This is a genomic window from Mucilaginibacter sp. 14171R-50 (genome assembly GCF_010093045.1).
Classification (GTDB): Bacteria; Bacteroidota; Bacteroidia; order Sphingobacteriales; family Sphingobacteriaceae; genus Mucilaginibacter.
In genome coordinates this window covers 1,208,055-1,669,427 of sequence record NZ_CP048115.1, presented here as the reverse complement: position 1 = coordinate 1,669,427, position 461,373 = coordinate 1,208,055, and the positions used below count along the sequence as shown (strand labels likewise).

The 461,373-nt window shown below is 45.4% G+C and carries 454 protein-coding genes, 3 tRNA genes and 1 pseudogene (2 of these 458 running past the window's edge); 199 read left to right on the top strand and 259 right to left on the bottom strand.

Annotation, left to right across the window (positions count from 1 at the left end):
• The 6 genes from GWR56_RS07795 to mutL form a co-directional block, all read right to left on the bottom strand.
• Positions 1-9, bottom strand: the 5' portion of a protein-coding gene (locus GWR56_RS07795) for a DUF4440 domain-containing protein (protein ID WP_162430563.1). It extends 855 nt beyond the left edge of the window; only the first 9 of its 864 coding nucleotides appear in the window; its start codon is at positions 7-9; the stop codon falls past the left edge of the window.
• A gap of 133 nt (positions 10-142) precedes the next feature.
• Complete coding sequence (gene cysS / locus GWR56_RS07790) at positions 143-1,633, bottom strand: cysteine--tRNA ligase (protein WP_162430562.1); 1,491 nt, start codon at positions 1,631-1,633, stop codon at positions 143-145.
• A gap of 46 nt (positions 1,634-1,679) precedes the next feature.
• Positions 1,680-2,792, bottom strand: coding sequence for an endonuclease/exonuclease/phosphatase family protein (locus GWR56_RS07785; RefSeq protein WP_162430561.1), 1,113 nt, complete (start codon positions 2,790-2,792; stop codon positions 1,680-1,682).
• Positions 2,782-3,663: a rhomboid family intramembrane serine protease gene (locus GWR56_RS07780; RefSeq protein WP_162430560.1), complete on the bottom strand. Its 882-nt coding sequence runs from the start codon at positions 3,661-3,663 to the stop codon at positions 2,782-2,784. Before GWR56_RS07780 ends, GWR56_RS07785 begins: the two co-directional genes overlap by 11 nt.
• 29 nt (positions 3,664-3,692) lie before the next feature.
• On the bottom strand, positions 3,693-4,409 hold the full coding sequence (locus tag GWR56_RS07775; protein ID WP_162430559.1) for a rhomboid family intramembrane serine protease: 717 nt from the start codon (positions 4,407-4,409) through the stop codon (positions 3,693-3,695).
• Between the two features lie 28 nt (positions 4,410-4,437).
• The gene (mutL, locus tag GWR56_RS07770; protein WP_162430558.1) at positions 4,438-6,294 is read right to left on the bottom strand and encodes a DNA mismatch repair endonuclease MutL; all 1,857 of its coding nucleotides are present in this window, start codon (positions 6,292-6,294) and stop codon (positions 4,438-4,440) included.
• A gap of 292 nt (positions 6,295-6,586) precedes the next feature.
• Between mutL and GWR56_RS07765 the strand changes: the two genes are divergently transcribed.
• Positions 6,587-8,221, top strand: coding sequence for an amidohydrolase (locus tag GWR56_RS07765; protein ID WP_162430557.1), 1,635 nt, complete (start codon positions 6,587-6,589; stop codon positions 8,219-8,221).
• Positions 8,208-10,025: a serine hydrolase gene (locus tag GWR56_RS07760; protein ID WP_162430556.1), complete on the top strand. Its 1,818-nt coding sequence runs from the start codon at positions 8,208-8,210 to the stop codon at positions 10,023-10,025. Before GWR56_RS07765 ends, GWR56_RS07760 begins: the two co-directional genes overlap by 14 nt.
• A gap of 506 nt (positions 10,026-10,531) precedes the next feature.
• Here GWR56_RS07760 and serS read toward each other — a convergent pair.
• On the bottom strand, positions 10,532-11,803 hold the full coding sequence (serS, locus tag GWR56_RS07755) for a serine--tRNA ligase (protein ID WP_162430555.1): 1,272 nt from the start codon (positions 11,801-11,803) through the stop codon (positions 10,532-10,534).
• 118 nt (positions 11,804-11,921) lie between these two features.
• Between serS and rsmI the strand changes: the two genes are divergently transcribed.
• Entirely contained in the window at positions 11,922-12,641 is a 720-nt protein-coding gene (gene rsmI / locus GWR56_RS07750; protein ID WP_162430554.1) for a 16S rRNA (cytidine(1402)-2'-O)-methyltransferase, read from the top strand.
• 223 nt (positions 12,642-12,864) lie between these two features.
• Positions 12,865-14,475, top strand: a complete 1,611-nt coding sequence (lnt, locus tag GWR56_RS07745; protein ID WP_162430553.1) for an apolipoprotein N-acyltransferase — start codon at positions 12,865-12,867, stop codon at positions 14,473-14,475.
• A gap of 128 nt (positions 14,476-14,603) precedes the next feature.
• Here lnt and GWR56_RS07740 read toward each other — a convergent pair whose 3' ends face one another.
• From GWR56_RS07740 to GWR56_RS07720, 5 genes are read right to left on the bottom strand one after another with little or no spacing between them, the layout of a single operon-like run.
• Complete coding sequence (locus GWR56_RS07740) at positions 14,604-15,467, bottom strand: N-acetylglucosamine kinase (protein ID WP_162430552.1); 864 nt, start codon at positions 15,465-15,467, stop codon at positions 14,604-14,606.
• Positions 15,464-15,847: a response regulator gene (locus GWR56_RS07735; RefSeq protein ID WP_162430551.1), complete on the bottom strand. Its 384-nt coding sequence runs from the start codon at positions 15,845-15,847 to the stop codon at positions 15,464-15,466. Before GWR56_RS07735 ends, GWR56_RS07740 begins: the two co-directional genes overlap by 4 nt.
• A gap of 37 nt (positions 15,848-15,884) precedes the next feature.
• Positions 15,885-17,147 carry a TolC family protein gene (locus GWR56_RS07730; protein ID WP_238395329.1) on the bottom strand — a complete coding sequence of 421 codons (1,263 nt, stop codon included), beginning with the start codon at positions 17,145-17,147 and terminating at the stop codon, positions 15,885-15,887.
• Between the two features lie 59 nt (positions 17,148-17,206).
• Positions 17,207-20,335: an efflux RND transporter permease subunit gene (locus GWR56_RS07725; protein ID WP_162430549.1), complete on the bottom strand. Its 3,129-nt coding sequence runs from the start codon at positions 20,333-20,335 to the stop codon at positions 17,207-17,209.
• Positions 20,336-20,341: 6 nt separating this feature from the next.
• Positions 20,342-21,415: an efflux RND transporter periplasmic adaptor subunit gene (locus GWR56_RS07720; protein ID WP_162430548.1), complete on the bottom strand. Its 1,074-nt coding sequence runs from the start codon at positions 21,413-21,415 to the stop codon at positions 20,342-20,344.
• 255 nt (positions 21,416-21,670) lie between these two features.
• Between GWR56_RS07720 and GWR56_RS07715 the strand changes: the two genes are divergently transcribed.
• From GWR56_RS07715 to GWR56_RS07705, 3 genes are all read left to right on the top strand, one after another.
• Positions 21,671-23,461: a M61 family metallopeptidase gene (locus tag GWR56_RS07715; RefSeq protein ID WP_162430547.1), complete on the top strand. Its 1,791-nt coding sequence runs from the start codon at positions 21,671-21,673 to the stop codon at positions 23,459-23,461.
• 150 nt (positions 23,462-23,611) lie between these two features.
• Entirely contained in the window at positions 23,612-23,767 is a 156-nt protein-coding gene (locus tag GWR56_RS07710; protein ID WP_162430546.1) for a lmo0937 family membrane protein, read from the top strand.
• Between the two features lie 44 nt (positions 23,768-23,811).
• Positions 23,812-24,492 (top strand): PAS domain S-box protein, encoded by a 681-nt coding sequence (locus GWR56_RS07705; protein ID WP_162430545.1) that lies wholly within the window; start codon positions 23,812-23,814, stop codon positions 24,490-24,492.
• A 55-nt stretch (positions 24,493-24,547) separates the two neighbouring features.
• On the opposite strand, the gene GWR56_RS07700 is transcribed toward GWR56_RS07705, so the two are convergent.
• The gene (locus GWR56_RS07700) at positions 24,548-26,494 is read right to left on the bottom strand and encodes a M56 family metallopeptidase (RefSeq protein ID WP_162430544.1); all 1,947 of its coding nucleotides are present in this window, start codon (positions 26,492-26,494) and stop codon (positions 24,548-24,550) included.
• A gap of 2 nt (positions 26,495-26,496) precedes the next feature.
• A complete protein-coding gene (locus GWR56_RS07695; protein ID WP_162430543.1) occupies positions 26,497-26,868 on the bottom strand; it encodes a BlaI/MecI/CopY family transcriptional regulator in 372 nt (123 codons plus the stop codon).
• 129 nt (positions 26,869-26,997) lie between these two features.
• Here GWR56_RS07695 and GWR56_RS07690 point away from each other — a divergent pair, with 129 nt between their 5' ends.
• Positions 26,998-28,401, top strand: coding sequence for an MBL fold metallo-hydrolase RNA specificity domain-containing protein (locus tag GWR56_RS07690; protein ID WP_162430542.1), 1,404 nt, complete (start codon positions 26,998-27,000; stop codon positions 28,399-28,401).
• A gap of 59 nt (positions 28,402-28,460) precedes the next feature.
• On the opposite strand, the gene GWR56_RS07685 is transcribed toward GWR56_RS07690, so the two are convergent.
• Positions 28,461-29,270 carry a hypothetical protein gene (locus GWR56_RS07685; RefSeq protein WP_162429148.1) on the bottom strand — a complete coding sequence of 270 codons (810 nt, stop codon included), beginning with the start codon at positions 29,268-29,270 and terminating at the stop codon, positions 28,461-28,463.
• A gap of 197 nt (positions 29,271-29,467) precedes the next feature.
• A complete protein-coding gene (locus GWR56_RS07680) occupies positions 29,468-30,430 on the bottom strand; it encodes an isopenicillin N synthase family oxygenase (protein ID WP_162430541.1) in 963 nt (320 codons plus the stop codon).
• Positions 30,431-30,605: 175 nt separating this feature from the next.
• Here GWR56_RS07680 and GWR56_RS07675 point away from each other — a divergent pair, with 175 nt between their 5' ends.
• Positions 30,606-32,243 (top strand): DUF6600 domain-containing protein, encoded by a 1,638-nt coding sequence (locus GWR56_RS07675; RefSeq protein ID WP_162430540.1) that lies wholly within the window; start codon positions 30,606-30,608, stop codon positions 32,241-32,243.
• 68 nt (positions 32,244-32,311) lie between these two features.
• Here GWR56_RS07675 and GWR56_RS07670 read toward each other — a convergent pair whose 3' ends face one another.
• Together GWR56_RS07670 and GWR56_RS07665 are read right to left on the bottom strand one after the other, a co-directional pair.
• Positions 32,312-33,157, bottom strand: a complete 846-nt coding sequence (locus GWR56_RS07670; RefSeq protein WP_162430539.1) for a ferritin-like domain-containing protein — start codon at positions 33,155-33,157, stop codon at positions 32,312-32,314.
• A gap of 12 nt (positions 33,158-33,169) precedes the next feature.
• Positions 33,170-33,862, bottom strand: coding sequence for a ferritin-like domain-containing protein (locus GWR56_RS07665; protein WP_162430538.1), 693 nt, complete (start codon positions 33,860-33,862; stop codon positions 33,170-33,172).
• 403 nt (positions 33,863-34,265) lie between these two features.
• Here GWR56_RS07665 and GWR56_RS07660 point away from each other — a divergent pair, with 403 nt between their 5' ends.
• The 4 genes and pseudogenes from GWR56_RS07660 (at position 34,266) to GWR56_RS20795 (ending at position 35,493) form a co-directional block, all read left to right on the top strand.
• The gene (locus GWR56_RS07660; protein ID WP_162430537.1) at positions 34,266-34,577 is read left to right on the top strand and encodes a hypothetical protein; all 312 of its coding nucleotides are present in this window, start codon (positions 34,266-34,268) and stop codon (positions 34,575-34,577) included.
• Between the two features lie 212 nt (positions 34,578-34,789).
• Positions 34,790-34,864: transfer RNA gene (locus tag GWR56_RS07655), tRNA-Val, on the top strand.
• 38 nt (positions 34,865-34,902) lie between these two features.
• On the top strand, positions 34,903-35,148 hold the full coding sequence (locus GWR56_RS07650; protein ID WP_162430536.1) for a GIY-YIG nuclease family protein: 246 nt from the start codon (positions 34,903-34,905) through the stop codon (positions 35,146-35,148).
• 100 nt (positions 35,149-35,248) lie between these two features.
• A pseudogene (locus GWR56_RS20795) lies at positions 35,249-35,493 on the top strand (GIY-YIG nuclease family protein).
• Positions 35,494-35,525: 32 nt separating this feature from the next.
• On the opposite strand, the gene GWR56_RS07640 reads toward GWR56_RS20795, so the two are convergent.
• The 4 genes from GWR56_RS07640 to GWR56_RS20695 all read right to left on the bottom strand — a co-directional run bounded on the left by GWR56_RS07640 (position 35,526) and on the right by GWR56_RS20695 (position 39,435).
• Positions 35,526-35,807 carry an ATP-dependent Clp protease adaptor ClpS gene (locus GWR56_RS07640; RefSeq protein ID WP_162430535.1) on the bottom strand — a complete coding sequence of 94 codons (282 nt, stop codon included), beginning with the start codon at positions 35,805-35,807 and terminating at the stop codon, positions 35,526-35,528.
• A 65-nt stretch (positions 35,808-35,872) separates the two neighbouring features.
• Positions 35,873-38,566, bottom strand: a complete 2,694-nt coding sequence (locus GWR56_RS07635) for a TonB-dependent receptor (RefSeq protein ID WP_162430534.1) — start codon at positions 38,564-38,566, stop codon at positions 35,873-35,875.
• A gap of 60 nt (positions 38,567-38,626) precedes the next feature.
• The gene (dcd, locus tag GWR56_RS07630) at positions 38,627-39,163 is read right to left on the bottom strand and encodes a dCTP deaminase (RefSeq protein WP_162430533.1); all 537 of its coding nucleotides are present in this window, start codon (positions 39,161-39,163) and stop codon (positions 38,627-38,629) included.
• Between the two features lie 146 nt (positions 39,164-39,309).
• Positions 39,310-39,435 (bottom strand): hypothetical protein, encoded by a 126-nt coding sequence (locus GWR56_RS20695; protein ID WP_255456707.1) that lies wholly within the window; start codon positions 39,433-39,435, stop codon positions 39,310-39,312.
• A 143-nt stretch (positions 39,436-39,578) separates the two neighbouring features.
• On the opposite strand from GWR56_RS20695, the gene GWR56_RS07625 reads away from it, so the two are divergent.
• From GWR56_RS07625 to GWR56_RS07605, 5 genes are all read left to right on the top strand, one after another.
• A complete protein-coding gene (locus GWR56_RS07625; RefSeq protein WP_162430532.1) occupies positions 39,579-40,217 on the top strand; it encodes a 4'-phosphopantetheinyl transferase superfamily protein in 639 nt (212 codons plus the stop codon).
• Positions 40,218-40,302: 85 nt separating this feature from the next.
• Entirely contained in the window at positions 40,303-41,031 is a 729-nt protein-coding gene (gene lipB / locus GWR56_RS07620) for a lipoyl(octanoyl) transferase LipB (RefSeq protein ID WP_162430531.1), read from the top strand.
• Between the two features lie 96 nt (positions 41,032-41,127).
• Positions 41,128-41,754: an SGNH/GDSL hydrolase family protein gene (locus GWR56_RS07615; protein WP_238395328.1), complete on the top strand. Its 627-nt coding sequence runs from the start codon at positions 41,128-41,130 to the stop codon at positions 41,752-41,754.
• Between the two features lie 28 nt (positions 41,755-41,782).
• Entirely contained in the window at positions 41,783-42,139 is a 357-nt protein-coding gene (locus GWR56_RS07610) for a DUF488 domain-containing protein (RefSeq protein WP_162430529.1), read from the top strand.
• Positions 42,140-42,233: 94 nt separating this feature from the next.
• Entirely contained in the window at positions 42,234-42,650 is a 417-nt protein-coding gene (locus tag GWR56_RS07605) for a hypothetical protein (RefSeq protein WP_162430528.1), read from the top strand.
• Positions 42,651-42,659: 9 nt separating this feature from the next.
• Here GWR56_RS07605 and GWR56_RS07600 read toward each other — a convergent pair whose 3' ends face one another.
• From GWR56_RS07600 to GWR56_RS07555, 10 genes are all read right to left on the bottom strand, one after another.
• Positions 42,660-44,090, bottom strand: a complete 1,431-nt coding sequence (locus tag GWR56_RS07600) for an L-serine ammonia-lyase (RefSeq protein ID WP_162430527.1) — start codon at positions 44,088-44,090, stop codon at positions 42,660-42,662.
• A 202-nt stretch (positions 44,091-44,292) separates the two neighbouring features.
• Positions 44,293-45,000, bottom strand: coding sequence for a peptidoglycan DD-metalloendopeptidase family protein (locus GWR56_RS07595; protein ID WP_162430526.1), 708 nt, complete (start codon positions 44,998-45,000; stop codon positions 44,293-44,295).
• Between the two features lie 4 nt (positions 45,001-45,004).
• Positions 45,005-45,382: a 30S ribosome-binding factor RbfA gene (rbfA, locus tag GWR56_RS07590; protein ID WP_162430525.1), complete on the bottom strand. Its 378-nt coding sequence runs from the start codon at positions 45,380-45,382 to the stop codon at positions 45,005-45,007.
• 229 nt (positions 45,383-45,611) lie between these two features.
• Entirely contained in the window at positions 45,612-46,838 is a 1,227-nt protein-coding gene (locus tag GWR56_RS07585; protein ID WP_162430524.1) for an FtsX-like permease family protein, read from the bottom strand.
• A gap of 11 nt (positions 46,839-46,849) precedes the next feature.
• Positions 46,850-47,485, bottom strand: coding sequence for an MBL fold metallo-hydrolase (locus tag GWR56_RS07580; RefSeq protein WP_162430523.1), 636 nt, complete (start codon positions 47,483-47,485; stop codon positions 46,850-46,852).
• Positions 47,486-47,555: 70 nt separating this feature from the next.
• Positions 47,556-48,131 carry a gliding motility lipoprotein GldD gene (gene gldD / locus GWR56_RS07575; protein WP_202925388.1) on the bottom strand — a complete coding sequence of 192 codons (576 nt, stop codon included), beginning with the start codon at positions 48,129-48,131 and terminating at the stop codon, positions 47,556-47,558.
• Positions 48,128-48,928 carry a shikimate dehydrogenase gene (locus GWR56_RS07570; RefSeq protein ID WP_162430521.1) on the bottom strand — a complete coding sequence of 267 codons (801 nt, stop codon included), beginning with the start codon at positions 48,926-48,928 and terminating at the stop codon, positions 48,128-48,130. Before GWR56_RS07570 ends, gldD begins: the two co-directional genes overlap by 4 nt.
• A gap of 78 nt (positions 48,929-49,006) precedes the next feature.
• Positions 49,007-49,210, bottom strand: a complete 204-nt coding sequence (locus GWR56_RS07565) for a hypothetical protein (protein ID WP_162430520.1) — start codon at positions 49,208-49,210, stop codon at positions 49,007-49,009.
• Positions 49,211-49,339: 129 nt separating this feature from the next.
• Complete coding sequence (locus GWR56_RS07560) at positions 49,340-52,174, bottom strand: ATP-binding protein (protein WP_162430519.1); 2,835 nt, start codon at positions 52,172-52,174, stop codon at positions 49,340-49,342.
• Between the two features lie 182 nt (positions 52,175-52,356).
• The gene (locus GWR56_RS07555) at positions 52,357-53,004 is read right to left on the bottom strand and encodes a methyltransferase domain-containing protein (RefSeq protein ID WP_202925387.1); all 648 of its coding nucleotides are present in this window, start codon (positions 53,002-53,004) and stop codon (positions 52,357-52,359) included.
• Positions 53,005-53,180: 176 nt separating this feature from the next.
• Between GWR56_RS07555 and GWR56_RS07550 the strand changes: the two genes are divergently transcribed.
• From GWR56_RS07550 to GWR56_RS07540, 3 genes are read left to right on the top strand one after another with little or no spacing between them, the layout of a single operon-like run.
• The gene (locus GWR56_RS07550; RefSeq protein ID WP_162430518.1) at positions 53,181-54,377 is read left to right on the top strand and encodes a glycosyltransferase; all 1,197 of its coding nucleotides are present in this window, start codon (positions 53,181-53,183) and stop codon (positions 54,375-54,377) included.
• A gap of 40 nt (positions 54,378-54,417) precedes the next feature.
• Positions 54,418-55,641 (top strand): HAMP domain-containing sensor histidine kinase, encoded by a 1,224-nt coding sequence (locus GWR56_RS07545; protein WP_162430517.1) that lies wholly within the window; start codon positions 54,418-54,420, stop codon positions 55,639-55,641.
• On the top strand, positions 55,619-56,131 hold the full coding sequence (locus tag GWR56_RS07540) for a DinB family protein (protein WP_162430516.1): 513 nt from the start codon (positions 55,619-55,621) through the stop codon (positions 56,129-56,131). The genes GWR56_RS07545 and GWR56_RS07540 overlap by 23 nt, the downstream gene beginning before the upstream one ends.
• Before the next feature lie 53 nt (positions 56,132-56,184).
• Here the strand turns inward: GWR56_RS07540 and GWR56_RS07535 are convergent, their stop codons facing one another.
• A complete protein-coding gene (locus tag GWR56_RS07535; RefSeq protein ID WP_162430515.1) occupies positions 56,185-56,901 on the bottom strand; it encodes a hypothetical protein in 717 nt (238 codons plus the stop codon).
• Positions 56,902-56,978: 77 nt separating this feature from the next.
• Positions 56,979-57,335 carry a DUF6249 domain-containing protein gene (locus GWR56_RS07530; protein ID WP_238395327.1) on the bottom strand — a complete coding sequence of 119 codons (357 nt, stop codon included), beginning with the start codon at positions 57,333-57,335 and terminating at the stop codon, positions 56,979-56,981.
• Between the two features lie 277 nt (positions 57,336-57,612).
• Between GWR56_RS07530 and GWR56_RS07525 the strand changes: the two genes are divergently transcribed.
• The 3 genes from GWR56_RS07525 (at position 57,613) to GWR56_RS07515 (ending at position 59,863) form a co-directional block, all read left to right on the top strand.
• Positions 57,613-58,191 carry an RNA polymerase sigma factor gene (locus GWR56_RS07525; RefSeq protein WP_162430514.1) on the top strand — a complete coding sequence of 193 codons (579 nt, stop codon included), beginning with the start codon at positions 57,613-57,615 and terminating at the stop codon, positions 58,189-58,191.
• Positions 58,188-58,697: a hypothetical protein gene (locus tag GWR56_RS07520; protein ID WP_162430513.1), complete on the top strand. Its 510-nt coding sequence runs from the start codon at positions 58,188-58,190 to the stop codon at positions 58,695-58,697. Before GWR56_RS07525 ends, GWR56_RS07520 begins: the two co-directional genes overlap by 4 nt.
• Positions 58,698-59,008: 311 nt before the next feature.
• Positions 59,009-59,863: a DUF2911 domain-containing protein gene (locus GWR56_RS07515; protein ID WP_162430512.1), complete on the top strand. Its 855-nt coding sequence runs from the start codon at positions 59,009-59,011 to the stop codon at positions 59,861-59,863.
• Positions 59,864-59,909: 46 nt separating this feature from the next.
• Here GWR56_RS07515 and GWR56_RS07510 read toward each other — a convergent pair whose 3' ends face one another.
• The 4 genes from GWR56_RS07510 to GWR56_RS07495 all read right to left on the bottom strand — a co-directional run bounded on the left by GWR56_RS07510 (position 59,910) and on the right by GWR56_RS07495 (position 65,535).
• Positions 59,910-60,851: a cation diffusion facilitator family transporter gene (locus GWR56_RS07510; protein WP_162430511.1), complete on the bottom strand. Its 942-nt coding sequence runs from the start codon at positions 60,849-60,851 to the stop codon at positions 59,910-59,912.
• A 66-nt stretch (positions 60,852-60,917) separates the two neighbouring features.
• Positions 60,918-62,615, bottom strand: a complete 1,698-nt coding sequence (locus GWR56_RS07505; RefSeq protein WP_162430510.1) for a sodium:solute symporter — start codon at positions 62,613-62,615, stop codon at positions 60,918-60,920.
• Between the two features lie 111 nt (positions 62,616-62,726).
• A complete protein-coding gene (locus GWR56_RS07500; RefSeq protein ID WP_162430509.1) occupies positions 62,727-62,924 on the bottom strand; it encodes a hypothetical protein in 198 nt (65 codons plus the stop codon).
• Between the two features lie 97 nt (positions 62,925-63,021).
• The gene (locus GWR56_RS07495; RefSeq protein ID WP_162430508.1) at positions 63,022-65,535 is read right to left on the bottom strand and encodes a PIG-L family deacetylase; all 2,514 of its coding nucleotides are present in this window, start codon (positions 65,533-65,535) and stop codon (positions 63,022-63,024) included.
• Positions 65,536-65,732: 197 nt separating this feature from the next.
• Here GWR56_RS07495 and GWR56_RS07490 point away from each other — a divergent pair, with 197 nt between their 5' ends.
• From GWR56_RS07490 to GWR56_RS07475, 4 genes are read left to right on the top strand one after another with little or no spacing between them, the layout of a single operon-like run.
• Positions 65,733-66,377: a TetR/AcrR family transcriptional regulator gene (locus GWR56_RS07490; protein ID WP_162430507.1), complete on the top strand. Its 645-nt coding sequence runs from the start codon at positions 65,733-65,735 to the stop codon at positions 66,375-66,377.
• A gap of 10 nt (positions 66,378-66,387) precedes the next feature.
• Complete coding sequence (locus tag GWR56_RS07485; RefSeq protein WP_238395326.1) at positions 66,388-67,728, top strand: TolC family protein; 1,341 nt, start codon at positions 66,388-66,390, stop codon at positions 67,726-67,728.
• A gap of 17 nt (positions 67,729-67,745) precedes the next feature.
• Complete coding sequence (locus tag GWR56_RS07480; protein WP_162430505.1) at positions 67,746-68,801, top strand: HlyD family secretion protein; 1,056 nt, start codon at positions 67,746-67,748, stop codon at positions 68,799-68,801.
• Positions 68,802-68,806: 5 nt separating this feature from the next.
• Positions 68,807-70,351 (top strand): DHA2 family efflux MFS transporter permease subunit, encoded by a 1,545-nt coding sequence (locus tag GWR56_RS07475; RefSeq protein ID WP_162430504.1) that lies wholly within the window; start codon positions 68,807-68,809, stop codon positions 70,349-70,351.
• Between the two features lie 215 nt (positions 70,352-70,566).
• On the opposite strand, the gene GWR56_RS07470 is transcribed toward GWR56_RS07475, so the two are convergent.
• The 3 genes from GWR56_RS07470 to GWR56_RS07460 all read right to left on the bottom strand — a co-directional run bounded on the left by GWR56_RS07470 (position 70,567) and on the right by GWR56_RS07460 (position 74,231).
• A complete protein-coding gene (locus tag GWR56_RS07470; RefSeq protein ID WP_162430503.1) occupies positions 70,567-71,151 on the bottom strand; it encodes a carboxymuconolactone decarboxylase family protein in 585 nt (194 codons plus the stop codon).
• 63 nt (positions 71,152-71,214) lie between these two features.
• Positions 71,215-71,760 carry a peroxiredoxin gene (locus tag GWR56_RS07465; RefSeq protein WP_162430502.1) on the bottom strand — a complete coding sequence of 182 codons (546 nt, stop codon included), beginning with the start codon at positions 71,758-71,760 and terminating at the stop codon, positions 71,215-71,217.
• Between the two features lie 149 nt (positions 71,761-71,909).
• On the bottom strand, positions 71,910-74,231 hold the full coding sequence (locus GWR56_RS07460; RefSeq protein WP_162430501.1) for a family 20 glycosylhydrolase: 2,322 nt from the start codon (positions 74,229-74,231) through the stop codon (positions 71,910-71,912).
• A 143-nt stretch (positions 74,232-74,374) separates the two neighbouring features.
• Here GWR56_RS07460 and GWR56_RS07455 point away from each other — a divergent pair, with 143 nt between their 5' ends.
• The gene (locus GWR56_RS07455; protein ID WP_162430500.1) at positions 74,375-75,241 is read left to right on the top strand and encodes a PfkB family carbohydrate kinase; all 867 of its coding nucleotides are present in this window, start codon (positions 74,375-74,377) and stop codon (positions 75,239-75,241) included.
• Between the two features lie 126 nt (positions 75,242-75,367).
• Here the strand turns inward: GWR56_RS07455 and GWR56_RS07450 are convergent, their stop codons facing one another.
• From GWR56_RS07450 to GWR56_RS07440, 3 genes are all read right to left on the bottom strand, one after another.
• Positions 75,368-75,778 carry an HIT family protein gene (locus GWR56_RS07450; protein ID WP_162430499.1) on the bottom strand — a complete coding sequence of 137 codons (411 nt, stop codon included), beginning with the start codon at positions 75,776-75,778 and terminating at the stop codon, positions 75,368-75,370.
• A gap of 89 nt (positions 75,779-75,867) precedes the next feature.
• On the bottom strand, positions 75,868-76,341 hold the full coding sequence (greA, locus tag GWR56_RS07445; protein ID WP_162430498.1) for a transcription elongation factor GreA: 474 nt from the start codon (positions 76,339-76,341) through the stop codon (positions 75,868-75,870).
• Positions 76,342-76,545: 204 nt separating this feature from the next.
• Positions 76,546-77,484 (bottom strand): 2-hydroxyacid dehydrogenase, encoded by a 939-nt coding sequence (locus tag GWR56_RS07440; RefSeq protein ID WP_162430497.1) that lies wholly within the window; start codon positions 77,482-77,484, stop codon positions 76,546-76,548.
• Between the two features lie 247 nt (positions 77,485-77,731).
• Between GWR56_RS07440 and GWR56_RS07435 the strand changes: the two genes are divergently transcribed.
• Positions 77,732-78,295: a hypothetical protein gene (locus GWR56_RS07435; RefSeq protein WP_162430496.1), complete on the top strand. Its 564-nt coding sequence runs from the start codon at positions 77,732-77,734 to the stop codon at positions 78,293-78,295.
• On the opposite strand, the gene GWR56_RS07430 is transcribed toward GWR56_RS07435, so the two are convergent.
• Together GWR56_RS07430 and rsmA are read right to left on the bottom strand one after the other, a co-directional pair.
• Complete coding sequence (locus tag GWR56_RS07430; RefSeq protein WP_162430495.1) at positions 78,292-79,023, bottom strand: hypothetical protein; 732 nt, start codon at positions 79,021-79,023, stop codon at positions 78,292-78,294. The two genes, GWR56_RS07435 and GWR56_RS07430, sit on opposite strands and share 4 nt — an antisense overlap.
• Complete coding sequence (rsmA, locus tag GWR56_RS07425; RefSeq protein ID WP_162430494.1) at positions 79,023-79,802, bottom strand: 16S rRNA (adenine(1518)-N(6)/adenine(1519)-N(6))-dimethyltransferase RsmA; 780 nt, start codon at positions 79,800-79,802, stop codon at positions 79,023-79,025. The genes GWR56_RS07430 and rsmA overlap by 1 nt, the downstream gene beginning before the upstream one ends.
• A 191-nt stretch (positions 79,803-79,993) precedes the next feature.
• Between rsmA and pdxA the strand changes: the two genes are divergently transcribed.
• The 17 genes from pdxA (at position 79,994) to GWR56_RS07340 (ending at position 97,998) form a co-directional block, all read left to right on the top strand.
• Positions 79,994-81,049 carry a 4-hydroxythreonine-4-phosphate dehydrogenase PdxA gene (gene pdxA, locus GWR56_RS07420; protein ID WP_162430493.1) on the top strand — a complete coding sequence of 352 codons (1,056 nt, stop codon included), beginning with the start codon at positions 79,994-79,996 and terminating at the stop codon, positions 81,047-81,049.
• An 80-nt stretch (positions 81,050-81,129) separates the two neighbouring features.
• Positions 81,130-82,311: a heparan-alpha-glucosaminide N-acetyltransferase domain-containing protein gene (locus GWR56_RS07415; RefSeq protein ID WP_162430492.1), complete on the top strand. Its 1,182-nt coding sequence runs from the start codon at positions 81,130-81,132 to the stop codon at positions 82,309-82,311.
• Between the two features lie 669 nt (positions 82,312-82,980).
• On the top strand, positions 82,981-83,514 hold the full coding sequence (locus GWR56_RS07410) for an ATP-binding protein (protein ID WP_162430491.1): 534 nt from the start codon (positions 82,981-82,983) through the stop codon (positions 83,512-83,514).
• Positions 83,498-84,997: a PIN domain-containing protein gene (locus GWR56_RS07405; protein ID WP_162430490.1), complete on the top strand. Its 1,500-nt coding sequence runs from the start codon at positions 83,498-83,500 to the stop codon at positions 84,995-84,997. Before GWR56_RS07410 ends, GWR56_RS07405 begins: the two co-directional genes overlap by 17 nt.
• On the top strand, positions 84,994-85,365 hold the full coding sequence (locus GWR56_RS07400; protein ID WP_162430489.1) for an ASCH domain-containing protein: 372 nt from the start codon (positions 84,994-84,996) through the stop codon (positions 85,363-85,365). Before GWR56_RS07405 ends, GWR56_RS07400 begins: the two co-directional genes overlap by 4 nt.
• A 738-nt stretch (positions 85,366-86,103) precedes the next feature.
• The gene (locus GWR56_RS07395) at positions 86,104-87,729 is read left to right on the top strand and encodes a M1 family metallopeptidase (RefSeq protein WP_162430488.1); all 1,626 of its coding nucleotides are present in this window, start codon (positions 86,104-86,106) and stop codon (positions 87,727-87,729) included.
• Between the two features lie 382 nt (positions 87,730-88,111).
• On the top strand, positions 88,112-88,633 hold the full coding sequence (locus GWR56_RS07390; protein WP_162430487.1) for a DUF177 domain-containing protein: 522 nt from the start codon (positions 88,112-88,114) through the stop codon (positions 88,631-88,633).
• 17 nt (positions 88,634-88,650) lie between these two features.
• A complete protein-coding gene (gene rpmF / locus GWR56_RS07385) occupies positions 88,651-88,842 on the top strand; it encodes a 50S ribosomal protein L32 (protein ID WP_082855913.1) in 192 nt (63 codons plus the stop codon).
• A gap of 14 nt (positions 88,843-88,856) precedes the next feature.
• Positions 88,857-89,795 (top strand): phosphate acyltransferase PlsX, encoded by a 939-nt coding sequence (gene plsX / locus GWR56_RS07380; protein WP_162430486.1) that lies wholly within the window; start codon positions 88,857-88,859, stop codon positions 89,793-89,795.
• A gap of 11 nt (positions 89,796-89,806) precedes the next feature.
• Positions 89,807-90,796, top strand: coding sequence for a beta-ketoacyl-ACP synthase III (locus tag GWR56_RS07375; protein ID WP_162430485.1), 990 nt, complete (start codon positions 89,807-89,809; stop codon positions 90,794-90,796).
• Positions 90,797-90,957: 161 nt separating this feature from the next.
• Positions 90,958-91,443 carry an acetyl-CoA carboxylase biotin carboxyl carrier protein gene (accB, locus tag GWR56_RS07370; RefSeq protein WP_162430484.1) on the top strand — a complete coding sequence of 162 codons (486 nt, stop codon included), beginning with the start codon at positions 90,958-90,960 and terminating at the stop codon, positions 91,441-91,443.
• Positions 91,444-91,532: 89 nt separating this feature from the next.
• Positions 91,533-92,867: an acetyl-CoA carboxylase biotin carboxylase subunit gene (accC, locus tag GWR56_RS07365; protein WP_162430483.1), complete on the top strand. Its 1,335-nt coding sequence runs from the start codon at positions 91,533-91,535 to the stop codon at positions 92,865-92,867.
• A gap of 73 nt (positions 92,868-92,940) precedes the next feature.
• Complete coding sequence (gene tatC, locus GWR56_RS07360; protein ID WP_162430482.1) at positions 92,941-93,798, top strand: twin-arginine translocase subunit TatC; 858 nt, start codon at positions 92,941-92,943, stop codon at positions 93,796-93,798.
• Positions 93,799-93,874: 76 nt separating this feature from the next.
• Entirely contained in the window at positions 93,875-94,312 is a 438-nt protein-coding gene (gene rpiB, locus GWR56_RS07355) for a ribose 5-phosphate isomerase B (RefSeq protein WP_162430481.1), read from the top strand.
• A 30-nt stretch (positions 94,313-94,342) separates the two neighbouring features.
• Positions 94,343-95,923 carry a M28 family peptidase gene (locus GWR56_RS07350; protein ID WP_162430480.1) on the top strand — a complete coding sequence of 527 codons (1,581 nt, stop codon included), beginning with the start codon at positions 94,343-94,345 and terminating at the stop codon, positions 95,921-95,923.
• 142 nt (positions 95,924-96,065) lie between these two features.
• A complete protein-coding gene (locus tag GWR56_RS07345; RefSeq protein WP_162430479.1) occupies positions 96,066-97,457 on the top strand; it encodes a LutB/LldF family L-lactate oxidation iron-sulfur protein in 1,392 nt (463 codons plus the stop codon).
• Entirely contained in the window at positions 97,450-97,998 is a 549-nt protein-coding gene (locus tag GWR56_RS07340) for a dihydrofolate reductase family protein (protein WP_162430478.1), read from the top strand. The genes GWR56_RS07345 and GWR56_RS07340 overlap by 8 nt, the downstream gene beginning before the upstream one ends.
• Before the next feature lie 41 nt (positions 97,999-98,039).
• Here GWR56_RS07340 and GWR56_RS07335 read toward each other — a convergent pair whose 3' ends face one another.
• On the bottom strand, positions 98,040-98,888 hold the full coding sequence (locus GWR56_RS07335) for a DUF4198 domain-containing protein (RefSeq protein WP_162430477.1): 849 nt from the start codon (positions 98,886-98,888) through the stop codon (positions 98,040-98,042).
• A 58-nt stretch (positions 98,889-98,946) separates the two neighbouring features.
• On the opposite strand from GWR56_RS07335, the gene GWR56_RS07330 reads away from it, so the two are divergent.
• Positions 98,947-100,923, top strand: coding sequence for a thiamine pyrophosphate-dependent enzyme (locus tag GWR56_RS07330; RefSeq protein ID WP_162430476.1), 1,977 nt, complete (start codon positions 98,947-98,949; stop codon positions 100,921-100,923).
• Positions 100,924-101,002: 79 nt separating this feature from the next.
• Here GWR56_RS07330 and GWR56_RS07325 read toward each other — a convergent pair whose 3' ends face one another.
• Positions 101,003-101,479 (bottom strand): Lrp/AsnC ligand binding domain-containing protein, encoded by a 477-nt coding sequence (locus tag GWR56_RS07325; RefSeq protein ID WP_067063623.1) that lies wholly within the window; start codon positions 101,477-101,479, stop codon positions 101,003-101,005.
• Positions 101,480-101,631: 152 nt separating this feature from the next.
• On the opposite strand from GWR56_RS07325, the gene GWR56_RS07320 reads away from it, so the two are divergent.
• A tRNA-Asp gene (locus tag GWR56_RS07320) sits at positions 101,632-101,743 on the top strand.
• Positions 101,744-102,176: 433 nt separating this feature from the next.
• On the opposite strand, the gene GWR56_RS07315 is transcribed toward GWR56_RS07320, so the two are convergent.
• Positions 102,177-102,764: a porin family protein gene (locus GWR56_RS07315; protein ID WP_162430475.1), complete on the bottom strand. Its 588-nt coding sequence runs from the start codon at positions 102,762-102,764 to the stop codon at positions 102,177-102,179.
• 126 nt (positions 102,765-102,890) lie between these two features.
• Between GWR56_RS07315 and GWR56_RS07310 the strand changes: the two genes are divergently transcribed.
• Together GWR56_RS07310 and GWR56_RS07305 are read left to right on the top strand one after the other, a co-directional pair.
• Positions 102,891-103,106: a hypothetical protein gene (locus tag GWR56_RS07310; protein ID WP_162430474.1), complete on the top strand. Its 216-nt coding sequence runs from the start codon at positions 102,891-102,893 to the stop codon at positions 103,104-103,106.
• A 63-nt stretch (positions 103,107-103,169) separates the two neighbouring features.
• Entirely contained in the window at positions 103,170-104,912 is a 1,743-nt protein-coding gene (locus GWR56_RS07305) for a S41 family peptidase (RefSeq protein ID WP_162430473.1), read from the top strand.
• Between the two features lie 74 nt (positions 104,913-104,986).
• Here GWR56_RS07305 and GWR56_RS07300 read toward each other — a convergent pair whose 3' ends face one another.
• The 12 genes from GWR56_RS07300 to GWR56_RS07245 all read right to left on the bottom strand — a co-directional run bounded on the left by GWR56_RS07300 (position 104,987) and on the right by GWR56_RS07245 (position 116,980).
• A complete protein-coding gene (locus GWR56_RS07300) occupies positions 104,987-106,534 on the bottom strand; it encodes an FAD-dependent oxidoreductase (protein ID WP_162430472.1) in 1,548 nt (515 codons plus the stop codon).
• 258 nt (positions 106,535-106,792) lie between these two features.
• The gene (locus GWR56_RS07295; RefSeq protein WP_162429147.1) at positions 106,793-106,978 is read right to left on the bottom strand and encodes a hypothetical protein; all 186 of its coding nucleotides are present in this window, start codon (positions 106,976-106,978) and stop codon (positions 106,793-106,795) included.
• A gap of 143 nt (positions 106,979-107,121) precedes the next feature.
• Positions 107,122-109,632, bottom strand: a complete 2,511-nt coding sequence (locus tag GWR56_RS07290) for a cation-translocating P-type ATPase (RefSeq protein ID WP_162430471.1) — start codon at positions 109,630-109,632, stop codon at positions 107,122-107,124.
• A gap of 211 nt (positions 109,633-109,843) precedes the next feature.
• On the bottom strand, positions 109,844-110,359 hold the full coding sequence (locus GWR56_RS07285) for a flavodoxin domain-containing protein (RefSeq protein ID WP_162430470.1): 516 nt from the start codon (positions 110,357-110,359) through the stop codon (positions 109,844-109,846).
• 207 nt (positions 110,360-110,566) lie between these two features.
• Positions 110,567-111,937, bottom strand: a complete 1,371-nt coding sequence (locus tag GWR56_RS07280) for a sensor histidine kinase KdpD (protein ID WP_162430469.1) — start codon at positions 111,935-111,937, stop codon at positions 110,567-110,569.
• 269 nt (positions 111,938-112,206) lie between these two features.
• Entirely contained in the window at positions 112,207-112,572 is a 366-nt protein-coding gene (locus GWR56_RS07275; protein ID WP_162430468.1) for a response regulator transcription factor, read from the bottom strand.
• On the bottom strand, positions 112,541-113,731 hold the full coding sequence (locus GWR56_RS07270) for a PAS domain-containing sensor histidine kinase (protein WP_162430467.1): 1,191 nt from the start codon (positions 113,729-113,731) through the stop codon (positions 112,541-112,543). The genes GWR56_RS07275 and GWR56_RS07270 overlap by 32 nt, the downstream gene beginning before the upstream one ends.
• A gap of 122 nt (positions 113,732-113,853) precedes the next feature.
• On the bottom strand, positions 113,854-114,003 hold the full coding sequence (locus GWR56_RS07265) for a hypothetical protein (RefSeq protein ID WP_162430466.1): 150 nt from the start codon (positions 114,001-114,003) through the stop codon (positions 113,854-113,856).
• A 251-nt stretch (positions 114,004-114,254) separates the two neighbouring features.
• Positions 114,255-114,851 (bottom strand): DUF4136 domain-containing protein, encoded by a 597-nt coding sequence (locus tag GWR56_RS07260; RefSeq protein WP_162430465.1) that lies wholly within the window; start codon positions 114,849-114,851, stop codon positions 114,255-114,257.
• A 19-nt stretch (positions 114,852-114,870) separates the two neighbouring features.
• Entirely contained in the window at positions 114,871-115,704 is an 834-nt protein-coding gene (locus tag GWR56_RS07255; RefSeq protein WP_162430464.1) for a universal stress protein, read from the bottom strand.
• Positions 115,705-115,779: 75 nt separating this feature from the next.
• A complete protein-coding gene (locus GWR56_RS07250) occupies positions 115,780-116,289 on the bottom strand; it encodes a hypothetical protein (protein ID WP_202925386.1) in 510 nt (169 codons plus the stop codon).
• Positions 116,290-116,311: 22 nt separating this feature from the next.
• Entirely contained in the window at positions 116,312-116,980 is a 669-nt protein-coding gene (locus GWR56_RS07245) for a BON domain-containing protein (RefSeq protein ID WP_162430463.1), read from the bottom strand.
• Positions 116,981-117,381: 401 nt separating this feature from the next.
• Here GWR56_RS07245 and cfa point away from each other — a divergent pair, with 401 nt between their 5' ends.
• A complete protein-coding gene (cfa, locus tag GWR56_RS07240) occupies positions 117,382-118,494 on the top strand; it encodes a cyclopropane fatty acyl phospholipid synthase (protein WP_162430462.1) in 1,113 nt (370 codons plus the stop codon).
• 17 nt (positions 118,495-118,511) lie between these two features.
• Here cfa and GWR56_RS07235 read toward each other — a convergent pair whose 3' ends face one another.
• Together GWR56_RS07235 and GWR56_RS07230 are read right to left on the bottom strand one after the other, a co-directional pair.
• Positions 118,512-119,144 (bottom strand): phosphoribosyltransferase, encoded by a 633-nt coding sequence (locus GWR56_RS07235; protein ID WP_162430461.1) that lies wholly within the window; start codon positions 119,142-119,144, stop codon positions 118,512-118,514.
• Between the two features lie 173 nt (positions 119,145-119,317).
• Entirely contained in the window at positions 119,318-119,758 is a 441-nt protein-coding gene (locus GWR56_RS07230) for an Hsp20/alpha crystallin family protein (protein WP_162430460.1), read from the bottom strand.
• Positions 119,759-119,911: 153 nt separating this feature from the next.
• On the opposite strand from GWR56_RS07230, the gene GWR56_RS07225 reads away from it, so the two are divergent.
• The 3 genes from GWR56_RS07225 to GWR56_RS07215 are packed head-to-tail and all read left to right on the top strand — an operon-like array spanning position 119,912 to position 121,151.
• Complete coding sequence (locus GWR56_RS07225; RefSeq protein ID WP_162430459.1) at positions 119,912-120,073, top strand: hypothetical protein; 162 nt, start codon at positions 119,912-119,914, stop codon at positions 120,071-120,073.
• The gene (locus GWR56_RS07220; RefSeq protein WP_162430458.1) at positions 120,070-120,909 is read left to right on the top strand and encodes a universal stress protein; all 840 of its coding nucleotides are present in this window, start codon (positions 120,070-120,072) and stop codon (positions 120,907-120,909) included. The genes GWR56_RS07225 and GWR56_RS07220 overlap by 4 nt, the downstream gene beginning before the upstream one ends.
• A gap of 20 nt (positions 120,910-120,929) precedes the next feature.
• Positions 120,930-121,151, top strand: coding sequence for an SHOCT domain-containing protein (locus GWR56_RS07215; protein ID WP_162430457.1), 222 nt, complete (start codon positions 120,930-120,932; stop codon positions 121,149-121,151).
• Between the two features lies 1 nt (position 121,152).
• Here the strand turns inward: GWR56_RS07215 and GWR56_RS07210 are convergent, their stop codons facing one another.
• From GWR56_RS07210 to GWR56_RS07200, 3 genes are read right to left on the bottom strand one after another with little or no spacing between them, the layout of a single operon-like run.
• Positions 121,153-121,722 (bottom strand): CDP-alcohol phosphatidyltransferase family protein, encoded by a 570-nt coding sequence (locus tag GWR56_RS07210; protein ID WP_238395355.1) that lies wholly within the window; start codon positions 121,720-121,722, stop codon positions 121,153-121,155.
• Positions 121,719-122,540, bottom strand: a complete 822-nt coding sequence (locus GWR56_RS07205; protein ID WP_162430456.1) for a phosphatidate cytidylyltransferase — start codon at positions 122,538-122,540, stop codon at positions 121,719-121,721. The genes GWR56_RS07210 and GWR56_RS07205 overlap by 4 nt, the downstream gene beginning before the upstream one ends.
• A complete protein-coding gene (locus GWR56_RS07200) occupies positions 122,533-123,390 on the bottom strand; it encodes a universal stress protein (RefSeq protein ID WP_162430455.1) in 858 nt (285 codons plus the stop codon). The genes GWR56_RS07205 and GWR56_RS07200 overlap by 8 nt, the downstream gene beginning before the upstream one ends.
• A 123-nt stretch (positions 123,391-123,513) precedes the next feature.
• On the opposite strand from GWR56_RS07200, the gene GWR56_RS07195 reads away from it, so the two are divergent.
• A complete protein-coding gene (locus GWR56_RS07195; RefSeq protein WP_162430454.1) occupies positions 123,514-124,524 on the top strand; it encodes a metal-dependent hydrolase in 1,011 nt (336 codons plus the stop codon).
• 132 nt (positions 124,525-124,656) lie between these two features.
• Here the strand turns inward: GWR56_RS07195 and GWR56_RS07190 are convergent, their stop codons facing one another.
• The 3 genes from GWR56_RS07190 to GWR56_RS07180 form a co-directional block, all read right to left on the bottom strand.
• Entirely contained in the window at positions 124,657-125,517 is an 861-nt protein-coding gene (locus GWR56_RS07190) for a universal stress protein (RefSeq protein WP_162430453.1), read from the bottom strand.
• Positions 125,518-125,610: 93 nt separating this feature from the next.
• Positions 125,611-126,603 (bottom strand): lysylphosphatidylglycerol synthase transmembrane domain-containing protein, encoded by a 993-nt coding sequence (locus tag GWR56_RS07185; RefSeq protein WP_202925385.1) that lies wholly within the window; start codon positions 126,601-126,603, stop codon positions 125,611-125,613.
• Between the two features lie 12 nt (positions 126,604-126,615).
• Positions 126,616-127,365, bottom strand: coding sequence for an SDR family NAD(P)-dependent oxidoreductase (locus tag GWR56_RS07180; protein ID WP_162430452.1), 750 nt, complete (start codon positions 127,363-127,365; stop codon positions 126,616-126,618).
• 169 nt (positions 127,366-127,534) lie between these two features.
• Here GWR56_RS07180 and GWR56_RS07175 point away from each other — a divergent pair, with 169 nt between their 5' ends.
• A complete protein-coding gene (locus GWR56_RS07175) occupies positions 127,535-129,235 on the top strand; it encodes an HAD family hydrolase (protein WP_162430451.1) in 1,701 nt (566 codons plus the stop codon).
• A gap of 1 nt (position 129,236) precedes the next feature.
• Here GWR56_RS07175 and GWR56_RS07170 read toward each other — a convergent pair whose 3' ends face one another.
• Positions 129,237-129,872 (bottom strand): nitroreductase family protein, encoded by a 636-nt coding sequence (locus GWR56_RS07170; protein ID WP_162430450.1) that lies wholly within the window; start codon positions 129,870-129,872, stop codon positions 129,237-129,239.
• A gap of 143 nt (positions 129,873-130,015) precedes the next feature.
• On the opposite strand from GWR56_RS07170, the gene ftsH reads away from it, so the two are divergent.
• The 10 genes from ftsH (at position 130,016) to GWR56_RS07120 (ending at position 141,878) form a co-directional block, all read left to right on the top strand.
• A complete protein-coding gene (gene ftsH, locus GWR56_RS07165; RefSeq protein ID WP_162430449.1) occupies positions 130,016-131,983 on the top strand; it encodes an ATP-dependent zinc metalloprotease FtsH in 1,968 nt (655 codons plus the stop codon).
• Positions 131,967-133,616 carry a murein L,D-transpeptidase gene (locus tag GWR56_RS07160; RefSeq protein ID WP_238395325.1) on the top strand — a complete coding sequence of 550 codons (1,650 nt, stop codon included), beginning with the start codon at positions 131,967-131,969 and terminating at the stop codon, positions 133,614-133,616. Before ftsH ends, GWR56_RS07160 begins: the two co-directional genes overlap by 17 nt.
• 108 nt (positions 133,617-133,724) lie before the next feature.
• Positions 133,725-134,792: a S1C family serine protease gene (locus GWR56_RS07155; RefSeq protein WP_162430448.1), complete on the top strand. Its 1,068-nt coding sequence runs from the start codon at positions 133,725-133,727 to the stop codon at positions 134,790-134,792.
• A gap of 304 nt (positions 134,793-135,096) precedes the next feature.
• Complete coding sequence (locus GWR56_RS07150) at positions 135,097-135,675, top strand: hypothetical protein (RefSeq protein WP_162430447.1); 579 nt, start codon at positions 135,097-135,099, stop codon at positions 135,673-135,675.
• Positions 135,676-135,719: 44 nt separating this feature from the next.
• Entirely contained in the window at positions 135,720-136,388 is a 669-nt protein-coding gene (locus GWR56_RS07145; RefSeq protein WP_162430446.1) for a BON domain-containing protein, read from the top strand.
• A 93-nt stretch (positions 136,389-136,481) separates the two neighbouring features.
• Complete coding sequence (locus tag GWR56_RS07140; RefSeq protein WP_162430445.1) at positions 136,482-137,825, top strand: DUF3943 domain-containing protein; 1,344 nt, start codon at positions 136,482-136,484, stop codon at positions 137,823-137,825.
• Between the two features lie 96 nt (positions 137,826-137,921).
• Positions 137,922-138,755 carry a universal stress protein gene (locus GWR56_RS07135; protein WP_162430444.1) on the top strand — a complete coding sequence of 278 codons (834 nt, stop codon included), beginning with the start codon at positions 137,922-137,924 and terminating at the stop codon, positions 138,753-138,755.
• 10 nt (positions 138,756-138,765) lie between these two features.
• A complete protein-coding gene (locus GWR56_RS07130; RefSeq protein WP_162430443.1) occupies positions 138,766-139,632 on the top strand; it encodes a universal stress protein in 867 nt (288 codons plus the stop codon).
• Positions 139,633-139,870: 238 nt separating this feature from the next.
• A complete protein-coding gene (locus GWR56_RS07125; RefSeq protein ID WP_162430442.1) occupies positions 139,871-140,920 on the top strand; it encodes a response regulator in 1,050 nt (349 codons plus the stop codon).
• Between the two features lie 94 nt (positions 140,921-141,014).
• A complete protein-coding gene (locus GWR56_RS07120) occupies positions 141,015-141,878 on the top strand; it encodes a universal stress protein (protein WP_162430441.1) in 864 nt (287 codons plus the stop codon).
• A gap of 32 nt (positions 141,879-141,910) precedes the next feature.
• On the opposite strand, the gene GWR56_RS07115 is transcribed toward GWR56_RS07120, so the two are convergent.
• The 12 genes from GWR56_RS07115 to GWR56_RS07060 all read right to left on the bottom strand — a co-directional run bounded on the left by GWR56_RS07115 (position 141,911) and on the right by GWR56_RS07060 (position 156,872).
• Entirely contained in the window at positions 141,911-142,918 is a 1,008-nt protein-coding gene (locus GWR56_RS07115) for a zinc-dependent alcohol dehydrogenase family protein (RefSeq protein WP_202925384.1), read from the bottom strand.
• Positions 142,919-142,929: 11 nt separating this feature from the next.
• Positions 142,930-143,808: a universal stress protein gene (locus GWR56_RS07110; protein WP_162430440.1), complete on the bottom strand. Its 879-nt coding sequence runs from the start codon at positions 143,806-143,808 to the stop codon at positions 142,930-142,932.
• 56 nt (positions 143,809-143,864) lie between these two features.
• Positions 143,865-146,444 carry a magnesium-translocating P-type ATPase gene (gene mgtA / locus GWR56_RS07105; protein ID WP_162430439.1) on the bottom strand — a complete coding sequence of 860 codons (2,580 nt, stop codon included), beginning with the start codon at positions 146,442-146,444 and terminating at the stop codon, positions 143,865-143,867.
• A gap of 10 nt (positions 146,445-146,454) precedes the next feature.
• Positions 146,455-147,276 carry a hypothetical protein gene (locus GWR56_RS07100; RefSeq protein ID WP_162430438.1) on the bottom strand — a complete coding sequence of 274 codons (822 nt, stop codon included), beginning with the start codon at positions 147,274-147,276 and terminating at the stop codon, positions 146,455-146,457.
• Between the two features lie 84 nt (positions 147,277-147,360).
• Positions 147,361-149,007, bottom strand: coding sequence for an alpha-glucan family phosphorylase (gene glgP / locus GWR56_RS07095; RefSeq protein ID WP_162430437.1), 1,647 nt, complete (start codon positions 149,005-149,007; stop codon positions 147,361-147,363).
• Complete coding sequence (locus GWR56_RS07090) at positions 148,994-149,176, bottom strand: hypothetical protein (RefSeq protein WP_162430436.1); 183 nt, start codon at positions 149,174-149,176, stop codon at positions 148,994-148,996. Before GWR56_RS07090 ends, glgP begins: the two co-directional genes overlap by 14 nt.
• On the bottom strand, positions 149,163-151,550 hold the full coding sequence (locus tag GWR56_RS07085) for a phosphoketolase (protein ID WP_162430435.1): 2,388 nt from the start codon (positions 151,548-151,550) through the stop codon (positions 149,163-149,165). The genes GWR56_RS07090 and GWR56_RS07085 overlap by 14 nt, the downstream gene beginning before the upstream one ends.
• A gap of 4 nt (positions 151,551-151,554) precedes the next feature.
• Complete coding sequence (locus tag GWR56_RS07080) at positions 151,555-152,667, bottom strand: acetate/propionate family kinase (RefSeq protein ID WP_238395324.1); 1,113 nt, start codon at positions 152,665-152,667, stop codon at positions 151,555-151,557.
• Positions 152,668-152,898: 231 nt separating this feature from the next.
• A complete protein-coding gene (locus GWR56_RS07075) occupies positions 152,899-153,759 on the bottom strand; it encodes a universal stress protein (RefSeq protein ID WP_162430433.1) in 861 nt (286 codons plus the stop codon).
• A 77-nt stretch (positions 153,760-153,836) separates the two neighbouring features.
• The gene (locus GWR56_RS07070) at positions 153,837-154,520 is read right to left on the bottom strand and encodes an ABC transporter ATP-binding protein (RefSeq protein ID WP_162430432.1); all 684 of its coding nucleotides are present in this window, start codon (positions 154,518-154,520) and stop codon (positions 153,837-153,839) included.
• Positions 154,517-155,770 carry an ABC transporter permease gene (locus tag GWR56_RS07065; RefSeq protein WP_162430431.1) on the bottom strand — a complete coding sequence of 418 codons (1,254 nt, stop codon included), beginning with the start codon at positions 155,768-155,770 and terminating at the stop codon, positions 154,517-154,519. The genes GWR56_RS07070 and GWR56_RS07065 overlap by 4 nt, the downstream gene beginning before the upstream one ends.
• Position 155,771: 1 nt before the next feature.
• On the bottom strand, positions 155,772-156,872 hold the full coding sequence (locus GWR56_RS07060; RefSeq protein WP_162430430.1) for an efflux RND transporter periplasmic adaptor subunit: 1,101 nt from the start codon (positions 156,870-156,872) through the stop codon (positions 155,772-155,774).
• Between the two features lie 132 nt (positions 156,873-157,004).
• On the opposite strand from GWR56_RS07060, the gene GWR56_RS07055 reads away from it, so the two are divergent.
• Both GWR56_RS07055 and GWR56_RS07050 read left to right on the top strand, forming a co-directional pair.
• Positions 157,005-157,724 carry a TIGR00730 family Rossman fold protein gene (locus GWR56_RS07055; RefSeq protein ID WP_162430429.1) on the top strand — a complete coding sequence of 240 codons (720 nt, stop codon included), beginning with the start codon at positions 157,005-157,007 and terminating at the stop codon, positions 157,722-157,724.
• 32 nt (positions 157,725-157,756) lie between these two features.
• Positions 157,757-158,824: a PAS domain-containing sensor histidine kinase gene (locus GWR56_RS07050; RefSeq protein ID WP_162430428.1), complete on the top strand. Its 1,068-nt coding sequence runs from the start codon at positions 157,757-157,759 to the stop codon at positions 158,822-158,824.
• Here GWR56_RS07050 and GWR56_RS07045 read toward each other — a convergent pair.
• The 3 genes from GWR56_RS07045 to GWR56_RS07035 all read right to left on the bottom strand — a co-directional run bounded on the left by GWR56_RS07045 (position 158,763) and on the right by GWR56_RS07035 (position 161,398).
• A complete protein-coding gene (locus GWR56_RS07045; RefSeq protein ID WP_162430427.1) occupies positions 158,763-160,184 on the bottom strand; it encodes an MBL fold metallo-hydrolase RNA specificity domain-containing protein in 1,422 nt (473 codons plus the stop codon). The genes GWR56_RS07050 and GWR56_RS07045 overlap by 62 nt on opposite strands.
• A 76-nt stretch (positions 160,185-160,260) precedes the next feature.
• Positions 160,261-160,764: a cupin domain-containing protein gene (locus GWR56_RS07040; RefSeq protein WP_162430426.1), complete on the bottom strand. Its 504-nt coding sequence runs from the start codon at positions 160,762-160,764 to the stop codon at positions 160,261-160,263.
• A gap of 52 nt (positions 160,765-160,816) precedes the next feature.
• Complete coding sequence (locus tag GWR56_RS07035) at positions 160,817-161,398, bottom strand: Crp/Fnr family transcriptional regulator (RefSeq protein ID WP_162430425.1); 582 nt, start codon at positions 161,396-161,398, stop codon at positions 160,817-160,819.
• Between the two features lie 160 nt (positions 161,399-161,558).
• On the opposite strand from GWR56_RS07035, the gene GWR56_RS07030 reads away from it, so the two are divergent.
• From GWR56_RS07030 to GWR56_RS07020, 3 genes are read left to right on the top strand one after another with little or no spacing between them, the layout of a single operon-like run.
• On the top strand, positions 161,559-162,317 hold the full coding sequence (locus GWR56_RS07030; RefSeq protein ID WP_162430424.1) for an SDR family oxidoreductase: 759 nt from the start codon (positions 161,559-161,561) through the stop codon (positions 162,315-162,317).
• A gap of 31 nt (positions 162,318-162,348) precedes the next feature.
• On the top strand, positions 162,349-164,748 hold the full coding sequence (gene ppsA / locus GWR56_RS07025; protein ID WP_162430423.1) for a phosphoenolpyruvate synthase: 2,400 nt from the start codon (positions 162,349-162,351) through the stop codon (positions 164,746-164,748).
• Complete coding sequence (locus tag GWR56_RS07020; RefSeq protein WP_162430422.1) at positions 164,730-165,305, top strand: HdeD family acid-resistance protein; 576 nt, start codon at positions 164,730-164,732, stop codon at positions 165,303-165,305. The genes ppsA and GWR56_RS07020 overlap by 19 nt, the downstream gene beginning before the upstream one ends.
• A gap of 166 nt (positions 165,306-165,471) precedes the next feature.
• Here the strand turns inward: GWR56_RS07020 and GWR56_RS07015 are convergent, their stop codons facing one another.
• The 5 genes from GWR56_RS07015 to GWR56_RS06995 form a co-directional block, all read right to left on the bottom strand.
• A complete protein-coding gene (locus GWR56_RS07015; RefSeq protein WP_162430421.1) occupies positions 165,472-166,461 on the bottom strand; it encodes an MlaD family protein in 990 nt (329 codons plus the stop codon).
• 4 nt (positions 166,462-166,465) lie between these two features.
• Positions 166,466-167,203 (bottom strand): ABC transporter ATP-binding protein, encoded by a 738-nt coding sequence (locus GWR56_RS07010; protein WP_162430420.1) that lies wholly within the window; start codon positions 167,201-167,203, stop codon positions 166,466-166,468.
• A 5-nt stretch (positions 167,204-167,208) separates the two neighbouring features.
• Positions 167,209-167,979 (bottom strand): ABC transporter permease, encoded by a 771-nt coding sequence (locus tag GWR56_RS07005; RefSeq protein ID WP_162430419.1) that lies wholly within the window; start codon positions 167,977-167,979, stop codon positions 167,209-167,211.
• A 79-nt stretch (positions 167,980-168,058) separates the two neighbouring features.
• Positions 168,059-169,342 (bottom strand): acetyl-CoA hydrolase/transferase family protein, encoded by a 1,284-nt coding sequence (locus GWR56_RS07000; RefSeq protein ID WP_162430418.1) that lies wholly within the window; start codon positions 169,340-169,342, stop codon positions 168,059-168,061.
• A gap of 2 nt (positions 169,343-169,344) precedes the next feature.
• Positions 169,345-169,725: a hypothetical protein gene (locus GWR56_RS06995; RefSeq protein WP_162430417.1), complete on the bottom strand. Its 381-nt coding sequence runs from the start codon at positions 169,723-169,725 to the stop codon at positions 169,345-169,347.
• Positions 169,726-169,841: 116 nt separating this feature from the next.
• On the opposite strand from GWR56_RS06995, the gene GWR56_RS06990 reads away from it, so the two are divergent.
• From GWR56_RS06990 to hemN, 5 genes are all read left to right on the top strand, one after another.
• Positions 169,842-171,140, top strand: coding sequence for a hypothetical protein (locus GWR56_RS06990; protein ID WP_162430416.1), 1,299 nt, complete (start codon positions 169,842-169,844; stop codon positions 171,138-171,140).
• Between the two features lie 129 nt (positions 171,141-171,269).
• Positions 171,270-172,457, top strand: coding sequence for a PAS domain-containing sensor histidine kinase (locus tag GWR56_RS06985; protein WP_162430415.1), 1,188 nt, complete (start codon positions 171,270-171,272; stop codon positions 172,455-172,457).
• Entirely contained in the window at positions 172,454-173,503 is a 1,050-nt protein-coding gene (locus tag GWR56_RS06980; protein ID WP_162430414.1) for a response regulator, read from the top strand. Before GWR56_RS06985 ends, GWR56_RS06980 begins: the two co-directional genes overlap by 4 nt.
• Positions 173,504-173,582: 79 nt before the next feature.
• A complete protein-coding gene (locus GWR56_RS06975) occupies positions 173,583-174,005 on the top strand; it encodes a lactate dehydrogenase (protein WP_162430413.1) in 423 nt (140 codons plus the stop codon).
• Positions 174,005-175,369 (top strand): oxygen-independent coproporphyrinogen III oxidase, encoded by a 1,365-nt coding sequence (gene hemN, locus GWR56_RS06970; protein ID WP_162433136.1) that lies wholly within the window; start codon positions 174,005-174,007, stop codon positions 175,367-175,369. Before GWR56_RS06975 ends, hemN begins: the two co-directional genes overlap by 1 nt.
• Before the next feature lie 133 nt (positions 175,370-175,502).
• Here the strand turns inward: hemN and adhP are convergent, their stop codons facing one another.
• The 9 genes from adhP to GWR56_RS06925 form a co-directional block, all read right to left on the bottom strand.
• Positions 175,503-176,537, bottom strand: a complete 1,035-nt coding sequence (gene adhP, locus GWR56_RS06965; protein WP_162430412.1) for an alcohol dehydrogenase AdhP — start codon at positions 176,535-176,537, stop codon at positions 175,503-175,505.
• 18 nt (positions 176,538-176,555) lie between these two features.
• Positions 176,556-176,900, bottom strand: a complete 345-nt coding sequence (locus GWR56_RS06960) for a hypothetical protein (protein WP_162430411.1) — start codon at positions 176,898-176,900, stop codon at positions 176,556-176,558.
• A 113-nt stretch (positions 176,901-177,013) separates the two neighbouring features.
• A complete protein-coding gene (locus tag GWR56_RS06955; RefSeq protein ID WP_238395323.1) occupies positions 177,014-177,754 on the bottom strand; it encodes a sulfite exporter TauE/SafE family protein in 741 nt (246 codons plus the stop codon).
• The gene (locus tag GWR56_RS06950) at positions 177,703-178,122 is read right to left on the bottom strand and encodes a FixH family protein (protein WP_162430410.1); all 420 of its coding nucleotides are present in this window, start codon (positions 178,120-178,122) and stop codon (positions 177,703-177,705) included. The genes GWR56_RS06955 and GWR56_RS06950 overlap by 52 nt, the downstream gene beginning before the upstream one ends.
• A gap of 4 nt (positions 178,123-178,126) precedes the next feature.
• Positions 178,127-179,503 carry a cytochrome c oxidase accessory protein CcoG gene (ccoG, locus tag GWR56_RS06945; RefSeq protein WP_238395322.1) on the bottom strand — a complete coding sequence of 459 codons (1,377 nt, stop codon included), beginning with the start codon at positions 179,501-179,503 and terminating at the stop codon, positions 178,127-178,129.
• Between the two features lie 2 nt (positions 179,504-179,505).
• Positions 179,506-180,408, bottom strand: a complete 903-nt coding sequence (locus tag GWR56_RS20765; RefSeq protein ID WP_162430409.1) for a cbb3-type cytochrome c oxidase N-terminal domain-containing protein — start codon at positions 180,406-180,408, stop codon at positions 179,506-179,508.
• Between the two features lie 195 nt (positions 180,409-180,603).
• Positions 180,604-182,733 carry a cytochrome-c oxidase, cbb3-type subunit I gene (ccoN, locus tag GWR56_RS06935; protein WP_162430408.1) on the bottom strand — a complete coding sequence of 710 codons (2,130 nt, stop codon included), beginning with the start codon at positions 182,731-182,733 and terminating at the stop codon, positions 180,604-180,606.
• Positions 182,734-182,820: 87 nt separating this feature from the next.
• Positions 182,821-182,982: a cbb3-type cytochrome oxidase assembly protein CcoS gene (gene ccoS / locus GWR56_RS06930; RefSeq protein ID WP_162430407.1), complete on the bottom strand. Its 162-nt coding sequence runs from the start codon at positions 182,980-182,982 to the stop codon at positions 182,821-182,823.
• Positions 182,979-185,366 carry a heavy metal translocating P-type ATPase metal-binding domain-containing protein gene (locus GWR56_RS06925; protein WP_162433133.1) on the bottom strand — a complete coding sequence of 796 codons (2,388 nt, stop codon included), beginning with the start codon at positions 185,364-185,366 and terminating at the stop codon, positions 182,979-182,981. Before GWR56_RS06925 ends, ccoS begins: the two co-directional genes overlap by 4 nt.
• Between GWR56_RS06925 and GWR56_RS06920 the strand changes: the two genes are divergently transcribed.
• From GWR56_RS06920 to GWR56_RS06910, 3 genes are read left to right on the top strand one after another with little or no spacing between them, the layout of a single operon-like run.
• Positions 185,325-185,579 (top strand): hypothetical protein, encoded by a 255-nt coding sequence (locus GWR56_RS06920; RefSeq protein WP_162429146.1) that lies wholly within the window; start codon positions 185,325-185,327, stop codon positions 185,577-185,579. The genes GWR56_RS06925 and GWR56_RS06920 overlap by 42 nt on opposite strands.
• Before the next feature lie 15 nt (positions 185,580-185,594).
• Entirely contained in the window at positions 185,595-186,539 is a 945-nt protein-coding gene (locus GWR56_RS06915; protein ID WP_162430406.1) for a DUF542 domain-containing protein, read from the top strand.
• A 35-nt stretch (positions 186,540-186,574) separates the two neighbouring features.
• Complete coding sequence (locus tag GWR56_RS06910) at positions 186,575-188,359, top strand: hypothetical protein (protein WP_162430405.1); 1,785 nt, start codon at positions 186,575-186,577, stop codon at positions 188,357-188,359.
• A gap of 53 nt (positions 188,360-188,412) precedes the next feature.
• Here GWR56_RS06910 and GWR56_RS06905 read toward each other — a convergent pair whose 3' ends face one another.
• The 3 genes from GWR56_RS06905 to GWR56_RS06895 are packed head-to-tail and all read right to left on the bottom strand — an operon-like array spanning position 188,413 to position 189,955.
• Positions 188,413-189,255, bottom strand: coding sequence for a universal stress protein (locus tag GWR56_RS06905; RefSeq protein ID WP_162430404.1), 843 nt, complete (start codon positions 189,253-189,255; stop codon positions 188,413-188,415).
• A 12-nt stretch (positions 189,256-189,267) separates the two neighbouring features.
• A complete protein-coding gene (locus GWR56_RS06900; protein WP_162430403.1) occupies positions 189,268-189,681 on the bottom strand; it encodes a hypothetical protein in 414 nt (137 codons plus the stop codon).
• Between the two features lie 16 nt (positions 189,682-189,697).
• Complete coding sequence (locus GWR56_RS06895) at positions 189,698-189,955, bottom strand: hypothetical protein (protein ID WP_162430402.1); 258 nt, start codon at positions 189,953-189,955, stop codon at positions 189,698-189,700.
• A 124-nt stretch (positions 189,956-190,079) separates the two neighbouring features.
• Here GWR56_RS06895 and GWR56_RS06890 point away from each other — a divergent pair, with 124 nt between their 5' ends.
• Positions 190,080-190,478 carry a hypothetical protein gene (locus GWR56_RS06890; protein ID WP_162430401.1) on the top strand — a complete coding sequence of 133 codons (399 nt, stop codon included), beginning with the start codon at positions 190,080-190,082 and terminating at the stop codon, positions 190,476-190,478.
• A gap of 2 nt (positions 190,479-190,480) precedes the next feature.
• Here the strand turns inward: GWR56_RS06890 and GWR56_RS06885 are convergent, their stop codons facing one another.
• Entirely contained in the window at positions 190,481-190,933 is a 453-nt protein-coding gene (locus GWR56_RS06885; RefSeq protein WP_162430400.1) for a pyridoxamine 5'-phosphate oxidase family protein, read from the bottom strand.
• A gap of 332 nt (positions 190,934-191,265) precedes the next feature.
• Between GWR56_RS06885 and GWR56_RS06880 the strand changes: the two genes are divergently transcribed.
• The gene (locus tag GWR56_RS06880) at positions 191,266-192,369 is read left to right on the top strand and encodes a hypothetical protein (RefSeq protein WP_162430399.1); all 1,104 of its coding nucleotides are present in this window, start codon (positions 191,266-191,268) and stop codon (positions 192,367-192,369) included.
• Positions 192,370-192,488: 119 nt separating this feature from the next.
• Here the strand turns inward: GWR56_RS06880 and GWR56_RS06875 are convergent, their stop codons facing one another.
• Together GWR56_RS06875 and GWR56_RS06870 are read right to left on the bottom strand one after the other, a co-directional pair.
• Positions 192,489-192,860 carry a PleD family two-component system response regulator gene (locus GWR56_RS06875; protein WP_162430398.1) on the bottom strand — a complete coding sequence of 124 codons (372 nt, stop codon included), beginning with the start codon at positions 192,858-192,860 and terminating at the stop codon, positions 192,489-192,491.
• The gene (locus tag GWR56_RS06870; RefSeq protein WP_162430397.1) at positions 192,857-194,392 is read right to left on the bottom strand and encodes an ATP-binding protein; all 1,536 of its coding nucleotides are present in this window, start codon (positions 194,390-194,392) and stop codon (positions 192,857-192,859) included. The genes GWR56_RS06875 and GWR56_RS06870 overlap by 4 nt, the downstream gene beginning before the upstream one ends.
• A gap of 532 nt (positions 194,393-194,924) precedes the next feature.
• Here GWR56_RS06870 and GWR56_RS06865 point away from each other — a divergent pair.
• Entirely contained in the window at positions 194,925-195,251 is a 327-nt protein-coding gene (locus tag GWR56_RS06865) for a hypothetical protein (protein ID WP_162430396.1), read from the top strand.
• Between the two features lie 84 nt (positions 195,252-195,335).
• On the opposite strand, the gene GWR56_RS06860 is transcribed toward GWR56_RS06865, so the two are convergent.
• Positions 195,336-196,523 (bottom strand): hypothetical protein, encoded by a 1,188-nt coding sequence (locus GWR56_RS06860; protein WP_162430395.1) that lies wholly within the window; start codon positions 196,521-196,523, stop codon positions 195,336-195,338.
• Positions 196,524-196,709: 186 nt separating this feature from the next.
• On the opposite strand from GWR56_RS06860, the gene GWR56_RS06855 reads away from it, so the two are divergent.
• The 7 genes from GWR56_RS06855 (at position 196,710) to GWR56_RS06825 (ending at position 202,564) form a co-directional block, all read left to right on the top strand.
• Entirely contained in the window at positions 196,710-197,315 is a 606-nt protein-coding gene (locus tag GWR56_RS06855; RefSeq protein WP_162430394.1) for a ParA family protein, read from the top strand.
• 65 nt (positions 197,316-197,380) lie between these two features.
• Positions 197,381-197,653: a hypothetical protein gene (locus GWR56_RS06850; RefSeq protein ID WP_162430393.1), complete on the top strand. Its 273-nt coding sequence runs from the start codon at positions 197,381-197,383 to the stop codon at positions 197,651-197,653.
• 180 nt (positions 197,654-197,833) lie between these two features.
• Entirely contained in the window at positions 197,834-198,244 is a 411-nt protein-coding gene (locus GWR56_RS06845; protein ID WP_238395354.1) for a MobC family plasmid mobilization relaxosome protein, read from the top strand.
• The gene (locus GWR56_RS06840; RefSeq protein WP_162430391.1) at positions 198,211-199,446 is read left to right on the top strand and encodes a relaxase/mobilization nuclease domain-containing protein; all 1,236 of its coding nucleotides are present in this window, start codon (positions 198,211-198,213) and stop codon (positions 199,444-199,446) included. Before GWR56_RS06845 ends, GWR56_RS06840 begins: the two co-directional genes overlap by 34 nt.
• An 11-nt stretch (positions 199,447-199,457) precedes the next feature.
• A complete protein-coding gene (gene mobC / locus GWR56_RS06835) occupies positions 199,458-201,398 on the top strand; it encodes a conjugal transfer protein MobC (protein ID WP_162430390.1) in 1,941 nt (646 codons plus the stop codon).
• Positions 201,399-201,736: 338 nt separating this feature from the next.
• On the top strand, positions 201,737-202,192 hold the full coding sequence (locus GWR56_RS06830) for a MauE/DoxX family redox-associated membrane protein (protein ID WP_162430389.1): 456 nt from the start codon (positions 201,737-201,739) through the stop codon (positions 202,190-202,192).
• A 12-nt stretch (positions 202,193-202,204) separates the two neighbouring features.
• Complete coding sequence (locus GWR56_RS06825; protein ID WP_162430388.1) at positions 202,205-202,564, top strand: hypothetical protein; 360 nt, start codon at positions 202,205-202,207, stop codon at positions 202,562-202,564.
• A 56-nt stretch (positions 202,565-202,620) separates the two neighbouring features.
• On the opposite strand, the gene GWR56_RS06820 is transcribed toward GWR56_RS06825, so the two are convergent.
• The 4 genes from GWR56_RS06820 to GWR56_RS06805 all read right to left on the bottom strand — a co-directional run bounded on the left by GWR56_RS06820 (position 202,621) and on the right by GWR56_RS06805 (position 210,422).
• Positions 202,621-204,144 (bottom strand): TlpA disulfide reductase family protein, encoded by a 1,524-nt coding sequence (locus GWR56_RS06820; protein ID WP_162430387.1) that lies wholly within the window; start codon positions 204,142-204,144, stop codon positions 202,621-202,623.
• A gap of 45 nt (positions 204,145-204,189) precedes the next feature.
• Entirely contained in the window at positions 204,190-205,578 is a 1,389-nt protein-coding gene (locus GWR56_RS06815) for a RagB/SusD family nutrient uptake outer membrane protein (RefSeq protein WP_162430386.1), read from the bottom strand.
• 44 nt (positions 205,579-205,622) lie between these two features.
• Positions 205,623-209,159: a SusC/RagA family TonB-linked outer membrane protein gene (locus GWR56_RS06810; protein WP_162430385.1), complete on the bottom strand. Its 3,537-nt coding sequence runs from the start codon at positions 209,157-209,159 to the stop codon at positions 205,623-205,625.
• 150 nt (positions 209,160-209,309) lie between these two features.
• Entirely contained in the window at positions 209,310-210,422 is a 1,113-nt protein-coding gene (locus GWR56_RS06805) for a FecR family protein (RefSeq protein ID WP_162430384.1), read from the bottom strand.
• A 430-nt stretch (positions 210,423-210,852) separates the two neighbouring features.
• On the opposite strand from GWR56_RS06805, the gene GWR56_RS20790 reads away from it, so the two are divergent.
• The 6 genes from GWR56_RS20790 to GWR56_RS06780 all read left to right on the top strand — a co-directional run bounded on the left by GWR56_RS20790 (position 210,853) and on the right by GWR56_RS06780 (position 219,675).
• The gene (locus GWR56_RS20790) at positions 210,853-211,134 is read left to right on the top strand and encodes a hypothetical protein (protein WP_370463815.1); all 282 of its coding nucleotides are present in this window, start codon (positions 210,853-210,855) and stop codon (positions 211,132-211,134) included.
• Positions 211,135-211,216: 82 nt separating this feature from the next.
• A complete protein-coding gene (locus tag GWR56_RS06800) occupies positions 211,217-215,608 on the top strand; it encodes a CusA/CzcA family heavy metal efflux RND transporter (protein WP_162430383.1) in 4,392 nt (1,463 codons plus the stop codon).
• Between the two features lie 2 nt (positions 215,609-215,610).
• On the top strand, positions 215,611-216,879 hold the full coding sequence (locus tag GWR56_RS06795; RefSeq protein ID WP_162430382.1) for an efflux RND transporter periplasmic adaptor subunit: 1,269 nt from the start codon (positions 215,611-215,613) through the stop codon (positions 216,877-216,879).
• 4 nt (positions 216,880-216,883) lie between these two features.
• Positions 216,884-217,051 carry a hypothetical protein gene (locus GWR56_RS06790; RefSeq protein WP_162430381.1) on the top strand — a complete coding sequence of 56 codons (168 nt, stop codon included), beginning with the start codon at positions 216,884-216,886 and terminating at the stop codon, positions 217,049-217,051.
• A gap of 134 nt (positions 217,052-217,185) precedes the next feature.
• Positions 217,186-219,168 (top strand): heavy metal translocating P-type ATPase, encoded by a 1,983-nt coding sequence (locus GWR56_RS06785; RefSeq protein WP_304608935.1) that lies wholly within the window; start codon positions 217,186-217,188, stop codon positions 219,166-219,168.
• Between the two features lie 24 nt (positions 219,169-219,192).
• Positions 219,193-219,675 (top strand): RNA polymerase sigma factor, encoded by a 483-nt coding sequence (locus tag GWR56_RS06780; RefSeq protein WP_162430380.1) that lies wholly within the window; start codon positions 219,193-219,195, stop codon positions 219,673-219,675.
• A 512-nt stretch (positions 219,676-220,187) separates the two neighbouring features.
• Here GWR56_RS06780 and GWR56_RS06775 read toward each other — a convergent pair.
• Entirely contained in the window at positions 220,188-220,502 is a 315-nt protein-coding gene (locus tag GWR56_RS06775; protein ID WP_162430379.1) for a hypothetical protein, read from the bottom strand.
• A gap of 167 nt (positions 220,503-220,669) precedes the next feature.
• On the opposite strand from GWR56_RS06775, the gene GWR56_RS06770 reads away from it, so the two are divergent.
• The 24 genes from GWR56_RS06770 to GWR56_RS06655 all read left to right on the top strand — a co-directional run bounded on the left by GWR56_RS06770 (position 220,670) and on the right by GWR56_RS06655 (position 244,959).
• Positions 220,670-222,904 carry a cation-translocating P-type ATPase gene (locus tag GWR56_RS06770; protein WP_162430378.1) on the top strand — a complete coding sequence of 745 codons (2,235 nt, stop codon included), beginning with the start codon at positions 220,670-220,672 and terminating at the stop codon, positions 222,902-222,904.
• Positions 222,905-222,928: 24 nt separating this feature from the next.
• Positions 222,929-223,141 (top strand): heavy-metal-associated domain-containing protein, encoded by a 213-nt coding sequence (locus GWR56_RS06765; RefSeq protein ID WP_162430377.1) that lies wholly within the window; start codon positions 222,929-222,931, stop codon positions 223,139-223,141.
• 111 nt (positions 223,142-223,252) lie between these two features.
• Complete coding sequence (locus tag GWR56_RS06760; protein WP_162430376.1) at positions 223,253-223,714, top strand: hypothetical protein; 462 nt, start codon at positions 223,253-223,255, stop codon at positions 223,712-223,714.
• Between the two features lie 69 nt (positions 223,715-223,783).
• Entirely contained in the window at positions 223,784-224,347 is a 564-nt protein-coding gene (locus tag GWR56_RS06755; RefSeq protein WP_162430375.1) for an AraC family transcriptional regulator, read from the top strand.
• 126 nt (positions 224,348-224,473) lie between these two features.
• The gene (locus GWR56_RS06750) at positions 224,474-225,835 is read left to right on the top strand and encodes a hypothetical protein (protein ID WP_202925383.1); all 1,362 of its coding nucleotides are present in this window, start codon (positions 224,474-224,476) and stop codon (positions 225,833-225,835) included.
• Between the two features lie 80 nt (positions 225,836-225,915).
• Positions 225,916-226,251 (top strand): four-helix bundle copper-binding protein, encoded by a 336-nt coding sequence (locus tag GWR56_RS06745; protein ID WP_162430373.1) that lies wholly within the window; start codon positions 225,916-225,918, stop codon positions 226,249-226,251.
• A gap of 66 nt (positions 226,252-226,317) precedes the next feature.
• Positions 226,318-226,770 (top strand): DUF305 domain-containing protein, encoded by a 453-nt coding sequence (locus GWR56_RS06740; RefSeq protein ID WP_162430372.1) that lies wholly within the window; start codon positions 226,318-226,320, stop codon positions 226,768-226,770.
• A gap of 97 nt (positions 226,771-226,867) precedes the next feature.
• The gene (locus GWR56_RS06735; protein WP_162430371.1) at positions 226,868-227,287 is read left to right on the top strand and encodes a hypothetical protein; all 420 of its coding nucleotides are present in this window, start codon (positions 226,868-226,870) and stop codon (positions 227,285-227,287) included.
• 235 nt (positions 227,288-227,522) lie between these two features.
• Positions 227,523-228,161: a hypothetical protein gene (locus tag GWR56_RS06730; protein WP_162430370.1), complete on the top strand. Its 639-nt coding sequence runs from the start codon at positions 227,523-227,525 to the stop codon at positions 228,159-228,161.
• A 90-nt stretch (positions 228,162-228,251) separates the two neighbouring features.
• Positions 228,252-229,502 carry a hypothetical protein gene (locus tag GWR56_RS06725; protein WP_162430369.1) on the top strand — a complete coding sequence of 417 codons (1,251 nt, stop codon included), beginning with the start codon at positions 228,252-228,254 and terminating at the stop codon, positions 229,500-229,502.
• A 76-nt stretch (positions 229,503-229,578) separates the two neighbouring features.
• A complete protein-coding gene (locus GWR56_RS06720; RefSeq protein ID WP_162430368.1) occupies positions 229,579-229,989 on the top strand; it encodes a hypothetical protein in 411 nt (136 codons plus the stop codon).
• Between the two features lie 77 nt (positions 229,990-230,066).
• Positions 230,067-230,567, top strand: coding sequence for a DUF3347 domain-containing protein (locus GWR56_RS06715; protein ID WP_238395321.1), 501 nt, complete (start codon positions 230,067-230,069; stop codon positions 230,565-230,567).
• 77 nt (positions 230,568-230,644) lie between these two features.
• Positions 230,645-231,232, top strand: coding sequence for a DUF3347 domain-containing protein (locus GWR56_RS06710; RefSeq protein ID WP_162430367.1), 588 nt, complete (start codon positions 230,645-230,647; stop codon positions 231,230-231,232).
• Between the two features lie 6 nt (positions 231,233-231,238).
• Complete coding sequence (locus GWR56_RS06705; RefSeq protein WP_162430366.1) at positions 231,239-231,694, top strand: heme-binding domain-containing protein; 456 nt, start codon at positions 231,239-231,241, stop codon at positions 231,692-231,694.
• Positions 231,695-231,704: 10 nt separating this feature from the next.
• Positions 231,705-234,443: a multicopper oxidase domain-containing protein gene (locus tag GWR56_RS06700; protein WP_162430365.1), complete on the top strand. Its 2,739-nt coding sequence runs from the start codon at positions 231,705-231,707 to the stop codon at positions 234,441-234,443.
• Positions 234,444-234,454: 11 nt separating this feature from the next.
• Entirely contained in the window at positions 234,455-236,527 is a 2,073-nt protein-coding gene (locus GWR56_RS06695) for a copper-translocating P-type ATPase (RefSeq protein WP_162430364.1), read from the top strand.
• Positions 236,528-236,662: 135 nt separating this feature from the next.
• Positions 236,663-236,998, top strand: a complete 336-nt coding sequence (locus GWR56_RS06690; protein ID WP_162430363.1) for a hypothetical protein — start codon at positions 236,663-236,665, stop codon at positions 236,996-236,998.
• Between the two features lie 339 nt (positions 236,999-237,337).
• Positions 237,338-237,706, top strand: a complete 369-nt coding sequence (locus tag GWR56_RS06685) for a hypothetical protein (protein ID WP_162430362.1) — start codon at positions 237,338-237,340, stop codon at positions 237,704-237,706.
• A 120-nt stretch (positions 237,707-237,826) separates the two neighbouring features.
• Positions 237,827-238,078, top strand: coding sequence for a heavy metal-binding domain-containing protein (locus GWR56_RS06680; protein WP_162430361.1), 252 nt, complete (start codon positions 237,827-237,829; stop codon positions 238,076-238,078).
• 47 nt (positions 238,079-238,125) lie between these two features.
• Complete coding sequence (locus GWR56_RS06675; RefSeq protein ID WP_162430360.1) at positions 238,126-239,400, top strand: efflux RND transporter permease subunit; 1,275 nt, start codon at positions 238,126-238,128, stop codon at positions 239,398-239,400.
• On the top strand, positions 239,397-241,289 hold the full coding sequence (locus GWR56_RS06670; protein WP_162430359.1) for an efflux RND transporter permease subunit: 1,893 nt from the start codon (positions 239,397-239,399) through the stop codon (positions 241,287-241,289). The genes GWR56_RS06675 and GWR56_RS06670 overlap by 4 nt, the downstream gene beginning before the upstream one ends.
• A 17-nt stretch (positions 241,290-241,306) precedes the next feature.
• Complete coding sequence (locus GWR56_RS06665) at positions 241,307-242,518, top strand: TolC family protein (RefSeq protein ID WP_162430358.1); 1,212 nt, start codon at positions 241,307-241,309, stop codon at positions 242,516-242,518.
• Entirely contained in the window at positions 242,505-243,749 is a 1,245-nt protein-coding gene (locus GWR56_RS06660; RefSeq protein WP_162430357.1) for an HlyD family efflux transporter periplasmic adaptor subunit, read from the top strand. Before GWR56_RS06665 ends, GWR56_RS06660 begins: the two co-directional genes overlap by 14 nt.
• Complete coding sequence (locus GWR56_RS06655) at positions 243,742-244,959, top strand: efflux RND transporter periplasmic adaptor subunit (protein ID WP_162430356.1); 1,218 nt, start codon at positions 243,742-243,744, stop codon at positions 244,957-244,959. Before GWR56_RS06660 ends, GWR56_RS06655 begins: the two co-directional genes overlap by 8 nt.
• A 92-nt stretch (positions 244,960-245,051) precedes the next feature.
• Here the strand turns inward: GWR56_RS06655 and GWR56_RS06650 are convergent, their stop codons facing one another.
• Positions 245,052-245,621, bottom strand: coding sequence for an RNA polymerase sigma-70 factor (locus GWR56_RS06650; RefSeq protein WP_162430355.1), 570 nt, complete (start codon positions 245,619-245,621; stop codon positions 245,052-245,054).
• A 281-nt stretch (positions 245,622-245,902) separates the two neighbouring features.
• On the opposite strand from GWR56_RS06650, the gene GWR56_RS06645 reads away from it, so the two are divergent.
• The 12 genes from GWR56_RS06645 (at position 245,903) to GWR56_RS06590 (ending at position 256,054) form a co-directional block, all read left to right on the top strand.
• Positions 245,903-246,214, top strand: coding sequence for a helix-turn-helix transcriptional regulator (locus GWR56_RS06645; RefSeq protein ID WP_162430354.1), 312 nt, complete (start codon positions 245,903-245,905; stop codon positions 246,212-246,214).
• Between the two features lie 149 nt (positions 246,215-246,363).
• Positions 246,364-246,783, top strand: coding sequence for a hypothetical protein (locus GWR56_RS06640; protein WP_162430353.1), 420 nt, complete (start codon positions 246,364-246,366; stop codon positions 246,781-246,783).
• 256 nt (positions 246,784-247,039) lie between these two features.
• The gene (locus tag GWR56_RS06635) at positions 247,040-247,645 is read left to right on the top strand and encodes a DUF6088 family protein (RefSeq protein WP_162430352.1); all 606 of its coding nucleotides are present in this window, start codon (positions 247,040-247,042) and stop codon (positions 247,643-247,645) included.
• 1 nt (position 247,646) lies between these two features.
• Entirely contained in the window at positions 247,647-248,444 is a 798-nt protein-coding gene (locus tag GWR56_RS06630) for an 8-oxoguanine DNA glycosylase (protein ID WP_162430351.1), read from the top strand.
• An 18-nt stretch (positions 248,445-248,462) separates the two neighbouring features.
• Positions 248,463-248,789, top strand: a complete 327-nt coding sequence (locus GWR56_RS06625) for a hypothetical protein (RefSeq protein ID WP_162430350.1) — start codon at positions 248,463-248,465, stop codon at positions 248,787-248,789.
• Positions 248,786-249,997, top strand: coding sequence for a PfkB family carbohydrate kinase (locus GWR56_RS06620; protein ID WP_162430349.1), 1,212 nt, complete (start codon positions 248,786-248,788; stop codon positions 249,995-249,997). The genes GWR56_RS06625 and GWR56_RS06620 overlap by 4 nt, the downstream gene beginning before the upstream one ends.
• Entirely contained in the window at positions 249,990-250,589 is a 600-nt protein-coding gene (locus GWR56_RS06615; RefSeq protein ID WP_162430348.1) for a 7-cyano-7-deazaguanine synthase, read from the top strand. Before GWR56_RS06620 ends, GWR56_RS06615 begins: the two co-directional genes overlap by 8 nt.
• A complete protein-coding gene (locus tag GWR56_RS06610) occupies positions 250,561-251,247 on the top strand; it encodes a SagB/ThcOx family dehydrogenase (RefSeq protein ID WP_162430347.1) in 687 nt (228 codons plus the stop codon). Before GWR56_RS06615 ends, GWR56_RS06610 begins: the two co-directional genes overlap by 29 nt.
• Positions 251,248-251,302: 55 nt before the next feature.
• Positions 251,303-252,298: a type IV toxin-antitoxin system AbiEi family antitoxin gene (locus GWR56_RS06605; RefSeq protein ID WP_162430346.1), complete on the top strand. Its 996-nt coding sequence runs from the start codon at positions 251,303-251,305 to the stop codon at positions 252,296-252,298.
• Entirely contained in the window at positions 252,273-253,139 is an 867-nt protein-coding gene (locus GWR56_RS06600) for a nucleotidyl transferase AbiEii/AbiGii toxin family protein (RefSeq protein ID WP_162430345.1), read from the top strand. Before GWR56_RS06605 ends, GWR56_RS06600 begins: the two co-directional genes overlap by 26 nt.
• Before the next feature lie 25 nt (positions 253,140-253,164).
• Entirely contained in the window at positions 253,165-254,601 is a 1,437-nt protein-coding gene (locus tag GWR56_RS06595; protein ID WP_162430344.1) for an SMEK domain-containing protein, read from the top strand.
• A gap of 4 nt (positions 254,602-254,605) precedes the next feature.
• Positions 254,606-256,054, top strand: coding sequence for a hypothetical protein (locus GWR56_RS06590; RefSeq protein ID WP_162430343.1), 1,449 nt, complete (start codon positions 254,606-254,608; stop codon positions 256,052-256,054).
• 66 nt (positions 256,055-256,120) lie between these two features.
• On the opposite strand, the gene GWR56_RS06585 is transcribed toward GWR56_RS06590, so the two are convergent.
• The 16 genes from GWR56_RS06585 to GWR56_RS06510 form a co-directional block, all read right to left on the bottom strand.
• Positions 256,121-257,278, bottom strand: coding sequence for a hypothetical protein (locus tag GWR56_RS06585; RefSeq protein ID WP_162430342.1), 1,158 nt, complete (start codon positions 257,276-257,278; stop codon positions 256,121-256,123).
• A 26-nt stretch (positions 257,279-257,304) separates the two neighbouring features.
• Entirely contained in the window at positions 257,305-258,324 is a 1,020-nt protein-coding gene (locus GWR56_RS06580; protein WP_162430341.1) for a hypothetical protein, read from the bottom strand.
• Positions 258,325-258,337: 13 nt separating this feature from the next.
• Complete coding sequence (locus GWR56_RS06575) at positions 258,338-259,441, bottom strand: conjugative transposon protein TraM (RefSeq protein ID WP_238395320.1); 1,104 nt, start codon at positions 259,439-259,441, stop codon at positions 258,338-258,340.
• Positions 259,442-259,445: 4 nt separating this feature from the next.
• Entirely contained in the window at positions 259,446-259,784 is a 339-nt protein-coding gene (locus tag GWR56_RS06570; protein WP_162430340.1) for a hypothetical protein, read from the bottom strand.
• Position 259,785: 1 nt separating this feature from the next.
• A complete protein-coding gene (gene traK, locus GWR56_RS06565; protein WP_162430339.1) occupies positions 259,786-260,406 on the bottom strand; it encodes a conjugative transposon protein TraK in 621 nt (206 codons plus the stop codon).
• A gap of 23 nt (positions 260,407-260,429) precedes the next feature.
• A complete protein-coding gene (gene traJ / locus GWR56_RS06560; RefSeq protein WP_162430338.1) occupies positions 260,430-261,623 on the bottom strand; it encodes a conjugative transposon protein TraJ in 1,194 nt (397 codons plus the stop codon).
• An 11-nt stretch (positions 261,624-261,634) separates the two neighbouring features.
• On the bottom strand, positions 261,635-262,276 hold the full coding sequence (locus tag GWR56_RS06555; protein ID WP_162430337.1) for a TerB family tellurite resistance protein: 642 nt from the start codon (positions 262,274-262,276) through the stop codon (positions 261,635-261,637).
• 15 nt (positions 262,277-262,291) lie between these two features.
• Entirely contained in the window at positions 262,292-262,951 is a 660-nt protein-coding gene (locus GWR56_RS06550; protein WP_162430336.1) for a hypothetical protein, read from the bottom strand.
• Positions 262,938-263,615, bottom strand: a complete 678-nt coding sequence (locus GWR56_RS06545) for a conjugal transfer protein TraI (protein ID WP_162430335.1) — start codon at positions 263,613-263,615, stop codon at positions 262,938-262,940. The genes GWR56_RS06550 and GWR56_RS06545 overlap by 14 nt, the downstream gene beginning before the upstream one ends.
• Before the next feature lie 36 nt (positions 263,616-263,651).
• Positions 263,652-264,017 carry a hypothetical protein gene (locus GWR56_RS06540; protein ID WP_162430334.1) on the bottom strand — a complete coding sequence of 122 codons (366 nt, stop codon included), beginning with the start codon at positions 264,015-264,017 and terminating at the stop codon, positions 263,652-263,654.
• Positions 264,018-264,032: 15 nt separating this feature from the next.
• Positions 264,033-266,483 (bottom strand): TraG family conjugative transposon ATPase, encoded by a 2,451-nt coding sequence (locus GWR56_RS06535; RefSeq protein WP_162430333.1) that lies wholly within the window; start codon positions 266,481-266,483, stop codon positions 264,033-264,035.
• Positions 266,470-266,799 (bottom strand): DUF4133 domain-containing protein, encoded by a 330-nt coding sequence (locus GWR56_RS06530; protein ID WP_162430332.1) that lies wholly within the window; start codon positions 266,797-266,799, stop codon positions 266,470-266,472. Before GWR56_RS06530 ends, GWR56_RS06535 begins: the two co-directional genes overlap by 14 nt.
• Before the next feature lie 10 nt (positions 266,800-266,809).
• On the bottom strand, positions 266,810-267,151 hold the full coding sequence (locus tag GWR56_RS06525) for a DUF4134 domain-containing protein (protein WP_238395319.1): 342 nt from the start codon (positions 267,149-267,151) through the stop codon (positions 266,810-266,812).
• Entirely contained in the window at positions 267,148-267,726 is a 579-nt protein-coding gene (locus tag GWR56_RS06520; RefSeq protein WP_162430331.1) for a hypothetical protein, read from the bottom strand. The genes GWR56_RS06525 and GWR56_RS06520 overlap by 4 nt, the downstream gene beginning before the upstream one ends.
• 152 nt (positions 267,727-267,878) lie before the next feature.
• Positions 267,879-268,712, bottom strand: a complete 834-nt coding sequence (locus GWR56_RS06515; RefSeq protein WP_162430330.1) for an RteC domain-containing protein — start codon at positions 268,710-268,712, stop codon at positions 267,879-267,881.
• Between the two features lie 96 nt (positions 268,713-268,808).
• Positions 268,809-269,951, bottom strand: a complete 1,143-nt coding sequence (locus GWR56_RS06510) for a hypothetical protein (protein ID WP_162430329.1) — start codon at positions 269,949-269,951, stop codon at positions 268,809-268,811.
• Between the two features lie 385 nt (positions 269,952-270,336).
• On the opposite strand from GWR56_RS06510, the gene GWR56_RS06505 reads away from it, so the two are divergent.
• Together GWR56_RS06505 and GWR56_RS06500 are read left to right on the top strand one after the other, a co-directional pair.
• A complete protein-coding gene (locus tag GWR56_RS06505) occupies positions 270,337-271,395 on the top strand; it encodes a sensor histidine kinase (protein WP_162430328.1) in 1,059 nt (352 codons plus the stop codon).
• Positions 271,392-272,126, top strand: a complete 735-nt coding sequence (locus GWR56_RS06500; RefSeq protein WP_162430327.1) for a LytTR family DNA-binding domain-containing protein — start codon at positions 271,392-271,394, stop codon at positions 272,124-272,126. The genes GWR56_RS06505 and GWR56_RS06500 overlap by 4 nt, the downstream gene beginning before the upstream one ends.
• Here the strand turns inward: GWR56_RS06500 and GWR56_RS06495 are convergent.
• Together GWR56_RS06495 and GWR56_RS06490 are read right to left on the bottom strand one after the other, a co-directional pair.
• Positions 272,104-275,100 (bottom strand): lantibiotic dehydratase, encoded by a 2,997-nt coding sequence (locus GWR56_RS06495; RefSeq protein WP_162430326.1) that lies wholly within the window; start codon positions 275,098-275,100, stop codon positions 272,104-272,106. The two genes, GWR56_RS06500 and GWR56_RS06495, sit on opposite strands and share 23 nt — an antisense overlap.
• 157 nt (positions 275,101-275,257) lie before the next feature.
• On the bottom strand, positions 275,258-275,578 hold the full coding sequence (locus tag GWR56_RS06490) for a hypothetical protein (protein ID WP_162430325.1): 321 nt from the start codon (positions 275,576-275,578) through the stop codon (positions 275,258-275,260).
• Between the two features lie 217 nt (positions 275,579-275,795).
• On the opposite strand from GWR56_RS06490, the gene GWR56_RS06485 reads away from it, so the two are divergent.
• From GWR56_RS06485 to GWR56_RS06435, 11 genes are all read left to right on the top strand, one after another.
• Positions 275,796-276,119, top strand: a complete 324-nt coding sequence (locus GWR56_RS06485; protein ID WP_162430324.1) for a single-stranded DNA-binding protein — start codon at positions 275,796-275,798, stop codon at positions 276,117-276,119.
• A gap of 48 nt (positions 276,120-276,167) precedes the next feature.
• On the top strand, positions 276,168-277,028 hold the full coding sequence (locus GWR56_RS06480; protein WP_162430323.1) for a hypothetical protein: 861 nt from the start codon (positions 276,168-276,170) through the stop codon (positions 277,026-277,028).
• A 25-nt stretch (positions 277,029-277,053) separates the two neighbouring features.
• Positions 277,054-277,428, top strand: coding sequence for a hypothetical protein (locus GWR56_RS06475; RefSeq protein ID WP_162430322.1), 375 nt, complete (start codon positions 277,054-277,056; stop codon positions 277,426-277,428).
• Position 277,429: 1 nt separating this feature from the next.
• Positions 277,430-277,681: a hypothetical protein gene (locus tag GWR56_RS06470; protein WP_162430321.1), complete on the top strand. Its 252-nt coding sequence runs from the start codon at positions 277,430-277,432 to the stop codon at positions 277,679-277,681.
• Positions 277,682-277,685: 4 nt separating this feature from the next.
• The gene (locus tag GWR56_RS06465) at positions 277,686-278,273 is read left to right on the top strand and encodes a prtrc system protein e (protein WP_162430320.1); all 588 of its coding nucleotides are present in this window, start codon (positions 277,686-277,688) and stop codon (positions 278,271-278,273) included.
• A 10-nt stretch (positions 278,274-278,283) separates the two neighbouring features.
• Entirely contained in the window at positions 278,284-278,499 is a 216-nt protein-coding gene (locus tag GWR56_RS06460; protein WP_162430319.1) for a PRTRC system protein C, read from the top strand.
• A 14-nt stretch (positions 278,500-278,513) separates the two neighbouring features.
• A complete protein-coding gene (locus GWR56_RS06455; protein ID WP_162430318.1) occupies positions 278,514-278,678 on the top strand; it encodes a hypothetical protein in 165 nt (54 codons plus the stop codon).
• Between the two features lie 170 nt (positions 278,679-278,848).
• On the top strand, positions 278,849-279,676 hold the full coding sequence (locus GWR56_RS06450; RefSeq protein ID WP_162430317.1) for a hypothetical protein: 828 nt from the start codon (positions 278,849-278,851) through the stop codon (positions 279,674-279,676).
• On the top strand, positions 279,651-280,400 hold the full coding sequence (locus tag GWR56_RS06445; RefSeq protein ID WP_162430316.1) for a PRTRC system protein B: 750 nt from the start codon (positions 279,651-279,653) through the stop codon (positions 280,398-280,400). The genes GWR56_RS06450 and GWR56_RS06445 overlap by 26 nt, the downstream gene beginning before the upstream one ends.
• Positions 280,397-281,209, top strand: a complete 813-nt coding sequence (locus GWR56_RS06440) for a PRTRC system ThiF family protein (RefSeq protein ID WP_162430315.1) — start codon at positions 280,397-280,399, stop codon at positions 281,207-281,209. Before GWR56_RS06445 ends, GWR56_RS06440 begins: the two co-directional genes overlap by 4 nt.
• 347 nt (positions 281,210-281,556) lie before the next feature.
• The gene (locus tag GWR56_RS06435; protein ID WP_162430314.1) at positions 281,557-283,710 is read left to right on the top strand and encodes a lipopolysaccharide assembly protein LapB; all 2,154 of its coding nucleotides are present in this window, start codon (positions 281,557-281,559) and stop codon (positions 283,708-283,710) included.
• A 19-nt stretch (positions 283,711-283,729) separates the two neighbouring features.
• Here the strand turns inward: GWR56_RS06435 and GWR56_RS06430 are convergent, their stop codons facing one another.
• From GWR56_RS06430 to GWR56_RS06390, 9 genes are all read right to left on the bottom strand, one after another.
• Positions 283,730-284,029 carry a helix-turn-helix domain-containing protein gene (locus GWR56_RS06430; RefSeq protein ID WP_162430313.1) on the bottom strand — a complete coding sequence of 100 codons (300 nt, stop codon included), beginning with the start codon at positions 284,027-284,029 and terminating at the stop codon, positions 283,730-283,732.
• Between the two features lie 140 nt (positions 284,030-284,169).
• On the bottom strand, positions 284,170-284,814 hold the full coding sequence (locus tag GWR56_RS06425) for a metallophosphoesterase (protein WP_162430312.1): 645 nt from the start codon (positions 284,812-284,814) through the stop codon (positions 284,170-284,172).
• A 1-nt stretch (position 284,815) separates the two neighbouring features.
• Positions 284,816-285,574 (bottom strand): metallophosphoesterase, encoded by a 759-nt coding sequence (locus GWR56_RS06420; RefSeq protein WP_162430311.1) that lies wholly within the window; start codon positions 285,572-285,574, stop codon positions 284,816-284,818.
• A gap of 2 nt (positions 285,575-285,576) precedes the next feature.
• Complete coding sequence (gene arsB, locus GWR56_RS06415; RefSeq protein WP_162430310.1) at positions 285,577-286,662, bottom strand: ACR3 family arsenite efflux transporter; 1,086 nt, start codon at positions 286,660-286,662, stop codon at positions 285,577-285,579.
• A gap of 35 nt (positions 286,663-286,697) precedes the next feature.
• Positions 286,698-287,294: a hypothetical protein gene (locus GWR56_RS06410; protein WP_162430309.1), complete on the bottom strand. Its 597-nt coding sequence runs from the start codon at positions 287,292-287,294 to the stop codon at positions 286,698-286,700.
• 50 nt (positions 287,295-287,344) lie between these two features.
• Positions 287,345-287,770, bottom strand: a complete 426-nt coding sequence (locus GWR56_RS06405; protein WP_162430308.1) for an arsenate reductase ArsC — start codon at positions 287,768-287,770, stop codon at positions 287,345-287,347.
• Positions 287,767-288,192, bottom strand: coding sequence for an arsenic resistance N-acetyltransferase ArsN2 (gene arsN2 / locus GWR56_RS06400; protein WP_162430307.1), 426 nt, complete (start codon positions 288,190-288,192; stop codon positions 287,767-287,769). Before arsN2 ends, GWR56_RS06405 begins: the two co-directional genes overlap by 4 nt.
• Before the next feature lie 19 nt (positions 288,193-288,211).
• The gene (locus tag GWR56_RS06395; RefSeq protein ID WP_162430306.1) at positions 288,212-288,781 is read right to left on the bottom strand and encodes a DUF6428 family protein; all 570 of its coding nucleotides are present in this window, start codon (positions 288,779-288,781) and stop codon (positions 288,212-288,214) included.
• 52 nt (positions 288,782-288,833) lie between these two features.
• Positions 288,834-289,166, bottom strand: a complete 333-nt coding sequence (locus GWR56_RS06390) for a helix-turn-helix transcriptional regulator (RefSeq protein WP_162430305.1) — start codon at positions 289,164-289,166, stop codon at positions 288,834-288,836.
• A gap of 100 nt (positions 289,167-289,266) precedes the next feature.
• Between GWR56_RS06390 and GWR56_RS06385 the strand changes: the two genes are divergently transcribed.
• From GWR56_RS06385 to GWR56_RS20760, 3 genes are read left to right on the top strand one after another with little or no spacing between them, the layout of a single operon-like run.
• Positions 289,267-289,638, top strand: coding sequence for an ArsR/SmtB family transcription factor (locus GWR56_RS06385; protein ID WP_370463814.1), 372 nt, complete (start codon positions 289,267-289,269; stop codon positions 289,636-289,638).
• Positions 289,635-290,240: a mercuric transport protein MerTP gene (gene merTP / locus GWR56_RS06380; protein ID WP_162430304.1), complete on the top strand. Its 606-nt coding sequence runs from the start codon at positions 289,635-289,637 to the stop codon at positions 290,238-290,240. The genes GWR56_RS06385 and merTP overlap by 4 nt, the downstream gene beginning before the upstream one ends.
• 2 nt (positions 290,241-290,242) lie before the next feature.
• Positions 290,243-290,458: a GDCCVxC domain-containing (seleno)protein gene (locus tag GWR56_RS20760; protein ID WP_162430303.1), complete on the top strand. Its 216-nt coding sequence runs from the start codon at positions 290,243-290,245 to the stop codon at positions 290,456-290,458.
• Here the strand turns inward: GWR56_RS20760 and GWR56_RS06370 are convergent.
• The 6 genes from GWR56_RS06370 to GWR56_RS06350 all read right to left on the bottom strand — a co-directional run bounded on the left by GWR56_RS06370 (position 290,455) and on the right by GWR56_RS06350 (position 294,539).
• A complete protein-coding gene (locus GWR56_RS06370; protein ID WP_162430302.1) occupies positions 290,455-290,868 on the bottom strand; it encodes a VOC family protein in 414 nt (137 codons plus the stop codon). The genes GWR56_RS20760 and GWR56_RS06370 overlap by 4 nt on opposite strands.
• Positions 290,865-291,395, bottom strand: coding sequence for an ankyrin repeat domain-containing protein (locus GWR56_RS06365; RefSeq protein ID WP_162430301.1), 531 nt, complete (start codon positions 291,393-291,395; stop codon positions 290,865-290,867). The genes GWR56_RS06370 and GWR56_RS06365 overlap by 4 nt, the downstream gene beginning before the upstream one ends.
• A complete protein-coding gene (locus GWR56_RS20690; protein ID WP_255456706.1) occupies positions 291,392-291,517 on the bottom strand; it encodes a hypothetical protein in 126 nt (41 codons plus the stop codon). Before GWR56_RS20690 ends, GWR56_RS06365 begins: the two co-directional genes overlap by 4 nt.
• Positions 291,518-291,682: 165 nt before the next feature.
• Positions 291,683-292,708, bottom strand: a complete 1,026-nt coding sequence (locus GWR56_RS06360; protein WP_162430300.1) for a YhcG family protein — start codon at positions 292,706-292,708, stop codon at positions 291,683-291,685.
• Entirely contained in the window at positions 292,705-293,967 is a 1,263-nt protein-coding gene (locus GWR56_RS06355; RefSeq protein ID WP_162430299.1) for a site-specific integrase, read from the bottom strand. Before GWR56_RS06355 ends, GWR56_RS06360 begins: the two co-directional genes overlap by 4 nt.
• Positions 293,968-294,465: 498 nt before the next feature.
• Positions 294,466-294,539: transfer RNA gene (locus tag GWR56_RS06350), tRNA-Asp, on the bottom strand.
• Positions 294,540-294,716: 177 nt separating this feature from the next.
• Here GWR56_RS06350 and GWR56_RS06345 point away from each other — a divergent pair.
• The 6 genes from GWR56_RS06345 (at position 294,717) to GWR56_RS06320 (ending at position 303,965) form a co-directional block, all read left to right on the top strand.
• Positions 294,717-296,243, top strand: a complete 1,527-nt coding sequence (locus GWR56_RS06345) for a xylulokinase (protein ID WP_162430298.1) — start codon at positions 294,717-294,719, stop codon at positions 296,241-296,243.
• A 15-nt stretch (positions 296,244-296,258) separates the two neighbouring features.
• Positions 296,259-297,587: a xylose isomerase gene (gene xylA, locus GWR56_RS06340; protein WP_162430297.1), complete on the top strand. Its 1,329-nt coding sequence runs from the start codon at positions 296,259-296,261 to the stop codon at positions 297,585-297,587.
• 43 nt (positions 297,588-297,630) lie between these two features.
• Positions 297,631-299,331, top strand: coding sequence for a sodium/solute symporter (locus tag GWR56_RS06335; protein WP_162430296.1), 1,701 nt, complete (start codon positions 297,631-297,633; stop codon positions 299,329-299,331).
• A gap of 140 nt (positions 299,332-299,471) precedes the next feature.
• Positions 299,472-300,125, top strand: coding sequence for a hypothetical protein (locus GWR56_RS06330; RefSeq protein ID WP_162430295.1), 654 nt, complete (start codon positions 299,472-299,474; stop codon positions 300,123-300,125).
• Between the two features lie 258 nt (positions 300,126-300,383).
• On the top strand, positions 300,384-302,777 hold the full coding sequence (locus GWR56_RS06325; protein ID WP_202925382.1) for a TonB-dependent receptor: 2,394 nt from the start codon (positions 300,384-300,386) through the stop codon (positions 302,775-302,777).
• Between the two features lie 3 nt (positions 302,778-302,780).
• A complete protein-coding gene (locus GWR56_RS06320; RefSeq protein ID WP_162430293.1) occupies positions 302,781-303,965 on the top strand; it encodes a PepSY domain-containing protein in 1,185 nt (394 codons plus the stop codon).
• A gap of 33 nt (positions 303,966-303,998) precedes the next feature.
• On the opposite strand, the gene GWR56_RS06315 is transcribed toward GWR56_RS06320, so the two are convergent.
• From GWR56_RS06315 to GWR56_RS06285, 7 genes are all read right to left on the bottom strand, one after another.
• The gene (locus GWR56_RS06315; RefSeq protein WP_162430292.1) at positions 303,999-305,012 is read right to left on the bottom strand and encodes a ferredoxin--NADP reductase; all 1,014 of its coding nucleotides are present in this window, start codon (positions 305,010-305,012) and stop codon (positions 303,999-304,001) included.
• A 4-nt stretch (positions 305,013-305,016) separates the two neighbouring features.
• Positions 305,017-306,012 (bottom strand): zinc-binding dehydrogenase, encoded by a 996-nt coding sequence (locus GWR56_RS06310; RefSeq protein ID WP_162430291.1) that lies wholly within the window; start codon positions 306,010-306,012, stop codon positions 305,017-305,019.
• A 130-nt stretch (positions 306,013-306,142) separates the two neighbouring features.
• Positions 306,143-306,754: a superoxide dismutase gene (locus tag GWR56_RS06305; protein WP_162430290.1), complete on the bottom strand. Its 612-nt coding sequence runs from the start codon at positions 306,752-306,754 to the stop codon at positions 306,143-306,145.
• 188 nt (positions 306,755-306,942) lie between these two features.
• On the bottom strand, positions 306,943-307,416 hold the full coding sequence (locus GWR56_RS06300; protein ID WP_162430289.1) for a nucleoside deaminase: 474 nt from the start codon (positions 307,414-307,416) through the stop codon (positions 306,943-306,945).
• Positions 307,416-307,790 (bottom strand): SdpI family protein, encoded by a 375-nt coding sequence (locus tag GWR56_RS06295; RefSeq protein ID WP_162430288.1) that lies wholly within the window; start codon positions 307,788-307,790, stop codon positions 307,416-307,418. The genes GWR56_RS06300 and GWR56_RS06295 overlap by 1 nt, the downstream gene beginning before the upstream one ends.
• Positions 307,787-308,122 carry a tRNA-binding protein gene (locus GWR56_RS06290; RefSeq protein WP_162430287.1) on the bottom strand — a complete coding sequence of 112 codons (336 nt, stop codon included), beginning with the start codon at positions 308,120-308,122 and terminating at the stop codon, positions 307,787-307,789. Before GWR56_RS06290 ends, GWR56_RS06295 begins: the two co-directional genes overlap by 4 nt.
• Before the next feature lie 44 nt (positions 308,123-308,166).
• Complete coding sequence (locus tag GWR56_RS06285; protein WP_162430286.1) at positions 308,167-308,694, bottom strand: YfiT family bacillithiol transferase; 528 nt, start codon at positions 308,692-308,694, stop codon at positions 308,167-308,169.
• Between the two features lie 85 nt (positions 308,695-308,779).
• Between GWR56_RS06285 and GWR56_RS06280 the strand changes: the two genes are divergently transcribed.
• A complete protein-coding gene (locus tag GWR56_RS06280; RefSeq protein ID WP_162430285.1) occupies positions 308,780-310,606 on the top strand; it encodes an FAD-dependent oxidoreductase in 1,827 nt (608 codons plus the stop codon).
• Between the two features lie 92 nt (positions 310,607-310,698).
• Here the strand turns inward: GWR56_RS06280 and GWR56_RS06275 are convergent, their stop codons facing one another.
• The 12 genes from GWR56_RS06275 to GWR56_RS06220 all read right to left on the bottom strand — a co-directional run bounded on the left by GWR56_RS06275 (position 310,699) and on the right by GWR56_RS06220 (position 321,324).
• Entirely contained in the window at positions 310,699-312,096 is a 1,398-nt protein-coding gene (locus tag GWR56_RS06275; RefSeq protein WP_162430284.1) for a hypothetical protein, read from the bottom strand.
• 9 nt (positions 312,097-312,105) lie between these two features.
• The gene (locus GWR56_RS06270) at positions 312,106-312,903 is read right to left on the bottom strand and encodes a hypothetical protein (protein ID WP_162430283.1); all 798 of its coding nucleotides are present in this window, start codon (positions 312,901-312,903) and stop codon (positions 312,106-312,108) included.
• A 21-nt stretch (positions 312,904-312,924) separates the two neighbouring features.
• Positions 312,925-313,425: a heavy-metal-associated domain-containing protein gene (locus tag GWR56_RS06265; protein ID WP_162430282.1), complete on the bottom strand. Its 501-nt coding sequence runs from the start codon at positions 313,423-313,425 to the stop codon at positions 312,925-312,927.
• Positions 313,426-313,483: 58 nt separating this feature from the next.
• Positions 313,484-313,876: a hypothetical protein gene (locus GWR56_RS06260; RefSeq protein ID WP_162430281.1), complete on the bottom strand. Its 393-nt coding sequence runs from the start codon at positions 313,874-313,876 to the stop codon at positions 313,484-313,486.
• A 94-nt stretch (positions 313,877-313,970) separates the two neighbouring features.
• Complete coding sequence (locus GWR56_RS06255; RefSeq protein ID WP_162430280.1) at positions 313,971-314,456, bottom strand: DUF3347 domain-containing protein; 486 nt, start codon at positions 314,454-314,456, stop codon at positions 313,971-313,973.
• A 40-nt stretch (positions 314,457-314,496) separates the two neighbouring features.
• On the bottom strand, positions 314,497-314,886 hold the full coding sequence (locus tag GWR56_RS06250) for a hypothetical protein (protein ID WP_162430279.1): 390 nt from the start codon (positions 314,884-314,886) through the stop codon (positions 314,497-314,499).
• 31 nt (positions 314,887-314,917) lie between these two features.
• Entirely contained in the window at positions 314,918-315,718 is an 801-nt protein-coding gene (locus GWR56_RS06245; protein WP_162430278.1) for a S1/P1 nuclease, read from the bottom strand.
• A gap of 2 nt (positions 315,719-315,720) precedes the next feature.
• Positions 315,721-316,224, bottom strand: coding sequence for a fumarate hydratase (locus tag GWR56_RS06240; RefSeq protein WP_162430277.1), 504 nt, complete (start codon positions 316,222-316,224; stop codon positions 315,721-315,723).
• Between the two features lie 184 nt (positions 316,225-316,408).
• Positions 316,409-317,806, bottom strand: a complete 1,398-nt coding sequence (fumC, locus tag GWR56_RS06235) for a class II fumarate hydratase (RefSeq protein WP_162430276.1) — start codon at positions 317,804-317,806, stop codon at positions 316,409-316,411.
• Positions 317,807-318,177: 371 nt separating this feature from the next.
• A complete protein-coding gene (locus GWR56_RS06230) occupies positions 318,178-319,104 on the bottom strand; it encodes a tetratricopeptide repeat protein (RefSeq protein WP_162430275.1) in 927 nt (308 codons plus the stop codon).
• Positions 319,104-320,123, bottom strand: coding sequence for a tetratricopeptide repeat protein (locus GWR56_RS06225; RefSeq protein ID WP_162430274.1), 1,020 nt, complete (start codon positions 320,121-320,123; stop codon positions 319,104-319,106). The genes GWR56_RS06230 and GWR56_RS06225 overlap by 1 nt, the downstream gene beginning before the upstream one ends.
• Positions 320,124-320,301: 178 nt before the next feature.
• Positions 320,302-321,324 carry a tetratricopeptide repeat protein gene (locus tag GWR56_RS06220; RefSeq protein WP_162430273.1) on the bottom strand — a complete coding sequence of 341 codons (1,023 nt, stop codon included), beginning with the start codon at positions 321,322-321,324 and terminating at the stop codon, positions 320,302-320,304.
• A gap of 112 nt (positions 321,325-321,436) precedes the next feature.
• Here GWR56_RS06220 and GWR56_RS06215 point away from each other — a divergent pair, with 112 nt between their 5' ends.
• The 3 genes from GWR56_RS06215 to GWR56_RS06205 all read left to right on the top strand — a co-directional run bounded on the left by GWR56_RS06215 (position 321,437) and on the right by GWR56_RS06205 (position 323,883).
• A complete protein-coding gene (locus tag GWR56_RS06215; RefSeq protein WP_162430272.1) occupies positions 321,437-322,645 on the top strand; it encodes a serine hydrolase in 1,209 nt (402 codons plus the stop codon).
• Positions 322,646-322,756: 111 nt separating this feature from the next.
• Positions 322,757-323,071 carry a YbaB/EbfC family nucleoid-associated protein gene (locus GWR56_RS06210; protein WP_162430271.1) on the top strand — a complete coding sequence of 105 codons (315 nt, stop codon included), beginning with the start codon at positions 322,757-322,759 and terminating at the stop codon, positions 323,069-323,071.
• A 134-nt stretch (positions 323,072-323,205) separates the two neighbouring features.
• The gene (locus tag GWR56_RS06205; RefSeq protein ID WP_162430270.1) at positions 323,206-323,883 is read left to right on the top strand and encodes a metal-dependent hydrolase; all 678 of its coding nucleotides are present in this window, start codon (positions 323,206-323,208) and stop codon (positions 323,881-323,883) included.
• A 188-nt stretch (positions 323,884-324,071) separates the two neighbouring features.
• Here the strand turns inward: GWR56_RS06205 and GWR56_RS06200 are convergent, their stop codons facing one another.
• From GWR56_RS06200 to GWR56_RS06170, 7 genes are all read right to left on the bottom strand, one after another.
• Positions 324,072-325,334 (bottom strand): glucose-1-phosphate adenylyltransferase, encoded by a 1,263-nt coding sequence (locus tag GWR56_RS06200; protein WP_162430269.1) that lies wholly within the window; start codon positions 325,332-325,334, stop codon positions 324,072-324,074.
• Positions 325,331-326,755, bottom strand: a complete 1,425-nt coding sequence (locus GWR56_RS06195) for a glycogen synthase (RefSeq protein WP_162430268.1) — start codon at positions 326,753-326,755, stop codon at positions 325,331-325,333. The genes GWR56_RS06200 and GWR56_RS06195 overlap by 4 nt, the downstream gene beginning before the upstream one ends.
• A gap of 207 nt (positions 326,756-326,962) precedes the next feature.
• The gene (locus GWR56_RS06190) at positions 326,963-328,060 is read right to left on the bottom strand and encodes a S41 family peptidase (protein WP_162430267.1); all 1,098 of its coding nucleotides are present in this window, start codon (positions 328,058-328,060) and stop codon (positions 326,963-326,965) included.
• 66 nt (positions 328,061-328,126) lie between these two features.
• On the bottom strand, positions 328,127-330,937 hold the full coding sequence (polA, locus tag GWR56_RS06185; protein ID WP_162430266.1) for a DNA polymerase I: 2,811 nt from the start codon (positions 330,935-330,937) through the stop codon (positions 328,127-328,129).
• A 149-nt stretch (positions 330,938-331,086) separates the two neighbouring features.
• A complete protein-coding gene (locus GWR56_RS06180; protein ID WP_162430265.1) occupies positions 331,087-331,659 on the bottom strand; it encodes a DNA-3-methyladenine glycosylase I in 573 nt (190 codons plus the stop codon).
• 3 nt (positions 331,660-331,662) lie between these two features.
• Positions 331,663-332,025: a four helix bundle protein gene (locus tag GWR56_RS06175; RefSeq protein WP_162430264.1), complete on the bottom strand. Its 363-nt coding sequence runs from the start codon at positions 332,023-332,025 to the stop codon at positions 331,663-331,665.
• A gap of 59 nt (positions 332,026-332,084) precedes the next feature.
• Positions 332,085-332,438: a carboxymuconolactone decarboxylase family protein gene (locus tag GWR56_RS06170; protein WP_117392098.1), complete on the bottom strand. Its 354-nt coding sequence runs from the start codon at positions 332,436-332,438 to the stop codon at positions 332,085-332,087.
• Positions 332,439-332,551: 113 nt separating this feature from the next.
• Between GWR56_RS06170 and GWR56_RS06165 the strand changes: the two genes are divergently transcribed.
• Genes GWR56_RS06165 through GWR56_RS06155 form a run of 3 tightly spaced genes read left to right on the top strand, consistent with a single transcriptional unit; the run spans position 332,552 to position 333,708 of the window.
• Positions 332,552-332,929 carry a glyoxalase/bleomycin resistance/extradiol dioxygenase family protein gene (locus GWR56_RS06165; protein ID WP_162430263.1) on the top strand — a complete coding sequence of 126 codons (378 nt, stop codon included), beginning with the start codon at positions 332,552-332,554 and terminating at the stop codon, positions 332,927-332,929.
• Between the two features lie 4 nt (positions 332,930-332,933).
• On the top strand, positions 332,934-333,299 hold the full coding sequence (locus tag GWR56_RS06160; RefSeq protein ID WP_162430262.1) for a VOC family protein: 366 nt from the start codon (positions 332,934-332,936) through the stop codon (positions 333,297-333,299).
• Positions 333,300-333,336: 37 nt separating this feature from the next.
• Entirely contained in the window at positions 333,337-333,708 is a 372-nt protein-coding gene (locus GWR56_RS06155) for a hypothetical protein (RefSeq protein WP_162430261.1), read from the top strand.
• Here the strand turns inward: GWR56_RS06155 and GWR56_RS06150 are convergent.
• The 11 genes from GWR56_RS06150 to GWR56_RS06100 form a co-directional block, all read right to left on the bottom strand.
• Positions 333,689-334,021, bottom strand: coding sequence for an MGMT family protein (locus GWR56_RS06150; protein ID WP_162430260.1), 333 nt, complete (start codon positions 334,019-334,021; stop codon positions 333,689-333,691). The two genes, GWR56_RS06155 and GWR56_RS06150, sit on opposite strands and share 20 nt — an antisense overlap.
• A gap of 5 nt (positions 334,022-334,026) precedes the next feature.
• A complete protein-coding gene (gene trmB, locus GWR56_RS06145; protein WP_162430259.1) occupies positions 334,027-334,674 on the bottom strand; it encodes a tRNA (guanosine(46)-N7)-methyltransferase TrmB in 648 nt (215 codons plus the stop codon).
• 242 nt (positions 334,675-334,916) lie between these two features.
• A complete protein-coding gene (locus tag GWR56_RS06140; RefSeq protein ID WP_202925381.1) occupies positions 334,917-335,372 on the bottom strand; it encodes a hypothetical protein in 456 nt (151 codons plus the stop codon).
• Positions 335,373-335,376: 4 nt separating this feature from the next.
• A complete protein-coding gene (locus GWR56_RS06135) occupies positions 335,377-335,718 on the bottom strand; it encodes a phage holin family protein (RefSeq protein ID WP_162430258.1) in 342 nt (113 codons plus the stop codon).
• Between the two features lie 42 nt (positions 335,719-335,760).
• On the bottom strand, positions 335,761-336,027 hold the full coding sequence (locus tag GWR56_RS06130; protein WP_162430257.1) for a YtxH domain-containing protein: 267 nt from the start codon (positions 336,025-336,027) through the stop codon (positions 335,761-335,763).
• Positions 336,028-336,122: 95 nt separating this feature from the next.
• Entirely contained in the window at positions 336,123-337,169 is a 1,047-nt protein-coding gene (locus GWR56_RS06125) for an AI-2E family transporter (protein WP_162430256.1), read from the bottom strand.
• Between the two features lie 82 nt (positions 337,170-337,251).
• Positions 337,252-337,458 (bottom strand): hypothetical protein, encoded by a 207-nt coding sequence (locus GWR56_RS06120; RefSeq protein ID WP_162430255.1) that lies wholly within the window; start codon positions 337,456-337,458, stop codon positions 337,252-337,254.
• A gap of 2 nt (positions 337,459-337,460) precedes the next feature.
• A complete protein-coding gene (locus tag GWR56_RS06115) occupies positions 337,461-338,870 on the bottom strand; it encodes a sigma-54 dependent transcriptional regulator (RefSeq protein WP_162430254.1) in 1,410 nt (469 codons plus the stop codon).
• A 175-nt stretch (positions 338,871-339,045) separates the two neighbouring features.
• Positions 339,046-339,630, bottom strand: coding sequence for an outer membrane beta-barrel protein (locus tag GWR56_RS06110; RefSeq protein WP_162430253.1), 585 nt, complete (start codon positions 339,628-339,630; stop codon positions 339,046-339,048).
• Positions 339,631-339,913: 283 nt separating this feature from the next.
• Entirely contained in the window at positions 339,914-340,696 is a 783-nt protein-coding gene (locus GWR56_RS06105; RefSeq protein WP_162430252.1) for an enoyl-CoA hydratase/isomerase family protein, read from the bottom strand.
• An 11-nt stretch (positions 340,697-340,707) separates the two neighbouring features.
• Positions 340,708-341,130 carry a cobalamin B12-binding domain-containing protein gene (locus GWR56_RS06100; protein ID WP_162430251.1) on the bottom strand — a complete coding sequence of 141 codons (423 nt, stop codon included), beginning with the start codon at positions 341,128-341,130 and terminating at the stop codon, positions 340,708-340,710.
• 659 nt (positions 341,131-341,789) lie between these two features.
• Between GWR56_RS06100 and GWR56_RS06095 the strand changes: the two genes are divergently transcribed.
• Positions 341,790-343,451 carry a glutamine--tRNA ligase/YqeY domain fusion protein gene (locus GWR56_RS06095; protein ID WP_202925380.1) on the top strand — a complete coding sequence of 554 codons (1,662 nt, stop codon included), beginning with the start codon at positions 341,790-341,792 and terminating at the stop codon, positions 343,449-343,451.
• Positions 343,452-343,570: 119 nt separating this feature from the next.
• Complete coding sequence (locus tag GWR56_RS06090) at positions 343,571-343,852, top strand: hypothetical protein (RefSeq protein WP_162430250.1); 282 nt, start codon at positions 343,571-343,573, stop codon at positions 343,850-343,852.
• Between the two features lie 3 nt (positions 343,853-343,855).
• On the opposite strand, the gene GWR56_RS06085 is transcribed toward GWR56_RS06090, so the two are convergent.
• The 3 genes from GWR56_RS06085 to GWR56_RS06075 all read right to left on the bottom strand — a co-directional run bounded on the left by GWR56_RS06085 (position 343,856) and on the right by GWR56_RS06075 (position 346,581).
• Positions 343,856-344,692, bottom strand: a complete 837-nt coding sequence (locus GWR56_RS06085) for an N-acetylmuramoyl-L-alanine amidase (RefSeq protein WP_162430249.1) — start codon at positions 344,690-344,692, stop codon at positions 343,856-343,858.
• 1,119 nt (positions 344,693-345,811) lie between these two features.
• On the bottom strand, positions 345,812-346,228 hold the full coding sequence (locus GWR56_RS06080) for a DUF4476 domain-containing protein (protein ID WP_162430248.1): 417 nt from the start codon (positions 346,226-346,228) through the stop codon (positions 345,812-345,814).
• Positions 346,229-346,287: 59 nt separating this feature from the next.
• Positions 346,288-346,581, bottom strand: a complete 294-nt coding sequence (locus tag GWR56_RS06075) for a hypothetical protein (protein WP_162430247.1) — start codon at positions 346,579-346,581, stop codon at positions 346,288-346,290.
• 113 nt (positions 346,582-346,694) lie between these two features.
• Between GWR56_RS06075 and GWR56_RS06070 the strand changes: the two genes are divergently transcribed.
• From GWR56_RS06070 to GWR56_RS06060, 3 genes are all read left to right on the top strand, one after another.
• On the top strand, positions 346,695-346,916 hold the full coding sequence (locus tag GWR56_RS06070) for a helix-turn-helix domain-containing protein (RefSeq protein ID WP_162430246.1): 222 nt from the start codon (positions 346,695-346,697) through the stop codon (positions 346,914-346,916).
• Positions 346,916-348,910: a DUF2075 domain-containing protein gene (locus tag GWR56_RS06065; RefSeq protein ID WP_162430245.1), complete on the top strand. Its 1,995-nt coding sequence runs from the start codon at positions 346,916-346,918 to the stop codon at positions 348,908-348,910. Before GWR56_RS06070 ends, GWR56_RS06065 begins: the two co-directional genes overlap by 1 nt.
• A 177-nt stretch (positions 348,911-349,087) precedes the next feature.
• Positions 349,088-349,681, top strand: coding sequence for a C40 family peptidase (locus tag GWR56_RS06060; RefSeq protein WP_162430244.1), 594 nt, complete (start codon positions 349,088-349,090; stop codon positions 349,679-349,681).
• A 71-nt stretch (positions 349,682-349,752) separates the two neighbouring features.
• Here GWR56_RS06060 and GWR56_RS06055 read toward each other — a convergent pair whose 3' ends face one another.
• The gene (locus GWR56_RS06055) at positions 349,753-350,118 is read right to left on the bottom strand and encodes a CoA-binding protein (RefSeq protein ID WP_129877370.1); all 366 of its coding nucleotides are present in this window, start codon (positions 350,116-350,118) and stop codon (positions 349,753-349,755) included.
• Positions 350,119-350,431: 313 nt separating this feature from the next.
• Between GWR56_RS06055 and GWR56_RS06050 the strand changes: the two genes are divergently transcribed.
• The 3 genes from GWR56_RS06050 (at position 350,432) to GWR56_RS06040 (ending at position 351,746) form a co-directional block, all read left to right on the top strand.
• The gene (locus GWR56_RS06050; protein WP_238395318.1) at positions 350,432-351,007 is read left to right on the top strand and encodes an RNA polymerase sigma factor; all 576 of its coding nucleotides are present in this window, start codon (positions 350,432-350,434) and stop codon (positions 351,005-351,007) included.
• 20 nt (positions 351,008-351,027) lie between these two features.
• Positions 351,028-351,429, top strand: coding sequence for a hypothetical protein (locus GWR56_RS06045; protein ID WP_183554912.1), 402 nt, complete (start codon positions 351,028-351,030; stop codon positions 351,427-351,429).
• Positions 351,430-351,530: 101 nt separating this feature from the next.
• Positions 351,531-351,746: a hypothetical protein gene (locus tag GWR56_RS06040; protein ID WP_162430243.1), complete on the top strand. Its 216-nt coding sequence runs from the start codon at positions 351,531-351,533 to the stop codon at positions 351,744-351,746.
• 76 nt (positions 351,747-351,822) lie between these two features.
• On the opposite strand, the gene GWR56_RS06035 is transcribed toward GWR56_RS06040, so the two are convergent.
• Together GWR56_RS06035 and GWR56_RS06030 are read right to left on the bottom strand one after the other, a co-directional pair.
• Positions 351,823-352,311: a DinB family protein gene (locus tag GWR56_RS06035; RefSeq protein ID WP_162430242.1), complete on the bottom strand. Its 489-nt coding sequence runs from the start codon at positions 352,309-352,311 to the stop codon at positions 351,823-351,825.
• A gap of 247 nt (positions 352,312-352,558) precedes the next feature.
• The gene (locus tag GWR56_RS06030) at positions 352,559-354,109 is read right to left on the bottom strand and encodes an NAD(P)/FAD-dependent oxidoreductase (protein ID WP_162430241.1); all 1,551 of its coding nucleotides are present in this window, start codon (positions 354,107-354,109) and stop codon (positions 352,559-352,561) included.
• 350 nt (positions 354,110-354,459) lie between these two features.
• On the opposite strand from GWR56_RS06030, the gene GWR56_RS06025 reads away from it, so the two are divergent.
• Entirely contained in the window at positions 354,460-355,029 is a 570-nt protein-coding gene (locus tag GWR56_RS06025) for an RNA polymerase sigma factor (RefSeq protein WP_162430240.1), read from the top strand.
• Positions 355,030-355,106: 77 nt separating this feature from the next.
• Here GWR56_RS06025 and GWR56_RS06020 read toward each other — a convergent pair whose 3' ends face one another.
• Positions 355,107-355,589 carry a hypothetical protein gene (locus tag GWR56_RS06020; RefSeq protein ID WP_162430239.1) on the bottom strand — a complete coding sequence of 161 codons (483 nt, stop codon included), beginning with the start codon at positions 355,587-355,589 and terminating at the stop codon, positions 355,107-355,109.
• A 196-nt stretch (positions 355,590-355,785) separates the two neighbouring features.
• On the opposite strand from GWR56_RS06020, the gene GWR56_RS06015 reads away from it, so the two are divergent.
• A complete protein-coding gene (locus GWR56_RS06015) occupies positions 355,786-356,184 on the top strand; it encodes a hypothetical protein (RefSeq protein WP_162430238.1) in 399 nt (132 codons plus the stop codon).
• Between the two features lie 59 nt (positions 356,185-356,243).
• Here GWR56_RS06015 and GWR56_RS06010 read toward each other — a convergent pair whose 3' ends face one another.
• Positions 356,244-358,532 carry a GH92 family glycosyl hydrolase gene (locus tag GWR56_RS06010; protein ID WP_162430237.1) on the bottom strand — a complete coding sequence of 763 codons (2,289 nt, stop codon included), beginning with the start codon at positions 358,530-358,532 and terminating at the stop codon, positions 356,244-356,246.
• A gap of 200 nt (positions 358,533-358,732) precedes the next feature.
• Here GWR56_RS06010 and GWR56_RS06005 point away from each other — a divergent pair, with 200 nt between their 5' ends.
• The 4 genes from GWR56_RS06005 (at position 358,733) to GWR56_RS05990 (ending at position 361,299) form a co-directional block, all read left to right on the top strand.
• Positions 358,733-359,311, top strand: a complete 579-nt coding sequence (locus GWR56_RS06005; RefSeq protein WP_162430236.1) for a LemA family protein — start codon at positions 358,733-358,735, stop codon at positions 359,309-359,311.
• A gap of 100 nt (positions 359,312-359,411) precedes the next feature.
• Positions 359,412-359,846 (top strand): TPM domain-containing protein, encoded by a 435-nt coding sequence (locus GWR56_RS06000; RefSeq protein ID WP_162430235.1) that lies wholly within the window; start codon positions 359,412-359,414, stop codon positions 359,844-359,846.
• A gap of 9 nt (positions 359,847-359,855) precedes the next feature.
• Positions 359,856-360,665: a YgcG family protein gene (locus GWR56_RS05995; RefSeq protein WP_162430234.1), complete on the top strand. Its 810-nt coding sequence runs from the start codon at positions 359,856-359,858 to the stop codon at positions 360,663-360,665.
• 85 nt (positions 360,666-360,750) lie between these two features.
• Complete coding sequence (locus GWR56_RS05990) at positions 360,751-361,299, top strand: NUDIX hydrolase (protein ID WP_162430233.1); 549 nt, start codon at positions 360,751-360,753, stop codon at positions 361,297-361,299.
• Positions 361,300-361,380: 81 nt separating this feature from the next.
• On the opposite strand, the gene GWR56_RS05985 is transcribed toward GWR56_RS05990, so the two are convergent.
• From GWR56_RS05985 to GWR56_RS05845, 29 genes are all read right to left on the bottom strand, one after another.
• On the bottom strand, positions 361,381-361,878 hold the full coding sequence (locus tag GWR56_RS05985) for an acetyl-CoA carboxylase biotin carboxyl carrier protein subunit (RefSeq protein ID WP_162430232.1): 498 nt from the start codon (positions 361,876-361,878) through the stop codon (positions 361,381-361,383).
• 49 nt (positions 361,879-361,927) lie between these two features.
• Positions 361,928-362,590, bottom strand: a complete 663-nt coding sequence (locus GWR56_RS05980; RefSeq protein ID WP_162430231.1) for a DUF4159 domain-containing protein — start codon at positions 362,588-362,590, stop codon at positions 361,928-361,930.
• Positions 362,591-363,298 carry a 16S rRNA (uracil(1498)-N(3))-methyltransferase gene (locus tag GWR56_RS05975; protein WP_162430230.1) on the bottom strand — a complete coding sequence of 236 codons (708 nt, stop codon included), beginning with the start codon at positions 363,296-363,298 and terminating at the stop codon, positions 362,591-362,593.
• Between the two features lie 90 nt (positions 363,299-363,388).
• Complete coding sequence (locus GWR56_RS05970) at positions 363,389-364,729, bottom strand: hemolysin family protein (protein WP_162430229.1); 1,341 nt, start codon at positions 364,727-364,729, stop codon at positions 363,389-363,391.
• A gap of 8 nt (positions 364,730-364,737) precedes the next feature.
• On the bottom strand, positions 364,738-365,283 hold the full coding sequence (locus GWR56_RS05965; protein ID WP_162430228.1) for an inorganic diphosphatase: 546 nt from the start codon (positions 365,281-365,283) through the stop codon (positions 364,738-364,740).
• A gap of 16 nt (positions 365,284-365,299) precedes the next feature.
• Positions 365,300-365,938, bottom strand: coding sequence for a DedA family protein (locus GWR56_RS05960; RefSeq protein ID WP_162430227.1), 639 nt, complete (start codon positions 365,936-365,938; stop codon positions 365,300-365,302).
• 97 nt (positions 365,939-366,035) lie between these two features.
• Positions 366,036-367,415: an NADH-quinone oxidoreductase subunit N gene (locus GWR56_RS05955; protein WP_162430226.1), complete on the bottom strand. Its 1,380-nt coding sequence runs from the start codon at positions 367,413-367,415 to the stop codon at positions 366,036-366,038.
• Positions 367,416-367,429: 14 nt separating this feature from the next.
• Positions 367,430-368,896 (bottom strand): NuoM family protein, encoded by a 1,467-nt coding sequence (locus GWR56_RS05950; RefSeq protein ID WP_162430225.1) that lies wholly within the window; start codon positions 368,894-368,896, stop codon positions 367,430-367,432.
• A gap of 8 nt (positions 368,897-368,904) precedes the next feature.
• Complete coding sequence (nuoL, locus tag GWR56_RS05945; RefSeq protein WP_162430224.1) at positions 368,905-370,824, bottom strand: NADH-quinone oxidoreductase subunit L; 1,920 nt, start codon at positions 370,822-370,824, stop codon at positions 368,905-368,907.
• Positions 370,825-370,920: 96 nt separating this feature from the next.
• Entirely contained in the window at positions 370,921-371,250 is a 330-nt protein-coding gene (gene nuoK, locus GWR56_RS05940; RefSeq protein ID WP_067056863.1) for an NADH-quinone oxidoreductase subunit NuoK, read from the bottom strand.
• Positions 371,250-371,759, bottom strand: a complete 510-nt coding sequence (locus GWR56_RS05935) for an NADH-quinone oxidoreductase subunit J (protein ID WP_202925379.1) — start codon at positions 371,757-371,759, stop codon at positions 371,250-371,252. Before GWR56_RS05935 ends, nuoK begins: the two co-directional genes overlap by 1 nt.
• Positions 371,760-371,823: 64 nt before the next feature.
• Entirely contained in the window at positions 371,824-372,321 is a 498-nt protein-coding gene (locus tag GWR56_RS05930; protein WP_162430223.1) for an NADH-quinone oxidoreductase subunit I, read from the bottom strand.
• An 18-nt stretch (positions 372,322-372,339) separates the two neighbouring features.
• Positions 372,340-373,371: an NADH-quinone oxidoreductase subunit NuoH gene (gene nuoH / locus GWR56_RS05925; RefSeq protein ID WP_162430222.1), complete on the bottom strand. Its 1,032-nt coding sequence runs from the start codon at positions 373,369-373,371 to the stop codon at positions 372,340-372,342.
• The gene (locus GWR56_RS05920) at positions 373,371-374,369 is read right to left on the bottom strand and encodes a 2Fe-2S iron-sulfur cluster-binding protein (protein ID WP_162430221.1); all 999 of its coding nucleotides are present in this window, start codon (positions 374,367-374,369) and stop codon (positions 373,371-373,373) included. Before GWR56_RS05920 ends, nuoH begins: the two co-directional genes overlap by 1 nt.
• A 129-nt stretch (positions 374,370-374,498) precedes the next feature.
• Complete coding sequence (nuoF, locus tag GWR56_RS05915) at positions 374,499-375,863, bottom strand: NADH-quinone oxidoreductase subunit NuoF (protein WP_162430220.1); 1,365 nt, start codon at positions 375,861-375,863, stop codon at positions 374,499-374,501.
• 125 nt (positions 375,864-375,988) lie between these two features.
• Positions 375,989-376,507 (bottom strand): NAD(P)H-dependent oxidoreductase subunit E, encoded by a 519-nt coding sequence (gene nuoE / locus GWR56_RS05910; protein WP_162430219.1) that lies wholly within the window; start codon positions 376,505-376,507, stop codon positions 375,989-375,991.
• Positions 376,500-377,711, bottom strand: a complete 1,212-nt coding sequence (locus GWR56_RS05905) for an NADH-quinone oxidoreductase subunit D (RefSeq protein WP_162430218.1) — start codon at positions 377,709-377,711, stop codon at positions 376,500-376,502. The genes nuoE and GWR56_RS05905 overlap by 8 nt, the downstream gene beginning before the upstream one ends.
• 5 nt (positions 377,712-377,716) lie before the next feature.
• Positions 377,717-378,220 (bottom strand): NADH-quinone oxidoreductase subunit C, encoded by a 504-nt coding sequence (locus GWR56_RS05900; protein ID WP_162430217.1) that lies wholly within the window; start codon positions 378,218-378,220, stop codon positions 377,717-377,719.
• A complete protein-coding gene (locus tag GWR56_RS05895; RefSeq protein ID WP_162430216.1) occupies positions 378,220-378,762 on the bottom strand; it encodes an NADH-quinone oxidoreductase subunit B in 543 nt (180 codons plus the stop codon). Before GWR56_RS05895 ends, GWR56_RS05900 begins: the two co-directional genes overlap by 1 nt.
• A 202-nt stretch (positions 378,763-378,964) precedes the next feature.
• Entirely contained in the window at positions 378,965-379,336 is a 372-nt protein-coding gene (locus tag GWR56_RS05890) for an NADH-quinone oxidoreductase subunit A (protein WP_162430215.1), read from the bottom strand.
• A gap of 69 nt (positions 379,337-379,405) precedes the next feature.
• A complete protein-coding gene (locus tag GWR56_RS05885; protein WP_162430214.1) occupies positions 379,406-381,124 on the bottom strand; it encodes a hypothetical protein in 1,719 nt (572 codons plus the stop codon).
• A gap of 30 nt (positions 381,125-381,154) precedes the next feature.
• Complete coding sequence (locus GWR56_RS05880) at positions 381,155-382,069, bottom strand: PstS family phosphate ABC transporter substrate-binding protein (RefSeq protein ID WP_162430213.1); 915 nt, start codon at positions 382,067-382,069, stop codon at positions 381,155-381,157.
• A gap of 226 nt (positions 382,070-382,295) precedes the next feature.
• A complete protein-coding gene (locus tag GWR56_RS05875; protein ID WP_162430212.1) occupies positions 382,296-383,120 on the bottom strand; it encodes an energy transducer TonB in 825 nt (274 codons plus the stop codon).
• Positions 383,121-383,155: 35 nt separating this feature from the next.
• Positions 383,156-383,689: a biopolymer transporter ExbD gene (locus tag GWR56_RS05870; RefSeq protein ID WP_162430211.1), complete on the bottom strand. Its 534-nt coding sequence runs from the start codon at positions 383,687-383,689 to the stop codon at positions 383,156-383,158.
• A 6-nt stretch (positions 383,690-383,695) separates the two neighbouring features.
• The gene (locus GWR56_RS05865; protein WP_162430210.1) at positions 383,696-384,313 is read right to left on the bottom strand and encodes a biopolymer transporter ExbD; all 618 of its coding nucleotides are present in this window, start codon (positions 384,311-384,313) and stop codon (positions 383,696-383,698) included.
• A 101-nt stretch (positions 384,314-384,414) separates the two neighbouring features.
• A complete protein-coding gene (locus tag GWR56_RS05860) occupies positions 384,415-385,251 on the bottom strand; it encodes a MotA/TolQ/ExbB proton channel family protein (RefSeq protein WP_162430209.1) in 837 nt (278 codons plus the stop codon).
• 298 nt (positions 385,252-385,549) lie between these two features.
• Positions 385,550-387,154, bottom strand: coding sequence for a phosphoenolpyruvate carboxykinase (ATP) (pckA, locus tag GWR56_RS05855; protein ID WP_162430208.1), 1,605 nt, complete (start codon positions 387,152-387,154; stop codon positions 385,550-385,552).
• A gap of 161 nt (positions 387,155-387,315) precedes the next feature.
• Positions 387,316-387,651 (bottom strand): translation initiation factor, encoded by a 336-nt coding sequence (locus GWR56_RS05850; protein ID WP_162430207.1) that lies wholly within the window; start codon positions 387,649-387,651, stop codon positions 387,316-387,318.
• 82 nt (positions 387,652-387,733) lie between these two features.
• A complete protein-coding gene (locus GWR56_RS05845; RefSeq protein ID WP_162430206.1) occupies positions 387,734-388,624 on the bottom strand; it encodes a diacylglycerol kinase family protein in 891 nt (296 codons plus the stop codon).
• A 207-nt stretch (positions 388,625-388,831) separates the two neighbouring features.
• Here GWR56_RS05845 and metK point away from each other — a divergent pair, with 207 nt between their 5' ends.
• Complete coding sequence (gene metK / locus GWR56_RS05840; RefSeq protein ID WP_162430205.1) at positions 388,832-390,082, top strand: methionine adenosyltransferase; 1,251 nt, start codon at positions 388,832-388,834, stop codon at positions 390,080-390,082.
• Between the two features lie 51 nt (positions 390,083-390,133).
• On the opposite strand, the gene GWR56_RS05835 is transcribed toward metK, so the two are convergent.
• A complete protein-coding gene (locus tag GWR56_RS05835) occupies positions 390,134-390,760 on the bottom strand; it encodes a CGNR zinc finger domain-containing protein (RefSeq protein WP_162430204.1) in 627 nt (208 codons plus the stop codon).
• 113 nt (positions 390,761-390,873) lie between these two features.
• Here GWR56_RS05835 and GWR56_RS05830 point away from each other — a divergent pair, with 113 nt between their 5' ends.
• The gene (locus tag GWR56_RS05830; protein WP_162430203.1) at positions 390,874-391,797 is read left to right on the top strand and encodes an EamA family transporter; all 924 of its coding nucleotides are present in this window, start codon (positions 390,874-390,876) and stop codon (positions 391,795-391,797) included.
• 27 nt (positions 391,798-391,824) lie between these two features.
• Here the strand turns inward: GWR56_RS05830 and GWR56_RS05825 are convergent, their stop codons facing one another.
• Both GWR56_RS05825 and GWR56_RS05820 read right to left on the bottom strand, forming a co-directional pair.
• Positions 391,825-392,481 carry a metal-dependent transcriptional regulator gene (locus tag GWR56_RS05825; protein WP_162430202.1) on the bottom strand — a complete coding sequence of 219 codons (657 nt, stop codon included), beginning with the start codon at positions 392,479-392,481 and terminating at the stop codon, positions 391,825-391,827.
• Positions 392,482-392,493: 12 nt separating this feature from the next.
• Positions 392,494-393,330: a transporter gene (locus GWR56_RS05820; RefSeq protein WP_162430201.1), complete on the bottom strand. Its 837-nt coding sequence runs from the start codon at positions 393,328-393,330 to the stop codon at positions 392,494-392,496.
• A gap of 177 nt (positions 393,331-393,507) precedes the next feature.
• Here GWR56_RS05820 and GWR56_RS05815 point away from each other — a divergent pair, with 177 nt between their 5' ends.
• Complete coding sequence (locus tag GWR56_RS05815) at positions 393,508-395,769, top strand: Tex family protein (protein WP_238395317.1); 2,262 nt, start codon at positions 393,508-393,510, stop codon at positions 395,767-395,769.
• 173 nt (positions 395,770-395,942) lie between these two features.
• Here GWR56_RS05815 and GWR56_RS05810 read toward each other — a convergent pair whose 3' ends face one another.
• From GWR56_RS05810 to GWR56_RS05780, 7 genes are all read right to left on the bottom strand, one after another.
• Positions 395,943-396,701, bottom strand: a complete 759-nt coding sequence (locus GWR56_RS05810; protein ID WP_162430200.1) for a TerC family protein — start codon at positions 396,699-396,701, stop codon at positions 395,943-395,945.
• A gap of 84 nt (positions 396,702-396,785) precedes the next feature.
• Complete coding sequence (locus GWR56_RS05805; RefSeq protein WP_162430199.1) at positions 396,786-398,126, bottom strand: hypothetical protein; 1,341 nt, start codon at positions 398,124-398,126, stop codon at positions 396,786-396,788.
• Positions 398,107-398,673 (bottom strand): hypothetical protein, encoded by a 567-nt coding sequence (locus tag GWR56_RS05800; RefSeq protein ID WP_162430198.1) that lies wholly within the window; start codon positions 398,671-398,673, stop codon positions 398,107-398,109. Before GWR56_RS05800 ends, GWR56_RS05805 begins: the two co-directional genes overlap by 20 nt.
• On the bottom strand, positions 398,670-399,230 hold the full coding sequence (locus GWR56_RS05795; protein WP_162430197.1) for an RNA polymerase sigma factor: 561 nt from the start codon (positions 399,228-399,230) through the stop codon (positions 398,670-398,672). Before GWR56_RS05795 ends, GWR56_RS05800 begins: the two co-directional genes overlap by 4 nt.
• Before the next feature lie 131 nt (positions 399,231-399,361).
• Positions 399,362-399,922 carry an AAA family ATPase gene (locus tag GWR56_RS05790; RefSeq protein ID WP_162430196.1) on the bottom strand — a complete coding sequence of 187 codons (561 nt, stop codon included), beginning with the start codon at positions 399,920-399,922 and terminating at the stop codon, positions 399,362-399,364.
• Positions 399,922-400,557 (bottom strand): nicotinamide riboside transporter PnuC, encoded by a 636-nt coding sequence (gene pnuC / locus GWR56_RS05785; RefSeq protein ID WP_162430195.1) that lies wholly within the window; start codon positions 400,555-400,557, stop codon positions 399,922-399,924. The genes GWR56_RS05790 and pnuC overlap by 1 nt, the downstream gene beginning before the upstream one ends.
• Before the next feature lie 108 nt (positions 400,558-400,665).
• Positions 400,666-402,720 (bottom strand): M13 family metallopeptidase, encoded by a 2,055-nt coding sequence (locus GWR56_RS05780; RefSeq protein WP_162430194.1) that lies wholly within the window; start codon positions 402,718-402,720, stop codon positions 400,666-400,668.
• A 610-nt stretch (positions 402,721-403,330) separates the two neighbouring features.
• On the opposite strand from GWR56_RS05780, the gene GWR56_RS05775 reads away from it, so the two are divergent.
• Positions 403,331-404,470: an acyl-CoA dehydrogenase gene (locus GWR56_RS05775; protein ID WP_162430193.1), complete on the top strand. Its 1,140-nt coding sequence runs from the start codon at positions 403,331-403,333 to the stop codon at positions 404,468-404,470.
• A gap of 57 nt (positions 404,471-404,527) precedes the next feature.
• Positions 404,528-405,760 carry a TlpA disulfide reductase family protein gene (locus GWR56_RS05770; protein WP_162430192.1) on the top strand — a complete coding sequence of 411 codons (1,233 nt, stop codon included), beginning with the start codon at positions 404,528-404,530 and terminating at the stop codon, positions 405,758-405,760.
• 246 nt (positions 405,761-406,006) lie between these two features.
• Here the strand turns inward: GWR56_RS05770 and GWR56_RS05765 are convergent, their stop codons facing one another.
• Entirely contained in the window at positions 406,007-406,876 is an 870-nt protein-coding gene (locus GWR56_RS05765) for a menaquinone biosynthesis family protein (protein ID WP_162430191.1), read from the bottom strand.
• 41 nt (positions 406,877-406,917) lie between these two features.
• Positions 406,918-407,625, bottom strand: a complete 708-nt coding sequence (mqnB, locus tag GWR56_RS05760) for a futalosine hydrolase (protein ID WP_162430190.1) — start codon at positions 407,623-407,625, stop codon at positions 406,918-406,920.
• A 77-nt stretch (positions 407,626-407,702) separates the two neighbouring features.
• Here mqnB and GWR56_RS05755 point away from each other — a divergent pair, with 77 nt between their 5' ends.
• The 4 genes from GWR56_RS05755 to GWR56_RS05740 all read left to right on the top strand — a co-directional run bounded on the left by GWR56_RS05755 (position 407,703) and on the right by GWR56_RS05740 (position 413,540).
• Positions 407,703-408,119, top strand: a complete 417-nt coding sequence (locus GWR56_RS05755) for a 6-carboxytetrahydropterin synthase (RefSeq protein WP_162433122.1) — start codon at positions 407,703-407,705, stop codon at positions 408,117-408,119.
• A 9-nt stretch (positions 408,120-408,128) separates the two neighbouring features.
• On the top strand, positions 408,129-408,767 hold the full coding sequence (folE, locus tag GWR56_RS05750) for a GTP cyclohydrolase I FolE (RefSeq protein ID WP_162430189.1): 639 nt from the start codon (positions 408,129-408,131) through the stop codon (positions 408,765-408,767).
• A gap of 82 nt (positions 408,768-408,849) precedes the next feature.
• Complete coding sequence (gene fabD / locus GWR56_RS05745; RefSeq protein WP_162430188.1) at positions 408,850-409,731, top strand: ACP S-malonyltransferase; 882 nt, start codon at positions 408,850-408,852, stop codon at positions 409,729-409,731.
• A gap of 65 nt (positions 409,732-409,796) precedes the next feature.
• Complete coding sequence (locus GWR56_RS05740) at positions 409,797-413,540, top strand: ATP-binding protein (protein WP_162430187.1); 3,744 nt, start codon at positions 409,797-409,799, stop codon at positions 413,538-413,540.
• 221 nt (positions 413,541-413,761) lie between these two features.
• On the opposite strand, the gene GWR56_RS05735 is transcribed toward GWR56_RS05740, so the two are convergent.
• Positions 413,762-414,859: a DUF6515 family protein gene (locus GWR56_RS05735; protein WP_162430186.1), complete on the bottom strand. Its 1,098-nt coding sequence runs from the start codon at positions 414,857-414,859 to the stop codon at positions 413,762-413,764.
• A 142-nt stretch (positions 414,860-415,001) separates the two neighbouring features.
• Positions 415,002-415,571, bottom strand: coding sequence for a thiamine pyrophosphokinase (locus GWR56_RS05730; RefSeq protein ID WP_162430185.1), 570 nt, complete (start codon positions 415,569-415,571; stop codon positions 415,002-415,004).
• Positions 415,572-415,691: 120 nt separating this feature from the next.
• Between GWR56_RS05730 and dinB the strand changes: the two genes are divergently transcribed.
• Together dinB and GWR56_RS05720 are read left to right on the top strand one after the other, a co-directional pair.
• The gene (dinB, locus tag GWR56_RS05725; RefSeq protein WP_238395316.1) at positions 415,692-416,750 is read left to right on the top strand and encodes a DNA polymerase IV; all 1,059 of its coding nucleotides are present in this window, start codon (positions 415,692-415,694) and stop codon (positions 416,748-416,750) included.
• Between the two features lie 610 nt (positions 416,751-417,360).
• Entirely contained in the window at positions 417,361-418,659 is a 1,299-nt protein-coding gene (locus GWR56_RS05720) for an ammonium transporter (RefSeq protein ID WP_162430183.1), read from the top strand.
• Between the two features lie 225 nt (positions 418,660-418,884).
• On the opposite strand, the gene GWR56_RS05715 is transcribed toward GWR56_RS05720, so the two are convergent.
• Positions 418,885-419,907, bottom strand: coding sequence for a dipeptide epimerase (locus tag GWR56_RS05715; protein WP_162430182.1), 1,023 nt, complete (start codon positions 419,905-419,907; stop codon positions 418,885-418,887).
• 55 nt (positions 419,908-419,962) lie between these two features.
• On the opposite strand from GWR56_RS05715, the gene GWR56_RS05710 reads away from it, so the two are divergent.
• Positions 419,963-420,952: a hypothetical protein gene (locus GWR56_RS05710; RefSeq protein WP_162430181.1), complete on the top strand. Its 990-nt coding sequence runs from the start codon at positions 419,963-419,965 to the stop codon at positions 420,950-420,952.
• Here GWR56_RS05710 and GWR56_RS05705 read toward each other — a convergent pair.
• The 4 genes from GWR56_RS05705 to GWR56_RS05690 are packed head-to-tail and all read right to left on the bottom strand — an operon-like array spanning position 420,933 to position 424,371.
• The gene (locus tag GWR56_RS05705) at positions 420,933-421,553 is read right to left on the bottom strand and encodes a rhomboid family intramembrane serine protease (RefSeq protein ID WP_370463813.1); all 621 of its coding nucleotides are present in this window, start codon (positions 421,551-421,553) and stop codon (positions 420,933-420,935) included. The genes GWR56_RS05710 and GWR56_RS05705 overlap by 20 nt on opposite strands.
• On the bottom strand, positions 421,550-423,292 hold the full coding sequence (locus GWR56_RS05700) for a M14 family zinc carboxypeptidase (RefSeq protein WP_162430180.1): 1,743 nt from the start codon (positions 423,290-423,292) through the stop codon (positions 421,550-421,552). The genes GWR56_RS05705 and GWR56_RS05700 overlap by 4 nt, the downstream gene beginning before the upstream one ends.
• Before the next feature lies 1 nt (position 423,293).
• Positions 423,294-423,647, bottom strand: coding sequence for an MmcQ/YjbR family DNA-binding protein (locus tag GWR56_RS05695; protein WP_162430179.1), 354 nt, complete (start codon positions 423,645-423,647; stop codon positions 423,294-423,296).
• Between the two features lies 1 nt (position 423,648).
• Positions 423,649-424,371 carry a hypothetical protein gene (locus tag GWR56_RS05690; RefSeq protein WP_162430178.1) on the bottom strand — a complete coding sequence of 241 codons (723 nt, stop codon included), beginning with the start codon at positions 424,369-424,371 and terminating at the stop codon, positions 423,649-423,651.
• Between the two features lie 82 nt (positions 424,372-424,453).
• Here GWR56_RS05690 and pepT point away from each other — a divergent pair, with 82 nt between their 5' ends.
• Positions 424,454-425,713 carry a peptidase T gene (gene pepT / locus GWR56_RS05685; RefSeq protein WP_162430177.1) on the top strand — a complete coding sequence of 420 codons (1,260 nt, stop codon included), beginning with the start codon at positions 424,454-424,456 and terminating at the stop codon, positions 425,711-425,713.
• A gap of 92 nt (positions 425,714-425,805) precedes the next feature.
• Here the strand turns inward: pepT and hflX are convergent, their stop codons facing one another.
• From hflX to GWR56_RS05655, 6 genes are all read right to left on the bottom strand, one after another.
• The gene (gene hflX / locus GWR56_RS05680; RefSeq protein ID WP_162430176.1) at positions 425,806-426,990 is read right to left on the bottom strand and encodes a GTPase HflX; all 1,185 of its coding nucleotides are present in this window, start codon (positions 426,988-426,990) and stop codon (positions 425,806-425,808) included.
• Between the two features lie 275 nt (positions 426,991-427,265).
• Complete coding sequence (gene trpC, locus GWR56_RS05675) at positions 427,266-428,048, bottom strand: indole-3-glycerol phosphate synthase TrpC (RefSeq protein ID WP_162430175.1); 783 nt, start codon at positions 428,046-428,048, stop codon at positions 427,266-427,268.
• A 156-nt stretch (positions 428,049-428,204) separates the two neighbouring features.
• Positions 428,205-428,813: an aminodeoxychorismate/anthranilate synthase component II gene (locus GWR56_RS05670; RefSeq protein ID WP_162430174.1), complete on the bottom strand. Its 609-nt coding sequence runs from the start codon at positions 428,811-428,813 to the stop codon at positions 428,205-428,207.
• Between the two features lie 77 nt (positions 428,814-428,890).
• A complete protein-coding gene (locus GWR56_RS05665) occupies positions 428,891-430,300 on the bottom strand; it encodes an anthranilate synthase component I family protein (RefSeq protein WP_162430173.1) in 1,410 nt (469 codons plus the stop codon).
• 218 nt (positions 430,301-430,518) lie between these two features.
• A complete protein-coding gene (locus GWR56_RS05660; RefSeq protein ID WP_162430172.1) occupies positions 430,519-430,980 on the bottom strand; it encodes a cytochrome B in 462 nt (153 codons plus the stop codon).
• Between the two features lie 119 nt (positions 430,981-431,099).
• On the bottom strand, positions 431,100-432,293 hold the full coding sequence (locus tag GWR56_RS05655; RefSeq protein WP_162430171.1) for an anhydro-N-acetylmuramic acid kinase: 1,194 nt from the start codon (positions 432,291-432,293) through the stop codon (positions 431,100-431,102).
• Positions 432,294-432,408: 115 nt separating this feature from the next.
• Between GWR56_RS05655 and GWR56_RS05650 the strand changes: the two genes are divergently transcribed.
• The 5 genes from GWR56_RS05650 to GWR56_RS05630 all read left to right on the top strand — a co-directional run bounded on the left by GWR56_RS05650 (position 432,409) and on the right by GWR56_RS05630 (position 439,414).
• Positions 432,409-434,328 carry a glucosamine-6-phosphate deaminase gene (locus tag GWR56_RS05650; RefSeq protein WP_162430170.1) on the top strand — a complete coding sequence of 640 codons (1,920 nt, stop codon included), beginning with the start codon at positions 432,409-432,411 and terminating at the stop codon, positions 434,326-434,328.
• Between the two features lie 13 nt (positions 434,329-434,341).
• On the top strand, positions 434,342-434,806 hold the full coding sequence (locus tag GWR56_RS05645; protein WP_162430169.1) for a DUF2059 domain-containing protein: 465 nt from the start codon (positions 434,342-434,344) through the stop codon (positions 434,804-434,806).
• A gap of 61 nt (positions 434,807-434,867) precedes the next feature.
• Positions 434,868-437,732 carry a pitrilysin family protein gene (locus GWR56_RS05640; RefSeq protein ID WP_162430168.1) on the top strand — a complete coding sequence of 955 codons (2,865 nt, stop codon included), beginning with the start codon at positions 434,868-434,870 and terminating at the stop codon, positions 437,730-437,732.
• 197 nt (positions 437,733-437,929) lie between these two features.
• Positions 437,930-439,000 (top strand): SGNH/GDSL hydrolase family protein, encoded by a 1,071-nt coding sequence (locus GWR56_RS05635; protein WP_162430167.1) that lies wholly within the window; start codon positions 437,930-437,932, stop codon positions 438,998-439,000.
• A 69-nt stretch (positions 439,001-439,069) separates the two neighbouring features.
• The gene (locus GWR56_RS05630) at positions 439,070-439,414 is read left to right on the top strand and encodes a four-helix bundle copper-binding protein (RefSeq protein WP_162430166.1); all 345 of its coding nucleotides are present in this window, start codon (positions 439,070-439,072) and stop codon (positions 439,412-439,414) included.
• 31 nt (positions 439,415-439,445) lie between these two features.
• Here GWR56_RS05630 and GWR56_RS05625 read toward each other — a convergent pair whose 3' ends face one another.
• Genes GWR56_RS05625 through GWR56_RS05615 form a run of 3 tightly spaced genes read right to left on the bottom strand, consistent with a single transcriptional unit; the run spans position 439,446 to position 443,234 of the window.
• A complete protein-coding gene (locus GWR56_RS05625) occupies positions 439,446-441,602 on the bottom strand; it encodes a xanthine dehydrogenase family protein molybdopterin-binding subunit (protein WP_238395315.1) in 2,157 nt (718 codons plus the stop codon).
• A gap of 1 nt (position 441,603) precedes the next feature.
• Complete coding sequence (locus GWR56_RS05620) at positions 441,604-442,593, bottom strand: xanthine dehydrogenase family protein subunit M (RefSeq protein ID WP_162430165.1); 990 nt, start codon at positions 442,591-442,593, stop codon at positions 441,604-441,606.
• Positions 442,590-443,234: a (2Fe-2S)-binding protein gene (locus GWR56_RS05615; protein ID WP_162430164.1), complete on the bottom strand. Its 645-nt coding sequence runs from the start codon at positions 443,232-443,234 to the stop codon at positions 442,590-442,592. Before GWR56_RS05615 ends, GWR56_RS05620 begins: the two co-directional genes overlap by 4 nt.
• 114 nt (positions 443,235-443,348) lie before the next feature.
• On the opposite strand from GWR56_RS05615, the gene GWR56_RS05610 reads away from it, so the two are divergent.
• Positions 443,349-444,536, top strand: a complete 1,188-nt coding sequence (locus GWR56_RS05610) for a class I SAM-dependent rRNA methyltransferase (protein ID WP_162430163.1) — start codon at positions 443,349-443,351, stop codon at positions 444,534-444,536.
• A 104-nt stretch (positions 444,537-444,640) separates the two neighbouring features.
• On the opposite strand, the gene GWR56_RS05605 is transcribed toward GWR56_RS05610, so the two are convergent.
• The 6 genes from GWR56_RS05605 to gcvH form a co-directional block, all read right to left on the bottom strand.
• Positions 444,641-445,252, bottom strand: a complete 612-nt coding sequence (locus GWR56_RS05605) for a SprT-like domain-containing protein (RefSeq protein ID WP_162430162.1) — start codon at positions 445,250-445,252, stop codon at positions 444,641-444,643.
• 69 nt (positions 445,253-445,321) lie between these two features.
• A complete protein-coding gene (gene feoB, locus GWR56_RS05600) occupies positions 445,322-447,436 on the bottom strand; it encodes a ferrous iron transport protein B (protein ID WP_162430161.1) in 2,115 nt (704 codons plus the stop codon).
• A gap of 7 nt (positions 447,437-447,443) precedes the next feature.
• The gene (locus tag GWR56_RS05595; protein ID WP_162430160.1) at positions 447,444-447,659 is read right to left on the bottom strand and encodes a ferrous iron transport protein A; all 216 of its coding nucleotides are present in this window, start codon (positions 447,657-447,659) and stop codon (positions 447,444-447,446) included.
• Positions 447,660-447,729: 70 nt separating this feature from the next.
• Complete coding sequence (locus tag GWR56_RS05590; RefSeq protein ID WP_162430159.1) at positions 447,730-448,098, bottom strand: VOC family protein; 369 nt, start codon at positions 448,096-448,098, stop codon at positions 447,730-447,732.
• A 116-nt stretch (positions 448,099-448,214) separates the two neighbouring features.
• Positions 448,215-448,610, bottom strand: a complete 396-nt coding sequence (locus GWR56_RS05585; RefSeq protein ID WP_162430158.1) for a VanZ family protein — start codon at positions 448,608-448,610, stop codon at positions 448,215-448,217.
• Between the two features lie 3 nt (positions 448,611-448,613).
• Positions 448,614-448,994: a glycine cleavage system protein GcvH gene (gene gcvH / locus GWR56_RS05580; protein WP_162430157.1), complete on the bottom strand. Its 381-nt coding sequence runs from the start codon at positions 448,992-448,994 to the stop codon at positions 448,614-448,616.
• A 138-nt stretch (positions 448,995-449,132) separates the two neighbouring features.
• Here gcvH and GWR56_RS05575 point away from each other — a divergent pair, with 138 nt between their 5' ends.
• The 3 genes from GWR56_RS05575 to GWR56_RS05565 all read left to right on the top strand — a co-directional run bounded on the left by GWR56_RS05575 (position 449,133) and on the right by GWR56_RS05565 (position 451,339).
• The gene (locus GWR56_RS05575) at positions 449,133-449,714 is read left to right on the top strand and encodes a DUF4142 domain-containing protein (RefSeq protein WP_162430156.1); all 582 of its coding nucleotides are present in this window, start codon (positions 449,133-449,135) and stop codon (positions 449,712-449,714) included.
• A 99-nt stretch (positions 449,715-449,813) separates the two neighbouring features.
• Entirely contained in the window at positions 449,814-450,830 is a 1,017-nt protein-coding gene (locus tag GWR56_RS05570) for a Gfo/Idh/MocA family oxidoreductase (protein ID WP_162430155.1), read from the top strand.
• 26 nt (positions 450,831-450,856) lie between these two features.
• Complete coding sequence (locus tag GWR56_RS05565) at positions 450,857-451,339, top strand: thioredoxin family protein (protein ID WP_162430154.1); 483 nt, start codon at positions 450,857-450,859, stop codon at positions 451,337-451,339.
• Between the two features lie 95 nt (positions 451,340-451,434).
• On the opposite strand, the gene GWR56_RS05560 is transcribed toward GWR56_RS05565, so the two are convergent.
• The 4 genes from GWR56_RS05560 to GWR56_RS05545 form a co-directional block, all read right to left on the bottom strand.
• Positions 451,435-452,223 carry a succinate dehydrogenase/fumarate reductase iron-sulfur subunit gene (locus GWR56_RS05560; RefSeq protein WP_202925378.1) on the bottom strand — a complete coding sequence of 263 codons (789 nt, stop codon included), beginning with the start codon at positions 452,221-452,223 and terminating at the stop codon, positions 451,435-451,437.
• Between the two features lie 25 nt (positions 452,224-452,248).
• Positions 452,249-452,614, bottom strand: coding sequence for a four helix bundle protein (locus GWR56_RS05555; protein WP_162430153.1), 366 nt, complete (start codon positions 452,612-452,614; stop codon positions 452,249-452,251).
• Positions 452,615-452,693: 79 nt separating this feature from the next.
• Positions 452,694-454,628: a fumarate reductase/succinate dehydrogenase flavoprotein subunit gene (locus tag GWR56_RS05550; protein ID WP_162430152.1), complete on the bottom strand. Its 1,935-nt coding sequence runs from the start codon at positions 454,626-454,628 to the stop codon at positions 452,694-452,696.
• Positions 454,629-454,704: 76 nt separating this feature from the next.
• Positions 454,705-455,487: a succinate dehydrogenase cytochrome b subunit gene (locus tag GWR56_RS05545; RefSeq protein ID WP_162430151.1), complete on the bottom strand. Its 783-nt coding sequence runs from the start codon at positions 455,485-455,487 to the stop codon at positions 454,705-454,707.
• 206 nt (positions 455,488-455,693) lie between these two features.
• Here GWR56_RS05545 and GWR56_RS05540 point away from each other — a divergent pair, with 206 nt between their 5' ends.
• Positions 455,694-456,836 carry a thioredoxin-like domain-containing protein gene (locus GWR56_RS05540; RefSeq protein ID WP_162430150.1) on the top strand — a complete coding sequence of 381 codons (1,143 nt, stop codon included), beginning with the start codon at positions 455,694-455,696 and terminating at the stop codon, positions 456,834-456,836.
• A 17-nt stretch (positions 456,837-456,853) separates the two neighbouring features.
• On the opposite strand, the gene GWR56_RS05535 is transcribed toward GWR56_RS05540, so the two are convergent.
• A complete protein-coding gene (locus tag GWR56_RS05535; protein ID WP_162430149.1) occupies positions 456,854-457,504 on the bottom strand; it encodes a hypothetical protein in 651 nt (216 codons plus the stop codon).
• Between the two features lie 71 nt (positions 457,505-457,575).
• On the opposite strand from GWR56_RS05535, the gene GWR56_RS05530 reads away from it, so the two are divergent.
• Entirely contained in the window at positions 457,576-460,212 is a 2,637-nt protein-coding gene (locus GWR56_RS05530; RefSeq protein WP_162430148.1) for a ligase-associated DNA damage response DEXH box helicase, read from the top strand.
• An 80-nt stretch (positions 460,213-460,292) separates the two neighbouring features.
• On the opposite strand, the gene infB is transcribed toward GWR56_RS05530, so the two are convergent.
• A protein-coding gene (gene infB / locus GWR56_RS05525) for a translation initiation factor IF-2 (RefSeq protein ID WP_162430147.1) crosses the window boundary here: on the bottom strand, positions 460,293-461,373 show its final stretch. 1,874 nt of this gene lie beyond the right edge of the window; 1,081 of the gene's 2,955 nt are visible here — the last part of the coding sequence; its start codon lies beyond the right edge, outside the window; it ends in the stop codon at positions 460,293-460,295.

The following is a 461,373-nucleotide window of genomic DNA, read 5'->3' as shown; positions in this document are numbered from 1 at the left end:
TCTTTTCATAATGGTGATAGTATTGTTTTGGTTGGGCAATTTAATATTATTTTAACTGAAACATAAAGCGTGCCCGGGCTAAATTGTTTTAAATTCTTATCCATCGGCCCCTCACCTTATCCCTACAATAAGGTAATGATGGTTATATCCGGATCCAATCGGTAGTGCCTTGTTTGTTATCGTTTAACTGAAACCCGATATTTTTAAGCCCTTCCCTTATCTTATCTGATGTTGCATAGTCCTTGTTCGCTTTGGCTTCGTTACGCAGCTTTATGATCAGGTTCATCAGGTCATCAGTGGCTCCGCTATCGCTATCTTCATGCTTAAGGCCTAAAACATCAAAAAAGAAATCGTTATATGTTTTCTTCATCCTGTTAAATGTGTCCTCTGATATCGAGCCGACCTTTTTGAGGTTACCCGAAAAGGTGTTGATCCATTTAGACAGATTGTTCAATGCTTCTAACGTCTTTGGCGAATTAAAATTGTCGTTCATACTGCGATAGCAATCTTCGCAGAAATTAATAATTGCCTGCTCTGCTTCTTCATCCTTTGTATCGTTATCCGCATACTGCAATGCAGCCAGCTTTTTAGCCGTTTCAGCAAGCTTTTTATAGAATATCTCTGCGGCCTCTATGGCTTCGTTACTAAAATCAACGGTGCTGCGGTAACTGGCCTGCATAAAAAAGAACCTTACCGTCATGGGGCTGTAGCCTTTTTTTAACAAAGGATGCGCGCCTAAGAACAATTCGTGCGGCAAAAAGCTATTGCCTAACGATTTTGACATCTTTTGCCCGTTGGTAGTAAGCATATTGGTATGCAGCCAGTACGATGCCGGATTTTTGCCGCAGCAAGCTACATTTTGAGCTATCTCGTTAGTATGGTGGGTAGGCATAAGGTCGATACCGCCGCCATGAATATCAAACTGCTGCCCCAGGTACTTGTTGCTCATGGCCGAGCACTCTAAATGCCAGCCGGGAAAGCCCATGCCCCATGGCGACGGCCACTTCATTAAATGCTCGGGCTTGGCTTTTATCCACAACGCAAAATCAAGCTTACCGTGTTTCTCATTCTGGCCGCCCAGGCTGCGGGTGTTATTCAGCATATCCTCCAGCTTCCGGCCATTTAATATTCCGTAATCCTGGGTTTGATTATATTTTTCTACATCAAAGTAAACCGATCCGTCAACTTCATAGGCATATCCTTTTGCCAGGATATCCTTTACAAGTTCTATCTGTTCAATAATATGCCCGGTGGCTGTCGGCTCTATACTTGGGGGCAGCGCGTTAAATACCTGCATTACATGATGAAAATCAACCGTGTACTTTTGTACAATTTCCATCGGCTCCAACTGGGCTATTTTGGCCTTTTTCGAAACTTTGTCTTCCCCCTCGTCGCTATCGCCTTCAAGGTGGCCAGCATCTGTAATATTACGTACATAGCGCACCTTATAGCCCAGGTGCAAAAGGTATCTGAAAATAAGGTCGAAGCTGATAAACGTGCGGCAGTTGCCTATATGCACATCGCTATATACGGTGGGGCCGCAAACATACATGCCCACGTGGCCTGCATTAAGCGGGATAAACTCCTCTTTTTTACGTGTTAAAGTGTTGTAAACAAATAATTTTTGTTCCATGTGCGCAAACTTACAATTTTAGATGTGGAGTTTAATTTGGATGGCGTTATTTTAATACCAGGACAGTGCTTAAAGGATAATGGTCTGACAATTTTTTTTCGATGATCTTGTATTCCCACACATCAAACTGCGGGCTGGCCATTACATAATCTATCTGGTAATTTGGGAAAGCGCCATTGTAAGTGCGCCCCAGCCCCGCCCCCTTAAAACGGAAGGCATTTTTTAACCCTTTAGCCATTTGGTTTACCGCAAAGGATGAGGGGGTGTCATTAAAATCGCCCGATATGATATACGGATACGGGCATTTTTTTGCATGGTCTTTAATAATAAATACCTGCTCGGCGCGCTTTTGAAAAGCTGTTTTCAATTTCCAGCCAACGCGTTTGGTTGCACCGATATCTGTCTTTCCTTTTGACGACAGGTTGCCAAGGTACTTATAATCCTGGGGGTCGAAACGAATGGATTGCAGGTGAACGCTGTACATGCGAAACACCCCGCCATCCTTTTCCACATCAACAAATACACACTGGTTACCGCTGCTTTTTGCCGCCAGCTGCACAAGTCCGTAAGCCTTTATAGGATATTTAGAGAATATAGCCATGCCAATAGCTTCTCCGGCGCTGGTCATGGTAGGCTCAAAATAATAGTTTTTAGCCCGCATTATCCGCATAACCGAGTCTATCATATCGTATTGCCCTTTTTTACGGGTAAAAAACTCCTGTATGCCAATGATATCCGGTTGCTCCTGACCTACCAGGTCCAGGATCTCGTGTTTGGTCGAGATATCGTTTTTTTCGCCATAGCGTTTAAAATTATGCACATTGTACGTCATTAAACGCAATTGCTTTTGTGGGGTTGTTTGGCTTGCACCCGCAGGCAGCCGCATGCCAATATTACTGGTTAAAACATTCCAGCCAATAAGTATGGTTATAAGCGATAAGCCAATGTACCAGCTTTTACGAACAAGCCAGTAAAACATTATCAATACGTTTACCAAAAGCATGGGCGGGTAAGCCAGGCCAAAAAAAGCGATAGGCCAAAACTTTCGCGGATCCACATAGGGCGCCAGGTAGCTTAGCAGCAAGGCAAGGCACAGCAAGTAATTTATCCACAGAAAAACTTTATCAATAAAGGGTAATTTGCTTTTTTTAGCCTTCATTGTTGTTGCTTGCTCTAAAAAGTGTTTCTTTCTCCTGTTTACTAAGGCTATCGTAACCGTTCACCGAGATCTTATCCAGTATACGGTCAATTTCTTCCTGTTTAGGCGCACCGCCCGACCTTCGCTGGTTACCGTTATGGCTAACCACCTTCATTTTAGGTTTGGGTTTGAATAGCTTATTGATACCGCCCAACCAATCGCTGCCGCGCTGCAGCTGCTTTATGTAGATAAAACCAAATAACGCGCCGCCAAGATGCGCTATTTCGCCGCCTGCATTGGCGCCGGCAATGCCCAAAAAATCAATTATAACATAAAATACGGCTATCCATTTTAATTTTACGGGCCCTATTAAAATTAACGATATCGTGTAATTGGGCAGCAGGGTTGCCGTGGCAATAATAATGGCCATTACACTTGCAGACGCACCAACCAAAGGCCCGCCGGCCGCCGCGTTTATGCTGGTAAAAGCCGGAAGAATATTATAGCAGGCAATAAACAATAAACCGCCCGAAAGCCCTCCGAGTATATATAGGCCAATGGTACGTTTATTGCCCAGGTACTCTTCAAATATCTGCCCCATCCAATACAGCCATAGCATATTAAACAGAATATGCAGCACCCCTGCATGCATAAACATGTAGGTGAAGGGAGTCCAGAAACGATAGAGCAACTTGGGCAGGTAAGCCGGCAGTAACAAATATTCGTTGCTTAACGCTAAAATGGCGCTGTTACCAAACCCTCTGAATAACTGTTCAACAACTGCGCTGATGTTGATCAGCAAAAACATAAACACATTTATCCCGATAAGCAGGCTGATTTTATTGCCAGACCTTAAAAGCTTATACTGAATATCTTTCCAAAGGGTGTTCATGATAGTTATAATATACTTATAAACGGCCTTTAATAAAAATTGTTGGGGCGCCTTATCTTCCAAATTTTTATCAGCAAAAAGCCAAACAACGCGCCGCCAAGATGGGCGAAGTGTGCTACATTATCGCCGGCAAAACGGCCTACACCGGAGAATAATTCAATGGCAACATAACCAATAACAACATACTTTGCCTTAACGGGTATAGGGATGAACATGATCAGCATTTCCATATTTGGAAAAAGCATGCCGAAACCAACTAAAATGCCGAATACAGCGCCCGATGCCCCTAACATGGGTATGTGATATAAATTATAAAGGGCTTGCGCCTGCTCTTGCCCGCCGCCAAACATAAAATATGAGCTTTCCAGTTCGGGGTGCGGTATGGTAACAGCTCCGGCTATTGCATAAACCTGCATAGCCTGCACTACCATATACAATACAAAACCGCCTATACCGGTTATAAAATAGTAATTGAAGAACTTTTTAGAGCCTAAAGTATACTCAAGCATTGGCCCAAACATAACCAGCGCGAACATATTGAAAAATATATGCGAGAACCCGCCATGCATAAACATATAAGTAATTACCTGCCACGGACGGAATAATGGTGAATTAGGGTAATAAACAGCAAGCAACTGGTCAAGGTTCACCAGTCTTCCTAACGCATATGTGGCAATAAAAAATATAATATTTATGATCAACAGGTTTTTAACAACCGGGGGCATATTGGCAAAAGGTGACTGCATTTTATATGGTATAATGGTTTAAGCGTTATTATTTTTCAAATCGTTCTGCTAATTCGGTAAGCGTAAAGGTACTAATTACAGGCTTGCCATTTAGCGCCAGGTTTGGCATCTGGCAGGCAAAAAGCTGATCTACCAGTTGGTTCATTTCTTCCATTGATAGCTTTACGCCTCCTTTTAGCGCGGCGTTACGTGCCAGCGATCGCGCAAGGTTATCGCGCTTATCTAACTTTAAAATCGAAAGGTTGTTTTTAAACCCTTCCAGCAGTTGTTCAAGCATCTGGTGTTCGCTGGCATCACGTATATCTGCCGGTATGCCTTCTACCACAACGGTATTGCGGCCAAACTCGCGAATATCAAACCCAAGCGCGCGTATATCAGGTAACAGTTCTCTCAATAACTCAAAATCGCTGCTGTTTAGTGTAACCGACTGCGGAAATAAACTCTGCTGACTAACCCCGCTATGGTTTTGCAGTTGCTGCAAAAAACGCTCGTACAAGATACGCTCATGCGCCGCTTGCTGGTTTATCAGCATAAAGCCTGATTTTATCTGCGACAGGATAAACCTGTTATGTACCTGAAAGAATTGCTTCTCGCTGCTTTTTGTAATTTCCTGCTCATTAACCGGGATGCTTTTTTCCTCGTGTATCTGGTGCTGCAGGGCATCTTCCTTCTTGCTTATCTCGTAAAGGGTATCCCAGTTACGGGGTATAGCGGTATGGTGGTTATTGGTGTCGCGCAAAAATGGTATCTCGCGTTCGCTTGCTTTTTTCTCGTTGGCAAAGGGGTTAAAATCCGGGTTGAACGCAATACTTGGCTGCACTATTTCCTCAAAGGGTTTTGGCGTTATCAGGTGACCGATGCTGTTCTCCTGGTCAAAATCAAGCGTAGGGGTAATATTATATTTCCCCAGCGACCGTTTTACCGCCGAACGGATAATGGCATAAATGGATTTCTCGTCTTGGTACTTTATTTCGGTTTTTGTGGGGTGTACGTTGATATCAATTTTAGCCGGGTCGATATCTATAAAAAGTACATAGAGCGGATAGGTTTCGTCGGGCAGCAACTCCTGGAACGCCGTAAGCACCGCATGGTTCAGGTAAGCATCTTTAATAAAACGGTTGTTCACAAAAAAGAACTGCTCACCACGCGTTTTACGTGCAAACTCGGGTTTGCCTACAAAACCACGCAGGTTTATAATAGTGGTTTCTTCTTCTACCGGCACCAGGCGCTGGTTGTAATTATTGCCAAACAAGTGCACAATGCGCTGTTTAAGGGCCGATGCCGGCAAGTGGTACACCTCCTGCCCATCGTGGTGCAGGGTTAAAAACACCTGCGGGTTTGCCAGCGCCACACGCTGAAACTCGTCGATAATATGGCGCATTTCAACCGGGTTACTTTTTAAAAAGTTACGGCGTGCAGGGGTATTGTAAAAAAGATTTTTGATACAGATGGATGTACCGAAGTTAGCCGAGCAAGCTTCCTGGGTTATCACTTCCGAGCCTTCAATGATGATACAGGTACCCAATTCATCCTCATGGCGGCGCGTTTTCAGTTCTACCTGGGCAATAGCCGCTATCGATGCCATAGCCTCGCCCCTGAAGCCCATGGTACGTATGGCAAAAAGGTCTTCGGCCTTGCGTATCTTGGATGTGGCATGGCGCTCAAAACACATGCGCGCGTCTGTAAGGCTCATACCGCAGCCATTATCTATAACCTGTATCAGTGATTTGCCCGCATCCTTTAATATCAGCTGGATCTTATCAGCACCGGCATCTATCGCGTTCTCTATCAATTCCTTTACTGCTGATGCCGGGCGCTGTACCACTTCGCCCGCGGCTATCTGGTTGGCAACGGCATCCGGTAAAAGCTGAATTATATCTGGCATTAAAAAATTTCCCTTCTGTGTTTGGCCTCACCCTGCCCCCTCCAAGGGAGAGGGTTAAAAAAGGTCAAGCCCCTTTCCTTTTGAAGAGGGGTTTGGATGAGGCTTTTAGTCTACGCCTTTTTCAGACGCTAAATTAAAAATTTGATTGCATAACTTTATTGTTTGGCAGGTTTAACCGAAGATAATTACCAAACAGTAGCAATTTAAATATCCGATGCCATAACTTTACCGTTACATACTTGTATATCCTGTATAGGTTGACAATATTTACACCCTACCCGCTTTTATAAATATGAAGAAACTATGGCCTGTGCTGCTTTTGCTGATGGCGGCATGCAAACAAAAAGAATACAACGCCGACCTGCTTGTAAAAAACGCTCTTGTATACACCGTAGACAGCACCTTTAGCACCGCCAATGCCTTTGTAGTAAGCAGTGGTAAAATAGTAGCAGTGGGGGATATCGACACCATCGAAAAAAAATACATGGCCCGGCAGGTTGTTGATGCGGGTGGCAAGGCGGTATATCCTGGTTTTATTGACGCGCACGCTCATTTTTACGAGTACGGTTTAGGCCTGCAGGATGTAAAACTCGTTGGTCTTAAAAGTTGGCAGGCTATATTAGATACGGTAAACAATTACGCGCGGCACAACACTGAGGGCTGGATAATTGGTAATGGCTGGGACCAAAATATCTGGGTTAACAAAGCCTTCCCTAACAAAGCAAAACTCGATTCGCTGTTCCCGGTACGGCCGGTATTGTTAAGCCGTATTGACGGGCACGCTGCCATTGCCAACCAGGCGGCATTAAATATAGCAGGTATTAAACCCGGCCAAAAAATTATTGGCGGCACTATTGAAACCGTGAACGGCAAGCTTACCGGCATGCTGATAGATAACGCTGTAGGCATTGTTACCCGGAAGATACCTGCACCAACCGAACAGATAACCCAGGCCGCGTTACTGGACGCGCAGCAAAACTGTTTTGCCGTTGGCTTAACCACGGTTGACGATTGCGGCCTGCCTTATACCATGGTGAGCACCATAGCCGCCCTGCAGCACAAAGGCGCGCTAAAGATGCGCATGTATGTAATGCTTGCCGATCAGCCCGAAAATTATGACTACCTGTTTAAACGTGGCGCATATAAAACTCCCGGCCTTAACGTACGCGCGTTTAAAGTTTATGCCGATGGTGCATTAGGCTCAAGGGGCGCCTGTTTGTTAAAACCCTATGCCGACTCAGCAAAATGGAACGGCTTTTTACTAAGCACTAAAGCACATTTTGAAGAAGTTGCCAAAAAGATAGCAGCGCATGGCTTCCAGATGGCTACACATGCTATCGGCGACTCGGCCAACCGCGTTATGCTAAAAATATACGCCGAAAACTTGAAGGGTAAAAATGATAAACGCTGGCGGATAGAGCACGCGCAGATCGTATCGCCCGAGGATGTTAAACTTTTCGGCGAAAATAATATCATCCCCTCGGTGCAGCCTACGCATGCCACATCTGATATGGTATGGGCGGCAAAACGCCTTGGTAACCAGCGGTTGAAAACCAGCGGTTATATTTATAAGACATTATTAAAACAAAACGGATGGATGCCTTTAGGTACCGATTTCCCGGTTGAAAACATAAACCCCATGTATACGTTTTATGCAGCAACCGAGCGTAAGGACCTTAAAGGCTTACCGCCAAACGGTTTTCAAACGGATAATGCCCTTAGCCGGGCAGAAGCCCTCAGAGGTATTACCCTATGGGCGGCTAAGGCAAATTTCGAGGAACATGAGAAGGGCAGTATCGAAGTTGGCAAATACGCTGATTTTGTGATACTTGATCAGGATATCATGAAGGTAAAAGGCAGTGAGCTGCCAAATGTTAAAGTATTAAAAACGTATATAAATGGTGTTAAGGTTTATGAGAAAAAATAGGCGGAATGTTTGCCTGCTGCTACTATCCGGGTTTGTACTTTTTAACAGCGCTTGTGCGCAAAACCCGCCGCTTAGCGGTAAAGCCTATGTAAAAGAAGAGCTATCGGTTGCGCAGGCCACCGTCTTGCTCAACAACGAAAAAAACCTTATTCCGCTGCAAAATCTGGATAATAATAAAATAGCAAGCATACGTTTTTCGGGCATCTACGGGGCTGGTTTTGATAGTTTGTTAAATAAATATACCCGGGTCGACCTGATCAACGGCCTGGATTATTTAAGCGTAAAAACACTTGATAACCTTTCGCAGGATACCAAATTTTATAACACACTTATCGTTCAGCTTAGTGATGCGGAGGTTAACAATCCGCAGATCATCGCATTTATTAACGATAACCAAAAAATAAAGAACGTTATCGTATCCCTTATCGGGAACGGTAACTCGCTGAAAAAATTAAATAGTATCAGCTCGCCGATCGTTTGGTCGGCACGGGTATCACAGGTAGCGGCTTATTTTGATGCGCAGGCTATTTTCGGAGGTATTGCCATTACCCAGCGCTTAACCCAAACATACACCTCAAAATACATAGCCCATTCGGGCTTCTTAACAGCTAAAACCCGACTGCAATATACCGTGCCCGAAGATGCCGGTATTAACGCGGATAACCTGAAAGCCATAGATGATATTGCCAGCGAAGCCATCAGTAGCCGTGCAACCCCCGGTTGTGTGGTGTTGGTAGCTAAAGATGGCAAAGTGATATTTAACAAGGCTTATGGCTATCATACCTACGAGAATGCCATCCCCGACAGGATAACCGATATTTTTGATGTAGCATCTATGACAAAAATATCGGCAACCACTATGGAGGCGATGCAGCTTTACGATGCCGGTAAACTCAATCTCGATTCAACCCTTGGTACATACCTGCCCATAACGCGCAACACCAACAAAAACACTTTAACCGTACGCGAGATATTGCTGCACCAGGCAGGGTTGATTCCGGATATCCAAACATTTGAGGTGGTGAAGCCTACCGACCACAGTACCGACTCTTCGGCCGCTTTCCCTACCAGGGTGAACGACAATTACTACCTGCGCAAAAATTATTTTGATGAAGTAATGCTGCCGTCGGCTTTACGCTCGGCGGTAAAAACGCGTGGCCAGTATGTTTACAGCGATGTAAGCATGATATTTATGCAGCAAATAGCAGAAACCATTACCGCTACACCTCTGAATAAATACGTGCAGGATAAACTTTACAACCCGCTTGGAATGCAAACAGCGGGTTTTTTACCGCTTTACCGCTTCCCTGCCGACCGCATCCCACCAACAGAGGATGATAAAAAAGATAGGAAGACACTAATAGACGGGTATGTGCACGACCCTACCGCAGCCCTGATGGGAGGCGTTGCCGGGCATGCGGGTTTATTTGCCAGCGCCAATGATATTGCCATACTTTACCAAATGACGCTTAACCGTGGCACTTATGGCGGGGTTCAGTACATAAAACCGGAAACGGTAGACTTATGGACGTCCAAACAATCGGCAGTAAGTCGCCGCGGGCTGGGTTTCGACCGTTGGGACCCCATAGCCGACAGGCATTATCCATCCAAACTGGCTTCAGACCAAGCATATGGCCACACCGGCTTCACAGGCACCGCAGTGTGGGTCGATCCCAAGTACAACCTGGTTTATGTGTTCCTGTCAAACCGTGTTCACCCCAACGTAGGCAATAAGCTGGGCAGCCTTAACATTCGCCCACGCATACAGGATGCTGTTTACGAGGCGATACAGAAGGGGATGTAACGTTCCGAAAGATTCTTGACGTTAAAAAGAAAACAATGAAACATAGGTGGCTTTTATTGTAAAATCGAACGTTATTGCAAGCAAGAAATAGTGGCTTGCTATTACAATTGTTTAAACGCCCGATAACTGAGAACTAAAAAAGCTAATGGATATAACAATAATGGGATTATCAGGAGCGCCTGGAACTGCAATGTATTCTCTATGACGCCTAAAATAAAACCCACTATGTAATATACTATAAAACCACAATTCAATAATATAGAATAAAGCCAAACGGACTTTTTAAGCGCGAATTGTATGTATTTAGTTTGCAAAAAATATAAGAATTGCGCAATGAGCCCCGCCCACACCAATATTGTCCAAACCTTTGCAGAAATCTCATCACTTCCTTGCCAGGTCATTGTAAGCATACACGCCCCAAAAAAAGCGATTATTGATGGCAATAAATTAATTATAAATAATAACTGCGCTATCTTTTTAGGGTCGCGATCGCTCATATTCACACCTTAATCTATCCACTCAAACTTTGTATAAGGTACCAGCACCTCGGGCACTTTAATGCCTTTGTCTGTTTGATTGTTCTCTAATAAAGTAGCCACAATACGCGGCAGGGCCAGGGCGCTTCCGTTAAGGGTGTGGGCTAATTGGGTTTTACCCTCGGCATTACGGAAACGTAGTTTTAGCCTGTTGCTTTGGAACGTCTCGAAGTTTGAAACAGACGATACTTCCAGCCAGCGTTGCTGCGCCGCGCTCCAGGTTTCCATATCATAGGTAAGGGCCGATGCAAAACCCATATCGCCGCCGCAAAGGCGCAATACACGGTATGGCAAGCCAAGCTTTTGCAGCAAACCCTGCACGTGGGCGCTCATATCCTCCAGTACTTGGTACGATTCATCCGGGCGCACAACTTGTACTATTTCTACTTTATCAAACTGGTGCAGGCGGTTAAGGCCACGTACATGTGCTCCATACGAGCCCGCCTCACGGCGGAAGCATGGCGTATGTCCGCAATTTTTAACGGGCAATTCTTCGCCCTTTAAAATTACGTCGCGGTATAAGTTGGTTATTGGCACTTCGGCGGTAGGGATCAGGTACAAATTATCCAAGCCCACAAAATACATTTGCCCTTCTTTATCCGGCAATTGCCCGGTGCCAAAACCTGATGCTTCGTTCACCATCAGTGGCAAGCTCACTTCGCTATACCCGGCTTTTTCAGCTTCGTCAATAAAAAAGTTGATCAGCGCGCGCTGTAATTTGGCGCCCTTATTTTTGTACACCGGGAATCCCGCGCCGGTTATTTTAACACCCAGCTCAAAATCTATCAGATCATATTTAGCAGCAAGTTCCCAGTGCGGCAGGGCATTGTCAGGTAGCACGGGTTTGTTGCCGCTTTCAAGCACTACTTCGTTCTCTTCGGGCGTGAGACCTTTAGGCACAGACGCATGCGGCAAATTGGGCAATAAAATAATTTTTTGATACAGGCTTTCTTCAATAGTGGCAAGCTGCTCATCTAATTTTTTGATATTCTCCTTGGCGTTGCCGGTGTTGGCCTTAAGTTGTTCCGCTTCCGCTTTTTTACCCGCGCGCATCAGTTCGCCAATTTGTTTGGCACCCTGATTTGCTGCCGCTTTGGATTCTTCACTTTCGCGCTGCGCTGCCAGCCGTTCATTATCCAAACGGATAATTTCATCAACCAATTCGGGCTGTTTAAAATTTTTTACAGCCAAACGCTCTAAAACCTGTTCCCTGTTATCGCGGATATAACTAACTTGCAGCATTGATTTTATTTTAAAAGGCAAATATAACAGTTTGCAGTTTGCCGTAGGCAGTTTACAGCTTTTTTGTAAATGGTAACCGTATGGCGCTGCGAACTGCGAACCAAAAACTGCGAACTGAATGCCCGGTAAACTCTATTTAGTACCCACCCCTATTGGCAACCTGGAGGATATGACCTTTAGGGCTATCCGTATTTTAAAAGAGGCTGACCTTATACTGGCTGAAGATACACGCACCTCTGCCCCCATGCTGAAGCATTTCGACATACAGAACAAGGTGTTCGCTCATCATCAGCATAACGAGCATCAAAGCAGTAACGAGATCATTAAATTTTTGCTGATGGGCCAGAATATCGCGCTGATAAGTGACGCCGGTACGCCTGCCATATCCGACCCGGGGTTTTTCCTGGTGCGCGAGGCATTAAAATATAATATCGCGGTTGAATGCCTGCCCGGCGCAACAGCTTTTGTACCAGCGTTGGTAAACTCGGGCTTCCCTACAGATAAATTTTGCTTTGAGGGGTTTTTGCCGCTGAAAAAAGGGCGCCAAACCCGCTATAAATTACTGGCTACAGAAGAACGCACCATTATACTTTACGAGTCGCCCCACCGTTTATTGAAGACGCTGGATGAAATGATCACCTTTTTTGGAGCCGACCGCCAGCTTTCCGTATCGCGTGAGCTTACCAAAATGTTTGAAGAAACTGTACGCGGCACGGTTGCCGAGGTGAAAACCTATTTTGAAACCCACCCGTTAAAAGGCGAATTTGTGATGTGTATTGCCGGCGCCGCACCTGCCGGGGGTAAGAAAAAGAAATATGCAGAGGAGGAGGAAGATTAAAAGCCTGATCCTGCCCTCTCCAAACGAGAGGGTTCTAACACGTCATCGCCAGGCACGAAGCAATCTCTTCCGCCGTTGTTGGTGTTGTCACCAACAACTTTTAGGACTGATTGACGGTATGGTTTTATTGCATAGCGGCTTGTTGGTGACAACACCAACAAGGGCGAGTACATGTCCTAAAGAGATTGCTTCGTACCTCGCGATGACGTATATTAAATAACAAATGAAAAAAAACCTGTTACTCTCCATATTTTCCGGCTTGCTGCTTTGGGTGGCCTGGCCGCCTACGCGATACACCACTTTTTTCCTTTTTACGGCGTTAGGGCCGATGCTGCTGGCAATGGAAAACATCATCCAATCAACAGCTACAGGCAAGGGTAAAAAGATCTTTAATACCACCTTCATTGGCTTCTTTATCTGGAATACGCTTTGTATTTACTGGGTTTATAATTCATTGAAGATTATAGGCCCTGTTGTAGCGGTACCCATAACGTTGATACCTTATGCGCTGGGTCCACTGCTGATGGCTACAGCCTGCTGGCTATATTACCGGGCGCGGCTTATTACACCACGGCCAATAGCGCTGGCAGTGCTGGTGTGTTTTTGGATAGGGTACGAATACCTGCACCAAAGCTGGGATCTTAACTTCCCCTGGATGACGCTGGGCAATGGCTTTGCTACATCGCATAAGTGGGTGCAGTGGTATGAGTATACAGGGGTTTACGGAGGAACAATCTGGGTTTGGGTGATCAATATCCTGCTGTTTTTGCTTTACACCGGCTTAAGCGAGGGGCAGCCTGTACACACGCGCAGAAAAATCATTATTGCCTTTACGCTGGTGCTGATACTTCCTTTAGGTTTATCACTATATAAATATTATAGCTACAAAGAGCAGGTTAACCCATCCAACATTGTGGTGGTGCAGCCTAATATCGATCCGTATGAAAAGGAAGGCACTATACCGGTGCAAGAGCAGATAGCAACGCTTACCCATTTGTCCGATTCCATCGGTCAGCAAAACACCGAATATTTTATCTGGCCCGAAACCGCCATTCCGCAGGAAATAAACGAAGACCGCATTTACGCCGATAATTCGTACATGCAGGTAAGGCATTTCCTTTCAAAATACAAAAACGGTAATGTTTTAACCGGGGGCGAAACTTATAAAATGTATAATAAAAGGGCTACCTCAACCGCGGCCCCTATGCCCGAAGGCGCGATGTTTTACGATAGATTCAGCACGGCTATCAATATCGAAAATTCGTCTAAAGTGCAGTTTTATCATAAATCGAGATTGGTACCCGGAGCGGAATCATTACCTTTTGGCAATACGCTATCGTTCCTGAAACCTGTATTTGAGCATTTGGGCGGTGCAACCGGCGCTTATGGCATGCAAACCGAGCCCGGGGTATTTTACTCGCAAAGCGGAATAGGCGTAACACCTGTTATCTGCTACGAATCTATCTGGGGCGGGTGGATCGCAAAATCGATAAAACAAGGTTCACAATTTATTGCTGTTATCACCAATGACGGCTGGTGGGAAAATACCTCGGGTAAAGACCAGCACCTGGATTATGCCAAACTGCGCGCCATCGAAACCCGCCGTTGGGTTTGCCGCTCTGCCAACACCGGCATCTCGGCATTTATTAACCAGCGCGGTGATATTGTGCAGCAAAGCAAGTGGTGGGTGCGTACCGCGCTTAAACAGGACATCAACCTGAATTCGGATATTACGTTTTATGTTGAGTACGGCGATTACCTGCCTAAGGCGGCAAGCATATTAGCCGTGCTGGGTATATTTTTGATAGGCATCAAAAAAGGGTTTAAACATTAACAAAGTGTTCACGTTCGGCGCACGTGAACACCGTGAACACACGTGAACGCTTTATTATCAGCGTTTTAGGTTTTTCACTACTGACAAAGTAGCGCCACCAATTTATTGATTGAGTATCTTATAACTGATTAAAGCTGCGCTTGCGCGTCTCTCTTCAAAATAAACTCCAGCAGGTCAACTATCGGCTGGCGGATGATCTTACCGACATGCACTCCATTCTGATCGCAAACGGCTTTAAGTTCATCGGCAAATACATAAGCTATCGACCCTACAAAATGGCACTTAAATTTATCGTACTGCGGGTACGATTTGATGTTGGTATCAACAAATTCCTGCAGGCCGCGTTTGATCAGGTCCTGCGCATAAAAAGTGGACCTGACGGGCGATAAAAATTTCGAGAACGATGCGAGGTAAGAGTTTGCCCGGGGTTTCTGGTACACGTTTGTGATAACGTCCTCTTTGGTAAGGTGGTACGCTTCTTTAAATTTGGCATGGATATCATCGGGCATATTGCCATACAGGTAATCGGTTACCAGTGCCTTGCCAAACCACGTACCGGAGCCTTCGTCACCAAGGGCGTACCCCAGGCCATGCTGCCCGTCGTGTATATCCTCACCATCAAAAAAAGAAATGTTTGAGCCGGTGCCCAATACGCAGCATATCCCTTTTTCGCGGCCGCAGGTGGCGTAAGCGGATGCCAACAGGTCGCTATCAACACTTACATACGCGCCCGGAAACAAGCTGCTGATGGCGTTTGACACTATCTCGTGCCTGTCAGGGCTGGAGCAGCCCGCGCCAAAAAAGTATATTTCGCTTATATCAGGGGCCATAGCTATCATACTCGGCACCTGGTCCTGCAGTATCCTGGCAATTTCTTTTTCCGTTAAAAAATAAGGGTTAAGTCCGGCAGATTTGAACGCGCGGTTCGGTTCCCCGGGGATAGATAAAAGCCAGTCTGTTTTTGATGATCCGCTATCTGCTACTAATATCATGTACAAAGTTCCTCAAGCGCCTGGTGGGTTAGCGGTTTATGAACAAAACGGGCCACATATTTATTGCTTTTTGAGTTGTTCATGTCGGTTGGATCGAGCGATGACGAAAGCATAAATATTTTTACCACTTCTTTGTTGTCAAGCTCAAGCGACTCGTACTCCTGTAAAAATTCAAAGCCCGACATTATGGGCATGCGTATATCCAGGAAAATCGCGTCGGGTTTTACCGTACCATCACGAAGGGCGTTTATAGCCTCCTGCGGCGATTGTATTACAATTATGTTATCTGCGAAGTTGCCGCTCTCCAAAATCTTGCGCGTAACAAAGTTGTCAATATAATTGTCATCAATGAGCAGGCATGTATTAAAGTGAACAGGCATTGTTCAAAAATAATCTTTTAATACAATTAAATATATATTATTGAATATTTATACTGTTAGTTATCTGTTGCAGTGTCACTTCGGCCATTTTAGACTGGTATTGCGCCGAAAAAAACTTTGATTGCGCATCCAGGTAGTTTCTTTGCGCTTCGCGGATCTCTAACTGTGTGATGTTGCCAATTTTATATTTTTCCAAAGAAATTTCGAGATTTTTACGGGCCAATTCAACGCTGGATTGCCCTATTCGTACCAAATCTAAGCCCGACAGGTAGGCAACATAAAAATTACTTATCTGCGCTTCTACATCCAGCCTTATTTGCTTGGTATTGATATCGGCATTAGCTATCTGCAATTTTGCATTACGCTCGCGGCGCCATTGGTTAAGCCCGTCGAAGATATTGATAGATGCTGTTAAGCCATAGGCCAGGCCGTGGGCATTCTGGCTAAGCGTAAAGCCCGCCGGTGTTTTACTGTTGCTGAACGTATAGCCCGATGTTAAACCAATTACCGGGTACCGGGCTGATTTTACCTGCCTTAGGTTGATCTCGGCCAGTCGCTTATTTATTTGTGATGCCAGTATATCGGCATTTTGCGCCTGCGCTTTGGCCAGTATATCGCCCAGTACCAGGCTGCTGTTCACAACAATGGTATCACCTACACTAAAATCTGTTTGCAGATCGCGCACCAGCAGTTGGTTAAGCTGTATTTTGGTTGTTTTAAACTGCTGCAGCTGGGTTATCAGGTTGGCGGTATCAGTATTCAGGTTAACCTGCGCGTTGTAAACATCCAGCTTTGATACCCTGCCAACCGTAAACTTATCGTTTGAATAACGCAGCTGCGTTCGGGATATATCAATTGCCCCGCGCAGTGCCTTTATCTGCTCGTTCTGGCTGATCAGGCTATAGTAGGTAGTTATAACGTTAGCCACCGTATTTTGTATGGTATCCTGTAAGCGCAAGGCGCCGAGCTTATCCAGCTCCTTTAGCATGTCGTAATTGGCAAACATAGCAAAGCCGTCAAAGATCGTCCAGTTTAGGTTAACCCCGTAATTGTTGTTGCTATTGTTGGCAGTTAAATTATTTACGGTACCATCGTTGCGGGTTTGCTTAATTTTCTGGTTGCTTTTGTTCAGCGTAGCATCGCCGGTTACCAATGGCAAAAAGCCGGCGTTTCCTAAAGTAACGTTATTGCTGGCTATGGCCGCGTTGTTTTGCGATAGCTTGATATTATAGTTATTCTGCAAAGCTATTTCAACAGCATCTTTCAGCGTAAGCAAAGGCGCATTCTGTGCTTTTACCATGGACGTAAAGGCGATAGCGCAAAAAATCAAGCAAATTATTTTTTTAATATTCATATTGCTTAAAGTTTTTCAATAAGTAAAGGCGGCTTAGTTTCTGAAACGGCTTCATCTTCGGGTTCATGGTCGGGGTCGCGGCGTGTTTTTGATGCAAATACCATGTACATGGTTGGTATAACATATAATGTTAATACCAGCGAAAACAACATACCGCCGATAATTACTATACCTAACGATACACGGCTTTTTGCCCCCGCGCCAAGGGCCAGCGCAATAGGCACAGACCCTAATACCACGGCAAGGCTTGTCATTAAAATGGGCCTTAAACGCGATGTTGCGGCTTCTACAACAGCATCGTATTTATTAAGGCCGGCCTCCATACGCTGGTTGGCAAATTCCACTATCAATATACCATTTTTTGTTACCAGCCCTACAAGGGTAATAATACCTATCTGGCTAAATATGTTAAATGTCTGATCGAACAGCCAAAGGGATATGAAGGCCCCCGATATGGCCAGCGGTACGGTTAGCATCACAATAAACGGGTCTACAAAGCTTTCAAACTGCGCTGCAAGCACCAGGTATATCAGCAGCAGCGCAAATAAGAAGGCGAAGGCGATATTCGACGATCCCTCGGCAAAATCGCGCGACGGGCCTGTAAGCGAGGTGCTAAAGGTATCGTCAAGCAGCTGTTTAGATATGCGGTTCATTTCGGCAATACCATCGCCCACGGTTTGCCCCGGCGCAAGGCCTGCCTGTACCGTTGCCGACTTAAACCTGTTAAAGTGATATATAGATGGCGGGCTGGCGCTTTCGGTTACCTTAACTACGTTATCCAGCTGTACCAGGTTGCCTTTACTGCTGCGCACGTAAACCGATTTAAGGTCAAGCGGCTGATCGCGGTTAGCCCTATCAACCTGTGCAATTACCTGGTACTGCTTACCGTTGATCAGGAAATAATCTAACCGGCCGCCGCTGTAATAAAGCTGCAGGGTTTGCGCAATGTCATCTACAGAAACGCCCAGGTCCCGTGCGCGGTCGCGGTCGGTAATCACCCTCAATTCGGGTTTGGTAAATTTCAAATTAACATCCGTGCCCTGGAAGACGGGGCTTTTTGATACTTCGGCAAAAAAATCGGGCAGCACCTTACGGATCTTTTCAAAATCCTGGTTTTGTATGACAAACTGTACCGGCAGCGATGTACGCGCGCCGCTACCGCCACCGCTGATGGTTTGCTCCTGCACCACTATGGCACGTGCATCGGGCATACGGCTAAGCTTTTTATTCAGCCAGTCGGCAATATCCTGCTGGCTGCGCTCTCGCTCATTGGGCGGAACAAGCCCTATACGGCCAAAACCCGAGTTGGCCGAACCACCACCGCCCCATGAAGGGGACACGATCTCGAGGTTCACATTGGCCTCGGGTATCGAATCGGCTACCAGGTTGGCAACTTTATCCATGTAGCGGGTCATGTACTCGTAAGTGGCGCCTTCAGAGCCGGTTACCGAATAGCGAAGCAGGCTGCGGTCGTCAAGCGGGGCCAGTTCTGACGGGGTTATTTTAAACAACACCGCGGTAAGCAGCAACGAGCCGCCAAGTATCACAAACGATACCCACTTTTTCTTCATGAAGTTAACCAGCGTTTCGGTATAGCCGTTGGTCATGTTCACAAAAAAGGGCTCGGTCATTTCATAAAACTTCGATTTCTTTTGACTTTTGCGGATAAGCTTTACGTTGAGCATAGGTGTTAACGATAGCGACACAAATGCCGATATCAACACCGCCCCGGCTACCACTACGGCAAATTCGCGAAACAACCTGCCGGTAAAGCCTTGTAAAAATATGATGGGTAAAAATACCGCGGCCAGGGTAACCGAGGTGGATACTACCGCGAAAAATATTTCGGCCGATCCTTCGAACGCCGCTTTGCGGATAGCCATGCCGGCCTCAACCTTTTTGTAGATATTTTCGGTAACCACAATACCATCATCTACCACAAGCCCCGTGGCCAGCACTATACCCAGCAGTGTTAAAATATTGATGGAAAAACCAAATACGTACATGATAAAGAATGCGCCGATCAGCGACACTGGTATATCTATCAGCGGGCGAAAAGCGATGAGCCAATCCCTGAAGAACAGGTAAATGATAATTACCACCAGTATGAACGATATCAGCAATGTTTCCTTTACCTCGGTTATGGAGTTGTTGATAAACCTTGTATTATCCAAAGCTACCTTTACAGAAATATCGGGCGGCAGGTCCTTTTTGATCTGCTCCAGCCGCTTATAAAAATCTTTGGCTATTTGCACGTAATTGGCGCCCGGCTGGGGCACTACCGCCAGGCCAACCATAGGCACGCCCGACTCTTTTAACGATGTTTCTTCATTGGCAGATCCTAACACAGCGTAACCCACATCATCAAGCCTTATCACGCGGTTACTGTCGGCACGAATGATCAGGTTATTAAAATCTTTTTCGCTGGTTAATTTGCCAAGCGCACGGATGGTTATTTCGGTATTGTTACCTTCAATTTTACCTGCGGGCAGTTCAACGTTCTCACGGGATAAAGCGGCGCCTATATCGGTAGCGGTAAGCCCTAGGGCCGACAGTTTGTTAGGGTCTATCCATAAACGCATGGCGTACTGGCGCTGACCCTGTATGTTGATGGCGCTTACCCCAGGGATGGTTTGTAAGCCTTCCTGCAAAACGTTCTCGGCATAATCATTTACCTGGGTTATGTTACGGGTGGTACTGCTAACGGTAAGCGTAATGATGTTATCGGCGCTGGCATCGGCCTTATTTACCACCGGCGGGGCGTTTATATCCTGCGGCAGCTGGCGCTGTGCCTGCCCCACTTTATCGCGCACATCGTTGGCGGCGGTTTCCAGGTCGGCATCCAGTTCAAATTCAATCGTGATATTACTTGACCCTACCGAACTTGTTGATGATATATTACGGATACCCGGCACACCATTTATCGCTTTCTCCAGCGGCTCGGTGATCTGCGATTCGATAACATCTGAGTTAGCGCCCGAGTAGCTGGTTGATACCGATATGATGGGCGGATCTACCGAAGGAAAATCGCGTACGCCTAAAAATTTATAGCCAATAACCCCAAATACAACTATCACAACAGACATAACTGTTGCCAATACGGGCCTTTTTATACTTACCGAGGATAAACTCATAATGGGTTACTTGATAACTTTAAGGATCTTTAATGGAGATTTAGGCCGAATTTGTATCAGGCCGGATACCACGATACTATCCCCTGCCTTTAGCCCCTCAATGATCTGGATCTTGGTATCGGTACGCAGGTCTGTTTTCACATTTTGGGCAACGGCTATACCGTTTTTATAAAGATATACCTTGCTGCTCTTCAGATCCGGGATAACGCACTCGGTAGGCACCATAATGGTTTTTGGTATCTGGTCGAGCGTTAGGTTGATCTTGGCGAAAGAGCCTGCCCTAAGTATATTTTTAGGGTTGGGTGCCTTGGCCCTGACCGTGATGGTGCGCGAGTTGGCATCCAGTGCGGGCTCAATGGCATATACCGTGGCGTTGAATGTTTCCCTTGAGCTTTCAACCGTAAAGGTAACCTTGCTCCCTTTGCCAATAATAGGCAGATAACGCTCGGGCACCGAAAAGGTGACCTTGGCCGGGTCAATATTTACCAGGGTGGCAATTGGTGTTGAAGGCGACAGGTATCCACCCGGGCTTACATTCCTTAAACCAATAACGCCCGAGAACGGCGCACGTATCTCTGTACGGGCAATTTGCGCCCTGATAACATCAGCCTGCGCCTTCATCGAATTTAATGACGACAGCGAAGTTTCATACTCCTCCTTGCTTACCGCCTCTTTTTCTAATAATATTTTGTTGCGGTTATTGATATCCCGGGCAAGCACCATCTGTGCCTGGTTTTGCTGTAACGAGGCCTGCAGATCCTGGTTGTAAACCTTCACCAGTAACTGGCCCTTATTAACATGCTCGCCCTCGGTAAAGTATATTCCGGTAATGTTGCCCGCCGTCTGGCTTATCAGGTTAACCTTTTCGTTGGCATCAATAGTACCGGTAATATCTATCTGGTTGCTTAAAGTGGTATCTTTTACCACCATCACATTAACAGTTACAGGGCCGTTCTTTTTTTTACCCTTACCGGCCGTTGCCGCGCTGTTTTGTTTAGCCTTTTTACTAAAAAACTTATTATAAACTAAAAATGCAACAAGCAGTGCCAGCAATGTGTATATAACGTATTTTGTTTTCATATAAGCTTGTTGGTACGGTATTGTTTATATCCCTTAATTATTACTTGTTAGTGTTTATATATGGCTGATGCCGCCATATAAATATAGATGTTTACACATGGATGCAGCACAATTATTGCTTTATGTGCCTGCTTTCTCTTACGAGTTTGCAATATTAACGGCTTAAAAATCAAATTGATTACATGTATCAACCATTTTACAACGGCAGCGGTTTTTGCCGGTTTAATTAAAAACATAAATTTTATAACTTGCCACATGAAAAAATTTCAACTAACAGCACTGGTTTATTTAATATTGTTTTTTATGAGTACTACACCCGGCAAAGCAGCTGGAATAGCTAAAATTTCGTACACCGTTAGCTTTCCGGAAGCGCAGGCCCATTATGTAGACGTAGAAATGAATATTACAGGCCTTGCGCAGCCCTCGCTCGAGGTTAAAATGCCCGTTTGGGCGCCCGGCTCGTACCTGGTAAGGGAGTTTGCCAAAAATATTGAATCGCTAAGCGTTTCTGCCAATGGCAAAGCCGTGCCGGCTCCCAAGATCAACAAAAACACCTGGCGTATAAATACCGCGGGCCATTCGTCGGTAACGGTAAAATACAAGGTTTACGCGTTCGAGCTATCGGTACGCACCAGCTTTATCGATGTATCGCACGCTTTCCTGTCAACCACCGGGATCTTCCTGTTCCCTAAAGGCATGCTGAACCAGCCCTCCACCATCACCATAAAACCTTATAAAGACTGGAATAAGGTATCTACCAGTTTAGAAATGGTTAAGGGCGATGTATTCACGCGCACGGCACCAAATTATGATATCCTATACGATTCGCCGCTTGAAATAGGCACCCAGGATGTGTTTGATTTTGACGTTGACGGCACCCATTATGAAGTGGCCATGTATGGCGGCGGTAACTACGATAAAGAGCGCCTTAAGGTGGATATGGCGAAAATCATCCGCGCGGAGGCAGCTATATATGGCGAAAACCCAAACAAGCATTACACTTTTATAGTGCATAACAAGCAGCGTAACGGCGGTGGCTTAGAACATCTTAGCTCTACTGTATTAGGCGCCTCGCGCGATCAGTATGGTAACGAGCGCGGCTACCGCGGCTTTTTAGGCCTGGTTGCGCACGAGCATTTTCACTTATGGAATGTAAAGCGCCTTCGCCCGATAGCTTTAGGCCCGTTTGATTACGATAACGAAAATTATACCACCAACCTGTGGATAGCCGAAGGCTTTACCGCCTACTACCAGAACCTTGCTTTACGCTATGCCGACCTTACAAACGCGGAGGGCTTTTTAGGCGACATGGCCGGTGATATCAACACGGTGGAGAACCAGCCCGGCACCAAGGTGCAGCCGCTGGCCGAATCAAGCTTTGATGCCTGGATAAAAGGCTATCGCCCTAACGAAAACTCGTATAATACCGGCATATCCTATTACGACAAAGGAGCGGTAGTGGGCATGTTGTTAGACCTGGCGATCATCAACGGCAGCAACGGCAAATACAGCTTAAATGATGTAATGCGGTATATGTATAACACCTATTACAAAACAAAAAAACGCGGTTATACAGATGCTGAGTTTAAAGCCGGCTTTGAAAAGTTTGCAGGCAGCAACCTTGATGATTTTTACGCTAAATATATAAACGGTTTAGCACCGATTGATTACAATAAATATCTTGGCTATGCAGGCTATAAACTGGTAGACGCACTTGCCGAAACCAATGAACCGACTTTAGGTGTATTTACAAATCAACGCAATATCATCAGCACCGTAATACGCGATGGGGCGGGCTGGGTTGACGGCTTAAACGTTGGCGACCAGATAACTCATATTGACGACACCCCGGTTACCGACCTTGCCGCTGCAATTAAGGACAAAAAGGCAGGCGATAAAATTGTGGTAACTGTTAGCCGCGATGGGCAGGGCTATAAAATACCGGTTACTTTAAAACGTAACACCGCCGTTAAATACAGCATTACCGAACTGCCAAACCCTACACCACAGCAACTTGCAGTGCGGAAAAAATGGTTAAAACTGTAAAAGTCTGATCCTCATCTCAGGCCCCCTGTATGTAAAAGTACAGGGGGCTTTTTATTGTCTTGTCGCCAGCCGGTTTATGGCCGGGTCAAAAAATATAAAACATTTTTAACGCACTTGTTATTATTACAACAAGTCAAAAAAATGTTAATTATGAATTCATTACTTTATATTATAGCTGTAATACTGGTAATTTGCTGGGCAATCGGCTTTTTTCTTTCCGCTGTAGGCAGCCTTATACACCTGCTTTTAGTTATTGCTGTAATTGCCGTTATCCTTGCCATCATACGCAGGCCTACAGCCATATAATATCAATCAAGCGCAAAACTTTCCGTTCCGTTACAACTACTGATATGAAAATACCCTTTACCCCACAACTGCTTGGCGACCTGATAGAAAAAGGATACACCCACGTACTGGCCAGCACCGTGGCCGATGGGCACACCAACCTGGTGCTGAAACCTGTGCGGGAAAAGCCAAAGCTAAATAACCTGCCCAGCGGTTTCGAGACCTTCTATAAAATAACCCGCGAACCTATGCAGATGGCCTGCGGCGTGGAAGATGTAATTATTGAAGTTGATTACGCCACGCTTAACCAGCAAATAACCGGTGAAGATGTTTTTGAGGACAGCTACTTTAGGATGAGCGAAGATTTTTTCAGGCAGGTGCTGGATAGCCTTGAGGATTACGCGGTGTTTACCACCGACAAAAATGGCGACGTTAATAGCTGGAACAGTGGTGCCGAACGGGTTTTAGGTTATACCGAAAATGAAGCTATGGGGTTATGCGCCGATGTTTTTTTCACCCCCGAAGATGTTGCCAAAGGCGCGCCCGCCCACGAGCTTGTAACAGCCCTAAATGATGGCCGCGCTATTGACGAGCGTTATCATGTACGTAAAAATGGTTCGCGTTTTTGGGGAAGCGGCCTGGTTTTCCCGCTGTTTGATGAAGAAGGACATCACCGCGGCTTCACTAAAATTATGCGCAACCTGCGCGAGCAGGAACAGGCCAAAGCCGAAGGCTCCGATCTTTAACCTAAAAAGCCAGGCTGTATAACAGCCCGGCCGTTTTAAACTATACTGACTTTACTTATTTAATATTAATCTTTTTCTTTTTGGTTGTTATAAGTATAACTCCATTCTCACCATTTTTGCCGTAAAGGCTTATTGCTGATCTATCCTTTAAAACCGTTATACTCTCTATTTCGTTAGCCGGCAATACCGACATTTCCTCCTGTTTAATTATTTTGCCGTTAAGCACATATAATGGTACGGTGCCATAGCCGTTGCGCACCTTTATCAACGGTGTTACCTGGTTGGTATCTAAAGCATTATCAGGCGCGGCATAAGGTACATAACCTGTTTTTGTTTCTTTTTCATCATCAACCGCCAACGAAAAATTTATAGGCAGGCTATACGCAACCCTAACTGTATGCCCGTTTTGCAGGCCGGGCCTCCAGGCCGGGCTAAGGTTCATTACCCTAAGCGCTTCTTTGTCAATATCGGGGCTTACACCTCTTATCACCCGTATTCCGCTTAACGATCCGTCCTTCTCTACCACAAAGGTTACGATAACCCTGCCCTGAATATTCGCATCCCGCGCCGGTTTAGGATATTTAACGTTTTTGCCCAGCCACTCGCTGAAAGCCTTGTCGCCTCCGGGGAAAACCGGCGATTGTTCAACCGCGGTAAATACCGGGCTACCCTCGCTGCTTGCCGGCTCGCCTGTTGATGTTAGTTTATTGCCCAGGGAAAAAGTAATAGGCACAGTATACTGTACGCGCACCTTTCTGCCGTTCTGTACCCCCGGTTTCCATTTCGGCGATGTTTTTAGCACCCTTACTGCTTCTTCATCGGTACCGCTGCCTACCCCCCGTAACACTCTGATATCGCTTAACGACCCATCAGTTTCAACCACGAAATTTACAACTACGCGACCCTCAACCTTATTTTTGCGTGCCTCGGCAGGATATTTAAGATTTTTACTTAGGAAACGGCTAAAAGCTGCCTGACCACCGGGAAATCCTGGCGAATGCTCAACCGCGGTAAAAACCTGCGTCTTATTTTCCTTCGGAATAGTATCAGCAGGTAATTTATCGGTCTTTGGGTCGAATGTAATTATGGTGGTTTTGTAGGTGGTATCTGCCAGTACGGCTTTGGCAGGGCTGGCAAATACCTCCGCGGCTTTGTCGTGTATGGTTTCAACAGCCTTGCTATTGCTTATAGTTGCCGACGATAATATCAGCATTAATATAAATAAGGGGGCCGATAAGCCATATTTAATCAGTTTTATGCGTTGCGATCTGTTTTTTTGTAACATCATAATGCGCTTTTTTAAAAGGCTATGGTTAAAAAACGGCGTAACCAAGCTGTGTGTGGTGGTATCAAAGGTTTGGCTTAGCAGCAATAACGCGTAATCGGTTTTGCTGGTGCCAGCTTTAAGCGTGTGCATATCGGCTATATATTCGTGCACATGTTTTATAGCAAAGCGGTACAGGTACACAACGGGGTTGAACCAATTGATGATCATTACCGCTTCTATGATCAGCACATCGGCCGAGTGGAACTGCCGGGCATGCACCATTTCGTGGTTTTGTATCACATCCTTACCGCTTATCCCTTCGTTAACTTTTATCTTGTTAAAAAAAGAGTAAGATGCCGATGGGGCGGGGTCTTTAATTATCCGCCTTAGTATTATTAACTGTACTGCTAATTTTACAGCTAAAGCTATTACGCCCAGCGTATAAAGTACCAGTAATACCTGCCCAACGGTAACAGGGTTATCTTTTATAGGCGCTATATCTGTTATGGTGATGGCATTGCTGCCGTATATGGTGTACTGTACCTGCTGCGTAATAAATAAGCTTTTAACCCAATCGCTTTGTATAAGCGGAATAAAAAACGAAAGTATGGCCGTACCAACCAGGTAAATGCGGTTTAGCTGAAAAAACGTTTCGCGACGCAGCATTAACGAATAGAACCCGAAAAACAGCGTGAGGTAAATATTTACCAGCAATAAATAATGCCACCAGTTCATAACTATTTATCTTTAAGTTTCTCAATCAGTTTCATGATCTCATCGGCCTCCTTCAGGTTTATTTTCTCCTTTTTCACAAAAAACGACAATATCCTGTTCACCGAGTTATCAAAATATCCGGTAAGTAATTTTTCGGCCGCGAAGTTCTTATAATCTTCTTTGCTTACAACCGGGTAATATTCGTGGCTCTTGCCAAAAGCGTTATGGTCTACAAACCCTTTGGTCTCTAAAATTCTGATAATGGTTGATACGGTGTTATAAGCGGGTTTCGGCTCGGGCAAAACATCTAAAACATCTTTTACAAATCCTTTTTCCAGCTGCCACAACACCTGCATAATCTGCTCTTCGGCCCGGGTTAAATCTTTTATTTCCATTTACTTAAGATGATTATTATCTGTAAAGCTAAGGTATATCATATAAATCAAAATAACAACTAAATGTTTAGTTTATTTTTGAATAAACTTTTATTTGTCTATTTGGTTGTCTATCACAACTAATTATCAATGGATATCACCTTTCACGGAGCCGCCCGTAATGTAACCGGCAGCAAACATTTACTACGCTTACAGGATGGCACAAGCGTACTTTTAGATTGTGGCATGTTTCAGGGCCTTGGCGAACAAACCGAGGACATGAACGAACACTTTGGGTTTAACCCCAAAAAAGTCGACTATCTTATTTTATCGCATGCGCATATCGATCATTGCGGGCTGATACCCCGTTTGGTAAAAGAAGGTTTTGAGGGGCAGATATTTTGCACTGCGGCAACCATGGACCTGGCCCGGATCCTACTGATGGATTCGGCCAAGATACAAATGCAGGATGTGGAGTACAGCAACAAGCACCGGGCGCGCAAGGGGCAGCCGCTGCTTGAGGCCTTATACACAGAAGATGATGCTATAGCAGCGCTGGGGTTGTTTAAGATAGTTGACTATCATGAAGAGTACGCCATTACACCGCGCCTTAAATTCAAGTTTACGGATGCCGGCCATGTGCTTGGCAGCGCCGCGGTACATATTACCGTTTTAGAGGATGCCAGAGAAACCCGGATAACTTTTAGCGGTGATGTGGGCAGGTACGGCGACCTGCTGCTGAAAAGCCCTCAAACTTTTGAGCAGGCTGATTATATCTTGCTTGAATCGACCTACGGCGACAGCCTGCATAAAGATATCGGCCCTGTTGAAGACGCCCTGTTAGATATCATTAAACAAACCTGCGGCATAAAAAACGGCAAGGTGATAATACCTGCTTTTAGCGTAGGGCGCACACAGGAGCTACTGTATGCTTTAAATGCACTGGAACTTAAAGGCGTATTGCCCGATGTACCCTATTATGTAGATAGCCCCCTATCAGAAAAAGCCACCCAGGTTTTAAAGGACCACCCTGAAGAGTACAACAGGAATGTAAAAGAGGTGCTGAAGGTTGATGCCGATCCGTTTGGCTTTAAGGGGTTAAGGTTTATACAATCAACCGAGGAATCTATCGCGCTTAATGACGATGCAAGGCCATGCGTTATCATATCATCATCGGGCATGGCCGAAGCCGGCCGCGTAAAACATCATATAAAAAACAATATAAGCAACCAAAAAAATACCATACTGATGGTTGGCTACGCCGAACCAAACTCGCTGGGTGGCAGGCTCGCCCGAGGCGAAAAGGAAGTGTATATTTTTGGCGAACCATACCAGGTTAACGCCGAAGTGCGATCCATCAAAAGCATGAGCGCTCACGGCGATTACGAAGACCTAATGCACTTTTTATCCTGCCAGGACCCTAAGCTGGTAAAAAAGCTTTTCCTGGTACACGGTGAATATGAGGTGCAGCAGCACTTCGCCGAAAAGCTAAAAGAAAAGGGTTTTGATGATATACAGATCCCCTACCAGCACGAGAAAGTGGTATTGGAATAAATTAACTTGTAAACAAGGAAGCCCGTAAACCGGGGCTTCCTTGTTTAATTGCCCCCCGCTTATCGCAACATAACATTAGCACATTGGCCTGCCATTACCTGTACGGTTTGACTGGTGCTGTAGGTTGGCGGCGTTACTCCGTCTAACCCTTTCAAAAAGTACACCTTTCCAGTTACGGTATATCGGCCCGGCGCAAGGTCAACGGTATAACAATACCGCGCCCCGCATGATGGTGCAGAAGTATAATGGCCGCCAAAAATTGAATTGGTGCTTGAAACGCCAACTACGTCTACATACATTACATTTATCCCCTGTGGTTTCCAACCATATTCTGTTTGGTTGGTCCATACAATAAGGCTGCCCTTTGCAGGCTGGCCTGAACCACCGCCGTTTCCTGTACCCGTACCGCCGCCGTTTCCGGTACCCGTACCCCCGCCGCCTGTACCGGTGCCGCCGCTGCCCGATCCGCAGGGCCAGATGTTACTTTTTATATATTCGGTTTCCTGGTTATTAACCGTCCCCTGGGCCGGCACACCTACTATTAGCTTTCCGTTCTTCATCCTTAAAGGGAAAACTATGGTTTGGCCGCCAACAACAAATGTCATGGTAGATGCGCCCGCGTTATAGGTGCCTGTTGTTGCTGCGCCACCGCTACAGGCAATAGCTGTGGTACCGCTAAGTTTTAAGTAAGCATTTCCCTGTCCATCGTTGCGGGCCCAGGTAGCTTCCATGTCGGCTGAGCTGCCTGTTCCGCCCGTTTCCTCGGTGTCTTCGCTGTTGTCGTCCCCGGTTGATTCCTTTTGGCAGGAAACTGCAAATAAAACGACAAATAAAATTGAAAAAATGGTTGTGAGCCTTAAGTACTTCATAAGCTGAATTGTGTTTGATATGAGGATTTAGAGTTCCTTTACAAAGATGCCTCTGCCCTGTTTCGCGCGCAATACTTACTTATGGGTATATTCTATTTTGGGTGATTTCACGTATATCCGGGGTGATTTCACGTGTATCGGAAGGTTTTAAAGCAAGAAGCCCCCATATCGGGGGCTTCTCGTTTATCGTCTATTTACTACTTCTTCAAGCCAATTTCCCGTAAACGCTCGTCCAGGTATTCACCGGCGGTGATGTCTGTGTAAAGCTTGGGGTGCTGCTCATCGATGGTTGATGGCAGGCTGGTAAGCTCCATACTAACTTTTGGGTGCAGGAAGAACGGCACCGAAAAGCGGGAGTTCTTCATTTGCTCGCGCGGCGGGTTAACTACCCTGTGTGTGGTAGATTTTAACTTGTTATTGGTTAAGCGCTGCAGCATATCGCCTACGTTCACTACCAGGTCTTCGCCAAAGGCAGTAACCGGGAACCATGTGTTATCGCGGGTAAGCAATTCAAGCCCGTCGGCACTGGCGCCTATCAAAAGGGTTATCAGGTTAATATCTTCGTGTGCGCCTGCACGCACTGCATCATCAGGCAAGGCATCAGGGTTTTCTATCGGAAAGTAATGCAGCGTACGCAATATCGAGTTGCCATTATGTACCTTATCGTCAAAATACCCTTCATCAAGCCCCAAGTAAACCGCTATGGCCCGCAACAAATGGGTGCCTGCCGCTTCCAGCTTTTTATACACCTCTAAGGTAGTGCTGTTAAATTCGGGCAATTCAGCCACCATAATGTTATCGGGGTACGTTGCTTTTATCGGGTCGTCATCAGTTACCGTCTGGCCAATCTGCCAAAACTCCTTCAGGTCGGGCACTTTAAAACCTTTTGCGGTTTCCTTATTTTTACCTGTGTAACCGCGCTGGCCGGCAAGGCCAGGTATCTCGTATTTCAATTTTACTTCTTCCGGCAGGGCAAAAAGCGCTTTTACCTGTGTGTAAAGCTTATCGATAAGCTCTTTACTAAGACCATGGTTGGTGATAGTTACAAAGCCGGTTTCGTTAAAGGCTTTCCCAATACTATCAGAAAAAGCCTTACGTTCGTCGGCGGTACCATTTATATAAGTATTAAGGTCGAGGCGGGGGATATTTACTGTACTCATAGTTTCAATATTAAACGCCAAAATTATCTAAATCCGCGCAGATATACCGGCTGCGTTGATAAATATATTAGCACATGTAATTATTTTATGACATTGGCTATAAAACATTTACGGTGTTAAACGTTTGTGGTTAAATCAAGTCGAATACAGTATACCAGCTATTAAATCTCGCAGTATGAAAATCTTAAATAAAATATGGGGGATAAGCTTATTGGCAGTTATGCTGATAATGTCCGCACCGAATAAAACCTTAGCCCAGCAAGAGGGCGAATATATATCCGACCAGGAGTTTTACGACGAGTTAGAGCCCTATGGTACCTGGATAGAAGACCCGCAGTATGGTACCGTTTGGGTGCCCGATGTTGAGGAAAACTTTAGGCCATACGCCACCCGTGGCTACTGGGCCATGACCAATTACGGTAACACCTGGGTATCTGAATATCCGTGGGGATGGGCAACCTTCCACTACGGCCGGTGGCATTTTGATAACTATTATGGTTGGGAATGGGTACCCGGGAACGAGTGGGCGCCTGCATGGGTTACCTGGCGTGATGGCGGCGGCTACTACGGCTGGGCACCAATGGAGCCCGGAACAACGTTTGAAGCATCAATTGATGATAGCTACAGTGTACCTAACGACTACTGGGTTTTTGCACCATACGCTTATATAAATTACACCAATGTATATAATTATTATGTACCGTATATCCGTGTAAGGTACATTATCAGAAACACCCATTGGATGCGCAACAGGGTTACCTATAATAATCACTGGTATAACGCCGGCCCGCGCCGCGAAGAAATACAGCGTTATAGCCATCGCCCGGTACGTGTGTATAATATCAATAACGTAAGCCGGCCGTCGCGCATTACGGTTAGCAACAACACTATTAACTTGTACAGGCCAACTGTTAAGCATAACACCAATGCGCGCCCGGCCCGTGTGGTAGATGGTGCCGCTTATAAACAGCAAAACCCGGCCCACCGTATTGCTAATACCGATAACAGAAGGGGGACGGTTTACAATGCCACAAACGCCGCTAAACTGGCCGAAACGGCAAAAACAAGCACGCCTGATTCGAGATTGGTGAGGATTAGCACTAATGTAGACGGCCGTGGCGCTGCCAATCCAGGCCGCCCTCAGCGGCCCGCCGTTGCAACACGTGATGAAGCAGGTAACGAAGGCCGTACAAACCGCCCGGCAATTACAGGCGATACACGCCAGCAACGGGCTATTGACAGGCAGCAGGGTGTGGTTCAACGCGATCAGATACGTGAGCAGCAACAAAAAGCACGTGAGCAACAGGCTGAACAACAAAGACAGCAGCTTGACCAGCTACGCCAGCAACAGCAAACAGACCGGCAGCACCGTGCAAGCCGCGATGCTGCTGAAAGCCAGCAAAAGGAACAGGCACAACAGCAACGCCAGCAGGTTTTAGAGCAGCAAAGGCAGCAGCAACAAGAACAGCAGCGCCAACAACAACAAGTTAGGGAGCAGCAGGAGCAGCAGCGTAAACAGCAACAAGTTCAGGAGCAGCAACAGGTGCGTGAGCAGCATAGGCAGCAGCAGGACCAACAACGCCAGCAACAGCAGGAGCAACAAAGACAACAGCAGCAACAAGCCCGCGAGCAACAAAGACAGCAGCAGGAGCAGCAACGCCAGCAGCAGGAACAGCAACGCCAGCAGCAACAAGAGCAGCAGCGCCAGCAGCAGCAGCAAGCCCGTGAGCAGCAAAGGCAGCAGCAGGAACAGCAACGCCAGCAGCAGCAACAACAACAGCCTCGCGACGCGCACCGCGGAACGCGAAACTAATGCGATATATAACAAAAAGGGGCGACCGGTTAAACCGGTCGCCCCTTTTTATTTGGCAACAATGTAAATTAACTCACAATAAATGATCCTACCAAAAGGTCGAGCACTGCCTGTTTCTCCAACGGTTCGTCAAACGAGGCTGTAGCTATCCTTATGCTGTTGTTAAGGTCGGTTAAATTAACAGGGCCTTGTACCGTATTTTCTTCACCAGCATAATTGCCGTTCACTCTTGCATCGCCGGTATCGTTACCCAAATGTGTAGTGCTTTGTATATATGGCCGTGTAGTGGTGCTTTGGCCAAGATCATACCTGAGCTGACGTATTGCAGCCGCATGTCGTGCTTCAACGGCATGGATAGATAAAGCCGCGGTTAATACCACCTGATTACCAATTAAGCTGGGCGCCTGGCCTTTGTAAGCCCGCACGCCGGTATCTTCAAATACCTGTGCAACAGTTAAAAAAGTAGGAAAATCTGTTAATGCCGCTTTGAACGGGCCGTTACCGCTACCATTACCGCCAGACAGGTCGATATTTGGTTTAGCTACAGGTGTTCCGTTTAGGGAAGTGATCACCTTTTTTAAAAATGCAACGTGCGCGTTTTCGTCCCTCGTTATTGGCGCTATATACGCGCGGTTTGCAGCCGGTATAACGTTTGCAGCCGTAGCTTGATTATAATATTCGGCTTCAAGGTATTCTAATGTTAAAGCAAAATTTAAAACACTTACAACATCAGATGCAGGTGCTGCTCCGTAGGCTTTTTTAAACATGGTGCCCAGGGCAAATGGCAAAGCAGCCACAGCTACCTTTGAGCCAAAACTGGTTATGTTTTTGATAGCGGCACGGCGGGGGTTCAATCTTTCGTGTATTTCCGGATCGACCTTTTCTATTTCGTCTATTATATTAAATAAATTCATGGCGATGTTTGATTATGGTTTGTAGTTATAATTAACGGCACTTACCTTAGTTTTCAGGTAAGTATTGGCTTGTGTAAGCACTTCAGCAATTGAAGCCGCTTTGTTTAGTCCGTCGCTGTTTACCTGGTCGGCCGGGACAAAGCTGCCCGGGCTTATCAGGTTAGAAATTAAAGCAGCATGCCTTGCCTCAACCGATACAATCTTTCCCGCAATAGTTAGGTATCCTGCATCTTTTATTAAATAACCGGCCCCATCATAAGCCTGTACGCCTAAATCTTCGAATGCCTTTGCTGCCATCAATACGTTATTACGACTGCCAAAGTCAATCTTGCTAAAGTCGGGGGTTAAAGCACCGATTGCTTTACTGCCTAAGGCTTTCTTGAAAAAGTCGCGGTGTAGTACCTCATGATCGCGGATATCAGTTAAATAAGCCGTTTCAATTGAATTCATACCGCTGTAAGGAGTGGCCACAACCTGTAAATAAAAGGCTGCTTCTAACTGCTCAAGGGCATAAGCATAGTTCAATATCCCGAAGTCGTCCATACCGATATCGGTTGCTGATGAATTGTTCGGAATTACTTTATCCTTGCTACAGGATGCCGCGCCCATAACAGCTATAGCTGCCGCGCCTGCGCCGGCATAGCGCAAAAACGACCTCCTGGCCATGTTTGCCCCGCCGGTGGTTGGGTTAAATTCTGTTTTCATAGTTGATGTTTTAGTAAAATTTATAAGATTATTACCTCCATTTACGAACAAAGTTTTAACAGGGATTTAAAAAACTATCGTTTATAGCAAATAGGAGTGCGAAAGTTAAAGCACAAAAAAAGGCCGAAAAACTCTCGCAGTATTTCGGCCCTACATCTACCTATGAAAAACTCCCTTTGAGAAGGGTTGTTAAATAATATACAAAAGCAATGCCTTTTACCAAAAACCGTTTGGCAAACGCAAAAACGCATGTTTATATATCGCTCCAAACTTTATGATGTAGAAATTGGTTCTCACTGTGTAGAAAATTATTTACCACGGTATTAACTTATGCGCACATTTTTGTTGCACATCCGTATGATAAATATTAGAAACTTATTATAACTAACAATGTTACAGTAGTATGGATTACAATGTGTATTTATTGGCTACCGATCCCAACAATCCTTGCAGGGATGTGATACACTCAAGAGACACCGGGTTAAAGATCCGGGTTTTTTGCCTTAGTGAAGATAAGTTTAGCCCTAGCGACAGCGAAATTCAATTATACGGATATGCGCATGGTAAGCTTTATGCTTTTGAAACCATCAATATTACCGCAGATGATGCGCTTGATGTGGTGAGCGCGATACAATGGTATGCCGACTATATTGAGTACCCGGATATGGAAATTTTACCTGAAGACCCCCGCGGCAGCAAAAATATAGCGATGTGATCACCTGCAACGGGCTGTATATCTATTATTTATAAATAATTTAAATTATTTTTTGACGTATTGACTGCAAATTCTATATTTGCAGTCCCAAAACGAACAAGGCACGTTGCACAACGTTGACGGTAACAAAAAGGGAGTTTAGCTCAGCTGGTTCAGAGCATTCCGATTACATCGGAAGAGTCACTGGCCAGGGAAGTTAAATTGAAATACAAGGGAGTTTAGCTCAGCTGGTTCAGAGCATCTGCCTTACAAGCAGAGGGTCACTGGTTCGAACCCAGTAACTCCCACAAAAGGCATCCGAAATGGATGCCTTTTTTAGTTTGATATGTTTTTCACCTATATTTTATATTCAATCTTACTCGACACATATTACGTTGGATCTACATCCAACTTAGATGAGCGTATAAAAAAGCATAATACCAATCATAAGGGATTTACAGGCAAAGCGCCAGACTGGCACATCAAGTGGTCACAGGTGTTTGACACTAAAAAAGAAGCCGGCCGGCGCGAACGACAGATAAAAGCATGGAAAAGCCGAAAAATGATCGAGCAACTCATCGGTACGAAATAGCTGGTTCAGTGCATCCCGATTTTACATCGGGAGGGTCACTGGTTCGAACCCAGTAACTCCCACAAAAGGCATCCGAAATGGATGCCTTTTTTAGTTTGATATGTTTTTCACCTATATTTTATATTCAATCTTACTCGACAGATATTACGTTGGATCTACATCCAATCTGGATGAACGCGTAAAAAGCATAATACTAATCATAAGGGCTTTACAGGCAAAGCGCCGGACTGGCGCATCATGTGGTCACAGGTGTTTAACACTAAAGAAGAAGCCGGCCAGCGCGAACGACAGATAAAAGCATGGAAAAACCGAAAAATGATCGAGCAACTCATCGGTACGAAATAGTTGGTTCAGTGCATCCCGATTTTACATCGAGCCTACTCAACACTTACTGTTAGGCCTTCTTGCTGCAATATTTTACGGTAAACCTCCATTTCGGTAAAGGATCCTTCAAGCACGGCGCACTTGCCTTCGGTGTGCACCTTCCATGCAATTTTCTCGGCCTGTGGTTCGGTATAGTCCAGGTACTTCATCATGCAGTGGATAACATGTTCAAAGGTATTATGGTCATCATTCCACAGAATAAGGCGGTGCATCTCTTTAAGCCCGGCCATTAATTCTTCAAAGGTAAGTGTCTGTTCCTGTACTTCGGTTGGCATATGTACCTGCAAATTTACTCAAAATCAGTAACAAATACGCTAAAATGATAACGCTTGGTATAAATCTATTCCACCTTGTACCTGAACACTTGCCTGCCAATATTGCCCTGGCTGTCTACACCCTCAATCACTACGCGGTAAGTACCTTTTCCGGCATTATAATAATCTAACGAGGCTTTCCCGTCCCCGGTAACAATATCAGGTTTCCAAAAGATAGTTGTGCGCAGATCTGCAAGGGTTTGGCGGTTCTTAACATCATACTTCGGCGAGTAGAATGTACGGGCGCGGTAAATACCTTTCGGCGCGTATGGCTTTATGCCACTTCCAAATGTTTTGGGGTAATAGGTCGGCTCGTCGCCGCGCTTGGTTGTAATTACCAAAACGCCATTGCCGCCGCGGCTGCCATAAATAGCGTAGCTACCTATGTTCCGCAGCACCTCTATGGATTGGATATCACTAACAACAAGCGTGTTTATAAGATCCGGGCTTGCATAGATGCCATCAACCACTACCAGCATAGGCCCGCGGCTGCGGGTTGAGTATGGTATGCCGTTGCGAAAAACCACCCCAAGCAGGCGGCCCTGGAGGCAATCGGCAAGCTGCGGGCAACCCAGGGTATAAAAGTCCTTTGCTAAAAACACCTGGTCGGCATTGCCCGGGCCGTTTAAATTTGATGAATGTTTAAGCGCGTTCCGCTTTTCGCGTATTTGCACTTCGCGCAAGCTAATAACATGGTTGCCCAGGCCATACTTCATTTGTTCGTAATAAAGCGCTTTGCTGCTTTGCGCGTACGCGGCTATATCGCTAACAGTGTTTAAGGTAAAATCGGCTATATTTTTAAAATTCCGGGTTGTGGGGGCCGGTATGCTATCCATTGTTATCAATACATTACGCTTATTTTTTGCTGTGCGCGCCTGTATCAAAAATTTAATGCTATCGACAAATAAAATATCGTGAAAAGCAAAACGCCCGTTGCTGTCGGTCAGCGTATCAAGTTTAAGCAGGCCATCGTCAAAGTTGATCAGTTCCACCTTACCACCAACTACAGGGCTTCCCGACTGGGTAGTTACCCTGCCGGATATGGTAAAGTTGCTTTGCGGCGCATATCGGGGTTCAGGTTGGTTATCACTCATGATATCTCGCCACTCGTAACGGTGATAGCCTTGCGTTAGCATCAGCACGTCAAGGTCGGCACGGGTTTTATCATTTACATTATTAAAATAATATGCCGGTTGCTCTATATAACCTTTTATGTCCGATGCAAGCAGCAAGTTAGCTAAAATGTTATTTTCTCGGTTCTCATCAACGGGCACCTTGCTCTCGTTGGTAACTGCTATAGAAAAACTGCCCGCCGCCGGCTTCCCCGCGTTATCCTTTGCTTCTATATTCAACTTTATATTTTCTCTTGCCGAATAGGTGCTTTTATCAGGGTTAACGGATATATTAAGTTGGTCTTCCGGGTTATCTATAAACACCAACCGCTCATTTAGCGGCGTACCTGTTGCCGAAAAGAGGGTAAACTGCGCTATCCCCGAAGGAAATTTATTTTTCGGAACAATAGCCGAAAATATCGTGCTCCCGGGCTTGCTTTTAGCTGCATAATAAACCTTGCCTATGCTTTGTGCAACCAGGCTGAATGGTGCTGTATTTTCTTTTGCAGCGCTAACTGCAACTTTTAAATTTGCCGGGCCGGATGGCGAAATATTGAGCACGTAACCGCTATTGGCGGCAGCAGGCAAGCTAACAGTACCGCTTGAGCCATCGGCATAGATAATGCTAGCCTTGTAAGTATTACCGGCTTGGGGAGTAAATTCAAACACACCCATACCCAGGTGAGTGGTGTTGATGGAAGCTACCTGCTTACCTTTACTATCTGTAACGCTCCCCTTTATATCAACTCCCAAACCATCTGTACCAATTGCTTTAAAGGCTACCCGGGTAGGTATTCCGTTCACCATGGTACCGCCTTCGGGGAAAAACTGCACATCGGCCCGGCCGGCCATTACCCTTACCGGGATGCTTTTATAAACAGTGCCCTGGCCGGTACCGTTTAAACGGGTTACAATCCTGCCTGACCTAAGCAATGCCTGGTTATCCCCGTTAAACTCAATATGCAGGTTACCGGTATCATCGGTCACTCCTTTCCCTTTCGCTATTACCACATTATCAAACAACACCGAATAATCAACCTGGTTGCCGGCATAGCTTGCCCCATTGGCATCGGTATAATTGATATTGGCGCTAACCGTATTGCGCCCGTTTTGGGCAACGCAGGTAAAAGTTGTTTTTGTAAAAACCCTGTTAGTGATAACGTTGGTTATACCAATAGCCCTATCAAAAAAATATTCGCTACCGGCGTTTCGCATATATTGGGTATAAGCTCTTACGCGGTAATTACCTTCGTGCAGGGTATCGGGCAGGGCAAAATCGCCATAGGCAAGTCCGTTCTTCAGCTGCACCTTTATTTTTTGTTTAACTGAATCCTGCTCGTCTATCAATTCCACATTCAAAATTCCGCTATCACGCTGCAGGCGATGCTGCGGGCCCACAACTACATAGGCTTTAAACCACATATCGTCGCCGGCTGCATAATACGGTTTATCAAGCTGCAGGTGTACTTTTTCAATGGGATGGTTTTGAGTCCACTTATCCAGCTGGCGCTGCACTTTTGCGATAATGTCGTCATCGGCACCAAAACTATAGGCGCCGACAATACCGATGGCCAGTAGCAGCCCGGTAAAAAAACGTTTGTATGCCATAACTCACAGGTAAATCACAATATAAACAATGCTGAGGTTTAATTGTGCTTACCCGCAGCATTAAAACTTATTCTTCCACATCATACTTTCAACGGGGCGTGTTGTCGGGTTATTGTATTTGGCGTTGCTTTTGGTATTGTACATGGTTTGTATCTCGCCCTCAACTACAAAGTATATCAGCTGGCCAATGGGCATCCCGGCGTATATCTTAACCGGCTGGGCGCACGATATCTCTAATGTCCAGGTGTTACAAAAGCCCACATCCCCTTTACCCGCTGTTGCATGTATATCAATGCCTAAACGCCCCGTGCTCGATTTTCCTTCCAGAAAAGGCACATGTGTATGCGTCTCGGTATACTCGCGCGTTACGCCCAAATAAAGCGTGTTGGGCTGCAGGATAAACCCATCCTTGGGTATCTCAAAACTTACTATCTCGTTATGCAGCTTGGCATCCAACACCCTGTCCGTATAGGTGGCCAGGTACTTCCCTAAGTGCACATCGTACGAGTTTGTACCCAGGCATTCCAGTTTAAAAGGTTCAATAACAATAGTCCCTTTTTCAATCTCTTCGAGGATGCGTTTATCTGATAAGATCATAAATTTTTAAGCTGCCCTAAATTATTATTAATTGCCCTAACCGCCAACATTATTTATGCCTTATTATGCACAAAGCCGCATGTACGCAATGCACATGCGGCCTTTACGCCCAACTCCCGGTGGTTGATTGCGCTTGTCCCGATTCCTTAATTTTGAAGTTGTTGGTGCGCTGCGGGCTTCTGTGCGGCGGTTGCGGCCACGCGCTGTTTCATGCAGCCCTCGGTTATGGCAACGGCTAATAAAACCGCAGCCGCTATGTATATCTTCTTCATTATATGTAGTTTGTGATAAAAAATGCTTAGCTAATGGTATGACGTATGTTTAGTAGAATTAGTTACAGCACCTAAAAATTTATAGTTTAATTATTATAATTAACTGATATAAATTGACGAGCTTTTTTGCAATTTTACCATCCATGGCCATAGCGTACCGACAACAGATTGATGATGATACAGAGTTTGCCCTCTGGAAGATCGAGGAAACTGCTGATGAGCTATACAAACAGCTTCAACTGGACGAGACAGAGAAAGCCTACACCAAAAAACTCAGCAAAAGCAAACGCTACCTGCATTGGCTGGGCACGCGGGTGTTGTTGCGTAAAATGCTGCGAACCGAAGAGTATATAGATGCCAAGGTTGATGCACACGGCAAACCTTACCTGGTAAGCCTGCCTTATCATATATCGCTAAGTCACTCTTTTGATTATGCAGCCGTGATGATCAGTAAAACCAGCCCGGTGGGCATTGATATTGAACAGGTGAAAGAAAAGGTAGAGCGAATTGCACACAAATTTATGCTGCCGCAGGAGTTAGCCTTTATTGAGGATAAACACAAGATACAACAACTGTATGTTTGCTGGTGCGCCAAAGAGGCCGTTTATAAATGCTATGGCCAAAAGGAAGTATCGTTTGCAGATAACATATCTTTACAGCCCTTTACCTTTCAGCACCATGACGTACTGCAGGCCAAACTGAATAAGGGAGATGTAAACATCAACTACGAGGTGGGCTATCTGCAATACGAAGATTACATGATAGGATACGTGAAGGGATAGTGCAGATATGCAGATTTCAGATGTGCAGATGTCCGGCTTTCTGCCGTTTCTTTAATTGGAAAAATTCTGGATCAAACAATAATTAATGAAGAATAAAAAGGTAATATTTCAGGATTGGGGGCTTACTGATTACCAGGTGGCATGGCAGCGGCAGGAACAATTGTTTGGCGAAACCGTCAGGTTAAAAACCGACATACGTAACCGCACACTTGCACTTAACGGGGCTGATGCGGTTGACGACGACATCGTTACACCCAACTATCTTATTTTTTGCGAACACCCGCATGTTTATACCTTGGGTAAAAGCGGCAAAACCGAGCATTTATTGCTCGACGAACAGGGCCTGAAGGAAAAAAATGCTGCTTATTATCCCATAAACCGCGGCGGCGATATTACCTATCATGGCCCGGGGCAACTGGTGAGCTACCCGATTTTAGACCTGGATAATTTTTTTACTGATATACACCTTTACCTGCGCACACTGGAAGAGGCGGTTATACAAACCCTTGCCCATTATGGCCTTACAGCCGGCCGTTACCCGGGTTATACCGGCGTTTGGTTTGATGCCGATAACGAGCGGGCCCGCAAAATTTGCGCCATGGGTGTACGCTGCAGCCGGTGGGTCACCATGCATGGGCTGGCCTTTAACGTAAACCCGGATCTTGATTATTTTAAGAACATTGTGCCTTGTGGTATTGATGACAAGGCCGTAACATCCATGCAAGCCGAGTTGGGCCGCAAGGTTGATATAAACGAAGTTAAAGAAATCCTTAAGCATCATATTTCCGTACTTTTTGGTATGGAGATGATGTAGATGAGAATATTAACCATACTTTTTTTAATTGGCACACTGTCCGCATGTACAAAAGCCGATGTTCGGCAGCAGGGAATAAATACTACTTATAACAATATGCCCACCTCCGACTCATTAACATACCTGGCCCTGGGCGATTCTTACACCATTGGCGAGGCCGTGCCATTAGAACAATCATTCCCCTACCAGTTAACGCATAACCTTAATGCGACGAACCACCTTGTTAAAAATCCGGATATCGTTGCTATTACCGGATGGACGACTGGCGACCTAAAAAAAGGCATCGCTTCGCGCGGCCTTAAAAACCACCAATACAACGTGGTAACCCTGCTTATAGGGGTAAATAACCAGTACCGCGGTTACAGCAAGGACGATTACCGTACAGAGTTTATTGAATTGCTGAACACCGCTATTAACTTTGCCGGCGGCAACAGGCAGCACGTATTTGTGCTATCTATACCCGACTGGGGCGTAACACCATATGCAACGGCTAACGGCTTTGACCCGGCGCAGGTTGCTCTTGAAATAAATCAGTTTAACGCCATAAATAAGCAGGAGACCGAAAAACTTGGCGTAACCTACGTTGATATTACGCCATCATCGCGAAGGGCGAGTGATGATGCAAGTTTGATAGCTAACGACGGCCTGCACCCTTCTGGCAATATGTATAGCATGTGGGTTGCTCAGTTGTTGCCGTTAGTGAACGACCAGATTAAGTATTAGGATAACTGTCATTGTTTTATATTTACTTATGGCAACAGTAAAATTAAAACGGGTGTATGGTGCTGCTGATAAACAAGACGGAGTGCGCATACTGGTTGACCGCCTGTGGCCCCGCGGCGTAAAAAAAGAAACAGCGCACCTGGATGAGTGGATGAAGGAAGTGGCGCCATCTACCGAATTACGAAAATGGTTTAACCACGAAACACCCCACTGGGGCGAATTCAGGTTAAGGTACATTCATGAGTTACACCAGAACCAGGCAGCTAACACCTTGCTTGAGCTTGTAAGGAAACACAAAACAGTTACCCTGTTATATGCCGCACGCAACGAAGATCATAACCACGCCCTTGTTTTAAAGGAATTTATTGATGAAATGCTTAAATAGTTATTTTATTTTAAGACCATCAGCATTGTAAGAACATTTATATTGTTTACCTTAAAGCCAATTATGAAATCCTTATTCGTCGCTCTTATTTGTATTGCATTTATTTTTACCGGCTGTAAAAAAGACACCACTCCCAGGCACGGAAATTACCGCCAAAACCATAGCCGGCAAATGGACGGTTTCGAGCATAACTTACCAAACTTATAAGGATGGCAAACTATACCGCGAAGACCCGCTTGAGGCATACGCCTATGATTTTGAATTTAAAGGTGATGGTACTGTGGGTTATACCGAAGGTGATGTAACATCTACAGGGCAATATACCATTAAATATGATGCTGCAAAAGGTAAGTACGTTTACTGGGTAGGTATACAAGGCCGTAACGGCTACCCAGACGAAGGCACCGCAGAAATAAAAATGATCAATAAGGATTCATTCGCACTCAGGTTTGAAACCGCCTCTGTAACCGGGCCAATTTCTGTAGTGCTCGAAAATATGGTGAGAAAATAACGCGGTCAACTAACACTCCGGCAAGCTTATAGGGATATTAATAGCCAGGCCTCCGTCGGAGGTTTCTTTATATTTAGAGTTCATATCCTGCGCGGTTTGCCACATGGTGCGCACTACGGCATCAAGGCTTACCTTGGCCTTGTCGGGGTTGCTTTGCAGCGCCAGCTGGCTTGCAGTGATGGCCTTAATAGCCCCCATGGTATTGCGCTCTATACAAGGCACCTGTACCAGGCCGCCGATAGGATCGCAGGTGAGGCCCAGGTGGTGCTCCATTGCAATTTCGGCGGCCATTAACACCTGGCGCTGGCTGCCGCCCAAACACTCGGTAAGCGCGGCTGCTGCCATGGCAGATGATACGCCAATTTCGGCCTGGCAACCACCCATAGCGGCCGATATGGTAGCGCCTTTTTTAAATATGCTGCCTATCTCGGATGCTGTAAACAGAAACTGGATAATGCGTTCCTCATCAAAGCCGTCGCAAAACGAGATATAGTATTGCAGAACGGCGGGTATAACCCCTGCCGCGCCATTTGTAGGGGCGGTAACCACGCGCCCGAACGAGGCGTTCTCTTCATTAACGGCCAGCGCGAAACAACTCACCCAATCTAATATGTTCTGGAAACCATTGCCCGTTTGGCGCATGGCCTGCACCCATTCAGTGTAGTTGGTGTAGGTTGCACCCTTTAGCAGTCGTTTATTTAAAGCTGTTGCGCGGCGGGCTACGTTAAGGCCGCCCGGCAGGTTGCCGGCGGTATGGCATCCACGGTACATGCACTCCTGCATCACTTTAAAAATATTGAGTACGCCGCTACGGGTTTCCTGTTCGGTGCGCCAGGCAAGCTCATTCTCCATCACCACCTCGGATATTTTAAGGCCTGTTTTTATACACCAATGCAGCAAATCACCCGCGGTATCGATCGGAAAAGGCAGGTCGACCTCTGTTTTTTGCTGGGTTTGCGCCCCCTCTTTCACCACAAAGCCGCCCCCTATTGAATAAAATGTGGCCGATACGGCCGTTTCGTTACTTAAAAAAGCCTGGAAGGTTACCGCGTTGGGGTGGTAAGGCAAGCTTTCGGCAAACAGGAAAAGCATATCCTCGTCTGCAAAAAAACTGATCTCTTTGGCACCTCCTAAAATCAATTTATGCGTGTTGTTGATACCATTGATTTTGGTGTCGATCTTATCTACCTCAAAAGTTACCGGGTCATCGCCGCTAAGGCCAAGCAGTATGGCTATATCGGTGCCGTGCCCCCTGCCGGTTTTGGCAAGCGATCCATAAAGCAATATCTTAACCTGTACAACAAGCGGCAGTGCGGCCTGCTGCCGCAGCATTTCAACAAACTGCTGCGCGGCACGCCAGGGACCAAGCGTATGCGAACTTGACGGGCCTATGCCTATCTTAAACATATCGAATACAGAAATTTGTTCGCGTTGTTGCATCGCTATAAAATTACATATAGTATCGCAGATTACGGGGCAAACTGTTTAATAAGTTAAAAGTTCCGGAACCCGTTTTAATAAATAACCGGCTTAACGCCCGTTTATTACGTAATGCAAACATAAGGATGCTATTTATTTAACACGTCGGGAGGTTTAGCAAAGAATAATACAATACATTAACTACGCCACCTGTATCATCTTATCAAACAGCGGCAGCATTAATGCCCGAAAAGGCCAGTATCAAATTTGCATCGGGGATGTTTTGCAGGTACTGCGCTTTTTGCGAGTATTGGCCTACGCCCGGATAATCGCCCTTTGCATCGCCAATATCAAGCATCAGTTGAAAATGCAGGTGAGGCGGCCAGTTGCCATTTTCGGTAGCGTTGCCAAATGTGCCAATCTGCTGGTTTGCATCCACTGCCTGACCGGGTTGTAAGTTCATAAGGCTTTCGCGGCTTAGGTGCCCGTACAAACTGTAAAGGGTTAACCCCTCAAGCTTGTGCTGCAATATAATGGTAGGGCCGTAATCGCCAAAGTTATTGTTATCGGCAAAGCTGTGCACAGTTCCGGGCAGGGGCGAGTAAACAAACGTGCCGGCGGCACCCCAAATATCTACGCCTAAATGCAGGCGTCGAGGCTCATTACCTGTGTCAAAATGTGTGCTTCTTGAGTAGATGGTACGGTGCTCCATATAGCCGCCCATGCCGTAGCGGCATTGGTTATCGGCCAGTTTTTTGTCTATCCATTTGCCAAAAGCGTCGGTATCTGCAACAAGGGTTTCAGTCAGCTCGGCGTTGGCCGAGGTAAAATCAAACATGTAAAGCTTATCGTGACTGGCATCAAAATCTACCACCTTGCCAATACCCGGCTTGGCCTGTAGGTAAGCTGCCAATAAATCGGTAGCAAACATAGCTTTAGTTATCGTCGTTGTCTGGCTGGCGCGGCTCGTGGCTTAGCTTGTCAAATATTTTATCCATGCGCTCTACATATTCGCTGGTATCATCAACAAAAAACTCCAGTTGCGGTATGATGCGCACCTGGTCTTTAATGCGGGCGCCAAGCTTATAACGGATCTCTGAAGCGTGCATTTTAATGGTTTGAAGCGCGGTTGCGTTATCGGTGTTATTAAAAAAGCTAAGAAAAACGCGGGCGATAGCTAAATCAGGGGTAACCCGCACCCGGGTAATGGTAACTAGGGTATGCGGAAGATAGTTCATGCCCTCGCGTTGAAATATTGCGGCCAGGTCCTGCTGTATTACCCCGGCAAATTTTTGCTGACGTTTAGATTCCATAGTATTAGTAACGCCGCTTAGGCGATTGGGTTTGAATTATTGTTTGCGAAGGTAATGCGTTAAAGCTAACGAATTGAACGTGGCATGCAAAATTGTATTTGTAAATATTGCTTTACTCTGCCCGACAGCGCCGCGCCTGTATCCCCTCTTTAATTGTAAATAAGGTAAGGAAAAACCCGTTTCCATTCCCACGTTGCGCAGCATGGAGGGAGCAGGGGCGGTGGGTTACCTATAGCTCCTGCTTTATCTCGTCCAGCCGTTTAACGCTCAGGCTGGAGCTGATACCGGATGCGATTACCGCGATAACGGTAACGGTTAAAAACACCAGTCCAATATCACTTAATTTAAAAGCAACGGGGTATGCATCAAGCACCGACATGGTTGACCCCATTTTTATAAAGCCAAATTGCTGTTGTATAAAACATATAACCAGGCCCAGGGCAAGGCCGGCTATACAGCCTATCACAGATATCATCATCCCCTCGAAAAAAAAGATGCCTTGTATTACCTTTTTATTGGCGCCCAGGCTGGTTAAAATGGCAATATCCTTTCGCTTATCAATAACCAGCATAGTTAACGAACCTATGATGTTAAATATGGCAATAACCAGTACAAACGTTAGTATCATAAAAATAGACCAGCGTTCGTAATTAATGGTTTTGTATAACTCGGTGTTCTGTTGCTTGCGATTTTTAACCGTAAAGTCCTTTCCTATCTTTTCAAGTATAGCATCCTGCTTTTCGTCAAGGTCGGTGCCGGTTTTATAATTTATTTCAATGGACGATACCTTATCAGGCTCGTCGAGTAGGTCGCGGGTAAACCCGATAGGCGTAATAATCTGGTCGTCAAAATCCTGCTGAATGCCAAATACACCCGAGGGATGAATAGACCGGAAGACAAAATCGTTCATAGGGTTTGACGAGTTGCCGGCACTGCGCCTGGGCGAAAATATTTGCAGCGATGTAAATTGATCCTTTAAGCTAACACCCAGGTTACCCTGTACCGTAGCGCCTATAACCGCATAATTTGCCCCGTTGTCTTTCAACGTAAACGAACCGAACTGTATGGTGCTGTCTAACTGTTTACCTTTTAAAAAGTCATCGCTTACGCCCTTTATGGTACCGATGAACGACCTGTCCGAGTACCTTATCAATGCTTTTTCCTGCAATACCTGCGTGTACGATAGCACGTTCTTATCTTTTGCAAGTGCAACAAAGTAAGGCTCGTTAGGGTCAAATGTTTTGCCCTGGCGCGGTTCTATCTTAAGTTCGGGTGTAAAGTTGCTGTATAACGATAAAATAACCTGCTCTAACCCGTTAAACACCGAAAGGATAATGATCAAAGCCGCGCTGCCAACCAGCACACCCAATATGGATATGCCTGATATAATATTGATGGCGTGGGTCTGCTTTTTGGAGAACAGATACCTTTTGGCTATATAGACGGACGTGTTCAAATGCGCTTTATTTACAAATATGGGTTAGTTTGTTTCTCGTAGCCAATGGTTGTTTCGGGGCCATGGCCCGGATAAACCGTACAATCGTCAGGCAGGGCGAAAAGTTTTTCTTCGATATTTTTTACCAGGGTGCTAAAATTACCCCCGGGTAAATCTGTACGGCCAATGCTGTTCCTGAACAATACATCACCGCCTGTCAGTATGTTTGCCGTTTTATCATAAAAACACAAATGCGCTGGCGAATGCCCGGGCGCAAATATCAGTTGCAATTCGGTGTTGCCAAATTTAACGGCCCCGGTTTCGGGCAGGTATTCATCAGGCAGCGGCGAAGCGTCGTACCTGAAACCCATGGCAGGTGCATAAGCCACAACCGCTGCCAGCGTATCCGATTCGCCAATATGAAACCTGGGCTTTAAGCCAAACTGGTCGAAAATAAACTTATTGCCCAACACATGGTCTATATGGCAGTGGGTATTTAGCAATAGCACAGGTGTAAGTTTATTCTCCTGAATAAAATCTACGACCGCGTTTTGCTCGGCGGCTGTGTACATCCCCGGGTCAATAATGGCGCATTCGCCGGTTTCGTCGAACAACAAGTAGGTGTTTTCCTGGTAGGGATTGTTTTCGAAGGATTGAATGGTAGCCATGGAGCAAAAGTAGGTTATTGAGCCGAAAGCAGAAAGATTAAAGCCTAAAGCGAATAAAAAGCTTTTCGCTTTATTTCCACTTAAACGTTTTTATCATCACATCCACATCCTTCTTTATGAAGTTAAGCACCGGCTGAATCGAATCGAGGCGCGGCTCGGAGTTAAAGTAAAGGGCACCGCGCAGGTAATGTTTGGTACTGTCTGTAAGGTAAAACTGCGCCGATGATGCCGCGTTACCATCAATGGTGTAATAAATGCCATAAACCTTACGGTCGGGGTAGGCTATCACACCCTCGTCAATAGATGTTGCCTTTACGGTATGTTTAAAGCTAAGCTTGTGAGCATCTTCTATCAACTCGTTAAACTCTTTTTTCGAAGTTACCGGCTGATAGCTTAAATGAAGCGTGGCATTAAACTGCGGGAACTGTATATTTTGCCAGCAGGGTTTTGCATTGGCCGATTTATCTGCCTCTACTCTGCCATACTTCGGATACTCAAAAGTAAAGGGGCAGCCTTCGGTATACCGCTGATATTCTTTAGCAGGGAATACGATACGGTAGTAACCCCGTGGTTTAGGCGAATAATCGGCATTACCACCGCAGCCGGCTATACCTATTATCACAATAAATAACACAAGGTATCTCATGGGTGCTTTGCTTTTGAATTCCATATTTCCCAGGCTTTTTCTGCTTGCAATACTAACATTTCATATCCGTTTTTTGTAACGGCACCGTGCTCCGCTCCTTTTTTCAGGAACAGGGTTTCTTCGGGATTATAGATCAGGTCGAACAAAAGGTGATCGCCGGTTATTGCTTCGTATGGGATAGGCGGGCATTCATCAATGTTTGGATACGTACCCAGCGGGGTGGTATTGATGATAAGCTTATTTTCTTTAATAAGGCGCGGGGTAAGATCGCTGAATAATATATTGCCGGGTATGGCTTTACGTGTAACGCAATTATAAGTGATGCCTTTGTTATCCAGCACGCATTTAACGGCCCTGGCCGCTCCCCCATCGCCCAGTATCAGGGCTGTATCGTGCTGGTTGGTAAGCAGCGGACTTATAGACATATCAAATCCATAAATATCGGTGTTGTAGCCTTCGAGCCTAAAGTCGTGGCCTTCAACACCAACCTCGCCCGAAAACGCTGCCTGCAAGGGGCTTTCGGAGGTAACGCGTATACAATTAACAGCTCCTGCGCCTTTAGCGTCATGTTCTATCCAATCCAGGTATTTTAAAACGGCCACCTTATGCGGTATAGTTACGTTAAGGCCGCAAAGATTAGGGTGTTGATGCAGCAGTTTCGGCAGGTCGTTGATATTTTCTAAAGGGTACAACTCGTACGTGCAATCTGCTATGTTTTCCGTTTCAAACTTTTCCGTGAAATACTTCTTTGAAAAAGAATGCGAAAGCGGGAACCCGATAAGGCCATAATGTTTCATTGCCGATAGTTTTATAGAAATGTAATAATAGCAAAATGCGGCAAATATGTACAATATAAATAACCTTACGGGGGCTGTTTAGCTTTTTACCTTGTAAAATGCATGCATGCAGCCGTGGCAGCGGTAGCGTTTTAATTTTAACCAGGGTAAAAATGTTTTAACCAGTATGCCACGCTTTATACGCTCACAAGCATTTCTGCCGCAGCGCGGGCAAGCCGCATCTTGTTTGGGTTCTGCCGCCACTTTCATTGTTGCTTTTTGTTCGTTGAATATCAGTTCCATTTTGTGTTTGGGTTTCCCCAAAAATCAGGCGTTAGCCCAAAATAAAACTGCCATTTTTGTAAATAAAACTGCCATTTAAGTATACAAAATCGCCATTTTCAATTTAAAATTAACCTACATTAATTAGGGCTATAAAAGTTCGGTAACCTCGCGGCCGTAATGTTCCTTAAATAATTTGCTAAAATAAGCCGGCGTTTCAAACCCCGCCAGGTATGATATCTCGGCAACGGTGCGGTATTTGCCGCTTTCAATAGCTTCGCGCGCAACCTGTAGCCTAACGGTGCGAATATATTTATTAGGTGTTAAGCCTGTAATATCTTTAATACGCCTGAATAGCTGCCTTTCGCTAATGGCCATCTCGTCGCTGAGTATGGTGATATTTATCTCGGTTTTACCAAGGTGGGTACGTAGTGTCTTTTCAAAATTGCTAAGCCATGCCATGTCCGCGGGCGATGGCGGTAAGGGGGTACCCGCTGAAACCACGTCAGGGCTAATTGCATGCCGGTCCGGATCGACGGTGTCAAATTGCGAATAGCCCCTTCCCGCAGCATTGGCCAGCAGGTTAGCGGTACGTGCAAGCAGTTCGCCGGCTATAAATGGTTTGGTTAAATAATCGTCTACTCCAATGTTTAGCGCGCGTAGCTTATTACGGCTATCTGATAAGGCCGTAAGCATTATTACCGGTATACGGCAGTAAACAGGATGTTCTTTTAACTTGCTTAAAAGTGTAAATCCATCCATCTCGGGCATCATCACATCAGATATGATCAGATCGGGTAATACCGTGGCGTTGTTTAACATCTGTAACGCTATAATACCATTACCTGCGGTTTTTATATTATATGAGGGAGAGATAACCGAAGCAACGTACCGCACCATTTCGTCGTGGTCTTCTACCAGTAAAACCGACTTACTCGTTTGTGCACCTGCGGCGTTGCCTGGTGCGTCAACCGGGCCGGTGAGGCTTACATGGCTGTTTTGTACGGTTACCGCAGCCAATGGTATGTATGCTTTAAACGTAGCACCTTCACCATATACGTTTTCAATCTCCACACGCCCACCCATCAGTTCGGCAAATTCTTTAGCTATTGAGAGACCTATGCCTGTCCCTCCTTCTGCGTTTAAACTGCTTTGCCTGCCCTGGTAGTAGCGGTCAAATATTTGCGGCAGGTCATCGGGGTGTATGCCCGGGCCGTTGTCTTGTACGCTAAAGGCTATCATATCATCGGGCGCAGCAGCTACCACATTTACAGACCGCCCCGCTTGAGTGAACTTTATGGCGTTGCTAATGAAATTATTGGCTATCTTCTCAAACTTATCCTTGTCTAACAATACATGCAGGTTTTCGTTAATATTGCAGCTAAGCGTATACCTGACACCTTTATATTCGGCGGCAGAAGCGAAACCCTGAAACAGAAGCTTTATAAACGCGGCCAGGTTTACTGTTTGTGGCTTTGCTAATAAACCACCTGAATCTATTTTTCCAAGATCAAGCAATTCGTTAACCATATTCAGCAATTTTTTGCTGTTGCGTGTTATTGCCTGCAAATTAGCTAAGCGCTCTTGGGGTGTTAATTTACCCTGCAGCAACTGCTCGGCCGGCCCCATTATTAAGGTTAACGGAGTTTTTAACTCGTGGCTGATGTTTGCAAAAAATCTGCTTTTCATAGCATCTATTTTCGCCAGTTGCTGATGTTCGCGAACAAGAGCGGCAGCTTCTTTTCTCTTTTTATATACAAACCACCTGTATGCAGCAATAATTGCCAATAGTGCAAACAACGCCGCTACAATTGTAAAGTTGCGTTGCTGCTTAAGCAAATTACTACGGTTATCGGCCAGTAACAGGCGCTTGTCATTTTGATATTTTTTATCCAGTTCGGCGGCAAACTGGCCCTGGTCGGTTGTAAGTATGCTATCGTTTAGGCGGTTTTCTTTAACCGCAAAATCAAACGCCCGCTTGTAATCTTTAAGCCCGGCGTAAGCATCAGCCAGTTTGTTGTAAATATCGCGCTGTAAAACCCGGTTGCTATTAGCGCCGGATTGTATTGCCAGCGCGCGGGTATCGTAATCAACCGCTTTTTTATATTGTTTACGATCAATGGACAGGGTGGCTAACTCATTGAGGCTATGCTTTGCCAGCGATGGGTAATTATATTTGGAAGCAATATCTAACGACCTTAGCAGCACAGCCTCGGCCTTATCTGGCTTGCCCTGCATCTGGTAAAGCCTGCCCAGGTTGCCCATATAATTAGCTTTTGCAAAATTTGGTATATTCTTCTCAAACGGTGGATTTAGTATCCTTTCGAGATAATATGCAGCTTTCGCCAGGTTTTCGGCAGGTATATCCCCATGCTTTTTGGGGCCCGAATAAACATTTGATAAGGTGCTGGCTGCAAAGATGTAAAGGCCGGTATCACGCAGGGCAAGAGCCTCGTTTGCCGCCTGTCCTGCAAATGGCAATGCCCGGTTAATTTCGCGTAAGGGGCGGTAAATATCTGCAATGCATATTTTGGTTTCAATGCGCAGCTTTCGCCAGCCATATTTATCAGTTATTTTCAGTGTGGCAAAGGCTTCTTTTAAAGCCGGCTCGTTTTGGGCGCTGCGGCTAAGCATGTAGGCTATCATTAACCGCGCCTTTACATAGGTAACAGAGTCTGCTTTTGGGCTTATTGCAACAACAGCACGCCGCGCATAATCTAACGCGGTATTTTCTTCGCCTGCCTGGTAATATTTAAACGATGTGGTGTAAAGTATCTGGGCTTCAAACACCTTATTGTTTTGCTTTTTAGCAATATTTAAGAGCGAATCGCTATAACGCCTTGCGGAATCGACAGTACTGAACCGGGTAATTCTTTTTATTAAAGGCTTATTATCGCCTTTAGGTACAGCAGCAACCGTTACCATTACAAGCAAAAATAAGCACAGCAAAAGCCCTTTAGGGTGGTGATAATTAACAGGGGCCATAGTACCCGCTAATTTACAAATTAACCTATCAGATAAGGCATCTTTTATTTAAAGTTAATATATAGTACTAAGTAACTTTGTGAAGCGCAATATGTAATATAACGAAAAAATAAGCTATCCTTATTTCGCTAAAAAAAATGCCATCCCGAAAAACGGGACAGCATTTTATATCGGCAAATAAGTTATTTTATGGCTTCAAACTTTACAACTAATTCCCATCGTTTTGGGTTTTCTACCAGCTTGAACATAGGGTCGGCCGAGTCGTTAAACTCGCACCTGCGGATGTTGGTAAAACCCGCGTCGCGCAATTCTTTTTCTGTCGATTCCCAATCCCACAGCCAGAGGTGTTCAAGGTATCCGAATAAATGTTTGGTAACCGCTTTAAAGCTTCGCGGCCTAACCTCAACGCCCATCATCATTCTTTTGATGAGGGTGATTGACGCTTCAGGATCATGCTTTACATCTTTATCGTTGATATAATCGCGCACCAAAACCTCCAGGTCGGGCATTATCATTCTGAATATGCCGCCCGGTTTCAGCATTTTATAAGTATTACGCAGCGCTATTCTGAAATGCTCGAGCGACATGTGCTCTAATACATGCGAACAATAAACCCCATCGACGCTGTTATCTTTTATGCCCGGTAAACCCTTTGTAATATCGCCATACCTAACGTTCTTATCAAATACCTGACCCAGGCTTTTTTTAAGCAAAAAACCTACAACCGGTGTATTTTGAATAACAAGCGTTGGCGACACATCAAAATTAGCCCATTCCTGCGGAGCTGTTTGGCCGCAACCATAATGAACATACAGTTTGTTATCAGACATTTTTTAAAGGGTTTTTATCGATAAGCAATATTTACTTACCGTTTTAAAGGTAAACTATTTTTGAAAAATTTTAAAGGCGTTAAAACATATAATTCATCACCATTAGTTGTTTGGAAAACCATTTAATGTTTAATAACAACAGGTTTTATTATTAGTTTAGCAATAAATACCCGGGCATGATACACAACCGCAATATTTTGTGCATAAGCGGAACCGAATGGAACGGTAATTACATTAAGGCTGTTGTTGAGCTCATGAAAGTTCTTTCGGCAAGTAACAGGGTATTATTTGTAGAGAACGCTTATACTTATAAAGATGCCCTTGCCGGTGTAAGAGATAAGGACAAAATAGACTTTGCAAAGGCGTTTGGCTTAAAAAGCCGTATAAAAACAATACCAACCGATAACGGGGGCCGGGTGTATGTACTCTTCCCGCCCCTGGTGTTCCCTGTAAATTTTCTGCCAAACGGCCTACTGTATAACAACCTGCTGAAGTTTAATGGCTGGCTTTTGCGGCGCAGTATAAAAAAAGCGTTAAAGCAGCTGGAAATGCAGCACGAGCTAATCAATTTCACATCATTTAACCCGGGCATGGGCGTTATAACCGGCCGCACCTTTAACGAAAAAACACTGATATACCATTGTTATGACGAAATTAAGGGCGCCCCATCATGGCTAAGCAAACATGGCCTTAGGCTCGAGGCTGCATTTATGAAAATGGCCGACGCGGTTATTGTAACTTCAAAGGGCCTTTATGACAGCAAGAAAGACTTTTGTAAACAATGCTTTATAGTAAAGAATGCCGTAAAGGTTGATCTGTTCAGGAAAGGCTTTAACAATACACCAAACCATGCCAAAATGGTTATTGGTTATGTAGGCACGGTGGATGACCGGTCTGATTATGATCTGTTGCAGCACCTTTTTACCCACATGCCCCATGCTGAATTTGTTTTTGTTGGCCGCACACTAAGCGAACGCGGCGAAGCCATACTAAAAAAATACCCCAACGTAAAGGTTGAAGGCCCTAAAGCACCTGAACAGCTCCCTGCTTACCTGCAAGCTTTTTCGGTTGGTATCATACCTTTTGTAAAGGACGATTTTACAAAGGGTATTTATCCCATGAAAATAAACGAGTACCTGGCCGCGGGGCTCCCTGTGGTAAGTACCAATTTTGGTGACATTGCTGATTTTAGCAACCTGATAAAAATAACCGACGACAAAGAAGCGTTTCTGCAATATGTATTAAGCGAAATGACTGAAGATACGCCCGAAAAACGGCAGGCGCGCTTAAAAACCGCCGAGAGTAACACATGGCATAAGCGTGCTGAAGAAATATCGGCCGTAATTGAACGGGTTGAAGAAGGGCTAAAATGACCCGATCCCGAAAAAAATCCCGTTATTTGAGCATCTCTTTATGAACCCGTATCAACAAAAACGCCTTTGGAAATATTTTTTGCTTGCCTTTGCCGTGGTTATTGCCAGCGGGTCGGTTTTTTATACCAGCTATCTTGTAAAAAATATTGCACACAGCGAACGTACGCGGGCCCAGGTATGGGCATTAAGTATGAAACAGATAGGTAACACATACGATAATGACTTCTTGTCGTACGTTTTATCTGTACGCGATAGCCTTATTGTGCCCGCCATTGTTACCGATGCGAAAGGCGACTTTTTGTTTACCCGGGGATTAGATTCGACTAAAACATTCATCAATCTGGATAAAGAGGAGCTCAAGAGCCAGAAAAAGAAATTCGACCTGCAGTATTTTAAAGATGAGCTGGCTTACATGAAAAAGCAGCACGAGCCCATAAGGCTTACAACTGTTTTTAACGAACCGTGGCTTGTGTATTATAAAGATTCGCCCCTGCTAACGCAGTTAAAAATATTCCCCTATATACAGTTATCGGTTATCGCCATATTTTTATTAGTTGCTTATACGGCGTTCAGTTCTTCGCGCAAATCCGAGCAAAACCAGGTATGGGTAGGCCTGGCTAAAGAGACCGCTCACCAACTGGGAACCCCCATATCATCGTTAATGGCCTGGATTGAGGTGATGAAAGAAAAATTCAATGCTGAGGACGACCCGCTTATGGCCGAAATGGAGAACGATGTAAAGCGGCTTGAGATAGTAGCCGACCGTTTTTCGAAGATCGGGTCGAAACCAAAGCTGGATGAACACCCGGTTTACGATGTAGTAAAAGATTTTGTAGACTATTTCAGGGTGCGGGCGAGCAACCGGATCACGTTTGAACTGACAGGCAACCGCCGTTTAACCGCCGGACTGAACATCCCCTTGTTTGATTGGGTTTTGGAAAACCTGCTGAAAAACGCAGTGAATGCGATTGAAGGCACCGGGACCATAAGGGTATCCGTAACGGGCAACAAACCAAAAAAACTGATATTTATTGATATTACCGATACCGGCAAAGGCATAGCGCGCTCAAAGTTTGATACGGTTTTTCAGCCGGGTTATACTACAAGGCAGCGCGGCTGGGGGCTGGGCCTGTCGTTAACAAAACGCATTATACAAAATTACCACGACGGGCAGATCTTTATTAAAGAGTCTGAGCTGGGTAAGGGTACCACATTTAGGATAGTTTTAAAAACAATAAAGTATGATAAGCAAGCCAAACTCTGACGAGTACCCGCCCTATGCAGCAGGATACGTGAACGCAGTGCCTGAAGGCGCCGATGTTTTGCAGCTGTTGGCCGATAATCAGGCGTTTACCTACAACCTGTTCCACAACATGAGTGAAGAGCAGGCCATGCATGCCTATGCTGATGGTAAATGGACATTAAAGGAAGTGCTTGGCCACATGATAGATACCGAAAGGGTATTCTCGTTCCGCGCCTTTGTTTTTTCGCGCGAGGATATATCCCTGCCCGGCTTTGACCAGGAGACCTATGTAAACAGCACCGACTTTAACAGCCGTACCATGCAAAGCCTTGCTGAAGAGTTTAGAGCGGTGCGCCAAGCCACCTTGTATTTGTACCGGTCATTCAGTGCTGAACAATTAGGGCATAGTGGTGTGGCCAGCGGCGCGGTGGTTAAAGTTGCTGCATTGGTATATATTACTGCCGGGCACGAAATATATCACCTTAATATTATAAAACATCGCTATTTATAAATAAAACGGCCTGTCAAAAAATTTGACAGGCCGTTTTATTATGCAGTTACTCTTTAATAGTTCCAGCTGGTCCTTCTCATGTGGTCCGCAGCGGGTTCGTCTCCCTGTATTTTCAGGTAGGCCGTAAATTCCGATTCAACGGGTTTATCATTGTACATACTGGGTATCCATTCAACAGCAAACTTGTCGTCTGGCAGGGTCACCTTCTGTTTGTCGGCCTTTTTGCCGTTTACCGAGTAAATTACGGTATAGGTTGCTTTACCATCGGTACCAATACGAGCAGTTACCTCTGCATCCATATCTTTATATTTTGCATCCCTGACGGCGTAAATATTATTTGCCATTAGCTGTAAATAATAATCTATCGAGCAAAGCGGCAACGGAACCGAAGCGTCTTTTCGTACCTTATCGTCATCACTTAAAATGGTAACAATTACGTTATCAAGCGCATGTTCATCTAAAAATGCCAGTTTTTTCTGATCATAATTATAGCGCATAAATAATTTGAAATCTTTATTAAAAAAGTTCCAGTTACCGGCCCTTTGGTCATCCTTATATACACCCTGTAACCATAAACCATTGTTATTAAGGTTTTGTATTGCATACACGCCCTCTTTATGATTATTGGTGGTGTTCACATTATAAACCGCTTCCGAAGCGTTGGTTATTTTCGCCTTCTTCTCAGCGGTTTGCGCTGATGCCGAAAGCCCCGCGACCATCAGCGTCATCATTAATAATATTTTATTCTTCATCACGATTAGAATTTTCATATAAAGATAACAGGAATTAATATTATAACAAAAAAAAAGGAGCCTGTCGGCTCCTTTAATGCTTCTGCTTATTAAGGTTATTTATTAAGGTCGTTGTCGTAAAGTTCTTTCTTTTCAATACGGTAAGATAGCACCAGGCCAAGTCCGCCAAATATGGCTATTAAACCAAAATAGATCGCTTCATTCTCGTTTTGTGAATTTGAAAAAACGGTACGGTCAAGCAGGTAAGCTAAAAACAGCCCCAGGCCTGCGCCAATTAGTAATAAGCCCCATTTAAGGTTTTGATAAGGTGCAGGTTGCACTTTATAGCCGCGTGGGTCCATGCCCCGCTCTATCATTGCCATACGTTCGCGGTTCCTGATATAATAGATCCCGAAGATCATTGCGAAAAGCCCCAGAGAAATTAAAATTGGAATTAAAAATTTTGCGTCCATGATATTTTAAGTTAAAAAATTGATAAATTTTGTTCGTGCTAAACCACCGCTACGGTGTATTTGTAAGCTATGACCACATGATTTTTGTAGAGGTTACACCTGTGGTAAAAAATATTTAAATTTTGTGCCTTATGATTTTAGATGGGGCTATACCGTATAATATACAGATACTAATACTTAAATTTAATTAGCGAAGCGGGGGCTAAAATCTTAATTCTAAAATTACAGATCGACCTGTAACCTAATTCGCCGGTTTGTAGTCACAGTGTTTGTATATATGCAAAGCAAGTTTTCGGATATCGAACTAATTGAGCAAACCCTGGGTGGCAACCAAGCGGCCTACGCCGACCTGGTAAAGCGCCACCAGCGTTTTGTATTTACTTTGGCTATGCGTTTTGCAAAAAGCCGCGAGGATGCCGAAGAGATAGCACAGGATTGTTTTATAAAGGCATACCGGTCGTTATCTTCTTTTCAGCAGCAATCAAAATTCAGCACGTGGCTGTACAGTATTGTTTACACCACCGCCATGACTTTTTTGCGGAAAAAGCGGGTTGATACGGCTTCTATCGATGACGATGAAAGCTATATACAAATAGAGAGCAAGCCAAGCGGTTACGATTATAACGTTGAAAATAAGTCACGATCGTATTATTTGAATGAGGCTATACAACAATTATTGCCTGACGATGCCGCTATTATAACCATGTTTTACAAGGGTGAGCAATCGCTTGAAGAAATATCGCAGGCCACGGGGATAGAGGCCAACACGGTTAAGGTGAAACTATTTAGAGCCCGCCAGCGTTTGAAAGAAAGGCTGGAGCGTAATTTGAAACATGAAGTTAACGAATTGATATGAACAGTATAGAAGAAAAGCTTTGGAACTACATTGATGGTACCTGCACCCCGCAAGAGCAGCAGGCCATTGCCATGCTTATTGAACAGGACGAGGTATATCAAAAAAAGTACAATGAGTTGCTGCAATTGAATACAGCATTCAGCGCGATGGACCTGGATGAGCCACCGATGGCCTTTACCTATAACGTAATGGAAAACATCCGCATAGAAAATGCGAAACAGCCGCTAAAGGCGGCTATTGATAAACGTATCATTTTAGGGATATCGGCTTTTTTTGCGGTAAGCCTGGTAGTATTATTAATGTATGCCTTAGGCGCGGTAAACTGGTCGGCGGGCACGGGCTTTAAATTACCCGGGCAGCTAAACGTTACGCAATTAAACGTTCCGCAGGTAAGCAGTTATTTTACAGGTCCGGTAATTAAAGGGTTCCTGTTCTTTGATGTGGTAATGGGTCTGTTTTTACTGGATAACTATCTGCGCCGTAAAAACATCACAAAGCTGCAATAACTGTATGCCTGCTTGTATAAAATAACCAACACTACTGTCGTATACGATAGCAGATGCCCTTTATAAGAGGTCCTATTCCGTCGTTTTGACACATTTAGAAAATTTTTAGCGCTTGTGCAATTTTGGTATAGTATTTGTTCTACGCTATGCATACCGGCAATCTTGCCGGTTAATTGTGATAAGGTTTAGGTTGAAAGTCCCCCGGAGCAAGTCTGGGGGGCTTTTATTTTTTACGCAGTTCACAAAAATCCTTTGTATATATTTCACTTAAAATTCATCTTACAATTAGTAACTTCGTAATAACTATGACGATGAAAAAATATTTTAAAGGTGTTATAACCATGCTGTTGGCATGTGCTACCATAATTGCTTCTGCGCAGGACAAGCCGCGTATCCCCGAAGCCAGTTCAACCCAAACTATTATACAGGATTTCGGGTTGGGAAAAATTACGATAACCTACTCGCGCCCCAACGTTAAAGGCCGTAAAATATTTGGCGGCATAAACCCATATGGCGAAGTATGGCGCACCGGCGCAAACGCTGCCACTACCATAACCTTTAGCGAAGATGTATTGGTTGAAGGCAACAAAGTGCCCGCAGGCACGTATGCCCTTTTCAGCATCCCGGAGCCAAATAGCTGGACCATTATCTTAAATAAAACGGCTAAACAATGGGGTGCTTACGACTATAAAAAAGCCGATGACCTTTTACGTTTTACCGTAAAGCCTATAACAGTTAAAGAAAAACGCGAAACCTTTACTATTGCGTTTGCTAACTCAACCACTAAAACAACCGACCTGTATATTATATGGGACCATACCGCGGTTCCTATTCATATGCAAACAGACGATGATGCGCAGATAACTGCCAACATTGATAAGTTGATGCAGGGGGATGTTAAGAAACGCCCTTATTTTAACGCCATACAGTATTACTACGAAAATGATAAAGACCTTAAAAAAGCTATGCAATGGGTGCTTGAAGCTGAAAAGCTTGAGCCAAACGGCCCGTGGTATAAATTATGGAAGGCACGCATACAATTGAAAACTGGCGATAAAGCAGCGGCTGTTGCAACCGCCCAGGAGGGTGTAAGGTTAGCCAAAGCCAGCAACGATGATGAATATGTACGCCTGAACGAAGCCGTAATAGCCCAGGCTAAAGAATAAAAGAATAATTACAACACCGTATAGTAAAAAGCCTTAAACAAAAAGTTTAAGGCTTTTTTATTTCGAACAAACTGCTGGGGATGCGTGTGTAGGTTTGGGGTTGTACAAACACCAGCTTTATTAGCGGGAAGGTTGTTTTTATGGCCAGTCGCATCCGCTCTATCGATGCGGTGATATCCTCGGTGTCGATATCCGGATCAAACTCTATGATCAGCATTAATACAACCTCGTCGGGCGCCTGGTAGGTTGATAACACGTTAACCACCCTTATAACAGCCTTATCTTTCTCGGCAAGCACCCTTATTTGATGCTGGGTATCGCGCCCGATGCCTTCGCCCATTAACAGGCTGCGGCTTTCTCTGGCCAATATGGCCGATACAAACACCAGTAGCAGCCCAACCAGCACAGACGCAATACCATCCATATAAGGCATGTGATAGTTATGGCCTATCAGCATAAATACAAATACAATGGCAAGGCCAAGCACCGCTGCGCCATCTTCAAATAAAACCAAAAAGCTGGACGGATCTTTACTTTTAACAATCGCGTTCCACCATGACAAGCCACCGCGAACCTTGTTAAATTCTTTTATGGCGATAATAAGCGATGTACCCTCGAAAATTGCCGATAGCGCCAGTACAATATAGTTCCACATAGGGTTGTTAACCGGCTCGGGTTTAATAATATGCTGTATGCCCTGGTAAACCGATATGCCCCCGCCCAAACCAAATATGAGTATCGATACCATGAACGACCAGAAGTAAAGTTCCTTGCCGTACCCAAACGGATGGATAGTATCGGGCTTTTTTTTGCTTTGTTTTAAGCCATATAACAGCAGTACCTGGTTTACAGTATCAACCATAGAGTGTATACCTTCGGATATCATAGACGAACTGTTGGTGAAACCGCCTGCAATAAATTTGGTTACCGCTATAAGCAGGTTAGCTGCCAGCGCGCTATAGATGGATGCATTGTTTTTAGCTTTCATACCGGTGTTATAGTACAAATGCTAAAATACCCGATGTGTTTGTTTGAGCGTAATTTTTTGGGTGGATTACCTTAGGGCAGGCTTTTTTTGCATGATAAATATATTTAACAGCCAGGCAATTATAATTACCCCGATGCAGCCAATTGCGTTTAACCAAAGATAGGCTACCGCATTATAATACCCCATAATACATATTATTATTTCGGTAATTACTGCTGCAGCAAATACGGGCGTACCTTTTATACTTTTTATGTAAAAAGCCACAATAAACACCCCCAGGATGGTGCCGTAAATGTACGATCCGAGTTGATTAACGGCTTCTAACAGGTTACCTATCTTGCTTGCGTAAAGCGCCATGCCAATACAAACCACCCCCCAAAACACCGTTGCCACGCGCGATGCCGTTACATAAGTATGATCGCTTTCGTTGGGCTTTAATATACGTTTGTAAATATCAACCATGGTAGTCGATCCGAGGGCGTTAAGGCCACTGGCTGTGGAACCCATAGAGGCCAGAAAGATAATGGCAATAAGCAATCCTATCAGTCCCCGCGGCAGGTAATGCGTTACAAACGTAAGAAAAACGTAGTTGGTATCGTTTACGTTGTCGTTGCCGCTGTTTTTCTTTATGATGCTGATAGCGCTTTTCCTCACCGAGTCGGTTTGCGCCTCAGCGGCTTTTAAACCGGCTTTTGCGGTAATTATTTGCTGTTCATCTTTACTATCCAACGCTTTTATGAGGTCTTCGGTCTTTTGTTTTTTGTGGTTAAAGGCGTCGCCATATCGTTTTTCTAACAGGTTAAATTGCGGGGCATACTGGCTCCTCTTTACCTGTTCTACCTCGTAATTATTAAAAAACACCGGCGGCCTGTTAAACTGGTAAAAGCTAAACACAAGCACACCTATCAGTAGTATTAAAAACTGCATAGGAACTTTGATCAGCCCGTTCATGATCAGGCCGAGCCTGCTTTGCCCCACGGAGCTACCTGTTAAATAACGCCCAACCTGGCTTTGGTCGGTACCGAAATAAGATAACTGCAGAAAGAAACCGCCGATGATACCGCTCCATATGTTGTAACGATTATCGGCATCAAACTTCCAGTCGATAACGTTCATGCGGCCCAGGTTGCCGGCCAGCTTAATGGCTTTTATAAAACCGACGTTTTGGGGCAATAACATTACCACCAAAACACCCGCCGTGAACATCCCGGTAAAAATGATACTCATTTGCAGCAGTTGGGTATACGATACGGCCTTGGCCCCGCCGTAAACGGTATAAAACAAAACCAGCCCGCCAATAAATAATGTGGTATAGGTAGTGTTGATATGTAATATACCCGAAAGGATAATTGCCGGTGCATATATGGTGATAGCCGTAGACAGGCCCCGTTGAATCAAAAATAAAATAGCGGTAAGCGCCCGTGTCTTGAGATCGAAACGCTGCTCTAAAAATTCGTAAGCGGTGTAAACTTTAAGCTTGTGAAATATTGGCACAAAGGTTATACACAAAACGATCATGGCAAGCGGCAGCCCAAAGTAGAACTGCACAAAACGCATCCCGTCGCTGTAAGCCTGGCCCGGGGCCGATAAAAAGGTAATGGCGCTGGCCTGGGTGGCCATAACGGATAAACCTACATGGTACCATGGCAGCGAACGGTTGCCGAAGTATTGGTCGATATTTTTGCTGTTGCCGCTTTTCCATACGCCATAAGCAACTATGGCAAGCAGCGTGCTGCCGAGAACTATCCAGTCGGTTAAGCTCATTCAAAATACTTTGTGATGAGCCAAAATACTAAAATTAAAAAAACCAGCCATACGATAACCACACCGTAAAACTGGTTCCAGTTTTTTATAAAAGATGGGAGATCGGTATTATCAGACCTCTTCACGGCCTCTCACCAGAAATTTAATGAACAGGGCTGCGGTTAATAAACCAAAAACACCACCTACCGGTATCCAGATAAACCCTCTTTCAACTATAGCGCCTACGAACATACCGCAAACCAAAGCTACCAGGTAGTATACATAATCGTAGTTTTTTTCTTCTTTGTGTGGATGATGATGATGTGACATGATATTTTATATTATGGCAACAAAAGTAGGTGATTAATTGCTTTATATCAACAGCTTATTTAAGCAATTTATTCCATTACCGGCTCATTTAGGGTTATCAGTTCTTAGGTTTACTTAACAAGTTTATAAATAGGCGATACGCCCCCGGCACACCCGCAGGCAGTTCCCTGAAAAACGCCAGCGATGTATATACAAAGCGCCCTTTACCAAAGTTTGCTACAATCAGCGCGCCCTTGTTTGGGGCCATGCCGGTATCGTTCATTTGCAGCGGGGTGCTGTATTGGCTGTCGATATCGCTTACAAAGTACAATCCGCGTTCCTGTATCCAGTCATTAAAATCTGCATTGGTTATTTTATTGGGATAGTTTAGCACAGGGTTTTGCGGGTCGGTAAAGGTTACTTTTGCATCCTCTTCGGTTACGCGCTGGTTTACCACCGTAAACGGATAAGGGCCAATTTGCTTGGTTACCAGGCCATTATTATTATTGTATTGCACAACCAAATTACCACCATTCTTTACATATTCCATTAGCCGGGGCTGTTCATATGCAAGACGGCCGCTTACGTTGTACGCCCGTACGCCGGTTACAATGGCGTCGTAAACAGACAGGTCGGCGTTAACAATGTCGTTCTCGGTTAGCAGGTGCACATCATACCCCACCTCGCGCAGCGCATCAGGCACCAGATCACCGGCTCCGGCTATATACCCTATTTTTTTGCCTGCGGTTTTCAAATCGATGCTCACCAGTTTGGCCTGCGCCGGCGGAAAAATAGTTATAGCAGGGATGTGATTGTACCTTATATCCAGCAATCCCCGCGAAAACGTTTTGCCGTTGGCGATGATATCCGCCTGCAATACCCCTGTATTGGTTTTAGTATCAGTGGGCCATACGCTGAATGTTACTGCCCATTCTGCGCCTTTGGCTTTATCTGTAAAATCAATTTTAGCCGGGCTTATCTTCCATCCCTTTACAGGTTTTAAACTGATACTGCCTGTGGTGTTTGTAAAGCTTTTTAATTTTATCTGTACCGGTTGTGGTTGCGTATTATTATATACGTATGCCTTCTCGGCAATGTTAGCGGTAACAGGCGGGGTTATTTTTAACGGCTGATAGATCTCGCCGCGGGCAGGGTCTGCATACTTGTAAACCAATTTACGTGTATACCGTATCTCTTTACCGGCAATATTAAACACATATGTAACTTGTGGGGCGTCAGGATTTTCGGGGTTACCAACTTTTAACTCGTCATTTATAGTATAGCTACCTATACCATTCGGTGATTCGAGCCAATATGGTTGAGAAATGTGCGCGGCAACGAAAGGCTTTAACGGTATAGTTTGTAACTGGCCTTGTGGCAAGGCAGAACCTTTTAATGTAAAGAAACTATCGCCATAGCTAAGCTTTTCAAGTTTTATATTGATGTTGCTATAGTTGATAACCTGGGTTGCTGAAGTAACCGTATCGCCTAAAGCATAAGCAGGCTGTGGCACGTATGCCTCAAACCACAAACCCGCGCATTGCGCTATCAGGTCTTTTAACTCTCTTGTTTTTTGCTTGTGCCAGTAATCATAGCTCGAATTTGCCACTTCGGTAAGTCTTACAGTCTGAAATGCTTTATTTGTTGCCACCGTTTGGTCTACATCATCCAGTAGCTTTACCAGTGTTGGTACCGATGTTTGCGGCGCCTCATCATTAAAGGTTTTGCTGATTGCCGCAAGTTGTGCAGAAATTGACGAGCCAAAAGGAATGCGGGCCCAGGTAACATCAACGCCATCCATCAGGTCGGTTTTAGGTGCATCGCCCAAAATGGTCTTGAAATATTCAAAGGCATCGCCGCGCTGCCTGGCCGAGCCAAAGCCCTGGGTTTTGTGGTTACTACGGCTCTCGGCAGCTATTTCGCCATAGCTTTTGCCCAATATTGGGTTGTAACCGCCAACATTTATCTTAAACTGATCAGGCGAGGTGGTATTCACCGATCCAAAGCTAAAGGTGTTCCATAGCAGTCGTTTGGCCTGCCACACGCCAACGTATTTTAACTGTTCGGGATAACGTTTAGGATCCGCAGCGGCACTGAAAGCCTCCTGCGCCAAAATAGCCGATGCGGTGTGGTTACCATGGCCGCCCTCGCCTGTTGTGGGGAAACGGCATATCATTACGTCGGGCCTAAAGTTGCGTATTACCCAAACCATATCACCCAATACCTTATCCTTATCCCAAAATTTTAAGGTTTCTTCGGGGTTTTTAGAGAAACCGAAATCGTTGGCCCTGCTAAAAAACTGCTCTGCCCCATCCGTACGGCGGGCTGCTAAAAGTTCCTGCGTTCGTATCAGTCCCAATAACTCGCCCTGCTCGGTACCTATCAGGTTTTGCCCGCCGTCTCCCCTGGTGAGCGACAGGTAACCCGTACGATAGTGTTTTTCCTGGGCCAGGTAGGCCAGCAGGCGGGTGTTCTCGTCATCGGGGTGGGCCGCTATATAAAGTACGCTGCCCAGCACGTTCAACTTTTTTAAATTTTGCCGGATGGAACCGATATCTGCCTGAGGGGCTGTTTGCGAAAAAACTAAATGGCTTATTAAAACAAAGACAAGAGTGAACGATATGCGCTTCATAACAACAAATATATCTGAAAGATAACTTGTTGCAATAATTGGTACGATAATTATACCGTCATAATTACCCTGCTATTCTTACCGTTTAATCGATTGATTAATTTTTTTAAATTGATTATCAGATAATTACATAATCAGACAAATAAATGACTTTCACTAATCAATCGTTTGATTAATTTTGCGCGGGACAAAAAGAAATGGAAAAAGAAAAAATTGATAAAAAAGACCACATACTCGACGTAGCCGAACGGGTTTTTGCCGAGTTAGGTTATGATGGCGCCTCAACCCGTGTCATATCCGGCGAGGCGGGCGTAAACATGGCGATGCTTAATTACTACTTCGGCTCGAAGGAAGGGGTTTTTCTGGCAATTTTCGATCGCCGCATATCTACCTTCCAATCGGTGTTGCTTAGCATAGGGAATGACGAGAGTAAAAGCTGGTGGGAAAAACTGGATAAATATATAGACAGCTATGTGGAGAAGGTTATTAACAACAACTGTTTCCATGTTATGCTTCACCGCGAGATATCCAAATCAAAAAAAACTGAGCTCACTGACCAGATAACCGGCATCATTATGAAAAATGTAAGTGTACTGCAGGATATCATAGACGGCGGTATCAAAAGCGGCGAATTTAATAAGGATGTTGACCCGCAATTTGTGGTGGCGACCGTATTTGGCACCAAAAGTTATATTGTAAATACGCCGCATATATCGTCGGTGATTATAGGTTACGATGTAATGGATGCAAAAAATCAGGACGAAAAACTAAAACCCCGGTTAAAAAACTATCTAAAAAAACTGTTAAAAGCTTACTTACAGAACGAAAATGACAACCACTAAATACCTACACTTGAAACCTTTAAAAATAAACAAGGCATTAAAGGCCGCGGGCAGTATTGCTATTTTGCTGATGGCGTTGCTGATTACCACCCCCGCCGCCGCCCAGGAACGGACAATTACACTCGACGAAGCCATTAGGCTGGGCTTAGAAAACAGCAAAGTGTTAAAACTTTCGCAATCGCGTATAGACCAGGCCGTGTCACAATACCAGCAGGCTAAAGACCGCTCGTTGCCAACCGGATCTGCCAGTTTTGGCTATAACCGGGCGCAGATACCTGCCCACAAGTTAAACCTGGGAGAAGAAACTTTAACGCTGCCTACAAGTGCTAACGCCTACTTAGGTACCTTATCGTTAAACCAGGTAATATGGGCCGGCAATAAGTTAAGGTATGCACGCGAATCGACCAACCTGCTTACCGAAGTTGCGCGCCTGGATGCCGTGAACGACAGGGACCAGATTACTTATAGTATTATTAATGCCTATTACAACCTGTATAAGGTGTTACAAAGCAAAAAGGTAGTTGAGCAAAATCTGGCCACTATTGATGCCCAGATCAAGCAATCGCAACGCTTTTTTGACCAGGGTATAGTAACCAAAAATGATGTGTTACGTTTTCAGTTGCAGCGTTCGAACATCGAATTGAATGGCATCGACCTGGAAAACAATCGTCGTATCATTAACTATAATATGAATATTTTATTGGGATTACCCGAAGGCACCCAGTTAAATATTGAGCAAATTACGGAGGCCGAAAGGTCAGCAATGCCTTTGTCCGCTTATCTGGATTCGGCCATGAGCAACCGGCCCGAATTCAAACAAATGGATCTGCGTACCCAGGTTGCCGATATCGACATCAAAAACATAAAAGCAAATACCAGGCCTACCTTATCAGCATCGGGCAGTGCTTACTATGTAGGTGTATCGGCCAACCCGCTGCCCAAAAGCGGCAACTTTATTACGCCAATATCAATCGGGTTAACCTTAGGATGGGATTTTGGCAGCCTTTGGACCAACAAGAACAAGGTTACCGAAGCCAAGCTAAGGCGCGAAGAGGTGATCATTAACAGGGGTATTACCACAGATAATGTCAAAAACGAAGTGAACCAAAGCTATCAGAACTATAAGACGGCACTTGAAAAGATAGCCCTGCTGCAAACCTCTATTAATCAGGCGACAGAGAATAACCGCATACTTGAAAATAAATACCGCAGCAATATATCAACCGCTACAGATCGTGCAGACGCGCAAACCCTGCTTTACCAGGCCGAAATTAACCTTGAACTGGCTAAAGCTGATGCAGGGCTTGCATATTATACATTACTAAAATCAACAGGAAAACTTAACAAATAATTACAATACATAAAGCGATGGCAAACCAAACACAAGAAACACAACCTAAAAAGAAAAACAAAGTTCTCCCTATAATACTTGGGGTGATCCTTTTAGGGGGTATCATATTCGGTGTAAAAGAATATATATACTTCAGCAAGCACGTTGACACCGACGATGCGCAGATAGATGGCGACATTAGCCCTGTCGTTGCCCGTGTAGGCGGCTATGTTGACAGCCTGATGTTTGAAGAGAACACACATGTAAACAAAGGCCAGTTACTGGTTAAGATAGACGACCGCGACTTAAGAGTGAAATTAGAGCAGGCGCAGGCCGCCCAGGTTGGCGCAAGCGCAGGCGTTAATGTAAATCAATCGCAAATATCTACCACAGCAGCAAACTCGGCGAGCGCAAAGGCACAGGTTGCATCGGCAGCGGCCCGGTTAGAAAAAGTACAGAAAGACTACCAGCGCTATGCCAACCTGGTAAAAGACGGATCGATAACCCAGCAACAGTTTGACCAGGCTAAGGCCGACCTTGACGTGGCACGCGCTACCTACAATGCCGCAAAAGATGAATACAGGGCAGCCCAGCAACAAATTGCTACCAGCCGCAGCCAGTTAAAGGTTACCAATACCGGTGTAAGCCAAAGGCAGGTTGATATTGATTATGCCAAGCTGCAGTTAAGTTATGCTAATGTTAAATCGCCGGCGAGTGGTATAGTAGCTAAAAAGAATGTACAGGTAGGCCAGCTGGTGCAGGCAGGACAAACCTTGTTCTCGGTAGTAAACGATAACAGCATCTTTGTGACTGCTAATTTTAAAGAAACGCAGCTTAATAAAATTAAGAACGGCCTAAAGGTAGACCTTAAGGTAGATGCCTACCCCGACCTGAAAATAGAAGGTACGGTGTACAATTTCTCGCCTGCCACAGGTGCTAAATTCTCGTTACTTCCACCAGATAATGCTACCGGTAACTTTGTTAAGGTTGTACAACGTGTGCCTGTTAAAATCAAAATAACCGGCAGTAAAGAAGATATCGCGAAACTGCGCCCGGGTATGAGCGTTGATGTTTCGGTAATTACAAAAGACTAAATAAAATGGCTGAAACTGGCTTTAAAAAATGGATAATCACCATTACGGTGATTATGGCGTCATTACTCGAGCTGATTGATACCACCATTGTAAACGTTGCTATACCGCACATTCAGGGAAACCTTGGGGCAACCCTGGAAGATATTGCCTGGGTAGTTACCGGTTATGCGGTGGCAAACGTTATCATCCTGCCTATGTCAGGATGGCTTGGTGGGCGCTTTGGCCGTAAAAGTTACTTCCTTACTTCTATTATCATATTTACTATAGCATCGTTTTTATGTGGTAACGCTACTACGCTCAACGAGCTGGTAATATTTCGTATCCTGCAGGGTATTGCCGGCGGCGGATTGATCTCAACCGGACAAACCATATTACTGGAAACCTGGCCGCGCGAGCAAATTGGTACTGCTACAGCCCTTTTTGGTTTGGGTGCGGTGGTAGGCCCAACGGTAGGCCCTACTATTGGCGGCTGGATCACCGAAAATTACTCGTGGCCGTGGATATTTTATGTAAACTTACCGGTAGGCGCGCTTGCCGCGTTCCTAACCTACACCTTTATCAGGGAAACGCCCAAAGAAGAAAAAAGACCCATTGATTGGTGGGGCATTGGTTTATTGGCGATTGCAGTGGGCAGCTTGCAAACTATTTTAGAAAAAGGGGAATCAGAGGATTGGTTTGCTAAAAACTATATCATCGTACTAACCATTACTGCGATACTTGGCATTATACTATTTATATGGAGGGAACTAAGTACCGACCACCCTATTGTAAATTTTAGTATAATGCGGCACCGAAGTTTTTCCGTTGGGATGTTTACCTCCTTTATATTAGGATTTGGTTTATATGGTTCGGTGTTTGTGTTCCCGGTATTTTGCCAAAACCTGCTGGGATTTAACGCGCAACAAACCGGCGAATTATTATTCCCCGGTGGTTTGTGCACCATAATTATGATGCCCTTTATTGGTAAAATGCTTAACAAGGGTATCCCCGCACAGTTTATGGCTACAGCGGGCATGTTCCTGTTCTTTGTATTTACATGGATGCTTAGCAACTCTACCCTGGCAACCGGCGAGAAGGATGTGCTGATACCATTGCTTATACGCGGTGTAGGTATGGCCCTGCTATTTGTGCCATTAACCACTTTGGCGATGGCCGATCTGAAAGGCCCGGAAATTGGGCAGGGATCGGGGTTAAATAATATGATGCGCCAATTGGGCGGCTCGTTTGGTATAGCGGCATTAACAACGCTTATACACATTCGCCAGGGTTATCACCGAAGCACGCTGATTGAACATGTAAACCCATACAACCCCGCCTTTACCGAGCGTTTAAACCAGTTAGTACACGGGTTTATGGCTAAGGGCAAATCGGTTTTAGACGCCACACATATGGCTTATGCGGCCATTGAGGGTACGGTTATCAGGCAAACCATGCTGCTAACTTACGACGATGCTTACTGGATATCGGGCTTGATCATGCTGTTCTCAATACCCTTATTATATCTGCAGCCGTTCCGCAAAAACCTCAAACCCGTTGCCGACGCGCATTAAAAACAAAGCCATTCTGCTTTTACAAGCGGAATGGCTTCTCCAAAAAATCAACAATTAAAATTCTTATCCCCCTGGGATCTATAGTCTTAAGTAAATAAAATCTTTACAATAACAGGGGGTATTAGTAATGTTAAGCCTTAAAATTAGGGCTTTTAAATGAACAAACCCAAATTTTATTTGACATTATTTTTGAACACGGCAAGGATCATCCCGTTTTAAAAAATAATTTTTCCGGTAGCGGTAACCAATGATGCTATCCTAACGGCATCAAATATGCGCTCCTCGGTGGTGCCTAACTTTATTAACGAATCTTCGTGCGCGTTTACACACATCTCGCAGCCATTAACAGCAGATATAGCAAGGCTCATCAATTCAAAAAACTCTTTGCCGGTTACGGGCTTCATCATTAATTGCATACGTATGCGTGCAGGTATCTGGGTGTACTTTTCCTTTTGAGTAAAATGCCTGAACCTGTAAAATATATTGTTTGAGGCCAGCAACGAAGCGCAGCCTGCAGCTTCGGCCACATCAGCGTCAGTAGCCTCATTTTGCTTTGCTACCCCGGTATAGTACGCAATAAGCGCCGCGTTTTGATTGTTAACTGCGGTGCTCAGCCCCAGCAAGGCGCATTCTTTCGGGCTAAGATGCTCAGATGTAAGGGTGCTGGTAAAGTTTAACTTCAGATCGCGCAGATAGCGCGATTCGCCAGTTTCTAATAAAGTAAGGGCGGATGTACGGTATGATGTTTCCAGGCCAACGCTTTGCAACAGTTCCTGTATTATCTCGGTGCTTTCGTTCATGATATATGGTTAATAAAAAGGCCCTGTACTTTTGCAGGTACAGGGCCTTTCAGTGATATAAAATTATACAGTTAAAGTTTCCTGGCCTTTTTCCCAGTTACAAGGGCAAAGCTCATCGGTTTGCAAACCGTCAAGCACGCGCAGAACTTCTTTAACATTACGGCCTACGCTCAGGTCGTTTACAGATACCCAGCGGATGATGCCGGTAGGGTCAATAATAAAAGTAGCTCGGTAAGCGATCTTTTCGTTTGGCTCTAAAATACCCAGGTCTTCGGCTAATGATTTTGAAGTATCAGCCAGCATCGGGAATTTAAGGTCGCGCAGGTCATCATGGTGGGTCCTCCAGGCAGCGTGCACAAACTCGCTATCGGTAGACGCGCCAATTAAACGGGTATCACGGTCGCGGAACTCACCAAAGTTTTTGTTGAACTCAGCGATCTCAGTTGGGCATACAAAAGTGAAATCCTTTGGCCACCAGAACATTACAGTCCAAACGTTATCGTCGTTTTCAAGATAATCCGAGGTGATGGTTTCAAACTCTTTGCCTTTTTCCAAAGAAACTACGGCTGTTTTACTAAAAGCGGGAAATTTTTGCCCTATCGTTAACATAATGGTTATTTTATTAAAATTTATGCAACAAATATACGGATAAAAGCCCGCCCGGCCCCATCGCAAATATCTATATAATATAGTTTTTATCTATATTATAATACGCTGATATTGAAGTAAATTATTATAAAATTTGAAAAAAATCTGAATTAATTAAACAGATTTGCCGCATTTATCTCCTCTTTGCTACCTCCCGGAGCGGTGATAAAAACCTTTAACGGCGTTTGCCTTATCCGGTAAGCACCGGGCTGCAACACAGGCTGGTTATAAATATATTTCACCTTGATGGTGTGGTATCCTTTGGCCAGGGGCAGCGCCGGCTCAGCCTCGGTGATCTGCTGTCCATCGATAAATACCTGGGTATCGGTGTAGGATGCCTGGGTGAAATTATACGCGCCATCTGCAGGGATGTTTATATAGCCATTGTAAACCATGCCAAGGCTGGGGTTATCCTTTTTAAATTGTTCAGCATTCAGTCTGTCGGTTATGGCCGAGTCTTTTGCGGTTGCATAATCCAATTGTTCGGGCGTGGTAAATTTGCTTTTTATCAGCTTGTAGCTCAAGCCCGGTTTGTTAGCGGTGTAGTTTACGGCGGGCAGCAGCGCTCGATTGTACATCAATACCCTTGTAGCAATACTGCGCCTGCCCGATGGCGTAATAACCCGTGTTTTAAACTCGCGCTTCTCGTTTGCCGGGATAGCGAAAACAATAGGGGTGCCGTTATATTCCAGGTCGGTATCCAGCGGGTCGCGGCCGTTTAGGGTATAGTATATTTTAGCCCCCGGCACCACGCTTTTCGGTGCCCAGATAAATCGCTGACCAAATACCATGGTATCTATAACCGGCATTGCTGTTGGTACGCGGTAGTTATACCCCTTTGCATCTAACCGCGCAAAGTGGTTAGCCAGGCGCACATTGGCAAAATTGTCATAATCCTTATTGGCAGGCAGGCTCCAGGCCACTTCGCTTAAAGCAAATAAGCGCGGGAATATCTGGTACTGCAGCTTAGCCATCGTGGGCACGTACTCCGTCCACAGGTTGCCCTGGGTACCAATAATGTATTGCTGCTCTTCGGGTGTCAGTTCTTTTGATACCGGGTCGTAATTATAGGTCTCGTCCAGCGTGGCGTACCGGCCAAACGATACCGGCTCCTGCGGCGAACCGCTCTGGTAGTGGTCAAAGTAGTTGCCGGTAGTTTGCGGCGTCATAATAACGTTGTGTTTTTGTTTGGCAGCCGCTATGCCGCCTTCTTCGCCTGTCCAGCTCATTACGGTAGCGTTTGGCGCCAGGCCGCCTTCCAGTATCTCGTCCCAGCCAATAATATTGCGCCCCTTGCTGTTGATGAATTTTTCCATCCGTTGTATAAAATAGCTTTGCACACCGTTCTCATCTTTCAGGTCTTTCTCCTTTATCAAATTTTGTACAAAAGCCGACTCTTTCCAGGGTTGCTTATTGGCCTCGTCGCCGCCAATGTGTATGTATTTGCCCGGGAAAAGCGCCATCACTTCGGTAAGTACATCCTCTAAAAAGCCGAACGTTTTTTCGGTTGGGCAAAACAGGTTGTTGTAAGCACGGGCATTGGTCTTACTATCGGCCGGCTGTTCACACTTCAGTTCGGGATACGCCCGCAAAGCGGCTTCGCAATGCGCAGGCATCTCAATTTCGGGCACTATGTTTATAAACCTGTCGGCAGCAAATTTCACCACGTCGCGTATATCGTCCTGGGTGTAATATCCGCCATAGGTTAGGCTGTCGGGCCAGTCGCGGTTGGTGCCGAACATGGTTTGCTGGCGATAAGCGCCAACCGAAGTTAGCTTCGGGTATTTTTTGATCTCGATCCGCCAGCCCTGCCCGTCAACCAAATGCCAGTGAAAATTATTGATCTTATACGTAGCCAGCAGTTCTATCACCTGCTTAACTTGCGGCACGGTAAAAAAGTGGCGCGATACATCAAGCATCATACCCCTGTAACCAAAGCGCGGCGCATCTTCAATAACCACGCAAGGCAGCTTTTCGGTGCCCGATGTTGTTACGGGGAACAGCTGCATAAATGTTTGCATCCCATAAAATAAGCCCGCTCCTTTACCTATAATAGTAATGCGATGCGGCGTTATGGTAAGTTTATAGCCCTCCGTCGGCAGGTTTTCGGCTCCTTTTGCTGTTAGGATCAGCGTAGTGCCCCTGTTTGATCTCGACCTGGGGTTATACTTGCCAAACCTGTTGTTAAAATGGCGGTTATTCAGTAAAAAATCCCTTAAAAAAGCAATGGTTTTGTCTTTAGGGTTATCGGCCTTTACCTGTGTAAGCTGGCTAAATACAAACACCCCTTTATTTTTGATAACAGATGCCGGCGCCGGGATAATACCCAGGTGCGGGTCGTCGCCAGGGGTTTGGGCGCTGGTTTGCATTATTACAGCAAATAAAAAGGCTAAAGCTAAAAATGCTTTTTTAGGTAAATGGTTTATGATCATAACAAGCAGATAGTGTGAGATATTGGTATGAGATGCTAAAATACTATTATACCGCTGGTTTACTATATTAGCCATGTAACAAATAATTGACAGGCAGAATATTACATTTGTAGCCGCCTAATTATAAAATTGAATTTTTACAGATGTACGATATTTGCTGCATTGGCCACATTACCTTAGATAAAATTGTTACCCCAAGGGCTGTTAAACATATGGCCGGGGGCACCGCGTTTTACTTCTCCAACGCTATGCGAAACATGGATGTGAAATATAAACTTGTTACCGCGGTTGCTGATAGCGAGTTGCCCAGTGTAACCGCGTTAACTGATAAAGGCATTGATGTAAAGGTATTGCCAAGCGCCCATACCGTTTATTTTGAGAACATTTATGGCGACAACCAGGACAACCGCACCCAGCGTGTTTTACAAAAGGCCGATGCTTTTGTAGCCGAAGATATATTGGATGTGGAAGCCGTTATATTTCATTTAGGGCCGCTGCTGGCCGATGATATGTCGACCGGCTTGATCAAAGACCTGTTTAGCCGGGGAAATGTTTCTGTTGACGCGCAGGGCTACCTGCGCGAAGTAATTGATAAAGGGGTGCATGCTGTTGACTGGGCCGATAAGCGAGAGGCCTTGCAATATATTGATATACTGAAAGTAAACGAACATGAGCTGGAAGTGCTTACCGGCAACGCGGATATTAAGGAAGGCGCTAAAGTGCTGGCCGAGTGGGGCGTTAAAGAAGTAGTGGTAACCTTAGGCAGTATGGGCTCGGTTATTTATGCAGATAGTGTATTTTATGAGATCCCCGCCTACAAACCTATCGATGTGGTTGATGCCACCGGCTGCGGCGACACTTATATGGCGGGCTACCTGTACAAACGCGTTAAAGGTGCCGATATCCAGAAAGCAGGCGAATTTGCTGCCGCCATGGCCGGACTAAAAATTGAAACTTCCGGCCCGTTTGAGGGATCGGAAGAAGATGTTTTGGCGATGATGTCGAGGTAAAGAAGACGATGCTCAAGATTTAACCTGGCCCAGGCTTACCATGACACAACGGAATTGTCAGTCTGAGCTTGTCGAAGACTTGAACACTTTGTTAACGGTTCGACAAGCTCACCATGACAAGCCCTGTTAATTTGGATGTGTAACTTCCCTTAATGCTTCAACAATTTTTTTTGCCGTAGCGGCCAGTTCATCCTGCGTTGGTGAAAGCTTTGGGCGGGAAAAGTTCATATCGTCAACCCTATTCATGGGTATTAAATGGATGTGCGTGTGCGGCACTTCTAACCCAATAACGGCTACACCAACCTTTTTACAAGGGATGGCTTGCTTAATTCCGCGGGCTACTATTTTGGCAAACATCTGCAAACCCAGGTAGGTTTCGTCGTCAAGGTCAAAAATATAATCCACTTCTTTTTTGGGGATAACCAGCACGTGCCCCTCTGCTAATGGACTGATATCTAAAAAAGCCAAAAACTCGTTGGTTTCGGCAACCTTATGGGCCGGTATCTCGCCTGCTATGATTTTTGAAAAGATGCTCATGGTAATGAATGGTTGATTTGTGAATGGTGAGTAGTTAGTTGTATGGTTTGGGTGAGCAGTTATAAACCCCTCACCCAATCATCCATTCACTACCTGCTAATTTCCAGTATCTCAAATTCTATCTTACCTGCAGGTACGGTTATCTCGGTGGTTTCGCCAACCGATTTACCAAGCAGGCCTTTTGCAATAGGCGATGCTACAGAAATTTTTCCCGCCTTAAGGTCGGCTTCGCTTTCCGACACCAGCTGGTAGGTCATGGTAGCGCCGTTCTTCACATTTTTTATCTTCACTATAGATAGGGCTAACACCTTTGAGGTATCCAGTTTTGATTCATCAAGCAAGCGCGCGTTTGCCAGGGTTTCCTGCATCTGGGCTATTTTGGTTTCGTGTAGTCCTTGTGCCTCTTTCGCGGCATCGTACTCGGCATTTTCCGATAGGTCACCTTTATCGCGTGCCTCTGCTATAGCCTTTGCAATATTTGCGCGGCCTGTAGTTTTTAAGTATTGTAATTCTTCTTTTAGTTTTTCTAAACCATCCTTGGTAAAGTATGATACTTCTGCCATAACACAATTATAATTAGTAATTATTATCAGTTTACCGCCAAAAAAAACCGCTCCCCTACTTTTTGATAGAAGAGCGTGACGGCCTTAAAAACAAAACAAGACTACAAAGGCAGGTGCCCGCATAGTCTTGTTTTTGTATTAAACGAAGATAGTATAATTAAATTTTAATATGCAAATTTTTTAATTTGAGAGCACCATTCTTTTCTATAAAGACGCGAGGCCCAACTCCCCGAGCTTCTGCGCCATTACTTCGCTTATCTTACGGTAGCTGTCAAATGTCCACCCGGCAACATGCGGGCTTAAAATCACTTTGCCGCTTTTGCGCAGTTCCACAAACCATTCCTGCTCGCCCAGCGCCGGGAATTTTTCAACCTCGAGCACATCCAAGCCCGCACCGATAATTTTCCCCTGCCTGATGGCGTTAAGCACCGCTTGTGTTTTAACCACCTTACCGCGGGCCATATTCAAAAAAAATATGGGTTTTTTAAAATGAAAGAAGTATTCATCATCCACCATGCCGTTGGTTTCTTTGGTAAGGGGGATATGCAGGCTTAGCACATCACTGCGCTTGACAATTTCTTCCATGCTTACCTCGCGCGCATATTTATCGCTAAAGCCGGTCTTGTATTTATCATAAGCAATAACCTCTACCCCAAAGCCGGATAGCTTTTTGGCGAAGCTGCTGCCCATATAACCGTAGCCGATAATGCCCACGGTACGGCCTTTTAATTCGTGTCCCCGGTTTTCTTCCCGGCGCCAGCTGCCGGCGCGTATCTCGGCATCGGCAGTGTTCAAATTATTCATCAGGGATAGCAGCATACCAACGGCGTGCTCGCCAACCGCATCCATATTCCCTTCGGGAGCGTTAATTAATTTAATGCCGCGGGCCAGGGCGTACTCCTCATCAATATTATCCATACCGGCCCCGGCCCGGCAAATAAAGCGCAGGTTTTTAGCCTGGTCTATAAAGGCCTTATCTACCTGAAACTTCGACCGGATAGCCAGGCCATCATAATTGTCTATAATGGCAAAAGCTTCTTCTAATTTCATATCAGGCTGGTAATTGCAGGTATAACCAAAACCTTCGGCCTGTTCCATAAAGGCGGGGTGCAGGTCGTCTACAATAAGGATGTTATTTTTCAATGGTGTAAGATTTGAGGCAAAATTACAAATTTCATATATCTAAACATGACGCAATTGCCTGCTCTGCGGGGTTGGCTCACCCCGCGGCACTTCGTGCGCGATCCTCTCTGCTGCGCAAAGAGGGTGAAGAGAAAGGGTTTTAACTTCTTTGCGCAACAGAGAGGGTCGACCAGCGTAGCGTGGTCGGGGCGAGTAAATTACCGCCAGCCAGAATCAAACTTGGCACGTAAATAGTATGCTCATATCTATGAAGATCCCTTTTAAAAAAACACGAACCGATATAAAGCATTATGTAGATACGCTGTCGCAGGATGGTTTCAGGAAGATATTTGACCAGATAGACCAGTTAAGCGTAAAAAAAGGTGTTGATAAGCACGGGTTGGATAAGTTTATAAACCAATGCGCCTATATGGCAGCCGGCAGCGGTGCTATTGCGGGCAGCGGCGGCATCATAACTATGCTGGTAGGGATGCCGGTGGATTTTGTGAACCTGATAACCCAGCAATTTAGGGTAACAATGGCTATTATGTATTATGCTAAGGGCAGCTACCGGGTAGGCTTTGATGAATTTATGCAGTTGGTGGCAACATCATTTAAGATTGAGGCGGGTGTCGCCGTTACCAAAAACATTATGGAAGGAATAGCCGAAAAGCTGCTGCTTGCCTTTGGCGTCCGCGCTGCCGAAAGGTTAGTGCCGGTAGTAGGCGCCGTAATTGGCGGTACAGCCAACTACCTGTTTGTAAAACGCATGGCCCAAAAGGTTAAAGAAATAAACAGGGTAGATAAACGGGTGATTATACCTGTTGTTTAGTGCTTGCCCAAAACGCCTTTGGCATCCAGATATTTAAACTTCATAAGCTGGTTATAGCCGAATAAAACGTTCCTGTCGGGTTCAAACGATTCTGCTACATGAGGTAAAATAGTTTCTGAAGATAATAATATCCCCTCTTTGGTGACCAGGTATTTCACTTGCGGGCTATCCAAACTCAATTTATTAACTGATGACATCAATTTTGGAAGAACAGCAACGTAATCGGCATCGCCTGCGTAGGCCTTCCTATCTTTGCTTATCCTATTCAACAATATCTTTTTGTACTCAGCTTTAATAAATTGTAATCCGCGAGGGGTAATAATTTTAGATAGCGGGATCGCTTTGCCAGTATTGGGATTTAATGTAAGCCACCGCTGATTAGTGCTTGGATAAGCGCCCATAGTCTCGTACGTTAATTTAATGGAAATCAAATCGCTATACAAACAGGTAACTTCATATTGCAGTGATGTTATTCCACATCCGCATTCAGTATATTCATTTATTACATCCTGCAAGGTTTCTCCGGTCAATAGCTCTTTTTCAGAAAGCGCTTTTTGTAATTGCGGTAGCCTGTCTGCTATTTGCGGCAAATAAAGCGTGTCGGTTTGGTCTTTATATTTAAGAGGGACAACTTTTGTAGTGACTGTTTTACGGCTCATTACCGTCTGCGCATTGCTGTATCCAATGCCGAGCACTGCAATAAGTAGAGTTGATAGTATCGTCTTCATTACCTGCTCATTGCAATTTCATTGGTAAGCGCTACAAAATCGGCCACGCTCAGGCGCTCTGCCCGCAGGTCGAGCGTTTTATTATCCACCATTTTTTCCTTATTTATCAGCGATGATACCGCGTTGCGCAGCGTTTTGCGGCGCTGGTTAAAGCCTGCCTTTACCACCTGCCAGAAAAGTTTTTCGTCGCATGCCAGTTCGGCAGTTTCGTTGCGGGTTAGCCTGATAACCGCCGATAACACCTTTGGCGGGGGATTGAAAACTCCGGCTTTCACGGTAAATAAATATTCTACCTTATAATAGGCTTGCAAAAAAACGCTCAGGATGCCATACTCCTTACTGCCTGGCTTGGCGGCACAACGCTCGGCCACCTCTTTTTGGAACATACCTACCACCTCGTGCACCTGGTCGCGGTGGTCCAGTATCTTAAAAAGTATCTGCGAAGATATATTATAAGGGAAGTTACCGATAACCGCCATTTGGCTATCAAATTTGGCTTTAAAGTCCAGTTCCAGGAAATCGTCGTTTATAAGCCTGTCGCCAAGTGCGGGGTATTTCTTTTTCAGGAAAGCGTACGATTCGGTATCAATATCAATCAGAAAGGTTTCGTATTCGGCCTTTTGCAGTAAAAAATCCGACAGGATCCCCATACCCGGACCAACCTCCAGCACTTGCTTGTATTTGCCCGCCGGGCGCAGGCTTTCAACAATTTTGGAGGCGATGTTTTTATCAGTAAGAAAGTGTTGCCCTAAATGTTTTTTTGCTCTTACTAATGTCATTATCGGTTTTTATTTGAGCAAATTAAGGCATATTTGTGCTTTAATCGGGAATTATAAACTTAAAATCTTTTTATTTGCATGTTGAGCGGAAAGCTAAAGGCTTAAAGCACAAAGCAAAATTTCATATAACTGGTTGTTTGTTAAGTTTCAAATGGGCGAGATCTTAAACTAATCAGTGAAATCATACTACTATGAGCGACAAACCTAAAATAGGAATAAGTATTGGCGATATTAACGGGATAGGACTTGAGATCATTATTAAAACCCTGGCCGACAACCGCATATACGACTATTGTACCCCTATTGTTTACGGACATACCAAGGTAGCATCGTTCCATCGCCGCGCTACCGATGTGAACGAGTTTAACTTTAACGTGATAGACCACCCCGCCAATGCGCAGCACCGCAAGGCCAACATGATAAACTGCTGGGAAGAGGATGTTAAAATTGAACCCGGACAGGTAACCGCCGAAGGGGGAAAGTATGCCTACATATCGCTGCAGCGCGCCACCGACGACCTGCTGACGGGTAACATAGATGGTTTGGTAACCGCGCCTATCAACAAAGATAATATCCAGAACGAGGAGTTCAGTTTCCCAGGCCATACCGAGTATTTACAGCATCGCGACAGCAAAACCGAATCGCTGATGTTTTTGGTGAGCGAAACCCTGCGCGTTGGCGTAGTAACGGGGCACATCCCGGTATCAAAGATCGCAGAGAGCATCACCACCGATAAAATTGTGCACAAGCTAAAACTGATGAACGCCAGCCTGCAGGACGATTTTTGGGTACGCAAACCTAAGATAGCCGTACTGGGCCTTAACCCCCATGCCGGTGATAACGGACTAATTGGCAGCGAGGAGAAAGATATCATCATCCCCGCTATTGAAGAGTCCCGCAACAACGATGTGCTGGCCTTTGGCCCATACCCCGCCGACGGCTTTTTTGCCAACGGTACCTATATGCAGTTTGATGCCGTACTGGCCATGTACCACGACCAGGGGCTGATACCTTTTAAACAGATAGCCTTTGAATCGGGGGTGAACTATACAGCCGGATTGAGCTTTGTGCGCACCTCGCCCGATCATGGTACCGCATATGATATCGCCGGTAAAAACCGGGCATCTGCAGTATCGTTCCGCGAGGCTTTATTTACGGCTATACACCTGATTAAACATCGCCGCGAAACTGCCGAACTAAACGAAAACCCGCTTGTTTTTGCTAAGTTAAGCCGCGACAGGGATTAATTGCCCCCCTTACCGATACTGTTTTAATTTAATTGCCGTTAAATAAAACATTTATCTGTAAAAATACTTTTTCCTGTTTAATGAGTAATTTAATTAACCGCATCAGGTCAATTGATGCGTTTCGTGCGGTTACCATGTTCCTGATGATCTTTGTAAATGATCTGGATGGAGTGCCAAACACCCCTGTATGGCTCAAACATGCAGATGTAAATGCCGACGCTTTAGGACTTGCCGATACCATCTTCCCCGCCTTTTTATTTATCGTAGGCTTATCAATACCCTACGCGTTTAAAAAACGCCTGTATAACCAGGATGCCAAGCTGCCCCTGCGCATTGTTACCCGGTCTTTCGCGCTGGTGTTTATTGGGTTTTTCCACGCCAATATGGAAACCTATAACGACCCTGCCACCCTGTTACCACAACCCGTTTGGGAAAGCCTGGCCACCTTCAGCTTCTTCTTTATCTTTTTAGATTACAGCAAAAAATCGGGGCGAACGCGATACCTGTTGCAGGGTTTTGGCATAGCACTGCTGGCAACCATGTGCATCCTTTACAAGAGTACCGACCCAAACCACCCTTGGCTGCATTTAACCTGGTGGGGCATACTGGGGCTTATCGGGTGGTCGTACCTGGTGTGCGGGTTAATTTACTACTACAGCAACGGCGTATTATGGGTGCAGGCCGCCGCCTGGATCTTCTTCATGTTCTTCAATATCGATTTCCACTTTGGGATGCTGAATTTTCTGAACGGCATACAAAAATACATGTGGATAGCCGGCAACGGCGCTATGCAGGCCTTTACAATGGCAGGCGTATTTGTATCGGTAATGTATATGCGCCTAAACCAAAATAAAGAAATCAAGATGCTTTGGGTGGGCCTGCTGCTTATTGCGGTAATACTGTTTAACCTGGGCTTTATAGTACGCTACTTTAGCGGCGGCATCTCAAAAATGCGCGATACCCCCTCGTGGGTGCTCATATGTACCGGCATCAGTTTGGTACTGTACGCATTTTTTATCTTCCTGGTTGATTTTAAGCACAAGTTTCATTGGTTTAAGGTGATAGAACCCGCGGGCACCAACACCTTTACCTGCTACCTGCTGCCCTTTTTGTTTTACCCCCTTTACCAAATGACCGACCTGGGCTACCCCGAATACTTTGACCAGGGCACCGGCGGACTCATCAAATGCGTCATCTTTTCGTTTATAATGGTGTGGCTAACCGGCCTGCTGCAAAAAATAAACGTACGGCTCAAGATATAACCAGGTGTTCACGTTCGGCGCACGTGAACACCGTGAACACTCGTGAACACCTGGTAATGAGGCATTAACGTTTTTGCATGATGACACGATCGTGTCACCATTTTTATGAAACGTTTACCTGTTTTTTGGCTGATATTGAACTTTTTTAGGCGTTTTTACGAAGCGTTACAACACCCTCCCCGGGATGGATGCGGCCGGTGGGTGTAAAGGCAGCGAGGGGTTTGTAATCTTTGTTAAATAAGCAAGGTTTTCAAGGGCTTTGTAAAGGTGCTGTTGTGGGCCTTCGGTTGCGGCAGCCCCGTTTTCCGCTTATACGCCGGCAGGCCTTAGGCGCGAAGGCAGGTATCCGCTGCAACCGGGTTTAGATGTGGCAGGTTTGTGCATATAACCAAAAGAGGGGCGCTTGCGGGAGCGGAGGGACATCGGCTTGTGATTTCAAACTATTAGACAGCATCGCAGATGCTAAAGCTCGGTAGAAACCGCCGGTAAAATATTTAGCGTGCCGTAGCACACAACATTGCAAGGTACTTTACCTACGGCACATGAATACCATTCCATTGTTTTTTCTACCGACCTTTAACACGATGGTTTTTCTATTGGATGTTTCTTGGTTGAACTTTGTAATTGGTAACAAAAGTTTATATTTGAGATAACCTTATCACACAAAAGATGAAGCAAATCATTTTTGCAGGCGGCATACATGGTGTTGGAAAAAGCACCCTGTGTCGTGAAATAACACATGCATTATCTATAAGCTACCTCTCAGCCAGCGAAGTTCTCAAATGGACCGATATTAATGTTGATGCTAAGAATAAAAAAGTTGTTAATATTTCCGATACTCAAAATCGGCTAATTAATGGACTTGAAGCTACTATAAAATCGGGCAAAGTCTATCTCCTTGACGGTCATTATTGTTTGTTTAATATGGATAATCAAGTGATACCAGTACCAATGGAGACTTTTATAAAAATAAATCCGATAGCTCTTATCTTAGTTACTGGTTCGATATCTGTGATTAAAGCAACCTTAGAACAAAGAGATCATAAGATTTATGATACCGAAGTGTTAGAACTGATGCAGGAACGAGAGGCGAGTTATGCAAACGAGATCGCCGTCTGCCTCAACGTTCCATTATTTATTTTCGATAAAAAAGCCAACAATCTTAACAACTTAATAAAACAAATTCATGAGAGCCTTGCTTGACACCAATATTATAATACACCGTGAGGCGGAACGTTTGCAAAACGAAGATATCGGTTTCCTTTTTAATTGGCTTGACCGTCTAAAGATCGAAAAGTGCATTCATCCAGCTACTGTTACCGAATTGAATAATTATGGCAATGAGCAAGCTGTTAAACGAATGAATGTTAAGATCGGCAATTATAATATACTCAAAACGATCGCACCTTTGGCTGAAGAGGTACAAAAGTTATCTGCCACATTAGATAAAACGCAAAATGATCGTGTAGATACGCAACTGCTAAATGAAGTATACTCGGGTCGCGTAGATTTTATAATTACTGAGGACAAGAATATTCATACCAAAGGTAGCCTACTTGGAATCAGTTCTAAAATATTCAAAATTGACGAATATTTAGAAAAGGCGGCGGCAGAGAATCCAAACTTAGTCGATTATACGGTACTCGCCGTTAAAAAGCAGTATTTCGGCGAAGTAAATCTAACGGATTCGTTTTTTAACTCATTTCGTGAGGATTATGCGGAGTTTGATAGTTGGTTCATTAAAAAGTCTGATGAAACTTGCTACGTATGTTTTCAGGACAGTACTTTAAGCGCCTTCTTATATATAAAGGTAGAGGGTGCGGATGAAAATTATGCAGATATAACGCCATCATTTTCACGTAGAAAACGATTGAAAGTGGGGACGCTAAAAGTAACCGCGAATGGATTTAAAATCGGTGAACGGTTTTTGAAGATAATTTTCGATAATGCGCTGGTCAATAAAGTCGATGAAATATATGTTACGGTTTTTGATAAGACCACCGAACATGAACGACTCATTTCTTTACTTGAGGACTACGGTTTCACATTTTACGGTGATAAGACAAGTGGAAATGGCATCGAAAAAGTTTACACCAAACCATTTGGAAGCGCAGCCATAATTGACAAAGCCCACCCAAAAATAGGATATCCTTACATATCAGATGATAGCGACATTTTTATTGCCCCTATTTATCCTGATTATCATACTGAATTGTTCCCGGATTCGATTCTCCGGACTGAAAGCCCGAAGGATTTTGTTGAGAATGAGCCACATCGAAACGCTATCAGCAAAGTGTATATATCCCGTTCATGGGAACGTGGTCTACAACCTGGCGACCGACTTGTTTTTTACCGTACCGGCGGTTATCATGTTGGTGTTGCGACGACTGTTGGTGTGGTCGAATCAATAATTACTGACATCCCAGACGTGAGGACGTTTATCCGGTTGTGCCGCAAGCGCAGCGTATTCACCGACGAAGAATTGGTGAAACATTGGAATCATCAACCAGGCAATCATCCATTTATTGTGAACTTTCTCTACGTCGGTTCGTTTAAAAGAAGACCAAACTTAAAATGGCTGATCGATAACCAGGTTATTGCTGACGTCAATAGCGTTCCACGTGGATTTAGCAGGATTAGTCAGCAAGATTTTGATAATATTGTAAAATATTCGAGGAACTTATGAAAGTCGTATTATCTATTAAACCTGAATTCGCGTTCAAAATTTTCAATGGAACCAAACGCTTTGAATTTAGGAAAGCCATATTTAAAAACCCCCTAGTCAAACAAGTTATCGTTTACGCATCTTCTCCCGTGCAGCGGGTTATCGGGGAGTTTGAAATCGAAGAGATATTGAAGTGTGATAAAAAACTACTATGGGAGTTAACGAAACAAGAATCGGGAATTACCGAAGATTTTTTTTTCCAGTATTTTAAAGAAAAAAAAGATGGCTATGCAATCCGTATAAAAAACACAACAACTTACGAGAATTCGAGATGTTTAAAAGAAGATTATAATCTTCTACCTCCACAATCTTTTGCATACTATATATAGGAACAAATACTTACAAATAAATTAATCGCGTTAATACAAATCCTTAAACCCGATAGCAGCGATACCTGCCTTCGCGCCTAAAGCCGGTGTAGTATAAGCACATAGCGGGACTGGCTTATCCGATGTAACACAGGCATTGCTTTACCAATCGCTTTATAAACCTCTCCCTAATCCTCAATGGCATTAAGTAGCTTATATTCGTTTAAATATTGAACACTGAATGTTAAATATCGAATAATGAAGGGAGGGGAACTTTACCTGCTCTCTTACCTTTCGCCTTTACCTCCATTAACCCACCCCTAACCCCTCTCAAGAGGGGAACACCCCGCAGAAATGTCAGTCTGAGCTTGTCGAAGACCTGTACACGCGGCTAATGGTTCGACAGGCTCACCATGACATTGGAGATTACTCCCACTCCCAACCCTTTCAAGAAGGGGACTACCCGCAGAAATATCAGTCTGAGCTTGTCGAAGACCTGTTCACGCGGCTAATGGTTTGCAGGCTCAGCATGACATTCGAGCTTTCATCACTCCCCTAACCCCTCTCAAGAGGGGAACATCTCACACAAATGTCAGTCTGAGCTTGTCGAAGACTTGTACGCGTGGCTAATGGCTCGACAGGCTCGCCATGACATTCGAGCTTTCAACACACCCCTAACCCCTCTCAAGAGGGGAACTTTGGCTCCCGCTTTCACCTTTCAGCAACAAACCCTATATTTAGTGGATTAACCGGTCTGTTTTGAAAAAGATACTTGCCTTAGTTGTTTTATGGTGCGGTGCATCGGCAGCGCTGTTTGCGCAAAGCCGCGATGTTAGTTATGTAAACTCGGGCGGGCCGCTGCGGCCGCTGCAGGCAATTATGGATATCCGCCACAATACGCTGTCGCTGCGGGTGGATATTCAAAAGCACACCATTGATGGCTATGCCGAGATCGACCTGGTGCTTTCTAAGGCTACAGATACTTTGCTGTTCGACCTGGTGCACCTGCTTACGGTACACAAAACGCTGGTTAACGGCAGCGGCAATACTTTTAAGCAGGTTGGCGATTCGGTACTCATCATCAACAAAAACGGCTTTAAGGCAGGCAGACAGCGGGTACGTATTTATTACGGCGGCGAACCACCCGAGGGCACCCGCCCGCCCTGGATCGGCGGCTTCACCTGGAAAACCGATAAGCAAGGCAACCCGTGGGTATCTATAAATGTGCAGCTGCAGGGCGCCAAACTTTACTACCCTTGTAAAGATCACCCCAGCGACGAACCAAACGAGGGGGTCGACCTGTTTATCACCATCCCCAAAGGGTTATCGGTAGCAGGGCCGGGTTTGCTGCAAGGCGTAAAAGCTGCTAAAAACAACGAGGCTACCTGGCATTGGAAAACCAATTACACCATCAGCAACTACACAGTGGTGTTTAATATCGGCAAGTACAAGGTGTACAGTCGCCCTTACACCACCGTTAACGGGCATACGGTACCCATCCAGTTTTATGTGTTGGAGCAGGATACCGCGCAGGCCAGCAAGGTGCTGGATATGCGGGTGCGCGATACCCGTATGATGGAAAAATACTATGGCGAGTACCCCTGGTACCGCGAGAAGATAGGCATAGCCGAAGTGCCGAACTCGGGCATGGAGCACCAAACCATGGTTACTTATAGCGGCAAGTTTAAGTATGATGAATACCCCGGCGGACTTGAGTTTTCGGGCGAGATGTTTCACGAGTACGCGCACGAGTGGTGGGCAAATAAGGTAACCAATTACGATTGGTCGCACATGTGGATCCAGGAAGGGTCGGCAACGTATGCCGAGGCCTTGTTCTTCCTGGATAAGCGCGGCGAAGCGGGGTATGATTCGGTAATGATCAGGCAGCGGGCGGGCATCCGCGGGTTAAAACCGGTCATCATCCCCGGCCAGAGCGAGTATTTAAACTCCAATTATAACACCGACATGTACAGCAAGGGGGCGTTTTTGCTGCATACGTTAAGATATGTTTTGGGGGACGAGGTATTTTTTCCGGCGCTTAAAAAGTTTATTGTTGATGTTAAATACCCTTACAATAAATACTTTACTACCGACGAGGTAGAGCGGTATTACTCGGCCCAATCGGGCAAAAACTTAAAGCCGCTGTTTGATTTTTACCTGTACACCCTAAATTTTATGGAGTTTGAGCTGGTGCAAACCGGCCCCGAAAACTATTACCTCACCATCAAAAACAGCCCGATGGACCTTCCGCTGGATATCATGACCGATAAAGGCATGCTGCATACTACCACCGCCGGCAAAACCACGCGCTTTGCCATCAAAAGCAAAACCCCGCCGGTTATCGATCCGAGGGGCTGGTATTATAAAAAAGTTACGCTGCGGTAAGGATGCGTATGCGGGTAATCAAAGAACGTTTTGATAATGATTCCCTCCCCACGGGAGGGGTGCGGCCGGCAGTGTAGTGGCAGGGAGGGGTTGGAAAAAAGGTATGACCCATCCTTTACGACTAATCTCGTTTAAGTTACGGGCTATAGTTGCCAATAATATCGAATAATGAATTCTGAATGTTAAACACCGAAGTTTTTCGTTCATCATTCAATGTTCGATATTAAAATACACCCTAACCTTTCTCAAGAGCGAAACTTTAATGTAATCTTTTAGCTTTCGCCTTTTAGCTTTCTGCCCCTCACCACGCTAAAATCCAATTAAAAAAAACACTTTCCGGTTTTCAGAAATTTACCTACATTTGCGGGCTAATTGTTGCTCATTGAAATCGCTAAAAACATATTCAATACCTTTTACCGGCCTTAAGCTGGGTAAGCATTATTTTGAATACGAAATAACCGATGCTTTTTTTGCCGAGTTTGATTACTCGCTGGTTAAAAAAGCTAACCTTTTATGTAAGGTTGAACTGGAAAAGCAGGAAACGATGCTGATACTTAATTTTGACATTAAGGGCACCGTTGGCGCAACCTGCGATAAATGCCTGGCCGATTATCCGCAACCGATGGATATACACGAACAGCAGATAGCCCGGTTCAGCGATGAAACAATGAGCGAGGATGATGAGATTATTACCCTTGGCAAAAACGATCATGAGATTGCGGTTGCCGGGCTGATATACGAATATGTAAATGTTGCCTTGCCGTTTATTGCTACCTGCGGTAACGAGGGCAACACCGAATATTGTGACAGGGAAATGCTGGAAAACTTAAACAAGCTTTCGGCAAATGATGAACAAACTGAGAGCACTGACCCGAGATGGGAAGCCCTCAAAAAATTAAAATAATATAATAACTAAAAGTTATGGCACATCCAAAACGGAAAATTTCAAAATCAAGAAGAGATAAACGCAGAACGCATTACAAAGCCGAAGCGCCTACTTTAACTACTTGCCAAACTACTGGTGCGGTACACCTGCCACACAGGGCTTACACTGTTGATGGTAACGTTTACTTCAACGGAAAAATTCTTATCGAAAAGGCTGTAGCAGTTTAAGTTAATTTTCTGAAATGAAGATTGGCTTAGATATTATGGGCGGCGATTACGCCCCCAGGGCAGCCGTTTTAGGAGCAATTGAAGCCAGCAAGGTTTTGGTTGCCGGGCAAAAACTTGTGCTTATTGGCGACAAGGATACAGCCCTAAGCATTCTTCACGAAAATAATTTTAGCCCAGATAACTTCGAGTTTGTGCACACAACCGAAGTAATTGGCATGGGCGAACACCCCACAAAGGCCGTTGTACAAAAGCCAGACTCCAGCATCAGCGTTGGGTTTAACCTGCTTAAAGAGGGTGCCATACAGGCATTTTCGTCGGCAGGTAATACCGGTGCCATGCTGGTAGGCAGTATGTTTAGCGTAAAAACCATACCCGGTGTAATACGCCCGGCCATGACAACCATTATACCCAAACTTAAAGGCGGTTTGGGTATTTTATTAGATGTAGGCGCCAACGCCGATTGCAAGCCCGATGTGCTTTTACAGTTTGGTGTGTTAGGCAGCCTGCTTGCCCAATCAATTTACGGCATTGCAAACCCCCGCGTTGCGCTGATGAATATTGGCGAAGAGGAAGAAAAAGGCAACCTGCTTTTACAGGGCACCTACCCTTTAATGAAAGCCACCAGCCTGTTTAACTTTGTTGGCAATATTGAAGGGCGCGACCTTTTTGAAGACAATAACGATGTTGTTGTGTGCGACGGTTTTACCGGCAACGTTATTCTGAAACTTGCCGAATCTTTTTACGTTATTACCTTAAAAAAACGATTTAAAGACGAATTTTTTGACCGCTTTAACTACGAGCAATACGGCGGCAGCCCTATACTTGGCGTTAACGCGCCTGTTGTTGTTGGCCACGGCATATCAAGCCCCGAGGCTATTAAAAACATGGTGCTGCTGTCAAGAAACATGATCGAGACCAATCTTATAGACAAAATTAAACTGGCTTTTCAGTAAAAAAACATAGAATGAGCAAAATTCATGCTGCTATTACCGCTGTAAATGGTTACGTACCCGAGTACGTGTTAACCAACCAGGAACTGGAAACAATGGTGGATACCAATGATGAGTGGATCACCAGTCGTACCGGCATTAAAGAGCGAAGGATTTTAAAGGGCGAAGGCCTCGGCACCTCTGATATGGCCGTTCCTGCTGTACAGGGCTTATTAAAAAAGCGCGGCATAAGCGCCGAAGAGATAGACCTGATTATTTTTTGCACCACCACCCCCGATCTTCCTTTCCCGGCTACTGCAAACATACTGGCCCACAAAATTGGCGCTAAAAACGCCTGGGGATACGATCTGCAGGCGGCTTGCTCGGGTTTTATTTTTGGCCTGGCAACAGGCGCCCAGTTTATCGAAAGCGGAAAGCACACCAAGGTACTGGTAGTAGGCGGCGATAAAATGTCGTCCATTATCAATTACGAAGACCGTGCTACCTGTATCATATTTGGCGATGGCTGCGGCTGCGCCCTGCTTGAACCCAACACCGAAGGCTACGGTATCATCGATTCCGTTTTAAAAAGCGACGGCGCGGGCTCGCAGCTGTTGTACCAGAAATCGGGCGGCTCGGTTAGTCCGGCCACGCACGAAACAGTTGCCAACAAAGAGCATTTCGCCTACCAGGAAGGCCAGGCCGTATTTAAGTTTGCCGTAACCAACATGGCCGATGTTGCAGCCGAAGTGATGGAGCGCAACAACCTTACCGCAGATGATGTTGCTTGGCTGGTACCACACCAGGCCAACAAACGCATTATTGATGCCACCGCTAACCGCACAGGCTTAACGGCCGATAAGGTTATTGTTAACATTGAGCGCTACGGTAACACCACAAACGGCACCATACCGCTATGTTTATGGGAGTGGGAAGACAAATTTAAAAAAGGCGACAACCTTATTTTGGCTGCATTTGGCGGCGGGTTTACCTGGGGTTCTATTTATTTAAAATGGGCTTATTAGCAGATGTGCAGATTTTAAATGTGCAGATATGCAGATTTTTAATTAAAACATCTTAAAATTGTACGTGTTAAATAACTAATTCACTTTAATCATCTGCATATTTGCACATCCGCATATTTGCATATTTATAAATACTTTTATCCAAACCAATTATCGCTATTATGGATATTAAACAGATTCAGGACCTTATACGCTTTGTATCAAAATCAGGCGTAAACGAAGTTTCTATCGAGCAGGAAAATTTTAAGATCACTATAAAAACAAACGAAGCGCCAACTTATGTAAATGCTTCAATTCCTGTGCAGCAGCCACAGCCGCTTGCGGCGGCATCTGCACCGCAGCCCGCAAGCCTGCCTGCCGCGGCGCCTGCTCCTGAAGCAGCAGCACCGGTTGCCGAGACTTCAAACCTCATCACCATCAAATCGCCGATGATTGGTACTTTCTACCGCTCGTCGTCGCCAGATAAGCCTTTATTTGTAAACGTAGGCGACGAAATAAGCGCCGGCACCGTGCTTTGTATCATCGAAGCTATGAAACTGTTCAACGAGATCGAGTCGGAAGTTTCGGGCCGTATCGTTAAAGTACTTGTAGATAACGCATCGCCGGTAGAATACGACCAACCTTTATTTTTAGTAGAACCTAAATAATAATTTGATAATTAGCTGATTTGAAGATTTGAAAATTCAGATCTGTCATTTTCAAATTAGCACATCTTCAAATTTTCAAATTAATAAAGATGTTTAAAAAAATATTAATAGCTAACCGGGGTGAAATTGCCTTGCGAATCATTCGTACCTGTAAAGAGATGGGCATTAAAACGGTAGCTGTATACTCAACCGCCGATCGTGATAGTTTACACGTGCGCTTTGCCGATGAAGCTGTATGTATTGGCCCCCCGGCAAGCCGCGACTCCTACTTAAATATCCCAAATATTATATCGGCAGCCGAGCTTACGAATGCCGACGCAATACACCCGGGGTACGGTTTTTTATCAGAAAACGCTAAGTTTTCGGCTATTTGCGCCGAGTATGGCATTAAGTTTATTGGCGCTACCTCTGATCAGATCAACCGGATGGGCGATAAAGCTTCGGCAAAAGAAACCATGAAGAAAGCGGGCGTGCCTATCGTTCCGGGCTCAGAAGGGTTATTGACTGATGTAAAGCAAGGCATTAACATTGCCAACAAAATAGGTTACCCGGTTATACTAAAGGCAACAGCCGGCGGTGGCGGCCGTGGTATGCGTATTGTTTGGAAAGACAGCGAATTTGAAAACGCATGGGATAGCGCGCGTGCCGAATCGGGCGCGGCCTTTGGTAACGATGGCCTTTACCTCGAAAAATACGTGGAAGACCCGCGCCATATCGAGATACAGGTAGTGGGCGACCAGTACGGCAAAGTTTGCCATTTATCTGAGCGCGACTGCTCCATACAACGCCGCCATCAAAAACTGGTGGAAGAAGCCCCCTCGCCGTTTATGACAGAAAAACTGCGTAAAAAAATGGGCGATGCCGCTATTAAAGGGGCAAAAGCCGTTAAATACGAAGGTGCCGGTACGGTGGAGTTTTTGGTTGACAAGAACCGGAACTTCTACTTTATGGAGATGAACACCCGTATACAGGTTGAACATCCGGTTACCGAAGAGGTGATCAATTTCGACCTGATAAAAGAACAGATAAAGGTGGCTGCAGGTATACCAATATCAGGCAAAAATTACGAGCCAACCATGCATGCCATTGAGTGCCGTATAAACGCCGAAGACCCTGCTAACAACTTCCGCCCTTCGCCGGGTAAAATAACAAACTTTCACTCGCCGGGTGGCCATGGTGTACGCGTAGATACGCACGTTTACAGCGGCTACATAATCCCGCCGAATTACGATTCAATGATTGCCAAGGTTATTTGCATGGCGCAAACACGCGATGAGGCCTTATCGACCATGGAGCGTGCGTTAAGCGAGTTTGTGATAGAGGGTGTTAAAACCACTATTCCGTTCCATTTAAAACTGCTGCAGGACCCTAACTTCCGTGCCGGGAATTTCACCACCAAATTCATGGAAACGTTCGAATATTAATATTAAAAAAATCTTTTGGGGGTTAATACAACGTAAATAGTATTTCGGCGTTAATAGTGCTGAATAAAAGGCAATGAGCGATAACAAACTTATAAAAGCAATAAAAGAAAAAGGCCAGAACATGGAGGCCGAGATGTCGTTCTTTGATCACCTGGAAGCCCTACGCTGGCACCTGGTGCGTTCGGCCATCGCCATTGTAATTTTTACGTGTTTAGCTTTTTATTTCTACGATTTTATCTTCGATACCATTATCATGGGCCCAAGTAAGCCCAGCTTTTGGACCTATCGCATGTTGTGCCACCTGGGAGATTTGCTTCACCGCGATGGTTTTTGCATCAATAAGATCAACATAAGCCTGCTTAATACCGAGATGGCCGGGCAGTTCACGCTGATGATCAACTCGGCGCTTCTGATAGGTATAACACTTGGTTTCCCGTATTTACTTTGGGAGATCTGGCGTTTTATCCGCCCCGCCTTACACGAAAAAGAGCGCAAGGCTGCATCGGGGTTTGTTATATACGCTTCCTTTTTATTTATCCTCGGTGTTTTGTTCGGCTATTATGTGATCACGCCCGAGTCGATAAATTTCCTTGCCGGGTTTACCGTTAGCTCCCAAATCGAGAATAAGTTTACCGTCGATTCCTACCTGTCGTCTGTTGCTACCCTTACCCTGGCAACAGGTATTGTATTTGAACTGCCAATTTTAGTGTATGTGCTGTCATCATTAGGCATCCTTACCGCCAAGTTTATGCGCGATACGCGCCGTTACGCGGTAGTGATCATCCTGATCATAGCGGCAGTGGTAACGCCTACACCCGATATGATGACCATGACCGTGGTCAGCATCCCGCTGTTCATTCTTTATGAGATAGGTATCCTGGTTGCCGGTGTTGTTGAAAAGCGTAAAAAAGCACGCGAAAACGCGCTGTAATTAGTGAGGTTAGCTTATTCTATTTCCAACAAAATCTTTACCTTCGGCAACGCAATATTATTATAAATTTGGGTTGATGAAAAAAGGGTTAAAAATAGCCATTGGCGCCGACCATGCCGGCTTTGAGTATAAGCAGGCCATTTTAGGCATGTTTGGTGATAATATCATATTTACCGACCACGGCACTTACTCTTCCGAATCGGCCGATTACCCCGATTTTGCCCACCTGGTTGCCAACGCCGTTGAAGCCGGCGAGGCCGACTATGGCATACTGCTTTGCGGCAGCGCCAATGGCGTGGCCATGACGGCCAATAAACACCGGGGCATACGTGCGGCGTTATGCTGGAAACCCGATGTAACTATCCCGGCACGTACACACAACAATGCAAATGTGCTTTGCATACCAGCCCGCCATGTATCAATTGAGGATGCCAAAACCATTATAGAAATATTCCTGACAGAGGAATTTGAAGGCGGGCGCCATGCAAACCGCGTTAACAAGATTGGCTGCTAAAAGATAAACTGACCCATTATTAAAATTTAAATGAAAAAACTATCACTATGGATCACGGGGCTGGCATTTACGGCCACCGCCTGTGCCCAACAAAACCCAACCGCGCTTAAGTACAGCAAGGTGATCAATCCAACCGATGCCAGGAAGCACCTGAGCATTTTAGCATCTGACGAATTTGAGGGCCGCGAAACCGGTAAGCCGGGTGCGGAAAAAGCCGCCAATTACATTGCTGCCGAATTTAAAAGATTAGGTCTGCAAGCCCCGGTTAAAGGCTCGTATTTCTTAGAAGTACCGTTAACCCAAAGTACGCTAACCGTTAGCGCTTTAAACATAAACGGGCAGGATTTTACCAACTGGAAAGATTTTGTTTTCCAGGGTTCGAACGGTGATTTAAAGGTAAATGCTACCGAAATCGTATTTGTAGGCTATGGCACTGCTGATGAGATAGCAGGCGCTGACCTTGCCGGCAAAGTGGTACTTTGGATAAACGAGGACAAACCCGAAGAAGGCAAAACTGCTAATACAAGCTACCGTATGAGCACTGCGCGCCAGGCTATAGTTAAAGCTATGCAGGCTAAAAAACCGGCTTTAATATTAGGCGTTAACGAAGGCTTATCAAAGTTACTTGCGCGTTTTAACGGCGTAAACCCAAGCGGTTCTGCCAGTATATCACTAAAAAAAGGCGAAGCAGCCGCAGCTGATGTGGTATCGCCTGTGTTTATGGTAACCGGCCCTGTTGCCGATGCCGCTGTTAAAGCAACCGGCAAAACATTCGCCGACCTTAAGGCAGCAGCAGCTACCGCAAAACAAACGCAGGTTATTAAAACCACGGCCAGCGTATCTGCAACCTCAACAAAAACCGATGTTAAAGCGGTTGATGTTTTAGGCTTTATGCCAGGTTCAGACCCTAAGCTAAAGAATGAGGTGCTGGTGTTTTCGGCCCACTACGATCATATTGGTTTGGTAACCAAGCCAGGTGCAACTGATAAAGTTAACAACGGTGCCGATGATGATGGTTCTGGTACAACCGGTATCCTTGAAATTGCCCGTGCTTTTTCGCAGGCAAAAAAAGATGGTAAGGGCCCGCGCCGCAGCGTGCTTTTCCTGGGCAACGTTGGCGAGGAAAAAGGCCTGTTGGGTTCAGAATGGTATACCGATCATCCGGTGTTCCCATTGGCTAACACCATTGCCGACCTGAACATAGATATGATCGGCCGGGTTGGCGAAGAATACGTTGGCAAGCCCGATTCTGCAAACTACGTTTATTCTATCGGTTCGGCTATGCTAAGCACCGACCTGCATAAAATTGGCGAGGAAGCAAATAACACCTACACCAAAATGAAACTGGATTATAAATACGACGATCCAAACGATCCAAACCGTTTTTACTACCGTTCAGATCATTATAACTTTGCCCGTTACGGCGTGCCAATTATATTCTATTTTAACGGGGTGCATGCAGATTATCACGCCCCTGGCGATGAAGTAAGTAAAATAAACTTCCCGTTATTGGTTAAACGTGCGCAGCTTGCATTTTTTACCGGCTGGGAACTTGCTAACCGCGATGCCCGCCCGGTGGTTGATGTAAAACCGGCCACCCCATCGAAATAAAAGTATCTGAAATGATAATACTAAAGCGGCTTAACAGCCGCTTTTTTTATTAATAGAGTCCGCTGCATATAGTTTTGCATTTTTAAACCTGTATTTTTAACAATTGTTACATCTGTTAATTGGTTTGTTTATTTTCGCATAAATGGGAAGCACCGCTGAAGAATTTTTGGTAGCCTCGGAACAAAAGGCGTTTGAGATGGACCATCGTAGCATCATCAATAAAAATATTGATAAGTACGATATTGCATTTAACCGCGGGCGATCGCGTATGATCAACCTCGAAAACACCAAAAGAAAGGGGCATACCATTAAGTGGAAGGTGATGGAAAACCTTGACAAGTTTTTGCCCGAGTTTGAATCGAACTTCCAGAAACGGGGGGGTAAGGTTATCTGGGCGAATGATGCCGAAGAAGCTAACCGCGAGATCCTGAACATCCTTCAAAAAGCAGGTGCTAAAACCGTTATCAAGTCAAAGTCAATGGCTACCGAGGAGATCCATTTAAATGGATTTTTGGAGCAGCATGGTATAGAATCGCTTGAAAGCGACCTTGGCGAATACATTGTGCAGCTGCTTGGCCAGGAACCCTACCATATGGTTACCCCGGCCATGCACTTATCTATTGAGGATATCGCTAAATTATTTAACGAAAAGTTTGGCAGCCCGCTGGATAGTACCGCCGAGCAGCTTACGCAAAAAGCCCGTGAGTTGCTGCGCGAAAAATACCTGCAGGCAGATGCAGGCATCAGCGGCGCAAATTTCCTGATAGCCGATACCGGCAGCATCTGCATTACCGAGAACGAAGGCAACGCGCGTTTAACAACCAGTTTCCCTAAAATACATATTGCCGTAGTGGGTATCGAAAAAATGATACCGTCAATGGCCGATCTGGACACGTTTTGGCCTATGCTGGCCACACACGGCACCGGCCAAAACTTAACGGTTTACAACACGATACTCAGCGGCCCCCGCCAGGCCCATGAAACTGACGGCCCCGACGAAATGTATGTGGTGTTGCTTGATAACGGGCGCACCAACCTGCTGGCACAAAAAGAACAGCGCCAGGGTTTATACTGCATACGCTGCGGGTCGTGCCTTAACGTTTGCCCGGTTTTTCAGAATATTGGCGGCCATACCTATGATACCACCTACGGCGGGCCTATAGGTTCGGTTATTGCGCCCCACATGCGCGGGATGGCAGAATTTAAGCACCTTAGCTATGCATCCAGCCTTTGTGGCAAGTGCACCGAGGTTTGCCCGGTAAAAATAGATATCCACAAAATGCTGCTGCTGAACCGGCGCGACGCGGTTAATGAGGGCTTGGCGCCAACTGTTGAAAAGTGGGGCTGGGCCGGATGGAAAAAAGGGATGCTAAAACGTAGCCTTACCGATTTTTTTAGTGGTAAAATGAAAAATCGAATGATGAAGCTGTTCTTCAAAAAATCGTGGGGACATTATAAACAAATGCCGGAGGTTGCTCAAAAATCGTTTAGCCAGATGTGGAAAGAGGAAACCAGGCCTGATAAACATGCGTAAAATAATTTTAAATGTTGCAGTAAGCCTTGATGGTTTTATTGAAGGGCCTAACGGCGAGTACGATTGGTGCCTTGACGACCAGGACTATGGTATGGAAGCGTTTTATGCCAACACCGATACTATCTTTATCGGACGTAAAAGCTTCGAGCTTATCCGCAGCGATACCGGTATGTTCCCGGTTAAGCACATGTACGTGTTTTCGGATACGCTGGTACCCCAACCGGGTGAGGAGATCACGGTTATTTCGAGTGAAAACTTTGAAAGCGCCGTTGCAGAAATTATGGAAGCCGATGGCGGCGATATCTGGTTATTTGGCGGTGCTGAACTGGTAACAGCTTTTATGAAAAAACGTTTGGTAACAGAGCTGATGCTCTCGATCCACCCGCTGATCTTAGGCGCGGGGAAGCCGTTGTTTAAAGATATTAAAGAAAGAGTGGCGCTGACGCTTATAGATCAGAAAGCTTATAATACGGGGCTGCTGCAAGTCAGGTATGAACTGAAACCCTGGTTCGACCCGCAAAAGCTCCCGTTTCTTGGATAGCTAACCCTTAGCTGCGCGTTGTGGTGTTTTCCTCAACAACGTTAATGCTTATCGCCAAAGCCAAACTCCTTATAGGTATTAGGCTCGTCGTTATGATTGCTGAACGCGAAAGTGTAGCTGGCCACCCACGATTCGTAATCGGCGTCTTTACCCTTTGAGGCCTCAAACCGCGTAGCCCTTAGCAGGTATATCCCCTCGCGCGTAACGCTAAAATACACTTTGCCCGATGCATCGCTGGTAAATTTTTGCGGGTACACATTGCCCGATGCCGTTTTAATATACAGCATTACCTGCCCGGTAAATGGCTTGCCTTTAAAAAACACCTGCCCGGTAAGCCCGTCGCCATAATTAAGTTTGTACGGGTTATGCTTCAGGATGATCTCAAAATCGTCTCCTAAAACTTTTTCGTAGGCGTTACCGCGCGGCTCGTCAACTGTTATCAGGGTTTTTAAATAACGGTTGTACTTTTCGGTAAAATTAAGCGCGTTGCTGTTTTTTAACTTATCGGCTATTTCGTCGTAGCCCTGCTCGGTAAGGTATGGTATAAAGTCCTCGCGTGGTATCTCATTCAATTCGTTGGTGTTCATTTCAACCATTACCAGGCCGTCGTCCTGCAGGTTGTAATTTAACAGCGGCAAAGCGTCATTTTTAGTTATCTTGGAAAGATCGGTTTTTTTCGACCCTTCATAGATCATAAATTTAGTGGTTTGCGTGGTAGTGTAAGGCACCTCGCGCTCTTTAACCAGGTTTTCGCCTGTTAACAGGTGCAGGTTAAATTTATCGCCTTTATGCAGGTAAAAGTTCTCGGGCATCAAAAAATGGTCGGGTATAAAAGCTACCAAACCAAAAAACGACAACATTATAAGTAATTTAACGTAAAAGTGCTTCATAGCGACAAGATGGATTGTTCAAACATACAAAGTTTTAAAAACTTCTTAGCTTTACCTGATGATTTTTGACCGGAAAAAGATAGATAACGACGGTTTGATAACGTTTTATAAGAAACTGTTATTGCCCCGCCTGGTCGAAGAGAAGATGTTAATTCTGCTCAGGCAGGGCCGTATTGGCAAATGGTTCTCGGGCATAGGGCAGGAAGCTATTGCTGTTGGCAGCACTTTAGCCCTTAATGCCGATGAGTATATCCTGCCCATGCACCGCAACCTGGGCGTATTTACAACGCGCAATATCCCCATATCGCGTTTAATGGCGCAGTGGCAGGGCAAGGCATCGGGCTTTACCAAAGGCCGCGACCGATCATTCCACTTTGGCACACAGGAGTATAAGATCATCGGCATGATATCGCATCTTGGCCCGCAGCTGGCCCTGGCAGATGGCATAGCACTTGCCGATAAATTAAAGAACAATAAAAAAGTTACGCTGGTTTATTCCGGCGAAGGCGCTACGAGCGAAGGCGACTTTCATGAAGCGCTTAATATTGCCGCCGTTTGGGATTTGCCCGTTATTTTCCTGGTTGAAAATAATGGCTACGGGTTATCGACCCCGGTTAATGAGCAATACCGGTGCACGTCGATAGTTGACAAGGCTGTTGGCTATGGCATGGAAGGCCGCCGCATTGATGGAAACAACGTACTGGAGGTTTATCATACCATAAACGAGCTGGCTAACGAGTTACGTGAAAACCCACGCCCGGTGCTGATAGAATGCATGACCTTCAGAATGCGGGGACACGAGGAAGCCTCGGGCACCAAATATGTTCCGCAGCACTTGTTTGACGAATGGAAGCAAAAGGACCCGCTGGATTGCTTTGAAAAGTTTTTACTTGATGAAGGCGTACTGCGGCAGGAATGGGTGCCCTACCTGAGAAACGAATTCACCACCCTTATTGACGCCGAGGTGGAAAAGGTTTTCAGCGAACCGGATATTATCCCTCATTTACAAACCGAGGTGCAGAACATGTACCGCTTATATAACGTGCCGCGACATACCCCTTCAGAGGTAAGCACCAACAAGCGCTATATTGATGCCATAAGCGACGGTTTGAGGCAAAGCATGCGCATGCATAACAACCTGGTTATTATGGGGCAGGATATTGCCGAATATGGCGGCGCCTTTAAAATAACCCAGGGCTTTGTTGACGAATTTGGCAAAGACAGGGTGCGAAACACCCCAATTTGCGAATCGGGCGTGGTGGGCGCGGCTATGGGCCTGGCCATAAATGATTATAAGGCCATTGTTGAAATGCAGTTTGCCGATTTTGTTACCTGCGGTTTTAACCAGATAGTGAACAACCTGGCTAAAACTTATTACCGCTGGGGCCAAACGGTTGATGTGGTTATACGCATGCCCACAGGCGCGGGCAGCGGTGCAGGGCCATTCCATTCGCAAACTAACGAGGCCTGGTTTACAAAAACGCCGGGGTTAAAGGTAGTTTACCCCGCCTTTCCGGACGATGCCAAGGGCCTGCTCATGTCGGCCGTGGACGACCCTAACCCGGTAATATACTTCGAGCACAAAAACCTGTACCGCAGCATGAGCGGCAACGTGCCTGATGACGATTACTACGTGGAGATAGGTAAGGCCCGGGTGGTGCGCGAGGGCACCAGGGCCAGCATTATTACCTTTGGGCTTGGCGTGCACTGGGCCATAGCTTATGCCGATAACCACCCTGATCAGTCAATTGAGATACTTGACCTGCGCAGCCTGCAACCCTGGGATAAGGATGCAGTTGTACAAACCGTAAAAAAAACCTCGAAAGTACTTATACTGCACGAAGATACGCTCACCAGCGGCTTCGGTGGTGAAATAGCCGCCTACATAGGTGAGCATTGCTTTAAATACCTGGATGCGCCTGTAATGCGTTGTGCCAGCCTTGATACGGCTATACCTATGAACAAAGCCCTTGAAGACCAATTCCTGGCAAAGGCGAGGTTAGAGGAAACTATGGATACCCTTTTGAAGTTTTAAAAGCCGTTTTGCTTTCATAAAAAATAAAAATGCGGCACTTCTAAAAATGCTGCGTTTTATAAGCTGCAACCGTTAACGCTTAATCGAGCGTTATTTGTCTTTTTATGCTTTCCTCTAATGATATAAATGTCTCGGTGCGCTGTATGCCTTTTACACTTTGGATATTTTCGTTCAAAACCTCGCGCAGATGGTTGGTATCATGGCAAACAATTTTTGCGAAAATGCTCCAGCTGCCGGTAGTATAATGCAGTTCTACAATTTCGGGCACCATTTTTAATTGCTTCACAGCTTCGTTATACTGCGAACCTTTTTCAAGGAATATCCCCAGGAAAGCGGTTACATCATAACCAAGCTTTTGTGGGTTTACTTCAAGGCTGGCACCCTTTATTACACCCATCTCCTCCAATTTTTTCATCCGCACGTGTATGGTCCCGCCAGAAACTATCAATTCCTTTGCGATTTCGGTGTATGGAGTAGTCGCATTTTTCATCAATATCGATAATATCTGTATATCCAGATTATCAATTTCTAAATTTTGAGGTTTCCTGTGAGGCATAATTTTAAATATCTATATTCAAATACAAGTATAATTATAATAAAAGTAAAAATAAAAATATTTTGTTGAAATATTTGCAAGAAAGTGCCAACTCCTTTAGATTTGTATAAAGCAAATGACAATTGCGCTATCGTTCTTTAAAAAAACAAACTTGTTGGGTGGTGAAATTTTTGGCAGACACACCTCCTTGTCCCGGTGGCGGAGAATATGGGAAACCCGAAGCGGGCTAACCACTCTGTGAAGGTTCGAACCCTTCCCCAACAGCAAGTTCTTAAGTAGAGAGTTAAAGGTGAAAAGTTTAAAGACTTTGAACTTTCGACTTTAAACTTAAGCTTATATCCTGTAGGATGGTGAAATTTTTGGCAGACACACCTCCTTGTCGCGGTGGCGGAGATCATGGGAAACTCTTAGCAATAAGAATAACCACTCTTTGAAGGTTCGACCCCTTCTCCTACAGCCTCTTCTCATAATTTAGGTTTATAATTGGTTAGTAAAGGCCCCTGCCCATCAGGGGCTTTACTTATGTAAAAGGGTTACCTAAATCAATTAATAAAGTAATATCGAAAAAATGAATCTTGACTGTAGAATTCGGATCTGATATTTTACTATTCCATAGCATTTGGTGTTTAATATTACAAACAAAAAAATCCCGGCTGCTCACCGGGATCCTCGCATTGTTTTTGAATTATTATATCACTTAAAAGAATTTAAACCCTACGCTTAACGCCCATAAGTTCTGGCGCTGGCCGTAGTTTTCGTTTATTTTGGTGAGGCCGCCTTCATAACGCAGGTCGGCGGTTATGTGGCCAATATCAATACCGCCACCTACCTGGTAGCCCAGGGTGCTTTTTTTGTAGTTACCAAAATCGTTGTAGGCTCCGCTTACATTATCGCTAAAATTTTGGTTCTTATCCAATATGTAACTGAATATTGGCCCGGCCATTATCCTCACGTTAAGATTATCGCCACCAAAGCCTTTGCCAATTAGCAGCGGCACATTTAAGCTGGTGAAAGTTACTTTGCCATCAGAAGTTACGGTACTGCCATTGCTGTTAAAATCGAACTTACCGCCGCTGCTGCCTAAGTAAAGTTCGGGCTGCAGATACAGGCTGCTGCCAAAACGCGCAAATAAACCGGCCTGGTAACCTGCCACGGTAGATTCCTTTACGTTATCGGTACTAATTTTAGAGAAATTGATGCCTGCTTTGGCACCTAAAGAAAATTGCGCCTTAGCGCTTATTGCCGCTACACATAGTATAGCTACGCTTAACAAACATTTTTTCATGGGTATTAATTTAAAGTTTGATAATTAAAACGTTAGATGCGCTAAGTTGTTTAAACTTTAACACTTCGCGCCATATTAAACGCAGGTAGCAGCGTATTTTTTATATTTTTGCTTAAATATTTTTTTATGGCAGAGATAACTATCAGTAATAAAGATTGGGAACGTGTAAAAATAAAGGTGCAGCGCAAATATAACCACCTTACCGATGAGCAGTTACAGTACACCGAAGGCCAGGAAGAAAGCCTGATAACCCGCTTAATGCAACTAATTAACCGCGACAGGCGGTACGTGGTGTTCACGCTTACAAAGGCTTTGGTGAACATTGATAATAACCGCCTTTAAAATCAGTTTATTATTAAAAGCTAAATGGCTTTTATATATTTATATTTCAATAGGTTAAGGGGGATGAATAAACGCATGATAAGCAAGTACAAAAAACCCGCTATGTACGTGGGCGGGCTTGCTTTGGTTATAAGTATCTGGAGTTTTAACGATGATCTTTTCCAGATCTCAAAAAACCTGGATGTTTTTGCATCGGTATATAAAGAAGTGAACATTAATTATGTTGACGATATAAACTCGGCCAAACTGATTAAAACCGGCGTTGATGCCATGCTGCAAGGTCTGGACCCCTACACCGAGTTTGTCCCCGAATCGGAAATTGAAGAGTATAAACTGCATTATGTAAGCACCCAATATGGTGGCATAGGCGCCAGCATTTTCCTGCGCGATAAAAAGGTTTATGTATCTGATGTATTTGAAGGCTTCCCTGCGCAAAAAGCAGATATACGCCAGGGCGACCAGATGCTTAAAATAAATGATATTGACCTTGAAGGTAAAACCAACGACCAGGTAAGCCAATTGCTTAAAGGGTCTAAAGGGGCAGTTATTAAACTTTTGATGAAACGCGAAGGCGAAGCGCCCGTAGCCAAAAGCCTTACCCGCGACGAGATAAAACAACCCAATGTTGTGTACTCGGGCATGGTGGCGGGCAATATGGGTTACATAAAGCTGAATAAGTTTCTTGAAAATTCGGCCGATGAAGTAACCAGCGCGCTTATTTCCATTAAAAAGAACAACCCAAGCGGCATTATTCTCGATCTGAGATCAAACGGTGGGGGTATTTTGCAGGAGGCTGTAAAGATTGTGAACCTGTTTGTACAAAAGGATGTGCAGGTGGTGTCTCAAAAAGGCAAAATAAAAGAAAAGAACTTTACTTACAGTACGGTAGCTACCCCGCTTGAACCCAACCTGCCGCTGGTGGTTTTGGTAAACGGCCGTTCGGCATCAGCGTCAGAAATAGTTGCCGGCGCTTTGCAGGACCTTGACAGGGCCATAATCATTGGTCAGCGCAGTTACGGCAAAGGGCTGGTGCAGCAAACCTTTAACCTGCCTTACAATAGCCTGGTAAAGGTAACGGTAGCCAAATACTACGTGCCATCAGGCCGTTGCGTGCAGGAACTGGATTATACCCATCGTAAGGATGATGGCAGTGTAATAAAGGTTGCCGATTCTTCTATCCACGAGTTTAAAACCAAAAACGGCCGCTCGGTTTATGATGGCAGCGGTATTTATCCAGATATTTTTATAAAACAGGACAGGTTTGCAAATATTACCCAGGCACTGGTTAGCAAATTGCTGATATTTGATTACGCTACCAAATATCGTAACACCCATCCTGCGCCTATAAACCCAAAAACATTAACTCTCACTGATCAGGATTACGCCGATTTTATCAAATACCTTGATGGTAAAAACTACACTTACAGCACCATATCTGAAAAAATGCTGAACAGCCTTAAAACCGAGGCCACTAAAGAGAAACAATTTAGCCAGATACAAGCCGAATATGACGCGCTGAAAGCCAAAATGGCCAGCAGCAAACAAAATGACCTGCAACTGCACAAGGACGAAATAAAGCAGGTGCTTGAAAACGAGATAGCGTCGCGGTATGCGTATGAACGGGGCCGGTACGAGGCCAATTTTAAATACGACAAGGAGTTGGCCGAAGCCGTAAAGACCATGCAGGATAAACCACAGATGGCATCGATACTAAATGGAGTAGGCGACTACAAAGTTATCGGTAAGCCCCTGTTAGCTATGGCAGGCAAAAAAGCAGCCGACAAAGACGACGAGGACGACGACTAAGCGCAGCATATCATTACCCTCAAATGGATGATTCCAAGGCATCTTTAGCTAACCTAAAGATGCCTTTTTTGCTGCTATTGCTTCGCCTGCGGATGGACCGCAGTGAGGGGTTTTGTAGCCGGGCCTGTTAATACCTGTCCGTTGATATCATACCTTGCACCATGGCAGGGGCAGTCCCAACTTTTTTCTTCGCCGTTCCAGTTAACAATGCAGCCCGCATGGGTACAAACCGGGCTAAGCGCGAACACCTGTCCCGTTTCGTCCCGGTAGGCAGCTACTTTTTTTCCGTCAATTTCTACTACCTGCCCTGTTCCCGGCTGTAATTCTTTAAACGATTCTGTTTCCTGCAAACCAAACCTATCGGCTACAAAATGGTAGGCCACATCAGCATTTTCTTTAACAAATTCAGTGAAACCGGCAATCGGTTTCAGTCTCGACGGGCTAAATATTTCCTGGTACCTGTTATCCTTCCCCTGTATCAGATCAGCCAGTATCTTCCCCGCTATGCTGCCAAACATCATTCCGTTGCCGTTATAGCCTGTAGCACAATAAACGCCTTTTGCCGCCTCGGGCATCTGCCCTATGTATGGGAAACCATCTGCTGGTACATAATACTGACTGGACCACCGGTACTTAACTTCGGCCACCGGGTAATTGTCCCTAACATAGTTTTCCAGGTCTGTAAAGGCCTTTTCAGGTTCATCGTGCCCGGTTTTATGATCGTTACCTCCCGCTATCAGAAGTTTTTGCCCTTTAATTACATGGGTGCGAAAATAGTGATATGGTTCCTGCATATCGTAGATAAGGGCGTCGGGATAAACTTCGTTGGTAAGTTGAACAGCAATAGCGTAACTGCGGTACGGCGCGCAGCGGAGGCTGTAAGAATTGATGCCCGGCGGAATGTGTGTAGCATAAACCACATTCCTTGCTTTTATTTTTAATGCGCCCGACAAGCCGTAATGAATTTCGTCGCCGGCTTCTAAGGTGTCAATTTTTGTATTTTCAAGTATCACGCCCCCAGCTTCTACAAATGCTTTTGATAAGGCCTGAAGGTATTTTAACGGGTGAAACTGCGCTTGTCCGTTCAACTGCAGGGCCGCCTTAAAGGCCAGCGGGGTCGGTACCTGTTCGGTATAGTTTACCGGCACGCCAACACGTTTGGTGCTTTCAAACAATTCATTAAGCTGGCTGGCTTGTTTCTCGTCCTCGGCATAAATAAAACCTGTTTTGGTTTCATAGTCGCAATCAATACGGTAGTTGCTCACATTGGCCCTGATAAGGCCGCAGCCCTCGTTAATGGCCTCGGCAAAAAGCTGCGCCCCTTCTTTACCAAAATTGCTCATCGCATCGTTATAGCTGGTATCTGCAAAGGTATTGATGTGGGCGGTAGTGCCACCGGTAGTGCCAAAACCAATTGTATAGGCCTCGGCAATAATAACTTTCCTGCCCGCGTTTTGCAGCAACAGCGCGGCTGTAAGCCCGGTTATGCCGCCGCCTATAACCAGTGCGTCGTAAATTTTATCCGGCGAAAAGCCCTCTTGGACGGCCCCGCCCGTTACTAATTGCCAGGGGCTCAGCTGCGCCCCGTCGCGCATTGTGCCCGGTTCGTTTTGTGGTATCATTACCGTATAACAAAAGTCCGGCCCCTCTGTTCGGATCTGGCTGCAAATAATAACCGCTTATCTTATTTTGAATTAATTATCCAGTTTGTAAAATGTGCGGTTACAGCGAAAGCAAATATATCGCTTAAGCGGCAGCCAGCTCAGAAATATCCTGACAAAAGCACCACGGGGTATCCGCGCATCGCAGCGCCGCCCGCATTTCCTGCAATAAGGAAATGCCTGTTCATGTGCAGATTTTTCTAACGTAGTAGTCAAAACTTACAACTTTAAAAGTTCAAGTACTTTGTAAAGGATCATGGCGGGCCAGAAAACCGCCTTTAAGATGCCAAGCATACCACCCCAGAATGTAGTGGCATGCTGTATAAAATAAACCAACGCGCCTAATAACGCCATGCCATAAATGGCTCCCCCCTGATTCCCCACCTTTTTAACTTGCTCTTTCACGGTATGATGTATTAATTTATTCTTATATAAAATTGCATTGAGCTGCCCTTACTTAACGTGATGCACATCACAAGCCTAGTTGATGTTGCTCAAAAGATTGACGATTATGTTTCTGAAATTCAACCGACAGCCGCACGACGTCGTTAATGGCCTTCGTTTCTGTTTCGTTTTCGCCATTTGAACAGCTCGAACCAGATGACGGAAAATAAGCCGAAAGCAACCGCGGCGGTCAGCTGCGGGGCATGGAGGGGCGCCAAATTAAAAAACAAAGCCAACGGTTCAATATAGATCAGCGCACATGATATGAGAACGGTTATCCCGATAACCAATAACACCAGGTTGTTCTTATACCCGATGGTAGTGAACAGCGAATAGTAAAATGACCGGTTAACCAGCGTAAGCCAAATGTTCGCACTTATCAAACAGGTAAATACCATTGTACGGGTAACCGGTTCGCTGGCGCCATTGGCTACCGCATACCGGTAAGTAAACAACGTTGCGGCAGTTATTAACAGCCCTTGCAATACACTGACGAGTAATTCCTGCCAGTTAAAAAAAGTTGTACTGAAAGGGCGCGGCTTTTGAAGCATCGTGTTTTTTTCCATGGGTTCGTTCTCGTAGATGATCGAGCAGGTTGGCCCCATGATCAGTTCGAGGAAAATGATATGTACCGGCGAAAAAATATTAGGATAAACCCAGCCTAAAGCCAGCGGAATAAACACGGTTAATATGATAGGGATGTGGATAGAAATAATATATTGTATCGCTTTTTTAAGGTTGGCATAAATACGCCGGCCTATGGCAACAGCAGCTACCATCTTTGAAAGGTCGTCCTCCAGTAAGATAAGCGATGCGGCTTCCCTGGCTATCTCGGTACCCTTTTTACCCATAGCAATGCCAATGTGCGCGGCCTTTAACGCGGGGCCGTCGTTCACCCCGTCGCCCGTCATGGCCACTATCTCGTTTTGTGCTTTCAAAGCATTGATGATCTTTAACTTGGCATCAGGAAACATGCGGGTGAAAATATGCACGTCTTCCACCTTCTCTTGCAGCTCATGATCAGATAATTGCATCAGCGTGTCGCCACTAATGGAGCGGCTTGCACCCCTAAAATTTATTTGCCGGGCTATTGCCGCGGTTGTTGCCGCGTTATCACCTGTAATGATCTTTACTTTAATCCCGGCCTGGTAAAAGCTTTCCAGCACCGCTTTGATGTTCTTTTTTGGCGGGTCATAAAAGGCTACGAGGCCTTTCAGCTCAAAATGAAATTCCTGCTGAGTGGCGGGGAAGTTATCGCCGCTCAGCTTGGCTTCTGCAACGGCCAACACCCTGTAACCTTCAGCAGTCAGGGCATTTATGGCAGTCATCATCCGGGTTATTTGGTGTTCCGTAAGCTTACATATCTTCATAAATGCCTCCGGAGCGCCTTTTGCCGCGATGATCCTGGCCCCGCTGCGATTCTCGAATATATGCGTCATCATCGGCGGTTGGCCACTCAGCGGATATTCATGGATCATCCTGTAGTCGGGGCGTTCGTCACCTTGATGAGAACTGGCGTAAGCATCATGCAGGGCGGTTTCCATCGGATCGAAAGGTATCGGCTCACTGGCCCACATGGCTAATCTTACCAGTTCCTGGTTGGGGCTACCGGCAATTTTATCGGTCACATCCGCGATCTGTCCGGTTTTCAACGAAAACACCTTGGCTAGGCTCATTTTGTTTTCTGTAATTGTTCCGGTTTTGTCAATGCAAATTACAGATGCGCTACCAAGCGTTTCTACCGTTTTCATTTGTTTCACCACAATGCCCATTTTCATCATCCGCCAGGCGCCCAGCGCCATAAAGGTGGTAAAGGCTACCGGTATCTCTTCGGGTAAAATGCTCATAGCCAGTGTTAGCGCTTTTATCAGGCTATCCAGCAGCTTGGGCGAATGGTAGTAATTGATGGCCCATACCCCTGCAAACACAATGAGCCCGGCGACCACCATTTTTTTTACGAAATTGCTGATCTGTATTTCCAGTGGCGTCTTTTCGTCGGCAATGGCTTCCATGCTTTTGCCGATCTTGCCCAAACGCGTTTGGTTGCCTACGGCCGTTACGGTGGCAATGGCCAGGCCGCTTGCTACGGTTGTACCGTGAAAAATGAAATGGTTAGCGCCCCAACTGTCTTTATAAACGGCCAGCGACTCGCCCGTGAGCACACTCTCGTTGACCGAGAAATCATTAGCGTGCACAATAACACCATCCGCCATGATCATGGTGCCTTCTTCCACCATAAGGCTGTCGCCAACCACCAGCTCTTCACTTTTTATCGCTTTTACGATACCGTTGCGGATAACCTTGCACCGGGGTTGCGAAAAATCCTTTAATTTTTCAAGCGCGTTACGGCTCCTCGAGTCCTGATATAAAGAGATGCCGGCCACAAGTATGATCGCCGACGCCAGAAAAATGCCATCACCTGTTTTACCACTTATAAAGTAGACACCCGAGGTAACCAGCAGTAAAACCACCATCGGTTCTTTGGCGATCCCGGTAAGCGCGTTGATAAACTTGTTCGCTTTTTTAAACGAAAGCCGGTTTGCTCCGTAAACGGCCCTGGACTTTTCTACGCCAAGGTTATTTAAGCCTTGTATACCATAATTATTCGCCGCCATCTTGTTCTTAAAGTCCGCGCTTTTTTGCACGGTGCATAATTCAAAATTGAGCATTTGAATACGGGGCGTGAATGATGAACATCATCAAATTGGCTGACGGCCGTTATGTGTGAGGCTAAGCAAGGATAAATCTTTGATAGCGAACGGATTTTGCCGTCGCTCACCTGTCCCAGTCCCGGTGTAGAAAGCAATGCTAGAAATAAACATCCGCCTAAATAAGCGCAGAATGCCAGCCAAATTCCCCTATCAATCCGTCGAGGGCCTTGCGGTTCATCAGGTCAAAACCGTTCCTCATACCAGCTTTCTGCGCTGCGTCTTTTACCAGCATAGACCCTAAACGCAACAACAAACGGTCTTTAAAACTGAGTTTGCTGATTACACACCTCCCGGGCATGAAAAATATTTTAGCCTGCTGCCTTATCGCGGCCGAAAGATTATTATCCAGGAGCTTGTCCTGTTCCTTGTTGTTGGCGCCTGCAGAACCGCATACGATAAACAGAAACAGTTGCTTACCGGCAAGCGCTGACTCGTGTTGCTGTAGCCAGCGCCGAATGACCAGCTTGCCAATGTATACCGAACTGCCCAGGATAATGCTGTCATATCCCTGAAGACTGGCTGCTGTGGCTTTTTCTGCCGGCAGCACGGGGAACTTCAGCGTATCGGCTAACCATTGCGCGTATTGACAGGTAGCGCCGTATTTCCCTGCGTAAATAATGATCCCTTTCATATTGGCGACAAATTAGAAAGTACCTGCCGCCAAAAAAATGACGACGATCAACCGGGAAAGAACTACTGGTCATCCACATTGATATTGGCCGCATGATGAGCGAACAAGCTGTGAAGATATTGCCCATTTTAAAATGACCATTACAGATGAAATTTGCTTTGACGACTCAGCACACGGCATCTTGCCATTGCTCAGAAAAAAGTCTTATTACTTGTTAGGAAAGGTCATGGTAAAGCAGGTCTGCTTGTTCGGGACGCTGGAGAACCCAAGTGTTCCTCCCATCAGTTGCACGTAGCGCTTTACAATATTCAAGCCCAGTCCCGTGCCCGCAATGTTACCGGTGCTGTCAACCCGATAAAATAAAGTAGACAACTTTTTTTGGCCCTCTTCGGCTATACCCAAGCCGTTGTCCTTGACGCTTATGATCACGCTGTTGGCGGTTACCTCAGTCGTTAGGCAGATATGCGCGTTGTCCCCGGCGTATTTAATTGCATTGGATATTAATCCGCTTAACGACTTTTCGATAAGGTCGCTGTCTAAGTTTACCATCTGCGGTTCGGTTGGCGAGTCATAAACCAACTGCTGCCCGGGTTTAGCCGTCAACCTGAAATTTAACATCGCATCCCTGCAAAGTTGCACAAGGTCAAATGAAGTAAACTCCGCCTTTATCAAACCTTCCTCCAACTGGTCTAACGATAAAAAGTCTTCCAGGATGCTTTCGAGGTTATGCACTACCTGCCTGATCTTTTCCGCGTGTTTAAGTGCAGGCCCACTTTCGTTCCGTTCCAGATAACGTTCTATAAGCGTGGCGGATAGCAAAACGGAACTAAGCGGGGTGCGGAACTCGTGCGAAGCAAGGGTAATAAAACTGCTTTTTAACTGGTTCAGCTCGTGTTCTTCCTGGTAAGCGCGCATCCGGCTTTTCAATTCGGTTAAGATCACATAGATGAGGCAGGATACGATCAGCAAAATAAGTAAGGAGCCCACTACTATAATCCCCTGCGTTTGTTTGCTGGATCGGGTGTACGCACTTTCGCGATTTAATAAAAGGGATTCTTCCAGCTGCTTTATCCGCAGCAGCGTTTCATTAATATCTCCGATATGTTCACGAAACTGTTTGGTATCCCCTTCGTTTGATATCCGAAACAGCGTATCAATCTGCCGACCTAACAGCGATATTTCGGTTGAACGCAAACGGTTATCCTTAAGAAGTATAATTAAGCCGTTCACCTGCTGTATTAAACCCTGGTGCTCAGAGGCACTGAAAAAACCTTTTTCGTAATGGCTGGGCTGCTCCAGGTAACCATCCAGCAACAGCGTTTTATTAAAATACATGGCTATCGAGTCTGTTTTTCGCAACACCTTATAAGTATGCTCCACCCATTTTTCAAGCTTTCGCTGCCGGTTTAACGCCCTGTAAGATATCAAGCCCACTACTACAACCAATACAATAGAAGTGACACAACCGAGATAAAAAAATATCCGGAACCATTTTAAGGCCTTTGACGATAGCGCCCTACCCCTTTGTTCCCCGCCGAAAAAAATTTGGCTTGTTTTGCCTTCAGGGGATTTCATCATGTTTATAATTTAACCTCAATAATAGAGCAAATCGTAATGGGGAAAAATGACTTTAAACACCTTTAAGGAAGATTCTTCACACTTGTGAATAGCGCGGATTATTACAGCTATTAAAAGACGGTTTGATAATAGGCTTTGTAACAAAGCTTGCGCGAGGTTTGCCTTTCCCGCAACCACAAAACGCTATTCAGCAACCAGGCAGCATCTTGCTTAAGGTAATGATCGTAACATAAACCGGGTAACGTTCGAAACGTGATGATGCCGATAGCTCAGGCCTTTAACAATCGGTCGATGGCTTCAAATAACTCTTCGGGTTCAAAGGGCTTGCGGATATAACCACTAGCCCCCATTTCAAGGCCTGCCGCAACCTCCTTTTTTTCGGCGCTGGCCGTTAAAAATATAAATGGGATAGTACGGGTAGCTTCGTTGGCTTGCAAGCCGCTAAGAACTTCATAACCATTAGCTTCCGGCATCATGATGTCACAAAGGATCAGGTCCGGTGAATGTTCAGTGGCCAGTATTAAGCCTGTTTTTCCGTTTAAGGCCAAAATAACTTTATAACCTTCCAGTTCCAGCAGTTCGCAAGTATTCTCGCGTATATCGTTATTGTCCTCTATCAATAAGATCGTTTTCATGGCCGGGATAATTTAGTGAAAATTCAATAATAAAAGTTGTCCCCTGGTTAGGTTCACTAATAAAACTGATATCGCCGTTCAATAATTCTACATATTGTTTTACGATAGTTAACCCAAGCCCGGTACCCTGTATGTTGGTGGCATTTTTAGCCCTGTAAAATTTATTAAACAGATTTTTTTGATCCTCCTGCGGAATGCCAATACCCTCGTCCCTTACCCTGATCATTACTTTTTGTTGGTCGTTGTCCGCATTGATATCCAGGTAGACTGTCTGGTGTTCGCCGGAATACTTCACCCCGTTAGAAAGCAGGTTGAGCATTATATTACGAAGTATCTTTTTATCCTGTGTGATATCGCGGGCCCCGTTATAAGAAAACCGGATATGCTGGCCGTGTTTGAGCATCCCGTTCACTTCCTCCACCAGGTCTTCTGCAAAATCATAAAGGTCAAAGGTTTCGCGTTCAATTTCAACTTTGCCCTGCTCCACTTTATCCAGGGAAAGAAATTCGTCAAGGATGACGGTGAGGTTCTTAACAGAGGCGCGGATACGGCCAATATGGCGCTTCCTTTTATCTTCCTGCTCGGCTTTGGTGTAGGATTCAGCCAGTGTAAGGCTGGAGAGAATAGCGCTTAAGGGGGTCCGGAATTCGTGAGAAGCCATGGCAACGAACCGCGATTTCATGTCGTTCAGCTCTTTTTCGCGTTCAAGCGACTGCGTCAGTTCAAGCGTACGTTCTTTTACCTTGGCCTCTAACTCATCATTAAACCGCTGGCGTTCGGTAATATCGGTTACAAATGCAACGGCAAGCGATTCATTGTCCAACTGATAATGACCAAGGCTGATCTCTACCGGAAATTGGGTGCCGTCCTTTTTACGGGCAAATAAATTGAGGCCATAACCCATTGGCCTGGCTTTGGGTTTTTTGAAATAACCCTCGCGGTGATGAACGTGGCTGTGACGAAAGGCTTCGGGCACCAATAGCTCAATAAGTTGTCCGGTTAACTCCGCCTTTTCGTAGCCAAACAGCTTTTCTACGGCCGGGTTGGATAGTTCTATCCTCCCTCCACTGCTAACCACCAGGATGCCAACGGTAGCGTATTGAAATAAAGCCTTAAAACCAGCTTCACTTTCAAGCGATAAGGTGTTTGACTCGTTCATAACACGAGGTATTAAGCGCGGGTAGATACGCAACTATAAAGTTAAAAAATATTCCAATTAGTAGTAAAACTTTTTTACGTTGCCGTTTATTATAAAGTTTTATTTACTGGTTTTTTTTAACGCTAAATAGCAATATCCGGAAAAAACAAGAAGGCTACCAGGCCAATAATGGTTAATGCCAAAAAGGCGATCAATACCGCCAACACCCATTGCGTAAGGGTCCACCCGGGCGGTTTTCGCTGCGGATGTTTAATACTTTTCGTCGTTTTCATAATCATTTTTTTTTCGCAACGTATATATCGGGGCCAATGCTGAAAACCATTCCACAAAATGACGGCAGGTGACGCCCGGTAACGGAATGATCTGGGGTGGTCTGAAGTTTAAATCAGGCGTTACCTGCCTTTGGTGCACGTTACGGCGTTCAACCAAGGCAGTAAAGCCCAGATGGGCAAATTTCAGCCATACCCGTTAATCTCAAATGCATCACTACCAGCCAGGCAGATAAGAATTTGGGTAATGATGATCATTTATGTACCGGGGCAATCGGCATTTTATTTAAAATGCCTTCTACCCCTTCAGGTATATCCTGGATAGCTCGTTGGCGGTCATCAACGTCGCCCGAACCGTAACCGCGCCAAATAACCTGGTGGTTGCGGCGTTCGATGAGGTCGATAATAAGTGTCCCTTCGCTATAGGGCATTTCTACAATATCATTTGCGACGAAAACCGGGAAAGGCCTATTAAAATTGTAATAAAAATAGCGGCCGTTCCTGTCACGTGTCACGCCGCGGTAGGCAATGCCCGGCCCGTAGACATAGGTAGGATAATTATATATCCGGGTGCGGTCTTTTACCTGCACCGAATAACGCACCAGCAAGTCGGGGCGTGCGCTTTGAAGCGCGAGCCCGCGTTTTTCAAGGCCCGCGGTAACCGCTTCTTTGATCTTTTCATCTACAAGGTCGCTGACATGCCCGGGAGTATCCGGCACAGGCAGCCAGGCAAAGGTGCGGTATTTGTTGAAGCTTGCTTTACTGCTTTGGATAGCATAATATTGATAGCCGGAGCATGCCACTATGAAAGTGGCCGCCAGCAGAACGATAACGGATTTGAAATTTTTCATGGCTGTTTATTGATTATGATTACCGGTGTGTGATGAAAACCGGTAAATTATTAAGCTTAAGCACCAGGTCGGCAGCGCTGGCCCTAAACAGGTTTGACAACCAGCTGCGACCATAAGCGCCCATCACAAGGATGGCGTTGAGTTCCCGCAAACAGTAATCGAATAGCTCATCCTGCGGCTTTCCACGCAGATCTGTAAAATCTATACGGCTGTAATGCACTTTAAGGTATTCATAAATCTTTTCTTTTTCTTCCTCATTAAATATCGCTCCTTCATCAGCCTGCAATACGTTAATGTCGGTCCCGCTCAGTTCGGGGAACAGGTAGGTAAACTGCTTGATGGCAAACAGCGCCGAAGAACTGCCATCAAAGGCAAACAGTACCTTATCAATGGCGTAGGTGCGATGAGGCGAAATGATAACGGGGCTCTCGGCCTTGTTCAGCAACGATTTAACCATCTCGGCCGGAGTTTCTAAGGGCGAGGTGGCAAACAGTGCCGGGCCGGAGATTATCACGTCGGCATAGCGGCTTTCGGCTACCAGTTCGTCCAACGGAACATCCTGATCGCGATGCACCAGGTAACTTATACCCTGCGCCTCGCAGGTAGCCTTAAATTTCCGGATATTTTCTTCAGCAATCCTTTCTTTATAAGTCAGTTCCGGCGGGTTTTCCGTGCGTATGCTTTCCGCATACACGCTACCATAAGCAAATTTGGCTGCAGGCGGCGCAAGGGGAAGGTCTTCCAAAAACACTCCGGTTAATGCCGAGCCTGTTAGCCGGGCCAGATAAATCCCGAATTCCAGACTTTGCAGATCGGGTTTTTCCGCGTCAAATGCGAGCATTAGCTTTTTCATGATAAAGCATTTTAAAGAAAGCTTTCGCCTTAACACGAAAGCTTTCTATTATTGTGAGCAGGTTAGTTAAATGATTTACAGGAATTCTCCTTTTTCGTTGATTTTTACCTTCAGCCGTTTGTTGCCGTTTTCAAGTAGTAGCTTAAATGTCTTGTCTGCCTGCTCCTTTTCGTCATAATAATACACCTGATAGATATCCTCGGCTATTCGCCAGTTCGGAAAACGTTGATTAACAGCATCCCTGATTGCCGATGGTAATTTAGTGTTCTTGAATTTTTCGGCCGTACGCAATAATTTACCGTCTTTATCATAAGCCGCCAGGATCTTACCGTCGGGTATGTAAAAAGAAATATAGTATCCGTCATAATCATCATCATAGAACTCCGACTTTTTAACATCGTAACTGGCGGCTTTCAATTCCAGCATTCTTACCGGCTGGCTCATGTCCCGGTTGTCTGTTGCATTCAGGTATTTATAGGTCGAGGCGATGATACGCACTTCGGGTAAGTTGATCTGCGCTGAAACTTGCAGCGCGGGGCCGGCAATGAGCATCGCCAGCATCAATATTGGTTTTAAAGTTTTCATGGTGCTTTGCTTTTTGATATGATTAATAAACCAGTTCAGGTTCTTCAATAGTGAGTTTGTTCACTACACGGCGTACCCCCGGGGCCTCCCAGGCAACGTCTTCAGCGTCGTCACTTTCAACGGCCGATCTTACCTTCCCGGTCAGGATAACCTTATCACCTATGGTGCTTACGGTAATTTTACCGGCATCTACCGTTGCATTGCGCCGAAAAGCGGCAGAAATTTTTTGTTCCAACTCAAACGGGGTAAGTTTCGGCTTGATGGTAATGAGGTTAAACACGTACTTTACACCGGATAAGTGTTGTACAGCGCTTTTGGCGCTATCACGCTGATACGCCCATTCAACCTCTCCTTCCAGGGTAACGTTGCCGTCTTCTACCTTTACCTTCAGCTTATCGTCAGGAACCACGGAATGCCATTTTAGCGCGTTAATAACGGCTTCGGCTATCTCTGCATCGGTTCGCCAATAAGCCGGCGACACGCCGATCTGAAGATCTTCGGCGATGGCTTTAACGCCGGCCACTTTTTTAGCCGCACGCTCAGCACTTAGTTTTTTGGAAAAAGAATCAACGATTCCCGACAGTGTTACGATGCCATGCTTTACGGCAACGCCAATTTCGGATGAATTCAGAAATGGCTGCCATTTCAATTCATCCATAACGTCCTTTTGGATTTGAATGTCTGTTTTCATGTTTTGTAGCAATTGATTAATTCAAAGAACCATGTTAAAAAGGTTGCATACCATGACAGTGATCAGCCCGGCAGATGAGCCTCATCATCAGTATTTTATCGCGCGCTTACCAACTCTACAAAATCCTTTACGCGCCCGGGCATTCAGCGATAAGGAGCAGTATACAGGATCGTAAAAAGAAGGCTAAAACAGGTCAGCCGCAGCCCTTGCCTATAATCAGCCCGACGGATAATACGGCAATTGCTTTACTTCCATCGTGCTCAATAACACCAATACGCTTGTTTTATATCACTTTTTTTAGCGTTAAGCGAAATTAGTTTTACCATAACCCGGGATATCGCTACAGCAAGCGCCTGTATCTGTGCCGGCGTGGAAACTAATAGACATCATATTTAAAAAAAATGAAGACCGCCCCTGAATTGGTCGCTGATCTGCTGGTCGCCGCCGGCATACAGCCGAACGGATCCGACGCGACAGATATCAGAATAAAAGACCAGCGCTTTTACAATCGTGTATTAAAAGAGGGTTCGCTGGGCCTGGGTGAATCATATATGGATGGTTGGTGGGACTGCGATAAGCTAGACGAATTAATTTTTAAATTACTGTCGGCAAATTTGCATCAAAATGTTAAACCTGCCGGCAGTTGGTTCAGGTATAAAATAACCGATCTGCTCTTTAACCGCCAAACCAAGCGGCGGGCCCGAAAAGTTGCCCGCATACACTATAACCTGGGCAATGATCTGTTCGAACAAATGCTTGGTAAACAGATGATGTACTCCTGCGGGTACTGGGCAAATGCTAGTAACCTTGATGAAGCGCAGGAACACAAACTGGAGTTGATATGCCGTAAATTAAAGCTTGAACCTGGCATGGAAGTGTTGGACATTGGTTGTGGCTGGGGCGGCTTCGCTCAATATGCCGCCAGTAAGTATCTGGTAAAGGTAACCGGCATTACCATATCGGCCGAGCAGGCAAAACTGGCGCAGCAACGGTGCGTAAGCCTACCGGTAAGTATTAAACTGGAAGATTACCGCGACCTTAATGGCGAATATGACCGGATCGTTTCCATAGGCATGTTCGAACATGTTGGCTTAAAAAACTACCGGGCGTACATGAAAAAAGTGAGGCAGTTATTGCGTAAGGACGGGTTGTTCCTGCTGCATACCATTGGTAGTGCCGATTCGTCGCCAACTGACCCATGGATCGACCGCTACATATTCCCAAACGGACAGATACCCTCGCCAGCACAGCTCAGCGCTGCCTTCGAGCCTGAACTTATCTTACATGACTGGCATTGCTTCGGGAAAGACTATGACCGTACCGTGCTTGCATGGCGCGGTCACTTCCAAAACAGCTGGCCAAAACTGCGCGATGCTTACGGAGATACGTTTTACAGGATGTGGATGTATTACCTAAACGTTTGCGCGGCGTCCTTCAGGGCAGGTAAAAACAGTTTATGGCAACTGGTTTTTAGCCGGCCAGGCTACAATGCCGACTATCGCTCCGTTCGTTAACCGCTCCAAATATCCGGCTACGCGGTTTTTTGCAGCCGGTGCAACTTGTCAAGATAAAAAGAAACTTCATCGTCGCTCACTTCATCAAAGTTGTCGTAGTAAGCGCCTACTCCGTAAAAATCAGGCGGGACCAAACAGGCGATCACTTCGTCGGCCTCATCCTTTAACAGCTTTATGGCGGGCGCTGATGCAACAGGGATGGCCACAACAACTTTAGCCGGTCTGCTTTTTTTGATCAGTTCAAGCGTGCGTAATAAAGTATGGCCGGTAGCGGCCCCATCGTCTATAACAATCACCGTTTTTCCTTTAATATCGACGGGTTCCGCATCACCCTGAAATTTCTTTCTCATCTCAGCCAGGCGCCGGCGTATTCCGGTCAGCTCTTGTTCAAGGTATGCTTGTGATACGCCCTGTTGAGGTATTACTACATAGTCTGTTAAACTGGCTGCACCGATAGCATATTCTTTTCCGTTTGGATGACCTATTTTTTTGATCAACACAATATCAAGCGGAAATCTTAGTTCCTTTGCAACATGGTACGCTACCGGGACACCGCCACGCGGCACAGCCAACACTACACCCGATTCTTTTTTATAAGCGCTAAGTTTGTCTGCTAATAAATGGCCAGCCGCCGTTCTGTCTCTAAACATAATTATTGTAATAATTGGGGCTTTAACCATTCAGCTGCGCATGCTTCTCCCAGCCCGTTTGTCAAACTTTGGCATTGCGGCGTTAACCGTTCCATGACTGTGCGCCGCGCGGAACCAACAACAGCAAATGGGCCCCGCCACCTGGGGCGGGGCATAAGCCGAATTGAAAAGGCTTAATTTACAGCGATCTTCTTCGCCGAAGTACTTTTAATTTTCCCGTTGCGGGGGATATTGATCTTTAACACGCCGTCTTCATACTTAGCGCTAAGCTTTTCCTTGTCGGCTCCTTCCGGAAGTGTAAAGCTCCGGCTGAACGACGAATAATTATATTCCTGGCGGGTGTATTTCCCGTCCTTCTCTTCTTTGCTATCTTCCTTTTCACTGCTAATGGTCAACACATCATCATCCAGGTCAACCTTAAAATCGTCTTTCTTTAACCCCGGGGCGGAGAGCGCCAGCTGGTAGTGATCTTTGTTCTCAATAATATTCACGGCCGGAACATTGGTGGCACGTTTAAAAAAACTACCGTCAAATAAATCGCTCCAAGGCCTGAACAGGTCCTCAAACACAACAGGGATCCTTTCTTCAATTTTTGTTAAGCTTTGATTTTTCATGATATAAAATGATTAATGATAAAAAATTTAAACAAAAGTAATTTCCGGTACCGTCCCGGGGCAGGATGCCCGTCATCCGTACGGGTGATTTAGATCAGCCCGGACAGTGGGGCCGATCATTTGCCGTGAGGGAAGGGCGGGCTAACTTTGATTATGAAACCTGGCTCAAAAACAAACGGAAACCACGGAAAGCCGTTAAAAACGGAACACCCGTTGTCTGAAAAAGATGAACAAGCCCGACGGCTGGAAGGAGTTAAAAAACTGCAGGCGGAGGCGCTGAAATTATGGCACGCACTAATGAAGAAAAATAAATGAAAAAGCTATTAGTACTTACCGATTTCTCGGCCAATGCAGCACATGCCGAGTCGGCTGCCCTGCGGTTATCATCAAAAATGTCGGCCGATCTTGTTTTGTATCACACGTTTTCGTATGTGCCTATGGCCCTTAGTAATATCGAAGGCCCGTTGGTTACTCCGGATATGTATTATGCAGACAGCATGGAACATTTACAAAAAGGAGCTCACCGGCTAAATGAGTTATGCGGCACAATTGCCGGTTGCAAAACCCATATCGACTGTAAAACCGGCGACGGCGGCCTGGCTGAGAATGTTCGGGAACTTACCGCTGGAAACGAGATGAGCATGGTGATCATGGGTGGAAGAACCGGCGGGACGATCGATCATTTACTTACAGGGAGCGATACGGCCGCGGTGATCCGCAAATCCCGCAAGCCCGTTTGCATAATACCATCGTCAGCACACCTGGATATTCCGAAAAAGGTGGTGTTTGCTACCAACTTTGAAATATCCGACTTGCCTGCCGTAGATTTTCTGTTGGATTTAGGCAAAGACCTTGATTTTGAACTGCAAATTGTTCACATATTACGGCCCGGCGAAGCAGCCACAGCGATAGGCGCTGAAATGGCCTTTCGCAAATTTCTTTTACACCGCGGACTCACTTGCAAACAAGTGTTCAGGGAAGCGGTTCAACCCGCGTTGCAGCATTACTGCGCGGACGAAAAGGTAGACCTTTTGGCATTGAGCCACCAGCATCATTCTTTAGTGGCACGGCTGTTCGGCCACAGCGAATCTAAGGCCGCCATTGCGCAACAACAATTACCGGTTATCATCTTTCCGCCGGATTATAAATAAAACTTTTAATGCTTAAACCAATGAGAGACTTTTTTACAAACTATTACTATTGGGGAATGCACTTGGTATGGTGGTTTCTTTGGGTTTGTTTACTGATCTGGATATTTGCCACACCTTACGATATTCCGGGGCAACGCAAAAGACGAGATTCCCCGCTGGACATTTTGAAAAAGCGTTTTGCCGCGGGCGAAATTACAAAAGATGAATATCGCGAGCGTAAAAATATCCTGGAAAATGAATAAGTCAATTTTGACGGAGAACCCAGTATAGCCCTTTAACATCCGCCTGCCACTTTGGGAGGATCAGTACCAGCACAATCTCTTCCGCCAGATCAAGCAGCGTAAAAATTGAGGTAATATAAAAAAGGTAAGTCAATGGTTCGTCCAGAAAGTAAAACAGGACCAGGAACATGCCTTGAAGAACAGCGGCTATCTTTGCCAGATATGTATGAAAACTGGTTAATTTGCCGAAGCGAATAAGGGCGATGCTATTTTGCGGCATATAAAATAAAATCAAAGCGGCCACCAACTGCCATTCGGCGCATAAAAAATCGACATGAAATAGCGCTATGCCTAAAACGGCAACCAACACAGTCAGGTCATCGGCGATGGAATCTATACGCGCCCCCATCAAACTAACCGCCTTGAAGCGGCGGGCCAGCCAGCCATCTATAGCGTCCGTAAAAAAACTGATGGCCAGCAGCCATTTAAAAATGTTAAACTGATGGCACAGCAATAGGATGACCAGCACAGGCGCAGCTGCCAGCCGGTAAAATGTGATCAGGTTAATCAATTGGTAACTCATCTTTTTCATCGCCAAACCATGATAAGGTAAATCAAAACAAACGGAGCGGAACCTAAAAGGCTATCGAAACGGTCCAGCATGCCGCCATGCCCCGGCAATATAGTACCCGAATCTTTCACATTAAGACTGCGTTTCAGCAATGATTTGATCAGGTCGCCATAGGTGCCACTGATGATGATGATGAAAGTCAGCATCAGCCAGTCTGCAATTGTAAGCAACAGAATATGCCGCGATATCAGGTAGCCCATCAATAAGCAAACTATTGCTCCGCCTACACTTCCTTCCCAGGTTTTTTTTGGCGAGATGCGTTTAAATAAAGGATGTTTACCTGTTAGTTTTCCACATAGGTAAGCTCCACTGTCATTTGACCAGAGCAGCAAAAAGACACTTAAAGGGATTTGAGCATGATATATATTCCCTGGTTTGGGCAGGAAGGGCAGCGCCAGGAAACAACACAGCGGCAAACAAATGCAGATGATTCCTAAAAAAGTGACCGCTAATGATTGAAAAGGCCTGTAACCAGGCCCGTAAAGCGACGCGACAAAAATACCGAAACCAACCGCCAAATTGAGTAGCAACCACTCCCAACCGCCCATACCGCTGCTTACTATGTAAGTGGTGATGATAAGGCTGCTGGAAAGAAAGTACCCCGCCGTGCCGGCAGGCCTTGTATCCGGCGTCTCCAACAGTCGGTAAAACTCCCGCAGGCTTAGCATGTTGATTATCACCAGCAAACCTGCGAAATAAACTGACCCCAGCCATATACCGCCAAGAATAACCGTTACCAATGCGATACCGGTTAAAACGCGTGTTTTAAAATTAGTCATGTTCTACTGCGTTATCCGGAAAGATCAGTAAGGAAGTATTCCCCTTATTGAGTAACTCCTTCAACGGGTTTTCATGAAATAGGTGGTACCAAAAAGGATGTTTTCGATAGCGCAGGGCAATAATATCTACCCCTGTTTCTGCTTGCATGGTGTCCAGTCCTTCAATAACCTTCGTGGCCCTCGCGCTCGTATGGCGGGTTGCAGGATATAAGCTTTTGATCTTTTGGCTGAAGGCCGAAGTGCTGCTTTCTTCCGCAAAATCTGGGATAACAACCCTGGGAGACACGTGACCTATGGTTAGCCGGGCTTTAAGGCGTGCCGTTAAATCAACAAGATCGCCTATAACAGCCTCGTCTGCGGCGGCCAGGTCTGTAGCAAACAAAACATGATGTATCCCGTAACTTACGCGGTTGCCCGGCGTAGCCAATATGGGGCAACGGACTTGCTGCAATACCGTCTTTACATCGCCGCTAAACAGCATATCGCCGTAAGACTTGCCGGATACCCCCATGGCAATCAACCGGCTTTTTTTCCTGTGCGCCAGCCCTGCTACACACTCGGCAAGCTGTCCTTCAAGCGCGATGGGGCGTACCACCGGACGCTGCCCGGGAAGCTTGATACGCTCCAGCCGCCGCACTTCCCGGTTCAATTTCACCATACTATCATGCCGCTTTTGGACAGCAGTAGGCTCCTGAAGTACGGCCGAACCCACCGATGGCAGATACGGCGTGATAGGATAAACGTTAACCAGCCAAATTTCGGCGTTCATCTGCGCTGCGATGAACAGCGCCTGCTCTGCTGCGCACCTGGCGGCGGCCGAGAAATCCGTCAGAATCAAAACACATTTCATAATTACGGTACTTAAACGATCTAAGCTCGTGAATGCTACCGGAAATTAGCATGATAACGATCATGCGACGGGCTGTTTTTAGTCAGCGTCAATAAGCTAAGCCGGGTTTATCTTGCACTGATTATGGATATCCTGACACATCTGACGCTCGGCGCGTGCTTAGGCGAAGCCATTGCTGGCCGTTACCTGGGTAAACGTGCGCTGGTTTGGGGGGCGGTGTTGCACAGTTTGCCGGATATTGATGTGGTAACCGCCCTTTGGCTGCCCACGCCCGCCGCATTGCTGGCACATCGTGGTATTACGCATTCTTTTATAACCAGTATAATAATAGCGCTTTTGCTGGCTACTTTTGCCTACCGCCGGCCCCGTAACGCAGATATGAACTGGAGCAAGTGGTTTTTGTTCATCTGGATCGCCATTTTATTGCATGATATCCTGGATGCCCTCAACAACTATGGCACCGGCTGGTGGGAGCCCTTTAGTACCGGGCGTGTAGCGTTTAATATTATTTACGTTGCCGACCCTTTTTTATTGATGTGGCCCTTAAGCACTTGTTTGATGCTGCTATTTGCGAAAAACAGTGTTATACGCAGACGGATCTGGAGTATTTTTGGATTAGGGATGGCATTTTTTTACGTGTTGTATTGCGGCGCCCATAAAAAGATAGTCGACCAAAGGGTAACCGAATTGCTAAAACGCCAAAAGATAACCTACTCTCGTTACATGAGCACGCCCGCGCCGCTACAAAATTGGTTATGGTATATTGTAGCCGGCACAGATAGCGGTTATTATACAACCTATTATTCGGTTTTTGATAACGAAGAACACCTGTCCCTGCATTATTTCCCGCGTAATGCCTATTTACTGGCCAGGGCTAAGCACCAGGCCACCGTTCAGCAGCTTATTCGCTTTTCGCCACAATTCTACACGGCAGAAATGCGTAAGGATACCCTTGTATTTAACGACCTGCGTTTCGGCCAGATCATTGGCTGGCAAAATCCTCGGGCGGCATTTGCCTTTTATTACTTCCCTGAACAGCCAAATGATAACAGATTGGCTGTTCAACGCGGCAGGCTGGCAGGCTGGAACAAGCAGGCAGTTCGGTCACTCTACCGGCGCATCAGGGGTGAGTGAAGGGTAGATTTCTGATAGCTGTATCTGTAAACTTATCGCTTTACCCCGGTGTCCCTGCCGGTCAAGGGTACTAGATCAGGTGTGCGCTCAGTTTGCCACCAGTCGCCGGCGCTTCCCAAACGCTGACAATCATCACCTTTTAGCATTAAAGGGGAATAATAACAACGGTATTTTTTGATGTGCCAGTTCTTTTTTGGCCTGGCTGTAGGTCAGCAGTCTTTTAAATACCGAATATTGGTGATGCGTCATTGAAAGCAGGTCGGCACCCGTTTGTTTACTGATGCGGTTCAAACGGCCGGTAACATCTTTCCCCCGGATCTCTTTATAGTTGATCGGTTTATCAAACCCGCTCAATTGCGTCAGGAACTGCTTTTCTTTAGCGATGGTAGAATCATCCTTATCGCCATTCAGCGTAACATGCACCAGTTCGATATCCAAATCAAACATCGAAAATAGTTCCTGAAGATGGCGAAGCGCGTTTAGATCCTGCGGTTCAAAATCAGTGGCAAAAACTATCTTTTCCAATTGATCCAAACCAGCTCTTGGCGGCACAACCAATACAGGGCATGTTGCTGTTTCAAGAACTTTGAATGTGTCGCTTCCGCTAAAAACATGTTCAACGCTGCACGACGAAGCTGCCGAACCCATCACGATCAGCTCAACCGGGTGTTCGTCCAATTGCAGGGCCAGTTCCCTTTCCAGGCTTCCTTCCTTGTAACAGGTAAATAATCGTGGCTTGTATGTGCCGCCGGTGCTGCTAATATAGTCGTCTAATTGTCGCACCGCCACATCAAGCAACCCTTCGCCTTCCCCGGTTCCGGCCACCGCTTCGGCTACTGCAGCACCTCCCAGGTAGCCCGGCATTATAGGTATCTTTGGTGAACAGTTCCATAGCAGCAGGCCTGCGTGGAATTTTTCCGCCAGCCAGGCGGCTGAACGGGCTGCGTGAGCCGAATTCCGCGAGAAATCTGTTAAAACCAGTATCATTTTCATAAACGTAATCTGAAATACCTGCAAAATAGCCTTAGCGGAGGCGCCATCCACTGACGGCTGGCAGCGCGAAAAATGATCCTGGTCACGCTGATATTAACGATGGCGAAGGTTGCGGTAAAGCGCCAGGCCAATAGGTATAGGCAGCCAAAACGAGAAGAAGCGAAAAAGCAGGGTAACAATAAGCGCCGCGTGAACCGGTAAGCCCAGTACCGTGTAAAAATAAGTCATGGCACTTTCATACGCTATCAGCGCACCCGGCGATATGGGGAGAGAACCGATTACCAGGCTTAATAACAGGCCGTACATGATTAAGGCCGGATGCAAGGTAACATGAAAACCATGTATAATGGCAAATACCGTGACCGCGTCACAAACCAGGATGCTCATATGGTAAAACACCGCGCAAATCAAAGCTTTCTTATCCTTGAAAAGATCCTTCCAATCCGCGTTTCCGCTTTTTGAAAGGGTAAGCAAGCCACTGTTTGCGATGTAACGCTTCAACCAACGTATGCGGTTAAGCTTTGGCAGCAGATACGAAATTGTGCGTCGATTACTGATACCCAGCATCAATGCACCAAGGCAGCAAAAAAATACGCACCCGATAAGAACCGTATAGCTCATTACAGGCTGGTGACCGGGCTGATGCCATACCCAGGCATACAGCCCGGTCAATAAAAATATAAAGGCCAGGTAATACGTAATTGATTCTAAAACCAGCGCCTGATATGCTTTTGCAACCGGCACTTTCCTTTTCACCAGTTGACGGAACAGGTAACCATTACCACTTATTCCCCCGCTTGGCAAAGCCTGATTAACAAAGAGAATAACAATGGACAGTTTAAAAAGCGTAATGAAGCCGGCAGTGCCGGTTTGGCCATTCAAAAGTGTTCGAAAGATCATCACGTTTAACAAATAAGTTGTTACCTGGGCAGTAACGGCCAGGATAAGCCAGGCCGCGCTCATTTGTGCCAAAAGCAAACGGATATCTTTTAACGTTCCGATGTACCGGATAGCGAGGTAAAAGACCAGTAGCGATAGTATGTAAAAAAGGATTCGCGCCGGCCTGAACACAGCTGCTTTTCTCATGCCACATATCGTTTACTGCGCCAGATAACCACCATCAATATTGTAATACGAGCCGGTAACAAACGAGGCTTTGTCTGAATTGAGCCACAGCGCTAATTCGGCAACTTCTTCCGCCGTACCCAGGCGGCCCATGGGGTGTAATGCTTTCACAGCGTTTAACGCGCTTTCGTCAAGCATATCCAATAAAGGTGTACGGATATATCCGGGGCCTATGCTATTGATACGCACGCCTTTATCGGCGTATTCAAGCGCAGCCGCTTCAGTTAAACCAATTACGCCATGTTTGGCTGCAACATAGGCCGGCGAACCCTTTGTTGCTACTTTACCCAGGATAGAGGCCATGTTTACAATACTTCCTCCACCTGAATTGATAATTGCCGGAACCTGGTAATGCATGCCATAAAACACCCCGGAAAGGTTGGTACTGATCACCTTATCCCAGCCTTCTAACGGATACTCGGCCACCTGACTCAACGGACCGCCGATGCCCGCGTTATTAACAGCTATGTGCAAGCCACCAAACTGCTTAATGGCGTTTTCAACCAGCTTTTCATTTGCAACAGGTAAAGAAGTATCTGTCTGAAGGAATATCGCTTCACCACCTTTGCTTTTGATCTCCCCCACAACGGCTTCGCCGTGCTCAGTATTAATGTCTGAAAGAACCAGTTTTGCGCCTTCGGCTGCGTAAAGCAGCGCTATGGCCTTGCCAATGCCCGAAGCTGCACCGGTGATGATAGCTACCTTGTTTTCCAAATTTTTCATGTTTGTCGTTTTTGTTGAGTTACAAAGGTCATATTTGGCGACGGTAACTTAAATGATATTTATCACCCGGGTGGATGATCTGCAGGCTGTTGGCGATCAGTTATCTGCCTGACTAAAGTCATTGCAGCTTATTTACAGAATCAAAAGCTTTGTTTATCAATCACTTGCTATGCGATACCATTGCTTCATTACTGATTATGACGGCACACTTGCCAGTAACGACCGGGTTATGCCTGAAGCTATCCAGGCGCTTAAAGCGCTTAAGGCAACCGGGAGGAAGCTTATTCTGGTAACCGGGCGCCAGTTGGAAGAGTTAAAAGCAGTATTTCCCGAGTACGTTGTATTCGATCGTATCGTAGCAGAAAACGGTGCGGTGATCTATTGTCCGGCAACCCTCACTTTGGCGCTGCTGGGTTCACCCCCACCAAAGGAATTTATCGATTTTTTAGAGGATCAGGCGGTGCCTGTTGCCATAGGGCATGTAATTGTTGCCGGCCGGGAGCCGCATCAGCAGGTTTTTTTGAACGCGATAAAGACCGCAGGTTTAGAATATCAGCTGATCTTTAATAAAGGTGCCGTAATGGTATTGCCGCCCGGTATAAACAAGGCCACCGGCCTGCACCAGGCATTACGCGAGTTGCAGATGTCTGAACATAACTCGGTAGCTATTGGCGATGCGGAGAATGATACCGCTATGCTGCTTACGGCGGAATGCGCTGTAGCTGTTCAAAATGCCCTGCCGCAGGTTTGCCAAATTGCAGACTGGACTACCGACAGGCCTGCGGGCGAAGGTGTGATGCAGCTTATTCAACGGCTGATAGATGATGATCTGGCGCAGATCGATCCTTGCTTGTCCCGGCACTACTTGTCATTAGGCAAAGAAATGAACGGTAGTTTATTTGAGGTATGCCCCTATGGCGAGCGGATATTACTTGCGGGTACTTCCGGTTTCGGGAAAACCACACTGGCTGCTGCCTTTATCGAAAAATTGATTGCAAAAGCTTATCAATTCTGCCTCATTGATCCTGAGGGTGATTATCAGGACTTACCTGGCATACTTACGATTGGTGACGGAGACCATCCGCCCCAGATAGGTGAAGTAACAGCCTTGCTGACCAGGGCCGATGAAAACGTGATCGTATGCATTCTGGCCGTTCCGCTGGATGACCGCCCCGCCTATTTCAACAAGTTAGCGCAGGCAGTTGCCGGGCTTCGGAAAGCTACGGGTCATCCGCACTTTATCATCATGGATGAGGCTCATCACCTGATGCCGCATCAGCACAGCTCCCGCCAGGTAGAATTCCCGGTAGAGTTTAACAGCTTTATGGCCATCACCACAAGGCCCGAACTGCTGGACCGGGAATTGGTTAAAAGGATAAATACTGCGCTGGTTATGGGCGAAGCGCCCGACCAGACCATGCGATCAGTGGCCCACATATTATCTGCTGACCTCCCTATGCCTGAAAATCAGTCGTTTCAAAAAGGCGAAGTACTGGTTTGGCAAAAAAACCGGCCCCATTTGCGGCTGGTTAAAAGTGACCTGCCGGGCTCGCTGCTCATGAGGCATAAACGCAAGTATGCAACCGGCGATATGGGTTACAATAGCTTCTATTTTAATGGCCCTGCTCACCGCCTCAATCTGAAAGCTAATAACCTGATGATGTTCATTCAGATGGGAAGCGGCGTAGATGATGATACCTGGTCATACCATCTACGTCGTCATGACTATTCCAACTGGTTCCGTCACTCTGTAAAAGATGAAAGTTTGGCCGTTGCTGCTGAGCAGGTTGAAAACGGGACGGACGACAGCCGGGCTTCCAGGCAGGCAATATTCAAAATGATAATGGAGAGGTATACCTTACCCGCCTGACTCAACAACACTCCATGCGGTCAATAAATATGGTAGTATGTCTGGCTCGTGGCTGCATTGAAGGGCTTTCTGCCCCATAGCCAAATACAATCGCCAACTGTACTTTTTCGCTTTCTGATGCTTCCAGCTGTTGATAAAGGGATGTTTGATCAATGTATTTCGCTAACCCTACAGGGCAACTATCCAATCCAAGTGAGCGCGCGGCGAGCATCATGTTTTGCGCGCACATGCCCGTTTCAAGCCCACCCCACTCGTTGTCCTTAGGCGAGGTGATAAATATAACCACCGGTGCTCCGTGAAAAATGTGATCATCTTCTGCCGTAACCTGGTCATGCGAACTATGCAATAACGTCTTTATGGCCTTCATCGGATGCTTCAAAGCCATTTTGACCAGCAATTTAGGGATCACTTTAGTAATTTCTTTAGAAAAGGCGTCAATCGTATCCCTATGCGTTACGACATAGAACTTCCAGGGCTGCCCGTTCATAGCAGAGGGTGCCATCCGGCCGGCATTGAGGATTTGCTCAAGCAAGTCATCATCAATCATTTGCGGCCGATACTGGCGTACGGCCCTTCGGTCAAAAATAGTTTTGATCGTCTCGTTTCCAGGTTTAACACTAATCGTTTCAGATTTCATAACGATACAGATTGATAGCAGTAAAGTACTTTATTTCCGGGCCGGTAAAAGCTGACAACAAACAAAGTTTAAAATGATGCTCATCAGTTAGCCTGCCTTTTGACGTCATTTTTTTATCAGCATCAGAAGGCCACCTTTATTTTATGAAAAAAGTGACGCCCCCGGATAAAACAAAGCCCGCCGGCAAGATCAATAAGCCACCATTTAACTGGGCCTGGGTGTATGTGATCATTTTGCTATACTTGTTTCTTTCACCACTGCTTTCAGGAAAAATGGCTAAGGAGACCACCTGGCAACAATTTTCCACCAAAATATTGTCGCGAAAGGCAGTTGCTAAACTTGAGGTAGTTAATAAGGAGCGTGTTGACGTTTACATTAAAAGCTCTTTCTCTAAAGATACAGCCTTTAAAGAAGTGTTTAAACCTATTTTTGGCAATGGATTATATTACGGTCCGCACTACACTTTCAATATCGGCTCCGTAGAAACATTTGAACATCACCTTGACGAAGCGGAGCAGGCTTTTTCTCCGGCCAAGCATATTCCCGTGAGCTATGTGACAGAAAGCAACTGGCTGCTTAACCTGCTAAGTTGGGTGGTTCCGTTTGTGCTCTTGTTTTTTTTGTGGAACTACCTGATGCGCCGGGCCGGTGGCGTAGACGGCCCCGGGGGGGCATCGATATTTAACTTCGGAAAATCGCCGGCTATCTTAATGGAAAAAGAAAACAGCAAGGTAACTTTTGCAGATGTAGCCGGCTTAGAAGAGGCTAAGGTTGAGGTTCAGGAAATTGTCGACTTTCTTAAAAAACCCGATTCTTTTACAAAACTTGGCGCTAAAATACCCAAAGGCGTCATTTTGGTGGGGCCGCCGGGGACTGGCAAAACCTTGCTCGCTAAGGCGGTAGCAGGTGAAGCACAAGTACCCTTCTTCTCTATCTCGGGGGCTGCGTTTGTCGAGATGTTTGTAGGCGTGGGCGCTTCACGTGTGCGCGATCTTTTCCAGCAGGCAAAAAATAAGGCACCTTGTATCATTTTTATCGATGAGATAGATGCCATTGGGCGTTCGCGGGGAAAGGGCGCTCTTTTGAACGGATCTAATGACGAGCGCGAAAGCACCCTGAATCAATTATTAACAGAAATGGACGGCTTTGGCACTAACACGGGGGTAATTGTTCTGGCCGCGACAAACCGGGCCGACATGCTTGACCCAGCCCTGGTACGGCCGGGCAGGTTCGATCGTCACATTTACCTCGAACTGCCTAATCTTACAGAAAGGACCGCTATATTTCATGTGCATGCAGCCGGGCTGACCATGGCAGACGATATAGACCTGACAATGCTTGCGGGACAAACGCCCGGCTTTTCAGGTGCCGACATTGCAAATATCTGTAATGAGGCGGCATTGATCGCGGCACGCAGAAAAGCTGACAAGATAGCCATGGCAGACTTCGGTGAAGCCGTTGACCGCATCGTAGCCGGGCTTGAAAAGAAAAGTAAGATCATTTCGGCCGGGGAAAAAAGAACGATAGCTACCCATGAAGCTGGCCATGCAATAGTCAGCTGGCTGCTCAGAACGGTTGATCCGTTGGTTAAGGTATCTATAATTCCGCGCGGCAAATCGCTGGGCGCATCCTGGTACCTGCCCGAAGAAAAACAACTACGTAGTAAAACCGCCTTCAGGGAGCGTTTATGTGCAACACTGGGAGGAAGGGCGGCTGAGGAAGTGATGTTTAACGAAGTTTCTTCGGGAGCGTTAGACGATCTGGAAAAAGCTACCAAAGAAGCCTATAGCATGGTGGTTTACTATGGTTTTGATAAAAGGCTTGGCAACATTAGCTATTACGATTCTACCGGGCAGCGCGACCTATCACTACAAAAGCCCTTTAGTGAAGCTACAGGCGACCTCATTGACTCAGAAGTGCGTAAATTGCTGGCAATGGCGTACCGGGATGCAACAGTTATACTGGAAGAAAACAGGGCGTTATTAGAAGAGCTCGCCGCTTTGTTATTGAAAAAGGAAATTGTTGATCAGAAAGACCTTGAAGAAATTTTGGGTAAGCGCACTGTAGGTTTTAAGTATTTTGATTTAAGCGATCATGAAATTTATAATTAAAATAACGCGGATGGCAGTTGGCCTGTCTAAAGTTATCATAGCACTGCTCACACTGCTAATGTATTTACCGGCATGCAGCCAGCAAAAGGCATCTAACCCCGCCAATGTTGATACCCGCCGGGATCAATGGAACCAAAGTGTACGCGGCAACTTTAGTAGTCAAAGCACGGTGACCCTCGACAGCACCCGTTTAAAAATTTTTTTTGGCAAATACCCTGTTTTAATGCGCTATGCCAAAGATATTGAGGGCTTTTACAGGCGCCGGCAATATGCTTTTGCCTGGTTCGAGAATGGGCAACTGATAGAACAGGCATCCAACCTGGCGAACCGTGTACGGAATTTGAAACTTGAAGGCCTGCAACAGCAGGCGCCCTACCAGCAGGCATTGGATTCGCTTTTGTTCGCCGGTAACCCATCATCGCGGACTGCCGATACCGACCTTGAACTTATGTTAACGGCGCAGTACTTTGTATTCGCCAATTTAGCCTGGACTGGACAGGGCGCTGCAACCAGCCATTCCGTCAATTGGTACCTTCCGCGCAAAAAAATCGACTATCAGCAATACCTGGACACGCTGATCGCAGCCCGGCCAACGGGCGTTGTCCCCGGCGAGCCCGTTTATCGCCAGTATGAACTGCTTAGGCATTTCCTGATCAAATACCATCAATTGGCAGCCGAAAACTGGGCGCCTATTTGGCTTCCGCGCGATTTAAAACTCGGAGATACCTCGGCTACCGTTCGCAGTGTTAAAGTCAGGCTGATGCGACTGGACGATTTTTCCGGCGACACGACCAATTCCGTTTTCAGTGAGGAACTCGCTCGCGCAGTTCAACTTTTCCAGGAACGGCACGGTTTACCTATAAACGGCATATTGAACGCCGAAACATTAAAGGAGTTAAATGTAACGCCTCAGAAACGGATAGAACAATTGATTGTAAATATGGAACGCAGCCGCTGGTTGCCCGTGCAGCTCAAGGGCGACTACCTGGCCGTTAATATACCTGAGTTTAAGCTGCATGTTTATCATGCCGACAGCTTGCTCTGGAGTTGTAACGCCGTGGTTGGAAAAACCATGAACCGTACAACCGTATTCTATGGGGAAGTAAAATATATAGTTTTCAGCCCGTACTGGAATGTTCCCCCCGGCATCCTCCGCCAGGAAATACTCCCGGCGATTCAGCGAAACCCAAACTATCTGACAACGCACCACATGGAGATCACCGGGCAAAGGAACGGATTGCCGGTAGTGCGGCAAAAACCGGGTCCGGATAATCCGCTGGGGTTGGTCAAATTCCTTTTTCCCAATACTTATAACATCTACCTGCACGATACTCCCTCTAAATCTTTGTTTGACCAAAGCACACGTGCATTCAGCCATGGCTGCATTCGTATCAGCGAACCCGAACGACTGGCTACTTTTCTGTTAAAGGACCGGCAGGATTGGCCCGTGGAAAAGATCAGGCGTTATATGAATGCAGGCAAAGAAAACACGCTTACGCTGCAACACGCTACCCCGGTGTTCATTGCTTACTTTACGGCTTTCGTTGATCGCGCCGGCCGGCTTAATTTCCGCAGGGATATATACAACATGGATCAAAAACTGCTCAGCGCCTTATTGGTTTCCGGGCACTAATGACCGGTATCATGTTAAACAGAAACGCGCATCATGCTGATGCTCCAAGTTTAAGTTTAGCTTTAAAAAAAGTCGATCATGAAAAATCTTTTTATTTACAGTTTTTTGATGCTGCCTCTTATCCTCAGGGCCCAGGTACCGGCTAATAACGGTTTGAGCTCTGCTGCTGCGCGCGCTTTGCCGGCAGTTGTTATCGTGCAATCGTTTCTTTCAGATAGTATATTAACGGTCAGGCCGCAATCGCCTTTAGTAAAGACCCTGCCTAAGATCAATAACGGTTCGGGTAAATTGGTCGCCAGCGCATCAGGTGTCATCCTCAGTACAGACGGTTATATCATTACAAACGCCCATGTACTTGCCGGTGGCGACAGCCTGAATATCATTCTGCAAAATCGCCGCAGTTACCGCGCCAACCTCATCGGAACAGACGATCAGGCGGATCTTGCTTTACTAAAGATCACAGCCTCGGGCCTGTCTTATGTTGAACGTGGTGATCCGGGAACCGTTGCTATCGGCGATGAGGTGTTGGCTATTGGCAATCCGCTCGAATTGACGTCAACGGTTACTGCAGGCATTTTAAGCGCACGGTATCGAAGTATAGATGACGACCTCACCCTTTCAACGGTCAATTCGTTTTTACAAACAGATGCAGCAATTAACGAAGGTATGAGCGGCAGTGCGCTGCTAAACCGCCATGGGCAGTTGATCGGGCTAAACGCGGCCATTATTTCGCCGTCGGGAACATTTGCAGGTTACGGTTTCGCTATTCCAGCTCCGTTGATCTATAAGGCCTACCATGATCTGTTGATGTATGGCCGCGTGCGGCATGGTTGCCTGGAAGGAACTTTTACTGATTTGGACGATGCACAAGCCAGGCGGCTGGGTGCCAGTACGCCAAACGGCGTGCTGGTTGAAAAACTCATAAAGGATGGCGCAGGTTATAACGCAGGCTTACGGAAAAATGATGTGATAACATTGATAGGCCAACAGCCGGTGCATTTTGCGGCCCAGTTACGGGAGATCATCGCCGTCCGGGACCCAGGCGACCGGCTGGTGCTTACCGTGGAGCGGGCAGGTGTCATGCTGACGCTGACAACAATACTCTCAGAAAACAACGACCGGAGAGATTTGGCGAAAGGTACCCACTCCCCCGGCTTGAAACAGGTGCAGCATTGATGGTATTGTGGCGTGTAAAAAATCGGAGGCGGGCTTTGCCGGCTCCGCAATGCAACAAACGTTGCATCTGGCTGAAACAGGATAAGATCCATTCATCAGTTGATCAAAGATAACGCCTGATCAACGCCGTTCGGGTGATCTGCATCAGCGCTACAGCCAATACTGATCATTGCAATCTGCGCTTAACGCCTATTAAATTGGTCATTTCAAGATAGAAGACTGCCATGAAAACAAAAAGCATCTAAGTAATTTACACATCGGCGGTTTACGGTTTAGCCTTGCACTGCTCCTACTGCTGCTGGTGATGACCATCGTTGGGATGAACGCGCAAAAAACCTTAACCAGCCATTTGAATACACAGCTTAAAGTTCATGAACAGCTAAGCGAACTCTCTCGCTCTGTAGGCCTGCTGGACGTTTTGCATCTCCGTTACCGCACCAGCGGCATGGCTTTATTTCGCATTGGCTATGATCAAATGACGGACACTGTCAACAATCAATTAAAAGAGTTGAAGGAACTGGTTAAAAAGGATGCTGTAGGGATAGAACAAACCCGATTGATCATTACCGGCATCGATACCGTTCAGCGTTACTGGCAGGCTGAAGGCTACCGGTTGAAAGGCAAACTCTCAGCGCAAACAGCGCAGGAAGAAGAAAAGTTGCTTGATGTGGTCAGATCTGCCATCTCAGATGCTGACGAACGGTCTCGTTTACTGCTAAAGAACCAACAACAGCAACTGGAAAGCTTACACTTACAGATGCAGTCCTGGTTCATTTTACTGGAGATCCTCATCGTAATTATATTATTGATTGTTAGCGTTCGGGCGGTTCTGACAAGAATCAGGGCAGCCAATGACAACCATCATGGTAGCCTGTCTGAATAAGGGGTTTCTTTGCTTTATCAATAATCAATTAAATAGCAAATCATATGAAAACAGATGTTGAAATCCAGAAAGATGTGATGGCTGAGCTTAAATGGCAGCCCTTCCTTCATGCAGCTGAAATTGGTGTAAGTGTAAAAAACGGTGTAGTTACCCTGTCCGGCCAGGTAGATACCTATGCAAAAAAACTGGCCGCTGAAAATGCAGCCAAAAAAGTTGCTGGTGTTAAGGCGATTGCAGAAGACCTTCAGGTGGGGGTATCGCCCAGCCATCGCCGAACCGATGCCGAGATCGCAGAAGCGGTATTGAACGCGTTAAAATGGCACACCGCTATTCCGGACGACCGTATAAAGGTAAAAGTGGAAGATGGTATCGTAAAACTGGAGGGCGAGGTAGAATGGGAGTTCCAGCGGAACAGTGCCAAAACAGCCATACAGAACCTGAACGGTGTGCGCATGGTTAGCAACCTTTTAACGGTGCGCCCAAAAGTTAGCGCCGATGACCTGGAAAAAAAGATCAGTGCTGCATTTCATCGCAGCGCTACTATTGATTCAGCCAATATCAAGGTATCGGTTACCGGGAACAAAGCTACACTAACCGGAAAAGTTCGCTCCTTTGCTGAAAAAGATGAAGCTGCGGATGCAGTTTGGGCCGCACCGGGCATATTCAGTGTTGACAACAAATTAACCATTCAGGAACCTGAATTGGTATTTTGAAACAATTATACGGCCGGGCTGCATCTATGAATATAGCTGCAGCCTCTTTTTTTTCGCGCTATGGCCCGTTTATATTTCCTGATTCTTTGTTTAATGGCTGCACTGTATGCCAAAGGTCAGCGCTCTATCGCGCTTGGTGCACCATATAAAGCTACCGGGGACGCGGTAACGGATACGCTACCGCCACGTCGCTTTGGACGAGCCGCTTTTCAACTGGCGCTGGGGGAACTGATCCCCTGGACGGTGGACCGTTATTTGCTGAATGCAGATTACGCCCGGATATCTTTTAGAACGCTGGGGCATAATTTGCGACCATCAAGCTGGACCTGGGATGACGATGCCTTTGGTACAAATCAATTTGCACATCCGTATCATGGCAGTTTATATTTTAGCGCGTTCCGGGCCAACGGTTATACATTCTGGCAATCGGCGCCGCCCACGGTAGTGGGTAGCTACATATGGGAGACCGTGGGAGAGTCGCAAGCCCCATCACCAAATGATTTTATCAACACGAGCTTCGGCGGAATTGTTTTGGGGGAAATGACTTACAGGCTGTCTAATCAGATCGTTAATAATCACACCCGCGGAGTTAAACGGCAGGTCAGTGAAATACTCGCGCTTTTGGTTAATCCCATGAACGGCTTCAATCGTATAATTGATGGAAAATGGGGAAAGACTGACCAAAACTCGCATGAACGCGATTCGACCCACGTGCTGGCAGAATTTGACATCGGGGCGCGCAAGTTCAGGGCCGATCACCATGGGCGTACCGGGTGGTACGGGCATGTTCGCTTAACCTATGGCACACCTTTTGAAAATTATCACACACCTTTCAGTAACATTTCGGTAAATGGTGAATTCGGCAGTGATGATAGTTCTAAAGTGAATATCCTTTTTGTATATGGCTCACTTGCCGGATGGTGGCTGAGTAAAGCGGACCGCGACCCACAGCTATTAACGTTATCTGCCAATTACGATTACGTACACAACGAGGCTTTTTTTTACAGCGCCCAAAGCGTAAAATTAAACTGGCTTGCATCTTTCCGGTTGAATAAGTATGTCCAGATTAACGCCAGCGCCGGCGCCGGTCCGATCTTGCTTGCGGCGGTTCCCGACCCTTATCTATTTAACGGCCGGAATTATGATTACGGCGCTGGCGGTGGCATGTATGGACAATTCGGCTTAACATTGCTTGACCGGCTTTCATATCGCCTGAATTACCGCGCCGGGTGGATCGGCACCATCAATGGCAATAACTCTCGCTATGTATTGCAGGCAGTAACCAGCGAACTGGCTTACCGTTTTTACGATGGCCTGGCCTTTTGTTCAGAATTCGGATACTTTCACCTTCATGGAGACTATCAAAAATACCCCGTGGTAACCGCCCGCTATCCATATCTACGTTTTTCGCTTCGCTACACGGTCGACTTCAACTAAAGCCCGTGACGGGCGTCATCAGTACGCCTGAGCCTAATCATGGAAGGGTATACACTGTGGGTTTACCTTTGATAGATAAGTAACAGTAACCATGATATGAAAAAGATCATTGCGGCCTTCGACGGCCTTAAATTCTCAAAAGGAACGCTCGACTATGCGATCGAACTTGCCGTCCGCGGCAAATCTGTGGTAACGGGCGTGTTCCTCGAAGATTTCCTTTACCATAGCTTCAATTTATTTGATATGGTAGGCAGCGAGGGTATCTCAAAAACAAAATTAAACCACCTGTTAAAAAAGGATCAGGAAACCCGGCAGGCGGCGGTTGCCCTTTTCGAACAAACCTGTAAAAAACGGGGCATTGAATATTTGCTTCATCAGGATAAGCGCTTCGCTATTGACGACCTGCTGAAGGAAAGCATTTATGCTGACCTTACCATTATTGGCGCAGCCGAAACACTGAACCATTTTGAACAAGCAAAGCCAACGCCTTTTGTACGGCAATTACTGGCAGGCACACAAAGCCCCGTGTTGGTGGTGCCTGCTACACACCAACTGATTGAACGGGTGGTTATACTTTACGATGGTCACCCATCGTCCGTTTATGCGCTTAAAATGTTCACTTACTTATTCCCCTGGACAGTAAAATACCCGTCTGAAATTGTTTACGTAAGCGACAAGGAACTGGACTTATTACCCGACGGGAACCTGATTGGCGAATATACCCGCAGTCATTTTGCAAAACCACTGCTTACGCAGTTAACCGGCCAACCGGATGAAACGCTGGTGGCCCACCTTAGAAAGGCAGAACCGGGAACAGTGGTGATTATGGGCGCTTACAGCCGTGGCGCGCTTTCAAGAATGTTTAACAGCAGCATGGCCAATATATTGATGGAAGCACTGGACCTGCCCTTATTTATTGCACACCATTAATTAAAAGCCGATGAAAACATTACTGCTTGCAACCGACCTGGCAGCCAGCTCGGAAAACGTAGCTGCTTATGCTTACCGCCTTGCGCAAACGCTAAAAGCAAAATTATTACTTTGCTATACGATGAACGTACCGGCAGAGATACCACAGGCCGGAGTTGTGGCATGGCCGCTCGGTGTATATGAAGATATGGACCGAGACAGCCAGGCCGCACTTAAGGCGTTAAAACACAAATTACTCGAAAGTAGTACCGGAGAGGACTTTACTCCAGAGGTTGTTTGTCTCCTGGGGGCAGGCCTGGTGACGGATGTGGTAACTGCGGAAGCTGCCCGGCACAAGGCCGATTTGATCATCATGCGAACACATGCCAATGACCGGCTAAGTACATGGCTAATAGGCAATCATAGCCGAAAAATGATAGAAGCAGCTATGTGCCCTTTGTTGCTGGTGCCCGGCGATTTTGCGTTCCGCCCAATAGCTAAAATCGCTTTTGCAAGTGACTTTAAACATCCCGAGTTAGACATCGTTGCTATTAATCAACTGGTGTCGTTCGCTAAAAAGCTCAATGCAGAGTTGGTGCTGGCGCATGTTATACAGCATAATAAAGCCACAACAAATGACTCGATCGTGAAGGACCTGTTAACCAACCTTGCACGTAATCATGGTCATCAACAGGTGAGCGTAAAAGTAGTTAAAAGCGAACATGTGGCAGATGGCCTTACTTGGCTGGTGCGCCATGAGCACATCGACATGCTCACTATGGTACATAACCGACATTCTTTTCTCGGAGAATTATTGCACGGCAGCCGTACCCAGCAAATTGCAGATAATGCTTCAGTCCCCTTATTGGTGTTCAACTCTCACGAACATGCTGATTGATCGTTTTTTCAAATCTGCCTGCCGATGATGGAATTGAACATTTCCTGCTTATCGGGCATGATCGACGGCGGGCGACCTTATGAACGGATTGAAACTATTTCTAAAAGTTCAATAGCGCTTGTCGTGCTAAAAAATATGACAAAGATCATAAATATACATGACCGCCATACTATCAAATCGGTACCATCTTTGAGGATATTTGTGACAGGCATCATTGCTATTCAGTAAATCGCAGATCATGAAAAAGATACTTGTCATCGAAGATAACAGCGATATCCGCGAGGGTACCGCAGAGATACTGGAGCTTAGCGGCTACCAGGTACTTAAGGCTGTAAACGGAAAGGCCGGCGTTGACCTGGCGCTCAGCCAGCGGCCCGACCTGATCTTATGCGATATCATGATGCCTGAACTGGATGGTTACGGCGTGTTGTACCTGCTCAGTAAGAATCCGGAATCGGCCGCCATCCCCTTTATATTTCTCACCGCAAAAGCAGAACGGCTGGACCTGCGTAAGGGAATGGAAATGGGCGCCGACGACTACCTGACCAAACCTTTTGATGATATGGAACTGCTGCATGCCATCGAGTGCCGCTTACAAAAGCAGGAAAAACTGGCCAGTTACTACAGCCGCTCGTTGTTTAACCTGGAAAGGCTGGCCTCGGGACAACTACGTGGCACCGCCGAGCTAAAGGCGCTTATAGCAGGCCGGAAAATACGGCAGATTAAAAAGAAACAAGTACTATATTACGAAGGGGACGAGCCACAGGGCATTTACCTTGTGCTTGAAGGCGGAATAAAAACTTTTAAACTTACTGAAGACGGCCGCGAACTAATGACAGGTCTTTACAAACCTGAGGATTTTGTGGGCATCAACGGCTTGCTGGTAGCAGATACGCAGGCAGAAACTGCCGAAGCGCTGGAGGATTCGGCGGTATGCCTTTTACCCAAGGAAATGATCATGAACCTGCTGACACGTTACCCGGATATAAGCCAGCAGTTTTTGAAGATTCTGGCCAATGATATCCGCGATAAAGAAGAGCAGCTTCTGCAGTTTGCCTACCAGTCGGTCCGAAAAAGGATGTCGCAGGTATTGCTTCGCCTGCAAGCGCAATTTGCTCCCGCCGAAGAATTCAAGATATCCCGGGACGAACTGGCAGCAATGGCCGGCATGGCTACCGAGACCGTTAGCCGCACCCTTACCGATTTCAAAGAAGAAGGACTGATCGGGAGGCAAGGCAGCCAGATACGGATACTGGATGGGACGCGTCTTCAGAAAATGAAGAATTGATTTTCGCTGCGTTCTGTCAGCAGTTAGACTGACAGCCATCATATTTTATTTTCATCAGACAGGCGATCTTTATTTCATAATTCAGTAAAAAATCATGAAAAAGATCTTAGTTCTTACCGACTTCAGCGACAATGCCAGGCAGGCTGCCGAAGCGGCCGTACCCATCGCGGGAAAATTACACGCAAATATCATTTTGTTCAATACTTATGTCAGTGAGCCGATCATGTCGGAGTATAGCGGCACGCCCTGGCCGGTAGAACAACTAATGTGGGCAGACCAGGGTAAAGAGAAATTAAAATATCTTAAAGAAGACTTACAGGAACTGGCCCGCCAGTTGCCTGCGGGTGACCATCGCCCGAGCATTGATGACCGTCATGACATGGGAAGCCTTGGCAGCCAGGTTAAAGACCTACTGCAACTGGAAGATATAGAGATGATCATTATGGGCGCACGCAGCGGCAAAGCCTGGGAACACTTGCTTTTGGGCAGCGATACCTCTGCTGTAATGGAACACACGGACCGCCCCGTATTGATAATTCCCCCTGGCCGGCCATTGAAAGGATTGCATAAAGTAACCCTTGCGACAGACTTTGACCGTCCCGACCAAAAAGCGGTGCATTATCTTACCCGCATTGGCCGGATGTTTAGGTTCAGCCTGGAAATTGTGCATGTTTCGCTGTGGGGCGAAAAACCTTTGAACGAGCAGCTTAAAACGTCTTTTAAAAATCACGTAGCCAAATACCATTTCCCGGCCATTACCTACCAGGAAGTAGCTGGAAAAGAGTTGATAAAGCGGTTAAATCACCTTTGCGCAGCAAACAGCAGCGATGTGCTGGTTTTGGTGCATGATCGGCATAACTGGCTTAACCGTCTTTTTAAACAGAATCAGGCGCAAACCTTGCTGGACAACCAGGATCTTCCGGTTTTGATCATTCCGGCCGCCATTGCCGACGAATAGCAAATGATTAGGCGGCAGTCTCATATCTGCCGCTATATTTCGTCCATCACCAATACCGCCGCACCTTTTACCTTGCCGGCACGCAGTTGCTGTAGTGCATCGTTCGCCTCTGATAATTTGAAAAAGGTAGTTTGTGTTTTGACAGGTGATAACGCCAGTTGCCGAAAGAATGCCTGACCGTCTTCGCGGGTGAGATTGGCGACCGATTGTAACGATCGTTCCTCCCATAGCAGCGCATAAGGAAAAGCCGGTATATCACTCATGTGAATACCTCCGCAGATCACCTGCCCGGCTTTATCAACATCCTTTAGGGCTTTGGGTACAAGCTCGCCGGATGGGGCAAGGATAATAGCGGCATCAAGTCGTTCCGGCGCCTCACTCAGGCTACTCCCGGCCCAACCGGCTCCCATCCGGATTGCGAACAATTGTGATTCTGTATCGCCTTCGCGGGTAAAGGCAAATATCTGTTTGTTTTGCGCCTTGGCGATTTGCGTCAGAATATGTGCGGCTGCTCCAAAACCATAAAGCCCTATCTTAACCGCGTCCGGGCGGATCATCCGGTAAGATCTGAACCCGATCAGGCCCGCGCACAATAGCGGGGCGGCAAACGCGTTTTGGTAACCAGCCGGCATCGAAAAACAAAATCGCGCATCGGCCACCAAAAATTCCGCATACCCGCCATCAAGGGTATAACCGGTGAACCCTGCTCTTTCGCAGAGGTTTTCGCGGCCAGCCAAACAAAAACGACACTTCCCACAGGTGTAACCAAGCCAGGGCACACCGATTATATCGCCAACACGAAAACCGGCAACCCCACTGCCGAAAGCAGTTACGCGGGCAATTATCTCGTGGCCGGGTATCAACGGCAGTTTGGGCGTAGTGAGTTCGCCATCAATAACATGCAAATCGGTACGGCACACGCCGCAGGCAATCACCTTTAATTGCAATTCGCCGGATGCGGGTTGAGGAATAGCCACCTTCCGATAGGTGAGCGGCTGTCCCGGGCGGTCCATCACCATGGCATTCATTTCGCCTTTCATACACAAATTATTTAAAAACAAACACCGTGCGCCTCCGGCGGAAAAACCAATAAAGGTATCCGGATATGCCTGGCTAATCGTTGTGTATGACTGCCTTTCAGAATTTTTTCAAGATAGAAATGCGGACGGTGTACCATGGCAAGCATATCTACCTGGCCATGTTCGCTCAGCCAGTCCAGTCCATGGTCTACATCCATGCTTTTTACATGCCGGTAATATATTTGCCCATAATGTGCTTTAGCCGTCACCTCGTTCAGGAACTCATCTACCAGATGCTGGTGTGCGGGCGCATCATATTTATCATTTGTTACGTGCACAATTAAAATTTCGGCGTTAAACGGGCGGGCCAGGCTGGCTAGCGAATGAATTAGATCAATATCACCTTTGTTCAAATCAGTGGCAAAAGCAATTTTCTTTAACTGGCGGGGAGCAGGAATGTTAGGGATGAGTAATACCGGGAAAGTGGCTTTATCAATTAGCTCCTGGCTGTTACTACCCAGCAACAGGCGATGCATTTTTCCTGCACCAGACATGCCCATTACCACCATTGGCGAGCGATAATGATCGACCAGGTTCCGGACCATAACACTCACTTCTCCGAGTTCGGCCGTGCCCGAAACACGGCTGATGTGGTTATCTGCCGGCGAACCGATCGTTTCCATTTCCAGTTGGTGACGCAGGTTGTCCAATTCCACAACCGCGTCGTGTTTAACCTGTTCGTAATCATTCAACGGCCAGGCAGATTGCGCCGCCGCACGCGCTTCAGCAGGCACCTTAAAAGCATGGATAAGCTGCACATCGGCCTGCAGATGCCGGGCCAAAAATAAACCATAACGGGCTGCATTAGTCGCGGCTTCGGAAAAATCAGTTGGTATCAGGAAGGTTTTCATCGCATATATTTTGGCTTAAAATTCCATAAATAAGCGCGGATGTGCCGTGACAGACATCACCTGGATAAATGAGATTGGGCAGCCGGCTTATTCTTTTTACTGATATGCGCCAGCAGCCGTTTATAGAACCAATGTTTTACAAGTTCGGCTGTGAGCATGTAGGCCGCGATGAGCACAGCTATCCAGCTGTATAAGGCGGGCGGCAAAACAACGAAGCCGAACCAGCCGGACAATGGTGAACCGGGAATTAGGCAGACAGCCAGGATTATGGCAAAACTCGCTCCAAGAAGCGCGTTTCCGGGCAAGCTGCGAAAAAAAGCCCGCCGCGTGCGCACCACCAGTACAATAACCACTGCCGAAATAACAGATTCAGTAAACCATCCTGTCTGAAATTCCCGCTCCCCGGCGTGGAAAACAAATAGCAGGCAGGTAAAAGTCAGGTAGTCGAATACAGAGCTCAGCAGTCCAAAAGTGATCATAAACTTGCGGATGAAAGTCATATCCCAGCGCTGTGGTAAACTAAGCTGGCTGCTGTCAACCTTATCGCTGGCAATCGCCATCTCGGGGAAGTCGGTCAGCAGGTTTGTCAACAAAACTTGTTTAGGTAACAGCGGCAAAAACGGCAAAAATAGCGAGGCGCCCGCCATACTAAACATGTTGCCAAAGTTAGCGCTGGTGGCCATAAACACATATTTCATGGTATTTGCAAACGTTTTACGACCCTCTTCTATGCCATCCAATAAAACTTGCAGCCCGCTTTTCAGCAGAACGATATCCGCGGCCTCCTTGGCCACGTCAACCGCGGTGTTCACCGAAATCCCTACGTCTGCCGCATGCAGAGCGGGGGCGTCATTAATACCGTCGCCAATAAAGCCTACCACATAGCCTGCTTTCTTTAACAACAAGATAATCCTCTCTTTCTGGTTAGGCTCCACCTCGGCGAAAATATCGGTACGCGGCGCCGCGTGTAATAAGGCGGACTGACTCATCTGTCGGATTTCTGGCCCTTTTAATATCCGGGGGGCGGGCAGCTCCAGTAAACCGGCAAGATGCTGCGCGACCAGGGCATTGTCGCCCGTAATGATCTTTAACTTAACCCCTGATTGCTGCAAACGGAGGAGCGTGCTGGCGCTGTCGGGTTTAGGCGGGTCAAAAAGGGTAATGAAACCTGCAAAGGTCATACCCGACTCATCGTGCCGGTCAATCTTGTGCTTATCCGGGATATCTTTAACGGCCAGCGCCAGCGTTCGGTAACCGCTGCGGCTTAACTCCTCCCATCGGTTTACCAAACTGTTTTTAAGATCAGGGCCAAGGGGCATAAGCTGGCCGCCGTGCATTACTTCTGTACAACTCTCCAGGATGGATGAAAACGCGCCTTTGGTGATCAACCGGGAGCGTCCGGATTCCTCTACCTGGATACTTAACCGCTTGCGTGAAAAGTCATACGGGATCTCTGCTTTCGCGTTCGGCAACTTTTCGTTACCCTGATAAGCTTCGCATATCGCTTTATCAATAGGGTTGTGAAAACCGCTTTGCAAGGCTGCATTTACCCAGGCATAGCGTAAAACGCCGGCACTGGGATTTCCGTTGCAGTCCAGCGCATCTTTTACCACTACCTTACCCGCGGTAATGGTGCCTGTTTTATCAGTGCATAATACATTCATACTGCCGAAATTCTCAATTGCCGACAGCCTTTTAACGATCACTTGTTTCCGGGCCATCTTTCTGGCGCCCGCAGCCAGGTTGACGCTTATAATTGCAGGAAGCAATTGGGGGGTGAGCCCTACGGCAAGCGCCAGAGAGAATAAAAAAGAATCAAGCACGGGTTTATGCAGCCAAACATTTAGGGCAAAAATGATTATAACCAGCAATAATGTCAATTCCATTAAAAGATAACCAAACTTGCGGATACCACGCTCAAAGTCAGTTTCAACTATGCTATTTCGGAGGCTGGCTGATAATTTACCAAACTCGGTTGACATACCTGTATCTACAATCAGCGCGCTTGCCGTACCGCTTACTACATGGCTGCCCATAAACAAAGTATTAAACCGTTTGGCCAGCGGTGTATCCGCAGGTAACGGCCCGCTGTACTTTTCAACCGGAAACGATTCTCCGGTAAATGCAGCTTCATCAACAAATAAAGCAGTGGCCGTAAGTAGCAGGCAATCTCCCGGTATCATATCACCAGCAGACAACTGAACAACATCTCCGGGAACGGCAGTTATCATCGGGATGCTTACTGTTTTACCATCCCTGACGACACTACAGTTTAACTGCACCATCTGCAGTAAGCCCTTTATAGCCTCGTTAGCCCCCTTTTCCTGCCAAAAACCAAGAATGCCGCTAAGCAGGACGATCCCGAGGATGATGATGGCATCAGCCAAATCACCCAAACCTGCGGCTAAAAATGATGCTACGATGAGCAGGATGGTAACCGGGCTTTTGAACTGGGCAAGGAATAAGACGAAAGCCTGGCTTGTTCTGTTTGAACTTACCGTATTACTGCCGTACTTACGAAGCCGTTCGGCGGCATCGCGGCTGGAAAGGCCGGCAGGACCCGTACTTAGCCGGCTAAACACTTCGGTAGCCTCCAGGGCCCAGAAAGGTACCGGCGCGTATGGTAATATTGACATAGATATCCTTTTACATGGGAAATAGCAGAACAGGCACAGCTAAACCTTCGGGAATCTGCCCATTGAGCCGGCCACCCATAATCTGTTCGAAATGGAACCGGTGATTGACCAGCACCATCAGGTCGGCATGTAAACCGTTAACAAGCACATCCAACGCCCGGTGGATATCGCGCTCGGGTATATTGTTAAAAGTTAGGGGGCATGGCGGTAGTTGCTTTGCAATCTCACCAAATAGCTGAACTCCATAACTTTCCACTATGGGGGCCAATCCTTCTTTACTGAAATGCGCCAGCGACAGGCTCGCCCGGGATGCTAACGCCCAACCGGTTAGATAGCGCATGATATTCAGGCGGCAATAACGAAGGTCGGCCATATAGGTAACCCGGCGTATCGATTCGCCCTCCCAGCAGTCGGGTACCAGCAAGAGCGGGCACTGCAACCGGTTAAGCAAGCTTTGAAAATTGAGGGGCTGCTGATCTGCCGACGTTTTACTGTACCCGCTAACAATCATCCAGCAGTTGGCTCTTAGTGCCACAGCGGCAACATCAGCAGCATTTGCCAGCGGTAGCTCTATCAGGGAGATGGACGGCTGAAAACCGGCCTGCCCTTCATTTAGTCGCTGCAGCAAGCGATAGATCTGTTCAGCTTCCCGTTTACCGCCGATCGTTGCTCCGCGCCCCCCTGCCAGTACTTTAACAGGGACGGTAGTAGCCTGATAATAAGTTTGAACAATCAGGATTTCTGCCTGTACATCCCGGGCGATCTGGAACGTTAATTTTGCAGCTGAGCTTGCGGCTGTTGAACCGTCGTTGATAAAGAGGATTGTTTTCATGTTTTGCTTGCTTCATTTTCAATAAAATTGGGGAATTTCTTCTGGCAAAAACATGATGCGGGTCATCCGGCGCCATGCGCCTACTCATACATACAGTTCCTGATAATATTGCCTGGCCAGGCGATCGCTGTCGAAAGCCGGCACAACATCTCCGTAAGCCGTACCTGCCATCCGGAACCATTTCTCAGGATTATCGTAATACATAGGCAATACTTTTTGCTGCAGCACTTGCAGCATCGCTTTATTCTCCATCTCATCTTTTTGAGGTTCCTGCAGTTCTTGCGGCGCCGTCGGGATCAGAAAACAGTTCACCAGGTCGCGGGCAAATTCAGCTACCCAGCCGTCAGCGATGGATAGGTTCACTGCCCCGTTCATAGCCGCAGTCATCCCACTGGTCCCCGAAGCTTCGTGGTAAAGGCGCGGCGTGTTCAACCAAAGGTCTGCACCTTGCTTTAAAAGTGCGGAAAGGCGCAATTCATACCCGGTGAGTACAGCGCAATTGCAAAAAGCAAACGTCCGGTTTATCAATTGGTTAAATTCCCCGGCTCCTGGCTCGTCGCCCGGATATGGCTTTCCTGCCCAAATCAATTGTACAGGATATTTCGTCTGTGTAACCAGGTTTACAAAAGCCTGCCAATCGGCCATAAGCAGTCCGGCACGCTTATAACCCGCAAAGCGCCTCGCCCAAACAATCGTTAACACATCTTCGCGGAATAGTTTGCCGCATTGATCTGCAACAATCCGGAATAGTTCGCGCTTTAACTCTTTCTTACGGCCGGCAAAGCCCTGTACATCCTTTGATTGCAACTGCCGGCTTATCTGCATATCGGCCCAATAATCGCGGTTTTGCGCGTTGGTGATAGGGATGAGAGGGCAAATACCGGCATTGGCGCCCCACATTTGCTGCGCTATTTGAGTATGAAGCTTTGAAACGCCATTGGCCTTCCGCGCGAATTTGAGGGCAGTCAGCGTGTAGTTAAATTGTTCTCCCTCCAGCTGGAGCAATTCCCTAACCTCTGTTACGGTGAGGTGATAGAAAAAGGACATTGTTTCCAACAACGCAAAATTATGCGCTTCATTACCTGCCATCTCCGGCGTATGGGTAGTGAACACTACCCTTTTTTTTACCTCTTCGAGATTTTTGAATTTATCATACAGGTAAAAGTTTAAGGCCACCGCGTGGCCTTCATTCATATGGTAAACATCTGGCGTAAGCCCCAAAATATCGAGCATTTTAGCGCCCCCGATACCTAAAACGATATTTTGTGCGATGCGGGTCGCCTCGTTTGAATCATACAGCCGATGGGTGATCGACCGGGAAAGCTCGTCGTTCTCCGGGATATCCGTGGTGAGCAAAAATAAGGGCGCGCAACCAAAAGTTGCCGGTGGCAAAAGGTAAGCTTTGACATGGACAGGGGACTGGTGAACAGTTATGCTGAAGGTGACATTAATATCTTTTAGAAAGGAATAGTGCTTTTCAATAAAAGCGTCTGCCATATGGTTTGTTGCATCGCGCACCTGGTCATAATAACCATATTTCCATAGCAACCCCACGGCGACGAAGTTTTGCTGCAGATGATAAGCACTGCGCAGGTGCGAGCCGGCCAGGAAGCCAAGGCCGCCGGCGTAGATCTTTAACGATTGGTCTATCGCGTATTCCATGGCAAAATAGGCGACCGATGTGCGGTACTGGTCGGCCGGTGTGTAAGCAAATAATTCAGCTTTGTCCATCTGGTGTTGTATTGATGTTACGCCCGGCGATTTCCGCTTTTAACTTCGCCGGTATCGGCCGGCAGCCACAATTTTGCTGATGCGCCAGGTGCCAGCATATCCGCTGGTCGATGGTGGCGTTTTTCGGCATCACGTTCATCTTATGCCAAGCTTTGTTAATCATTTTCATAAGGTGTTAAATGGGTTTCGTCGTTCCATTTCCAGTCTTTGATCTCGGGCATATCATCCAGGTGCTTACAGATATATTGATGATGCCGCTGAAGCATAGATTGGCAATATGCGGTAAAGGTATCTGCGTAGGGTTGAAAGCCGGCTATCCGCTTCACGGCTTCCATCGCCAGGTGATATCGGCTCATATTATTTAGTACCACCATGTCAAATGGCGTGGTGGTTGTGCCTTCCTCGATATAGCCGCGAACATGGAAGCGGGCCGGGTCGGGCCGACCGTGTACCAGGTCGTGTATGATGCGCACATAGCCATGAAAGGCAAACATCACATGTGCTGTGTCTGTAAACAAACTGCTGAATAATTCGGCACTCATACCGTGCGGATGATAAGCTTGCGGTGATAGGGCCATCAGGTCGATCACATTGACGACGCGTACCTTTATTTGCGGCAGGTGGTGCCGCAGCAGCCATGCCGCCGCCACCGTTTCCAAAGTAGGCACATCGCCGGCGCAGGCCAGTACAATATCCGGCGTTTCAGCGCCGCAATTACTTGCCCAATCCCAAATGGAAGCGCCTTGCGCCGAATGCGTGATCGCGTCAGCCATGTTCAGCCATTGCAGTTCCGGCTGTTTGCCAGCTACAACTACGTTTACGTAATCACGGCTACGCAGGCAATGATCCATGACAGATAGCAATGTATTGGCATCGGGGGGCAGATAAATACGCACTACCGCGCTTTTTTTGTTCACCACCGTATCAATAAACCCTGGCCCCTGGTGGCTGTAGCCGTTATTGTCCTGCCGCCATACATGCGAGGTCAGCAAGTAATTTAATGATGCTACCGGTTTACGCCAGGGCAGTTCGCGCGCAGTTTTTAACCACTTGGCATGCTGACTCACCATAGAATCTACTATCGTTACAAATGCTTCATAACAGGGGAATAATCCATGCCGCCCGGTCAGCAGGTAACCTTCCAGCCATCCTTCACAAAGGTGCTCACTCAGTACTTCCATTACCCGACCGTCAGGAGAAAGCTTATCATCTGCAGGCAGCGTTAATTCCATCGTACAACGCTCCGTGACCTCAAAAACAGCCTCCAGGCGGTTCGATGTCGTTTCATCCGGGCAAAAGAGCCGGAAGTTCCTTTTATCCGCATTCAAGGTAAAAATATCCCGCAGGTACTTGCCCAAATTACGGGTGCTCTCCGCTTCTAGGGTTCCCGGCGTACCAATATCAAGACCGTATGTTTTAAAATCAGGCAGCACCAGATCAGTTAGTAACAACCCTCCGTTTGCTTGCGCAACTGCGCTCATGCGCTTATCCCCTTTTGGAGCAAGCTCCGCCAGTTGCGGCAACAGTTTTCCCGTATCGTCAAAAAGCTTTTCAGGGTGATAGCCGCGCAACCAGTTTTCCAGCAGTTCGAGTTTTTCCGGATCTTCACGCACACCGGTAAGCGGTACCTGGTGAGCACGAAAGGTGCCCTCAATAGGTACCTCTTTCCAGGCCTTTGGTCCCGTCCAACCCTTCGGTGTCCGCAAAATAATAACCGGCCAAAGAAAAGGATAAGAAAGTTTTTTAGCCCTGGCTGATAGTTGTATAAGCCTTATTTTATCGTAGGCAGCATCCAGAGTTCTCGCCATTTGCTCATGCACCACGAGCGGGTCGTCGCCTTCAACAAAATAAGTAGCGTAGCCATAACCGGCAAAAAGCGCTGTAAGCGAAGCGTCGCTCATGCGCGCAAGCACTGTGGGCCCGGATATTTTATATCCGTTTAAATGCAGAATAGGCAAAACTGCCCCATCCGTTGCCGGGTTTAAGAAAGCGACTGACTTCCAGCTGCCCTCTAATGGGCCGGTCTCCGCTTCCCCGTCACCGACAACACAGGCGACAATAAGGTCCGGATTATCAAACGCTGCTCCGAAGGCGTGTACCAATGAGTATCCCAGTTCGCCCCCTTCGTTAACCGAACCCGGGGTATGCGCACTTACATGGCTGGGAATACCACCCGGCGTTGAGAATTGCCGGAATAACTGACGCATACCTTGCTCATTCTCGGGCACAGCCGGGTAAATTTCGCTGTAGGTACCCTCCAAATAGGTGTGGGCTATAACAGCCGGCGCTCCATGTCCCGGTCCGCAAACATAAAGTATAGCGGCGCCGGTGTTTTTGATCAGCCGGTTCAGGTGAACATACACCAGGTTCAGCCCAGGCGACGTGCCCCAATGCCCCAGTAATCTTGGCTTGATATCTGCTGCTTTCAATGGCTGTTTAAGCAACGGGTTCTCCTGCAGGTAAATTTGCCCCGCTGCAAGATAGTTCGCTGCTTGCCAGTAGGCGTGTATCGATCGAAGTTCTTTTTCGTTTAATGTGTTCATAATCTTAAAGGTTACCGATTAACGTTTTGGCGTGTTTGGCCATGATAGCGGCCTCATTGGTTTTCAACACTCCTATTTTTACTTTACTGCCTGATTTTGATATCCATTTATGCCCGGCATTATTGCGCCGCCGGCTGAGTTCCAGCCCCATAAACTGCAGGCCGTGGCAGCACTGCTCCCTAACGAGCGCAGCATTCTCGCCAATCCCTCCCGTAAAAATCAGCACATCCAGGCCGCCCATAGCGGCAGCTAAGGCGCCGATAAATTTTTTTACGGTGTAACAGAAAAGTTCGATAGCTTGTCCGGCTTTTTGGTCGCTTGCAGAACGTTTTACCAAACTTTCCATATCTGCGCATCCGGCAATGGCCTGTAACCCGGACCGCTCACTCAGTAATTCATCAATCTCATCTGCTGACAATTTTTCGTTTCGCAGCAGGTACAGGATCACCCCGGGGTCGAGATCGCCGCTGCGTGTTGCCATCACCAGACCGCCTAACGGACTAAAACCCATTGTGGTATCTACACTTTTACCATTACACACCGCCGCCATGCTTGCCCCGCTGCCCAAATGGGCGATAATCAGTTTCTGCCCCACCAGTTTTGGATGCTTTTGTAACAGCGTTTTCAGGATAAACTCATAGGATAAGCCATGAAAACCATAGCGCATCACCCCCTTTTCACGGTAGCTTGCGGGCAACGGGTAATATTTGGCTTGCCCGGGCAGGTGGCGATGAAAAAAGGTATCGAAGCAAGCTACGGCCAGCGCTTCAGGAAAATTTTCCTGAAATGCCTTTATAGCTTTTATTTCAACCGGAAGATGGTTGGGTGCGAGATAGGAATAATGTTGAAGGTCGTTCAGCAAACTGTCGCTGATAATTTCTGGCTCCCGGTGTTTTGGCCCCCCCTGAACAATGCGGTGCGCCACAACCCGGATAGTATAACGGTTGGAATGATTGTGAAGCCAACCGGTCAGTTCCCGAATACCGGCGGCCACACCAGCCTGCGCCAATGGGTAATTGGCCAAATATTCGCCCCCTTCATCTTGTATGATAAAGTGCGTTTCACCGGAAGTATCGGTCTTCACCGAACCGGATAAAGCGGGGTGCAGGTTTTGCATACCGAATAAACAAAACTTAAGGCTTGAAGACCCGCAGTTGACAGTAAGTATGAACTGATCATTCGACGTTGTCATGCTACGAAATTATTATTCGCAGCGCGGCTAAAATATGACCATCAGCACGGCCGGTAATGATCTGCCGGCGTGTTCGGCTAAAAGAAGCGCAAAGCCGGCTCAAGGTTGCGCTGCTGCGATATATAATTACAAATGTTTACAAATTTACTGTGTATTTTAAGCAGTGGTTTCATCGTTGAAGTTTCCGGGAAAAACCAGCATCGGTAACTGTAAATGGCGTAACTCCTTAAAAGTTTGGCTGTTGCCCAACAAGCGACTGAAGAAATCATGATGGTAATTGATCATGGCCAGTACATCCGCCTTTTTATCCTGGCAAAACCGATCAAGCCGATCCCGGATATCTTTACCCTGCAGGTCGTGACATTGGAAATTATTAAAACTTAAGTTATTCAGAAAAAGTTCGAACACCTGCCTTTGCTGGGCTGTAAGCTGCGGTACCTCATCGCTGGTTTGAATATGTACAACATCCAGCCGACCGCCAATAACCGCTATCCATGCGCTTAAATAGCGTAACGCGCAAAGATCTGCGGACCGGTAGTCGGTTGCCAGCACAAAGTTGTTAAGGGGCTTGATCGGCTTATCCCCCGGAATGATCAGTACAGGTCTGTTGGCAGATTTTATGACGGAACGCGTTTCGCTTCCGGTTAGTAAATGATTAATCAAGCTACCCTCCGGGGCTCCCATCACAATCAGTTCGATGGCTTGTTCGTTAAGCAGCTTTTTGATATTACTACCCAGATTACCCTCGCCGGTGAGTATCTCGATTATCGGGCCTTTTCCCTGCTCGGCCAGTAAGCTGGTTCGCACTTGCGTTAACTGACCGAGACTCTCTTCGGCAAACAAATTTTCTGTCTCCGTTACAAATCCGCCGCCTGCATAATTAGGAACAATAGGTATGGACTCGACGGTATTATACAGCAGAATACTAGTTCCGCGTTGGGTGGCCAACACGTTTGCATACTGAGCAGCGTTGTAAGAACTGGCACTAAAATCTGTTAAAACTAGAATCTTTTTCATGATACTGCGGTTTATATCCCAAATCTGAACAATGTTTGTTTATCGAAGAATGACTTCGGTCAATAGCTACGCTGATGTCAGGCATCCGGCACAACAATACGGCCGTCTTTCATCTCTATTACACGATCGGCGTGTTTGGCGAAATCAAGGTCGTGCGTAACTGCCAGTACCGCTATGTTCTTTTCGTGGGCCAGACGACTGAAAATATCAAACACCAACTTAGTGTTGCCGCTATCCAGGTTACCGGTTGGCTCGTCGGCCATAATGATCATCGGCTCGTTGATTAGTGCCCGCGCTATGGCGATACGCTGCTGCTGCCCACCCGAAAGCTTGCCGGAAAGTTGGCGCGCAAAGGGCTCCATCTCCAGTTGACGCAATTGTTGCAATGCCCGCTCCTCTATCTCTGCTTTATCCCATCGCCCGAGTTTTAAGGCGGGAAGCATCACATTCTCCAAAGCGGTAAACTCGGGCAGTAAAAAATGAAACTGGAAAACGAAACCGATGTGCCGGTTGCGAAACAATGCCAGGTCGTTCTGCGACAGACCGGTAACCTGCTGCCCATTGATAGTGATCACCCCGGTATAATCAGTATCCAGCGTACTCAGTAAATAAAGCAAGGTTGATTTACCACAGCCAGACTTACCGATAATGGGGACGAATTCGCCCTTATTGATATTGAAAGAGATATCCTGCAGCACCCGGAATTCCTCGGGTTCGTGGAAGTACTTATTCAAATTCTCGGCGGTTAGTGCTGCTGTCATCCTCTTAATATCATTACGGGGTCTATCTTAGCAGCTTTGAGCGACGGCATTAAGCCGGCAACCAGCGGCGTAAGCGAGCCGAATAGCAACCCAAAAAAATAATGTGCAGGCTCAAAAGCTACAGGGAAATATTTCAGGGCAACGTACTCGTTAGGCGGAAAGGGCACGCTGGACAAGGCATAAGCTAACATAAAGCCCAGGCCCATGCCGCTCAGGGCTCCCAACAACCCGATAAATATGGCCTGGCTCAAAAAAATCTGCATAATGTCTTGTCCGGCAAAGCCCTGAGCCTTCAAAATAGCAATGTCCTTCATTTTATTATTAATGGTCATGTTCATAATATTGTAAATGCCAAAGCCGGCCACAATAAGCAATGTCACGCTTACCACATAAGTGAGTGTATCACGCACCAGGTTAGATGTCTTGACAGAGGCATTTGCGGTTTCCCAGTCATCTGCTTTATAGCCAAACTGGCTATTCATTGCCTTGGCTACCCACGCCGCCTTACTATGGTCATGTAGCTTTATGCTGATGTCTGTAATATAACTTTTGTCCTTCCCCAATAGTTGCTGGCCGCTGGCCAGGCTAACATAGCTGCGTACATTATCAATTGCGCTCATGCCGATGCGGAAAATACCGACGACCCTAAAGCGCATCAGCATGCCATTGGGCGCCGCCAGACTGACCAGATCACCCAACTGCACATTTAACTTCTGTGCCAAACCGCTACCCATTAAAATTCCTTTATCAGCGGTTAGCAAATCCTCCGGCATGCCGCTAACCATCTTCTCTTTAAGATCAAACATCCGCGACTCATCCAGGATGTTAACCCCGCTGATGTTACCATTGATCTGAACCGGCCCATAGTTGTAAAACACCAGTGTGCTAACCATCGGCGAAATCCCTGATATCAGTGGATCCTGCCGGAGCCTGGCTATAATGCCGACGGCATTTTTCAGATTAAGCTTTATTTGTCGCGGTTTTGGATGCGCCACGCCTACAGATACCGGCTGGCCTTTAAAGTAATCTCCGGCTATTGAATGGCTGTAATCCGTACTGATGTCATTGTACAGGTGTACATCTGGCGTAAAAGAAAGCATGGTGCGTTCCATAAACTGGTTCACCCCGATCATGAAACTGATCATAAGGATAAACATCGCGATGCCGAACGTAACACCCAACATAGCAACCAATGTCTGCTTTTTGCTGGCCATTAAATGCCGCCTTGCAATGAGTAGATTTACAGACATGCTATTTTGGGTTAAAAGGGTCAAGGATAGCGGTATGCCTGGTTGCCCCGCTGATAATTTCAATTTCGTTCGTCGTACGGATACCGGTTTTTACCGGTTTAGTAATTATCCGTCCGTTTTGGCGCACACGGATACTGTCGCCCGTCATGAGCAAAGCCAGCGGGATCGTCAGGCAATTCATTTTCTTTGCGATAATGATATTGGCTTCAACGGAACTATGAAGATACGCGGGGTCATTACCTTCGGTAAACAGCGCATCTACCCGAAAGGTCTGGTCTGTTTCATTCATCACAGGATAAATCCGGCTGATCTTTGCCTGGTAAATATGCTCGCCGCTGGCGTCGGTTTTCAAAAGTACCTGCTGGCCGGCCCTGATCTGACGGATGTCTTCCTGGTCAACAGCCAATTGAATAAGCCTTGTTCCAGATCGCCCCAAAAGTGCAACGGGTTCGTTCATCTTAACCGCTTCACCTTTTTCCTTAAATAGCTGATAAACGGTGCCGCTACTCTCGGCACGTATAAAATAATTTTCCAGATCAGACCTGGAACCGGCCGCCATGCTTTCCGCATTTTTCATGCTGACCTTCAGATCGTTCAACGTCGACCGGTATTTTTCGCGGGCCGATTGTTTTTGATTATAGGAAAGCTCATATTGCGTTTGCGCGTTATCCAGATTTACCCTGGTGCCGATATTCTGAGCCCACAGGTTTTGATAGCGGATGTATAGTAAGGAATCGTTGTGGAATTTGAGATCTGCATTCTGCTCGGCGATCTTCAGATCGTTTAAAATGCGCGAACGTACAGAAATATTTTCCCTTGCATTCAGTAACGCGCTGGCAGCCGCTTCCATTTTTGCCGCCGGGGCGGTATGCCGTAAAATATAAATGACCTGGCCTTTTTTGATTTGGTCACCTTCCTTAACAAGCTTTCCAATAACCGTTCCGGAGATGAGAGCGCCCACCGTGTATTCACTATCCGCCATGACCTTGCCGGAAGCATAAACTGTTTGCACGATCGTCATGTACCGCGGGTATGTAATGCGCTGTTGCTGACAACCTGCAACAAGAACAGAAATTAATAATAGTACTGACTTTTTTGACATAGCTACTGTTTAATGCAGCCGAAAGCTGCGCTGTAAATTTGTAGGTAAGCTGTATATAACAGAATGATCATTATCAGCTTTTATACTGGCTTTCATCAGCAAACGCTACAATACCTTCAACGATATTTGACTATGAACGAATCTGAGATTGTGTTTCTGGATGGGCCGCAGTCGCGGTGGAAGGAACTAAAATTTGCTTTTAAGACCTTGCGCGAAATGATAGTTGGTTTTCGGGCGCTGCATTTTATCGGGCCCTGCATTACTATTTTTGGCTCCGCGCGTTTTGCCGAAGACCATCCCTATTATGCCATGACCCGACAGGCAGCAGCTGCCTTTGCGCAGCTGGGGTTTACCATACTCACCGGCGGTGGCCCCGGCCTGATGGAAGCGGCAAACCGTGGCGCAAGAGATATAGGGGGCCGTTCTGTAGGCTGTAATATACAGCTTCCGGTTGAACAATCCCCTAACCCTTACCTTGACAAATGGATACGGCTGGAACACTTTTTCGTGCGAAAAATACTGCTTGTAAAATATTCGTACGCCTTTATAGTGATGCCTGGCGGCTTTGGTACGCTTGATGAGTATTTTGAAGCGCTTACGCTGATACAAACCAGGAAGATAAAAGATTTTCCGGTGGTGATTTTTTCCAAAGCCTACCACCGGGAATTACTGGCGCATATGGAAGCCATGCAAAAGGAGGGCACCATCGGCCCTGCTGATGCACGGATGTTTCTTGTAACAGATAGCATTGAGGAGGCGGTTGAAATGATCAGGGAAAAAAGCATCAAACCCTTTGGTTTACAGCCTAAAAAGAAACCAAAACCCTTCCGGTTCTTATTTGAACGCGGCTGATCGATGTTAAGCATAACCTTAAACCATTTACAATGAACAAAACAACAATATTTGAGGCGCTCTTTGAACGGGCCGCTGATGGGCTGTTGGTTACCGACAGAGATGGCAACATCCTGTTAGCCAATCCTGCTTTTTGGTCGTTCTTTGGGTGGAAACCTCATAAAGACGTGCAAATAGGGCAGTTTCTGGATGGCCAAACCAGTCAGCGGTTGCTGTCGTGCGATGTGGCACAAGAGTTTACCGGCATTAAAAAAGACGGCACAAAATTTCCCGTATTTTTTTCCCTGGTGCGGGTTCCGGGTGATGACGACCACTATTACATCGGACAGGTTCATGACCTCAGCCGTGAAAAAAGTAACGCGAGCTCATTAGCAAGGGAACAGCAGTTAGGTCAGTTAAAAAGCCGGCTTGTGTCTATGGCATCCCACGAGTTCCGTTCACCATTAAGCCAGATCCAGCTCTCTGCCTCGCTCATCGAACGCTATTATCAGCGGCTTGATCAAAGCAAGATCATGGCGCATTTGCAAAAAATACGCCTGGCAGTAAATGATATGACAGATACACTTAACGATTTCCTATCCCTGGAACGCATTGAGGCCGGAACCTTCCAACCCGATTTAAGAAAGTTTGACCTGGTTAATTTTGGAGAGGACCTCTGTGCCCAGATGCGGCTAATGGCCGGTAATCATCAGTTACTGTACCAGCATAACGGAAGGGAACGCCTGATAAATTCTGACCGGAACCTGCTGAAACATTGCGTGATAAACCTGCTATCCAATGCGTTTAAATACTCTGCCCTGCCCGGCAAGATCTTCCTTCGGACACAGATAAATCCCGAAGGATACGTAATCACCGTTAGTGACCGAGGGATAGGCATTCCGCAGGATGAACAAAAAAAGCTATTTGAACCATTTTTCAGGGCAAGTAATTCCGGGGCAGTATCGGGTACCGGGCTGGGCTTGCATATCGTTAAAAATTACGTACGCCAGCTTGGTGGGGAAGTGCGTGTACGAAGCCACGAAAATAAAGGATCAACTTTTAGCTTATCGTTTCCGGCGCTGCCGGCTCAAATAGCATCAAGCGTACATCCTGTTGCATAATTTCCGCATAAATACCTAACTCATCTTTAACTTTTACCCGGAAAGCATCCTGTACACCAGGCTCGCCGTGTACCAAAAATACACGTGGCTGGCTGGCAGCTAACCGGCTGAGCCAATTTAACAATTCCCGTTGATCGGCATGTGCCGACAGCCCTTCTATCTCTTTAACCTGAGCCCGCACCGGGTAATATTTGCCGTGTATCTTTACTTCGGGGGCTTTGTTCGCCAAGGCGCGGCCACGCGTGCCTTCGGCTTGAAACCCAATCAGCAAAACCATATTTTTACTGTCGGGTAAATACTGCTTAAGATATTCCAATACCCGCCCGCCTGTTAACATGCCGCTGGCGGCCAATATAATCTTGCTTCCCCTGCGGCGTATGATCTTCTTTGTTTCTTCATAATTTTCATTAGTGGTTACTCCGCTGAACATGCGTGCGCATTCCTTTTCATCAATGATAAACCATTGAGGATGGTGAAGCAATGCTTTTCCTGCGGCCGCCGCCATGGGGCTGTCCAGGTAAACCGGTACAGTCCTGGGGATAATATTTTGCATTTTTAAGCGGTAAATTAGGTGCATAACCTCTTGCGCACGGCCAACGGCAAAACAAGGGATAAGGATGTTTCCCTTATTAAAAAGCGTATCGTTAATCAGCATTGCCATTTCTTGGGCCGTATCCGCTGCGGAATGCAGCCGATCGCCATAGGTGGTCTCCATGATTACAAAATCAGCATTGGTGAGCCGTGCGGGCGGCGGAAGCAATTCAGAATGTTCGCGGCCGATATCGCCCGAAAACAACACATTTTTACCATAACAGTTAAAATTAACCGAACATGCCCCGGGGATATGACCGGCAGGGAATAAGGTAAAAGACAAATGTTCGCTCAATGTTATTTCAGATGCTGTTGCACATACTTTAAACAGTGGCAGCGCAGTTTCAACATCAGCTACTGTATAAAGCGGCTGCGCCGGATGATGTTTACTAAAACCATGCCGGTTGGCGCGGGCAGCATCTTCTTCCTGTAATTTTGCGCAATCTCTCAGGATGATCTCGGCCAGGTCGCGTGTTGGGGCGCTCATATAAATTGGCCCGCGATAGCCGTTTTTTACAAAAAGCGGAATATAGCCGCAGTGGTCCAGATGCGCATGGGTAAGTACCATAGCCCCAACGCTTGCGGCAGCAACCGGCGGCTTGTCCCAATTGCGCTCACGTAACGTTTTGATGCCCTGGAAAAGTCCGCAGTCTATCATTACCGTCATACTTGGGGTAATCAGCAAATGTTTAGAGCCCGTAACCGTACCAGCCGCGCCCAGCGATTCCAGGTAAACTGCCGAAGCGCTGTTATGTTGCTTTCTTCCCATGCCGCAATATCAGGCTCTGCTGCTGATGGAAAGTTGACCGAGATCACCCATATGCGTGATACCGGGCAAGGAATACCTATTGAGCCCGGATCTGTCTGTTATCTACGTTCCGGATGCCGAATTGCTGCTGTAACCGGCCCAAACACTCCAGCCATTCGGCCGGTGGCGGCCCCGCAGGTACAGTGGGGTAATCTAAAGCAGTTGCAGGCTGGCTTAATTCAAGGAACATGGCTTCAAGCCCCGCAGGCACCAGGTGAATTAGTACCCTGGCGGTGGGGCTCAGTACTTTAAATGTGTGCTGAACCCCTTTTGGCAGATGCAAAAATTCTCCAGCCTTAAGTTGGTATTGTTTGCCATCTGCAGTAAACAGCATCTCTCCTTCCAGCAAGTGAAAGGACTCATCTTCGTTGGTATGTACATGAGCTGGCGGCTCCATGCCCTGGCGCAGGTTGGCTTCTATCAGGCTAAACTGCCCCGCTGTATCTGTAGCGGTAGCCAAAAACACCCAGTAACCGCCCATATAATATCGCGCCCGCCCAAGTCTGTTTGTTAATTGGTATATCGTTGTTGATGGTTGCATACACTAAAGTTAACCCGTTCCATTTTTAAAAATGTTGACCTGGATCAACAAATCAACCCCGCAGCAACCTGGCTTTGATACGGCTAAGCGTTTCAGTCCGTACCCCCAGATAGTTGGCAATAAGATGTTGTGGTACACGCAGAAGTAATGAAGGCCTGGACTCCATTAACTCGCGGTAAAGTGTTTCGGGTGGTTCGCTTTTTAAACGGTTTGCAGCTTCCAGTAACCTGGCATGGTCAGCGGGATACTTTTTCAAAAAATATTGCTGATACCATGAAAATAGCGCAATGCCGCGGTCTACGTTCTCTATCGTAATGCCCAGTATCTGGCAGGGTTCAAGCGCCTGTAAGTAAACGTTGGTGGGCATACGGCTGCGCATGCTGCCTAATTGCCCTGCCCAGTTGCCCTCTTCGTTGAATAATATGGTCTGCTCCCGGCCCGATTCGTCCAATATGAACTGCCGCAAACATCCCTGAACTACGAAAGGGCTATACCGGGGCACCTCGCCACTTTTATAGAAATACTCGCCTTTCCGAAGAGTGAGTGGCACAAGTAATTTTAAAAATTCATCGAAATCCGCATCAGGAAAGGACACGTAGGAACGAAGATGCTGCAGAAAAATGCTGGTATCCATCAGTTAGGAAACTATATGAATTAAAATTAATAAGCATTTCGCGATAAAACAATAGTCCAACCGCTTTAGCCCGGTGCACCGCTTAGCATCAATTAAAACTATGACCACCGTCATAGCCTAAACCTGTTTAGCTTACGACCTTCGATGGAAAAAGACGATCATGAATTTATTGAAAAACAAGGTAATACTGGTGACTGGCGCGGGGTCCGGAATTGGCAAAGCAATTGCACAGCGGTTCGCTCTTGAGGGAGGAAAGCTTATGCTGGCCGACTTGCACCAGGGAAATATTGAAGCTGTGGCACGCTCGATCACCAACCAGGGCGGCAGCGCCAGTTGCTTCGCAGCTGATATTGCGAACCCTGGTGATGTAGAACAGTTGTTCAAGCACACGCTGAACACTTATGGGAGCCTGGATATCCTGGTCAACAACGCCGGTATCATGGATAACTTTACGCCGGCAGCCGAGCTGAGTGACGAACTTTGGGCCAAAGTGATAGGTACTAACCTGAATGGATCGTTTTTTACGTGCCGCAGTGCCTTGAAGCTCTTCCTGCAGAATGGGCACGGCCGCATCATCAACATCGCTTCTATAGGTGGCTTTTGCGGCGGCCGGGCAGGAGCCGCCTACACGGCGTCTAAGCATGCCCTTATTGGCCTTACCCGCAATATTGGTTACCAGTATGCCGGCAAAGGCATACAGTGTAACGCCATTGCTCCGGGTGGTGTAGCTACCAATATCCTTCAAGGTATACAGCCCGAACCCTTTGGTTATGAACGGATGAACGCGGGCACCGGGAATATTCCGGAAAGCGCCCAGCCCGATGCGATCGCTGAACTTGCGCTGTACCTGGCCACTGAAGCGTCAGGGTTTATTAATGGCGCGGTGCTGGTTGCCGACGGTGGCTGGACCGCTTACTAAACCGCTTTCATCCCACACAATAAAAAACAATATGGAACGCTATATCAAAAAATTCAAGGATACCACCCTTCGCGACATTGCCGAGGTTGGCGGAAAAAATGCCTCGATCGGCGAAATGTTCGCAACGCTGGAACCACAGGGAATTGCTGTGCCTGATGGCTTTGCGGTTACTGCCGCAGGCTACCGGCACTTTTTAAAAATAAATAATTTAGAGTCGCAACTGGCCAAACTGATGGAAATGCTGGATCGAAACGAATTCGTTAATTTGCCTGAGATCGGTCAAAAAGCGCGAACGTTAATCCTGAACGCGCAGATGCCAAACGATCTGCAGCTGGCCATATTTGATGAATATGACTACGTGTTCGATTTTCACGAACAGGCAGTTGCAGTCCGTAGCAGCGCAACAGCTGAAGACCTGCCCGATGCCAGTTTCGCGGGTCAGCACGAGTCCTACTTAAATATCAAAGGCCACCGGGCCGTTGTTGATGCTGTAAAACAGTGTTTTGCTTCGTTATACACCGACCGTGCCATTAAATACCGCGAAGATAAGGGCTTTGCACACGACAAGGTTTATCTATCCGTTGGTATCCAGGCCATGATCCGCGCTGATCTGGGTTGTTCTGGCGTCGGGTTTACGCTGGAACCGGAAAGCGGCTTTCCCGACGTTATCCAAATTTCAGGTGTATGGGGACTGGGGGAAAATATGGTACAAGGTACAGTTGTGCCTGATGAGTTTTTGATTTTTAAACCCACCTTACGTTCAGGCAAGCAGGCCATCATTCAAAAAACATTAGGCAGCAAAAGCAAAATGATGGTTTACCCAACAGATAATGACCAGCAGCGCAATACCGTTAACCTGGACACCCCCTGGGAACTGCGCGAGAAGTTTGTTCTGAAAGACGGGGATGTGCTTAAACTGGCCAACTGGGCGTTATTGATAGAGGCGCATTATCAAAAACCTATGGATTTTGAATGGGCAAAAGACGGTGCCAGCGGCCAGCTATACCTTATACAGGCGCGACCTGAAACTGTACATAGCCAGGAAAAAAAACGCCTGGTAAAAAGTTGTCGTATTATAGAGCAGGGAGAATTGATAACCAGCGGGGCAGCGGTAGGTCACCAGATCACTGCCGGTACTGCACGTTTATTGAACTCGCCCGCGGATATAGGCAAACTGCGCCCGGGAGACATACTGGTGACGGACACTACCAGCCCGGATTGGGACCCTGTACTTAAAAAAGTCGCCGGTATTGTCACCAATAAAGGCGGAAGGACCAGCCACGCGGCCATTATTGCACGGGAACTGGGTGCAGTTGCGGTTGTGGGTACAGAAAACGCTACTGTTAATATACAGGATGGCGAAGTGATAACGGTTAGCTGCGCCGAGGGAAAAGCCGGCAAAGTTTACCGTGGCAAGTTGAATTGGACAGAAAGCATAACAGATGTTGCTTCAGTGAGGTTACCACAGCGGCCGCTGGCACAATTAATCATTGGCGATCCTGAACAAGCCTTTGAGTTATCGTTCTTTCCTAACCATGGAGTTGGCCTGATGCGACTCGAATTCATTATTGCCCGCCAGGTACAGGTTCATCCCATGGCACTGGTGCATTTTGACCAGGTAAGTGAAGAAACCGACCGGATCAAAATTCAAAACCTGACGAATGGTTATGATACGAAAGAAGCCTATTTTATAGATCAACTTGCCCAGGGCGTGGCCACTATAGCGGCGGCATTTTATCCTAAGGAGGTAATTGTACGTATGAGCGACTTTAAGACCAATGAATATGCAGGCTTGTTGGGTGGTAAATATTTTGAACCAAAAGAAGAAAACCCGATGATCGGCTTCCGTGGGGCTTCTCGTTACGACAATGATCATTACAGAGCGGGGTTCCGCCTGGAGTGTGCAGCGATGAAACACGTTCGCGACGATATGGGGCTCAGTAACGTTAAACTTATGATACCATTTTGCCGTACCGTTGCAGAAGGTAAGCGGGTGATTGAACTGATGGCAAAAAACGGGTTAAAGCAAGGCAAGAACGGCCTCGAAATAATGGTAATGGCGGAAATTCCGAGTAATGTATTATTAGCAGAAGAGTTTGCGCAGGTATTTGACGGCTTCTCCATCGGTTCCAACGATCTGACGCAGCTTACCCTGGGCATAGACCGCGATTGTGCGCTTATTGCGGACGAGTTTGACGAGCAGGATGCCGCCAGCGTGCAACTCATCCGGCTGATGATCGAAAAGGCAAATCGTTTAAACAAGCACATTGGGCTTTGTGGGCAGGCAGCCAGCGATTCGGAAGCTTTTGCCCAGATGCTGGTTAAGGCGGGGATAGATAGTATTGCTTTTAACCCGGACGCCCTGATCAACGGCATCAACAACATTAACCGTGTTTTAGCAAACCAAAAGCCATGTCAACCCTCGGTGTAAAAAAACCAATGCCTGATATCAGGCATTGGTGGCTGTTTCCGGCAAGTGGCTGCGTTTTAGTAGGGATGGGCATTTGGATACTTACGGAACAACTGACCGCTTACTTAACGGTATGTATCATCTTCGCGATCGGCATTTTTGTGACAGGAATTATTGAATTTTTGTTTGTACTGCTTACCCGGCGCGCTTCGGGCGTAACACGCTGGGCCTTACTTGGCGCATTTGTTGATCTGTTCATAGGGATTTATCTTGGGTTTTACCCGCTGATATCGTTGGTCATTGTACCTATTATTCTCGGTTTTTGGCTGGTACTGCGCGGGATATTGGCCATCGCCAGCGCCTGGCAGTTGCACGACCACGGGCAGGAAGACTGGGCCTGGTTGTTTCTTTTTGGCGCACTGGTTATGTGTACCGGTGTGCTGATGCTCACGAATATGATCTGGGGCACTGAAGACATTATCTTACATACCGGTGCCGCCTTTGTTATTACCGGCTTGTTCCGGATCTATCTGGGGTTTAGGTTTCGTAGCTTAAAAATCAACAACAACAGCATATGAAGTGTGCATGGGCTGGTATCGTTATCGGTGTATTTCGCAAAGGCCACCCGATGGCTCTAAGTTGTCCGCTGGTCAGGGTACACAGGATGGACATAACGGCAATGGCATTACATCAAACCAGCCAACAATCCGTTGACTAAATAATGCAAAATTAAAATTTATAGTGTCAAGGCTTTGACGTCTGTTTCGCGCTTTTTTTGGCTTGATCCTTAAAATACCCCCTGAACAGGAAATTGTGCTTCAGCGCTTCCATATTTTGATTAAAGCCATCGGTACCTTGTTCGATATGTTCGAGGCTTTTCCGGATGTGCCCGGCGGTCACAGAATCTTTTAGGAGCAGATGTAGCGTCCCCTTGCCATTTACCAGGTCGCTATTGACCTGCCGCAACAGGTCGTCCAGTTCCCTGGTCAGCGACTGTGTATGTTCGGTTGTTTGGCGGATGTTTCCTAATGCGGCACGCAGGTCACCAGCCAGCAGGGTATCGCTTACCAGCGTGCCGGCCAGACCTTTTCCTTTATTAATTTCGGTAACCGTCCTGTTGAGGTTAACAGCCAGTTGATCCGCTTGGGCAGCTGTTCGATCCATGTTTTTTAGCGCCGACTTTAAGCTGTTTCCGATAGAAGGGTCATCCAGCAAAGCCAACAGTTTACTTTCGTTGATGCGGAGTACCGACACCTTCAGCGCCTCTGAAATGCCGGCGATATTTTGATTGGTCCGCGAAAGGGTTTGCAGCATCTCATCTGTATTGATAGCCGGGCGCGAGGAAAGAAGATCGCCGTCACCTACCAATGGATAATTACCTGACGATGGTACGATATTTACGATCTTATTCCCCATCAGGCCTTCCGTTCCGATAGAGGCAACCGAGCGCTGGTGTATGTGCTGCCTGATGGTCTTATCAATCAGTAGCGTTACTTCTATGGTGGTATCATTGATCAGCGTGATATCACTAACTGTTCCAGCCTGGATACCCGCGTATAACACATTGCTTCCTTCTATTAAACTGTTCAGGTTACTAAACCGGGCCCGCAATTTGAATTTTGCGCCAAACAGATGCTGATTCTTACCGATAAAATAAAAGGACAGGATCAGGGCCAGTAAGCCAGCCAGCATAAATCCGCCAAGTTTTCCATTATTAATGCCTTGCTTGCTCATAGTTTTATTCAAAAAATTGTTTTACCAGTGGGTCAGTAGCGTTTTCCAATTCACTGTACGTGCCTTCCATATACACCTGGCCGTCCAGCAGCAGCGCTACATGGTCGGCCGTATTTTTCACGCAATGCATATCATGGGTAATAATGATGGATGCCGTTTGATATTTATGCTGTAACTCCACAATAAGCCGGTCGATTTCCCGGGCGGTTACAGGGTCTAGCCCTGTAGTCGGCTCGTCATATAAAATAATATTCGGTTGCAGTATCATTGTGCGGGCCAGTGCCACCCGTTTTAGCATCCCTCCGGAAAGCTCGGCGGGCATCATATCTACCGTATGAGGAAGGCCAACATTTTCAAGCGCTTCCATCACCAACCTGTTTACTTCTGCCTGCGTTTGCTGCAAACGATGACGCCGAAGGGGAAATTCGAGGTTTTCCCTGACGGTCATCGAGTCGTAAAGCGCATTACCCTGAAACAAGAATCCTATTCTGACCCGGATATCGTCGAGTTCTTCTTCATCCAATTCAGGAATGTTTTTTCCGAAGACCAAAATGCTGCCCCGCTCGGGCTTTAACAAGCCGATGATACATTTGATCAGCACGGACTTGCCGGAACCTGATTTGCCCAGCACAACCACGTTTTCATTGGCATGCACTGTTAGATTAAAATCCTTGAGGACCTTGTTTTTACCAAAGCTTTTGTACAGGTGCTTGACAACGATTATGGGTTCCCGGGTGTCCATCCTTTTCAATTTAAACCAAGAAGGTCAGTTATTTGAACCGCCAGTAGGTCAATGATAAATATGACCACAGAGGATAAGACAACCGCTGAATTAGCTGAATTGCCAACACCACGTGTTCCTTTATTGCAAAAGTATCCTTTAAAGCAGCCTATAACCCCCACAGCGAAGCCAAAAAAGAACGTTTTTATTACTGCAGGCAACAGGTCTCCGAAGCTCAAGCTGTTAAATATCTGATCAAAAAACAAGCGAAAACTGGTGACAGAACGAATGTTAACACCGATATAAGAACCCGTTAAAGAGATCGCATCGCCAAGGACGGTAAGTATAGGCAGCATTAGTGTGCAAGCCAGCACCCTGGTGGCTACCAGGTACTTGAAGGGGTTTGTACCACTAACTTCCATGGCATCTATCTGCTCGGTAACCTTCATCGAACCCAATTCTGCACCAATACTGCTGGCTATTTTACCTGCAAAGATCAGCGCGGTAATAACCGGCCCTATTTCCCGGACAATAGCGATACCTACCATGACGGGCAATTGCGACTCAACCCCATAATCAACCAAATTAGGCCGAAGCTGCATGGTTAGTACTAAACCCATAATAAAACCGGTGAGGCCAACCAATGGAAGAGACTGGTACCCTACGATAAAACACTGTGCTAAAAATTCGCGAAACTCATAGCGCGGTTTCAAGCCTCCGGCAAAAAAGCGGCCTATAAACCGCCCGATTGAGCCGGTTTGTTCTAAGAAAGAGGATATATCTTGACTAAATGCCATATGCGTGCTTTTGATCATAAAATTAACGGAGCGTAGCAAGTTTGCCTATGACCGCCGGCAGCTGCAAAAGTGATCGGCGTCAGGCTTTAGCGAAGCGTTCAAAGTAAGCACGGTCCAGCGTTTCGCGGTGATCGGGATGAGCCAGGGCAATCAGGCATTTCGCCCGTTGTTTCAAGTTTTTCCCAAACAGATCAACGGCGCCGTATTCCGTCACTACCCAATGAATATGTCCGCGGGTGGTAACAACACCGGCACCTTCCTTCAAGCATGGTACAATACGGCTGATGCCTTTATTGGTTTGCGAGGGCAGCGCGATGATAGGCTTACCGCCCTCTGATAAGGCGGCACCCTGTATAAAATCCATCTGCCCCCCGATACCCGAATATTGGAAAGAACCGATTGAATCGGCGCAGACCTGGCCGGTGACATCAATTTCAATAGCACTGTTGATGGCTGTTACTTTCGGATTTTGCCGGATTACACTGGTATCGTTTACATAGCCGATATCCATCACGCCAACGGAGGGGTTGTCGTGTACAAAGTCGTACAACTTTCGGGTACCCGACAGGAAGGCGGTTACAGATAAGCCTGCGTGAATCTTTTTATAACGGTTATTGATCACACCCTTTTCGATCAGGGGGATAACGCCGTCAGAAAACATTTCCGTGTGAAGACCAAGATCCCGATGGCCCGACAGGTTTTTCAATACCTGGTCGGGAATGCCGCCTATACCCAGTTGCAGGGTCGCGCCATCCTCAATAAGCCCGGCAATGTTTTTCCCTATCTTTTCGGTGACAGGATCCGCAGCGCTGGCATAATCCATTTCGGGTAGTTCAGCCTGGTGCCAAACCATGGCGTTAAGGCGGCTCGTATGCACAAAGCCTTCACCATGCGTCCTTGGCATTAACGGATTTACCTGCGCAATTACGTATTTAGCGGTTTCTACCGCGGCGAGTGCAATATCCACCGAAGTGCCCAGCGAACAATAGCCGTGACTATCCGGCGGCGAAACCTGGATCAACGCCACATCGATCGGCATGATCCGTTTACGAAATAGCGCCGGGATCTGGCTCAGAAAGATAGGAACATAATCCCCATGTTCGCTATTCGCGACATTACGGGTGGTGGCAGATACAAATAAAGAATTGAAAAAGAAGCTGCCGCGATGCTCCGGCCTGTCAAAATTAACCTGCCCAAGCGTGGTAATGCTTACCAACTCTACATCCTGTAAGTCGCGCCAGTGTTCCTGAAGCGCTGCAACAAGGTGAATTGGGGTTGCCGCGCTACCGTGAATGAAAACACGGTTACCCGACTGCACGAGTTTAACAGCTTCGGCGGCAGGGATGTAGGCGATGTTTTTCATTTTCACATCCATTCCGCCGCAAAACGATTGAAATCCTGCCTGAGTGTTTTGAAAAATTGCTCTTCCTGTTCATAATCAGCCTCGATCTGATTCGCCGCGTCGACAGTAGCCTGCTGAACGAAATTTTCGGATTGCTGTAAATCTGCTGCCACCTGGTCCAGGTTCACATGTATACGATGTTTTAATTGGTCTATCTGCTCGCGATGAATAACCAGCTGGTTCTGAAAATGCTCGACCTGTTCAGACACCTCGTGCCCCGTGTTATCACCGGCGATCTCTTCGAGCCTTTCCTGTAGAAAACGGATCTCTAATGCATAGAATTCCAGTCCGCGCAAACAAGCCTGATGCGCGAACGTCAAATGTTTAATGTTTGTCTTTTTCATCCTGCAAGTGTAAATGTTTAACGTGCCGTAAAAAGTGACCCAACGCATGTTTGCCCCTGATACGCATCATTGGGTGGCCCACTTAAATATGGGTTCTTTGCTAATAAAAACGGAAGATGAACTTAGCATATCCCCGCATAAAACTGGCCCGCCTGCCCTTATATTGGGTCTTAGCTTTTTTATTCCTGAGTAGCGCACCGGCGCTGGCCGTGCAGCCGGATCCCGAGCTTGCAAGCCAGATCCGATCGCAATTGCAAACAAAAAATAAGTTAGCCTTGTATTTTCCACGGTCTGTTAAAAGGTTTTATGCGGCACGTAACTTTAAGCCCGTCTGGCTGATCAAAGAAACTGGAGAAACGGGCCACGCATGGCAAGCCATGCTATTGTTAGATTGCGTAGTTCAATATGGCCTGTCATACGGCGATTACCATCCGGATGAATTAAAATACGGCCTATTACGTGACATTGCAGAGCAACCTGCTAAAATCAACCGCAAACAGCAGGCGCGCTTTGAGATCATGCTGACCGATGCGATGCTAACCTTGATGGTTCATCTGCACTACGGTAAACTAAACCCCGATTTACCGGCGGCAAAAATAGACGCGGCATATGGTGACCTGCGGGTGGAAACTACCCTGGCGCAGGCATTAACTCAGCCGGATGTAACAGAAAAAATGCTGGCTGTTCAGCCGAACGGTCAAGCTTATCAGGAAATGCAGAACTGGATGCACAAGTGGAAGGGTCAATACCTGGATGATTGTTATGAAGTGCCCGAGGCTGATGTCAGGAAGGTGGCTATTAATATGGAGCGTTTACGCTGGGCAGCGATCGGCCCGGGGCCATACTTACAGGTCGACATCCCGTCATTTACTTTATCGTTATTCCTGCCCGACTCCGTTTATCGCTTTAAAATAGTAACCGGCAGCAGGGCCACGCCAACACCATTATTGAAAAGCCAATTGCTTGCCGTGAGCCTGGTGGCAGGCAACAGCAGGCCCGATCGGGAAAAACACTCAACCCCAAATCAGGAAGATAAAAAAAGGTCGCTTGTAAACTTTGACTTTCCCGGCCGGGGTAATTTATTAATGGGCGAGATCAGGGAAAAAGCATGGTTTCGGCAAGATATGCGCGCACTGAGTATGAGAAATGTAGGCGTTGATCAAGCGGAAAAGCTGGCAGCCATACTCTTACAGGCCGACAGGCAACCTGCTTTAGTCAACACCCTCCGGCACAATCGCAAAGCAGGCCGGTCCATGAACGTTAAGCTGCACAAGCCAGTACAGCTAAAAATCACTTACCTAAGTTGTGGTTTTCAGGACGGACAGCTGATAACCTACCCTGATATCTATCAATTAGACAAAAAATTGGAGCAGGCCATTTACCATGAGTTACCAAAAAAGTTACCCGTAAAGTGAAGGTTGGTCCGGGGGGAAGGAAAATGAGTGATTCAAAAAGGAAAAAGTGATCCGGATCACTTTTTATCCTGAAATTAATTACATTTTGTATTCGTTACAATAACCATATTTGTGATTATAATCACGTTTATGGAAAATGCGGCACTGCTTAAAGCTATTATTGATAACGCCATTGATGGCATCATTACTATAGATGGCCGCGGTATCGTAGAATCGATCAACCCGTCCGCTTGTAAGATGTTCCTGTATGCGCCGGAAGAAGTGATTGGGAATAACGTTTCCATGCTTATGCCCTCACCTTACCACGAAGAGCACGACCACTACATCGCGCGTTACCAACAAACGCGGCAGGCACATATCATCGGCATCGGCCGTGAGGTGACGGGCCTCCGTAAAGACGGAACAACCTTTCCCTTTCGTTTAGCGGTAAGCGAAGTTCAATTTGCCGAACGCAAGATCTTTACCGGATTTATTCATGACCTATCGCGGGAAAAAGAAGCAGAAGAACAGTTAAAAGATTATGCTGCACATCTGGAGGACCTGGTAGAAAGCCGCACCGCTTCCTTAAAAGATTCGGTAATGGCACTTGAGCGAGCCAAAGAAGAGGTAAGTTCATCCCTGGTTAAAGAAAAAGAGCTGGGTTTAATGAAAAGCCGGTTTGTATCCATGGCTTCTCACGAGTTTCGTACGCCGCTCAGCGCTGTTCAGTTGTCTGCTTCGCTGATCGAAAAATATGCTCAGCCTTATGATAACGAAAATATCCGCAAGCATGTAGCCAAAATCAAAGGCTCGGTAGGCGTACTTACCGGTATCCTGAATGATTTCCTATCCCTTGAAAAGCTGGAGGCTGGGAAAGTTGATGCGGTGTGCAGCCCTTTTGATTTGGTTAAATTCGCAGAAGAGATCACTGATGAACTGCAATTGGTGGCTAAACAAAATCAACATATCATTTACCAGCATACCGGCACGGCCAACATGGCCAATCTGGACCAGACCTTGCTCAGGCATTGTATCACTAATCTCATCGGAAACGCCATAAAATATTCCGGCGAAAATACCTTCATAGAATTTAACACTGAGATTGGCCCGGACGAATGTGTGATCTCGATTAAAGACAATGGCATTGGCATCCCTGAAGCCGACCAAAAACATTTGTTCGAGGCATTCTTTCGCGCACATAATACCGGCAATATATCAGGCACCGGTTTAGGATTAAATATTGTAGCCCGTTATGCCGGCCTGATGAATGGCCGCATTGATTTTAAAAGCGAGGTAAATAAAGGCACCTCATTCACCATCACATTCAAGATTGTATGAAAAAGAAAGTGCTTGTTATTGAAGATAATAATGACATTCGGGAAAATATTGTCGAGATCCTTCAGCTGGCGGGTTATGAGGTTAGCGCGGCGGATAACGGTAAAAGCGGGGTTGAACTTGCACAGCAGCATTTGCCGGACGTGATCCTGTGCGATATTATGATGCCGGAGCTGGATGGCTACGGCGTGCTCTACATGTTGAGCAAAAACCCCGCTACCGCGGCCATCCCTTTTATTTTCCTGACAGCAAAGGCCGAAAAAGTAGACCTTAGGAAAGGTATGGAAATGGGCGCTGACGACTATCTTACCAAGCCATTTGATGATATGGACCTGCTAAATGCCATTGAAATGCGCTTAAAGAAAAAAGCCATTCAAAAAGAATTTTACAGCAACTCACTGGAACGGTTGCACACGCTGATTGGCCGGAACGAGGGATTGAATGAGCTGAAAAAGATCATACAGGAACGTAAAAGCCGGCCATTCAAAAAAAACCAGGTGATCTATTACGAGGGTGACCGGGGCACTGGCATTTACCTGATTATAGCCGGTAAGGTGAAAACCATACGCATGGCGGAGGATGGGCGCGAACTGATGACCGGTATATTCGGAAGCGATGAATATTTCGGAGTGAATGCCCAACTCTCAAATGAACCATACAGTGATACCGCTACAGCGTTGGAAGACAGCACCGTTTGCCTTATTCCTAAAGACCAACTGGAACACTTACTGTTTCGTTACCCGGAAGTGGCGCGGGAGTTTATCAAACTATTGGCAGATAATATTCGGGTAAAAGAAGATCAGTTGGTCCAATTGGCTTACCACTCGGTAAGAAAACGTATGGCCGAAGCAGTGCTGCGGCTGTTTAAGCCGGGCCCTGGCGGCGAAAGCTTTAAAATAGCCCGCGAAGACCTCGCTGCGATGGCAGGCATGGCCACCGAGACGGTAAGCCGTACCCTGTCTGATTTTAAAGAAGAGGGCCTTATAGACAAGAAAGGCAGCACGATCACAGTATTAGACGCAAATAGGTTAGCTAAAATGAAAAACTGACAAAAGTCACCTTTCTCTTTGATCAATCTCACCGTTTAGCCTTGCCGGGTACCCTACTTTTGTGAAAAATCATTAGTGGATGAAAGTAATAGCATACAGTATCACCGCTCCGGAAAAAGAGCATCTGGCGAAAGCAAATCAAAAGAAACATGATATTACCCTTATCGCAAATCCTTTGGGGATCGATACGGTCGCCTTTGCAGCCGGAAAGGATGCAGTAATCATATGGAATCACGACGATGTATCAGCAACGATAATAGAACACCTGGCGGCATTGAATGTTCGCTTCATCATCACAAGATCGGTAGAAACCGAGCACATAGATAAAACAGTGGCCGCGAAATATGGCGTTAAAGTAGCTAACGTTTCTACGGGTTCCCTACAGGAAACCGCGGATCAACTTATCCAAATATTGGACTTGTACCAGCAAAACAAATGCGTTGGAGATGCTTGTGCCTGCAACAAAAATTGCCGGGCCGCAAAAAATTTGAAGATTACCTGATGGACCAATATCCTTACCTCGTGGCTAAATATAACATACCATCGCCACGTTATACCAGTTATCCAACAATGCCTTATTGGGATGTTCAAAGCTATACCAAGGCGGGATGGATAGAAACAGTAAAACTGGCTTTTGATGAAAGTAACGCAGCGTCTGGTATTAGTCTTTATGTTCACCTGCCGTTTTGTGAAAACTTGTGTACCTATTGTGGTTGTAATACCCGTATTACAAAAAACCACAGCGTTGAAGAACCATATATTAATGCGGTATTACAAGAGTGGGCAATGTACAAAGCGGTACTTAATGCTCAGCCCCTTATCCGGGAGATACACCTGGGCGGCGGAACGCCTACATTTTTTAGCCCTGAAAACTTAGATAAATTACTCTCGGGATTACTGAAAGGTACCATCAGGCATGAGGAAGCGGAGTTCAGTTTCGAGGCGCATCCTGCAAATACCCGCACAGACCACTTACAAATTTTATATAACCATGGCTTTCGGCGATTAAGCCTTGGCATCCAGGATTTTGACCCTAAGGTGCAGTTTATCATTAACCGGCACCAAACTGTTGAACAAGTGTTGACAGTAACCCAGGAGGCGCGCCGGATCGGCTACACGTCTATTAACTACGACCTGATCTATGGCCTGCCATTACAAACCGTTGATGGACTGACGGATACCATGAACATCGTTACCGGGCTAAAACCGGACCGTATTGCCTTTTACAGTTATGCACATGTGCCCTGGATAAAACCTGGTCAGCGCCGTTTCACCGCAGCGGACCTTCCGGCACCTGAACTAAAAAGTAAATTGCATGACATTGGCCGAAGCTTGCTTACACACTTTGGTTACCAGGAGATAGGTATGGACCATTTTGCCTTGCCAGGCGATGAGTTGCTTGTGGCCGCCAGAGAGGGTGCCTTACACAGAAATTTTATGGGATACACACATCAGCACACCCAGCTACTAATCGGTTTGGGGGTATCTTCGATAAGCGATTCCTGGCACGGTTTTGCCCAAAACGTAAAAACGGTTGAAGAGTATCTGGCCAAAACCGCAGCAGGAGAATTTCCATTGTTAAAAGGCCATATACTTTCTGAAGAAGACTTGTTGCTACGGCAGTTGATCCTGGATATCATGTGCAAAGGCGAAGCCCACTGGGGAGCGCTGAAGGAATTGCCTGCAATAAGGCACGCACAAGAGCGTCTACGCGGATTGGCCGAGGATGGACTGGTGAAACTAACGCCTGATGGCCTGCGGGTTACCAGCTTGGGCAACCGTTTTTTACGCAACATCTGTATGTGTATGGATGCGAGATTATGGGCAGCTCAACCCACTACGCAACTATTCAGCATGGCCGTTTAAAAAAACGGCGGCACAAAATACTTCCGGCCGAACACTTATACCATCCATTAATAGCTCGGCTTTTGGCAAGCCCCGTTGCGAGAAAGCCGGCGTAGCCGGCTAACTGATAAAATAACTTTTACGCAAAGGCCGGTTACGGCCGGGATATTTCTAATACTACCCGACCATCTATCTGGCCGTTTTTCATTTTTTCGAAAACATCATTGATGTCTTCCAGTTTGGCTGCATGCACCGTTGCCTTTACTTTGCCTTCTACGGCAAACGCTATAGCTTCCTGCATATCTTTGCGGGTACCCACAATAGATCCCCTAACCGTGTAACGGTTCAGCACCGTGTCAAAAATAGATAAGTCGAAAGTGCCTTTTGGTAAACCGTTCAAAGCGATGGTACCTTTACGGCGAAGGGCGGAAATACCTTGCTCAAAGGCGATAGGAGAAACCGCTGTGACCAGCACCCCATGCATACCGCCAACAGCTTTTTTCAAATAGGCGCCGGGGTCTTCTTTTGAGGCATTTATAACCAGGTCGGCGCCTAAGCTTTTAGCCAGTGCCAGTTTATCATCTGCAATATCTATGGCTGCCACGTGCATGCCCATTGCCTTAGCGTATTGAACCGCCAGGTGCCCCAGACCGCCTGCACCCGAAACAGCTACCCATTCTCCCGGTTTTACCTCGGTTTCTTTCAGTCCCTTATACACGGTGACACCCGCACAAATGATCGGGGCCATTTCGGTAAAATTAATACCTTTAGGGAAATGCGCCACATATCGCGGGTCTGCCAAAACATATTCGGCAAAGCCACCATCTACGCTATACCCACCATTTAACTGGGTTCCGCACAGCGTTTCCCAGCCGGTAATACAAAATTCGCAGCAACCGCAGGCGCTATGCAGCCAGGGTACACCAACAATATCCCCTTCTTTAACATTTTTCACCTCTGAACCCAGTGCCACCACGTAACCAATGGCCTCGTGGCCTGGAATTAGCGGTAACCCAGGCTTTACCGGCCAATCGCCATTGCACGCATGGAGGTCGGTATGACAAACGCCGCAGGCAACTACCTTCACCAGTATCTGGTTAGCGTGTGGTGTTTTTACCGGAACGATCTCGATCTGCAGCGGTGCGCCGAATTTACGGATCACGGCTGCTTTCATATTTTGTGGTAACATAATATTTCAGTTTAAAATTCAGATCATAAAAATCAGGATCATCAGCAAATGCGTTGCAATGCTGACAGCGAATATCCAAAGAAGCGCTTTGATGCCCGCACCGCCCATTCCGGCAATAATGTTGGCGAAGAAGAGAGCCAGGGTAATGGCCAGCACCCCTACCGGCGCGTTAGTGTAATAGATCAATATAGCGGGAACTGGTAAGATCAATACCCCCTGAAAAAGTAAGGATATGAGAAACCAAAGCATGATCCTGTCGGATTGGCTTTCCATGAAAACGTTCCATTTTCCGAGTAAATTGTTTGTGTGGACAGGGGTTGCGGCTTTAGCTTCCCAATTCGCATTTGATGTTATTGTTGCCATTTTAATTTGTTTATGATACAAATATCCTGAAGCGAAAGCAGGTCAGTCATGACGTTAGGCCCACAGACAAGTGATGCTTGTCACACTTGTTCAGCCGCTAACATCAAAACATGTTAATGGCAAATGGCTACCCCTTGTTGCTGCCTGGCGGGGCTCAGATAGGGTATATTTAGGCTAAGTCCCCTCAACAGGAACCAGCAGCCCAAGCAAATCATCAGGTAAGGCATCCCCTTGTTGATACGTCGGCGAAAAACCGGCCCGACATAACCGGAGCCAATGGTGGCTATAAGCATAAGGGGAAAGGTACCGGCACCAAACCAAAACATATATTGGGCTGAGGCAGCCGCGGAAGAGGTATTTACTGCGCCTGCCAGTGCCAGGTAAACAAAGCCACACGGTAAAAAACCATTCAGCACACCCACCAAGAAATGGCCCCATTGATGGTTGAGGGCATAGCTGATCATCCGCCGGATGGGCGCCACCGAAATGGGCATATACCTGCTTTGAGTGAACCGGGCCTTGAACAAACGTGAAAAGCCTGCCACGACAATGAGTAAGCCGCTAATGATGCTTACAGCTTGCTGCAACCCTGCCAGCCACAGTTGTTCCCCAAGCAAACCGATCAGATATCCCAGTAGCGTATAACTAACTACCCGGCCGGCATTATAGACCAACTTATCGGCAATAACCAGCCACCACTTGTTACGCAAACCCGTAATAGCAAAAGCGAGCGGGCCACACATGCCAATACAGTGTACGCTGCCGAAAAGGCCTATATAGAAAGCGATCTGGTTGGCCGACATCATAAGTAAAGTTGCTGTTGATATAAATAACTCTTCGGTCCGCTTTGCCATTCCAATAACAGGTGCCAGCGCCCTTTTGGCAGCTTAGCGACGAGAAATCCGTTTGTAATTTCCTCGCCGTTTGCTATCGCGAAGGTTTTGTCTTGTGCGGCACTGGAGGGCCTGATAAATTTTGCAGTGCCTTTGGCCGGGCCATTAAAAGCTATCCTGACTATTGTGCCTGTAACGGTAACTATTGGTTCAGCATGGTCGGCCATTACCTGTCGCTCTTTGGCAATATCCGCATTAAAACTTAAACCTTTTTCATAGTACTGATGATCGTACTCGTCAGCCGGAACGCGAAACATATAAAAACACATGCTCAGAATGAAGAGCATGAAAACAGCCATGCCGGTAATTAATCCTTTTCCCCAATTCATATCATTAATCGTTAACAGGCCCCACAAAGGTGGTGCTGATAGTTTGTTTTAATTGCTTGCCTGTATAGAGCTGCAGCTTAACATCAGTTTTCGCCATATGCAAATGAGCAGCCGGGATCTCGACAAAGAACATGGTCTTCACCATGCCGCCTTTCATGACTTGTCCCGGTGCCTGAATGTATTTGACCTTGACGGCCGGATCGTCTGAACGGATAGTGATTACCCGGTTTTCGTTACTTTTATTGATGATCTCGGCGTTATAGATATTACTGATATAGCCGCCGGGTTGCTCCTGGTAAAGCGTACCTGCACTACGCATCACGGTCATGTCCATATCGCCGCGGCTGAATATAAAGTAGCACAAAACGCCGAGCATGATCGTAATTACCGTGGCGTAACCCTTCATCCGGAGCGTGAAAGAAGGTTTCTCCTTTATCCGGATCATGTTTTCTGAATAAAAACCAATGAGGCTTTTTGGCTTGCCTATCTTGCCCATAACCTCATCGCACACATCAATACAAGCGGTACAGTTCACACACTCCAGCTGCGTACCTTTTCTGATGTCGATACCGGTAGGGCAAACCGCTACACATAACCCGCAATCCACACAATCCCCTTTCAAATTAAGCGGGTCGGCATTGCTCTGCAATTTTCCCCGTGGCTCCCCACGAACATCGTTATAAGCTACCACCAGGGTATGCTCATCAATAAGTACGCTTTGCAGGCGTCCGTAAGGGCAGATTACCGTGCATACGATCTCTCTTACCCGGCTGTACACCAGGTAAAACACGATGGTGAACACCCAAATGCTGCCAAAGCCAACTGCGTGGGCAGACACCGGTTCCGTTACGATCTTTAAAAGATTTTCGCTCCCGATAAGGTAAGCCAGAAAAGTATTGGCTATTAAAAATGACACCAGGATAAACGCCACATGCTTGGCTGTTTTTTTGGCTATCTTGGTTTTAGTCCAGGGGCCTGCATCAAGTTTTTTCCGGCGATGGGCATCGCCTTCTATCCATTCTTCGATCTTTCGGAAAACCATCTCCATAAAGATCGTCTGCGGACATATCCATCCGCAAAAAATGCGCCCAAAGGCAATGGTAAACAGAACAATGCAAACCAAAAATACCAGCGACGCCAGCATGAAAAGGAAAATATCCTGGGGCCAGAACACCTGTCCAAGGATGACAAAGTGCCGCTCCATAAAATTCAGGAGCAGTAAGGGTTGCCCGCCGATACGAATAAACGGACCTGCAAAAAAAACGATGAGGTACACATAGCTGATAACCGACCGCCATTTATAATATATGCCTTTACGAATAAGCGGATAAATCCATTTCCGTTCACCTGATTCCTTCACCGCTGTTAGTCCGTTCATCATCGTTAATTTAATGCCAGTTTGCCGGCTTCATCTGCCTCTTTTTCACCCTGTGGCGCTTTAGGATTTGCCGGATTACTACCCTTTAAAGACTTGATATAATTGGCCACATCAGCTATCTGCTTGGGCGACAATTGTTTTTCCCAGGATGGCATACCTTTGGCCGAAACGCCATATTTTATGGTTTTAAAAATATCATTGATCTTTCCGCCGTGCAGCCAGTAATCATCAGTTAAATTAGGGCCAACATTTCCTTGTCCGTCGTCGCCATGGCAAGGCGCGCAGGTTTGTTTGAAGATAGCCTTGCCGGAAGCCAGTACCGCCGGGTCGTGAACCAGTTTTACAGTGCTTTCATCCACACGGTTGGCCGCCTTGCTTAAATATATTTTTTTGGCAACCTCAGCCTGTGCTACCTCATTTTTATACTCGTCGTATTGTAACTGTCCTACGCCAAATACGTGGTAGATCAGCATATAGCAAAATGCAAAAACAATGGTCACGTAAAATAACCACATGAACCATGCGGGCGTGGGGTTGTTGAGTTCCTGGATACCGTCGTACTCATGAGCGATCAGTAAGCTTTTCTCTTCCGACATCGGCTTTAGTGACAATAGCTTCAGGAGTTTTTTGTTATCTCCTGAACTTGGGGCGGGCTTTTCCTTTTTGGCAGGCTGTTCCAGTTCTTTGATCTCGGCATTGCTGTAGCCCTGAAGGCGCAATACAACCTTTGTTATTACCTTAAATGTTCGGAGTAATATCAGAAAAACACCCACAAATAACAGCAGCATAGCAATGATAGCACCAAAGCCTATATAATTTTTTACCTCATCGCTTAGCAAACTATCATTCTGAGCGCCTGCAGTTTGTGCAAATGATAAAATAGCAGGTATAACTAATAACTTTTTCATGATTGGTGAAGGTTTGAGGGTTGAATTTCATTGCCGTCATGCAATGGAAGGTCACTCATGTGTTGGATATGCGCTTTTCGCATACGTATCAGCAATACGGTTACCAGGATGAAAAAAACCAGGAAAATGCCTAATGAAGAAAGCAAATAAACCTGATGACCAGAGACATTTTCGGTGAATTGTTTAAACATGACGTTATTTATTTTTTTCGGTTTTACTGACTTTAATATCGGTGCCCAGCCTTTGCAGGTAAGCGATGATCGCAATGATTTCTTTATCTTTTTTAACCTTAATATGGTCGGTATTTAAATTATCAGCGATCTCCTTCGCCTGCTTTTCCAGATCTGCGTTGGCGACCTTTTCATAACCCTGCGGGTACGGTACCCCTAAGGTTTGCATTGCGCGTATCTTGGCGGCTGTTGTTGCTGTATCCAGCTTTTGTGTAAGCAGCCAACCGTATTCAGGCATGATACTGCCGGGCGACATCAACCGCGGATCCGTCAGGTGATTATAGTGCCAGGCATCACCATACTTGCCACCTTCGCGGGCCAGGTCTGGTCCGGTCCTTTTGGAGCCCCAAAGGAAAGGGTGGTCGTAAACAAATTCGCCCGCCTTGCTATATTCGCCATAGCGTTCCGTTTCAGACCGGAACGGTCTAACCGTTTGCGAATGGCAATTAGAGCACCCTTCTCTGATGTAAATGTCACGCCCCTGCAACTCAAGCGGCGTATACGGTTTTACGCTTGCTATCGTGGGTATGTTAGATGATATGGTTAGGGTTGGCATTAGTTCGATCACCGAACCGATTAAGATCACAATTAGCGACAAGATCATAAACTGTATGGGCCTGCGCTCAAGTCGACGGTGCCAGGCTGTTTCTTGGGCAACGCTATGTGCCGGCTCCAGCGGCATTGCCTGGGCGGCTTCGTTAGCCACCAGGCTACCCTGTTTCGCGGTCTTGATCAGGTTATAGGCCATTACAATTACCCCCAGCAGGTAAATGCCCCCGCCTATCGATCTCATCACATGCATGGGGATGATCCTTAAGGTGGTTTCTAAAAAGTTGGGGTACTTTAACATCCCTTCCGCCGTGAACTCTTTGAGCATCAGGCTTTGGGTAAATCCGGCCCAATACATTGGCACTGCGTAAAAAATGATGCCTAACGTGCCTATCCAAAAGTGAAACGAGGCCAGCTTTTTTGAGTATAGCTCTGTTTTATAAATGCGCGGTATTAGCCAGTAAAGTATGGCAAAAGTGAGGAAGCCGTTCCAGCCAAGAGCGCCTACGTGCACATGAGCTACTATCCAATCGCTGAAGTGGGCAATACTGTTGATCTGTTTCAATGATAGCATAGGCCCTTCAAACGTTGCCATACCGTAAGCGGTTAGGCCAACCACCATAAATTTCAGGATCACGTCATCACGTACTTTGTCCCAGGCGCCGCGCAAGGTTAGCAGGCCATTGATCATACCGCCCCAACTGGGCGCTATCAGCATTATTGAAAAAACGACGCCTAATGATTGCGCCCAACCCGGCAGTGTGGTATATAATAAATGGTGTGGCCCCGCCCAGATGTAAATAAAGATCAGTGCCCAAAAGTGCAGGATACTCAACTTATAGGAATATATCGGACGGTTGGCCATTTTAGGCAGGAAGTAATACATCATGCCTAAATAAGGTGTAGTGAGAAAAAATGCAACCGCATTGTGCCCATACCACCATTGTACAAGGGCATCCTGTACGCCGGCATAGACCATGTAGCTTTTAAATGCAGAAACAGGTAACTCAAACGAATTGACAATGTGCAACACCGCTATGGTAACAAATGTGGCGATATAGAACCAGATCGCTACATACAAATGACGTTCGCGGCGTTTAATGATCGTCCCGAACATATTCCAGCCGAATACCACCCAAATAATAGTGATGGCAATATCTATCGGCCATTCAAGCTCGGCGTATTCATGAGAGGTGGTCAAACCCAAAGGCAAGGTGATAACTGCCGACAGGATAATGAGCTGCCAGCCCCAGAAATGGATGTTGCTAAGCAAGTCGCTGAACATCCGCGCTTTAAGCAGCCGCTGTAAAGAATAATAAACACCCATAAATATTGCATTACCCACAAATGCGAAGATCACAGCGTTGGTATGCAATGGGCGGATACGCCCAAAGGTGGTAAACTGGTTGTGCAGGTTTGCACCCGGCTGATACAATTGGATGGCCGCGATAAGGCCAACGGTCATTCCGATGATGCCCCAAACTACGGTAGCGATACCGAAATTGCGGACGATCTTGTTGTCGTAGTAAAATTTCTCAGGCTGCATAAAAATGTATTACGGTTAATGGGTGTAAAACTAAGCTGCGAAAAAAGGTTGCCGAATGATGTTGATCGACGTAGTTAGTGATGGACATCATTTTTTATTTACCGGTTCATTTTCGTCGTCCAGCAGTATCCGTATGGATGGCGTATACAGGTCGTCATGCTGACCGCTGCGTTGTGCCCAGAAGAAGGCAGCAAGGAAGATCAGCGCCAGCAATACGCTACAGCCAATAAGCAGGTAGATTATATTCATAATAAATTTCTTCTTTTTGCCATAAAATGCGTCGCCAGCGTTGTAAAAGAAATAATTGTTGCGGTGCTTAATGGCATCAATACCGCCGCTACCAATGGCGAAAGGTTTCCCGAAACCGCGTAACTAAGGCCCACCAGATTATAGGTAAGTGATATAAGGAAAGAACAATGTATAATATTTACAGCGTCTTTTGAGAAGCGCAGAAACGCCGGTATTTTAGCAAAAGAACGCCCATCCAGGATGGCATCGCTTCCCGGAGAGAAATTATTCACATCGTCGGTAACGGCTACGCCAAGCTCACTTTGCATCAGCGCGCCCGAATCATTCAGGCCGTCGCCCAGCATCATCACCTGCCGGCCTTGTTGCTGTAAAGTTTCAATACGGTCTAATTTCTGTTGAGGTGACTGAGCAAAGAACAAGTGTTCATTATCCAAAAAATAGGCCAGCAGTTCGCCCCGTTCCTGGTCCTGATCTCCTGACAGGAGATAAAGCGTATAAGAATCGGCCAGTTCAGCAACCTGTTTCAGCCCTTCCCGGTATTGATGGTTAAAGCCAAAATATCCCAGGTACTGCCCGTCTATCATCAGATGGACGCGGGTTGTCAAATGTTCACCCTGCGATTGCCCGAAAATCAATTTACTGCTGCCCACCAGTAACCGGTGACCGTCTACCGTCGCCCGGATGCCCTCCCCCGCGATCTCACAATAATCGGTAACGTTCCCTTTTTCCGGGTAACCAAAGTATTGGCAGATCATCCGGCTAAGGGGATGGATAGAATTAGCGCAAGCACTGTATATCAGCCGCCGGTGTTTCGGACCTAACGTTCCGTTAAGTTCTATGCTTTTGCTGCCGGTGGTGATGGTACCTGTTTTGTCCATCACCAGGGTATCGATCCGGGCCAACTGCTCCACAACCGCCGTGTTTTTCAGATAAAATAAATTCCTGTCGAAAATACTTAAAGCGGCGGCCATGGTGAATGGCGTACTTAACGCCAGCGCACAGGGGCAAGCTACAATTAGTACTGCTGTAAAAGCATCTATCCCCCGCCTGTAGTCAAAAGGTAGCCAGGCCGCTAACGATATCATCGCAACAGCGATGAGTACAATGGTAAAATACTTACTGACCCTGTCGCTAAAGGTTTTCATCCGGTTGTCTTGCTTCCTGGTAAAAACCTCATTGTTCCAAAGTTGGGTCAGATAACTTTGAGAGACGGCCTTTACTACTTCAAGCTCGATAGCCTCTCCTGTTTGCCTGCCGCCGGCATAGATGATCTCGCCCAAGGTTTTGTTAACCGGTACCGCTTCACCGGTCACAAAACTGAAGTCGATCAGTGCTTCTCCTTTGAGCAGAATAGCATCAGCCGGAATGATCTCGTTATGACGGATAACTATCCGGTGACCGGTTTGGATTGCTGACAGCGGCAAGGCCTTTTCCCTTCCTTCTGCAATAACCTGCACCGCAACCGGAAAGAATGAACGATAGTCCCGCTCAAAAGAGATATGATGATATGTTTTTTGTTGTACAAATTTACCTACCAGCAGGAAGAATACCAGGCCGCATAGTGTATCTGCAAAACCAGCCCCGCTATTTGTTGCCACTTCAACAACAGTTCGTAAAAACAATACGGCAATGCCCAGGGCTAACGGAAAGTCGATATTTAGTACCTTGTTTTTTAAGTTGTACCAGGCCGAAACAAAATAGCCCCGCCCGCTGTAAAACACTACCGGCAAACTGAACAGCACATTTAGCCAGCCAAAAAAATACTTGAAGGATTGTTCAAATGCAGACAGGCCGAAATATTCCGGAAAACTGAGCAGCATCACATTGCCAAAACAAAAACCGGCCACCGCTATCTTTTGAACCAGATTCCCTTTCGACGCTTTATTTTGCTTTTTGATTATATCCTGTAAACTGATCAGCGGCTCATAGCCGATATCGTTCAACAGCTCCACTAATTGTTGCAGCGTAAATTTTCCCGCGTCATAACGAACGATCAGTTGCTTTTTTAAAAAATCTACCCGCGAGTAATGAATGCCCGGGTTAAAGCGGTTCAATTGTTCAAGCAACCATAAGCAGGAACTGCAGTGGATGTGTGGAATGTATAGTGTAATAGCCTGCTGACGTTCATCCGCATAGTCCAATAGCTCGGCCATAACTTCCGGGTTACTCAGATAATCAAAACGCTTGTCTACCCGTGTCCGGGTTGTTCCCGGGTGGTCGTTGTAATGATAATAACTGCACATGCCCGCCCCTGAAAGTATGGTGTACACGCTTTGGCAGCCTTGACAGCAAAATTGTCGGTCATCTTTTTGATATGCGGTGGTCTGACATTCATCACCACAATGGTAACAAAGGGTGTTAACCAGCGTATGGGTTTCGGCCATTTCTTTTTTCTTCAAAAATCGAGGATTCTTGCAGGCGCCGGAATGACCACCAGGTCCGAAAAAAATGATGCCGGTCATTTTTTTGAGAACTTCCGTACTGTTTACCATAATTCTGCAAAAACGGCCAGAGGAAAAAATAGCGCGGAATATAGCGATTATGACGGCGGTCATTTATTGGGTATTGCAGGCGCATTACCTTTGGAAGATTCTTAAATGGATTTCACGGAGATGTTAGATATCAGTGCTGTTGCACCCAGTTTTAAAAATGACGCCTTTATAGAAAAGTTTGATGCGTTAAAACCCGGACAAGGCTTTGTGCTCGCCAATGATGAAAGCTCAGAGGCTTATTATGGCCTGTTATCAGCATCGCGCGGCCTTGATTTTGAGTGGGAACCGCTGGAACAAGGTCCGACCCAGTGGACAGCAAGGATAGTAAAAAGATTATTAAAAGATGATGAGGAAACTATAGGCGCTATCGTTGCGCGCGATTATCGAAAATCGCGCGAGCTTTTCGCGCATGATATCGATTTTTGCTGCGGGGGCGACAGGACCCTTTCCGAAGCGCTTGACGGAGATACTGCTGCGATAAACGAAATTTTAAAGCAGTGGGAAGCTATCGATCAATGTCCGGCCGAAAAAGGTATAGATTATCAAAGCTGGAGCCTTTCTCTATTGACTAATTATATCGGCCAGATCCATCACACATTTGTGCGCACACAAAGCTCCTTTATTGCCGATATGGCTTTCAAAGTGGGGGCATCAAACAGTGATCGCTACCCACAGATAAACCAAGTTGCACAAATTTTTGCCTTGACCGGGAAAATATTTGAGGCCCAGATCAGCAGAGAGGAGCAGTTGCTTTTCCCGTATATCCATCAGCTTCCCGGAGATACGCTTTTGCAAAGGCCGGGCGATATAAACGATAATTCAAGTGTCACGCAACTTATTTCCGTTTTAAAAGTGCAAAGCATCGATATCATTAGCCACCTGCGGCAAATTCGCGCCCTGACGGACAATTATACCGCCCCGGCTTATGCATTAGGAACATGCAAGATTCTTTATAGGCTCCTAGCCGATTATGAAGCGGATGCTTTACTGCATTTGCACCTTAAAAATAACATTTTGTTTCCTAAAGTGCTCCAATCACACCAAACTACCGTCAAAACGACATAAAGCCTTAACTACTAAAATAACAATAAGCCTTTACTATGAGCCACACATTCCACATACCGGTTTTAGGACTCGGTTATTCCATAGATACACCTTTAAAGGTTGCCCGGTATGGTATTGCCTCCACCATATCCATTGTTGACGATGAACTGATCGAACGAATGCGCCATTATCACGCGAAATTAAATGGAGAACCTTACACGGCAATAGCTAAAGGTGATACGGATGCCCGCGCAAGGCGAATTACACAATACCTGGACCTGGTTGCCGGGCTGGTAGAAAAACAATTTAAAACACTTAGGGCACTGCAATTTGAACCGGGGAATGACCTGAGCCGCTATTTTGAGTTATTACCCGAGCACAGCCGCCTGAAACAGGGCTACGATCTGATGTGCGATTTTCCGGAAGGAAGTCAGAAACAACATTTTCAAAAATGGTTAAAAAGCGAAATGGTTGTCGGTGCTATTGACGTCAATATCATGTCGAAAGTCGACAAGATGAATTATGCCGTAACGGGCGAATTCACCGGTGACCAAAACACCGACGCATTGGCCGCGTTACGTGGCTTTGCCAACAGCCGGTTACGCTCATCGTTGATCCTGTCTGCCGGCATGAACCCGCGCCTGTATAGCTACCTGGAATCCTTCGCAGATTTTTACCCATCGGCAAACGGTGGTCTCAATAAAAAGATCATCCTCAAAGTGAGCGATTTTCGCTCAGCGTTCATACAAGCAAAATTCCTGGCTAAAAAAGGCTTGTGGGTTTCTGAGTTCCGGGTCGAATCCGGTTTGAACTGTGGCGGCCACGCTTTTGCAACGGAAGGGTTCCTGCTGGGGCCGATCCTGGAAGAGTTTAAACAGAAACGGCAGGTAATGGTCCATGAGTTGTTCGCTATTTACCAGGCGGCCCTGCCTGAAAAAGGTTACGCCAGCCCCGTCTGCCCACCTAACCAGAAATTAAGTGTCCAGGGCGGCATTGGTACAGCTTCAGAAAATGCCTTCCTGCTGGAGCACTATGAGGTAGATACCACCGGTTGGGGCAGTCCGTTTTTGCTGGTCCCCGAAGTTACGAACGTTGATCAGGAAACGCTTCACTCGCTTGAGACTGCCACGGAAGCCGATTATTACCTTAGCGGCGCGTCGCCTTTAGGAATATTGTTCAATAACTTTAAAAAAAGCACAGCAGAATCACTTCGTTTAAAACGGTTGGAAAAAGATCGTCCGGGCAGCCCCTGCACAAAAAAATACTTATGCACCAATACAGAATTCACCGAAAAACCTATATGTACTGCATCGCGCGAATACCAGCACCTTAAGCTGAAGGAGCTGGCAGCTGCCGACCTGCCTGAAGATGAATACCAACAGGCCCGTCAAACGGTGGTAGAGAAAATATGCTTGTGTGAAGGTTTATGTGCTTCAACATACATAAAGTACGATATGTTAAAACCGCGTGAAAATAAAGCAGTGGCCATTTGCCCGGGTCCCAACCTGGCTTATTTTTCCAGGAGTTATAGCCTCGACGAAATGGTTGGGCATATTTACGGTGTTACGGACATTTTGGAGAAAGTAAAACGGCCCCACATGTTCGTCAAAGAACTTAACCTTTACATTGATTACCTGCAGCGCGATCTTGTATCGCAATTAAGGCAGGTAAGTGAAAAGAAGAAAAAGCAGTTGACGAATTTCAAATCGCAATTGCACGAAGGCATAGCTTATTACCAAACTCTTTTCGCCGAATCGGCCAATCAGGCGCCACAGCTTATTCAAGATTGGGTTGAAGAACTGACCAGCTCAGCAGCCCGGCTTGCGATGATCAAAATCTGATCAAAAATAAAGGCGGTATGGATTCCATGCCGCCTTTATTTTATTGATTATGGTTAGGGTAACTTAGGCATCACCATAACCGGTAAGTTTAGATGATAGCTTACCGACTCATTTTGCCCTCTTTTAAAGAACCGGCCAAACTGTTCATGTGGCGTTTGTACAACTACCAGAAGATCGGTTTTTTTATTGGCGCTTAGCCAGGCCCAATCTTTCACTGTAGAGGTATCCGGAATGCTCCTGAAATATACGCCGCCGCAGTTGAGTTTTTTATAAAGATCGCGGTTAAGCGCTTCCTCGGCCTGCCTTACTGCCGCGTTCAACGGGTCGCAGTTTAAGTGAGCGATCATCAACTCTGCCGCATAGCTGTCCATCAGGTGGCCAAGGTGCCGAATAGAATTGATGTCTTCTTCATGCAGATGGGTGGCAAACGCGATCTTTTCAAAATTACGCAACTGTGTTGTGGGCGGCACCACCATTACCGGAACGGCGGCCCAGTCAATGATGCGTTTACATGTATCGCCAAGCAGGAAGGGCACGGGGTCGGCGGCTCCTGCCGTACCGGTAACAATCATGCAGATATCTTCGCGGTCCAGCAGGGCGGTCATGATATCTACTATATCTGTATTCTGTTCATCAAGGCTAACTTTGGGCTGGTATGCACCCGCAAAGCTGCGGCCGGCATGTTCCCGCCCCATACTGCGCCCGAATGTTGCCAGGCGCGATTCGGGTTCCGGTTCGCTATCCTGGGCTGCAACAGGTATAGGGGTTGGTATCACGTTACCGCAAAAACTAAACAAAAGCAAGTTGGCTTTTATTTTTCTGGCCATATGGAAGGCTAACCGGGTTGCGTGCGCCGAGTCGGTAGAGCAATCGGTTAATACCGCAATAGTTTTCATAATATATAAGGGTTAGGCCTGTATTTTACGGCCAGCAAGAGACTCTGTATACTGAAATAATTCGCTTTTGGTTGCCCGGTAGCTGTCGAAAAGATCGGTCAGTTCCAAGCGAAGGGTATTATACCGGGTAAGAAAATCCAGGTTCATGGGTTTCTTCAGGTCGCCGATAAATGGTTCTAAAAACGCCAGGAAACCCGGGATCTTGGCCCTTAGCAATTCCAGCCGCTGATACTGAGCCTCAATCTTAGCCTTAAATTCCGCGTTCCGGCTGCCGTTTACGGAAGGTAATGTGTAGCGATTGATGATATCACGAAAAAAATGTGTTTCTGTTTCCAGGAACGCGATATCTTGCAGCCAGTGTGTGGCTTGCAAATGGATATCTTGAAGTTCCGCTTCCAGCTCGTTATCAGATAATGATGGGATCATATTTTTAAGATTATGTTCAATAAGTTAGTTCTTCCAGCTTTTGACCATCTTTTATTGTGATGGTTGATTCATGTGAGAATGAGCGGCCCTCAAACTCCCAGTTAAGACTCACCTGGTAGGTACCATCGCCCGCAACCGGCAAAGCAACATCAAAATCATGTTCGCCATCGCTATTGTAAGGTATCGACTGGCACCAGGGCTGCGCGCATCCTATTTTTCGCAGGAAAACTTTACCATCAAAAGGATGTCCAAAATTGAAGCGCAACGCCACCATGCTGTAAGGATTGATAAATTAAAGTTACCGGGAACGCTTTTATCAAAAAATGATCTGCGGCACTAAATAAGTTGATTAGGGGCCGCCGAAATATTGGGAAGAAAAAGTTAAATTTGATATGCTCATGGAAGTTAATGAATACATACAGACATTGCCGGAAGAACGCCAGGCCGCCGTACTTGCGCTGCACAGCCTGATCTTAAGTAATGACCACAGCGTGAAAGCTAAACTATCGCCCATGATGGGCAAAATAATGATCCGTTATGACCAGGGCGAAACTTTCAAATATGCGCTGGCTGGCGAAAACAAGCAGCTTACACTACATTGTATGCCAATTTACTGCAATACCCGGCTCAAAGACAAATATCTCGCTTTACTCACCGGCGTAAAGGTTCAAAAGGGATGCATTAACTTTGTTGGTAAAGGTCCCTTACCCTTTGAAGTGCTTGCCGATCTTATTGCCGGGTGCGCGGCTGTTGATATGCCATCCATTGCCGCCAGGCAAAAAGAACATCGCCAATAAGCCTAACTTTTTTCGAAACGCCCGGTTATTTCTTCCAGCCTGATCCGGTAAACCACCAACTCCACCAGGGTGCCTACGTCGCTGTCCTTTTCTGTAATGCCATGTGAGGGATGCCCTTCCGGTTTGGTCACCAGGGGCATGATCCTGTGGATGATACCTTGCATAGCCTGCTGTTTTTCATCCACATCAGTTATCTCTTCATAAACCCCTTTTGCAATCACACTTTTCCATTGAAATACATTTTGAATATCATCGATCTCAAAACAAACATGCGGGTTATCACGCATCATCCTGATCTTTTTGCCTTCGCCGGAATGCCCGTAAATGTACCCGTCGCGATAAACATAATTAATAGGTACCAGGTATATCTCGCCTTTACTCTGACAAGCCACCCTGCCAACTACTTGTTCCTTCAGCAAGTGTTCAATTTCCGCATCATTAAGTTTTCCTAACATGGTATAGATCGTTAAATTTCGTTGGTAAAATTACCACCGTTCTTTCATACCCTTAATGACCGTGAATTACTCCTTTTCGTGATGCTGATCACTTTTTAAATTGGTGTACCGGAGAAAGCGGACCAACAAACCTGCTGATAGATCCCTCAAGGTGCCGATTCTTAACAAGTGCCGGTAAGTGCGGGCGACTTGTTTACCGTACCGCCTTACGTTTACAGCTTAAGCGTTAGTATTACCGGGCGATACAAATTGATAACCAGCACCAGGCAGACTGACCACCGTCATTGATGGACAGGCCGCCACCGGGTTAAATTTACGTTTAAAAGAACATTATGAAAACAGCCGTTGATCCCGAACTCCGTGAAATTATGGAAGTTCCTCATTACCGGCCGGCGTTATCTATCATATTGCCGGTCGATACCGACGTGAGCTTAAAAACAGAAGCTGCCCACACCTTGAAAACTACCGCTGACAAAGCAGAGCAGGCATTGAAAGAATTTTATCCTGAAGAATACTGCGACCTGATCATGCAAAAACTTCATTCATTAATCGATGAATTAGATATTCCGGCAAATAGCAGGGGTATAGCCTTGTTTGTGTCGCCGCTGTTTAAAAAGGTATGCTATCTTGATTTTCCTGTAACTGAAAAAATCATTGTAGACGATTCCTTTGAAATAAGAGATTTGCTCTATAACGCCAGGCAGAACATAAACTTTATTGTTGTGATGCTTAGCGGCCGGGGAAGTAAGGTTTTTACAGGCGACCGCATTTCCATACAGCCACTTCACACTAATATACCGGCAACAGTCGATTCCTTTATAGCGGATACGCCTGAACGAGTAACCAACTTTACGGACATGACGGAACACAAACAAAACGTTTTGAACAAGTTTCTGCTTCATGTGGACGAGGCCCTGGATGACTTGCTGCAGCAATACCGCTTACCGGTTTTGCTCATCGGGACCAAAAAGACCCTGGGTCAATTTAAGAAAATCAGCAAAGGCAGCTACAAGACTATAGGATATGTTGAAGGCAACTACGAAAAACTCACTACAACCGCGTTGACCAAACTGATACAACCATTTATAAACTCGTGGCAGGAAAACAACCAACAGGAGATTTTAAAACGTTTGGACGAAGCCGCCGGGCAACACCGGCTAACAACAGGCATCCTGCAAGTGTGGCAAGCAGTTCAAAACGGCCACGGAAAGTTGCTTGTTGTGGAAAAAAACTTTCGCTTTGCCGCTCAGCATGGACCGCAGCCGGATATTATTGAGCCAGCTATTGAGCCCTATAATCATTTTACCTTTATTCGCGACGCTGTAGACGATGTCATTGAGAAGATACTGATGAGCGGTGGCGAGGTTGAATTTATCGAAAACGGGCGAATGATACAATACGATCATATCGCGCTGATAAATTATTACCCACAATGATGTTTATAAATACCAGAGATGTAACAAATACCAGCCGGTTACGCGGCCTCCGCCGGATAGGCCAGCCATCAGATCGTAAATAATTCAATTTCAATACGATGTCTCCCGTGTTAAGTTCCTTAGGCAATTGCTTCGCTGTTCAGCTTATCTACCAGGTCTACAAATTCATTTACATTAAAAGGCTTGGCTATATAGGCATTGGCACCGGCATTCTTCGCTATCTCTCCGCCATCCCTGCTTGCAGACATAATCAACACCGGCATATGTGCGTCGTCAGGTTGACTTTTTATTTTTTGGGTGATCTGATCTCCTGACAACACTGGCATCCATAGGTCCAGAATCAGCAGATCAGGCCGGAAGTTCTTGATGCATTCAAATACCCTGAGGCTATTACCTTCTGTAAGTACTTCATATTTGTCTTCATTAAACACAATTTCAAGCATTTCCAGGATGCCCTGGTCATCATCACAGATCAGTATCTTTTTTTTCATGGTAATTGTTTTATCGGCAAGGTAAAACTAAAGGTAGAGCCCTGCCCGTATTCACTATCCACCCAAAGGCTTCCGCCGTGATTTTTAATGATCTGTTCGCAGATATATAGACCGATACCCATTCCAGGGTATTTTTTTTGCGTTTCGGTTGACCGGAAGAAACGCTCGTATATTCTTTTTTGGTCGGCAGCGTTAATGCCCAGGCCGTAATCTTTAACAGATAATTTGATGTATCCGTTTAACACCGCCAGGTGTACTTCCACTTTATCTGCGTCGGGCGAATATTTGATCGCGTTTGATAAAAAATTACTAACTACCTGGCTCAGTTGCGATTCATCGCCGATGAATTTTATCTGCGTATGCCCTGAAACTATGATATGGTGTTTGGCAGATGCAGCCTGCAAACTGTCTACCGTTTCGGCAACCATCTTGTCAAAATCAAACTCTTCCTCGTTTAGCGTGATATTCCCGGTTTGAATTCTTGAAACTTCCAGCAGCTCCTCAATCAAATTATTTAGCTTTTCGGTGTGTTTAGCGGTTTTTTTAACAATATCTTTCAGTTTTTCACCCGACTCGGGAGGAAGCAACCGCTCTATTATCTGGATGTAACCTTTAATAGTGGTCAATGGTGTTTTTAGTTCGTGGCTGGCTACCGAAAGGAAATCATCCTTACGCTGTTCAATCGCCCGGCGCTCCGTTATATCTTCGATAGCCAACAGAATACGGTCCTTATATTCTCCTTCAAGTTCAACGCGATTGGCGTTAAGCAGCATAAGTTTTTTACCTATATGCGGAAAATCGTGCTCCACCTCGAAGTCTAACACCGGGTTATTTGTAGGAAGTATCTTTTCGAGCAACTCCTTAAGTTTTGGAATATTCCATTGCCCATTCCCCAGTTGGTAAAGGTTCTTGTTCTCCGTTTCCAGGACACTGACTTTAAAAGTGTTCAAAAAATGCTGGTTGGCACTGATAACCTTTAATTGGGGGTCGAGTACCAGCAGGCTTTCCCTTACCGTTTGAACGATACTATCGAGATATTCCCGGCTATGATGCAGGGCCTCTGTACGTTCCCTAATCTTCTGCTCGCGTTGTTCCTTTTCCTGTACAAGGTTCTCTTCCGCTTTTTTGCGCAGGCTGACGTTATGTTGAACACCAATAAAATGGGTAACTTTTCCATCTTCGCTTTTAATAGGTGAAACATAAAGTTCGTTCCAAAACAATTGTCCGTTGCGGGTGTAATTCCTGATCTCTACAGATATGTTGCTGCCATTGGCTATAGCCTCCTTTATTTTAGCCCGTGCGGGTTGAGTACGGTCATCCGCTTGCAAAAAACGGCAATTGTGGCCAATAATGTCATTGCGCCGGTAGCCAGTCATTCGCTCAAATGACCCGTTGCAATAAATGATTGGATTATCCGGCAATTGGTTATCGGTGATAATGATTCCCGATACGCTGGCGTCAAGGGCGGCTTTCATCAGCGTAAGGCTGATATTATTATTATTGTCGCGAGGTAGTTGATCGGCTGTAAACATTTTAAGTATATCCGCAAATAGGTTGAAATATGCCAACCGTCTGAATAATTTCGCTTTAGTAACACGATTTCTACCGGTTGGTTTTGCAAATCATCGCCGTTTGTTAAAATAGTAAGCCGGTACCGCATTCACACTTTTGGCCAGCGAAAGCTTTAACTCAAGCATTTATCCGCATCAGCAAGATGTTAAAATTGTTAAAATAGTTAGCTAAATAAGCTTTGACAGGAATTTGAAAAGGTTAAAATAGGCAATAACAGTAGGTCATACCTCAATATTTTCGAAACAAAAAAGCCTGTAAACATTAATTTACAGGCTTTTAGTTGTTGCCAACTTTGTCTTAGCGGAATGGACGGGACCGTGACCATTCGAGTAAGATATTATCTTACAGGCATTTATATTTTCGAATACCTATTAGTCACCGTGGAGGTCACGGATTAACTATAAGGGATTTTCAGTCGATTTAAAGAACTTTTCTTTAATCAAATATACGATTTTGACCCGAAATTTTGGTCATAAAATCTAACTTTATTTTATGATTTACAACCTTTATAAAAAAGCAAGCGGCGATGATGCTGGCCAAGTATTGGCTATTATTGGCCACCATGATAGTGATGTTATAGATGCCTTCGAGGTTTATCGCATAACCAACGATGATCCAATCCAGGTAGAAGTTTTTAAAGACAAGGATATTAAAGTTTACGGCGCAGGAAGGCCTATTTGGTCAGAGATCACCTGGACACTCAATGAAAAATGGGACTTAATAAAAACCGAATTGGATCTCGCTAAAATTACTGAAGCTATTAAAGCGAATCCGGCTCCTGAAGCTATTTCATCTTTAGTTAGCTACTTTGGCAAATGAAAAGAGTTATTGAAACCTGTAATTACATAAATGAATAAATATATAATTGCAGGTTTCTATAATTATGTAAATACATAGTCTTAGTTATGTTGGAAACTCCGTATCGCGTTGTTCCGTCTTTTGCTCATTTTTAAACCAGCCGAAACTTTCGATTAATTTTTCCAATCTTTCGGTGGCCTCTTGAGCCACAGGGCCATCATGTTTCTTAAACAATCCGAATTTGTACTGCTTTAGATTGTCAGTGGCAGCTATTACTACGACATCCTTTTCACCATATTTATAGGCATAAATCTCCGCAGCAAGTTTCACAACCTCATCAACATCATGTTCGGCAATATCAGAACTGTAGTATATTACGAGATGACCGATATCGTTATGAACATGATATCTCCTCACCAGGAGATTTGCGATCGTGCTTTGATATTTTTGAATGAGTGAAAATATGTTATTCGCCAACTGTCGCCGTTCAAAACGGGTGGTATTCATCAACTCTTTTGCTAAACTTTCACCATCACTTAATTTCAGAACTTCATTGGCCACCATTTTGTCGATAAAATAACTTGGGCCATCCTTATGCTTTTTATAAGTGAAGGCTTTACTCTGAATATATTTATCCCAAGCTCCTTCACAACCCCCTCTCTGTGCCTCTTTCTCACTTTTAATAAATTCTGGAAACTCGCGGGCATTTGTAATGAATATGGCAAGCAAGTCCTTTTCCCTGCAAGCATCTCCCAATTTCATATTAGAAGATAATAATTGTTCCCTCTTAATCAGATAATCTGTCAAATCATTAATAGTGTCCAGTTCATCAATTATTGCTTCAAAAGTGTCTTTATCGAATATATTAATGAACCCTTTACCTTCCACCTGATCGGACAAGTTATACTGTTCAAATTGTTCGCCAACATTTATGGTGATCCTAAAAATGTGTTGATAGCGTTGTGGCTCAAATTTTTCAGGCCCCCGGTCAGGGTGGCTGATATAAACATCTTTTACATTTTGAAAGAGCTTTCTGTATGCTCCGTTTAATTGTTTTGTTGATTTTTCTATAACTTTTTTTTGATACTTATCATAGTCCCCATCATAGTGATGGTTTTTTACAGAAATGATGATAGCTGTATTTCGGAAAAGGATAAGCAGATCACAAATTTCTTTATAATCACCTTTTTCATCTTTTGGGTTTGGATAACACCAATACTTCAGATAGGTATCATACGAAAGCTGCAAAACATAAGCCTCGCCTTCATCTCCTATTTCTCTGTGTTTTTCCATCTCCTATTTAATGTTGAACATTCACTATCCTTATTTACAATTATGTGTGTATTGGAATAAATATGGTATCCGAGTCGGACGAACTCGGAGAAATAAAGATAACTATAAACCCACCTTTGCCTATGTAATTCTACAATTACAGAATTGAAGATTTATGTATTTACAAACATTTAGAAATATGTAGTTATGGCAAAGATTATAACCATCGCCCATCAAAAAGGCGGCGTAGGAAAAAGCACATTGGCATTGAACCTGGCATTGTGTTTTAAAGACCAATTGAGTGTCGCGTTAGTGGACTCGGATTTACAGGGCAGCTTATATCATGCACGGGAAGATTTCCCCGACCTTGAAATCCTGGCTGCGGAAAAAGTAAGTGATATCCCAAAATTGGGATATGATCTGATTATCATTGACACGCCTCCTTACTTATCCAATAAATTGACCGACCTGTTTTTGATATCAGATTTTGTCCTGGTTCCGACAAAAGCCGGATTCTTCGACGTCATGGCGATCCGAGCAACATTGGCATTGATCAGATTTGCGCAGGCAAAGAAGCCTGCATTAAAAGCAGGGATAGCGCTTAACATGATCAAATACCGATCCGGTGTTACAAAGGATGTTTCTGAACTATTGCAGGATATGGGTACGCCGCTGTTAAAGACAATGATTCACGACCGGGTAAGCATAACGCGGAGTGCGATCACTGCCGGAATATTATCAGGTACTGATTTGAAAGCAAAGGAAGAATTTACGTCCCTTGCAGAGGAAGTGGTCGATTACATAAGTGCATAATTGCAGCAATACAGATTTATGTAATTACATAAATGCAAGGATATGCGATACCATATTGAAATGCAATGGAAGATTATAAAAAGAAATTGGGGGGGCTTGCTGACAAACTAAAACAGGACCCGCCTAAGACGCCCATTCAGGAAGTTCACCCGGTTAAGGATGTTGAGGAACCAAAAGAAGCGGAAGCGCAGCTTAACGTATGGATACCTAAAAGCCTTCTTAAAACAATGAAAGGCTATGGGATTGAACACGATCTTTCATTAAAGGATATCAATATCCTAGCATTGCAATCATTCCTTAAAGGAAACTTGAAAAAGTCTGTTGAAAAGCAATCATAAACAAGTATTAGCCATATTGGAGTTCGCTAAGTCTTTAGATAGGTGAGGATTTAAACTGCTGTCTTTTTGCAGTTAGCAAGATGTACGTTTGTACCACAACCGAATCTTGCCCTTCCTCCGAAGTCGTCAGGGAATAGCCATCAAACACTCCGAAGTCGGTTTGATCGAAAGAAAAATCCTATGGGAGAGACGCATGAAAATAGATCGAAATGGGTTAAGATCAGGCTGAAGCCAACTGAACAAAACCTAATTGAACGACGCTATAAGAAAACCACTTTTCAGTGTATGAGCGAATATGCCCGCGCCCTTTTATTGGGAAAGCCGGTGATGATTTTAAACCGTGATAAATCCTTAGATGATCTTTTAGAAGAGTTGATGATACTGCGAAAGGAGCTCAATGCTATCGGCAATAACCTGAACCAGGCGGTACGAAATATTAACAGCGCACATGGAACCGCAGACAATCGATTATGGGAAAATTTATTACAGGTAGTCAATAACAAACTGGAACCTTCGGTTACCGAAATCAAAGATCGCATAAATACCTACGCTACATTATGGTCGCAAAAATTGAAAGCGGGAAAAGTATAATTGGCGCTTTGAATTATAATGAGCGTAAGGTTAAAGCAGGAAAGGCCAAATTGATCATGGCGCAGCTATATCCAAAGGAGAGCCGGTTCCTGAGCTTTGATGATAAGCTATTTCGCTTAACTGACCTTGCTGCGCGAAATGCAAGGGCTAAAACGAACACGGTTCACCTATCGTTGAACTTTGACCTTACTGAAAATTTGAATGAAGAAAAACTTTGTCAAATAGCCGAGGCTTACATGGAAAAAATAGGTTTCGGCCAGCAACCGTTTCTGGCCTACCAGCATTTTGATGCCGGTCATAACCACATTCATATTCTCACGACCAACATCGATGCCGATGGAACCAGGATAAGTTTACATAACATCGGCAAACTCAAATCCGAGCCTGCCAGAAAAGCAATCGAACAAGAATATGGCTTAGTAAAAGCAGAAGATCCGGCCAGGTCAATCGCCAATCAAAAAAATGCAAAGCCATTAATTTATGGTGCTACCGATACAAAGAGAGCAATTAGCAACATCGTCAATCATGTTTCCCAGTCTTACAAATTTACCAGCCTTGCCGAGTTCAACGCGGTTTTGGCAGGATATAATATTGTTGCGGATCGTGGGCCAAAGGAAACGGTGATGTTTGAACACGGTGGATTACGTTATTGGGCGTTGGATGATCAAGGGAACAAAACAGGAGTCCCGCAAAAAGCAAGTTCGCTCTATAAAAAACCTACAATGAAATTATTAGGTGAGCGATTTAAGTTAAATGAATATTTAAGGAAGCCTTTTAAAAATAGTCTATCCAATATCATTGACGGTGCTATTCCGCAGGTAAGATCACACCAGGAACTACAAGCGCTATTAAAGCAAAAGGCTATCGACTTGCTCATCCGTCAGAATGCGGAGGGCAGGGTCTATGGATTGACGTTTATCGATCAAAACAATAAAGTTGTTTTCAATGGCAGCGACTTAGGTAAAGCCTACAGCGCGGCCGCAATTGAGGCGCGGTATGGTCAGGAGTATCTCGTACAGATGGGTAAGGAAAAAACGTCAGGTGAAGATGACGCTTCCACTCATGAAATTCTTACACCTTCAGAGAATCAACAAGCCACTATTGACCTTTTGGGTGATCTGTTAAGCCCAACGGAAGGGGCAAATAACCAAAGTCTATCTGATCGGCAAAAAAAGAAAAAACGCAGGCGTCTAAAACTTTAAAAACTAAGATTATGCAAACGGGAGAAAACGAACAAGCGCTCAGGAAGATTATGGACTTCACCAGGTTTTTAGCTGTGGCAATCCTCATCCTGCATTTTTATTTCAGCTGCTATGCGGCATTTCGGGAACTGCACTTTACCCATAAGGTGACTGATCATATTCTGCTCAACATTTACAAATTCCGCCTATTCAGAAACGGTCTGCTCTCCAAAGCGGTTGCGCTGATACTACTCATCGTATCTCTGATCGGAACCAAGGGCAAAAAAGATGAAAAGGTCACCTGGAAAAGAAATCTTATTTATGCGGGATTAGGACTGGCCATATATTTTTTAAGCGGTCTATTATTTCATTTAACGCTTTCGACATTGTTCACAGCCACGTTATACATCGGGCTGACTGCAACGGGTTTTCTATCATTCCTATCCGGAATCAGTAAAATGTTCCGAATCATAAATATCAAATTGACCCAGGATGTTTTTAATACAGAAAACGAAACTTTCCCACAGGAAGAAAGGAAACTGGAGAATGAATACTCGGTTAATCTTCCTGCTCAGTATAATTATAAGGGCAAGGTCCGGGATAGCTGGATAAATGTGATCAATCCTTTCCGGGGTTCATTGGTGTTAGGTACACCGGGTGCGGGTAAATCCTATTTCGTAATCCGGCATATTATCACGCAACATATTAAAAAGGGATTCAGTATGCTGATCTACGATTTCAAATTTGATGACCTGTCGGTCATCGCCTATAATGCGCTGCTGAAATATTCAGGAGCCTATAAAAAAAAGCCCAGTATCTGGTTTATTGATTTCGATAATATCAAGCATCGGTGTAATCCATTGGATCCGGACCGGATGGAAGATATTACCGATGCTATGGAATCAGCAAGAACTTTCATGCTTGGGTTAAATCGTGAATGGATCAAGAAACAAGGCGATTTCTTTGTTGAATCCCCCATCAATTTTGTAACCGCCCTTTTCTGGTTTCTTAAGAAATATGAAGATGGGAAATACTGCACCTTACCGCACGCCATCGAACTTGCCCAGGTCGATTACGAAAAACTTTTCGCGTTGTTGCAAAAAGAGCCTGAAATAGAAGTTTTGATCAATCCATTTATTTCTGCCTGGCGAAATGAGGCATACGATCAATTGGAAGGGCAAATCGCCAGTGCCAAGATCAGTATGGCAAGACTCGTTTCACCAGCGCTTTATTACGTGCTTTCCGGTAATGATTTTTCACTCGATTTAAACAACCCGGATGAACCTAAGATCGTATGCCTGGGTAATAATCCACTCAAACAACAGGTATATGGAGCAGTTCTCAGCTTATACATTTCGCGCGCTATCAAACTGGTGAATCAGAAGAATAAGCTGAAAAGTAATTTGATTTTTGACGAGTTCCCTACCATTTATTTTAACAACATCGATAGCCTGATCGCGACCGCTCGCAGCAATAAGGTCGCTACAACCTTGGCTGTGCAAGATTACAGCCAGTTGAAAAAGGACTATGGCCGGGAACAGGCAGAGGTGATCATGAACATCGTAGGCAATATTATTTCCGGGCAGGTTACCGGCGATACTGCGAAACAGTTGAGTGAACGGTTTGGGAAGATCATGCAGGAACGTCAGAGCGTATCAATCAATAGCCAGGATACTTCTATAAGTAAATCGACACAATTAGATTTCGCTATTCCGGCGTCAAAGATATCAACGCTGTCCTCGGGTGAGTTCGTTGGCCTGGTAGCGGATAACCCGGATGAAAAGATAGACTTAAAGGTTTTTCATAATGCGATTGTCAATGACCACGATGGGTTAAAAGCGGAGGCTGATAATTACCACGCAGTTCCAACCATTAGAAACGTTGATAGTGATATCCTTGCTGCCAATTATTTTTCAATCAAGTCTGATATTGAAAGCATTATAAATAAAGAAATTCCTGCTGCAACGGAATAGTTCAACAACATGGGGTGGTAAAGGGTGGTAGCTTATTTTAGAATTTCTTTCCACTTTTTGGACCAACACATTCACCCAACGTCAAAATCTAATTGCACTTTAAGGGACTAACCCTTTAAATTTTCCTTTAGTGATTACAACTGATTACTACCTGTTTTCATTTTTTATTTCCTTGTTCCTTTGATCTGTAAATCGATCACAAACCTCTTATCAACCATGGTAATACAAAAAGAAAGGAACCTTCGTGACAAAGAAAACAGCAAAGAGATTTGGCGGATTACGTACCCGCCGGTAATGGATGTTACCAGAATTATTTTGATAGCTTAATCAATAAAATCATGAATGCAATTACCTCAACTTTATCTCCTAACATTTCGCAGGATACAAAAAATAAAATAGCCAACTTTATCAGGTACACTTGCCTTTTCTTGTTTGTTTATACTGCATATGCTAAAATCGTGGAACACAAGAGATTTTTAAATGGCTTAAAAAATGTTCATTTAATCAGCAGCCAAGCTGAATTGATTTCCTATTTGGTTCCTGGATTGGAGGTGGTAGTTGCAGTAATGCTCATTATTCCTAAAACTATAAAAATCGGATTAATATCATTTTCAGGAATGATGGTTGGTTTTACAGGTTATATAATCAGTGCAATGATATGGGAGCCACATCTTCCCTGTCACTGTGGTGGTGCTATTGAACGATTATCATGGATGCAGCATATATGGTTCAATCTCGCCTTTATCATGTTGGCCATTATTGCGGTCCGCATTTCAAAATTTAGTAATTATTAAAAAATTAAGATCATGAAAAACTTTAAACAAATCGCTTTTGGCCTGATGGTAGGTGCATTAGCAATCGGCTTTAGCGCATTTACCACTGCCAATAGCAGCTCTATTAAATACAATAAAGATGCGAAAGGTAAAATTATTAGCGTTTCTGCATTGTACTATAACATCAGTGGTGACCCAACCAGCACTGATCCTGATAACTTTATTTTCAGGGACGGTACCACCCCTGCAGCTTGTAGTACATTAAGCAATAAGGAGTGCCAGGCTACCTGGACAACAACCAATACACCTCATAACAACCAATCGCCAACAGATGCTGGCTCGCCTTCACTTTCATCAAGAGGGCCGGTTGATAAAGTTTATAATGGCCAATAAGTAGTAAGCGCACGGGAATATAATTTCCGTGCGCTTTTTTTAAATAATTATGATAGCTATTGGTGGGAAACGGCTTGATTTATTTCCAATGTCAATTTTTCCATACCTTCAACAGAGATTGGTTGTGAGGGTGTAGAGGTAAAAATTCTTCCTTTTTTATCGATCAGCAATAGACATGGGTAGCTTTCCTGAGGTACATACCTTTTAATAAATGAGTTATTTGCACCAGTTCCACTTGTATATAAATATTCTGTATCATTAGATATGAAATAGGAGGTCGGTTTTGAACGTTGGGACTGATCAATACTGTTTAACCACATCGACTTATTCTGATCTCTTGAAATACTTACAAATTTGACGTCCTTCCTGTTCGCAAATTGTTTTTCTACTTGCCGAAGCCCCCTTGCCACATTTAAGCAAGGTCCACAGCCGGTAAACCAAAGGTCTATTACAACGACCTTTCCCTGAAAATCGGAAAGCCTAACCCTCTGGCCTTTCGCATTTTGAAAATCAAAGTCACTAACAGGCTGTCCACTTGAAAAGGTTTCTTTTAGATTATTGACCATTTGAACAAATGTCGGAGATACCATAACCGACAACGCATTAGAAAGATATTTTTCATCTAAATGATTAAACGCGGCAATTGATGTGAGCCAATAAGTGAGTAACTTATCTCTTACCAGCCCCGTGTATTCTGAATTAATTGCGTCGAAATAATTTTCATCAATAAAAGGATCGATTTGATTAATAATTCGTTGATATTTAACTTCAGTTCTAATCTTATTATATAAATATAGGATGTATTCCGGCGTTAAAGCTGATCTGTCTTCCTTATCAAGATATGCGGGCCGGTTTTGAAGTTCAATACATAGATCTTGAATTTCTTTTTTGAGCGGTTCGCCACTAACAAAAAATGGTCCAGCAAAACTAATTCGCCTGTATATAAAAGTCCTGTTTTTACCAATTATATCTGCCCGAATTATTCCATAGGCCATTGGCGACATATCTGTTTTACAAGAGTTTAATACTTGAAGCTGAGCATTTAATAATGAATCTTTTTGGTTGAGCCATTTTTTTGTATCGATGTTAAAGTAATTGTGGACGCTACTCATCAGTTGTTTGTCATCAGGATCTACCTCTGCAATTTTTAATTGCGCTTCAAATAATTTTGCGCCTCGTCCAGAATAAGTTTGCTTTGCCCCCTCAAATTTTACATTAATACTGTCTCCGGGTTCGATAAGGTAATTTTTTACATCGCCGGAGCTAATTAAATTTCCAGATGGCAATCTTTTATTTGACTGAAATAAAGTAAAATGAAATGGCGAGTTCTCTGTCCGGATTTTGAACTTAAATACACCGTTTTGATCAGGCTTTTCAGTGAAAATTTTCGAAGCATTAGCTTCAGACGCCCCACCATACATTGTAAATGGGCCATTCAGCATCAGAATAACAGAATCAGTACTATTTCTATTTTCTATTTTTCCGGTAATATAGGATATAACTTCAGTTTTGTTTTGAGCAAGAATTTTACCGCCCGAACACAGTATTAATGCGAGTATCGCTAATATAAATTTTTTCATTTGTCAATTTTTAAATGCCTTGAATTTTTAATTGATAGGATTGTACTATCTTGGATTCTGTTGTAAGCCCCCTCGTTCTATTTCAATTGGGTCAATTGGAAGCACATACCTTGGTGAGTTAGGAACAAGGGTGTAAGTTTTGCCATTAACAATCCGAGATAAGGTTACCTGAAAGCGAGGATCTTTATTCAACCTCCGGAGGTCTGACCAACGAATATTCCGGTAACACAATTCTTTTCTTCTTTCATTTAGGATCAATGAAAGTGCTGCATCTGCATTTGTAGCTGTCAAAGCAGAGAATGTTCCATTTTTATATCTGTTCTTTAGTAGGTTATTTAAATCATTCAATGCAGCTACAATTTGCCCTGCTCTTGCATTGCACTCTGCTCGAATTAAATACATTTCATCAGTTGCAATTCCACCGAACGGTTGAAATGCACTTCCTATATAACTCGTCTTGTTTGTAATTATACCCGCTTGGGTTTTGAAGAATATTTTTTGACGCAAATCATTCCCATCGTATAATTGATAAAGTCCAGGATCAACAATCAAATTGGGTGGGTTAAATGAGAGGTAACCTGCCAATTGTGTATGAAAAATCACCTCTACATTAAAATAAGATAACGGGAATGGCGAGGTTGTCGAAACCTTGTTATAGTCCAACAAATTACTGTTTAATTGCAAGCATGAATCTGCATATAAAAAAGCTTTGGGGTAGTTATCCTGAGACAGGTAAACCCTTGCTAACAAACCAAACGCTGCAGCTTTCGTTGGCCTCGTTGGAAACGTAGTATTGACTGGTAACAGTTGGCTTGCTTGCAACAAGTCATTGATTATTTGATCATAGGTTTGTTGAACTGTTGAGCGTTCAACAGTGAGATTTACGTTTGATGACAATCGTAAGGGTAAACCCAAATCACTTCCGGAGGTCGAGGGCGAATAGGCTTTACAATATTGCTGGGATAGGCTGAAATAATCATAACAGCGGAAAAACAGGGCTGATCCTTTTGCATTATTGTAGGCGGCTTGTGAGGATTGATCAGGTTTTATGGCAGCAAGACCATCTAAAACCACGTTCGTATTTAAGATTCTCCCATAAGCTGAAACCCAGTCACCTGAAGCATGGCCAGCATAGAAATTTTCAGTTGGCCCCCATAAGTAGGCACTTTGTTCCGTGCCAACACCAAGAGAATTAAAGGTGGCATCTGTTATATAATAATCTCCGTCACCAACCATACTAAGACTTGGGACATCAATGTTCATTGGATTTGTCGCCCCTTTAGTGTTATCTAAGAGGGCTTGGTAATCCGCAATTTTTGAAGGCACAACAAGTGCTTTATCTGGCTTAGCGTTTAACCAGTCTTTTTTGCATGCCGCCAGCAACATGATGCTGCAAATTAGCAGCAGCGTTCTTTGAGATATTTTATTTTTCATTTTACTATTCAATTTGATTTGCCATACATTTAGTGGATATATCCTTAAAAATTCCCCTTTATGCCGATCGCTATTGATCTTGGTACTGGCATCGTTGTGTTATCTGTAGTAGGCACAGCATCAGGGTCAAGTCCTTTATTATTCTTTCGCCAAATAATTCCTACATTATTCGCATAAATAAATAGTTGTAGTGCGGCAAAGGGAAGACGGTGATAGGTTGATTTGGTAAAATCATAACTTAGAGTAATATCTTGAAGTCGAATGTGATCACCACTCTCTACGTTAACCTCAGAGTATTTATAGAATTGGTCCCGAGAAGAGGAAAACGGATAGACTAAGGATGGTACGTTAGTTCTCTTTTCATCGCCGGGAACCTGCCATCGATCATTGAACTGGTTATTTACTCGTAAAAATGCTCCAGAGGTGGTAATAGTTGAATAATTCAACGCAGGAGCCATAAAGTAGTACCCCAATTTGTAGTTAACCTGGAAGGTTAATCTAAAATTTTTATAGCTGAAGCTATTATTTAACCCGCCGAAATAAGTCGGTCGAGCAGGGCCTTCATAAACGAGATCTTGTACTGGAGTATTAACAGTAATAGCTGAATAATCTTGACTTGGTGAGCCATTTACAAAACCAATTGGGTTACCGGTCGCTGGATCTAAGCCTCTCCACTTATAGGCGTAAACCCCAAATACAGGCCTGTTAATATTCGGGGCACCTGTGCCTGATCCTGCTAACTGATAACTATAAGGTTGAACATCGTAGGATGTTACTTTATCTGTGGCATGACTTAAAAGAAGGGTAGTATTCCATTTTAAATTCCCTTTGGTGTTGTGACTTGTAATGGAAAGATCATAACCACTTCCTTTCATGTTGGAGAAATTCCCTTCAAGCTGCGTAATACCACTATTTTCAGGAAAATTTTTAAAACCTAATAAATCGCTTTCCCTTTTGAAATAATATTCAAGGCTACCGGCTATATCGCCGTTTTTTGTACCGAAATCAACGCCGATATTCGCAATCCCTGTTTTCTCCCAACGCAGGTCTGGATTTCCAATATTGGAAATTAATGCATAATTATAATTTGTGTACGTCGCGTTACTGTAATATTGAAATGTTGTAATCCCAGTAATGGATTGAATAAGGTTTCCATTATACCCATAACTTGTCCTTAATGCTAATACTGGTAACCAATCTAATTTGTAAAATGACTCTCTGGAAATATCCCATTTAAAACCAGCCGACCATAATGGCAGGTTCTTTTGATTGGTTGAGACGCCGAAATAATTGGTTCCATCGATTCGCGCACTACCGGAAACCGTGTAACGATCTTTGTAATTGTAAGCGATATTTGCAAATGATGAACGTACCCGGACGATTGTTGATTGAACTCCTAATCCACTGTAGATGCTTTGGCTACCCGTTGGGTAAGTATTAAATGAGTCGATTGCATCAATATTTGTAAACGTTGCAAGATCATTATTATAACCATAGAGAATTGATTGGTTGCTTTCACCTGTGGTTTGTGAAAGTTCATATCCAAGTATCGCTACCAAATCATTGTCCGACCAATGATTACTATAACTTAGTTGACCACGTACGTTATTTGATATGGTATTGCCTCTGGAGAGATTTAAAATTCCACCTAAAGGAACGTTGTATCCGGTCACTACTCCGTTATTAACAACGGAAAAAGTATTAATATAATCTCTTGTTGCATAAGTGTCTTGACTCTGATAGATGCGATTATCGCTTTGAGTGTTTTCAAATTGATATTTTACCTCTGCACTTAAGCCGGGTATGAAAGTGTATTTTATCCCAGTACTTATTCTGGCATCCGATGTTTTTGTTGTGTTATCCGTGGCACCTAACTCCTTCAAGGGATAATATGTCCAATCTAAAAATCCAGTTGTAGCGGAATTTTGGATAAATGTTTGGTTGTAGTTATATGAAATTGGCAAAGGATTTCCGTCCTTATCTGCAATTTGCGAATAAGGGAAAAGGCGTCTTGCGGTTTGGGTTAATGTGTTATCAAATTGAGTATTGGTTCTTATATAATTAATTCCAGCATTCACTTCTAATTTTGGAGTGATGAAAAAAGTATTTTGACTATTTAAAGTAAATCGTTGATTACTGTTGTCTTTTACACTGGCTAAATCGTGATCATATCCCGCAGAGAAATAGTAAATAGCCTTATCAGACCCTCCTGAAAGATTTATCGCATATTGCTGATTAGTTGCTTTCTGATAAAAGTATTTACTCAACTGATCTTTAACGTCTATATTCCGAAGTACATTAAGTTGAGTATTGAGATCATTAGTTGAAACCGTTCCTGCCCTATTTGCAGCTAACAGGCTAACTACTGGAGATATAACCGGATAGCTGGAGGTATTTGCAAGACTTGCATCATAAAAACCCTTCCCGAAAAGATATTGTTCAAGTCCTATATAACTTGAAGCGTCTAACTGATTTGGGTTATAATTTAAATCTGGTCTATTAAATACCGTAAGATTGGCGTTAAATCCTATTTTTAAAGCTTGGTTATTCTTTCCCTTGCGTGTTGTGATGACGATTACTCCATTTCCTGCCCTCACTCCCCAGATACTCGCAGCGGCGGCGTCCTTCAGCACACTAATACTTTCAACATCATTGGGATTTATATTATTGATATCACCACTATAAGGGAAATTATCGACTACGATCAGTGGTTGATCATTCGCAAAAATTGTACTTCGGCCTCTAATGTTAATATCAGGCTTTCCTCCTTGGGTAGTAAGGGTATTTGCATTAAATACTAATCCGCTGGTGATACCATTCAGTTTAGATATTACATCTGGTGCGACACGATTTTCATATTCATTTTTCAACGGCTGTGCAAAAGAGCCTGTTATCCTTTCTTTAGGTATTGTTTGATATCCTGTCGAAACAACGTTTACTTCATTTAATTTCGAAGTTCCTGTTTTTAATACAATCGTTAAATAATCCAGCTTATCATTTAAGTGAAAATTATAGGGAAGAAAGCCAATAAATGATACCGAGATTTCATCGCCTGGGCTACCGTCGATTTCAAATTCTCCATTATTTGATGTAGTTACGTTAAGGTTTCTTGAAAGATTTTTTATAGTTGCACCGGGCAAAGGATTACCTATTGTATCGATGATTTTTCCTTTAAATATTGCTGTAGTTGTTTGATCTTTTCGCGGTGATGTTTGCGTTACTTCTTTTTTTGTAACCACAATGATCTTATCACGTATCTCATATTTCAGCGGTTGGGTTTTGAAAATGGTTTCCAATACAACACCAAGAGGTTGGTCCTTTACGCTAAATGTTACTGGTTGGGATACATCTAATACTGCACTTGATGCCAGGAATTCAAAGCCTGTTTGCTTGGATAGGTCCTGAAAGACCTTTTTCAGCGGGGCCCTGGTTTCCTTTATAGTGATCTGCTGGGCTCTTGCGATAACGTTTATTGAGAGGAGTAGCAGAGTCAGCAGCACTCCTGACCGTAAACACTGCTGCATGGCTAAATTGACGCGCATGGGAACACGCGCCTTACTTTTTGAGTAAAACTTATACATTTGTAATACATGGGTTTAACCGGCTGCATTCATTTTCGAGATGTGGGCAGCCGTGTTGGTTAATAGTTTATAATTATTGATCGCCTATATAAGTCAGGGGCACCGGTGACAGCCGGTACCCTGACTTTAATTAACTAAACTGATCCTTTCTTACTTCATGACGGTAATCCTCCTTCCCTCCAGTTTGAAATGGACAGTTTTGGTCGCCTCCAGTGCCTTGATCACTTGGCTGATATTTTTATTGCGGGAAACATACCCGTCAAGACTTTCATTTTTAATGCTATCCTGATATTCTACCTTTACATCGTACCATCGGCTCAACTTGCGCATGATACTGTTAATTGGTTCGTTATCAAATTGGAAATAGCCGTTTTTCCAGGCAAGTGCCTCTTCAGTATCTACTGATTTAACTTCAAGCTGATTGCCCTTGGCTACTGATTGTTCACCGGGCCTTAAGAACATTGGGGTAGCGTTTCCTAATAGGCTGACTTTCACACGGCCTTCCAGTAAGGTGGTTTTTACCGAAGGGTCATCAGCATAGCTGCTGATATTGAAATGGGTACCTAATACTTCGACGCGCTGGTCACCAGAGATCACAATAAACGGATGGGTGGCATCTTTGGCGACCTCAAAATAGCCTTCACCACTGAGTTTGACGATGCGGTTTATACCATGTGTAAAGGACGTAGGAAAAGTAAGCGAAGATGCAGCGTTCAGCCAAACCTGTGATCCGTCGGGTAATTTGATCTGCCATTGCCCCCCGTTTGGCGTAGTAATGGTATTTTGTTCGGCGGTAGTTTCAGTGCCGGAGTAGTCAAATATGACCTGCCCGGATTGGGCTTTGACGATCTTTACACCTTGTTGTTGATAGACCTGGCCATTGGTGGCGTCAGATAGATTAAGGTGCCGCCCATTGGCGAGCGTTAATATCGCTTTATTGGTTCCGGGCGGTAAATCGTTAGCCAGAGGTGGGGTTTTTCCGGGGTTGTGATTGACAAAGAATAGCATGGTTACGGTGAATAGAATGCCGATGAGAACGGCTGCCGCGGCCAGCCGGATGCCGATTTTAAAGAATTGTCCCTGATTGCCGGGTAAGCGCCGGAATATTTCGTTTTTGGCAGCTTCGATACTTTTCCCGTTTAATTGGAACGGTTCTTTTTCATTATACTGGAGGTACCAGGCTTCCAGCAAGGCGCGTTCTTCCTCGGTGGCAGTGCCGTCATTATACTTGGCAAACAGTGATTTTAGTTCCTCTTTGTTCATGGTAGGCTTCCCTTTTTATAACCATGGCGGTAACCAGGCACGATTGAGGAACAGAGGGTGAAGATTTGTTAATAATAAATTAACAGTTTATTTGTAACAGCTGTCAATAGCTTTGGGATAAAAGCCGTTTTTCATACAGGTAATAACTTGGATTGTTATAATCAAAGCGAGAGAAAAAACGCGTTGCTTCAGGGTAAACCATGGTGAAATTTAATTTCCCAACATACTATGATATAAAATGATAGTTGATCACAATCAATATTTCCCGATAGTAAAGTCTGCTTAAAGACTTTACCCGCCTGTAAGTAAATGTTCAGAGTATGCTTAGTCCATCCAAACAAATGTGTCGTTTAATTCCAAAATAATTTAGAATAATTCCAAATATCTATACATTTGTTGTGTGAAGATACTTTGTTACATATTCAGCGTCATGGTATTTGTACTTAGCTTAATTCCCTGTCAGGAAGATGCTTTGAACAATAACCGGGACCATGCTGTTATCATTCACAAAGCATCAACTCCGGCCAATACCGCTGATGCGTGTTCGCCATTTTGCACCTGTTCCTGCTGTACAACGCCCACGGTAGCCCTTATGCAGGTTTATTCGTTCCATAATATCCCGGTAACCTGCGCAGTTGCTTATTCTGACCACCTTCCGGGTAAATTACTCCGAACTCATCTATCGATCTGGCAGCCGCCGCAATTAAGTTAAACCTTTATTGATGACCGGTAGATCCGGCAAGGGAAATCGCTATTTCCTTAAAATAATTACGTTTTACTTATTCAACATTTCCATGTTTGACAGAATTATATCGTTCTCGATCAATCATAAATTGATCATTGGCGCATTTATATTTATCCTGGTCGCAGCGGGTCTGTACTCCGCCACACAATTACCTATTGACGCGCAGCCGGATATTACCAATAACCAGGTGCAAATCATCACACAGGCCCCTACATTAGGCACCCAGGAGGTAGAGCAGTACATTACCGCTCCTATCGAACTTGCCCTCGCAAATATTCCGAAGGTTATCGAAAAGCGGTCTATTTCCCGTTCAGGCTTATCAGTCATTACTGTCGTTTTTCAGGATGATGCCGATATTTACTGGGCAAGGCAGCAGATCAGCCAGCAGCTTAAAGAAGCGGAATCACAAATACCGGAGCATACCGGTACACCGGAATTAGCGCCTATTACCACCGGTTTGGGGGAAATTTACCAGTATGTGATCCATACCAAACCCGGCTATGAAAATAAATATACCCCTACCGATCTAAGAACCATACAGGACTGGATCGTCCGCCGCCAGCTTGCCGGGACACCGGGCATCGCCGAGGTGAGCGGATGGGGAGGTTATGTCAAACAATACGAAATCTCCTTAGACAACGACCGGCTGAATAGTCTGAATATTACGATCAGCGATATTTATAACGCCTTAAAAAAGAACAACCAGAATACCGGCGGTTCTTATATCGAGCAGCGCAACAATGCTTACTTTATCAGGGGTATCGGCCAGGTACGTTCCTTGTCCGACCTGGAGCAGATCGTTGTTAAAAATGTCGGCGCAGCGCCCATATTGATCCGGGATGTCGCTAAAGTACAATACGGCAGCGCCAACCGTTATGGGGCTGTCACGCGGAACGGGCAGGGTGAGGTCGTTGCCGGGGTCGCCCTGATGCTCAAAGGCGAAAACTTTGACCAGGTGATCAAACGGGTAAAAGATCGGATGGTGCAAATCCAGAAATCCCTGCCTGAAGGCGTGGTCATCGAACCTTTTATCGACCGGACGGAATTGGTTGGACGGGCCATTAGTACCGTAGAAAGAAACCTGATTGAAGGTGGCCTGATCGTGGTTTTTGTGCTGGTGTTGTTATTGGGTAACCTTCGGGCAGGCCTGGTGGTCGCTTCGGTGATACCCCTTGCCATGCTTTTTGCCGTAACCATGATGAATATCTTTGGTGTTTCAGGCAACCTCATGAGTTTGGGCGCAATTGATTTCGGGTTGATCGTAGATGGGGCGGTGATTATTGTCGAGGCCATTTTTCACCGCATATCCGGCAGTGGGCTGTTTGCGGGTAAGCCGAAACTTAGCCAAAAAGAAATGGATCAGGAGGTTCACACGGCAGCTTCCAAGATCAGGGATAGCGCGGCATTCGGGGAGATCATTATTTTGATTGTGTACCTGCCCCTGTTCGCCCTGGTCGGCATAGAGGGCAAAATGTTCAGGCCGATGGCCGAAACAGTAGCCTTTGCCATTTTGGGCGCTTTTATTTTATCCCTTACGTATGTGCCGATGGCCAGCGCCTTATTTTTGAGCAAGCATACCGTTCATAAACGTAATATATCGGACCGGCTGATCAGTGCCTTGCAACGGTTATATACCCCCATCCTCAATGGCGTATTAAAAGCAAAAAAACTCACTGTTATCTTATCGGCTATCCTCCTGGCAGGCGCGATCTGGCTATTCAGCACCTTGGGCGGCGAGTTTATCCCGACGCTGGAGGAAGGTGATCTGACGGTCGAGATCGCCATGATGCAGGGCACATCGCTTACCCAGGTGGTTAAAACATTCGGCCAGGGAGAAAAATTACTAAAGGAGAAATTTCCGGAGATCAAGCAGGTGGTGACCCGCATCGGAAGCGCGGAGATACCGACCGATCCCATGCCCTTTGAACGGGGCGATATGATGCTTTCGATGAAGCCCAAAGAAGAATGGACCAGCGCAGACAACCGGCAGGAAATGATGGAAAAGATCGAACAAACGCTCAAAAACATTCCGGGCCTCAACGTTGAAGTCACCCAGCCCATGCAAATGCGCTTTAATGAACTGATGACCGGAATAAGGCAGGACGTGGCTATCAAGATATTTGGCGAAGATCTGGACGAGCTGACGGAGCAGGCCAATAAGGTTGCCAAAGTCATCAGCAAGGTACAGGGGGTAAGTGAACCCATGGTGGAACGGGTAAGCGGGCTTCCGCAGGTCGAAGTTAGCTACGACAGGGCCAAGATTGCGCAGTATGGCCTGAATATCGAAGATGTCAATACCGCGATCAGTACGGCCTTTGCCGGTCAGGTGGCCGGAGCGGTATTTGAAGGCGAAAGACGGTTTGACATTGTTTTAAGGATGAGCCGTGACCTTCGTGAAAATGTATCCAATATTGAAAACCTGTATATTAACCTGCCGTCAGGCAACCGCATACCGCTGAACCAGATCGCCGCTGTGAAAATAGCCGAAGCGCCCGCCCAGATCAGCCGGGAGGATGGCAAAAGACGGATCTATGTAGGCTTTAATGTACGCGGCCGTGATGTGGAGAGTGCCGTGACCGAAATACAGCAGGTTTTAAGTAAAGAAGTTAAACTGCCGGCCGGTTATTATACCACTTACGGCGGCCAGTTTGAAAACCTGAAAGCAGCAAAAAAACGCCTGTCGGTCGCTGTTCCGGTTGCGCTGTTGCTGATCCTGATCTTGTTGTATTTTACTTTTCATTCGGTCAGGGAAACCCTGCTGATATTTTCGGCAGTTCCGCTTGCAGCGATAGGCGGCGTGCTGGCTTTGTGGTTCAGGGACATGCCATTCAGCATCTCCGCAGGGGTTGGTTTTATCGCGCTCTTTGGCGTGGCGGTGCTGAACGGGATCGTATTGATCGGTTATTTTAACCAGTTGAAAGCAGAGGGGATCACCAATATCATCGAGCGGGTAAAAAAAGGAACGGAAGTCCGTTTGCGCCCGGTGATCATGACCGCTTCCGTTGCGTCTCTCGGATTTTTGCCGATGGCTATTTCTACTTCGGCCGGTGCGGAAGTACAGCGGCCTTTAGCGACCGTGGTGATCGGCGGATTGATCTCCGCCACCTTATTGACTTTGCTGGTCCTACCGGTATTGTATGTACTGTTTACAAAGAAAGGGGATGAAAAACCCAAAGGAAAAACTCCTTTCCCCGCTAAGGCATTGCTTATCGGCTTATTTATCGGAACTGGATTATTTTCTGCTTCGCCTGTCAGGGCACAAAATGTCAAGCCGCTTTCGCTGGATGAATGTATCCGCCTGGCTTTAGCGAATAACCCGAAGTTGCAGCGGTCCGAGCTGGAGATCGGACAGAACAAGGCTTTACAGCGAACGGCTTTTGATCCCGCTAAAACAAATCTTACTTTAACCCAGGACCCCACCTCGGGCGGGAACATTGACAACAGCCTGGGCATTTCTCAAAGCTTTAGTTTTCCAACGGCATATACCGCACAAAGCAAGGTACTGAAGGCGCAAACGACCGTAAGTGAACGCGCAAAAGCACTGACGCGGAATGAATTGATCCGTGATGTTAAACTGGCCTATTACCAGTTGGTATTTGCGCGGAATAAAGCCGGTCAGTTACAAAGCCAGGACAGTTTATACCAGAAATTTTCCGAGCGGGCGGCCCTCCGCTATAAAACAGGTGAAACGTCTTACCTGGAGCAGCTATCCGCCGTGAACGCGACAAAGGAGATCCAGTTATTCCGTCAACAGGCTTTAGCAGATATCGCCATTGCACAGGCAGACCTGGCGCAATTGGTGAATAATGGGCAGCCAGTTGAAATTGCGGATATCGCCTTTACGCCAGTGCAGATAACTTCGCCTTTAGATACCGCTGCGTTGCATCAAAACCCGCTGTTTGACCTTTACCGGGAACGGGTAACCTTAGCCGGGACACAGGTCAAAGCGGAGCGAAGCAAATTCCTGCCGGATATTTCTTTGGGTTACCGGCAGCAGTTATTGATCGGCGCTTATAATCCCGCGAACATCGACCGCAGCTATTTTCCGGGCACCCGGATGGCTGGTTTTGAAGTGGGTATATCCGTTCCTTTATTTTATGGGGCGCAATCCGCACGGGTCAAGGCGGCAAGGATAAACCAGCAGATCGTCCAAAGCGACCAAACACTGGCTGTGCTGCAATTGAATAAGCAATACACGCAGCAGCTGCAGGAATATCTAAAATATCAGCAGGCGGTTGACTACTACCAGGGTTCGGGCTTAAAGCAGGCCGGTGAGCAGATACGGATCGCCGCTTTTGCCTACAGCAAGGGCGAGATCGGCTATGTGGAATTTATCCAGAACACCACCCAGGCCCTGAATATCCGGTTGCAATACCTGCAGGCATTACGGGATTATAATAACAGCATTATTGAACTTTCTTATTTACGCGGAGGCAAATAATCATGAAACAAACCATAAAAAATAAATATATACAACTATTCGTCCTGTTACCGTTAGCCTTAATAGTTGCTATCGGAACCGGTTGCAAACAAAAGAAAGAACCTGCCGAAACAGAACAAAAAGAGGTTCCTAAAGATAAAGCCGATGAAGGCACTCGTTTAACCCAAAGCCAGATCGATGCCGTTGGGATAGGTTTTGGCACGGTAGAGCAAAAAAACCTGAAATCTGTCGTTAAGGTCACCGGCCAGCTCGATGTTCCCCCGCAAAATAAAGCGGAAGTAACCTTACAAATGGGTGGTGTGGTCAAACAGATATTTGTCTTAGAAGGCGGATATGTGCACAAAGGCCAGCAACTGGCGACCATAGAGAACAACCAGCTCATCCAGTTACAACAGGATTATATGACCGCATTGAGCAGCCTTGCTTATGCAGAAAAAGAATATCAGCGGCAAAGTGAGTTAAATGCACAAAACGCGGGTACGGGAAAAGTTTACCAGCAATCTGAAAGCACTTATCAGGCTGACCAGGCGAGAGTTAAAGCTTTAGGCAGGCAATTAGCACAGGTGGGTATTAATCCGGCCAACGCCGCCAAAGGGAAGATTACCACGGAAATACCCGTATTTGCACCGATCAGCGGGACTATCGGCAAGATCAGTATCGAAACAGGTTCCTTTGCCGAGCCGTCTAAACCATTAATGAATATCGTAGACAATTCCAAAGTACATTGCGACCTGATGGTCTATGAAAAAGACCTGGCAAAAGTTAAAGCGGGCCAAAAGGTCAATTTCACTTTGACCAATCAGAATAATTTAGAGATAAGCGGCAGGATCTATGGGGTAAATCAGTCTTTTGAAAATGAAACCAAGTCCGTTATCGCTCATGCGATCATTGATAACAGTGCAAAAAACAACCTGATACAAGGCATGTATGTGTCGGCATCAATCGATGTTGGTAATCAGACGACAACGGCGGTTCCCAATGAAGCCATCGTAAAATCCGGGGGCAAGGATTATATCTATTACCTTAAAAAAGTAGAAGAAAAAACGGAAGGGAATGAAGAAAAAGAAAAAACAGGAGACAAAGATAACGATCATAAAGCACCGGGTAAGGTCTACTATTTTGATAAAGCTGAAGTGATCACCGGCGTATCGGATTTGGGCTACACTGAGATCAAATTGGTAGAAGAATTGCCAAAAGGCGTCAAAATCGTTACTAAAGGCGCTTTTTATATTCTTTCCTCTACTTCGGCAACAGACGAAGACGGCAATTAAGTAAATGGCAAAAGGTAAAAAGAATACACCAAAAGGCCGGCCGCCCAAAAGCTATGCCCGACCCCAATGGATGAAAACCGTTAGGATTATTGGCCTTATCGTTGCTTATATCGTCATTATCTTAGCCATTATCGGTATGGCGATCTCTATTTACAAAAGTTATAAAAAGTGATTCGACAGAGCGTGAACTAAAAACCCTTCATATTCCTAAAACGGACTGCGATGCATGGGTTACGGGGTTGAAGGTAGTTTTGATGAAAGACATCCGGCTGTTGGAGTGAGAAGGATAACAATTAACATACAGGAATGAAAAAAGACATTAAATATAAAGAGCAGGCTCGTATCAATATGATCAAAGAGGCCGACCGTGAACTTAAAACAGGCGAGGAAGAAGGCGAGGAAACACTCGAACTGAGCGAGCCTGCCAAAGAAGAAAGCCGCCAAAGCCATTGGCTGCTGCTTACCGCGCTGGCTATATTGCTGGTCATGCTGACCCTGGAATTTGGTTTTAAGTACCAGCCAGCATTCCCGATCAACCTGATTATATTCTCAATAGCATTCCTGCTGGCCGGTTATAATGTATTAGGTATGGCCTGGCGCAAAGCCAGACATTTTGATTTTTTTAATGAGTTCTTTTTGATGAGCGTTGCCACACTGGGCGCTTTTAGTATTGGCTCCTACAGCGAGGGAGTAGCCGTGATGGTATTTTATTCCATTGGTGAATGGTTCCAGGATTCGGCAGTAAACAAAGCTAAGAGAAGCATCAAAGCCTTGCTGGACATCCGGCCGGACAAAGTTACAGTTATCCGGGATGGCAAAACATTGGTCACTGACCCGAAAGCGATCAAAATTGATGAGATCATCCAGGTGAAGGCAGGTGAAAAAGTCGCGCTGGATGGTGAATTGTATTCAGATGCCGGTACATTCAATACCGCCGCATTGACCGGGGAAAGCAAACCGGATACCAAAAGAAAGGGTGAAGTAGTACTGGCCGGGATGATCAATTTGGATAAAGTATCGGAAGTTCAGGTCAAATCATTGTTTAAAGATAGCAAGCTGAGCAAAATACTGGAAATGGTACAGGATGCAACGGCCCGGAAGTCTCAAACACAGCTTTTTATCAGCCGGTTCGCCAAAATTTATACACCGATTGTTTTTGCACTTGCCTTGCTCGTTTGTTTTGCGCCTTATTTCTTTACCGATCCGTACAATTTTCACCAGTGGTTTTACCGGGCATTAGTTTTTCTGGTGATCAGTTGCCCGTGCGCTTTAGTAGTATCTATCCCGTTGGGTTATTTTGGTGGCATCGGGCTGGCTTCCCGAAACGGTATCCTGTTTAAGGGTTCCAATTTTTTAGACGTAATGACGACCATAAATACGATTATCATGGATAAAACGGGCACCCTGACCAAAGGCGTTTTCAATGTTCAGGAAGTAGTAACTGATGGCATTGAACAAAACGAATTGGTCAAAATAGCTGCCGCCATCGAAAGTAATTCAACCCACCCTATTGCCAAAGCGGTTGTTGCTTACGCAGGAGAGTCTATAGGTAAACTAAAGGCGAAAGATGTGGAAGAAATATCAGGACATGGTTTAAAAGGGAACGTTGACGGTAAAACAGTTTTAGCGGGGAATACGAAACTGCTTAAAAAATTCAAGATCGCCTATCCGCCGGAAGTAGATCAGTTAGTTGATACGGTGGTTGTGGTCGCGGTTAATAATCAATATGCCGGATACCTGACGATAGCTGACGAAATTAAAGAAGATGCTAAACTGGCCATTGACCGGATGCACAATCTGAAGATACAAACGGTCATGCTATCAGGTGACAAACAAGCGGTAGTAGATAAAGTGGCTAAACTATTAGGTATAGATAATGCCTTTGGCGATCTGCTGCCCGACGGAAAAGTACAAAAGGTACAGGAGTTTAAAAATGCCGGTAGCCGCATTGCATTTGTAGGCGACGGTGTGAATGATGCGCCGGTGGTGGCCCTGGCTGATGCCGGGATCGCCATGGGGGGCTTAGGCAGTGATGCCACCATTGAAACCGCAGATATCGTCATTCAAAACGATCAACCCTCTAAAATAACTGCCGCTATTCAAATCGGCAGGATTACCAAACGGATCGTCTGGCAGAATATTACTATCGCGATGGTGGTCAAGATCATCGTTTTGCTACTTGGCGCGGGCGGTGTGGCAAACTTATGGGAGGCGGTCATAGCCGATGTCGGAGTTGCGCTATTGGCGATCCTGAACGCGGTCAGGATACAGAAGATGAAATTGGATTAGGTATTCACTTAAATAGATAAAACTATGTTAGTCGAAACAGATCATGGTGCGTTGGCTGTTCTGTTACAGAATGTGGCGACAAGAAAGGAAGGATTCAGGCTAATATTACTCAAGTACCAACAGCGAATCTATTATTTTCTGCGGCGGATCGGGTTTAGCCATGAAGAAGCTGATGAACAAATACAAGAAATATTCATCGAATTTTGGCGGAGCATTTCCCTGTTACAGAAAACTGAAGCCTCGCCTCTTTTATTATACCGGATCGCTGCCAATCTGGGTCTTAAGAACCTGAGCGAAAAGCCTCAAAGAAAGGTTAATGTTTCTCCTGAGCAGCGCGGGGCGGTTTACAGGCGAAAGCGAACAGCTGGCGATGTAGTCGGCTTTATCAAAACTAACCGGAAGCCAAAAGATCATTTTTATCCTGAAGCAACAGGATCAATTCAGCTATTCAGATATTGTATTGATAACACGTATGTCAATCCCCGAAGTGAGAAAGGATTTCGATGAGGCACTTGAAAGATTTTCAAACAGCTACAGGCAGCCTTAAAATGGTAAGACAAAAATCAAACCTCCTAAAAGGCAGGCCGCCTAAAAACTACAGCCCCCGGGGGGATGAAAGTAGTAAGGATAATTGGGCTGGTCATCGCATACGTCGTCATTATTTTAGCCGTTATTGGAATGGTAATTTCTATTTATAAAAGTTTCTAAAATATAAAGCCGGGGTTAACCGGCTTTATTAATGACACTCATTCTTTATTTACACGTACGTGTACATCCGCCTGATTCTTTACAGGTTTTACTGCAATAATCCATGCAAGGTTTACTGCAACCTTTTGCACATTTAGAACAATGGTTCATTTTGCTGTTGCAGCATGGGGTATTCGCAGGTTTGTAAGTAAAAGAGGTAATGGAAAATAACATCACTATAGTGATGAAAATATAACGTCTCATGATTTCTAAGCTTTAATAATTGATTAATAATAGGATCAATGAATTGACCAACAGATACGGATCAATTATTAAACTTGCGGGGGATGCCAGCCGGAATCGGAATAATACAGCGAATTGCCCATCATGTATGGAGTAACCGGTATTTGTTTGATATAGCTGATTTTGGGCAAAACAGGAACCGGTTCAACGATCAGAAAGCCGCATTTGCTGCAGGATAGCATCATCCCGCATATTCCCTTATTGCAGCAATCTTTTGTGCCATGTCCGCAGGCACCCTGATGCGTCATTCCGGTACAGCAATTTCCCCTCATGGGCCGGTAGAGCCCGGAAAAAGAGGAAAGGAACAACATCCCTGCCGCCAGGAAAACAGCCGTAGCTTTCATAACTTAAATATAACGTTTATCTATAGTAAATAGTTTGATATTGAAGTATTTATATTCACGCTTAGTTTATTCCCCTCATATCAAAATCCTGTAAAAAATTAACGGAATCCTGTAAAGCCCAGGGCTCACCCGGTAGGTAAATTTGTATTGTTAATTAAGAAAACAGCATGGCAGTACAAGAATTACAAACACTCACCCTACCGGTAACCGGGATGAGTTGTGCCTCCTGCGCAATAAGCGTAGAATCCATACTTGGGGCACAAAACGGTGTGGATAAAGCCGAGGTGAACTATGCCAGCCAATCGGTGAAAGTAGCCTTTCACCCCGGCATAACGGAACCTGCCACCCTGCAAAAAGCAGTTCAGTCCATTGGTTATGACCTGATCGTCGATACCGCAAACGCAAAAGAAAAACAAGAGGAAGTTCAGCAAGATCATTATAAAGAATTAAAAAGGAATATGACCTGGGCAACCCTATTAACTATTCCTGTCGTGCTGATCGGGATGGTTTTTAACGAAATGCCGTACAGGAACTATATCATGCTGGCGCTGACTGCACCGGTATTATTTATAACCGGGAAAGGCTTTTTTTCGGGCGCTTTTAAACAAGCCAGGCACGGTAAGGCCAATATGGACACCCTGGTTGCACTAAGTACCGGCATCGCCTTTTTGTTTAGCGCCTTTAATACCTTTTATCCTCAATTCTGGCTGAGACAGGGACTGCAGCCGCATGTCTATTTTGAAGCAGCTTCCGTGATCGTGGTTTTTATCCTGTTGGGTAAACTGCTGGAAGAACGGGCGAAATCAAACACTTCTTCCGCTATCAAAAAACTGATCGGCCTGCAACCCAAAATGGTCATGCTGATCACGCTGCAAGGGGAAATAGAAACGCCAATAGCCGACGTAAAGGTCGGTGACCAATTGCTGGTACGTCCCGGAGAAAAGATCCCGGTGGATGGCGAGGTCTATGACGGCCATTCCTATGTGGACGAAAGCATGATTACCGGGGAGCCCGTAGCGGTTGAGAAAAAACAGGGCGCAAAAGTTTTTACAGGAACCTTAAACCAAAAAGGGAGTTTTCGCTTTACTGCCGAAAAAGTGGGAGGAAGTACCTTGCTTGCGCAAATCATCCAGCTGGTACAGGATGCGCAAGGCTCCAAAGCGCCGGTACAAAAACTGGTGGACAAGATCGCAGGCATCTTTGTGCCGGTCGTGATATTGATCGCCTTGTTAAGCTTGGGGGCCTGGCTGCTGTTCGGCGAACAGCATGCTTTTACACAGGGCTTATTGGCGATGGTAACGGTATTGGTAATTGCATGCCCCTGTGCTTTAGGTCTGGCTACACCGACGGCCATAATGGTTGGGATAGGCCGGGGTGCAGAAAACGGTATTCTCATTAAAGATGCAGAGGCATTGGAATTGGGCCACCGGGTAAACGCGGTGGTATTAGATAAGACAGGAACAATAACCGAAGGAAAACCGGTCGTTACTGAGCTAATATGGGCAGGCGGCGCCAAAGACGATCAGGATAAACTGCAAGGCATCTTTTTAGCGATGGAACAACGGTCTGAACATCCGTTGGCTGACGCGATAGTGGCTTACTTAAGATCTTTTGATGTAAAATCGGCAAAAGTTTCATCCTTTAGCAGCTTAACAGGCAGAGGCGTGGAAGCAGTGTTTAATGGAACGGGGTATTTAGCCGGAAGCCATAAACTGATCGATGAAAAAAGCATCGCTGTCCCTGATGATCTGAAAGAGCCAATAGCTTCTTATTCAGGCCAGGCAAAAACGGTTATTTATTTTGCGGATGACAAGCAGGTACTGGCTGTAGCTGCCATCACGGACCAGATCAAAGCGGGCTCAGCCGACGCTGTTAAAGCATTAAAAAAACAAGGTATCGAAGTCTATATGCTGACCGGTGATAACGCGGAAACCGCAACAGCGGTTGCAAAGCAGGCACGTATCGATCATTTCGAGGCAGATACGCTGCCATCCGGTAAATCTGATTTCATCAGGTCTTTACAGGCAAGCGGCAAAATTGTGGCCATGATCGGCGACGGGATTAATGACAGCCAGGCATTAGCACAAGCCGATGTGAGCATAGCAATGGGGAAAGGCTCCGATATTGCGATGGATGTAGCCAAAATCACCTTGGTCTCTTCTGATCTCCGGCAGGTGCCCAAAGCCTTAAGGCTTTCCAAGCTCACGGTTCGCACAATACGTCAAAACCTGTTCTGGGCATTTATTTATAACCTGATCGGCATTCCCATTGCAGCCGGAATATTATACCCTATCAACGGCTTTTTACTGAACCCAATGATTGCAGGCGCGGCTATGGCTTTAAGCTCTGTATCGGTGGTCAGCAACAGCCTGAGACTGAAATTTTCAAAACTTAATCTTTAATTTTTTAATTCAATATCATAAACAATGGAAACTTTAAAATTCAAAACCAATATCAAATGCGGTGGCTGTATTGCAACTGTAACCCCAGTATTAGATGCCTTGAAAGGCGTGGAAAAGTGGGATGTCGATACCAATAACCCTGATAAAATACTGACGGTAACTACGGTGCCCGGACTTAGCGCTGCTGAGGTGATCGCTGCTTTAAAAACTAAAGGTTACCATGCCGAATCTATCTGAGCGAGACATTCTTAATGATAAGCCTGCCTGCTCCTAAAGTGCGGGTTTGCTTGTTTTCATGAAAATATACTAATTTTAAACAATTGTAACATTTTTGTGTCTTAATAATAGATGAGGAAATTCGGTGCTTTTGGTCTGGCTGCGTTTTACCTGTTGTTAACAACAGGTATGTTCGTATGCCTGGTACATTGCAGTGCTGAATACTTGTTTGGAAAAACGACAACCGAAGTTATAGCACATCAGGATGACGATCATGACCACGAAACTTTGCCGGCGGCGGGGAAGCATCAAGCCCATGAAAAAGGGAAGGATCATAAGAAGTCTTGCGGTGAAGGCAAGGATTGTAGTTGTTGTAACAAGCATGATAATTATGTAGTTAAAGAAAACAGCTCTGCCGCACCCGAATTACAATTAAGCGCAATGCAGGTGGCTGCATTCCCGGTGGCTTATCAGACCAATCTGGCTTTGCAGGTGGGAATATACCGGGAAAAAGTATCCTGGTTGAACGCGACAGGGCCACCGCGCTCCGAATCACAGTCTTTATTTATTAAATACCATTCTCTCCTGATCTGATTCAAGCTTTGCCGCTATTCTCGGCCTGACGATTTATTGTCCATACTTTCTTAAAGCTTGAATTACAACATGATATTATATATTAAAAATATGGTTTGCGACCGTTGTGTTATGGTCGTTAAACAGCAATTGGAAAACTCTGGCTTTCGGGTAATTTCTATTACACTCGGCAATGCAGTGGTAGAACCGGAGCCTGATGCGGTTCAGTTAAGCGCGGTTTCTTCTTCCTTAAAACTACTTGGTTTCGAGTTGATTGATAATGAGAAGGATCGGGTTGTGCAACGCATCAAAGACCTGATCATTAAAAAGGTGCATCACAGCGACCTTACCGATACTCATCTTAGTTTCTCAGCATACCTTTCAGACCAAATACATAAAGATTATACCTATCTCAGCCGGATGTTCTCCGAGTCGGAAGACACAACTATTGAGAAGTTCATCATTCAGCAAAAAATTGAGAAGGTAAAAGAGTTGCTGGAATACGGAGAGTTCAATATGAATGAGATCGCGTGGAAGATGGGTTACAGCAGCAGCGCCCATTTATCTGCCCAGTTCAAAAGTATAACCGGTTTAACGCCGAGCCAGTTCAAGATTGCTGAACAGCACCAGCGCAAAGCCATTGATAAAATTTAAAAACACTATCCTATGAAAAACTTAATGTTAACCACCATCGTGCTTATGGTTTTGCCCATAATGACGCTTTGCCAGACCATGAATATGGGTGATACTACTAAAACTCCCAAAGGCATGAAAAAGAACATGCCAACGAAACATGACGAAATGAGGGGCATGCAAATGCAGGATACTACAAAAAAGCCCAGAAAAATGAGCATGCCCATGAAGTCGCACAAAATGAATGGCATGAAGATGAGCGACACGTCCATGGCGGGCATGAAAATGGACGGGATGCAAATGATGACCAATTCGCAATCACTTAACCTGCCAATGACCAGGGACGGATCGGGGACAAGTTGGCTGCCAGATGCCTCACCGATGTACGGCATTATGCTGAACAACGGTAAATGGAGCTATATGCTGCATGGTAATATTTCCTTGCGCTACACTAAACAAGACTTAGGCAACAAAGGCAGCCGTGGCGATGATAAATTCGATGCGCCTAACTGGTTTATGGGAATGGCACAACGTAAGCTTGGTCAAAACGGATTGCTGCATTTTAACTTGATGATGTCGCTTGACCGGCTTACTGAAGGCGGCGGCGGTTACCCATTGCTTTTTCAATCCGGGGAAAGCTGGAAAGGATTTCCGCTAATCGATCATCAGCATCCTCACGACCTGTTTTCTGAGTTATCAGCGAGCTACGCTTACTCCTTCTCTAAAAACTCTGACCTAAGCATTTATTTCGGTTATCCCGGCGAGCCGGCCTTGGGTCCCGTTGCTTTTATGCATCGCCCGTCAGCGATGTCCAATCCCGATGCACCGATAAGCCACCATTGGTCAGATGCAACCCATATCACCTTCGGTGTGGCTACCATAGGGTTTCGCTTTTCTGATTTTAAGATCGAGGTCTCCTCATTCACTGGCAGGGAGCCTAATGAGAACCGGTATAATTTCGATAGACCACGGTTTGATTCATGGAGTGGTCGTTTAAATTATAATCCGTCGGCGAATTGGGCCTTACAGGTTTCGCATGGTTTTATAAAGAGTCCGGAAGGCCTTCACCCGGAGGAAAACATTTATCGCACTACTGCCTCGGCGACCTACAGCAAGCCTTTAGGTGAGGAAAAGACGGTTAACGTTACTGCGCTGTGGGGGTTGAATAAAACACCTGATCAGCAAGGAGATAATTCTGCCTTGCTGGAGGGCGATCTCCGCCTAAAGCGATTCGCGATCTACGGCCGGTACGAATTTGTACAGAAGACGACCGAAGAATTGGTACTGGACCCCGTTGCCTATGGCGATGAGACAATATTTCCTATTAACGCGATTACTCTGGGACTAAATTATGATATGTTTAAGATTGGCCCCTTGAACCTTGCAGCGGGCGGACAGCTTACTTATTATGCCGCTGATCGTAAGCTTAACTCACTTTACGGCAAAAACCCTTTGGGCGGCGAAGTTTTTCTTCGGCTTTATCCAAGAATGATGAAAATGAAAATGTAAGAGCAATCTCTCGAGTATAAGCTCATTTTTAAACAGAGTCAAAATAACTAATGAATATCTAACTATAAAACAATTAAATTATGTCACATCAAAAATTTCAGGAATGTATCGATGCATGTCTCGCTTGTGCTGTAGCTTGCAATCATTGCGCAACATCATGCTTAAGTGAAGATGATGTAAAAAAAATGAAGAAATGTATCGGGCTGGATTTGGAGTGCGCTGCAATTTGCCGCTCCGCAGCAGAACTAATGAGCCTGAACAGCGGATACAGCGCTCAACTTTGTCATCTATGTGCTGATATTTGTAGCGCCTGTGCCGAAGAGTGCAATAAACACGAAATGGAACATTGTCAGGATTGCGCAAAAGCTTGCCGCCATTGTTCAGTGGTATGTGAAAGAATGGCAACAGCTGCTTAATATGTGAAGATAACCTGTGGAAACAACGCAGGTTATCGTTTTTAAATGATTTTAACCGAATAGAGTATGCAAAAAGGAAATTATTCAAAATTCGCTTTAATGTTAGCGGGCTCCTTTGTTTTAATGTACGGTATTATGTACCTCAATGTAGACCTGATTGACCATGTATATCTGAACATGACCCGGTTTTATATGACTCTTTTGATGGTCTCAGCAATGGCGTTACTAATGCTGTGGATGATGCGAATGATGTATCAAAATAAAAAACTTAACATGATCATTACTGTTGCCGCCATTGTCATTTTTATCTTGGCGTTGGCCGGAGTCCGCACTCAGACAGGTATAGGTGATATACAATATATGAAGGGAATGATACCGCATCATTCGATCGCGATCATGGTCAGTAAAAGGGCGCATTTAAAAGATCCCGAAGTCAAGAAGCTTTCACAAGACATTATCGACGCTCAGGAAAAGGAGATAGCGCAAATGAAAATCATATTGGACCGGATGAAAAAATAAGGGAATTTCAGTAAAGCCTCTTATTTATTTTTTTAAATGCAGCGGGCATAATAAAGGTTTATTAATAATATCTTTAGCCACTGGTGACGCGATACACATGAAAAAGATCTGCGCAATAGCTTTAATATCTTTTTACCTGTTGCTTGCAACGGGAGCGTATGCCTGTGTACTGCATTGCGCGACCGATTATTTTGCTGCAAAGTTCGAAGATAAGCACAACGGCCACCCCGCAGACAGCGATCATCGCCAAGATGACAAAGAAAGCGATGAGGACTGCCGTTCGGGCAATTGCAACTGTTGTTATCATCACGGCACTTATGTGGTCAAAGAAGTCGCAAAGAGTGCCACACATTTCAGCCTGACCCTGAATGACTTTGGTATTCCGTTACTCCCTAACGACGACTTTTTTTATATTCCGTTAAAGATTACAAATAAGGTCAGTTGGCCAAGGGCAACCGGCCCGCCGTTTGTTTCTTCAAGACCTATTTATCTTTTTAAAAGAACGTTTCTGATCTGATTCAAGCTAATGCCGGACCCTCGGCCATGATTTTTATTGTCTCATTTTTAGCTTGAATTTTTACTATGAACCCACTTTATATCTTAAGTGCGGCATTTTTCCGATCGGGAAAAATGTCCGCAAACTCTGTTATCAAATTTAACGCTGGCAGGTTTGTGCTGGCCTTATTAGGGCACAAAATTTTTCCGATAATTTACGTCCGCCATCTAATGTCCAACCTTCAAACACTATGGACATGAAACAGCATATCGTTTACACCATCAAGAAACAAAAAGGCGGTGCTGCCGAGGTAAAGATCGTACCAGAGACCCAGCCAGGCATCAACGGGCGCACCGATATAACCGGTGCTTTCCGGTTGTTTTATATGATCCCGACTACCGCGTCAAGCAAGTCCAAAGAGCCGGATATGGATAGTTACATGAGTTTCGTCGGTAAACTTACTTTTTTGAACGAGAACTTTTTTGAATGGCGATATGATGGCCAAACCCTTGTCGAAACCGAGATCACGCAATTGGTCAAGATCATTCAGGACCATATAGAAGAATGGTTCGATGAAACGGATAGTCAGCCTCAACTGCGGGAGGAGGATCTTAATGATCCCGAAAGCAGATTATATATGAGCGATGAACAACTGGTCGCCATCATGGAACATCCACTATATCACATTGCACCTTATTTTCTCTTTGGTCCCGATGATGACTTTATCGGGATTGTAAATAATGGTGACGGCTTTGACATCCATATTAACGGGAAGATAGCCGCCTTTATGGAAGTTCCGGAATTCGAGAGCCATCAAATTGTGAGGGGAACAATTAAGGATACGGCATTGGTTAATGAAATTGTGCGGCGGATACGGGCTATACGAGAGTTATAAGCCTGTTATTTCATGTTGTCACAATTTGCATAAACTTGCATATTTTTAGGGTATCCGTAAGTCTGCGGATACCTATATTTTATCCTTCTCATGAGTGAACAATTACAAAGTATTATTAACCAGTACAAAAACGATCGGGAGTCGGTTTACAATACCTGGTTTATTAACAATGAAGAACGTCTGAAAGCATTTCGTTCGATACGCCGCGGGGTCTTGCAGGTAGTAGACGATATTAAACACCAACGTTTCGGTAATGATTTTAAGGGATCTTCGCTTGAGTTCGTTCTTTCCTGTATCACTGAACAAAAACAGGTTTTCGAAGGAGCCTCCCACCCATTTTACTGGAAGCCTAAGTTAAGGATACCCGATATTTATGAGAACCAAGCTAATAAGATCGCCTTCGGGCAATTCTTAGAAAACTGTCTGTATGCTAAGAACGAAGAACAGGTGGTCAAAGAAATCGGAAAACTGGACGCGTTGAAAATCAAAGGTCTTGGCCCCGCAGTCGCAAGTATTCTGTATTTCCTTCATCCTACCTGGATACCACCATTTAATACAGCGATTATTAATGGATTTAACTATCTGTTCAAGGATAATAAGAAATTAGGTAGCTGGGGCGAATACCTGAAGATAAGGGAAGTGATCATGGACATGAACCGTAAACACTGCAATGCACTGTCATCAGATACCGGCGCTTTCGCCGGATTACTTTTCGAGATCGGGACACAAAAACTGTTGCTGGGCAAAGACGAATATCTTTCTGAAACGGAACGTAACCGACTCGAAAAGCTGATCGAAAAGCGGCATAAGGAAAAACGGGAAGAGACCGCTGATGAACACCTTCATAACGAAATGCAGTATCACTTGTTAAAGATAGGACACGCTCTTGGGTATGATGTAATTGCAGCCTCAAATGACCGGTCCAAGGATTGGGGCGGGAATAAATTCAGCTTTATATCGCTGCCTGAATTTCCCATGATCGAACTGGAACGGGAAGTCCTGAATACAGTTAAGCTGATTGATGTCCTTTGGTTTCAAAAAGGCACAACAAAGGTCATCGCTGCCTTTGAAGTCGAAAAAAGCACCAGCATTTATTCCGGTATCCTTCGACTGACCGATTTAAGCTGTAGTCTGAACAACAAAGAAGAAGTCCTTTACCTGGTAGTGCCGGATGCGCGCGAAAAAGATGTTATTATGCAGTTGTCAAGACCGTCGATCCGTAAAGGCAACATGGGAATGAAATATATCTGTTTTTCTGACCTCAGGCAACATTGTGACGCGCTATGCAAATTTGGCGAGGATCATTCTATCATGCAGAAGATTGCGCGGGTTGCCGTTTAAAAATTACCGCAAAATATAATTATTTGACGGAATTATATAAATCTTCCGTCAGGTTTATGTTTAAGTTTGTACCTGAATGAGAGCTAAAGCCCTGATATTGTTGACCGTATTCCTGCTGAACACACTTGCCGGTTTTAGCTGTGCATTACATATGTCACATCGGCAGCATGCTGAAACAGCCTCTCATACGGAACATCATGAACATTCCTCGATGGTTGTCCATGAAAAAAACACGGGCGACCCTATTTTCCTTGCCAAAGATTTTTGCTGCCAGGGGGCTGTGAATAATTTTATTTCCCAGGCAAAACAGGTTCCCGCAACCAATCTTTTGCTGGTCCTGCCACCTTTCATTTACATCGGTAAACCGATCGATGTTTTCCTGGTCCCGGTAACTGACTTGCGCTTATCCAAACTGACAATTAAAGCAGGGCGACGATGGCCGCCGCAAAGAGATATACGCACCGCAATACAAAGTTTCCTGATCTGATTACTGTAAGCTAAACTTTACATGGCCCTGCCATGCTATTTATATAATGCTGTTAAGTAATTTAATTTTTAAAGATCATGAAAAAAATATTTTTGATGGTTGCGCTTATCGCAACGATTTTTACCCAACAACTTTTTGCGCAGGCTACCAAATCGACTGCACTTAGTACCTTATTGAAATCTTATTATGGCGTAAAGAACGCCCTCGTTGCATCAAACAGCGCGGATGCAGCTACCAGTTCAGCGGATTTTGCCAAAGCCATTGCTTCCGTGGACATGAAAACATTGGCGGCTCCTGATATGGAAACGTTCATGTCTTTGCAGGAAAAGCTGGCATTCGATGCCAGGCACATTTCAGAAAGTAAGGATATTGCCCACCAGCGGGAACATTTCGCCAATTTATCGGCCAATTTCTTCAAGCTGGCGAAAGCAGTTAAACTAACAGATGAAGCTATTTACTACGACTACTGCCCTATGAAAAAGAGCTATTGGTTATCCGCTGATGCTGCGATCAAAAACCCTTATTACGGCAGCCAGATGCTGACCTGCGGTAAAGTAAGTGAAACCCTGAATAAATAATCATTCATTCAAATAACAACCGTGCTGGTGGTCTTTTGATCAGGCATGGTTGTTACTTATTATTAAAAAAAAATGTCATGAAAATTTTCATCATTATAACCGCATTGGCGGTAACCACTTTAACAATAGCCGCCTGTAATAATGCCGGCAGTTCGTCTGCCGGTCATTCTGCAAAAGATAGCAGCAGCACAGCTCAGTCTGTTGAAAAATCGATGCCAAAACAAGGGCCACAAGAAGCGGTTAAAAGTCTTTTAGGAAGCTACCTGCAATTGAAGAACGCGCTTGCAGAGGATAATAGCAACGATGCTGCCGTTGCAGGCAAGGCGATCGCTGCTGGTTTTACCGGTTTTGATAAAGCACTACTAACTACAGCACAAAAAAAATCATTCGAAGACATAGCCGGCGACGCGAAAGAAATGTCAGAGCACATTGGCGAAAGTGCCGGTAAGCTGCCTCATCAGCGGGAGCATTTCGAAATGCTGAGCCAGGATATGGTCGATCTGGTTAAATTATTTGGCGCAGGGCAAACCTTATACGTTGACCATTGCCCGATGTATAATAACAACAAAGGCGCCAATTGGCTGAGCGAAACCAAAGCGATCAAAAACCCTTATTTGGGCACAAAAATGCCAACTTGCGGTTCTGTTAAAGAAGAGATTAAGTAAATCGGTATGAAACGTTTGCTTAAACCCTTATTCGGTGTGACAGCCCTGCTGTTGATCGCTCTCCAGTTTGTCCCACGAAATCATAATGAGGCAGGTAACCAGCCTGTTAATGACATCACCAGCGTTTACCGGGTTCCAGCGAGTGTTAGTATGATCCTGAAAAGATCCTGCTATGACTGCCACAGTGATCAGACCTATTATCCATGGTATGCCCAGTTACAACCGGTCAGGCTGATGATGGATAATCATGTACGGGATGGTAAAGCGGAGTTGAACTTTAATGCATTCGGTACCTACACATTACGAAAGCAGAGGAGCAAATTGCGTGCGATCAGTGAAAGTCTGGAGGAGGGCGCTATGCCCCTTTCCTCTTATACTTTACTGCATCGCAACGCAGTGCTTTCCCCAACCGAAAAGATAGAATTGATGAACTGGGTTAAACAAACAACGGATAGCCTGTAGAAAAATGAAAATGAAGAGAATATTGATCGTGGTGGTGATGCTGTGCCTGGCGCAAGCGTCATTTGCTCAAAACGATATGCAGAATATGGCCGGGATGCAAAAACAGGCAACGGCCACTTATACCTGCCCCATGCACCCGGAGATACATATGGGAAAGCCAGGGAACTGCCCGAAATGCGGGATGAAACTTGTCAAAGAAAAGCCGAAGGCCATTAAGAAAGCTGGCAACGGAAGCAAGACGGCGACAACCGGGAGTATGAATGAAATGCAAATGGGAGAAATGCCCGCAACGAAAGCGGTTTCCTATACTTGCCCGATGCATCCGGATATCCATTCGGACAAACCGGGCAACTGTCCCAAATGTGGTATGAAACTCGTTAAAGAGCAACCGAAAGCAACAGAAATGAAGGGCGGTATGAAGATACCCATGGCGGACAGCGACAAAAAGGATGGTCAAATGAAAGACATGCAAATGGATGGGATGGCTATGCCTGCCGCTACAAAGGGGGCTAAAGACCGCCTCGGGCCGATCAAAACGGTAGCCGCCAAATACCCGCCGCGGACCGTGCGTTATGACCTGTATATCGCAGATACTACCGTAACCTATGGCGGTAAGCCTAAAAGAGCTATCGCTGTAAATGGGAGTATTCCTATGCCAACGTTAACTTTTACTGAAGGAGATACCGCGGAGATCTATGTACATAACAAACTGAAAGAAGAAACTTCGCTGCACTGGCACGGGCTTTTCCTTCCTAACCGTTATGACGGTGTGCCGAATATGACGCAAATGCCGATCCCGCCAGGAGCGACGCACTTATATAAATTTCCGATCAAACAACATGGAACCCATTGGTATCATAGTCACACCGGTTTACAGGAACAGATCGGGATGTATGGTGCCTTCATCATGAATAAAAGACAGGAATGGGACATCCCTACTATCCCGTTAGTATTAAGCGACTGGACTAACATGAACCCTAAGGAGGTACAACGCAGCCTTCATGCCGCAACAGATTGGTTCGCCATTAAAAAAGGTACTACCCAAAGTTATTGGGAGGCGATAAAAACCGGGCATTTTAAAACGAAGGTTGGCAATGAATGGAAGCGGATGAATGCTATGGATGTAAGCGATGTCTACTATGATAATTTCCTGATCAACGGACTTAATCAGAACGAACAACCTAATTATAAAGCGGGTGATAAAGTAAGGCTTCGGATCGCAAATGGCGGCGCTTCCTCCTATTTCTGGCTCAAATATGCGGGCGGAAAAATGACGGTAGTGGCCACGGACGGTAATGATGTGGAACCGGTGGAAGTGGACAGGCTGATCATCGCCGTTTCGGAAACTTATGATGTGATCGTGACGATACCTGAAAATAAGAGTTACGAGTTTTTGGTAACGCCGGAGGACCGGACAAAATCCGCTTCGCTATGGTTGGGCAAGGGAGAGAAAATATACGCTGGAAAAATGCCGAAACTGAAATACTTCGCCGGCATGAAAATGATGAACGACATGATGGATATGAATGGCAATATGGTCCAGATGGATGGTATGACCATGCAAAACCAGATCATGGACATGAATACCGTTATGTATCCGGAGATTACCGGCGAGGAAAATCCTAAAACGGACGATAAAAAAGCAAGCATGCCAGGAATGCAAATGGCGAATGACAAAAGCATGTCCGGCATGAATATGGCTGCTGATAACCCTGACATCGTTACCCTCAACTATAATATGTTGCGTGATCCGAAGAAGACCACATTACCAAAAGGTCCATGGCGCGAGCTGAAGTTTGATCTCACCGGTAATATGAACCGCTATGTTTGGACATTGGATAATAAAACAGTTTCTGAGTCGGATAAGATATTGATCAAAAAAGGCGAGAACCTGCGTATCATCCTGTATAATAACAGCATGATGCGACACCCAATGCACCTGCACGGACATGACTTCCGGGTACTCAATGGGCAAGGGGAGAACGCACCGATGAAAAATGTACTGGATATTATGCCGATGGAGAAGGATACCATAGAGTTTGCGGCCAGTGAGTCGGGCGGTGACTGGTTCTTTCACTGCCATATCTTATACCACATGATGAGTGGCATGGGAAGGGTATTCAGCTATGAGAACTCACCGCCGAACCCTGATGTTCCCGATCCAAAGCTGGCGCAGCGTAAACTGTTCTGGGATGACCAGATGCCTCACCTGATGGGTCGTGTGGGCTTGGAAAGTAACGGCACTGACGGACAGATTATGCTCGGTAGCACGCGTTGGAAAGCGACGACCATGTGGCATTTAGGTACTGATGCCATGATGGGTTACGAGAGTGAAACGATGCTTGGCCGTTACATCGGACGTAACCAGTGGTTGTTCCCATATGTTGGGTTTGACTATCATTATAAAAAATTCAACCCGGATGAAAAAAACATTTTCGGAAGCGACTATAAGAACCTTTTCGGACAGGTCAGCAACAAGGAAAACAGGCATACTGTAGTTGCCGGGGTCGCCTATACCTTGCCTATGCTGTTTGTTGCCGATGCACGTATAGACGGTAATGGCAGATTGCGTTTTCAGTTGGGCCGTGAAGATGTGCCGGTTACCCAACGCCTGCGTTTTAATATCATGGTTAATACCGATAAAGAATATGCTGCCGGACTGCGGTATATTGTTACCAAATACTTTTCCCTTTCAACACACTACGACAGCGACATGGGGCTCGGTGGCGGGTTAACATTAACGTATTAAATCAAATCGCTATGAAAAATCACGATCATCATTCAAAGGAGCATCATCACATAGAACCAGCCAATGGACATGACCACCATGCAATGTCAGCCGAGGACGATAAAAAAAAAGGCCATGATCTGCATATGGAGATGGCCGGCCATGACCATCACGCGATGATGATCGCCGATTTCAGGAAGCGGTTTTACGTGGTATTGGCGTTGACCGTTCCGGTGATGTTATTATCGATGCAAATTCAGCAATGGCTACATCTCGACATCAGTTTTACAGGTTCACCGTACCTGCTTTTTGCTTTAGCATCTGCCGTATTCGTTTACGGCGGCTGGCCGTTTCTAACAGGCTGGCTGAGCGAGATGAAGGATAAAAATCCCGGTATGATGACCCTGATCGGGTTTGCGATTACCGTTGCCTATACCTACAGCGCAGCGACCGTATTTGGCTTGAAAGGGATGGATTTCTTTTGGGAGCTGACCACGTTGATCCTGATTATGCTCTTAGGGCACTGGATCGAAATGCGGTCCGTCGCCGGGGCATCGCGGGAACTGGAGCTGTTGGTACAGTTGATGCCTGCCGAGGCGCATTTGATCGATGGGAAAAATACAACCGAAGTTAAAACCGATAGTCTAAAGACGGGGGATTTGATACTGATCAAACCTGGAGAAAAAATTCCAGCTGACGGCATTATTGCGGATGGAGAAAGTTACCTCAACGAATCCATGCTGACGGGAGAATCCACCCCGGTTCAAAAATCAACGGGCCAGGAAGTTATCGCAGGCGCTGTAAATGGTAACGGTTCATTACGGGTAAAAGTGACCCACAGCGGCGAAGATTCCTATTTATCTAAAGTTATCACCCTGGTTAAAAATGCACAGGACGCCAAATCCAATACGCAGCTATTAGCCGATAAAGCGGCAAAATGGCTGACCATCATTGCCCTGGTTGCAGGCATCGGTACTTTTGCTTTCTGGTTGGCAGACGGCAAGGATCTGGCTTTTGCCATGGAAAGAATGGTTACGGTTATCGTGATCTGCTGTCCGCATGCTTTAGGGCTTGCCGTTCCGCTCGTAGTCGCAAAATCCACCTCGCTATCTGCTCAGCACGGTTTGTTGATTAAAAACAGGACTGCATTTGAGAATGCGCGAAAAATCACCACCATTGTATTTGATAAAACAGGAACACTTACCGTAGGCAAATTTGAGGTATCCAAAGTGGTTGCGCTAAATAAAGGCATAAACGAGAATGAACTCATTCGACTGGCCTCCGCCTTAGAGCAAAACTCAGAACACCCGATTGCTGCCGGTATCCTGCAAAAGGTAAAAGATCTGAAGATCACTATCCCCGGGGCAGAAAATTTTAAGGCCATAACCGGTCAGGGAGTGGAAGCGAGTGTGGAGCGCAAAAACCTATCAGTAGTTAGTCCCGGTTATTTAACGGAAAAAAAGATCAAACTGCCCGATGATTTTACAGCAAATGATACAGAAACCGTAGTATTTGTACTAATCGAAAATGAATTAGCAGGATACATTGCGTTATCCGACGAGATACGTCCTGAATCGGCAGAAGCCATTAAAACCTTAAAAGCAGAAAATATCAAATCCACACTGCTTACCGGAGATAATCAAAAAGTTGCCGCAAGTGTGAGTAAAACTTTGGGCATGGATAGTTTTATGGCCGAAGTATTGCCGCATCAGAAATTGGAGAAAATAAAGGAATTGCAGGGCAAAGGTGAGTTTGTAGCGATGACCGGAGACGGTGTGAATGATGCTCCTGCGCTGGCCCAGGCAGATATTGGTATCGCGGTGGGTTCCGGTAGCGATATTGCGGCAGAAACTGCGGGGATCGTCCTGGTAAATAGTAACCCCAAAGATATCGTCAGTTTGATCCTTTTTGGTAAATCGACCTATCGTAAAATGATACAGAACCTGGCCTGGGCAACTGGCTACAATGTGGTCGCCTTGCCGCTGGCCGCCGGTGTGCTGTATAACCAGGGGATTGTATTAAGCCCGGCAGCAGGGGCTATATTAATGACGGTCAGCACGGTGGTTGTTGCGATCAATGCCAGTATGTTGAAAGTAAAAGCTTAGGGCAATAGGATATAAATTTTTATCGGAATTATATAAGATGATCCCACTGATGTATCCGTACCTTAGCGGAGTAATGATTTAAAGGGCAACGCAGTTCATTACAATATTTTTGTAAAATATAAGTTTAACCCTATAATGAAGTATCTCGCTGTTTTCCTTACCTTATGTATCCTGTTCCTATCCTCGGTGTCGGGGATGGCAAACACTTTGCATACGAAGGCATCAGCATCTTGCTGCAAACAAAGTGCGCAGAAGGATTGCTGTAAACAGCAAAAGCATAATCCTGATAACAATTGTGCAAAAGGTACCTGTAATGCTATGCTGTCTTGCGGCATCTATAGTTTTACGATTGTTCCCTCTGTTTCCCTTTCACCGGCAATAACCGATCTGAAAGATCATGCTGCCCTTCCTTTTGCTGTGGGTGAATTGTCGGATTACCAGGACAATGACTGGAATCCGCCGAAAGCTTAATAGTTAATCCCGAACCCGGTCAATCCCCGATTGATCATCGTTTAATTATTAATCTTTAAAATTCAAAAAATCATGAAAAAGTTTCTTTTCATCACCATGGTGATGTTATTATCTGTTGCCTCGATTACTTATGCCAATACCCCCTGCTGCAATAACAAAATAACCTGTTCCAAATGCGCAAAGGGTTGTGGGCCAAATTGCAAGGATTATTGCAGTAAAAGCTGTAAGGATTCAGGAGAATGTAAGACTAAATGTAAATTATAAGTAAAAAGCAGCCGTCCCTTAACCGGGGCGGCGCTGCTTATCACTTTAATTAAATAAAAATAGTAATTTCGATTTGTGAAACGCACCGCACTTATATTGCTAACGGCCATTTACCTTTTATCCCTGGTGGGTATCGGGGTAAACCGTTTTTATTGCTGCGGTAAACTCACTTCGGTTAAGCTGACCTATGCCTCGGCAGATCATACCGATCAAAATAATTGCTGCAAGCATGAAAGCAAAACCTTCAAGATAAAGGACAGCCACGTTACCACTAACGCAACTGTTTTAAGTTCATCTGCATCAGCTATATTACCGGCACCCATTTACTGGACTTCTGTTAATACGCTAACTGAACGCGATGCTCCGATGAGTTATCAGGCAAACGCCCCGCCAGGTGATCCTGATATACCGATCTATACGTTGAACTGTGCCTACAGGATCTGACCTGTACTTTTCTTAGCCCGTATTTTCTTTACCGGCTTTAATTCCTTTGAAATCCATCTTAATTCATAATCCTGTGTAGGTTTTGCCTATACTATTTATTCATTTTAATTTTTAAAACTCATGAAAAAAGTAATGCTGATGGCTGTGGCCATCCTGTTTTCTGCCGCGACCGTTTTTGCTTCGCACACCACTAATCCACTTACTGACACGACCAGAACCAAAAAGGTAAAGCCTGCTCCAAAAGTGCAGTACACCTGTACCATGCACCCGGAAGTGCTGAGCGATAAACCGGGCAAATGCCCGAAATGCGGCATGACCCTGGTAAAAAAGGAAACTACAAAAAAGAAACCGGCGGAAAAAATGAAGATGTAAATTAAATCCGGCAGATTTTGATCTGCCGGATTTATAAAGCAATTAAGATGATTAACCAATTGATTACCCTGTCTCTAAAGAACAGGTATATCGTTTTACTGATCGCCATCGCGCTGTTTGCCTGGGGTGCTTATGCGGTCAGGGAAAACCCCATAGATGCCATACCCGACTTATCGGATAACCAGGTGATCGTATTTACCGAATGGCAGGGCCGCAGCCCGCAGATCATGGAAGACCAGGTGACCTACCCGCTGGTGAGTAACCTGCAAGGTATCCCGAAAGTAAAAGCCATCCGGGCGACTTCCATGTTCGGGATGAGTTTTGTTTATATTGTTTTTGAGGATAAAGCGGATGTGTACTGGGCGCGAAGCCGGGTACTGGAGCGACTGAACTATGCGCAACGTTTGTTGCCGGAAGGTATCACGCCGACATTGGGGCCGGACGGCACAGGTGTAGGCCATATCCTATGGTACACCTTAGATGCCAAAGGCATGGATCTCGGCGAACAGCGCGCCTTACAGGACTGGTATGTAAAGTTGGGACTGCAAACCGTTCCCGGTGTCAGCGAAGTGGCCTCTTTTGGTGGTTTTGAAAAGCAATACCAGGTCAGCATCGACCCGCATAAGCTCAATTATTACAATATTCCGCTATCGCAAGTATTAAAATCTGTTAAAAGCAATAACAATGACGTAGGCGGGCGCAAATTTGAAATGAATGGCACCGGTTATATCGTTCGCGGCCTGGGCTATATCAAAAGCTTAACGGATGTCGAAAATATCCCAGTTGGCGTCATTAACTCCATCCCGGTAAAAATTAAAGATGTGGCCACCGTACAAATGGGCGGCGATGAACGTCTGGGTATCTTCGACCGGAACGGTGACGGCGAAGCAGTGGGCGGCATCGTGGTGATGCGTTACGGCGAAAATGCGGATAAGGTAATTCATGCCGTTAAGGATAAAATGGCGGATATTCAAAAAGGCCTGCCGCAGGGCGTATCGTTCAAGATCGCTTATGACCGCAGTGAACTCATCGAAAACGCGATTAATTCGGTCAAGCATACGCTGATCGAAGAAATGATCACGGTGTCTATTATTGTTATCCTGTTCCTGTTTAGCTGGCGCAGCGCATTAAGTATTATTATTCAAATTCCCATCACTATCGCCGCAAGCTTTATTTTATTAAATGCCTTCGGCATCAGTTCCAATATCATGTCCTTAACAGGAATTGCTTTGGCTATCGGGGTCATAGTAGATAACGGCATTGTCATGGTAGAAAACTCGCATAGGAACTTATCTATTGCCCAACAAAAAGAAAAATCATGACCATAGCAGAACGAATAAAAATTATAGAAGCATCCTGTAAGCAGGTGGGCCGTGGCGTATTCTTCTCCACGCTCATTATCGTTGCTTCCTTCCTGCCGGTATTTCTATTGGAGGGCCAGGAGGGTAAATTGTTTGGGCCGTTAGCCTGGACAAAAACATTTATACTGGCCATTGATGCGATATTGGCGGTAACGCTGGCACCGGTGCTGATCTCTTTTTTCCTGAAAGGGAAATTAAGAACAGACGATCATAATCCGCTAAATCGCGGGCTGGAAAAGATATACCGCCCGATATTGAATTGGTGCGTGACCTGGCGTAAGACCACTATCGGTATCAATATCATTGCACTCCTGATCAGCGTTCCGTTGTTGTTAAGTTTAGGCAGCGAGTTTATGCCGCCTTTGGACGAGGGAACGATCCTTTTTATGCCCGTTACCCAGCCGGATGTATCCAATGCCGAGGCCAAACAGCTTTTACAGGTACAGGATAAAATTATCAAAAGCGTACCCGAAGTGAAAAGCGTTTTGGGAAAAGCAGGCAGGGCGAATACCGCTACCGATAATTCCCCGATCAGTATGACGGAAACGATCATCCTGTTAAAGCCCAAAGGTGAATGGCGCAAGGACCTCAAGAAAGAAGATATCATCAATGAACTGAACGCCAAGCTGCAAATACCAGGTGTCGTAAACGGCTGGACACAGCCGATCATTAACCGCATCAATATGCTCTCCACCGGTATCCGTACCGACGTGGGCCTGAAAATCTACGGGCAGAATTTAGATACGATCAATGCTTTAGCTACCCAAATGAAAATGTCCTTACAGGGTGTGAATGGTGTGAAGGATTTGTATGTTGACCCGATCACCGGCGGTAAATATTTAGATATACAGGTCAACAAAGAGGCAATAGGCCGCTACGGTTTAAGCGTGGATGATGTCAACGAAGTGGTTGAAAGTGCCTTGGGTGGAATGAGCCTGACCAAAACCATAGAGGGCAGACAGCGCTTTAGTGTCAACGTTCGTTTCGCGCAGGATTACCGGAACACCGTAGAAGCGATCAAAGGCACCTTGGTGCAAACCATGAATAACGGCCCGATCCCTTTATCGACTGTCGCCGATATAAAGATCAGCGATGGCCCAGCGATGATCCAATCTGAAAATGCGCTATTGCGGGGGACAGTTTTATTTAATGTACGCGACCGTGATCTGGGCAGTACGGTAAAAGAAGCACAGGACAGGTTAAATACGATGGTCAAAAAGCTGCCAAAAGGTTATTATATCGAATGGAGCGGACAGTATGAAAACCTGATACGCGCCGAACATACCTTAAAATTGATCTTACCTATTGTCCTGATCATCATATTTGCCTGCCTGTATTTCGCTTTTCATTCTATCCGCGAAGCATTCTTTAGCCTGATCTCCATTCCATTCGCTTTAATTGGCGGCGCTTATATGGTGTATTTCTTTGGGGTGCATCTGTCGGTTGCCGTGGCGGTCGGTTTTATTGCCTTGTTTGGTATCGCGGTGGAAACTGGTATTGTGATGGTGATTTACCTGAACGATGCCATGCAGCAATTAGTGGCGATAAAAGGCAATAGTGCAACAACCATAACCAAAGCTGATTTGCGGGAATATGTCATGAATGGCGCGGTCAAACGCTTGCGGCCAAAACTGATGACCGTTTGTGTGGCGCTGTTTGGTTTAGTGCCGGTGCTTTGGGCTACCGGGACAGGCAGCGATGTTATGCTGCCGATCGTACTGCCGATGATCGGCGGCGTATTAACTTCTTCCACCCATATTTTATTGGTTACGCCGCTTATCTTTTTGATGGTCAAGGAATACGAACTCAGGAAACATGGCAAACTGGAAGTATTGGAGGTAAAGGAATGATGAAAACAAGATATCCAATGATAGTAATCCTGCTGCTTTGTATGGCAGGTTTGTCGGCCAAAGCACAGCGACTTCCTTTAGACAGTGTTCTGGCCCGTGTTAAAACTAATCCGGCATTACAAGCTTATGACGCCAGGGCCAGCGCACAGGATGCTTACGCGACGGGCGCAAGAAGTTTGGATGCACCCAAATTGAGCGCGGGTCAGTACCAGGTCCCTTATCAGTTGAATCCGAACGGCGGCGCCTTTATGATCCAGGCGGAGCAAATGTTTATCAATCCCGCCAAGCTGAAAGCAAAACAGGCTTATATGCAGGGACAATCCAAAGTGACAGCAGAAGATAAAAACTACCTGAAAAATCAATTGATCGCCCAGGCTAAACAATATTATTACGAAAGAGTAGTGCTGGAAAAGAAACTGGCGCTGTTACAGCATACGCAAGATTTACTGGAGTATATGCTCAAGGACGCGAACATCCGGCTAACCTATGGCAAGGAAAAATTGCCTAACATTTACAAAGCCAAAGCGGAGTTGTTTGAACTGGATAATACCCGTGAGCAGATCAATAGCGAGATCAGGCAAAAGAATATCATGCTCAATACCCTAATGAATCGGGATAAGCAGGCTGCTTTTTTGGTGGATACCAATTATGTATTAAAAGCATATGAAACAACCATAACCGATACGGCAGCTCTCGCCGGTGCGCGGAGTGATATCAAAGGCATTAACCGGAATATTGACCTGCAACAGCTTAGTGCACAAATGGAATATGCCAAACGCAAACCGGATTTTGGTGTTCAGGCCGCACATATGCAAAGTTACGGCGGTATGTCCAATCAATATGTTTTAATGGGTTCCATAACCATTCCTATTGTACCCTGGGCCTCGAAAGAATATAAGGCCAACCTGAAGGGGATCCACTATGAAGTGGAAGAATTGCAGCAGAAAAAGCTGGATATTTTGAACCAGGCGCAAGGACAACTGGCGGGAGTAAAAACGGATATGGGCAGTAAGAAAAGGCAGTTGAGAAACTACGAGCAGAACATTATACCTGCATTGCAAAATGGTTATAAAACGGCTTTACTGGCCTACGACCAGAATACCGGCGATCTGCCATCGGTACTAAATGGCATTAAGGATTTGCAGATGGCAAGAATGACGGCTTTAGACCGGTTACAGGAATTATTGACCTTACAGGTCGCTTATGAAAGGGAATATGAAAGCAATTAAAATGATCGCATTGGCCATTATAGCAGTCCTTAGCGCCTGCTCTAATCCCAAACCTGCAACTGTTACTGTTCAGGCAAAAAACGAGGTAAAATATACCTGCCCGATGCACCCGCAGATACTGGAAGACCATCCCGGTAGCTGCCCCATTTGCGGTATGACCCTGGTTAAAAAATCAGGGCAGGCCAGTGAGGGCGCGGGGATCAGTTTGAATACGGTTTTGCAACCGGTCAATGCTTCGGTCGTTTCCGCGGTTAAAGCTATCGTGCCCGAACAAAAAGAAATACCAACAGCCATTTTAGCAGACGGCTACCTCGATTTCGACACACGGACATTTAACAATATCGCGTCCCGTTTTTCAGGGCGCATTGAAAAGTTGTACATCAAATATGCTTTCCAGGAAATTCATAGAGGACAACGCATTTTTGATATTTACAGCCCGGAACTGGTGACCGCCCAACAGGATTTGATCTTTATCGGTAAAAACTCTCCGCAGGAAATTTCTCTGGTGAATGCCTCCAAACAGAAGCTATTGCTACTTGGAATGACGGATGCGCAGGTTAGCCAGATCATTAAAACCGGTAAGCCGTTTTACAGCCTGCCGGTTTATAGTGCTTACGAAGGCCATGTGCATGATATGCCGCATAGCCAGATGGGCAGCGCCGATCAAAAAATGGCTGCGGATTTTTCCAATAATCTGCCCTTAGCGATCAAAGAGGGTATGTATGTTGAAAAAGGGCAAAACTTGTTCAATGTGGTGAATCCGCATAGGCTCTGGGCCATTATAAAAATCGACCAGTCTGCTATTGCGGGCTTAAAATTAAATCAGCCTGTCACCATCAGCCTGCCGGATCTGCCCGGTAAGATCATCAATGGGAAAGTTAATTTTATTGAACCCGTTTTACAGAACCGCGATAAGACAACCAGTATCCGGGTTTATCTGGATAATATGGATCATGAACTGAAAGTAAACAGCCTCGTCAAAGCCGAAATACTCACGGGGCAAACCAAAGGTTTATGGATACCACGGTCCGCATTAATAAATCTGGGCCAAACAAAGATCGTTTGGCTGAAAAAGAGCGCAGCCTACCAGGCACGAGCGGTCAGTACAGGTTTGGTAAACGGCGCTCAAATCCAAATCACGAAAGGTTTAGCCATTACGGATAGCCTGGCAGCCAACGCCCAATATTTAACAGACAGCGAAAGCTTCATTAAAACCAAAGGAAATGAATAAGATCATAGTAGGGTTATTAGTGTTGGTGCTGGCCTTTGCGGCCTGCAAACAAAAGCCGGTGCAGCAAGTAGCCGCCAAAGAACAAACCAAAGCCTATTATACCTGTTCCATGCACCCGCAGGTTCATGAGGAACATCCCGGCAATTGCCCCATCTGCGGCATGAAACTGATCAAGGTAGAATTGACCGGTAGCAATAGTATGACTTCGGCTAAGATCATGCTAACCGCGACACAACTGCAGCTGGCCGGTATTCAAACGGATACGGTACGCGAAGAAAATACCGGACTGGAGAAAACGCTGACCGGTACCATAACTGCCAATGAAAATACAGCTGCCGAATTAAGCGCGAGAATAGCCGGACGGATACAGCAATTATTTGTCAGGACGGTCGGTGAAAAAATTAGCGTAGGGCAACCTGTTTATTCCATTTATAGTGAAGATATGCAGGAAGCGGAGAAGGAATATCTGCTGGCGAAACAGCAACAAAAAGTATTGCATAACCCGGATGTGGATTACGGACAGCTGATCAGTGCCGCTGAGAATAAGCTGCAATTATGGGGGCTATCAGCCGCACAGATCAAAAACCTGGCCGCCTCAGGGAAGGTATCGGCAACAACAACCGTATTAAGTAAAGTCAGCGGAACGGTCAGTGACATTCCGGTTCACGAGGGCGATTATGTAACCGAAGGCATGACCATCTTAAAAACGCAGGCATTAGCTCAATTATGGGTGGAAGCGCAGCTATATGCCAGCGATGCCGGGAAATACAAAGAAAATGACCGGGTGAGCGTTGTATTGCCTGATTTGAACGGGCAGATAATTAACGGAAAGGTAGAATTTATTAATCCTGAATTGTCGGATGCCTCTAAAGTGGATCTGATCAGGATAAGCATTCCCAACACGCAGGGTTTGATCCGGCCCGGTATGCTGGCTTATATTTCCATGGGTGCGGACGGTAGCCGTTCTTTAGCGGTACCTGGATCGGCGGTGCTCTCAGATAGCAAAGGCAGCAAGGTATGGGTTAAAAATGCAGACGGCAGTTTTTCACCAAAAATGATCAAGTCGGGTTCGGGGAATTCGAACTATGTACAAGTGCTGTCCGGCTTAGCTGCCGGGGACATCGTGGTAACCAATGGCGCTTATTTGTTAAATAGTGAGGCCATCTTTAAGAACGGCAGCGACAACAGTATGGCTGGAATGAAAATGTAAGTTAATCTTTGGACTCAGCAGGAATTTGTTTTCCGAATCAAACGGACAAAAGCAGTACCGCAAAAAATATATCCGCTCTCCGCTCGGTGCAATTAAAATAGCAGAAAGAACATGGGGCCTAACTTGGTGCGTAATATGCTAAGCGCTTTATTCACTTGCTTGGATACATTGTTCTCCGTAGTATCCAGTTGATTGGCGATCTCTTTATAGGATAGCTGTTCCTTCCTGCTCAATTCAAAGATCAAGCGCATTTTTGGCGGCAGTTCCGCGATCTGCTTATCGATGTAAGCCTGGAAATCCCGTTCACGGGTTTGATGGTCCGTAGAATGGATAGGGTTCTTACTATAGAACTGCTGCAGGGAATCGATATGCTTTTGTTCGACCTGTTCATGGGCGAAAAGGTCGAATATTTTGTTTCGGGCTGATGTAAATAAGTAGGCAGCTAAATCCTTTATCTCCGGGGACTTTTCCCGTTTGAACCAAAGGTAAGTGAATACATCCTGGGTAATGTCTTTCGCCTGTTCCTTGTCCTGTATTTTTTTAATGGCATGCACATAGATCAGCTGAAAGTACCGGCGATAGATTTCTGAATAAGCGGCATGGTCGTCCTGGCCAAGGAGTTGGAGTAATTCATGATCAGAAAGGGTACTGAGAGCCGCCATTCGCTAACATTTATCAATGTTGCCTCGCTTAGCGGGTTAAAGCAAATATGGCCGGAACCCACCTGTCATGTCGCATGGCTCTGGTAAAGCCGGCCTCTTTCGAGGTGATCCCCATGACATAAGCGAGCTCCGGCCCTATTGGTATAGGGTGACGGAACTACACTTACCATCGCGGATCAATTTACCAGATTTAGCTGCGAGGCTCGTTAGCAGTCCTTAATGTTCGATATTAAGTAACTGCAAAAGTAACTTAAATATGATTACCAAATTAGGTAAAGATAATGAATAATGACATACCTGTATGTCATTTACCGAAATTTTTATATATTCTTTTATGGCTGATGTCGGAAAGAATAAAAATATCGGCTATTGAGCAACATGTAATTGACTTTGTAATAGAGCTACGAATAAAACACAATCTAAAACAAGACGATATCGCAACTATTATCGGGACAAAGCGATCATTCGTGACCAATGTGGAAAGCACAAAGAACCGCGCTAAGTATAATTTGAACCATATTGATAAATTGGCTGATCACTTCGGCCTTTCCCCAAAAGATTTCCTTCCGGCTAAAGCACAGAATCATTTGTAAAATTTTGGCGTTGCCTCCGGCCAGGCTCTTGTTGCAAGTCCTCACTGTGCTCCGGGCTTTTCACGCCGATCCTTAACGCTTTTTATTAGTAGATGTCGTATATCATTGATCGCTTTTGATGATATTTGTGTAGGCTTAAAAATCGCACTATGGGATTTCTGTCTCTTATTTTACGGGTTTTTAAAATAAAGCCGACCTGGAAGGGAACGCCGGAAATGTTTTTGGCTATGGTGTTGGATATGCAGCGCCGTAATAACCCGGTTTATTCCCTTAGTGAAGTATTGCAATGGGGGGAAGTGCTGCAGAAAGTAATAAAGGTTCAGTTTAAACCCTTTAGGGATTTTCCCGATCTGTTACAGCGTGGTATGCCCGACTATTCACTGGTCGAAAAAGTAGGCGGCAGGCTGGAAGAACTGCATCAGCGCCAGGAACTTAAAAAAGCGATCTATGGGGAAAAAACTGATTTGGGTGACGATGATGTCATGACCAGTAATTCGGAAGGCGCAGTGTTCGCTCGAAAGATGGTTAAGGATTTATCTAAATATGTAGATTTCCCGGAGAATCAATGAGGTGACTTTCGATGAATTTATATGTTTATTGGAACCATTTAAGAAAACTTAAATAGCTCACCTTTATCAACGGCTGCCTGCAAAAATCACATTTAAGAATAATCGTTGCCTTATTCAAACTCTTATTTGCGCAGATTGACGTAATGTAAATGATGCTGTGAACTTAAAAATCACTAAAACATTCTAAGCGCCCAATTTAAAATGTAAAAGTTTGACCTAATTTTGTTACCTTTTTGGATATATTTGTAACAAAATATTGAATTCGACCCATCGTCATATCGCCCAAAAGATCAGCCAAGCAGCAGGTGGAAGTATCTTGTTCCCGACTGATTTTCGCGGATTGGGTTCTGAGGATGCGATCAAAATGAGTTTAAGCCGGTTAGTGAAAGAAGGACAGGTAGAGCGGTTGGCACAGGGTGTTTATGTAAAACCAAAAAGAAAAGGCAAGCCGGCTAATCACAACCTAGACGAGATCGCGCAAGCCATAGCTAAAAAGGAAAAAGTTCGGATACGGCGGTCTGCGGAATTTGCTTTGTTCAAACTGGGCCTTTCGTCTGTAGCGCCGGAACATCTGATTTATATCACTGACGGAGAGCCCCGAAATATCCGGATCGGCGATAAACGATTGGTGTTTAAAGCGACCACACCTAAGAAACTCAGTCTTTCGCAAGATACCAGTGGTTTGCTGATTCAGGCGATGGAAGAACTGGGGAAAGACAAGATTACGTCTGAAGTTACCCAGCAAATCATTCAACATTTAAATACCATCAGCAACGAAGCATTAATGGCGGACTTGCGGCTAGCGCCGGCTTGGATCTACGATTTATTCCGGCAATTAATTATTAACACAAAAAACAAATAGTATGAGTAGGCAACAGAGAACAAATTATGGAAATCGGGAAATCGACGAAACAGGAATTTGGACGCAGGCACGCCAAATTTTGCGCGACTTCCCTGATGAAAATCAAGAATTGATGCCGGGTTTAAAGTGGGGTTCGGTTTATCAACTTTATACCCCGGCTTTCTGGAAATATCAATATGTGACCAACGCCTTTCCCGACCACAACGAAACCCATCGCCTTTCCGGTTCGATCCGAGACGAAGTTGTCATGTGTATGCTGGGAGGATATGGTATTCCGTCGGAAATGGGGATTATTGCTTATGACCTTTTGAAAAAGAACGGGTTATTAAAACCTTTTATTGATTTTGACGAATTGTACGCAGCATTGAGCAAGCCTATGCAATTACTGAATGGAAAGAAAGCGAAATATCGGTTTGCCCGGCAAAAGGCGACCTATATCCATACGTTTCTAAACCGGACGGATATCAACCTGATTCCGACGGATGATGACTTGAAGCTGCGTGACTGGTTGATCTCCGTCAAAGGAATCGGTTACAAAACCGCTTCTTGGATCACCCGCAATTGGTTGCGAAGTGAACGCGTAGCTATTTTAGATATCCATTTATTAAGGGCAGGAGTCATTACAGGTTTCTTCAGACCTAAGTATAACCTCAATACGGAATACCTAAATCTAGAAGAACAATTTATTACGTTTTGTAACCATCTTGAAGTCAGACCCTCAGATATGGATGCAATTATTTGGCAGTATATGAAAAAAAATAATAAATTAGCCTTAAATATTTTAGCTTCAATTACTTAACCTTATTATTGTTATATTATGTCAGGTAGCTCAGGCGGTTCGATTGGCGGCGGTTTTGCACCAGAACCTACATGTGAAAAAATTCTTATCCGTACGCAATTGGCCTCTCCGCGAGCTGAAGTAATTGATGAACTTTCTGTTGGTGATATTCTTGACGTCGTTTTCACAGTTCCGACCGGACCTTTGACAGCGCAAACCTATGACGGTGATATAGCCGGGGCTATTTTAATTTCCGATCCCGCATCACTGATCAAATGTATCAACGAAGGATTTGATTTCAAGGCGAAAGTGCTTGCGATAACAGGTGGTGATTGTCAGGTTTCGATATATTGCGCAGGCCGATGATTACGATAACAGGCGGTACCTATCGGGAGCGTTGCCTTTGCCCTGATTTTGATTTTAAATTTGGTTCGGGATTACGAGCCTGCCATGCCATTCATGCACTTGATGACAGTGTGGAGGTAGAATTTCATACTTTTTGTTCGCCGGATAATGATCTTTTTCTGACGATGTTCGAAGATGCATTGAAGATCAAAACACATAAATATTCCGCCGCAGATTCCGTCGGGTTTATTTATGATTATCCTTTACGTACCCCTGTGATCTATCCGCGCCCGGATATGATCGCCGAGGCTGAACCTATACGATTTGAAGCGGAGAACATCCTTTATTTTGGGATGCTGGAAGGAAATGCGGTGGTAAAAGGTAAACGCGTGGTTTATGATCCGCAATCACCGGTTAATCCCATAAGCTTTAAAGCTACGGGATCGGAAGCGGAAGAGCTTGCAGTGGTTATTAATTATAAGGAAGCTCAAAAAGTTGCGAAAAGTAAAGACCTGAAAGTAATTAAAGCTTACTTCTTTGAACAAGAAGGGGCCGCCGTTTTGGTGGTCAAAATGGGGCCTAAAGGCGCGATGGTATATACCGCAGACGAAGAAGTGGTGATACCAGTTTATAAGACAGGTTATGTTTGGCCGATCGGTTCAGGCGATGTTTTTGCGGCCATCTTTGCCTATCACTGGATGCAAGGTGGTAAAACAGCAGTAGAAGCTGCGCAAAAAGCTTCCTTTTCAACAGCTATATATTGCAACTCGAAAAGTTTCCGGTTTGAATATTCCGGTTATCAGGAAAATATCTCGTCGATCTCGATTCCTGAATTTCCGAAAGGTAAAGTCTATTTGGCTGGGCCATTTTTTACCTTTTCGCAAAAATGGCTGATCAATGAAGTGATGAGCAATTTACATCACCTGGGGATGCAGGTATTCTCACCGCTACACGAAGTTGGCTTGGGCGAGCCTGGCAGTGACGTGGCGAAAAAAGATCTGGAGGGCCTGGATGATTGCAAGATCGTCTTTGCCATACTGGATGGTTTAGACCCTGGTACACTGGTGGAAGTCGGTTATGCGTTGAAGATGAAAATCCCGGTGATTGCCTATGTAGAAAATGAAGCCGATACCGATTTAACGATGTTGATCGGGACGGACTGTGAGATCGAAAAAGATCTGACCACGGCTTTATATAAATGTTTATGGATGTTAGCGGAGAATGAGTAAGGCATTATTACTTTCGGGTGGGATCGACTCTATTGCTATGGCTTATTGGCAACGGCCAGACTTCGCCATTACGATCAATTACGGACAGGCGCCAGCGGATACAGAGATTAGAATAAGTAAAATTGTTGCAGAAGCGTTGAATATCGAGCATCATGTCGTTCTCGTAGACTGCAGTTCTTTAGGCAGCGGCGATTTGCTGAATCAATCCGCTTTGGAAGTGTCGCCATCCTCAGAATGGTGGCCGTACCGCAACCAGCTACTTATCACCCTGGCCTGTATGAAAGCAATAGCCTTAGGTGTACAGGAATTGATGCTGGCGTCAGTGAGATCAGATGGATTTCATAAAGATGGCACATCCGAGTTTTATCGCCTGACCGATCAATTAATGCGCTACCAGGAGGGTGGGATTAAAATTACCTGCCCTGCGATTGACCTGTCTTCTGTGGAGTTGGTGAGAAAGGCCAAAGTTCCCTATAGCCTGTTGAACTGGGCACATTCTTGTCACCGGTCTAATATTCCCTGCGGCAAATGCCGGGGCTGTAATAAATACCGGGAAGTGATGTATGAATTACAACAAACTGGTAATGCTTAATCCAACGCCTAAACAGCATGAAGAACTTGTTCCCGGATTTAATTATCCTATTAAAAGCCGTATTAAATTAGCGCGTCCTGAAAATAATGCCGCTGATTTTTTTGAGTTGATCCGGCAAAGGTCTTCAATCAGAACTTTTAAGAAATTAAAGCCAGGCGATCTTGATCAGTTGCTTTGGTATTCCGCTAAGGCTTTCAGCGTGGATATCAACGATCGCGGCTATATCCTTTCTCACCGGCCGGTGCCGTCTGCCGGCGCACGGCATCCTATCGATATCCTGGTATGTCTGGATGTTTCACGCCCCGTGCTGCATTATTATGATCCTTTTACACACGCGCTTGGTCAGTTAGACTTGGATGAACCTATTGTTCAAGGTTTTTTGATGCATGTACAGCAGAATTTGCCAGTTATGGAGGGCGTGTTGCTGTGGCTGATCGCGCATCCCGCGAGAACGGAGGCGAAATATGAAAACGCGGAAAGCCTGGTCTGGCGTGACGCAGGTGCATTGATTCAGCAAATTCAATTAACAGCTACTGCTTTAGGGCTGGGTAGTTGCCCTATAGGTACTTTAGGTGTACCATTTGAACAGCAGTTATTTGGGAACATAGGTAGAACAATTGCTGCTGGAGGAATTGTAGTTGGAAATTTGGAATTGTAGTTTGTTCATTATAACTTAGTGTTCACAAATAAGTGAACAAGAGATAATAGTGAACATGGAAGAGCAGGTCATCTATAGAGTCATACAAGTACTGCAGGAGAAAACCGGGCTTAAAGGACGGTGGTATGCCCGTACAGGTAAGAAAGATATAGATGGACAACTGGAGCTCAAAGCAGATAGACAAAAACAGACATTTCCGGTCGAGTTTAAGAAAGAAGTAAAACCAATTCATTTTCCAGCATTTCAACAACTCCGCGAGGAACACGGGGATCTCGTCGTTATTGCCGAAACCATCTATCCTGGAATCAGGGCGCAAATGCGCAATTTAGGTCTAAATTATATCGATGTGGCTGGCAACTGCTATCTAAAGAAAAATGACTGGTTCTTTTTAATTGATGGATTTAAAACAGAAATTGTAATTCCGGTAAAAAAAGACCGGGCATTTAATAAAACCGGCTTACTGTTGGTTTTTCATTTTTTAAACGATGAAAACTACCTCAACGCCACTTACCGGCAAATGGCGGATGATTATGACATCGCTCTTGGCAATATTAATTACATCATTACCAGCCTGAAAGAGCAAGGGTACATCATTCAGCAAGGAAAAAAAACCCTACGGCTGACTCAAAAGAAACGATTGCTGGACGAATGGATCCCCGCTTATGAAGAAAAACTTAAGCCCTTGCTTAAAATAGGCGACTATCGTTTTATTAACGGCAATGAAAAAGAGTGGGAAAAAATACCCATTACGGATTATGAAACCCAATGGGGCGGCGAGCCCGCAGCTAAATTACTGACAGCCTATCTGAAACCAGGTAAACTTATTTTTTACACAACAGCGAGCAAAACAGACCTGTTAAAAAAATATAAACTGGTTCCCCAGGATAATGGCGTACTCGGCATTTATAAAAAGTTTTGGAAATTCAATGCAGGACCTATGGATACGGTACCGCCCATATTGGTATATGCAGACCTGATCAATACGGGTGATCCCCGGAATTTAGAAACCGCAAAAAAGCTTTACGATGGATTACTTAAAGATCAATTTTGAAGCCATGCGGTTTGGTCCGATGCGGCCAACATTCGATGCACTGGAGCGTACTTTCCGGAAATTCAACATTGATTTTTATCTTATTGGTGCTTTTGCGCGTGATTTGTGGCTGAATCATTTAGAGGTATTGCCGGAACGGCGTACTACTTTAGATGTTGACTTTTGTGTTTATATTAAAAGCCAGCAAGATTTCCACGCTTTGAAGTTGCACTTAAGCCAAGAAGAAAAATTTATTGCGGACGACGAGCCTTACCGGATGCACGCCCCGGATCAAACCATTATCGACCTGATTCCCTTTGGCGGTATAGAACAAGGGCATAGTGTATATCTGGACGGAAACCCACCAATGGAGCTCTCAGTTTTCGGCAATCTGCAAGTACTGGAACACGCTGAAGAAATTTATCTGAATGACCAAACCTTTAAGGTTTGTACACTGCCCGGTTTGTGTATTTTAAAGCTGATCGCGAGTCATGAGAAACCGGAGCGGCTTGAAAAAGATTTGGGTGATTTTTATTACATCCTCGATAATTACTTTGAGATCGCCGCGGACACACTGTATAATGGAAATCACGATGACCTAATCGACAATGACTTCGATCCGCATGTTGCCGCCGCTAAAGTGCTGGGACGACAGTTGCTGCCAATCCTCAAGGAGTCCTCGGCTTTAGCCACGTTGTTCAAACGCATTTTGAACAAACTATTGGGACGATTCAACGCAGGCGAAATTGATGAAATGTATGTCTATGAACCCAATGACCTGCAAATCAAACGCCTGAAATTAATCAGCAGTTTGCTCGGGGAAATCGATGGGAGTGTGGAAAGTTTTACGGGCAAAAACTAAAAATATTAGCTTATTTTTACAGGTCATGAATCGCCAGAAAAGTTTAACCCGTATCGCAGAATTGTTAGGAAGATTTACCACGGAAGTCGGTTTGTTGAATGCGGCTAATTTGTATGATATCAATATCCACGCAGAAAATGTGTTGATCCCGTTGATCAAATTAGCTTATGGCTTGGATATGGTGAATGCGAATTATACGAAAGGAAAGAATTTTTCTGCCGTCGACCTTATCGATAACAAAAACCGCGTTGCATTTCAGGTTACCTCCACAGCGGATAACGAAAAGATCAAGCATACGTTAAATCAATTCATTAAGCATGAACGCTATTTAAGTTATGACATTCTTTTCGTATATATTATCGGCAACAAGCAATCCGCCTATACCGGAAAAGGCCATGCGGAAATTGTACAGGATAAACTTGCCTTTGACAAGGACGAACATATTATTGATAATAATGATCTCTTTAAAAAGATCAGCGGTATTGTATCATTACAGCAAATTTCTGCGATCGAACAGTTTTTAGAAGAAGAGTTTAGCGAACAAAAAATAGAGTTTAGGAAAAAGGCGCTGGAAAATCCGGCATCGGTTAAGCATACGGAACATGTTTACTTCAATTTAATCGAAGCTAATATTCCGGAAACGCTATATATCGCAGATATAGCCATCGATCGGGAAGCGATCATTAAGGAATCCTGGACGACGGAGTATAAGCTAAAAATGGACGCATCACCTCGTAAAGTCCTGCGCCGGGCGATTGACCTGGCCGGATTAACCCGTATCGCAGATTGGCACGTCACTGGCAATCAATTACTGACTTTTCGAAATCTTCATGACCCGGCGGAGCCTTTAAGAAATTTTATCGATCAAGGCACGATCACACCCCTCAAACCCAAAGAGTACTGGACAATCGACGCCGATCATCAGCGCAGTTTTACCAGCATCTTGAACTTTTCACTGCAACAGTTGCTGAGTCATAAAGCGATCCATTACATCGGGGAAGATGATATTTACCGCTACCAGCCCGAGGGTAAAATCGTTAAACAAAGAACGGTTGAATGGAAAAAAACCAAGCGTGCAAAGCGCACCGTTATTTTTGAATTATTCGATAAGAACAAAGAACAGATTGTCTGTTTTCGTCATTTCAGTTTTGAAGCCAAGTTTAATTTATATGACGAGCAATGGTATCTTTCGGTAAACCCAACCTGGAGTTTCACCAGCAATGGGTATAAGAAAAGCGGGCTCGCTAAATATTATGCTCCGGGTCTAAAGCGGCTGGAAAATAATAATACAATTTACTACGGCTTTCGATTTATTAGCTATTGTTTAACACACAATATTTTATCTGATGAAATAACCTTTCCTTATTTAACTTTCAATACACCGTTCTTTGATGAGGTGCTCACCGATACCGAGGTAGTTGAAATTGATGAGAACGTACCGGAAGACACCCCATTAGAATAACCACATGAATATAAAATTACTATCTGAGCCACCGTTACAATTTGGAACGGGCGAACACATAGATCCAAAAACGGGCATCATTACCTTCAATCCCTATGATTTGCAAGGAGTTCGCCCGGAGCGTATCAAAACAGGCATTATCGGTAAAAGCGATAGTGTAGATACTGTTATCGGCTGGCTCAACACAGGTAAACGAATTATCGCTGCGAAAAAAAGCACATTGGGGAAGCTATTCCCGGAGTTTTGTGGGTTTAGCAAAACCGATGCTTTTAAATCTGAAATCATTTATGACGAAGGCTATATCAGAAAAATTAACAACTCTGATTTCGACCATATTATCAAAAATGAAAAACGCTACTGGAAGATCATTGAGGAGTTCGTAACGCTTTATATCAATGAAATTAAATTTTTAGCTAAAAATAAAAACCCGGATGTCATCTTATGTGTGCTTTCTGAAAAGTTCATTCAAAGCATATTGGGCGCGCCAACAGCGGAAAATACAGATGCGGAAAGCGCTTCCGCCGAAGACGCTGATGAAGAAAAAGACGAGCAGGACGAATTCATATCCAGACAAGAAAACAATTTCCGGCGCCTTTTAAAAGCGCGGGCAATGGAATATAATATTCCGATCCAAATTGTTCGCGACCGTATTGCCAAACCATCTGGTGAAATGCAGGACCCAGCTACAATAGCCTGGAACTTTTATACCGCAATATATTACAAAGCTTCTGGTACCCCTTGGGCAATGAAAAAAAAGGACTCGACGATCGTTTGTTATGCTGGTATCAGCTTTTACAAAAGTCGTGATCGAGCAACGACACAAACCAGTATTACACAAATATTCAATGAGCACGGTAAAGGTGTGATTTTGCGTGGACAACCCGTTGAAATGAAAAAAGGTGATCTCGAACCCCACCTTACCGAATTACAAGCCTATGACTTACTTGACTATTCCCTTAAAGAGTATTATGAAGCGCTTAAAGTATATCCGCAGCGCCTTGTCCTGCATAAAACTTCCAATTTCAATGCAGCGGAAATAGAAGGGTTTAAATCAGCCGCTTATAAAAACAACATCCATGCGGTAGATATGGTTACGATCATGCGAACGGATTTACGCTTATATCGAGAGGGACCTTACCCGCCACTAAGAGGCACTATGGCAAGCTACACCGACACTACTCATTTGCTTTATACACGCGGATTCGTTCCTTACTATAACACGTATCCCGGTAGTTATATACCTGCACCAATCGAAATCCGGTTATTCAGTCATGATGAATCTCCAGAACTGATTTGTGAAGAAATACTGGCATTAACTAAAATGAATTGGAATAATACGCAGTTCGATCGTAAATTCCCAATTACGATTGAATGCTCCCGTAAAGTTGGTGAAATATTGAAATATTTAAGTCCAGAACAAACGCCACAGATCAAATACAGTTTTTATATGTAAAGCTTTTTAAATAACAAGGGTAACCTGTTTACCCTTGTTATAATCTTTAGGCATAAATAACGTTTTCTAAACCGTCATTTTACGCTTGCGTGACTGCTGCTTTTTTTCAGGCAGTCCCTCCTTTTGCTGCCGTGTTTGTTTTTGGGAGGCGCTGGTTTTTTGTGATGGCTGGAGTAACTCTTCGCGTTTGATACGCTTCATCTTATCATCATACAGGTCGATGGTTTTGAATTGCGGGCTGGCCGAGACGAAATATTTGGTTTCCTCTTTGCCTTTCGTTACAGTGATCTGCTGGGCGTTTCCTTTTTTTATGGAGCGCAACAGGCTGTCTTTGCTTTCGGCGTTGTCCATTTCCTTGATGCCCTTACCGGTCAGCACCTTTTCGAGATCGAAGCCGTAATTTTCATTAAAACGTTTGATCTCCTTGCTGCCGTTTTGGGTCCGGTTATCGGGGTCGAGTTGTAGCCAGGCATGATATTTTTCACCATCCTTGTTGAACAGTTGCTTATGCACGGCGCGGCCTTCCATCAGGTTAAAAGCTTCCTTCGCCGTGATACCGTTGCCTTTGTTGATATAAAAGCTTTGGTTGGTTTCCTGCTCTTTGCCTTTGTTAAGGGTGGCATCATACCTGTTAAAAAAGTACATGCCTTCACTTTCACCAGCCTTGAAATGTAATTGATAGTCCACGGGTTTCTGGTTGAACTCATGTTTGGCGTTCAATACGAATTCCGGCGTTTGCTTGCTGATCTGTTGCTCCAGTTCTTTGTTGACCTTATCGCCGAACCCAAGGTTCAGCAGGCTCTTTTTCAGAAATTCTAAATTTTGCGTATTCATAATATTTGTTTTTAAATGTTCGATTTGTTTTCGGGTTTCCCATACGTCGATGGGGATCAGGCTGATATATTCGTCATGCGGCATTTTAGCTGCCCGGCCATCAAGCAAAGAGATCGCATCGGTTGTTGGCACATTGATATGAAATGATTGCATTTTCCAATGATCTGTTCCTGCACCGATACTACCGGAATACCCGATAAAGCTGAGACGGTTATGTTCATCACGGACCAGATGCAGGTTAAACCCGACATGCCCGATATGGGCAGCCAGTTCAACCGAACCCTCGTCAGAAAAAATGGCCTGACGCAGGGCGTCTACAACACCCGGATCGCGAAAGCCGGTTCCGGATAGTTCTGACTTTAACTCATAAAAATTGATTGCCTTGTCCATAGTGCTGTTATATATTAAAGGTGATGTTAATTGACCTTATGGCCATTCTTTTGTACCCGGCGGGGTGCTTTTAGGATGATCTCCGGCTGCTTGTTTTGCGCTTGCTGCTGCGCCCGCTGGTTCAATTGTTCTGCGGTTACCGGCTTCATTCTCGCGTCAAATAATTTGAGCGTACGGTTGGCCGGGTCGGCTTGCACATAGATGTTCAGAAACTGCCCATTCTGTTTCCAGTGGGTGGAAACCCGTTGCCCGTTCTCTAAATAGCGGGTCAGCTCTTCCTTGTTACGGGTGATGTTCGGCATCGCTGCTAATACGGCGTCAATTTCAAAGGCATGGCTAGCCGCATAATGCTGGACGCCATTTTTACCTAATTCAACCCATCTCGTGCTTTCATGACCCATGGCATCGGTGTAATGCTGTTTAAGCGCCCTGCCTTCCAGCAGGCTAAGCGCCTGGGTTGCTTTAAGGCCGGGCCAGTCATTCAGCTCAAACTGATAGAATCTGTCCGCCTGCCCTTTTTCAATTAATGTGCCGTTTAGGTTTTTTAGCTGGAAGTCGCCATATACGTCCTTTTCAAAATGCAGGTCGAGATTTAATCGCTTTGCTGCATTCAACTGGCAATCCAGCGGCAGGCAGACTTGCCGGTGATCCGGGTCTAAATGCTGTTCCAGTTTGCCGGCAACGGAGGTAAGCCCGCGTTCGCCCAGTTGCTGTTTCAGGACTTCCATATTGGCTGCCCTTTGACGGGTTTGCTGTTCCAGATAGGCGGGCCCATCGACCAGGCGATCTTTAAGTCGCATGAATAGCCGTTGCAGCAGGTTCGGATAAAGTTGCTTTTCCAGGCGGTTGATATGATTGTACAGCAAGGTCATAAAGGGTTTTTCGTCTGGCCTGACCGTTTGCCGCAATCTGTGGCCTGCTTGCTGCAGGTGTGCCAGCTGCAGGGACAGCATAGCGCGTTCGTCTGTCGTACCAGCTTTCAGCAGTGGCTGTAACTCGTTTTTTTTGTCGTCCCAACTCTTGAAGGCCAGCAGGACTCTGTTCACTGGTTTCATAAGCTTAGTATTTATTGATTTTCAATAGCACCGGAAACTCGTCTTTCAGCTTTACTTTGATCTTGTGCACTTTCTTGCTGAATAGCCCTTTGGCTGCGTTGATACCTCCGGCGGCCGCCTGGGCACCCAAACTCGCATCCATACTCATAAACTGCATACTTTGTACGGCATTATCTGCTCCTGTACCGGCTGCTCCTCCAAGATCAGCTTCAGGGGCCGGGATGCCGGGCATTCCATCCAGGCTGAATACGGTGAGACTTACCGGAATGATCTTTTTATCCAACCGGACATTTTCGATGGTTAATAATAACCTTTGATTGGTTACCTGACAGGCACCAAAGATGAGTTGTCCTTTCGGTAGAAATTCTCCGCGTATGCGGACGGAATCGGTCAGTTTCAGGCGTACCGTACCACCGTTCATGACTTTTTGCTTCCCGTCGATCATCGCCGGGATCGCCTTAAATGCTGCATTGTCCGTCTTTTTTTCCGTTGGCTTACTCACTGATGCGGGATTTTGGATTGCCTGGATTTTCGTCAGCATCGCATTTAACTGTTCCATTTCAGGATCTTTTCCAGATGAGGAGTTCATCGCTTTCATCATCCTGTGTAACTTCCTTACCGAGCGCTCATCATCAGCGCTTTCATCTGTGGCGGATGGCTGGCTGATCTGGCGGTTGATCGCAGCAAGCTTCGCGCTGATCCTGTCGGACTGGATATCCGCAGTGTTTTGTTTCAGCGTGGCAATTTCCGGCTTATCCTTGTGGATCGAACCGCTGTCTATCCGTGAAGGGTCAAATCCCATTTGCTGCATAAATGCGCTTCCGGCCCCTTCACTTTTTTGGTTGCTGTCTTTGGCGGCACTTTGGTAGATATCCATTTTATTATTGGCTTCCTGCTGTTTAAACTGGGCTGATGGCAAAGTCATATTAATTCCTTTTTGCTGGGCCTGTTTATTGTGATCAGGCTTTCCGCTTCCGCCACCAAGTGCCCAAAAGGCCATCGTTAGAAAGGGGAGCACCAGCAAGGGTACCACCAGATAGAATTTTCTTTTTTTTCTGAACTCGGGATTTAGCGGCGCTTGGCCGCTGGTTTCATTGATCGTTTCCATATGTTTATTTTTGATGATTTAATGAATCTGTTTTTTTCAGGCTGTGCGGCTTTGGCGGACCGTCGGAACTTTGCCCGATATGCACCGGCAACGCTGAATTGCGGATGCGCGGCATTTGAGCAAGGCGGCTGGTGATCAGCACGCTGCATATCAGCGCCATCAGCGCCAGTCCGCAGAAGAGCCAGAACCATCGCAATTGCGATTCCTTTGAATAGCGGCGTACCCGTTGGTTCAATCGCTGGGAGGCATTGCGCTGCCATTTGACAATGCGCCCTGCGATCATTTCTGCTACTTTATCGTTAACCGAATGCTCATTTGCTTGCTTTTTTTTCAGAAACCACATATCACTTATTAATGATGGTTGTATCGCGGTTCGCCAGTACCTCCCAATGCTGGATCAGAAAGCCATGCGGATTATTATCAGATTGTTCGGCAAGGTCCCTGACCTCACCCTGGGTCACCAGTTTCCGGTAAACTGTTCCGCTGGAACGCACCAGTTTTTCGGTAGCATAACAGGTAAAATAGTAAGGCCATTGATTACCGCTAAGACGGGTACTGTCTACCTGGATTTCCTGGGAAATATTAGCCGATATCAGGTTATTGTAATATCCTGCTTCGCGCAGGTTGTCATATTCCCGTTTGGCCGATTCGTCAGCCAGGTACAAGGCTTTATTGACATTGGCCTGTATCGCTTTATCGTCCGGGCTGAGATCAAAAAAGTACTGGTGGAACGTTCGGATATGATCGCGCAGTTCAACAGGGAGGTTAGTCTTCCGGTCGGATGACGACGCCTCCAGCAATTTGCCATTATACAGGATGTGTACACGGTTTTGCGCCCCATTAACAACCTCCGTTGTTTTATAAATGCAAAAACACATAGTCAGTACGTTGCCTATGATGAGCAGCAGGCTGAACTGTTTTATATGCTTAAATGCGGTTTCGATATTTTTAAGGTGACTAAACATGATCTTTAAGTTTTAATGATTGATTACGATTTGGAAGAGAGCTTTTCGGTTTGGTACTGATCTTTGCCATTCGATGTACCGTTATAGCCGGACATAAAATCACGTGGTGCATTGACCAGGTTCGTTGCCCCTTGTTCGGCTCTGCTGCCGACCATTCCGCCCGTTTGCACGGCCGTATTGCTGGTACTCACCACTATCGTATTTACCTTTTGTAGTAACCCATGGCCTCCGCCCGCATTGACGATATAGTTAGCCACGCTGGGTACAGTGAAATAGCCGATAATGCCTATCAGCAGAAATATGAGGTAAGCGGTATCAGTAGAACTGAAAAAGGTATCTCCTGAGTTCTGCACCTGGCTGATATCGATCTGCAGCATATTTTCCTGCACCTTTCCGATGATCGCCCCGAAGATGTTAGCGACCGGAAGCCACAGAAACACATTGATATATTTGGCAAGCCAGGAGGTCAGCACATGCTGGAATCCGTCAAAAACGGACAGGCCGAGGACCAGCGGGCCAAGGATGGCCAGCACAATGAGGTAGAACGTCCGGATGGTGTTGATACAAAGTGCTGCCGCTTCGTAGCAGACCTGAAGGATCTCGGACATCCATTCTTTCACGGTATTCCTGAAATTGTAGGACGCCTTGGCCATAGCGAATTTCATGTCATTGCCAATGCCGTCAAAAATTCCTTCTTTCTGACCCTCTGGATCATTCGGGTGCGTGTACTTATACCATTTTTGGCGGTCGCCTGCCCCGTCTTCTCCTTGATACATTTGCCAGGCATCTGTTTTTTCAACAGCGTCTTCCTTAGCTTGTAATAATCTGGCAATCGCGGCATCTGAGTTTTGAACCATACCCCCGGTGGCGCTAACCGTAGGCTGCATAATGCCATTGATCACCCCGATGACCGCAGGGAACAGCATGATGGCCAGTCCCAGGCCGAATGGGCGCATCAGGGGGTAAAAGTCCAGCGGTTCGGCATTCGCGATTTGCCGGTACACCCGTGCAGCGATATACCACAAGGCTCCGAATCCGGCGATTCCCTGGCCGACACCCACAAGATTACTGCACATGCCAAGCATATCATTGTATACGCCGTCCAGCACACTTTGCAAGCCATGGATATCATTCGCGAGGCCCTCCGCATGAGAAATCATGGGCAAAAGGATGCCCGTTACCACCATCAGGGCGGTAATCATTGTTAACTTTTTCATAAGTTTTACCTTTATTTAATTCCGTAAAGTCGATTCAGGGTCTGGGTGTCCCCGGCTTCCTTGACCCGTTGTAAAGAGATAGCCACGCCCTGGTTATTGAAACTTCGCAGAAATTGCAGGCGTTCCGAGCTTCCCGTATAGATCCGGTCAATTGCCTTGATCCTTTCCGCGTCTGACATGCGTAACTTGCCTGCCATAAGCACATCTGCCAGTTCACCTGCATCATTGAGGGTTTGACTGACCAACCGCGTATAAACATCACTGATATAACTCAGTTCGCTGACCGAGAAACTGCCGCTCTGCCGAAACAGGGCCAGTTTGCGTTTATATTCACTGATCAGGCTGGCCTGCATAGTCAAAATATCTGCTATCCGTGCATAGTTCTTCACGGCAGGACTGATGGCCAACAACCCGTTAAGGTAAGTTTGATGCAGGTTAAAATTCCCTTTCGAAAGGGAAGATATGCTGCCATAGCCCTGTTCGTAAATTTGGTAACCTGTCTTCATATCGGATAGGATACTTTTCATCTGCGTTAGCTTCTCGATGTCCAATAGCAATTGCTGCATTTCCTGAACCTGCGCTGAAGCGTTTCCTGGTGCTGATATACCTAAAAATGTAGTTAGCATACCGATCCATATTATTATTGGTTTCATGCCCAATCTCCTTTCTTAATGGATACCATAGGTTTTTACCAATACCTGTGTACCCGTTTGTTCCTGTTGCCGCTGTGCAGCATAACTTTTTGCCTGTACTGTAAAACCGACTGCGAACCGGTAATTGGCCTGCATTTCCGTATGTAATTGGCCGATCAGTTTTAGCCGGTCCGCATCGCTCATCTCCATTTTACCATCGCTTACCACGTTTTGCAAATTGGTAAGCACTTCCTCGCAATCCTTATAGACCGCACTTCGTACCTCTTGCAGGTACGACTTTTCAGTGGGCGATAACCCATTGATCTGAGCCCATTGGTTTAGCAACACCATCACATCCTTTTGCCAGCGTACGATCTCTTTAACCCGGCTATCGTTAGCCACCATCGCGTTGACTTTTTTCAACTCGTTATAATAGGTGCTGTGCATTCCGTTTTCAGATAATAGTGAGCCGGAGATCGACCCAAGCCCGCCTTTAGCAATACTGTAGCCCTTTTTCAAATAGCCCGAATAAACCTGTAAGGCCTCGATCTGCTCCAATAGATATTTTTTTCGCGTGCTGGATTGCTTGAACCATTCCGCAAAAGTTTGTGCATGCGCCAGTGTGATCGTATTTGTAAAAAGCAGGATCATGGTGATGCGCACGATAGCTTTTCCGGTGATGCTATTGAAGTCCATATAACTGTTTAGTTGTTTTCGTATCCGCCAATGATTTGCTTCTTTGCAGGCTGAGCATCTGGTTCTCTGTATTGAACCTCGTCAGGTCACTGTAATTCTCATCCAGCCTGTCGGCTGCCCGGTTGATCAGTTCCAGACGCTGTTCATCACTCATTTGTGTTTTTCCGCTGCTGACCACGTTCATGACATCATCCAGGTTACGCTCACTGGCAGTTAGGATGCCGGTATAAACCGCAGTCATTTGCTGCAATTCAGCGGCGTTGAAATGCCGGTCCTGCCGCAGCAGGTTCCAGGCCTGACGATAATTGTCGACCAGCGCGATCTGCCTTGCCGCAACGTCTTTGATCCGTTGATAATAGGCAATTGTAGATTTGATCTTCCAGAGCTCATCATAATAGGTGCTGAATAATTGGCGCTGATCTGCTGACCAGCCGGAAATTTCAGACAGCCGGAGTTTGGACAGTTCATTTTCAACAGCCTTTTGTGCGTTCTGTAGCCAGATCGTTTGGTTCTGCATGCGCTGAACTTTGAGGTCGATGGCCTTGATCACTTTAGTAACGGTCAGCTTAATAATATCCCCGATGATGAATTGAGCATTGCTCTTCATCGGAAACAAAACTGCGGTTATCGAAACGATTAAAATTATCTTTTTTAGCTTGGACATGACGATCTCCTTTCACCTAAAGCGCTTTAAAATTGACTATTTAACTTTTTTATACTTTGCTGTTTCCAGTAGTAGTCCGCCCGGAATAAAGCGGATCTGATTTCCGAATCCGTCCTGCGTCAAAACCTGCTTATCTTGATCCCAGGTTGCCATCCATTTTTTTGTTGTGAACTCACGCGGAAGTTTTTTACCATCCCTTATCCGCTGAAAGCCCACTCGTTGTTGGACGGTGTAAGTTTTCGCATTAAGTTGTAAAGGCTCTATATAAAGCGTGTCGTCCGCACTACTGTACTCACTTTCGCCATGATTTATATACAGTCCGCTGATTTGCTGGCTGCGATCAGTGCAGGATGCGATCCATAGGCACAGGAACAAAAGGTAGATCAATGGATACTTTTTCATAAGTCTAATGTTTAGTTATTGCTGTGATTGAATTTCTTTGACTATAGCTTCGATGCCTTTTTCCATACTGCCATACTTCGCGGCATACTCCTGAACTTTGATCCGCTCACGACCCTCTGTGGTATATGCGAAATATTCTTCAGGCGACAATTCATTTTTGTAAACTTTCATCACCTGGCCGCCCAGGTCGATATAGATCTCCCGGTTATCCTTGTTGACGGATAATACCTGCGTTTTCCCTTTATCGGACATGCCGAGTGTATCCTGAAGCTTATCGAACTTGTTCATGAACTTGCGCATATCCATCAAAATCTTAATATCCGCATTATTAATAATGGCATCTTTAATGATCGGTGAACTGATCAGGTCATCTAATTCCTGAGTGACCACGTTTGGTACCCCGTTAAATTTCCGCATGGTTTTAAAGGCATACTGGATGAAGCCCGCCATGCCTGAATTGGCAATGGCTTTCCAGGCTTCATCAATCGTCAGCACTTTTCTCACGCCCTGTAGCTTTCGCATTTTCGACAGGAACATTTCCATGATGATCAAGGTGACCACCGGGAACAGGATCGGATGATCTTTTATCGAATCCAGCTCGATCACCACGAAGCGCTGGTCCAGTAAGTTCAGGTTACCGGTGGCATTTAACAGGTAGTCAAATTCACCGCCTTTGTAATACGGCCGGAGTACATACAGAAAATTGTCGATATCAAAATCTTTATCTTTTACCTTCTGCTTTTTTAGCAGTTCCACATAATGCTGTTCGAGGTATTCAAAGAAGGAATTGAAACAGGCAAATTCATTTTCAAGCCTACCGATGTAGTCGTAATAGCCTTGCAGCGCGTTGGAAAGCGCCACGTACTCACTACGGATAAAACTTTCATCCTCCTGTTTCCATAAGGTGACCAGTAATGCCTTCAGGCTTTCCTTTTTTTCGGTATCGAGCATTTGGCCCGGTGGCAGATAAAAAGGATTGAAACTGATCGGGTTCCTTTCCTCATAAGTAAAATAATAGCCACCTACCAGTTCACACAAACCTTTGTAGCTACCACCGATATCTACCGTGACACAATGTGCGCCCTGGTCGTAAAGTGTTCTGAGGATGTGGTTCACCGTCATGCTTTTACCGCCTCCCGATGTTCCGCAAACCAGCATACCCATATTAGAGGTGATACCGGCGGTCCGTGGGCCGTCGAACAGATCTACGAATACCGGTCTGCCTGTTAAACGGTCACAAAAACGAATGCCATCCGCAGGCTTGTCGCTCCGGTAATTGGTTTCCAGGTTCAAAAAGCAGGCGCTTTGCTCCAGAAAAGTATCAAAAGTGTCGTTTTCAGGAAAATCGGCCGCGTTTCCGGGGATGCCGGCCCACCATACCTGCGCAGCGCCGTCAGATTCCAATTTAGCAGATGCACCGATCTGGGCCATCGCAGAGCCTACCATATTTTTGATCTCCTGTAAACCGTCCCGATCTTCCGTCCACGCAAGCACGTTAAAATGTGCTTTAACCGGTAGTCGTTGCTGCCCGATGGCTTCATTCAAAAAATCATTCGTGGCATCACGACTGATCGCGTTTTCGCGGCTGTAAGCAGACAAGGATTGCAACCTCAGTTTTTTGGCCTCCAGCTTTTTCAGAACTTTTTCGGTATCGCCGATAAAAATGTATTGATTATAGATATGGTCGCAGGGCAACAACAAGTTCAGCTGTGCGGCGAAACCTGTTGGAAATTTGGTTTTGTCAGTGCTGTATTTGTCATAGGTCATTCGGCTTCCGCATACGCCGGGCAAATTTTCACAATCGCCTAACGTAAAAAGCTGTGCATGCTGATCGCCGATCTGTAACCGGTCCTTAACATGAATATCCTTGATCATTGGCCTGCTATCCTGGTCTTGAAGAAAACAGTATTGCTCCAGCAAGCCCGGTGTTGTCGCTGTACCGCAGATCCGGTCATTATTCAACCGCTCCATTTTAATCAGGCCGCTATCGCAAAGTATGCGCTCGAACTGCCCGGCCTTTTCTAAAAACTCAGGTAACATCCTGTCGTCCGTTGTCTGTTTAGGACTGACACTTTTTCGCATAATTCCGGAAAATGCGCTGGTGGCTTGCTTACGGTCGGCTGCTTTTTTAGTTAACATCAGGTAGCACGTATGTTTCAAAAACGACCGGCCTTTAAAATGGTGGTCCGCCGCCCTGGTCAGGAAATTTTCACTCAATCCGGCAGCGCCTTCATACGCAGACCGGATAAACATATCCTGTTTGTGAACGATACTGTGCTTGGGCAGCACCTTGATCGCCCGTATCCAGGATTGGTGATAGGTTTCGTAATCTTCCTCTGATAGGGTAAACAACTCAGGAAGTCGCAGACGGTAAGCAATGGTCAGGTCACCATAGACCGATACCATGCAATCATGCTCCACCTTGTAGATAGGAAAAACTTGTTCTGCTTTACTATACGCTGCCATTGGGTCTGATTTTACAGGTTAATAATTTTCGTGAATTGAATTTCAGGTAGCCGGGAAGAAATCGCTTGGCGCCGCGTTTCATCAATCCGTATTGACCGTATTTGTTACTTAACCTGAAAACCTGTGTAAACAGTACAGTTCCGGAACCTGCGATCAGCAGGATGCACAGGTAAACAGGAACGCCGGTAATATAGAAGACCGCGAACAATACCAGCAGCGTAACCAGGCCTGCGCCCAGATAACCAATATACTGAGCTTTCAAACCCTTAAATTCAATGGCTTTATTAATGCCTTTATTGATTTGATAGATAGCCATGACTTGCTGTTTAAACGCCGAAGAATGATTTTAAAACCGTCGCAACGACTACCAGGAAAATGCAGCTGCCGAACCAGCTGGAGGCTACTTTACCGGTATCGTGCTCGCCATCGTTCCACTTTTTATAGACCTTGATTGCGCCGACCAATCCAACGATCGCGCCAATGGCATACATCAGGTTTGTACCGGTATCAAAGTAACTTTTAACCTGGGAGGTGGCCTGGTTTATGCCGGCATTACCATCCTGGGCCATAGCCATCGGTATCCCGGTAATCAGCAGCCATGCGGTGCCTGTGATTTTAAAGACGATTTGCAATGCGTCTCTAAAAGATTGTTTGCTGTTCGTTTTCATGCGCTTTGCAGTTTTTCTTCGTTCAACCAATAAGTTTGTAGTTCACTGTTTGTCAGGGTAAAGGGAAAGAGGTCAGCGCCTTCTTTTAGCAAGTAAGCGTTGATCTGATCTTCATAGGCAGTACCTGCCAGGTCCGGATATTTTTGAATTACCAGCCGGAAAAGCATCTCGAAATTCTCCTTGGACTCATTGGATTCGTTGATGACCCGGATCAGCGTTTTGGTTTCAGCAACCATTTCTGACAGGTCGCCCAGCAGATACGCGTCAGCTGCCGTAGGTCGCATCGCTTGGACGACGCCTGATTCCGGCCTATCGTCATCGGGTGAAGCAAATACCAGTTCTTCCTGGTCAACGATATCCATACCCTCAGTTCGGGTACCGCCGACGATAGCTGCCGCAGGCAGGATTAGATCGCCGCGTGAGGTATTGCGTTGCCTGGGCTGGTTACCGCTTAAGCGGTAAAATGTATTCTGCAATTCATGCCGGTAATAGGTCAGCACGATGAACGTGTAATAGAGCACGGCAATAACGACTATGCCTGTCAAGTATGCCGACCATGTTAAATGCTGTAACATAACGTAAGTATTAATTGACAACCCCATTGCTGCCATTGATAGTTCAAAGTTCCCTGTTCACAGCCTTGAAAGCCTCCGAGTTCATCCGACTCGGACAGCAACTTTTTCGCTGTCCATAAAAAAAGCGGCTTTAGGGACCGCTTTCCGACTGTTTACTTTAGTCGTTTCTGGACGCGAAGCAGGAACGCTTCCTTCATTTCATCGATATAGGTCGTTGGGCTTGGCCTGCTGCTTAACCAGTCGAAAGTGTCGTAAAAGTTACCCAGTGACACATTAAATACCTTTTCAATAAATTTTACAATGCTCTTCAGATTTTTTTTGCCGAAAGCCTCAGTCGCATGCCAGCAGTAGATCAGCTCGATCAAACCACATTTGGTTTGCTGCCAGTCGAAGTCTCCCATCTCTACATCAGTCACGATGACAGCATCTTTCTGGTGAAGGCGCTGTACTGCCGACTGGAGGTACTCCTGCAGCATTTCGCTGGCGAGAACCTGTGCCAGCTTATGGTCATGCGTCGTGCTGAAGGCCGGATCAAAATCGATCACGCATTGGTCCGGATCGAGATAGACATCATAATTGCCCCGAACAAAATAATAATCATCCAAATAGGTAGCCTGCGTCCTGACATATTGATAAAAAGACAAATTACATTCAAAGAAATGGTGCAGTACTTTCGCCTCGTTTTTCAGGTAATCTATGATGGCCATGCTATCGCCAATTGGTCGCCTGACCTCCAGGTTGAGTAAAGACTGGTAATAGATCAGCTGGGATTTAAATTTGGGCTTAATGTGTTTGAAAAATTGGATCTCTTCGGCAGGGGTGCCGGGATCGTTGACCTTGCAAAAGTCCTTCAGTTTTTTCAGGTATTTAACGCAGGCGTGGATACTTCTTTCATAACGTTTGATCAGCTGATCTTCCTCCAGCGCCAGCGCATTCAGGTCCCTGTTCAGATCTGCATATAAACGGTCGCTAAATTTAGTTAACATAGTTTATCGCTTTAAGTAAATCGCACTGCCACCGGTTTCCGATAACAGGTGTCTCAAACAGTGCTTGAAAGTATCATTTCTCCATACTGATTTAATTTAGGTTTTAGGGAAATAGGTTTTATCGATCATAAGGATCATCCGCTGCAGGAAATCTCTTACGATGGCTGCTGTACCCTGATCTGCGCTATAAAATGCGCGGTTGAAGCTTTTTAAGGATACCTGGGGTTGTTTCTTCGACTCAAAATGATCGGTGAAAAAGCGCATGATATTGGAAATGTTGGAAATTTGAAAGCACCCTTCTAAATAACATAGGCGGACAAAAAGCGCCAGTTGTGGCACTGACAGTACAAGGGGCAATCTTGATATCTTCGGTTCCTGGGTTTTAACGCGTTTTGACGATTCACCGTTCGAGGTCAATAGCACAGTTGTCCATTCACGCAGTAAAACATCTATAGGCTTACGGTTAACCGAAATTCCTATTTCTTGTAGCACTGGTTCAATGGCACTTAATCTTTCGTCGGCTAATTTTCCGCTATGAACGGTTAGATGATATTTCCTGTACCAGCTTTCAAAAGAGGTACTGTTAAAATTCTGCCGGTAAAGCAGGCCCGCGAAGCGGGCGGTATCGATGGTTTGTTCCTCTAACTGAAAATAGACAAGTTTCAACAGCTGGTCCATATAATTTGCCTGTTCGTAAGTTATGGGCTGTAGCCGCAATTGGTCCAGGCATTCTTCCATGCTCTCATAAAAAACGGTGACCAGGGACGGATCGATGGGTTGACGCTCCAGGAGGGGGGCGAGCGTTTCCACCTTTGTTCTGAAATTATTGCTGGTGATATCGCTTGCATATTGACTGATGCCGTGAAGCACATCAAAATGAGGATAAAACTGCTGACCGATGAAGTCAAGTAATTCCTGCAAGGTGTTCAACACCCTGATCAGGAGTTCACTTTTTCCCGGGACCATCGGAACATCCACCTTCCGAACCTGCTGAAAAATGATGTCAGAAAGCGTGATCAATCCGGCCTGATGAAACTGAACATACCGGCGGATGACATGATCCTTTGAAGGGCCGAATACCTCGCTGATCATCCGCTGTTTCAATTCGACACAAGCGGTATGGAATTGGTCGTACAAAGCCCCCTGTCCTGCTGAAGTGCCGCCGCTTTTTATTATTTCGTTATTGTTAAGAATAATACCGACACATGCTTCCAAATTTGATAATTCCGACTTAAGCAAAATACTGATATATTGATTTCCAATGAGAATTAGCTATAAATACTGAAGGTTCAGGGTTTGGTATATTGGTAAATAAATTAAATAATATTTAACTTTACATTAACATTTACCAGCGATTCCCGTATTGACGGTGGTAACAATAATGGTTACCGTCGCCGTAGTGGGGTCCGTCTCGGTGGGCTTTGTCGACTCACGGTAATCTTTAAAATTTCCCCTATTTAAGTCGCATATTGTTTCTGAACTTTTGTGCAACCTTTTTGATTTGATGTTTTCATAACGGTGATTTTTAGTTCAAAACTACCGGGATGAAAGGCGAACCTAAACTTTATTATACAGAGGGGCAATTGTGATATATAGAAAGCCAATTGCTCACAAAAACGTTATCATGAGCAAATTAAAGGTCATTTTATTAAGGCATATTTTAGTGTGGGCGCTGTTCATAGGGTATGAACTTGCCGTCATCAAGTTCACTGTCGGCCTGATCGCCTCACCTCTCCAGCTATGCATATATTATTCTCTCAATATCTTATTATTCTACTTAAACGCTCATGTCATTCTTGATTTTGCATTCTTCAGGACAACACGGCCATACCTGATCGCCATATTGCTGATCCTCGCAGAAATGTTGTTCTTCCTATGGGTAAAACTTCATGTAGATGCCTGGCTTGCAGGCGGTACAGCGGTTAATTACGCCTTGACCAAAGCCCATGAAAAAACCTACCTGACCAATATATTCCGTGAAATATTCTTTATCGGATTTAGCATAGCTTACTGGTCTATGCTATACATGGTAAAATTCAAGGAGCAGAACCATGTCATGGAAAAGGCGCATCTAAAACAGGTTGCCCATACGCTGGAACTGGAAAACAAATACATCACAGCGGAAAACGCCTACCTCCAAAACCAGATCAGCCCGCATCTGCTGTTTAACTCACTCAATTTTATTTACAACGCTGTTCATAATCATTCGGATAGGGCCGGTAAAGGCGTGATGTTACTTTCAGAATTAATGCATTATTCATTGTTGAGCAGCCAGGACAACCGCATGGTAAGCTTAGCGGAGGAAATTAAGCAGATCGAAAAATTGATTGAGCTGAGTACCCTGCGGTTTGACAACGAGCTGTATTTAAAGCTTAGCAAAAAAGGAAGGCTGAAGGAGGTGCAGATTCCACCGCTGATCCTGGTTACGCTGGTGGAGAATATGCTCAAGCATGGCGACTTGGGCGAACGGAAACATCCGGGCAGGATCGACCTCGAAGTCACTGAAGATGCTTTGATCTTTAAGACCGCTAACCTAAAAAGATTAAGCACGCCACATTTAAAAAGCGGCTTAGGACTGAAAAATATTCAAAAGCGGTTAGCCAACCTTTTTCCGGACAAGCACCGATTTAATAAAATAGATAATCCAACAACCTATATGACAGAACTGATCCTATACCTATGAATTTTAGCTGTTATGTGATCGACGATGAGCCGGATGCCATCGCCATCATGAAAGAATATATTGAAATGACTCCAGGGCTGACACTGGTCGGGCATTCACAAAACCCGCTGGAAGCGCTACCAAACCTGACCGGAGAATATGCTCCTGACATCACGTTTATTGACGTCGATATGCGGCAACTATCGGGGCTTGAATTAGCTGAGATGGTGAACCTGTATACGACCGTTGTTTTTACTACGGCTTTCCCGCAATATGCGCTGGAGGCATTTGACCGCGAAGCCTTCGATTTTTTGCTTAAGCCGATTAATTATGAGCGCTTCGCCAAATGCATCCAGCGGGCAAGACGGAAAATCGCCCGGCCCGGCAGATGGTTACAAGCGATCCGCGACGATTTCTTCACCATTAAGAGCGAGGTGAAAGGAAGGCTGGTCAAGATCAGGTATGAGGAAGTGATTTATATGGAAGGTTCCGCAAATTATATCCATATCTACACGACCGAAGGCAAGCATACAACCTATTTGACCATAAAAGAGATCGAAAGGCACCTGCCCACATCTCTGTTTGCCCGTATCCATCGCTCATTTATCGTCAATGTCAATTTTGTAAAAGTTATAGAGCGCGCGCAGATCAGGCTACAGGATGGTGAGCGTATCATGATGGGAGATCATTATAAACAGGCTTTCCTCGCCAGGATGGATAGCAAACTGATTAAGACGGATCGGTCTGCCTGATTTTATGTCTTTGCCTTGCCATTTTCGACCGCATCCATTTCGCCAATAGAAAGTAGGTGATCATTTCCTGCTGCCTTTGCTGATCAGTAAATAACCGGTTGAGATGAACATGGATCAAACTGAGCAAATAATCGTTTTTATCATCATTGCTATTTATTCGGACACCCAATGCCATGGCTTTTGACTGTATACTTTTTAACCAGTGCAGAAGCCGTTTGTCTGCAAAAGGTTGGCTATGGGTTAAAAAACGATCCAAATCACCACTGTTTTCACGATATTTCTTATCAAGATCTACACTGAGTTGACGGCCTTCAAATTCCTGGATATAGCCCTCAAATGCTTCCTGCCAAAACGCTAATTGATCTTCCGGGCTTGGATAAAAACCTTCAGCGATCAACTTAGCCGTCAGCGCCGCCGCTAAAAAAGCTGGAACCCCTTTACCCGTTTTTACTGATTTAATGAAATATAGCACAAATGAACTGCTGAGCCAAAAGAACTCCTCCGTTTCCTCAATTCCAATGGCCTGGTACCGTTCCAGCTCCCTGGTATAAACATCTAATTGGTATTCTCTGACCAGGTGTTGCTGAACATTATCTTCCAATATCACCCTTAAAGCCGCCAGAATATGGTCCACGTCCTCTGGCGCAATCTTAAAACGTAGCCGGATATGCGGCGCATGGTCCTCATACCGAATAAAAAACCAGCGTGTAATTTTCCCATGTGGAAAGCGCTTTTTGATTAAAGGTTCCAACTGAAGTAGTAACCGGTTTACGGAAAGCCTCGGAACATAAAGTTTCAGGTAAAGCCATTCGGTGCCTGGAACAAATTTGCGTTGTTCGTGCAGGACATTCTCCCTGTTGGGGACCACGTTTGGCATATTCAGCGGTTCTTCCGGTAGCATAAATGCGTTGAATTGAACCTGGTATCGACGGCCTGAGGAGGATTCCACGACTGAGCCGTCTGATTTTAACGGAAGATATTCACGAAGGATCACCTGGTTTTTCGAACGCACCGATTCCCTGAATAAGACCATATCCGCTGAACTTTCCCGATTAAACACCAATTGCTGGTCGCCTTCCGAAAGAACGAACCAATGCGGAATGCCGTTTTTATCTGCCATTCGGCTAAAAGCAGCGATCCAGTCTTCTTCTGTAAGGTTTGGAGGAAAATCGTCGCTTCCGATGATCCACGTTGCCCGGCTGAGAATGACCTGCCGATAACTCACACGGGGGTAGTACCGGAAACCTGGAAAATAATTGATCAGGTCAAAAGACAATTGTGTGCGGCTGTACTGATAGGAAAGGTCTGCTAAAAAACGGAAGAGCGGCAGTTGGTCTATACTATGATTATACGCGCTGGTCAGACGCGGGATAACGTATTTTTGGTACTTTCTGCTATATAAATAGATCAGATCACCGCTAACTTCTACATATAGATCATCCAGCCTGAGCGTTTCTGCGGTGTCATCACCGGGTATACCGGCCAATAAGGGCAGCTGATAGGACCATACTTGCTCGCGCCTGTTTACATTATCGATATGGGCATCGCTGGTATGCAGTATTTCGGCAAAAATGATTTCCGGGTTTAATCGTTCCGTTTGTGCCGCCATTTCCCGGCTGGCATCCAATATCTCCTGGTCAGCCACAGTAAATCTACCGATCAATGCAGCGGGATTGGCCCCGCCCGCAGTTTCAATAAACAGGCCGTCTCCCGTAAGACTGAACAATACAGAAAAGCCCAGTCCACTCAGCATTTTCGCACCTTCCGTTAGTTGCATAAGGCCAGCCTCATTAAGAGCCATAGAATTTTGCTGCATTCGCTCCATTTCAAGCCAGGCGGCCATTAAATACCGGTGCACCGCGGACCATGGAGCCGCGTTTTCATGGTGTACACGTGGCCGGATATGGACGGTTTCTAAAAGCGGATTGGGGGATTCGTAGGGCTCCGTTTGATAGCCGATTCCTAACTCGGGATCGAGCGCCAGCAACAAGGGTAGGCGTTCATTTTCAAAGTGCTTTTGATATTGATTCTTAAATAAGGTAAGCGCAGGAAGTTCGTCACCAGGGCAAAGCCTGTTTAATGCCGTGATGCCCTGTCTCAAATATTGCTGGTATTTAATGTCAACCATAACGCGCTTAGGATGACGAACTAGTATGGTATTAAAAAGATCATGGTCATCTTGAACCGGGTCATGGTTCGCCTTTTTCAGCCATTGCTTGCCTAAACTTTGAAATTCCGTTACATCCGGAAGTTGCCCAACGAAGTTTTGATTTAAATTAAATGCATGACGTCCGCTAATACCAGGACGGTTTTTGCTTAACAATATTTGAGCGTCTTTAAGAAAATCAAAATACTCAGAACTATCCGCTAAACTGCAATGGGCCTCCTTACAGATTCGGTGGATGATCATTTCCGTCGATTTTCCATTCCTGCAAAACTGTAGCAGGTTGCTGAGCACTTGCGAATAGGGTGATGACTGTAACTGAAAGCGCTTTTGTTGCTCCGGACCGGATTCCTCCTTGATGAAGCGATAGAACTTTTTAACCCGGTAGAGCGTCGGGTTGGGTTCAAATAAATCCGTTAAATGGTATTCGTCCGCTCGACGGTCTGACATTTTCCGGAAAAGCCATTCCCCGGGTTGAACAAATACGCCAAGCTCCGCAGGTGCCTCGGTTAATTCAATTCGGCCTGAAGCAGCCCACTTGCCCATAGTCACAGAAGCAAAGAAACCGAATGGAACCGGTCGGAAACGGGCGCGGTTCAAGTAACGGGTGAGTGTGATGATTTCCCGTGCCGTCATCTGGGAGGGTTCGAAGTCAACCTTTGCCAGGCGGTTATAAAATTGCGGACTTGCCAGATAGATGGCGGTCCTAAATACAGTGTCCCGAAGAGCGGTTTTAAGGTTGTGCCGATAATGATCGGTTGCAAAAACGGGTATGCGAAAAAGTACAAATTGCGAAAAATGATAGCTCATAGGAATTATAAAATTATTAATAGAAGCAAAACACAGGGTTTTCTACTCGCTGCGATTTATTTACTATTACGATAATTTGCACCTGTTGTGTATCATTTAGTTAATCGTAGTGGACTGCAACGGCATATGCCGGAGCTGTCCAAAAGAATTCGTAACGCTAAAAGGTGCCTTTTCCTCCGGGCACCAACGTAATTTTCAACTGCCTGTAAACATTACGGTAATCGTTGGCCCCTTCGCCGCTTATGCTTAAGTCCAGTGCCTTAAGATCATTTACGAACTGCAAGAACCATATCAAGATTGATGAAGAAATAGCCATTGGAACGGAAAAAGCCGACCATAGCCCTTTGGGCGCCTCGTCCGGCAATTGTAGCCGGAAGGGCGGTCGTCTTTTGCCGCAATGATATGCTTTTCCCCCGCTCTCCATCAAAAGATTGCTGCGAAAAATAGCCAGTGAACCCTTTCGATCAGGTCCGTTCATTTAGCCTTTGCTGAGGCAAATTTATACCTCTTCGGCTTGAAAGGCCAGGCTTCGTGACCGAAAATAATTCCTCCGCTGTGCTCCTGAATTTTTTTCTATGTCAGCCTTGCAAGCCAGCCCCCCGCGCAAATTTTCTGCCTCTATCAAAGGCCAAATGAATTTTAAAAACTAATGGTCATTGAGGAAAAACAGAATAATTAACAATAAAAAAGTAATCATGGAAATCACAGGAAGATTGGTAGCAGACGCTACCGTGAGAGCAGTAAGCGAGGACAAAAATGTAACAGGTTTCAGGGTAGCGGTTAACCGCACCTATCAGTCGCAGGGCGAGCGCAAAGAGGAAACCGCCTTTGTAGAGTGTACCTACTGGCGCACCGATGCCATAGCGCCCTACCTGACTAAAGGCATGTTGGTGACTTTGAGCGGATTTATGACCGCCCAACCGTGGGTGAGCAGGGACGGGGAGCCAATGGCAAGCCTGCAATTCCGAACCGAGCAAATTCAAATGCTGACCAAATCGGCTAACAACCAACGGGGATAAGGAGAATAAAAGGACGAAAATCAGGTAAAAATTTAATAATCAAAGGATATGAGCGTAAGAACAGTGTGTTGGGATATCGCCCATGAATGGGCGAACCGGCAGGACGGTAGCGGGATTGGCGCAGGTGGTAATATGCTGTATGGTGGTGGGTGTGTCTATTCTTATGGCGACCATTTTATCATTGCAAAGCATGTTCAAAATCAGGCAGGCGAACGGGCGGTATTATTTACAGAACGTACCTACAGCCAAACAACGGCAAAACATATCGCCATTGTACGCAACGCTTCAAGCCACTTGAATATTATCAATGTGGCTGACCCCGCAATGAACCATGAGGAATTATTTGCGGATTGGAAAGAACGCATCATTGCCGTTGCTGAAAAGTTAGCGCGGGCTAACCGCCCGCAGAAGTATGCGACGACGATTGCCGACCTGTACAGTGAGGCGCAACGTTATGCGGATTTCTTTGGTTTGGCTATACCTGAACAATTAGCCCAAGCAGGGGATATTCGGGACTGTGCGCAGTTTGCGGACTATCTCGCTCATGACCGCGAAGAAAGGGCAATTGAACAGGCCAGACAAAAGAAGCGTTCCCAAAAATTGCAGCAAGCTAAACTGAAAGCGTGGCGGGCATTTGAAACCGACAGGTTTATCAGTACTGACGGATGGGACTATCTGCGTTGTAACGTGAAAACCTGCAAGGTGGAAACTACCCAACAAATCTCCTTTACACTGTCGGCAGGCCAATTCCTTTACCAATCTATTAAGGATGGTTCTGCTAAAGTAGGCCAGTATTTTCTGCGGGACTATCTTATCGTAGAAATCAACCGCCAGTTTATCCGTATCGGCTGTCATAAGGTGGCCATAAAAGAAATCAACCGATTTGCTTACCAACAGGGATGGCTTTAAGCCATCCCGCTAAAAAATAAATAGCATGCAACCATTAAATTTAATGAATAATGTGGCTAAAGCAAGGCTTTTGCACAATCTCTTAAGGGAAGAAATACCTGAATTTTTAGGGTATCTGAACGAACTGTCCGAAACCGTTTTAAATGACAAAGAGCGCATTCGTGCAGAATGGAATAACGGGATAATGCCCGCAGATATGTGGTTTAAACTCGCTGAACAGATACAGGCCGTTATCGCTAAATATCCCAAAGACCTGTACCGCTCGGCAAACGTATTTTCTGACCAGTTATTCGATGGTTTTTTAGCCATCTTCACAAGGCAAGCCCTTTACAACTACACGCAACTGGAAAAGCACACCGACCCAAAATTCAAACCCGCAGTTGAACTTTTATTTACCTGAAATGAAAACAACACATCATTTAACACTACTGTGCGGATTGATTTTGATAGCCCTCTGTTCTGTTATCCGCTACCAAATCGGCAGACGCCGGTTTAACCGCAGGGGCGTAGGGGGTTTACAGCATTTCCATACTTATCAAAAGTATGTGGTAGTAACCACCCTTGAACGAATAATCATGATAGTCGCCAATCTCTGCGGTTTAGCGGGACTTGTATTACTGGCTGTCGCAGGCATTAACCATCTAAAATTTTAAGATTATGAATACGCAATTTTTTCAGCAGATAGCAGGATTAGGATTTACAGGAAATTTCCTGCTGAACATCCATCAGGACGAAACGGGAGTACAAACCGTTTCCGTTGTACTCAAAAAAGACAAGGCTGTGAACGGGTTGCCCCCGATGCTCTTTAAGGCCACCGCATCAGAACTGGATGAAAAGTTTTTTGAGGAAATTAAACAGCCTGTCAAGCAAACGGCAGGGTTGATAACCAACTTGGAAACCTACCAAAAGGAATTGGAAAAGGTCAAAAAGAACGGAAAGAATGATAAGGATAAAGCAGTCAAAACTACAACTGCCGAAACCGACGAGGAAAAGGACGACGAACCCGACCTGTTCAGCGCACCCGCCGACGACACCGAAGTCAAAGCGGAAAAGAAACGGTTGTTCGATGAAGCGATGGACAAGTCTAAGGAATTGGCTAAACAGATGAAATATGTCGAAGCGTTGGCACAATTACCCGACCCTGCTGACTACCCTGATAAAGCAGAACTGATTGAAAGCAGGCGTAAGGAAATAGAAGCGGGTAAGGAGATATACGAGAAATTAGCAAACCAATTTAAAGACTAATCACATCGCCATGAAAACAATGATTTTACCGAGGATTTTCCTGCACAGGGAGAACGGTCAGGAAATCCGCTTAACAGACCCTAACGACACATTTACCATCACCGATGTACAGAACTTTTTTGCAGGCACCTATCCGGTACTGACCAATTCTAAAATCATCGGCCCTGAAATCAAAAACGATGAAGCCGTGTACCGCTTCGAAAGCACGATGGGAACGAAAGGATAGCCATGAAAAAGCAAATGAAAAACAGAGTAATTAAAATCAACACGAAAGGCGACCAATGGAAAATACAGCAATTGTTCGGGGAACTGGCAGGGCGGTTAGACCGCCTGCCCGATGCCGACGAAGTAAGGCGCAACCCCTTAAGGAGCGCACCCGCAGGCATAACGGAAATGGTTTTTTAAACCATAGCTTTCAGCCTTTTTGGTCGTTTGACGGAAACAGGGAAAAGACAGCAAGGGAGTATTTTCACTCCCTTGCCAATCTCTGCGGTTTCTATCAAATACCCGTACCCCAAACAGATTTAGCCTTTCCGCAAAATATTTACAGCACTTGGCAGGAAGTCGCTAAACAGGTGAGCGGGATAGACCGCAACCATCATTGTGTAATTATCAGGGACAGAGGAAAAAGAGCGGTATTAAGCGTGGTTACAACCTACAATTTAAGCCATTGTTTATTCTATATCCCTGTTCGGCCTTACTGGCTATGGTCGCAAACCGCAGGGCAGGAGCGCATTACGGAATTAATCACGGTTATATTCGCCTACCTGCACCAAGTGGTTGACATTCCCTTTTATGCTGAAAACGGCACTTTCATGGATTGCCAGTATGACACACTGGAAAACTGGATAAATGAAGCTGAATACGAAAATGACAATGATGCCGAAGAAAAGGCATGGCGTGAACATCAGGAGGCCACCTTATATGAAATGAAACGGGCAGGCGGGCATATCATGCCTGTCATTAAAAATCCACTGTGGTTAAAAAGGATGGAGCAAATTATAACCGCCTATCATCACCGTGATAATTATGAACTGGAATGGGAACAGTTGGCTAATGATTTTTTACAGTTGTACCGACAGTATCCTAAACGGTCGGTTAGTGACAGCATCCGTGATGATTTGATATATCCTGACGAGGAAGAACGGATAACGGTTGAACAATATATCAGTTTCTATTGGAGCGACAGGGATTGTTTTCAGGATGAATTGATGGATATGATCAATTGCAGCTTTCAGGAAATAGCGGTACAGGACGAACCCACCATTGTACATTGCTTTGACACCCTGCCCGATACCGAACGCAAGGATTTTGATTTCGAAACCCGATTGTTTGATTTGATTGAACGCCTGCGGGATTTACTTAACGACTACGACTATGAAGAACATCACCCAACAGTTTAACAGCGGGTTCGAACCCTATAAAGCCCTGCTGATATACAGGCACGAAAAGGAGGAACAAATCAACCAGTTCCAACGCAATGAAGCCGAAACACAGATTTACGTGGAAAGCTACGATATAGGCCGAAACGGCAAACCCATCAATGCCCACCCGCTCTCGGTTAAGGAATTGACCGCCCTGCATGCTATCCTGCAAACCTCGCAGGAATTACAGGACACTTATCTGAAAAGTAAAGGCTTGCTTTCTAACAAGGTGCTGTATGTCAATCAACAGGCGAACGGCTATGCGATTTGGTACACCCCTCCACAGGAAGTAAACCTGTTTTTTATCGATGGCTTACATATCCCATCGGGGAAATTTCATATTCCGGCCATGCTTTGGAAAGCCAATGCAGATAGCTTGCATGTTTATGCCTTAAAAGGCAAGGCCAAGCCCCATGAGAACACTAAGCTCTGTTATGCGCCCTACCTGAATATCTATGGGAGCGGGCAGGTTTGTATGGGAACGGTACAAATCAATATCGGCAAAACAACCTGCTTAGAGGATTTCATGGCCACGTGGGAACGCTATTTTTTTAACAGCAATTTCAGCCATTCCATTAGCGGGAACAATAGTACCAAAACCAATACGACCGATTTATGGCGCTCCCTCGCAGGGTTGGGAAAACCCTTTCCGCAGGAAGAATTATTAACCACCCGTTTAACCCTTAAACAAATCATCCGATGAAAAAGAAAGCCAATAAAAAGCCTGCGGTACATATTGTACAAAAGGAATTATTACAGCCCTATAACCCTATCACCATTAACTTAATTGGCGCAGGTGGAACAGGTAGCCAGTTATTGACCGCCCTTGCAAGGATGAACCACGCACTAACCGTTTTAGGCCATGCAGGGCTTTTTGTCAGGGTATTTGACGACGACCGGGTAGACAACGCCAATTTAGGCAGGCAATTATTTACGACTGCTGAATTAGGCCAGTACAAATCTGTTGCCCTGATCAACCGTATCAATCGTTTTTTCGGCACCAACTGGAAAGCTGAAACCACCCGTTATGATAAGCAATCCTTAAAGGACAGGGATATAGCAAGCGCAGTGATTACGCTTTCTTGCGTAGACACGGTTAAAGCACGTTATGAGATAGGTGAGATATTGCAACACCTGACCAGGAATTACGGCGGTCGTAACCGGGTAAAATACTGGCTTGATTTTGGGAACAGCCGTTCAAGCGGTCAGGTCGTTTTATCGACCCTTGAAAAAATTACCCAACCCGCATCCGAATTATACCATCCCGTAGAAAGCCTGCCATTGGTTACGGAAGAATTTAAAGAACTGCTAAACACCTCGGCAAAGGAAGATAATATGCCAAGCTGTTCATTAGCCGAAGCCCTCACCAAGCAGGATTTATTTATTAATTCGGCATTGGCCAATTGCGGGGCATCCCTGCTTTGGCAGATGTTCCGTGAAGGCATATTATTCAATCGGGGGTTTTTTCTGAACCTTGCAGATTTCAGGACACAGCCCTTAAAAGTGGCTTAATATCATCAATCGGCCCCGCCGGAATTGTCCGGCGGGCGGGCATACGCCCGCCCCATTTCGCCCCGTGATTTCGCTTTGATTACCAACGGTCGGTGAAATCACGGGGCGCTGCATTTCAACAGACCTGGCTTAAAAATATTTAGCCAACAAATTGTACCAAATTAAATTCCCGATAAAATATGACCATAGTAATTACTGTAAAAAATAATTACGTTTGTAGATACATCGGCGGAACTTTCCGCTGAATTGTGATAAGGTTTAGGTAAAGCCTCGCTTGAAGGAGCGGGGCTTTTTTCATTCGATTAATGCTCCCAATGCCATAATTTTGTGATAGTTAATTTGCCGCCATGGAACAAGCTGATCTTTTAGCCGAACTGCACCGTCTATTTGCAAACGCGAAAAACATTGATGAATTTGAGTTCGTCAATATCCTGATCGGTTTCAGGGGGATGGGCGACCAGCGCGCGTTGACCCATCTGCATGAAAGCCGGGCCTATATCGCCGATATGAAAGCGCGGTACCTGGCGACAGAAAATCTACATTCGAAAGCCAGGCTTGGCCTGCATATTTACTGCCACATTTTTGAAATGGATGAGTTATATAACATCCTTGGCAATTTGCTGCGAATTACCGTCAACCAGCAATTAAGATACCTTCCCGATCTCTATACGGGCCGGGAAGATTATTTCACACCTACAGAAAAATTTCTAAAACTCCGGGCGTTGGCGGAGCAAAGCCGGTTTAACGCTTTTATTGATGATCTGGAAGGCTTATACTTCAATGAGATTCGTAACGGCTTTGTCCATTCGGCCTATTCACTCATCGAAGATGATTTTATCCTGGTCAGGGGTAACGGCGTTCCAATCAACGGCACCAGACATCAGAGTGTCAGTATCACCCAATTTCTGCTGCCGCTCATTGACCGGGCCATCGATTTTATCGATCATTTTTTTAAGCTGATCGATGATAGCAAATTGGCCTATACTCAGAATAAGGTTGTCCAGGCCCGTATGCCTGATTTGCAGCCGGTCGTTATTTTAGGTGACCCGGAAACCGGGTTGATCGGGTTCCAGACTTTTGTCGGTAGTTGGATTAAAATCCAGCCCGGCTATGGCTCCACTCAATTTGCCCAGGCCATGAATATCCGTTTCACCAGCCATATAGATCATCCGGAGTTAGGCGAGCGCCTGGAGGCCTATGTCGAAAAACTTACACCGCATGGTAAGGATTTTAATGCAGTACGCGACGAGGTGTTAGCAACTGGCGACGCGAGCCTTTTAAAGAACCTGGCGATGGTTTACTACAACTTTGGAAACAATGCGGCAGCAACAAAAGAAGGTAGACCCTTACGTCAGCAGGAGGCTATCTTGAAATCGGCTATTGAACGCTACGATCTCGCATTGGCTACTGATGCCAACTTCTCGCGTGCTTATCATAACAAGGGAACTGCTATGATCCAGTTAGCCAAATTACAGGATAATTATACCGCAGCAGTTAAAACCGAAGTATTGGCCTTATTTGATAAAACCTTGGCCCTTGACCCGCACATGTATGAGGCCTGGTTAAATTCAGCCCGTATATTGGCAGATCTTAACAATGAGGAAACCGATAAAGAAAAGCAGTTAACAGGCTTTTGGGAAAGTATAAAGCGCTACCAGAAATCAATTGAGATTCACCCGCATGATCATTTGGCATATGAAAACCTGGGCTGGTTATACAGGCGTCTGGCAAATCTGACAGAAACGGATGAACAGCTATACATCGAAGGCATTAAGGCTTATGAAATGGCCGCAAAACTTGATCCGGGTTTAGAGTCAACTTTGGCGCTGGCAACCTTCATTGGTGAATATGGAGAGGCTGTAGAAAATAAGCTGGAGGAAAAATCCAAGGAGGCGATTGAACTATTAGAACAAGCGAGGGCGGATTATGGCAATAGCGCCGACATCAGTTACCGCCTGGGTAATAAATACTTCCAGTTAGGTCAGGCAACCGGTAATCAGGATTTATTAAAAACTGCACTTCAGCAATTTGAAACGGCATTACAGTTAGATGCCGCGCACATAAAGGCAATGAATAATGCCGCGCATACGGAACTGTCGCTAAGCCTTTACGAAGCAGATGATGAGGTAGCGACCCGGCAGCTGACCGCCATCGCTACTAAATTAGAGAAACTTTTACAGCTCGATCCCACTCACGGGCACGGGTGGTATAACCTGGGCTTGTTACATCTGGAACTGGCGAAACGAAACGGTGGCATTGATACGCAGGAATTACTGGATAAAGGCATAGTCGAATTGGTTAAGGCAGATGCTTTAAATCCCGGCCTCAGTAACTTTGATTTGGCGAGGGCTTACGCGCTAACGGGAAGCAAAGGGGAAATGCTGGGATGGCTGAACAAGTGGTTAGCCAGTGCTAGACGAAACTGGGAAAGCGTTAGCTTCAAAGAAGATTTTGCGAAATTTCAGGACGATGAGGATTTCAGGAAGCTGACCGCCGCTTGATCGGGCAGTCAGCCAATCTTCATGCTGCCCGATCGGCCTTAATTTTGATTCGTTTACTTTTTACTTCCCCCGTCAATACTTTGTTAATATCATCAATGCTGTAATAAAGTATGCCCCCGATTTTGGTGAAGGGAATGGTGCCATTATCCCGCAGCGTCTGTAAGGTGTTGTCGGAAATCTTTAAAATGTTTTTTACCTGGTAACTTTTCAGCCACTTCCTGGGCTCTTCAATTGCCTGTCCTAATAGGCTTTTGATCTGATTCAGTAATTGCTGGCCAAACTCCTGCAAATCTTCTTTGGTTATGATTTCTGCTGCCATAATTCCTATCGTTTGATGTAAACTGATCCAAAGTTGCAGGACTTTAGGAATTATTTCCTCCGACTCAATCCGAGTCGGATATTAATTTTTTATGGTTTTGTTTAAATAAGACAGTTTTCAGAATAAGTAAAATGCTGATCTTAAAAACTTTTTCGAAGCCTTTCTGCTAACTCATCCGGCAACGGGCTATTGAGAACTGCATCAGCGGCCTTTTCGATATCATAGTCAAAGCGGATAAACCCGGCTGTTATATCAGTTCCAATGGTCAGTATCACATAACCACCCCGCGGGTCGCCGTCTTTAGGCTTACCGACCGAACCGGTATTGATCACCTGCTTATTACCAATGATGCGGTGATAGGGTAAATGTGAGTGAGCCGCGCAAAGGATATCCGCTTTTGCTTCATCCATCATTTGAATGACCTCATCTTCGGGCATATCTTCCAAAACGTACTCATCGATTTTACGCGGGCTGCCGTGTACCAGCAGGATTTGAAAGTCAGCGTACTCCAGGCGGATATGCGCAGGTAAGGTATCAAGGTAGGCCCGGTTATCAGCCGTTACCAACTCATAAGCAAAGCCCTTTATCTTTTCATCATGATTGCCTTTCAACGTAGCGATGCCGCGTTTGCGAACTTCAGCAATAATTTCATTCGGCCAGATATTATAGCCGATCAGGTCGCCCAGGCAATAAACCGCGTCCGGCTTTTGTTCGTCAAGACTGGCAAGGAAGGCCTCGAAGGCAGGCAGGTTGGCGTGTATATCAGAAAAAAGTGCAATTCTCATCTTAGCCGTTCCTTAACATGTCTGCATATTCATTGGGCAGCGGGCTATCCTCGACCGCTTTGGCTGCCTTTTCGATGTCATAATCGAAACGGATAAACTCGGCTTTGATACTCTCTTTATCGGTTTTGGAACTGTTTTCCGCAATGTGCAATAACACATAACCGCCTCTTGGGTCTTTGTCTTTCGGCTTGCCGACTGAACCGATATTAATGGCATGGTAGAACTGCTCATTTGCAGATAGTATACGGTGATACGGCTGATGTGTATGGCCAAAGCATAGGACATCGGCATCAGCCTGTTCCATGATGCGCAGCATGCTTTTTTCGTCACGATCCTCAAACAGGTATTCATTCACCTTGCGCGGGCTGCCGTGTACCAGCAATACATTCAGCTTATCGTTATTCAATTGAAACTCCAAACGGATATGTGCCGGTAAGGTACGCAGGTAAGCCCGCTGCTCGTCATTAACGATCTCGTTGGTATAGCTAATGGATATTTTACCCATCGCTTTTTCTTCGTCGGTTTTATAGGCGCAGCCGCAATCATCGCTGTGACGGCCAATACCAAAGTCATAGTTGCCGGTAATGCAGGGAATGCCGCGTTTCCGTATTTCGTCGATCACTTCGTTGGGCCAGATGTTGTAACCTACCAGGTCGCCCAGGCAATAGATGGCATCGGGTTTACGGGTTTCCACATCGGCAAAAAAGGCTTCCAATGCAGGCAAGTTGGCGTGGATATCAGAGAATAAGGCGAGTTTCATATTCAGGTAGTCGTTATGGTAGTTTTGTTGGCGTAGTATTTCTTGCGGAACCAGAAAGCGAGGTTGACCAGTGCGATCAGCGCAGGTACTTCCACCAGCGGGCCAATCACCCCGGCGAAGGCTTCGCCCGAGTTGATACCGAATACACCGATGGCAACGGCAATGGCCAGTTCAAAGTTGTTACCGGTAGCGGTAAAAGCAATAGAAGTACTGCGGCTGTAATCTGCACCAAAGGACTTGCCAATAAAGAAGCTGGCGATGAACATGATGGTAAAGTAGATCACCAGCGGGATAGCAATACGCACTACATCGAATGGTATCTGTACGATCAGGTTGCCTTTCAGGCTGAACATCACAATAATGGTGAACAGTAAAGCGATCAAAGTAATGGGTGATATGAATGGGACATATTTGGTATTGAACCAGGTTTCACCTTTGACCTTGATGAGCGCATAACGGCTGATGACACCGGCAGCGAACGGGATGCCTAAATAGATGCCTACAGATTTTGCGATCTCACCGATGGTAATGTTAACCGCCAATCCTTTCAGGCCGAACAATGGTGGCAGGAACGTAATGAACACATAAGCGTAAACACTGTACAGTAATACCTGGAAGATACTGTTCAGGGCGATAAGGCCAGCGGCATATTCCCGGTTGCCTTCGGCCAGTTCGTTCCAAACCACCACCATCGCGATACAACGGGCCAGGCCGATCAGTATAAGTCCGATCATATAATCCGGGTGGTCACGCAGCAAGGTAACCGCCAGTATGAACATCAGTATAGGCCCGATGATCCAGTTCAGCACCAGAGAGGCACTTAATACTTTGGTATTGCGGAACACTTCACCCATATTCTCGTATTTCACTTTGGCCAGCGGCGGGTACATCATTAATATCAAACCGATAGCCAGCGTGATATTGGTCGTTCCACTGGAAAAGGAGTTAATAAAAGTAGCGGTCGAGGGGATAAAATAACCCAGGCCCACGCCAATCGCCATCGCCAGGAATATCCACAACGTCAGGTAACGGTCGATAAACCCTAATCTTTTTCTTTCTGCTGCCGGTGCACAGTCGTTTGCGCTCATGTGTTCTAAGTTTCTATTTTATTGTAAACTGTATATTAATTCTTCCAGTAATATTTGATCTGTGCTGCTGCATACAGCATTTCCGAAGCAACCAGTTTCGCATCCGCATTAGCCGGGTAGTGCAGCTTAACCGCGAACTTATCCGGGGCAGCCATTAACGAAGCCGCATCATCATTTAACAGCACATGTACCGCTGCCGGGTCGCTGGCCTGGGCTTGTAACGATACCGGGCTGGCCGTATCATTAAACCGGGCATCCGTGCCGCTTACCTTGAAACCCATACCCGCCAATGCCGGTACCACCTTGTCAGTCGCGACCGGGCCGACACAAACTACCTTCGCATCCGTTACCCCGTTGCCGGCCAGTGCTGCAATCAGTACCGCTTTTGCCAAAGGAGCGGTCTGTCCGTCCGTGCCCAGCAGTTCGAAGACGACCGCCTTTTTTTGCTGTTTGGCCACAATGCCAACCTGCTCCACACTGGTTAGTGCATCCTGCCGATCCTGCGCGATCTTTGTTTTTTTCAATTCCTTGAAGGACAGCGCCAGTTCAGGAAATAAGTTCTCATTAACTGTGGTAAAGGCCGAGGTCACTACCAGTAACGCTGCGGCACAAATTTGTGATAAATTTCTCATATTAATTGGTTTATTGCGATTTTACGATTGATTAGGTTAAAAAAAAGGGATCAACCCTTTATATGGTGCTTTACAAAGTCAGCCGCATAGACTTTGATGAGATCACGCACCCGTCTGAATTCATCCATCACTTCTTCCGGCGTACCCGTGGCTTTCGCCGGGTCGGGAAAGTTCTCATGATAGCGCTCCACCTTACCGGGAAAGAACGGGCAGGCTTCGTTTGCATTATCACAAACGGTGATCACCTGGTCAAAAGGGATGCCCATATATTCATTTACGTGGTTAGAGGTATGTTTGCTGATATCGATATGGTCTTCGGCCATTACGACGATGGCTTTAGGGTTCACGCCATGCGTTTCAATGCCCGCGCTGTAAACATTGGCGCTTTTCCCTGCAAAATGGCGCAGGTAACCTTCGGCGATCTGGCTGCGGCAACTGTTGCCGGTACACAGGACTAATATATTTTTTTGGCTCATAATTTCTTTTTCATGACGATGGCCGATACCGGGCAAACATGGCTGAATTCGGATGACCGCTGCACTTCGGTGGGGACTTCTTCCCTGGTTATTTTACCGTAATGCTGCCTTTCAAAATAGGCCGGTGCGGTTTCGGTCAGCAGGTAAAGTTCCGATAGGCCTTTTAAGCGGCTCATATTGGTCAAACGTGCCAACAGTTTACCGGCGATACCCACACTACGGTGTGCCGGATGTACGGCCAAAGAACGAAGCAAACCGTACTGGCCATAAACTTCAACCCCGGCTACACCGACAACTGCGCCGTCCTGGATGGCAACAATGAAGTTGTCCAGCGTTTCCGGCAGATCAGCCACCGGCAGCCTTTCAGCCGCCAGCAACTCGATCAACGCATCTTTATGGGGTTGTGCCTGGTCAATGATCATTGCTGTAATATTTTATGGTTTAGCAGCAGCCACCACCCGGTGTGCAGCAAGCTTCCGCAGGTGCCGCAGCCAGGTTCACTAATTGCACCTTTGGTTTTTCAGCCACAGGTGTGCAACATTCCTCGCCTTTATCATTCGTGCCGCAGCTGCCGCCGCGACCGATGGCTTTACATTGTACCGCATCAGGGCGCAGATCAATGGTTAAAGCGCCATCACCCACGATCATTTCATTAGGGAACATCTGGCGGGTATCAAATTCTGAATTTCCGAACTCGATCTTCACCGTACCGTTCGGGTTCAATGGCAGCATTTTTTCTACAATGTCCACGATTGATAAAGCTTTACCCACTTTCATCGAGCGTTCCTGCTGTTCGCCCTCCGGCACCCATAATTGTACAATGATCTCCGTCCAGGCATTCATAACGCCACCGCAATCTACCGAAGTGATCGGCGCTTGTTTGATCTCGGTTATATGGTAAGCCGCATCTACCAACTTGCCTTCAGCATATTGGAATTGCAGGTCAAGGTCGGGATGCTGTAATAAGGTGTCCTTAAAGGTTTTCCAGTTGATGGCTTCTACTTTATTCATGGCTATATGATTTTATTTATTGTAATATTGCGATAGATTGGTTAAAAAAAATTTAACAGCAGTTGTCTTTCTTTTCTTTATATGAACCAAAAAATACGTTCAGTTCCAGTTGCAGCGCTTTCCAGGCTTCCGGCTCGATGCAATAGCAAACGCTCACGCCCTCGATCGTGCCCTGGATCAAGCCGGCATTCTTCAATTCTTTCAAATGCTGTGAAATGGTGGCCTGCGCTAAACCCAGTTCTTCTACCAGGTCACCGCAGATACAGGCATTCGCCTTAATGATTTGCTGCAAGATGGCGATACGGGCCGGATGTGCAATGGCTTTCAATTGCACGGCCAGCTTATTTTGCTGCTCGTTGAAGATATCTGTCTTGGTTAGTCCCATAAATACATTGCAATATTACGATTAATAATTCAAATGCAACAACTGAATTGATTTTTTTTATTTAAGCAATTGCTTAAATGCTTATATTTGCACCACGATAATGATGGATAATTGTACAAGAATATTTGCCGACACCGGCCAGATCAATAATTGCAGGGAACTGCTTGCTCAAAACCAGCGATCCTTTACGGAACTTTCAAAAGTGGTCGCGCTGGCGGGTAACGAGGTGCGTTTAAAAATATTGTTCCTGTTGAACCAGGAGACGGAGCTTTGCCCCTGCGACCTGAGTGATATTTTAGCCATGACGATTCCTGCGGTTTCACAACATCTCAGGAAGCTAAAAGACGGCGGAATTATCCGGGCAAGGAAATCCGGACAAACCATTTTTTATGCGATCTGCGAAGATCAATTGCCCTTACTGTCCTCTTTCTTTAACCTGATTAATCAACCTTCAAATTTCGTAAAGGCATGAAAACTGTTGTTCAAAAAACCTGGATCAGCGGTGTGCTGGCTGCGTTAGCCGCTTCACTGTGTTGCATAGCGCCTTTACTCGCTGTTTTTGGGGGCATCAGCGGCGCAGCAACTGCCTTCAACTGGATCGAACCTTACCGGCCCTGGTTAGTCGGTCTCACCATCATGGCATTTGCTTTTGCCTGGTATCAGCAATTGGGGGGCACACGGCGCAACCAGGAAGATTGCTGCGTACCGGCTAAACGTTCCTTTTGGCAGACCAAAGGGTTCCTGCTGATCGTTACTTTATGTGCTACCGTACTAATGGCATTCCCTTATTATTCATCCCTATTTTATAAAACACCTGTAAAGGTAGTAACCGCAAAAAATAACCTGTCCCGCTTGAAATATGTGCGGCTGAACATAAAAGGTATGGGCTGTGCCGATTGCACTAAGCATATAGATGGCACTTTGGCTGGCGTCAATGGGGTGACGTCTGCCGTTACCTCCTTTGAAAAAGCGTTAACGGTGGTGAGTTATGACCCGGCTAAAACAACTGCCGACAGCATCAGTCATAAGATCAAAGAGATTGGATATCAACCTACGTTAGTTAAATCAAATTGAATATGTCTACCACAATTGTGTTAAGTTCTGTTATTACGTGTCCCAACTGCGGCTTTCAAAAAGAGGAGGAAATGCCCACCGATGCCTGCCAGTATTTCTATGAATGTGAATCGTGTAAAACACGCTTGAAGCCAATGGCCGGGGATTGCTGTGTATTTTGTAGTTATGGAACGGTGAAATGCCCACCCATACAGCAAGGAACATCCTGCTGTGGCTAATGTACGATCTCGAAGAAAGTGATCAGGTTACCATGCAGGTCAAGAATCGGAAAATCACGATGGCCCCAGGGCTGATCTTCCACAACAGTGTAGGAATCATAAATAATTCCCGTTGCCTTGTATTCAAGGTATAGGTCATCGATGCCTTCGACTTCGATACGGCAACTGGCCGTACCTGCCAAAAAGCTTTCCGCGCCGTTGGTTATGGGATTTAGAAACAGCCAGAATTTATATTTCCAGGAACGGTCACAAGCCTGCCAAAGCTGTATTTCGATACCATCCCGAACCATAGACGCAAAACCATCTTTCTGAACGCGGGTTTTAAAGCCCATCTTGCTTTCATAAAAAGTGATCGCTTTGTCAATATTAACCACCGGTAAGGCTGGGATGCTTCTTTTAAACTTGGTCATGGCTTTAATAAAGATTGAAGTTCAGTATCGCTTTTCGCGGCTTCTTTCAAGTAAGTCAGGGTATCTGCGGCCAGCTTGCTTTGGTCAGCCCCGGCTTTTAAAAGCAGCTTTATACAGCCCATTTGATGGTATCGGTTACCTGTGTCGCCAGAAGTCAAAGTATGCACAGCCCACCCAACAGGTGTGCTGTTAAAGGTAGTATCTTCCTGGTCGATATTTGCGCCCGCTGCGATCAAAGCTGCTACCAGTTGATCCCGGCCGCAAAAAGCTGCCCAGTGAAGTGCGGTCGCGCCATCATGGTCTGCATAATAAATATCCGCACCCTGTTCAATATAGAAGATGCCTAATTTCTCCGCATGGAGACTTGCCGCAGCTATCAATGGTGTATTCTTATCGCCCGATAATTTATAGCCATCTATATCGGCACCGAATTCCAGCAGGATTTTAGCAACCTCTATCGCTTGCTCATCACTGATCGCACCATTAAAGACCACATCGCATATCCGGTGCAACGGATGCCCTGTCATTCGGGCATGTCATCATTGCAGGGAATACCTGCATTAGCCAGTTTAGGATCAGCGGCAAGCGCGGCTCTTAATGGCCGGTAATCACCGGTACTGATTAACGTAAATAACTGGCTTGCTTTCATAAAGGAGGTTTAACATCAAAACTAAATAAAATGAGTCGCATTTTGGCGCGCCAGCTGTATCTGAATGTGCCCACACATATCAATCAAGCGGCAAGATTAAGTATTGAAAAAATGCAAATGAATTCTGCAGAATTCATTTGCATTCAAATTTGCGACCGCAAATTTTTAAGCGTCGCCGTTAGGAAATTCTTCCTGTCCCAACTCCTTTTGCTTGCTGACCTCTTTCTCAATTTCATTGGCCAGTTGTTCAGCCGAAGGTAAATAAAGCTGGTATTTGGAGGCAAAGATGTTGCTGTTTTCCGGCAAAGTAAATTTAACGACCGTATCATTTTTCTCCAGGCATAATAATATGCCGACCGTTGGTGTTTCATGCCCCAGCTTTTCGATGCGGTCATAATAATTAACGTACATCTGCAACTGTCCAAGATCCTGATGGGTGATCTTATGTGTTTTCAGTTCAATGATCACAAAACACTGGAGCAGCCTATTATAAAACACCAGGTCAACCAAAAAATCATCGCCATCCAAATGGATGCGCTTTTGCCTGGCTACGAAGGAAAAACCATTCCCAAGTTCCAGCATGAACTCTTGCAGGTGGGTGATCAAAGCATTTTCAAGATCCTTTTCATAATATGCGGCTTCTGGTTTAAGTCCCAGAAATTCGAGTATCATTGGATCTTTGATAATTTCCTGCGGCTTATTCGGTTGCTTTTCGTTACGAGCTACGGATAGAACTTTTTCTTTGTCTGTGCTCAAAAGAAGTCTCTCGTAAAGTTGACTACCAATTTGGCGATCCATCTGTCTGGCGGTCCAATTGTTCTTTGCTGTTTCTTGAATATAAAACTCCCTTTTTTCTGTTTCTTCCATACTCAGAAGGGACCGATAATGCGTCCATGTCAATTGTGTACGCAGTGCGTACACAATTGGGAAAGTTCTGTAGAATTGCCTAAAGTGATTTAAATTTCTTGCAGAAAATGCGTTACCAAATTGTGGCATTAGTTCTTCTGCTAAATATGGAATCAGGCGCTCTCCATAAACCGCGCGATCTTTGCCGTGCTGTTCCTCTTCAAAAATCCTTTTACCAATATGCCAAAACATAACAACTCTTTCATGATCAATGGCACGGGCTGCTGAGATCCTGGCACTTTCAATTAAACCCTTGATCTCACTTATCAAAATTATCTCGCTCATACTAATTCCTCCTCCAATTTTTCTTCAACAACTTCAGCATTAAACTGCAAACGTGCCTTTAAGGCCTGCATATCCCGGTTAACCTTTTTATCTTTCATTTTTGCATAGATCTGGGTAGTGGTTAATTTAGTATGACCAAGCATTTTGCTGACCGTTTCTAATGGCACATCGTTTTCGAGGGTAACCGTTGTAGCAAATGTGTGTCGTGCAATGTGAGTGGTTAACACTTTTTCGATACCGGCCAGATCACCGATCTCTTTTAAATAGGCATTCATCTTTTGATTACTCTTTACGGGCAATAGCCGGTTCTCTACGATTCTGGCATCGTGATCTTTGTAGCGCTCTATGATCTCTATGGCCTGCGGTATCAATGGAACGTTGGCCTCGATAGCGGTTTTGGTTCGCGTGGTTTTGATCCAAGTCACGCCATCGGCACCGGTAACCACGTGCTGAGGGGTCAGTTTATCTACATCAACAAAGGCATAACCCGTGTAGCAGCAAAACAAAAATGTATCACGTACCTCAGCCAATCGTTTCACCTTAAAATGGTACGCTGCCAACTGATTGATCTCTTCCCATTCCAGTTCCACGCGATTAACCTTATTGTAGGTGCATTTAAAAAGGTTGAATGGGTTATGGCTCATCCATTGATTATTGACGGCCAGGTTAATGATCTTTTTAAGATTTTTAATATACCGCATGGCAGTGTTATGTTCGATTTTGTCTTCGGTTTTTAAATACATTTCTAAACCAGTTACAAAAGAATAATCGATCGCCTCCAGATATACATCGGGTTTCTTGTACCGGAACTGAATGTACTCAGCCGTCTTTTTACGGACGGTTTTATACTTGGTAAGCGTAGCCCTTACAAAATCTTTATCCAGCAGTTTTTCGAGTTTATTATTGTGCTCGTCAAATACTTCCAGTAACATGCGATGAATGGTACCCTCACCCGTATATTTCTGCTTTATCTTTTCAGCCGTAATAAAATCTTCGGTACGTTTCAGATCGTCGAAAGCCCGGCGGATTTCATTTGTTGCTTCGATGATTTGCGTGTTGACATCTTTAACGTCTGCGCCGTTACCTTTTAAATAGCCTGTTTCCGCATCCCACTTTTTGGGATCAACCTTTCGCCCAATAGAGATTTCACAACGTTTGCTGAGATAAGTGATTCTTGCATACAGCGGAACCATACCCTGTGAATCTGTTTTTCTTTTGTCAGCCCAGATCAGGACTGAAAACTTTTGTGCATTTTTCATTTGAATAAATTTTAAATACCTGATAATTAATCTGGTCACGAAAACTTGTTTTTCGCGACTAATTTTCACTTAGCCAAGTGCTTTAAAATCAATCAATTAACCCCATTCTCGGTGACCTATTTTAGAAGATCAAAAAAGGTCACCGAGTTAGTCACCAAAACCATCAAATCCGGCATTTTTTCCGGTTCCCGAACCCTGCGGATCATAATTTCCGCAGGGTTCTGAGATGGTCTGATATGCCCTCCGATTAAGGTCATTTTTAAACCAAAAATTTGCGTTAAAATGAGGTGTTTTGAGGCCAAATTTTATGATTGCAAATAATTGATTTACAATTAGTTAATCATTAATTTGGTGGCTAAAGTAGGTATTCTGAAGCAGTCACCGAATAGGTCACTGGATGAGTCATAAATGCTGAGGTGTTTTGCGTTTTTTTGAGCATAAAAAAAGCGCTTAGTCCTGAAATCTAAGCGCTTTTACGAAGCCTTGCGGCTCTTTTAGCGGAATGGACGGGACTCGAACCCGCGACCCCATGCGTGACAGGCATGTATTCTAACCAGCTGAACTACCACTCCGTTTGGGATGGCAAATATACGTACCTTTTTGTTTTACACAAGCTGTTTTTTAAAAAATATCATTTTAATTGTTTTTTGCCTTTATTTACGTCAAACAGACACTTTATCAAAAATTAATTTAAATTCGTTTCTTCATACCAATTATTTCTGCTTGCATAATTTTAAAAGAGAAAAAACATGCTGTTATTAGGCATCGACATCGGCACTTCGTCGGTAAAGGTATGCGTTGTTGATGCTGAAAGCCAGGTAGTTGTAGCATCCGCATCCTACCCCGACCAGGAGTCGCCTATCACTTCGCTGCAAAGCGGCTGGGCGGAGCAATCGCCTGAGATGTGGTGGCAGCAAACCCGGCAGGCGTTAACTTTGTGCCATAAAAAAGGCGGATACGATCCCAAAAATATTTCAGCAATTGGCATTGCTTACCAAATGCACGGGCTTGTTTTGGTTGATAAGGACCAAAAAATCCTGCGCGATAGTATCATTTGGTGCGATAGCCGGGCGGTTAAAATTGGGGACAAAGCTTTTGCGGATATCGGTACCGAAAAGTGCCTAACGCATATGCTTAACTCGCCCGGTAACTTTACCGCCTCGAAACTGGCATGGGTTAAGCAAAACGAGCCCGACATATATGCACAGATAGATAGGATCATGCTTCCCGGCGATTACATTGCCATGAAGCTTACCGGCGAAATAACCACCTCGGCTTCGGCATTATCAGAAGGTGTTTTCTTCGATTTTCAAAATAACGGCCTGTCAAAAGATATTATCGGGCACTTTAACTTCAGCGAAAAGCTCTTCCCACCGGTTATGCCCGTATTTTCGGCGCATGGCAGAATAACTACAAATGTCGCTGCTTTATTAGGGCTAACCGCGGGAATCCCTGTAACTTATAAAGCAGGCGATCAGCCCAACAACGCTCTATCATTAAACGTGCTTAAACCCGGCGAGGTAGCCGCTACCGCAGGCACATCGGGGGTTATATATGGAGTAAGCGGTGAGCTTACCTACGATGTACAATCCAGGGTAAACACTTTTGCACATGTTAATTATACAAATGAACGTAAGCGCCTGGGCGTATTGTTGTGTATTAACGGCACAGGCAGCCTGTATCGCTGGATAAAAAACACTTTCGGCGCCACGCTTAGTTATGCCCAAATGAACGCAATGGCAGAACAGGCGCCAATGGGTTGCAACGGCCTGCGCATTATGCCTTTTGGCAACGGTGCCGAGCGTATGCTGAACAACAAGCAAATTGGCGCGCACCTGCATAACATCGACCTTAATTTGCACGCAGCAGCGCATGTTTTCAGGGCTGCGCAAGAGGGTATTGCATGCGCTTTCAGGTATGGGTTGGATATCATGCGCGAAAATGGCATGCACCCAACCGTTATTCGCGCCGGAAAAAGCAATATGTTTTTAAGCGACCTGTTTGCTCAAACTTTTGTAAATGCCACAGGGGTGCCCGTTGAGCTCTATAACAACGATGGCAGCCTGGGCGCAGCATTAGGCGCCGGTATTGGCGCGGGTATATACCCATCGCAAGCCGAAGCGTTTAGCAAAGCCGAACGGGTAGGGTATATTGAGCCGACGGATATCGAAAAATTTGAGCCAATCTACCAGGATTGGAAAGAAATTCTTGAAGGTCACCTGCAAAAGAAGCAGGAAGATAAGGATCAGACAGTAGAAACATTCAATAATCAATAACTCAATAATAAAATTATGGGAATTGTAACCGGAGAAAAAGAGTTTTTTAAGGGAATAGGGCAGATAAAGTACGAGGGGCCGCAATCAGATAACCCGCTGGCGTTTCGCTGGTACGATGCGGATAAGGTAATAGCAGGTAAACCCATGAAAGATCACTTGCGCTTTGCCTGTGCTTACTGGCATTCGTTCTGTGGTAACGGCGCTGACCCGTTTGGCGAACCAACGCATATATTCCCGTGGAGCCTTAAGGATGATGCCATTGAGCGCGCCAAAGATAAAATGGACGCGGCTTTTGAGTTTATCACCAAAATGAACTTACCATTTTATTGTTTCCACGACGTGGACATAGTTGATTACACAAACGATATTAATGAAAACGACCGCCGCTTGCAGACTATGGTTGGCTACGCTAAACAAAAACAGGAGGATAGCGGCGTAAAATTGCTGTGGGGCACATCAAACCTGTTCAGCAACCGCAGGTATATGAACGGGGCGGCAACAAACCCTAATTTTCATGTACTGGCGCATGCAGGCACGCAGGTAAAGGCGGCGCTTGATGCTACCATTGCACTTGGGGGCGAGAACTACGTTTTTTGGGGCGGACGCGAGGGTTACATGACCCTGCTAAACACCGATATGAAGCGCGAACAGGAGCATCTTGCAAAATTCCTGCATACCGCAAAAGATTACGCCCGCAAGCAAGGGTTTAATGGCAATTTCTTTATAGAACCCAAACCTTGTGAACCTACCAAACATCAGTACGACTATGACGCGGCAACCGTATTGGGCTTTCTGCAAAAATATGGCCTGATAGACGATTTTAAACTAAATCTTGAAGTTAACCACGCCACACTGGCAGGCCACACTTTTCAGCACGACCTGCAGGTAGCCGCGGATGCCGGACTGCTGGGCTCGATAGATGCCAACCGGGGCGATTACCAAAATGGCTGGGATACCGACCAGTTCCCGAATGACATTACCGAGGTTACCGAATATATGCTGATCATACTACAGGCCGGCGGCTTTGGCGGTGGCGGGATAAACTTTGATGCCAAGATCCGTCGTAACTCTACAGACCCGGCCGATCTGTTCTACGCGCATATAGGTGGGATGGACATATTTGCGCGGGCGCTCGTCATCGCTGATAATATCCTGCAAAAATCCGATTACAAAAAAATACGTGCAGATCGTTACGCATCTTTCGACAGCGGCGCGGGTAAGGATTTTGAAGCGGGCAAGTTATCGTTAGAAGACTTACGGAAATATGCCGTGGAAAATGGCGAGCCGGAAACCATAAGCGGCAAACAGGAGTACCTTGAAAATTTGATTAACCGATATATATAACTATTATTAAGCTCCCGATTATAAACCTATTTAAACCAGATAAATGAACTCTCTTACCTTTGGCGATAAGATCGTCTTCCTTATTTATTTTTTGATCGTATCTTTTTACGGATATTGGATTTACAAGCGTAAACGCAATACCGATGCAACCTCAAAAGATTATTTTTTGGCCGAAGGTTCCCTTACCTGGTGGGCAATCGGCGCATCGCTGATAGCCTCAAATATATCTGCCGAGCAATTTATAGGTACCAGTGGTTCCGCGTTTAAAATGGGGCTTGCGATATCTACATACGAGTGGATGGCGGCAGCAACGCTCATTATTGTAGCGATATTTTTTATCCCCATATATTTAAAGAACAAAATATTTACCATGCCGCAGTTTTTGCACCAGCGGTATAACGGCACAGTGGCTATGGTTATGGCTATCTTCTGGCTGTTGCTATATATCGTGGTTAACCTTATGTCTATCCTGTACCTTGGTGCATTAGCAATAAGCGGTATATCAGGCTTAAATATTTACTTCTGTATAATTGCTTTAGCCGTATTTGCTGTTATTATAACATTAGGCGGCATGAAGGTAATTGGCTATACCGACGTTATACAGGTGTTTGTATTGGTACTTGGCGGGTTAGCCGCTACGTACATAGCATTGGGCAAATTAACAGAAGGCGCAGCCGACCATTCCATCCTTTCGGGCCTAAAAATATTGCATAACGAGGCCTCGGAACACTTCCATATGATATTTAAGAAAGAGAACGAAAATTATATGGATATGCCGGGCCTTTCGGTTTTAATAGGCGGTATGATCATTGTTAACCTTAACTACTGGGGCTGTAACCAATACATTACACAAAGGGCCTTAGGCGCCGATCTTAAAACAGCGCGCGCGGGTATCCTGTTTGCGGCTTTCTTAAAACTACTGATGCCGGTTATTGTGGTATTACCCGGTATAGCAGCTTATGTGCTTTATCAACGGGGGATGTTCCACCACGAGATGCTAAGTTCATCGGGCGTTGTGGATGTAAATAAAGCGTACCCTTCGCTTTTAAACCTTTTGCCTGCCGGGTTAAAGGGCTTATCGTTTGCCGCGCTTACAGCGGCAATAGTGGCCTCGCTGGCCGGCAAGGCAAACAGTATAGCTACCATATTTACACTGGATGTTTATAAAAAAGCCATCAACACCAAGGCCACCGAAAAAAAGTTAGTATTATTTGGTAAATGGTCGGTTTTGGTAGCTATGGGCTTAGGTGTTGCAATGTCGCTGGTAATTGGCGAGCGCTTAATGGGCGAAGGCAAGCAGGGTTTCCAATACATACAGGAGTACACCGGTTTTGTATCGCCGGGTATATTTGCCATGTTCATCCTGGGCTTCTTCTGGAAAAAGGCATCGTCTAACGCGGCTTTATTTGCTACCATAGGCGGCTTTATATTTTCAGTGTTCTTTAAACTGCTTCCGCGCTTCGCCGACCTTAGCTTTTTATACCCTTATGGCTTTGCAAAACAAGCCTTACAGGATGATAAAGTTACCAAACTATATGAGATCCCCTTTATAGACCGTATGGGCTTTGTGTTTGTGCTTTGCGTGATAGGGATGATCATCATTTCAAAAATTGACCAGGCTAAAGGCGTTAAAACCAACGGCCTGGAAATTGATGCCTCGATGTTTAAAACCTCGCGCGCATTTACTGCCGGGGCGCTCATAGTAGGCGGTATTATAGTGGCTTTATATTCGTTCTTTTGGTAAAATAGGAATTCTGAATATCGGAGCGGCTTGCATAAAGCCGCTTTTTTTGTGCTTATCTCGCCAAAAAGAATTTATATTATTTTAAACCAATACTTAAATTTACCGTCTAAGGCATATACATAACCTTAAACTTTAATAAATTGAAAAAAACATTTTTTTTAAGCGCTGCTGCTATATTGCTCAGTGCACCAGCCATTTTTGCGCAGGCTACCGCAAATCAAACCACTTCTCCCTTTATATTTCCCGAATTTAAAACAGGTACCGTTTTCCAAAAAGGTGGCGCCACTGTTGAGGCCTCTCTTGATTATAATACCGTTACACAGGAAATGATGTTCGACCAGAACGGTAGCAAACTAATCCTTGATGATGTTAGCAATATAGACAGTATTGTAATCCAAAACTTTGTATTTGTACCGGCAAATAAAGTGTTCTACGAAAAACTTACTAAAACACCTGTTAGCTTATTTGCCCAATATAAAGGCAAAGCGGTTAAAGCTTCGGCAGATGAAATTGGTGTTGGAGGTGCCATTGGCGGTACTATCGGTGTCACCAAAAAGGATAATCAAAAACCCGGCAGCTATGATATGCAGCTTAAAAAAGGGTATAAAATAAACAACCAGGTAGTTTACTGGCTCAAAAAAGGAAATGATTTTATACAGGTCAATAACCTCAAATCGCTTGATAAAATATTTCCGGGTAAAGAAAACCAGATCGACGCCTTTATTAAGGAAAATCATACGAGTATTTACAATATTGCGGATATGATAAAGCTAATTGAGTTTAGCAATAAGTAGAAGCGCTTGTTAGCACTTTAAAAAGGCCAGAGTTCCAACTCTGGCCTTTTTAGTTGTTTGCGGGATTGCATATATCCTACGATATCCTTATTCTAATAAATTACTCACTCCAATTCAATCACTTATTTATAATTATTCTAAATAATTTGGATAGTATATATTCTTAATATACTTTTGGCCATTATTTATAATTAGTCTTAATAAGAAATGGTCAAATATCAACTTACACTATTAGCAATATGCAGTGCATTGCTTTCAATGTTTTTACCAAAAGTATCTTTTGCTCAAAATAAAGGAGCTGTTCAGGGTAAAGTAGTAACTACGAAAAACGAAGCTGCCGACAATGTATCAATTGGCCTGGAAGGTACCGGCTATGGCACAACCACCCGGTCAAATGGCGAATTTTCTTTTAAGGCACCGTCAGGATCTTATACCATTATCATATCATATGTGGGTGTAGAGCGTGTTGAAGTACCTGTAACGGTTCTTGCAAATCAAACCGTAACGGTTCCGCAGATAGTAATAAAAGCCAGCCTATCGCAACTTACAGAAGTAAACGTGATTGCTAACAGGGCAAACCGTTTTACCCGCAAGGTAAGTACCGACGTAGGTAAAATACCATTGGACAACCTGGAAAATGCCCAGAGCTATACCACTATCAGCAGCGAGCTGATCAAGGAACAGCAATTATTTACGGTTGACGATGCCTTAAAAAATGCTTCAGGCATCCAAAAAATGTGGGATGCTACAGGACGGGCCGGCGATGGCGGCGGTTATTTTACCCTGCGCGGCTTTACTACGCAAACACGCGTTCGTAACGGTATAGCCGGTTTAGTAACCAGCAGCATCGACGCTGTTAATATCGATAAGATTGAAGTTATCAAAGGCCCTTCGGCTACGTTGTTCGGCAGCACAGTCACCTCATTTGGTGGGTTAATAAACAGGGTCACCAAAAAGCCTTACGGTACTTTCGGGGCCGAAATCGGTCAGTCCGTTGGCAGTTATGCTCTAAACCGCACCACAATCGATGTTAACACCCCTATCGGTTCTGATATCGCCTTCCGTTTAAATGGCGCGTATAGCTACGAGGGCAGTTTCCAAAACTATGGTAAAAACCGCACTTTTGCCTTTGCCCCAAGTCTTTCTGTAAAAGCAAGCGACAGGTTGTCTTTCCTGTTTGAGGCGGAAATGTTTTACGGGCGTAGCTCGGCCAAGCCGTTCTTCTTTTTCTGGTCGAGCCCGAAAGACCTGGGTGTTACCAATGCAAACCAGTTAAAAATAGACTATAAGCAGGCCTACGCTAACGATAATGTAACTTCATACTCACGCAGTTTAAACTACTTTGCAGAGGCTAAGTATAAGATATCTGATAAGTTCACTTCGCAAACCATTTTCTCGTCATCAAATAGCTATTCTGATGGCCCGAGCCCTTACTATTATCTGATAACGGACGCTATCGCTATGGCAGCGCCTTACAACGCTCCAGACCTGCCTGGTGAAGGCAACTACATCCTGCGTAATGACCAGTCGACCGCGAACAGCAAGCTTGGTGCTATCCAGGTTCAGGAAAATATCAATGGTGATTTTAATATTGGCAGCATGCGTAACCGTGTTGTGTTCGGTTTAGATTTTCAGCGCCAAAACTCGCACCAGATCTTCCTTGACCATCAATACGGTTATGCCCCCATAAACGATGCAAATTTTGATTACGGCAATTTTAATAAGCAAGCGGTTGATGCCGTAGACCCGGGCACGCCATATCCGTATATTTACAAAACCAATACGTATAGCGCCTACGTGTCTGATGTGCTTAACTTAACGGATAAACTCATCGCTTCGGTTGGCGTGCGGGTAGACCGCTACGAGAACAAAGGCTCGTATAACGTAGATGGCGAACAGGTTAGTAAACCCTTTGATCAAACTGCATATTCGCCAAAGTTTGGGTTGATCTATCAACCGTTAAAAGAGGCCCTTTCGTTATTTGCCAATTACCAGAACGGGTTTGTTAACCCCGGTGTTTATACAAATGGTGATGGCCAGCCTGCCGTTGCCGACTTGCAAAACGCTAACCAGATTGAGGGAGGAATAAAAACATCCTTATTTAACGGCAAGTTAAACAGTACAATAAGCTACTATCGAATTAACGTTACTAACGTATTGCGCCCCTTGCCAAACTCGCCGGTTTTTGGCCAGGTTCAGGATGGCACACAGTTAAGCCAGGGTTTCGAAGCCGAACTGGTTGCCAACCCCATACCGGCGGTAAACATTGTAGCAGGCTTTTCATATAACGATTCTAAATTTACGAAGGCGGCAGATAATGTACAGGGCCTGCGCCCGAACACGGCGGGGTCACCTTACCTGGCCAACCTTTACATCAGCTACCGTTTACCGCAAAGCTTTGTTAAAGGCCTTGGTGTAGGCGTTGGCGGAAACTATGCCAGCAACAACAAGATCATAAACAGCATTAGCGAGGGGACTTTCGAACTGCCATCTTACACCTTACTAAATGCGTCGATATATCTCGACAGGCCAAAATATCGGATCGGGTTAACAGGCAATAACCTTACCGACAAGCATTACTACACCGGTTTTACAACGGTAAACCCACAACGTTTACGCCAGTTTGTTTTAAGTGCATCATATAAATTGTAAGTAATGACCCCATTTAAAAAAGGTTTACTTTTTTGCCACCGCTGGCTCGGATTTATTTCCGGGCTTGTGGTGTTTATTGTAAGTATCACGGGTTGTATTTTTTGCTTTCAGGACGAAATACAGGACGCTTTGCATGATTACCGCCGGGTAGAGTCGCATGGGAAGCCTTATCTGCAGCCATCTCAACTGATCAATATTGCTAAACATAAATTCCCGAAGGCATCGCCTGATTACATGTACTACTATGGTGAAAAAAGGCCGGCTGCAGTATTGTCTAATACGGGCAATGACGGTTACATCTATATATTCATCAACCCCTACACGGGTACAATTACCCATACCGAAACCCCTGCAACCAATTTTTTTATTATTGTTGAGTATATACACCTCTATTTATTGCTGCCGCCTGCAATAGGCAAATGGGTTGTTGGGGTAGCTGTTATCATTTTTATGGTGATCATGGTAACCGGCCTTATTTTGTGGTGGCCTAAACGCAAAACCGACCGTAAGCGCAGCTTTACCATTAAATGGGGAGGCCGCTGGCGCAGGGTGAACTACGATCTGCATAACGTACTTGGTTTTTACGCCACATCCATAGCAATTATACTTGCTATCAGTGGCCTGGCCATAGCATTTGAACCGGTGAGCAGAGCCATATATAACACGGCAAACATTGGCAGGAATATCAGATATGAAGATGAAGTAACGGAGCCTAAGTCAGATTCGCTTAAGAAAGCCGGGGTTGCCAAACAACCTGTAGTTGATATGGCATTTGCACATGCCAGGCAGCAATCGCCTAAAGCCGAAATGTTTTTAATCCACAACGACCCGGCAGTTGCAGGAGCTATTGGTGTTGGCGCTTATCCTAAATCAATGCATTACGCATATGCCAGTGGTTATGAGTTTGATAAGTACAACGGCAAATTGCTAAAAACATATGTCTACAATAAAAAAAGCCCCGGCCTGAAACTGAACGAAATGAATTATGATATCCATGTGGGCCAGATAGGCGGTTTAACCACCAAGATCATCGCGTTTTTAGCAAGCCTTATCTGCGCCAGCCTGCCCGTAACCGGGTTTATCATCTGGTTAGGGAAGCGCAAAAAATCAAGATCTAAAACAAGCAAAGCGCGTAATGCCGTGCACCATAAAACCCACAGACGGATGGTTTTAGAGACAAAGGGTTAAGTCCGCTTTATCGATCAGTATTACAGCTAAAACTTACCTATACTCAATCTCCACATCATCCGTCAACGCATGGCCTGTGCAGGTGAGTATCCAGCCCTTGGCAAGGTCATCATCGGTAAGCACTTCGTTTTTGGCCATCTCTACCCTACCGGTTTTGCAAAACGCTACACAGGCCGAGCAGATCCCGCTGCGGCAGCTATAGGGTAATGGTACATTGTTTTGCAAGGCAGCCTGCAATATGGATTGGTTTTCGCCCGCTACTATATTATGTTGTTCGTTGTTAAAGTTAACACTGATATTCCGAGGTGGGTAATTGGTTTGGCTGCCGGTAACGGGCACAGTTTCCAGTACAAAATTCTCTTTATGTATTTGCCTTGGTCCGATACCCATGTACAGCAGGGTAAGCCTGATCATCCGCATGTACACAAAGGGCCCGCAAAGGTAAAATTTCGCTTTATTCCTGTCAAATTCCAATTGCATGTTTACCAGTTGCTCAACCTTGATATTGGTTAGGCGGTTTGCATGGCTGCTTAATAAATAGGTAATGTTTAACCTATCTGGATGTAGCACCTGTAAAGCATTCAGCTCTGCTTCGAACAAAACGGAGTTACTATCCTGAGAACTGTAGATCAGGTGCAGCTTGCTCTTTCCGGCGCGTTTTAGGACATACTTAATGATCGAGAATATGGGTGTAATTCCGCTCCCTGCAGCAAACAACAAAATGTCCTTCTCAGGCGGATGCCCGGTAACGGTAAAGACCCCCGCGGGTTCGGCCGCGGATAATACATCCCCTATCTTAACTTTTGTGAGCAGAAAACGCGATATTTCGCCATTGCTAACCCGTTTAACAGTTATAGCCGGCCGGTCTTCATCAGGCGAAGAGCTTAACGAGTATGAGCGCCGTATCTCCTGGCTGTGGTGATTAAATATCAGTGTGAGGAATTGCCCGGCTCTATATGCCACGTGGCGGCCCTGCGCTTCAACAAGGTAAAATGTGGCCGTATCGGGCAGTTCCCATTTTATTTCATCAACTCTTAATTGCAGCATCAGCTCAGATCTTGATCACAATTTTACCGAACTGCGTTGCGGCACCCATTTTATCAAAAGCTTTTGAAGCATCTGCTAAAGGGTACACATCATCAACCACCGGTACTATTTTATGTAAATTAACAAAGTCAAGCATGGCTTTAAAATCCTGTTGTGTGCCCATCGTCGTCCCTATGATCTGTAATTGTTTCCAGAATATAGGCCGGGCATTTAATTCAGGGATATTACCCGCTGTACCGCCAAAAAATACTATGCGCCCGCCGGGGTTGCAAAGATCGGGCATCCTGGCAAAATCGGGGCCAAGCGCGCTGTCAACAATAATGTCAAAGCCTCCTCCCGCAAAATGCTTCAACTCCTGCGCCCAATCCTGCGCTTTGTAATTTACACCCGCGCAGGCGCCGAGCTGCCTGGCCTGTTCTATCTTCTCGCCGGTGCCTGATGTTACAAAAACCTTGGCGCCGGCGGCCAAAGCAAATTGCAGCAAAAAAGTGCCCGTGCCTGCGCCTACACCAACGATCAGCACCTTATCGCCCTTTTTAATATGTGCTTTTGTAAATAATGCGCGGTACGATGTTATACCCGCTAAAGGCAGCGCTGATGCCTGCTCAAATGTCAAATGCGCCGGTTTTGAATAAAGGTACTCCGCCTTTACCAAAACATACTCGGCCATAGTTCCATCATCGGGCAAGCCCAGTATTTTAAATTCTTTCGATTGAAACTCCGCATGTTCGCCCCAGTTGTGTGATGGGTTAATGATCACTTCTTTGCCCAGCCATTCTTTAGCGCCATCACCGGCATCGCTTACAACTCCTGCACCATCAGCGCCCAATATGGTTGGATATTTTATTCCGGCATACTTGCCCTGGGTTATCCACCAGTCGCGGCGGTTTAGGGCAGCAGCTTTTACCTGCACCAATACTTCTCCCGCGCCGGGCGTGGGTTTGGCAACATCTTTTATAACCAGAGGGTTTTCTGCTGATTCTAATACAACGGCTTTCATAGTGTAATAGTCAATCCACGCCATTGCGGGCGACGGCGTGGTGTGTAAAATAAAAATAAAAAAAGCGGCAGATTGTTTCCAACTGCCGCTCTGTAGTTAAACCCTCGCCATTAGCGCAGGGCTTGTGGGTTTAAGCAATGGCTTTTGTATATAATTCCGAAACGTGGTTCCAGTTAATCACATTCCAGATTGCGGCCAGGTAATCGGGGCGGCGGTTCTGGTATTTTAAGTAATACGCGTGTTCCCATACGTCGATACCCAAAATTGGTGTGCCTTTTACTTCGGCAATATCCATTAAAGGGTTATCCTGGTTAGGGGTTGATGTTATTGCCAGCTTTTTATCGGCTGTTACAATTAACCACGCCCAGCCCGATCCAAAACGGGTAGCACCCGCTTCTGATACCTTAGTTTTAAAATCGGCAAACGAACCGAAAGTGCTTTTGATAGCATCGGCCAGCGCGCCAGCAGGCTCGCCACCACCATTCGGCGATAATATGGTCCAGAATAAAGAGTGGTTATAGTGGCCGCCACCGTTGTTGCGCACGGCGGTCGGGAACTTCGAAATATTTTTGATGATGTCTTCAATATTACCATCAGCCTCCGGTTTACCTTCTAAGGCCTTGTTTAAATTGGTAACATAAGCCTGGTGGTGCTTACCATGGTGAATTTCCATCGTAGCTTTATCAATGTGCGGTTCCAGAGCATCGGTAGCGTAGGGTAACGCCGGTAGTGTAAATGCCATAATATTAAAATTTAAGGTTAAAACTTTCGTGTGTGATGTAGCAAATATAAGGGTTGAGACAGGTAATTGTTCTATATCAATGTCAAGTTTTTGTTAAGAGAGTCGGAAAGTCCGGGATGTCGGGAGTCAGAAAGACAGCTGCGGAAAATTTTGTCTTTCCGACTCTCTGACATCGGACTTTCTGATTCCTAATTCCTCTTTCCCTTAAAAAAATCTTTCACCAGTTGCGCGCAATCGTTTTCATGTATACCGCCGGTTATTAAGGTTTTTGGGTGAGTGATGGCTTGGTTAAGCCGGCCAAAACCGCGTTTGGTATCGTACGCGCCAAAAACTATGCGCCCTATCTGGAACCAATAGCTTGCCCCGGCGCACATTACGCAAGGCTCTAAAGTAACATACAGTGTACACTCGGGCAGGTATTTACCTCCCATATAATTCGCAGCCGCTGTCAGGGCCTGCATTTCGGCATGGGCCGATACATCGTTAAGCCGCTCGGTAAGGTTATGACCACGGCCAATGATCTGCCCCTTACACACCACAACCGCGCCAATAGGTATCTCATCTTCCTGCAAAGCCAGCCGGGCCTCTTTTAAGGCCTCGTTCATAAAAAATTCATCGGGAGAGATAGCGGGCTGCTCATCGCCAAAAGTTACATATCGCATCAGGTGTTTTGTTCAAATTTGTTCTTTAAATGTTTTTCGGTAGCCCTGAAAAGTATGATGACCGTAACAAAAGCACCTGCCAGCATCAAACCGACTTTTATAAGCGCTGTTATTTGGGCGCTTAACAATACCATGTTTAATAACCCTGTTATAACAAGCCCGGCTACTACCAGCGCCCAACCGCATTTAATGATCAGCGCGGTGGAATAACGGTTACCCTCATCCCAATTTTGCTGATTTTTCATAGACAGGGCAGTGCGGTAACCATAAAGGCTATTTATTTCTTTAGGCGGATAACGCTTTTGTATCATACCTGCCAATATAAATATCAAACCTATCAGGTGCGGGCCTATTATCCAGTTTACAAATATCATATCAGCTTGCTGCCATTGGGCACAGGTTTATCTATTGCAGTTAGCACAATATCGCCGTTTTCATCGGCCAGGCCGGTAACCAAAAACTCCGACATAAAATTGGCTATCTGTTTTTTGGGGAAATTAATTACCCCCAGTATCTGCCTGCCCGGCAACTCCTCTTTTGTGTAATGTTTGGTGATCTGCGCGCTGCTTTGTTTAATGCCCAGCGGCCCAAAATCAACCTTAAGTTTATACGCAGGTTTACGGGCCTCGGGGAAATCGGTTACCTCAAGTATAGTTCCGGCACGCAGTTCCACTTTTTCAAAATCGTTCCAGGATATGGTTTCCATAAATGCAAAGGTAGCGGGTGGATGTTGATTATGCGGATTCACACTTACTTAAACTTCTTAACCGTTTCGGTTAAATGCGCTAAATGGTGATTACCATGCCACGCATACAACGCAAGATTCTTCTTTAGCGGCGTAACACTGCCCGACTCGGGGTGTATAAATGTGCGGTTCCATTGATCTTCGGTAAAACTCTCAAAAAGGGCCACCATATGCTGATGAATACCGTCGAGCATTTTTAGCGATGGCTCTACCGGCAGGCGGTAATCGGGCTGCAGGGCCCAGCCTGTTTCGTCATAAGGCTTAATGGTTGGGGTATCTTCGGTAAGGGCCAGCTTAAAGCGGCATAACGAGTTCATGTGGCTATCAGCCAGGTGGTGTACTACTTGCCGCAACGTCCAGCCGCCGGCACGGTATTGGGTGTCAAGCTGGTTATAATTAAGCCCTATAATGGCTTCGCGTACGCGGCCTGGCAATGTTGCGATATCATGTATCCAGCGGCGCATGGCATCGTCTGTGTATGATACCGGCGCCACAAACTTCCCTATCGGGTAACGCATTTGCTCGTCTGTCATGGTCTTTGGTTAGGATGTATCTAAATTTTTGTTATTCCATAAGGAATTGGGCTAAATTAGCGTTTTAGTGTTATTTTGCTTTAAGATGTATAAAAAATTACTCCTGTTATTACTGTTCTTTAAATGTTTTGCCGGCTTTGCCGAAACTATACGTACCGATGTATTAGTTGTAGGTGGCGGTGCAAGCGGCGTGGCGGCAGCCATCCAAAGTGCCCGCAGCAAAATCAAGACGATACTGATTGAACCGGGCCCCTGGCTTGGCGGCAGCATGACCAGCGGCGGGATGTGTATACTGGAAGGTAACCGCACCTTAGCATCGGGAATCTACGCTGAATTTAAAAATCATATACGCGAATTGTATAAGCCACGCCTGGGGTACGATACCACCACAAACGCCCCGCTGGTATTTGAACCCTACACCGGCGCGGCGATACTTAAACGCATAACCGATACGGTTAAAAACCTCACCGTTAAGATGAACACACCTTTTACAGCTGTAAAAAAAGATGGCACAGGTTGGGAGATCACCATTATGCAGAGCGGCAAGGCGGTTACCATAAAAGCTAAACTGGTGGTTGATGCTACCGAACTGGGCGATGTAGCCGCAGCTGCTGGCGTATTACTAACAGCGGGGTTTGACAGCCGTACCGATACAAAAGAGGAACTGGCACCCCAAAATGCCACCAACCAGATACAGGATATCAGTTATCTGGCAATTTTAAAAGATTATGGCCGTGGTATTGATCGTACCATCCCCCAACCTGCGGGCTATGATGCTACGCAATACGCTTGCCTAAACAACGCGGATATCAAAAAAATGCTGGCATCGGCCAAGTTGCCAAATGATAAATATCTGATCAATTGGAGCGACTGCGCAAATCAATACCCTATAACCAGCGACGACCTGAATCCGGAAAACCGCGAGGCCACATTCAAAAAGGCAAAACTGCGCACACTGGGGCTTATTTACTACCTGCAAACCCGCCTTGGTTTTAAAAACCTTGGCCTTACTGATGATTTTAAAACAACCGACCATCTCCCCTATTTGCCGTTGATCCGCGAGAACCGCCGGGCAGCTGGGATGGTGCGTATGGTGCTTGACGACATTTATACACCCTATACCCGCGGCTCGCAGCTATACCGCACCAGTATTGCCGTGGGCGATGCCTTGCCGGGGCAACATTACAGTATACCGGGTGCGCCTCACATCAATTACCCGCCGTTCCCTGCTTATTCTATCCCGCTTGGCGCGGTGGTTGTTAAAGAACAGGAGAATTTACTGGTTACAGAAAAGGCCATGTCAGTTACGCACTTGGTAAATAGCAGTATCAGTTACCCGTCCGTACAGATGACGCTTGGGCAGGGCGTTGGCGCCACCGCGGCCTACTGCATATTTTTTGAAACCACTACCAAAAATTTAAAACCACGCATCATTCAGGGCGAGATACTTGACTTTAAAGGTATGCTGATGCCCTTTGCCGACATTAAAACCACCGACCGCGATTACCGCGCCATACAGCAGATAGGCGCCACCGGTTTACTGCAAGGCATACAAAAACCAAATGGCAACAGCGCGCGGGTATTGTTCATGCCCGACAGCGTTGTACATACAGCCGAAATAAAACCCTTTTTAAACGAGATATACTCGCGGGCATTTTTATGGTTTAATAAGGAGAAGCCGGGCGAACTGTTTACTATAGGTAACCTGCTATCGTACATCAGCGAAATGACCCTGCGCGACCCGAAAAACCTGCAGGACGGCATCCAGAAAACCTGGAAAACTTATTACAAATTTACCACCGGCTTTGACGCTACTCGCCCGGTCACCCGCCGCGAATTTGCCGTGCTGGCCAACCGCTTTTTTAACCCCTTTGCACGAAAAGTGGATATGAGCGGAAAGTTTATTAATTAACATGAAGCGATTGTTGAACGGCTGATTGACTGAGCTGTTTAATAAGGTTTTCTTTTAAGGGAAGAATAAAAGGCGCTTTCGCGCCTTTTATATTACATATCCATCATATCATGATCCACTTTGTGTTTTGCACCGCCCATTTTCATCAGTGAGGGCGTAATACGCAGGTACACCTGGAAACCAACCGGAGCATCGCCATATAATGGCCTTAGCGCTTTGGGCGAGGCATTGAGTGTTGCCTGAAGCCCCAAGGTAAGGTTGGTTTGTTTAACGGTGGTTAGTATACGGTTTGCCCCCAGGGTTATGGCGTTAATGTTAAAATTAGGGTCGCCGGGAAATACTGCATCCAGATCCATCTCGCCTGCATCCTTTTGCACATATTCGTAACGGCTGTAAATGGCGGTTTTTTTTAATTGCAGGCTGTTCTCAAGCAATATAGCGGGCTGCGTTTTGCCGTGATGCCGGTTTTGCCCATATACCAGGGTGGTGGCTACGTAGCTGTTATTGCCCAGCATTTTGGTGTGTATGGCCGATGCGGTAAAGCGGTTCACATTATCCTGGGGTTCGGCTTCTTCGGGGCTGTGCAGCCAGCCGTTTGAAACCTGTAAGGCCCATTCCCTGGATGGATTTACCGACAGGCGCACCGAGTATGAATTAAACCTGGGCTTATCAAAATCGTACCGGTGCTCATCAGGTTCGCGGCCTGTAAAAACTGAGCCCTCCAGCTTCACATTTTTATAGCGTAAACCCAGCGTGGCCGTACCAAAGGTAATGTGCGTGGCATCTGCATAATGATGGCTCAGGGGCGCATCGGGGTTATTCATGGCCGAGATACGGTGCATAAACACCGGCGGACCGAGCGCCGGCTCACCGGGCATCCCTACCGATAGCGAAATGTCGGTATTTTTAGCTACCCGGTGGGTGTAAGCTACACTGAGTTCGGCAAACAAGTCATGCGGATGCTGACGGTCTACCAGTTTATTGCCTTTATACGATTCGCCGGTTTGATACAGCAGCGGGTATCCGCCCGCGCCAACGGTGAAAGGATCAAACGAGAACATGGTATTCACAGCAAACAAACCATTGCTTCCTACCTTACGCTGAGCCATATACATAAACCAGTTTGGCACATCAAATTTACTATCTCCACGCTGGCCCTTGTTAAACAGGTCCTGCTTGTTATAGCGTGCAAAAAAGCTTCCGTGAAACATGTGCATCCACTTTTTCCCGTGTACCATATACATGTACATCGGCGTTTCATCGGGCACCCACGAGGTACCTGAGCCATCGCGGTTCATCGGCAGGTCTAAGGAAAACTGACTGCTCATCCCCATATGGCGGGTAGTATCGTTGCCCATCGCCGCCATCATTTTAGCATGATCGTGCGGTTTGGCGTTTTTTGTATTATCATGTTGCATGTGATCCATTTGCTGCGCATTGACGTTTACCGCCAGCATCAGCACACCAAACAGAGTTATATAATTTTTCATGGTTGATATTTATAAGTTAAAAAAATTGTACTCGAACCGTACCAGGTACATATTGGCACTGTTGCGCAGCATGTTATTGTATAAAGGCGTACGATAGGATATATCGAGCCGGCAAACGCTGTTGAATATAAATTGCACGGCAGGGGCTATATCAACATAGCTTTGCGCATAGCCGGGATTAGTTTTGCCCAGCAACTCGGCATACAGGTTTAAGTTTACCTGCTTATAACTGGTATACCGCTTTGGCAACAGCAAATAGCCGGCACTTATAGTATACGCCAGGGCCGACTTCGCGCCAGTAACTTGGCCATAAGTATTGGCATTGTCTATTCCGCGTAAATAGCTTGCCGAACCTGAAAATGCCAGTTTATGCAGCAATTGCGTAAACACCATGCCCGCCTGCAAGCCCGAGTTATCGCCCTCAAAGGCTATCTCCTGCATAGTGTAGGGGTTGCGGCTTACGGCTGCCTTTGCGAACACGGCTCCCCGAAAATGCGCCTGAACCGTATCAACGGATAGAAACCTGTATTTTCCGTAAATGCTTCCCCCCTCAAAACGCTGGCTGTTTTGCTGAAAATTTGACGTATATAACGCTCCGTGCATCATCAGCTTACCGCTTACGCCGTACATAGCTTCTAATGTTGTGCGATTTTTAAACCCTGATGAATTAAAGCCCTGATTTTCCAGCCGTATACCAAGCGAATGTGCAGCCATGTTGCTGGCAGGTTCGGTATTTACATATAATTCTTGCGCATGTACAGCGCATGCCAATGCCGTAAGGCAAAAAGCCAATAAAATAACTCTCATAAATTAAATGTTTATGAGCGCTTATATAGCTAAATGATAGGTGCGGCCGGTAGCGGTTGGCACTTCTTCGGGATTTTTACCCAGGTGCTTTTTGGTAATGGATTTTGGCGCGAAACCCTGATCGACAATAGTTAAAACTACCGGACCTGTAAGCGGCTTGTCGGCGTTTAAAAGCTTATAATTATTGGCCCCGTAGGTAAACGCGTTATCGGCAACCGTGGTTTTATCAAAATTAAAAGTGGTTTTTAAATAATTTACCGAAAAGCCCGAACTTCTGACCTTTTTGCTGATCTGCTCAAAATCTACCGGCACATCATTTTTAAAGGTGATAAAGTAAACGTTGCGAATCAGGTCGGGTTTAATCTCGCTTACAAAAGGTAGTGCCTTTAATGATTTTTCGGTAGTGCGAGCGCAAAGCGAGCAGGTTAAACCGCTAACTTGTAATTCGGCTTTGGTGAACTGAGCTTTAGCAGCCGTGATGGTTGCTATAAAAAGTACTATAGATATTTTAAACGTCTTCATGACTGTAAAAATTGAATTTGAAATTGATAAGTTAACTCTAATGGGATATAGCTAACTATCAGATCTTCAAAGTTCGATTTTTGATAAACACCGGCACATTTTGCTTCGGAGCCGCATCGGGCGGAGCGCGATCAAAAAGCAAATCAACTAATGCCTGCTGGGCCGGCATTAAAAAATCGCCCAGAGATAGGCCCGGCAAATCAACAGTTGTGCTTTTAGGTATCGATGAATTGGGCTGACTTTCGTGGCTGTCTTTAACTTTTACGTCAACCTTGGTGTCCTTGCAGCATTTCATTTTATTGCTTGCAAGAGGCTTGGCGCAGCTTTTTGGCGGGGCATTTACTTTTACGGCAACAACCTTGTTGCCGCAATAATGTAAATTAATGGCAAAGCCCGATGATGTAACCATGTACATCAATACCAAGATCAATACGCCTGCCTTTTTTAACATAGCACAAAAATACAGTATTAAGTATCTGATTTCAAACACTTAATTCAATTATTTATGAAATAACTTGTTTAATTAAGATCAATACAGTTAAATACTATTGCCCTTTTAAAGTAGCGGTTACCTTACCACATTCCAGCATATCATCGCCATAGTACGGATTGCGTATCTCTTCAGTTTCGCTTAACCATGCGGCTTTTTTCATAGGGCAATATTGCTGGTAAATAGTGGTACTATTCAGCTTTAAGCCCGATAGTAAGGCGTACATGTTTTTAGACAGGTTTTCGAAATGTTCGCGCTGGTGATCTAAAGCACCATTTTCACTCATGTGGCGGCTATCAAATTTCAGCTTCTCCAGGTAAGTGGTCATTAGTTTCTGTTGGGCGGGCTGCAAGCCTTTAACCGGTGCAGAAAGGGCGGCAAGCAATTCGGCCGAGCGTGTTTTCACGAGTTGAGCATTGCTGCCCACCAGCGCGTTCTTTACACCCATGTACGATGACGTTAATTTATCGATACCCGTGTTTTGTGCTTTTGCCACGATGATGGACAGCACAAGTAAGATGCTTAAAAATGTCTTTTTCATAATTGATATATTAACGTGTAAAATTGATGTAGTAGTACTGTTAAGCCTGTGCAGCAGGGTGCCTGTTAAATAATATTCCAAACACAATTGCAAACAGCGTATAAATGCCTGCCAATAGCCAAACAGCAGCGGGCAGACTGGCATCTGCCAAAACAGCTTTAACCAAAGCTATGCCCCCAATAAAAAAATGCGCGAAGTTGCCGATAACAATTGGCCTGTTATAAATACCGCCAACGATACTACCCTTTGCCATCCAGTTGATCATTGCGAAACCAAAATACAAACCGCCTAAAATTTGAATGATAAGTGTAAAGTATTTATTTGGCCCGATACCTATACCGGCATTTATTTCCTGCGGAAAAAAAGTAAGCCCCATGCCTATAATCGCCAAAAACAGGGCACTTAATATCATTATTATCTTAGTGTTCATTTCAACATTAAAACTTTACAACCTTCAACGGCTACGCTCCAAATAGCTGATTCAATAACCCGGCTAACCTAACGCCGCCTTTCAGCAGCTGGTTGTTCAATGTATCAATATAATCGAAATTGTATTTATATACATTGATCTTGTCGCCATCTTTTGTGCCGGCGTAAATTTTGCCGGCAATCTGGCTCGACTCGAACAGCCACTGGCTAATGGGCGCTTTTTGCCACTGCAAGCGCTGCGCGGTTGTGGTATGGTTTATCCAGCTAACATATTCCGTGTAGCTCAACTGTTGAAAATCTATCAGCTGGCTATCCCAGATCGAGTGCAGGTTGGTTGGGTTGTTAAACCACGTTACTTTTATATCGTTACCGCCCTTATCGGCTGTATGCGCCGTATGCATAGGCTGGTGTATATCTTCCACAATGTGTATCAGCATGCGCAGGGCAAGTACTTTATTGCTTTTAGTGATGTTCTTCCGTTTTAGCTCGCCTATTAAAAAGTTTAATTTGGTGTAAGCATCGGTGGCGGTATCCTGCTTCAAAAAAGCCTGCATCTCGGGATAGTTGTACTCTTTGTCAAAGTCTACATAATGCCACGATGAAAGGTACTTGTATTGCGGGTCAGACTTAATGAAGTCGGCCCAGTTGCTGGCCATGGCTATCGATTCGTTACCCAAAATGGCCTTAATTGCCGCCCTTGCTTTAGGGGTTAGGTAGCTATCGGCAATTTGCCCGCTAATACGGTGCCCATTGGTGCCCCAGGCCATGGCTTGTACCGGCATGTACATGATGGCGATACCTACAAATATTTTTTTTACTAACGTAATGTTCATTTCTATAATGGTTTTGGATTACAGCTACTTCTTTCTATTAAACGCGTATTAAACGATATAACGTTCGATGTTGGCGAAAACTGCAGCACCGAATCGCCTTTTTTTGTTATTTTGAAACGCTCCTCGTACACCCCCGACCTTAAACAGCCGCCGGGATCTTTATAGGTATAATTTGCATTACAAAACAAGCCGCGCACATGCAGGGTATCGTTGCGCTGCTCGTATACCCCTTTGGCGTACTCTGTCCAATTGCCGCCTTTTGTGCAGCTATCAGAGCCGTTGTTCACCTTGCTGAATGTTTTAATGCTCACAAAAAACGAATCGCAGTTAAACTTAAGGTTATATAACGAATAAGTTACCAGTTGCTTTTGCATGGTTACACTATCCTGCTGCCACTCGCCCTGCAGGTAGCCCTCGCCCGGTGTTTGCATATCAGGATTGAACCTGCAGGCGGTTTGCAGCAAATAGGTTAAAGCTAAAAGATAAAAGGCGAAAGCTTTTTTCATATTTCTCCGCCCGTCATTGCGAGGTACGAAGCAATCTCTGACCTATACCATTCGCCATGCTTATGGGCGACGTTCTATCAGGAGATTGCTTCGTACCTCGCAATGACGGTGATTTTTATTTTTTTAAATAGAAGGCGAAGGTTTTGATGTTCTTATCTATTTTCTTCCCCTTCGGGATCGGGTTTTATTTTAAGCTCCCTATCATATCTTCGGGGCGTACCCATTCGTCAAATTGCTCGTTGGTCAGGTAACCTAAGCCAACCGCCGCTTCGCGAAGCGATTTATTTTCCTTTAACGCTGTTTTGGCAATTTTTGCCGCGTTTTCGTAACCTATATGCGGGTTAAGCGCGGTAACAAGCATCAGGGAATTTTCCAGGTGCTTTTTGATACCGTCGTAGTTGGGCTCTATACCTACGGCGCAATGATCGTTAAACGATACGCATGCGTCACCTATCAGCCTTGCCGACTGCAGAAAGTTAGCCGCCATAACGGGTTTAAACACGTTTAGCTCGTAATGCCCGTTTGACCCGCCAATGCTGATGGCAACATCGTTACCCATTACCTGCGCGGCAACCATGGTAACCGCCTCGTTCTGGGTAGGGTTCACTTTGCCCGGCATAATAGACGAGCCCGGCTCGTTATCCGGTATATGTATCTCGCCGATACCCGAACGCGGGCCCGAGGCCAGCATGCGGATATCATTAGCTATCTTCATTAACGAAACAGCAATCTGCTTTAACGCGCCGTGGCTTTCAACAATAGCATCATGCGCGGCCAGTGCCTCAAACTTATTTTCGGCAGTGATGAATGGCAGGTTGGTGAATTTGGCGATGTATTCGGCAACCTTAACATCATAACCTTTTGGTGTGTTGATGCCGGTACCTACGGCGGTGCCGCCAAGGGCAAGCTCGCTCAGGTGGTCTAAAGTATTACGCAAGGCTTTAAGGCCGTGGTTTAACTGCGATACATAACCCGAGAACTCCTGGCCTAAGGTAAGCGGCGTAGCATCCATCAGGTGGGTACGGCCAATTTTTACCACGCTTTTAAACGCGTCAGATTTCGCCTGCAAGGTATCGCGTAGTTTTTCGATACCCGGGATGGTTACATCTATCAAAATTTTGTAGGCCGCAATGTGCATGGCCGTTGGGTACGTATCGTTTGATGACTGCGATTTGTTAACATCATCATTAGGGTGGATAAAGGTTTTACCCTCGCCCAATTGGTTGCCCTGTAAAACGTGCGCTCGGTTTGCAACCACCTCGTTCACGTTCATGTTTGATTGCGTGCCCGAACCGGTTTGCCATATCACCAGCGGAAACTCACCGGCCAGTTTGCCAGCCAAAATCTCATCGCAAACCTGTGCTATCAGGTCGCGCTTATCGGCAGGCAATACGCCCAGGTCGGTGTTGGTGTAAGCCGCCGCTTTTTTAAGGTAAGCAAAGGCTTCTATAATTTCCTTTGGCATGCTTGCCTCGGGGCCAATTTTAAAGTTATTGCGCGAGCGTTCGGTTTGCGCGCCCCAGTATTTGTCGGCGGGCACCTGTACCGCGCCCATGGTATCGTGTTCGGTTCTGAAACTCATATCGATAGTATGTTTTTGCGGTGCAAATTTAGGGTTTTATGCGGAAGGGCTTACTATCAAAAGGTAATCTTTTGGTACAAATTCTGTATTATTTATACGATATACGGTTTTTAAAAGCAGGTTCAACCATCTGAACAACAAGTAGTAAAAACAGCATAGCACCAGAGAGTATGCAAACTATTTTACTTGAATTTACATTTTCAATAATGTTTCTTTGATAAGCGGTAAGCAGCTCTCCGGCGCAAATACTATCTTGTACCTCGTATTTATAGCTAACCAGGCTATTGTAATAACCAAAGCCAAACAATAAAAAAAGCACGAAAAAAGTAACTGAAAGCCAAATTAGCCAGCGCCGCTTTATTATCATTTGTTTATAGTTTTTCGGATATACTGCTTTGGCTTATCAACTTTACAAATGTTTCAAGATCAGTTGCCTGCGATAACTTATAAAAGTATCCTGCCAACCAGTATGGCTTGGGCTGGGTGCCAAAGGCGGTAAACAAATCTTTTAGCTGCGCCGTAAGCAAAGCGGTTGCCGAAGCGTACTTGCGTGTCATAAAACCCGCCAGCACTTTGTTGATCGTTTTATTTTGCGCCATTGCTTCGGCTTTGGTGGCCGGTGCGGGCTGGTAGCCGGGCTCGGCAGGAAGGGTACCGCGCTGTAATATATTTTGCAGGTTGCCAAACGCTTCCTTGCTCCTGGCGGTGTTTGGTTCAAGTTGTAAAAACCGGCAAAAGCCTAATATCGCATCGGCGCGTTTGTTTTCATGAAAAGTAGTAAGTGCGTACATCCGCATACTGCCCGCATCCGCCGAATCCAGCTTTACAGCATTAACAAAAGTTTGCTCCGCGTCCTCGTATAACTTGCTGCGGTATTGCACAATACCCAGGTTGTAATAGATCCGCTGATTGGTGCTATCTGCCTTTATGCCATTCTTGTATGCTTCAATAGCTTTGGGCAGCTGTTTGCCGTTGCCATAAACGCTCCCCATTAAGCTGTATGATGCCGCTTTAAGCGCGGCGCTCGCGTTACCGTTTATTACCTTATCCAGGTAAGGCAATCCTTCGGGGCCTTTGCCGCTTGCAAAAAGTGTAAAGGCCAACTGGTAGTTTGCCTGTGTATTTTCGGGCTCGACCAATAAAGCGCTTTTGTACTTTTCAATAGCCTCCGGGTAATGTTTCTGACTGGTTAATTCCCGGCCTTGCTTAACTAAAGCGGTTACATCCTGCGCCGATGCATGTAAACTTATCGCGACGGCAAATAAAATGGACCAGGTTTTACAGATATTCTTTAGCATTAAAACTCCCGTTTTGTTGATGTCGCCCAGTTACTTAACGCTGTAAATTCTTTATCATGTTCAGTAATCCATTTTTTATTTTCATCGGGATAAGCACTTATGCTCAAAAACCTTACAAACGCAGGCATATTGCCCGATTTGCCCAGCGCTTCGAAATAACCCGCGAGAAATTTAGATGCAAATGGCTGGTCTTTATCGCTGATAATGCTAGGTGCAACCTGGAAAAGGGAACTTAACTGTAATGTTAACGAGTCAACCGGCGATAGATTGGTTTTACCGGCGGTAGCATTAATAACAGCAAGTGGCATCATCAAACCTACCGGGTTCGTATTATTTTGGTTCAGGGTAACCGTAATATTTTTATCTGTGTTTCTTTTGATGGCATAATTAATAATAGCCTTTATATAAGCCATCGCTTCTGCCGAGCGCTTGGTTTGCGGTTCAATCAGCAAAAAGCTGCACCAGCTTAATAAAGAGTTACCCAGTTTGTTTTGCTGTTTGGCAACTAATGCATACACCCTTTGGCTGCTGGCATGGCGGGGATCGAGCTTTATAGCGTTAATTATGCTGGCCTCGGCTTCCGGATACTTACCTTGTCGGTATTGCATGATCGCTAAATTATAATACAACCGCTGGTAGTTAGGTGCAACCTTAATACCCTTCATATAATAATCAAGCGCCTTTTCGGTTTGGTTATCATCATCATATATACTGCCAAGCATGTCGTAAGCGCCCGGCGAGTCCGGGTCCAACCTTATTACCTTTTCCAGGTAAGGCACAGCCTCTTTCCCCTTTCCTGAAGTAAAAAGGGTGTAAGCTAATTGGTATAAACCCTGCCTGTTATCGGGATCGATCTTAATCGCTTCCTGATATTTTTGGATGGCTTCGGTATACTTTCCTTCGTTATGTAAAGCAATACCTTGTTTTACCAAGGTTGTGGCATCTGTTTTATTTTGCCCGTAAGCAATAGTCGAAATAAAAAGGGCTATAATTAGTGATAGGCGGTATTTAAGTTTCATGCTTAAATTTAAAATAGTTTTTACCAATGTTAAAACATTAGTTATTTTTTTGGCTACGACCCCTTATATTCCTAATTCTTAGCTTTATTGATAGAAAGAGCTTTTGCGATAAAGCAAGTGTGTGCAACTGCGTGTCCGATATTTGCTGTTGCAAATTTCTGCTCTGTGTTTCTGTGAATTAAAAGTCCCTGTGGGTAAATCTTTCCCAAATATCTAACGCTGCAAATTCTTTTCCGTGTTCGGCAAACCATTTTTTATTTTCCTCGGGATACATGCTCATGCTAATGTACCTTACAAACGCCGGCATATTTGTCGTTTTACCAAGTGTTCCGAAATAACCCGCGAGATATTGGGATGCAAAGGGCTGGTCTTTATCGTCGATAATGGTTTGTGCCGCCTGAAAAATGGCAGTTAACTGCAGGGTTAATGAATCAACCGGCGACAGTTTTTTTTTACCGGTGGTAGCACCGATAACAAGCCGCGACATCATCAGGCTGGCCCCATTGAGGTTATTTTCTTTAGCGGTTGCCGTAATATTTTTGTCCGTTTTCCCTGTGATCACAGAAGCTATAATGGACTTTACATAACCCATTGCTCCTAAAGAGCGCGTGGTTTGCGCCTCAACAAATAAAAAACTGCACCAGCCCAATAATGAATTGCCTAACTTGTTTTGGCGACCGGCAGCCAGGGCATAAACCATTTGACTGTTGGCGTGCTTGTGGTTGAGTTTTAAAGCCTGGATTGCGCTGGCCTCTGCTTCGGCATATTTGTTCTGGTTATAATATATAATGGCTAAGCTGTAATGAAAGCGCTGGAAATTAGGGTCGACCTTAACGCCTTTCAGAAAATACTCAAGGGCCTTTTCCTTTTGGTTGTTCTGATAATAGGTATTACCCAGCGCATCATAGGCGGCAGGGAGGTTGGGGTTTAGTTTTATTATTCTTTCCAGATAGGGTATGGCTTCTTTTCCTTTTTCTAAATTAATTAACCCCAAGGATAATTGATATAAACCCTCGATGTTATCAGGATCAACCTTTATCGCCTCCTGGCCTTTTTGTACCGCTTCGGCGTATTTACCTTGTTTATTTAAAGTAGAACTCTGGTCTGTCAGCGTTTTTGCGTCTTCTTTGCTTTGTCCATAAGTAACTGTCGAAATAAAAAAGGCAATGATTAATAGTGATAGGTTGCGTTTAAGTTTCATGCCTAAATTTAAGATAGTTTTAACAATGTTGAAACATTAATCAACTTTTAGGCTTATACCTCCTATATAATTTCTAATTTTCGCCTTCGTTTACGTGAAAGAATTTTTGTCTATGAAACAAGTGTGCACAGCTGCCATTTCAACCATATTTTCCATCCTCCTGTTTACTTCCTGCTCCGGCAACGGCGAAAATAAAAAAGGCGAAGCCGATAACGGCAAACCTTTTAATACAACCGAACTGCTAAAGTACGACCCCGCTAAAGGCGATAAAAAAATTGAAGAGTTTATGCAGCACCTGCATAAGGTAAGCGGGTTTAACGGCAACGTACTGGTTGCAAAGAAAGGCAAGATACTTTACGAAGGGTCGTTTGGCTGGGCCAATCACCTCACCCGCGACAGCCTTAAACTGAACTCGCAGTTCGAACTGGCATCGGTTACCAAAACCATGACGGGTACCGCCATTATGCAGCTTTGGGAAAAAGGCAAAATTAAGTTAGATCAGGATGTGAAGGAGTTCTTCCCTGATTTTCCGTATGATGGAGTGACCATACGTTTGCTGCTTACGCACCGCAGCGGCATGATGAATTACGTTTACTTCGTGGATAATATTTACCGCAGCCAGCATCTTAACCAAAAAAAGGGCTTAACCAACAAAGAGGTTATGGCTATGATAGCCAAATACAAGCCAGCGCGCTTTAACAAGCCAAACGCCAGCTTTTTATACAACAACAGCAACTTTATGGTGCTGGGCGCTATTATAGAAAAGGTTACCGGCCAAAGCTATGCCGACTACATGAAGGAACATATTTTTAAACCCGCCGGGATGACACATACCGCCGTTTATTCAAAGGCGGTTTATGATAAAATACCCGTTGATGTAGTGGGCCATGACCGTAACAGCTGGAAATACTCGGTAGCACAAAACTTTTTAGACGGCCCCGTGGGCGATAAAGGCATTTACAGCACCGTTGGCGACTTATATGTTTTTGACCAGGCCCTTAAAGCCGGCAAGCTCATTAAACCCGCCACGCAAGATTCTGCTTATACGGCGCGCAACCCCATGATACGCGGGCACTTCAGTTATGGATACGGGTGGCGTATATTTGAAAGCCCGGGCCAAAAGGTGGTTTACCATACCGGCTGGTGGCATGGGTTTCGCCATATATTTTTGCGCGATATGAAAAACGATGTTACCATTGTTTTGTTAGGTAATGTAGTAAACGGCAGCCTGCTGCACCTTGACGACCTATTTAAAATGACAGGTATGCCGGTTGTGCGCAAGGGGGCTTATACCGGCAGCGGCGATACGGCGGAGGATTAGCCCCCGGCCCCCTGAAGAGGGGAGTTTTTGAATTAAATAACAATGTTAAAATAAAACAGTCAACTTCTATTCCCCCTTTAGGGGGTTAGGGGGCGAAGATTAGGGGGTAACATGTTCGATAAACTAATGGAGGCCCAGCAAAAGGCGGGCGAAGTAAAACAACGTTTGGATGCCATAACCGTTACCGGCACCGCCGAGGGTGGCAAAATAACCGTACAGGCAAATGGCAACAAAGTGGTTAAATCGGTTGCTATTGACGAAGCTTTTTTGAAAGAAGCCGATAAAGAGGAACTGGAAGAACTGCTGGTTGTTGCTATAAACAAAGCCATGGAGCAGGCCGAAAACGTAAGCCAGAGCGAAATGGCAGCCATGACCAGTGCCATGCTGGGCGGAATGGGCGGATTAGGCAACCTGTTTGGTAAATAAAGTGACAGATGTGCAATTGCGTGAACATGCAAATGCACAGATGAGCTTATGAATATTTAATAACCAGGGTATGCAAAGCGATGTGCTAATAATCTGCACATACGCACATTTGCATATCTGCACATTTAAAATCTATGAAACTTACCTATTATGGCCAGTCGACCGTTGAGATCGTGACCGACGGCAAAACATTGTTATTCGACCCGTTCATCACGCCGAACGACCTGGCTAAAAACATTGATGTTAACAGCCTAAAACCCGACTATATATTGGTATCGCACGGGCACGGCGACCACGTTGCCGACCTGGTAACTGTTCAAAAAAACAGTGGTGCAAAAATTATATGCATTGCCGAAATTGCGGGTTGGCTGGGTAAGCAGGGCATAACCAATGTACACGGCATGAACATTGGCGGTGGCTTCAACTTTGAGTTTGGCCGCGTTAAAATGGTAAACGCTGTACACTCCAGCGCACTACCCGATGGCAGCAACGGCGGTAACCCTGCCGGTTTTGTACTATCATCCGAAGGAAAAAAAATATACTTTGCAGGTGATACAGCGCTTACTTATGATATGAAACTACTGGAGGACGAGAACCTTGATTGGGCACTTTTGCCAATAGGCGATAATTATACCATGGGAGCCGACGATGCTATTAAGGCCGCCGCGTTCATCAATTGTAAAAACATTATCGGCATACACTACGATTCGTTCCCGGTGATCAAGATAGATAAAGAAGAAGTTGCCGGTAAATTTATACACGCCGGGCTTAATTTAAAGCTGCCGGCCATTGGCGAAAGCATAGAGCTATAACATAAAGGCTGTCTAAAAAACGTGGGGCGCCTTCTCTTCTGATATAATATTAAACGAAACGGGTGGTGACAGTATACTGTCACCACCCGTTTTATTAATTAGCTGATTATCAAGCGTTCATGTCTGTTCACGGTGTTCACGTGCGCCGAACGTGAACACTTTCTGCTAAGTAGGTGTTCTCAACAAGCTTATATCACCGTTCCGCTTGGTATTACAGCGCGTTTCTTAACTATCACAATACCATCAGTTACCGTATATGTCGGGAAATCGCCGTCAGGCAAAGGCCCGCCGCAATTTATTTTTACATCGTTGCCTATGTACGTGTTTTTGTCTATAATGGCGTTTTTTATGCAGCATCTGTCTCCGATACCCATAATAGGCGCGCCGGTAGCTTTTGCCTCGGCTATATCTTCAAGGGTTTGATAATTGTCGCTACCCATTACATAACAGCTTTCAATTTCGCTGGCCACGCCAATGCGGGTACGTATACCAATTATGGAATGGATAATGTGCGCGGCATTGATGATACAGCCATCGGCAATAATAGAACGGTCTATTAGTGTACCCGATATTTTTGTAGGGGGCAACATACGCGCGCGTGTGTATATCTGGTTCTTATTAAACAGGTCGAATTTTGGAATGTCATCAGTAAGGCCCAGGTTAGCTTCAAAAAACGAAGGGATAGTCCCGATATCTGTCCAATAGCCTTCGTACTGATAGCTTAAAACTTTGTGGCCGGTGATGGCCTGCGGGATGATTTCTTTCCCAAAGTCCGGATCATCGTTTCCTTCCAACAACTCGTATAGTAATTTACGGTTAAACAGGTATATACCCATTGATGCCAGGTAAACACGCCCCTCTGCTTTCATCTCATCACTCACTTCAGATGCCCAGCTCTCGAAATCCTTTTTAGGCTTTTCAATAAAGGCGGTTATCATGCTGTTTTCATCCGTTTTAAGAATCCCAAAGCCCGGCACATCATTCGCGTGTACGGGAATGGTGGCTATAGATATATCCGCACCTGTATCAATATGCTTTTGTATCATCTCCTCAAAATCCATCTGATACAGCTGATCGCCTGATAATATCAGCACGTATTCAAAATCGTGCGTAGCCAGGTGATGCAGGCTTTGCCTAACCGCATCGGCCGTACCCTGGAACCATCCGCCGCTGGTTGGCGTTTGCTCTGCAGCCAAAATATCAACAAAAGCCGTGCTGAACGTGCTGAAATGGTAAGTGTTTTTGATGTGTTTGTTTAACGATGCCGAGTTAAACTGCGTTAACACAAATATACGGCTGATATTTGAGTGCAAACAGTTAGAGATGGGGATATCCACCAAACGATATTTGCCCGCAATTGGCACTGCCGGTTTTGAACGGGTTAATGTAAGTGGTGCTAAACGGCTACCCTGGCCGCCTCCAAGTACAATACTGATTACTTTTGATGTCATATCTTTGGAATTAAACTTTCATAAAGGTTTATATATTCTTTTGCCGAGCGTGCCCACGAAAAATCGAGGGCCATCATGCGCTTGCGTAATGCTTGCATTTTGCGGCTGTCTTTATATACTACAACTGCACGGGCCACCGACGTGCAAATATCTTCTACAGTTACTTCTTCAAATCGTATGCCGTAACCACCTTCTTCGCCAAAATCTATTACGGTATCTTTCAGGCCCCCTGTGCTGCGTACCAGCGGCATAGTGCCATAACGCATGGCATACATCTGGTTTAAGCCACAAGGCTCCACTCGCGATGGCATCAGCAGGAAATCGGCGCCGGCATAAATTAAATGCGCCAACGCTTCGTCGTACCCAATAAATACATTTACGTTTTGCGGGTATTGTTCTTTTAACAAAGTTAATGCTTGTTCCGTTGCGCTTTCCCCGGCGCCAAGTATCAAAAAGTTGACCTTATCGCCATGTTCTTTAACGCTCTTTTCAATTGCTTCAGGCAGCATATCTGACCCCTTCTCGCCTACCAGGCGGCCTATGAACGCTACCAGCGGCTTATCTGCAGATAACCCAAACCTGTCGCACAAAATATCCTTGTTTTTTTGCTTGCCCTCGGTAACCGTTGACGCATCAAAATGCGCTGCCAGCATCGGGTCGGTTTCGGGCTCCCAAACGTCGGTATCAATGCCGTTGATAATGCCTACGCCTTTATCCCTTTCTACATAAAACAAATACTCCAACCCGTTTGAGTTAACACTAAGTTCGTGCAGGTAACTCGGCGAAACGGTGGTGTATCTCCAGCAGCATTTTACTGCGGATGCCAGCGGGTTAATCCCGCCGTTCCAGTCCAGCAGGCCGGTTTTATAAAAATCAATTTCGGGCAGGTAATTTAAATTCTCCCAGCCAAACGCACCGTGATACTGTCCGTTGTGTATGGTAAATATGGTGGGTATATGGGCCAGCCGGCGGTACAGGTTTGAGTGGTACATCATAAACGGCACCAGGCCCGAGTGGTGATCGTGGCAATGTATCAGATCGGGCGTTTGGCCGCTCCAGTTTATCCAATCTAAAAACGCTATCTGGAAAGCGATGAACTGCTCTTTTTCATCCGGGTAGCTGTATACATTTTCCCTGTCAAGCAGGCCGGGTATTTTTACTAGATACAGCTCAAAGCCAAGTTTATCAGTTTGTTCTTTTAAAATCTCGAAATAAATACGCCGCGTGCCCAGCAAAGTTGCACCCTGAAAAACAACATCAAACGTATTGTCAACAACAAACTTACGGTTGTAAAAAGGCATTACAACGGCCGCCTGTAAGCCTGACAAATTCTGATATTTAGGCAATGCGCCAACCACATCGGCAAGCCCCCCTACTTTAGCAATAGGATAGCATTCGGCGCTCAGGTGGAAAATTCTCATTTGGGATTATATAAGGGTTAAGGTACTAAACATTTCCCCAAATGAACAAACACATAATTTTAAAAATGTGTTTAAAAAAGTGATATTATTTAATCAGATACAGAGGTTAATTGCAATTTCGGCATTAATATAAATTGCGGCGCAGGGTTAATTATGAATTTGTTAATGATTTGATGCACTGATCATACAGGTAGGATTCCCCAACCCTTATTTCTCCAACCGTTTTTGAATATACTTAATTTTGTCCCTCTCTTTTACATCGATCTTCACATTTGGGGCGATCCCGGTGTTGTCTATAGGATATTGAGGCAACCTTTTTGACCTTGCAATGGGAATAACAAGATTAAGGTCAGCACAGGGAATATCAAAATACTGATAGCTGCCATAATCTAATATACCTGCCGAGTTTTCACCGTAAACTTTTACTTTTTTGCTTTGCATCGCCGTCAGCAAAAACGATTCGGTAGAGCTTGCACTATTTCTGTCTATTAATATCGCTATCTTCTGCGGAAATTGATAAACGGAATCATATTTGATCTCAAAAGACTCTTTGCCGGAGGGGTTTACAAACTGGTTTGGATGTAACTTCATCAGGCTAATTACGTTCCTCAAAAATTCTTTAGCCTGCCCGGAGATATCCGGGTCCTTTAAATTGCCTTCTAAGAGGGCAATATTATCTTTTGATGAGCGATATTCATCCGGTTTAATATTTATCGGATTGGCGTAGATATACGGCAGTAAAGCATTGAATGCATAATCAGTGCCGCCGCCGTTACCACGAACATCTATGATCCAGTTAGGAGCTGTTTTTAAACTTTCCTGATGGGCTTTAAAAAGGCTGTCGATTATTTTCTTCTCACTCCATTCAAATGAAGGGAGCCTGATGAGTATAGTATTAGCGTTGAACTGCTTTATACTCGTTTGGCTATCTAATTTCTCGCCAGATCCGGGTAAAGTTTGTTTCGCGGCAAAAAGCTTATCAAGCTGTTTAATCTGTTCAGGATACTTTTCCCGGTAACGCCAATCTAATTGCACCCTAAGATGATGGTCTTTAAAGTAATTGACCCATGTTTTTAATATCACATAACAGGAGTCTGTACCGGTTGCTTTTAACGCCCTTTGGCGTAACTGCCCGGTGAAAGTGTTAAATTCCTTCAGGTTCTTGTTTTTTACCTTGTCGGTATACCCGGAATAGTTATCGGTTACATGGCTTGTGACGTAATCAAAATTTACCAGGCAGTTGCAATTCTGCGCAAATGCGCCTATCGGAAACAATACAATAAAACAGAGAAATAATTTCTTCATAAATTATGATAACTATTTTGAAGACGATAAACATTCTTCAATAGTTGCGAAGAGCTTTTAAATAATTTAATGCGCCTCTAACCAATTCAACCCTGTACCAATTTCTACCATTATTGGCACTTCGGTTTTAATGGCGTTCTTCATGTTCTCCACAATGATAGGCTTTACAATTTCTATCTCGTGGTTAGGCACGTCAAACACCAACTCATCATGCACCTGCATGGTCATGCGGGCACCCAGCTTCAGGGCTTTAAACTCGCGATGAATGTTGATCATGGCTATCTTGATCATATCCGCCGCGGAGCCCTGTATGGGCGCGTTTATAGCATTTCGTTCTGCAAAGCCGCGTACGGTTTGGTTGGCGCTGTTAATATCGCGCAGGTAACGACGGCGGCCCATCAGCGTGCATACGTAGCCGTTCTCGCGGGCAAAGTTCATGGTATCGGCCATGTATTGCTTGATGCCGGGGTATTGTGCAAAATAGTTTTCGATGATCTCGGCCGCTTCCTTACGCGGGATGCCCAGGTTTTGCGATAACCCAAAGGCCGACTGCCCATAGATAATTCCAAAATTTACCGCTTTGGCATTGCGGCGCTGGGTACTGTCCACCTCATCTATACCAACCCCATACACTTTGGCAGCCGTGGCGGTGTGGATATCTATATTATCTACAAAAGCCTGGCACATGTTGGGGTCTTTGCTGATCTGGGCAATGATGCGCAGCTCGATCTGCGAATAATCGGCAGATACAATGCTGTGATTCTCATCGCGTGGGATAAAGGCTTTCCTCACCTCGCGGCCCCGTTCGGTACGAATGGGGATGTTTTGCAGGTTTGGATTATTAGAGCTTAACCTGCCCGTGGCCGCCACCGCCTGGTTATAGCTGGTGTGCACACGCCCCGTTTTAGGGTTCACCATGGTGGGGAGGGCATCTACATAGGTGGATTTCAGCTTTTGCAGTTGACGGAAATCCAGTATATCCCTTACAATATCGCTTTTAGCCGCAAGCGATAGCAATACGTCCTCGCCGGTTTGGTACTGCCCTGTCTTTGTTTTTTTGGCTTTTGGGTCGAGCATCAGTTTCTCAAATAGCACCTCGCCCAGTTGCTTTGGCGATGCGATATTGAACCTAACGCCCGCTTTTTCAAATACGGTTTTCTCCAATTTAGCGATATCGGTTTCTAGCTCTTTTGAAAATTCGCGCAGGGTATCATGGTCAATACGTACACCTTCGTGCTCAATATCGGCCAGCACGTATATCAGCGGGTTCTCGATTTTATGCAACAGGTCTTCTGCCTCTACTTCTTTTATCTTCGGCTCAAAAACGGTGCGTAGCTGCAGGGTAACATCGGCATCTTCGGCGGCGTAATCTTTTATTTTCTCGATCTCCACATCGCGCATGTTACCTTGATTCTTGCCTTTAGGGCCAATAAGCTCCGTGATTGAAACCGGCTTGTATTGCAGGTAATTTTCTGACAGGATATCCATGTTGTGGCGGGTATCAGGGTCTATCACATAATGCGCCACCATGGTATCAAACAGGTCGCCTTTCATTTCTACATCATACCATTTCAGCATCAGTATGTCGAATTTAAGGTTCTGGCCCGTTTTGCCAATATTAGGGTCTTCAAACACGGGTTTAAATTCGGCAACGATCTTTTTTGCTTCCGCCTCGTCGTGCGGAGCGGGCACATACCAGCCCTGGTGGTGCTTCACCGCGAATGATAAGCCTACCAATTCGCAATGATTGGCATCGGTGCCGGTGGTTTCGGTATCAAAGCAAAAGTGTTTTTGCTGTTTTAATATATTAATGAGTTCAGCGCGTTTTTCAAAGGTATCGGCCAAAATATATTCATGTTCAACAGTGTTGATATTTTTGATCTCAACTTGTGTTGGCGCTTCGTATATATCCTGCACATCAACCTCAAGTGTCGTACGGCCATCGGCCACGGGGTTGCCAAACAGGTCGGTTTGTACCGATACCGCCCGGGTTTCGGTAATGCTAAAATCGTCTCCAAATACACGGCGGCCTAATGTTCTAAATTCCAGCTCGGCAAACAGGGGCTCCAGCAGGTCTTTACTTGGCGCACACATCTCAAGCCCGGCTTCATCCAGCTCAACAGGCGAATTTAGATTTATGGTAGCCAGCTTTTTCGACATCAGCCCCTGCTCAGCGTATTGCTCCACGTTTTCGCGTAATTTGCCTTTTAGTTCGTGGCTATGAGCTATAATCTCTTCAACCGAGCCATATTGTTTAATCAGCGTTTTGGCTGTTTTTTCGCCCACGCCCGGTATGCCGGGAATCCCATCCACCGCATCGCCCCAAAGGCCAAGAATATCTATTACTTGTTCCGGGCGTTCGATCTCCCATTTCTCAAGCACTTCTTTCACGCCCAATATTTCCATATCGTTGCCCATGCGGGCGGGTTTGTAAATGCGGATATTTTCTGATACCAGCTGCGCAAAATCCTTGTCGGGTGTCATACAGTAAACCTGATAGCCTTTCTGTTCGGCTTTTTTGGCGAGGGTGCCTATGATATCATCGGCTTCATAACCATCGGAAGTGATCAGCGGAATGTTAAAACCCAAAACCACTTTAAATATGTACGGTAAAGCTTTGCTCAGATCCTCGGGCATGGCCTGGCGGTGTGCCTTGTAGCCTTCAAAATCGGTATGGCGTTCGGTGGGCGCATCGGTATCAAAAACCACGGCCATGTGGGTGGGTTTCTCTTTACGCAAAACTTCCAGCAGCGTATTGGTGAACCCCATAACCGCGGAAGTATTTAAGCCCCCCGAAGTAAAACGCGGATTTTTACTCAAGGCAAAATGCGCCCGGTATATCAGGGCCATACCATCCAATAGAAAAAGCTTCTTCATATTATTTGTTGATTGCACCGATTGTTGTGCGTTTACACCGATTTCTCAAAAATACAATTCACGATGTTAATATCGAACACAGAATTTCGAATATTAAATGATGAAGGGCTTCGGCGTTCGAAGTTCAACATTCGGGGTTCGATATTATTTTACCTAAAACTGCACTCGGGGATATGGTCGTTAACCATGCCGGTGGCCTGCATGTGGGCGTAGCAAATAGTGGTGCCGAAGAATTTAAAGCCGCGTTTTTTCATGTCCTTGCTTATTGCGTCCGATTCGGGCGTGCTTACCTGGGGGCCGTTGTATATAGTGATAGGTTTACCATCGGGCATAAAGCTGTACAGGTAATTATTAAACGATCCAAACTCCTTTTGCACCGCTATAAACAGCTGCGCGTTACGTATGGCCGCATCTATCTTTAAACGGTTGCGAATGATACCGGCGTCGTTCAACAAACGTTCCTTGTCCTTACCGTCAAACTTAGCCACCTTTTCTACATCGAAGCCGGCGAAGGCCTGGCGGTAATTATCACGCCTGCGCAAAATGGTTATCCAGCTTAAACCAGCCTGAGCCGATTCGAGGGTTAAAAACTCGAACAGCACCTTATCATCGTGCGTTACCTTGCCCCATTCCTTATCGTGGTATTCCATGTAAAGCGGGTCGGTACCACACCAGCGGCAGCGGATTAAGCCTGAAGTCGAAAGTCTTGAGTCTAAAGTCATCGCTTATTTAAATTTATCGGGGTTATTAATCATGTATATCAACAAATACCCTACTTCTTCACTTTGTTTATTAAGTTCATCATACTTCTCTCGCGTAATGTATTTACAAGCCAGTGAAACATCAAGCCAAGCCTGAGTTTCACCGTTTTCCATATCAGAATCAGTGAGCTTGTTAGCAAAATGATTAGGGTACTTCCTTTTTTTATAAGCTTCAGCAATGCATGCAAATACTGATCTGGAAGACCTTCTTATCTGATCTATCAAACTATATGTCTCCTCTTTCGGAAAAGTCTTTGTCAGCCAAAAGATTTCCATAGCAAGCGCGAACGACTTCTTATAGGCAATCAAATCTCTAAACGAACTCATGATAACAGATCTACGTTGGTTTTAAAGATAAAATTAATCTTGCCTTTTTACTAAAGACTTCAGACTTTAGACTCAAGACTTAGTTCATCCCAATACTCCACTGCTCTGCGGTAATGGGGAATAACGATAGAGCCGCCTACCAGGTTGGCTATCATAAAAACTTCGTTCATTTCATCGTGCTTTACACCGGCTTCGTGGCATTTACCAAGGTGATATTTAATGCAATCATCGCAGCGCAAAACCATTGATGCCACAAGGCCAAGCATCTCCTTTGTTTTTACATCAAGCGCGCCATCAGCGTAAGTAGTGGTATCTAATGCGAAGAACCGTTTAATATTGGTGTTGGCGGTTTCCATTATCCTGTCGTTCATTTTTGTACGATAGGCTTCAAAATCGTTTATTAATTGACCCATAGGGATGAATTTGTTGAGTTTATTTAATGTATAATTTAGTGTTTAAAGGTATAAATGTTTATTTTGATAGCGCCCGATTAATCATAAATTTACCATACAATTAAAAAATCACCATGGAAAGTTTATCACCAAATATTTTTGTAAACGACATGAAGGCCACCGTGGCTTTTTATAAGCTGCTGGGTTTCGAAACTACCATGAGCGTACCCGAAACGGGCGACGAGCTGGTTTGGGCAATGATGACCAGCGGCAAGGTCACGATGATGTTCCAATCGTACGAAAGTTTGGCTGATGAACTGCCCGAGATAAAGCGCACCGATGGCGGATCGTTATTGCTGTATATTAATGTTAGTGATATAACCGGATTGTTCGATAGGGTAAAGGATAGCGTGAAGGTACTTAAGGGACTTGAAAAGACTTTTTATGGCGCTACGGAATTTTCCATACTCGATAATAACGGTTATGTTTTAACCTTTGCACAACACCAATAAGTTAATGATCAGCTTTAAACGCGCCGACCACTTTCATGTATGTGTACCGCCCGAACGGCTGGAAGAAGCAAAGGATTTTTATAAAAACGTGATAGGGCTGGAGCTTATCGACCGGCCCGATCATCTTTTCTCATCTGCCGGGTATTGGTTTAATATTGGCGATATGCAGCTGCATATTGGTGTTGAACCCGCGTTACCACGCAGCATACGCCACACCGCTATGGAAGTTATTGATGTGGATGCCGCCCGCCGGCATCTGGAAGCTAACGATGTGGAAATAGTGGAAGAGCCTGTTATCCCCGGGCGGCGGCGCTTTGCCTTTATAGATCCGTTTGGTAACCGCATGGAGTTGCTGCAAATTACAGGCTGACGCCAACAGTTGGCGTGATTTGTGCATATGTAGGGATATGAAACTTATTTCGCCAAAACTGCATGGCATTATCGATTACCTGTTGATCCTGTTCCTGTTTGCATCGCCTACCTTATTTGCTATGCCCAACAATGTAAGCACCGATACTTACCTGCTGGCTGCAGTACAATTGATACTTACCATAGTTACCGATTATAGTTTTGGGATGTTCCGTATGGTGCCACTGGGCGTTCACCGCATTATTGAACTGATCATATCCCTGGGGCTAATCGTTTCTGCGTTTACCCTGTTTCAATACGACGAGCGGTCAAAGCCTTACTATTTAGGGCTGGGGGTAATTTGGTTTATTGCCGCCCTTTTTACCGATACCGACAAAAAGAGGGATGCCGTTAAAGCGCCAATTCTATAGCCGGGTCCCAAAAAAGCGCTTTAAAATTTTGCACCTGGTTATCTACCACTTCAACCCCCTCGCTTTGCAGCATTTGCTCCATGGTATTACCGCCAAAGTGGAATTTACCTGTTAACAGCCCCTGCTTGTTTAGCACACGATGCGCAGGCACGGGCGGGCTTGCAGTGCCGCAGGCCATCATGGCATACCCCACAATACGCGATGATTGTTTAGAGCCCAGGTAAGCTGCAATTGCGCCATAGGATGTTACCCTGCCCCTGGGTATCTGCCTTACCACGTCATAAACGTTATCAAAAAAATTATAATCGGGCATTGTGCTTAAAATGAGAATTTAAGGTAATTAATATTCTTATTATGCTGCAGGTATTTTTTTTCGTAATAGGTTTTTATAGAAAGCACTTCATCGGCATATTCCGAGTGGTAAAGGTCTTCGGTTTTGGCAAATAGTTTAAGATCGAGTTCGGCTATCTTATCTGCCGTGTAGGCATACAGGTCATCGTTATCGGTCTTCAGGTTAATGTAGCCGCCCGGTTTTAGCACTACATGGTACATGTTTAAAAACCGGGGAGATGTAAGCCTTTTTTTCTCGCGGCTTAGCTGCGGTTGCGGGTCGGGGAAGGTGATCCAGATCTCGTCAACCTCACCTTCGGCAAAATAATCTACCAGGTTCTCTATCTGCATGCGCAAAAAGGCAACGTTGGTAACGCCATCTTCCAGCGCGGTTTTAGCGCCGCGCCAAATACGGTTGCCTTTATAATCAATGCCGATAAAATTTTTACCTGGGAACATCCGTGCAAGGTTAACCGTGTATTCGCCTTTGCCGCAGGCCAGTTCTAATACAACCGGATTAGTGTTTTTAAAAAATCCTGCGGCCCAGTTGCCTTTAAACGGCTTGCCGGCATCTAACTGCAGTACATTGCTAAATGTTTCTATCTCGGCGAAGCGCCTTATTTTATCTTTTCCCATAAAAAAGCAAAAATAAGGATTTTGTGATTATTGTGTGTGCCCCGTTTTCTATCGCTGTCCTTTCTAAGCAGCGGGGAGAAATCTTGTTGATAATGCATTTGCGGCTTGTCATCCGAAAAACTTCTCACATACGTTCGAATGACATGCTATGATATGGAAGCATATAAAATAAAAAAGGGATAAACCCTGTGGGTCTATCCCTTTTCCGTTAAAACTGTGTTTCGCAACAGGGCTTTAAGATCTTAATATGGCTGATAGGCCGGTACATCGTCTTTTTCTAAAACTATCCCGGCATCCTTATCATCTTTCACTTTCTTTTTAAAAATATTCCCAAAAAGGTTTTTAGCCTTATCCCATACACTGCTTACCGAGTCTTCGCTAATGTAGTGCGATGCTTTTTGCGAAAGAATGCCTACCAGCGTTTTGATGATAAAATTTGAATGTCTGAATATGGTTTTATTGAGTGTTAAAGGCAATACAAACCTTGATAAAAGCCCTAAAAAATCCTGGTTAAAAAAGCCCGCACCTTGTATACCATCGGTTGCGGCCGATTTAGGGAACAACGAAAGGACTGTTGAAAATATGGCCGACGGCCCGCTAAAGCGCGCTTTTAAAGCAATGGCCTGTTCAGCCTCTAAATTTTTTAAACGGCCAATCTCGGCTTGCAACTCAAATATATTTCTGATAGGTGTTTCCATGTGCTTATTTAAATAACTTCCTGATCATGGCATTAATTAACGGCCTTTCGAAACTGCGTTTTGCTAACATTATAATAACGGCCATAAGCAGGTATAATAAAGCTACGCAGCCAAACCCCTGCCAGTACGAGTGCAGCACATCGGCCAGGAACAGCGCCAGCGTAAAACTGGCGAATAAGAAGGTTAATACCAGGCTTAGTATAATTACTATATCAATTAAAATATCAGCTAAAACTGATGTGCTGCGTTCAATCACTTCATACTTTAAAAGTTTAAAGCGCGTTTCAGCATAGTCTTTCAGCTGGTCAACAATCGGGCGCGTGGTTTCTGCTTTTTCCTGTTCCATATAAATTTGTTAGTACAGCCGGTTTATATGCCGGGCGGTAAGTTATGCGTGCTCCAGGTCGTCCTGATATTCTTCTTCAGCGCCTTTTACTTTGCTTTTTATATTCTCTACAACTTTATCTTTAAGGCCTACAAGCTTATCAATTTCGTTAGCGGCAGTTTCTTTGATAGAATCGCCAAGATTGCTTAATGATTCTGAAAGCTTATCGCGTGTTTCGATACCTTTATCGGGTGCAAATAAAATTCCCAGTGCCGCACCTGCCGCTAATCCTGCCAGTAGGGCGACAATAACTTTTGTGTTATCGTTCATATTGTATTAATTTTTAAGTTGAGTATTTGTTTTATAATTATTAAATATCTTTTCAAAAAGGATGCTACCCGCGTCATAATCAGTTCGGTATAAAACTACTGCATTTCGGGCCCCGTTCGTATCCGCTCCAGCCTGTCGGCCGCCATACGGTTAGTTTCATATATTTCTAACAACAGCAAGAAATACGATAATAACACCGGCCCAAAAACCAAGCCAAGAATACCAAACAGGGGCAAGCCAATAAACACCCCTACAACTGATATAATAGGGTGCGTATTGCCAATACGCTTATTGATTATCATACGCAACACGTTATCAACGTTGCCAATGAACAATAACCCCCAGGCAAGCAGCAATATACCTTTAATATTGTGCCCGCCTGCAAATAATATAACGCTGGCGGGTATGCACAGAGTTGGCGCCCCTACCACCGGCAAAAACGACAGGAACGCGCCTATAACTCCCCAAAAAATAGCATCGGGTATGCCAAACGCGTAAAAGCCCATTGCCAGCAATATCCCTTGGGTAATAGCGATAATACCCTGCCCCAGAACATTAGAATAGGTTGAATTGCGCAGTTCGGTAGCAAATTTTAAGGCATGTTGCTCCCGAAAGGGGGCGTACTTCAATAATCCTACTTCAAACTCGCGCATTTGCACAAACATAAAGTACAATAAAAAATACATTACCAATAAGGTAAGTATTATACTGGCCGCGCTGCCCAGCAACGATGGAAAAAGGTCGGCAGCATAGGCCCCCAACTTTTGTAAGGTATTTTCGGCAAAGTGCGGCTGATTTAAATTAGTTGCTGTAAATGCGTCTATCTTCTCGGTCCATTTATCAATATTGATAGACTCGCGGTTTAAGCTCCCAATTTTGCCTATCACCATAATGCTCAGCGACAGGAACGGGATAACAATTACGATGAGGGAAATTAATATAATGATGATGGTGGCCAGCGTACTGTTAAATTTACGCCGCTCGACCATGTACAGGTAAAACGGCCTGAAAATGGTAAAGAGCACGATTGCGCCCAATATTGAGCTAAACAGGTCGCTTAAAGCGTAGAGTAAAAAGCAACCGAGCACAACAATGCTTACCAGTATTATATTATTACGCTGCTTATAATTAAAAATAGACATCTATAAACCGGAAAGCTAATTGTGATACTAATATATAAACAAAAAAGCGCCAAAAAGTTTTTAGCGCCCCGGTCTCATTTTTTTATTTAAAGCCGTCAAGAAGTTTATCAATTTTCAGCGCCGATTGGGCCAGGCTCTCCAGGTAAATTTCAAAGTCGCCGTGTATACCCTCCACCTCGTACCTTAAGCCCTCTAATGCCAGTTGAATGTTCGATAGCTGGTTTTTGATATCGTGCTTTAACATATCCAGGTCAGTTTTATCTGCAGGGGTGTTTAAATCTTCGGCCATAACTATTTCAAATTGATCGCTTTCATTTTATTGTAAAGCGTTTTACGGTCGATATTCAAAATCTCGGCAGCTTTTGTTTTGTTAAAGTTTACTTCGCGCAGTACTTTCAATATGGTTTCGTGCTCGGCGCCCAAGGCAGCGTTTTTTAGATCGTGCTTAGGTTCCTTAACTTCGGTACTAACCAATGTGCCGGCAGGTTCAAACGATGATACCTTAAAGTTCGATATCTCGAGTGGCAGCGTTTTCATGGTGATCTCGTTACCCTCGCTTAACAAGGTAGCCCGCCGCACCACGTTTTTCATCTCGCGGATGTTTCCCTGCCAGCGGTAATTCATAAAACACTCCACCACCTCGGGTGCAAAACTGGTTACGTTACGGTCAAGTTCCTGGTTGGCAATCTTCAGAAAATGTTCGGCCAGCATCATAATATCGTTCCCACGTTCGCGCAAGGGCGGCATGTAAATACTAAATTCGTTAAAACGGTGATAAAGGTCTTCACGGAACTTGCCTTTTTGGATACCCTCCTGCAGGCTTTCGTTGGTAGCTATAATAATGCGCACATCAAGGTCTATCTCTTTGGTGCTGCCAATTCGCTTTACTTTGCGCTCCTGAACGGTACGCAGCAAAGCGGCCTGTATCTCATAGGATAGGTTACCCACCTCGTCAAGAAACAAGGTGCCGCCGTTGGCCATTTCAAAATGCCCTATCTTGGTATAAAGCGCCCCGGTGAACGATCCTTTTTCATGACCAAAAAATTCACTCGCGGCCAACTCTTTGGTAAGCGATCCGCAATCCATTGCCACAAAAGGCTGGTTGTGCCGCGGGCTGTTCTGGTGTATGCTTTTGGCAACCGACTCTTTGCCGGTGCCGCTTTCGCCCAATATGATAACACTGTAGTTGGTTGGCGCAACCAGTTCAATCTGTTTTAAAAGTTCTTTTGATGCGCGGCTGGTGCCAACCACAAACTCGCCCGACAGTACCTGCTTTTTACTTTCCTTTTGAGGCTTATCGCCCTGGCTGTAATCGTTATGGGTCATTTCCTGGAGTGCGTACTGCGTTTCAATGGCCTTGTTAATGGTATTTAATATCTCGTCGGGATAAAGGGGTTTGGTGATATAGTCGTATGCGCCCATTTTGATAAGCTCGACCGCCATTTTTATATCCGAGTACCCGGTAATGATAATAACGCCTGTTTTTGGATAAAGCGCTTTGATGTTTTTAAGCATTTCGCGGCCGTCGGTATCCTCCAGCCTAAAATCGCACAGCACCAGGTCAAAATCATTTTTTTTGAGATATTCCATCCCGGCGGCGCCATTTGCAGCTGTACTTACCTCAAAACCGTTACGTACCAAAAACTTTGATAGCAATAGCCCAACGTTAACTTCATCATCAATGATGAGTATTTTTTTCATATCAGCAGTTACTGTTTACAGGTAAATGTCTTACGCAGGTTAAGGTACAAATATTTGCTAATTTATCAGAATTATTATTGATATGGGCTAAAAAAACGGCTTTTGGGCGCAAAAAAAAGGGAGCTGTTACGCTCCCTTTTTACAATTGTTGTCTTTACAAGTCTGATTTCTTTTCTTAGAAGCCGTATGCAACACGCACACCTAAAAAGCTTGGCTTGCTGCTGTCAAGAGCGCTGTTAAATTTAGTAGTTGCCTCGTAACGTACGCCGGCATCAATAAAGTTACCGCTTGCACTAACCGGGAACTGAACACCAATTTGCGGCGCGTAAACAAACGCTACGGATTTATCTTTGTAGGTATCATCGCTGTTTAACAGGAATGATGCACCTGCTTCGCCCTGGATGTAAAAATTCTGAACCGGGAAGAATTTTAAACCTGCTTTTACCGGTAATAATTTAATATCGGTAATATCGGCAGCGGCTACACCACCTACATTCTTTTTACCAAAAATGTTATTGTAACCAGCGTTAACGGTAACAAATAGTTGTGTTGCCACAGGGATATCGGCCTGCACCGATCCACCTAAATTCCAGTTATGGGTATCTTTCAGATCGCCAACCGGTACGCCTGCGTCAACACCGATGCTGTAGCGTATGCCGCCATTTGTAGTTGTGCTTGTAGTTGTTGTTTGGGCATTAGCAGCGAATGATAGTCCGGCGAAAGCTAAGGCCAATGTTGCGATTTTTAATGTACTTTTCATGATATAATAATATTTAGATTAACGTGCTTTTTCGTTTGCACAGGGCAAAGTAAAGCACGAAATCGGGTACATTTATTCATCGGATTGTCACGAATATTCAATCGATTGATTAATAGGGAATTAATTTTGACCCATTTGGACAAATAGTCAGGGCAGTGTAAATAATGTGTTAAAAACCAGCTGGGTTTATGAAATTTGGATGAAAAGTAGCTGTCCCGTTCTCACACCAATGCAGCGGAAAACTCGAAAAAACTCGAAAAAATTCAACTTTTTTACCGGTTATTTACCGGCCTTTGAACGCCGCTTTACGCTTTTGCATAAACGCCGAAACGCCTTCCTTAAAATCTTCGGTACCGAAACATTTGCCGAACTCGCGGATCTCGGTCTCGAAACCATTGATACCTTCTGTATCAAAATCATTTACCGATTTGATCGCAGCTGCCAGGGCGAGCGGTGCGCGGGTTAAGATCTTGTTCATCACCTCTTCGGCCTTTGGCAACAAGTCATCCTGAAAAACAACATGATTAACCAAACCCGCGGTAAGTGCTTCGGCAGCGCTTAGCATATCAGCGGTCAGGATCATTTCCAATGCCTTTCCCCGGCCTACCAATTGGGTTAAACGCTGCGTACCACCGTAACCGGGAATTAAACCAAGCGTAACTTCGGGCAACCCCATTTTGGCGTTTTCAGACGCGATACGAAGATGGCAGGCCATTGCCAGCTCTAAACCGCCACCTAACGCAAAGCCATTTATAGCTGCGATTACCGGCTTATTGCCATGGGCAATTATATCAAATACGGTTGATTGCCCTGTGCGGGCCAGTTCGGCACCACCCTGTACGTCAAGATCAGCAAATTCAGCAATATCCGCCCCGGCAACAAATGCCTTGGTACCTGCGCCGGTAATGATGATCCCGCGCACACTATCATCTTTAAAAGCCGCGGTGAATGCCTCGTGCAGTTCGGCAAGGGTAAACTGGTTAAGGGCGTTCAGCTTGCTTTCGCGGTTAATGGTTATATAATGTATGCGGCCCCTGGTTTGGGCCAGTATGTTTTCAAATTCCATGATCCGGTAAATTAAAAGTTGCGGTTTGTATGCACCCAGTTGGTAATATAGGTAACGATATCGGCCGTACTGGTACCCGGCGGAAACAGTTCGCCTACACCTATCTTTTTCAGTTCGGCCATATCATCGGCAGGGATAATGCCACCACCCGTAAGCAGCACATCATCCATTTTTTTCTCTTTCATTAGCGCCATCACCTTCGGGAAAACCGTCATGTGCGCGCCAGACAGTATCGAAATACCAATGGCATCCACATCTTCCTGCAGGGCTGTGTTCACAACCATTTCGGGCGTTTGCCGCAGGCCGGTGTATATCACTTCCATACCGGCATCGCGCAGGGTGGTGGCAATAATACGTGCACCGCGGTCGTGCCCGTCCAGGCCTACTTTAGCTACTAATACGCGTATAGGGCGGTTAAATTGGTTATCGCTCATGTAAAACGAATTGGTTGGTGTAAAAGTAAGAAGAAAAACGTTGGAATTATGATTACGCGGCTTAAAGGAATATCCTTATCACGAGCGGGCAGCGCAATCTCGAAGCAATATCGTTATGATAGGCCTGTGCCAAAATGAACGTTGGTCCGCTCAATTGCCGCGGAGGGCTGTTACTTTGTCTTGATACAAAGTAACCAAAAATCAAGTCAGCAAAAAGGCTTCTTTTTCGCACATGGCCTTTGCCCTGCAAACCGGGCAGAACCACGGGCTGGAATCTTTTGCCCCTGCTGCGCACACACGCCGCACGCTTCAGCAAAACTTCCTATGCCCCTGCCGCGCATAAGCCCCACCACGTTCTGCCCACTTTCACCCGAAGCTGTTTTGCTGACGTGGAGAAAAAGAAACTCTAAATAAGGAAAATCCCATATCAGGGTTCAGACAATCTTCGCGTTAGGGATTGCAGCGGATACCGGCACCGTGGCTAAAGCCTGTGCTGTATGAGCGTAAAGCCCGGCCCACAGGGAACGCCCTTAACAGTTTGCAATTGTGAGCGGGCAGTTTCAGTTATATATCATATTCTATTATTTCTATTTACATCCAATTCCGATTATGTATAACACTGTCTAAAAATGTATTATTTCCGTACTTTTGATCCCATCATGAGCGAAGAAAGATCACTTAATTTTTTAGAGGAGATTATTGAGGCGGATATTGCCGCCGGCAAAAACGACGGCCGGGTGTTAACCCGTTTCCCGCCCGAGCCTAACGGTTATCTGCACATTGGCCACGCTAAAGCCATATGCCTTAGCTTTGGCCTGGCACAAAAATATAATGGCAAAACAAATCTTCGTTTCGACGATACCAACCCCGCTAAAGAGGAAGTTGAATACGTAGATAGCATTAAAGAGGACGTAAAGTGGCTGGGCTTTGAATGGGCCAAAGAGTGCTATGCGTCCGACTATTTTGACCAATTATACAACTTTGCCGTTGAGCTGATAAAACAAGGCCTTGCTTACGTTGACGACAGCAGCGCCGAAGAAATTGCCGCGCAAAAAGGCACGCCTACCGAACCGGGTGTGGCTAACCAATACCGCAGCCGCTCGGTTGAAGAGAACCTGCAGCTATTTGCCGATATGAAGGCCGGTAAATACCCTGACGGCGCAAAGGTATTACGCGCTAAAGTGGATATGGCATCAACCAATATGCACCTGCGCGACCCGTTGATGTACCGCATTAAGCATACACACCACCATCGTACGGGTGACACCTGGTGCATTTACCCAATGTATGATTTTGCCCATGGCCAAAGCGACGCCATTGAAGAAATTACCCACTCGATATGTACGGTTGAGTTTATCCCCCACCGCCCGCTTTACGATTGGTTTATTGAGAAACTGCACCTGTTCCCGAGCAAGCAGTATGAGTTTGCCCGCCTTAACCTTAACTATACGGTAATGAGCAAGCGCAAGCTGCTGCAACTGGTTGAGGAAGGACACGTAGATGGCTGGGACGACCCGCGCATGCCTACCATTAGCGGCCTGCGCCGCCGTGGCTATACGCCTGCCAGTATCCGTGAGTTTTGCGAGCGTATTGGTGTAGCCAAGCGCGAAAACATGATTGATGTGGGCTTGCTGGAATTCTGCATCCGCGAGGACCTGAACAAAACCGCATGGCGCCGTATGGCTGTGCTTGACCCGGTTAAGCTGATCATCGATAACTATCCCGAAGGAAAAACCGAGGTGTTCCATGGCGAGAATAACCCCGAGGCAGAAGGTGGCGATGGCAGCCGCGAGTTTCCGTTTGGCCGCGAGCTTTGGATAGAACGCGACGATTTTATGGAGGAGCCAACCAAAAAATACTTCCGCCTGGGCATTGGCCTGATGGTACGATTGAAAAGCGCTTATATTATTAAGGGTGAAAGCGTTGTTAAGGATGCCGACGGCAACATTACCGAGATACATTGCACGTACATCCCCGAGTCGCAAAGCGGGAACGATACCAGCGGCATCAATGTAAAAGGGACCATACATTGGGTGAGCGCCGAACACGCCAAAACTGCCGAGGTTCGCCTGTACGACCGCCTGTTTAAGGTGGAAGACCCAAGCAACGAGGACGGCGACTTTAAGGATTACATTAACCCCAACAGCCTGCAGATAATCCCAACGGCTTATATAGAGCCCGACCTGGCAAACGCCAAAGTAGGCACGCCGGTGCAGTTTATGCGTAAAGGTTACTTTACGCTCGACAAAAACTCGACCCCGGATAAACTGGTGTTCAACCGCACGGTTACGCTAAAAGATGGCTGGGTGAAGAAAGGTTAAGCTGAACAATAAACCACAGAAGGCTAAAGGTTGAACTTTAGCCTTTTTTGTATCCTGATCTTTACAAAATAAAAATTTTGAGCTATTAAACCCGCGCGTATTTTTCGGCTCATACCGATATGAAAAAAATCCTTATCCCCTTATTACTTGTATTCCTTATGAGCTGTGCAGCGCCAAAAATGGTTGCGGTTAACATGCCCGAAGATCAGTTTAAAAAAGAACATGCTTCTGCCAAGCTTATAGAATTATCTGAATCGCGCACCGTTTACCGGCAACTAAATTACGCCCCTGGCGAAGGGCTTTATAAGTTCTATTATTTTAAAAATGGCAAGCTCACTTTAATGGACGAAGGATTTTTACCACACGGGCAAACCACCCCTGTGCCTACGCCTGAATTTTAACGGTTAATATTTCTGATAAACATTATACAACACATCCAGATCAAACTGCGTTAGCCGGGTGGATTCTTCGCGCTGTACAAAGTGGCGTTTAAATGCGCCGATGGCAGCGGGAAGGTTGCGGGTATCGTACCCTATTAAACGTAGAGCCGTAGCGCTATCAAAGTTTGCCGGTGCCGGCACAATGATCATATCCGAATAATAGCCGAAACCTTTACTGGCCAGCAACTCCCACGGGAAGCGGATCCCCGGGTCGGGTTTGCGGCCGGGGGCAACATCGCCGTGACCAATAAAATTGGCTGTGGGTATGTTGTAGTCCTTCTTTAACTTGGCCAGCAGTGCCAGCAGGCTGTTTATCTGCGCCGAGGCAAAGGGCTCGTTGCCTTTATTATCCAGCTCGATACCTATCGAGCAGCTGTTCATATCGCTGATGCTGCCCCATTTGCCAACGCCGGCATGCCAGGCACGCATGTAATCGTTAAGCATGTGCACCACATTACCATCTTTGCTGATAACATAGTGCGCGCTTACCTGCGGCCTTACCAGCGTAAAGGTTTTTATGGTTTGCGCCAGCGAATCTTGCGCGGTGTAATGGATAACTACATAATTTGGCTTACGCAGGTTAAAATTGACCGTACCCACCCATTCAGAAGGTATAGGCCTGCCCAGGCTATCTGTTAACATGGCCGGATTTTCTGCCAGTAAAACCTTGCTTAAGCTGTCGGCATGTTCGGTGTAAACTTTATTGGTGGCAGCATACCGGCTGGCAAGCGGCTTTACCTTTGGCGAGCAGGATGTGATGATAATGGCGGTAGTAAACAGTAGTAGCAGTCGGTTTTTCATAGTTGGTGCTAAATTAGCAAATTTTGTGCCTTGATGGTGCGGTTCAGTTTTAGCCTCGTTTCTATGCGCGTCATCGCGAGGTACGAAGCGATCTCTTTAAGTTATGTTGCAAATTGTTTCTCCGTTAGGAATGGCAGTGAGAAGTATGAAACGTCAGTGGATATATTTTTTCTTGCGGCTGACTTTTCTATCGAGGATTGCCACGCTACGCTTCCAATGACGTGTCGGTGGGACGCTGTGATTATGCGTCAGCAAAACAGCTTCGGGCGAAAGCGGGCAGAACATGGTGGCCTTAAGCGGGGAAAGGGCATAGCAATACTTGCCTGAAGCATGGGGATGAGCGAACGAAGTTGGGGCGAGATTTTGCAGCCCGTGGTTCTGCCTGCTTTGCAGGGCAAAGGCCCTGTGCGGCAAAGAAGCCTTTTGCTGACTTGATCTTTGGTTACTTTGTATCAAGACAAAGTAACAGCCTTCCGCGGCAATTGAGCGGACTAACGGCCATTAAAGCACTGGCCTGTTCTATGTTAGGAATGGCAGTGAGTTGATGAATTGTCAGTGGATGTACTTTTCTTGCGGATTGCTTTTCTATCGAAGATTGCCACGCTACGCTCGCAAGGACGTGTCGGTGGGGAGTTGTGATGATGCGTCAGCAAAGCAGCTTCGGGCGAAAGCGGGCAGAACAATGCCGCATTTTGGCGGTGTCGTTATGTTTGTCAGACTCTTTTCAGGAGCGCGGGGCTTCCTGTCAGAGTGGGCGGGCCGGGTGTATGGCGGGAATGCAAGTTTAGCTTTTTCGATGGATTGGAGCACAGCGAACAATCGAGAAAAAAAGCGTTAAGAACCGGCAGGGCGGGCTGAAGCATCGCTCTGACTTGATCTTTTGCTTCTTTTCTATCAAGAGAAAACGGCGAAGCCCTCTTGAGCACCTTAAAAAAACAAACAACAGCGAAAAACAAGTAGCCCTCCGCGGCAATGAGCGGGCTAACGGTCATGAAAGCACAGCACTTTATCTCTTCTTCGTTAGGAATGACAGTGTTACGATGAATCGGCAAAGTAATAGGCCTTCCGTGGCAATGAGCGGGCTAACGTTCATCAAAGCACAACCCTATCGGGAGCTGCTTACTTATTCTTGTGTACGTAATCCTCAAGCGCAAACTTGTATTCATCACGACTAAAAAGATCATTGATATCCAGGTACGATTTGTAATTGGTAGTGTACTCAAAGGCATACTTAGCAGCGGCCAGTTTGGAGTCGTCGGTAAGGAACTGATTAAGCAGGGTAATCAGTTGCGTTACCGTAATGCCCACTTCCTTGCTGTTTAGCCTGGTTTTTATCACCGCTATTTTCTCCTCGTCGTTACGCTGCTGCTGCATCTCTTTCAGGATAGCCTTGGCCTGCTCGTTGGTCATGGCCTGCTTGGGATGCTTTATTTTGTCGGTAGGGGTAGCGTGGATGGCGCTTATGGGTTTGGTAATAGTTGGCACTGCTTGCCCGATACCCGTGGAAAGCAGGATGATAGGGATCAATAGTTTCATTTTGATTAGGGTTATTGGGATTAAATGTAAGAAGAATTGGAGAAAAGCGAAAGAGGGGGTTAATTCCTGATAGCTCTGAGGAATTCGTCTACATCCTGCTTTCCAACTTCCTCAATATAGTCAAGTTCATCAAACTCATGCCACGTTGGGTCATCTTTGCCAAATGTTGGTAAAAGCAATTCAGGTAGATTCCAATAATCGGCGTAAAACCATGTATCGTCGATAAGCTGCAACCGGATAAGTGTTTCTATTTCTGATAAAAGCTTGTTTCTTGGATTATTCAAGATAACGAAACTGTGTTTTTTGTAATTAGCAGCGTCGCGATAAAGGTAGGATAGTTTGATGTTTGCCATACGGCCAAATTACCCAGCCGTAACAATTCTGTCAATCGGCTATAAGTGAAGTTTATCAAAAATGACACTTATAGTCCGTTGACTTATAGTCAACGATAAGCCAACTTGCTAACATGAGTATAAAGGTGAAAGTTGGACAACGAATAAGAGAGTTGCGTAATGAAATTGGCATTTCTCAGGAAGCGTTAGCTAATAAAGCAGAAATTGACAGAACATATGTTACCGATGTTGAAAATGGTCGCCGTAATATCTCTATTGAAAATTTAGAGAAGCTTATTAACGCTTTAGGCCTTCCTTTTAAGGAGTTTTTTAACTCTCCTAATTTTAATAACTAATGGGAGCGTATTACTCAAATACAATTGCGGGATTTTTGCAAGAGAGTGCCAAATCAATTTTAGGAACTTTAACACATCAAGCGGGTATTGCCGGTTTTCACCAACAATTACATACGCAAACGCTATCATGGGATGAAGAAATAGATACACTAAAATATTCCTTTAATAAGATACTTGCTTATAACCCATTAGCTGGTGATTTTGGAATTTTATTAGAATATCCTATTGCACGCAGAGAAAAAAGAATAGATGCGGTGATAATTGCAAACGAAACGATAATAGTAATTGAATTTAAAGTTGGCAGTAACGACTATTTCAATTCGGATAAAGAACAATTATTAGATTATTGTTTAGACTTAAGAGATTTCCATTTTCAATCGCGGGGAAAAAACATAATTCCTATTCTTTTAGCTACCAATGGTCCCAGTACTGAAAATACTTACATAGAAAATTTAGATTCAGTTAAAGAAATACTAACGGCGAATTCCAACGATTTAACGGATAAACTGGAAGTAATTTTTAGTCGATACTGCTCTAACAACGAAGGTTTAAATTTTGAAAACTGGAATAATAGTGATTATTCTCCAACTCCAACTATAATAGAAGCTGCTCAAACATTATACGCAGGCAAATCTGTTGTAGAGATTTCGAGATCGCATGCCGGTACAAAGAACTTAACAAAAACTTCGGAGGCTGTAGTTTCTGCTATTAAATACGCAAAGGCCAATAACGAAAAAATTGTTTGTTTTATCACTGGCGTACCTGGAGCTGGCAAAACCTTGGCTGGTTTAAATATTGCCCATGATAAAGAGTTCCAAGATCATGAAAAATCTTTAGCAACTTTTCTTTCAGGGAACGGACCATTGATAAAGGTTTTAAGGGAAGCTTTGTCTCGTGATGCTTTTAAAAAACTAAAAGTGGGCGATGCGAATGCAAAAAAGAAGGAAACAGACAGGATTATATCTTTCATTGAAAATGTGCATCGATTTTTAGACCATTATTTTATTGAGAAGGAAAGAATACCTAACAATAAAATTGTAATTTTTGATGAGGCACAGCGAGCATGGGATCAAGAACACTCTATGAGAAAGTTTCAACGACCGCACTCTGAAGCAGAAATGATGCTCGAAATAATGGGTCGGCATCAAGATTGGTCGGTAATCGTGGCATTAGTTGGAGGAGGACAAGAAATAAACACAGGTGAAGCTGGGTTATCAGAATGGGGAAGGATCATAGAGGAAAAATTTAATGATTGGAAAGTTTATGTGTCACCTCAATTAGCAACAGGAAATCATAGCACTGGAGATCTTACACTTTTTAATAAATATCCTACTAATGTAAAGGTTGTCGAAAACAAAGATTTACATCTTGAAGTCTCTATACGTTCTTACAAAGCTGAGGAATTATCAAAGTGGGTAAGTTTAGTACTTTCTAATAATTCAATCGAGGCAAAACAACTTTTTGAGGAGAAATTATCAAAGTATAAAATCATCATAACTCGCGACTTAGATAAAGCAAAGACGTGGCTTACGTCACACTGTAAAGGTTCAAGACGAATGGGTTTAGTTGCAAGTTCAGGCGCAAGGCGCTTAAGGCCTTATGGTCTTGAAGTTAAGTTAGATTTTGAAGAAGCAGCATGGTTTTTGAATGCTCGAACAGATATAAGATCGTCATATTACTTAGAAATACCTGCAACCGAATTTGGTGTTCAAGGGCTTGAATTGGATTGGGTTGGAATGTGTTGGGATGCTGACCTCAGAAGAAACCGGGATGAATGGGATTACAATTCGTTTACGGGCACCACATGGAAAAAAGTAAAGCAACCTGAAAAACAACAGTACTTAATAAACAAATATAGAGTGCTGCTAACCCGCGGCCGCGAAGGCATGATAATATTTGTTCCGCCAGGTAGTGATGATGATATAACCAGAAGACCCACTGACTATAATTCAATTGCAGAGTATTTAAAATCATGTGGAATTAAAGAAATCTAACGGATTTCAGCAGTCGAGCTATTGTGCAAGCTTGCGTCGTTATGGTATGAAATGCCCCTTCGTCTTTAAATCAGCTACTAACAAAATCTTGTCAGTATTAACACATTGATTATCACGAGTTCGCGAATGTTCACGGTGTTCACGTGCGCCGAACATGAACACCTACGAACAAAACGCATGGACGCCTGTTCAATCATCATGCGCCTACCCGTCCTATTAAGTTTCCTCATCCTCACCCTGCTTTCGTGCGGCGGGGATAAGCCTACGTACACCATTACAGCGGCGGATACGGTGGCTGATACTGCCGGGCGTAAAACAGTAATACTGGCGCCTACGGACGGTACTGCTGATATGAACAATATTAACGTGGGCAATACTACTCCGTTGCAATTGATCGCCTTTGCCCGCACGGCCATCGGCATCCCCTACAAATATGCCTCTACCGACCCGCAGCAGGGGTTTGATTGCTCGGGTTTTATTACTTATACCTTTAACCATTTCGGTATTGCCGTGCCGCGCACATCAACGGATTTTACCAATGTAGAGCGCGAGGTGCCCCTAAACGACGCCCGCGCGGGTGACCTCATTCTGTTTACAGGTACCGATAGCACCGTACGCATAGTGGGCCATATGGGTATTGTAGTTACCAACCCCGGCGAAGAGTTGCAGTTCATTCACTCCACCTCGGGCCGCGATAACGGGGTTACCATATCGCCCCTAACAAAAGGCTATCAGGAAAGATTCGTGAAGGTGGTACGGATATTTAAATAAGGTTAAAGTTTAAAGTGTAAGGTCGAAAGTGTGTCAAAACTTTTAGCTTTCTACTTTGACCTTTCAACTCATTAGTACTGTCCTATACTCAGCAGCACCAACGTGCAGGCATAATCTGTAGCTATACCGTTATCGTGAGCAAGGCGGCGTAACTCGCTGTTCTCGGTACCGGGGTTAAATATAATGCGCTTGGGATGTGTGTTGATGATATAATCGTATAAAGGCGGCTGGTTTTGCGGGCCAACGTACAATGTAATCGTATCTATATCGGTATGGATGGTTTCGGGTTTCTCGATAGGTACGCCGGCAACCTCACCGGTTTTTATACCCACGTTAACAATGCTGTGCCCGCTGCGCACCAGCCGGTTAGCGGCAAGGTAAGCGTAACGGCTTGCATCGGGCGTGGCGCCCAGTATCAGTGTTTTTTTATCGGCCATGTTGTAATAACGTGCAAGGTTACAAATAAGTTTGCAGTAGGGAGTTAGCAGTTTGCTTTTTACATGATGGTGATTACTCACCCGGTCGTTGCTTCGCTAGACCCCCCTCTCTCCGCGTTGCGCAAAGAGGGGGAAAATATTTCTCACCCTCTTTACAAAGTATAGAGGGTCGACCCGCGAAGCGTGGTCGGGGTGAGTGAATCATTGCCATTCTCAATGTTTTTGACCCGTCCTTAATCTCTCATCAAAAAAATAAAATAATTTAAAATGTTTTCAAACCATGCTCGTCTTTATCTTTAAACACCATCATAAATTGACAGCAGCATCGATGCCCCAGGATAACAACAGCCATATCATACAAACCATTGCGTCGTATGGTAAAAGCCTGCTGGGGTTTATCCGCAAAAGGGTAAAAAATGATGCCGATGCCGAAGACATTCTGCAGGATGTTTGGTACCAGTTTAGCAATGTGGTAAACGCCGGGCCTATTGAGCAAACCAGCGCGTGGTTATACCGGGTGGCTAAAAACAAAATTATCGACAAGCATAAAAAGCATACCGAAACCCTTTTGGATGATATGCTGCCTGCAAGCGATGATGACGACGACGACACCCCGGATTTTCAGTCTATATTACTTACTGAAGCCACCACGCCCGAAACCCAGTACCTGCGCAACCTTTTTTGGGAACAGCTTTTTGTAGCGCTCGACGAGCTGCCCGAAAACCAGCGGCAGGTATTCATCTGGCAGGAGCTTGATGATATTCCCTTTGAGGAGATCGCCAAGCGCACAGGCGAAAACATTAACACCCTGGTATCGCGCAAGCGGTATGCGGTACTACACCTGCGCAACAGGTTAAAACAATTGTATAAAGAGATAACAGAATATTAAAAACATTAAAAATAAGAACAATGAAAAACGCATTTTATAAAGGTAGGTTCATTTTTATCCCTATCGGCATAGCGGCTATTTTAGCGCTGGCAAGCTTTGTGGTAATGCAGCTTTGGAACCATCTGCTGCCCGATATTTTACATGTAACCACCATAAGTTTCTGGCAGGCCATGGGCATATTCATCCTGTGCAAAATACTGTTTGGCTTTGGCGGCCCAAAAGGCCGTGGCGGTGCGCCATGGATGCGCCGCAAACAAATGATGCAGGAACGTTTGGCGGGTATGTCGCCCGAGGAACGCGAGCGCTTTAAAGAGCAGATGAAGGACCGCTGCGGCTGGGGCGGCCGTGGCCGCCACCGCGACGACTGGCGCGATGCCTGGAAAGACGCGCCCATAGCCGAGAAAGAGTCAAAAACAGAATAAGTAGCTCTTGTCAGTCTGAGCTTGTCGAAGACTTGGCAAATAGATGCTTCGACAAGCTCAGACTGACAATTATAAGTTTATCAACCAACGCCCTACTACCCATGGATGTAATGATATTTAAAACAAGCGTTGCCAGCAGGCAGGAAGTAAACCGGATCCATCCGTTACTTATCTCGCTGGCCGAAATAAAGCAATACAACTTTGACCTGGAAGATTGTGACAATATTCTGCGCGTGGTTAGCAGCGGCATCGAGCCGCAAACCATTAACCACATGCTGCAAATAGCCGGGTTTACCTGCGAGGAATTGCCTTATTAAGTTTGCAGTGGACGGTAAGCGGTTTGCTGTTAGTGCTTTTTCGTGCTGACTGCCAACTTAAAACTGTTAACTGAAACTAACCCACTATCCTGTTCAGCAATGCTATCTGGCCGCTGTGGTAAACGTGGTGTTGTATCAGGCCTTCAATAAGGGCTTGGTAGCTTACACCTTTACCGCCCAGTTCCGGGTCACGGTGGTCGTTAATAGGCTCATCCCACTTACTACCAGGAAACTTTTGAATAACACCTGCCAGCGTAACATTGGCCAGCTTAAAATCAGCGATCAATTGCTTCCATTTATCGTCGTCGGGGTGGCCGGGGTCGGGCCAGTCGCCGCCTGCGGGTTCCCCAGCGGTTTGGCCTTGCATGCGGTCGGTAACCTCTTGTGTCCAGCCAAGCATATGCAATAATATACCGGCAATGCTGTGTACCGAACCTTGCGGCACTTCATACGCCGCCTCAAAGGTTATGTTTTCAATAATATCGTAAGTAGCCGGCCCATACCATGGGTCGTTAGATAGGATCTGCTGTAAGGAATCCTGAAGCTTTTGAGCGATGGTTGTCATATTTCTTTTAACACCTCCTATTAATATTGGTTTGAGACGTTAGTCTTATCGAAGAGCGGTGGGCCGACAAAAAACCGGGCCGATGGGCAAATGCCTGTGCGGGGAAGGATTTTTTTGTCTTGATTTTTTGGTGACTTTTTGTATCAAGACAAAAGTTACTAAGCCCCTGCGGCTATGAGCAGACTGCCATTCAAACAGCACAAACTCACGGGAGATTGCTTCGTACCTCGTAATGACGCGTGGGGAATTATTCAAAATACCTCGCTACCCCATCAGCACAATTCACGCCGTCAATAGCGGCAGAAATAATGCCACCTGCATAGCCCGCTCCTTCGCCGCAGGGGAACAGGCCTGCAACTTGCGGATGCTGGTAGCTCTCCCGGTCGCGTGGAATTTTTATGGGCGATGAGGTGCGCGATTCCACACCAACCAATATCGCTTCGTTCGTATAATATCCCTTCATTTTACGGCCGAATACAGGTAATGCCTTGCGCAGGCGGTTATGGATCCAATCGGGCAGCACCTCTTTCAGGTCAACACTTTTGCAGCCGGGCAGGTACGAGTTTTCGGGCAGGTCGATTGATACGCGGCCTTCCACAAAATCTGTCATGCGTTGCGCCGGGGCAACCAGCTTACCGCCGCCGGCTTTAAAGGCCAGATGCTCTACCTGCTGCTGAAAGTTCAGCATCCGGAAAGGATCGTTCACATCACCCTTTACATCTTCCATATTTATTTGCACCACGGTGCCCGAGTTGGCAAAAGGGTTATTCCGTTTGCTTGGGCTCCAGCCGTTAACCACGATCTCATCCTGCGCGGTAGCGCAGGGGGCTATAATGCCGCCGGGGCACATACAAAAAGAGAACACGCCGCGGTCTTCAACCTGCTCAACTAAATTGTAGTAGGATGGCGGCAGGTCGGGTCCCCGGTACTCGCAATGGTACTGGGCGCGGTCAATAATTTCCTGCGGATGTTCTATCCTTACACCCAGTGCAAAGGGTTTGGCCTCTATCAAAATATCCTGGCTGTGCAGCATCCTGAAAACATCATGCGCGGAGTGACCGGTTGCCAGGATCACGGCATCAGCCAAAAGTTTTTCATTGTTGGCTAATTGCGCCCCTTTTATCTTGCCAAACTCAACCAGTAAGGCAGTCACTTTCGTTTCAAATAGAAACTCGCCGCCTGCTTCTAAAATACTTTCCCGCATGGCGGTAATAATCTGCGGCAGCTTGTTAGTGCCAATATGCGGGCGGGCATCAACCAAAATATCTTCGGTTGCGCCGTGGGCGACGAAGGTTTTGAGCACGCCGTTTACATCGCCGCGCTTGGTGCTGCGGGTATAAAGTTTACCATCCGAGTAGGTGCCTGCCCCCCCTTCGCCAAAACAATAATTACTTTCGGGGTTTACCAGGCCCTGCTTATTAATGTTAGCCAGGTCGCGGCGGCGTTGTTTAACATCCTTACCACGCTCTAAGATGATGGGTTTAAGGCCCTGCGCAATACATTGCAAAGCGGCAAAGATCCCTGCAGGGCCTGCGCCTACAATAATAACCCGTTTGGCATCCTTTACATTTTTATATTGAGGAGTGTAGCTTTCAATTTGTACCGGCTCATCTATAAATACCCTTACCTGCATGCGGTAAAGTACCTTGCGGCCGCGCGCGTCTATCGAGCGCTTAAAAACCTTTATACCGGTAATTCTTTTTTGGGGAATATTAATGGCTGTTGAAGCCAGGCCTGTTAAAACCGCTTCATCCTCGTGCTGCCCGGGCTGGCAAACAATTTCTGCTTCCTTTATCATAATGGTATGCCGGGTTTTTATCCCGGATACGGCAAAGATACATTTTTAAGTATGCAGTTAATAGTTGGCGGTTTGCAGGCGGGTTAATGGCATGCGCGATTCCTCGCGGCGGGAGGGTGCAGGGAGAGAATTAATTAAAAAAATCAACCCATTGTTACGCTCTGCCACTAAGCTACGTAGAGCTAATAGCTTAGTGTAATTAATACACTTAAAAGCGTTCGGTAAAGAACGGTTGACCGTCCGCTATCGTACACTTTAAAATTAGTTTTAAAAATATTCAATTGATAATCAGCATATTATAAAAATGGTTGCATTTTGGCATAGGCCGTTGTGGAATAAATAATAAAGAAATGATGACCACCGTTGATAACCGCTTACAAACACTTTGGGAAGGCTGCCTGCGTAACGACAGGAAGCAACAAGAGATGTTATACAAAGCTTTAGCGCCAAAAATGCTTGCGGTTTGCATGCGCTATGCGAATGATAAAGACGAAGCACAGGATATATTGCAGGAAGGCTTTATAAAAATGTTCAAGAACATGGGCAACTACCGTGGCGAAGGTAGCCTTGAAGGCTGGATCCGCCGTATTATGGTGCACAGCGCTATATCCCGTTACCGTAAAGCCAAAAACGTTGTATTGGTTGAGGATTTTGCCGAACAGGGCATCCCGGTTAATACCAGCTATAATGATAACGGATTAGAAGCCGGCGATCTGATGAATATGGTTCAACAATTGCCCGATACTTATCGCTCTGTTTTCAACATGTATGCTATCGAGGGCTTTTCGCACCAGGAGATAAGCACCAAGCTGGGCATGAGCGAATTGCTGTCGCGCACTACCTTATACCGTGCGCGTATTATTCTTAAAGAGAAACTGAACAAACTGGCTGTTAGAGAGCGCCACTGTATGGCGGGGTAATGTCTGAACTCAATTTGTTGAATTCGAGAGTTTACAGAATCAAGGCAATAGTTTGAAGAGAATGTCCTAACGCGCCACTAAATAATTTCAATTCCCGCCAATTTCCATTGTGTCAATATTTTACTCAGGTTATTCTGCTGATCTTTAGAACTAATTACAAATCGACTGCTAATGATTTTATCATCAAAGGTTATATATATTCTGTTACCTGAACCATCACTTGATCTGGCACCTTTATAGTCATTTGCGTTTACCTCTATTTTTCTTATATCTTTAAGTAATATTGTTTTCTCATTCAAAGTAACTGATTCTGTATTAACAATTAATTCTCCATCCTTTTTGTACATTTTTACAAAGTTGGTACTGGTTAGAATCAGGTTTATCACTATTGTAATTAATCCCAATATAACGAGAGTACCCGCAAGGGGCTTATACATTAGTGGTATTTGTAAATCTGTAATCTTCGCTCCCAGTATACCAAGCAGTGTTAATATGCTAATAACTTGCAATATGTAATATAACTTAGTCTTTTGGATATAGGTATCGAATTTTTCTGTCATATATATAAAGTTAATAACGCCTCTTTTAAAGTTTGCCAATCGCTTGAATTTAGAGAATCTTTTCTAAGTATTTCTATTTGATAAGAACGTTGTCCTGTTAGACCCGGCAAAACAAACCAAATCACAAGGTGAGCAACTCTCGCGACCCATCATTATTACATTCAAAATTCTACGATTTGAATTGATATATTAGCGCATGGACCGCAATATTTATGCTGCTCAACTTAGAAAGAGCTTGATCTACACTTTCCTGCTTGGCTATCTGCTCACATTTATTACTATAATGGTTGTGTTTTCTAAAGAAGCTGGAAGTTTAGAAGGAAATCAAGGAATAACCTTGTTTTGTTTGATTGGCTTTGTATGGGTACTTTGCCTAACACTTTTATCAACCACTATATTCTTTAACCTCTTTCCTGAAATAAAAAACAATCGGTTTTACAATTTCCTGAGTTATTACGCGCTGCCTGTTAGCGCCTGCAGTATCCTGATCTTCACAAACAGCGTTTTAGAGATTGCCTCGGTTTATTTATCTATAACTCTCCCATTTTTTGCTGTCCACTCTTTTTTCTTCTATCGACAAATGGACTCAAACTAATAAAAAATGGTTGACCGGCGTACCCGATCAACCATTCTCTTATCTTTATTCTCCGACCGTTACTTGTGTTTAGAACTCATATAAAACACCATTTCGCCGCCATTCATGATATCCTGGTGGGTAATGGTTAAGCTGTTATACGGCTTGCCGTTGAGCATCATTTTTTGTACGTAAACGTTTTTCTCGCTTTGGTTTTTAACGGTTATCTTAAAAGTTTTGCCGTTGCCAACCTGTATGGTAGCGTTATTTACCGACGGGCTGCCGATAGAGTAATCAACCGAACCAGGGGCTACCGGATAAAAACCCATCGAACTGAAAATGTACCAGGCACTCATTTGGCCGGTATCATCGTTACCGCCTAAACCGTCGGGTGTTGGTTTGTACATGCGTGGCAATATCATACGGATGCGTTCCTGCGTTTTCCAGGGTTTGTCTGTCCAGTTGTACAGGTAGGCCACATGGTGCGACGGCTCGTTACCATGTACATAGTTACCAATGATACCGTCGCGGGTAATATCCTCGGTTTCGGCAAAGTATTTATCCGGCAGGTTCATGGTGAACAGCGAATCTAAATAAGGCACAAAGCGTTTGTTGCCACCCATCAGTTTTATCAATCCTTCGGGGTCCTGCGGTGCAAATAAGGTGTAGTTCCAGGCGTTGCCCTCAATAAAGCCTTCGTTAATAGTGCTCAATGGGTCAAACTTGGCGCGGAAGGTGCCATCAGCTTTCCTCGGCCTCATAAAGCCCGATTTTGCATCGTACACATTTTTATAATTCTCGCTGCGTTTAATAAACTCGTTATAAATATCTGTTTTACCCAGTTTTTTTGCCATCTGCGCAATTGCCCAATCGTCGTACGCGTATTCTAAAGTATTTGATACCGATACGCCTGTTTTTTCATCAGGCACATAGCCCAGGTCCATGTATTCGCCAATGCCCTCGTAGCTGCGGTGGCGGGCGGTTGTTACGCAGGCCATTAAAGCTTTTTCGGCATCGAATGGCGCGTTACCTTTTACAACTGCATCCGCTAAAACTGCTACACTGTGGTAACCGCTCATGCACCAGTTCTCGTTGGCCGAGTTACTCCAAACCGGGAGCATCTTTTCGGGACTTTGATCAAAATGCACCATCATCGATCGTACCATATCTGCATTGCGCTGCGGCTGTATGATATTAAACAGCGGGTGCAGGGCGCGATAGGTATCCCACAACGAGAAGGTGGTATAATTGGTAAAGCCATCGGCTTTGTGTACGTTTTGGTCAAGGCCCTTATACTGCCCGTCAACATCCATGTAAACGGTTGGGTTTATCATGGTATGGTACATGGCGGTATAAAAATCCTGCTTGCGCTCGGTACTGGCATTAATAGTGATTTTCTCCAGTTCGGTTTCCCAAAGCTTCTGGCCGTCTGCTTTTACCTTTTCAAAATCCCAGCCCCGTACTTCGGCCTGCATATTGGCTAAAGCGCCATCCATGCTCACCGGCGATAGCGCGAATTTTATTTTGATCTTCTCGCCCTCTTCTGTCTTAAAATCAAAGTAAGCGCGTATCTGCTTTCCGGCTATCTCAGGAAAGTTTTTGCTTTGGTTGAATTTGCCCCAAAAGCCGCCATAAACCTCGCGCTTATCGTATTTTTTAAACCCATGCTGAATGAATTTCTTGTTAAACGCCATGGCAAAATATAGCGTGCGGGTGCGCGCCCAGCCGTTTGTTTGGCGGTAACCTACCAGTGTGCTATCGTTCAGCAGCTTTACGTATGTCCAAACGTTTTTGTCTGGATAATTGTAAATACCAGCCATCAGGTCTAATATCACATGCGATTGATCTGATTTAGGGAACGTGTATTGGTGAAACCCAACGCGCGCGCTGGTGGTCATTTCGGCGGTGATGTTCGAGGCATCCAGCTTTACTTTGTAGTAGTTGGCCTCGCTTACCTCGTTGGCATGCGAAAACGCCGAGCGGTAACCGCTGCCCGGCACATCTGCTACACCCGGATTTAGTTTAAGCTGACCTACGGTTGGCATTATTAAAAAATCGCCAAGGTCTGAGTGCCCGGTACCGCTAAAATGGGTATGGCTAAATCCTACAATGGTTTTATCTTCGTACTGGTAGCCCGCGCAGTATTCGTAAACCTTAGGGTTATACCTGCCGTTAAGTTCATAACTGGCGGTATCCGTTTCGGGGCTAAGCTGTACCATCCCAAATGGAACGGTAGCCCCGGGGTAGGTATGCCCCATGCGCTGGGTGCCAATAATGGGTTTTACATATTGTACCAAGTTTTCGTGCTTGTTTTGCGCAGTGGCCTGCAGCGCGGTACAAATAAAAAGGGCGGCAAATATCTTTTTCATTTATCGGGTAATGATAATACGTGTCAGTAAATAGTTATCAATGGCAAATATAAAATCATATACCATGTTAGCCGTATTTAATTACATTTACAAGGCAATAATTGCCATTATGGCGTAAATATTAGGTTTTGTAACAACGGTATGCGTTTTGTAATCTAATTCGTAAATTCACATTACTATAAAAAACTAAAAAACACACAATGAAAAATTTATGGATCGTAATAGCTGTTGTGATAGTACTTGCCCTGATGGGTGGCTGCAGTTACAACGGCATGGTGAAGTCTGACGAGAACGTAAAGAGTAAATGGGGCCAGGTGCAAACCCAATATCAGCGCCGCAGCGATCTTATCCCTAACCTGGTATCTACGGTAAAAGGCGAAGCTAATTTCGAAAAAGGCACACTTACCGAGGTAACCAACGCGCGTGCAAGGGCTACTTCAATACAGGTTGACCCAACCAAGCTTACCCCCGAAGCGATACAGAAATACCAGGAAGCACAGGGGCAGCTAAGCACCGCTTTAGGTAGGCTGCTTGTTGCATCAGAAAACTATCCAACACTTAGGGCTAACGATGCCTTTAGAAACCTGCAGGTGCAGTTAGAAGGTACCGAAAACCGGATAAGTGTGGCCCGTAAGGATTTTAATGATGCTGTACAGGCCTACAATAGCAAAATCCGCACTTTCCCAGCCAACATTACCGCAAAGGTGTTTGGGTTTGCCGAAAAAGGATATTTCCAAAGCGAAGCCGGTTCGGATAAAGCGCCAAAAGTTCAGTTTTAAGATTTCACTGATAAAAGATGATCTCGCCGGTTTTTTTACCGGTGAGATCATTCCTACAAAACCTGTAATCAACATCATAATCTGTGTAATCACAACCAATATGGCAGTATTTACCGAAGAGGAACAGCAGCGTATACAAACGGCTGTTGCTGATGCCGAGAAGGAGACATCTGGCGAGGTACGCGTTTGTATTGAAAAAACCTGCACCGACGACCCGCTTAACCGTGCCGTGAAATACTTTACGCAGCTCGGGATGGAAAAAACCAGGCTCCGCAACGGCGTGCTCATTTACGTGGCCACTGTCGACCGTAAGTTTGCCATAATAGGCGATGCCGGTATTAACGCAGTGGTACCCGCCAATTTTTGGGATAGCACCAAAGAGGAAATGCTGAGCCAGTTTAAGTATGGCAACCTGGTTGAAGGCATCGTTACCGGCATTGAACATACCGGCGCGCAGCTGAAAAAATATTTCCCCTATATGCTTAACGATAAGAACGAACTGCCGGACGATATCGCCTTTATGGATGGCAATTAACAATAAACAATGTTAAAAAGAACAATATTGTGGCTGGTGCTGGTGCTATGCATCAATACAGCCTTCTCGCAGGACATCCCCGAAAGATCCGGCACGCTTGTTACCGATTATACAGGTACCTTATCCGCATCAGACAAGCTAAAGCTTGAGGATAAGCTAAACAACTACAACGATTCTACCAGCACGCAAGTAGCCGTTGTTATCATTAAATCAACCGGCGATTATGATATCAACCAATATGGCGTAGAGCTTCTGCGCAAGTGGGGCATTGGTACCAAAGAAAAGAACAACGGTGTTTTGGTACTGGTTGCCATAAACGACCGGAAGATGGCCATCCAAACCGGGTACGGCGCCGAAGGCGCCCTGCCGGATATCACTACCCAGGAGATCATCCAAAACGATATGAAACCCCGTTTTAAGGAGGGCGACTATTATGGCGGGTTAGATGCCGCAACCGACGACATTATTAAAGCCATGAAGGGCGAATACAAAGCCGACGCAAAAAAAGCTAAACGCAAAGACGATGGCGGCGGCTCTGCAGGGTTTATCGTTATTATCGTAGTTATTGTCCTCATTATTATTTTCCGCAAACGCGGCGGCGGGGGTGGCGGCGGCCGTATCATTGGTGGCCGTGGCGGCGCAAGTCCCTTTTGGTGGTTTTTAGCCGGCAACATGCTTGGCGGCGGCGGACGCAGCAGCGGCGGCGACTGGGGCGGCTTTTCTGGCGGCGGAGGCGGCTGGGGAGGCGGCGGCGGTGGTGGTTTCGGCGGCTTTGGCGGCGGAAGCGGCGGGGGCGGCGGAAGCAGCGGCAGCTGGTAAGCAGTGTAAAATTTCAATATTAAAATTAACCGAAGCTAAAGCAGATCCTTTTTGTTATAAAAGGGATATAAATTACTATGCTTATATGAGCGATCTTATCTGGAAAACCTGTTCTTCCGAATATATCCATAAAGGCCCCTGGGCTACTTTGCGAACCGATAAATGCGAAATGCCCGACGGCACCGTAGTAGACCAGTATTATGTACTGGAATACCCCAATTGGGCTAACGCGGTAGCACTTACCGGGGATAATAAAATATTGATGGTTCGCCAGTACAGGCATGCCGCTAATATTGTATCGCTGGAGATACCGGGCGGTGTTATAGAGGATGGCGAAGACCCTGAAGAGGCCATGCGCCGGGAGTTATTGGAGGAAACCGGTTACCGGTTTGATGACGTGGAACTGATAAGCACCGTTTATGCCAACCCATCAACCGCAAATAATAAAACCTTTTGTTACCTGGCTAAAGGGGGGCAAAAGGTACAGGAACAAAAACTTGACGAACACGAACGCCTTGTGGTAGAAGAATACACCATAGCCGAAGTAAAGCAGCTACTGGCGGAAAACAAGATAGCCCAGGCGCTGCATTGCACCGGGCTGTTTTATGCATTAATGAAGTTGGGCGAATTATAATTCAACACAACTGTCAGCCTGAGCTTGTCGAAGACCAACACTTTGTCAGTGGTTCGACAGGCTCACCATGACTTATTTGTCTCAAAATACGATCAGTATCTGTCCTTTTTCAACTTTATCCCCCGGTTTGATCTTGATGGTTTTAACGGTAACGTCTGCCGGGGCTTTAATGATGTTTTCCATTTTCATGGCTTCCAGCACAAATAAGTTATCGCCCTTTTTTACTTCGGCGCCTTCTTCAACAAGTATCTTCAAAACAAGCCCGGGCATAGGGGCCTTTATATCGCTAACCTTAGCGGTCATTAAATTGCTAAGGCCCATCTTATCCAGCAATACATCAAACTGGTCTTTAGCGGTAAGGCTGTAAATAGTATTGTTCACTTTTATCTCAGCGGTTTTCGCTTCCGCATCAAAACTTACTACCTCGGCGTTATACGAACCGTTGTTGTTAATAACGTGGTAAAGCATATCATTTAACCGGGCGATATCCGCGTTAACGATATTGCCGTTAACGGTTAGCGTCTCATCTTTTCTGTCAACCTCAAAATCGTGCTTATTGTTAACTTTAATTTTGTACATATTATGTGGTATGATCTTCCGAATTTAAAAATTAACAGGATAATTAGCCCTACTTAGTAAATATATATTGTATAAGGTTTGCCCCCATTCTTAAAGCTTTAAGGCGCGCTTCCTGGGTGTCGCCGGCGTAGGTGCCGTAATCTTCCCAACCGTTACCCAGGTCGCATTCGTAAGTGTAAAAGCAAACCAGGCGCCCTTTGTATATCAGCCCGAAACCCTGCGGGCGCTTGCCGTCGTGCTCGTGTATTTTTGGCAACCCATTAGGGAAGCTATATTTTTGGTGATAGATGGCATAGTTGGTTGGGAGTTCCACAAAATCAAGTTCCGGGAAAACCTTTTTCATTTGCGGGCGAATAAATTTATCAAAGCCGTAGTTATCATCTATGTGCAAAAAGCCGCCGCCCGTTAAATACTTGCGCAGGTTGCGGGCTTCCTGGTCGCTGAATATAACGTTGCCATGCCCGGTCATAAATACAAACGGATAATTATACAGCTGCTCGCTGCCAACCTCAACCACCTCCTCTTCGGGTTCAAAGTTTGTTTTTAAGTTTTGGTTGCAAAATTTAATGAGGTTCACCAGGGCCGTACGGTCGCCATACCAGTCGCCGCCGCCATTGTATTTTAGCCGGCCCATTTTGTACGATGGCGCGGTAAAACTGCTGATGCAACACACCAGGGCAACGGCTATAACAGTGAAAATGGATGATCTCATTTACCGGTTTAAAAAATTCACTTCAAAACAAGCCTCTAACGCCGCGGTCTCGGTGCGCAGGCGGCTTTCGCCTAAAGTTATGGCTTTGTATCCGTTCTGCAAAGCGGCATCAACCTCGCCCGGGGCAAAATCGCCTTCAGGCCCTATCAGTATCAGGTAACGGCCTTGCTTTTTAAGAGATTCGGCCAGGCTTACCTTCTCGCCTTCATCGCAATGCGCTATAAACCTTTGCCCATCAAACGGCTGTTTCAAAAATTGGTTAAACGCCACCGGTGCATTTAAAACCGGATGATAGGCCTTTATGGATTGTTTGATTGCCGAGGTGATGATCTTATTCAACCGCTCTACCTTCGCCTCCTTACGCTCTGATCGCTGACAAATAATGAGAGATATCTCATCAATACCAATCTCGGTAGCTTTTTCCAGGAACCACTCCACCCTATCCAGGTTTTTTGTGGGCGCTATGGCTATGTGCAGGTAATGGTTGCGTTTATTAACCCCCTGCGTAGCCGAATTTATTTGAAGGATGGTGCGCTTGGGATGCGCATCCTTTATTTCCGCCTTGTACATTCCGCCTCTCCCATCTATCAGGGTAACGTCGTCGCCCACGTTTAGGCGCAGCACACGCACAGCATGTTTGCTCTCCTCCTCGCTTAAAAAGTATTGAGATAATGCGGCGTCTATATCGGGGGTATAAAAAAGATGCATTTTATGTTAAAAGAGACGCGATGTGTCGCGTCTCTACCTCAAACAATCATCGTAGAGACGCGATACTTCGCGTCTTTATATCATTTATAATTAATGCAGATCTACCGCATCTTCTTCGTTGATCAGCAGCTCCAGCTTTACCGATTCGATGTTCTGATCGGATTTTTTTAGTACGGTGATGTTGTACCCGTTGCTTTCTTTCTGCTCGCCTACATCAGGTATTTTACCAAATATGTGGCCCAACCAGCCCGATACGGTATCAAAGTCGCCATCTTCGGGCAGGTCGTGCGGCAGATGCTCATTTACATCGTATATAGGTGCAAGGGCATTCACCACAAACTCGCGGTCGTTTAGCTTCTCAACAATTGGTTTTTCCTCGTCAAACTCATCTTGTATCTCACCAACTAATTCTTCAACAATATCTTCCAGGGTCACCATTCCGGCCGTTCCTCCAAACTCGTCAGATACGATGGCTATTTGAATGCGCTTTTGCTGCAGCTCGGCCATCAGGTCGTTTATCTTTTTGGTTTCGGGTATAAAATATGGCTTACGGATAATGTCTTTCAATACAATGGGCTCGTTACGTGCCAGTAGTGGTAAAATATCTTTGGCGTGTACAATACCCACGATCTTGTCAATCACATCATCGTATACCGGCATGCGCGAGTATCCTTCAGTTATCAAGCACTCCAGCAGTTCCTCCTTGCTCGTATCTAATTCAATACCCGATATCTTGGTACGGGGCACCATAATGTTTTTTACTACGCGCTCGTTAAAATCAAACACGTTTTGTATCAGCTCATGCTCGTTCGAATCGAGCGCGCCTGTTTCGCGCCCCTGTTCCAACAGGTACTGCAACTCTTCTGAACTGTGGTGCGTTTCTCCGCCTTCCAGGGTGGTGATACCAAACAGCTTTAAAATAAAATTAGCAAAGCCGTTTAATACCCATATGGCTGGTCTGAACACAACAAAGAAAAACCTTAACGGTACAGATACCGCCATAACAGTCCCGGCCGATTTTTGAATTGCCAGCGATTTTGGCGCCAATTCGCCAAACACAATATGCAATATGGTAATAAAAGCAAACGAAACGATATGACTGGCGGTTACAAAGCCTGATGTAAGCGTAATACCTACACTCATAAAGCCACGCAATACAATATTGGTAACAACACCCTCGCCAACAACACCCAGGCCCAGTGATGCTATAGTGATACCCAATTGTGTAGCGGCCAGGTAACCGTCAAGATTATGCAGAATGCCCCTTGCTACCTTTGCAACGCCACTGCCGGCTTTGGCCCGGATCTCGATCTGCGAGCCCCTTACCCTTACCATCGCAAACTCAGCTGCTACAAAAAAGCCGTTGAGCAGCACCAAAAATATGGTAGCAAAAATATAAAATACACTTATTTCGTAGGGTCCGGGGTCCATTAATCAATTTATTTGTAAACAGGGAAAGTAGATTTATATAGCTCTAAACTTTCGGTAATTACTTTATGGGCATAGCGCACGCCCAGTAAATGTTCAATAGTAACATTCTTGCCTTCCAGCTTTTTATAATCCTTAAAAAAGCGCACAATTTCGGTCATCGCATGCGGGGGTAGCTCTGCAAGGTCGTTAATATAATTAACCGACATGTCGTTTTTTGCTACCGCGATGATTTTATCGTCCTGCTCGCCATTATCTACCATGTGCATCACCCCCACAACCTTAGCCTCGATGATCGACATCGGGAAAACATCTATCGAGCATAGCACTAAAATATCAAGCGGGTCTTTATCATCACAATAAGTTTGCGGGATAAAACCATAATTGGCCGGGTACATCACCGACGAAAACAGTACGCGATCCAGCTTTAAAAGTCCCGACTCTTTATCAATCTCGTATTTTGCCTTTGAACCCTTTGGTATCTCAATTATCGCGTTTACAGTTTCAGGAATATTATCGCCCGGTGAAACCTGGTGCCAGGGATGTTGTGTGCTCATGTATCTTTATATTAATTTACTTTTCTTTTGACTTTGCATACTGTCTTCTCACATAAGCAATAATCAGCGGAATTGTTGTAATAATTATCAAACCGAGTACTATGTACTCCAGATAATCCTTTAATTCGGGGAAGCGTCTGCCTAAAAAATAACCGGCTAAAGTTAAAATGGTTACCCAGGCTACGCTGCCAATAATATTGTAAATGGTAAACTTTTTAAGGTCAACCCTTACAACACCTGCAAATATAGGGGCAAATGTTCTAACTATGGGGAAAAATCTGCCTAAAATCAAGGCCATGCCACCGTACTTGGCATAAAACTCTTCGGCAACGGCTATGTACCGCTTTTTAAAAAAAAAGGAGTCGTTTTTGTTGAATAGCACCGGCCCCGTGCGATAGCCAAACCAATAGCCGGTATAGTTACCCAAAATGCCCGCCGCTATAAGCGAAAGCACTAAGGTATAAATGGGCACATGTATTATGCCGGCAGCGCTTAGCAGGCCTGCCAGAAACAGCAAATAATCGCCCGGTAAGAAGAAACCAAAGAATAACCCGGTTTCGGCATATACCACTATAAGCAAAAGGTAAAAGCCACCACTGCTTAAAATAGACTGTGCGTCGGTTAAATTTTGAAGGTATTCCCAAAAGTTTTCCATTAACTATATCCGTAAAACTACAAATATTAAATGGAATTGTATTACCTAATCCGCTTCAAAGGAGAGGACTTTCTTTCTGTTTTAGCCCGGCCCCGTATTAAATAAGGGCGGATATAAACGACGGGTATACCCCGATAACGATAGTTGCGATAGCCGAAAAGCCCAAAACAAACTTGTAATAGGCAGGCACTTCAACCTCGGCACGCTCGGCGCTGCGGAAATACATCGCAATTATTACCCTGAAATAATAGAAGATGCTGATCATGGCATTAACTACTGCAACAATTACCAACCAGGTATTATAATGTGCCAGCGCACCAGAGAACATGAAGAATTTACCTATAAAGCCAGCAGTAAGCGGTATCCCTGCTAATGATAACATACTTATGGTAAGCACAAACGCTAAAAACGGATTAGTTTTACCAAGCCCGTTAAAGGCCTCGAAGCTATCACTCCTGGTTTGTTGTTTTACCAGGATAAACGCCCCAAAAGCGATAATTGAAGCTACAGTATAAGCCGCGCCGTATATGAGCACCGAATTAGCAGATGCCGCACCTAATGCTACAATAGCGAATAACAGGTAACCAGCATGTGAAATGCTGGAAAAAGCCATCATGCGTTTAAAGCTTTGCTGGTACAGTGCCGTTATATTGCCAATAAGCAGGGTTGCAATGGTAATGGTTAGCAATACAGGTGTCCAAAAACTGCTGATGGTCGAAAAACATGCCGAGAATAATCGTAGGAATGCAACTATACCTGCTACCTTAACTACAGTAGACATGAACAGTGTGATCAACGAAGGCGAACCTTCATACACATCCGGTGTCCAAAAATGGAACGGCGCCGCGCCAACCTTAAAGCAAAGGCCAACAATAACAAGCATAATCCCGGTATAAAACAACGGATCGGTATTACGGGGATTGGTTAATACCCAATCGCGGATGCCATCCAGGTCGAACGATCCCGAAGAGCCATAAATCAGCGTAATGCCAAACAGCAGGAAACCGGTCGAAAACGCACCCATCAAAAAATATTTCAATGCTGCTTCATTTGAAGCAAAATCTTTTTTACGTATTCCTGCCAGTATATACAAACTAACCGACATGATCTCGATACCGATGAACAGCATGGCGAGGTTATGGTACGACACCATAACAATTATACCTGCTAACGAGAATAATATTATGGCGTAGTATTCAGCAATGTGGTTGCTTATCCTGTCGAAATACCCTTTGGAAAGCAGCAATATCAATATGGTAGACGTAATACTTACCACCGAGAATGCAATAGAAAAGTTGTTGAACAACATCATACCATGATAGATCGGCACTGCGTTATTGCCCCATTGGGCTACTGCCGCGCCCAAAGCCGCAAGCAAACCAATAACGGTCACCGGCAATAAAGCTTTCTGAACTTTATATAAACCCAGGTATAATATTACGATGGGTAAAACAGATATGATTATTAGAGTGGTCATTTATATAAATTCTTTTAGAATTTCCCCATAGCAAACTTCGCACTTACCGTGTTCACCAAATTTGTTACCGCTGCTTCTGATATATGCAATATAGGCTGCGGGTATACACCGATGCCAATGATCAACACGCATATAATCCCAAGCACCAGTTTTTCTGAACCGCTGATGTCGGCGAATATGGCTGTCAGTTCATTCGTCTCGCCTTGCATTACGTTCTTGTACATACGCAGCATATATACCGCGCCAAATATGATGGTTAAGCCGGCAACTGCCGCAAACCAAATGTTATAGTTATAAACGCCTTTCAGCAATAAAAACTCGCCCACAAAACCGTTGGTCAACGGAAGAGCAACCGTGCCTAACACGATTATTAAAAACACTATCGAGAAATGAGGCGCTACTTTAGCGATACCACCCATCTGGCCAATGTCTCGGGTGTTTAACCGGCGGCTGATAATATCCCATATAAAGAACATCCCCACCACGTTTATACCGTGACTAAGCATTTGGATCATGGCACCTTGTACACCTTGTGTTGTCCAGGCGAAGATTCCGGCAGCAATAAGGCCTACGTGCGCTATTGACGAGTATGCTACCAGGCGCTTACCATCCTTTTGGTTAAAAGCTATCAGCGAAGCGTAAACAATACCAATTACCGCTAATATGATAACCAGATTTTGCCATTGCAGGAAACCCGCAGGCGCGTTTGGTATCAGCCAGCGGATAACACCGTAAATACCCATTTTTAGCATAATACCGGATAGCATCATGGTACCTGCCGAGGGCGCTTCAGTATAAGTATCAGGCTGCCACGTGTGGAACGGAAATACCGGCATCTTGATAGCAAAGGCTGCAAAAAATGCCCAGAATACCCATGATTGCTGGGTTAAAGTAAGATTCAGATCGTTAAAACTCCTCAGATCGTAAATACCGCCCGGGGTTTGCAGGGCCAGGTAAATGATGCCTAACAGCATAAATAAAGACCCCGCGAACGTATAAATAAAAAATTTAATGGTGATGCGGATGCGGTTTTCGCCGCCCCACAAAGCGCAGATAAAATAAATAGGTATCAGTGCCGCTTCCCAGCCTACGTAAAATAAAAATCCATCAAGCGCTGTAAATACCGTGAGCATACCCGCCTGCATAAACAGTATCAGCGCGTAAAACGCCTTAGCGTTTTTGTACTGGTGCTTGTATGTGGTTAAAATGATAAGCGGTACCAGTACGGTGCTCAGCAAAACCATTATCATACTGATACCATCTATCCCGGCTGTAAAATGCACACCCATTTGCGGTATCCAGGGTGCGTCAACGCCATATTGTACCGATGCATCGGGCACAAAGCCCGCAAGGAAATAAATGGCAAGCGCAAGCTCCACAACAGAGAAGAATAATGCCGCGTGCTTTGCTGCCCCGTTCTTAAACAAGAGCACTAAAAGTGCTGCTACTACCGGTAAAAAAAGTAAAATACTAACCGTCATTTTATATCTTAAACGCCAAGCGCATTTATTTTAATTAAACTGTATACCAAAATGGCGATAATACCTAACACCATCATAAATATGTAAAAACCTACGTTACCTGTTTGCAGCAGGCGCAGGCCCTTGCTTGTATCTAATGTGCTTTTGCCAAGTCCGTTAACAAAGCCATCAATACCTAACTGCTCTACTACTTTGTAGAAGAACACTGATATAGCATCCAGCGGCTTACGGATAACCTTATCGTACAATTCGTCGATATAAAATTTATGGTACGACAGGTTCGCCAGTGCCGGGCGCTCTGCTTCATCGGATACCGGTACATGGCTTTTTGATACGTATTTATTGTAAGCAAGGCCCATAGCTATCAGCGCCAAAAGCACCGACGCACCCATTAACACCCATTCGGTGCTGTGGCTTAACTCATGCTCGCCTAATATTTTGTTTGATGCTTCAAATACGGGGGCAAGGTAAGCGCCCAATTCGTGATGACCGCCTAAAACCGCCGGTACGCCAATCATACCTGCAACGGCTGATAGTATGGCCAGGATGATCAACGGGATGGTCATGTTAGCAGGCGACTCGTGTACATGATGTTCCTGCTCGTGCGTCCCGCGGAACTTCCCCCAGAAGGTAAGGTACATCATCCTGAACATATAGAATGAGGTTAAACCGGCAGTGATAACACCCACTACATAAAAAGTGGTGCTATGCGCGAAAGCCGCAGCCAAAATTTCGTCTTTTGAGAAGAAACCCGAGAACGGCGGGATACCGGCGATAGCAATAGTGCCTACCAGCATGGTAATGAAGGTTACTTTTATTTTACCCTTTAACCCGCCCATTTTGCGCATATCCTGCTCGCCGCCCATGGCGTGGATAACCGAGCCTGCACCCAGGAACAATAATGCTTTAAAGAAGGCGTGTGTTAACACATGGAAGAAAGCGCCTGTGTAAGCGCCTACGCCCAAACCCAAAAACATATAGCCCAGCTGCGATACTGTTGAGTATGCCAGCACCTTTTTAATATCCGTTTGCGTAAGCGCAATTAACGCCGCGAATGCTGCAGTAGCCAAACCAATAATGGCAATCACTTCCATGGTATCGGGCGCCAGTGTAAACAAGATGTTTGAGCGGGCTATCATGTAGATACCTGCAGTAACCATGGTAGCCGCATGTATGAGTGCCGATACCGGTGTTGGGCCTGCCATGGCATCGGGCAGCCAGGTGAACAACGGCAGCTGTGCCGATTTACCAACAGCACCCACAAATAATAACATCGTAATTAAAACAATCGGCGCACCGGCGGCAACCGCTCCGGTAGCCTTAGGGAAAATATCATTAAAAGCAACACTGCCAAACGTATTCATTAAAAGAAAAATACCGATCAGGAAACCAAGGTCGCCGATACGGTTCATTACGAAGGCTTTTTTGGCAGCATCGGCATAGCTTGGGTTAGTGTACCAGAAACCGATAAGCAGGTATGAGCATAAGCCCACGCCTTCCCAGCCAATAAACATTACCAAATAGTTGCTGCCCATTACCAGCAGCAGCATGAAGAAAACGAACAGGTTAAGGTATGCAAAGAATTTACCAAAGCCGTTATCATCGTGCATGTAGCCAATAGAGTATAAATGGATAAGGAAACCCACGCCGGTGATGATCAGCAGCATAATGGAGCTTAGCTGATCTACAAGGAACGCGAATGGAATATGAAAATCGCCAACGGCTATCCAGTCAAACAGGGTAACCTCAACGGGCATACCCGAGTTTTTTATCTGAAAGAATGTAGCAACGCTTATACCAAACGATACCAATACCAGCAAACTACCGATAGCCCCGATAAGGTTCTTCGGTAACGTATTGCGCCCCAGTCCGTTAATAACAAAACCGGCTAAGGGTAGTACAGGAATAAGCCAGATCAAATTGTCCATATAAATTTTTTGCCCCCTAACCCCCTGAAGGCGGAACAGAAGCTCTTTTTTTTATAATTAATTGCTCTCCTTACCCCCTTTAGGGGGCTGGGGGCTTTACCATTTCAACCGGTTCAGCACGTTAATATCTATACTGTTGGTGTTACGGTATATCATTACTATAATAGCCAAGCCTACCGCAACTTCGGCGGCGGCAAGCGCCATAATAAAAAATACAAATACCTGCCCCGCTGCATCGCCGCGATAAACCGAAAAGGCGGTAAGCAGCAAGTTCACCGAGTTAAGCATCAGCTCAACCGACATGAATATTACAATGGCATTGCGGCGCAATAAAACGCCCATTACACCTATCGAAAATATAATAGCGCTTAATAAAATGTAGTGGTTAAGCGGCACCGCTTGAATGGTATGGGTTAAACTTTCCATCAGATGGTTGCTTTTGTTTCGTTAGGTTCTTTTGTAGCCAGCAGCACCGCGCCAACCATTGCCGATAACAGCAATACCGACGATACTTCAAACGGCAGCAAAAATTCGTTGAATAATACTTTCCCGAGGTTTTTTACGAGGCCAAGCTCAGGGTTCCTGAGCACCACCGGATCTGATACGCCTAATGATTTCAGGGATGACACCAGCGCTACCGCCAATATCCCTCCGCCAAATACAGCGGCTATCTTCACCATAAACGGCTTAACCGGCTCGCTTTCTTTATTCAGGTTTATCAGCATCAATGTATATAGGAACAGTACCAGTATGGCGCCCATATAAACTATAAAGTTTACAATAGCCAAAAACTGCGCGTTCATTAATATATAATGAATGGTGAATGTAAAGAAGGTGAGTATAAGGTACAGTATACTATGCACCGGGTTTTTTGCAGAAATAACCAGTATTGAAAAGAATATGGATAAAAACGCGATGAAGTAAAATGTACTCATGTTTATATTTTACAATATACTTTTGCCCTGCTCAAAAGAGTTGCGCAAAGGTATAAAACTTCTGTTATTGATTTAAAGGTGCTTCTACTAATTTGTCTTTACCGTAAATAAAATCCTTGCGCAGATAATCCGATGGGATAATGTCGCCATCAAGGTATATCGCTTCTTTAGGGCAGGCCTCTTCGCATAAGCCGCAAAAAATACAGCGCAGCATATTTATTTCGTAAACGGCAGCATACTTTTCTTCGCGATATAAGTGCTCCTCGCCTTTCTGGCGCTCGGCAGCTTGCATGGTGATAGCCTCGGCCGGGCACGATAATGCGCAAAGGCCGCAGGCGGTACAGCGCTCGGCACCATTTTCATCGCGTTTAAGCGAGTGCATGCCACGGTAATTCTCAGAAAACTCCCGTTTCTCGTCGGGATAGGCAATAGTAACCGGTTTTTTAAAGAAGTGCTTCATGGTGATGGCTAAGCCACTCATGATAGCAGGCAGGTAAGCCCGCTCCCAAAAATTGAGCGGCTTTACGGTTAATTGCTTCTTTTTATTACTTAATGATTCCATTAAAACTTAACCTCTCTCTTAATTTAAAAAAGTAATAACAATACCGGTAACAACAATATTAGCTATGGCCAAAGGTATCAGTACCTTCCAGCCCAGGTCCATCAACTGGTCGTACCGGAAACGCGGGATAGTCCAGCGTACCCACATAAAAAAGAAGATGAACAGGAATATTTTTGCAAAAAACACTGCGGTACCAATAAGCGGACCGATAACCGGGCCAACATGCGCGGCTACCCAATCCATACCGGGGTAGTTATAACCGCCCCAATACAGGGTAGCCATTACTGCCGATGAAATGAACATATTAATGTACTCGGCAAACAGGTAAAAACCAAGCTTCATAGACGAATACTCGGTATGGTAGCCGCCAACCAGTTCGGTCTCGCACTCGGGAAGGTCAAACGGTGTACGGTTAGTTTCGGCAAAGGCACACACCATAAACAGCAGGAAACCAACCGGCTGATACAATACGTTCCAGTGCCAGCCATGCTGCTGCGCTGCAATCTCGCCCAGACTTAAAGTTTGGGTAACCATCAACAGAGCGATTATCGAAAGCCCCATTGAAATTTCGTAGCTGATATTTTGCGATGCCGCACGGATAGCGCCTAATAACGAGTATTTGTTGTTTGATGCCCAGCCGCCTATCATTACACCATACACGCCTAATGATACTACACCGAATATGTACAAGATACCTACGTTAATATCAGTAACCTGTAACGGGATAACCTTATCGCCTATGACCAGGTTTTGCCCCCACGGAATAACCGCCGAACCTATACAAGCCGTTAATATAGCCAGCGAAGGGCCAACGATAAACAGGAACGATGTAGCATTAGTTGGGATGATCTCTTCCTTCATGAACATTTTCATCCCATCGGCCAGCGGCTGAAACATACCACCCGGCCCGGCACGGTTAGGGCCTACCCTATCCTGAAAAAACGCCGCTATTTTACGTTCGGCATAGGTAGAGTACATGGCTACTACCAGGCTTATTAAAAATATAACGATTATAAGGCCAAATTTAATGGCTATATCTGCTAATTCCATTACAGGCGTGTCTCCCTTTCAAATTGTTCTTTATTCGCTTCTATCAATACCGGGTTGGTTTTTACAACCGGCAACGGTTTTAACGTATCATAATGATTGGCGCTGATCACAGATTTGTGCGATACTTTACGCGGGCCTTCTATTATCCAGTCGGTGGTCTTCTTTTTATAAAAACGGCAGGTGTTGCAAATAAATGCTTCCGCCTCACCATACTCGTCTTTACGGGCGGTTACGCGCAATACATCTTCGCCCTTGTACCATAAAGTTACTTTACCACAGCATTTTGGGTTTTCGCATTCGCGATGCGCTTCAACAGGCTTGGTAAACCAAACGCGGTTTCTGAAACGGAAGGTTTTATCAGTTAATGCGCCAACAGGGCATACATCAATCACGTTACCGCTAAAATCGTTGTCAACGGCTTTTTGAATATAGGTTGATATCTCTGAATGGTCGCCGCGGTTTAAAATACCATGTACGCGGTGGTCTGTTATCTGGTCGGCAACAAACACGCAACGATAGCACAGGATGCAGCGCGTCATGTGCAGTTGTATCTTATCACCAATGTCTATTCTTTCAAATGTACGGCGGTCAAACTCATACCGGGTTTTAGCAGCACCGTGTTCGTAGCTCAGGTCCTGTAAATGGCATTCGCCTGCCTGGTCACAAACGGGGCAATCCAGCGGGTGGTTTATCAATAACATCTCTACCACACCTTTACGTGCCTCAATAACTTCGGGCGAAGTGATGTTTTTCACCTCCATGCCATCCATTACCGTAGTACGGCAGCTTGCCACCAGTTTTGGCATAGGGCGGGGGTCTTTTTCAGAACCCTTGCTTACCTGCACCAAACAGGTACGGCATTTACCGCCGGTACCCTCCAGCTTAGAGTAATAGCACATAGTCGGCGGAACAATGTCGCCACCTATCAGCCTCGCGGCGTTCAGGATGGTTGTCCCGGCTTCTACTTCAATAGGAAATCCGTCTATCGTTACTTTCATCTGACTTATCGTCCTTTTATATCGTTCCCGTCATTGCGAGCGATAGCGTGGCAATCTTCAACACGCTTGTCGCAACCTTTTCTATCGAGGATTGCTTCGTTCCTCGCAATGACGCTTTGTTATTCTTATTTAACTCGCCGCTACTTCCAACTTCGGCAGCGGGTCTGCATAATGCGCTAACCCGAAGTTACGGGTTGTTGCTTCATGCGGATGTGTTACATGCCACTCAAATTCATCCCTGAAGTGGCGAATGGCGCTGGCCACCGGCCATGCTGCCGCATCACCCAGCGGACAAATCGTATTACCTTCAATTTTTTTACTTACATCAACAAGCAGGTCCATGTCGCTCATTTTACCGTGGCCGTATTCCAGGCGGTGCAAAACTTTCTCCATCCAGCCTGTACCTTCACGGCAAGGCGAGCATTGTCCGCAGCTTTCGTGGTGATAAAAACGTGCGAAATTCCAGGTGTTTCTAACGATACACTGGTCTTCGTCATAGGCAATAAAACCACCCGAGCCCATCATGGTGCCGCTAACAAAGCCTCCTTCAGCCAATGATTCGTAGCTCATCAGGCGGGGCTCATTATTAATGGTTTTCATGAACAGGTTGGCCGGTAATATCGGCACGGATGACCCGCCCGCAACAACCGCTTTTAAGCGTTTGCCATTAGCGATGCCGCCGCAATATTCGTCGCTGTATAAAAATTCTTCAACAGGCAGGCCCAGGTCAATTTCGTAAACGCCCGGTTTGCGTAAGTTGCCGCCTGCAGATATCAGCTTGGTACCTGTGCTGCGGCCAATGCCAATTTTTGCGTACTCGTCGCCGCCATCGTTAATGATAGGTACCACGGCCGCGATAGATTCAACATTGTTAACCACCGTAGGGCAGCCATACAAGCCAGCAATAGCCGGGAACGGAGGTTTTATCCTGGGGTTACCACGTTTACCTTCGAGCGACTCCAACAAAGCGGTTTCTTCGCCGCAGATGTAAGCGCCACCGCCTGGCTGTACGTAAAGCTCCAGGTCGTACCCGGTGCCTAAAATGTTTTTACCCAAAAAGCCTTTTGCCTTTGCTTCGGCGATGGCTTTTTCAAGGATGCGTATCTGCGGCATCATTTCGCCGCGTACATATATATATGATGTATTTGCACCCAGCGCAAAGCTGGCTACAATCATCCCCTCAATTAATAAATGAGGGATATAAGTCATTAAATAACGGTCTTTAAAGGTACCGGGTTCTGATTCATCAGCGTTACAAACCAGGTAACGGGCAACACCCGCCGGCTTGGCTAAAAAGCTCCACTTCATCCCGGTAGGGAAACCTGCGCCGCCACGGCCACGCAAGCCTGATTTTTTAACCTCCTCTACCACTTCGTCGGGGGTAAGGGTTTTCAGGGCTTTTTCAACAGCAGCGTAACCGCCTTTTGAGCGGTAAACATCAAATGTATTGATGCCGGGTACGTTTATATGTTCTAAAAGTAATTTACGAGCCATTGTTGGTAAACTATAAATCCTAAAAGGTGAAATTCTAAATCCTAAACTCTAATTTCTAAATCCCAAAAGGTAAACCTAAATCCTAAAAATAAATTCTAAATCCGAGATCGAAATTTCGAAATCTCTTAACTTTTCGCCCTCAGATCGCCAATCAACTGATCAACCGACTCAGGTGTTAAATTTTCATAGAAAGTGTACTCAGGGCCAATTTGCAACACCGGGCCGAAGCCACATGCAGCAAGGCACTCTACGCCACGCCAGCTAAATAAACCGTCGGGGGTAACGTCGCCCTCTTTAACTCCAAGCGTTTTTTCAATATGCTCCATTATGGGCGTAGCGCCAACAATTTCGCATGGGCCTGTACGGCAAACCTCCAGCATGTACTTGCCCTGCGGCTTTAAAAAGTACATGGTATAAAAGGACGCTACCTCGTAAACCTCTATCGGCTGGATAGAAAGAAAATTGGCAACACTGTCCATTGCAGGTACGCTAACCCAGCCATATTCGGCCTGTACCAGATGCAGTATAGGCAACAGCGCAGATTTTTGTTTCCCGTAAGGGTAGCGGCTAACTACGTCAGCAAACTTATCAAGCAATTCCGGTGAAAATGTCACCGGCGTATTGGTATCCTGTACACTAAGCATCTAACTCTCCGGCTATAACGTTTAAACTACTCATGTTAATAATAGCGTCAGACAATAACATCCCCTGGCTCATTGGCGCATACATCTGGTAATTGATGAAGCTTGGCCTGCGAAAATGCAAACGGTACGGCGACCTACCGCCATCGTTCACCAGGTAAAAACCCAGTTCGCCGTTTGCACCTTCAACCGCGTGGTAAACTTCGGCGGTTGGGGTCTCTACTTCGCCCATCACAATTTTAAAGTGATAGATCAAAGCTTCCATATTATTGTAAACTTCTTCCTTTGGGGGCAGGTAATAGGCCGGCACATTCGCGTGGAATATCTCCGACGGTTCCTTCTCTATCTTGTTCAGCGCCTGCTCAATAATGCGCAAGCTCTGCCACATCTCTTCGTTACGTACCAAAAAGCGGTTGTAAACGTCGCCGTTCTCGCCAACAGGCACTTCGAAATCAAAATCTTCGTACGATGAGTAAGGCTCCATAGCCCTCACATCATAATCAACCCCGGCGGCGCGTAAAAGCGGGCCGCTCCAACTGTAACTTAATGCGGTTTCGGCAGTAACGGCAGCCACATCCTTTGTACGATCGACAAATATGCGGTTACGGTTAAATAATGCCTCAAATTCTTTTAAAACAGGCGGAAATTTCACCAGGAATTTCCGGATCTTGTCAAACGCGATCTTATTAAAATTTCGTTCGAACCCGCCAATGCGGCCGATGTTTGTTGTTAAACGCGAACCGCAAATTTCTTCGTATATCTCGTAAATCTCCTCACGATACTCCATCATATACAGGAAGCCTGTAAAAGCGCCTGTATCAACACCCAGCACCCCGTTGCAGATAATATGATCGGCAATACGGGCCAGCTCCATGATGATAACACGCATATAGTCGACACGCTTGGGTGTTTGTATATTTAACAGCTTCTCTACTGTCATGTGCCAGCCCATATTATTTATAGGCGACGAGCAGTAGTTAAGCCTGTCGGTAAGCGGTGTTATCTGGTAAAAGGGACGATGCTCGGCAATTTTTTCAAATGCACGGTGTATGTAGCCTATGGTTGATACGCCGCTAACAATACGTTCGCCATCCATCTGCAACACATTCTGGAACACACCGTGAGTTGCAGGGTGCGTTGGGCCCAGGTTGAGCGTAGAGTACTCGGTCTGCGGGTCGTTATCGGTATATACGGGGTGGTTCTGCATTTATATTATCTCCCGAAAAAGTAATCTTTTTTATCAATACGGTTTGGGTCTTCCAACGGGAATTCCTTCCTCATCGGGAATACCGTCATGTCGTCGACATTCAATATCCTGCGCAGGTCAGGGTGCCCGTCAAATATCACCCCGAAATAGTCGTACGTTTCGCGTTCCATCCAGTTGGCGCCATCCCATAGGGTGATTGCAGTTGGAATATGCAGATCAGCTTCTGCAAGAAAAACCTTAATACGAATACGTGTATTGGTGGCTAAGCTGTGCAGATGATAGATCACGCCGATCGGTTTTTCCAGCTCGGGGTAATGTATGGCCGTGATATCTGTTAAAAATATAAACTGCAGCGCACTATCTGTTTTCAGGAAGTTTAACACTTCGCTGATAACATTTTTATCCGTTTCCACAGTTAGCAAGCCAAAATCGGCACCTGTTTGGGTTATCTGGCCCGGAAATTTATCGTTCAGCTTTTGTAAAAGCTCTTCGTTTGCAATTTTAGCCATTATTGGATACCATATTTAGCCAGCAATGCCTGGTATTTAGGCTCTTCGCGGCGGCGAATAGACTCGGTACGTACCAGTTTTTGTATAGCCATAAAACCATCAATAATAGCCTCGGGGCGTGGGGGGCATCCTGGCACGTAAACATCAACCGGGATTACCTCATCAATACCCTGCAGCACCGAATAAGTATCGAATATACCACCGCTTGATGCGCAGGCACCAACAGCCATTACCCACCGGGGTTCGGCCATTTGCAAATAAACCTGGCGTAATACCGGGCCCATTTTTTTAGATATGGTCCCCATTACCATCAACAGATCGGCCTGGCGCGGCGAAAAGCTTAAACGCTCGGCCCCAAACCTGCTCAGATCGTAATGCGAACCCATAGTGGCCATAAACTCGATACCGCAGCAAGAAGTTGCAAACGGCAGCGGCCATAAGGAGTGTGAACGTGCCAAACCCACTGCTTCAGAAAGTTTGGTAGCAAAAAACCCCGATCCTTCAACACCCGCAGGGGCTTCAACTATTTGAATATCACTCATTAAATTCCTCTCCAAATAATATTATGACATCAGTAAAAACTGATGTGCAAATTTACAATAAATACGTTGTAACAAATACACTATGCAGGTTCAGGAATATATTTAGAATCAATCTAAACTGCCGGATATATTAAACCCACTAAGTGACACCTTATAGCGGCAGCTATTCCCGGCTACGCTTATCTTAGTTAGACGAGTTTGATCAGTCCCAGTTTAATGCGCCTTTTTTTATAATATAAATAAACCCGGCAAGTAACGTGCCCATAAAAATAAACATCTCTATCATACCCTCGCGGCCCAGGTCGCGGAAGTTTACCGCCCAGGGATACATAAAAATCACTTCCACATCAAACAATACAAAAAGTATAGCCACCAGGAAGTACTTGATAGACATAGGTGTACGGGCATTACCGATAACTTCTATACCTGATTCAAAGGGCGTTAATTTATCCTTGGTTACGCGCTTAGGGCCAATTTTATGGGTTACAAACATTGTTGTAACAACAAAACCTATGGCTACCAGCATCTGGAATATGATGGGTAAATAGTTAACCGGCAAACTGTGTAATTCCATGGGGCAAATATACAAAGGGGCGCATAATAAAAAAAGCCCCTTTTTCAAGGGGCTTTTGGTTTAATTATTTTATTTGCTTTTAGAACCACCGCTTTTACGGGAGAAGTAAGCTGCAGCAGATTTATTGCTCGGGTCGTATTCCCTTGCCTTGCTATAGTTTTCGGCAGCTTTTGCATCGTCCTTTTCTTTAAAGTCGTAATAAGCACCTAAGTAAGCATATGCCTCGGCCAGGAATGTTTTATCATTATCACTTAATGTGGTTTTAGCTGTTTGCAATTGTATATACTGCTCGTAATATGGTTTTGCTAACCCTTTTATTGTATTTCTGTCGGGTTCCCTAAAATCATTTGCGCGGGCTTGGTATAGTGCAACTACTGCAACGGGCGCACTCGCCTTATGCTGAATGTAACTAAAGGCAGAGTCGGCTTTTACTAAAAGCGTTGTATCTGGCGTAGGCTTTGGTTTTGCGTTACTAAAATATTGTTCGGTAAATGCCTTATAGTAACTCAACCCTTCCGACAAGTAATCGTTTAATGTTGCCTTGTTTGACTTGGCTATAAAACTTGCGTAAGTATCGCCCGATTCAACATATTTTTTCTGGCCGTAAAGCGCTTTAGCTATTTCCGGATAAACATCTACCTTGGTTGTATCTAACTCTAAGGCTTTACGCAATGATAAGACACCCAACGAATCTTGCTTATTTGCCAATTGCAAACGACCCAGGTACACGTAATCCCGTGTAATGATACGTTTAGGATCGGCCTTTGTTATCCAGGTGTTCATTGCGTTTATGCCGGCCTGGTAATCTTTATTTTCGTACGCAGCGTAAGCTAAGTAACGGTATACTTTAAGGTTACTGTTTGCAGAGCTCGCTAATGCGGCGGCCTCTGTTTGTAATGCCTTATAATCGCCGGCGTACAACAGGAAGTCGGCATAACGTAAGCGCGACTCAATAGACATATCTGTTAAAGAAAGATACTTACGATAATTATCCACGCCTTCTTTAACTTTTACTGATGCCATTTTAGGATCTGACAACGCCCAGCGAACATCGGTCTCAGCCCACTCGCGGTAGGCGGGGCCGTAATTAGGGTCAATGGCCAAAGCCTTTTTAAACTCATCCTGCGATGCTTCAAAGTTATTGGCGTATTTCCAGATGATACCTGTTGCTACCTTAGCATGTGCCAGTTTAGGATCTATCTCTAAGGCAGACTGGTAAGCGCCTACTGCATCAGAGTTTTTGCTTTGTGTACGTAAGGCATCACCTAATGCAACTAAAATATTAGCGTTCTTTTTATCAGCTTCTTTACCCTTTGTTAACACGGAAATAGCAGCATTGGCATCCGCCGGCGCAACTTTACCATCAACTTCGTTAAGTAAGTATGCCTTACCTATATACAAAGCAGGGTCGCCATCATGTTTGTCTGCCAACGCAAGCGCCTGGTTAAAATATCTTGTAGCCGTAGCTCTGTCTTTGTCAACAAAAGCGGCCGCGCCTAAACCTACATTATTCAAAGCAGATTTTGGGTTTACAGCAACACCTTTTTGAAACACCGTTTTTGCCGAGTCAGGATAATCTTGTAAAAGATACACCCAACCCAGGTAAAAAAAGTTTTCGTCCTTATTAGCCTGTGTTACGGTTAAATTTTTAAGCATCGATTTAGCCTTCTGAAACTGCTCTGCATCAATTGCTTTCTTGGCATCGGCTAAGCTTTGCGCAAAAACTGTTGATGAACCTACAAGGGTCAGTGCTAATACCAGCTTACTTATCTTACTGATCATTTTCATCTTATCTCTTTAGTTTGTAAATATATATAGTTAGTGTATAATGTTTATTTCCCGCGGGGGGATAGAATCGGGTAATAACCCCGATTTTAATATTATTCTTTGTCCACGTTCGCTGGCTAAAAATGATGCAAAGCCTGCGCCTAATCCCTTTCGGCCTGTACAATCGATAATATATAACGCCCTGCTTAGCGGATACGTATGTTGGACAAGCGTTTCCTGCGAAGGTTTAAAGTACTGGTTGGGGGCTGTCTTGCTATCTTCGTTGCGCACACCAACAATTTTAACCTTATCTACCGCGTCGGCATAATCCTTATCCGGGTCATTAAGCCAGCTGAAACCCGTTATCCCAATTGAATTTGGGTGGGTACTTACATACTTTATAACTTCTTTACTTGAGCTTAGCGCGTAAATATTTTTTTGTTTCAACCCGTTGTTACCAGACAAGGTCTTCAAATACCTTACCAAACTCGAGTTAGGGTTGTCAAACACGATATTTTTATCAGTTTTTGATCTCCCGTTCAACATACTTTTAATTTCGTTTACCGAAATTAAAGTATCATTAGATGCCTGATTAACGATAAGCGCGATAGCATCTATAGCAAATCTGATGGTATCTGCCGTTAAACTACGCCTTTTTAATATACCAAGTTCAGTGGTATCCAAAGTCCGTGGTAAAATAGCCACCCTGTATTTGTCGTTCATCAGGTCGTTTACCACATCAGCTTCGGCCTTATATTGCAGTACGGGGTTGGCGTCTGGAAAAGCTGCCTTAAAAATATACAGTTCTTCGTCAATAATAGGCGAAAACGATTCATCGGCACCAAATACCGCAGTTCCTGACATAAAACCGTCAAGCTCCGTTTTTTTACCGGCATTTTGCTTACAGGCTTGCAGCACTATTAAAAATGCTACGCCTGACAATAACGCCCTGAAACTAAATTTCATTAGGGTCCTTTCTTAAATAGCGCGAAAAGCGTAAAACTGCATATATCAATACTACCGAACCAAATAGGATCCGTTGTGTTTTGGGCAAATTTGCAAGGAAATAATCACCGAAAATGATCATCAGCCCAAACACGCACAAGCAAATAAATGCAGCCACTCCTAAAATAAGCAAAAACCGCCTTTTGGGCGATTTTTGCTTTTCATTGTTATCTGATAACATTAAGTTTTAATCTGATGCCAACTGGAAGTTTACAGGTATACTGTATTGTACACGAACGGGACGTCCGTTTTGAATACCTGGTGTCCATTTAGGCGAAGCTTTCAATACACGTACAGCTTCTTCATCTGTACCGCTACCTAACGAGCGTAAAACCTTAATATCGGTTAACGAACCGTCTTTCTCAACCACGAAAGTTAAAACCACACGTCCCTGAACGTTGTTTTCTCTTGCTATGGCCGGGTAACGGATGTTTTTACCCAAATACTTGCCGAATGCACCCTCACCGCCTGGGAACGACGGAGATTTCTCTACCGCGGTAAAAATCTGGTTAGGGTTTTCTTCAACTACTTGTTTAACATCAGAGTTACCTACCGGTTCATCAATTCTGATATCGGCATTCGGGTCGCCTTTCTGGTCTTTTTGGCCAGGGTCTGCAACTTCCAGCTCTTTTACGGTTGGCGGTTCTTTTTCGCGAACCTCGTTATCCGGTTTTACTACCAGAGGAGGAAACTTCACCTGATCAACCTTTGGTTTTGGTGGTTCTGGTGGCGGAGGTGGTGGTTTAACCTCCTCGTTTACCGGCGGCGGCGGTAATACCACCTCGGTAACCTTTACCTTTTCATCAGCTTTAGGGATAAATCCCGATATAGCATTGAGGATTGTTTTAAAAGATATAAGTAAAACAAATACTGCAACTCCAATAATAAGGGCCTTGTTTGTATTACGAGGATTATCCTTTCTTAGTTCGTATGCACCATAAGCTTTGTTACGGCCTGTAAAAACAACGTCAATCCACTGCTGGTTTAGTATGTCTAATTTTGATCCAAACATTATCTTATAACGTTAATTTACTTTAATAATTCCTTTTAGTAATTGTTATCTCTCTTCAATAAATCCACTTCAACCGGTGTAATATCAATAATAGCGTATGATTGCACGTTGGTGATCTTCATCTCGTCTAAAATATCAACCAGGTTTTTATAGTTTGATTTATCGCTTGGCTTGATAAGCACTATCATATAATTACCAAAGGTTTGCTGTACTTCCTTGCCTTTTTCTATAAGCACTTTACGTATACCGTCTTTACCGTAATCTTCGGTAGATGGCTGCGCTTTACCGGGCTCGCCTAAAAACCATTCCAGTTTATCGTTAGCGCCCAATAATATGGTCATAGAGCGCGAAGCAGCTACCGGCAATTGCTGTTTTGTATCTTCATCCTTATCGGGCATGGCCACATCCATAGCCTTAGGCTTTGATAGCGTGGTGGTCATGATGAAGAAGGTTATAAGCAGGAACGCTAAATCCACCATCGCGGTTAGATCCACACGTGTCGAGGCTTTCTTACTTCTTACTTTCCCGCCTTTTTTTCCCCCGCCGGAGGAGGTGTCTAATTCTGCCATTTTCTGTTATTTTTTTGGTGCGTCTTTAACCGCCGTGATCAGGCTAAACTTGTTAACTTTTTGTCTCTGCAGAATACCAATTATCTTTTTAATAGTTGGGTACTCCTCCTTGTTATCCCCTTTTATAGATATCCTTAACGGCTTGTTATGTAACGAGGCAACCGCTTTGCGCGATTCGCGTATCCAATCACCAAGTTCGTTATTGGCTGTTGTATCGTTAGGGATACCGGGTTGTTTAAACGCCTTGCGCTTATCGCTATCCAGGTCAAGGAAAGCAGGCAGCTGCCTGATAGGTACACCAAAAACCGGTAAGCTCGAAAATACCTGCTTTTGCAGCGGGGTAAAGTTAATGTTATACTTTTCGCCCATCTGCGTAAGGGTTTGCTTACGGATATCGGTACCCTCTACCGTATAAAATACCTGGCCTTTACCAACTGTTAATAAAAGTACGTTCTCTTCGGGCAGTGGTGTTACTGCTGTTGACGACGGTACATCTATTGGCACAGGGTCTTCTGTACGGGGCTTTGCTGTTAATATAAAGAAGGTAAGCAACAGGAAAGCTACGTCGCACATGGCGGTCATATCTATCGCAGTGCTTTTCCTTGCAACTTTTACTCTTGGCATATTCTGTTAAATTTAAAATATATAATGTAAAGATAGTGACTCATTTCAATTATCCAAATTATATTTTGTTATAACGGATAAAAGCAAACTATATTTTACAATTATTTATTTTTGTGAGAAGCCGCGAATGTTTGTACAATGCTAAAACCAGTCTCATCGATAGCATAGGTTAACTTATCAATTTTTGATGTAAACACGTTGTACATTACAATTGATATAGCCGAAGTACCGATACCTAAAGCTGTATTGATAAGCGCCTCAGAAATGTGAGTTGAAAGTTCTGATTGGTTTGGAGCACCAGATGCACCCAATGTAGCGAACGCACCGATCATACCGATTACCGTACCTAACAGACCGGTTAATGTACCGATTGATACCAGGGTAGCGATGATGGTTAAGTTTTGCTCTAACATCGGCATTTCTAAAGCGGTAGCTTCTTCAATGTCTTTCTGGATAGCTAATGCTTTTTGGTCAACGTCCATAGTCTGGTCAGCTTCCATTTCGCGGTATTTTTTCAAACCAGATTTGATAACGTTTGCTACAGAACCTTTTTGTTTGTCGCACTCAGCGCTTGCGCCGTCGATGTTACCCGCGTTAAGTAAAGATTGGATCTTCCTAACAAATGCATCTACATTACCTGTACCTGATGCCTTGCCGATAACTACAAACCTTTCAATTGAAAAAACGATAACCATTAACAGGTACGACATGATGATAGGTACAATTACCCCACCTTTATGTATAGTACCAAATAAATCGCCAGGGTTTGGATCATTCTCTGGGTTACCGCCTTTAAAGTGACTTGGGTGACCTAAGATGAATATAAAAATACAAATTGCCACTACTATACAGATAGGAATGGTCAAAGTTGCAAATGCGCCTGATGCACTTGAGCTTTCTTTAACAGGAGTAGTTGGTTTTGTTGGTGCGTTTGCCATTACTTTTTAATTTTTAGTTTTCGTTTTGTTTATAATATAAGTTAATAAAAAATGTGTGCGTTTTTAGCGAATAACAAAAATAGAATTTAAATGAAATAAAAAAACTTTTTATGTAATTCTTTATAATAATTTAATATACAGCTTTCAGCGTTCTGCAAATTGGTGATTACTTAACGCTTTAAAACAGAAAAATTGTCTGTCAGGCAGACAATTTTTTACAATGAAACCCATTTTTTTTAATAATAGCAAGTTATAACACATAAAAAATGTGTAACTAAACTGATATAATCGCGTCTAACTACACTGTTTCGGCTACGTTTGGCCCTGCGTTTATAATATCTGCGGTGCTGTACGCGGCATATTTTTCAAAATTCTTAACAAACGCTGCCGCCAGCTTGTTTGCACTGTCTTCATAATTTTCCGGGCTGGCCCAGGTGTTTTTAGGATCAAGCACTTCATCGGGTACGTTGGGGCAGCTTTCAGGTATCATCATATTAAATACCGGGTGCTGGTGGTACTGTACATGATCAAGCCCCCCATTTATTGCGGCGGTTATCATGGCCCTGGTGTATGAAAGTTTCATGCGCTGCCCGGTTCCGTAGGCGCCACCGGTCCAGCCGGTGTTTACCAGCCACACATTCACCTGGTGCTCTTTTATCTTTTTGCCCAGCAGTTTGGCGTAGGTAACCGGGTGCAAGGGTAAAAAGGCTTCGCCGAAACAGGCAGAAAAGGTTGCTTTAGGCTCGGTTATACCGGTTTCTGTACCTGCTATCTTAGCTGTATATCCGGATATAAAATGATACATAGCTTGCTCGGCCGTTAATTTTGAAACCGGCGGTAATATGCCAAACGCATCGGCAGTTAAAAAGAATATGTTTTTTGGCGATGCCCCTATTGACGGTATAACGGCGTTGTTTACGTTAGATAACGGATATGCAACTCGCGTATTTTCGGTTTTATCTATATTATTAAAGTCAACCCTGCGCGTACCCGGATAAAAATTAACGTTCTCAAGCAGTGCGCCATATTTTATAGCACTGAATATTTGCGGTTCTTTTTCGGCCGTAAGGCCCGAACATTTGGCATAACAGCCGCCTTCAAAATTAAATATGGTGTAATCGCTCCAGCCGTGTTCGTCGTCGCCTATCAGGTTGCGTTGCGGATCGGCAGAGAGTGTGGTTTTGCCCGTACCCGATAAACCAAAGAAAACCGCGGTATCGCCCTTGCTGCCCGTATTGGCCGAGCAGTGCATAGGCAGTACCTGTTTATCGTACGGCAGGATAAAGTTTAACACCGAAAATATCGCTTTCTTGATCTCGCCGGTGTAACCCGTACCGCCAATCAGTATCATCTTTTTGCTAAAGCTGATGACCGAAAAATTCGGCTGCCTTGTACCGTCAACTTCGGGGTCGGCCATAAAGCCCGGCGCGGCAATTATAGTCCACTCCGGCTGATTTTCGGGGTTAATAACCTCCGGGCGAATAAAGAGGTGGTGGACAAACAGGTTTTGGTAAGCGGTTTCGGTTACTACACGTATATCTATATGGTATTTTTCGTTGGCACAGGCGCATGAGTCGCGCACAAAAATCTCCCGCCCGGCCAGGTAACTGGTCATCTTATTATATAAGGCGTTAAACTTTGCACCGTCAAACTTAAAATTGATGCTTCCCCACCATACATTATCATGGGTAATATGGTCATCAACAATAAAACGGTCCTTGGGCGAGCGGCCGGTAAATGCGCCCGTATCAATGGCAAGCGCACCGGAGTCGCTCAAAACGCCTTCGTTCCTTTTTATTGCGGCTTCAACAAGTTGTGCTGGGGTTAGCTGATATAAAATAGCAGGGGCCTTTGCCAGGTTAAGATACCCTAATTGGGGTACCCGGTTATTCATACTTTTCATTAAGAAGATTGATTTATAATTGGTTGCCGCAAAATTACCTGTTTGATACACTAAGAAACAAGTGTTTTGCAGTATTTATTTACATAATGTACGTTTTACACACTACATAAATCATTAATAATCAATTGTTAATGTTAGTAATTATTTTTTATGTCAATACACTAACCTCCGGCTTTTTTTGCCTTGTAGCCATCTGTTTGCAGCATGGTTAGCACCTTATCCCTGAAATCACCCTGCAGCAGTATCTCGCCATCCTTAACAGAGCCGCCTACGCCGCACCTGGTTTTCAGTTTTTTACCGATGGCCTCCAAATCGGCGTCAAGCCCGATAAAGCCATTAACGCGGGTGACCAGCTTATTGCCTTTTATCCGGTCTAAAAATATTTTAAGGTTTTGTTGCTGTGGCGGCAGGGTCTGCTGTTCGTTACCGCCTTCCTCCTGGTACTGAAAATCAGGATCTGTTGAGTACATGATGCCCGTAAAATTCTTCTTTGCCATAGTAGCCCCTATAAATGTTCCCCTGTTCAGGGTACACCTGTTAATATGTTTATTCGTTATTTTTAACCCTAAAGGGTGGCCCTTAATTTTTATACCCTCCGCCAACAATAACTTTTAGCGCATTGGGTACTATATCTATCTTTATATCTGTACCGGCGTCTTGTGGTTCGCCATCCAGGTGAATGGGCCCGCTTTGAGCACGGGTAATATGAATATGCTTCCCTTTAATGATCTCTACAAACTTCGAGCTATCGGCGGTTTTGGTAAACATGCGCAGCCCCATTTCGGGGAAGCGCCAAAGCGGGAAAGGTTTAATGATACATACATCCAATAAACCATCCTGCACCGATGCATGCGGCGATACATGCGCATTGTTGCCATATTGCGATGAATTGGCCGTGCTCAGCATAAACGCTTCGCGGGCGTATGTGATCCCGTCTATCTCTATCTGGTAATCTTTGGCCTTATAGTTAGCTATCTCCTTTAACGACGATTTGAAATAGCTGATAAAGCCGCGTTTTTCGCTACCATGCGCAAACACATGGCTTATATGGGCGTCAAACCCCATACCCGCCATGTTAAAGAACCATTGTCCGTTCATTTTGCCGGCGTCGATTGTTATAATCCGGCCGGCGTTCATCGTTTTAAGGGCGCCTTCGGTACCCATTGGTATATTCAGAAACCGCGACAGTCCGTTGCCCGATCCAAAGGGGATAATACCTAAAATCGTATCTGTTTCGGCAATTGCCGATGCTATTTCGTTCACGGTACCGTCGCCCCCAACGGCAACAACAACTTCGTACTCGCCTACCGCCGCCCTGGCAAGGTCGTGGGCATGAAAAATCCCGGTAGTATATTCAATATCGTACTCAAAAATAGCCGGGTCAAGGTACTTTCCCACAAGCTCCGGCACACCATCCTTTTTCTTCCCGCCCGATACCGGGTTTATTATAAATAAAGCTTTCCTTTTCAACTATATGGGTTTCAGTCGTCAAAAGTAAATGTATTTTCGGCTTTGTGAAAAATTGTTTTATTTTTGCCACCCGAAAGTGGACTGATTTAACGCCCTCCGAAATTGGGAGGATCGTATTGCAACCACGTAAAAAAGTGCTAACCCTGCTCCTTTTACAACGTTTCAGATAGAACTTTCACCTTTCGATTTACGTTTATTTAAAATAATATGCCATACTTATTTACATCCGAATCCGTATCAGAGGGGCATCCGGATAAAGTTGCCGATCAGATATCGGACGCATTAATTGATAATTTCTTAGCATTCGACCCGGAGTCGAAGGTAGCCTGCGAAACATTGGTAACAACCGGGCAGGTTATTTTAGCCGGCGAGGTTAAATCAAAGGCTTATTTAGATGTACAAAAAATTGCCCGCGATGTAATCAACCGTATTGGTTATACCAAAGGCGAATATATGTTTGACGGCAGTTCGTGCGGTGTATTATCAGCTATTCACGAGCAATCGCCTGATATTAACCAGGGTGTCGACCGTAAAGCCAAAGAAGAGCAGGGCGCCGGCGACCAGGGGATGATGTTTGGCTATGCTACGGTAGAAACAGATAACTATATGCCTTTGGCTTTGGATATTGCACACGCTTTATTAGTAGAGCTTGCCGCTATCCGCCGCGAAAATACCGATATCAAATACCTGCGCCCGGATGCGAAATCACAGGTTACGCTTGAATATGACGACAACAACCAGCCAACCCGCATAGATGCCATAGTGATATCAACCCAACACGATGACTTTGGTGATGAGGAGGCTATGCTGTCAAAGATCAGCAGCGATATTGTTGATATCCTGATCCCGCGTGTTAAGGCTAAATATCCAAAGTACGCGCATTTCTTTAACGACCAGATCAAATATCATATTAACCCAACCGGCAAATTTGTTATCGGCGGGCCCCATGGCGATACCGGCTTAACCGGACGTAAAATTATTGTTGATACTTATGGCGGTAAGGGCGCGCACGGTGGTGGTGCATTTAGCGGCAAAGACCCGTCCAAAGTTGACCGCTCTGCTGCTTACGCTACCCGCCACATTGCCAAAAACCTGGTAGCCGCCGGTATTTGCAGCGAAGTTTTGGTTCAGGTATCATACGCTATTGGCGTGGCACAGCCTATGGGCATTTACGTAAACACTTACGGCACTGCCAAAGTTGGTTTAAATGATGGCGAAATAGCTAAAAAGGTTGAAAGCATTTTTAATATGACGCCATACGCCATTGAAACCCGTTTTAAACTACGTAACCCTATTTACAGCGAAACCGCTGCTTATGGCCATTTCGGCCGCCCTAACGTAACGGTTACCAAATCGTTCCGTGCGCACGACGGCAGTATTGTAACCCGCGAAGTGGAATTGTTTACCTGGGAAAAACTGGACTATGTAGACAAAGTAAAAAGCGCTTTTGGTTTATAATAACCAATTGACTTAAAATAAAAAAGACACGCTATTGGAGCGTGTCTTTTTTTATGCTTGTTGCTTTTTCGCTTTCTGGCGATGATAATACCGGGTAGCCTTATCCACACTGCCACATTCCAGCGGGTTACACCACCGCCGGGTATGGGTGCGGCTTTTATCCAGAAACAGCCAACCGCAGGCCGGGCATTCTTTTACGTACCTGCCTTCGGGAGCCGTTAAAATGTCGTATGCCGATTTAATTACCTTCCACAATGGGGCTACAATATTATCTTCGGTATTTTGCCAAAACTCTTTTAACCCATCTTTCGAGTTATCAAAGCCAATGTGCTGCAGGGCCTCTGCCAGCAATTCGTTAAAGCCACCTAAAACATCCTTATCTACCGGCATACCCGAGGCCCTGGCCGAAAATACTTTATACAACAGTTCGCGTGCTATCATAACATGATGATAGGCCGTAATAGCCGAAGCCGGCGCATGTTCTGTTATACCCCTAAACATTTTCAACTCTTTTGGGCTGATGATATTTAACTTAACGCACCACTGTAAAAATGCCTCGTAATTAGGTATATACTCATAAAACACCTCCTTTTTACGCGTTTGTACGGTATTTACAAAATCAAGGCAAAGCAGGCCCCCGTCTAAAGGTAAATTAGCTATATTTCTAACCTTACTCATTGCTATATCAAATATATAATGTTTTTACCACCAAAAATATTATAGATAGTAAAAACATTATCACTTTTACCAGCGTTACCACTTATGATAGTAAAAATTAAATAGTTTTGGTGATGAAAAAAAAACTGGTTTCGCCGTTACTGGTAGCGTTCGCGTTTTTTAACATATATATCATTTGGGGGTCAACCTACCTGGCGGTTATTTACGGGCTTAAAAGCTTCCCTCCATTTATATTGGTAGGGTTACGTTATGCTATGGCAGGCATCATTCTTTTTGGGTGGTGCAAGTTTAAAGGCGAAACCCTGCCCCCGTTCCGTAACCTGTGGCGCCATGCCATCAGCGGTACCATGATGCTGGTTGGCGGCACCGGTATGATAGCCTGGGCCGAGCAGTATATCAGCTCGGGGCAAGCCGCTATTTTGGTAGCTACCGAACCGCTGATCTTTTTACTACTCGACCGGAAGAACTGGTCTGAATACTTTTCAAACAAATACATCCTTAGCGGCCTTATTATCGGCTTTGCCGGCATATTCCTGTTTCTTAAACTTGGGGTAGCGGTAGTAAACCCATCACCTATGGCAACTATTGCCAGCGTGGTGGTGTTATTCAGCGCGGTTCTTTGGGTGCTGGGGGCGTTAATCACCAAAAACAGCAAGGGCAGCAGTTCATCTACTATGAACGCCAGCATACAATTATTAGCCGCGGGTGCTGCAAGCGCGGTTATAGCATTTGCGAAACACGAGCAGGCGGGCTTTTCATTTGCTAATGTAAGCGCCGAAGCATGGGCAGGATTACTGTTCCTGGTGGTTTTCGGATCGCTGGTGGCTTACCTTTCATTTGTATGGCTTATCAGCATAAAGCCGCCGGCTATAATAAGTACCCACACTTACGTAAACCCCGTTGTAGCGGTACTATTGGGCTGGTTACTCATAAATGAGCGGGTAAACGCCGCGCAGCTGATAAGCCTGATTGTAATTTTAGTTGGAATACTTTTGGTTAATTTACCCGCATACTTAAAGGGCAAACGCTCCGACTAATGCATAAGTTACCGAGGCGATAAATGTCTATACATCAACCAATATACTTTCGCTAAATTTTTGTGAAACCGTTTTCTGGTCTTTTTCATCGATGCAGATCGTAAGCGAACCATCGAACGGGATCCTTTCTATTACCCGGATTATTGTGCCGATTTTAATTTCAAGCTTTAGCAGGTATTGTAAAAACTGGGCTGAGGAATCTTTTACCCCAACCACGCGGCAATTGCATCCTGCGGGGGCATTAACAAGCGTTGTAGCGTGCTGCTTGGGAATTTTACCATCGGCTTGGGGTATAGGGTCGCCGTGCGGGTCATATTCCGGGAATCCCAGGAATTTGTCCAGCCTGTCGGCCAGCGATGCATCGTTAATGTGTTCCAATTCCTCCGCAATATCATGTATCTCGTCCCAATGGTAGCCTAATTTTTCCATCAAAAAAACTTCCCAAAGGCGGTGCCTGCGTACAATAAGGGCGGCATGTTTGTGCCCCGTTTCGGTCAGCTCTACACCTTTCCTTTTATCATACACTATAAGGTGCTTATCGGCAAGCTTGCGTATCATATCAACTACCGATGCCGGGCTATTACCAAGCAGCGCGGCAATTGCGGTTGGTGTTATTTTCTTCCCTTTATCCTGCCCAAGCCGATAAATACATTTCAGGTAATTCTGTTCTGATAAAGTATGCATCGCTTTCAAATATCAATAGCGTAACGAGAAGCCGACAAAATACACCTTATCAGCTTGTTTATTAAGGCCGTAGTTTAAGCCGGCATCAATGTTAAAATTATTTGTGACCGAAAATATCAACCCGCCATTTGCATAGGTATCTGTATTCTTTTGATAAGAATTGTAAATAGCGGCGCCTTCTACAAAACAATCCAGCTGTTTAAAGATGGAACGGCCAAAAGTAAGGGAATATAAAAACTCGGTATGGCGGCGGTTATCTTCTTCTTTTACAACGCCAACACCTACCTGCGTACCCAAATTCAGCTTCTCAGAAAGTTTTAACGCGAATGGCAATACAACCCCGCCCTGTATGCCATTATCCTGAAATGATGAGGTAGGCAATGTTATATACGGCAATATAGCAAAAGCGGTATTGCCGCCTGCATTTCCCCACAAATTATATTTTACCCGAAGCGTAAGGTCATCAAACCCTGATGTTTTGTCTATAACACGATTGTTTGCCACATCTTTAACAGTAGTGGTTACATAGGTAGGCACAACTAACTGTATATCCATATTTTCGGTAATCCCCAGTTTAAAATTGGCAACGTTGTATGCATTTTGTATGCTTTGCACGCCATTGCTTTTATTGCGCGCTTGTTTAAACAGATCGCTCTCTACCTGAAAATGGCCCGCTTCTACGGTGTAGGCGCTTTCGGTAACGTCGGGCCTGTCGGTTTCCATGTCTTTCATCCTATCCCTCGGGACCGGGTTGAATAAATTGTATTTATGCCGGGTGGTGTCCGTCTGTCCGTACGTAGCACTGCAAGCAAGCGCCATAAAGGCTGCCAGGGTTAGGTATTTTCTCATATCAAGACAAATATAGCAATGTTAGCCTATCCAATAAATATTTATTAGGTTAACCTAATTATGTAATTTATTATACTTTTTGATTTTTTGCGTAAAGAGTACCAACTTCGCATTCCCGTATCGGACTAAATCATCCCGATAGCTATCGGGATTAATCGGTATAATCAATTATAATCTGTGGAATTCAATTACAATATTAAAATAGCCGGGGAACTTTCTATAGGCAGCAAACAGGTAAGTGCAACCATTGACCTGCTTGATGAGGGCGCAACCGTACCTTTCATATCCCGTTACCGTAAAGAAGCTACAGGCAGTCTTGACGAGGTACAGGTGGCCGCCATCCGCGACCGCCTGCAGCAACTGCGCGATCTGGATAAACGGCGGGACGCTATCCTTAAATCGCTGACCGATATGGGCAGGCTTACACCCGAACTGGAAAAGCAAATAAACGCTGCCGAAACCATGATGCTGCTGGAGGATATTTATTTACCCTATCGCCCAAAACGCAAAACCCGCGCAACGGCCGCCCGCGAAAAAGGCCTGCAGCAGCTGGCCGATGCTGTTTTGGCTCAAAAGAATTTTGATGTTGAACTGGAAGCGGGCAAATTTATCGATCCGGAAAAAGGCGTAAACAATATTGAGGAAGCACTTGCCGGCGCGCGTGATATTATTGCCGAGCACATTAGCGAACATGCCGAAACAAGGGCTAAGATGCGCCACTTATTTACCGAAAAGGGCGTTTTTGAGTCGAAAGTGGCACCGGGCAAAGAGGAAGAGGGCATTAAATACAAAGATTATTTTGATTGGACAGAGCCCGTTAAAACAGCCCCTTCGCACCGCATACTGGCCATGCGCCGCGGCGAAAAGGAAGAAATACTTTACCTGGATATTAAACCGGCCGAAGAGGACGCGATCGCTTTGCTGGAACGTGAGTTTATCACCTCGCGTAATGCAGCAGCCTCGCAAGTTAGCCTGGCTATTGCCGACGGGTACAAGCGCTTGCTTAAACCATCGATGGAAACTGAGATACGCCTGCTTACCAAAAAGAAAGCCGACGAAGAAGCGATACGGGTATTTGCAGAAAATGCGCGACAGTTATTGCTGGGCGCTCCGCTTGGTCAGAAAAGGATAATGGCCATCGACCCGGGTTTCCGTACGGGTTGTAAGGTAGTTTGCCTGGACGAACAGGGAAAACTATTAGAAAACACTGCCATTTACCCCCATACCGGTGCAGGGCAGGCCAAAGAAGCCGGGAAAACCGTTCAGCACTTATTTGAGCGATACAACATTGAAGCCATCGCTATAGGCAACGGCACCGCCGGCCGCGAAACAGAACTGTTTATACGCAACCTTAACCTGCCGGGAGCAACCGTTGTTATGGTAAACGAAAGCGGGGCTTCCATCTATTCGGCATCTGATGTTGCCCGCGAGGAGTTCCCGGATAAGGACATTACGGTACGCGGGGCGGTGTCGATCGGCCGCCGGTTGATGGACCCGTTGGCCGAATTGGTCAAGATAGACCCGAAATCCATCGGTGTAGGTCAGTATCAGCACGATGTAGACCAGAATAAATTACAAACATCGCTTGACGACACGGTTATCAGCTGTGTGAACGCTGTGGGTGTGGAACTTAATACCGCATCAAAACAAATATTGGCGTATGTATCGGGCCTTGGCCCGCAACTGGCGCAAAATATTGTAGAGTACCGCAACCAAAACGGCGCTTTTAAACGCCGCGACCAGTTAAAAAAAGTTGCCCGGCTGGGCGATAAAGCCTACGAACAAGCGGCAGGTTTTTTACGTATCCGCGAAGCAGAAAATCCCCTGGACAGCAGCTCGGTGCACCCCGAGCGTTATGCCCTGGTAGAACAAATGGCCAAGGACCTGAAATGTACCGTACAGGACCTGATGCGCGACAATAACTTGCGTAAATCCATCCCATTGCAAAAGTATATTTCAGATACGGTTGGATTGCCTACGCTAAATGACATTATTGCCGAGCTGGCCAAACCCGGCCGCGACCCGCGTGAACAGTTTGAAGCATTTAGTTTTACGGAAGGTGTTAATGCCATTAACGACCTGCGCGTGGGCATGAAACTGCCTGGCATTGTAACCAACATTACCAACTTCGGCGCCTTTGTAGATATCGGCGTTCATCAGGATGGCCTGGTGCACCTGAGCCAGATAACCAACCGTTTTATAAAAGACCCTAACGAGGTGTTAAAAGTGCACCAAAAGGTTGAGGTAACCGTTACCGAAGTGGATGTTAACCGCAAGCGCATTTCGCTATCGATGAAAGAGGGTGAAAAACGCGAACACAGCGGAACTAAACCCCGAGATCAAAAACCGGTTCAAAAAACCTTTACAAAAAAGGCACAGCCCGAACCTGAAATGGATATGACGAGCAAACTTGCAGCACTTAAAAATAAGTTTAAATAGAATTGCTTTGTATAATTCAGCGTTCTGCCGCATACCAGAATTTAAGGCTTACAGCGTGGCGGGTGCCTCGCCCCGCTGTAAGCCTTAATCTATCCTGATGATCAAAACCGAGACTTATAATGCCATATTACAGTGGCTTATTCCGGGAACACTGATCATACTGCTTAACCACCTTAATGGGTAGTTTTGGCATTTCGCTTTGACCGCATTTTAAGGTTCAGCATCTCAACCAGTATCGAGAAAGCCATTGCGAAGTAAATATACCCTTTAGGAATATGCTGCTCAAGCGCCTCGGCTAACAGCGATACGCCAATTAATAACAAGAACGATAGCGCCAGCATTTTTACAGTTGGGTGTTTGTTCACAAAATTGGCTACACCGCTTGATGCCCACATCATAATACCTACAGCTATTACTACCGCAGCTATCATAATTTCTACGTGCTTGGCCATACCAACCGCAGTAATAACTGAGTCGAGCGAGAAAACGATATCCAGCAGCATGATCTGAACAATGGTTCCCCAAAACGAATGCGGTTTAACATTTCCTTCATTTTCGTCTTCGCCTTCAATTTTGTGATGTATTTCGGCAGTGCTCTTATATATAAGGAACAAGCCGCCGATAATAAGGATCAGGTCGCGGCCCGAGATGGCCAGCTTTTCTACCCATTCAGGGTCGGTAACGCCCAACATGCCCGAAATGTTGAACAACGGCGCGGTTAGCTTCATAACCCAGGTAATGGTAAGCAGCAACAATATGCGGGTTATCATTGCCATTGCCAGGCCTATCTTACGGCCCTTTTCCTGCTGGTTCCTTGGCAGTTTATCTGATAATATGGATATAAATATCACATTATCAATACCCAGCACTATCTCTAAAACGGTTAGCGTTATCAGCGAAACCCACGCTTCCGGGTCGGTTAATATTTCCATTCGGTGTAAACTTTTTCAGGGCTAAAATAGCAAAACCCCTGCCGTTATGGCAAGGGTTTTAAATTTATGCTTGATCAATAGTTTTTAATAGAACTTTACATCGGTATAACTGGCATTAATGGCAATTTTACCATCGCTGTTACTTTTCCCTATGTACCCTTTGTAGGTTTTTGTTGACGACCATCCGCGCTCACTGTCGCTTGGTGATTTGTCGGTAACTTTCATCCTGTCGTCATCATAGTTAAAGCCGCCAAATTTGGTAACCACATCAAAATTAAAGCTGTTGGCCTCCTTAAAATCAAGCTTTATTTTTGTGAACGATGCATTGATGGTAAGATTGCGTACCGATTTGTCAATCGATCCGATATCAAAGCCGTTACCATATTTGATATTTACGTCTACGTTGTTTTTTAGCTTATCTACGGTCATGCCTCCAAAAGATACATCGGCGTTAACATTGCTTACCGTGCCGGCTTTTAGCTTGCCGTAACCAATATCCAGCTTGCCGCCATTAAAGGTAACCAGGGTAGCATCCCCAAACCTCACCTTTACATCGTTATCCTTATTTAAAAGCTGTTGAGCATTCAATGCCCCATACGACACCCTTAATATGGTTTTGCCGGTCAGGTCGGGCAGGGTAACGCTGCCAAACTGGTTGGTAAGATCTAATGTATTCCCGGCGGGCATGTATACGGTGTAATTTATTTCCATATGGGTGTTGCCATGGCTGTTGGTATTACGGGGCAGGTTAGTTTTAAATGATACGATTGAACCTACCTTGCTATCGCTGATGCTTGAGCCTTCTATCATCTTGTTCACAAAATCCTCATCTTCCGACCCAAACTTCATTTGTACATCAACCTTAAATTCGTTTTTGGCCCAGGTGTTAACCACTACTTTACCAAACTTGTTGTTGATCTGCAAAATATCATTCCCATCAGCGCTGTAGCTTTTGCTGTAATTTTTTACCTTTTCGGTAATCTGGCCGCTGGCAACCTTCTGCTTGTATTCATCATCGCTGAAGTTGTTATTGAAGCTTATGCCATCCATGTTCTTAAACCCTTCGGAAAAATTGGGCGATAGCTCGCTAAAGCTCCCGGCAAAGTTTTTTCCAAAATCCCGGAAATTTTTACCGAAATCTTTAAAGTTTTCTTTGAAATTTTTGTCAAAATCTTTAAAGGCAAACTTAAGATCCGCGTTTTGCTTGAATTTCATTTTGCCCATCTTCACCTTCAGGTCCTTCATTTTTATTTTAAGGTCGGCCATGTTTTTCTTAAAGGCTTTATTCTCCTTAAATACATAAACTTTGGGTGGGGCGGGTGGGGCGGGCGGGGCCACAACAGAGTCCTGCGCTGCTACGGTAGTGTTTAAGGCCAGTGCCGCGAAAGCCGCAAGCAGGCTGTGTTTAAATATCCTTGTTTTCATTTTGATGATCCTTTTTACTTTGGTTAAATTGTTCAATTACGCTCAGTTGCTGATTAAGCACCTCTGTTTGTATTTGCAAGTTCCGGATCATTGCACGTAAAACACGCTCCTGGTTAGGGCTGGTGGCTAAATCTATATTTAGTTTTTTGTAGTTGGCGTCCATTTTTTTCAGGTCGGCAGTAAACTCATTGTAAAGCTGCGGGTCAAATTTGGCAACCAGTTTTAACCTGGTGCGCTTGCTCTCTATCATCGATGCATAATGCATTTGTTGCCTGGCATAAGTGGGGTTAATATCGGCCAGGTTTACGGTTGCCGTATGCTGGCTTTTTAGGTACACAGCGAAACCTAAACCCATAACTACGATCACCGAAGCGGCTACCTTTAGTACAAAACCCAGTGAAAAGGTTTTTGCTTCGCGCTTTTTTGGCGCCGCTTCCTCCCATGCATCCAACTCCCTGGCAATATTGTTCCAGATATCGGCGCGTGGCTCCAGGTCGTCAAATTCTTCCCTGTTGCTGCTCATAAAATCTTCTAAACGCTTGCTCATTTTCTAATTCCCTTTCTTAATAATATCTCGCTCAATTTTCTTTTAGCCCTCAAAAACTGCGTTCTTGAGGTGTTTTCTGTAATATTCAGTATCTGCCCTATTTCCTCGTGATCATACCCTTCTAAAAGATAAAGTGATAATACCACCCGGTAACCTTCGGGCAACTCCTTCATGGCTTCTTTTACCTGTGCTACCTGGTATTGCACGTCTTCATCATCCCAGGGTTCTTCGTCGGGTACATTATCCAGTTGCCCGTCTTCTATTTCAACAAACGCTAACTTCCTTTTGCGCAAAAGGTTTATAGAGCGGTGCACAACAATTTGTTTTAACCATAAACCAAAGGTTGTTTCCTGCCTAAAATCCTTCAGTTTATTGAAAGCATCCGTAAAGGATTCCTGCAAAACATCTTCCGCCTCGCCAATATTGCCCACAATCCTAAAGGCGACGTTCAACATCGCTTTAGCATATAATCGATACAATTCATAACAGGCCTTTTTACTTCCCTGTTTACACTCAACCACCAGGCTATAGTGTTTATCTACATATACGGCTTCCAAATTAATGACAGGTTTCACGTTAAATGACGCAGGGTATTTAACAACGTTGCACGATGGGAAGAAAAAAAATGCCTGAAACCGAATTTTTAAGAATTAATTGATATACAGAATTCTGCCCTTTCAAAATTCCGCTAAAGTTTCCGTTCAGAGAGATACGTGCTTATCGCATCAACAGCGTTTTTGTACCGGTCGTCCCCGGTGCCCGATATCACCACATAACGGGCGTTTAACGCCTGCAATTCGGTGTGCCATATCTGCATAAAATGCTCGCGCAGGTGCGGGAAATCGCGTAGCGGGTCGTCCTGCCAGGGCAGGTCGATATCCAGTAAGAGGTAAAGGTTGTATGGGTGTTTTGGCAATTCGTTAATAACTTGTTGAGGCGCCTGACCAAATATCTGGTCGCTCCATATCTTTACGGTAATAAACGTGGTATCGCAGATAAGTATCTTATTTGCCTGAGGCAGCAACTCCGCCTCTAACGCAAGCTGCCCGTAAAACATGTTTATCTCGTCTTGCCAGGTGGGGGGCGCGGTTAGCTTTTCGCAATACCTGCGCGCATACTCAGGCACCCAAACCGTTTGGTAATACTTAGCCAAATAAGCCGACATATGCGATTTACCGGTAGACTCCGGGCCAACAACGGCTATTTTTGTTATTTCGGATGTCGAACTTTCGATTTCGGATTTGATCATCAATTTCTTGTTTCTTGGATCTTACTTCTTGTTTCTTTCCGGCCTCTTATCCAGTCTTTTTTCCAGTCGAGATATCCCATCAGCGCAATGGCTACGTATATGGCATACATCAGGGCCGTAAGGTGAAGGTCCTTAAAAATATATACACCCACATATACAACATCTACAAAGATCCATATCAGCCAGTTCTCGAGCACCTTACGCGCCAAAAACACCTGGGCAACCAGGCTGCAAGCGGTACAAAAACTATCAAGATACGGGAATGAGGCCGGCGTATATTTTAATAACGAGCCGAGTAAAATTGTAAATATAATTATGGCTGCTGCAGATATGGCCACTTCTTTTTTTGTGATGCGGGCAACGGGAATCTTCTTTTCGTTTGCCGGCCTTCGGCTCCAGTACCACCATCCGTATATATTCATGCCCAAAAAATAACCCTGCAGGCCCATGTCGGCAAAAAGGCGGGCTTCAAAAAAAATGAAGACGTAGATTGTTACGCTGATAATTGCAAACGGCCAGTTCCAGATATTATTTTTTGCGGCGAGGTACACGCAGAGCAGCCCGGTTATAACCCCGGTTATTTCGAGCCAGGTTTGATGCTGCCACCACTGCTGCAGGGCGTGTACGATTTGCATGCGGTAAAGATATAAAAAGCAGGCCTCACCCCAAACCCCTCTCCAAAGGAGAGGGACTTAAGATGAGGCTTTTTTAACCCTCTCCTTTGGAGAGGGCAGGGTGAGGCTTTACCAGATCTTTACCCGTTTATCGGGATCTAACCACATTTTGTCGCCTTTTTTAACGCCGAATGCTTCATAAAATTCGGGCACATCACTAAAAGGGCCGTTCACACGTAAAAAGCCGGGCGAGTGCTCGTTGGTTAGTATCTGGCTTAATAACGATTCTTTTCTATCCTGGCCCAACCACCCCATGGCGTAGCCTAAAAAGTAGCGCTGTATTGGGGTAAGGCTGTTAATAGTTTTACCTTGCTTATACTGGTCGGTTTTTTTAAAGGCATCAAGGCCGATAGCTATCCCTCCTAAATCTGCAATGTTTTCGCCTAAGGTTGCCTTTCCGTTGATATGCTGGCCATAAACGGTGTAACCGTTAAACTGATCGACCAGCATTTGGGCGCGCTGCGCAAACTTTGCAGAATCAGCCGGTGTCCACCATGCTTTAAGGTTCCCTTTCTCGTCGTATTGGCGGCCCTGATCGTCAAAGCCGTGAGTAATTTCGTGGCCAATGGTAGATGCCGCACCATAACCATAAACAACGGCATCGTCTATATTCTCGTCCATCGCCCATGGTAAAATAAATATGGCGGCAGGCAGTACAATTTCATTGTTCGACGGGTTGTAATAAGCATTATACGTTTGGGGCGTCATCCCCCATTCGGTGCGGTCAACGGGCTTACCCAGTTTATCCGCATTGTATTTATGCCAGTAGCTGTTGCCGCGCATCACATTTTGCGCGTATGGGCCGCGGGTTATTTCAAGCGACGAAAAATCTTTCCATTTATCCGGGAACCCTACCTTAGGGAACACCTTGGCAAGTTTGTTATGCGCTTTCTTTTTGGTTTCAGCGCTCATCCAGTCAAGCTTGTCAATGTGCTCACCAAATGATGTGCGTACAGCCTCTACCAGATCAACGTAGCGCTTTTTGGTTTTCTCGGGAAAGTATTCTTTTACAAATATTTGCCCAAGCACTTCGCCCATCAGGCTGCCTTCGGTATCCAGCACCCTTTTCCAGCGTGGCAACTGTTCTTTTCTGCCCGAAATAACAGTACCATAAAACCTAAAGCTCTCATCGCTAAACGCCTTGCTCAGGTAAGGGCTATAATCGTTAACGATGTTTTTGCGGATGTAGTTCTTCCAGTCGTTAACAGTAAAGGTTGTAAGGGCCTTGTTAACCGCACGATAATACTCGGGCTGGCCAACAATCACCGTATCAACCTGTTTAAAATCCATTTGCTCAAACGTTTTTTTCCAGTCAACAACCGGCGCCAGGTTGCTTAAACCAACCAGGGCCATCTTGTTATAATTATGGTATGGGTCGCGCAGGTCAACCAATTTGCGCGAACTATCAGCCAGGAATTTCTCTATGGCATAAGTTTTTTGCGTAGCCGCCCTGGCCGCTGCATCGTCAAGGCCTATCAGCTTAAACAAAGCGGGCAAGTGCTTTTGCTGGTAATCGTTACGTATAGCTGCGCTGTGCTCGTCTGTGTTGAAATAGTAATCGCGATTAGGCAACCCTATGCCCGACTGCGACAACTGCATCAATATCTTTTCGCTGTTGCGGTCGTCCTGCGCGGCATAAGCGCCAAACGGCGTTTGCACCCCGATGGTTTCCAGGTGCGCAAATTCTTCTATCAGCGTTCTCACGTCGGTTACCTTATCAACCCGGGCCAGTTCCTCTTTTAACGGGGCCAGGCCCTGCTTTTCAATGTTAACGGTATCCATGCCGCTGTAATAAAAATCGCCTATTTTTTGCGTGTTGCTGCCTTTAGCCGCATTGGCATTCAGTGCGTCTTCATTTATCTTTTTCAGTTTTTTGCGCAGGTCTTCCTGCACAGCGTTACCAATCCCCCAGGACGAGTAGGCGCCAGGTATCGGATTATTTTTTAACCAGGCGCCATTGGCGTACATAAAAAAATCATCCCCGGGCTTTACGCTTTTGTCGATGTTCTTTATCACCACATCATTCTCGGCGTACGTTTTATTTTTATCCTTACAGGCGCTTAGCAATAAGGCGCTCATGGCGCAGGCTGTAACAGCATGCAGGGTGTACTTTTTTATTATCATATTTACAATTTGTATTAAATAAAATACAGGGAGTGTATGGAAAAACAGAATGTTATGTTTTTCTGTACAGGCCTGTTTAGGTAATTTTCTCTAAAAATCAGTTTAAAGGGTGGTTAAACCAAAAAAATATCAAATTATTTATGCAACAAGAAAGTTACGTAGTTCTACGTGCTTTATAACCGGGCAAATGAAAATGCGCTGTCGAGTATGATTTACAAATCACTGTTAATCACGATATTACTAAATAGAATTTTTCTTTCAGATTAAAAACTTTCTCACAACCGCCGATTTCGCGTGCGGCTGCAAATAAACTTGCCGTAATTTATTTTCACGGATACGGATTTGTGGCTTATGTTTTGTTCAAAGTTAAACGGCCCTGCATACATCTTTGAAAATATATCATCTACCTGTGAAAAACTTTCAAAATTGATCAGGCTAAAACGAATTCTCAGTTGCCCAAGTTGAGATGAACATGTTCTTTTATTTTGGGTTTAATCAATAGTTTAAATTAATTAGGGGAAAAGGGAGCTTCAAAAAGGCTCTCTTTTTTTGTGCCGATATTTTTGCTATGCATGCATAATAATTATACCTTTAATTTTTATTTACCGTTATGCAATTTGAACTTACCGAAGAACACTTACTGATACGCCAGGCGGCGCGTGATTTTGCACAAACCGAACTTAAGCCCGGCGTTATTGAACGCGACGAGCACCAAAAATTTCCGGCAGAGCAGGTAAAAAAACTGGGGGAGCTGGGTTTTTTAGGTATGATGGTATCGCCGCAGTATGGCGGCAGCGGCATGGACGCCATATCGTATTCTATCGTTATGGAAGAACTATCAAAGGTTGACGCTTCAACCTCGGTAGTGGTATCGGTTAATAATTCGCTGGTTTGCTACGGTTTAGAAAAATATGGTACCGAAGCCCAGAAACAGAAATTTTTGGTACCCCTGGCCCAGGGCGAAAAAATAGGCGCATTTTGCCTGAGCGAACCGGAGGCCGGTTCGGACGCCACATCGCAGCACACCACCGCAATTGACATGGGCGATCATTACCTGTTAAACGGCACTAAAAACTGGATCACCAACGGCAGTACCGCATCTACCTATATTGTAATGGCGCAAACCGATGCCAGCAAGAAACACCGCGGCATAAACGCGCTTATAGTTGAAAAAGGGATGGAAGGCTTTACAGTGGGCCCAAAAGAAAACAAGCTGGGCATCCGCGGTTCAGATACGCATTCCCTTATGTTTACCGATGTTAAGGTCCCTAAAGAGAACCGCATTGGTGAAGACGGCTTCGGCTTCAAGTTCGCGATGGCTACGCTTGAAGGCGGGCGTATCGGCATAGCCTCGCAGGCCCTGGGCATAGCCTCGGGCGCTTACGAACTATCTGTGCAATATGCTAAAGAACGTAAAGCCTTTGGCAAACCCCTGGCCGACCTGCAGGCCATCCAGTTTAAGCTGGCCGATATGGCCACCGAGATAGAAGCTGCGCGCCTGCTTTGCTACCGGGCGGCATGGCTTAAAGATAATGGCCTGCCTTATGCGCAGGCAGCATCAATGGCTAAGCTTTTCGCTTCGGAAACCGCTATGCGCACTACAGTGGAAGCGGTGCAAATACACGGGGGCTATGGTTTTGTGAAAGAATACCACGTAGAACGCCTGATGCGTGACGCTAAAATCACCCAGATATACGAGGGTACATCTGAAATTCAGCGCATTGTCATATCGCGTGAAGTTTTAAAATAGTTGTGCGGCTTTTGCTACTTTTGAAAAAGTATATAAAGTTAGTAGACTATTTTTGCTATGATAAAAAGGATATTATTCAGCGCGGTACTGGTTACCGCGCTTACGCATATAACAGCAGCCCAAACTAAACTTAAACCTGGTATTTGGCGGGGTGCATTAATAACTGCAAGTGCGCACCAGATACCTTTTAATTTTGAGGTAAGCAACACAGCCGGCAAACAAGAACTGGCCATCATCAATAATACAGAGCATTTCAAAGTAACCAGCCTATCAGCCCGGGGAGATTCTATGTTTATACAGATGCCATTGTTTGATTCCGAATTCAGGTTGAAACAAGATGGCGATAGGCTAACGGGGCACTATATAAAGCATTTGGGCGACCGTGACGTACTCATGAACTTTACCGCGACGGCCGGTACGCCATGGCGCTTTTTTGAAACACCTGCCAAAACAAATTATAATGTTAGCGGTCGCTGGTCGGCAATTATTGGTGATTCCACCGGGCGCGACACTACCGTTGGCGAATTTAAACAGGCTGGGCAAAGGGTTACCGGTACGTTCCTGACCACCACCGGCGATTACCGATTTTTAGATGGCACGGTATCCGGCGATAGCTTGTACCTGTCGTGCTTTGATGGCGGGCACGCCTTCCTTTTTACTGCTAAGATCAGCGATAACAATACCTTAACCGATGGTAAGTTTTTTTCGGGCCTGACCGGTACAGACGTTTGGGCCGCCGTAAGGGACGAGAACGCTAAGCTGCCGGATGCGTATTCGCTATCCGCATTAAAACCCGGTTATAAAAAATTGGCTTTCAGCTTTAAAGATATTAACGGCAAGCAGGTTTCGTTAAGCGATGACCGTTTTAAAAATAAAGTAGTGATTGTTCAGATCATGGGGTCGTGGTGCCCAAATTGCATGGACGAAACCGCCTATATGGTTAATTACTACAAAAAGTACCGGCCTAAGGGCGTAGAGGTTATTGGCCTGGCTTATGAGCGCACCAATGATTTCGCCAGATCACAGCGTACGCTGGCGCAGTTAAAAAACCGTTTTGATATCCCCTACCCCCTGTTGATAACGGGCTACACCAGCAACAAGGAAGAAACTGCCAAAAGCCTGCCGGCACTAACCAAAGTAGTAGGCTTCCCCACCACCATCATTATCGATAAAAAGGGCGATGTACGAAAAATACACACCGGATTTAGCGGCCCGGGCACAGGTGAACATTACACCGCTTTTATCAGCGAGTTTGAAAAGCTGACGGATGACCTGCTGGCGGAAAGGTAGATACAACTACCTGTCATGCTGAGCGATAGCGAAGGATGACAAATTTGTTGGAAGGATTGATAAGGCCATTCGCCATCATAAGCAACAAGCTGCATAGTATTAAAGCCCAAATAAATGGTGGCAGTGGTTTGTCAGTACCTGAAATATTAAAATGCTGATTATCAGGCGTTCATGAATGTTCACGGTGTTCACGTGCGCCGAACGTGAACACTTCCGCTTAAAATTTACCCCCTCCTGCTGTTTCGGTTAGGGGTTCAAAAACAAACTTTCGCTTACATTGGGGATAATGCCTTTTTCCAATGCGGTATCAAACAGCAGCTTTACCGCCTTTTTGCCTTCCGCACCCAGATCGATCGAAAACTTATTTACATACAGGTCGATATGCTTGTACATTACTTCCTCGCTCATCTCCTGCGCATGCGAGCGGATGTACTCCAGCCCTGACTTTGGGTTGGCAAAAGCAAATTCTACCGAGCGTTTGATAACACGGTTTATTTTATGCTGAATATCTAAAGGTAAATTGCGGTTGGCTACAATACCACCAAGCGGAATGGCGCAACCGGTACGTTTTTCCCAGTAGTCGCCCAGGTCGATGATTTTACGAAGGCCTTTATCCTGGTAGGTAAAGCGGTTTTCGTGGATGATAAGGCCTATATCAGCCCCGCCATCCAAAACCGCGTTCTCAATATCCGAGAAAACAAGTTCCTGTTTGTTGGCAGCCTTTGGAAACGCCAGGCTCAATAAGAAATTTGCTGTGGTGTATTTGCCGGGTATAGCAATCAAAGGATCTACGATTTCAGATTTACGATTTATGATCTGCCCCTTCTCTAAATCCGAAACCGAGATTTCCAGATCTGAAATCAACAAAGGGCCAACGCCAAAACCCAGCGCGCTGCCCGCGTCCAGCAAAACATATTTATCTGCCGCGTAGGCAAAGGCATGATAGCTTAGCTTGGTGATATCCAGCTCGCCGCGAAACGCTTTCTGGTTAAGGGTTTCCACATCGTCATAAAACACCTCAAAGTCAAGCCCTTCGGTATCCATCTTGTGGTGTATCAGCGCGTCGAATATAAAGGTATCGTTGGGGCAGGGCGAAAAGCCAATAGTTAATTTCATTTGTTGTAAATAGTGTAATGCTTACAATGATTACGGACGGTTTACGGTTGTAACACTTGCAAACCGTTTAGCAGTTCTACCATAAAAGCGTTCAGATTTTTAACGGCAAGGCCTATCTTCCAATTGTCTTTATCCCGCTTTTCAACATAATTTGACACGGCCCTGATCTGCACACACGGGATACCCGCATGCTGGCATACGTAAAAAAAAGCTGCCCCTTCCATGCTTTCCAACTGGGGGTTTAATCTTTTTTGAACTTTTGCGATAGAATCGGGTTCGCCGTGCACAGTGTTTACGGTGATAGAACTTACCTGCTTCAGGTTCTTTAACAACGGAGATGTTTTTGAGCCTTTAAAGATATTAGCTATTGTTTGGGTAGCCCTAAATTCGCTTTCGCCAAGGCCCAGTACACTTACGGGTAAAAAAGAATCATTGTCTTCTGCACCAAGTTCCGACAGGTTATCGTGAACAACCTCTACCACGTCGCCCAGTTCAATGCTGCGGTCAAAACTTCCCGCTATACCAAAATTAATGGCCAGGTCGTATTGGTTTGCAGCAAGTTCTTTCCCCAGTGAATACGCGGTTGCTACCATACCCACACCTGTTATAAGCAACGTATTGCCGGCCGAGTTTTTTTGATCGGGGATAGTATATACGTTTTTCTTTTCTGCGTCCATAACACGAAACCCAAAATCCAAAACAAACCGCCCCACCTCCATACCGGTAGCTGCAACAAATAAAACTTTCATTCTTTGTGTTTTTTGACAGCTAAGATAAAACAACTCGCCTGTTTTTGTTTTGTATATTTGCACCATTAAATGTTATGATGATACATATTACGCGCAAAGAACATTTTAACGCAGCACACCGCATGTACCGCGAGGAATGGAGCGCAGAGAAAAACCAGGAAGTTTTTGGCAAATGCGCCAATCCCAACTGGCATGGGCACAACTACAATTTGTTTGTAACCGTAAAGGGCGAGGTTACCCATGCTACCGGCTATTTGATAGACCTGAAAGAACTTAAAACCATTATACACGAGTACGTCATAGAAAAACTCGATCATAAAAACATCAACTTGGATGTAGAGTTTATGGCAGGTATAATGGCATCTACCGAGTTGCTGTGCATTGGCATATTTAACCAGCTGAAAGGTCCTATCGAAGCCTATCCCGGTGTATTTTTACACTCGGTACGATTGTACGAAACAGAAAATAACTCGGCCGAATACTTTGGCGGATAACCCTAAACTATGATTGACGACCAAAATATTCCTGACCGGGACGAAGGTATAAACGGGTACCAAAAAATTGACCGGTACAACCCCGAGCTTATTCAAAACCTGTCTGCCAGTTATCTTGATGTATTAAAACAGATTGGTGAAAACCCCGATCGTGAAGGATTACTTAAAACACCCGAGCGTATTGCGAAAGCCATGCTTTACCTTACCCACGGGTACGACCTGGATGCAAAAGAGATCCTGAACTCGGCGATGTTTAAGGAAGAGTACAGCCAAATGGTGATCGTAAAGGATATTGAGGTGTACTCTATGTGCGAGCACCACATGCTGCCTTTTTTCGGCAAGGCGCATATCGCCTATATCCCAAATGGCTACGTAGTAGGGTTAAGTAAAATACCACGGATAGTTGACGTTTTTGCCCGAAGGCTTCAGGTTCAGGAGCGTTTAACCAACGAGATACGCGATTGCATACAAGAAACACTTAACCCATTGGGTGTTGGCGTGGTAATTGAGTGCAGGCACTTGTGCATGAGCATGCGCGGTGTGCAAAAACAAAACTCGGCAACTACCACATCGGCGTTTACGGGCGAGTTTTTAAAAGAAAAAACCAGAACAGAGTTTTTAAACTTAATTTCATCTAAGCTTAGTTGAGTTTTAAGTGATTAATGTTGGAGAGCCGTGATCTGATTGCGGCTTTGACTGATCGCTAAAAACTAACTTCAAATCACTAACAATGAAAGCATACATTTTTCCAGGGCAGGGTGCCCAATTCCCGGGGATGGGTAAAGACCTTTACGAACAAAGCGAACAGGCACGCTCGTTATTTGAACAGGCTAACAATATATTGGGCTTTAGTATTACCGATATAATGTTTAACGGTACCGAAGACGACCTGAAACAAACCAATGTAACCCAGCCCGCTATATTTTTACACTCGGTAATTTTGGCCAGGGTTTTGGGCGACGACTTTGCGCCCGAAATGGTAGCCGGCCACTCGTTAGGCGAGTTTTCGGCCCTGGTAGCAAGCGGCGCTTTATCTTTTGAAGATGGATTACGCCTGGTTGCCGCCCGTGCCAATGCCATGCAAAAAGCCTGCGATATACAACCCGGCACCATGGCCGCTATCTTAGGCCTTGATGATTTTACCGTTGAAGATATTTGCGAGCGCTTAACTGATGTAGTGGTGCCAGCCAATTATAACTGCCCGGGGCAGTTGGTGATATCCGGCTCTGTTGCGGGTATTGACGCGGCCTGTATTAAGGCAACCGAAGCCGGCGCTAAGCGCGCTTTAAAGCTAAATGTAGGCGGCGCTTTTCACTCACCATTGATGGAGGCCGCCCGCGTTGAGCTTGAAGCGGCAATTATTAATACCAATTTTACAGTGCCGGTTTGCCCCGTGTATCAAAACATCGACGCCAAACCGCATACCGATATCGAACAAATAAAGCATAACCTGATAGCGCAGTTAACCGGGCCAGTGCGCTGGACACAAACCATTGAACAAATGCTTAGGGATGGCGCCACATTATTTACCGAAGTAGGCCCGGGCAAAGTACTTCAAGGGCTGGTTAAGAAGGTTGACCGGGAAGCAGCCACAGCCAGCGCAGTTGTTTAATAATTACAGAGCCATCCGGGGTATCCGGGTGGCTCAATTTTTACCTATCAGATATATCTAACAGATTGAGCACAGCGGGAAAAATACGGGTATTACTGGTATTATTATTTGCCAGTTTGGCATTTACAGCAATTGTAGTTGAACGTACCTACACGCCTGCAAATAATCTTATCCAAACATCAAAGCTGTTAGAAACAAAATTACACGGCAAAGAAAATGTTGTGTATGCGGCTATCCGCAACAAAAAGGTTTTTAACGAAATTAAAAACCTGCGTAACACCCCTTCCAAAGCGCTGTCGTACATTGATGAGTTTACTGTTAAAAGAGCCATATGGATAGTGGTTTATAAAAATGCCGCGCTCGACTTTTGGAGTGGCGCAAAGGTGATCCCAAAAAACGTAGCCAAAATAAAGGAAGGCTGCTCGTTTATAAAACAATCCAACGGCTATTATGAAACCATCAAGAAAACCGAGGGAAATGTTTCGGTAGTGTTTTTTATACCCGTAAAAAACAATTATCCTTTTGTAAACGAGTACCTGAAAAATACTTTCCATAAAGACCTTACTGTTGATGACAATATAGCCATAGCCGATTTTACGGATAAACCCGTTTACGCTGTGCACGATGTCAACAACGTTTACTTGTTCTCGTTAAAGCTGGTTAAAGGTGTTAACCATCGTTTTTTTAATTTGGTAATAGGGTTTTGGATGCTGGCCATATTAACACTATTTGTGTTGGTAAACAGCATTGCCCGTTATCTTATCTATAAAGATCATATATACTGGGCATTGTTACTGCTGGGCGGTTTTATTGTACTATTCAGGTTTGTAAACCTGCATTATGGCTGGCCGTATTTTACGCAGGAACTATCATTATTCAGTCCCCAATTATATGCTTCATCGCCCATATACCGGTCATTAGGCGATTTTTGCGCCAACATACTGGTTATGTGTTGGTTTGTGGCCTTTGTTTACACTTACCGTAATAAGCTTATTGTAAAATCGCCCGGCAAAATAGTAAGCTACCTGGTATTTGCTGCTTGTGTGCTATCGCTCATAATTACCTCGACCAACCTGTTACAGGTTTTTTACGGACTGGTTATTAATTCAAAGATCAGTTTTGACGTAAACAACGTGCTTAACCTTTCGGGCTTTAGCCTTGTAGGGGTGTTAATGCTTTGCTTTAGCTTTTTAATGTTCTTTCTAATAACCGAGGTAGCCCTTACTATATGCTTTAAACTTGCAATTCCTATAACGCAGCAAGCGCTGCTCCTGCTTGCATCTATTATAATTACTACGGGCATTGTAACTTATTACTGGGAATTTAGCTTCTTTTACCTGCTTTGGATGGCACTGGTCATTATAAGGGGCTATTCATTTTTATATAACGACCGTAAGCTCACCGCTTCCTCGTTTGTAAGCCTTGTGTTTATATGCGCCGTTATAGCTTCTATAAAACTTAACCACTTCGAGACTATTAAGGAACAGGAGCTGCGAAAGGTTCTAATACAAAAACTGGAGGTGCCGGATGATGCTACCGCCGATTTGCTTTTTAAGAAGATCGAGAAACAAATAATTGTCGACCCGTTACTTATTTCTTATTATAAAAGCGCCGATCATACAGCCGATTACCTGGAAACGCGGTTGCAAAAACTTTATTTTGACCGCTATTTATCCAAATACGATTTTGAGGTACACGAATACGATAACGCCGATCAGCCTATCTCTGTTGATAAGAAATACTCGCTTGAGGTATTTAAAGATATGGTGGTGTACAGCTCCTTCAAGGTTTCAGATTATTTTTACCGCCCCAACGAGTCTTTTGGTCTTCAAAACTACTTTGCTATACTCCCGGTATTAGATGGTACCAAGAAATTAGGTACCATAGTTATCGAGCTTAAGTCAAAACCATTGCTTACTGCCGGCACCTTCCCCGATCTGCTGATAGATAAAGAAGTAAAAGGCACCAATGACGAATTTAAAAACTATTCCTTCGCTTTTTATACAGATAACACCCTAATAGGGCAAAGCGGCACCTACGTTTACAGGATAAAAAATAAGGAATTTAAAGGCGAGTTAAAAAAATACACCGTTCAAACCACCAAAAGTACTAAACCTGCCTTTGCCGAGAAGTTTACCACTTATAGCCATTTATTGTATAAACCAAGTGAGCGTAACCTTATAGTTGTAAGCCAGGAAAATAACGCGCTGCTATCCAATATCACGGCGCTGACCTTCTTTTTTGTGATCTTTCTGGTATTTAACGCCCTTGTGCTGCTAATAAGAACGATATGGATACGCGTAAAGATATTTAACGTAAGTAATGATCGCATTAAATGGAGCTTTAAGTTTACTTTCGACAGGATACTATATAAAACACGCATCCAGTTTTCTATGATATTTGCGGTTGTTATAACCCTTATCTTAGTTGGTATAATTACGTTCGTATCTATAAGCGCGCAATACCAGGCCCAACAGGATAAGATCATCCGATCGAAGATAATGCAGATAGCTGCGGCGTTTGAGACCGGACCTATCAATAATTATATAAATGGCATTACCGAAGACAGCAAGGTTCAGTTTGATGACCTGGCCAATACTTATTCGGCCGATCTTACGCTTTATGATCTGAATGGGAAAGTGCTTATTACCACGCAGCCAAAAATTTATGACTACGGCTTGCTTTGCCCGCAGATGAACAGCCGGGCATTCGCGTCGTTAAACGGCCTGCAACAATCTGAAGTGCTGAACGAGGAAAAGATCGGGTTGCTGACCTACAAAGCCGCATACACTCCCATCCGCAATATAAAGCACGAAACCGTTGCTTACCTGCAGCTGCCGTACTTTGCCAATGCTGCCGACTATACCGAACGTATAGGGTCGTTATTGAACATCATGATAAATGTTTATGCGCTGGTGTTTATCGCTATTGGCTTATTTGCGGTGATCATAGCGCGGCAAATAACCGCGCCGCTAAACTTTATTCAGTACAACCTAAGCAAAACCATTTATGGTAAAAAGAACGAACCTATTAAGTGGGAACGTAATGATGAAATTGGCGCGCTTGTAAAAGAATATAATAATATGATAGCCGCGCTGGAGAACAGCGCCAACAAACTTGCGCAATCTGAGCGGGAGACGGCATGGCGCGAGATGGCCAAACAGGTAGCCCACGAGATTAAAAACCCGCTTACACCTTTAAAATTGGGCTTACAGTTGCTTGATAAATCATGGAAGGATAAGGATCCGAAGTTTGATCAGAAATTCGAACGCTTCAGCAAATCGTTTGTTGAGCAGATAGAAAGCCTGTCGTCCATCGCCTCTGAATTCTCAGCATTTGCCAAAATGCCCGATACCCGTATAGAGCGGATGGATATTTTTGAGGTGCTTGGCCAGGCCGTTACCATTTTTAAACAAATGGATAATGTGAAAATAGTGTTTCGATCTGCCGGCGCGCCGTTTTTTATCAGCGCCGACCGCGACCAGCTATTACGATGCTTTAACAATCTGCTCAAAAATGCCATAGAAGCAACCCCACAGGATAAAGACTGCGTAATTAATATCGACTACCTGATAACTAATAAAAATATTTTACTAACCATTAAAGATAATGGTAATGGCATCCCCGAGGGCATGCGCGAAAAGATATTTGAACCCAATTTTACCACAAAAAGTTCGGGCACCGGCCTGGGGCTCGCCTTTGTTAAAAACTCAATTGAGAATGCCAATGGCAAGGTATGGTTTGAAACCGCTATGGATATTGGCACCACTTTTTACCTGAGTTTCCCGGCTGACAGCGCAGATGCTTAAAACCTTCAGCGTGAGGCGCGGGGCTTGCGGCTCAAAACGTTAGATGTATTTTCACGTCATCGGGTACAATTCCCCTATCCCTAATTAAGCCGTGCACTGTCCTATCAGGAGAATTATTTATTCCTTATTAATTGTTTTCCATACTTGATAAATGAGCTAACCAACAAAAAGGGTGGATGCATTTCTGCATCCACCCTTTAATTTATTAACCTTTTTAACTATTAGTTCTCGTCAGCAGGCTCATCTGTCGAAAGGCCTACCACTTTATAAACTTTGTTGTTGTTTTCATCCCGGGTTTCCTGGAAGTACGTTCCATCCGGCGCAACAAACAATTTTTCACCATTCACTTTTATTTTACGGCTATCCTGTGGCAAGGTGGTTAAAATATCACCCACCTGGTACGGCTGGTCGTATTCGGCGCCTGCGCCATCATCACCAGTGTTCAGTTCACCGTCTTTACCGGCTACTTCGTAAACAACACTACCATCATCTTTTGTAACCGCGCGGTAGTAAACACCGTTCGATTCGTAAAATTGCTCGCCGTTTATTGTAATAGGTTCAGCTTTTGATGGCAAAGCATTTACCTGCGCGCCAATCGGCGGCTCAACTACGGTGTACTGGTTATCATTATACTGGTAATATAAACCATCTGAATAATAGTACTGATAATCGCCCCAGTAAAATGGGTAGTATCCGTAAGGCAATACGCCTATGCTGAAACCAATACGTGGTAAATAATACGAGCTGTAATATCCCCGGTAGTTATAAAACCCGCGATTAAAATAGCGCGGCCGATAGTAACCGTTTCTGTATCCATAACCATAACGGCCATAATTACCGCGATAAACGCCACGGCCATAGTTGCCTGTGTACGGGCGGCCAACGCTTGGCCTGTGCGAATAAGAGTTACTGTAGGCATTGGTACGACCCTGGTAACTGCCCCTTACACCTTGCGGACGTGTGAAGCTGCCCGATGGCCTGGTTACGCCGACATTACCACCCAAGGGGCGGCTAAAACTGCCAGATGGCCTGCTGATACCGACGTTGCCGCTTGACGGACGGTTGAAACTGCCCGATGGCCTGCTGATACCAACGTTACCGCTTGACGGACGGCTAAAACTACCCGAAGGCCTGCTAAAGCTACCGCCACCACTTGATGGGCGACTGAAGCTACCGCCACCACCACCACCACCTGAAGACCTACCGCCGCCGCCACCGCCACTGCTACCCCTGTGCTGCGCGCTTGCAGAAAACCCTAAACCGAGGATCATCATCCCGCTTAAGGCAATACTTAATAATTTTTTATATCCTGTTTTCATCTTGAAAATTTATAATTTGATCAGCCGTTTAACGCTGAAGTACTTATAAGACTACGAAATATGTGAACGGTTTAATTACTGTTTAATTATTTTTTACTGAAAGCCGGCAGCAATTTTTACCGGTTTGAAGTTTTTATCCGGGTTAAATGTCTTCAGCTATAAAAATAAGATCGCCGTCGAAATTCAGGCGGATAAAGCCATCCTTTGTGGTAATAAATGTTTTTTCATCTAACTGGCTTAACCCGCTGAATTGCAGGTTTAAATATACTGATAAAATACGAATTATTTCGCCGGCAGGCTTCCACTTGCTGAATCCGGAGCTAACCGCATATGTTTTTTTATTGCCGGTGTAAATCACCACATTAATTTTATCTGCGAACACCGCGAGCGCTTGCAGGTCAACATCATCTGCAACCACGTTTACGGCCTGGTAATCGTGTTTCATCAGGTATTTCATAGCCGCCTCAATCATTGATGCACCTTGCGGGTGTATCAGTTTAATATCCGATTGCAGGTCTTCGTTCAGTTCATCGCTAACGATAAAGTCTATCTTTATTTCAAAGGCATTTAGTTGTTCAGCAACAAATGGTATGGTAATAACGGTCGGGCTCCATTCAAGCAATTGGCCCAGCAGCTCGGCCGAAAAATTGCTTAGCCCAAGCAACAGCAGGGCGGGTTCCTGCTTTTCGCGTACAATGTGGTGCGATGACATTATTTTTATATGCAGATAAGTAATTTTACCAAAGGTAATTTAAATAAACAGTTTGATATTTGTTAACACACGGTGGCGCAAAAAGAGATACAGATAAAACGCAAAATAATCCATATTGATATGGACGCGTTTTACGCATCTGTTGAGCAGCGCGACTTCCCCGAATACCGCGGTAAACCACTGGTAGTAGGCGGCCTGCCCGAAGGGCGGGGCGGCGTAGTGGCAACGGCCAGTTACGAAGCGCGCAAATTCGGCATCCGTTCGGCCATGCCATCCAGGCAGGCGTTGAAGCTTTGTCCGCATGCTATATTTGTAAGGCCGCGCTTTGCAGCCTATAAAGAGGTGTCACAAAAGATCCGCGAGATATTCAGCCGCTATACTGATCTGATAGAGCCGCTTTCATTAGATGAAGCTTATCTTGACGTTACCAACGATAAATTGAATATAGGATCTGCCATAGACATTGCACAGCAAATAAAACAGGCTATAAAAGATGAACTGAACCTTACCGCATCGGCAGGGGTATCAGTCAACAAATTCGTAGCAAAAATTGCATCAGATATAAAAAAACCTGATGGTTTAACATTTATCGGCCCGTCACCTATTGAAGCTTTTATGGAGAACCTGCCGGTTGAAAAATTTTACGGCGTAGGTAGGGTTACCGCCGAAAAAATGAGGAAACAGGGTTTGTTTACGGGTGCCGATCTTAAAAAGCTATCCGAAGATGCCATGATAGCGCAGTTTGGCAAGGCCGGCGCTTTTTATTACCGTATTGTGCGCGGCATAGACGACCGGCAAGTTCAGTCACACCGCGAAACAAAGTCGATTGGCGCCGAAGATACCTTTGCGTATGACCTGACCAGCCTGGAAGAAATGAACGCCGAATTGGATAAAATTGCCAAAACGGTACATGATCGTCTGCTTAGGTATCAATTGAAAGGTCGTACCATTACGCTGAAGATAAAATACAGCGATTTCAGGCAGATAACCCGCAGCCAATCGCTACCCTCGTGTATTGACGATCTGGATACACTATTAATTACGTCAAAAAACCTTTTGGCTGCAACTGATATTGAAAATAGCAAAATCCGATTGTTAGGGATCACTATTTCTAACTTTTTCCCGGCTGAAAACAGGCAAAAGCCTAAAAACGATCAGCTTTCACTCTTCGATTATTAAATAGTTCCATAATTCCCACAGAAAATAGGGCAGATTTACTATAACATGACTTATTTTATAAATAATAGCCAATTCAGTTAAATAAATTAGCATTAAAGGCATATAAACATCAATAATTTTGGCTCATTTTATTGTAATGGCCTATCATTACGAATAAACATCATAAATATTTTCAATTTTTATTGACAATTTGATTTAAATATTTCTATTTTAGCATTAATAATTTTAATTATTCGATTTAAACCTTGTTTAATTATTAAATTAATGTAGTTATGGAAGTATTTAGTTACAAATCTGGCTTATTAGTGCGCTTATATGGAAAATTAAGTTTCAAAAGGCGATCAAAAGTTATTGCGAGCAGCCTCACTACTGATGTTTACCAATTAAACCCGGAAGTTTTTCTGAAAAAAACTGAAAAAATTAAAGTTTTTTCGGGGTTTTTCTCTTCTTTAACCATGAATACCGCGACAATTCATATACGGTTCCGGCCATCAAAATAAACCGGGTGCATCAGCCTGGCACACCGGGCTGATGCTTTTTCAAATTGCCTTTAGATACTGACCCTGATTAAATAATTAACTAACTAAACTCATTCACTTAAACTAAAACAATGAAAAAAATTGTACCCTTTGGAATCCTCGTTATCGTAGTTATCCTGGCACTGGTGTACCCGGGTAACGTAGGGGCGGCCAAACCGGCCGAATTTGACAAGGCCGATGTTGCCTGGCTGCTTATTTCGACCGCGCTCGTATTATTAATGACACCGGGCCTTGCTTTCTTTTACGGTGGTATGGTGCGCAAGAAGAACGTGATATCAACCATGCTGCAAAGCTTTGTTTGTATGGGCCTTATTACCATTATATGGGTGGTGTTTGGGTTCAGCATGGCGTTTGGCGAGGATGTTGGCGGCATGGGCTTAATTGGTAACCCTAAGTCGTTTTTTATGATGCAAAATACCCTGGGTGTTGCATGGGGAACCATCCCGGTTATATTATTTGCTATGTTCCAGCTAAAATTCGCGGTTATTACCCCCGCGCTTATTACCGGGGCATTTGCAGAGCGTATCCGCTTTAACTCTTACCTTATTTTCATCACTTTATTCATCATTGTAATTTATATACCGCTTGCACATGCCACATGGCACCCGGAGGGCATTTTCTTTAAATACGGCGTGTTAGACTTTGCCGGCGGTACTGTGGTACACATGTCCGCAGGGTGGGCGGCGCTTGCATCGGCGTTATATCTTAAAAAGCGTACCGGCGCCGAAGAAGCACACACCCCGGCCCGCATCAGCTACGTAATATTAGGTACCGGCCTGCTATGGTTTGGCTGGTTTGGCTTTAACGCGGGTTCTGCATTAGGCTCGGGCGAGCTAGCCGCCACCGCGTTGGCCACCACCACCACCGCATCTGCCGCCGCTGCTATGTCATGGATCTTCTTTGATATCCTGCGCGGTAAAAAACCATCAGCAATGGGCGCCTGTATAGGTGCGGTTGTGGGTTTGGTTGCGGTAACCCCGGCTGCAGGCTTCATTACCGTGTCAAGCTCGCTGATAGTCGGCATAGTTGCCGCGGTTGTTAGCAACCTGGTTGTTATCTGGAGAAGCAAAACCAACATCGATGATACCTTAGACGTATTCCCTTGCCACGGTGTAGGTGGTATGGTAGGTATGCTAATGACCGGTATTTTTGCTACCAAAGCGGTTAACAGCGCAGGCGCCGAAGGTTTGGCTTACGGCGAAACCGGGTTGTTTATTAAACATGTGGTGGCATTGGTCGCTGTGTCGGCATTCGCCTTTATCGGCGCTTTTATTTTGCTTAAAATAACCGACCTGATAAGCCCGCTGCGTGTTACACCCGAAGAAGAAATTGCCGGTTTGGATGTAACCCAACACGACGAAGAACTATAATAACTGAACTATAACTGACTGACTAACTAAGAAGAAAAGGGGGTGCGAAAGCATCCCTTTTTTGATTTTAGGATTTGTGTTGAGGTTAGTTTACTCACCCGTCGTCGCTTCGCTCGACCACCCTCTCTTCGCTACGCGGAAAGAGGGCTTGTTTTTCTTTTTTTTCTTCACCCTCTTTGCGAAGCAGAGAGGGTCGACCAGCGAAGCGTAGTCGGGGTGAGTGAATTAATGAGAAGATTTCATTTGCAACCCCAACCCCGCTTCGTTACTCAATACCCATTTACCATCCTTAAATGCCGGCATTTTATAGGGGTTATTGGTAGTTAGCAATGGGCCATCAAGGTCGGCCCAATCGCATTGGGGCGCAAGGGCGGCGGCGGCAAGGGTGGCGCAGCTGGTTTCGCTCATGCAGCCGATCAGTATTTTCAGCCCAAGTTGCCTGGCTTTATTTATCATTTGCTGTGCCTCGTACATCCCTGCCGATTTCATGAGTTTGATATTGATGCCGTGGTAAACACCTTTGGCTGCGTCAACATCAGCTAAACGCTGTACGGCCTCGTCTCCTATAATGGGAATAGGGCTATGTTCGGTAAGCCATGCGTTGCCGTCAATATCGGTTTTTAGCATGGGTTGCTCTATCAGCTGTACGCCCTGCTCTTTAAGCCAGTAGATCATATCGATGCTTCGTCTGCGGTCGGTCCACCCCTGGTTGGCATCCACATAAAGTGGCACATTCGTAGCTGAACGGATAGTTTGGATCAGCTCTTTATCGCTATCGCGCCCAAGCTTTACCTTGATCACTTTAAGCCCTTCAGCCTCTTTTACCTTTTGGATAATAACCTCTTCGGTATCTATCCCTATGGTAAAGCTGGTAACCGGCATTTTTGCCGGATCGGTGCCGCACAGCTGCCAGCAGGGCTTTCCTTTTAGTTTACCGTCCAGATCATGCAGGGCAATATCAATGGCAGCTTTTACGGCCGGCTGGCCCGGCGCTATGCCATCCAGATAATTTATAATAGCCGCGAAATCAAAAGGATAACTAAACCGGCTTACATCAACCTTACTTAAAAACGCTGCCGCGCTTTGGTGGCTTTCGCCCATGTAAGGCACCATCGATGCCTCGCCGTAGCCGGTGTAGCCCTCATGGTTTATCTGCACCAGCATCAACGGGGTGCTGGTGCGCGAAAACTTAGCAATGGTAAACGTATGCTTAAGCAGTAATTCAAAGGGTTGATAAGTAAGCCGCATGTCAATATATCAAAGCTAAAATTTTACTGTTAAAATCCTGCTTATCTTTGCACCCATGCCCGCACAAATTTACGCACCGTTCGAAAAATTTAACTTTAGCAACCGTAACTGTTTTTTAACAGGAGACGTTTTACAAAGTGAGGAGGAGAAGATCCAGGTTTTTCCGCAGTGGTTAATGAGCCTTTACAACCTGCAGGACCAGCCTTTTAAACTACTGGACGAAAGGATCGCTACTTATAAAGACCTGAAGATACCCTGCTCGGCATATATCAATGATGAATATTTAGAACCGCTTGAAAATGAAATTGCCGGGGCATTTAACCGGGGCTACGAAGGCATCAAAGCGCTGGACGAGCTGAAGCTTTTTCAATGGGCCGGCAAACTGTTATACGGTATTATTTTTAACGAGGTGCAGTCCGGTATAAAAATGATGCACGCGCAAGGCGAAGCGTTTAACATGTCGCAGGCTATTATACATAAGTTCAGCCATATGCATTTGATGCTGCAGAGCATTAACCTGCCGATACATTTCGAGGAATTTAAGCCCTTTAGCCTTTTTTTATTTAAGGTGGATAACAAGACCGATGAGTTTGGCTATCGCGATGAAATAAACACGCAGACCTTTGCGCTGCGCATGAAAGACTTTGGCCTGGTAATTTGCCTGCAGGATAACAATGCCAACTTTGGGTATCACCGTAAAATTTACGAGCAGATAAAAGATGATGTGCTGCACCCTATTCAATTCGAAGAGTTTAGCGGCCGGGTGTTTTATAGCAATTACCTGTTTAACCGCCTGCCCGAGTACAATATTTTACCCGTTGGCGAAGATGTTTTTATTGAAGATATGCCCTTGCGGGGCATGAGCAGCAAGCCATTGTTTGATGAGTGGGCGAACAAAACCTACGGGCAGGTGCTGGAGAACTTCTGGAAAAACTGGGGCTTCCTGCTGTTAGAGATCATTAAGGACCCTGAAAAGCCAATGAGCTTTTTATTTGATACCGATGGCAAAAAAATAGATGCGGCTACTATTGCGCTGCCCCGTTAAACTGCCGTACAAATTCGTTAAAAATATTATGGTGCAATGCAAAGGTTATCACTATACCGCTCACCGCACCATAAAAGTGGGCGTCGTGGTTAATATTGTCGCGGGCGTGCTTTGAAGCAAAATGGCAATAAATAAGGTACAAGCCCCCAAACACCCATGCCGGCATAGGTATTGGTAAAAATATGAGGCTCATTTGCGCCCGGGGCGCAAACATAATAAAGCTAAAAACCACCGCGCTTATAGCGCCTGATGCCCCAAGGCTGTTGTACCAGATATCCTCTTTATGCTTTTGAATAGAAGGCAGATCGCTCAATATCAGGCTGAGAAAATATAGCACCCCAAACTGCCAGTGCCCCAGTAATGCCTCTAACTGAAAGGCAAAGAAATAGTACGACAGCATATTGAAAAACAGGTGGTTCCAGTCTTTGTGGATCAGGCCGCTGGTAATAATGGTATATACCTTGTAACCACGCGATACATTGTACGGATTTAGAATGAGCTCGCCATAGATATTCTCATTAGAGAAAGCCCACAACGATGTAGCCAGGGTAATTACAAATATGATCGACGCCACTGGTGTCGCCAGGAAGATTTCCATCATTGCAGATCGAGTTTAGTATTGGTTAGCAGCCTGCCCACCGGGTAGCGCAGGTAAGTTTTTTCGAAATAGGGCGAGTTGCGGTACACCCAGTTCAGTTGAGCCCTGCCATTACCAGCCAGTTTTGGGTCTGCGGCCTTCGCATCATCCAGTTGTTTTTGAAGGGCAGGGTTGTTTTTTAGCATGGCTGCGGCCACATCTTCAAAAACATAGTCAGAAAAATATTCTTTTTGGCCCAGTATGCTGTCAAAAAAGTTCCATGCAAAAAACGAGTCGACACCCTGCGGTTCAAGCGTTTCAACAATATATCGGTTAATTGGCTGGTTTACATACACTATATAATCGCCCTCATAAAACCGCACTTTGGTATCAACTGCATTAAGCTTTACATCCGTGTGCACATAATGTCCTTCGTATGGGCGGGTACCCGTTTTATAATCGCCGATATAATACATCTGCAAACTTAACGTCGTATCGTGTGCCAGGCGGCTCATGGCAACTTTGTTCAGCTTAAACAGGTCAATTACTTTTCCCCATGCCTGCGGAATTATATAAGCTACCGGCTTATCGGCAGTAGCGGTTGCTTTGTAAGTGTTATAAAACTTTACCGTTTTAGTATAGGGTTTGCTGCGGTCGTAATAAAGCCTTTTGAGGCCGCTTACATCACTTGTTTTATATTCGGCGGCATACCCTTTAAAAGTAATGGTATCTACCTTGCTTTCATCAAGGTCCCACTTTAACCCAAATGTTTTTTGTCGGCTTACCTCGGCATCCACTTGTTTTTTCATGTTGCCCAACAGCTTTGCATCGCGCTGGCAAATACCGATAAGGTTTCGCATAAAGGCATAAGTAGCCCAAACGCGTTTATCAAAAGGCTTAAGCATATGCGTTTCTGTCATATAGCTGATAATGTTATGCTGCGCCGCGAAGCCGGTTGAAAAACGGGGCGTTTCCATAAAACTGACAATTCCGCTATCCGGCAGCCCTTGTTCGCCCGCTCCGTAAGGGATCATTTCGTAACCGCTTTTTTTCATCCCTTTATAAAGATCAGGCGTTAGGGTGTTATCTGTGTAAGCCGCTAACGTGGGGTTCTGCTTATCCTTTTGAGTTTCTATCAGCGTCATGATGTACTGGTAATCCGCGCCATCGCTGGTATGGTTATCCAGCAAAACTTCGGGCTGCCAGGTGTTTAATATCTGCGCAAAGGCCAGCGCGTTTTTACTGTCGGCCTTTATAAAATCGCGGTTAAGGTCAAGGTTACGGTAATTGCCCCTAAAGCCGTAAGCCCGGGGGCCGTTTTGATTAGGGCGCGATACGCCGCGGTTTAAACTGCCATCGATATTATACAAGGCGATAAAGCACAGCACCACATCTTTAGGCAATTCCCGTTTCTTAAGCAGATCGCGCACCAGCATCATGCTGGCATCAATGCCTTCGGGCTCCCCGGGGTGTATGCCGTTATTTATAAGCAATACGCGCTTGTTTTGCTTTTTTATAAGCGCCGGGTCAAACACCTTATCTTTAGATAGCACCACTAAAGTTAACGGCTTGCCAATATCTGTTGAGCCGTAGTTGAACAGGCGCATTTGCGGCTGGGTTTTGCTGAGGGCTTTGTAGTAGGCCACTACTTCGGCATAAGTGGCGGTATAGTTTTTATCCCTGCTTTGCTCAAAAGGGGTAAGCTGGGCATACGCCTGCATGCAGCATATAAGGCAAAGCAGCAGCGAAAGTTTTTTTTTCATTTTATAAATCACTGTTGATATCGGCTTGTACTTTCTTAGGCAAACTCGCAAACACCAGGTCGTACGAGTGGTCAACCATTTCGCGCAGCTGCTTATTGGTTAGCGAACCATCGGTATGTACGGTGTTCCAGTGCTTTTTATTCATGTGGTAGCCGGGCACCACTTCGCTGAACTGCTCGCGCAGCTCTACTGCTTTTTCGGGGTCGCATTTCGCGTTAAAGCTGGGGCTATCTAAACCGGTAAGTAAAAAAATCTTATCGCCAACCTTAAACACCAGCGTATCTTCGCCAAACGGAAAACTTTCCGTGACACCCGGTTTTGCCAGGCAATAGTCGCGCAGTTCTTCTATATTCATATTAGTAACCCCTAATTTCTTTATCGTAAGAGGTTTCGCCCCCAAAATTAACCTTTATACCAATGGTTAGCTGCGTATACTGATCAAGCGCGTTATTTTTAAATTTGGTAGATGCATCGGCATAACCATCCAGGCCCTCGCCAAAAGTAATGTTATGCTGATAGCCAATATCCAGGCGTATGTTTGGTTCGTCGTATGCGTTGTAGAACTTAAACTCATAACCAAATCGTAAAGGCACTATCAGGTTAACACCTTTATCCTTGCCCGGGAAAATGTATCCCGGGTTTATCGGATCTGTACGTTGTGCCTTAACATCATTATATATCCCACCTACCCCTATACCAAAATATAGGTTCTTTAATACATTTAAGGCAGCATTGCCCTGGTAATCCATTATTTCGCCTGCCTGCACATCCATATGCAACAGCAAGGCTTTATAATTATTCTCATACATGCGCCCGGAGGCGTCGATCTTAAAGTCGGTATTGCTGCCACCCGATAGCTTTCCAAACTGAAACTCCAACCCTATAGGCACGTACGGGGTGTAATAGTAATTGAACGTTACCGCGTATGATTGATTATTAAATTCTTTTTTTAGATCAGCGTAGGGCTTATTCCGGCTTGCACTTAAACCAATACCGTACGATGCATAGTTTAAACTGCCCTGCGCTTTACCCTCATGAAAAGCAAATGCCAATACAATTAATAAAAGATACTTTTTCAATGAATTTAATATTTGATATTTACAATTTAGCCGCAGGGAGCAATGGCCTGTGGCAAAAAATTTCTACTAATATAGGTTTTATATGGATTTTAACGCATCGCTAAGTTTTACAGTTACCGATAGATTTTTACGATATGTGGTTATTGATACACAATCAGACCCTGCATCGCCAACCACACCCTCTACCGAAAAGCAAAAAGACCTGGGCCGTTTACTGGTGAATGAACTCTTAGAAATAGGGATTGCCGATGCCCACTTAGATGAGTATGGCTACGTGTATGCAACCATCCCGGCAAATACCGATAAGGTGGGCGTCCCGGTGATCTGTTTTTGTTCGCACATGGATACAGCACCCGATTGCAGCGGTAAAGATGTAAAGCCAATCATTCATAAAAACTATACCGGCGCTGATATTGTATTGCCAGATGATAATACGCAGGTGTTGAAACTGGCCGACCACCCCGACCTGAGGAACCAGGCAGGTAAAGATATTATAACAGCATCGGGCAATACGTTATTGGGGGCCGATAACAAAGCGGGCGTAGCCGAAATTATGGATGCCTGCTATCAGTTGATGCAGCATCCGGAAATAAAGCACGGCGCTATAAAAATTTTATTTACGCCCGACGAAGAGATCGGCCGTGGCGTGGATAAGGCCGATATTGCAAAAATCGGCGCCTTTGCCTGCTACACCATGGATGGCGAAAGCGCAGGCAATATGGAGAACGAAACCTTTAGCGCCGACGGTGCAAAACTAACCATACACGGCGTTAGCACGCACCCGGGCTTTGCAAAAGGTAAAATGGAAAGCGCTATAAAGATAGCCGGACAAATTATTGCCGCGCTGCCTGATAGTTTGTCGCCCGAGCATACTTCGGATATGCAGGGGTTTGTGCACCCGGTAGAGGTTAGCGGGCATGTTGAAACTGCAATTATTGAGTTCATTATACGGGATTTTGAAGAGGACAAACTGAAGGAGCATGCCAATGTTATCCGCCGGGTAGTAGATGAGGTTTTGAAGCGCTTCCCAAATTCCACCTATACCATTGAAACCCAGGAGCATTACCGCAATATGAAGAAGGTGTTGGCGCAGCATCCGCAAATTGTCGATTACGGGATGGAAGCGATGCGCCGCGCAGGGCTGCGGCCAAAACTTTGCAGCATCCGCGGCGGAACGGACGGCTCGCGCTTATCGTTCATGGGTTTGCCAACACCAAATATTTTTGCCGGCGAGCACGCTTTTCACAGCAAGCAAGAGTGGGTATCGGTACAGGATATGCAAAAAGCCGTTGAAACCATTTTGCATCTGTGTATGGTGTGGGAAAACCCCCCGGCTCTCTGAAGGGGTGATAAATATCGAACACTGAATTTTAAATGTCGAACATCGAAGTATTCATTATTCGATGTTCGACATTGGGTGTTCGATATTATTATTTAATAAAGCAAATTATCGTACGGGTATCTTTCCGTATGAACTTTCTTCACGTATTCATACAGCAAATTCCTAAACTCTTCAACGTTCTCTTTTTGAGTAGCCGATATAAATATGGCCGGGCTGTTATTCTTTGCCATCCAGCTGTGCTTGAAATCATCAAGCGTTAACGGCCCCTCGGTAACATCAACATGGTGCTGCTCAGGCATAAACGCATCTATTTTGTTAAACACGGTTATCATTTGTTTATCAATAGCACCAAGGTCCTTGAGTGTTTCGTTAACCGTGCGTATCTGGTCCTCAAAGTTAGGATGCGAGATATCCACTACATGCACCAGGATATCTGCCTCGCGTACCTCGTCAAGCGTAGATTTAAAGCACTCTACCAGGTGGTGAGGTAGCTTGCGGATGAACCCTACAGTATCCGACAATAAAAAAGGCACGTTCTCTATCACCACTTTACGCACCGTGGTATCCAGCGTGGCAAAAAGTTTGTTCTCGGCAAACACGTCTGATTTCGACAGCATGTTCATGATAGTTGATTTTCCTACGTTGGTATACCCTACCAGTGCTACACGGATAAGTTGCTGCCGGTTTTTGCGCTGGGTCTCGTTCTGGCGGTCTATCAGCTTAAGGCGCTCTTTTAGCAATGATATCTTGTTCAGGATCAAACGCCTGTCGGTCTCAATCTGCGACTCACCCGGGCCACGCATACCAATACCACCCTTCTGGCGCTCAAGGTGAGTCCAGAGGCGGGTTAGGCGGGGTAAGAGGTATTGCAGCTGTGCCAGCTCTACCTGGGTTTTAGCCTGCGCTGTTTGCGCTCTGCCGGCAAATATGTCCAGTATCAGGTTGCTGCGGTCAAGTATCTTTACATTCAGTTCGCGCTCGATATTACGCAGCTGCGACGGGGTAAGCTCATCGTCAAAAACAACAATGTCTATCTCTTCGGCAATCACAAACTCCTTTATCTCTTCCAGCTTACCGGTACCTACAAAAGTTGCCCGCTCGGGCCGTTGTAGCTTTTGGGTAAAGCTCTTTACCGTGAGGCCACCGGCGGTAGCCACTAAAAACTCCAGTTCTTCTAAGTATTCTTTTTCCTGGGCTTCGGTTTCGTTGGGGGTAATAACACCAACCAAAACCACTTTTTCCTGCTTCACAGCAGTATCATAAAATTTTTGTTTCATTCAAAAATGATTAACATTTAAACCATAAAGGTAAACATAAAGTCACCTCAATATAACTCGCTATAGGGCAGTTATGTTCACATCACACGGATTTATTTATAGTGGATAATATCGCTTCGTACAAAGATCAGGAAGCGGTTACAGTGATATCGCTACGTGCAAACTGCGGCGTAACGACAAATCTTTCTGATGCTGAACAAGGTCAAGCAAACTGAAAGCTGCTGAGGAGAGGATATTATATCATGATGCTGCAAAGATATGGAAAGTACCGTCAATTACAAACCGGTAACAAACTGGCGCATTGCGGCACCCGGGTTTTGCTGTTTCATAAAATTTTCTCCGATCAAAAACCCGTTAAAACCAACTGCCCTTAACTGCTTAATGGTTTCAGTATCGCTGATGGCGCTTTCAGAGATCTTCATGAACTCATTTGGGATATGGTTAACCAGCTTGTAAGAGTTTTCTACCGATACGGTAAAATCGGCCAGGTTGCGGTTATTTACGCCAATAGCATCAAGATTTGTATCTATGCTGCGTTCCAGCTCTTCCAGGTTGTGCACCTCTAAAAGTACATTCAGGCCGAGGCTTTTAGCAAGCGACGCCAGGTTCTTGATCTCGGCAGGGGTAAGTATGGCGGCGATAAGCAAAATAATATCCGCACCTAACGATTTTGCTTCAATAACCTGGTACTCATCTATCATAAAATCTTTCCGCAGGATGGGGATACAGGTCGCCCTGCGTGCGCGGGTAACATCCATTTTGCGGCCCATAAAAAAGCCATAGTCGGTAAGCACCGAACATGCCGAAGCACCGGCCTCTGCATAATCCTTCGTTACGTCTTTTACCAACGCATCATCATTAATTATACCTTTTGAGGGCGATTTCCGCTTAAACTCGGCAATGATCCCGGTACGGTCAGGCGCCAGCAAAAAATCTTTAAAAGAGTAGGTTTCCCGGTGAAAATATTCAGATTCTTCCAGTTTGGTGTAGGTGGTGCGCACCTTATCCCGCTCCACTTCCTTTTTTTTATGAGCAACTATTTTATCGAGTATCGTCATTGTTTTCAAATCTATAACAAACTATGTCAATTCGAACGGGGTACGAGGAGAAATCGTGTTAGCGCAATTCTAAGTGGCATGGCGTATAAGATTTCTCCTCACGTCCGCACACAACCCTTGCCCGGTTCGTTCGAAATGACAGGTGAGTAAAACAGCCTACGCCTTTAACCAGTTATGCATCATTTCCTTCCCATATTCGGTCAGTACCGATTCGGGGTGAAACTGTACACCGCGCACGTTATACTGCTTATGCCTTAAAGCCATCACCGAGCCATCTTCTTCGTCAATGGCGGTAATTTCTAAAACTTGGGGCAAGTCTTTTTCTACCACCCAGGAGTGGTAACGACCTACTTTAAATTCATTAGGCAGATCTGCAAAAAGCGGCTCGTTGGCATCTGTTACCTTTATGGGTGTGGCGATGCCATGCATAGGCTGCGGCAGGTTATAAAGCTTTCCGCCAAATACTTCGGCAATGGCCTGCTGCCCCAAACAAACGCCAAATATGCTTTTGGCAGGCGCGTATTTTTCTATCACCTGCAAAAGCAAGCCCGCTTCTGATGGAATGCCCGGCCCCGGCGACAGGATGATATGGCTAAACCTGTCCACGTCTTCTATCTTAAACTGATCGTTCCTCCAAACTTCGCACGCTAACCCTAACTCGTTTACCAAATGCACCAGGTTATAGGTGAAAGAATCGTAATTGTCTATTATCAGGATACCCCCCACCCCCCTGAAGGGGGAGTTTTTTGAATTACTATTTGTCATTGTATATTTTCAGTTCCTTTTAGGAATAATTTAATTTTTTTAAACAACTTCTATTCCCCCTTCAGGGGGTTAGGGGGTTAAAGTTCCTCCGCCAGTTCTATTGCTTTTCTTAGCGCGGCAATCTTATTATCTACTTCTTTCAATTCGCTTTCGGCAACCGAGCCGGCCACTATGCCTGCACCGGCCTGGTAGTGCAGTGTGTTGTTTTTACTAAGGAATGAACGGATCATGATGGCGTGGTTAAAATCACCATTAAAGCCGAAGAACCCGATTGCGCCGCTGTAAAAGCTGCGTTTGGTTTTTTCGTTCTCGTCAATGATCTCCATGGCACGGTATTTTGGCGCGCCGCTTAATGTACCTGCCGGGAAAGTATCTGCTACAATTTTAAATGACGTAGTACCCGGTTTTAAAGTGCCGCTTACATGCGATACCAGGTGGATAAGGTGCGAATAGTACTGCACTTCCTTAAATGCTTTTACGCTTACGTTTTCGCAATGGCGGCTCAGGTCGTTGCGGGCCAGGTCAACCAGCATCACATGCTCAGCCGACTCTTTGGGGTCGTTTTCCAGCTGGCGGGCAATTTCAGCGTCCCTCTCATCATCGCCGCTGCGTTTAAAGGTGCCGGCTATCGGGAATATGCTTGCCACATTATTTTTAATGGTGATCTGCGCTTCGGGCGATGAGCCAAAGATGCGGAAATCGCCGTAATCAAAATAAAACAGGTACGGCGATGGGTTAATAGAACGCAGCGCGCGATAAACGTTAAACTCGTCGCCCAAAAACTTGCGCGAGAACGCCCTTGACGGCACAATCTGGAACACATCGCCACGGTAAATATGCTGCTTCATCTTCTCGACAATAGCAATAAACTCTTCGTTGGTCAGGTTTGATTGTTCTGCCTCGTTGCTTTTAAAGCTGTACTCCGGGAAATTCTTGTTTTTGATAAGGTCTTCTATCTTTTCCAGTCCGTTGGTTTGGGGAAGCCCCTCTACCTGGTTATGAAAAATATACAGCTCGTTCTTAAAATGATCTATGGCGATAATGTAGCTGTATATGTGATATTGCATCACGGGGATCTTACGGGCGGTATCGTCACTCTCCTTTAAACGGATGGTCTCGAAATGCTCAACTGCTTCGTGCGTAAAATAGCCAAACAGCCCGTTTGATAATATTTTTGATGTATTTGCTTCTACCTCAAAACGACCCGTAAAATTGTTTATCTCGTCGGTAATATCAAATTCACCCGGCTTGCTTATCTCTTCGGTACCATCAGGGAACCGTTTTTTTAGCATTTTGTTGTCCAGCACAAGTCCGCTGATCGGCGCGCAGCAAACAAAGCTCAGGCTGTTTTCGCGGCTGTGGTAATCCGAGCTTTCCAGCAGCAGCGAATTAGGGAACACATCCCGTAAGCGCAGATAAATGCTTACCGGCGTAGTGGTATCGGCAAGCAATTTTTTTTGTGTAGTTGTTATTTTATATGTTTTCATTAGTTGTTGTCAGGAGCATTTAAACAAAAAAACCCGGCGAATTGAGCGTTCGCCGGGTTTCAAATTAGGTTTACATTTGATTAGTACTGCATATCAAAAACTATCCGGCTGCCATGTTTTCACATAGTGCCACCAATTGGTATTAAGGTTAGTATTTTTCATATCGTGGCAACAAATTTATACAAAAATTTGAATTAACAAATTTTTTGTCGACTTTTTTAGTAGGACATTCCAAAAAAGGTGCGTCCGGGGACATCTTTGGTCATTAAAGCTATCGCAACCACTATAATAACAAATGCAGCAGTATAAAATATAGCTATTGACCTGTGCTTATCTTGGGCCAAAACAGCCTTTTTTGATTTGCTGTGGCCGATGGTAACCAGTATCATGGCAATGATCATCATACTGATATGCTCAACCGTCCAGTAGCGCGACGCAGGGTCTTTCATAACGCCGCCTGCAAACTTTACAAACGGACTTAAAAAATAAAGTACAAGGCCCAGTAAAATTTGGGTATGTACCGATATCATCGTAAACAGGTTGAATTTGCGGTTACCATCGCTGTAACTTTTTTTACCAAACCAGCCGGCAAAGGCACTAAAAATGGCAATAACAACCATTACAAATACAACATACCGGAAGCCCGAGTGGAACTCGAGGAAGAATTTATAAGCGTTCATGTGATTATAATTTGAGTCGAATATAAGGATAAAAAGCCTCACCCCAGCGCTCTCCAAAGGAGAGGGAGAAAAACTTTTTTTTAAAAGTCCTCTCCTTTGGAGAGGATTAGGTGAGGCTTTTACCCCGCAAAGCTAAATTTCCCCATTAGCACGGCAGGGTTATCCCCTATAACCATCGGCTCACCGCAAAGCGCCTCATTTCCCAGCAGAGCAAATAATATAGCTTCTTTGGCATCGGGATCAATACCTAATTTGGCAGTGTTGGCAATGGTTGCAAAGGGCATGGCTTTTTTAAGATAGTTAACCACGTAGGGGTTACTGGCGCCCCCGCCGCTTACAAATATCTTAAGACCGGGCAGGTTAAAATGTGCTGAAATAAAATTACTGATAGTGCGGCCTGTAAAAGCGCTCAACGTGGTTATAAGGTCGGTTTTATTGATATTTAACGAGCGCGATGCTTGCTGTGCATCGGCAACATATTCTAAATTAAACAGCTCGGGCCCTGTGGTTTTGGGCAGCGTTTCGTTAAAAAAAGGATGGTGAAGCAGGCCCTCCAGTAAAGTTTCGTCCACTGTGCCTGCGTTAGCTATCGACGAATCCTCATCATACGGCCTATCAAAATACTTGCGGCATGCGGCGTCTATCAGGGTATTGCCCGGGCCAATATCGGTACATACAACTTTCGCGGTGTCGCCGTCTGCGGGTAGATAAGTAAGATTGGCTATCCCGCCAATATTTAGCAGTATCCTTTCCTCGCCCGTTTTACTGCCCAGTAAAACATCGCCATACAGGGCTAAAGGCGCACCCTCGCCACCCGCTGCAATGTGCTTTTGGCGAAAGTCGCTTATGGTAAATATCCCTGTTTTAACAGCTATGTGGTCGCCGTCGCCAATTTGCAGGGTGGCGTTACCGTAGCCAGGCTGTTTATGCTGATGTTTTGGCGCGTGGTAAATGGTTTGTCCATGGCTGGCGATAAAGTCTATTTCCGTTGTTTTAATATCCCACTTTGCCAAAGCCTGCAATATTAGTCCAGCGTGGAAGCTGCCGATATAGGCATTTAATAATGTAACCTTTTCCAGGTCGGCCTGCCTTTGGGCAAATACCTGCTGCACTTCGCTCTTGAAATGGTCGTCGTACGGGATGGTGATAAACTGCAAAAGCTTAAATGTGGTGTTAGTGCCGCTGCCGCTGAATCGGCATAAGGCAATATCCAGCCCGTCAAGCGAGGTTCCCGACATTAGGCCAATGCCCAACCTCTCTTGTTTTTGGGCGATCTTAAATAGTTTTTCAAGGTTGTGGTTTAATGCAGGCATGCGCTAAATTACCTGTTTTGGCTTGCCATGCAAAAGATAAATTAAAACCCCCTGTATATAAATATCTGATATATTTGTTTTGAAGCATTTGTACCACCCGCAACCAAACCCCATTATGGCAAGATTAAATTTATTAGAAGAGACCCGTTACGAGAAACTTCCGGTAACGGTGTACGCTGACCAAAACGCGGCATCGGTAGCTGTTGCAAAACGCATTGCCGGTCTTATCCGTAAAAAAGAGGCTGCAGGGCAGCAGGCTGTGCTTGGCCTGGCAACGGGGGTCACCCCTATAAAAGTGTATGCCGAGCTGGTGAGGCTGCATCGGCAGGAAGGGCTTTCGTTTAAGAACGTTATCACCTTTAACCTGGATGAGTACTACCCCATGAAGCCCGATGCCGTGCAAAGCTACGTTACCTTCATGAACGAGAATTTGTTTGACCATGTGGATATTGAACGGGCTAACGTGCACATCCCCGATGGTACCCTCCCCGCAGATAAGGTGGCCGCTTTTTGCCTGGAATACGAAAGGCTGATCGAGGAGCTTGGGGGGCTGGACCTGCAGCTGCTGGGTATAGGCCGTACCGGCCACATCGGGTTTAATGAGCCGGGCTCGGCCCCAAATTCGGGCACCCGGCTGGTTACTCTGGATGACCTTACCCGCCGTGATGCCTCCCGCGATTTTGGCGGCAAGCAAAATGTGCCTGCCAAAGCCATCACCATGGGCGTGGGCACCATATTTAAGGCCCGGGAAATTATCCTGATGGCCTGGAGCGCCAAAAAAGCGCCCATTGTGCGTAAGGCGGTAGAGGGGGAGATCTCGGGCGAAGTGCCGGCTACCTTCCTGCAGTTATCAGATAATGTAGAATTTGTACTGGATGCGGATGCGGCATCAGACCTTACCCGGTTTGATACGCCCTGGCTGGTTAAGGATTGTGCCTGGGATGAGCGGCTGATCAAAAAAGCGGTGATCTGGCTGTCCCAGGCGGTAGGTAAACCTATACTAAAGCTTACTGAAGAAGATTATAACAGCAATGGTATGGCACAACTGGCTGTAGAGCGGGGCCCGGTATACCAGATCAACATTGATATATTTAACCGCCTGCAGCATACCATAACCGGCTGGCCGGGCGGTAAGCCGGGGGCCGACGACAGCCAGCGCCCTGAGCGTGCCGAGCCGGCCCGCAAGCGCTCTGTTATCTTTTCGCCGCATCCTGATGATGATGTGATATCCATGGGCGGTACCTTCATCCGCCTGGTCGATCAGGGCCACGATGTGCATGTGGCTTACCAAACATCGGGCAACACTGCTGTCTGGGATGATGATGTGCTGCGGTATATGGAGTTCGCTATTGATTTTAAACACAGTATAGGCGAGGATACCGCCCAGCTGCAGCGTATATATGATGACATGCGGGCGTTCATCGATAAAAAGTTACCTAACCAGGTGGATACTCCCGAGATCCGCGACGTTAAGGGCTTTATCCGCAAAACCGAGGCTATCTCGGGGGCGCGCTTCGCGGGCCTGCCCGACAGTAATATCCATTTTCAGGCGCTGCCTTTTTATGAAACCGGCAAAACGCAAAAAAATTCGGTTGGCGAGGAGGATATCAGGCTAACGATGGAACTGCTTCAAAAGGTGAAGCCCCAGCAGGTGTTCACCGCCGGCGATTTTGCCGACCCGCACGGTACCCACGTGGTTTGCTTTAACATTGTGATGGAATCCTTACGACGCCTGCGTAAAACCGAAGCCTGGGTAAAGGATTGCTGGGTTTGGATGTACCGGGGCGCATGGCAGGAGTTCCCGACACATGAGATCGAAATGGCGGTGCCTTTGTCGCCCGCCGAGGTTTTGCGCAAGCGTAACGCCATCTTTAAACATCAGTCGCAAAAGGACAGGCCGGTTTTCCCCGGCGATGATGCACGCGAGTTTTGGGTACGGGCCGAGGACCGGAACCGCGAAACCGCCCAGAACTATGACAGGCTCGGCATGGCTGAATATGCTGCTATGGAGGCTTTTGTCAGATATCACTTTTAAAAATAAACATCGCATGAAATATAAATTCTTAATTATTGCCCTACTTTTCTGTGTAGCAGCAAAAGCGCAAACCACACCCAACATTACCCCGTCACATTTAAAAGCCGCCGAAGATGTGCTGAAAGCCTCGGGCGCTGATATGCAGTACAAAGAAACAATGGATGCCATGATAAAGCAGAGCAGCGCTAATATCCCTGCGGATAAACAGCAAAAGTTTAGTGATATTATGAATGCCTTTATATCCAAATACATGAGCTGGGAGTTGATGAAAGACCAGATGGCAGCTTTATATGCCCAGGAGTTTACCGAAAAAGAGCTTAAAGACCTTGCCGTATTTTACCAAACCCCATTAGGTATCAAGCTTAATAAAAAGCAACCCGTTTTATTTCAGAAAGGTGCACTCATCGGTCAGCAAGCGGTTCAAAGCCACCAGGTAGAGCTACAGCAAATGATGCGGGAGGCCTTTAAATCCGAATAAACAATTTGCAACTAAGGGTTTCGTTTAGCATCTTAGTAAAATATTCCTTTTTAATTAAATTATGAACTTCAACAGAGCTTTATCTGTAGCCACGCTGGCGCTTTTAATAGCATGCGGCAGCGCCAATGCACAGGTAAAAAGAAAACCCGTTCCCTCACACAAAAGCAAACCTATCCCCGCCGCCGAGGCCGTAAAGCCTGCTAACATACTGCCGGTTGATGATAATGTGCTGATTGGTAAATTGCCGAACGGCCTAACCTATTATATACGCCATAACGAGCAACCTCAAAACCGGGCCGACCTGTACCTGGTGAATAAGGTAGGCTCGATACTGGAAACCGACGCCCAGCAAGGCCTTGCACACTTTACCGAGCATATGGCCTTTAATGGCACGCGCGATTTTCCAAAGAATGCGTTGGTAGATTACCTGCAAAAGTCGGGGGTTAAATTTGGAGCCGACCTTAACGCTTACACCTCTTTTGACGAAACGGTTTACCAGCTACCCTTACCAACGGATAGCGCCGCTGTTTTTGAAAAAGGATTTAACATTTTAGCTAACTGGGCCGGTTATGTAACCTTCGACCCCGTAGAAATTGACAAAGAACGTGGTGTTGTATTAGAAGAAGCGCGCTTACGCGGTAAAAATGCCCAGGAGCGCTTAAGTCTGCAAACCCTGCCTGTTTTGCTCAACAATTCGAGGTATGCATCGCGTTTACCGGTAGGTAAAGAGGATATCCTGAAAAATTTTACAGCAGCCACTATTAAAAGCTTTTATACAGATTGGTACAGGCCAGACTTGCAAGCAGTAATTGCTGTGGGCGATTTTGATGTGAAACGCGTTGAGGCATTGATAAAAGCCAATTTCTCGGGCCTTAAAAATCCTGCGGTTAAAAAGCCACGACCGGATTACACCGTGGCCCCAACCCCCGGGACAGTTGTAAAAATTGCAACCGATAAGGAGTTTCCGTATACGCTTGCACAAATTGTAGTTAAGCACCCGCATAAACCCGTAAGAACAACTGCCGGTTATATGCAAAGTGTGCGTACCTCGCTTTTTAACTTTATGCTGAACCAGCGCCTTGCCGAACTACAGCAAAAACCCGAGCCGCCATTCCTATACGCACGCACCAGCTACGGGTCGCTAATTGGCAGCCAGGATGCTTTTTCATCGGTGGTGGTTGCCAAGGCTGATGGTTTAGAAACCGCGGTTAAGGCCGCTGTTGCCGAAACAGAGCGCGCGCGTAAATTTGGCTTTACGTTAACTGAGCTTGAGCGGGCCAAACAGACGGCGCTGGTTGGTATTCAGAACGCATATTACGAAAGGGACAAAACAAATTCGGCTAATTACGTTCGGGAGTACCAGCTTAACTTTTTGAACGGCGAAGCTATTCCCGGAATTGACTTTGAATACAATTTTTATGTGAATAATATCAGCAAAATAACCCTCGAAGAAATGAATGCCCTTGCCGGCCAGTTCATAAGCGACCAAAACAGGGTTATTATCGTAGAGGGCGCCGAAAAAGACAAAGATAAATTACCTGATGAAAAAACCATTTTAAACTGGATAGGCTCTGCCGGTAATAACCTTACGGCTTATGTTGATAATGTTACCAGCAAGCCGTTAATGGAAAAAGCTCCCGAGGGGTCGAAAGTAGTATCAGAGGTACAGGACGAGGCTATTGGCACCACGACACTTACATTAGGCAATGGTTTAAAGGTAATATTGAAGCCGACAGAATTTCAAAACGATCAGATACTGATTAACGGATATAGCTTTGGCGGTACATCCCTTGCCAGCGATAACGATTATACCTCGGCAAGCTTTGCCGGGTCTATTGTTGGCAGCAGCGGCATATCAGAGTTTAACCAGGGCCAGCTCGACAAAATGCTCGCGGGTAAAAATGTGAGCGTTTCGCCATACATCAGCGAGATAACCCAGGGCATTAGGGGCAGCGCCTCTCCGGGCGATTTTGAGACAGCCCTGCAACTGATATACCTGTATTTTACAAAGCCGCGTAAGGATGAGGATATCTGGAAGGGTACGATGAACCAAACCAAAGCGTTACTGGCTAATCGCAGCCTCGATCCGCAGAGCGTTTACCAGGACACCCTTTCGGCGGTTATGAGCAACAATAACTTCCGTTACGGTGCAACAACTGTAGAAAGGTTAAACCAGGCCAGTCTTGATAAGGCGTTCGATTTTTATAAAGAGCGGTTTGCCGATGCAAGCGGTTTCACATTTGTGGTTGTAGGTAAATTTAACCCCGACCTGATCAAACCCTTCCTGGAAACATATCTTGGCGCCTTACCGGCAACAAATAAAAAAGAAACGTACCGTAACTTAAAGATGCACCCCGCCCCCGGGCAGATAACCAAAACCGTTTATAAGGGTATTGATGACAAAGCTACTGTGCAGATGATATACAGCGGCGATTATGTATATAATGAAGCCAACAACCTGCAAATGGATGCGCTGGAAGAAGTGCTTAACATAAAGCTTGTTGAGCGCTTACGCGAACAGGAAAGCGGGATTTACGCACCGGGCATAAGGGCGTCGTATGCCAAAAACCCCGAAGGCCGCTATACCGTTACCATTGTATTTACCTGCGCTGCTGCAAACGTTGATAAACTAATCGCCGCAACACTTGATGAGATCAATAAGATCAAGCAAACCGGTGCGTCACCGGCCGATATTGAAAAGTTTGTGGCCGAAGAAGCGCGCTCTACGCAGGTTCAACTTAAACAGAACATATCGTGGGCTGGTTATTTAGCAGGTACCTCACAAAACGGGCAAAACCCTGACGAGATACTAAGCCATGTAAAAAACCTGGACCAGATAACCGTACAAAGCACAAAAGAAACCGCTAATAAATACCTTAATAATAATAACCTGGCAAAAGTGATACTGATGCCAGAGAAAAAATAAAGATTTACAGCACCAACAAAAAGCCTTTCAGAGTTTCATCTGAAAGGCTTTTTGTTTTTAACCCCCTCTCCTCTTAGCACGTGACAAAAGCGAACTATCGCCCGGGCCAGCAGCAGAAGCTCAAACATTTGCTATAAAAGTATTAGGGTGCTTAACTAAGGTTACTTAATTTTATGCTGATCTGTCTTGCTTGTCCTATGAAAAGAAATGTTTCCCTTTTTTACTTCGCGATATTAATATCTGCTTTATTCGTTACCAGCAGGGCGTTTGCTAAACCCAGGTTTTTTAAAGCCGGTAATTCGCATTTTAAATACGTTGGCCGGGTTGATTTTAGGGATCCGCAAAAGCCAAGGTTTTGGTCGCCGGGGGTTTATATCACCACTAAATTTAAAGGGCCATCGTGCAGGTTGCTCATCAACGATGAGGAACTGTTCGGCAAAACTCACAATTACATTGAGATAGTTATCGATGGTAAGCCATCGCGCATACAAACTACAGGGGAAACCAACAACCTACAAATAGCCAAAGGCCTTGGTAAGGGATGGCATACGCTGCTGATCTGCAAAGACACAGAATCGGGTATGGGTTATCTGGAGTTTGTAGGCCTGGTTTGCGAAAAGATCACCTCGCCGGTTCAACCCAAACGGATGATAGAATACATCGGTGATTCGATAACAGCGGGCGCGGGGTTAGATGCCTCGCAGGTGGCCTGTGGCAAAGGCCAGTGGTACGATCAGCATAACGCTTATCTTTCCTACGGAGCGCGCACATCACGGGCCTTAAACGCCCAATGGCAGCTAACCGCAGTTGCCGGTATCGGCCTGGTGCATAGCTGCTGTAATATGGATATCCTGCTGCCGCAGGTGTACGATAAGCTGTATTTACGTAACGATTCGCTGGCGTATGATTTTAAACAATATCAGCCCGATGTGGTAACCATTTGCCTGGGGCAAAACGATGGTGTGCAGGATTCAGTTAAATTTTGCAGCGAATATGTAAGGTTGATAGATACCGTTAGCAGTAAATATCCTCAGGCGGATATTGTTTGTTTATCAAGCCCTATGGCCAACGCAGAGCTTACTGCCGTGCTGCACCGCTACCTTACAGGCATTGTGCAGTTTGTAAACAATCGCGGCGATAATAAGGTAAGCAAGTTTTTTTTCTCGCGCAGCTTTAACAGTGGCTGTGACGCACATCCCGATGCTAACGAGCACGCGATCATAGCGGGAGAGTTAACCGCATACCTTAAAAAGCTTAAAGGCTGGTAGCAATTCAAAATTTATCGAAACATTTTTAACTGTAGCTTATTGATATAATATCACCAATAAACAAAAGCTATGGAAAATCACGATCACAGCGCTCTTATACAAAAGTTACTGGCATGTGTTGCCGCATGCGAAAACTGCGCTACCGCCTGCTTGCAGGAAGATGATGTAAAACCAATGGTAAGATGTATCAGCCTTGATCGCGACTGCGCCGATATATGCAGCCAGGCCGCACGACTGCTGGAACGAAAATCAGAAATTGCCCACCAGTATTTGTTGCTTTGCGAAGAGATTTGCCGGATGTGCGCCGAAGAATGTGGAATGCACCAGCATGACCATTGCCAGATATGTGCCGATGCCTGTCGCCAATGTGCCGATGCCTGCCATGCGCACCACCAGCCCATAACGCAGGAATAAAGCGGTTTTAACCACTTATGCCAAGGATAATTTATATCAGCTTATCGGGTGTTATGGGCAGATCGCGTACACGTTTCCCGGTTGCATTATATACCGCGTTGGCAACTGCTGCCGCCATGCCTATTAAAGAGATCTCTGCCATGCCTTTCGCGCCCATCGGGTTAATATAAGGGTCGGGTTTATTTACAAACAGCGCTTCTATTTGTGGGATATCTGCATTAACCGGCACATGGTAATCGGCAAAGTTGTTATTTACATAACGGCCATAACGATCATCCATTTGTGCTTCTTCCATTAAAGCCATCCCTATACCGCCAATGGCGCCGCCGATAAGCTGGCTGCGGGCGGTTTTAGGGCTTATTATTTTACCCGAATCGGCCACAGAAACGGCCTTATCTATCTTTACGACCCCGGTAGCCGGGTGTACCAAAACCCGCGTAAAATGCACAGACCATGCCTGCATAGAGTATTTATTGGCATCAGCTCCTAATGACGACTTGGTAGTGATACTTAAAAACGGCAGGTTGTTATCCTTCAATATTTTTGCATAGTCGGGTTTATCGGTACCGCCATTACCCATCAGTTTCTGAAATTTTTGTTTCAGGTCAGTACATGCATCATATACCGCACCGCCCACGGTAGCTGTAGTGGCCGAGCCGCCCTGCATAGGCGCTTCGGGCAGCGAGGAATCGCCCATTTCAAATTTTATCTTTTCGGCAGGTAAACCCATAATTTCACTCGCGATAGATACCATGGCGGTACCTGTACCCGGGCCAATGTCAGTAACAGCGGTTTGCAGCAGCAACGTTCCATCCCCCATCATTTTTGCTGTAACAGCAGCGCTGTCGCGGTATGCGCCAAACATACCACCGCCCATGCCATAACCCATCATCCAGCCGTCTTTTTTAACCGAGCCGGGCTCCGCTCTCCGATTCTCCCAGCCTATTTGTGCAGCACCCATTTTATAGGCATCATCCAGGTGCTTGCTCGAAAATGGTTTGTTATTATCAGGGTCTGTAAGTGCATAGTTGCGCATTCGCAACTCTACAGGGTCTATCTTAAGCAGGTAAGAAAGTTCATCCAACGCCGACTCCAGCGCAAAGGCACCGGTGGCTTCGCCCGGGCCACGCATCCACGTAGGTGTACCTATATTAACCGATACCAGCTTATACCGGGTGGTAACATTAGGGCAGGCGTACAACCCCTTGCTTACATTAATAGGCCCTTCGGCAAAATCTTCATAGGTGGATGTTTGCCCGGCAGCTTCGTGTGTTATGCCAACAAGCTTACCATCGGCAGTAGCGCCTATCCCTATTTTTTGCCAGGTATATGGGCGGTGGCCTACCGAAGTGAACATGTCTTGCCTGTGCAAAACCAGCTTCACCGGCCTCTTCAGCATTTTAGCGCCCAATATAGCGGCTATTTCATGCGGCCACACTTGTAAGGCGCTGCCAAAAGCGCCCCCAACAAATTTTGCGTTTACCTGCACGTTGGCTGCCGGTATCTTAAACGCTTTCGCGATATCATCCCTGGTGGCCTGGGTGCCCTGGGTTTTATCCCAAACGGTTAGCTTATCGGGGCCATCCCACTTAGCAATAATAGCGTGCAGTTCCATTGGGTTATGCACTTCTGTTGGCACCACATATTCCTGCTCCAGTTTAAACGGCGCGTTCTTCCACGCGTCCGCTTCACCGCGCACAAAGTCTTTTCCGCCCCAGGGCGCAACGCCACGTGTAAGATCTGTTGGTGGGTTGGTATCATGAGCTTGCTTGTTATACGTTGCCTTTACCAACGAAGCCGCGTATAGCGCACGTTCGTATGTATCGGCAATAACCATGGCAACGGGCTGTCCATTGTAATGAATAACATTATCATTAAAAATCTTCAAAGCACCTGCTTTTACCTGCGGCTTAGCCGGGTTTTTAGCCTTTTGATGCCCGGGAACTTTCGGCGCGTTAAGGTGGGTTACTACCGCCAATACACCCGGCGCCTTCTCTGCCTTTGCAATATTTACAGCCGCTATGGTACCTTTGGCAATGGTACTGCCTACTAAAACAGCGTAGGCCATGCCATCTAACTTATACTCGGCGGAGTATTTAGCCTTGCCGGTAACTTTTGCCCACCCATCAATCCTGCTCAGGCCGTCAGTCGGCGATGGCATTACGGTTTTTCCTGCTGTTTCCATCATATTAAACTAAGCCCGAGGCATGTTTTAGCGCCTCGGCAATTGTAGCCGGGGCAAGTTTTAATTTAAACGCGTTATACTTATAGGCCTTAGCGCCCTGCATGGCAAGTTGCGCTGCATGCGCAAAGTTTTCTTCGGTTGGCTTTTTGCCCATAAGCGCCTTTTCAGCATCAAATAAACGCCATGGCTTATGCGCCACGCCGCCCATAGCCAGGCGTACGCCCTTAATTATCCCGCCCTCAATATCCAGCGCGGCCGCCACCGATACCAGCGCAAAAGCGTATGATTGCCTGTCGCGCACCTTTAAGTAATAACTGTGTTTAGCAAAATTGTTTGTTGGTATAATTACACGGGTAATCAATTCATTACTTGCCAGGGTATTATCTAACTGGGGAGTAAGGCCGGGCAACCGGTGAAAATCTGTAAAGGCAATATACCGTACCCCCTTAGGGCCTGATACCTCCACCTTAGCATCTAAGGCGGCCAGTGCTACGCACATATCGCTTGGGTGCACTGCTATACATTTCTCGCTTGTACCAAATATAGCGTGCATGCGGTTAATGCCTCCCAGTGCGCCGCAACCGGTGCCTGGCTCGCGTTTATTACAAGGCATGGCGGTATCATAAAAATAAGTGCAGCGCGTGCGCTGCATCATGTTGCCGCCAACGGTAGCCATATTACGCAACTGCGGCGATGCGCCGGCATGCAATGCCATAGAAAGCAACGGGAACATTTCCTTTACGCGCGGATGCTCTGCAACCACGCTATTTAATGCCAATGCGCCAATAGACATCGTCATTACATTGCCCATCGGTTCGCTGATGTCCTTCAAGGGCAGATGTGTAATATCCACCAGCTTATCCGGGGCAGTTACGCCGCGTTTCATCAGGTCGACAAGATTGGTACCACCTGCTATGATCTTGGTGCCCGGCTTGCTGATGGCGCTTATAACGCCGGCGTTACTGCTTGCCTTTACGTATTGAAATTGTTTCATGCTTCCATGCCTCCATTCTTTACATCGGTGATAGCATTAACAATATTTGGATAGGCGCCGCAACGACATATATTACCGCTCATAAATTCCCGTATCTCCCCCTCGGAATTGGCGCGCCCCTCGTTGATACAGGCCACTGCCGACATGATCTGCCCCGGTGTACAATAGCCGCACTGAAAGGCGTCATGCTTTAAAAACGCGGCCTGCATAGGGTGCAGTTCATCCCCTTTGGCCAAACCCTCTATGGTAGTGACTTTTTTGCCGTTAACCATGATGCCGAGCGTTAAGCATGAGTTCACCCGCTGCCCGTCCACATGCACAGTGCATGCGCCGCATTGCCCATGGTCGCAGCCTTTTTTGGTGCCGGTAAGGTCCATTTCTTCGCGAAGGATGTCAAGCAGGGTAGCGCGCGGCTCAACCGACAGGTTGTGCATTTCGCCATTCACTTCCATGCGCAATGGCAGTTTTTCGAGCGCGCCGGCAATTTGTTCATCTAAATGCCCTTCGGCCGCTTTTATGGCGGTTGCCGGCGCTAATGCTACCGCAGTCAATAATGATGATTGCTTTATAAAACTTCGGCGCGATGGATCTTCAAGGCCGGTTTGAGGCATGGCGTCCGTACCAAATTCTTCTTTTTCCATAGTATAGAGGGCTTACAACCGTGAATTTACCTGTTTAATAACATAAATAGCAACCGGATGTGTTATTTATATTGATGCTAAAAAGCACAAGCATGATATTGTACCTTTGCAGCTATGATCGACGTTATATTAAAAAAGGGGAAGGAGAAAGCGGTATTACATAAACACCCCTGGGTATTTTCGGGCGCAATAGAACAGGTTAAAGGCAAGCCTGCCAATGGCGACATCATATGCCTGCGGGATAGCAAGAAAGATTTCCTGGCTTACGGCTTTTATAACGATCGGTCGCGCGTTGCTGTGCGCCTGCTGGAGTGGGACGAAAGCCTAGCGGTTGATGATAACTGGTTCCGGGATAAAGTACGGACATCGGTTGCGGGTCGCGCGCATATTTTAGCGGATGGCAGCACGGATACCTGCAGGCTTGTATTCAGCGAATCTGATTATCTTCCGGGGCTTATCGTTGATAAATATGCAGATCATTTAGCTGTGCAGGTGCTTACATCTGGAATGCAAAACGCTATGCCGGTTATTATAGATGAATTAAACGCACTGTTAAAGCCAGCCAGCATCTTTGATAAAAGCGATGCAGCTTCCCGCTCGCACGAAGGATTAGAAACCAGCAATGTATTACTGGCCGGCATCCATCCGCCCGAACTGGTAATGGTGAAAGAAAACGGTATAAGCTACGGCATCAATATCGCCGAAGGCCAAAAATCGGGCTTTTACTGCGATCAGCGTTATAACCGCAAGTTACTGGCAACTTATGCCACAGGCAAAAAAATGCTGGATTGCTTTTGTTATACCGGAGGTTTTACCCTTAACGCCCTAAAAAACGGCGCTGAATCAGTAACGAGTGTAGATAGCTCTGCGCTTGCCCTCGAAACTCTTCAGGAAAACATCCGCCTGAATAAATTTGAACAAACGGTCCACAATGCCATCAAGTCTGACGTAAATGTTCAGCTGCGCAAATTCAGGGATGACGGTGAAACGTTTGATATCATCGTACTCGACCCGCCAAAGTACGCGCCATCCCGCTCGGCGCTCGACAGGGCTTCACGTGCATATAAAGACCTTAATCGCCTGGGCATGCAATTGCTCGATAGCGGCGGCCTGCTGGCTACATTTTCCTGCTCTGGCGCTATGGATATGGAAACCTTTAAACAGGTGCTTGCATGGGCGGCCCTTGATGCCGGTAAACAGGTGCAGTTTATTTACCAGTTCCATCAACCCGAAGACCACCCCGTTAGGGCATCGTTCCCCGAGGGGGAATATTTAAAAGGCTTGTTGTGCCGTGTTTGGTAGTAGCCTTATCCCAACCCTTCTCCAAAGGAGAAGCGCTACACCTAACAAGTCCTCTCCTTTGGAGAGGATTTAGGTGAGGCTACAAGCTAACTTGTTCAAATAATTTATTCCTGTATTACCTCTACTTCGGCAACAGGGCTAAACAGGTAGATGCGTTTGGTGCTTATTTCAATGCATTTGTAGCGTTTACGCAGCTTTTCTTCCTTCCGGAAAACACGGCCATCCTTCAACTTGAACAGGGCCTTCAGCGGCAGCTTTTCCACCGTATGCACTGACTCTTTTGGCGCATCATATTTGCGCAGCGAGCGGTAAAGGGTTAGGTCTGAGCAGCTTGAGGCAGCGGGATTATTCAGATAGCCGGTAATAGCCTGCCTGACATCCGGCGGGAATACCTCCTTCTCAAAAAAAGGCTGCATCATTTTTTTAAAGTTGTTCTTCCACTCGGCGCCATGTGGTTTAGCCTTGTGCTTATGCTCGTTCCAGGTATGCAGGTGTGCAAACTCGTGTACGGTGGTCACCAAAAAAGCATAGGGGTTAAGATCAAAGTTAACCGATATACGGTGCCCTTTGCCGGCATGCGGCGCACGGTAATCGCCGAACTTAGTACCGCGGTTGCGCGAAATTTTAAACTCACATTTAAAGTAATCTATCCAGCGGCCAACAAGCGGCGCCGCATCAGGCGGAAGATACTTTTCTAATACTTTTACTTTATCCAATTTTTACCTCTGCATCAAAGATAGCGGTTTAGGCTGAAAGCGAAAAGATCAAAGCAGAAAGCTTAAAGCTTACTTTAACAGGTTATACACTAAAAACGCGGCGCCATAAGCTAACACCGTCATGTAGATGAATTGGGCGGCGGGCCAGCGCCAGTTTTTGGTTTCGCGATAAACAACAGCTACGGTGCTGGCGCACTGCATGGCAAAGGCGTAAAACATCATTAGCGAAAACGCTACGGCCAGGGTAAACACCGGGCCGCCGGTATTGGGGTTTTTGGCGTTACGCATCTTGTTCTGCACAGAATCTATCCGGTCGGCATCGCCGTCAACGCTGTAAATGGTGGCCATGGTGCCTACAAATACTTCGCGGGCAGCAAAGGAAGTAATGAGCGCTATACCTATCTTCCAATCGAAGCCGATGGGTTTAATAACAGGCTCTATCACGTGCCCTAACACACCTGCGTATGAGTTTTCCAGTTTCTCGGTAGATACCACCCTTGCCAGACTATCCGGTGTCATGCTTCGGGTGTACTGGGGCTGGCTATACGTTTGCTCTATCTTTTTAAACCTGTCACCCGGCCCGTATGACGATAGCACCCACAGGATAACCGATACGGCTATAATTACCTTTCCGGCCTCAAGCACAAATGTTTTTGAACGCTCGTACATCGAAAAAAGCACGTTGTTCCAGCGGGGCATGCGGTACACCGGCAGCTCCATTATAAAATATCCGCGCTCACGGGCCTTCAAAACAAATTTCATTACGTAGGCTACAATTATAGCCGATACCAGGCTGAGCACATACATGCCTGTAAGCGCCAGGCCCTGCAGGTTAAATAGCCACCACACGTTACGGTCGGGCACCACAAGGGCTATTAATAAGGTATACACCGGCAAGCGTGCAGAGCATGCTACCAACGGCGTTACCATAATAGTTATCATGCGGTCCTTCCAGTTCTCGATGGTGCGGGTGCTCATGATAGATGGCACAGCGCAGGCAAAGCCACCTATCAGCGGAACAACCGATTTACCGTTAAGCCCTACCTTACGCATGATCTTATCCATCATAAACGTAACACGCGACATGTAGCCCGTATCTTCCAGTATCGATATGAATGCAAACAGAATAGCTATCTGAGGGATAAACACCAGCACGCCGCTTAAGCCGGCAACAACACCATCTATCAGCAGGTTAGCAAGCGGGCCACCGGGCAATATGCCGCGCAAGCCGCCTTCTATCCAAACAAAAAGATCTTCGATGAGCGACATGGGGTATGCTGACCAGGCAAATATCGACTGGAACATAAAAAGCAGCACTCCCATGAATATGATAAAACCAAAAATCCTGTGGGTAAGTATCTTATCAATCTTATTACTTACTGATTCATCGTGCGCGGTGACCGGTGTTTTTACCGTATCGTAAAGCAGGTCGTTTATATAGTTGTACCGGGCGATGGTTTCGGTAGCCTGTGCTTTTTGCGAGTGGAAACTGTGTTCCTTTTCCAGTTCTTCTATCCGGTTGCTTTGTTCCGGCGTTAAAAATTTCAGGGTTTCGTGCTGATGGGCAAGCTGCAGCGCAAAGTACGGGTTATCTGTACTAAATTCTTTGCTAATGCTTTCAATAATCTCCGGCGCTATCGCCATTACGTCGATGCTTTCCTGCTGAAGGGCGAACTTGTTGGCGTAAGATATAGCAGTTTTCAGTGGGTTTATACCCTCCAGCTTGCGCGCCGATACCGGGATGACAGGCACGCCGAGCTTTTCGGCCAACTTATTTATATTGATATCTACACCCGCCTTTTTAGACAGGTCAATCATATTTAAGGCAATAATTACGGGTATTTTCAGATCAGCCACCTGAGTATAAAGCAGCAGGTTACGTTTTAAATTGGTGGCATCAATTATTACGATGATCAGATCAGGCGTAAGGGCGGTGTCTTTTTCAGCAAGTACCGAGAACACGATGGATTCGTCGCGGCTTTTCGGGTAAAGGCTGTAAGTGCCCGGCAGATCGATAATTTCGGCGCGGCGGCCGTCCGGCAATTGCGCATAGCCAACTTTTTTATCAACAGTAACCCCCGGAAAATTTCCTATTTTTTGATTTAGCCCGGTTAATGCATTAAAGAGTGTCGATTTACCGGTATTTGGATTTCCAACAAGCGCTACTCTGATATCAGCTTTCAATGAAATACTATTGCAAAATTATGGTCGACGCCTCGAACCTGCGTAAACTTAGCTGGTAGCCCGATACATGGATAGCTATAGGATCGCCAAGAGGGGCAACACGGGCTACTTTAACAGGTTCGCCGGGAAGGCAACCCATCTCCATCAGCTTTACAGACATTTCCAGGTCAGTAAACTCCTTTACTATTCCGGTTTCTCCTACTTCAAGCTGTTCCAGGGTCATTTGCGTTAATTTAGATCACAAATGTAAGCTTATTTATAACAAATCCAAATAAGAACAATGTAAAGATTTATTATTCCTGACAAAATCGGAGTGTGTTCCCGTCGGCATCAGTAACATAAAATTCACGGTTGCCCCAGGTCTGGTCTACCGGCCCCAGATGAACCGGCGAATTTTCTTTCCCTGTAATATCCAACCCCCGGCTTACATATAAATTAAAAAGGCTATCTACATCGTTTACCCAAACATTGGCGACTGACTTAAACAACGTTGGGCTTTCGTAAACGGTGAGCTGCAGCTCTGCTCCGTCAGCAATAATATCTACTACACCATCAGAGGCAGAAGCTTGGGAGTATTTTAATTTGAAATTGAGCACGCCTGTATAAAAATCAATAGCCGCCTGCATACTTGTGCATTTAAATAGCGGGACCATCTTATACATGGTGTTGCTGTACAATTTTGTGGCTTATCAAGCCAAAATGGGGGCAGTTACAATCTTTTTTAAATAACCCGCACGATGAAAGTGTAACGGTAATTACTAAAACGGCAATAACGTATTTAACTGTTTTCATGATTGATAGCGTTACTGGTTAACAACACGGCAAATATACCCATACAGCCGCCAATAGCATCGGCCAGCAAATCATTCCAGTCGCCGCTACGCCAGGTAAAAAGGTATCGCTGCAGCATTTCAATTAATGCGCCATAGCTTACCAATACAATGGTGTTCTTCATCGCTATCTCGATACGTATGCTACGGGTTTTCCATTTACGGATACTACCATAACAATACAAAACCGAAAGCACAAAAAACAACCCACAATGCACCAGTTTATCAAACCCCGGGAAAAACAGTTGCGAATTGCCAACACCCCCCATTGGGATAGCGCATATTGTCAAAATAAAAAAGGCCCACAAAATAGCAGGCCCGTAATATTTTAGCGTTTGTTTCATTAATTATTGGCCTATCACGCCCTTATAAGCGTCGGCAGATAAAAGGCTGTCTGCATCGGCAGGGTTGTTTAGCTTAACTTTTACCATCCATCCTTCTCCATACGGATCAGAGTTCACTAACTCGGGCTGGCTGTCTAACTGTTTGTTTACTTCTAAAATTGTACCGTCAACCGGCATGAACAGATCAGATACCGTTTTTACAGCTTCTACCGTACCAAAAACAGATTCTTTGGTAACATCCTGGCCTACTGTATTAATGTCTATGTAAACAATATCGCCTAATTCGCCCTGGGCAAACTCTGTGATACCGATGTAAGCTTCATCGCCTTCAACGCGTATCCATTCGTGATCGCTTGTGTATTTTAACTCTGCCGGAAAATTCATATGGTTTAATTTATGTTGTCAAAAATAATAAAAGTTTAAGGTATAACAACAATAACGCACCCAAACAAACGATAGATACTTCAAACAAAACTATCTGGGATAAACGTTGTTAACTATAAAACTAAAAATACCACAAAAATGAAAAAATTAAGTTTAGTGGCAATGATGGCTATAGCAGCCTTATCATTCCAGGCCTGTAACAATGCCGCCAAAGACAGCAAAGAATCTGCCGATAGTGTAAACGCGGTGAAAGACACCACCACGACCGGCGCAACCGGTATAGCGGTTGATGAAAACGATGCAAAATTTGCTACTGATGCCGCAAACGCGGGCATGGCCGAAGTTGCAGCAGGTAAACTGGCTTCAGAGAAGGCCGTTGATCCGCGCGTTAAGGAGTTTGGCAATATGATGGTAATGGACCACACCAAAGCCAATGAAGAATTAATGGCAATAGCCAAAACAAAGAATATTACTTTGCCAACCGCACCGGATGCTGACCATCAAAAGATGGCTGCCGACCTTGCTGCAAAATCGGGTAAAGATTTTGACAAAGCATACGTTGACGCTATGGTAGACGGACATAAAAAAGTAGCGTCGATGTTAGAAGATGCATCGAAAAATTGTAAAGACGCCGACCTGATGGCTTTTGCTACCAAAACGCTGCCTACAGTTAAAGCGCACTTAGCTAAAATTGAAGCGATACAAAGCAGCATGAAATAAGCTTAAACTAATTTAGATGAAAAGGGATAGGCATAAGCTTATCCCTTTTTATTTGGAATATTTTATGTTGATACCTGTTAATATGATAAATTTACCGTCATGTCAGCACCTATAGTTACAGGCTTAATGGCCTACGGCATGTCCGGGCGAATATTTCACGCGCCGTTCGTTAGCACCAATCCCGGCTTTACATTAAAAGCTGTAGTTGAGCGCCACGATAAAAAAGCGGCCAACATATACCCGGATATCATCAGCTACAACAATATTGATGATTTGTTAAACGATGACGAAATTGAGCTGATAATTGTTAACACGCCCAGCTACCTTCACTATGAGCATGCTGTTAAAGCCTTAAACGCCGGCAAACATGTACTTATAGAAAAACCCGCTGCAGCCACGGTTGCCGAAGTAAAAGAATTATTTGAACTTGGCCGCAGGTTGGGTAAGCATGTTATGATATACCAGAACCGCAGATATGACAGCGGCTTTTTATCAACCAAAGAAGTAATTGAAAGTGGCCGGCTGGGCGATCTAATAGAGGCAACCTTCCGTATGGACAGGTATAAAGCTGCGCTGGGCGTAAAATCGTTTAAAGAAACAAAAACTACGCCGGCAAACGGCCTGGTTTATGATCTGGGCCCGCACTTGCTTGATAACGCGATAAGTTTATTTGGCAAGCCGTTATCTTTCCGTAAAACCACAGGCATATACCGGGATGGATCTGAAGTGCCCGACTACTTTAACTATCACCTTATTTACCCCAACCAACTAAACGTTTATTTAACATCGGGCCTGCTTATAGCCGGCGAAACACCCGGTTTTGTAGTGCATGGCAAAAACGGCAGCTTCATAAAAAACCGTACTGATGTGCAAGAGGCGCAGTTGGACAAAGGCATGATGCCAACCGATCCTGCTTATGGGGTTGAGCCGGCCGGCAACGAGGGCCATCTTACAACAGTGGGCATAGATAACCAAAAGTGCACCGAGCCAATAGCATCGAAAAAAGGCGATTACACCCAAATATTCGATGCCGTTTATCATACAATACGCAATAACGCGTTATTTCCTGTAACTGAAGAACATATTGCCTGGCAACTGGAAATGCTGGAGGCTTAATTTATTGTACAATGACAATTAAACAAATGAAGAGACTTATATTCTTATTATTTATCGTGGTAGCCGGCTTTTCGTGCACACAGGCTCAAACTATCCCCACCACAATCCCTCCGTATAAAATATTAACCACTAACGACCAAACAGTTACACCGGCAGACCTTACAAAGAACAAACCGGTAATGATCATTTACTTTGCCCCCGATTGCCCGCATTGCCAGAAGCTGATAAATGACATGAAACCTTATATGAAGAGTTTTAAGGATATACAGGTGGTGATGATAACTTTTAGTGATATCAGGATGGTGAAAAGTTTTCAGAAGGATTATGGCTTAACCGCATGGCCTAATTTTATTTTAGGCACCGAAGGCTACACTTATACTGTGCAGCGTTTTTATCAGCTTAAGCATACGCCGTTTGTAGCCATTTATAATAAAGGTGGTAAACTGGTGCAAACGTTTGAGAAACAACCTGAGGCGAGCGACTTGTTAGCCGCGATCAAGAAAATTTAAGGCCTCGGCTACCCTGTCGAGGCAAGCGCAAAACGAATAAAAGCCCGGCTGCAATTGCAGCCGGGCTTTTTGTTTGTGAGTTCTTGTATATAATATTATTCGCCGCCGGTGTGGTCATGCGCGTGCTCTTCGCGGAAAAGCTTGGCACTGAAAAAGTCGTTGTTCATGCGGGCAATATTGGTCAGGGTTATTTCCTTAGGGCATTCTGCCTCGCAGGCACCGGTGTTGGTACAGTTACCAAAGCCTTCTTTATCCATTTGTGCCACCATAGCCTGTACACGGCTATAACGCTCGGTCTGGCCTTGCGGCAATAAACCCAGCTGTGTTATTTTAGCCGAAGTAAACAGCATTGCCGAAGCATTTTTACATGCGGCAACGCATGCACCGCAACCAATACAGGTAGCCGAATTAAAGGCCTCGTCGGCAATTACCTTGGGGATGGGTATTACATTAGCATCGGGCACACCGCCTGTGTTTACAGATATGTAACCGCCGGCCTGTTGTATACGGTCGAACGCTGAACGGTCGGTCGCCAGATCCTTTACGATCGGGAACGCAGCCGAACGCCATGGCTCAATGGTAATGGTCTCGCCATCGCTAAAGCTGCGCATATGCAATTGGCAGGTTGTAATAGCCCTTTTTGGCCCGTGCGGGCGGCCATTGATGTACAACGAGCACATACCGCAAATACCCTCGCGGCAATCGTGGTCAAAGTGAATAGGGTCTTCCCTTTTCAGGATCAGGCTTTCGTTAACCACATCCAGCATTTCAAGGAATGACATATCCGGCGAAATATTCTCGGCCTTATAGGTCACAAACTTGCCGGGGGTTTGCGAATTTTTTTGACGCCATACTTTCAGCGTCAGGTTCATGTGTCCACTCATCTTAATAGATTTGAGATATGAGATTTTAGATTTGAGACGGCTTGTTTAACATTTGTTGAAAGGCATAATTCATCTTTTGCAATTCTTCAATCTGTTGTAATAACCCATTCAGCAAATCGGTATTTAATAAACTTAACTTGTTTGATATAACCAATTGGGTTTGTACCTCGTACGATGACCCATTGGCTATCCCTAAAAAATTACAGAACTCTTTATTAGAATTCCTTCCAGCACCTTCTGCAATATTTGACGAAATTGAAACTGCTGCTCGCCTTAACTGGCTTGTTAAACCAAAGCGCTCATCATTCGGAAAGCTTGAAGTGGCTTTGTAAACATCAACTGCCAAATCAATTGCTTTATTCCAAATTTTCAATTCTGCCAGATTATGCATCCTGTTTAGACATGAGAATTGAGATCTTAGATATCAGGAGAACAAAAGTCTCAAATCTCATATCTAACATCTCAAATCTTTATTTATAAGATCGTTGCGTTAACTTAACATTTTCATATACCAGCTCTTCTTTGTGCAGTTCTTCGGGTTGGTTTTCGCCTTTATATTCCCATGCTGCAACAAAAGCAAAATTTTCGTCGTCGCGTAATGCTTCACCCTCTTCGGTTTGCGATTCTAACCGGAAGTGGCCCCCGCACGATTCGCGGCGCATTAAAGCGTCGGTAACCATCAGTTCTCCAAGCTCAATAAAATCTGCAACGCGACCGGCCCTTTCAAGCGCAAGGTTAAACTCTTCGTTTTCGCCGGTTACAATGGCATTTTTCCAAAAGTCAGCCTTTAGCTCTTTGATCAGGCCAAGGGCTTTTGTAAGGCCCTCTTCAGTACGTGCCATGCCGCAATATTCCCACATAATATGGCCCAGATCACGGTGATATTCGTTAACGGTTTTTGTACCATTAAGCGCCAGCAGTTTGTTTACATAAGCTACTACATCCTGTCTGGTTTGTTCAAAAGCAGGGTGGTTTTTATCAACAGGCTTAGGGCCTATGGTAGCCAGGTAATCGCCTAAAGTGTATGGTATAACAAAGTAACCATCGGCGAGGCCCTGCATCAAGGCAGATGCACCAAGGCGGTTTGCACCGTGGTCGCTAAAGTTACATTCGCCCATGGCATATAAGCCTGGTACATTGGTGCTCAGGTTATAATCAACCCAAAGGCCGCCCATGGTGTAATGCACCGCCGGGTAAATGCGCATTGGTTGTTTGTAAGGGTTTTCGTCGGTAATTTGATAGTACATATCAAACAGGTTACCATATTTTGCGCGTACGGTATCCTCACCCAAACGTTGTATAGCTTCGGCAAAATCAAGGAACACCGCAAAACCCGAACCACCAACACCGCGGCCATCATCAACCATTTCCTTAGCGTTACGCGATGCCACATCGCGTGGAACAAGGTTACCAAATGCCGGGTACTTTCTTTCCAGGAAGTAATCGCGGTCTTCTTCTTTTACCTCCGCCGCGGTTATTTCCTTTTTGCGCAGCTTTTCGGCCACCTCCACCGTTTTTGGGGCCCAAACACGACCATCGTTACGTAACGATTCCGACATCAGTGTTAGCTTACTCTGATGATCGCCTGTAACCGGTATACAAGTGGGGTGTATTTGGGTATAACAAGGGTTCGCAAAGTAAGCGCCGCGCTTATGTGCCCGCCATGCAGCGGTAACATTACTGCCAATGGCGTTTGTAGATAAGTAAAAAACGTTACCGTAGCCTCCTGTTGCCAGTAACACCGCATGGCCCGAATGGGTTTCTATCTCGCCGGTTTTCATGTTACGGGTAACAATGCCTTTGGCGTGGCCGTCAATCATTACCACGTCCAGCATTTCGGTGCGGGTGTATACCTTTACTTTGCCCAGGTGTATCTGGCGGTTCAATGCCGAATATGCACCAAGCAAAAGCTGCTGGCCTGTTTGGCCGCGGGCATAAAATGTACGCGATACCTGCGCGCCACCAAATGAGCGGTTATCAAGTAAGCCGCCGTACTCGCGGGCAAAGGGAACGCCTTGTGCCACACACTGATCGATGATATTTACCGATACCTCGGCAAGGCGGTAAACGTTGGCCTCGCGCGAGCGGTAATCGCCCCCTTTAATGGTATCGTAAAATAGACGGTAAACGCTGTCTCCGTCATTCTGATAATTTTTTGCAGCGTTAATACCACCCTGCGCCGCAATAGAGTGCGCACGGCGCGGACTATCCTGAAAGCAGAACGATTTAACGTTATACCCAAGCTCGGCCAGCGATGCCGCCGCCGAAGCGCCCGCTAAGCCTGTACCCACAACAATAATATCGTACTTACGCTTATTGGCGGGGTTAACCAGCTTTAAATTAAATTTATGCTTGCTCCATTTTTCGGCTAATGGGCCTTGCGGAATTTTAGCATCTAAACTCATTTGTTTCTATTTACGATTTTAGAATTACGATCTTTAGATTTACGAATACCGTTCAATCCAAGTTGCAATTCGTAAATTATTTTAAACTCTGTATGTAATAAACTACCGGCATCAGCGCAAAACCCAGAGGTATGATCACCGCAAACAGCCAGGTGCCAAAAAAATAAACTATTGGCTTGTATTTTCGATGCACCCAACCCAGCGTATGAAACGCGCTTTGGAACCCATGCAGCAAGTGGAACGATACCGCGCCCATTGCTATTACGTAAAATATCACATAAAATATGTTGCTGAAACTGCTTTGTATACGCGCGTGCAGGTCTTTTACACGAATGATCTCTACGTTGTTCTCCGTAGATATCGACCGTTCAAAGTCAGGCGTTGCAGGGGTATAGTCAGATACTGTGGTTTCGTTAGTTGCCAGGTTGGTGCGGTATTCCTTAAAACCTAATATATTGTTATACTTATAGGTGAACCAAAAATCGCCCATGTGAATAACGATAAACAAAAACAGGATAGAACCCAGCAAGCCCATGTTCTTTGATGACCATGAAGCAGGAGATTTGGTTTGCACAGCATAACCTACCGGCCTTGCCCTGCGGTTTTTAATAGTTAATACAAGGGCGTAAATGCTGTGCACTATAATAGCCAGGTACAACAGCCAGGCGATAACTTCGATGGGTGGAAAATGCGTTAAGAAATTTGCGTAGCTGTTAAATGCAAAACCCTGGTCGTGCTTAAAAAGCAAGAGGTTACCGCCCAGGTGCACAATTAAAAAAGTACACAAAAACAAGCCTGTTAAAGCCATTATCAGCTTTTTTCCCAGTGATGAGTTAAAGGTTTGTTTAAATTCGCTCATTATTGATCAGATTTATTTAGGCAAAAGTACCAAAAGATAGAAATGGTTTCGGTTTAATGGAACGATAATAACTATTTAGAAACAGTCTAAGCAGAATGTTTTTTTGTAAGCCTTTAGGTTTCAATATTTTTACCTCATACAGCCACGTTTTTACCCGCAAAGCCAGGATATTTCATATTTTAGGGCACCTTGTTACATTTAAAACTATGAAGTATAACCTATATCTAATTACCCTTTGTTTTCTAATAGTCGCCTGTAACAATACCCCGAAATTTGAAGTTACTATTAAGTCCCATGTTACAAACGGAAGCATTATATTATCAAAGGGTAAAGAGCAATTGCTTACCCAGCCCCTTACAAATGGCAGCGCTACTATCACTACGCCTGTGGAAAGCCCGAGATATTATACTTTATCGATAATTGACAGCGACAAGCCTTTAAGTGCTAAAAATAACTTCGAGGTTTATCTTGAAAACGGCAAATACATTATTGATGCGAAGGCCAACACCAAAGGGGTTTACCCGGAGATAACGTCTACGTCAAAAACCCAACAGCAATTATCAGATTATTATAAAACAGAAAACGAGATAGCAGGCGGCTTAAACCACAGTATAGATTCGATGCTTGTAGTTATAGATTCGCACGCTGCCAGGGAGCAGTCAAAGAAAGAGCGCTCCGCCCTATTCAAAAAAACCCGCGACCTTCAAACTCAAAGAAGAAAACTGGAGCCAAAAATTTTGGATGCTTATATATCCCGGCACCCGGATAACGTTGTTGCACCACATATCATGTCGTTACAGTATATGGATGAGTATCCTGTTGAATACAACAAGCTTTTATCTAAACTCCCTGATGATGCCAAAAAAACATCCGACGGACAATCGGTAGCCGATAAGCTAAGCGTACTGGTAAAACTTTTACCGGGCTCAGAAGCCCCGGATATTATTGGTGAAATGCCCGATGGCAAAGAATTTACCAGGCTACCATTCAAAGGAAAATTAACCCTGGTTGAATTTTGGATATCGGGCAACCGGCTTTGCCAATTGAACCATGCTAAAATTGCTAAGGGCCTTATTATTACCGATAGCGATAAAAAGCATTTTGCCGTTGTAAGTGTTTCAATAGATGCTTACCCCCAGGTATGGAAACGGGCAGTTAAGCAAAATAATCTGACCTGGCCACAGGTGGCTGATTTTAAAGGCAACAATTCGCCAAATGTAGCCAACTGGAAGATCACTAACGTGCCAAGGTACTTTTTAGTCGACGGTAACTGGCGCATCATCAAACCTAATATTGATATCCTTGATGTTGATCAGGAAGTACACGATTACCTGGCGGCGCACAAATAAGTTCCCCTTTATCGGTTTTATTTAACCGGTTTTAGATCGGCGAAGAACGGCAGGTAAGTGGTTGTTACATCTTTACCCGGCTCGTGTACTGTAATACCGGTAATGATATTTTTATCATCCGCTTCAAAACCGATGCCTGCTTTGGCATCGTCGTAAAGGCTGCGGCTATTTCCTTTATCGGTAAATGTTGCCACTTTTTTTAGGTGATATAAGGCCATTGCATCTTTTAAAGGCGCGCCGGTATGCAGCTTATTGGTTACTTTAAATACCGGTGAAGTAACCCTTACCTGTTTAACGCGGCTGGTTTCGTCGTTACCCATATCGCGCGAAAAATACATTTGAGTAACATAGCCGGTAGTATCGTGGTTGGCATACCAGATAGCTATGCTTTTACCCATAGCCGCATCCCCGGCATCGGGTTTGCCTAAACGTGTATAGATATTTTCGCTGCTTTCGTTTATGGTTGTTTGGCCAAGGCTTATTCCCGGTACAACTAACTGGGCAAGTGGTATGGGCTTATCGCCGGGAAGGTCAACAACGGCGGTATCAACCTTATTTACGGTAGTATCTTCGGCCTGGCTATTATCGGCCGTTGAAGCTGGCTTTTGCTTGCATGATATTACAATAATGGCAAGTAAGGGTATAAATAAATATCGCGACGATATCATGGTTGTAACAATTTAATTAATTTACAGTTGATAGCTATAACCAATATTAGCGTATTTTGTTATCATAAACAATGCTTACAAAAGGACAAACCGTAATACAGCAATGGTACAGGCAAAAGCAGTGGAAGCAGTTCCCGTTTCAAAAAGAGATGGAGGCCGCGTATCTTTCAGGTTATTCGGGCTTACTGAACGCGCCTACCGGCAGCGGTAAAACCTTTGCATTGTTTTTGCCCTTTTTGGCAGACTTTATAAACAAACACCCCGATACTTATACTACGCAAAAGAACAACGGCCTATTGATGTTATGGATAACGCCCCTGCGCGCATTAACCAACGATATACGCAAGGCTATGCAAGAGGTATGCGACGATATCGGCCTGCCCTGGCGTATCATGACCCGCACTGGCGACACGTCCGCCGCCGAAAAAGCCGCCCTGAAAAAGAAACTACCCGAGGTATTGCTCACCACCCCCGAAAGCCTGCATCTGATGCTGGCCCAAAAGGAGTATGATAAGGTATTTAAAGGCCTACAGGTAATGGTTTGCGATGAGTGGCACGAGTTGCTCGGCACCAAGCGCGGTGTACAGGTGGAGTTGGGACTTTCGCGCCTTAAGGCCCTTGCTTCAGTTGGCAGTTTGCAGTTGGCAAATGGCAGGGACGAGTTAGCGGTAGGCGATTTGCAGTTGGCAGGAAAAGTTAACCAAGTAACCAACAGCCCACTGCAAACAGCAAACAGCAAACTTAAAATCTGGGGTATCAGCGCAACCATCGGCAATTTGGAACAGGCGGCCGAGGTATTGCTTGGGAACGACTTCCCGCCCGAGCAGATAAAAATGGTGCGCGCCAATATTGATAAAAGACTGGTGATAGAATCTGTCATCCCCGAAAATATTGAAAACTACAGCTGGGCGGGGCATATTGGTGTAAAGCTGTTGCCGCAGGTGATGGAGATAGTGGCTAAGAGTAAAACCACGCTGATATTTACCAATACCCGGTCGCAAAGCGAGATCTGGTACCACGCCATTATCGATAACTATCCCGAATATGCGGGCATTATGGCCATGCACCATGGCTCGCTCGACAATGAACTGCGTAACTGGGTGGAGCAAGCCCTGCATGCCGAAGCCCTAAAAGTTGTGGTGTGTACATCAAGCCTCGATCTCGGTGTCGATTTTCGCCCCGTAGACACGGTTGTACAGGTCGGCAGCCCGAAAGGCGTGGCGCGTTTTATGCAACGCGCGGGGCGCAGCGGCCATCATCCCGGGGCTATATCAAAGGCATATTTTGTGCCCACCCATTCGCTTGAACTATTGGAAGGCGCTGCGCTTAAAGGGGCCATTAAAAAAGGTGTATTTGAAAGCCGTGACCCAATGCTACTTACCTTTGATGTGCTGATACAGTTTATGGTTACCTTGGCCGTATCTGACGGCTTTAGGGCTGATGAGCTGTTCCGGGAAATAAAAACCACCTTTGCCTTTGCCGACCTGCGGCGGGATGAATTTAACCAGCTGCTTGATTTTATTACCAACGGCGGCAAAACTCTTGCACAGTACGATGAGTTTTTAAAGGTTGAGGTAGATAACGGTCTTTTCAAGGTCAATAGCCGGCGGGTTGCCCTCCGCCACCGCCTTAGCATCGGTACCATTACCAGTGAACTCAGTATCCGTGTTAAATGGCTAAGCGGCGGCAGCCTGGGTACTCTAGAAGAAGGTTTTATATCCAAGCTAAAACCCGGCGATACTTTTTGGTTTGCAGGCCGGAGCCTTGAGTTTGTTAAGGTAAAGGAAATGACGGCTTATGTTAAAAAATCCACCAAGACAAAAGGCCTGATACCAAGCTGGGCAGGCGGCAGGATGCCTTTGTCTTCACAACTGTCTGCTGTATTCAGGGATAAGCTGGATGAGGTAGCCAACGGTATCGAAACGGACATAGAAGTACGCGCCCTTAAACCTTTATTTGATCTGCAAGCCCAGTTATCCCATCTGCCGGAACGGCACGAGTTTTTGATCGAGTCGTTCAGATCACGCGAGGGGCACCATTTGTTATTTTATCCTTTTGAGGGAAGACTGGTGCACGAAGGGATGGCAAGTTTGCTGGCCTATCGCATCTCCAAGATAAAGCCTGCAAGCTTTTCGATAGCCATGAATGATTATGGTTTTGAACTGCTCACAGATGAAGACATTCCTATAGAGGAAGCTTTGGAAGATGCCGATTTCTTTAGTATCAATAATCTTATCAGCGATATACAAAACAGCCTTAACTCTAATGAAATGGCGCGCCGCAAATTCAGGGACATAGCGCATATCGGCGGACTGGTATTTACCGGATATCCTGGTCAGCAGGTAAAGAACAAGCATTTGCAGGCATCCACATCATTGTTGTTTGAAGTGTTTAACGAATATGAGCCGGACAACCTATTGGTGCGCCAGGCTTATAACGAGGCACTGGCGTTTCAACTGGAAGAGTTTAGGCTGCGTGCAGCTTTGCAGCGCATCCAAACGCAAAATATCATCCTCAAAAATATTGAACGCCCAACACCTTTTGCCTTCCCCATATTAGTTGACAGCCTGGGCCGTGAACGCCTGACCACCGAAACAATGGAAGAACGTATAGCTAAAATGGCCCGGCGCTATGGTGCAGAAGAAGTTGCAGACAGGCCCTCCGCCAAAAGCAGGAAACCGGGAGTTACGCGTAAAAAGGGGTTTTAAATTCCGGAACCGTAAGGATTTTAGCAGTAAAACAAAAAGGACGGCTATGGCCGTCCTTTTTAAATATGATCAAATTGCTTTTACAATTTACGTTTCACCTCTACGTTTTCGTATGCTTCTACTATATCACCAACTTCGATGTTGTTGTAGTTTGCAATATTTAAACCGCACTCGTAACCTGTGGCAACTTCTTTAACATCGTCTTTGAAACGTTTAAGTGATGCCAGTTCGCCAGTGTGTATAACTACGCCATCGCGAATGATACGTATCTTGCTGTTACGGTTAATCTTACCATCAAGCACCATACAACCTGCAATAGTACCCACTTTGCTGATCTTAAAGGTTTCGCGTATCTCTACGTTAGCAACAATCTTCTCTTCAAAAGTTGGTGCAAGCATACCTTCCATCGCGGCCTTTATCTCGTTGATAGCGTCATAGATGATTGAGTAAAGCCTGATATCTATTTGCTCGGCCTCAGCCAGCTTCCGCGCACTTCCTGATGGACGTACCTGGAAACCGATGATGATAGCATCTGATGCTGAAGCCAGCAACACGTCAGATTCTGATATCTGGCCTACGGCTTTGGATATGATGTTAACCTGTATTTGCTCGGTAGAAAGCTTCAACAACGAATCGGATAACGCTTCGATAGAACCATCCACGTCACCCTTAACAATAATGTTAAGTTCCTTGAAGTTACCAACCGCTAAACGACGGCCAATTTCATCAAGTGTAATGTGTTTTTGTGTACGTAACCCTTGTTCGCGCTGTAATTGTAAACGTTTGTTAGCAATTTCGCGTGCTTCAGGCTCGGTATCCAACACGTTGAACTTATCGCCAGCGGTAGGTGCGCCCTGCATACCCAATACCTGTACCGGTGTTGATGGCCCTGCAGATTCAACCCGCTGGCCCCGTTCGTTGGTCAACGCTTTTACGCGCCCGCTGTAGCAACCGGCAAGTATCGGATCGCCTACTTTAAGGCGGCCCGCCTGCACTAATATTGTAGTAACGATACCACGGCCTTTATCTAAAGCGGCCTCGATAACCGTACCTACGGCACGTTTGTTAGGGTTGGCTTTTAGCTCCAGTAGCTCTGCTTCTAACAATACTTTTTCTAACAGCAGATCAACGTTTAATCCGGTCTTGGCCGATATTTCCTGG

What these genes read in the sequence shown, in the direction of transcription:
- GWR56_RS07595 (WP_162430526.1), bottom strand. Translation starts at nt 45,000, where the DNA reads ATGTTTGCTACCGATTTATTGGCAGCTTACCTACAGGCCAAGCCGGGT.
- GWR56_RS07450 (WP_162430499.1), bottom strand. Translation starts at nt 75,778, where the DNA reads ATGAGCATCTTTTCAAAAATCATAGCAGGCGAGATACCGGCCCATAAG.
- GWR56_RS05620 (WP_162430165.1), bottom strand. Translation starts at nt 442,593, where the DNA reads ATGAAACAATTTCAATACGTAAAGGCAAGCAGTAACGCCGGCGTTATA.
- GWR56_RS06255 (WP_162430280.1), bottom strand. Translation starts at nt 314,456, where the DNA reads ATGAAAAAGACATTTTTAAGCATCTTACTTGTGCTGTCCATCATCGTG.
- GWR56_RS07780 (WP_162430560.1), bottom strand. Translation starts at nt 3,663, where the DNA reads ATGAACACCCTTTGGAAAGATATTCAGTATAAGCTTTTAAGGTCTGGC.
- GWR56_RS06000 (WP_162430235.1), top strand. Translation starts at nt 359,412, where the DNA reads ATGGCAGTATTTACCGAAGAGGAACAGCAGCGTATACAAACGGCTGTT.
- GWR56_RS06950 (WP_162430410.1), bottom strand. Translation starts at nt 178,122, where the DNA reads ATGAATTGGGGAAAAGGATTAATTACCGGCATGGCTGTTTTCATGCTC.
- GWR56_RS06220 (WP_162430273.1), bottom strand. Translation starts at nt 321,324, where the DNA reads ATGAAACTTAAACGCAACCTATCACTATTAATCATTGCCTTTTTTATT.
- nuoL (WP_162430224.1), bottom strand. Translation starts at nt 370,824, where the DNA reads ATGGACAATTTGATCTGGCTTATTCCTGTACTACCCTTAGCCGGTTTT.
- GWR56_RS07150 (WP_162430447.1), top strand. Translation starts at nt 135,097, where the DNA reads ATGACCATCGTTGGGATGAACGCGCAAAAAACCTTAACCAGCCATTTG.
- GWR56_RS06730 (WP_162430370.1), top strand. Translation starts at nt 227,523, where the DNA reads ATGAAACAGCATATCGTTTACACCATCAAGAAACAAAAAGGCGGTGCT.
- GWR56_RS07070 (WP_162430432.1), bottom strand. Translation starts at nt 154,520, where the DNA reads ATGACAGCAGCACTAACCGCCGAGAATTTGAATAAGTACTTCCACGAA.
- arsN2 (WP_162430307.1), bottom strand. Translation starts at nt 288,192, where the DNA reads ATGATCATTGACCAGGCACAACCCCATAAAGATGCGTTGATCGAGTTG.
- GWR56_RS06205 (WP_162430270.1), top strand. Translation starts at nt 323,206, where the DNA reads ATGAAACTTACCTATTATGGCCAGTCGACCGTTGAGATCGTGACCGAC.
- pckA (WP_162430208.1), bottom strand. Translation starts at nt 387,154, where the DNA reads ATGAAAAGTATGAATAACCGGGTACCCCAATTAGGGTATCTTAACCTG.
- GWR56_RS06985 (WP_162430415.1), top strand. Translation starts at nt 171,270, where the DNA reads ATGGAAAATGCGGCACTGCTTAAAGCTATTATTGATAACGCCATTGAT.
- GWR56_RS07350 (WP_162430480.1), top strand. Translation starts at nt 94,343, where the DNA reads ATGAAAAAACTATCACTATGGATCACGGGGCTGGCATTTACGGCCACC.
- trpC (WP_162430175.1), bottom strand. Translation starts at nt 428,048, where the DNA reads ATGACGATACTCGATAAAATAGTTGCTCATAAAAAAAAGGAAGTGGAG.
- GWR56_RS07325 (WP_067063623.1), bottom strand. Translation starts at nt 101,479, where the DNA reads ATGCCTCACAGGAAACCTCAAAATTTAGAAATTGATAATCTGGATATA.
- GWR56_RS06770 (WP_162430378.1), top strand. Translation starts at nt 220,670, where the DNA reads ATGGCAGTACAAGAATTACAAACACTCACCCTACCGGTAACCGGGATG.
- GWR56_RS05980 (WP_162430231.1), bottom strand. Translation starts at nt 362,590, where the DNA reads ATGAGATCATCCATTTTCACTGTTATAGCCGTTGCCCTGGTGTGTTGC.
- GWR56_RS07640 (WP_162430535.1), bottom strand. Translation starts at nt 35,807, where the DNA reads ATGCCAACCGAAGTACAGGAACAGACACTTACCTTTGAAGAATTAATG.
- GWR56_RS07510 (WP_162430511.1), bottom strand. Translation starts at nt 60,851, where the DNA reads ATGAAAGCTAAAAACAATGCATCCATCTATAGCGCGCTGGCAGCTAAC.
- merTP (WP_162430304.1), top strand. Translation starts at nt 289,635, where the DNA reads ATGAAAACTGTTGTTCAAAAAACCTGGATCAGCGGTGTGCTGGCTGCG.
- hflX (WP_162430176.1), bottom strand. Translation starts at nt 426,990, where the DNA reads ATGAAACAAAAATTTTATGATACTGCTGTGAAGCAGGAAAAAGTGGTT.
- mobC (WP_162430390.1), top strand. Translation starts at nt 199,458, where the DNA reads ATGCAAACGGGAGAAAACGAACAAGCGCTCAGGAAGATTATGGACTTC.
- GWR56_RS06435 (WP_162430314.1), top strand. Translation starts at nt 281,557, where the DNA reads ATGGAACAAGCTGATCTTTTAGCCGAACTGCACCGTCTATTTGCAAAC.
- GWR56_RS06700 (WP_162430365.1), top strand. Translation starts at nt 231,705, where the DNA reads ATGAAGAGAATATTGATCGTGGTGGTGATGCTGTGCCTGGCGCAAGCG.
- GWR56_RS05825 (WP_162430202.1), bottom strand. Translation starts at nt 392,481, where the DNA reads ATGCATACTTTATCAGAACAGAATTACCTGAAATGTATTTATCGGCTT.
- GWR56_RS06655 (WP_162430356.1), top strand. Translation starts at nt 243,742, where the DNA reads ATGAATAAGATCATAGTAGGGTTATTAGTGTTGGTGCTGGCCTTTGCG.
- GWR56_RS06250 (WP_162430279.1), bottom strand. Translation starts at nt 314,886, where the DNA reads ATGAACACTAAGATAATAATGATATTAAGTGCCCTGTTTTTGGCGATT.
- GWR56_RS07785 (WP_162430561.1), bottom strand. Translation starts at nt 2,792, where the DNA reads ATGAAGGCTAAAAAAAGCAAATTACCCTTTATTGATAAAGTTTTTCTG.
- GWR56_RS05975 (WP_162430230.1), bottom strand. Translation starts at nt 363,298, where the DNA reads ATGCATCTTTTTTATACCCCCGATATAGACGCCGCATTATCTCAATAC.
- GWR56_RS05640 (WP_162430168.1), top strand. Translation starts at nt 434,868, where the DNA reads ATGAACTTCAACAGAGCTTTATCTGTAGCCACGCTGGCGCTTTTAATA.
- dinB (WP_238395316.1), top strand. Translation starts at nt 415,692, where the DNA reads ATGGACGCGTTTTACGCATCTGTTGAGCAGCGCGACTTCCCCGAATAC.
- lipB (WP_162430531.1), top strand. Translation starts at nt 40,303, where the DNA reads ATGAAGAATAAAAAGGTAATATTTCAGGATTGGGGGCTTACTGATTAC.
- mqnB (WP_162430190.1), bottom strand. Translation starts at nt 407,625, where the DNA reads ATGAAAGTTTTATTTGTTGCAGCTACCGGTATGGAGGTGGGGCGGTTT.
- GWR56_RS07195 (WP_162430454.1), top strand. Translation starts at nt 123,514, where the DNA reads ATGGATATCCTGACACATCTGACGCTCGGCGCGTGCTTAGGCGAAGCC.
- GWR56_RS07075 (WP_162430433.1), bottom strand. Translation starts at nt 153,759, where the DNA reads ATGAAAAAGATTCTAGTTTTAACAGATTTTAGTGCCAGTTCTTACAAC.
- GWR56_RS07235 (WP_162430461.1), bottom strand. Translation starts at nt 119,144, where the DNA reads ATGTTTAGAGACAGAACGGCGGCTGGCCATTTATTAGCAGACAAACTT.
- GWR56_RS05850 (WP_162430207.1), bottom strand. Translation starts at nt 387,651, where the DNA reads ATGGCAAAGAAGAATTTTACGGGCATCATGTACTCAACAGATCCTGAT.
- GWR56_RS06680 (WP_162430361.1), top strand. Translation starts at nt 237,827, where the DNA reads ATGAAAAAAGTAATGCTGATGGCTGTGGCCATCCTGTTTTCTGCCGCG.
- GWR56_RS06075 (WP_162430247.1), bottom strand. Translation starts at nt 346,581, where the DNA reads ATGGCAAACATCAAACTATCCTACCTTTATCGCGACGCTGCTAATTAC.
- GWR56_RS07285 (WP_162430470.1), bottom strand. Translation starts at nt 110,359, where the DNA reads ATGAAAGGGATCATTATTTACGCAGGGAAATACGGCGCTACCTGTCAA.
- GWR56_RS06750 (WP_202925383.1), top strand. Translation starts at nt 224,474, where the DNA reads ATGCCAACGAAACATGACGAAATGAGGGGCATGCAAATGCAGGATACT.
- GWR56_RS06430 (WP_162430313.1), bottom strand. Translation starts at nt 284,029, where the DNA reads ATGGCAGCAGAAATCATAACCAAAGAAGATTTGCAGGAGTTTGGCCAG.
- GWR56_RS05965 (WP_162430228.1), bottom strand. Translation starts at nt 365,283, where the DNA reads ATGAGCACACAACATCCCTGGCACCAGGTTTCACCGGGCGATAATATT.
- GWR56_RS06800 (WP_162430383.1), top strand. Translation starts at nt 211,217, where the DNA reads ATGTTTGACAGAATTATATCGTTCTCGATCAATCATAAATTGATCATT.
- traK (WP_162430339.1), bottom strand. Translation starts at nt 260,406, where the DNA reads ATGTTTAGTCACCTTAAAAATATCGAAACCGCATTTAAGCATATAAAA.
- GWR56_RS06885 (WP_162430400.1), bottom strand. Translation starts at nt 190,933, where the DNA reads ATGTTAGGAAAACTTAATGATGCGGAAATTGAACACTTGCTGAAGGAA.
- GWR56_RS06030 (WP_162430241.1), bottom strand. Translation starts at nt 354,109, where the DNA reads ATGATAAAGGAAGCAGAAATTGTTTGCCAGCCCGGGCAGCACGAGGAT.
- GWR56_RS06880 (WP_162430399.1), top strand. Translation starts at nt 191,266, where the DNA reads ATGAAAACAGCCGTTGATCCCGAACTCCGTGAAATTATGGAAGTTCCT.
- GWR56_RS06515 (WP_162430330.1), bottom strand. Translation starts at nt 268,712, where the DNA reads ATGTTAACTAAATTTAGCGACCGTTTATATGCAGATCTGAACAGGGAC.
- GWR56_RS06980 (WP_162430414.1), top strand. Translation starts at nt 172,454, where the DNA reads ATGAAAAAGAAAGTGCTTGTTATTGAAGATAATAATGACATTCGGGAA.
- GWR56_RS07055 (WP_162430429.1), top strand. Translation starts at nt 157,005, where the DNA reads ATGAACGAATCTGAGATTGTGTTTCTGGATGGGCCGCAGTCGCGGTGG.
- GWR56_RS07175 (WP_162430451.1), top strand. Translation starts at nt 127,535, where the DNA reads ATGCGATACCATTGCTTCATTACTGATTATGACGGCACACTTGCCAGT.
- GWR56_RS07545 (WP_162430517.1), top strand. Translation starts at nt 54,418, where the DNA reads ATGAACCCGTATCAACAAAAACGCCTTTGGAAATATTTTTTGCTTGCC.
- GWR56_RS07200 (WP_162430455.1), bottom strand. Translation starts at nt 123,390, where the DNA reads ATGAAATGTGTTTTGATTCTGACGGATTTCTCGGCCGCCGCCAGGTGC.
- GWR56_RS07560 (WP_162430519.1), bottom strand. Translation starts at nt 52,174, where the DNA reads ATGGCCCCTGTTAATTATCACCACCCTAAAGGGCTTTTGCTGTGCTTA.
- GWR56_RS06720 (WP_162430368.1), top strand. Translation starts at nt 229,579, where the DNA reads ATGAGAGCTAAAGCCCTGATATTGTTGACCGTATTCCTGCTGAACACA.
- GWR56_RS06795 (WP_162430382.1), top strand. Translation starts at nt 215,611, where the DNA reads ATGAAACAAACCATAAAAAATAAATATATACAACTATTCGTCCTGTTA.
- rpiB (WP_162430481.1), top strand. Translation starts at nt 93,875, where the DNA reads ATGAAAAAAGGGTTAAAAATAGCCATTGGCGCCGACCATGCCGGCTTT.
- GWR56_RS07610 (WP_162430529.1), top strand. Translation starts at nt 41,783, where the DNA reads ATGGCAACAGTAAAATTAAAACGGGTGTATGGTGCTGCTGATAAACAA.
- GWR56_RS06870 (WP_162430397.1), bottom strand. Translation starts at nt 194,392, where the DNA reads ATGTTTACAGCCGATCAACTACCTCGCGACAATAATAATAATATCAGC.
- GWR56_RS05655 (WP_162430171.1), bottom strand. Translation starts at nt 432,293, where the DNA reads ATGCCTGCATTAAACCACAACCTTGAAAAACTATTTAAGATCGCCCAA.
- GWR56_RS06640 (WP_162430353.1), top strand. Translation starts at nt 246,364, where the DNA reads ATGGGATTTCTGTCTCTTATTTTACGGGTTTTTAAAATAAAGCCGACC.
- GWR56_RS06895 (WP_162430402.1), bottom strand. Translation starts at nt 189,955, where the DNA reads ATGGTGGCGTTGCGCTTCAATTTTGGACATCCTTTTGATGGTAAAGTT.
- GWR56_RS05635 (WP_162430167.1), top strand. Translation starts at nt 437,930, where the DNA reads ATGAAAAGAAATGTTTCCCTTTTTTACTTCGCGATATTAATATCTGCT.
- nuoF (WP_162430220.1), bottom strand. Translation starts at nt 375,863, where the DNA reads ATGGCTCGTAAATTACTTTTAGAACATATAAACGTACCCGGCATCAAT.
- GWR56_RS06230 (WP_162430275.1), bottom strand. Translation starts at nt 319,104, where the DNA reads ATGCTAAAGAATATCTGTAAAACCTGGTCCATTTTATTTGCCGTCGCG.
- GWR56_RS05900 (WP_162430217.1), bottom strand. Translation starts at nt 378,220, where the DNA reads ATGGCTAAAATTGCAAACGAAGAGCTTTTACAAAAGCTGAACGATAAA.
- GWR56_RS06960 (WP_162430411.1), bottom strand. Translation starts at nt 176,900, where the DNA reads ATGGCAACAATAACATCAAATGCGAATTGGGAAGCTAAAGCCGCAACC.
- GWR56_RS07225 (WP_162430459.1), top strand. Translation starts at nt 119,912, where the DNA reads ATGAAACCTGGCTCAAAAACAAACGGAAACCACGGAAAGCCGTTAAAA.
- GWR56_RS07345 (WP_162430479.1), top strand. Translation starts at nt 96,066, where the DNA reads ATGGGAAGCACCGCTGAAGAATTTTTGGTAGCCTCGGAACAAAAGGCG.
- ccoS (WP_162430407.1), bottom strand. Translation starts at nt 182,982, where the DNA reads ATGAATATAATCTACCTGCTTATTGGCTGTAGCGTATTGCTGGCGCTG.
- GWR56_RS06345 (WP_162430298.1), top strand. Translation starts at nt 294,717, where the DNA reads ATGCTGTTATTAGGCATCGACATCGGCACTTCGTCGGTAAAGGTATGC.
- pdxA (WP_162430493.1), top strand. Translation starts at nt 79,994, where the DNA reads ATGAGCGACAAACCTAAAATAGGAATAAGTATTGGCGATATTAACGGG.
- GWR56_RS05820 (WP_162430201.1), bottom strand. Translation starts at nt 393,330, where the DNA reads ATGAGAAAATACCTAACCCTGGCAGCCTTTATGGCGCTTGCTTGCAGT.
- GWR56_RS05645 (WP_162430169.1), top strand. Translation starts at nt 434,342, where the DNA reads ATGAAATATAAATTCTTAATTATTGCCCTACTTTTCTGTGTAGCAGCA.
- GWR56_RS05720 (WP_162430183.1), top strand. Translation starts at nt 417,361, where the DNA reads ATGAAAAAAATTGTACCCTTTGGAATCCTCGTTATCGTAGTTATCCTG.
- GWR56_RS07190 (WP_162430453.1), bottom strand. Translation starts at nt 125,517, where the DNA reads ATGAAAATGATACTGGTTTTAACAGATTTCTCGCGGAATTCGGCTCAC.
- GWR56_RS05790 (WP_162430196.1), bottom strand. Translation starts at nt 399,922, where the DNA reads ATGATCAAATCCGAAATCGAAAGTTCGACATCCGAAATAACAAAAATA.
- GWR56_RS07065 (WP_162430431.1), bottom strand. Translation starts at nt 155,770, where the DNA reads ATGTCTGTAAATCTACTCATTGCAAGGCGGCATTTAATGGCCAGCAAA.
- GWR56_RS06845 (WP_238395354.1), top strand. Translation starts at nt 197,834, where the DNA reads ATGGGAGAGACGCATGAAAATAGATCGAAATGGGTTAAGATCAGGCTG.
- GWR56_RS05665 (WP_162430173.1), bottom strand. Translation starts at nt 430,300, where the DNA reads ATGAAAACATATAAAATAACAACTACACAAAAAAAATTGCTTGCCGAT.
- GWR56_RS06495 (WP_162430326.1), bottom strand. Translation starts at nt 275,100, where the DNA reads ATGAGCTATCATTTTTCGCAATTTGTACTTTTTCGCATACCCGTTTTT.
- GWR56_RS06630 (WP_162430351.1), top strand. Translation starts at nt 247,647, where the DNA reads ATGAGTAGGCAACAGAGAACAAATTATGGAAATCGGGAAATCGACGAA.
- GWR56_RS06140 (WP_202925381.1), bottom strand. Translation starts at nt 335,372, where the DNA reads ATGGAAACACCTATCAGAAATATATTTGAGTTGCAAGCCGAGATTGGC.
- GWR56_RS06360 (WP_162430300.1), bottom strand. Translation starts at nt 292,708, where the DNA reads ATGAGCGAGATAATTTTGATAAGTGAGATCAAGGGTTTAATTGAAAGT.
- GWR56_RS06600 (WP_162430345.1), top strand. Translation starts at nt 252,273, where the DNA reads ATGGATTACTTAAAGATCAATTTTGAAGCCATGCGGTTTGGTCCGATG.
- GWR56_RS07110 (WP_162430440.1), bottom strand. Translation starts at nt 143,808, where the DNA reads ATGAAAACCTTCCTGATACCAACTGATTTTTCCGAAGCCGCGACTAAT.
- GWR56_RS20760 (WP_162430303.1), top strand. Translation starts at nt 290,243, where the DNA reads ATGTCTACCACAATTGTGTTAAGTTCTGTTATTACGTGTCCCAACTGC.
- GWR56_RS07275 (WP_162430468.1), bottom strand. Translation starts at nt 112,572, where the DNA reads ATGAAAACGATCTTATTGATAGAGGACAATAACGATATACGCGAGAAT.
- GWR56_RS07540 (WP_162430516.1), top strand. Translation starts at nt 55,619, where the DNA reads ATGATAAGCAAGCCAAACTCTGACGAGTACCCGCCCTATGCAGCAGGA.
- polA (WP_162430266.1), bottom strand. Translation starts at nt 330,937, where the DNA reads ATGAAGAAGCTTTTTCTATTGGATGGTATGGCCCTGATATACCGGGCG.
- nuoK (WP_067056863.1), bottom strand. Translation starts at nt 371,250, where the DNA reads ATGGAAAGTTTAACCCATACCATTCAAGCGGTGCCGCTTAACCACTAC.
- GWR56_RS07455 (WP_162430500.1), top strand. Translation starts at nt 74,375, where the DNA reads ATGTACGATATTTGCTGCATTGGCCACATTACCTTAGATAAAATTGTT.
- GWR56_RS06645 (WP_162430354.1), top strand. Translation starts at nt 245,903, where the DNA reads ATGAATAATGACATACCTGTATGTCATTTACCGAAATTTTTATATATT.
- GWR56_RS06110 (WP_162430253.1), bottom strand. Translation starts at nt 339,630, where the DNA reads ATGAAAAGTACATTAAAAATCGCAACATTGGCCTTAGCTTTCGCCGGA.
- GWR56_RS06850 (WP_162430393.1), top strand. Translation starts at nt 197,381, where the DNA reads ATGGAAGATTATAAAAAGAAATTGGGGGGGCTTGCTGACAAACTAAAA.
- GWR56_RS06575 (WP_238395320.1), bottom strand. Translation starts at nt 259,441, where the DNA reads ATGGAAACGATCAATGAAACCAGCGGCCAAGCGCCGCTAAATCCCGAG.
- GWR56_RS06740 (WP_162430372.1), top strand. Translation starts at nt 226,318, where the DNA reads ATGCAAAAAGGAAATTATTCAAAATTCGCTTTAATGTTAGCGGGCTCC.
- GWR56_RS06010 (WP_162430237.1), bottom strand. Translation starts at nt 358,532, where the DNA reads ATGAAAAAGATATTTGCCGCCCTTTTTATTTGTACCGCGCTGCAGGCC.
- GWR56_RS07625 (WP_162430532.1), top strand. Translation starts at nt 39,579, where the DNA reads ATGGCCATAGCGTACCGACAACAGATTGATGATGATACAGAGTTTGCC.
- GWR56_RS07580 (WP_162430523.1), bottom strand. Translation starts at nt 47,485, where the DNA reads ATGGCTACCATTCAATCCTTCGAAAACAATCCCTACCAGGAAAACACC.
- GWR56_RS07430 (WP_162430495.1), bottom strand. Translation starts at nt 79,023, where the DNA reads ATGAAGACGATACTATCAACTCTACTTATTGCAGTGCTCGGCATTGGA.
- GWR56_RS07040 (WP_162430426.1), bottom strand. Translation starts at nt 160,764, where the DNA reads ATGCAACCATCAACAACGATATACCAATTAACAAACAGACTTGGGCGG.
- GWR56_RS06130 (WP_162430257.1), bottom strand. Translation starts at nt 336,027, where the DNA reads ATGAACGATAACACAAAAGTTATTGTCGCCCTACTGGCAGGATTAGCG.
- GWR56_RS07535 (WP_162430515.1), bottom strand. Translation starts at nt 56,901, where the DNA reads ATGAAAATTCTAATCGTGATGAAGAATAAAATATTATTAATGATGACG.
- GWR56_RS06570 (WP_162430340.1), bottom strand. Translation starts at nt 259,784, where the DNA reads ATGTGGTTTCTGAAAAAAAAGCAAGCAAATGAGCATTCGGTTAACGAT.
- GWR56_RS07555 (WP_202925387.1), bottom strand. Translation starts at nt 53,004, where the DNA reads ATGTCTGATAACAAACTGTATGTTCATTATGGTTGCGGCCAAACAGCT.
- GWR56_RS07470 (WP_162430503.1), bottom strand. Translation starts at nt 71,151, where the DNA reads ATGAACGAAAGCACCGAGATAATACAGGAACTGTTGCAAAGCGTTGGC.
- GWR56_RS06320 (WP_162430293.1), top strand. Translation starts at nt 302,781, where the DNA reads ATGACCCCATTTAAAAAAGGTTTACTTTTTTGCCACCGCTGGCTCGGA.
- GWR56_RS06115 (WP_162430254.1), bottom strand. Translation starts at nt 338,870, where the DNA reads ATGAAAAAAATACTCATCATTGATGATGAAGTTAACGTTGGGCTATTG.
- GWR56_RS05885 (WP_162430214.1), bottom strand. Translation starts at nt 381,124, where the DNA reads ATGAAAATGATCAGTAAGATAAGTAAGCTGGTATTAGCACTGACCCTT.
- GWR56_RS07145 (WP_162430446.1), top strand. Translation starts at nt 135,720, where the DNA reads ATGAAAACAGATGTTGAAATCCAGAAAGATGTGATGGCTGAGCTTAAA.
- GWR56_RS07215 (WP_162430457.1), top strand. Translation starts at nt 120,930, where the DNA reads ATGAGAGACTTTTTTACAAACTATTACTATTGGGGAATGCACTTGGTA.
- nuoH (WP_162430222.1), bottom strand. Translation starts at nt 373,371, where the DNA reads ATGGAATTAGCAGATATAGCCATTAAATTTGGCCTTATAATCGTTATA.
- GWR56_RS06280 (WP_162430285.1), top strand. Translation starts at nt 308,780, where the DNA reads ATGTATAAAAAATTACTCCTGTTATTACTGTTCTTTAAATGTTTTGCC.
- GWR56_RS07335 (WP_162430477.1), bottom strand. Translation starts at nt 98,888, where the DNA reads ATGAAGCACTTTTACGTTAAATTACTTATAATGTTGTCGTTTTTTGGT.
- ppsA (WP_162430423.1), top strand. Translation starts at nt 162,349, where the DNA reads ATGGAACGCTATATCAAAAAATTCAAGGATACCACCCTTCGCGACATT.
- GWR56_RS07550 (WP_162430518.1), top strand. Translation starts at nt 53,181, where the DNA reads ATGATACACAACCGCAATATTTTGTGCATAAGCGGAACCGAATGGAAC.
- GWR56_RS05735 (WP_162430186.1), bottom strand. Translation starts at nt 414,859, where the DNA reads ATGAAAACAGGATATAAAAAATTATTAAGTATTGCCTTAAGCGGGATG.
- GWR56_RS07600 (WP_162430527.1), bottom strand. Translation starts at nt 44,090, where the DNA reads ATGCAACAACGCGAACAAATTTCTGTATTCGATATGTTTAAGATAGGC.
- GWR56_RS06105 (WP_162430252.1), bottom strand. Translation starts at nt 340,696, where the DNA reads ATGGAATTTGAAAACATACTGGCCCAAACCAGGGGCCGCATACATTAT.
- GWR56_RS07080 (WP_238395324.1), bottom strand. Translation starts at nt 152,667, where the DNA reads ATGCAAAACCTGCACCCCGCTTTATCCGGTTCGGTGAAGACCGATACT.
- GWR56_RS07500 (WP_162430509.1), bottom strand. Translation starts at nt 62,924, where the DNA reads ATGTCACATCATCATCATCCACACAAAGAAGAAAAAAACTACGATTAT.
- GWR56_RS06520 (WP_162430331.1), bottom strand. Translation starts at nt 267,726, where the DNA reads ATGTTACAGCATTTAACATGGTCGGCATACTTGACAGGCATAGTCGTT.
- fabD (WP_162430188.1), top strand. Translation starts at nt 408,850, where the DNA reads ATGAAAGCATACATTTTTCCAGGGCAGGGTGCCCAATTCCCGGGGATG.
- GWR56_RS06150 (WP_162430260.1), bottom strand. Translation starts at nt 334,021, where the DNA reads ATGCCCGATTATAATTTTTTTGATAACGTTTATGACGTGGTAAGGCAG.
- GWR56_RS07725 (WP_162430549.1), bottom strand. Translation starts at nt 20,335, where the DNA reads ATGAGTTTATCCTCGGTAAGTATAAAAAGGCCCGTATTGGCAACAGTT.
- GWR56_RS07410 (WP_162430491.1), top strand. Translation starts at nt 82,981, where the DNA reads ATGAAGCAAATCATTTTTGCAGGCGGCATACATGGTGTTGGAAAAAGC.
- plsX (WP_162430486.1), top strand. Translation starts at nt 88,857, where the DNA reads ATGAAGATTGGCTTAGATATTATGGGCGGCGATTACGCCCCCAGGGCA.
- GWR56_RS07205 (WP_162430456.1), bottom strand. Translation starts at nt 122,540, where the DNA reads ATGACTAATTTTAAAACACGCGTTTTAACCGGTATCGCATTGGTAACG.
- GWR56_RS06545 (WP_162430335.1), bottom strand. Translation starts at nt 263,615, where the DNA reads ATGTCCAAGCTAAAAAAGATAATTTTAATCGTTTCGATAACCGCAGTT.
- GWR56_RS06170 (WP_117392098.1), bottom strand. Translation starts at nt 332,438, where the DNA reads ATGGGTCAATTAATAAACGATTTTGAAGCCTATCGTACAAAAATGAAC.
- GWR56_RS07565 (WP_162430520.1), bottom strand. Translation starts at nt 49,210, where the DNA reads ATGGAACTGATATTCAACGAACAAAAAGCAACAATGAAAGTGGCGGCA.
- GWR56_RS07170 (WP_162430450.1), bottom strand. Translation starts at nt 129,872, where the DNA reads ATGAAATCTGAAACGATTAGTGTTAAACCTGGAAACGAGACGATCAAA.
- glgP (WP_162430437.1), bottom strand. Translation starts at nt 149,007, where the DNA reads ATGGACAAAGCTGAATTATTTGCTTACACACCGGCCGACCAGTACCGC.
- GWR56_RS06325 (WP_202925382.1), top strand. Translation starts at nt 300,384, where the DNA reads ATGTTTTTACCAAAAGTATCTTTTGCTCAAAATAAAGGAGCTGTTCAG.
- GWR56_RS07660 (WP_162430537.1), top strand. Translation starts at nt 34,266, where the DNA reads ATGGATTACAATGTGTATTTATTGGCTACCGATCCCAACAATCCTTGC.
- GWR56_RS07265 (WP_162430466.1), bottom strand. Translation starts at nt 114,003, where the DNA reads ATGAAAACGACGAAAAGTATTAAACATCCGCAGCGAAAACCGCCCGGG.
- GWR56_RS05670 (WP_162430174.1), bottom strand. Translation starts at nt 428,813, where the DNA reads ATGACAAATAGTAATTCAAAAAACTCCCCCTTCAGGGGGGTGGGGGGT.
- GWR56_RS06540 (WP_162430334.1), bottom strand. Translation starts at nt 264,017, where the DNA reads ATGAAAAAGTATCCATTGATCTACCTTTTGTTCCTGTGCCTATGGATC.
- GWR56_RS06165 (WP_162430263.1), top strand. Translation starts at nt 332,552, where the DNA reads ATGGAAAGTTTATCACCAAATATTTTTGTAAACGACATGAAGGCCACC.
- GWR56_RS07330 (WP_162430476.1), top strand. Translation starts at nt 98,947, where the DNA reads ATGATTTTTGACCGGAAAAAGATAGATAACGACGGTTTGATAACGTTT.
- GWR56_RS06475 (WP_162430322.1), top strand. Translation starts at nt 277,054, where the DNA reads ATGCAACCATTAAATTTAATGAATAATGTGGCTAAAGCAAGGCTTTTG.
- GWR56_RS06500 (WP_162430327.1), top strand. Translation starts at nt 271,392, where the DNA reads ATGAATTTTAGCTGTTATGTGATCGACGATGAGCCGGATGCCATCGCC.
- GWR56_RS07000 (WP_162430418.1), bottom strand. Translation starts at nt 169,342, where the DNA reads ATGAAAAACATCGCCTACATCCCTGCCGCCGAAGCTGTTAAACTCGTG.
- GWR56_RS06615 (WP_162430348.1), top strand. Translation starts at nt 249,990, where the DNA reads ATGAGTAAGGCATTATTACTTTCGGGTGGGATCGACTCTATTGCTATG.
- GWR56_RS06775 (WP_162430379.1), bottom strand. Translation starts at nt 220,502, where the DNA reads ATGAAAGCTACGGCTGTTTTCCTGGCGGCAGGGATGTTGTTCCTTTCC.
- GWR56_RS05560 (WP_202925378.1), bottom strand. Translation starts at nt 452,223, where the DNA reads ATGAGTGGACACATGAACCTGACGCTGAAAGTATGGCGTCAAAAAAAT.
- GWR56_RS06455 (WP_162430318.1), top strand. Translation starts at nt 278,514, where the DNA reads ATGAAAAACAGAGTAATTAAAATCAACACGAAAGGCGACCAATGGAAA.
- GWR56_RS05765 (WP_162430191.1), bottom strand. Translation starts at nt 406,876, where the DNA reads ATGAAATTAACTATTGGCTTTTCGCCCTGCCCCAACGATACCTTTATA.
- GWR56_RS06705 (WP_162430366.1), top strand. Translation starts at nt 231,239, where the DNA reads ATGAAACGTTTGCTTAAACCCTTATTCGGTGTGACAGCCCTGCTGTTG.
- GWR56_RS06910 (WP_162430405.1), top strand. Translation starts at nt 186,575, where the DNA reads ATGAGCCACACATTCCACATACCGGTTTTAGGACTCGGTTATTCCATA.
- GWR56_RS06715 (WP_238395321.1), top strand. Translation starts at nt 230,067, where the DNA reads ATGAAAAAAATATTTTTGATGGTTGCGCTTATCGCAACGATTTTTACC.
- GWR56_RS06900 (WP_162430403.1), bottom strand. Translation starts at nt 189,681, where the DNA reads ATGATCCCATCATTATCTGATAACGAGCTGGAAGCGGAACTTCAAGAT.
- ftsH (WP_162430449.1), top strand. Translation starts at nt 130,016, where the DNA reads ATGAAAAAAGTGACGCCCCCGGATAAAACAAAGCCCGCCGGCAAGATC.
- GWR56_RS07405 (WP_162430490.1), top strand. Translation starts at nt 83,498, where the DNA reads ATGAGAGCCTTGCTTGACACCAATATTATAATACACCGTGAGGCGGAA.
- GWR56_RS06385 (WP_370463814.1), top strand. Translation starts at nt 289,267, where the DNA reads ATGATGGATAATTGTACAAGAATATTTGCCGACACCGGCCAGATCAAT.
- GWR56_RS06710 (WP_162430367.1), top strand. Translation starts at nt 230,645, where the DNA reads ATGAAAATTTTCATCATTATAACCGCATTGGCGGTAACCACTTTAACA.
- GWR56_RS06480 (WP_162430323.1), top strand. Translation starts at nt 276,168, where the DNA reads ATGAGCGTAAGAACAGTGTGTTGGGATATCGCCCATGAATGGGCGAAC.
- GWR56_RS05950 (WP_162430225.1), bottom strand. Translation starts at nt 368,896, where the DNA reads ATGACGGTTAGTATTTTACTTTTTTTACCGGTAGTAGCAGCACTTTTA.
- GWR56_RS06190 (WP_162430267.1), bottom strand. Translation starts at nt 328,060, where the DNA reads ATGAAGAAATTATTTCTCTGTTTTATTGTATTGTTTCCGATAGGCGCA.
- GWR56_RS06875 (WP_162430398.1), bottom strand. Translation starts at nt 192,860, where the DNA reads ATGAAAAAAAAGATACTGATCTGTGATGATGACCAGGGCATCCTGGAA.
- GWR56_RS05575 (WP_162430156.1), top strand. Translation starts at nt 449,133, where the DNA reads ATGAAAAAATTAAGTTTAGTGGCAATGATGGCTATAGCAGCCTTATCA.
- GWR56_RS05585 (WP_162430158.1), bottom strand. Translation starts at nt 448,610, where the DNA reads ATGAAACAAACGCTAAAATATTACGGGCCTGCTATTTTGTGGGCCTTT.
- GWR56_RS05610 (WP_162430163.1), top strand. Translation starts at nt 443,349, where the DNA reads ATGATCGACGTTATATTAAAAAAGGGGAAGGAGAAAGCGGTATTACAT.
- GWR56_RS06505 (WP_162430328.1), top strand. Translation starts at nt 270,337, where the DNA reads ATGAGCAAATTAAAGGTCATTTTATTAAGGCATATTTTAGTGTGGGCG.
- GWR56_RS07705 (WP_162430545.1), top strand. Translation starts at nt 23,812, where the DNA reads ATGAAAATACCCTTTACCCCACAACTGCTTGGCGACCTGATAGAAAAA.
- GWR56_RS06085 (WP_162430249.1), bottom strand. Translation starts at nt 344,692, where the DNA reads ATGAAAAACCGACTGCTACTACTGTTTACTACCGCCATTATCATCACA.
- GWR56_RS06485 (WP_162430324.1), top strand. Translation starts at nt 275,796, where the DNA reads ATGGAAATCACAGGAAGATTGGTAGCAGACGCTACCGTGAGAGCAGTA.
- GWR56_RS06210 (WP_162430271.1), top strand. Translation starts at nt 322,757, where the DNA reads ATGTTCGATAAACTAATGGAGGCCCAGCAAAAGGCGGGCGAAGTAAAA.
- GWR56_RS06995 (WP_162430417.1), bottom strand. Translation starts at nt 169,725, where the DNA reads ATGAAAAAGACAAACATTAAACATTTGACGTTCGCGCATCAGGCTTGT.
- GWR56_RS06260 (WP_162430281.1), bottom strand. Translation starts at nt 313,876, where the DNA reads ATGTTAAAAAAGGCAGGCGTATTGATCTTGGTATTGATGTACATGGTT.
- GWR56_RS06425 (WP_162430312.1), bottom strand. Translation starts at nt 284,814, where the DNA reads ATGAGAATTGCACTTTTTTCTGATATACACGCCAACCTGCCTGCCTTC.
- GWR56_RS06125 (WP_162430256.1), bottom strand. Translation starts at nt 337,169, where the DNA reads ATGTCTATTTTTAATTATAAGCAGCGTAATAATATAATACTGGTAAGC.
- GWR56_RS06095 (WP_202925380.1), top strand. Translation starts at nt 341,790, where the DNA reads ATGAGCGAAGAAAGATCACTTAATTTTTTAGAGGAGATTATTGAGGCG.
- cfa (WP_162430462.1), top strand. Translation starts at nt 117,382, where the DNA reads ATGAAGACCGCCCCTGAATTGGTCGCTGATCTGCTGGTCGCCGCCGGC.
- GWR56_RS06310 (WP_162430291.1), bottom strand. Translation starts at nt 306,012, where the DNA reads ATGAAAGCCGTTGTATTAGAATCAGCAGAAAACCCTCTGGTTATAAAA.
- GWR56_RS05550 (WP_162430152.1), bottom strand. Translation starts at nt 454,628, where the DNA reads ATGAGTTTAGATGCTAAAATTCCGCAAGGCCCATTAGCCGAAAAATGG.
- GWR56_RS07120 (WP_162430441.1), top strand. Translation starts at nt 141,015, where the DNA reads ATGAAAAAGATCTTAGTTCTTACCGACTTCAGCGACAATGCCAGGCAG.
- GWR56_RS20695 (WP_255456707.1), bottom strand. Translation starts at nt 39,435, where the DNA reads ATGAAGAAGATATACATAGCGGCTGCGGTTTTATTAGCCGTTGCCATA.
- GWR56_RS06535 (WP_162430333.1), bottom strand. Translation starts at nt 266,483, where the DNA reads ATGGCAGCGTATAGTAAAGCAGAACAAGTTTTTCCTATCTACAAGGTG.
- rsmI (WP_162430554.1), top strand. Translation starts at nt 11,922, where the DNA reads ATGCCCGGTAAACTCTATTTAGTACCCACCCCTATTGGCAACCTGGAG.
- GWR56_RS07245 (WP_162430463.1), bottom strand. Translation starts at nt 116,980, where the DNA reads ATGAAAACAGACATTCAAATCCAAAAGGACGTTATGGATGAATTGAAA.
- ccoG (WP_238395322.1), bottom strand. Translation starts at nt 179,503, where the DNA reads ATGATGAACGGACTAACAGCGGTGAAGGAATCAGGTGAACGGAAATGG.
- GWR56_RS06410 (WP_162430309.1), bottom strand. Translation starts at nt 287,294, where the DNA reads ATGAGAAATTTATCACAAATTTGTGCCGCAGCGTTACTGGTAGTGACC.
- GWR56_RS05705 (WP_370463813.1), bottom strand. Translation starts at nt 421,553, where the DNA reads ATGATGGAAATCTTCCTGGCGACACCAGTGGCGTCGATCATATTTGTA.
- traJ (WP_162430338.1), bottom strand. Translation starts at nt 261,623, where the DNA reads ATGAAAAAGTTAACAATGATTACCGCCCTGATGGTGGTAACGGGCATC.
- GWR56_RS05830 (WP_162430203.1), top strand. Translation starts at nt 390,874, where the DNA reads ATGAAAAAAAAACTGGTTTCGCCGTTACTGGTAGCGTTCGCGTTTTTT.
- GWR56_RS06555 (WP_162430337.1), bottom strand. Translation starts at nt 262,276, where the DNA reads ATGAAACCAATAATAATATGGATCGGTATGCTAACTACATTTTTAGGT.
- GWR56_RS06155 (WP_162430261.1), top strand. Translation starts at nt 333,337, where the DNA reads ATGAAACTTATTTCGCCAAAACTGCATGGCATTATCGATTACCTGTTG.
- GWR56_RS06390 (WP_162430305.1), bottom strand. Translation starts at nt 289,166, where the DNA reads ATGGGACTAACCAAGACAGATATCTTCAACGAGCAGCAAAATAAGCTG.
- GWR56_RS07270 (WP_162430467.1), bottom strand. Translation starts at nt 113,731, where the DNA reads ATGAACGAGTCAAACACCTTATCGCTTGAAAGTGAAGCTGGTTTTAAG.
- GWR56_RS06840 (WP_162430391.1), top strand. Translation starts at nt 198,211, where the DNA reads ATGGTCGCAAAAATTGAAAGCGGGAAAAGTATAATTGGCGCTTTGAAT.
- GWR56_RS06335 (WP_162430296.1), top strand. Translation starts at nt 297,631, where the DNA reads ATGAACTCTCTTACCTTTGGCGATAAGATCGTCTTCCTTATTTATTTT.
- GWR56_RS06660 (WP_162430357.1), top strand. Translation starts at nt 242,505, where the DNA reads ATGAAAGCAATTAAAATGATCGCATTGGCCATTATAGCAGTCCTTAGC.
- GWR56_RS06175 (WP_162430264.1), bottom strand. Translation starts at nt 332,025, where the DNA reads ATGAGTTCGTTTAGAGATTTGATTGCCTATAAGAAGTCGTTCGCGCTT.
- GWR56_RS07675 (WP_162430540.1), top strand. Translation starts at nt 30,606, where the DNA reads ATGAAAATCTTAAATAAAATATGGGGGATAAGCTTATTGGCAGTTATG.
- GWR56_RS06975 (WP_162430413.1), top strand. Translation starts at nt 173,583, where the DNA reads ATGAAAGTAATAGCATACAGTATCACCGCTCCGGAAAAAGAGCATCTG.
- GWR56_RS06315 (WP_162430292.1), bottom strand. Translation starts at nt 305,012, where the DNA reads ATGCTGCAATTAAGAGTTGATGAAATAAAATGGGAACTGCCCGATACG.
- GWR56_RS07680 (WP_162430541.1), bottom strand. Translation starts at nt 30,430, where the DNA reads ATGAGTACAGTAAATATCCCCCGCCTCGACCTTAATACTTATATAAAT.
- GWR56_RS06120 (WP_162430255.1), bottom strand. Translation starts at nt 337,458, where the DNA reads ATGGCCGAAGATTTAAACACCCCTGCAGATAAAACTGACCTGGATATG.
- GWR56_RS07030 (WP_162430424.1), top strand. Translation starts at nt 161,559, where the DNA reads ATGAATTTATTGAAAAACAAGGTAATACTGGTGACTGGCGCGGGGTCC.
- GWR56_RS07125 (WP_162430442.1), top strand. Translation starts at nt 139,871, where the DNA reads ATGAAAAAGATACTTGTCATCGAAGATAACAGCGATATCCGCGAGGGT.
- GWR56_RS06815 (WP_162430386.1), bottom strand. Translation starts at nt 205,578, where the DNA reads ATGAAAAATAAAATATCTCAAAGAACGCTGCTGCTAATTTGCAGCATC.
- GWR56_RS06460 (WP_162430319.1), top strand. Translation starts at nt 278,284, where the DNA reads ATGAAAACAATGATTTTACCGAGGATTTTCCTGCACAGGGAGAACGGT.
- GWR56_RS06830 (WP_162430389.1), top strand. Translation starts at nt 201,737, where the DNA reads ATGAATGCAATTACCTCAACTTTATCTCCTAACATTTCGCAGGATACA.
- GWR56_RS06790 (WP_162430381.1), top strand. Translation starts at nt 216,884, where the DNA reads ATGGCAAAAGGTAAAAAGAATACACCAAAAGGCCGGCCGCCCAAAAGC.
- GWR56_RS05775 (WP_162430193.1), top strand. Translation starts at nt 403,331, where the DNA reads ATGCAATTTGAACTTACCGAAGAACACTTACTGATACGCCAGGCGGCG.
- GWR56_RS07665 (WP_162430538.1), bottom strand. Translation starts at nt 33,862, where the DNA reads ATGAAAACAGAATTTAACCCAACCACCGGCGGGGCAAACATGGCCAGG.
- GWR56_RS05630 (WP_162430166.1), top strand. Translation starts at nt 439,070, where the DNA reads ATGGAAAATCACGATCACAGCGCTCTTATACAAAAGTTACTGGCATGT.
- GWR56_RS05595 (WP_162430160.1), bottom strand. Translation starts at nt 447,659, where the DNA reads ATGACCCTGGAACAGCTTGAAGTAGGAGAAACCGGAATAGTAAAGGAG.
- GWR56_RS06015 (WP_162430238.1), top strand. Translation starts at nt 355,786, where the DNA reads ATGGACCGCAATATTTATGCTGCTCAACTTAGAAAGAGCTTGATCTAC.
- GWR56_RS07530 (WP_238395327.1), bottom strand. Translation starts at nt 57,335, where the DNA reads ATGGACGCAAAATTTTTAATTCCAATTTTAATTTCTCTGGGGCTTTTC.
- GWR56_RS05565 (WP_162430154.1), top strand. Translation starts at nt 450,857, where the DNA reads ATGAAGAGACTTATATTCTTATTATTTATCGTGGTAGCCGGCTTTTCG.
- GWR56_RS07305 (WP_162430473.1), top strand. Translation starts at nt 103,170, where the DNA reads ATGAATAAACGCATGATAAGCAAGTACAAAAAACCCGCTATGTACGTG.
- GWR56_RS07735 (WP_162430551.1), bottom strand. Translation starts at nt 15,847, where the DNA reads ATGCCTGTTCACTTTAATACATGCCTGCTCATTGATGACAATTATATT.
- GWR56_RS05930 (WP_162430223.1), bottom strand. Translation starts at nt 372,321, where the DNA reads ATGGAATCATTAAGTAATAAAAAGAAGCAATTAACCGTAAAGCCGCTC.
- GWR56_RS07180 (WP_162430452.1), bottom strand. Translation starts at nt 127,365, where the DNA reads ATGAAAAATTTGGAAAACAAGGTAGCTATCATCACCGGTGCAGCTTCG.
- GWR56_RS06060 (WP_162430244.1), top strand. Translation starts at nt 349,088, where the DNA reads ATGGACGCCTGTTCAATCATCATGCGCCTACCCGTCCTATTAAGTTTC.
- GWR56_RS06215 (WP_162430272.1), top strand. Translation starts at nt 321,437, where the DNA reads ATGAAACAAGTGTGCACAGCTGCCATTTCAACCATATTTTCCATCCTC.
- GWR56_RS06180 (WP_162430265.1), bottom strand. Translation starts at nt 331,659, where the DNA reads ATGACTTTAGACTCAAGACTTTCGACTTCAGGCTTAATCCGCTGCCGC.
- GWR56_RS06090 (WP_162430250.1), top strand. Translation starts at nt 343,571, where the DNA reads ATGAAAAAAATCCTTATCCCCTTATTACTTGTATTCCTTATGAGCTGT.
- GWR56_RS07760 (WP_162430556.1), top strand. Translation starts at nt 8,208, where the DNA reads ATGAGAAAAAATAGGCGGAATGTTTGCCTGCTGCTACTATCCGGGTTT.
- GWR56_RS06590 (WP_162430343.1), top strand. Translation starts at nt 254,606, where the DNA reads ATGAATATAAAATTACTATCTGAGCCACCGTTACAATTTGGAACGGGC.
- GWR56_RS07695 (WP_162430543.1), bottom strand. Translation starts at nt 26,868, where the DNA reads ATGGAAATAAAAGATTTAACCCGGGCCGAAGAGCAGATTATGCAGGTG.
- GWR56_RS06695 (WP_162430364.1), top strand. Translation starts at nt 234,455, where the DNA reads ATGAAAAATCACGATCATCATTCAAAGGAGCATCATCACATAGAACCA.
- GWR56_RS07310 (WP_162430474.1), top strand. Translation starts at nt 102,891, where the DNA reads ATGGCAGAGATAACTATCAGTAATAAAGATTGGGAACGTGTAAAAATA.
- GWR56_RS05800 (WP_162430198.1), bottom strand. Translation starts at nt 398,673, where the DNA reads ATGAGCAAGCGTTTAGAAGATTTTATGAGCAGCAACAGGGAAGAATTT.
- GWR56_RS06245 (WP_162430278.1), bottom strand. Translation starts at nt 315,718, where the DNA reads ATGAACATTACGTTAGTAAAAAAAATATTTGTAGGTATCGCCATCATG.
- GWR56_RS06990 (WP_162430416.1), top strand. Translation starts at nt 169,842, where the DNA reads ATGAACTTAGCATATCCCCGCATAAAACTGGCCCGCCTGCCCTTATAT.
- GWR56_RS05780 (WP_162430194.1), bottom strand. Translation starts at nt 402,720, where the DNA reads ATGATAATAAAAAAGTACACCCTGCATGCTGTTACAGCCTGCGCCATG.
- GWR56_RS06925 (WP_162433133.1), bottom strand. Translation starts at nt 185,366, where the DNA reads ATGGCCGAAACCCATACGCTGGTTAACACCCTTTGTTACCATTGTGGT.
- GWR56_RS06670 (WP_162430359.1), top strand. Translation starts at nt 239,397, where the DNA reads ATGACCATAGCAGAACGAATAAAAATTATAGAAGCATCCTGTAAGCAG.
- GWR56_RS07520 (WP_162430513.1), top strand. Translation starts at nt 58,188, where the DNA reads ATGAACAGTATAGAAGAAAAGCTTTGGAACTACATTGATGGTACCTGC.
- adhP (WP_162430412.1), bottom strand. Translation starts at nt 176,537, where the DNA reads ATGTTACCACAAAATATGAAAGCAGCCGTGATCCGTAAATTCGGCGCA.
- GWR56_RS05625 (WP_238395315.1), bottom strand. Translation starts at nt 441,602, where the DNA reads ATGATGGAAACAGCAGGAAAAACCGTAATGCCATCGCCGACTGACGGC.
- mgtA (WP_162430439.1), bottom strand. Translation starts at nt 146,444, where the DNA reads ATGTCAATATTACCATACGCGCCGGTACCTTTCTGGGCCCTGGAGGCT.
- GWR56_RS07525 (WP_162430514.1), top strand. Translation starts at nt 57,613, where the DNA reads ATGCAAAGCAAGTTTTCGGATATCGAACTAATTGAGCAAACCCTGGGT.
- GWR56_RS07090 (WP_162430436.1), bottom strand. Translation starts at nt 149,176, where the DNA reads ATGAAAATGATTAACAAAGCTTGGCATAAGATGAACGTGATGCCGAAA.
- GWR56_RS06160 (WP_162430262.1), top strand. Translation starts at nt 332,934, where the DNA reads ATGATCAGCTTTAAACGCGCCGACCACTTTCATGTATGTGTACCGCCC.
- GWR56_RS06785 (WP_304608935.1), top strand. Translation starts at nt 217,186, where the DNA reads ATGAAAAAAGACATTAAATATAAAGAGCAGGCTCGTATCAATATGATC.
- GWR56_RS06550 (WP_162430336.1), bottom strand. Translation starts at nt 262,951, where the DNA reads ATGGACTTCAATAGCATCACCGGAAAAGCTATCGTGCGCATCACCATG.
- GWR56_RS07035 (WP_162430425.1), bottom strand. Translation starts at nt 161,398, where the DNA reads ATGGATACCAGCATTTTTCTGCAGCATCTTCGTTCCTACGTGTCCTTT.
- GWR56_RS06690 (WP_162430363.1), top strand. Translation starts at nt 236,663, where the DNA reads ATGAAGTATCTCGCTGTTTTCCTTACCTTATGTATCCTGTTCCTATCC.
- GWR56_RS06100 (WP_162430251.1), bottom strand. Translation starts at nt 341,130, where the DNA reads ATGAGCGATAACCAATTTAACCGCCCTATACGCGTATTAGTAGCTAAA.
- GWR56_RS06055 (WP_129877370.1), bottom strand. Translation starts at nt 350,118, where the DNA reads ATGGCCGATAAAAAAACACTGATACTGGGCGCCACGCCCGATGCAAGC.
- GWR56_RS06920 (WP_162429146.1), top strand. Translation starts at nt 185,325, where the DNA reads ATGGTAACAAAGGGTGTTAACCAGCGTATGGGTTTCGGCCATTTCTTT.
- GWR56_RS06860 (WP_162430395.1), bottom strand. Translation starts at nt 196,523, where the DNA reads ATGGAAAAACACAGAGAAATAGGAGATGAAGGCGAGGCTTATGTTTTG.
- arsB (WP_162430310.1), bottom strand. Translation starts at nt 286,662, where the DNA reads ATGAGCGCAAACGACTGTGCACCGGCAGCAGAAAGAAAAAGATTAGGG.
- GWR56_RS07250 (WP_202925386.1), bottom strand. Translation starts at nt 116,289, where the DNA reads ATGAAAACTTTAAAACCAATATTGATGCTGGCGATGCTCATTGCCGGC.
- dcd (WP_162430533.1), bottom strand. Translation starts at nt 39,163, where the DNA reads ATGATCTTATCAGATAAACGCATCCTCGAAGAGATTGAAAAAGGGACT.
- GWR56_RS07720 (WP_162430548.1), bottom strand. Translation starts at nt 21,415, where the DNA reads ATGAAAACAAAATACGTTATATACACATTGCTGGCACTGCTTGTTGCA.
- GWR56_RS07685 (WP_162429148.1), bottom strand. Translation starts at nt 29,270, where the DNA reads ATGAAGTACTTAAGGCTCACAACCATTTTTTCAATTTTATTTGTCGTT.
- GWR56_RS06825 (WP_162430388.1), top strand. Translation starts at nt 202,205, where the DNA reads ATGAAAAACTTTAAACAAATCGCTTTTGGCCTGATGGTAGGTGCATTA.
- GWR56_RS07465 (WP_162430502.1), bottom strand. Translation starts at nt 71,760, where the DNA reads ATGTTAACGATAGGGCAAAAATTTCCCGCTTTTAGTAAAACAGCCGTA.
- GWR56_RS06020 (WP_162430239.1), bottom strand. Translation starts at nt 355,589, where the DNA reads ATGACAGAAAAATTCGATACCTATATCCAAAAGACTAAGTTATATTAC.
- GWR56_RS07715 (WP_162430547.1), top strand. Translation starts at nt 21,671, where the DNA reads ATGAAAAAATTTCAACTAACAGCACTGGTTTATTTAATATTGTTTTTT.
- GWR56_RS05770 (WP_162430192.1), top strand. Translation starts at nt 404,528, where the DNA reads ATGATAAAAAGGATATTATTCAGCGCGGTACTGGTTACCGCGCTTACG.
- GWR56_RS06650 (WP_162430355.1), bottom strand. Translation starts at nt 245,621, where the DNA reads ATGGCGGCTCTCAGTACCCTTTCTGATCATGAATTACTCCAACTCCTT.
- GWR56_RS06525 (WP_238395319.1), bottom strand. Translation starts at nt 267,151, where the DNA reads ATGAAAACGAACAGCAAACAATCTTTTAGAGACGCATTGCAAATCGTC.
- GWR56_RS05530 (WP_162430148.1), top strand. Translation starts at nt 457,576, where the DNA reads ATGCTTACAAAAGGACAAACCGTAATACAGCAATGGTACAGGCAAAAG.
- mutL (WP_162430558.1), bottom strand. Translation starts at nt 6,294, where the DNA reads ATGCCAGATATAATTCAGCTTTTACCGGATGCCGTTGCCAACCAGATA.
- GWR56_RS07710 (WP_162430546.1), top strand. Translation starts at nt 23,612, where the DNA reads ATGAATTCATTACTTTATATTATAGCTGTAATACTGGTAATTTGCTGG.
- GWR56_RS06285 (WP_162430286.1), bottom strand. Translation starts at nt 308,694, where the DNA reads ATGACAGACGAGCAAATGCGTTACCCGATAGGGAAGTTTGTGGCGCCG.
- GWR56_RS06530 (WP_162430332.1), bottom strand. Translation starts at nt 266,799, where the DNA reads ATGGCTATCTATCAAATCAATAAAGGCATTAATAAAGCCATTGAATTT.
- GWR56_RS05995 (WP_162430234.1), top strand. Translation starts at nt 359,856, where the DNA reads ATGTTAAAAAGAACAATATTGTGGCTGGTGCTGGTGCTATGCATCAAT.
- GWR56_RS05875 (WP_162430212.1), bottom strand. Translation starts at nt 383,120, where the DNA reads ATGTTTGGATCAAAATTAGACATACTAAACCAGCAGTGGATTGACGTT.
- GWR56_RS06195 (WP_162430268.1), bottom strand. Translation starts at nt 326,755, where the DNA reads ATGAGAATTTTCCACCTGAGCGCCGAATGCTATCCTATTGCTAAAGTA.
- GWR56_RS06265 (WP_162430282.1), bottom strand. Translation starts at nt 313,425, where the DNA reads ATGAAGACGTTTAAAATATCTATAGTACTTTTTATAGCAACCATCACG.
- GWR56_RS05615 (WP_162430164.1), bottom strand. Translation starts at nt 443,234, where the DNA reads ATGGAAAAAGAAGAATTTGGTACGGACGCCATGCCTCAAACCGGCCTT.
- GWR56_RS06625 (WP_162430350.1), top strand. Translation starts at nt 248,463, where the DNA reads ATGTCAGGTAGCTCAGGCGGTTCGATTGGCGGCGGTTTTGCACCAGAA.
- GWR56_RS07400 (WP_162430489.1), top strand. Translation starts at nt 84,994, where the DNA reads ATGAAAGTCGTATTATCTATTAAACCTGAATTCGCGTTCAAAATTTTC.
- GWR56_RS06465 (WP_162430320.1), top strand. Translation starts at nt 277,686, where the DNA reads ATGAATACGCAATTTTTTCAGCAGATAGCAGGATTAGGATTTACAGGA.
- GWR56_RS05990 (WP_162430233.1), top strand. Translation starts at nt 360,751, where the DNA reads ATGAGCGATCTTATCTGGAAAACCTGTTCTTCCGAATATATCCATAAA.
- GWR56_RS07505 (WP_162430510.1), bottom strand. Translation starts at nt 62,615, where the DNA reads ATGAGCTTAACCGACTGGATAGTTCTCGGCAGCACGCTGCTTGCCATA.
- GWR56_RS06955 (WP_238395323.1), bottom strand. Translation starts at nt 177,754, where the DNA reads ATGGCAAAGCGGACCGAAGAGTTATTTATATCAACAGCAACTTTACTT.
- trmB (WP_162430259.1), bottom strand. Translation starts at nt 334,674, where the DNA reads ATGGGAAAAGATAAAATAAGGCGCTTCGCCGAGATAGAAACATTTAGC.
- GWR56_RS07100 (WP_162430438.1), bottom strand. Translation starts at nt 147,276, where the DNA reads ATGAAAACAATCCTCTTTATCAACGACGGTTCAACAGCCGCAAGCTCA.
- GWR56_RS07375 (WP_162430485.1), top strand. Translation starts at nt 89,807, where the DNA reads ATGAGCAAAATTCATGCTGCTATTACCGCTGTAAATGGTTACGTACCC.
- GWR56_RS05890 (WP_162430215.1), bottom strand. Translation starts at nt 379,336, where the DNA reads ATGGAATTACACAGTTTGCCGGTTAACTATTTACCCATCATATTCCAG.
- cysS (WP_162430562.1), bottom strand. Translation starts at nt 1,633, where the DNA reads ATGGAACAAAAATTATTTGTTTACAACACTTTAACACGTAAAAAAGAG.
- GWR56_RS05650 (WP_162430170.1), top strand. Translation starts at nt 432,409, where the DNA reads ATGGCAAGATTAAATTTATTAGAAGAGACCCGTTACGAGAAACTTCCG.
- accC (WP_162430483.1), top strand. Translation starts at nt 91,533, where the DNA reads ATGTTTAAAAAAATATTAATAGCTAACCGGGGTGAAATTGCCTTGCGA.
- GWR56_RS07740 (WP_162430552.1), bottom strand. Translation starts at nt 15,467, where the DNA reads ATGATATTAGTAGCAGATAGCGGATCATCAAAAACAGACTGGCTTTTA.
- GWR56_RS07220 (WP_162430458.1), top strand. Translation starts at nt 120,070, where the DNA reads ATGAAAAAGCTATTAGTACTTACCGATTTCTCGGCCAATGCAGCACAT.
- GWR56_RS07255 (WP_162430464.1), bottom strand. Translation starts at nt 115,704, where the DNA reads ATGAAAAAGCTAATGCTCGCATTTGACGCGGAAAAACCCGATCTGCAA.
- GWR56_RS06890 (WP_162430401.1), top strand. Translation starts at nt 190,080, where the DNA reads ATGGAAGTTAATGAATACATACAGACATTGCCGGAAGAACGCCAGGCC.
- GWR56_RS06810 (WP_162430385.1), bottom strand. Translation starts at nt 209,159, where the DNA reads ATGTATAAGTTTTACTCAAAAAGTAAGGCGCGTGTTCCCATGCGCGTC.
- GWR56_RS05985 (WP_162430232.1), bottom strand. Translation starts at nt 361,878, where the DNA reads ATGTACAAAATTAAAGTTAACAATAAGCACGATTTTGAGGTTGACAGA.
- GWR56_RS07700 (WP_162430544.1), bottom strand. Translation starts at nt 26,494, where the DNA reads ATGAACTGGTGGCATTATTTATTGCTGGTAAATATTTACCTCACGCTG.
- GWR56_RS06405 (WP_162430308.1), bottom strand. Translation starts at nt 287,770, where the DNA reads ATGAGCCAAAAAAATATATTAGTCCTGTGTACCGGCAACAGTTGCCGC.
- GWR56_RS07730 (WP_238395329.1), bottom strand. Translation starts at nt 17,147, where the DNA reads ATGGTAAAAGCACAGAATGCGCCTTTGCTTACGCTGAAAGATGCTGTT.
- GWR56_RS07045 (WP_162430427.1), bottom strand. Translation starts at nt 160,184, where the DNA reads ATGGGAAGAAAGCAACATAACAGCGCTTCGGCAGTTTACCTGGAATCG.
- GWR56_RS07650 (WP_162430536.1), top strand. Translation starts at nt 34,903, where the DNA reads ATGTTTTTCACCTATATTTTATATTCAATCTTACTCGACACATATTAC.
- GWR56_RS05920 (WP_162430221.1), bottom strand. Translation starts at nt 374,369, where the DNA reads ATGAAAGTAACGATAGACGGATTTCCTATTGAAGTAGAAGCCGGGACA.
- GWR56_RS05905 (WP_162430218.1), bottom strand. Translation starts at nt 377,711, where the DNA reads ATGCAGAACCACCCCGTATATACCGATAACGACCCGCAGACCGAGTAC.
- pepT (WP_162430177.1), top strand. Translation starts at nt 424,454, where the DNA reads ATGGATTTTAACGCATCGCTAAGTTTTACAGTTACCGATAGATTTTTA.
- GWR56_RS07140 (WP_162430445.1), top strand. Translation starts at nt 136,482, where the DNA reads ATGGCTGCACTGTATGCCAAAGGTCAGCGCTCTATCGCGCTTGGTGCA.
- pnuC (WP_162430195.1), bottom strand. Translation starts at nt 400,557, where the DNA reads ATGCAAATCGTACACGCCCTGCAGCAGTGGTGGCAGCATCAAACCTGG.
- GWR56_RS06225 (WP_162430274.1), bottom strand. Translation starts at nt 320,123, where the DNA reads ATGAAACTTAAATACCGCCTATCACTAATTATAGCCCTTTTTATTTCG.
- GWR56_RS05660 (WP_162430172.1), bottom strand. Translation starts at nt 430,980, where the DNA reads ATGAACGCTTATAAATTCTTCCTCGAGTTCCACTCGGGCTTCCGGTAT.
- GWR56_RS07010 (WP_162430420.1), bottom strand. Translation starts at nt 167,203, where the DNA reads ATGGACACCCGGGAACCCATAATCGTTGTCAAGCACCTGTACAAAAGC.
- GWR56_RS05545 (WP_162430151.1), bottom strand. Translation starts at nt 455,487, where the DNA reads ATGAGCGAATTTAAACAAACCTTTAACTCATCACTGGGAAAAAAGCTG.
- GWR56_RS05555 (WP_162430153.1), bottom strand. Translation starts at nt 452,614, where the DNA reads ATGCATAATCTGGCAGAATTGAAAATTTGGAATAAAGCAATTGATTTG.
- GWR56_RS06620 (WP_162430349.1), top strand. Translation starts at nt 248,786, where the DNA reads ATGATTACGATAACAGGCGGTACCTATCGGGAGCGTTGCCTTTGCCCT.
- ccoN (WP_162430408.1), bottom strand. Translation starts at nt 182,733, where the DNA reads ATGCAGCCTGAGAAATTTTACTACGACAACAAGATCGTCCGCAATTTC.
- gcvH (WP_162430157.1), bottom strand. Translation starts at nt 448,994, where the DNA reads ATGAATTTTCCGGCAGAGTTAAAATACACAAGCGATCACGAATGGATA.
- rsmA (WP_162430494.1), bottom strand. Translation starts at nt 79,802, where the DNA reads ATGACATTAGTAAGAGCAAAAAAACATTTAGGGCAACACTTTCTTACT.
- GWR56_RS06080 (WP_162430248.1), bottom strand. Translation starts at nt 346,228, where the DNA reads ATGAAACTATTGATCCCTATCATCCTGCTTTCCACGGGTATCGGGCAA.
- GWR56_RS05755 (WP_162433122.1), top strand. Translation starts at nt 407,703, where the DNA reads ATGATACATATTACGCGCAAAGAACATTTTAACGCAGCACACCGCATG.
- GWR56_RS05970 (WP_162430229.1), bottom strand. Translation starts at nt 364,729, where the DNA reads ATGGACCCCGGACCCTACGAAATAAGTGTATTTTATATTTTTGCTACC.
- GWR56_RS07185 (WP_202925385.1), bottom strand. Translation starts at nt 126,603, where the DNA reads ATGAGAAAAGCAGCTGTGTTCAGGCCGGCGCGAATCCTTTTTTACATA.
- GWR56_RS06420 (WP_162430311.1), bottom strand. Translation starts at nt 285,574, where the DNA reads ATGAAACTCGCCTTATTCTCTGATATCCACGCCAACTTGCCTGCATTG.
- GWR56_RS05805 (WP_162430199.1), bottom strand. Translation starts at nt 398,126, where the DNA reads ATGAAAACAAGGATATTTAAACACAGCCTGCTTGCGGCTTTCGCGGCA.
- GWR56_RS07775 (WP_162430559.1), bottom strand. Translation starts at nt 4,409, where the DNA reads ATGCAGTCACCTTTTGCCAATATGCCCCCGGTTGTTAAAAACCTGTTG.
- GWR56_RS06595 (WP_162430344.1), top strand. Translation starts at nt 253,165, where the DNA reads ATGAATCGCCAGAAAAGTTTAACCCGTATCGCAGAATTGTTAGGAAGA.
- GWR56_RS05935 (WP_202925379.1), bottom strand. Translation starts at nt 371,759, where the DNA reads ATGAGTACATTTTACTTCATCGCGTTTTTATCCATATTCTTTTCAATA.
- GWR56_RS05960 (WP_162430227.1), bottom strand. Translation starts at nt 365,938, where the DNA reads ATGGAAAACTTTTGGGAATACCTTCAAAATTTAACCGACGCACAGTCT.
- GWR56_RS05730 (WP_162430185.1), bottom strand. Translation starts at nt 415,571, where the DNA reads ATGTCATCGCACCACATTGTACGCGAAAAGCAGGAACCCGCCCTGCTG.
- GWR56_RS06585 (WP_162430342.1), bottom strand. Translation starts at nt 257,278, where the DNA reads ATGGACAAGGCAATCAATTTTTATGAGTTAAAGTCAGAACTATCCGGA.
- GWR56_RS07495 (WP_162430508.1), bottom strand. Translation starts at nt 65,535, where the DNA reads ATGAAGCGCATATCGTTCACTCTTGTCTTTGTTTTAATAAGCCATTTA.
- GWR56_RS06065 (WP_162430245.1), top strand. Translation starts at nt 346,916, where the DNA reads ATGGGAGCGTATTACTCAAATACAATTGCGGGATTTTTGCAAGAGAGT.
- GWR56_RS05590 (WP_162430159.1), bottom strand. Translation starts at nt 448,098, where the DNA reads ATGTATAAGATGGTCCCGCTATTTAAATGCACAAGTATGCAGGCGGCT.
- GWR56_RS06765 (WP_162430377.1), top strand. Translation starts at nt 222,929, where the DNA reads ATGGAAACTTTAAAATTCAAAACCAATATCAAATGCGGTGGCTGTATT.
- GWR56_RS07060 (WP_162430430.1), bottom strand. Translation starts at nt 156,872, where the DNA reads ATGTCAAAAAAGTCAGTACTATTATTAATTTCTGTTCTTGTTGCAGGT.
- GWR56_RS06805 (WP_162430384.1), bottom strand. Translation starts at nt 210,422, where the DNA reads ATGAACAAAGAGGAACTAAAATCACTGTTTGCCAAGTATAATGACGGC.
- GWR56_RS06365 (WP_162430301.1), bottom strand. Translation starts at nt 291,395, where the DNA reads ATGACAGGGCATCCGTTGCACCGGATATGCGATGTGGTCTTTAATGGT.
- hemN (WP_162433136.1), top strand. Translation starts at nt 174,005, where the DNA reads ATGGACCAATATCCTTACCTCGTGGCTAAATATAACATACCATCGCCA.
- GWR56_RS07160 (WP_238395325.1), top strand. Translation starts at nt 131,967, where the DNA reads ATGAAATTTATAATTAAAATAACGCGGATGGCAGTTGGCCTGTCTAAA.
- GWR56_RS06855 (WP_162430394.1), top strand. Translation starts at nt 196,710, where the DNA reads ATGGCAAAGATTATAACCATCGCCCATCAAAAAGGCGGCGTAGGAAAA.
- GWR56_RS06760 (WP_162430376.1), top strand. Translation starts at nt 223,253, where the DNA reads ATGAGGAAATTCGGTGCTTTTGGTCTGGCTGCGTTTTACCTGTTGTTA.
- GWR56_RS05895 (WP_162430216.1), bottom strand. Translation starts at nt 378,762, where the DNA reads ATGAGTGATATTCAAATAGTTGAAGCCCCTGCGGGTGTTGAAGGATCG.
- GWR56_RS06605 (WP_162430346.1), top strand. Translation starts at nt 251,303, where the DNA reads ATGGAAGAGCAGGTCATCTATAGAGTCATACAAGTACTGCAGGAGAAA.
- nuoE (WP_162430219.1), bottom strand. Translation starts at nt 376,507, where the DNA reads ATGCTTAGTGTACAGGATACCAATACGCCGGTGACATTTTCACCGGAA.
- gldD (WP_202925388.1), bottom strand. Translation starts at nt 48,131, where the DNA reads ATGAGATACCTTGTGTTATTTATTGTGATAATAGGTATAGCCGGCTGC.
- GWR56_RS07050 (WP_162430428.1), top strand. Translation starts at nt 157,757, where the DNA reads ATGAACAAAACAACAATATTTGAGGCGCTCTTTGAACGGGCCGCTGAT.
- GWR56_RS06370 (WP_162430302.1), bottom strand. Translation starts at nt 290,868, where the DNA reads ATGACCAAGTTTAAAAGAAGCATCCCAGCCTTACCGGTGGTTAATATT.
- GWR56_RS07290 (WP_162430471.1), bottom strand. Translation starts at nt 109,632, where the DNA reads ATGGCGGCGAATAATTATGGTATACAAGGCTTAAATAACCTTGGCGTA.
- GWR56_RS06025 (WP_162430240.1), top strand. Translation starts at nt 354,460, where the DNA reads ATGATGACCACCGTTGATAACCGCTTACAAACACTTTGGGAAGGCTGC.
- GWR56_RS06780 (WP_162430380.1), top strand. Translation starts at nt 219,193, where the DNA reads ATGTTAGTCGAAACAGATCATGGTGCGTTGGCTGTTCTGTTACAGAAT.
- GWR56_RS05865 (WP_162430210.1), bottom strand. Translation starts at nt 384,313, where the DNA reads ATGCCAAGAGTAAAAGTTGCAAGGAAAAGCACTGCGATAGATATGACC.
- GWR56_RS07085 (WP_162430435.1), bottom strand. Translation starts at nt 151,550, where the DNA reads ATGAACACATTAAACGAAAAAGAACTTCGATCGATACACGCCTACTGG.
- GWR56_RS07415 (WP_162430492.1), top strand. Translation starts at nt 81,130, where the DNA reads ATGAGTAATTTAATTAACCGCATCAGGTCAATTGATGCGTTTCGTGCG.
- GWR56_RS06035 (WP_162430242.1), bottom strand. Translation starts at nt 352,311, where the DNA reads ATGACAACCATCGCTCAAAAGCTTCAGGATTCCTTACAGCAGATCCTA.
- greA (WP_162430498.1), bottom strand. Translation starts at nt 76,341, where the DNA reads ATGGCAGAAGTATCATACTTTACCAAGGATGGTTTAGAAAAACTAAAA.
- GWR56_RS07015 (WP_162430421.1), bottom strand. Translation starts at nt 166,461, where the DNA reads ATGAGCAAGCAAGGCATTAATAATGGAAAACTTGGCGGATTTATGCTG.
- GWR56_RS06820 (WP_162430387.1), bottom strand. Translation starts at nt 204,144, where the DNA reads ATGAAAAAATTTATATTAGCGATACTCGCATTAATACTGTGTTCGGGC.
- GWR56_RS06275 (WP_162430284.1), bottom strand. Translation starts at nt 312,096, where the DNA reads ATGAAAAATTATATAACTCTGTTTGGTGTGCTGATGCTGGCGGTAAAC.
- GWR56_RS06915 (WP_162430406.1), top strand. Translation starts at nt 185,595, where the DNA reads ATGTTAGATATCAGTGCTGTTGCACCCAGTTTTAAAAATGACGCCTTT.
- GWR56_RS06295 (WP_162430288.1), bottom strand. Translation starts at nt 307,790, where the DNA reads ATGATATTTGTAAACTGGATAATAGGCCCGCACCTGATAGGTTTGATA.
- GWR56_RS06355 (WP_162430299.1), bottom strand. Translation starts at nt 293,967, where the DNA reads ATGAAAAATGCACAAAAGTTTTCAGTCCTGATCTGGGCTGACAAAAGA.
- GWR56_RS07230 (WP_162430460.1), bottom strand. Translation starts at nt 119,758, where the DNA reads ATGAAAAATCAAAGCTTAACAAAAATTGAAGAAAGGATCCCTGTTGTG.
- GWR56_RS06290 (WP_162430287.1), bottom strand. Translation starts at nt 308,122, where the DNA reads ATGGAAACCATATCCTGGAACGATTTTGAAAAAGTGGAACTGCGTGCC.
- GWR56_RS07260 (WP_162430465.1), bottom strand. Translation starts at nt 114,851, where the DNA reads ATGAAAAATTTCAAATCCGTTATCGTTCTGCTGGCGGCCACTTTCATA.
- GWR56_RS07300 (WP_162430472.1), bottom strand. Translation starts at nt 106,534, where the DNA reads ATGATACCACAAAACGAACCGGGCACAATGCGCGACGGGGCGCAGCTG.
- GWR56_RS06755 (WP_162430375.1), top strand. Translation starts at nt 223,784, where the DNA reads ATGATATTATATATTAAAAATATGGTTTGCGACCGTTGTGTTATGGTC.
- GWR56_RS07280 (WP_162430469.1), bottom strand. Translation starts at nt 111,937, where the DNA reads ATGATGAAATCCCCTGAAGGCAAAACAAGCCAAATTTTTTTCGGCGGG.
- GWR56_RS06070 (WP_162430246.1), top strand. Translation starts at nt 346,695, where the DNA reads ATGAGTATAAAGGTGAAAGTTGGACAACGAATAAGAGAGTTGCGTAAT.
- xylA (WP_162430297.1), top strand. Translation starts at nt 296,259, where the DNA reads ATGGGAATTGTAACCGGAGAAAAAGAGTTTTTTAAGGGAATAGGGCAG.
- GWR56_RS06745 (WP_162430373.1), top strand. Translation starts at nt 225,916, where the DNA reads ATGTCACATCAAAAATTTCAGGAATGTATCGATGCATGTCTCGCTTGT.
- GWR56_RS05835 (WP_162430204.1), bottom strand. Translation starts at nt 390,760, where the DNA reads ATGAGTAAGGTTAGAAATATAGCTAATTTACCTTTAGACGGGGGCCTG.
- GWR56_RS05715 (WP_162430182.1), bottom strand. Translation starts at nt 419,907, where the DNA reads ATGCGGCTTACTTATCAACCCTTTGAATTACTGCTTAAGCATACGTTT.
- GWR56_RS06675 (WP_162430360.1), top strand. Translation starts at nt 238,126, where the DNA reads ATGATTAACCAATTGATTACCCTGTCTCTAAAGAACAGGTATATCGTT.
- GWR56_RS07460 (WP_162430501.1), bottom strand. Translation starts at nt 74,231, where the DNA reads ATGATCATAAACCATTTACCTAAAAAAGCATTTTTAGCTTTAGCCTTT.
- GWR56_RS06865 (WP_162430396.1), top strand. Translation starts at nt 194,925, where the DNA reads ATGATTTACAACCTTTATAAAAAAGCAAGCGGCGATGATGCTGGCCAA.
- GWR56_RS06200 (WP_162430269.1), bottom strand. Translation starts at nt 325,334, where the DNA reads ATGACATCAAAAGTAATCAGTATTGTACTTGGAGGCGGCCAGGGTAGC.
- fumC (WP_162430276.1), bottom strand. Translation starts at nt 317,806, where the DNA reads ATGAGTTTCAGAACCGAACACGATACCATGGGCGCGGTACAGGTGCCC.
- GWR56_RS06905 (WP_162430404.1), bottom strand. Translation starts at nt 189,255, where the DNA reads ATGAAAACTATTGCGGTATTAACCGATTGCTCTACCGACTCGGCGCAC.
- GWR56_RS07615 (WP_238395328.1), top strand. Translation starts at nt 41,128, where the DNA reads ATGCCCACCTCCGACTCATTAACATACCTGGCCCTGGGCGATTCTTAC.
- GWR56_RS07635 (WP_162430534.1), bottom strand. Translation starts at nt 38,566, where the DNA reads ATGGCATACAAACGTTTTTTTACCGGGCTGCTACTGGCCATCGGTATT.
- GWR56_RS06135 (WP_162430258.1), bottom strand. Translation starts at nt 335,718, where the DNA reads ATGGAACAGGAAAAAGCAGAAACCACGCGCCCGATTGTTGACCAGCTG.
- accB (WP_162430484.1), top strand. Translation starts at nt 90,958, where the DNA reads ATGGATATTAAACAGATTCAGGACCTTATACGCTTTGTATCAAAATCA.
- GWR56_RS06445 (WP_162430316.1), top strand. Translation starts at nt 279,651, where the DNA reads ATGAAGAACATCACCCAACAGTTTAACAGCGGGTTCGAACCCTATAAA.
- GWR56_RS07475 (WP_162430504.1), top strand. Translation starts at nt 68,807, where the DNA reads ATGGCTGAAACTGGCTTTAAAAAATGGATAATCACCATTACGGTGATT.
- GWR56_RS05570 (WP_162430155.1), top strand. Translation starts at nt 449,814, where the DNA reads ATGTCAGCACCTATAGTTACAGGCTTAATGGCCTACGGCATGTCCGGG.
- GWR56_RS07570 (WP_162430521.1), bottom strand. Translation starts at nt 48,928, where the DNA reads ATGAAACATTATGGCCTTATCGGGTTCCCGCTTTCGCATTCTTTTTCA.
- GWR56_RS05880 (WP_162430213.1), bottom strand. Translation starts at nt 382,069, where the DNA reads ATGAAATTTAGTTTCAGGGCGTTATTGTCAGGCGTAGCATTTTTAATA.
- GWR56_RS06490 (WP_162430325.1), bottom strand. Translation starts at nt 275,578, where the DNA reads ATGAACGGACCTGATCGAAAGGGTTCACTGGCTATTTTTCGCAGCAAT.
- GWR56_RS07135 (WP_162430444.1), top strand. Translation starts at nt 137,922, where the DNA reads ATGAAAAAGATCATTGCGGCCTTCGACGGCCTTAAATTCTCAAAAGGA.
- rbfA (WP_162430525.1), bottom strand. Translation starts at nt 45,382, where the DNA reads ATGGAATCTAAACGTCAGCAAAAATTTGCCGGGGTAATACAGCAGGAC.
- GWR56_RS06305 (WP_162430290.1), bottom strand. Translation starts at nt 306,754, where the DNA reads ATGGCATTTACACTACCGGCGTTACCCTACGCTACCGATGCTCTGGAA.
- GWR56_RS05540 (WP_162430150.1), top strand. Translation starts at nt 455,694, where the DNA reads ATGAAGTATAACCTATATCTAATTACCCTTTGTTTTCTAATAGTCGCC.
- GWR56_RS06735 (WP_162430371.1), top strand. Translation starts at nt 226,868, where the DNA reads ATGAAAAAGATCTGCGCAATAGCTTTAATATCTTTTTACCTGTTGCTT.
- GWR56_RS07340 (WP_162430478.1), top strand. Translation starts at nt 97,450, where the DNA reads ATGCGTAAAATAATTTTAAATGTTGCAGTAAGCCTTGATGGTTTTATT.
- GWR56_RS07155 (WP_162430448.1), top strand. Translation starts at nt 133,725, where the DNA reads ATGCTGCCTCTTATCCTCAGGGCCCAGGTACCGGCTAATAACGGTTTG.
- rpmF (WP_082855913.1), top strand. Translation starts at nt 88,651, where the DNA reads ATGGCACATCCAAAACGGAAAATTTCAAAATCAAGAAGAGATAAACGC.
- metK (WP_162430205.1), top strand. Translation starts at nt 388,832, where the DNA reads ATGCCATACTTATTTACATCCGAATCCGTATCAGAGGGGCATCCGGAT.
- serS (WP_162430555.1), bottom strand. Translation starts at nt 11,803, where the DNA reads ATGCTGCAAGTTAGTTATATCCGCGATAACAGGGAACAGGTTTTAGAG.
- GWR56_RS05955 (WP_162430226.1), bottom strand. Translation starts at nt 367,415, where the DNA reads ATGACCACTCTAATAATCATATCTGTTTTACCCATCGTAATATTATAC.
- GWR56_RS07480 (WP_162430505.1), top strand. Translation starts at nt 67,746, where the DNA reads ATGGCAAACCAAACACAAGAAACACAACCTAAAAAGAAAAACAAAGTT.
- GWR56_RS07765 (WP_162430557.1), top strand. Translation starts at nt 6,587, where the DNA reads ATGAAGAAACTATGGCCTGTGCTGCTTTTGCTGATGGCGGCATGCAAA.
- GWR56_RS05710 (WP_162430181.1), top strand. Translation starts at nt 419,963, where the DNA reads ATGCCCGCACAAATTTACGCACCGTTCGAAAAATTTAACTTTAGCAAC.
- GWR56_RS06610 (WP_162430347.1), top strand. Translation starts at nt 250,561, where the DNA reads ATGAATTACAACAAACTGGTAATGCTTAATCCAACGCCTAAACAGCAT.
- GWR56_RS06270 (WP_162430283.1), bottom strand. Translation starts at nt 312,903, where the DNA reads ATGAGAGTTATTTTATTGGCTTTTTGCCTTACGGCATTGGCATGCGCT.
- tatC (WP_162430482.1), top strand. Translation starts at nt 92,941, where the DNA reads ATGAGCGATAACAAACTTATAAAAGCAATAAAAGAAAAAGGCCAGAAC.
- GWR56_RS07020 (WP_162430422.1), top strand. Translation starts at nt 164,730, where the DNA reads ATGTCAACCCTCGGTGTAAAAAAACCAATGCCTGATATCAGGCATTGG.
- GWR56_RS05695 (WP_162430179.1), bottom strand. Translation starts at nt 423,647, where the DNA reads ATGAATATAGAAGAACTGCGCGACTATTGCCTGGCAAAACCGGGTGTC.
- folE (WP_162430189.1), top strand. Translation starts at nt 408,129, where the DNA reads ATGATTGACGACCAAAATATTCCTGACCGGGACGAAGGTATAAACGGG.
- GWR56_RS05860 (WP_162430209.1), bottom strand. Translation starts at nt 385,251, where the DNA reads ATGGCAAACGCACCAACAAAACCAACTACTCCTGTTAAAGAAAGCTCA.
- GWR56_RS07115 (WP_202925384.1), bottom strand. Translation starts at nt 142,918, where the DNA reads ATGAAAGGCGAAATGAATGCCATGGTGATGGACCGCCCGGGACAGCCG.
- GWR56_RS07315 (WP_162430475.1), bottom strand. Translation starts at nt 102,764, where the DNA reads ATGAAAAAATGTTTGTTAAGCGTAGCTATACTATGTGTAGCGGCAATA.
- GWR56_RS07435 (WP_162430496.1), top strand. Translation starts at nt 77,732, where the DNA reads ATGAAGATCCCTTTTAAAAAAACACGAACCGATATAAAGCATTATGTA.
- GWR56_RS07490 (WP_162430507.1), top strand. Translation starts at nt 65,733, where the DNA reads ATGGAAAAAGAAAAAATTGATAAAAAAGACCACATACTCGACGTAGCC.
- GWR56_RS06045 (WP_183554912.1), top strand. Translation starts at nt 351,028, where the DNA reads ATGAAAAACGCATTTTATAAAGGTAGGTTCATTTTTATCCCTATCGGC.
- GWR56_RS07130 (WP_162430443.1), top strand. Translation starts at nt 138,766, where the DNA reads ATGAAAACATTACTGCTTGCAACCGACCTGGCAGCCAGCTCGGAAAAC.
- GWR56_RS06470 (WP_162430321.1), top strand. Translation starts at nt 277,430, where the DNA reads ATGAAAACAACACATCATTTAACACTACTGTGCGGATTGATTTTGATA.
- GWR56_RS20790 (WP_370463815.1), top strand. Translation starts at nt 210,853, where the DNA reads ATGGTATTTGTACTTAGCTTAATTCCCTGTCAGGAAGATGCTTTGAAC.
- GWR56_RS06300 (WP_162430289.1), bottom strand. Translation starts at nt 307,416, where the DNA reads ATGCGATATGTAACTTTTGGCGATGAGCAGCCCGCTATCTCTCCCGAT.
- GWR56_RS20690 (WP_255456706.1), bottom strand. Translation starts at nt 291,517, where the DNA reads ATGAAAGCAAGCCAGTTATTTACGTTAATCAGTACCGGTGATTACCGG.
- GWR56_RS05700 (WP_162430180.1), bottom strand. Translation starts at nt 423,292, where the DNA reads ATGAAAAAAAAACTTTCGCTGCTGCTTTGCCTTATATGCTGCATGCAG.
- GWR56_RS20765 (WP_162430409.1), bottom strand. Translation starts at nt 180,408, where the DNA reads ATGAAAAAGTTATTAGTTATACCTGCTATTTTATCATTTGCACAAACT.
- GWR56_RS06395 (WP_162430306.1), bottom strand. Translation starts at nt 288,781, where the DNA reads ATGAATAAAGTAGAAGCCATCAACTGGAAAACCTTTAAGGACACCTTA.
- GWR56_RS06240 (WP_162430277.1), bottom strand. Translation starts at nt 316,224, where the DNA reads ATGAAAAAAGCTTTCGCCTTTTATCTTTTAGCTTTAACCTATTTGCTG.
- GWR56_RS06005 (WP_162430236.1), top strand. Translation starts at nt 358,733, where the DNA reads ATGAAAAATTTATGGATCGTAATAGCTGTTGTGATAGTACTTGCCCTG.
- GWR56_RS06725 (WP_162430369.1), top strand. Translation starts at nt 228,252, where the DNA reads ATGAGTGAACAATTACAAAGTATTATTAACCAGTACAAAAACGATCGG.
- GWR56_RS05535 (WP_162430149.1), bottom strand. Translation starts at nt 457,504, where the DNA reads ATGATATCGTCGCGATATTTATTTATACCCTTACTTGCCATTATTGTA.
- GWR56_RS05810 (WP_162430200.1), bottom strand. Translation starts at nt 396,701, where the DNA reads ATGGAAATATTAACCGACCCGGAAGCGTGGGTTTCGCTGATAACGCTA.
- GWR56_RS07515 (WP_162430512.1), top strand. Translation starts at nt 59,009, where the DNA reads ATGAAAAAATATTTTAAAGGTGTTATAACCATGCTGTTGGCATGTGCT.
- GWR56_RS06440 (WP_162430315.1), top strand. Translation starts at nt 280,397, where the DNA reads ATGAAAAAGAAAGCCAATAAAAAGCCTGCGGTACATATTGTACAAAAG.
- GWR56_RS07005 (WP_162430419.1), bottom strand. Translation starts at nt 167,979, where the DNA reads ATGGCATTTAGTCAAGATATATCCTCTTTCTTAGAACAAACCGGCTCA.
- GWR56_RS05870 (WP_162430211.1), bottom strand. Translation starts at nt 383,689, where the DNA reads ATGGCAGAATTAGACACCTCCTCCGGCGGGGGAAAAAAAGGCGGGAAA.
- GWR56_RS06665 (WP_162430358.1), top strand. Translation starts at nt 241,307, where the DNA reads ATGATAGTAATCCTGCTGCTTTGTATGGCAGGTTTGTCGGCCAAAGCA.
- lnt (WP_162430553.1), top strand. Translation starts at nt 12,865, where the DNA reads ATGAAAAAAAACCTGTTACTCTCCATATTTTCCGGCTTGCTGCTTTGG.
- GWR56_RS07210 (WP_238395355.1), bottom strand. Translation starts at nt 121,722, where the DNA reads ATGAAAAAGATGAGTTACCAATTGATTAACCTGATCACATTTTACCGG.
- GWR56_RS06040 (WP_162430243.1), top strand. Translation starts at nt 351,531, where the DNA reads ATGGATGTAATGATATTTAAAACAAGCGTTGCCAGCAGGCAGGAAGTA.
- GWR56_RS07670 (WP_162430539.1), bottom strand. Translation starts at nt 33,157, where the DNA reads ATGAATTTATTTAATATAATAGACGAAATAGAAAAGGTCGATCCGGAA.
- GWR56_RS07690 (WP_162430542.1), top strand. Translation starts at nt 26,998, where the DNA reads ATGGATATCACCTTTCACGGAGCCGCCCGTAATGTAACCGGCAGCAAA.